Annotated in this window: 275 protein-coding genes, 2 tRNA genes, 1 other RNA gene and 1 pseudogene; 192 read left to right on the top strand and 87 right to left on the bottom strand. The window is 36.0% G+C overall.

The annotated features are described in order from the left end of the window. Nucleotides 1–40 precede the first annotated feature (40 nt). The 6 genes from L2586_RS14365 (at nucleotide 41) to L2586_RS14340 (ending at nucleotide 17,239) form a co-directional block, all read left to right on the top strand. Nucleotides 41–9,949: a T9SS type A sorting domain-containing protein gene (locus L2586_RS14365; protein WP_235293610.1), complete on the top strand. Its 9,909-nt coding sequence runs from the start codon at nucleotides 41–43 to the stop codon at nucleotides 9,947–9,949. Nucleotides 9,950–9,982: 33 nt separating this feature from the next. Next, nucleotides 9,983–11,374 carry an MATE family efflux transporter gene (locus tag L2586_RS14360; protein ID WP_235293609.1) on the top strand — a complete coding sequence of 464 codons (1,392 nt, stop codon included), beginning with the start codon at nucleotides 9,983–9,985 and terminating at the stop codon, nucleotides 11,372–11,374. A gap of 159 nt (nucleotides 11,375–11,533) precedes the next feature. After that, the gene (locus L2586_RS14355) at nucleotides 11,534–12,271 is read left to right on the top strand and encodes a 3-keto-disaccharide hydrolase (protein ID WP_235293608.1); all 738 of its coding nucleotides are present in this window, start codon (nucleotides 11,534–11,536) and stop codon (nucleotides 12,269–12,271) included. A gap of 366 nt (nucleotides 12,272–12,637) precedes the next feature. Beyond that, complete coding sequence (locus L2586_RS14350) at nucleotides 12,638–14,071, top strand: DUF389 domain-containing protein (protein WP_235293607.1); 1,434 nt, start codon at nucleotides 12,638–12,640, stop codon at nucleotides 14,069–14,071. A 255-nt stretch (nucleotides 14,072–14,326) separates the two neighbouring features. Then, nucleotides 14,327–15,172, top strand: coding sequence for a M16 family metallopeptidase (locus tag L2586_RS14345; RefSeq protein WP_235293606.1), 846 nt, complete (start codon nucleotides 14,327–14,329; stop codon nucleotides 15,170–15,172). A 108-nt stretch (nucleotides 15,173–15,280) separates the two neighbouring features. Further along, nucleotides 15,281–17,239 (top strand): insulinase family protein, encoded by a 1,959-nt coding sequence (locus L2586_RS14340; RefSeq protein WP_235293605.1) that lies wholly within the window; start codon nucleotides 15,281–15,283, stop codon nucleotides 17,237–17,239. Nucleotides 17,240–17,293: 54 nt separating this feature from the next. Here L2586_RS14340 and L2586_RS14335 read toward each other — a convergent pair whose 3' ends face one another. From L2586_RS14335 to mutS, 7 genes are all read right to left on the bottom strand, one after another. Further along, the gene (locus L2586_RS14335; protein WP_235293604.1) at nucleotides 17,294–18,250 is read right to left on the bottom strand and encodes a succinylglutamate desuccinylase/aspartoacylase family protein; all 957 of its coding nucleotides are present in this window, start codon (nucleotides 18,248–18,250) and stop codon (nucleotides 17,294–17,296) included. 1 nt (nucleotide 18,251) lies between these two features. Beyond that, nucleotides 18,252–19,244 (bottom strand): ATP-grasp domain-containing protein, encoded by a 993-nt coding sequence (locus L2586_RS14330; RefSeq protein ID WP_235293603.1) that lies wholly within the window; start codon nucleotides 19,242–19,244, stop codon nucleotides 18,252–18,254. Then, nucleotides 19,241–20,680, bottom strand: a complete 1,440-nt coding sequence (locus tag L2586_RS14325; RefSeq protein ID WP_235293602.1) for an ATP-grasp domain-containing protein — start codon at nucleotides 20,678–20,680, stop codon at nucleotides 19,241–19,243. Before L2586_RS14325 ends, L2586_RS14330 begins: the two co-directional genes overlap by 4 nt. Next, nucleotides 20,680–21,066 carry a hypothetical protein gene (locus L2586_RS14320; protein WP_235293601.1) on the bottom strand — a complete coding sequence of 129 codons (387 nt, stop codon included), beginning with the start codon at nucleotides 21,064–21,066 and terminating at the stop codon, nucleotides 20,680–20,682. Before L2586_RS14320 ends, L2586_RS14325 begins: the two co-directional genes overlap by 1 nt. A gap of 259 nt (nucleotides 21,067–21,325) precedes the next feature. Then, nucleotides 21,326–22,681, bottom strand: coding sequence for a cell envelope integrity protein CreD (creD, locus tag L2586_RS14315; protein ID WP_235293600.1), 1,356 nt, complete (start codon nucleotides 22,679–22,681; stop codon nucleotides 21,326–21,328). A 357-nt stretch (nucleotides 22,682–23,038) separates the two neighbouring features. After that, the gene (locus L2586_RS14310; protein ID WP_235293599.1) at nucleotides 23,039–23,842 is read right to left on the bottom strand and encodes a hypothetical protein; all 804 of its coding nucleotides are present in this window, start codon (nucleotides 23,840–23,842) and stop codon (nucleotides 23,039–23,041) included. Beyond that, complete coding sequence (mutS, locus tag L2586_RS14305) at nucleotides 23,839–26,478, bottom strand: DNA mismatch repair protein MutS (protein WP_235293598.1); 2,640 nt, start codon at nucleotides 26,476–26,478, stop codon at nucleotides 23,839–23,841. Before mutS ends, L2586_RS14310 begins: the two co-directional genes overlap by 4 nt. Nucleotides 26,479–26,602: 124 nt before the next feature. Between mutS and L2586_RS14300 the strand changes: the two genes are divergently transcribed. From L2586_RS14300 to L2586_RS14285, 4 genes are all read left to right on the top strand, one after another. After that, entirely contained in the window at nucleotides 26,603–27,082 is a 480-nt protein-coding gene (locus L2586_RS14300) for a hypothetical protein (protein ID WP_235293597.1), read from the top strand. Nucleotides 27,083–27,098: 16 nt separating this feature from the next. Beyond that, complete coding sequence (locus L2586_RS14295; protein ID WP_235293596.1) at nucleotides 27,099–29,348, top strand: TonB-dependent receptor; 2,250 nt, start codon at nucleotides 27,099–27,101, stop codon at nucleotides 29,346–29,348. A 111-nt stretch (nucleotides 29,349–29,459) separates the two neighbouring features. Beyond that, nucleotides 29,460–30,572 (top strand): DUF547 domain-containing protein, encoded by a 1,113-nt coding sequence (locus tag L2586_RS14290; protein WP_235293595.1) that lies wholly within the window; start codon nucleotides 29,460–29,462, stop codon nucleotides 30,570–30,572. A gap of 20 nt (nucleotides 30,573–30,592) precedes the next feature. Then, entirely contained in the window at nucleotides 30,593–31,549 is a 957-nt protein-coding gene (locus L2586_RS14285; protein WP_235293594.1) for a D-2-hydroxyacid dehydrogenase, read from the top strand. A gap of 20 nt (nucleotides 31,550–31,569) precedes the next feature. On the opposite strand, the gene L2586_RS14280 is transcribed toward L2586_RS14285, so the two are convergent. Together L2586_RS14280 and lysM are read right to left on the bottom strand one after the other, a co-directional pair. Beyond that, entirely contained in the window at nucleotides 31,570–32,112 is a 543-nt protein-coding gene (locus tag L2586_RS14280; protein ID WP_235293593.1) for a DUF4403 family protein, read from the bottom strand. A 63-nt stretch (nucleotides 32,113–32,175) separates the two neighbouring features. After that, the gene (gene lysM, locus L2586_RS14275; RefSeq protein ID WP_235293592.1) at nucleotides 32,176–32,640 is read right to left on the bottom strand and encodes a peptidoglycan-binding protein LysM; all 465 of its coding nucleotides are present in this window, start codon (nucleotides 32,638–32,640) and stop codon (nucleotides 32,176–32,178) included. Nucleotides 32,641–32,890: 250 nt separating this feature from the next. Here lysM and secDF point away from each other — a divergent pair, with 250 nt between their 5' ends. Both secDF and L2586_RS14265 read left to right on the top strand, forming a co-directional pair. Continuing rightward, nucleotides 32,891–35,983 (top strand): protein translocase subunit SecDF, encoded by a 3,093-nt coding sequence (gene secDF, locus L2586_RS14270; protein WP_262914159.1) that lies wholly within the window; start codon nucleotides 32,891–32,893, stop codon nucleotides 35,981–35,983. 199 nt (nucleotides 35,984–36,182) lie between these two features. Next, nucleotides 36,183–38,144, top strand: coding sequence for an OmpA family protein (locus tag L2586_RS14265; protein WP_235293590.1), 1,962 nt, complete (start codon nucleotides 36,183–36,185; stop codon nucleotides 38,142–38,144). Between the two features lie 99 nt (nucleotides 38,145–38,243). Here L2586_RS14265 and L2586_RS14260 read toward each other — a convergent pair whose 3' ends face one another. Further along, the gene (locus L2586_RS14260; protein WP_235293589.1) at nucleotides 38,244–41,081 is read right to left on the bottom strand and encodes a leucine--tRNA ligase; all 2,838 of its coding nucleotides are present in this window, start codon (nucleotides 41,079–41,081) and stop codon (nucleotides 38,244–38,246) included. A gap of 325 nt (nucleotides 41,082–41,406) precedes the next feature. Here L2586_RS14260 and L2586_RS14255 point away from each other — a divergent pair, with 325 nt between their 5' ends. Next, nucleotides 41,407–41,826 carry a hypothetical protein gene (locus L2586_RS14255; RefSeq protein ID WP_235293588.1) on the top strand — a complete coding sequence of 140 codons (420 nt, stop codon included), beginning with the start codon at nucleotides 41,407–41,409 and terminating at the stop codon, nucleotides 41,824–41,826. On the opposite strand, the gene L2586_RS14250 is transcribed toward L2586_RS14255, so the two are convergent. Together L2586_RS14250 and L2586_RS14245 are read right to left on the bottom strand one after the other, a co-directional pair. Further along, on the bottom strand, nucleotides 41,827–42,480 hold the full coding sequence (locus L2586_RS14250) for a hypothetical protein (RefSeq protein WP_235293587.1): 654 nt from the start codon (nucleotides 42,478–42,480) through the stop codon (nucleotides 41,827–41,829). A gap of 2 nt (nucleotides 42,481–42,482) precedes the next feature. Continuing rightward, nucleotides 42,483–43,064, bottom strand: a complete 582-nt coding sequence (locus tag L2586_RS14245; protein WP_235293586.1) for a hypothetical protein — start codon at nucleotides 43,062–43,064, stop codon at nucleotides 42,483–42,485. Between the two features lie 139 nt (nucleotides 43,065–43,203). On the opposite strand from L2586_RS14245, the gene L2586_RS14240 reads away from it, so the two are divergent. The 11 genes from L2586_RS14240 to L2586_RS14190 all read left to right on the top strand — a co-directional run bounded on the left by L2586_RS14240 (nucleotide 43,204) and on the right by L2586_RS14190 (nucleotide 54,191). Beyond that, nucleotides 43,204–43,950, top strand: a complete 747-nt coding sequence (locus tag L2586_RS14240; protein WP_235293585.1) for a cell division protein FtsX — start codon at nucleotides 43,204–43,206, stop codon at nucleotides 43,948–43,950. A 137-nt stretch (nucleotides 43,951–44,087) separates the two neighbouring features. Further along, nucleotides 44,088–44,387 carry a DUF3098 domain-containing protein gene (locus L2586_RS14235; RefSeq protein ID WP_235293584.1) on the top strand — a complete coding sequence of 100 codons (300 nt, stop codon included), beginning with the start codon at nucleotides 44,088–44,090 and terminating at the stop codon, nucleotides 44,385–44,387. Nucleotides 44,388–44,393: 6 nt separating this feature from the next. Continuing rightward, a complete protein-coding gene (locus L2586_RS14230) occupies nucleotides 44,394–45,188 on the top strand; it encodes an undecaprenyl-diphosphate phosphatase (protein WP_235293583.1) in 795 nt (264 codons plus the stop codon). Beyond that, the gene (truB, locus tag L2586_RS14225; RefSeq protein WP_235293582.1) at nucleotides 45,185–45,901 is read left to right on the top strand and encodes a tRNA pseudouridine(55) synthase TruB; all 717 of its coding nucleotides are present in this window, start codon (nucleotides 45,185–45,187) and stop codon (nucleotides 45,899–45,901) included. The genes L2586_RS14230 and truB overlap by 4 nt, the downstream gene beginning before the upstream one ends. Then, complete coding sequence (gene gldA, locus L2586_RS14220; RefSeq protein WP_235293581.1) at nucleotides 45,891–46,799, top strand: gliding motility-associated ABC transporter ATP-binding subunit GldA; 909 nt, start codon at nucleotides 45,891–45,893, stop codon at nucleotides 46,797–46,799. Before truB ends, gldA begins: the two co-directional genes overlap by 11 nt. Then, nucleotides 46,799–47,530 carry a gliding motility-associated ABC transporter permease subunit GldF gene (gene gldF / locus L2586_RS14215; protein ID WP_235293580.1) on the top strand — a complete coding sequence of 244 codons (732 nt, stop codon included), beginning with the start codon at nucleotides 46,799–46,801 and terminating at the stop codon, nucleotides 47,528–47,530. The genes gldA and gldF overlap by 1 nt, the downstream gene beginning before the upstream one ends. A gap of 1 nt (nucleotide 47,531) precedes the next feature. Beyond that, nucleotides 47,532–49,241, top strand: coding sequence for a gliding motility-associated ABC transporter substrate-binding protein GldG (gene gldG / locus L2586_RS14210; protein WP_235293579.1), 1,710 nt, complete (start codon nucleotides 47,532–47,534; stop codon nucleotides 49,239–49,241). Beyond that, nucleotides 49,231–50,247, top strand: a complete 1,017-nt coding sequence (locus tag L2586_RS14205; RefSeq protein WP_235293578.1) for a hypothetical protein — start codon at nucleotides 49,231–49,233, stop codon at nucleotides 50,245–50,247. The genes gldG and L2586_RS14205 overlap by 11 nt, the downstream gene beginning before the upstream one ends. After that, a complete protein-coding gene (locus L2586_RS14200) occupies nucleotides 50,231–51,379 on the top strand; it encodes a zinc dependent phospholipase C family protein (RefSeq protein WP_235293577.1) in 1,149 nt (382 codons plus the stop codon). Before L2586_RS14205 ends, L2586_RS14200 begins: the two co-directional genes overlap by 17 nt. A 1-nt stretch (nucleotide 51,380) precedes the next feature. Continuing rightward, the gene (locus L2586_RS14195) at nucleotides 51,381–52,352 is read left to right on the top strand and encodes a DUF368 domain-containing protein (RefSeq protein WP_235293576.1); all 972 of its coding nucleotides are present in this window, start codon (nucleotides 51,381–51,383) and stop codon (nucleotides 52,350–52,352) included. Between the two features lie 39 nt (nucleotides 52,353–52,391). Beyond that, the gene (locus L2586_RS14190; RefSeq protein ID WP_235293575.1) at nucleotides 52,392–54,191 is read left to right on the top strand and encodes an SLC13 family permease; all 1,800 of its coding nucleotides are present in this window, start codon (nucleotides 52,392–52,394) and stop codon (nucleotides 54,189–54,191) included. A 66-nt stretch (nucleotides 54,192–54,257) separates the two neighbouring features. On the opposite strand, the gene L2586_RS14185 is transcribed toward L2586_RS14190, so the two are convergent. Next, a complete protein-coding gene (locus L2586_RS14185; RefSeq protein WP_235293574.1) occupies nucleotides 54,258–57,230 on the bottom strand; it encodes a S8 family serine peptidase in 2,973 nt (990 codons plus the stop codon). Nucleotides 57,231–57,489: 259 nt separating this feature from the next. On the opposite strand from L2586_RS14185, the gene L2586_RS14180 reads away from it, so the two are divergent. Next, a complete protein-coding gene (locus L2586_RS14180) occupies nucleotides 57,490–59,505 on the top strand; it encodes an SPOR domain-containing protein (RefSeq protein WP_235293573.1) in 2,016 nt (671 codons plus the stop codon). A gap of 94 nt (nucleotides 59,506–59,599) precedes the next feature. Here L2586_RS14180 and miaE read toward each other — a convergent pair whose 3' ends face one another. Both miaE and L2586_RS14170 read right to left on the bottom strand, forming a co-directional pair. Further along, nucleotides 59,600–60,181, bottom strand: coding sequence for a tRNA-(ms[2]io[6]A)-hydroxylase (gene miaE, locus L2586_RS14175; RefSeq protein ID WP_235293572.1), 582 nt, complete (start codon nucleotides 60,179–60,181; stop codon nucleotides 59,600–59,602). Between the two features lie 3 nt (nucleotides 60,182–60,184). Beyond that, nucleotides 60,185–61,252: a hypothetical protein gene (locus L2586_RS14170; protein WP_235293571.1), complete on the bottom strand. Its 1,068-nt coding sequence runs from the start codon at nucleotides 61,250–61,252 to the stop codon at nucleotides 60,185–60,187. A gap of 163 nt (nucleotides 61,253–61,415) precedes the next feature. On the opposite strand from L2586_RS14170, the gene L2586_RS14165 reads away from it, so the two are divergent. The 3 genes from L2586_RS14165 to trmD are packed head-to-tail and all read left to right on the top strand — an operon-like array spanning nucleotide 61,416 to nucleotide 64,158. Further along, nucleotides 61,416–62,807, top strand: coding sequence for a dipeptidase (locus L2586_RS14165; RefSeq protein WP_235293570.1), 1,392 nt, complete (start codon nucleotides 61,416–61,418; stop codon nucleotides 62,805–62,807). Then, a complete protein-coding gene (locus L2586_RS14160) occupies nucleotides 62,807–63,472 on the top strand; it encodes an FKBP-type peptidyl-prolyl cis-trans isomerase (protein WP_317218958.1) in 666 nt (221 codons plus the stop codon). Before L2586_RS14165 ends, L2586_RS14160 begins: the two co-directional genes overlap by 1 nt. Next, nucleotides 63,472–64,158, top strand: a complete 687-nt coding sequence (gene trmD / locus L2586_RS14155) for a tRNA (guanosine(37)-N1)-methyltransferase TrmD (RefSeq protein ID WP_235293569.1) — start codon at nucleotides 63,472–63,474, stop codon at nucleotides 64,156–64,158. The genes L2586_RS14160 and trmD overlap by 1 nt, the downstream gene beginning before the upstream one ends. A 10-nt stretch (nucleotides 64,159–64,168) precedes the next feature. Here trmD and L2586_RS14150 read toward each other — a convergent pair whose 3' ends face one another. From L2586_RS14150 to pyrE, 3 genes are read right to left on the bottom strand one after another with little or no spacing between them, the layout of a single operon-like run. Beyond that, nucleotides 64,169–65,038 (bottom strand): UbiA prenyltransferase family protein, encoded by an 870-nt coding sequence (locus tag L2586_RS14150; protein WP_235293568.1) that lies wholly within the window; start codon nucleotides 65,036–65,038, stop codon nucleotides 64,169–64,171. Continuing rightward, nucleotides 65,035–66,111, bottom strand: coding sequence for a M42 family metallopeptidase (locus tag L2586_RS14145; RefSeq protein WP_235293567.1), 1,077 nt, complete (start codon nucleotides 66,109–66,111; stop codon nucleotides 65,035–65,037). Before L2586_RS14145 ends, L2586_RS14150 begins: the two co-directional genes overlap by 4 nt. A gap of 9 nt (nucleotides 66,112–66,120) precedes the next feature. Next, nucleotides 66,121–66,756 (bottom strand): orotate phosphoribosyltransferase, encoded by a 636-nt coding sequence (gene pyrE, locus L2586_RS14140; RefSeq protein ID WP_235293566.1) that lies wholly within the window; start codon nucleotides 66,754–66,756, stop codon nucleotides 66,121–66,123. Nucleotides 66,757–66,781: 25 nt separating this feature from the next. On the opposite strand from pyrE, the gene L2586_RS14135 reads away from it, so the two are divergent. Further along, entirely contained in the window at nucleotides 66,782–67,411 is a 630-nt protein-coding gene (locus tag L2586_RS14135; RefSeq protein ID WP_235293565.1) for an NUDIX hydrolase, read from the top strand. A gap of 72 nt (nucleotides 67,412–67,483) precedes the next feature. Next, the gene (locus L2586_RS14130; protein WP_235293564.1) at nucleotides 67,484–67,837 is read left to right on the top strand and encodes a hypothetical protein; all 354 of its coding nucleotides are present in this window, start codon (nucleotides 67,484–67,486) and stop codon (nucleotides 67,835–67,837) included. A gap of 77 nt (nucleotides 67,838–67,914) precedes the next feature. Here the strand turns inward: L2586_RS14130 and L2586_RS14125 are convergent, their stop codons facing one another. From L2586_RS14125 to L2586_RS14090, 8 genes are all read right to left on the bottom strand, one after another. Next, a complete protein-coding gene (locus L2586_RS14125; RefSeq protein ID WP_235293563.1) occupies nucleotides 67,915–69,069 on the bottom strand; it encodes an alpha-hydroxy acid oxidase in 1,155 nt (384 codons plus the stop codon). A gap of 290 nt (nucleotides 69,070–69,359) precedes the next feature. Continuing rightward, a complete protein-coding gene (locus tag L2586_RS14120) occupies nucleotides 69,360–70,340 on the bottom strand; it encodes a Gfo/Idh/MocA family protein (RefSeq protein WP_235293562.1) in 981 nt (326 codons plus the stop codon). 178 nt (nucleotides 70,341–70,518) lie between these two features. Beyond that, nucleotides 70,519–76,065: a T9SS type A sorting domain-containing protein gene (locus tag L2586_RS14115; protein ID WP_235293561.1), complete on the bottom strand. Its 5,547-nt coding sequence runs from the start codon at nucleotides 76,063–76,065 to the stop codon at nucleotides 70,519–70,521. A gap of 70 nt (nucleotides 76,066–76,135) precedes the next feature. Continuing rightward, nucleotides 76,136–76,597, bottom strand: a complete 462-nt coding sequence (locus tag L2586_RS14110) for a fibronectin type III domain-containing protein (RefSeq protein WP_235293560.1) — start codon at nucleotides 76,595–76,597, stop codon at nucleotides 76,136–76,138. A gap of 1 nt (nucleotide 76,598) precedes the next feature. Continuing rightward, on the bottom strand, nucleotides 76,599–76,997 hold the full coding sequence (locus L2586_RS14105) for a fibronectin type III domain-containing protein (RefSeq protein ID WP_394804409.1): 399 nt from the start codon (nucleotides 76,995–76,997) through the stop codon (nucleotides 76,599–76,601). A gap of 379 nt (nucleotides 76,998–77,376) precedes the next feature. Next, nucleotides 77,377–77,691, bottom strand: a complete 315-nt coding sequence (rhaM, locus tag L2586_RS14100; RefSeq protein WP_235293558.1) for an L-rhamnose mutarotase — start codon at nucleotides 77,689–77,691, stop codon at nucleotides 77,377–77,379. A 17-nt stretch (nucleotides 77,692–77,708) separates the two neighbouring features. Continuing rightward, entirely contained in the window at nucleotides 77,709–78,989 is a 1,281-nt protein-coding gene (locus tag L2586_RS14095) for a Gfo/Idh/MocA family protein (protein WP_235293557.1), read from the bottom strand. A gap of 51 nt (nucleotides 78,990–79,040) precedes the next feature. Continuing rightward, complete coding sequence (locus tag L2586_RS14090) at nucleotides 79,041–80,153, bottom strand: glycoside hydrolase family 88/105 protein (protein WP_235293556.1); 1,113 nt, start codon at nucleotides 80,151–80,153, stop codon at nucleotides 79,041–79,043. Between the two features lie 441 nt (nucleotides 80,154–80,594). On the opposite strand from L2586_RS14090, the gene L2586_RS14085 reads away from it, so the two are divergent. The 11 genes from L2586_RS14085 (at nucleotide 80,595) to L2586_RS14035 (ending at nucleotide 91,984) form a co-directional block, all read left to right on the top strand. Then, nucleotides 80,595–81,392, top strand: coding sequence for an SDR family oxidoreductase (locus L2586_RS14085; protein WP_235293555.1), 798 nt, complete (start codon nucleotides 80,595–80,597; stop codon nucleotides 81,390–81,392). 8 nt (nucleotides 81,393–81,400) lie between these two features. Continuing rightward, nucleotides 81,401–82,567 (top strand): mannonate dehydratase, encoded by a 1,167-nt coding sequence (gene uxuA / locus L2586_RS14080; RefSeq protein ID WP_235293554.1) that lies wholly within the window; start codon nucleotides 81,401–81,403, stop codon nucleotides 82,565–82,567. 3 nt (nucleotides 82,568–82,570) lie between these two features. Beyond that, the gene (uxaC, locus tag L2586_RS14075) at nucleotides 82,571–83,935 is read left to right on the top strand and encodes a glucuronate isomerase (RefSeq protein WP_235293553.1); all 1,365 of its coding nucleotides are present in this window, start codon (nucleotides 82,571–82,573) and stop codon (nucleotides 83,933–83,935) included. Beyond that, a complete protein-coding gene (locus tag L2586_RS14070) occupies nucleotides 83,936–84,904 on the top strand; it encodes a TRAP transporter substrate-binding protein (RefSeq protein WP_235293552.1) in 969 nt (322 codons plus the stop codon). It begins immediately after the preceding gene. Nucleotide 84,905: 1 nt separating this feature from the next. Further along, nucleotides 84,906–85,367, top strand: coding sequence for a TRAP transporter small permease (locus tag L2586_RS14065; protein WP_235293551.1), 462 nt, complete (start codon nucleotides 84,906–84,908; stop codon nucleotides 85,365–85,367). Further along, entirely contained in the window at nucleotides 85,364–86,668 is a 1,305-nt protein-coding gene (locus L2586_RS14060) for a TRAP transporter large permease (protein WP_235293550.1), read from the top strand. The genes L2586_RS14065 and L2586_RS14060 overlap by 4 nt, the downstream gene beginning before the upstream one ends. 49 nt (nucleotides 86,669–86,717) lie before the next feature. Then, nucleotides 86,718–87,473, top strand: a complete 756-nt coding sequence (locus L2586_RS14055; RefSeq protein ID WP_235293549.1) for an SDR family oxidoreductase — start codon at nucleotides 86,718–86,720, stop codon at nucleotides 87,471–87,473. Nucleotides 87,474–87,492: 19 nt separating this feature from the next. Further along, nucleotides 87,493–88,323, top strand: coding sequence for a 5-dehydro-4-deoxy-D-glucuronate isomerase (gene kduI / locus L2586_RS14050; RefSeq protein WP_235293548.1), 831 nt, complete (start codon nucleotides 87,493–87,495; stop codon nucleotides 88,321–88,323). Nucleotides 88,324–88,476: 153 nt separating this feature from the next. Continuing rightward, on the top strand, nucleotides 88,477–89,667 hold the full coding sequence (locus tag L2586_RS14045) for a CynX/NimT family MFS transporter (RefSeq protein WP_235293547.1): 1,191 nt from the start codon (nucleotides 88,477–88,479) through the stop codon (nucleotides 89,665–89,667). Nucleotides 89,668–90,165: 498 nt separating this feature from the next. Further along, nucleotides 90,166–91,236, top strand: a complete 1,071-nt coding sequence (locus L2586_RS14040; protein WP_235293546.1) for a sensor histidine kinase — start codon at nucleotides 90,166–90,168, stop codon at nucleotides 91,234–91,236. Then, on the top strand, nucleotides 91,229–91,984 hold the full coding sequence (locus L2586_RS14035) for a LytR/AlgR family response regulator transcription factor (RefSeq protein WP_235293545.1): 756 nt from the start codon (nucleotides 91,229–91,231) through the stop codon (nucleotides 91,982–91,984). The genes L2586_RS14040 and L2586_RS14035 overlap by 8 nt, the downstream gene beginning before the upstream one ends. A gap of 1 nt (nucleotide 91,985) precedes the next feature. Here L2586_RS14035 and L2586_RS14030 read toward each other — a convergent pair whose 3' ends face one another. Next, entirely contained in the window at nucleotides 91,986–92,348 is a 363-nt protein-coding gene (locus tag L2586_RS14030) for a hypothetical protein (RefSeq protein ID WP_235293544.1), read from the bottom strand. Nucleotides 92,349–92,525: 177 nt separating this feature from the next. Between L2586_RS14030 and L2586_RS14025 the strand changes: the two genes are divergently transcribed. From L2586_RS14025 to L2586_RS14015, 3 genes are all read left to right on the top strand, one after another. Then, entirely contained in the window at nucleotides 92,526–94,505 is a 1,980-nt protein-coding gene (locus L2586_RS14025; protein WP_235293543.1) for a DUF3857 domain-containing protein, read from the top strand. Between the two features lie 164 nt (nucleotides 94,506–94,669). Further along, nucleotides 94,670–95,272, top strand: a complete 603-nt coding sequence (locus L2586_RS14020) for an NAD(P)H-dependent oxidoreductase (protein WP_235293542.1) — start codon at nucleotides 94,670–94,672, stop codon at nucleotides 95,270–95,272. Continuing rightward, nucleotides 95,269–97,155, top strand: coding sequence for a monovalent cation:proton antiporter-2 (CPA2) family protein (locus tag L2586_RS14015; protein WP_235293541.1), 1,887 nt, complete (start codon nucleotides 95,269–95,271; stop codon nucleotides 97,153–97,155). The genes L2586_RS14020 and L2586_RS14015 overlap by 4 nt, the downstream gene beginning before the upstream one ends. 77 nt (nucleotides 97,156–97,232) lie before the next feature. Here the strand turns inward: L2586_RS14015 and L2586_RS14010 are convergent, their stop codons facing one another. The 8 genes from L2586_RS14010 to L2586_RS13975 all read right to left on the bottom strand — a co-directional run bounded on the left by L2586_RS14010 (nucleotide 97,233) and on the right by L2586_RS13975 (nucleotide 107,436). Next, the gene (locus L2586_RS14010; protein WP_235293540.1) at nucleotides 97,233–99,098 is read right to left on the bottom strand and encodes a glycoside hydrolase family 97 protein; all 1,866 of its coding nucleotides are present in this window, start codon (nucleotides 99,096–99,098) and stop codon (nucleotides 97,233–97,235) included. A gap of 152 nt (nucleotides 99,099–99,250) precedes the next feature. Then, nucleotides 99,251–100,720 carry a class I adenylate-forming enzyme family protein gene (locus tag L2586_RS14005; RefSeq protein ID WP_235293539.1) on the bottom strand — a complete coding sequence of 490 codons (1,470 nt, stop codon included), beginning with the start codon at nucleotides 100,718–100,720 and terminating at the stop codon, nucleotides 99,251–99,253. A 4-nt stretch (nucleotides 100,721–100,724) separates the two neighbouring features. Further along, entirely contained in the window at nucleotides 100,725–101,717 is a 993-nt protein-coding gene (locus tag L2586_RS14000) for a 3-oxoacyl-ACP synthase III family protein (RefSeq protein ID WP_235293538.1), read from the bottom strand. Nucleotides 101,718–101,721: 4 nt separating this feature from the next. Beyond that, a complete protein-coding gene (locus L2586_RS13995) occupies nucleotides 101,722–103,215 on the bottom strand; it encodes a sodium:solute symporter family protein (RefSeq protein ID WP_235293537.1) in 1,494 nt (497 codons plus the stop codon). Nucleotides 103,216–103,219: 4 nt separating this feature from the next. Continuing rightward, on the bottom strand, nucleotides 103,220–104,158 hold the full coding sequence (locus L2586_RS13990; RefSeq protein ID WP_235293536.1) for an alpha/beta fold hydrolase: 939 nt from the start codon (nucleotides 104,156–104,158) through the stop codon (nucleotides 103,220–103,222). Between the two features lies 1 nt (nucleotide 104,159). Next, complete coding sequence (locus L2586_RS13985; protein WP_235293535.1) at nucleotides 104,160–105,728, bottom strand: hypothetical protein; 1,569 nt, start codon at nucleotides 105,726–105,728, stop codon at nucleotides 104,160–104,162. Nucleotides 105,729–105,778: 50 nt separating this feature from the next. Continuing rightward, nucleotides 105,779–106,402 carry a hypothetical protein gene (locus L2586_RS13980; RefSeq protein WP_235293534.1) on the bottom strand — a complete coding sequence of 208 codons (624 nt, stop codon included), beginning with the start codon at nucleotides 106,400–106,402 and terminating at the stop codon, nucleotides 105,779–105,781. Nucleotides 106,403–106,563: 161 nt separating this feature from the next. Further along, on the bottom strand, nucleotides 106,564–107,436 hold the full coding sequence (locus L2586_RS13975) for an alpha/beta fold hydrolase (RefSeq protein ID WP_235293533.1): 873 nt from the start codon (nucleotides 107,434–107,436) through the stop codon (nucleotides 106,564–106,566). Between the two features lie 232 nt (nucleotides 107,437–107,668). Here L2586_RS13975 and fabG point away from each other — a divergent pair, with 232 nt between their 5' ends. Together fabG and L2586_RS13965 are read left to right on the top strand one after the other, a co-directional pair. Beyond that, nucleotides 107,669–108,409 (top strand): 3-oxoacyl-ACP reductase FabG, encoded by a 741-nt coding sequence (fabG, locus tag L2586_RS13970; protein ID WP_235293532.1) that lies wholly within the window; start codon nucleotides 107,669–107,671, stop codon nucleotides 108,407–108,409. A 13-nt stretch (nucleotides 108,410–108,422) separates the two neighbouring features. Then, the gene (locus tag L2586_RS13965) at nucleotides 108,423–109,817 is read left to right on the top strand and encodes a hypothetical protein (RefSeq protein ID WP_235293531.1); all 1,395 of its coding nucleotides are present in this window, start codon (nucleotides 108,423–108,425) and stop codon (nucleotides 109,815–109,817) included. Between the two features lie 811 nt (nucleotides 109,818–110,628). On the opposite strand, the gene L2586_RS13960 is transcribed toward L2586_RS13965, so the two are convergent. The 3 genes from L2586_RS13960 to L2586_RS13950 form a co-directional block, all read right to left on the bottom strand. Next, nucleotides 110,629–110,712, bottom strand: a tRNA-Leu gene (locus tag L2586_RS13960). 224 nt (nucleotides 110,713–110,936) lie between these two features. Beyond that, nucleotides 110,937–111,012 (bottom strand) — tRNA-Gly (locus tag L2586_RS13955). 117 nt (nucleotides 111,013–111,129) lie between these two features. Beyond that, nucleotides 111,130–112,020 carry a sugar phosphate isomerase/epimerase family protein gene (locus L2586_RS13950; RefSeq protein ID WP_235293530.1) on the bottom strand — a complete coding sequence of 297 codons (891 nt, stop codon included), beginning with the start codon at nucleotides 112,018–112,020 and terminating at the stop codon, nucleotides 111,130–111,132. Between the two features lie 297 nt (nucleotides 112,021–112,317). On the opposite strand from L2586_RS13950, the gene L2586_RS13945 reads away from it, so the two are divergent. Continuing rightward, nucleotides 112,318–112,833, top strand: a complete 516-nt coding sequence (locus tag L2586_RS13945; protein ID WP_235293529.1) for a DUF2911 domain-containing protein — start codon at nucleotides 112,318–112,320, stop codon at nucleotides 112,831–112,833. Between the two features lie 108 nt (nucleotides 112,834–112,941). On the opposite strand, the gene mgrA is transcribed toward L2586_RS13945, so the two are convergent. Then, nucleotides 112,942–113,940 carry an L-glyceraldehyde 3-phosphate reductase gene (gene mgrA / locus L2586_RS13940; RefSeq protein WP_235293528.1) on the bottom strand — a complete coding sequence of 333 codons (999 nt, stop codon included), beginning with the start codon at nucleotides 113,938–113,940 and terminating at the stop codon, nucleotides 112,942–112,944. Nucleotides 113,941–114,312: 372 nt separating this feature from the next. Here mgrA and L2586_RS13935 point away from each other — a divergent pair, with 372 nt between their 5' ends. The 4 genes from L2586_RS13935 to L2586_RS13920 all read left to right on the top strand — a co-directional run bounded on the left by L2586_RS13935 (nucleotide 114,313) and on the right by L2586_RS13920 (nucleotide 116,976). Then, nucleotides 114,313–114,528, top strand: a complete 216-nt coding sequence (locus tag L2586_RS13935) for an RNA-binding S4 domain-containing protein (protein WP_235293527.1) — start codon at nucleotides 114,313–114,315, stop codon at nucleotides 114,526–114,528. 62 nt (nucleotides 114,529–114,590) lie between these two features. After that, nucleotides 114,591–115,691 (top strand): tRNA 2-thiouridine(34) synthase MnmA, encoded by a 1,101-nt coding sequence (mnmA, locus tag L2586_RS13930; protein ID WP_235293526.1) that lies wholly within the window; start codon nucleotides 114,591–114,593, stop codon nucleotides 115,689–115,691. A 27-nt stretch (nucleotides 115,692–115,718) separates the two neighbouring features. Further along, nucleotides 115,719–116,462: a hypothetical protein gene (locus tag L2586_RS13925; RefSeq protein ID WP_235293525.1), complete on the top strand. Its 744-nt coding sequence runs from the start codon at nucleotides 115,719–115,721 to the stop codon at nucleotides 116,460–116,462. Continuing rightward, nucleotides 116,449–116,976, top strand: a complete 528-nt coding sequence (locus L2586_RS13920; RefSeq protein ID WP_235293524.1) for a ribosome maturation factor RimM — start codon at nucleotides 116,449–116,451, stop codon at nucleotides 116,974–116,976. Before L2586_RS13925 ends, L2586_RS13920 begins: the two co-directional genes overlap by 14 nt. Before the next feature lie 868 nt (nucleotides 116,977–117,844). Here the strand turns inward: L2586_RS13920 and pssA are convergent. Beyond that, complete coding sequence (gene pssA, locus L2586_RS13915) at nucleotides 117,845–118,516, bottom strand: CDP-diacylglycerol--serine O-phosphatidyltransferase (protein ID WP_235293523.1); 672 nt, start codon at nucleotides 118,514–118,516, stop codon at nucleotides 117,845–117,847. Between the two features lie 32 nt (nucleotides 118,517–118,548). Then, a complete protein-coding gene (locus L2586_RS13910; protein ID WP_235293522.1) occupies nucleotides 118,549–119,667 on the bottom strand; it encodes a S1C family serine protease in 1,119 nt (372 codons plus the stop codon). A 50-nt stretch (nucleotides 119,668–119,717) separates the two neighbouring features. On the opposite strand from L2586_RS13910, the gene L2586_RS13905 reads away from it, so the two are divergent. After that, a complete protein-coding gene (locus L2586_RS13905; RefSeq protein WP_235293521.1) occupies nucleotides 119,718–120,572 on the top strand; it encodes an aminotransferase class IV in 855 nt (284 codons plus the stop codon). Here the strand turns inward: L2586_RS13905 and fmt are convergent. Next, the gene (gene fmt, locus L2586_RS13900; RefSeq protein WP_235293520.1) at nucleotides 120,547–121,485 is read right to left on the bottom strand and encodes a methionyl-tRNA formyltransferase; all 939 of its coding nucleotides are present in this window, start codon (nucleotides 121,483–121,485) and stop codon (nucleotides 120,547–120,549) included. The genes L2586_RS13905 and fmt overlap by 26 nt on opposite strands. A 123-nt stretch (nucleotides 121,486–121,608) precedes the next feature. Between fmt and L2586_RS13895 the strand changes: the two genes are divergently transcribed. The 7 genes from L2586_RS13895 to fsa all read left to right on the top strand — a co-directional run bounded on the left by L2586_RS13895 (nucleotide 121,609) and on the right by fsa (nucleotide 128,085). Continuing rightward, nucleotides 121,609–123,321: an OmpA family protein gene (locus L2586_RS13895; RefSeq protein ID WP_235293519.1), complete on the top strand. Its 1,713-nt coding sequence runs from the start codon at nucleotides 121,609–121,611 to the stop codon at nucleotides 123,319–123,321. Further along, nucleotides 123,321–123,638, top strand: a complete 318-nt coding sequence (locus L2586_RS13890; RefSeq protein ID WP_235293518.1) for an SCP2 sterol-binding domain-containing protein — start codon at nucleotides 123,321–123,323, stop codon at nucleotides 123,636–123,638. Before L2586_RS13895 ends, L2586_RS13890 begins: the two co-directional genes overlap by 1 nt. Nucleotides 123,639–123,855: 217 nt before the next feature. Then, on the top strand, nucleotides 123,856–124,422 hold the full coding sequence (locus tag L2586_RS13885) for a pentapeptide repeat-containing protein (RefSeq protein WP_235293517.1): 567 nt from the start codon (nucleotides 123,856–123,858) through the stop codon (nucleotides 124,420–124,422). 232 nt (nucleotides 124,423–124,654) lie between these two features. Next, on the top strand, nucleotides 124,655–126,370 hold the full coding sequence (locus tag L2586_RS13880) for a GMC family oxidoreductase (protein ID WP_235293516.1): 1,716 nt from the start codon (nucleotides 124,655–124,657) through the stop codon (nucleotides 126,368–126,370). A gap of 10 nt (nucleotides 126,371–126,380) precedes the next feature. Next, nucleotides 126,381–127,097: a gluconate 2-dehydrogenase subunit 3 family protein gene (locus L2586_RS13875; RefSeq protein ID WP_235293515.1), complete on the top strand. Its 717-nt coding sequence runs from the start codon at nucleotides 126,381–126,383 to the stop codon at nucleotides 127,095–127,097. A 208-nt stretch (nucleotides 127,098–127,305) separates the two neighbouring features. After that, nucleotides 127,306–127,402, top strand: an RNA gene (gene ffs, locus L2586_RS13870) — signal recognition particle sRNA small type. A gap of 26 nt (nucleotides 127,403–127,428) precedes the next feature. Then, the gene (fsa, locus tag L2586_RS13865; RefSeq protein WP_235293514.1) at nucleotides 127,429–128,085 is read left to right on the top strand and encodes a fructose-6-phosphate aldolase; all 657 of its coding nucleotides are present in this window, start codon (nucleotides 127,429–127,431) and stop codon (nucleotides 128,083–128,085) included. Nucleotides 128,086–128,682: 597 nt separating this feature from the next. Here the strand turns inward: fsa and L2586_RS13860 are convergent. Together L2586_RS13860 and L2586_RS13855 are read right to left on the bottom strand one after the other, a co-directional pair. Further along, nucleotides 128,683–130,116 carry a sulfatase gene (locus L2586_RS13860; protein WP_235293513.1) on the bottom strand — a complete coding sequence of 478 codons (1,434 nt, stop codon included), beginning with the start codon at nucleotides 130,114–130,116 and terminating at the stop codon, nucleotides 128,683–128,685. Between the two features lie 152 nt (nucleotides 130,117–130,268). Continuing rightward, nucleotides 130,269–131,168, bottom strand: a complete 900-nt coding sequence (locus L2586_RS13855) for an endonuclease/exonuclease/phosphatase family protein (protein WP_235293512.1) — start codon at nucleotides 131,166–131,168, stop codon at nucleotides 130,269–130,271. Between the two features lie 330 nt (nucleotides 131,169–131,498). Between L2586_RS13855 and L2586_RS13850 the strand changes: the two genes are divergently transcribed. From L2586_RS13850 to L2586_RS13765, 18 genes are all read left to right on the top strand, one after another. Continuing rightward, entirely contained in the window at nucleotides 131,499–134,282 is a 2,784-nt protein-coding gene (locus L2586_RS13850) for an NPCBM/NEW2 domain-containing protein (protein WP_235293511.1), read from the top strand. Nucleotides 134,283–134,426: 144 nt separating this feature from the next. Further along, the gene (locus L2586_RS13845) at nucleotides 134,427–135,104 is read left to right on the top strand and encodes a sialate O-acetylesterase (RefSeq protein ID WP_235293510.1); all 678 of its coding nucleotides are present in this window, start codon (nucleotides 134,427–134,429) and stop codon (nucleotides 135,102–135,104) included. A 7-nt stretch (nucleotides 135,105–135,111) separates the two neighbouring features. Beyond that, nucleotides 135,112–136,530: an alkaline phosphatase D family protein gene (locus L2586_RS13840; protein WP_235293509.1), complete on the top strand. Its 1,419-nt coding sequence runs from the start codon at nucleotides 135,112–135,114 to the stop codon at nucleotides 136,528–136,530. A gap of 668 nt (nucleotides 136,531–137,198) precedes the next feature. Next, entirely contained in the window at nucleotides 137,199–138,287 is a 1,089-nt protein-coding gene (locus L2586_RS13835; protein ID WP_235293508.1) for a type III polyketide synthase, read from the top strand. Beyond that, a complete protein-coding gene (locus L2586_RS13830; RefSeq protein WP_235293507.1) occupies nucleotides 138,280–138,957 on the top strand; it encodes a methyltransferase domain-containing protein in 678 nt (225 codons plus the stop codon). Before L2586_RS13835 ends, L2586_RS13830 begins: the two co-directional genes overlap by 8 nt. Then, nucleotides 138,954–140,078: an NAD(P)/FAD-dependent oxidoreductase gene (locus L2586_RS13825; protein ID WP_235293506.1), complete on the top strand. Its 1,125-nt coding sequence runs from the start codon at nucleotides 138,954–138,956 to the stop codon at nucleotides 140,076–140,078. Before L2586_RS13830 ends, L2586_RS13825 begins: the two co-directional genes overlap by 4 nt. Nucleotides 140,079–140,257: 179 nt before the next feature. Next, the gene (locus L2586_RS13820; RefSeq protein ID WP_235293505.1) at nucleotides 140,258–141,727 is read left to right on the top strand and encodes a S41 family peptidase; all 1,470 of its coding nucleotides are present in this window, start codon (nucleotides 140,258–140,260) and stop codon (nucleotides 141,725–141,727) included. A gap of 108 nt (nucleotides 141,728–141,835) precedes the next feature. Continuing rightward, nucleotides 141,836–142,954 (top strand): Zn-dependent alcohol dehydrogenase, encoded by a 1,119-nt coding sequence (locus L2586_RS13815; protein WP_235293504.1) that lies wholly within the window; start codon nucleotides 141,836–141,838, stop codon nucleotides 142,952–142,954. A 20-nt stretch (nucleotides 142,955–142,974) separates the two neighbouring features. Continuing rightward, nucleotides 142,975–143,784: an alpha/beta hydrolase gene (locus tag L2586_RS13810; protein ID WP_235293503.1), complete on the top strand. Its 810-nt coding sequence runs from the start codon at nucleotides 142,975–142,977 to the stop codon at nucleotides 143,782–143,784. A 450-nt stretch (nucleotides 143,785–144,234) separates the two neighbouring features. Beyond that, a complete protein-coding gene (locus L2586_RS13805; protein WP_235293502.1) occupies nucleotides 144,235–145,347 on the top strand; it encodes a FecR family protein in 1,113 nt (370 codons plus the stop codon). 57 nt (nucleotides 145,348–145,404) lie between these two features. Next, a complete protein-coding gene (locus L2586_RS13800) occupies nucleotides 145,405–148,842 on the top strand; it encodes a SusC/RagA family TonB-linked outer membrane protein (protein ID WP_235293501.1) in 3,438 nt (1,145 codons plus the stop codon). A gap of 13 nt (nucleotides 148,843–148,855) precedes the next feature. Further along, a complete protein-coding gene (locus L2586_RS13795) occupies nucleotides 148,856–150,295 on the top strand; it encodes a SusD/RagB family nutrient-binding outer membrane lipoprotein (RefSeq protein WP_235293500.1) in 1,440 nt (479 codons plus the stop codon). Between the two features lie 75 nt (nucleotides 150,296–150,370). Next, the gene (locus L2586_RS13790) at nucleotides 150,371–151,498 is read left to right on the top strand and encodes a mandelate racemase/muconate lactonizing enzyme family protein (RefSeq protein ID WP_235293499.1); all 1,128 of its coding nucleotides are present in this window, start codon (nucleotides 150,371–150,373) and stop codon (nucleotides 151,496–151,498) included. Continuing rightward, on the top strand, nucleotides 151,492–152,589 hold the full coding sequence (locus L2586_RS13785) for an aminotransferase class I/II-fold pyridoxal phosphate-dependent enzyme (RefSeq protein ID WP_235293498.1): 1,098 nt from the start codon (nucleotides 151,492–151,494) through the stop codon (nucleotides 152,587–152,589). Before L2586_RS13790 ends, L2586_RS13785 begins: the two co-directional genes overlap by 7 nt. 135 nt (nucleotides 152,590–152,724) lie before the next feature. Then, nucleotides 152,725–153,912, top strand: a complete 1,188-nt coding sequence (locus L2586_RS13780; protein WP_235293497.1) for a DUF819 family protein — start codon at nucleotides 152,725–152,727, stop codon at nucleotides 153,910–153,912. Between the two features lie 17 nt (nucleotides 153,913–153,929). Further along, entirely contained in the window at nucleotides 153,930–155,468 is a 1,539-nt protein-coding gene (locus L2586_RS13775) for a serine hydrolase (protein ID WP_235293496.1), read from the top strand. A 379-nt stretch (nucleotides 155,469–155,847) separates the two neighbouring features. After that, nucleotides 155,848–157,602: a T9SS type A sorting domain-containing protein gene (locus tag L2586_RS13770; protein WP_235293495.1), complete on the top strand. Its 1,755-nt coding sequence runs from the start codon at nucleotides 155,848–155,850 to the stop codon at nucleotides 157,600–157,602. 183 nt (nucleotides 157,603–157,785) lie between these two features. Further along, nucleotides 157,786–159,861 carry a serine hydrolase gene (locus tag L2586_RS13765; protein ID WP_235293494.1) on the top strand — a complete coding sequence of 692 codons (2,076 nt, stop codon included), beginning with the start codon at nucleotides 157,786–157,788 and terminating at the stop codon, nucleotides 159,859–159,861. Nucleotides 159,862–159,863: 2 nt separating this feature from the next. Here the strand turns inward: L2586_RS13765 and L2586_RS13760 are convergent, their stop codons facing one another. Beyond that, nucleotides 159,864–160,433, bottom strand: a complete 570-nt coding sequence (locus L2586_RS13760) for an RNA polymerase sigma factor (protein ID WP_235293493.1) — start codon at nucleotides 160,431–160,433, stop codon at nucleotides 159,864–159,866. A gap of 595 nt (nucleotides 160,434–161,028) precedes the next feature. Here L2586_RS13760 and L2586_RS13755 point away from each other — a divergent pair. The 5 genes from L2586_RS13755 (at nucleotide 161,029) to L2586_RS13735 (ending at nucleotide 168,255) form a co-directional block, all read left to right on the top strand. Continuing rightward, entirely contained in the window at nucleotides 161,029–164,061 is a 3,033-nt protein-coding gene (locus L2586_RS13755; protein WP_235293492.1) for a DUF1593 domain-containing protein, read from the top strand. A gap of 598 nt (nucleotides 164,062–164,659) precedes the next feature. Further along, a complete protein-coding gene (locus L2586_RS13750; protein WP_235293491.1) occupies nucleotides 164,660–165,304 on the top strand; it encodes a hypothetical protein in 645 nt (214 codons plus the stop codon). A 628-nt stretch (nucleotides 165,305–165,932) separates the two neighbouring features. Beyond that, nucleotides 165,933–166,358: a hypothetical protein gene (locus tag L2586_RS13745; protein ID WP_235293490.1), complete on the top strand. Its 426-nt coding sequence runs from the start codon at nucleotides 165,933–165,935 to the stop codon at nucleotides 166,356–166,358. Nucleotides 166,359–166,668: 310 nt separating this feature from the next. Then, a complete protein-coding gene (locus L2586_RS13740) occupies nucleotides 166,669–167,238 on the top strand; it encodes a mycothiol transferase (protein WP_235293489.1) in 570 nt (189 codons plus the stop codon). Nucleotides 167,239–167,379: 141 nt separating this feature from the next. Beyond that, entirely contained in the window at nucleotides 167,380–168,255 is an 876-nt protein-coding gene (locus L2586_RS13735; RefSeq protein ID WP_235293488.1) for a sterol desaturase family protein, read from the top strand. A 697-nt stretch (nucleotides 168,256–168,952) separates the two neighbouring features. Here the strand turns inward: L2586_RS13735 and L2586_RS13730 are convergent. Then, a complete protein-coding gene (locus L2586_RS13730) occupies nucleotides 168,953–169,756 on the bottom strand; it encodes a helix-turn-helix domain-containing protein (RefSeq protein WP_235293487.1) in 804 nt (267 codons plus the stop codon). Between the two features lie 439 nt (nucleotides 169,757–170,195). Between L2586_RS13730 and L2586_RS13725 the strand changes: the two genes are divergently transcribed. The 23 genes from L2586_RS13725 to L2586_RS13615 all read left to right on the top strand — a co-directional run bounded on the left by L2586_RS13725 (nucleotide 170,196) and on the right by L2586_RS13615 (nucleotide 190,886). After that, complete coding sequence (locus L2586_RS13725) at nucleotides 170,196–170,789, top strand: GNAT family N-acetyltransferase (protein WP_235293486.1); 594 nt, start codon at nucleotides 170,196–170,198, stop codon at nucleotides 170,787–170,789. A 126-nt stretch (nucleotides 170,790–170,915) separates the two neighbouring features. Beyond that, entirely contained in the window at nucleotides 170,916–172,745 is a 1,830-nt protein-coding gene (locus tag L2586_RS13720) for an arylsulfatase (protein ID WP_235293485.1), read from the top strand. A 129-nt stretch (nucleotides 172,746–172,874) separates the two neighbouring features. Further along, nucleotides 172,875–173,771 carry an alpha/beta hydrolase fold domain-containing protein gene (locus tag L2586_RS13715; RefSeq protein ID WP_235293484.1) on the top strand — a complete coding sequence of 299 codons (897 nt, stop codon included), beginning with the start codon at nucleotides 172,875–172,877 and terminating at the stop codon, nucleotides 173,769–173,771. Nucleotides 173,772–173,918: 147 nt separating this feature from the next. Then, nucleotides 173,919–174,122, top strand: a complete 204-nt coding sequence (locus L2586_RS13710; protein ID WP_235293483.1) for a hypothetical protein — start codon at nucleotides 173,919–173,921, stop codon at nucleotides 174,120–174,122. 205 nt (nucleotides 174,123–174,327) lie between these two features. Then, nucleotides 174,328–174,642, top strand: coding sequence for a hypothetical protein (locus L2586_RS13705; RefSeq protein ID WP_235293482.1), 315 nt, complete (start codon nucleotides 174,328–174,330; stop codon nucleotides 174,640–174,642). A gap of 221 nt (nucleotides 174,643–174,863) precedes the next feature. After that, nucleotides 174,864–175,325, top strand: a complete 462-nt coding sequence (locus L2586_RS13700) for a hypothetical protein (protein WP_235293481.1) — start codon at nucleotides 174,864–174,866, stop codon at nucleotides 175,323–175,325. A gap of 101 nt (nucleotides 175,326–175,426) precedes the next feature. After that, nucleotides 175,427–176,065: a hypothetical protein gene (locus L2586_RS13695; RefSeq protein ID WP_235293480.1), complete on the top strand. Its 639-nt coding sequence runs from the start codon at nucleotides 175,427–175,429 to the stop codon at nucleotides 176,063–176,065. A 230-nt stretch (nucleotides 176,066–176,295) separates the two neighbouring features. Next, complete coding sequence (locus tag L2586_RS13690) at nucleotides 176,296–178,017, top strand: IlvD/Edd family dehydratase (RefSeq protein ID WP_235293479.1); 1,722 nt, start codon at nucleotides 176,296–176,298, stop codon at nucleotides 178,015–178,017. An 11-nt stretch (nucleotides 178,018–178,028) separates the two neighbouring features. Continuing rightward, nucleotides 178,029–179,360: a GntP family permease gene (locus tag L2586_RS13685; protein ID WP_235293478.1), complete on the top strand. Its 1,332-nt coding sequence runs from the start codon at nucleotides 178,029–178,031 to the stop codon at nucleotides 179,358–179,360. A 13-nt stretch (nucleotides 179,361–179,373) separates the two neighbouring features. After that, nucleotides 179,374–180,210: a fumarylacetoacetate hydrolase family protein gene (locus L2586_RS13680; protein ID WP_235293477.1), complete on the top strand. Its 837-nt coding sequence runs from the start codon at nucleotides 179,374–179,376 to the stop codon at nucleotides 180,208–180,210. 88 nt (nucleotides 180,211–180,298) lie between these two features. Beyond that, nucleotides 180,299–181,777 carry a pyridoxal phosphate-dependent decarboxylase family protein gene (locus tag L2586_RS13675; protein WP_235293476.1) on the top strand — a complete coding sequence of 493 codons (1,479 nt, stop codon included), beginning with the start codon at nucleotides 180,299–180,301 and terminating at the stop codon, nucleotides 181,775–181,777. A 71-nt stretch (nucleotides 181,778–181,848) separates the two neighbouring features. Next, complete coding sequence (locus L2586_RS13670; protein WP_235293475.1) at nucleotides 181,849–182,271, top strand: VOC family protein; 423 nt, start codon at nucleotides 181,849–181,851, stop codon at nucleotides 182,269–182,271. A 68-nt stretch (nucleotides 182,272–182,339) separates the two neighbouring features. Then, entirely contained in the window at nucleotides 182,340–182,999 is a 660-nt protein-coding gene (locus tag L2586_RS13665; RefSeq protein ID WP_235293474.1) for a peroxiredoxin-like family protein, read from the top strand. Nucleotides 183,000–183,198: 199 nt separating this feature from the next. Next, nucleotides 183,199–183,681, top strand: a complete 483-nt coding sequence (locus tag L2586_RS13660) for a CIA30 family protein (RefSeq protein WP_235293473.1) — start codon at nucleotides 183,199–183,201, stop codon at nucleotides 183,679–183,681. 24 nt (nucleotides 183,682–183,705) lie between these two features. Then, nucleotides 183,706–184,401: an SDR family NAD(P)-dependent oxidoreductase gene (locus L2586_RS13655; RefSeq protein WP_235293472.1), complete on the top strand. Its 696-nt coding sequence runs from the start codon at nucleotides 183,706–183,708 to the stop codon at nucleotides 184,399–184,401. Nucleotides 184,402–184,459: 58 nt separating this feature from the next. Continuing rightward, a complete protein-coding gene (locus L2586_RS13650) occupies nucleotides 184,460–184,645 on the top strand; it encodes a Lacal_2735 family protein (RefSeq protein ID WP_235293471.1) in 186 nt (61 codons plus the stop codon). Further along, on the top strand, nucleotides 184,635–184,916 hold the full coding sequence (locus tag L2586_RS13645; RefSeq protein WP_235293470.1) for a TIGR03643 family protein: 282 nt from the start codon (nucleotides 184,635–184,637) through the stop codon (nucleotides 184,914–184,916). The genes L2586_RS13650 and L2586_RS13645 overlap by 11 nt, the downstream gene beginning before the upstream one ends. Nucleotides 184,917–184,927: 11 nt before the next feature. Further along, nucleotides 184,928–185,566, top strand: coding sequence for a flavin reductase family protein (locus L2586_RS13640; protein ID WP_235293469.1), 639 nt, complete (start codon nucleotides 184,928–184,930; stop codon nucleotides 185,564–185,566). Nucleotides 185,567–185,879: 313 nt separating this feature from the next. After that, the gene (locus tag L2586_RS13635) at nucleotides 185,880–186,125 is read left to right on the top strand and encodes a hypothetical protein (protein ID WP_235293468.1); all 246 of its coding nucleotides are present in this window, start codon (nucleotides 185,880–185,882) and stop codon (nucleotides 186,123–186,125) included. Between the two features lie 276 nt (nucleotides 186,126–186,401). Further along, nucleotides 186,402–187,949, top strand: coding sequence for a gliding motility-associated C-terminal domain-containing protein (locus L2586_RS13630; protein WP_235293467.1), 1,548 nt, complete (start codon nucleotides 186,402–186,404; stop codon nucleotides 187,947–187,949). 279 nt (nucleotides 187,950–188,228) lie between these two features. Further along, nucleotides 188,229–189,101, top strand: coding sequence for a hypothetical protein (locus L2586_RS13625; protein WP_235293466.1), 873 nt, complete (start codon nucleotides 188,229–188,231; stop codon nucleotides 189,099–189,101). A gap of 161 nt (nucleotides 189,102–189,262) precedes the next feature. Next, nucleotides 189,263–190,213: a TRM11 family SAM-dependent methyltransferase gene (locus L2586_RS13620; RefSeq protein WP_235293465.1), complete on the top strand. Its 951-nt coding sequence runs from the start codon at nucleotides 189,263–189,265 to the stop codon at nucleotides 190,211–190,213. Between the two features lie 124 nt (nucleotides 190,214–190,337). Then, nucleotides 190,338–190,886, top strand: coding sequence for a hypothetical protein (locus L2586_RS13615; RefSeq protein WP_235293464.1), 549 nt, complete (start codon nucleotides 190,338–190,340; stop codon nucleotides 190,884–190,886). A 107-nt stretch (nucleotides 190,887–190,993) separates the two neighbouring features. Here L2586_RS13615 and L2586_RS13610 read toward each other — a convergent pair whose 3' ends face one another. The 9 genes from L2586_RS13610 to L2586_RS13570 are packed head-to-tail and all read right to left on the bottom strand — an operon-like array spanning nucleotide 190,994 to nucleotide 200,690. Further along, complete coding sequence (locus tag L2586_RS13610) at nucleotides 190,994–192,490, bottom strand: FGGY family carbohydrate kinase (protein WP_235293463.1); 1,497 nt, start codon at nucleotides 192,488–192,490, stop codon at nucleotides 190,994–190,996. Between the two features lie 23 nt (nucleotides 192,491–192,513). Further along, nucleotides 192,514–193,485 (bottom strand): ABC transporter permease, encoded by a 972-nt coding sequence (locus L2586_RS13605; protein ID WP_235293462.1) that lies wholly within the window; start codon nucleotides 193,483–193,485, stop codon nucleotides 192,514–192,516. Between the two features lie 27 nt (nucleotides 193,486–193,512). Then, nucleotides 193,513–195,036 carry a sugar ABC transporter ATP-binding protein gene (locus L2586_RS13600; RefSeq protein ID WP_235293461.1) on the bottom strand — a complete coding sequence of 508 codons (1,524 nt, stop codon included), beginning with the start codon at nucleotides 195,034–195,036 and terminating at the stop codon, nucleotides 193,513–193,515. A gap of 4 nt (nucleotides 195,037–195,040) precedes the next feature. Further along, nucleotides 195,041–195,661, bottom strand: a complete 621-nt coding sequence (locus tag L2586_RS13595; RefSeq protein ID WP_235293460.1) for a DUF2291 family protein — start codon at nucleotides 195,659–195,661, stop codon at nucleotides 195,041–195,043. A 6-nt stretch (nucleotides 195,662–195,667) separates the two neighbouring features. Continuing rightward, entirely contained in the window at nucleotides 195,668–196,627 is a 960-nt protein-coding gene (locus L2586_RS13590; RefSeq protein ID WP_235293459.1) for a D-ribose ABC transporter substrate-binding protein, read from the bottom strand. 13 nt (nucleotides 196,628–196,640) lie between these two features. Further along, entirely contained in the window at nucleotides 196,641–197,627 is a 987-nt protein-coding gene (locus L2586_RS13585; protein WP_235293458.1) for a transketolase family protein, read from the bottom strand. A 6-nt stretch (nucleotides 197,628–197,633) separates the two neighbouring features. Further along, entirely contained in the window at nucleotides 197,634–198,458 is an 825-nt protein-coding gene (locus L2586_RS13580) for a transketolase (RefSeq protein ID WP_235293457.1), read from the bottom strand. Nucleotides 198,459–198,476: 18 nt separating this feature from the next. Continuing rightward, entirely contained in the window at nucleotides 198,477–199,898 is a 1,422-nt protein-coding gene (locus tag L2586_RS13575) for an L-fucose/L-arabinose isomerase family protein (protein WP_235293456.1), read from the bottom strand. Between the two features lie 30 nt (nucleotides 199,899–199,928). After that, complete coding sequence (locus L2586_RS13570) at nucleotides 199,929–200,690, bottom strand: DeoR/GlpR family DNA-binding transcription regulator (RefSeq protein ID WP_348535596.1); 762 nt, start codon at nucleotides 200,688–200,690, stop codon at nucleotides 199,929–199,931. Nucleotides 200,691–200,841: 151 nt separating this feature from the next. On the opposite strand from L2586_RS13570, the gene L2586_RS13565 reads away from it, so the two are divergent. The 18 genes and pseudogenes from L2586_RS13565 to L2586_RS24835 form a co-directional block, all read left to right on the top strand. Beyond that, complete coding sequence (locus L2586_RS13565) at nucleotides 200,842–202,281, top strand: nucleoside hydrolase-like domain-containing protein (protein ID WP_235293454.1); 1,440 nt, start codon at nucleotides 200,842–200,844, stop codon at nucleotides 202,279–202,281. Between the two features lie 376 nt (nucleotides 202,282–202,657). Beyond that, nucleotides 202,658–203,500, top strand: coding sequence for an SDR family NAD(P)-dependent oxidoreductase (locus L2586_RS13560; protein WP_235293453.1), 843 nt, complete (start codon nucleotides 202,658–202,660; stop codon nucleotides 203,498–203,500). A 75-nt stretch (nucleotides 203,501–203,575) separates the two neighbouring features. Further along, on the top strand, nucleotides 203,576–204,607 hold the full coding sequence (locus L2586_RS13555) for a serine hydrolase domain-containing protein (RefSeq protein WP_235293452.1): 1,032 nt from the start codon (nucleotides 203,576–203,578) through the stop codon (nucleotides 204,605–204,607). A 67-nt stretch (nucleotides 204,608–204,674) separates the two neighbouring features. Further along, entirely contained in the window at nucleotides 204,675–205,586 is a 912-nt protein-coding gene (locus L2586_RS13550) for a TolB family protein (protein ID WP_235293451.1), read from the top strand. Between the two features lie 416 nt (nucleotides 205,587–206,002). Continuing rightward, nucleotides 206,003–207,004, top strand: coding sequence for a DUF5700 domain-containing putative Zn-dependent protease (locus tag L2586_RS13545; protein WP_235293450.1), 1,002 nt, complete (start codon nucleotides 206,003–206,005; stop codon nucleotides 207,002–207,004). A 24-nt stretch (nucleotides 207,005–207,028) separates the two neighbouring features. After that, entirely contained in the window at nucleotides 207,029–207,412 is a 384-nt protein-coding gene (locus L2586_RS13540) for a GNAT family N-acetyltransferase (protein WP_235293449.1), read from the top strand. A 189-nt stretch (nucleotides 207,413–207,601) separates the two neighbouring features. Next, nucleotides 207,602–208,468, top strand: a complete 867-nt coding sequence (locus L2586_RS13535; RefSeq protein ID WP_235293448.1) for an oxidoreductase — start codon at nucleotides 207,602–207,604, stop codon at nucleotides 208,466–208,468. A 63-nt stretch (nucleotides 208,469–208,531) separates the two neighbouring features. Then, entirely contained in the window at nucleotides 208,532–209,455 is a 924-nt protein-coding gene (locus L2586_RS13530; protein WP_235293447.1) for a helix-turn-helix domain-containing protein, read from the top strand. 253 nt (nucleotides 209,456–209,708) lie between these two features. Beyond that, the gene (locus L2586_RS13525; protein ID WP_235293446.1) at nucleotides 209,709–211,208 is read left to right on the top strand and encodes a right-handed parallel beta-helix repeat-containing protein; all 1,500 of its coding nucleotides are present in this window, start codon (nucleotides 209,709–209,711) and stop codon (nucleotides 211,206–211,208) included. 123 nt (nucleotides 211,209–211,331) lie between these two features. Next, on the top strand, nucleotides 211,332–213,941 hold the full coding sequence (locus L2586_RS13520) for a T9SS type A sorting domain-containing protein (RefSeq protein ID WP_235293445.1): 2,610 nt from the start codon (nucleotides 211,332–211,334) through the stop codon (nucleotides 213,939–213,941). 84 nt (nucleotides 213,942–214,025) lie between these two features. After that, entirely contained in the window at nucleotides 214,026–214,880 is an 855-nt protein-coding gene (locus tag L2586_RS13515) for a toxin-antitoxin system YwqK family antitoxin (protein ID WP_235293444.1), read from the top strand. Nucleotides 214,881–214,982: 102 nt separating this feature from the next. Further along, on the top strand, nucleotides 214,983–215,300 hold the full coding sequence (locus L2586_RS13510) for a hypothetical protein (RefSeq protein ID WP_235293443.1): 318 nt from the start codon (nucleotides 214,983–214,985) through the stop codon (nucleotides 215,298–215,300). 97 nt (nucleotides 215,301–215,397) lie between these two features. Further along, the gene (locus L2586_RS13505; protein WP_235293442.1) at nucleotides 215,398–216,672 is read left to right on the top strand and encodes a sugar phosphate isomerase/epimerase family protein; all 1,275 of its coding nucleotides are present in this window, start codon (nucleotides 215,398–215,400) and stop codon (nucleotides 216,670–216,672) included. A 294-nt stretch (nucleotides 216,673–216,966) separates the two neighbouring features. Beyond that, nucleotides 216,967–217,548 (top strand): Crp/Fnr family transcriptional regulator, encoded by a 582-nt coding sequence (locus L2586_RS13500; protein WP_235293441.1) that lies wholly within the window; start codon nucleotides 216,967–216,969, stop codon nucleotides 217,546–217,548. Nucleotides 217,549–217,735: 187 nt separating this feature from the next. Further along, complete coding sequence (locus tag L2586_RS13495; RefSeq protein WP_235293440.1) at nucleotides 217,736–218,446, top strand: SRPBCC family protein; 711 nt, start codon at nucleotides 217,736–217,738, stop codon at nucleotides 218,444–218,446. A gap of 26 nt (nucleotides 218,447–218,472) precedes the next feature. Continuing rightward, on the top strand, nucleotides 218,473–219,318 hold the full coding sequence (locus L2586_RS13490; protein WP_235293439.1) for a helix-turn-helix domain-containing protein: 846 nt from the start codon (nucleotides 218,473–218,475) through the stop codon (nucleotides 219,316–219,318). A gap of 60 nt (nucleotides 219,319–219,378) precedes the next feature. Then, nucleotides 219,379–220,413 (top strand): NAD(P)-dependent alcohol dehydrogenase, encoded by a 1,035-nt coding sequence (locus L2586_RS13485; protein WP_235293438.1) that lies wholly within the window; start codon nucleotides 219,379–219,381, stop codon nucleotides 220,411–220,413. Nucleotides 220,414–220,447: 34 nt separating this feature from the next. Next, nucleotides 220,448–220,642: pseudogene (locus L2586_RS24835) on the top strand (serine hydrolase); the annotation flags it as partial. A gap of 83 nt (nucleotides 220,643–220,725) precedes the next feature. Here the strand turns inward: L2586_RS24835 and L2586_RS13480 are convergent. From L2586_RS13480 to L2586_RS13465, 4 genes are all read right to left on the bottom strand, one after another. Beyond that, nucleotides 220,726–221,043: a hypothetical protein gene (locus tag L2586_RS13480; RefSeq protein ID WP_235293437.1), complete on the bottom strand. Its 318-nt coding sequence runs from the start codon at nucleotides 221,041–221,043 to the stop codon at nucleotides 220,726–220,728. 114 nt (nucleotides 221,044–221,157) lie between these two features. Continuing rightward, nucleotides 221,158–221,790: a response regulator gene (locus L2586_RS13475; protein ID WP_235293436.1), complete on the bottom strand. Its 633-nt coding sequence runs from the start codon at nucleotides 221,788–221,790 to the stop codon at nucleotides 221,158–221,160. Continuing rightward, nucleotides 221,787–223,442: an ATP-binding protein gene (locus tag L2586_RS13470; RefSeq protein ID WP_235293435.1), complete on the bottom strand. Its 1,656-nt coding sequence runs from the start codon at nucleotides 223,440–223,442 to the stop codon at nucleotides 221,787–221,789. The genes L2586_RS13475 and L2586_RS13470 overlap by 4 nt, the downstream gene beginning before the upstream one ends. 485 nt (nucleotides 223,443–223,927) lie before the next feature. Next, nucleotides 223,928–224,314 (bottom strand): hypothetical protein, encoded by a 387-nt coding sequence (locus L2586_RS13465; RefSeq protein WP_235293434.1) that lies wholly within the window; start codon nucleotides 224,312–224,314, stop codon nucleotides 223,928–223,930. 361 nt (nucleotides 224,315–224,675) lie between these two features. Here L2586_RS13465 and L2586_RS13460 point away from each other — a divergent pair, with 361 nt between their 5' ends. From L2586_RS13460 to L2586_RS13440, 5 genes are all read left to right on the top strand, one after another. Then, nucleotides 224,676–225,200: a DUF2199 domain-containing protein gene (locus L2586_RS13460; RefSeq protein ID WP_235293433.1), complete on the top strand. Its 525-nt coding sequence runs from the start codon at nucleotides 224,676–224,678 to the stop codon at nucleotides 225,198–225,200. A gap of 273 nt (nucleotides 225,201–225,473) precedes the next feature. Continuing rightward, nucleotides 225,474–226,313: a LytTR family DNA-binding domain-containing protein gene (locus L2586_RS13455; protein WP_235293432.1), complete on the top strand. Its 840-nt coding sequence runs from the start codon at nucleotides 225,474–225,476 to the stop codon at nucleotides 226,311–226,313. Nucleotides 226,314–226,417: 104 nt separating this feature from the next. Then, entirely contained in the window at nucleotides 226,418–227,632 is a 1,215-nt protein-coding gene (locus L2586_RS13450) for a hypothetical protein (RefSeq protein ID WP_235293431.1), read from the top strand. Nucleotides 227,633–227,725: 93 nt separating this feature from the next. Further along, nucleotides 227,726–230,206 carry a T9SS type A sorting domain-containing protein gene (locus L2586_RS13445; RefSeq protein ID WP_235293430.1) on the top strand — a complete coding sequence of 827 codons (2,481 nt, stop codon included), beginning with the start codon at nucleotides 227,726–227,728 and terminating at the stop codon, nucleotides 230,204–230,206. Nucleotides 230,207–230,435: 229 nt separating this feature from the next. After that, on the top strand, nucleotides 230,436–231,389 hold the full coding sequence (locus L2586_RS13440; RefSeq protein WP_235293429.1) for a proline iminopeptidase-family hydrolase: 954 nt from the start codon (nucleotides 230,436–230,438) through the stop codon (nucleotides 231,387–231,389). 220 nt (nucleotides 231,390–231,609) lie between these two features. Here the strand turns inward: L2586_RS13440 and L2586_RS13435 are convergent, their stop codons facing one another. Beyond that, nucleotides 231,610–232,161, bottom strand: coding sequence for a hypothetical protein (locus L2586_RS13435; protein ID WP_235293428.1), 552 nt, complete (start codon nucleotides 232,159–232,161; stop codon nucleotides 231,610–231,612). A gap of 113 nt (nucleotides 232,162–232,274) precedes the next feature. Next, a complete protein-coding gene (locus L2586_RS13430; protein ID WP_235293427.1) occupies nucleotides 232,275–233,015 on the bottom strand; it encodes a hypothetical protein in 741 nt (246 codons plus the stop codon). 541 nt (nucleotides 233,016–233,556) lie between these two features. On the opposite strand from L2586_RS13430, the gene L2586_RS13425 reads away from it, so the two are divergent. Both L2586_RS13425 and L2586_RS13420 read left to right on the top strand, forming a co-directional pair. Continuing rightward, the gene (locus L2586_RS13425; protein ID WP_235293426.1) at nucleotides 233,557–235,575 is read left to right on the top strand and encodes a tail fiber domain-containing protein; all 2,019 of its coding nucleotides are present in this window, start codon (nucleotides 233,557–233,559) and stop codon (nucleotides 235,573–235,575) included. A gap of 152 nt (nucleotides 235,576–235,727) precedes the next feature. Continuing rightward, nucleotides 235,728–236,219 carry an outer membrane lipoprotein LolB gene (locus L2586_RS13420; protein ID WP_235293425.1) on the top strand — a complete coding sequence of 164 codons (492 nt, stop codon included), beginning with the start codon at nucleotides 235,728–235,730 and terminating at the stop codon, nucleotides 236,217–236,219. 28 nt (nucleotides 236,220–236,247) lie between these two features. Here the strand turns inward: L2586_RS13420 and L2586_RS13415 are convergent, their stop codons facing one another. The 3 genes from L2586_RS13415 to L2586_RS13405 all read right to left on the bottom strand — a co-directional run bounded on the left by L2586_RS13415 (nucleotide 236,248) and on the right by L2586_RS13405 (nucleotide 239,950). Further along, complete coding sequence (locus L2586_RS13415; protein ID WP_235293424.1) at nucleotides 236,248–236,943, bottom strand: hypothetical protein; 696 nt, start codon at nucleotides 236,941–236,943, stop codon at nucleotides 236,248–236,250. A gap of 80 nt (nucleotides 236,944–237,023) precedes the next feature. Beyond that, nucleotides 237,024–238,568, bottom strand: a complete 1,545-nt coding sequence (locus L2586_RS13410) for an alpha/beta hydrolase-fold protein (RefSeq protein WP_235293423.1) — start codon at nucleotides 238,566–238,568, stop codon at nucleotides 237,024–237,026. A gap of 266 nt (nucleotides 238,569–238,834) precedes the next feature. Then, nucleotides 238,835–239,950, bottom strand: a complete 1,116-nt coding sequence (locus L2586_RS13405) for a sialate O-acetylesterase (protein ID WP_235293422.1) — start codon at nucleotides 239,948–239,950, stop codon at nucleotides 238,835–238,837. 181 nt (nucleotides 239,951–240,131) lie between these two features. Between L2586_RS13405 and L2586_RS13400 the strand changes: the two genes are divergently transcribed. The 5 genes from L2586_RS13400 (at nucleotide 240,132) to L2586_RS13380 (ending at nucleotide 246,897) form a co-directional block, all read left to right on the top strand. Next, the gene (locus L2586_RS13400; RefSeq protein WP_235293421.1) at nucleotides 240,132–241,157 is read left to right on the top strand and encodes a cytochrome P450; all 1,026 of its coding nucleotides are present in this window, start codon (nucleotides 240,132–240,134) and stop codon (nucleotides 241,155–241,157) included. A gap of 391 nt (nucleotides 241,158–241,548) precedes the next feature. Next, nucleotides 241,549–242,916: a TrpB-like pyridoxal phosphate-dependent enzyme gene (locus L2586_RS13395; protein ID WP_235293420.1), complete on the top strand. Its 1,368-nt coding sequence runs from the start codon at nucleotides 241,549–241,551 to the stop codon at nucleotides 242,914–242,916. Nucleotides 242,917–243,186: 270 nt separating this feature from the next. Continuing rightward, nucleotides 243,187–244,389: a PHP domain-containing protein gene (locus L2586_RS13390; RefSeq protein WP_235293419.1), complete on the top strand. Its 1,203-nt coding sequence runs from the start codon at nucleotides 243,187–243,189 to the stop codon at nucleotides 244,387–244,389. A 350-nt stretch (nucleotides 244,390–244,739) separates the two neighbouring features. Further along, nucleotides 244,740–245,318, top strand: a complete 579-nt coding sequence (locus L2586_RS13385) for a hypothetical protein (protein ID WP_235293418.1) — start codon at nucleotides 244,740–244,742, stop codon at nucleotides 245,316–245,318. Between the two features lie 436 nt (nucleotides 245,319–245,754). After that, complete coding sequence (locus L2586_RS13380) at nucleotides 245,755–246,897, top strand: FAD-dependent monooxygenase (protein WP_235293417.1); 1,143 nt, start codon at nucleotides 245,755–245,757, stop codon at nucleotides 246,895–246,897. A gap of 44 nt (nucleotides 246,898–246,941) precedes the next feature. Here L2586_RS13380 and L2586_RS13375 read toward each other — a convergent pair whose 3' ends face one another. Together L2586_RS13375 and L2586_RS13370 are read right to left on the bottom strand one after the other, a co-directional pair. Next, nucleotides 246,942–247,664 carry a tetratricopeptide repeat protein gene (locus L2586_RS13375; RefSeq protein WP_235293416.1) on the bottom strand — a complete coding sequence of 241 codons (723 nt, stop codon included), beginning with the start codon at nucleotides 247,662–247,664 and terminating at the stop codon, nucleotides 246,942–246,944. Beyond that, entirely contained in the window at nucleotides 247,665–248,198 is a 534-nt protein-coding gene (locus tag L2586_RS13370; RefSeq protein ID WP_235293415.1) for an RNA polymerase sigma factor, read from the bottom strand. Nucleotides 248,199–248,349: 151 nt separating this feature from the next. Here L2586_RS13370 and L2586_RS13365 point away from each other — a divergent pair, with 151 nt between their 5' ends. From L2586_RS13365 to L2586_RS13340, 6 genes are all read left to right on the top strand, one after another. After that, nucleotides 248,350–250,377: a PKD domain-containing protein gene (locus L2586_RS13365; RefSeq protein ID WP_235293414.1), complete on the top strand. Its 2,028-nt coding sequence runs from the start codon at nucleotides 248,350–248,352 to the stop codon at nucleotides 250,375–250,377. 95 nt (nucleotides 250,378–250,472) lie between these two features. Continuing rightward, nucleotides 250,473–253,496 (top strand): CHAT domain-containing protein, encoded by a 3,024-nt coding sequence (locus L2586_RS24685; protein WP_235293413.1) that lies wholly within the window; start codon nucleotides 250,473–250,475, stop codon nucleotides 253,494–253,496. 143 nt (nucleotides 253,497–253,639) lie between these two features. Continuing rightward, nucleotides 253,640–254,011, top strand: coding sequence for a DUF2200 domain-containing protein (locus L2586_RS13355; RefSeq protein WP_235293412.1), 372 nt, complete (start codon nucleotides 253,640–253,642; stop codon nucleotides 254,009–254,011). A gap of 219 nt (nucleotides 254,012–254,230) precedes the next feature. Continuing rightward, entirely contained in the window at nucleotides 254,231–255,814 is a 1,584-nt protein-coding gene (locus L2586_RS13350) for a hypothetical protein (RefSeq protein WP_235293411.1), read from the top strand. Nucleotides 255,815–255,823: 9 nt separating this feature from the next. Further along, nucleotides 255,824–256,933 (top strand): radical SAM protein, encoded by a 1,110-nt coding sequence (locus L2586_RS13345; RefSeq protein ID WP_235293410.1) that lies wholly within the window; start codon nucleotides 255,824–255,826, stop codon nucleotides 256,931–256,933. Further along, entirely contained in the window at nucleotides 256,934–257,521 is a 588-nt protein-coding gene (locus L2586_RS13340; protein WP_235293409.1) for a hypothetical protein, read from the top strand. Here L2586_RS13340 and L2586_RS13335 read toward each other — a convergent pair. Together L2586_RS13335 and L2586_RS13330 are read right to left on the bottom strand one after the other, a co-directional pair. Further along, nucleotides 257,518–258,243, bottom strand: a complete 726-nt coding sequence (locus L2586_RS13335; RefSeq protein WP_235293408.1) for a sterol desaturase family protein — start codon at nucleotides 258,241–258,243, stop codon at nucleotides 257,518–257,520. The genes L2586_RS13340 and L2586_RS13335 overlap by 4 nt on opposite strands. After that, a complete protein-coding gene (locus L2586_RS13330; protein WP_235293407.1) occupies nucleotides 258,240–259,358 on the bottom strand; it encodes a fatty acid desaturase family protein in 1,119 nt (372 codons plus the stop codon). Before L2586_RS13330 ends, L2586_RS13335 begins: the two co-directional genes overlap by 4 nt. Nucleotides 259,359–259,691: 333 nt before the next feature. On the opposite strand from L2586_RS13330, the gene L2586_RS13325 reads away from it, so the two are divergent. The 3 genes from L2586_RS13325 to L2586_RS13315 all read left to right on the top strand — a co-directional run bounded on the left by L2586_RS13325 (nucleotide 259,692) and on the right by L2586_RS13315 (nucleotide 264,154). After that, the gene (locus tag L2586_RS13325; protein ID WP_235293406.1) at nucleotides 259,692–260,180 is read left to right on the top strand and encodes a hypothetical protein; all 489 of its coding nucleotides are present in this window, start codon (nucleotides 259,692–259,694) and stop codon (nucleotides 260,178–260,180) included. 152 nt (nucleotides 260,181–260,332) lie between these two features. Continuing rightward, the gene (locus L2586_RS13320) at nucleotides 260,333–262,687 is read left to right on the top strand and encodes a type IA DNA topoisomerase (RefSeq protein WP_235293405.1); all 2,355 of its coding nucleotides are present in this window, start codon (nucleotides 260,333–260,335) and stop codon (nucleotides 262,685–262,687) included. Between the two features lie 66 nt (nucleotides 262,688–262,753). Beyond that, a complete protein-coding gene (locus L2586_RS13315) occupies nucleotides 262,754–264,154 on the top strand; it encodes a sulfatase (protein ID WP_235293404.1) in 1,401 nt (466 codons plus the stop codon). A 119-nt stretch (nucleotides 264,155–264,273) separates the two neighbouring features. Here L2586_RS13315 and L2586_RS13310 read toward each other — a convergent pair whose 3' ends face one another. Both L2586_RS13310 and L2586_RS13305 read right to left on the bottom strand, forming a co-directional pair. Further along, complete coding sequence (locus L2586_RS13310) at nucleotides 264,274–265,167, bottom strand: T9SS type A sorting domain-containing protein (protein ID WP_235293403.1); 894 nt, start codon at nucleotides 265,165–265,167, stop codon at nucleotides 264,274–264,276. Between the two features lie 270 nt (nucleotides 265,168–265,437). After that, on the bottom strand, nucleotides 265,438–266,454 hold the full coding sequence (locus L2586_RS13305; RefSeq protein ID WP_235293402.1) for an LLM class flavin-dependent oxidoreductase: 1,017 nt from the start codon (nucleotides 266,452–266,454) through the stop codon (nucleotides 265,438–265,440). 348 nt (nucleotides 266,455–266,802) lie between these two features. Between L2586_RS13305 and L2586_RS13300 the strand changes: the two genes are divergently transcribed. Both L2586_RS13300 and L2586_RS13295 read left to right on the top strand, forming a co-directional pair. Beyond that, a complete protein-coding gene (locus tag L2586_RS13300) occupies nucleotides 266,803–268,806 on the top strand; it encodes a cellulase family glycosylhydrolase (protein WP_235293401.1) in 2,004 nt (667 codons plus the stop codon). Nucleotides 268,807–268,988: 182 nt separating this feature from the next. After that, nucleotides 268,989–269,804: a DUF6503 family protein gene (locus L2586_RS13295; RefSeq protein WP_235293400.1), complete on the top strand. Its 816-nt coding sequence runs from the start codon at nucleotides 268,989–268,991 to the stop codon at nucleotides 269,802–269,804. Nucleotides 269,805–270,722: 918 nt separating this feature from the next. Here L2586_RS13295 and L2586_RS13290 read toward each other — a convergent pair. Next, nucleotides 270,723–273,908, bottom strand: a complete 3,186-nt coding sequence (locus L2586_RS13290; protein ID WP_235293399.1) for a metallophosphoesterase — start codon at nucleotides 273,906–273,908, stop codon at nucleotides 270,723–270,725. Continuing rightward, nucleotides 273,905–274,705, bottom strand: a complete 801-nt coding sequence (locus L2586_RS13285; RefSeq protein WP_235293398.1) for a tetratricopeptide repeat protein — start codon at nucleotides 274,703–274,705, stop codon at nucleotides 273,905–273,907. The genes L2586_RS13290 and L2586_RS13285 overlap by 4 nt, the downstream gene beginning before the upstream one ends. A 249-nt stretch (nucleotides 274,706–274,954) precedes the next feature. Here L2586_RS13285 and L2586_RS13280 point away from each other — a divergent pair, with 249 nt between their 5' ends. Continuing rightward, nucleotides 274,955–275,848, top strand: a complete 894-nt coding sequence (locus tag L2586_RS13280; RefSeq protein WP_235293397.1) for a hypothetical protein — start codon at nucleotides 274,955–274,957, stop codon at nucleotides 275,846–275,848. A 17-nt stretch (nucleotides 275,849–275,865) separates the two neighbouring features. Here L2586_RS13280 and L2586_RS13275 read toward each other — a convergent pair whose 3' ends face one another. Both L2586_RS13275 and L2586_RS13270 read right to left on the bottom strand, forming a co-directional pair. Next, on the bottom strand, nucleotides 275,866–276,633 hold the full coding sequence (locus L2586_RS13275; RefSeq protein ID WP_235293396.1) for a CDP-alcohol phosphatidyltransferase family protein: 768 nt from the start codon (nucleotides 276,631–276,633) through the stop codon (nucleotides 275,866–275,868). Nucleotides 276,634–276,833: 200 nt separating this feature from the next. After that, nucleotides 276,834–277,637 carry an alpha/beta fold hydrolase gene (locus L2586_RS13270; protein WP_235293395.1) on the bottom strand — a complete coding sequence of 268 codons (804 nt, stop codon included), beginning with the start codon at nucleotides 277,635–277,637 and terminating at the stop codon, nucleotides 276,834–276,836. A 146-nt stretch (nucleotides 277,638–277,783) separates the two neighbouring features. On the opposite strand from L2586_RS13270, the gene L2586_RS13265 reads away from it, so the two are divergent. The 8 genes from L2586_RS13265 (at nucleotide 277,784) to L2586_RS13230 (ending at nucleotide 294,133) form a co-directional block, all read left to right on the top strand. Next, nucleotides 277,784–278,494, top strand: a complete 711-nt coding sequence (locus L2586_RS13265) for an endonuclease/exonuclease/phosphatase family protein (protein ID WP_235293394.1) — start codon at nucleotides 277,784–277,786, stop codon at nucleotides 278,492–278,494. Nucleotides 278,495–278,746: 252 nt separating this feature from the next. Further along, nucleotides 278,747–279,637 (top strand): ABC transporter ATP-binding protein, encoded by an 891-nt coding sequence (locus tag L2586_RS13260; protein ID WP_235293393.1) that lies wholly within the window; start codon nucleotides 278,747–278,749, stop codon nucleotides 279,635–279,637. A 130-nt stretch (nucleotides 279,638–279,767) separates the two neighbouring features. Continuing rightward, nucleotides 279,768–282,950: a golvesin C-terminal-like domain-containing protein gene (locus L2586_RS13255; protein WP_235293392.1), complete on the top strand. Its 3,183-nt coding sequence runs from the start codon at nucleotides 279,768–279,770 to the stop codon at nucleotides 282,948–282,950. A gap of 24 nt (nucleotides 282,951–282,974) precedes the next feature. Next, nucleotides 282,975–284,474 carry a TolC family protein gene (locus tag L2586_RS13250; RefSeq protein WP_235293391.1) on the top strand — a complete coding sequence of 500 codons (1,500 nt, stop codon included), beginning with the start codon at nucleotides 282,975–282,977 and terminating at the stop codon, nucleotides 284,472–284,474. Between the two features lie 93 nt (nucleotides 284,475–284,567). After that, nucleotides 284,568–285,623, top strand: a complete 1,056-nt coding sequence (locus L2586_RS13245) for an efflux RND transporter periplasmic adaptor subunit (RefSeq protein WP_235293390.1) — start codon at nucleotides 284,568–284,570, stop codon at nucleotides 285,621–285,623. Next, on the top strand, nucleotides 285,620–288,733 hold the full coding sequence (locus L2586_RS13240; protein WP_235293389.1) for an efflux RND transporter permease subunit: 3,114 nt from the start codon (nucleotides 285,620–285,622) through the stop codon (nucleotides 288,731–288,733). The genes L2586_RS13245 and L2586_RS13240 overlap by 4 nt, the downstream gene beginning before the upstream one ends. Further along, nucleotides 288,730–293,439 carry an efflux RND transporter permease subunit gene (locus L2586_RS13235; RefSeq protein ID WP_235293388.1) on the top strand — a complete coding sequence of 1,570 codons (4,710 nt, stop codon included), beginning with the start codon at nucleotides 288,730–288,732 and terminating at the stop codon, nucleotides 293,437–293,439. The genes L2586_RS13240 and L2586_RS13235 overlap by 4 nt, the downstream gene beginning before the upstream one ends. Continuing rightward, nucleotides 293,432–294,133, top strand: coding sequence for a hypothetical protein (locus L2586_RS13230; protein WP_235293387.1), 702 nt, complete (start codon nucleotides 293,432–293,434; stop codon nucleotides 294,131–294,133). Before L2586_RS13235 ends, L2586_RS13230 begins: the two co-directional genes overlap by 8 nt. Nucleotides 294,134–294,759: 626 nt before the next feature. Here L2586_RS13230 and L2586_RS24680 read toward each other — a convergent pair. Both L2586_RS24680 and L2586_RS13220 read right to left on the bottom strand, forming a co-directional pair. Next, entirely contained in the window at nucleotides 294,760–295,419 is a 660-nt protein-coding gene (locus L2586_RS24680) for a response regulator (RefSeq protein WP_235293386.1), read from the bottom strand. Nucleotides 295,420–295,462: 43 nt separating this feature from the next. After that, entirely contained in the window at nucleotides 295,463–297,439 is a 1,977-nt protein-coding gene (locus L2586_RS13220) for a tail fiber domain-containing protein (protein WP_235293385.1), read from the bottom strand. A gap of 244 nt (nucleotides 297,440–297,683) precedes the next feature. On the opposite strand from L2586_RS13220, the gene L2586_RS13215 reads away from it, so the two are divergent. After that, complete coding sequence (locus L2586_RS13215; protein WP_235293384.1) at nucleotides 297,684–300,641, top strand: sensor histidine kinase; 2,958 nt, start codon at nucleotides 297,684–297,686, stop codon at nucleotides 300,639–300,641. A gap of 585 nt (nucleotides 300,642–301,226) precedes the next feature. Here L2586_RS13215 and L2586_RS13210 read toward each other — a convergent pair. Next, nucleotides 301,227–302,321, bottom strand: a complete 1,095-nt coding sequence (locus L2586_RS13210) for an aromatic ring-hydroxylating oxygenase subunit alpha (protein ID WP_235293383.1) — start codon at nucleotides 302,319–302,321, stop codon at nucleotides 301,227–301,229. A 323-nt stretch (nucleotides 302,322–302,644) separates the two neighbouring features. On the opposite strand from L2586_RS13210, the gene L2586_RS13205 reads away from it, so the two are divergent. Then, nucleotides 302,645–303,472, top strand: a complete 828-nt coding sequence (locus L2586_RS13205; RefSeq protein ID WP_235293382.1) for a M48 family metallopeptidase — start codon at nucleotides 302,645–302,647, stop codon at nucleotides 303,470–303,472. A 43-nt stretch (nucleotides 303,473–303,515) separates the two neighbouring features. Here the strand turns inward: L2586_RS13205 and L2586_RS13200 are convergent, their stop codons facing one another. Continuing rightward, complete coding sequence (locus L2586_RS13200; RefSeq protein ID WP_235293381.1) at nucleotides 303,516–304,658, bottom strand: DEAD/DEAH box helicase; 1,143 nt, start codon at nucleotides 304,656–304,658, stop codon at nucleotides 303,516–303,518. A gap of 269 nt (nucleotides 304,659–304,927) precedes the next feature. Here L2586_RS13200 and L2586_RS13195 point away from each other — a divergent pair, with 269 nt between their 5' ends. The 15 genes from L2586_RS13195 (at nucleotide 304,928) to L2586_RS13125 (ending at nucleotide 318,938) form a co-directional block, all read left to right on the top strand. After that, a complete protein-coding gene (locus L2586_RS13195) occupies nucleotides 304,928–306,061 on the top strand; it encodes a lactonase family protein (protein ID WP_235293380.1) in 1,134 nt (377 codons plus the stop codon). 1,769 nt (nucleotides 306,062–307,830) lie between these two features. Continuing rightward, nucleotides 307,831–309,279, top strand: a complete 1,449-nt coding sequence (locus L2586_RS13190; protein WP_235293379.1) for an FAD-dependent oxidoreductase — start codon at nucleotides 307,831–307,833, stop codon at nucleotides 309,277–309,279. A 159-nt stretch (nucleotides 309,280–309,438) separates the two neighbouring features. Then, complete coding sequence (locus L2586_RS13185; RefSeq protein ID WP_235293378.1) at nucleotides 309,439–311,124, top strand: AMP-binding protein; 1,686 nt, start codon at nucleotides 309,439–309,441, stop codon at nucleotides 311,122–311,124. Between the two features lie 71 nt (nucleotides 311,125–311,195). After that, entirely contained in the window at nucleotides 311,196–311,771 is a 576-nt protein-coding gene (locus L2586_RS13180; RefSeq protein WP_235293377.1) for a Crp/Fnr family transcriptional regulator, read from the top strand. A 140-nt stretch (nucleotides 311,772–311,911) separates the two neighbouring features. Beyond that, a complete protein-coding gene (locus tag L2586_RS13175) occupies nucleotides 311,912–312,325 on the top strand; it encodes a RidA family protein (RefSeq protein ID WP_235293376.1) in 414 nt (137 codons plus the stop codon). A gap of 7 nt (nucleotides 312,326–312,332) precedes the next feature. Further along, on the top strand, nucleotides 312,333–313,124 hold the full coding sequence (locus L2586_RS13170; protein WP_235293375.1) for a DJ-1/PfpI family protein: 792 nt from the start codon (nucleotides 312,333–312,335) through the stop codon (nucleotides 313,122–313,124). Nucleotides 313,125–313,267: 143 nt separating this feature from the next. Further along, entirely contained in the window at nucleotides 313,268–313,570 is a 303-nt protein-coding gene (locus L2586_RS13165) for a hypothetical protein (protein WP_235293374.1), read from the top strand. Further along, a complete protein-coding gene (locus L2586_RS13160; RefSeq protein WP_235293373.1) occupies nucleotides 313,551–314,249 on the top strand; it encodes a TauD/TfdA family dioxygenase in 699 nt (232 codons plus the stop codon). Before L2586_RS13165 ends, L2586_RS13160 begins: the two co-directional genes overlap by 20 nt. A gap of 145 nt (nucleotides 314,250–314,394) precedes the next feature. Then, a complete protein-coding gene (locus L2586_RS13155; protein ID WP_235293372.1) occupies nucleotides 314,395–315,480 on the top strand; it encodes a nucleoside hydrolase-like domain-containing protein in 1,086 nt (361 codons plus the stop codon). 103 nt (nucleotides 315,481–315,583) lie between these two features. Further along, nucleotides 315,584–316,102: a Crp/Fnr family transcriptional regulator gene (locus L2586_RS13150; RefSeq protein ID WP_235293371.1), complete on the top strand. Its 519-nt coding sequence runs from the start codon at nucleotides 315,584–315,586 to the stop codon at nucleotides 316,100–316,102. Nucleotides 316,103–316,191: 89 nt separating this feature from the next. Continuing rightward, nucleotides 316,192–316,722, top strand: a complete 531-nt coding sequence (locus tag L2586_RS13145; RefSeq protein WP_235293370.1) for a YceI family protein — start codon at nucleotides 316,192–316,194, stop codon at nucleotides 316,720–316,722. Nucleotides 316,723–316,744: 22 nt separating this feature from the next. Continuing rightward, nucleotides 316,745–317,140, top strand: coding sequence for a hypothetical protein (locus L2586_RS13140; RefSeq protein WP_235293369.1), 396 nt, complete (start codon nucleotides 316,745–316,747; stop codon nucleotides 317,138–317,140). Nucleotides 317,141–317,146: 6 nt separating this feature from the next. Next, on the top strand, nucleotides 317,147–317,554 hold the full coding sequence (locus L2586_RS13135; protein ID WP_235293368.1) for a DoxX family protein: 408 nt from the start codon (nucleotides 317,147–317,149) through the stop codon (nucleotides 317,552–317,554). 104 nt (nucleotides 317,555–317,658) lie between these two features. After that, nucleotides 317,659–317,961, top strand: coding sequence for a 4Fe-4S dicluster domain-containing protein (locus tag L2586_RS13130; protein ID WP_235293367.1), 303 nt, complete (start codon nucleotides 317,659–317,661; stop codon nucleotides 317,959–317,961). A gap of 11 nt (nucleotides 317,962–317,972) precedes the next feature. Continuing rightward, nucleotides 317,973–318,938, top strand: coding sequence for a VOC family protein (locus L2586_RS13125; protein ID WP_235293366.1), 966 nt, complete (start codon nucleotides 317,973–317,975; stop codon nucleotides 318,936–318,938). Nucleotides 318,939–319,131: 193 nt separating this feature from the next. On the opposite strand, the gene L2586_RS24675 is transcribed toward L2586_RS13125, so the two are convergent. Then, a complete protein-coding gene (locus tag L2586_RS24675) occupies nucleotides 319,132–321,138 on the bottom strand; it encodes a glycoside hydrolase family 32 protein (protein ID WP_284284764.1) in 2,007 nt (668 codons plus the stop codon). Nucleotides 321,139–321,201: 63 nt separating this feature from the next. Then, complete coding sequence (locus L2586_RS13110) at nucleotides 321,202–321,489, bottom strand: hypothetical protein (RefSeq protein WP_235293365.1); 288 nt, start codon at nucleotides 321,487–321,489, stop codon at nucleotides 321,202–321,204. Nucleotides 321,490–321,985: 496 nt separating this feature from the next. Here L2586_RS13110 and L2586_RS13105 point away from each other — a divergent pair, with 496 nt between their 5' ends. From L2586_RS13105 to L2586_RS13050, 12 genes are all read left to right on the top strand, one after another. Then, on the top strand, nucleotides 321,986–323,506 hold the full coding sequence (locus tag L2586_RS13105) for a DUF1593 domain-containing protein (protein ID WP_235293364.1): 1,521 nt from the start codon (nucleotides 321,986–321,988) through the stop codon (nucleotides 323,504–323,506). Between the two features lie 17 nt (nucleotides 323,507–323,523). Then, nucleotides 323,524–324,813: a nucleoside hydrolase-like domain-containing protein gene (locus L2586_RS13100; protein ID WP_235293363.1), complete on the top strand. Its 1,290-nt coding sequence runs from the start codon at nucleotides 323,524–323,526 to the stop codon at nucleotides 324,811–324,813. 41 nt (nucleotides 324,814–324,854) lie between these two features. Then, nucleotides 324,855–326,297 carry a DUF1593 domain-containing protein gene (locus L2586_RS13095; RefSeq protein ID WP_235293362.1) on the top strand — a complete coding sequence of 481 codons (1,443 nt, stop codon included), beginning with the start codon at nucleotides 324,855–324,857 and terminating at the stop codon, nucleotides 326,295–326,297. Nucleotides 326,298–326,464: 167 nt separating this feature from the next. Next, nucleotides 326,465–328,114 carry a SulP family inorganic anion transporter gene (locus L2586_RS13090; RefSeq protein WP_235293361.1) on the top strand — a complete coding sequence of 550 codons (1,650 nt, stop codon included), beginning with the start codon at nucleotides 326,465–326,467 and terminating at the stop codon, nucleotides 328,112–328,114. A gap of 173 nt (nucleotides 328,115–328,287) precedes the next feature. Further along, nucleotides 328,288–329,061, top strand: coding sequence for a CPBP family intramembrane glutamic endopeptidase (locus L2586_RS13085; RefSeq protein WP_235293360.1), 774 nt, complete (start codon nucleotides 328,288–328,290; stop codon nucleotides 329,059–329,061). A 238-nt stretch (nucleotides 329,062–329,299) separates the two neighbouring features. Continuing rightward, nucleotides 329,300–330,055: a GNAT family N-acetyltransferase gene (locus L2586_RS13080; RefSeq protein ID WP_235293359.1), complete on the top strand. Its 756-nt coding sequence runs from the start codon at nucleotides 329,300–329,302 to the stop codon at nucleotides 330,053–330,055. A 114-nt stretch (nucleotides 330,056–330,169) separates the two neighbouring features. Continuing rightward, the gene (locus tag L2586_RS13075) at nucleotides 330,170–330,628 is read left to right on the top strand and encodes a GNAT family N-acetyltransferase (protein ID WP_235293358.1); all 459 of its coding nucleotides are present in this window, start codon (nucleotides 330,170–330,172) and stop codon (nucleotides 330,626–330,628) included. A gap of 39 nt (nucleotides 330,629–330,667) precedes the next feature. Next, nucleotides 330,668–332,161, top strand: coding sequence for a YfcC family protein (locus L2586_RS13070; RefSeq protein WP_235293357.1), 1,494 nt, complete (start codon nucleotides 330,668–330,670; stop codon nucleotides 332,159–332,161). 117 nt (nucleotides 332,162–332,278) lie between these two features. Further along, a complete protein-coding gene (locus L2586_RS13065; protein WP_235293356.1) occupies nucleotides 332,279–333,166 on the top strand; it encodes a polysaccharide deacetylase family protein in 888 nt (295 codons plus the stop codon). Nucleotides 333,167–333,234: 68 nt separating this feature from the next. Then, nucleotides 333,235–333,642 carry a fibrobacter succinogenes major paralogous domain-containing protein gene (locus L2586_RS13060; RefSeq protein ID WP_235293355.1) on the top strand — a complete coding sequence of 136 codons (408 nt, stop codon included), beginning with the start codon at nucleotides 333,235–333,237 and terminating at the stop codon, nucleotides 333,640–333,642. Further along, on the top strand, nucleotides 333,603–333,989 hold the full coding sequence (locus L2586_RS13055) for a fibrobacter succinogenes major paralogous domain-containing protein (RefSeq protein WP_235293354.1): 387 nt from the start codon (nucleotides 333,603–333,605) through the stop codon (nucleotides 333,987–333,989). Before L2586_RS13060 ends, L2586_RS13055 begins: the two co-directional genes overlap by 40 nt. Nucleotides 333,990–334,123: 134 nt before the next feature. Continuing rightward, nucleotides 334,124–335,554, top strand: coding sequence for a glycoside hydrolase family 28 protein (locus L2586_RS13050; protein ID WP_235293353.1), 1,431 nt, complete (start codon nucleotides 334,124–334,126; stop codon nucleotides 335,552–335,554). Here the strand turns inward: L2586_RS13050 and L2586_RS13045 are convergent. The 7 genes from L2586_RS13045 to L2586_RS13015 form a co-directional block, all read right to left on the bottom strand. Continuing rightward, entirely contained in the window at nucleotides 335,535–336,314 is a 780-nt protein-coding gene (locus tag L2586_RS13045; protein WP_235293352.1) for a 6-phosphogluconolactonase, read from the bottom strand. The two genes, L2586_RS13050 and L2586_RS13045, sit on opposite strands and share 20 nt — an antisense overlap. Next, on the bottom strand, nucleotides 336,301–337,221 hold the full coding sequence (locus tag L2586_RS13040; RefSeq protein ID WP_235293351.1) for a sugar phosphate isomerase/epimerase family protein: 921 nt from the start codon (nucleotides 337,219–337,221) through the stop codon (nucleotides 336,301–336,303). Before L2586_RS13040 ends, L2586_RS13045 begins: the two co-directional genes overlap by 14 nt. 10 nt (nucleotides 337,222–337,231) lie before the next feature. Then, nucleotides 337,232–338,452 carry an Nramp family divalent metal transporter gene (locus L2586_RS13035; protein ID WP_235293350.1) on the bottom strand — a complete coding sequence of 407 codons (1,221 nt, stop codon included), beginning with the start codon at nucleotides 338,450–338,452 and terminating at the stop codon, nucleotides 337,232–337,234. Nucleotides 338,453–338,454: 2 nt separating this feature from the next. Beyond that, a complete protein-coding gene (locus L2586_RS13030) occupies nucleotides 338,455–339,744 on the bottom strand; it encodes a hypothetical protein (RefSeq protein ID WP_235293349.1) in 1,290 nt (429 codons plus the stop codon). Then, nucleotides 339,741–342,194 (bottom strand): beta-N-acetylhexosaminidase, encoded by a 2,454-nt coding sequence (locus L2586_RS13025; RefSeq protein WP_235293348.1) that lies wholly within the window; start codon nucleotides 342,192–342,194, stop codon nucleotides 339,741–339,743. Before L2586_RS13025 ends, L2586_RS13030 begins: the two co-directional genes overlap by 4 nt. Nucleotides 342,195–342,423: 229 nt before the next feature. After that, nucleotides 342,424–343,977, bottom strand: coding sequence for a T9SS type A sorting domain-containing protein (locus L2586_RS13020; RefSeq protein WP_235293347.1), 1,554 nt, complete (start codon nucleotides 343,975–343,977; stop codon nucleotides 342,424–342,426). 14 nt (nucleotides 343,978–343,991) lie between these two features. Continuing rightward, nucleotides 343,992–346,961: a TonB-dependent receptor gene (locus L2586_RS13015; RefSeq protein WP_235293346.1), complete on the bottom strand. Its 2,970-nt coding sequence runs from the start codon at nucleotides 346,959–346,961 to the stop codon at nucleotides 343,992–343,994. Nucleotides 346,962–347,930: 969 nt separating this feature from the next. Between L2586_RS13015 and L2586_RS13010 the strand changes: the two genes are divergently transcribed. The 8 genes from L2586_RS13010 (at nucleotide 347,931) to L2586_RS12975 (ending at nucleotide 356,237) form a co-directional block, all read left to right on the top strand. After that, nucleotides 347,931–348,161 (top strand): hypothetical protein, encoded by a 231-nt coding sequence (locus tag L2586_RS13010; protein ID WP_235293345.1) that lies wholly within the window; start codon nucleotides 347,931–347,933, stop codon nucleotides 348,159–348,161. Nucleotide 348,162: 1 nt separating this feature from the next. Beyond that, complete coding sequence (locus tag L2586_RS13005; protein WP_235293344.1) at nucleotides 348,163–350,418, top strand: hypothetical protein; 2,256 nt, start codon at nucleotides 348,163–348,165, stop codon at nucleotides 350,416–350,418. Next, entirely contained in the window at nucleotides 350,418–351,662 is a 1,245-nt protein-coding gene (locus L2586_RS13000) for a DNA methyltransferase (protein ID WP_235293343.1), read from the top strand. The genes L2586_RS13005 and L2586_RS13000 overlap by 1 nt, the downstream gene beginning before the upstream one ends. 2 nt (nucleotides 351,663–351,664) lie before the next feature. After that, nucleotides 351,665–352,453: a hypothetical protein gene (locus L2586_RS12995; RefSeq protein ID WP_235293342.1), complete on the top strand. Its 789-nt coding sequence runs from the start codon at nucleotides 351,665–351,667 to the stop codon at nucleotides 352,451–352,453. Next, entirely contained in the window at nucleotides 352,428–353,993 is a 1,566-nt protein-coding gene (locus L2586_RS12990) for an ATP-binding protein (RefSeq protein WP_235293341.1), read from the top strand. The genes L2586_RS12995 and L2586_RS12990 overlap by 26 nt, the downstream gene beginning before the upstream one ends. A gap of 594 nt (nucleotides 353,994–354,587) precedes the next feature. Then, a complete protein-coding gene (locus L2586_RS12985; protein WP_235293340.1) occupies nucleotides 354,588–355,442 on the top strand; it encodes a M23 family metallopeptidase in 855 nt (284 codons plus the stop codon). A gap of 71 nt (nucleotides 355,443–355,513) precedes the next feature. Continuing rightward, on the top strand, nucleotides 355,514–355,771 hold the full coding sequence (locus tag L2586_RS12980) for an FUSC family protein (RefSeq protein ID WP_235293339.1): 258 nt from the start codon (nucleotides 355,514–355,516) through the stop codon (nucleotides 355,769–355,771). Between the two features lie 142 nt (nucleotides 355,772–355,913). Next, a complete protein-coding gene (locus L2586_RS12975; protein WP_235293338.1) occupies nucleotides 355,914–356,237 on the top strand; it encodes a hypothetical protein in 324 nt (107 codons plus the stop codon). Nucleotides 356,238–356,749: the final 512 nt, after the last annotated feature.

Raw genomic sequence — 356,749 nt, 5'->3', positions numbered from 1 at the left:
GATTACCAGGACCTGGACCTTAGTTGATGCCTGTGGAAATATGAACGTTCAAGAACAAATCATAACAATTCAAGACACCACACCGCCAAGCTTCACTGTCCCATCAGCTATTACGATCAATTGTGAAATGATGCCAACAATAGGAAACGCAGGCGATGTAGAAGATGAAGCCGATAATTGTGGAGTAGGAGAAGCGACCTTTGCAGATGCAGCAGATTTAGCAGGATGCAATGGAACCGGGACGATTACTAGAACCTGGACCTTAGTTGATGCTTGTGGAAATATGAATGTGCAAGAACAAGTCATCACTGTTCAAGACACCTCACCGCCGAGCTTTACCGTACCATCAAATATTACGATCAATTGTGAAGTAATGCCAACAATTGCAAATACAGGCGATGTAGAAAACGAAGCCGATAATTGTGGAGTAGGAGAAGCGACCTTTGCTGATGTAGCAGATTTGGCAGGATGCAATGGAACCGGGACGATTACCAGGACCTGGACCTTAGTTGATGCCTGTGGAAATATGAATGTGCAAGAGCAGATCATTACTATTCAAGACACCACTAAACCCATCATCATAACTTGTGCCCCAATAATAACTATCAATTGTGATGATGATCCGAACCCAGCGTCCACAGGAATGCCGACAGCATCAGATAACTGCACACTTCCAGAAGACTTGGCAATAACATTTACGGATAGCTCTGAAGGAGGAACTTGCTCAGGAGATGATCCGATCATAAGAACGTGGACAATTTCCGATGCATGTGGGAATTCAATTGAGTGCACCCAAAGTATTGTTATTCAAGATGTAGAGAAGCCAAGTTTTACCGTTCCATCAAATATTACGATTAACTGCGAAGTGGAACCAATCATCTCTATCACAGGAGACGTAACAGACGCAGCAGATAATTGTGCATTGTTATCCATTGAATTTATGGATGTAAACCAAGAAGAACCAGGTTGTAACAATACAAGAATAATAGAGCGAACTTGGACTGCTTTAGATATCTGTGGCAATGATAGCATTGCGATTCAGTTGATCACTGTTCAAGACACCACACCACCGACCTTTACGGCTCCTGAGAATATTACAATCAATTGTGAAATAGAACCAAGCATTGACAATACAGGCGATGTAACAGATGAAGCTGACAATTGTGGTGTAGTCGAAGCGACCTTTGAAGACAGTGAAGATTTGGAAGGCTGTAATGGGACTGGAATAATTACTAGGACATGGATTTTGGTTGATGCATGTGGGAATATGAATGTGCAAGAACAAATCATCACTGTTCAAGACACCACACCACCGACCTTTACGGCTCCTGAGAATATTACAATCAATTGTGAAATACAACCAAGCATTGACAATACAGGAGATGTAACAGATGAAGCTGACAATTGTGGTGTAGTCGAAGCGACCTTTGAAGACAGTGAAGATTTAGAAGGATGCAACGGAACCGGAACAGTTAGAAGAACATGGACCTTAATTGATGCCTGTGGAAATATGGATGTTCAAGAACAAATCATAACTGTTCAAGATACGACTAGACCTGTCATCATAACTTGTAATCCTAGTATTACAATAAGTTGTGATGATGATCCTGATCCATCTTCTACAGGAATACCGGTGGCAACAGACAACTGTACACTTCCAGAGGACTTGGCAATAACATTTATGGATAGCTCTGAAGGAGGAACTTGCTCAGGAGATGATCCGATCATTAGAATTTGGACAATATCTGATGCATGTGGGAATTCAGTTAAGTGTACACAAAGCATTGTTATTCAAGATGTAGAGAAGCCAAGTTTTAACGTTCCATCAAATATTACGATTAACTGCGAAGTTGAACCCGATGTAACGATTACAGGAAATGTTATAGACGCAACAGACAATTGTGCTTTGCTTTCTATAGGTTTCGAAGATGAAAATCAGGCTGAACCAGGATGTAATAATACAAGAATAATAGAGCGAACTTGGACTGCTTTAGATATCTGTGGCAATGATTCTATTGCCATTCAACTCATCACCGTACAAGATACCACTCCGCCGACCTTTACCGTACCATCAAATATTACGATCAATTGTGATGTAGAACCAAGCATTGACAATACAGGAGATGTAACAGATGAAGCTGACTATTGTGGAGTCGGAGAAGCTACTTTTGCAGATACTGAAGATTTGGAAGGCTGTAATGGAACCGGAATAATTACTAGGACATGGACTTTGGTTGATGCATGTGGAAACATGGACGTGCAAGAACAACTCATCACTGTTCAAGACACCACACCACCGACCTTTACGGCTCCTGAGAATATTACAATCAATTGTGAAATAGCTCCAAGCATTGACAATACAGGAGATGTAACAGATGAAGCTGACAATTGTGGTGTAGTCGAAGCGACCTTTGCAGATGTAGCAGATTTAGCAGGATGCAACGGAACCGGAACAATTAGAAGAACATGGACCTTAATTGATGCCTGTGGAAATATGGATGTTCAAGAACAAATTATCACTGTTCAAGATACTACTAGACCTGTCATCATAACTTGTAATCCTAGTATTACAATAAGTTGTGATGATGATCCTAATCCATCTTTCACAGGAATGCCGACAGCATCTGATAACTGCACACTACCAGAAGACTTGGCAATAACATTTATGGATAGCTCCGAAGGAGGAACTTGCTCAGGAGATGATCCGATCATAAGAACGTGGACAATTTCCGATGCATGTGGCAATTCAGTTGAGTGTACACAAAGTATTGTTATTCAAGATGTAGAGAAGCCAAGTTTTACCGTTCCATCAAATATTACGATTAACTGCGAAGTGGAACCAATCATCTCTATAACAGGAGACGTAACAGACGCAGCAGATAATTGTGCATTGTTATCCATTGAATTTATGGATGTAAACCAAGAAGAACCAGGATGTAATAATACAAGAATAATAGAGCGAACGTGGATTGCTTTAGACATTTGTGGAAATGATAGCATTGCGATCCAGTTGATCACTGTTCAAGATACCACACCGCCAAGCTTTACCGTGCCATCAAATATTACGATCAATTGTGAAATAGAACCAAGCATTGACAATACAGGCGATGTAATAGACGAAGATGATAATTGTGGAGTAGGAGAAGCGAGCTTTGTAGATGCCGAAGATCTAGAAGGATGTAATGGAACCGGAACGATAACCAGAACATGGACCTTGGTAGATGCCTGTGGAAATATTAATGTGCAAGAGCAGATCATCACTGTTCAAGACACCACACCACCGACCTTTACGGCTCCTGAGAATATTACAATCAATTGTGAAATAGAACCAAGCATTGACAATACAGGAGATGTAACAGATGAAGCTGACTATTGTGGAGTCGGAGAAGCTACTTTTGCAGATACTGAAGATTTGGAAGGCTGTAATGGAACCGGAATAATTACTAGGACATGGACTTTGGTTGATGCATGTGGAAACATGGACGTGCAAGAACAACTCATCACTGTTCTAGACACCGCACCGCCAAGCTTTACCGTGCCATCAAATATTACAATCAATTGTGAAGTAATGCCAACAATTGGAAACACAGGAGATGTAGAAGACGAATCTGATAATTGTGGAGTAGGAGAAGCGACGTTTGCAGATGTAGCAAATTTAGCAGGATGCAATGGAACAGGGACGATTACCAGGACCTGGACCTTAGTTGATGCCTGTGGAAATATGAATGTGCAAGAGCAGATCATCACTATTCAAGACACCACTAAACCCGTCATCATAACTTGTAATCCTAGTATTACAATAAGTTGTGATGATGATCCGAACCCAGCGTCCACAGGAATGCCGACAGCATCAGATAACTGCACACTTCCAGAAGACTTGGCAATAACATTTATGGATAGCTCTGAAGGAGGAACTTGCTCAGGAGATGATCCGATCATTAGAATTTGGACAATATCTGATGCATGTGGGAATTCAATTGAGTGCACCCAAAGTATTGTTATTCAAGATGTAGAGAAGCCAAGTTTTACCGTTCCATCAAATATTACGATTAACTGTGAAGTGGAACCAATCATCTCAATCACAGGAGACGTAACGGATGCAGCAGATAATTGTGAATTGCTATCCATTGAATTTATGGATGTAAACCAAGAAGAACCAGGATGTAATAATACAAGAATAATAGAGCGAACGTGGATTGCTTTAGACATTTGTGGAAATGATAGCATTGCAATCCAGATCATCACTGTTCAAGACACCACACCGCCAAGCTTTACGGCTCCTGAGAATATTACGATCAATTGTGATGTAGAACCAAGCATTGACAATACAGGCGATGTAACAGACGAAGCTGATAATTGTGGAGTAGAAGAAGCGACTTTTGCAGATGTAGCAGATTTAGCAGGATGCAATGGAACCGGGACGATTACCAGGACCTGGACCTTAGTTGATGCATGCGGAAATATGAATGTTCAAGATCAAATCATCACAGTACAAGACACTACACCACCAACTTTTACGGTTCCTGTGAATATTACGATTAATTGTGACATAGAGCCAAGTGTAGAGAATATTGGTGATGTGGAAGATTTATTGGATAATTGTGGAATAGAAGCAGCGACATTTGTAGATGTGGAGAACTTTGAAGGGTGTAGTGGAACTGGAATAATAACACGAACCTGGACCTTAGTTGATGCCTGTGGTAATATGAATACACAAGATCAGATCATCACAGTACAAGACACAACACCACCGACCTTTATAGTTCCAGCGAATATTACGATTAATTGTGATATCGAAGCTACTGTCAGTGTTACAGGCGATTTAGAAAATGAAGCAGATAATTGCAGATTAGGTGAAAAGAGCTTTGTTGATATTGAAAATTTGGAAGATTGTAATGGAACAGGAACGATTACAAGGATTTGGACTTTAGCAGATTTATGTGGAAATATTAACATTCAAGAACAAATCATTACTGTTCGAGATACGACATCTCCTGAGATTGTTGCACCTACCGATGTCTCTATCATGTGCGAAGATGATCCTAATGATTTGACTTTGACTGGCGAACCAAGTACTTTGGATAATTGTACTAACGAAGAAGGTATAATGATCTCGTATTCAGATGTAAATAATATAGAAGGTTGTGCAAGTGAAGGCACAATTACGAGAACATGGACAGCGGTAGATTTATGTGGTAATACTAGTACAGACGTTCAAACTATATTCGTAGAAGATGTGTCTCCACCTGAATTTATGTTTCCGAGTAACATAACCATAAACTGCTTTGAGGACTACACAAACTTAGAATCTACTGGCGATGTATTTATAATGGAAGGAAGCTGTGCTATCGGTTTGATGGCAATTTATACAGATGAAGTCAGACTCAATGGCTGTAATAATACTGGGACTGTGGAAAGAACTTGGGTGGTTTCAGATAACTGTGGAAACTCAGATGTACAGTCTCAAATTATTACAGTAGAAGATGAAGAACCACCTGTTGCGATTTGTAATGATGTTACCATTTTTATTGAAATAGGAGGCAACATTGACTTAAGACTTGATGAAATTGACAATGGAAGTTATGACTGTGGTGTTATAGAAAGATCATTGAGCCAAAGTAATTTTGAATGTGATGATGCAGGTTTAAATATTATACAATTTATTGTTGAAGATGAATGTGGAAATACAAATAGTTGTAACGCATCAGTTTTTGTAATCGATACGATTTCTCCTTCAATCATTTGTCCTGCTGATTTAACCGTGCAGTTAAGTGCTGACCAGTGTTCAGCTGAAGCTGTCTTTGCCGATCCGATAGGTGAAGATAATTGTAGTTTTCTAATTTCAAGGATAGATGATTTAGGTCTTTTTTCTGGTGATGAATTTTATGTTGGGAATAATATATTATCCTATGAGATTACCGATGTCTCTAATAATACTGCCTCTTGCTCACATGAGATTTTTGTGAAAAACTTTTTGCCTCCAGCTTTTGCATGCCAAGGACAGATCAATGTTAGTATGGATGAACACTGTGAATTTTCTATTAGCATTGAAGATGTTTTAACAGGTGGAGAATTAGGTTGTTCGGATGGTTATACAATCGAAGTTGGCTCTGGTACGCCAGATAACTTCCAGAACATTATAGGTAGCCCCATTATTACATGTGAGTACTTAGGACAAGATCTGCTGTATTCCATTACGGATAATACCAATAATATTTCTTGCTGGGGACGTGTATTAGCGGAGGATAAACTAGCTCCTCAATTAAATGGTAGAAATTTAGAAGTAAAATGCGATGAAGAAACTGATCCTTTTCATGTAGGGTTCCCTTTTCATGATTCTATTCATATAGAAAATATAGACGGTGCCATGATTGCTGAAAAAGGAGCCGATAATTGTTCCCAAGCTAGATTAAGTTATTTCGATAACCAATCCTTCTTAGCATGTGACAATTTGTATTCACTTCAGATCATCAGAAATTGGACAGCGATAGATGATGGAGGAAGAACTGGTTATGGAATTGATACGATCAATATGTTAAGAGCGACCATTGATGACTTAGAACTGCCTAGAAATTTTGATGGTATTGATACAAGTTATTTAAAATGTGAAGATAGAGGTGTGGAGTGGGATACTTTAACTAATGGACATCCTAGTCCTACAGTAACTGGGGATATTATAGGAAATACGTGTAACGAATTTCAATTGACTTTTGAAGATCTTAGATTTGATAATTGTGCAGACTCACCAAATGCCTGTTTTAAAGTACTTAGGGATTGGAAAATATACAATTGGTGTTCAGGAGAGATCATCGAGCATCAACAAATCATCAAAATATTAGATGATATAGCTCCTACGGTAATCGCTCCTGATGACCATACACTAGGAGCAGATTCTTGGTGTAAAGGCTATCTTGTCGTTAATCCTCCATCTATTTCTGATAACTGTTCTGATAATGATAATTATCGGGTTATCTCTGATGCCGGAATTGTAGAATTTGATGAAAGTTTGAAACTATACACCATAAGTGAACTTCAAGAGGGAGAAGTTTATGTCATATATGAGGCAGAGGACTGTTGCGGAAATTTGGGTTATGATACGACTAAAGTACTTCTCGTTGACCAATCACCTCCTGTTGCTGTTTGTCATGAAAATACGATCATATCTCTTTCTGTTAATGAAGATTTTAATGGTTCCGAAACAAAGCTTTATGCGAGTTCAATAGATAATGGAAGCTCTGATAATTGCAAGCCTGTTTGGTTGAAAATTGGTAGAATGGATGATTCTATTTGTGGGCAGGCCAATGTTGGACTCCTCATTGATGATTATGCGTCATTTTGTTGCGGAGATATAGATCGTAACAATATGGTTGCTCTGCGAGTGTTCGAAGTTAATCCTGGAGAAGGGATAGTAAGTACTGCAGAAATGGAAGAAGGTGGTTCTTTGTATGGTAAATATACAGATTGTATGGCCAGAGTAACCGTCCAAGATAAGTTAAATCCTATAATCATACCACCATCTGATATGACGGTAAGTTGTGAATATTGGTCAGACGAAGATAATTTGGATCAGTTCTTTGGCAGTATTAAACTAAATACAAATATTGCAGATTCTTTATTCATTTTTGATAGAGGATGTCCTGATGAAGCTTCATTTGATCCAGCGGATCGATACGCAAGCTATTATAAATTTGTAGGATTTGATGGATATGCCTATGATGCCTGTGATATCGAAATCACAGAAAGTCATACCGTTTCTTATGGTTGTAATGCCAGTGAAATTATTAGGACCTTCATTGCGACAGATAGTCAAGGAAATTCATCTACTACCAATCAAAGAATAACTATAAAAGAGTGTATTCCGTTCTATATAGCGGATGAAGATTGTGGTAATTCAGATCCACTAGATGGCGTCGCATGGCCATGTGATTATATAACATCTGACTGTAATGCCTCACTTGATACTTCAATCACTGGAATACCTGAAATAATGATGCGAACCTGTCATACAATTGGTATTAAATTCAATGATTCTGAATATATCTCATCTGGAAATGGATGCAAAACGATCTTAAGGGAGTGGAGGATCATTGATGAATGTTATTTTGACATTGCGTTAGATGATTTCCACGTGAAGGAATGGAGATACTATCAAAGATTGAGAATTGAAAATAGTGAAGCTCCTGTTTTCTCGAATTGTGAAGATCTAAGCATTGACTTAAATGAAGAATGCGAAGGTATTTTGGATTATACTATCGTTGCATCTGATGATTGTACTTCAGACGATTTATTGGCTTATCATTATGAGATAGATATGAATAGCGATTATTCTTATTCAGACAAAGTAAAAAGTCGATCTATCAATACCGTCTTACCAGAAGGCAAACATCAGTTGAAATGGTATGCATTCGACGGGTGTAATAATATTTCAGTTTGTAATCAAACCATAACAGTCATTGATAGAAAACCACCAGTTGCTTATTGTTTTAATGGAATTACAACTTCGCTAAATGAAGGAGATAAAGAACTTGAATTTTGGGCTTCTGATTTTGATTTAGGAGGTTATGATGAGTGCAGTAATCCGGTTGTCGTATCATTTAGCCCAAACACTTCGGATATCATTCTGAATATTTCATGTAATGATTTAGACCTATTCCCTGTAGATTCCATTCCGATTACACTTTGGATTACAGATTCATATGGAAACCAAGACTTCTGTAATACTTATTTGAAAATAAGAAGTTCTGCAGAGATTTGTGGGGAGACGGTTGAGGAAGCCTCGATATTAGGAGAAATAACGAACCATGCAGATGGCATTGGGATCTCTAATGTAGAAATGTATTTTTCTACCAATGATGAATCTTTTGAAGAATATGAAATGGCAGTTGCTGGGAAGTATGAATTGACCAATCTAAAAATGTACTCAGATTATTATCTTAAGCCGAAGAAGAACGATGACGTATTAAATGGCGTGACGACCTTAGACTTAGTCCTTATTCAAAAGCATATTTTGGGGACAAAAGTTATCAATAATCCATATTATTTAATTGCATCAGATGTTAATCATTCAGGCGCTATTACCGCTTCAGATTTATTAGATCTAAGAAAGGTTATATTAGGAATTAAGAAGGAATTCAAAAATAATAACTCGTGGAATTTTATGCCCTCACACTTAGAATGGATTGATATTCAGAATCCTTGGGGTGTTTCAGATTATACTTCTGTATATGATCTTAGAAAAGATGTATTTGAAAATTTCACTGGCATTAAAGTGGGTGATGTGAACGGTAATGTTCAGATATCAGAGCAGAATAATTCTAGTATAAGGGTTGATCATTCCATTCTGCTTGAATCTATATTGGATGATGGTCAGTGGAATCTTAAAAACAACGTAAATAAAGAGATATTTGGCCTTGAGTTATCACTAATAGTAAGTAATGAGATGGATATAGATGCTATGGTTGTAACTTCAGATCTTCCAGAATTCACAAAAGATAACTATCATTTCTTTAACAAGGACGATCAATTGATTCTAAAAGTGAGCTGGAATACTGCAGAGCCCATTCAGATAAAAGACCGATCTTTGTTATCTGTTTCGGGAATTAGAGAAATCAGATTGCATGAAACAGGAATTAATGAGTTTTATGACATTGGACTTCAGGCTATTCCTGTTAAGGAAGAAGAATCAATTGGTAAACTTACATTACATCAAAACACGCCAAATCCATTTACAGAAAAAACAACTGTAAAAATGGAAATTTCAGAAGCAGGGAATTATGAACTATCCGTTTTGGATCTTAGTGGAAAAACTGTTTGGAAATCTGATGAATATTTAGAGAAAGGAATGAATAGTAGAACATTAGAGTTTTCTAATCTTAAATCTGGAATTTATGTTTTCAAAATTTCGTCGCAATCGATATCGAAATCAATAAAAATGATGGTTATAAATTAAAACATTTACTTTTAGGCTAATAAATTCTGTGAATTGAGTCTAAAGAAGATCATAAATACTATTAAAAGCAGTATCCAGGTAAAGGATCATGATTTTACTCAAGGTGATCTTAAGACTGCTATTATTATGCTTTCTATACCCATGATGCTGGAGCAGATCATGGAGTCAATTTTTGCTGTAGTAGATATCTATTTTGTTTCTAAAATCTCTATTAATGCTATTGCTACCGTAGGACTAACTGAAACGTTCATGTTTATTATTTATTCCCTAGCGATAGGGCTAAGTGCGGGAACCACAGCATTAATAGCAAGAAGAACAGGAGAGAAAGATAAAAAAGGAGCGAGTAATGTGGCGGTTCAAGCCATTTTGCTAAGTGCAATTGTTGCGATTTTCGTTGGGGTGCTCGGTTATATTTATGCCGAAGATGTCTTAAGACTGATGGGTGGAGATGAGGAGTTGATCCGAGAAGGTGTCAGCTATACCAGAATCTTACTTAGTTTCAATATTATCATATTTCTTCTTTATTTGTTAAATGCTATTTTCCGTGGAGCTGGTGATGCTGCTATTGCGATGTATTCTTTAATTTTTGCAAATACTATTAACATCATATTAGATCCGATATTGATTTTTGGGCTTGGGCCAATTCCTGAACTAGGAATAAAGGGAGCTGCCATAGCAACATGTATAGGGCGTGGATTTGGTGTACTTTTGCAGCTATATATTTTACTTAAAGGTAGTTCTGCTATTAAACTGATATACAATGATATAAAGCTAGATTTAAAAGTAATTTTCGAGTTGGTGAAGTTGTCTATAGGTGGAATAAGCCAATATATTATCGCGACATTTTCTTGGATCTTCTTGGTAAGAATCGTAAGTCAATTTGGCAATACAGCAGTCGCAGGTTATACGGTGGCTTTTAGAGTGATCGTATTTACGATTCTGCCATCTTGGGGTTTAGCTAATGCAGTTGCGACCTTAGTGGGACAGAATTTAGGAGCTGGGAAACCTGAAAGAGCTGAAAAATCAGCTTGGATAGCTTCTTTTTATAATGCTATTTTTTTAGTCTCTGTTAGTATTATATTCTGGATTTTTGCACCAAGCATCATCGGCTTTTTTACAGATGAAGCTGGAGTTGTATTGGAAGGTGTTAAAGCCTTGAGAATTATTACATTAGGCTATATTGTCTTTTCTTATGGAATGGTGCTGGGCAATGCTTTTAATGGCGCAGGTGACACGATGACACCTACTATTACAAATTTCATAGCTTTCTGGCTAATTGAAATTCCACTTGCTTATTTTTTAGCTGTAACCATGGGGTACGGATCGGAAGGAGTATATGCATCTATTGCTATATCTGAAGCATTTCTTGCATTAATGCTTATTTATCTATTTAGAAGAGGAAAATGGAAGCTTAAGAAGATCTAATTTATCTAAAGCGAAAAGCTTATTCTTGATATTTGGTAGGTCTAAGTTTTGAATCAATTAAGAAGATTTTACAATTTCCATAAGATCAACTGAGTCCCGCTAAGTCTCGTGCATAATTTTTTATTATATTAATGTTTTTAATTTAAATAATAATCAGACATGAAATTTAATGTATTGCTTTTGGCTTTAGTTTTAGTTGGACAGTTTGTTAATGCGCAAGGAATAAATAGAGGAAAAATGGATCCTCAAACGACAGAAGTATGGGAACCGATTCCGCCGAAAGTTAACATCGTAGATGGTGTGCCTTCTGATGCAATTGTGCTTTTTGATGGGCAAAACCTCGATAGTTGGGTTTCGACGAATAGTGGTGATGCTACATGGGATATTATAGGAGATGCCATGCAAGTAAAACCCCAAACAGGTGGTATTAAGACAAAAGAATCCTTCGGAGATTGTCAACTTCACATAGAATGGACATCACCTACCGTCATAAAGGGTGAAGGTCAAGGTAGAGGTAATAGTGGTATTTTTCTAATGAGTAAATATGAATTACAAGTTTTAGATAGCTATGAAAGCCGTACCTATTCTAATGGTCAAGCAAGTGGAATTTATAAGCAAACTGCACCCTTAGTTAATGCTTGTTTGCCGCCAGGAGAATGGCAAACGTATGATATCATTTTTAAAGCACCAATATTCAATGATAAAGGTGTGCGGACTCATGCTGCGACCATTACAGTACTCCATAATGGAGTTGTAACTCAGCATAATACTGAAATTTGGGGAACTACTGAATACATGGGTTTACCTCAAAATAATGCTCATGGGGATCTGCCAATTATGTTACAGGATCACGGAGATTTAGTAAAGTATAGGAACATTTGGGTAAGAAAACTATAGTAAGTATTACTTTATTAATTACAATTATTCCTTTACTGGTGAGTAAGTATCTTTAATGAGCTAGCAATAGCTAAGGAAAAGAAATCGTTGAATTCAAAACAGTTCTTAGGATATTCAGGCAAAGTTTTTTTCACGAAGGATCAGAAGTTTTACATGATGAACAATTTCGTGCTGAAAAGTTACAAATTACAAGGGCGGTTAGCTTAAGTAAAGAATGAAGAAATATGATGTTAATAAGGTATTTACACCTTATAATAATTTTTATCATAATGAAATCAGTTTTTTATGTAACAAAGAAAGGTGATTAAGCCTTTAGAAGGATTTATAAATATCATTTCAATTGAAAATGGCAATAAATGTTTGTAGATGGAGAATTCAGAAAAAGACAAGGATATAAAGATCACTCCACAGAATGCGGATGAAATAAACTTACAGCACCTTGTATTGAAAAGTTTTAAAAAATTCTTTATTGAACTTTTTGATATTCATTCTGATTCAGATAGTGAAGCTACAATAGAAGCGGTAAAGAAAGACATACCTTTTAAGGGGCATACTGTATGGATTCTTATCTTTTCAATTTTTGTTGCTTCCATCGGGCTTAATGTTAGTAGTAGTGCAGTTGTAATTGGAGCGATGCTTATTTCGCCTTTGATGGGACCTATTGTAGGAGTTGGGTTAGCAGTAGCGACCAATGATTTGATAACTTTACGTCGTTCGCTTTTGAATGTAATTGTAATGGTCATTTTGAGTGTGCTCACTGCATTTTTGTACTTTAAAATATCTCCACTTACAGAGGAGACACCAGAATTATTGGCTAGAACCTATCCGACGATATTAGATGTTCTCATTGCTATATTTGGAGGTTTAGGATTAATCGTTGCAAAAACTAAAAGTGGAACGATAGCCAGTGTTATTTTTGGAGTTGCAATTGCAACAGCGTTAATGCCACCTTTGTGCACGGTTGGGTATGGATTGGCTGTGGGTAATGCTTCTTATGCTGGTGGCGCATTATATCTTTTTTCCATAAACGCAGTTTTTATAGCACTTTCCACTTTTATAGTTTGTAAAATTCTTCGATTTCCACTTGTTCGGTATGCTGACAGCAAGTTACTTCGTAGAACATCTCAGATTGCATCCTTGATCGCTATTGCGGTTATGGTTCCTAGTGTATGGCTTTTTATAAAATTATTAGATCAGCAGGTTTTTGAAAACAAATCTAAAGAATTCGTTACACACCAGATTAAATATGATGGTGCGGAAGTTGTAAAGTTCACACAAGATTTTGAACTGAATAAGATTGATGTCTATCTTATAGGTCGCCATGTTCCGAAAGAAAAGATTAAGGAATGGGGGACTAGCCTTTCGAAGGTTGAAAAGTTAGAAGAAACAACATTGAGAATTCATCAAAGAGATGATCAAAGTGGTGAAATGGCGGAAAAGCTTTCAAGTGTGGTTAAAGCAGGAATACTTGAAGATCTTTACGTGAAGAATGATAAATTACTCAATGATAAAGATGAACGAATTCGTTTTCTAGAAAATGAAATAGCTTTGTTAAAGATTAGAGCTGTTCCTTTCGAGCAGATAAGTGAAGAGTTGAAAATTAACTATGAGAACGTAGAAATCTTTAGCTACTCTAATAAAATTACAACGAATTTTCAAAAAATAGATACACTACCTGTTATCAATATACGTTGGAAAAAAGATGTGTCTTCTAAAGAAAAAAACGAAAATTTGAAAAAAATTGAATCATGGGTCAAGTTTAGGTTGCACTTGGATACCCTGCAGGTTCTAGAATATTGATAGAATATGGAAGATTAATACTTTTGATGTTATTGTAATATATTTTAAGATATGTTAGAGGGCAAAGTTATCAGTGGCAGGAAAACTGCGGGAAAAGGTGAGAGTGCTATATTGTTAGTTTCGGATCACTCAAGGGTAACATTTATTAACTTTTGCTTATCTAAGATTATATAAAAATAATTATCTTTTAGATAAATACTGGCTTTCGATAGTTAGACTAATTTTTACTTTATTTACAATTGTAAAACCTTCGTTATGAAACAAATATCCTATTTATTATCGTTACTTACACTTCTGCTAGTTTACACTTCTTGTACACCTAAAACAGCAAAGACAATTGAGAAAGTGGTTGAATTAGAAGAAGTAACAACTACTTCTCCTGATGGAGTAAATATTCCATCAAGTGCAAAAAGTGAAAAATCAATCCCAGCTGATATTCCTAATGATGATAAGGTCACCATTGGTACTTTATCTAATGGAATGAAATACTATATCCAGCAAAATACAAAACCTGAACAAAGAGCTGAATTACGATTAATAGTCAATGCAGGTTCTATGCAGGAAGATGATGACCAATTAGGCGTAGCGCACTTTGTAGAACACATGGCTTTCAATGGATCTAAGAATTTCGAGAAAAATGAACTGGTAGACTACCTTGAAAGCATTGGAACTAAATTTGGTCCAGACCTGAATGCGTATACAAGTTTTGATGAAACTGTATATATGTTGCAAGTGAGGACAGATAGCATGGAATTATTTGATAAAGGGTTATTGGTCTTATTTGACTGGGCATCAGGAATATCTTTCGATCCCGAGGAAATCGATAAAGAGAGAGGAGTTGTTACTTCAGAATGGAGATCTAGATTAAGTGGTGAGCAAAGAATGCAAAAGAATTATTTCCCGGTAATGTATCATAATTCTAGGTATGCTAAGAGACTTCCTATTGGTACTCCTGAAATTATTAATAATGTTACTCCAGAAGTTGTAAAAAGGTTTTACAAGGATTGGTATCGTACAGATCTAATGGCCATTGCGGTTGTAGGTGATGTAGATGTCAAAGAAACGGAAGAGAAGATTAAGAAATTATTTGCACCGATTTAGCCTTCTGCTGAGAAGAGAAATAAAGCAGATAATGTTGTACCTAAGCATAAAGAAACGTTGGTTTCTATTAATTCAGATAAAGAATCGGCATTTACCATTCTGCGAATAATGTATAAACATGACCATATTTCAGTAAAAACGGATATAGATTATAGACAGTCTTTAGTACGTCAGTTATACAATAGAATGCTTAATACAAGATTAGATGAAATTACGAAGGAAGCTGATCCTCCATTTATTTTTGCCTATTCTGGATATGGATCGGATGTAGGTGATTTAGACACTTATACCGCTTTTGCTAATGTTCCTGAAGGAAAAATAGAACATGCACTTGACGTGTTATTAACTGAAAATGAGCGTGCGCTTCGTCATGGATTTAACGCTTCAGAATTAGAAAGGCAGAAAACAGCGATGAAAGAGAACATCATGCGACAAGCTAAAGAGCAAGATAAAATAGATTCTAGAAGATTAATTACGAGATATATTTATCACTACTTAGATGGAAACCCTATTCCATCTATTGATCAGCAGTTAGCCTATTATGAAAAGTTCTTGCCAACGATCACCGTAGAAGAAATTGATGCATTGGCTAAAGATTGGATTACCCCAGAGAATAGAGTCGTCGTTGTAACGGCACCTGAGAAAGATGATGTTGTTTTGCCGACGGAAGAAGATCTTTTAGGACTTATAGACGGTATTGCAAATAAAGAAATTGCACCTTATGAAGATAAGGTGATTACTGCGCCATTATTTGATAAGGAACTTTCAGCAGTAAGTATTAAGCAAACTGCATCCTATGATGAAGTAGGAGTAAAGGAATTTGAATTAGAGAATGGAGTGAAGATCGTATTGAAACCCACGACCTTTAAAAATGATGAAATCATGATGACTGCTAGCAGTGAAGGTGGAACAAGTTTATACGAAGATGAAGATTATATGAATGCAACAAATGCTTCCAGAATTGTTGCTCAGTCTGGTCTTGGTGATTTTTCAGATTCTGATTTAGAGAAGCTTTTGACTGGGAAAACCGTAGGTGTTTTCCCATACATCGGATCTTATTATGAAGGTGTTTCTGGTTCTTGTTCTCCTAAAGATTTAGAAACCATGTTACAATTAACGTACATGTATTTTACTGATGTCAGAAAAGATGAGGAAGCGTTTAATTCTTATATTTCGAAGCAGGCCAATACTTATAAGAATTTAATGTCTAATCCAGCTTACTATTTCATGGATCACTCAATGAAGCTTAGAACTAATAATCACCCACGAGTTGGTTTCCCTACGGCAGAATCATTGGAATCTATTGATTATGATAGAGCATTAGAGATCTATAAAGAGCGTTTTGCTGATGCAAGTGGTTTTACATTTATTTTTGTTGGCAACTTTGAAGAGGAAACCTTAAAAGAAATGTGTCAGAAATATTTGGGGAATCTGCCGTCGAGTGGGGTAGAAGAGACTTATATGAATCGACAAATTGACTACGTAGAAGGAGAAATTAATGATCTGATAAATATGGGGGCAGCACCGAAAACCCAAGTTGAACTTTTCTTTCACGGTCCTTTTGAATGGACACCAGAAAATGCTTATCATTTTAATTCTATGCTAGATGTTCTAAGAATTAAAATGCGAGAGTCGATGCGAGAAGATAAAGGCGGAGTTTATGGGGTTAGAGTCAGTGGAAATGCGAGTAGAATTCCAGAAGAAAGATATTCAATTACAGTTTCTTTTAACTGTGATCCAGGAAATACGGAAGATTTAATCGCCACTGCAATGAAGGATGTAGAGCATGCAACTAAGAATGGTGCATCAGAAAAAGACTTGACGAAAGTGAAGGAAACGCAGCGACAATCGATGATAAAGAGTTTAGAGGAAAATACATATTGGAGATCGAAATTAGAAAATGTGTATGAAAATGGAGTTTCTCCGTCAACGATAAGTCTTGAACACTTAGAAAAATCGATTCAGGGTCTAGATTCTGATGATATAAAAAATGCAGCTTCACAATATTTTGGATCTGGAAACTTTATTCGAATGGTAATGGAGCCAGCAGAAGTGGAGAACAATTAAAAAATGGACTATAAAAGAGTTTTGCTTTATGGAAAAGCAAAACTCTTTTAATTTCTATTCTTTTATCCCTAAATGAAGAATTCGACCGCCGGTCTGATTTACAGGGCTAACACTTTTCCCGATCAAAATCCCGTCTTCTGGTGCAAAGTATTCCTTCTTCAAGCTTCCAAAAATATCTAGTTGTTTCGCAATCATTTTATCTTTGTGGACATCGTCTGTGAGACCTGGGTAGACGGTTAATAGTCCACCATGGTTTGTATAAATCCAATACGACTTCTTGCATAAGATAGGACTAACTTCATCTTTTACGATCTCACCGGCCATCATTCCCAGATCAATTACAACATTTCTGATACCTGTTAAACTATCCTTAATCATTCCTCTTTGGAAGGTATTAGGATTCCCTGCTTCTACGGTAATGGCTGGAATATCCATTTCTGCTGCTGCTCCTCTTAAGGTACCATCAGAAGGAGGGTTATGAACAATAATCTGAGGATTCTGAAACATTGCCATTTTTCGGGTAATTTCCATACTCATATCAGCTCTTACATAAAAAGAGTTAATTCTACCGAAACTAGCGGTATGTAGATCAATGAGAAAGTCGAAATGAGGAAGTATTTTTTCAGCAAATCTATAAGCATAAACTTGGCTTACATTACCATCTGCTTTTCCAGGCATAATGTGATTAAGGTCTGTTCCATCTATAAACCGTCTCTTCTTATTCATAAATGAAGGAACATTGACCACAGGAATAGCGATAATATTCCCTTTAAATAATACTGGATCTATGCTGTCTATAAATTTATGGATAACAGGAATTCCATTTAATTCATTTCCGTGAACAGCTGCAGTAATTCCGACTGTTGGTCCAGGTTCGCTACCTTTTACAATTATAACAGGAAGCGAAATTGGATTGCCAAAAGGTCCTGAAACCAAGTCAAACCAAAATTTATATTTATTCCCAGCCTCAAGTTGATCGAGGTTGATTTCATTTATATGTTTATAATCCATTTTATTTTTCTAAATTTTCCACAAAATTAACAAACAAATCAGCATATTTTTTGCCTAAGTCCATTCCTGACATTTCCGCTGCAGGGGCAATTCCACCAACGCTTAACGTATTAATTTCAGAGATGATTCTTTCTCCAGTATCATCTTCTAGCGTATCCAGGCCGTACATAAAAACTCCTTCGGCTGCTAAGATCGGATCGATGTAGGCGATGATTTCTTTTTCTCTGTTAGTTGGATCGCTTAACGCGGCGGATCCTCCTTGGGCTACATTGCATAACCAAGAACCATCAGCAGGAAATCTCACGGATGACGTTAAGATATGGCCATTAGCAACCACAATTCTCTTGTCTCCATTTTTTACATTTTTAAGAAACTTCATAGCTAAGTAGGCCTGAGGTTCAGCATTGAAATCCTGAGAAAATTCTTCAAATGTTAGGACTCGATCTATTCCTATAGAAACTTTATCACCTTCTATCTTTATGATTCCTCTTCCACCGTAGTCTTCTAACGGTTTAAGAACAATTGGGAAATTAGACTTGAAAGACTTGATATCCTCGATATTTTCAACCAAAGTTACTGGTGGACAATAATCTTTCACATTTAACAAAAATTGCTTGTTTCCTGTTTTGCTAATGCCTGAGGGCCGATTGATTACTTTTCGTTCATCGATTTGTCGTCCTAGAAAGGTAAAGAAGTTTTCATGAATAGGCCTCGGGAGTCTCAATAGAATATAATCGAAATCATCTAAGTTGTAGACAGTCTTTGGATTTGTCTGAATCCATTCGTCGAAGGATTCGTAACTCATTGCTTCATCTAAATGTTTTACACTTAATTCCATCTTTTCGCCACTGAAGAAAGACTTATTCGTCTCTAGGCTTCTACTAGCGACGGTTACGGAATTGACTTGTGTATGTTCGTTTAAACTATTGGCAATGAGATAGAAAGAATTACTAGAACTATGTGTTCTGTGATCCGTTAATATCAAGATGTTCATTCCTTGTAAATTTCAGATATTAAGTGCGGATCATCATTTAATGAAGAAAACAATCGCTTTCTGAATTTGCCGTTTGCATTGATTAAGTTTTTACACATGGAATCAATTGCAAGCATCGAAAGCACCGTTTGTATATATCCTTCTATTAAATCGTCAACCCCGATTCCTAACTTATTAAAATCACGGCGATCCATGAGTACAAGTCGATTGGTTTCGCTTCCCCATTGGTTATCACCCAATTTAACCGATAGGTTCGTCCCTAGCATATCCCATGAATTACTGCCGCTAGTAAGTTCATTGGTCAATGGTTCTTTGGATCTTCTAGAATAAACGCAGAGTGGTTTTAAACCGTCAACGCTCGCACTGACCATCATTCTTACGTCGGTGACGAAGGTTTGTCCTTTTGTATTAGGAATGGTTCCGACGTGATATAGTTTTCCTTTAGAGCCCATGGAACTCCAGTTGTAGTTTCCGATTAAACTTTGCACGATAAAGCGGTCGTATTCAAATTCTTCAGCCATAAAGTCATCTAACTCTTTCTGGCTAACAATAGTATAAACACCTTGACCAGCATTAGAGTAGGGGACTTTTATAACTGCTTGACCTCCCATTTTCTTGACCCAAATAGGAATTTCATTCTTATTTACATCCCAGATTGTTTCTGGGGTAACGATTTTAAGTCCTGTTCCTTGAAGTTCTGCATTGAAAATATCGTAAGCTTTTGCAGCCATCATTTTATTTCGACCTCCAGCTAAGCAGGCGAGAACAGGATTAAGGATTTTGGTTTTGGTAATGATGGGAAGTCTATTCCAAGGTTTCTGTGTCACATATCTAAAAGCAGCTTTAATAGGAGTCCATTCTTCTTTTTCATTTAAGAAATAAAGGACGCCATTTTTGTACTTTAAGGTATTACCTAAGTCAGAATACTTGAAAGGAAGATAGAAAACTTCTTCATCTAAAATGTCAGCAATTGTAGCTGCATATCCAGAAGCTTCCATTGGATTTTTATCATATAAAACAGCTAGCTTACCTTCAGAAATCAGTCGCTGACCTTTCAATGAAGGCAGAAACGTTCTTTCTATCAATTCTTTATATCCACCATGTTCTTCATGATCATGTAAAAGTGGCATCGACTTCTGACCAGAAGGACAGCTGTTATTTTCAATAACAACCATATTTCGATTCCCATTTTCATTTGTAACATTAATCAGATCAGCACCAGCCCAACGAAAATATTTTGGCCTTGTGGCTAATATTTCTTCTAATGCGGATTTTTTGACTTTAGGATTTAGATGACAATACCGTTCTATGATCCGATCATTTCCTAAATTAAGAAAATAACCTACCATAGGGTGTAAGGTAGCATTCAAGGCTTTTTCATACCAGTGGTTTTCTGGTTCAAAAGCTCCCGGTTTATAACTTTTTACTTCTCTCATTAATCATCGTCAGTATCTGACATTTCATCTTCGTTAAATTCGACCACTTCGTCATCTAAAAGATCATCGTCGTCATCATCATCGTCGTCATCATCGTCGAAATCATGCTTGATCTGAAGTTCTTCCATGACTGCTTTTCTCAACTTTCCTTCTTTGTAATCATCGTCATCAGCAATGATTGCAATGGCTTCTTCTCTCGTCATACGAACCAAATAATATTTCTCTTCTGTTTCGTAAGGAAGTGCGCTTACAAATGCATTCTTAATATTCTTAAATGTAATCAGATGCTTATCAAATCCATGAGGATAATTAAGCTTAATTTGTTCTTGAAGACTTTGCTCAAGTTTGTCATAATCCTTTATAACTCTGGGCTTGTTACTTGTCATTTTAGTTTTATTATTTGTCTAATGAATATGTTTACTTATTCGTTCGATACAACAATATTAAATAATAATTGAATATACTATCTCATTTGAAATATTTATTTTTTGAACTGTCTTTTTTCTGTTAATTCTTTCCTTTTTGATTTAACCTTACACTACCGTGCAGATCTGCTTTAATAATATCATATTTACATAAAATAGTCTGGCCGATCTCAAAGCGACTAACTTCGAAACCGGCCAGTATCAAAAAAAAAGATTACAACTAACTTTGTTCTTCTGCCAAACTTTCTTGGTTTAAATTGTACCAATCTATATTTCTAGTGCCATACATTACTCCTGCAAGAATGATAGTCATACTTACTGCTCCGAGTAATAAGGCATAATCAGTCATCTGAAGGGTTATATAGATGAACCCATAGTTTAGGATACTCAGCCCAAGTAAGTAAAGTGAAAACTTAAGTGACTTAAAGACTGATAGACTGTAGAGGTAGATCATACCGATGACTGCTGTACCAGAAATGAGGTAGGATTTGTCAAAACTTAAATGCTCACTTACAGACACTAATAGGATGTAGAATAGAATGATGGATAATCCGACCATGATATACTGGAATGGGTGAATTCGAACTTTAGTAAAGACCTCAACTATAAAAAATATTAAGAAGGTCAATGCGATATTCATCAAGGCATACTTGATAGAGCGGATCGACTTTTGGTAGGCATCAGATGGAAGTATAAAGTCTACACCGAAAGCAGCTTCTTTTAATTGATAACCATATGCTTCTCCTTGCCAATGTTGTGGGAAATTTCTATTGAGTTGAAGTACTTTCCAGTTTGCTGTAAAACCATCTTTTTCAACTATCCGATCGTCTGGAAGGAAGGAGCCTGTGAAACTTGGGCTGTCCCAAGGAGATTGCATAGATAGATTAGTGTTCTTTCCAAGTGGTATAAAGGTCAATTTTTCACTCCCTTGTAAATCGATGAAAAGATCAAATTGCTTCGCATTAAAATTTTCATTTAAGTCAGAAAGCGGAAAACTCAGTCCAGAGGGAATGATTCCACTTATTTTCGATCCTGGAGTGGATTTGATATTTTCTTCATTCCATTTTAAATTGACATCATTTTTTATTCCACGTAAGTCACTTATACCCACGGTAATAAATGCATCTTCCCATAATACGTCTTGGAAATTTTGAGCATCGAATTCTTCTGGCATCGAAAATGATCCATCCATTTTCAAGACAGAATTGTATACGATTACTTCATAGATTCCGCGTCTTAGATTTTGAGGTGTTACTTGGCTGTTGATGTTTAAGTCTTCAGGTAGAAAGTGATAATATGACTTGACGAATGATGTTTTCTTTTCGTGAATGACTTCTTGTATAACAGGCACACTTAATATTGGCGCACAAATGTTTTGTGCTAATGCCCACTTAGACCTTACTTCTAGATTGGCATTATAATTTAGACCGGATCGTTCGTGTATAATATTCTTCACCATGGCACTCGGAATAAGCAAGCAAAGACCCAAAATTGAGATGGTGAATAATTTCAATGAAACGGACTGATGCATCCATTTTTTAACTTGGCTTAATCCTTTTTTTTCTTGTTGTTGCATGATTTAATCGTTTTATTTTCATGCAATTTAGGATAGATATGGAAGCGAATATGACTACTATATTAAGCGTAGAGATTGGTCTATTATTCGTAAATGTTAAGGCTTCAATTGATTTAAGATGATGTTAGATTGGAGACTAAAAGGAAGATATTCTTACGTTTTTAACTCATTAGCTTTTGCTTCTAATTAAAATTGCTCATTGGAAATATTCCTTCTTAATATTGATTTGAAAACTGTAGTATCAATAACCTGCTCGTATCGTAAAATTAATTCTGTCCTTCCCTTAACTTTTAAAAGATAGTCTAAGATAATAAAACTGATAGTTTTCCTCTAAACTCTAAACTCTACCTTCTTCGACTACTCCACTATAAAATCTGTCGCTGTAAAATGATGGGGTCTCATAATATGCAATGGTCTGCGTCCACTCTTTTTTAGATAAACTCGAAATAAGGCTGGAATCACAATGCCATTATAATTAGTATGTTCTTCGATAAAGGCCGTTCCTTTAAAAATTGCTCCTTGATCTCTAATGGTATACTGTAAGATGTCCACTAATCCGGTATCTTTATTTAACCATAATAGATATTGGTCGATTTTTCGTTGGGGCGCAGCCTGCTTCCATGACACGAGTACTTTGTCATATACATTCAGACCATATTTGTCTTCTCCTACGAAGTAAATAATATCAGCATTCGAAATTCGGAATGGAAATTCTATAAAGTATTGGTAAGTAGGAAGCCAGAACTTAATGCCTTTTTTATCCTTGTCAATGGGTTTTGCATTGATGGTTTCTTTGATATATGAGCTGCCTTCATTATATCCCCAAACTTGGCCTTCTTTCTTACCATTAAGAAACTCTAGTGTCCCAGCGTTTTCTTGTGTGTAGTAGTTAAGCTTAAACTTATTCCTTTTATTTTTAAAAGGTTGTGCCAGTCCACCCATCAGACCAAAGAAATCATCATTGAAGTAGATTTGGTAGCTATTAATGGTTTTCCACTTATCTTCTCCTGAAACTTTCGCATATCGTTTAAGAATTTCTACCCCTTGCTCATGCATTTCAGGAGTATACAATTCTGGTGAACGCAATGATTTTGTTCTTAGATCTGTAAGACAAGAAGAAAATAAAATTGACATAAAAAGAAACCCTATGAATTTCCTCATTCTTCCAGTAACTTTTTCAGTTCATTTAATTTCATCATACAATCGATCGGTGTCATTCTGTGGATATCAACTTCTTGTAAAGCTGCTTTTATTTTTCCTGCTGTTGGATCAACAGTTTCAAAGATGGAAAGTTGTAGTGGATTATTAACCTTATCTAATTTATCAGCAATTCCAGCTCCTTCCTCACCTTCTTCAAAAGACTTTTGTTCTAATTCCAAGAGAATTTCCTGAGCTCTTAGAACAATCTCTTGGGGCATACCTGCCATCTGAGCCACATGGATTCCGAAACTGTGATTACTCCCACCAGGAATTAGTTTTCTTAGAAAAATTACTTTCTGTCCGATCTCCTTAGTTGAGACACTGAAGTTCTTTATCCGATCATAGCGATCAGCTAATTTGTTCAGTTCGTGATAATGTGTTGCGAATAATGTTTTCGGTGAACATTTCGGATTTGTATACAAAAACTCTGCAAGGGACCATGCAATAGATATTCCATCGTAAGTACTTGTTCCTCTTCCGATTTCGTCTAAAAGTATTAGACTACGGTCTGAAATGTTATTCATGATGGATGCAGTTTCATTCATTTCAACCATGAATGTAGATTCTCCAGAACTAATATTATCAGATGCTCCGACACGAGTGAACAGTTTGTCAATATAGCCTAAGGATGCTGAAGATGCTGGAACAAATGATCCCAACTGAGCCATTAAGCATATTAATGCCGTCTGTCTAAGAATGGCAGACTTACCACTCATATTAGGACCGGTAATCATCATGATCTGTGTATCATCCATGTCTAGCATAATATCGTTAGGAACATAAGACTCACCGATAGCCATATGTTTTTCGATAACTGGATGGCGGGCATCTTTTAATTCAATCCTGTAGGATTCATCGACTGTTGGTTTGCAATAATTATTTTCCTCCGCAACGAGCGCTAAACTTTGCAAACAATCTAATTGTCCCACGATTCTTGCATTGTGCTGGATGATCGGAATGAAATCATAGATGGATTCTATCAAGTCAAGATAAAGCTGCTCTTCTATTATTAGTATCTTTTCCTCGGCACCGAGTATTTTCGTTTCTAGTTTCTTCAGTTCATCGGTTATGTATCTTTCAGAACCTGTGAGCGTTTGTTTCCTAACCCAATTATCAGGAATTAGACCTTGGTTTTTATATTTATTAGTCACTTCAAGATAGTAACCAAATACATTATTAAAGCCGATTTTCAGATTGGTTATGCCTGTTTTCTCTGCTTCTGTTTCTTGAATCTCAACTAGTAAGCTCTTACTGTTAGATACAATATATCTGAGTTCGTCTAACTCTTCATGAATGCCGTCCATAATAACTCCTCCTTTAGAAATCATAGAAGGCGGGTCAGATTTAATGGTAGCAGCGATCTTATCTTTTACGGTTTCACAAGGATTAAAACCAGCACTAAGATGAAGTAGTGTTTCCTTATCAGTTTCCTCACATAATGCCATAATTCCGGGAATCTGACTTAATGCATTCTCTAATTGCTTCAATTCTCTTGGTGCAATTCTGCCCGTACTAATTTTAGCTACTAATCGCTCTAGATCACCGATCTGACCTAAAAGCTTTCTGAGGGTTTCGCCTTGGTTTATATTGTCTTTAAAGTAGGAAACGATTTCTAGTCGTTCATTAATTTTCGAGACAGATAATAAAGGAAGTAAGACCCACTTTCTCATCATCCTAGAACCCATCGGTGAAATGGTTTTATCTAGAATATCTATTAAAGGAATCCCAGTTGGATGATTGCTGTGAACTAATTCTAAATTTCGAATGGTAAATCGATCTAACCAGACATAGTCATCAAGTTGGATTCGACTAATCGAATTAATATGCTGGACTTTTGTGTTTTCTGTACTTTCCAGATAATACAAAATAGCTCCAGCGGCAATCTGGCCTTCCATCACTTCTTCTATACCGTATCCTTTTAGGCTTTGAACTTTGAAATGATCCAGTAAGCGTTCTGTCGCGAAATCAGAAGTGAAGATCCACTCATCAAGGTGATATTTGTAATAATCTGATCCAGCGAACTGTTCAATTTTATTTTTTATAGCCTTAGAATAGATGATTTCAGAAGGTTGAAAACTTTGAATCAGCTTTTCGATGCGGAGTTGATTTCCTTGACTGATGAAGAATTCTCCTGTAGAGAGGTCTAAGAATGCAATTCCAAATTTATCATTAAAGTTGTGAATGGCGCAAAGGAAGTTATTGCTTTTATTGTCGAGTAATTTCTCATCTACCGTTAGGCCAGGAGTAATAACTTCTGTTACACCTCTTTTGACTATTTTCTTTTCCTTACTCGGTTTTTCTAGTTGTTCACAGATTGCCACTCTATAACCACCTCTGATCAGTCGAGGCAAGTAAACATCTAGAGAATGGTATGGGAATCCCGCTAACGGAATATCCACACCTCCATTGTTTCTTTTCGTGAGAATGATACTCAGGACTTCTGCCACTTTTACGGCATCATCTCCGAAAGTTTCATAAAAATCTCCCACTCTAAACAATAGTATAGCATCAGGATACTTGGCTTTCATTCCAAAGTACTGTTGCATTAGTGGAGTTTGCTTCGCTGGTTTATTTTTCTTTGCTGTCTTCGTCTTCATTGAACCAGCAAAATTAAATATATATAATTGATATATTAAATTATTTGATGTGTTTGAATAAATTAACCTGAAAATATTACTTGAATATTGAATAAAAAGTAAATTTGCACCAAAATTTGCAGAGATGAAATCATATTTTCAAAATATTAGTCTAGAAGAATACGCTCAACTTAAGGAAGCTGTATTTAATGTTTCGATATTAATTGCTGGAGCTGATGGCAAAATTGACGAAGAAGAAAAAGAGTGGGCTGAAAAAATAACGCACATTAGAGAATATTCAGGACCTGAGGTATTGCGAGCATTTTACGCTGACTTAGGAGAAAATTTTGAAGAGCACTTAGAAGCTAGAATCAAAGAACTTCCTGAGGATGTCGAAGAACGTAATGTTGAATTAGCTGAGGCTTTAAGAAATTTGAATCCTATACTTGCAAAATTACCACAAACTGTTGGTGCAAGTTACTACGAGAGCTTAACTTCTCTTGCTAAACATATTGCAAAAGCGTCCGGTGGTATCATGAGAATTTGGGCAATCAGCTCAGAAGAAGCTAACTGGATAGAGCTTCCTATGATTACTCCTATAAGTTTTCCAGAAATAGAAGAATAATTGCTTATTTTGGTTCATGCGAATCACGATTTGTCTTTTATTTATTTCAACTTTCCTATCGGCACAAACTGTGCGGTTATCAGGGAAGGTCATCTCCAGAGTGGATGAAACCTCACTAATTGGGGCAACGGTGTCTAGCGCGATTGATACTGTTGTTACTGACTTAAGTGGGGAATTTCAAATTTTAGTTTCTTCAGCAGATAGTTGGATTGCAGCAAGTTATATCGGCTATGAGCAGCAACGAGTTGTAGTTAGTGACCTTGATTCCTTCGTTACCATTTCGCTTAATCTTTCCAATAATTTATTAGAAACGGCGGTTATTTCTGCTAGTATGATCGAGCAGAATATTGCCGAAAGTACGGTTTCCATAGAAGTGCTTAAGCCTTCGATTATTGAGAGTATTAACAGTAAAAGCTTAGACGAAACCCTGAATCTTCTTCCTGGCGTTGAAATTATTGATGGACAGGCAAGTATTCGTGGAGGATCGGGATATTCATATGGTGCTGGAAGTCGTGTTCTTTTGTTAATTGACAATATTCCTGCTTTACAACCAGATGCTGGCTTTCCGAACTGGAATGATATTGCATTAGAAAATATTGCACAGGTAGAAGTCTTAAAAGGTGCAAGTTCTGCATTGTATGGTTCGTCTGCGCTGAATGGCGTTATTAATGTTCGGTATGCTCAGCCAGGATCTGTTCCTGAAACAAAAGCTTCCATTAATTATTCTTATTATGATGGTCCGAAAGATATCAGGACTAAATGGTGGGATGATGCTCCTTATTCTTTGGGAGCAAATGTGCTTCACAAACACAAATTTAAAAAGTATGATTTAGTTGCGGGACTACAATATTTTCAGCTAGAAAGTTTTAGACAAGATACAAAGCAAAAAAGAGGTCGAATTATTCTGAATAATAGGTTTAGAATATCAGATCGAACGACAGCAGGACTTAATATTATAGGTAACTTGTCAGATAATTCAAGCTTTATCTTTTGGGAGAATGCATTAAGAGGAGCTTACAAGCCATTCGTGGGCACAGAAGTAAATTCCTTTAATAATCGCTGGATTTTCGATCCTTATGTTACACATTTTGATCAATTCAACAATCGACATCGTTTTCAAGGAAGAACATACTATACAGATAATGGCGCGGCAAATGGACTAGACAATTTTAGCCTCTTATTTTATGGTGAATATCAGTTTCAAAAGAAATTCGATCAGAGCGGTCTCGTATTAACAAGTGGTATAACTGGAACAAGAACTAATATTAATGCTGGTCTGTATGGAGGCGCAACTTATAGATCGTCGAATGCTGGAATTTATACGCAATTGGATAAAAAATTCGGAGACCGTTTAAATGTATCCTTTGGTGCACGATATGAATACAATAGCCTTAGGAATAGTGATATTTTAGTAGAAGACGGAACATTTACGGAGGAAGTTGCAGAAGGTTTTGTTCAAGAAGCGAAGCCTGTTTTTCGATTAGGGTTAAATTATAAGGTAGGAAAGGCAACTTTTATTAGAACATCGATAGGGCAAGGTTATCGATTTCCAACCATTGCTGAAAAGTTCACAACTGTTGGCTTAGCAAGTTTTAGAATTTTTACCAATTCAGAATTGAAATCTGAATTTGGATGGTCTTCTGAAATTGGAATGAAGCAAGGTATAAAATTAGGAGATTTATATGCCTTTTTGGATGTTGCAGCATTCTGGTCAGAGTATGATGAAATGATGGAATTCCTATTGACAGGAAAGAATGGTGTTTTTGGTTTTCAATCCACCAACATAGGAGACACAAGAATAAGGGGATTAGATATTAATTTTACAGGAAAGTTAGGCACGAAGAAGTTGCCGATTACCTTTCTTACGGGTTATACATATTTAGATCCGAGGTATAAAGATTTTAATGATAATGTTGCTAATTCTTCTTCAGAAGATTTTAATGTGCTTAAGTATAGATCACTTCACAATGTAAAAATGGACATAGAAGCCACATTTAGAGGTATCGCAATAGGTATAAATGGTCGATATGTAAGTCATATGCTCGCCATAGATGAAGAGTTCAATTTATTTATTCCAGGATTAAATAATTTTAGATCTGTTAATAATAAGGGGTATTATATTACTAATGTTAGAGCCAGTTATAAGTTTAAGAAATTGAAATTTAGTTTTTTGGTCAATAATCTACTCAATGCAGCTTACACCGTTAGACCTGCCTTGTTAGAAGCACCGAGAAACTTTTCTTTCAGAACAGATGTAAGTTTTTAGATGCAAGTAAAATTGTCGGTTACCGAACTTTTAGTTTGAAATGTATCTAAACATAAGAACTAAAAGTTTTATTTAACCTTTATAAACTTGAACAAAAAAATGAAATTCCTAATGATATCAACATTCCTTTTAATATTAGCGATGACTTTTTCATGCGCAGAGAAAAATAAGGCGGTAGAAGTTAGCGCAGATGAATCTGCTGTGAATTTAGAACTTGGAGAAAGTTTTGAAGCTGAAACTCCACCTATTTTAAGTAAAGATGAAAATCTAGAAGAAAAGGAGGATTCTAAAAAACAAGTCAATCGCGTTTCAAAACGATTTCTGAAAAAGGGAGAAGTTATTGAAAATAAGGAGGAGGTTAGCGAAGCAGACAAAGAATGGCTCATGCAGAAGCAATTAGAAAGCATTGCCGAAGAGGTGAAAATGGCAAAGAGATTAGAAAAAAGGGATTTGGTGAAAAATGTGAGTGGTGAAGAAAATAATCAAGAATTAGCAGTAGAAGAACAAATGGTAAAGAAAATTGAAGCAGTAGATAATTTAAATAGATTAGAAAAGAGAGAATTGGTAAAAACTGTTGCAAAACCAGATCATTCCGCTTTTAATAGCCTTTTGTCTGCACATGTTACAACTAAAGGAATTGTTGACTACGCTGCATTGAAAAAATACATTAGCAAGTTAGATGATTACTTAAGTGATCTTGATAAGAATTCAGTGCAATCTGATTGGTCCAGAAATGAAAAACTAGCTTATTGGATTAATGCATATAATGCTTTTACTATCAAATTAATATTGGATAATTACCCTGTTAATTCGATCCAAGATATTAGTGGTGGCAAACCTTGGGATAAGACGTGGATTAAGCTTGGTGGGAAAACATACAGTCTTAATCAAATAGAGAATGACATTATACGACCAGAATTCAAAGAACCAAGAATACATTTCGCGGTGAATTGTGCGGCCCAATCTTGTCCTCCATTAGCGAATAAAGCTTTTACAGCAGATAACCTGAATGATTTATTGGAAAAACAAACCAAGTCATTTATAAATAACTCGAAGTACAATACGATTGCTAGCAAATCAGTAACTATTTCTAAAATTTTCGACTGGTATGGTGTGGATTTCGGAGACAAAATTGCATTTCTCAACAAGTACGCTGAAGTTGAAATAAACAGCAATGCAAAAATAGATTACACAGAGTATAATTGGAGCTTGAATAATAAATAAGGATTTACTACTTTCATTGGATGAAAATAGTAGTTCTAGATGGTTACCATTTGAATCCAGGGGATTTAGATTGGTCAGGGATTAAACAATTAGGTGAGGTGGTTTTATATGTGTCGACACCAGAGCATCTTATTGTTCAACGATCAGCGGAAGCAGATATCGTTATCACGAATAAGGTTCCTTTTGGCAAGGAGGTACTTGATCAATTGCCGAATTTGAAATGTATATGTGTATCTGCAACAGGATATAACATCATAGACACGAAAGTAGCTAAGCAGAATGGCATTGTTGTTTGTAACGCGCCAAGTTATAGTTCTGAATCCGTAGCTCAGCATGTTTTTGCTAGTATTTTTGCTATCTATAATAGAATAGAGACTTATAGTAAAGAAGTAAAGGCAGGAGTTTGGGCAGAGAAAAACGATTGGTCATATACCAACGAACCTGTCACAAATGTGTATCATAAAACTTTAGGAATAATTGGCTTTGGTCAGATTGGGCAAAAAGTAAATGAAATAGCTCAGTCGCTAGGCATGAAAGTGATCAGTCATCATAGACATCCAAGACGAGATGAGCGACCTGGTGTTGGTTTTGTGGATTTAGATACCCTTTTCGAAGCTTCCGATATTATTACACTGCATGTACCCTTAAATGAGAGTACGAAAAACCTCATTAATAAAGATAGCTTAGCTAAGATGAAGGCTAGTAGTATTCTTATAAATACTGGTCGAGGACCATTAATAGATGAAGAAGCGCTAGCTTCTTCACTTAAGAATAAGCAGATAAGAGCAGCGGTATTAGATGTGTTGGTTAATGAGCCACCTGAAAAGAATAATCCATTATACGACTGTGAAAATTGTTATATCACGCCTCATATTGCATGGGCTGGGGTAGAAGCAAGGAAGAAGTTAATGAGAATTTTAGAAGCCAATGTGGAGGCATTTAAGCAAGGATCACCTATTAATGTGGTAAATGCGTAGAGATTTCCGGCTAATACATGCTATGTTGATGTCGGATTTGCAAAGTTAATATTGATTTCTTGTTCCATTTTCAGTTGAATAAATAAATATTCCTGTAGAGCTTGCAATTCAAGCACTTCTATAGATTTAGTATTCGAGTAAAGTTTGAGATTATAGGGCAGGGGAGCTTTACTTAACTCTGCATCTAGTTGAGTTTTGGCGATTTCGATTTGTTCGTTTAATGGTTGTTCGATAATTTTCTCCAGTCTTTTGATAACATTTCCTTTAGCTAATTTCAGAATGCCTTTAAAGATCAGATTGGACGCATCAAGATCTAATTTGATGTCTTGGAGATCGAGTTTGTTTTCGTCAGAAATAAAACTTGGAATAGCAGAAAAGTCAAAGTAGGCATTCCATTTTGAAACCAATTCACCTGTGATTCTTAGTTTCCCATTTTCCTCACCAATCACAAATTTAGAAATTTTAATATCGTAACCTTTTACATTAATATCTTGCTTATTTGCTTCGATTTGAAGTAATTCGGAAAGTTGGGGGTAGGTCAATTTTAGATTAACTATTGCCATTGGTATATTTTTTATAAAAAAAAAGCGCATCTACAAGATGCGCTTTATAAAATATTTTTTTGCTTAATCCAATGGCGGAATTCTAAGAACTTGCCCAGGATAAATTTGATTAGGATCTTTCAGTAACGGTTTGTTTGCTTCGAAAATTTCCATGTATTTCATTGCATCACCGTAGTGAGCTTTTGCAATTTTGGAAAGTGAATCACCGCCTTTTACTTCATAAAAAACAGCTGCTGGTTCACTTACTTCAACTGTTAAACGATCATCAACAGCGGCAATGCCTTCTACATTACCGAGTGCTAGGATCACCTTTTCTTTATCCGCTTGCGAATCCGCAGAGCCACTGACAGTAACAACATCATCATCAAGAGAAACTTCTAAGTCTTCAATGTCAATGTCTAAACTTTTAACGATATCTCCTAATAATTTGCTTTTGTAAGCTGCTGCATCAGCTTCCGCCTTTGCTGCCTCCGCTTCTTCATTTAGTTTTTTAGAACCGGCTTTTTTAAAGAATGAAAATAAACCCATTTTCTTAATTTTAGTTTTGATTATGCAAATTGCTTGGCTCTAATATAAAAACTTTTTAATACGAATAGATATCTTTCTTGACCCTAAATTTGCACCACGTAATTCTTTAATATATAAGGATTTGGTAATGCATCTGTTACAGAAAAAATGATAAGATTTAAAGATAAATTAATTAATTCCTAATAAGTAAGGTAAAACTCTTATATTTGCGCAGTTTTTTCAAATGAATTACATAACAAAGATAAGATAGATGCAAGGGAAAGGCTTAATAAAGTTTTTTTTGGTTTTGATGATTATTGTAAGTGCTTTTCAATACTTATTTGTCATTCCAACGAACAAAATAGAAAATAATGCTGATGCATATGCTGAGAAGATAGCTTCCCAGTATGATGATAGTTCACAGCAATTAGCTGCCAGAAAAGCGGCGAGGATTCAATATTTAGATTCGGTCTCAAGTGAGGATGTTTTTAAAATTCCATTGATCAAATCATACACCTATGATGATCTTAAGAAACAGCAACTAGGTTTAGGGCTGGATCTTAAAGGTGGTATGAGTGCAGTTCTTCAAGTTGACTTGAATGAGCTACTTGTTACATTGTCCAACAATTCTAAAGATTCTGATTTTAGATCAGCAATGGATAGTGCTAATGAAGCATTGAAAAACTCTCAAAGTGATTTCATCACTTTATTTGCTAACGAATATCAGAAGATAGATGGTGCTAAACCTCTAGCTAGAATATTCCTTAGAAATGAGAGCATGCGAGATGAAATCAATACAGAGTCTTCTAACGGAGATGTTATTCAAGTATTGAGAAGATTGTCTAATGAGACTGTTCAATTAACTTTTGACAGACTTAAAGAACGTATCGATAAGTTAGGAGTTACACAGCCTAATGTATTCTTAGATGCTGCTAGAAATTTAATCATCGTAGAAATTCCAGGAATTGAGAACCCGCAAAGAGCTCGTAATTTCTTGTCTGCAAGTGCGAAACTTGAGTTTTGGGATACTTACTGGATAAGTGACCCAGGTGTTCAAGATGCATTTGTTCAAGCGAATGAGAAATTGAAATTACTTCAAGGTGATTCAACAGATAATGTTGCTGTTTATGATACTTCTTGGACTTATACCGAATACGATTCGATAGGATCTCCTACTGATTCTGTAATGAGTATAACTGAAGCTCCTTCAGCTAATCTTGCTGGAAATGGACCATTATTTAGTATTTTCAATCTGAATGGTGCTGCTGGACAGCAAGTTTCTTATAGTCTTACAACTATGGGAACAGCTGAAAAGAATAAACGAAATGAAGTTCTCAAATTATTAAGAACTCCTGAAGTTGCTTCTTTATTTCCAAAAGATATGCAATTCAGATGGTCACAAGATCCTGCTTTAGATGCAGACGGTAATCCAACTAGGGAATATGAACTGTATGCTATTAAAGTTAGGAATAATGGTACTGCTCCTTTAGAAGGTGATGTTATTACTAATGCATCTCAGAGTCCTGATCCTACAACAGGTGAACCTCAGGTTTCATTACAAATGAACTCTAAAGGAAGAAAAATATGGGCTGACCTTACAACTAAAGCTGCACAGAATGGAAATCGTCAGATTGCGATCGTTCTAGATTCAACTGTAGTTTCTGCGCCAAGAGTAAACGGACCGATTACTGGAGGTTCTTCATCTATATCTGGAGGATTCTCAGTTCAAGAAGCTGTTGATTTAGCTAATATCTTACAGATTGGTAAGTTACCTGCTAAGACAAGAATTATACAAGAATCTACTGTAGGGCCTTCTTTGGGTAAGGAAAATATTAGAAGATCTTTAAGATCATTAGTGATTGGGGTTTTATTAATACTAGCATTCATGGTATTCTACTATGGAGGTGGAGGTATCGTTTCCATCATTGCACTTTTATTAAATCTAGTATTCATTTTTGGAGTCTTAGCATCAATCAATACCGTTCTTACATTACCAGGTATGGCGGGGATTGTACTGACCATTGGTATGGCCGTGGATGCGAACGTGATCATCTTTGAACGGATTCGAGAGGAACTCAGGGCCGGAAAAACATCGCTCGCTGCGATTTCAGATGGTTTCAAGAACTCTTATTCTGCAATTATAGATGCAAACGTAACAACGATATTAGTTGCAATGGTCTTAAACTTTTATGGTCTTGGACCGATTAAAGGTTTCGCTATTGTTTTAATTATTGGTGTTATTTCATCTGTATTTACTGCAGTATTAGTTGGTAAATTGATGATTGACTGGTGGATGGGTCGAGGAGGCTCTATGAGTTTCTGGACTGCTCCTTCTAAGAATGCATTTGCTAATCTTAATATAGATTGGATCGGTAAAAGAAAGTATGCATATGTTATATCTGGTGGTTTAATCATTTTAGGTTTAGCTTCTTTATTTACAAGAGGTTTAGATTTAGGAGTAGATTTCCAAGGTGGATATTCATACAATGTTCAGTTTGAGCAAGGTGTTGATGTTGATGCAGCAACGTTGAAAACAGGTTTAGCTTCATTCTTAGAAACTGAACCTGCAGTGAAATCTGTGGATACAGAAAACACATTCAATATTGTTACAAAATATCAGATTGACAATACAGATGATAATGCTATAACATTGGTTACTGAGAAATTAGCAGAAGGTCTTAATGATATTACTGGAGGGAGAATAGATATGGACAACTTTGCAGAAGCAGATGCTGAAAATACAACTCACATCATTAGTTCTTCTAAAGTTGGTCCTACGATCGCGGATGATATTAAGAAGAGTTCATTCTACGCAGGTATTATTGCTTTGATACTAATCTTCGCATATATCTTTATTAGATTTAGTAAATGGCAATTCTCATTAGGTGCGGTTGCTGCATTATTCCATGATTCATTAATCTTATTAGGTTTGTTCTCACTTCTTTGGGGTAGAGTACCATTCTCACTTGAGATAGACCAAGCCTTTATTGCAGCCTTACTGACAGTAATTGGTTACTCGATAAATGATACGGTTGTAGTATTTGATAGAATTAGAGAATACTTAGGTATCTATACTGGTAAATCAACAGATGAAGTATTAAACATGGCGATTAACAGTACATTTTCAAGGACAATTATCACTTCGTTTACCACATTGTTGATTGTAACAATACTATTGGTTTTTGGTGGAAGTGCTATTAAAGGGTTCGCTTTTGCATTATTTATTGGTATCCTAGTCGGAACATACTCTTCTATCTTCGTTGCAACTCCAGTTATTAGAGATTTAACGAAAGACTTAAGTGTAAAATCAAAAGCAAAAACAGAAACTAAAGGTTTTTCTAAAGCAGCAGCTAATGCTAAATAAGAATCAACTTTAAATGATATAAAAAAGGGTTCGAATTTTCGAACCCTTTTTTTGTTTCTATAAGATTGTCTTATTTAATTAATCTTGCATGTATAGATCTAATAGAATTTATTCCTTATGGAATACATTTAATATTCGAAAAATACATAACTATTCTTATCTTAATACGTTAATAAAGTATTAGACCAGATAATATTTAATGAGAATTCTTTTAGCATTTTTAGTAGTCAGTATTTCAGCTTGTACATTTACTCAGAAGATTAAGGACGGGGAAATGGCATATGATCGGAAACAATATTCTGTGGCCATCAATATGCTTTCTGATGAGTTTGATAGAACTGATTATCCAGAAATGAAAGCGAGGAAGGCTTTCTTAATAGCAGAATCTTATGGAGAAATTAATGATATTCCCAATGCTATCGAATGGTATAAGCAAGCATTTGATCTGAAGTATGGAGACAAAGCTTTAGAGAAATTAGCCTATGCACTTAAGAAAAATGAGCAATATGTGGAGGCTGTTCGTGTTTTTCAAGCTGTGCAGAAACGAATCGGGCAGAATCCAACTATAGCTAGAGAAATTACTGAGTGTACTAATGCTTCGCAATGGTTAACTGAAGTTGAAAATACACCTTTTGAGATCAATAAAATTGCTCAAAATTCTGAGTATTCAGATTACGCGCCTCAGCTTTTCGAAGGTTCGCAATTGGTGTTTACTTCTGATCGCAAGAGCGAGAAAAATGACCAGATCTATAAATGGACAGGTCAATGGTTTTCTGACTTGTACATGGTGAATCAGTTTAGCAAAGATGTATTACCTTTCGATGATAACATCAACAGTGAACATAATGATGGTACGGCTACATTCAATAGCGATTTTTCAGAAATCATTTTTACGAGATGTGAAAATAAGTTTGATGATGACTACTGTAAGTTAATGGTTTCTAATCGAAACGGAAGCGAGTGGTCTGAACCTCAAACCTTGGGTTTTATCGAAGATAGGATTAACTATGCACACCCTTCTCTTCATGAAAATGACAGTATATTGTTTTTTACTGCAATAATGGAAGAAGGCTTCGGGGGATATGATATCTATTATTCGGAAAGGTTAGAAAATGGCTGGTCAAATCCACAAGTTTTAAGTGCTAGGATTAATAGCATCGGAGATGAGAAGTTCCCATTCATAGATAAGGATACTTTGTACTTTGCTTCTGATGGATGGCCAGGTATGGGAGGCTTAGATATATTTAAATCTTATGTTCAGGCAGATGGAACGTGGACTAGAGTAGAAAACATGAGACCACCATTTAATTCTGGAGCAGATGATTTTGGACTGATCGTAGATGCTGCAAAGCGAAAGAATACAGGAGAGTTGACTGGGTATTTTACATCTGCTCGAGTTGGTGAATCGAAAGACGATATTTATGCTTTTCGATCTAAGGTTATCAGTATTCCTCCACCAGAAGATGAAGAAGAAGTTGTAGAAACTAAGGAATTGAAGTTGTACCTAGCGATAAAGACTACGGAGAATAAATATTTAGTAGATAACGATCCTAAAAGTGGTGTTACAGGCAAAAAAGAGTTGCCTGGTGTAAATATTACGATCAAGTCTCAAAGTGGCAGTAAACAGCTTAATACTAAAGATAAGGGTTTTGTAATAGATGATATCTTCCCAGAGGATATTCTAGAAATTAAAGCTTCTAAGGAAGGGTATCTCACCGAGGTTCTTAACTTTAAACCAACTAAGGTTCCAGAATCAGGAGAGAAGACCTACACCGTTAATCTATTGTTAGAGAAAATATATACTGATCGAGAAATTGTGCTCGAAAACATCTATTACGACTTAGATAAGTATTTTATTCGTGATGATGCGAAGCCATCTTTAAATGAGCTGGGTAAGTTGCTAAATAACAATCCAAGCGTTAAAATTCAGTTATTCTCGCATACTGATTGTCAAGGTAAAGATGATTACAATATGGTGCTTTCACAGAATAGAGCTCAAGCTGCGGTAGATTACTTGGTTTCTCTTGGAATTGATGAATCCAGAATGATGGCAACAGGATTAGGTGAAACGAGACCTGCTATAAATTGCTATTGTGAGACTTGTTCTGAAGCTGAACACCAAGAAAATAGGAGAACGACTTTTAAAATTGTAGCGTTTTAAACTGTAATTTCAAACATCATTTCTTTCAGAAAAAGGTTCCTAATCTGGTTATTCAGAAGTAATAACCAAATTAGGAATATATAACGTCTATATTTTTGTTTACCCTACGACAACATTTATCATTCGGCCCGGAACAACAATGATTTTCTTTACCGATAAACCTTCCGTGTACTTAGCAAAAACAGGTAATGCCTTCACTTCTTCCATAATATCTTCTCTGGTAGCATCTGCAGAAAACGCTGCCTCGCCACGCTTCTTTCCATTAAAACTAACAGGATAATTAATCGTAGATTCCACAAGATATTTATCTTCATGCTTAGGATATGATTCAGTGTGAATCGAACCTTGAAAACCTAAAATCTCATGAATTTCTTCTGTAATAAAAGGAGCAAAAGGAGAAAGCAAAAGATTGAGTTTTGCTAAAACTTCTTTCTTATGACACTTTAATTTTCTTAAATCATTGACTGCAGTCATAAAAGCTGAAATTGCAGTGTTAAATGAAAAACGTTCTACATCTTCATTTACCTTCTTTATAACAGTATGCAATACTTTTAATTCTTTCTCATCTGCTTTGTTATCAGTAACTAAACTTTTGCCTTCTTCATTGAAAAATAAAGCCCAGTATTTTCTTAAAAACTTAGAAACACCGTCGATACCATTCGTATCCCATGGTTTAGATTGCTCGATAGGGCCTAAGAACATTTCATACATTCTAAAGCAGTCAGCACCGTACTCTGCAACTACATCATCAGGATTAACAACATTGAAATATCTTTTCGACATTTTTCCAATTTCAGACTTAGTCACTAAATGACTATCCACGTTTTCATTTACACCGAATTGGAATTCGCCTTGACCGCATTGGAAAATTGCATCCTTGTATTCTGGTCTCCATTCTACAAACTGCTTAATGGAATCTACATTCAAGAATGAGTCTGGTGAACCGTAGTTTTTGACATAGTCAACAAAAATAGGAATCTTAGCATAGTTGTCTTCGTCGCCTGATGCTTCCACTATTTTAGCACAGACAAATTTACTTTGACCATTTTCTTTATCCTTACTCAAGTAAACATATTCTATTACACCTTGAATCATTCCTTGATTAATCAATTTCTTGAATGGTTCTTCGGTAGGAACTAAGTTCAGGTCATATAAGAACTTATGCCAGAATCTAGAATACATTAAATGTCCTACGGCATGTTCAGTTCCACCAATATAGATATCTACATCCTGCCAGTAGTTTACTGCTTCTTTACTTGCAAAAGCATCAGGATTTTTGGGATCCATATATCTTAGAAAGTACCACGATGAACCAGCATAACCAGGCATAGTGTCCGTTTCGCGTGTCATGCCATCTTCTGTAACTGTCCAGTCGGACAAACGTGCTAATGGAGATTTTCCACTAGAAGTTGGCTTGAAATCTTCTAACTCTGGTAATTCTAATGGAAGCTCACTATGACTTAATGGATGCGCTACATTCTCCTTGTCAAACTTAATTGGGAATGGCTCTCCCCAGTATCGTTGACGACTGAAATTAGCATCACGTAATTTATAATTGATCTTTTTCGCACCGATTCCACGTTTTTCTATTTCATTAAACATGAATTGTATCGCTTCAGGAACCTCCATACCATTCAAGAAATCGGAATTGATAATCTTTCCTAGTTTATCGCTTAATGTTGCTCCAGGATAATCAGACTTATCAACTACATCTATAATTTTTAATCCAAACTTAGTTGCAAATGCTTTATCTCTGTCATCATCACTTGGCACGGCCATAATAGCTCCCGTTCCATAATCCTTTAAAACATATTCTCCTATCCAAATAGGAACCTCTTCATTGTTAAATGGGTTAATGGCGTAAGCACCTGTGAAAGCACCAGTTACCGTTTTGCTTTCAGACATTCTATCTAGATCAGATCTAGATTTGACATAGGAAAGGTAGTTTTCTATTTCTTCTTTTTGTTCTGGAGTAGTTAAAGTAGAAACGATATCTAATTCTGGTGCTAGGACCATGTATGTGGCTCCGAAAATTGTGTCAGGCCTCGTTGTGAATACTTCTAACTGACCTTCGTGTCCTTTAATATCAAAAAACACTTGTGCTCCTTCAGATCTTCCGATCCAATTATTCTGCATTGCCGTTAATGCTGACGACCATTCCACTTTATCTAGTCCATTAAGCAATCTTTCAGCATAGGCTGTGATCCTTAATGACCATTGCATCATTGCTCTTTGTTCTACAGGATGTCCTCCTCTTTCTGAAACACCATCTTTCACCTCATCATTAGCTAATACAGTTCCAAGCGCTTCACACCAATTAACATAACCAGTCTTACGGTATGCTAGTCGGTAATTCATCAAAATATCGTCCTGCTCTTTTGCTGACATCTGATTCCACTCTTCTGCTGAAAAAGTTATGTCGCCAGTCGATGAGCCTTCTACTCTAAATTGTTCTATTAATTCAAATATTGGGCGTGCTTTGTCAGCAGAATGATCATAAAAGTGATTAAACAGTTCTAGGAAGATCCACTGTGTCCATTTATAATAAGAAGGATCAGAGGTTTTCACTTGACGATCCCAATCATAACTAAATCCAATGTTATCTAACTGAGCCCTGTAACGCTCTATGTTCTCATCTGTAGACTTTGCTGGATGAACTCCAGTCTGTATAGCATATTGTTCCGCTGGAAGTCCGAAGGCGTCATATCCCATAGGGTGTAGAACATTGTAACCATTCATCCTTTTATACCGTGTGTAAATGTCAGAGGCAATATACCCCAGTGGATGCCCTACATGCAAGCCAGAACCAGAAGGGTATGGAAACATATCCAAGATATAGTATTTAGGCTTTGTAGTGTCAATATCAACTTTATAAATTTGCTGATCTTTCCAGTATTTCTTCCATTTAGCTTCTATTTCAGCTGAATTATATTGCATGTTTGAGTCTGTTTTATTTTTAGAGGTGCAAAATTACAAATTAATTTCAATTGATGTTGAATTTGCTGGACTTCCTTCAGCTTGGTTTACAGGGAATTGATATTCGTATTACAACAAAATGGGATAAAAGTAAAATGTATAATTCTTGATGGCCCTCACTAAAAATTTAGATTGACTCTCCTTATTATCTATGTTTTTTGCTACTTTTCATAGATATAATAATAATATATGTCGATTTTACGCTTTATTAAGGAATGTATTTATTCCTGATTTGGTTAATGAGATTGAAACATATTAATAGACTATTTTTAAATATTTAGATCCAATGAAAACATTAATAAAACTTGCTTTACTTGCACTGGTTGTCATTTTAGGTTACAATTATTTTTATGGAGATGAAAGAGAACAGGCTCAAGCTGAGCGAATTGTGGGCAAAGTGAAGGACCTTGGTTCAGATATCAAAGCATTAGTTGTTTCAGAGAAAGAGAAGTATGATGAAGGAAAATATGATAAGACGGTGGATAAATTCTCAGAACTTATCAATTCAGTTAAAGAAAAAATTTCAAACATTGACCTAGAAAAATTAGAAGAAAAGCAGCAAGATATTAAGAAAGCTGTAGAAGAACTGAAAGAAGATTCTAGTGATAATAATAGCCAAAAAGAAGCTAAAATTAAATCAGAAATTCAAGATCTTTACGACGATATCTCTAAAGTGATTGAAAAAATAGATATTAATAAGGAATAATTATTTTTCTTCGTAGACTAATTCTCTAACTCTAAAACTGTACGGTTTATCATCACGCCATCCCCAGTTTTCAACCCATCGTTTCTGATCGTCAAACTTGGTAATTTTATAAGTTTCTGTCAGAAGCGTTTCACCCTTAGGATCTTTAATGTTAAGTGAAGTTTTATTACCATACGCATCATAGGTAAATATAAAACTGGACTGAAGTTGATTATCAGCTGACAAGATATCTTTTTGAATCATGTTGCCTTTTTTATCATACTTGAAGTTTTCCATCCTCAGCAATTCATCGTTTGTTGCATCGAATCCCCATCGGCTTGTTTTTTGGCCGTTATCATCGTATTTAAGGCTATAGTAACTTAATAAAGAATCTTCTGGAGTGTAATATCTTGTTCCTATAGGTTGCTCATACTCATCATCGAAAACAGCTAATTCTTTACCGCTTAATTCACCAGTAGGACTATACAGTAAATGTCCAATTTCATTTCCAGCTTCGTCATATTCGTAGGTTTCTAGAAAAGTGACTTGGTCTTTTGTATGTTCACCATCTACCTCTTTCACAGACCAAACTTGATTTTTTTCTTGTTTTAAAAATGGCTTATCAGTTTCTTGACAAGCTATAAAAAGGACTAGTAAAAGTGGTAAATATTTCATAATTAGACTTTAGAACAAGGAATTAATGGAGTAATATTATCAAGCAGGATATTACCAGTTCGGGTTATTTTACCATCGGTGTAATACGCTTCGATAAGGATATATTTAGCTCGTTTTTCAGGAGTGAATTCTACTTTGTAAGTTTTCCATTCTGAATGCTCTATAAATTCGGATTCAAAAACCATCTGCTCTTTCTGGCATTTTTTATTGCTAATCCAAATTCGAATTTTTAAGGGCTCATTATATCCAGCATAAGAAAGTGACTGCGCGAGGTCAATATTGAAGCTGTAACAGGTTTCATCATCTAACCGTTCAATAAATCGCTGACCTATACTTTCGTAAGATCCATCAAATCGAGTAATTAATCCTACATATGTGTCTCCATCGCTTGCTTCTGAATAAACTCCCCAAAACCCAGGAAGAATATCTGGTGTAGTCTGAGGTGCGCATGGAAACCATCCCATAGGAACAGTAGCATCGGCTGGTTCATCTTCGAAAGAAGGATTATTCAGCGTGATCTGTCCTTGCAAAGATGTAGTGAGTGAGACTGTTATTGATAAAAATATCAGCTTTAATATATTCATATGGTTTATTCTATTATATCTTCGCAAGATAAACGAGTTATTATTAATGATCAAAGTTCTGAGATATTTATTTTCTACGAGTAGCATACCTATCATTGTATGCACGAGTTTGATGTTGTTTTTTCTAGGTGTTTATTTTATGATAGCAATTAAAAGTAATGCCGTATTAAAAACTCTAAAAAATGAAACAAGTGTACTCGTGGAGGTGGAGCCAGGGATAACAGATGATCTGATTCCTAGATTCGCAGCACTGCCTGGAGTTATTCCTAATTCAGTAAGTTTTACTTCTAGTCAGGATGCGAAAAGAATTATGGAAGAGGAATTAGGGTCTGCATTTCTAGATTTACAAGGTGAAAATCCATTTTTCGATACGTATCAATTCAATATGGAAAAGGGGAGTGTGAATATTCCTTTATTGAGAAGTATGAAAGAAGTACATGATGCTTATGCTCAGAGCTCTTATGTAGACCAGATTTCTACCAATGTCAGAAAGTTTTCGAGACTTGCGCTAATTGTTGGGATATTTTTCTCAGCATTAGCAATAACACTAATATTTAATGCGATTAATCTGAGTTTAGCGGAATCAAAAAGTTCTTTTTATACACTGAAATTACTAGGTTCTGACTGGAATTTCATCAAACGCCCCTTTCTGCAAAGAGCATTTTATTCTGGCCTTTTATCAGGTGGAATTGCCATACTTCTGTTTGTTATTGCTATGACTTATTTTATGCTAAGCAATGATACCATAGGGAAGATCATCAGCATTTGGAATGTTATATTGGTCGCTTTTATTATGTTGTTGGTAGGTTTTTTGGTCAATTTGCTTAGCACGAATGCAATATTAAATAGATTTTTAACGATGAAAGAAGAGGACTTATATACTTAATCTGTACTATATAAATATGGGATTTTGAGTTTTGTAGCAAGATTTGACAGTAATAAAGTCAATATAAAGCGTTGATTTCGGCATTCTATGGAGGTCAATTCTGAAAAAAATGATACATTTGTAAAAATTTAATATAAATGGCTAAGAAAAAGGTGGTAGTCACTACTACTAAAAATTTGAAACCGACAAAATCTACCTTGGGTAAGGCTGAGCAGACTTCTTCTGTTGATACACTTAGTTTCGGACGTCAGAACTATATACTAATGTTAGCGGGAATCGGCTTAATCATGCTTGGATTTTTGTTAATGGCTGGCGGTCACATGCCATCTCCTGATGTGTGGGACGAAAGTATCATTTATAGCACAAGAAGAACACTAATTGCTCCTATTGTAATCTTAGCAGGATTAGTAGTGGAAATTTTTGCCATTTTCAAATAGCATTTCATGGATCTTATAAAGGCTGCAATACTCGGTATTGTTCAGGGCTTAACTGAGTTTTTACCTGTCAGTAGCAGTGGGCATTTAGAGCTGTTCAAGTATTTCATGAACGATGATGCCGTAGGTGAGGAGTCTATGATGATGACCGTTGTTCTTCATTTTGCAACTGCACTTTCCACGATTTTTGTTTTTCGTAAAACCATATTGGAGTTAATTAAAGGCTTATTCAAATTCGAATGGAACAAAGAGACAAAGTTCATTGCTTTTGTGGTTGTCTCTATGATTCCTGCTGTCTTCGTAGGTCTTTTTTTAGAAGAAGAAATGGAAAGTTTGTTCAATAAGAATATTCCATTAGTTGCGATTATGCTCTTTATTACTGGATTGATTTTGTTCATAGCAGATAGAGCAGAAAAGACAGACAAAGAACTAAGCTTTATCCATTCGATCATTATTGGTATCGCTCAAGCCATTGCTATTTTGCCTGGAATAAGTAGATCTGGTGCAACTATCTCTACCTCTGTTCTGCTAGGGTTAGATAGAGAAGTAGCGGCAAGATTTTCGTTTATCATGGTACTTCCTTTAATCTTTGGTAAGATTGCTAAAGATCTACTGGATGGAAGTTTTACTGAAAATGCTTCTAATGTTGGAGAACTGAGTGTTGGTTTTATTGCTGCTTTTATTACAGGTTTATTTGCCTGTACGCTTATGATACGGATTGTTAAGAATAGTAAATTGTCTTATTTCTCTTACTATTGTTTTGCAATTGCTGCCATAAGTTTAATCTTTTATTACGTTTCATGATTCCATTTGTAAAAGACATAAACGAAACTGATTTTCAAGAAGGGGCACTTTTATTAGTGGATAAACCTCTAGAATGGACTTCTTTCGATGTAGTAAATAAAATTAGGTATACGCTAAAGCATCGACTAGGTGTTAAGAAGATAAAAGTAGGTCATGCTGGGACTTTGGATCCTCTAGCTACAGGTTTGTTGCTGATTTGTACAGGGAAGTTCACGAAAAAGATTAATGACTTAACTGATCTGAATAAGCAGTATGAAGGAAAGTTAAAATTAGGAGCAACAACGCTTTCGTATGATGCCGAGATGGAAGAAAACGAAACTTTTGATATCGAAGCCATTACAGAAGAGCAAATCTTGAATACTGTAGAGAATTTCAAGGGAGCAATTCAACAGTTTCCACCCATTTATTCTGCAGTAAAAATAGATGGAGTAGCAAGTTATAAAAGAGCTCGTCAGGGAGAAGATGTCAAGACAAGAGAGCGTACTGTAAATATTGAAGAATTTGTAATAAATAAAGTAGAAAAGCCATACGTTGAATTTTCTGTAACTTGTTCGAAAGGTACTTATATAAGAACATTGGCTGATGATTTTGGGAAATCATTGAATAATGGGGCTTATCTTGTTGGCCTAAAAAGAACTAAAACCGCGGGCTACGACGTTAAAGATGCTTGGGACTTAGATACATTAATAAATGAATTAAGAGATGTCCATTGAAATAAAGAATGTGACTAAAATATATGGAGAACAAAAAGCATTGGATGACATCAGCTTTTCTGTTCGAAAAGGTGAAATCGTTGGCTTTCTAGGTCCTAACGGTGCTGGGAAAACGACGACGATGAAGATTATTACTTCCTACTTGCCTGCAAGTTCTGGCGAAGCCGTAGTTTGTGATTATGATGTCAATGAACATGCTTCCTTAGTCAGAAAAAAGATTGGATACCTTCCAGAGCATAATCCGCTCTACAAGGAAATGTATATTAGAGAGTACCTATCTTTCGTAGCTGGTCTACATAAATTGAAAAATAAAAAAGAAAAAGTAGAAGAAATGATTACGCTTACGGGACTGACTCGTGAAGCGAATAAGAGGATAGGGGAGTTATCGAAAGGATATAGACAAAGAGTAGGTCTAGCACAGGCGCTAATTCATGATCCAGAAGTACTTATACTTGATGAACCTACTACCGGATTAGATCCGAATCAATTGCTTGAAATTAGAAGTTTGATTAAGAACTTAGGAAAGGAGAAAACAGTACTTTTTTCTTCGCATATCATGCAAGAAGTTCAGGCGCTTTGTGATCGCGTAATTATTATCAATAAAGGTAAAATAGTTGCTGATGATAGTATAGAAGTACTTACCCAGTTTCAGCAAGCTGAACAATTAGTAATAGTGGAATTCGATAAAGAAGTTAGCTCACTGAAAATTGAAAAGATAGAAGGCGTTAAGCGGATCAAGGCTCATAGTGGATTAAGTTTCCATTTGATATGTGATAAAGAGGTTAATACACGAAAGAATTTATTCAATTTTGCTGTAGAGGAAGGTCTAGTCTTATTGGGGATGAGAATGGAAGACTATAGCATGGAAGATATATTTACTAAACTAACTGCGAACTAATGATTCAGATCATATCAAGAGAATTAGGAGCATTTTTCAGTTCATTAATAGCATACATTATTATAGGTGTTTTTCTATTGTTCCTAGGTTTATTCATGTGGGTTTTTCAAGAGACAAGTGTCTTGAATTACAACTATGCAACTTTGGATCAATTATTCACCATTGCACCGATGGTATTTATATTTCTCATTCCGGCAATATCGATGCGAAGTTTTGCAGAAGAGCATCAGAATGGAACACTTGAATTATTATTGACAAAACCTATTTCCAGTATCGGACTGATTCTAGGAAAATATTTTTCTGTTTTGATTCTTATTCTATTCGCTTTACTTCCTACACTAATCTACTTTTATTCCGTACATCAATTAGGTTCTCCAGTGGGTAATATTGACTCTGGAGCGGTTGCGGGATCTTATATTGGTTTAGCACTACTTTCTGCAACTTTTGCAGCGATAGGTATATTTTCATCTTCTATAAGCAAGAACCAGATCGTGTCTTTTGTTATCGGAGCATTTCTATGTTTCCTTTTTCATTGGGGCTTTCAATATCTAAGCAGTTTGCCTATTTTTATTGGCACCTTCGATAATTTCGTAGAGCGATTAGGTATAGAATATCACTATAATTCGATTAGTAGAGGTGTGCTGGATACAAGAGATATATTGTATTTCTTATCTGTTATCACAACGTTTATATTGGCAACTAAACTTTCCATAGACAAAAAGAATTGGTAGAATGAAAGGACAAGCTGCACGTGATTTTTTAAATTTTGGATTGCTCATAGGAGTCATCATAGCGCTGAATGTAGTTGGTAATTATGTCTATAAGATATGGGATTTCACAGAAGAGAAAAGGTATACGCTTACTGATGCTACAGAGAATTTTTTAACAGAGTTAGATGAAGTTGTTTATGTCAGAGTTTTATTAGATGGAAATTTGCCATCTGGTTTTACGCGTTTAAGACAGTCTGCTTTGGAAACGCTGAAAGATTTTAGATCTATCAATCCACTTATTGAATTTGATTTCGAAGATCCGACCAAAGGTAGTACAGAAAAAACAAATGCAAGAAAGGAAGAACTTGCAGAGAATGGGATCTATCCTACGAATCTGAGAGTAGCTCAAGATAATGAGACCGTCGAGAAATTAATCTATCCTTATGCTATTTTAAATATTGGGGACAGAAGCATTGCTGTTAATTTGCTAGAGGCACAGGGAGTAGGGATCACAGATGAAGTTGCACTGAATAATTCAGTGAGTCTTTTAGAGTATAAATTTGCAGATGCGATTCAGAAATTAACAACTTCTAGAAAACCTAATATTTTATTGACAGAGGGGAATGGTGAGTTAAGGCCACAGCAGACAGCTGCTCTAGAAACGATATTGAAGAATAACTATAATATTGGCAGAATTAACCTGGACAGTATTTATACGATAGGAGATGAGCTTGATTTATTAATCATGGCGGGTCCTACAAGTGAAATTTCGCAGCGTAGTCAGTTTCTTATTGATCAATATGTGATGAAAGGTGGAAAAGTCTTATGGATGATTGACTACCTGACAGCATCTTTGGATAGTATTAGTAAGTATGGGAATTACCTACCAGATATTTACCCGCTGGGTTTAGAAGATATGTTTTTCAAATATGGCGTACGGATTCAACCGAATCTAATATTGGACTTAGAAAGCACTAGAATTCCGCAAGTAATAGGTAATCAAGGAGGAAAGGCACAGCAGGAACTGATTCCTTATGTCTATCATCCTTTAGTAGGTAGCACCTCTCAGCATCCGATTGTGAAAAGTATAGATCGAGTTAATTTCTTTTTCCCGAGTACAATTGATACCATACAAACGAAGGCTAATATTCATAAAGAAATTTTACTTTCCAGTTCTAACTATTCCAGATTTCAAGTTGCTCCGATGCGGATGAATTTTGAAATACTTAGATACAAACCGGATGAAACAAAATTTGACAAAGGACCGCAACCTATAGCAGTTTTGCTAGAAGGAGCGTTTGAGTCTTTTTTCAAGAATAGGGTATCTGAGCGGATGTCAAGTATGCTTCAAGATCTAGGAGAAGAATTTAAGGATAAATCTGAACCGACTAGGATGATTTTTATTTCAGATTCAGATTTTGCAAAGAACTTATACAGCCCAGCTAACAATCGGATATCACCATTAGGTTTTAATCAGTGGGAACAATTTACATTCAAAGGAAATCAGCAATTTATATTTAATGCGATAGAATATCTTCTAGATGATAAAGGTCTTATAGCAGCGAGAGGAAAAGATGTCAAATTGCGATTGCTAAATAAAGTGAAAATTCAAAACGAGAGAAAGTATTGGCAGTTCCTGAATATTGGTCTTCCATTGTTGTTTTTGATAGTCTTAGGGATAATTTATAATTTCATCAGGAGAAGAAAGTATAGTAGAACAGATGGGAAATAAGAGGACTTTATTATTGCTTGGTTTGTTGGTTGTGCTTTGTGGATTCGGTTACTATATGTATAAGAATACAAGTAACACTTCTTCAACAATTGACACAAGAGATCGAAAATTTGCAGTTGAAGAGGAAGAAGATATTGCTAAAATTCTAATTGCTCAAAGAAACGGAAAGCAAGTAATCCTTGAAAAAAAGGATGGTAAATGGTTCGATAAAGATGGAGAATTAATTCATCCGAATGTGATGGGGAATTTGCTAGATGTTTTAACTGGGATCGAATTAAAGTATATACCGCCAAGATCAGCTTATGATAACATGATGAAAGCTGTAGGACGAATCGGGATAAAAGTTGAAATATATGATAAAACAGGCAAATTACTAAAAGGCTACCAAGTAGGAGGGACAACAGCTGGAGAACTTGGAACTGTATTCTTAATGGATGGGTATACTCAACCCTATGTGCTGTCTTTACCGAATTTCGAAGGAAGTTTAAGAGGACGTTTTTTAATCAATGATATTGACCAGATTAAGGATAGGACGGTATTCTCATATACAGCGTCAGACATTAAAGAGATCAATATTTTATATCCTAAAGATAGAAAGCAATCCTTTAAGTTGTTAAGAAATCCATCTGGAGAATATGACTTGCAACCTTATGCTAAAGGAGGATATAAGATCTCTGGCGACATAAAACCAGGAGCGATAGAAAACTTTATCAGGTCTTTTCAAGATGTGGATGCAGAAGCTTTCGAAAATGACCACGTGTTAAAAGATTCTATTCAAGCACTGATGCCTTTAGTAGAAATTTCGGTTACCGATATTAAAGATGTTACTAAATCGGTTAAACTCTATCCATTTATCGATATATTTAATCCAGAAATTAATACAAGAATAGTCGATGAAGATAAAAGGATCGAAAGATATTTTGCTGATTGTTCTTGGGGAGAATTCATGATTGTTCAAGACTTGTTGTTCAGTAAAGTATTATGGCGCTATGAAGAATTTTACTAAGATTATAATTTTATTATTGCTTTGTTCTGGATTTACGGCGACGTGGGGATTTTATGGACATCGAACGATTAATAGATTAGCAGTATACTGCCTTCCTGGCGATATGATTAGTCTTTTCAAAAAAAATATAGATTACATTTCAGAGCATGCTGTAGATCCTGATAAAAGAAGGTATGCAACAAAGTTTGAAGCAGTCAGACATTATATAGATATCGATCATTGGGGAGAGAATCCATTTGATCACGTTCCAAGAAATTACGTGGATGCGGTTACTAAATTTGGTGATTTTTATATTGTTCAAGGCCTTGATACTATTGAATTAGCATTTGATAACAGCGAAGAAAGTAAGGAGTTTCAAGATCGGAAGCAGTTTATTCGTAACAATTGGATGAGGCAACGCTACGAAGAAATTCAAGTTTATGAATGTGATACCTTAATGAAATACTTCGATCTTAAGAAAGGCCAATGTGCTTCCTTTAGATTTACCGATGTTTTTTCTACTTACGGGATCATCCCTTATGAATTAGGAGTTCAACAATACAGATTAACGGAAGCTTTTCAAGCTCGTGATATCGATAGAATAATGCGAATTGCGACAGATATGGGACACTACATTGCTGATGCTCATGTTCCTTTACATACGACAGAAAATTATAATGGTCAGATGACTGGACAGGATGGAATTCATGCTTTCTGGGAAAGTAGACTTCCTGAACTATTTGCAGAAGAAGAGTATGACTTTATCGTAGGACAAGCAGATTATATAGAAGATAAAACGGCTTATTTCTGGAAGATTATAGAGGATTCGCATAGTCATCTTCAGAAAGTTTTAGATGTGGAGATGAAATTACGTGAGGACTATGAACAGGATAGACAATACTGTTATGAAGAAAGACTAGGAACTACGGTTCGCTTAGAGTGTGAAGGCTATGCAAGAGAATACCATGAATTACTGGGAGGCATGGTGGAAGAGCGTATGAGAGGAAGTATAAAATCAGTTGCGGATTGCTGGTATACCGCTTGGGTAGACGCAGGACAACCTATTTTCGAAAACGTAGGTGTTCTGGAGTTAATAGACGAAAAAATAGAGAAAGCATTCGGATTAGGAAGAATTTTAGGTAGACAACATTAACATGAGATTATCATTAATATTAAAAGGGTTAGCTATGGGAATAGCTGAGATTATTCCAGGTGTAAGTGGAGGTACTATCGCTTTTATTACTGGTATTTATGAAGAGTTGATCAATACGATAAAGTCTGTCAATTTTTCTTTGATCAAAACGCTGAAAGAAGAAGGTATAAAAGGTTTCTGGAAAGCGATCAATGGAAATTTTCTGTTTTTACTTGGGATCGGAATGCTTATCGGAATCGTCTCTGGGATTTTCGTGATTGGGTTTCTATTTGAGAATTACCAAGCACCTTTATGGGCATTTTTCTTTGGACTTATTATATCCTCAGCCATATATATCGGTAGAAAAATTGATCACTGGAATTTTTCCAATATCATTTTCATTATAGCTGGATTTATTGTGGCTTTTTGCATTACCTTATTAAGCCCTGCAGAAGGATCTACCAATTATATTTTGGTAATGCTTGCAGGAATGGTTGCTATCAGCGCGCTGATTCTTCCTGGAATCTCCGGGAGTTTTATTCTCTTATTATTAGGGATGTATACCATCGTTCGTTCGGAAGCAGAAAATGCTTTGAGCACTTTTTCTCTAGATAGTATTTTGGTTATCGGTTCTTTTGCTATTGGCTGTGTTCTAGGACTCGTATTATTCTCAAGAGTGCTTTCCTATACCTTTGACAATTATAAAAACCAAACCTTAGCGGTGCTTACAGGATTTATGCTTGGATCTTTGAATAAAATTTGGCCATGGAGAAATCCAGTAAGTTGGTTAGATAAAGATACAAGTACGATCCTTACGGATGTGACAGTAATGAATAAGGATCTTTTGCTTAGTGATAATATTCAGCTCATTAAAGAAGTTAAAGTCTTACCATCAGATTTTATGTTTTTTGAACCTCAATTAGGAATAAGTATTGTTACTTTTATCATAGGATTATCTGTAGTTTTCTTACTTGGAAAAGTAGAAAAGAAATAGAACGAACATTATTATATTATTTACGATTTTCATTGTTATATGTCAATTGAAATAATTATTTTATTCTGCATTCTTGGTGCTTCTATTATCATATTTGCACTCGAACTTTTACCGATAGATAAAACATCTTTTGGGATAATGGTTTTGCTGGCTGCATTCAGACTGGTGAAGCCAGAAGAAGCCATTTCGGGATTCGCGAATCCAGCTGTCATCACCATTTTGAATCTAATGATTATCGCTTGGGCATTAGAGAAAAATGGAGTAATCAAATTACTATCAACATTTCTAGCGCCTGTCGTTAAGTGGCCCTTTTTTATTGCCGCTCCTATTTTAATGCTTTGTGTAGGTTTTACGTCAGCATTTATTTCTACCACAGCTGTTGTTATCGTGTTTATCAAAATGATATCAGAACTTCATGCACAGGGAAAACTGGAACATATAAAGTACTTACTGCCCATTTCTTTTGCAGGTATAGTAGGAGGAAGTGCCACACTGATGGGAACATCGACTAATCTAATTGTGAATGAAATTGCAGAAAGAAGAGGAATAGACTCGTTGAGGTTTTTTGAATTCACTGATATGGGATTTGTATTTATGGCAATAACCATAGTAGTAGTTACGATCCTTGTCAGAGTGGTGATCAAGTCATCAGATAAGAAGGCAGTTAGTGAAGATTATAATTTAGAACAGTTTGTTACTTTAATTGGGCTTGTAGAAGATAGTCCATTTATCGATACAAAGATTAAGGATATTCCTGTTTTCGATAACGAGGATATTTCTATACTCTCCATAGGTCAGTTTAATTCTGGAAGTTTTAAACCATCGAAGTATTACAGGCTACAGAAAGACGATAAGATTGTAATTAGAGCAACTGTAGAAATGCTAGCCAAGCTTCAAGATCAAAGTGACTTTACAATCTTAGAATCAGATAAGAATACAGCGATCGCAAGTAACGAAAACAAAAACTTTGAGTTTTACGAAGTGATTGTGATGCCTGGTTCAGATGTTATCGGTAGATCCTTGAGAACAGTGACTCGATTATTAGGTGAGAAGGCTAAACCGATCGCCATTAAAAAGCACAAAAGTATTCTCCAGCGTAAGTTTAGAATTGTAAATGATCTAAAGAGTAAAGTGAGGATCGAAGTAGGGGACAGGATTTTGTTGTATGCCGATAAATTTAAACTTAAAGATTTACAAGAGGAACAGAGCCTATTGCTTTTTGAAGAATTTTCAGATTTAAGTAATACGAGTGTCTTTAAACGGAATTTTTCTATTGCAGTATTATTATTGGTTGTCATATTAGCAGCTACTGGAGTTTGTAACATTTTACTATCCACATTAATTGGAAGTTTTCTGATGCTATTCTCGGGTGCTACTGAATTGTCAAGTGCATATAAAGCAATTAATTGGCCGATCATTTTTCTGTTAGCAGGAATGATTCCTATCGGAGTTGCGATGAGTAATACAGGCGCCGATGATTGGTTGATTAATCAGTTAATGTTGATCTTCTCTACTTTTACGCCAACAGTTGTCTTGGCATGTTTATTCTTATTTACCATGTTAATGAGTGGTGTAGTTTCTAACAATGCGACCGCAATTATTATGACGCCAATCGCCATTGCACTTGCTGTTAAATTAGATGTAGATCCGAAAGCCTTTATACTTGCCATAATGTTCAGTGCAAATTTTAGCTTTTTCACACCTATTGGCTACCAAACGAATACAATAATATATGGAATGGGTCTTTATCGATTCAAGCATTTTTTAATCATAGGAGGTGTGCTATCACTATTGCTTTGGATAGCAAGTGTCATCATGCTCAAAATGCGATATTTATAGGAAATTTATCCAATCTGAGAAAATGAAGTTCACGTCTCAGATTGGATAAATATTATGGAGAGATGCCTAGTTACTAATTTTGATAACCTTTGCACTCTTCTGATCATTTTCTGATCTTAATTTTATGAGATAAATGCCTGGAGACCATTGGTAGGAATCTTGTATTCCAATTTTATTATCACCAACACTTAAGTATTTATTCATTTTCGAAACGACTTGACCGCTAATATTAATTACTTCGATATCTACAGGTCCATCTATTTCACTTTGTACATTTATATTTAACTCATTGACAAATGGATTCGGAAACGCGCTAAACGAGAATGCAGCCAAGTCCAAATCATCTGTTCCAACCATACATCCTTCTCCTTTGGTCGTGAAATTAGATTCTACCGCCATAAAACCTGAAGTATCAATGTCACATACCGCTCTCACTTGTACTATATACTCCGTACATTCATCGAGTGGAGATATCGTAGCCATTGTATCAATTACGCTTATTGTTTCCCAATCATCTTCAGTTTCATCAACTCTTCGATATCGAACATTATACGCAATAGATGTATCTACCATTGTAAATGTAACGGTTGCTTCAGTTGCTTGAACATTAAGATCTTCTATAGATAAACCATAGTCACAAGGTCCGATTAACTCTACACAGTAATCTTCATATTCCCCGAAGAAATTAAACGACTCAGGATCATCACAAGCTGTAGGTTCCCCATCAAAGACCATCCCTACACGCATTAACGTAAACCCAGGATTAAATTCACCGTTTACAACAATTACTGTATCTATATCTAGTGCAGTTGCCTCTCCTTCATCGAAAACTAGTTCTTCCTCTGAAAATACGCCATCAGCATCTAAATCTATCCAAACTTTAACCCACTCATCAAAATCAACTCCATCAAAACCTTTTAATAATTTGAAGGGGATTTCAGTGCCAATTTTAACTTCAATATTGAAGAAACCAGAATAATTCATATATCCACCGTCAGGTCCTGTTCCCATTACCTGATTGTCTAAGATTATGGTGTCTATCCATTCTCCAGCATTTACAAGATCGGGTGGGGTACAGTAATCTAAAGTTGTACAAGTACCACAACTGGTCGCTGCTTGTAAAGTATCTGACTTTGAAGTTTCGACACCAGTGATACAATCAGCACTAATAACGATATCATAAACTGAACAAAATCTCAAGCCTTCTAATGTTATTGTATTCACATCAACAAAAGAGGTATCCCATGTTTCGCTTTCTGTCAATTTATATTGAACCATATAAGAAAGATGATCTTGATCTTCATTCCAGTTGACTAGAATACTGTTATCGCTTACCTCTTCTGGGTCGTTGCTATATTGTAGATTTCCAGGTGCATTACAACAACCTAAGCTAACAAATCGCTCAGAGAAGCTATAATCACTTGAAGAATCCATATCGCAAAAAGATTGAATCTGAACTTCATACATACCACATTCAGCAAGATTATCTATGATGAATGGAGAAGAAGCATTTTCAACTACCACCCAGGTAGAGTCAGTTTCCAACTTGTATCTTAAGTTATAATTATTAGCATTTAAGCTTGATTCCCATGTTACTTGTGTAGAATCTAGGTTTAGGTTTTCAGTTTCCACAACTAAAGGAAATGGGCAATCGCTAAAAATATTAGAAACTAATGAAAGGGCATTTTTCATATTCAGAACACCACTTGATAAAAATTGGTCTTCGAATTGCGCATCTTTCTTCACACTATTTAAAATAATGTTCTTTATCAGTAATGCAGCTTCTGCTGGATTAGATTTAGTAAGTTCCATTAATTCTGGATGAGGCATACTGTATATTAATGCTGCTGCACCAGTTACGTGAGGTGTCGCACCAGATGTTCCGCCAAAGCCACTATACTGATTGTTAAAGGAAGTTGTATAAACGTCAGAACCGAATGCACCTAAGTCGATACTTTTAATTCCGTACCCTGCCGCAGTCTCCTTTTCGCCAGTTCTAGTCACATTACTCACAGAAATAAGGTAGTCACTACTACATGCTGTAGGTAAGTCTCCTTCTTCATCAATGTTTATATTAATATTAGAAGTTGCACCACAACTGATAATTCCTACAACTCCTAGTGAATCATAAAAATTACACCATAATGGAGCTTCGTCAGGCTGACCATAATTTACGCCCCAAGAAGCATTAGTGGTAACAACGAATGCACCTTCCGCTCCGTCAGAGTCATTGTACATTTTTCTCATGATATACGGATATGCGTAAGAAGCTAGTGCTTCCGCTTCATCACCTCCACCTCTAACAATCATTAGTTTTACATCCCAGTTAACTCCAGCTACACCGATTCCATTATTTCCTTTAGCCCCTACGATACCGGCAACTGAAGTTCCATGAGATCCACCTTGGAAGATTTCATCTGATTCATCATAAGTATCCCAACCTCGGTAGTCATCTACATAACCGTTTCCGTCATCATCTATATTGTTATCAGGAATTTCTCCATGATTGATCCATAGATTATTACCGAAATCAGCGTGATTAGGATCTATTCCGTCATCTATTATACATGCAACAATCGTATCACCCGAAATGGTTAGTCCACCCGTAGTAATATCCCATGCATCATCTATATCAAGGTCTGCATTTTCGATTCCACCATCTTGACCGATATTGATATATTGCCATTGATCCTCGAATAAGGGATCGTCAGGTGTTTTTCTTTGTTTAATGATGTGATTGAACTGAGCATTGTAGACTTCACGGATTCCCTTGGTGAATTCCAAAAGTCTTCTTTCGTTTATTCTAGCAAAATCAAAGGAAATGCTCCAAACATTCATCGGCGTGGCAATAATTTGAGAAATTTCAAATTCATAGCTGGAACCGAATTCGTTCTGCAGCAAATTTATAGTGCTTCTAGGTGTATCTCCCTTTTTCAACTCTACAAGAACTTGGCCTTGTCTAAAGTTAAGTTTCTGAGCATTAATACTTAATGCCATTGAGAAAACGAGCATTAAACAAAGTGATAACTTTAATTTCATAGTCAAACGTTAATTAAGCCTACAATATAATTAATTTTTAATTCTCAAAAGCTTCTAAGTAAGAAGCTTCCAATTCCATTTTACGATTTATCTCGTATAGAACAGTAAACCTAAGTAATCAAAGACAGAAAAACTGTCGTAATCATAGAAAAAATCAATAAATTCTTACATATTATAAAAAAATGCCATTTGTTATATACTGTCTATGAAGTAATTTTATATATTTGTTTTCATTAATATAATTATTAAGCTCAAAATTATGAACAAAAGACTACTATTATTCCTGATGGGAGTAGCTTTTGCAATTCAATCACCTCTTTTACATGGTCAAGAACTACAGGCCATTGCTAAAAAGCAATATGAATTCGAGGCGTATGAATTAGCAATAGAGAACTACAAAAAGGTCTTGACAAAAGAACCTAAAAACAGCGAGGCGATGTATCACTTAGCTGAATGTTACAGATTTAGTAACAATTATACCGAAGCATTAAATTGGTATGATCAATTAACAACACTAGAGGATTTTAATCCAAAAGCTTATTTACACTACGGCCATATACTTAAGGCAACAGGTGATTTAGATAATGCTAAATATTGGTATTTAAAATACATGGAAGTTGATCCTGTAGTAGGAGCAAACTTTGCAGAATCTTGTGAAACTGCAAAATCACTTCTCAATGAAGAAGACAAATATGAAATTTCTCTTTTCGCTCATAATTCGAATTCCTCAGATTTTGGAATGAGTTATAATGATGGAAATTTGATTTTTTCTTCATTTAGAAATGATATCCAAAGAGAAACAGTTTCTAAAAACAAATCATTGCTAAAATCTCAAGGCAATCAGTTGTTTGTAGTTACTGAAAATGGACCTGAATTATTAAGAGGGAATTTGAAATCTTCTTTCCATTTAGGCCCTGTTGCATATGCTGATGGACTCCCAACTGTTGCATATACAAAAAACAATTTTAAAGATGGAATCAAATTCGTAAGATCCGATGATACGAATATGTCTTTATTCTTCGCTGATAAGGAAGAAGGAAGTAATGATTTCACTAAAGAGAGGCCATTCCCATACAACGAAACAGGATTTTCAACTGGTTTTGCAAACTTTGCAAACAAAGGAAAACTATTATACTTTGCTTCTAATCGTCCAGGCGGTTATGGTGGATATGATTTATATATGTCACAATTCAAGGAAGGCGCTTGGTCTATTCCTGTGAACTTGGGACCTAATGTGAATACACCAGGTAATGAAATTACACCTTTTTATAATGAAGAGGAAAATTTCCTATTCTTTGCGTCTGATTATAGAGGTGGAATGGGTGGATTTGATAATTTCATCGCTGAAAAAGTAAGTGCGCTTGAATACGAACCAGCTATTAATATGGGTAAAGGAATAAATTCTCCAGAAGATGATTATTTCTTTTCTATCGATCCTAGTTCGGGAGTTTACTATTTCACATCTAATAGACTTGGTGGAAATGGTGGAGAAGATATTTATTTCGCTACACCAGCTGAAAAGATGTTAATGGCTGAAGAAGAAAATGTTCCTGCTGCTGTGAATCTTAATGATCTTGCAGTGAATGGTTCTGTGAAATCTAATGGTAATGTTGTTAGCGTTAGTGACAGTGATCCAATTTTCTACCTAGCAGATAACAATTTCTCAATGGAGAATGCAAGATTATTAGCGAAGAGAGATTTGATCCTTTCTGCACCTCCATCTAAAGTATATTACATACAAGTAGCTTCATTAGCTAAGACTTCAGGTAATGTAGGAAACTTCAAGAAGTTAACTAGTTTAGGAAACCTGTATAAAGTACATAAATCAGCAGCTACTAAAATTAGATTAGGCTACTATTATGAGAAAGGTGAAGCAGCTAAAATTCTAAGTTCTGTAAAAGGAATGGGTTATAATGATGCATTCATTGTACATGAGCCTTTATTGACGTCAGAATTGGAACTTGTAGGTGATTCTAAAAATGGGAATAGTAATGGAACATTTTCTAGTACTTTTACGCCAGCTCCTTCTACAAGTAACTATAAAGTTAGATTAGCTTCTTATACAGATCCATTATGGTTCGATATTTCAAGAGTAAATGATCTTGGTGAGATAGAACAATGGACTAAAGGACAGTACACGATATTTATCTTAAGTGGTTACGGTGGATTAGATAATGCTCAGAAAGCTTTAATAAAAGCTAAGAACAGAGGATTTACTGATGCACACATTGTTATGGATAACAACGGATACTTAGAAAAATTAAAAACTAATTAAGAATAATTATATTAATGAACTTAGAGGTGATGGAAGAAATTCTATCACCTTTTTGTGTTTATAGAAGTAATATATAGAATGTTTTATGGGTAAATCAATGCATTCTATCGCCTCGTAATTCCATCTCTTTCAATAAAGATTCTTCGTAGACTAGGAATTCATTCCATCGTTTCATAGCTTTTTCCTCTCCTGCAAATCCCTTAGCTAAGTCAATGAATAAACGATAATGTCCTGCTTCAGAGACCATGAATTTATGATAGAATTCTTTCAAATCGTCATCAGAAATATGAAGAGAAAGTAATCTGAATCTTTCGCAACTACGTGCTTCAATCAAAGCGCAAGTCAATAATTTCTCTAATAAGCGATCATCATATGAGCCTCCTTTTTTCTGGAATTTCATAAGCGCATTAACGTATTCATCCTTTCTCTGGTGACCCAATTTTAACTCGCGATCTTTAAGTTCTTTAAGTACCATTCGGAAATGTCCCCATTCCTCTGTTACAATCGGCGCAAGCGCTTCGACTAAATCAAACTTATCAGGATATTGACTGATTAAAGAAATACAAAAAGTAGCTGCTTTCTGTTCACAATAAGCGTGATCAGTTAGTATATCTTCTATTGACATTTCTGCCATGTTTACCCATCTTGGATCGGTCGGCAATTTTAGTCCTAGCATGCTTTATTCAGATTTTAGACACTCGATTTGATTCTTAACAACATCTACGTTGTAAATTTCATATTGTTCATAACCAGACGACCACATAATACCAAGTCTATCGATTTCTCCTTTACTTAAGAGCTTGTATTTGGACTTATCTAAAGGAAGAATTATTTCATAGTTCGTATTGCCGGTATAAGCCTCTAATTGCCCTATAGCACTCTGAAGATTCTGTGCATACAGAATTTCACCACTTAATAATTCGAACTTTAATGTACTGTTCTGATCTATTCGTCCATAAGTTTTGATAGCATCCTTAGAAGCAATACTGATGTATAACCATAGATAGTATTTCTTATCTAACTTGACCATCTTAGCATAACAGTTCAAAAAGAACTCATCTTTGAAGTAACTTCTTAATTTAGGATGAGTGTATCCAAACAAAAATTCTCGTTGAACTTCTATTTTTTGTCTCTTCGTTACTGCGTCAATTCCATTGAAAACGATATTGCAATCAGCTTTAGGAGGATTTTCGTAAACATTCCTTTCATCCGAATCAACTCCTTCTATGATTACATTTAATTTTTCATTCTCATACTTCTTCCTAATTTCTTCAATTTTCAATTCAATTTTAGAAACTTCTAAGAGTACATTATTTTTCTCAAGATCTGGTTGAGTCTTATGCTCTTGTAAGAGGCGAAGTGCTTTTTTGTATTGTTTGATTTCATCTTCTAAAACCCCAATCGTTAATTTCAGTGAAGCGATGTTGTCAGAAAAGAGTTTTTGTTGTTCCTTTTCCTCAACTTTTTTACTTCTCGCTTTGACTGCTTCTAATCTGTAAACCGTAGATTCTTGCTCTTCTTTTTTTATTTCCAAATCCTTAGACATGGTACTAAATTTCTGAAGATATTCTTGACTAATTCTTCCTCGATAGGTTCCTTTTCTATTCTTGCCAGAATCAGTTGCAGATTGGTCTAAATTTTGAGAAGTAGATACTTCAGATCCCTGAGCAATCAGGTCTGCATTTATAATTATTGAAAAACACAAAATCATCAAAATGTGACTGAAGTTGCTATTCTTTTTACTCAAAGGATTATAGTTAATGTTTCAATGGCAAATATGCAATAAATATCAATAGATTAAAAACATATGTAAATTTCTCTGATGTTAAATATGCAGATATGTCTTTAAATTGAAGTCATTTGAAGATCACTTGCTTATATTTGCGCGAATAACGAAAAAGATTTAAATAATGGATGCAATACAAAATTACATAGATCAGAATAAAGATCGATTTCTAGAGGAACTACTTGAGTTATTAAGAATTCCCTCGGTAAGTGCTCAACCTGCACATAATGGTGACATGATCGCTGCAGCAGAATGGTTGAAGAAGAATTTGACTATTGCTGGTGTAGATAAGGTGGAAATCCATCAAACTCCTGGTCATCCGATCGTATATGCGGAAAAGATGATAGATGAGTCACTTCCTACAATCTTAGTTTATGGGCACTACGATGTTCAGCCTGCAGAGCCTCTAGAATTATGGGAATCTCCACCATTTGAACCAGTTATTAAGAAAACGGAAATACACCCTGACGGTGCTATTTTTGCAAGAGGATCATGTGATGATAAAGGTCAAGTTTTTATGCATCTAAAAGCTTTCGAAGCTATGAATCTTAATGATCAGCTTCCTTGTAATGTTAAATTTATGATAGAAGGGGAAGAAGAAGTAGGATCTGATCACCTTGGAACATTCTGTAAGGAAAATAAGGAAATGCTAGCGTGTGATGTTATCCTAATATCTGATACATCTGTTATTGCTAATGATATACCTTCTATTACAACAGGTCTTCGTGGATTAAGTTATGTAGAAGTAGAGGTAACTGGGCCTAATAAAGATTTACACTCTGGTGTGTATGGAGGTGGAGTTGCTAATCCTGTGAATGTGCTTTGTGAAATGATTGCAAGTCTTCAGGATGAGGATCATAGAATTACGGTAGAAGGATTTTATGACAATGTCATCGACCTAAGTGAAGCGGAAAGAAAAGCAGTTAATGCTGCTCCTTTTGATATCGAAGAATATAAGAAAGGACTAAAAGTGAATGATGTTCAAGGTGAGACAGGGTATTCAACGATAGAAAGAACAAGCACAAGACCTACCTTAGATGTGAATGGAATCTGGGGTGGATATATTGGAGAAGGAGCCAAGACTGTTTTACCATCTAAAGCATTTGCAAAGATAAGTATGCGTTTAGTTCCTAATCAAGAACCTGATGAGATTACAGAAAAGTTTATTAAGCATTTTACTAAAATTGCTCCAGCTGGCGTGACGGTAAAAGTAGAACCACATCATGGAGGATTCCCGGTTGTTACACCGATAGATACACCAGAGTACTTAGCTGCACATAAAGCGATGAAAGATGCATACGGGAAAGATCCTATACCGGTAAGAGGTGGTGGAAGTATTCCTATCGTTGCTTTGTTCGAAAAAGTGCTTGGTGTTAAGTCCGTTTTAATGGGATTTGGATTGGATTCTGATGATATTCACTCACCGAATGAACATTATGGCCTATTTAATTTTTATAAGGGAATAGAAACTATTCCTAAATACTTTATTAATTACGCGGAATTAAAATCAAAATAATGCAAAAATATATTGGAATGGCGATCGCCATACTATTTTTTAATAGCCTAAGTTTAAAGGCACAAAATACATTAAACAAGATGGATTCACTTAGTTACAGTATAGGCATACTAATGGCTGAAAATTTAAAACAACAAGGTTTTGGAGATATCAACCCAGTGTCTATGGCTGATGCGATAAATGATGTAATGAAAGGAAATGAGCTTAAAGTTCCTTTAAATGAGGCACAAGCATTAGTAAATAATTTTGCAAAAGAAAAAGCGATGGCGAAATCTGCTGAGGCTAGAAGTGGTGGAGAAAAATTCTTAGCTGAAAATGCTAAACGAGAAGGTGTTTCTACAACTGCAACCGGTTTACAATACGAAGTAATGCAATCAGGTGATGGAGCAACTCCTGGCCCAACAGATAAAGTTAAAGTTCACTACCACGGTTCATTAATCGATGGAACGGTATTCGATTCTTCTGTAGATAGAGGAGAACCTATTTCTTTCCCAGTAAATGGTGTTATCGCAGGATGGACAGAAGCATTACAATTAATGAAAGTTGGAGATAAATGGAAAATATTTATCCCTTATAACTTAGCTTATGGAGAAAGAGGAGCAGGTGCTCAGATTCCACCATTCGCAGCATTGGTATTCGAAGTTGAACTTCTAGGTATAGAATAATGAAAATCGATATCATTTCGGCAGTTCCTGAATTATTGGATAGTCCTTTTCAACATTCTATAATGAAAAGAGCTGCCGAAAAATCGCTCTTCGAAGTCGTTGTCCACGATCTACGTAAATACGGCATTGGGAAGCATAACAAAATTGACGACTACCAATATGGTGGTGGAGCAGGCATGGTGATGTGTATCGAACCCATCCTCAAGTGTATCTCTGAAATTAGTGCTGGACAGGAAATAGATGAAATCATTTATATGACTCCAGATGGGGAAGAGTATAGCCAGAAAATGGCGAACCACCTTTCTATGAAAAAGCATATGATTATCATTTGTGGTCATTATAAGGGTATAGATGAGCGATTAAGAGAGCATGTTGTCACTAAAGAAATATCTATAGGTAGTTATGTTTTGTCTGGTGGCGAACTAGCTGCTGCAGTGGTAGTAGATTCAATCGGAAGATTGTTGCCTGGCGTACTGAATGATGAGACTTCAGCCTTGTTTGACAGTTATCAAGATGATATGTTAGCACCTCCTGTTTATACTCGTCCAGCAGATTATAATGGGTGGAAAGTTCCGGATATTCTACTTTCTGGTAATGATGGTAAGATAGAAGAATGGAGAGAAGATCGGGCATATGAACGAACTAAAGAAAGAAGACCCAACCTTCTGAAACCTAAAGACGAATAGACCCTCTCGATTAAAAAATAACATCAAGAATACCACTTACAGCTATCCCTAATATAGCAACAAACGCTATTGTACCATCTAATACTCCAGAATAGTAGTAGTCATCTTTTTTACCCTTAGAAAGCTTAATGGCTAAACTAGTAATCAGATAGCCAATGATCAATGCAATCGTTACACCTCCTGAATATAATCCTAAAGCATACAGACTAACAACAATAATCATAACCGCAGCCATTAAAAAGTAAGCCGCTTTATAGGCATTGTCAATTCCTATAGTAGCCGGAATGGTCTTAACTGCATTAGCATCATCCACAATTAAATCTCGAGCATCAAAGGGAAGGGTTATTGCAAAAATAAATATTGCTTTTTCTAATGCGAATAAAATACCTAAACCATCTAATGTACCCTTCGCTTCTACATAAGGAATAACTCCTATGATTAATGCCCAAATGATGGAGATTAAAAATATCTTAATCAGTCCGATATCTCTTAGTCGCTTGTGATTAGAAAATATAGGCAGTACATAGAATAAAGAAACAATAGCTGGTGCAATAAGCCACAATTTCATAATAAAAGGAAGGTAAAAGTAAAGAATTACACTACCGATTCCTCCTAGTATTGCATAAAGTATTATGTGTACCTTATATTTCTTAATGACTGCATATCGACCTTCATGCTCAAATTTCTCTACTGTTTTGATACCAATAATCCGATGGCTACAATACAAAAACAAGGTTGCGGCAAAGACAAAAATAGGGTAGTCACTTGTAGGAATATGCACTAAAACGGCATAACATAAAATGATACTTAAGGCAGCACCTACAGCAATATGGATACTACTATATAAATAAAAGTCTATTAGTTTTTTTACAAATTTCAAAAGTACTTAAATGATTGCCCATCTTCGATAGTGAGCAAAGTCTCATATATTAGTTTAGTAACATTTGCAATATCATCTTTATGCGCCATTTCAACGGTTGTATGCATGTATCTCAATGGTAGAGAGATTAGCACAGAAGGCACTCCTTTATTCGAATAGGCAAATGCGTCAGTATCTGTTCCAGTACTTCTTGATGAAGCTTGTCTTTGGAATGGAATTTCATTCGCTTCCGCCGTATCTATAACTTGTTGAAGAAGGATATTGTGAACAGCAGGTGCATAAGTAAGTGCAGGACCTTTTCCTGATTTCGTATCACCTTGTTCTTTAGTTTTTATCATCGGCGTGTTGGTATCATGACACACATCAGTGATGATTGCAACGTGAGGTTGAATGGTATTAGCAATCATTTGAGCACCTCTTAATCCTATTTCTTCTTGAACAGCATTAACGATATATAAACTAAATGGAAGAGATTTTTTATTCTCTTTCAACATTCTAGCAACTTCTGCGATACAGAAACCACCCATTTTATTATCTAATGCTCTACCAACATAGTAATCGTTCATCATGAACAACTCATCTGGATACGTTATAACGCAACCTACGTGAATGCCCATTTTAAGTACTTCTTCTTTATTTGCAGCTCCTACATCTATAAATATATTCGAAACAGTAGGATTATTACTTGCATCTTTCGCTTTTCTAGTGTGAATAGCTGGCCATCCGAAAACGCCTTCTACTATTCCTTCTTTCGTATGAATATTAACTCTTTTAGAAGGAGCGATTACTTGATCAGAGCCTCCATTTCTGATAACACTGATAAATCCATCATCAGAAATATAATTTACGAACCAAGAAATTTCGTCAGCGTGCGCTTCGATAACAACTTTGAAATCCTGCCCAGGATTAATGACACCATAGCAAGTTCCATAATTATCTAAATGAATTTCATCTACAAATGGCTTAAGATACTCAGCCCATAATTTCTGACCTGGTGCTTCAAAACCCGTAGGTGATGCGTTAGTTAAATATTCAAATAAAAATTTCTTTGCTTTTCCTGTGATCTTGCTCATCTTCTAATTTTATGTATTCTTTTCTGCCCATTTCGCTGGATCTTGATTCCAGATTTCTAGAGCCGCTAATTGTTCTTCGTTTATATAATGTTGTTCTACTGCTTGCTGCAATAGAGCTGGATAGCTACTTAATGTCTTAAATGGACATCCTTCTTTAGCAAAAGCTTCTTTTGCTTGAGGGAAGTCATAGCTAAATATGGCAATAACACCAACTACCTCCGCACCTGTTTCTTTAACCGCGTCTACCGCTTTTAAAGAACTCATGCCAGTCGAGATTAAGTCTTCAACTACTAATACTCGTGCCCCTTCTTCGATTTTCCCTTCGATTAAATTCTGCCTACCATGTGACTTGGCCTTAGACCTGATATAAGCAAATGGTAAATTCAATTGGTCTGCTAATAACGCTCCATGAGGTATACCAGCAGTCGCAACTCCAGCAACCGTATCGAATTTATCGAACTGCCGACTGAGCTCAGATAATTTTATTTTAATAAATGTTCTGATGTCTGGATAGGATAATGTAATCCTATTATCGCAATAAATAGGTGACTTAATTCCTGACGCCCAAGTGAAAGGTTGTGCAGGATTTAATTTTATTGCATTGACTTGTAACAATTTTTTCGCAATTTGCGCTCCCAAATCCATATTTAAACTTATAATTGGTGCGCAAATGTACAAAATCTATATAAACGAAACACCTTTAATTCTCATTTCTAATGAGGAATTGATAAATGAAGTCTATCCTCGTGAAAATGTTTTACAAATAGCATACGCTGGAAAGAAAAAGACCATACTTAATTATATCGATAATTTAGAAAAAGATTCCAAGTATGAAGCCATCATTCTTCATCATGCTAATCTGGAACTCCTATTTAATGATTTCATATCTCTATTTAGAGTGGTGAAAGCTGGCGGCGGTTTAGTAACCAATGAAAAGGATGAAATCTTGTTTATTTTCAGACGTGGTTTCTGGGACTTACCAAAGGGGAAATTAGATCCCGGAGAGGATTACAAAACTGCTGCAGTCAGAGAAGTCAAGGAAGAATGTGGATTAAATAACTTAGAAAGGAAAAAAAAGTTATTAACTACTTACCATGTTTTCAAAAATAAAAATAAAAACAGAGTTCTTAAAAAAACAAAATGGTTTCATATGCTAACTACTGATAGTCAGTTGGTTCCGCAAACAGAAGAAGATATTGAGGAAGCTAGATGGAGAGATTTGGGTGAATTTTTGGCTTCTGGAGATGTCTGCTACAATAATATAAATGACGTTTTGTTTACATATTTCAAGAAAGTATAATAAATCCATGTGGGTTACGTTAATAATAAGTGTCATAAGGAAGAACCTTATCATATAACAATAAATATCAGAATGAAGACCTCTATTATTGCTTTAGTATTCTTTTTGTTTTTTGGATTAAATTCCGCAGTAGCTAATAACTTCGATCCCCCAGTAATATTAAAAATTATAGAAAAGGATTTTCCATTGTTCAAGGATATGGATTCTAGAATTCTTTACATTGATTTCGAATTGCTGAACTTAAATGTGAAAGAACTTAAAATTGTTAAACAAAATGGCGAACTTAAATTCAACGATGACGTAAGCAAGAGAGAAGTAGATACGATCTATGAAGTTGATTATTCAGAATACTCAACTGGAACTTATACCTTAGAACTGCATACCTATCTTGGAAAGGTGCTGAATTCTACTTTTATCATAAAATAATATTTCTACTTTCTAGAAGAAAATGATTAGCCTTAAGTTTTTACTTAAGGCTTTACTCGTTTAGAAATATTGATAAGTTATTTCTTGATCAAGTGCTTATGTAAGTCTTCTACTCTTTCACAGCATAATTGTTCCATTACTTGCTGAAGTTCACGTTTCAAAATAGAAATAGCCTGATTTCCACCTTTTTTACCCATTGCTCCTACGCCATACATCGGTGCTCTTCCTAAGAATGCAAATTCTGCTCCAGTAGCCAAGGTAGAAGCGATATCAGGTCCACATCTCATTCCTGAATCCATCATGATTTTTGTTTTCCCTTTGAATTCCTCAATAATATCAGAAACTACTGCAATGGTTGATTGTCCAGCATCTAATTGTCTACCTCCGTGATTAGAAATGATTACACCATCTAGACCTATTTCAATAGATTTTTGGATATCCTCATGTGATGCTGCACCCTTCATTACTATTTTTCCTTTCCACATATCTCGAATTTCTTTTATTCGATCTTCACTCATGCGACCATTGAATGTTTTATTCATGAATAAACCTAAGTGTTTTAGGTTAAGCCCTTTTGGAACATACGGTTTAAGTGTTTTGAATTCAGGTTGTCCCGCTAGTAATGTACTTAATGCCCAGTTTGGATTAGCCATAATCTGAAGCATATTGGGTATGGTCAATTTTGGAGGTATAGAAAGCCCGTTCTTGATTTCCTTCGGACGATATCCGAAAGTAGGGACGTCAGATAAAATCACAAGTACAGGATATCCTGCTTCGTCGACTCGTTTAATAAGTTTATTTCTTAATTCTTTTTCAGCAGGATGGTACAATTGAAACCAAGCTTTGCCTTCTGTAATTTCAGCAACTGTTTCTACATCTGCTGTGGCAACCGTACTTAAAATAAATGGTAGATTATGATCATGAGCAGCCTTGGCAAGGATTTCTGTCGCTCGTGGCCATATCAATCCTTGTAAACCAATAGGGGAGATACCGAATGGCGCATCATAAGTATGGCCAAATAACTCAGTCTTCATATCAATTCCACCATAATCTCTTAGATAGTACGGCTTTAATTCAATATCGCGAATCTCAGCAGTATTCTTTCTTAGATTAACCTCATTATTACATCCACCGCTTAAATACTCATAAGCAAATCGAGGAATTCTCTTTTTTGTTTTTGCCTTAAGATGCTCTATGGAAGGAAGTTTTGGATCAATGATGATTTCTGCCATGCTATTGTTTATTCGAATTTAAAATTTATATTTCTGACACTGATTTCGCTTTATTTAAGAATCAGAATGAACAGAATGTTAACATTACCTAATACTATTGACAAATAATAACTATTAGACCTGTAAAATGCAATTATCGAAAGAAAATCGCATACTCTTTACGAAATTAGAATTATATGGGAAATCTCCATCATTAAATTAGGATAAATTGTATCAGAGTGAAAAGAATCTCAACTGTTTTAAAGAGAATTCATGTTCTATTCACCTTCAACATATCATCTTATCTCTCTTTAACTTGTAATAATTTCCATGCTTTCTATAACATTCTGCCCTTCTTGGATGGAACAAGGGTTAGGGCCAATATCTAAAAAGTAGTCAACGGTTTTAGAAATCATTGGGTATTGAATATGCTGTGGGTTTTCAAATCTAAATTTTTTCTTCTTTCCTTTATGAGTGAGGTAAACTTTATCTCCGTAGAAAGAAAATTTGATCATCCCATCACTTCCATAGATTTTGCAAACATCCTTACATTGATCATCGTTGACATTAAAAGCCCATGTTCCCGTAAAGTGTACGCCGTTCTCGAATCTACCTAGCGCATTGACCATATCATTTGCTTGATATACTTTAGATTGATTAGAAGCTATTCCATTTCTTTTTTCAAATTTTCCGAAGAAGTTTAGCATAAGATCTAACTGATGAGGTGCAAGGTCGAAAAAGTAGCCGCCACCAGAAATTTTAGGATCTACTCGCCAGTTCTCGTCAGTAGAAGCGATAAGATCGTTCTTGGCAGATTGTAGCATCTGAATTTCTACTAGTCGGATATCTCCTATTGCTTTTTTTTCAATGAGGCTTTTAACTTTTTGGAAAGCTGGTAATGCTCTTCTATAATGGGCAACAGTTATTTTTTGATCACTTTCTTTTGCAAGGTCTAGAAGTTGAGTGGCTTCTTTTAAATTGCGTACCATGGGTTTTTCTAGGTAAATGTTTTTTCCTGCTTTCAAAGCAAGACGAGCATACTCTAGATGAGTAGAAGGTGGAGTAGCAATATACACAGCATTGATGTGGTAATCATTTAGCAGAACTTTCGCATCATTTGTCCAGTGTGGTACGTGATGCCTTCTTGCAAAACTTTGAGCTTTTTCTGCGTCTCTTCGCATGACCATTCTCAGCTCAGAATGTTTTATTTTCTGAAATGCAGGCCCACTTTTCACCTCTGCTACATCACCGCAACCTATAATTCCCCAAATAACTTTTTTCTCTTTTTCCATGATTAATGTTAATACACTTTTCTATGAAAAGCTAAAATATAAAAATAAGAAATAGGATACTGATTCTATTGATTAGTATTAACCAAGTTGCTAATATTAATGTAAAAAAAAGACACTGCCACAATCAAGTAACAGTGTCGGAATTTATCTAAATATAAAAGGGTGTTCAGCTATTACATTATAATTTTGCAAATTTTAAAACTCCTATTTGTTCGGTGTTTGTATACTTAATAAAATAAATTCCAGATGACCATTGAGATATATTAATTTTCAAATTTTCAACAGCAAGTCCTTCAGTAAAATCTTTAATAAATACTATTTTTCCACCCTGATTAAGTACTTGAATATTTTGAATTCCTTTATTCATATTTTTCCAGCTCAAATTTAATACGTCGATCGCTGGATTAGGATAGGCTTTAATTTGTAAGGTTTCTTCTATTTCTTCGACTCCTGAGGATAAGATAGTAAAAGTGACTTCTTGTGAGCAGCCTAGCTCATCAGTAACAATTACTGAATGTTCACCATCGGTTAAATCACTTGCAGATAATTCTTGACTTCCATTGTCCCACATAATAGAAAAAGGTCCGTTACCACCTGTAATTGTGAGCGTAGCGTCACTCCCATCAACACTTACAGAAGTTTCGAAAGCTATATCTTCTAATAATTCAATTGATGTTGTTAAGCTGCAACCATTAGAACCAGTAACGGTTGTAGCATAGATTCCTGCAATTGATACAATAGGCTGAGCTTCTGATGAAGTAAATCCATCAGGTCCTGACCATGTATAATTTAGTCCATTGACTAATGACGAATTGATGGTAATACTTGAATCTTCACACGAGACTTCGCCTAAAGATAATTGAACTTCAGGAGCTTCTAAATCCTCAAGAACCTGAACTTTTTTGAATGCAGAACATCCTGTTGAACTAACAACAGTGAAAGTATATTCGCCAATGGATGTAACAACTGGATTATTCATATCACTGGAAAAGCCGTTAGGCCCTGACCATGAGAATGTTGCATCAGAAGTCGTTGTTGAACCCATTAAAGTTACCTCACTATGATTACAATCTATTGTTCCGCCAGCAGCAGTAACAACAGGCAAATCTGTATCAGCTACAACATCTGCACTTACTTCTGTGGTACATCCATTTTCTGCGGTAACGATTAGTGTGTAAGTTCCAGCTTGTGTAACTTCTGGATTCTGAACTGTAGAATTAAATCCGTCTGGGCCACTCCAAATAAAACTAAGATTAGAACCAGAGCTGACGACCTCAAGTGTGATTGCATTTAGGGAACAACTTAAAGTTCCTCCAGACGCTGTTGCTTCAGGTTCTGTAAAATCACTGGTTATCGTTATAGATGCTTCGGCAGTACAACCATTTTCGGAAGTAACCACAAGATCATATGTTCCAGCTACACTAATAGTTGGCTCTTCATCTGTAGAAGAAAATCCATCTTGACCTGTCCATGAGAACGATATGACATCCGTACTACTTTCAGAAAGAACCTTTGATTCGAGATTTGAACAATTAATATCTTCTGCACTGATGGAAATTGTAGGAGCTTGTGTATTATCTATCACTTCTACAATATCTTGAGCTGTGCAACCATTTGAATGAGTAGCAACAACAGTGTATGTCCCAGGCTCATTAACCGAAATATCAGCAGTATTTCCAATAAAACTGTTAGGTCCAGTCCATGAATAAGTTAAACCATCTGTATCAGAACTAGCGGTTATTTCTATACTCGTATTTATGCAATCTATTGTTCCTCCCATTGCAGTAATTATTGGTATCTCCACATCAGATGTTAATTCAACACTGGATGTAGCTGTACATCCATTTTCACCTGTAACGGTCAGGGTATAAGTTCCTGGTGTAATTACTACTGGATTAGCAATACTTGCGCTAAAATCATTTGGACCACTCCAAGAAAAGCTAGCACCAGCTGTTGTAGAACTACCGGTTAAAGTGACTTGAGAAGCTGAGCAATCTATTTCTCCTCCTTCTGCACTAATGTTAGGCGATTCTAAATCTTCTACGACAGTGATACTTGTATTTGCAGAGCATGTATTGGTTCCAGTAACCGTGATAGTGTAATTACCACCTTTGGTTATGGTCAATGTTTCGCTATCAGCTGTTAAGTTATCAGGTCCAGTCCATGAATAACTTGCTATATCACCTATCGTTTCTGGTGTTAAAGTTATTTCTGGGCTGGTACAATTTATAATTCCTTCATTTAATGTTACTTCTGGAACAGTGGTGTCATCGATAACTTCTGCATCGACGGTAACAGAGCAGTCATTTTCAGCTTTGACGGTTAAGGTGTAGATTCCTGCTACAGAAACCGTTGGGCTCTGATCAGAGGAAGTGAAATTATCGGGCCCTGTCCATGAATAGCTTACTCCTGAAGTTGTAGAGGCTCCCATAAGTTGGACAGAAGATGTAGAACAATTCAGATTCCCACCACTAGCACTAGCATTAGGAACATCAGTGTCTGCACTTACACTTGCAGTAGCGGTGGTACTACAACCTGCAGAAGTGGAAACGGTTAGAATATAGTCACCTAAACTGCTTACAGTTGGGTTTTGTTGATTTGAAACAAATCCTCCTGGGCCTGTCCAAGTATAGCTTACACCTGTACTTGTGGAAGACCCTGTCAGTTGAATCGAATTGGTAGAACATCCGATGACCCCGCCTGTAGCTGAGGCGTCAGGATCGTTTTGGAAAGAAACATTGACATCATCTATGCTACAACATCCACTAGCTCCTGTCACTGTTAATGAATAAGTTCCAGCTGTATTAACTGAAATTGAAGAAGTCGTTGCACCTGTTGACCAAAGGTATGAACCACTTAAACCTGTACTGGTTAGCTCAACACTTTCTCCAGTACATCCAACTTTGTCAGCTCCAAGTTCTACTGCTTCATTATTGATGATTGTAATGGTAAATGATTTCTCAGAGGTGTTGCCATTGTTATCTGTAGCAGTATAAGTATAGGTTGTAGATTCTTGTTCTTGACCAAAGGTGCAATCTCCACTACTTGTTGATGAGGTAGCAGTCATGTTTGCAGTTACATCGCCATCGCATGCATCATTTGCAAAGATGCTGCTGCCTATTTGCGGAATGGTAGGTGGCGATTGATTACAATTTACAGTGACATCTGCTTGGTTAAGTGTAATAACCGGAGCTGTACCATCTTCTACCGTGATATATGATCTAGTGTCATTTTCATTGTCAGATTCATCGATTAAATAATATTCTACCCAGTATTCTCCGGGCTCTAGCGAAACGGTATAGGTAGTACCTCCCACAGGTCCGCTGTTGTCATAGACAATTTCATTGCTTCCTTCTACCAATACAATCAAAGAGCTTAGTGCAATCGCACAATTATCTTCAAATTCAGGAAAGGTAATTTCATGGTCAATGGTACATCCTGCCCCTTGAGTTTGAACAGTTACATCATTAGGGATGGCTCCGAGGTAAACAGGACTGGTTTCATCAGAAACGGTTAACTGAGTAAAGGATTGATCTATTTTGTTTGATGCATCTTTTACTTTTGCCTCTACAGTATATACTCCAGGCTCTAATTCTATATCGTAGGTTTGTCCTTCCTGCACATTATTGTTTAGATAAAATGTGCTAGGAATACCTTCTATATAGACACTTATTTCCCGAAAGATAATTTCGCAGTTATCTGTAGCTGGAGGAAAGGTAAGACTATGTACGCCAATGCATGAAGTGGGTGAGGTTTCAATTTCAAAAGATGCTGGAAGTTCACTTGTAAAAACTGGAAATTGATTATCTTCTACCGTAATTTTAGTTACACAGACATCATTGTTACCACTTTCATCGATGACTTCCCAGGTGATTGTTGAAATTCCTACGGGTAAAAAATAATCAAAAGATATTCCCTCTGATGCGTCTTGGGGAAGATTTGATGTGCCATTTGAAACTAGGTTGTATTTATAACTTTCATATCCACAATTGTCTGTAATCGTTGGATCAGTCAAAGAAATAAATACAGTACATTCATTCTCATCTGCATTAGTGGTAATATCTGCAGGACAATTATTTAAAACAGGTGCTTGATCAATCTGAGCAAGACTAGCACAGCCAGCTGCGTTTCCTGAAATAGAAACAATTCCATTGTTGGATGATAGAGCTGCTGCTATTGCGGGAAGGGCCCAGCAACATACTGATAACATTGGATTATTTCTAATAACAACGAATTCTACATTTGTATCGAAATTTTCAAATCCATTAACAGTAGAAAGCTTAGGATTATTTAATATTTGGAATCCATAGCCTGATGTTAAATTTACCCAAGCATTGACCGTTGTTAGGTTAGCATTATCATAGATTCCAACGTCTCCATACGTGTGACTCGAGAATCCATTGATAGTAGTTAAAGCATCATTGTAATCAAAAACCAAATTTCCAGTTTCAACAGCATTAAAATTGCCCATTGTATTAAGCATTGGATTGCTGGAGATATGAAAATAATCATTAACCGTTTTTAAAGCTTGGAATCCAGTAATTGAAGTTAAACTTGGATTTGCTAAAATGGCTAAATTATTTAAAGTAGTAAAACTCGCAAATCCTGAAATTGATGTTAGTCCAAAATTATTCTCAATTTCTATATCGGTTGCTGACTGCAGATTAGAAAATCCACTGATATTAGAAAGTATGTTATTACCTGAAATGCTTAAGTTAGTAACACTTGTTAAATTATTGAAACCTAATAAATCAAGATTTGCCGAAGATCGAGCGGCTGTTATTAGATTATCTTTAAACTCAATGGTTTCAGCAGAGGAAAGTAATCCGAACCCATTCAAACTTATTATATCTCCATTTCCATTGATTTGTATTAAAGAGCATGATGCTAGCTTAGAAAATCCATTAATTTGGGTTAAAAATAGATTGTTAGTTAAAGAAACAATAGTATTAGTAAGCAGATTACCAAAACCATTCACTTGTGTAAGATAATCATTTGATATAATGTAAATTGTGTTTATTGTAGTTAATGCGTTAAATCCATTCACTTGTTTTAAACCATTATTTTGAGAAAGCAGAATTCCTTCGCTGATGGTTTGTAATTTTGGAAAACCATTTAATGAAAAATTTCCATTGTTGTTGAGAAAAGCCATACCCATTGATATCGTGGTTAATTCTGGAAATTCTAAAGTTTGAAGATTTCCATTAGCAAACATTTCAAAGTGTTGGTTGATCGTTGTCAAGGCAGTGAAATCATTTACACCTTGTAAAACACTATTGTTTCGAACACTTAATTTGCCACCAATGCTTACTAATTTATCCATACGATGAATCATGACTAGACTATTGTTATCTTCAATGTATATATCCCCACCTATACTTGTTAGTTCAAAGACAAATTCTCCAAAACCAGTGACACTTGTGTTTTGAATGATGAAATCGCCCCCAATTGTTGTTATTCCATCTAATCCTTGGATATTTAGTAAGATTGGACAATTTCGAACAATGACATCTCCAGTTACACTTTTTATCGAATAAAGTGGGTCCAGGTCTGTAATTCCTGCGCCTTCGATAATGAGATCTCCTGAAATCATTGAGCAGTTAGCAGATAAATCATCAATTTGAGCTTGGGTAGTTATAGTTCCAGGGCTACAGCTTTGTGCATCTAGCTTAGTAATTGCTCCTAAAACAAGTAGGATTAATAAAGTATAAGTAAAGGTTTTCATCTTAATGGTTTAAGGTTTAGATTAAAATTCATTGCTAAGTTAAGTCTAGGAATCAGGGCATACAATCACCCTAAAGGGTTAGTCGAGTCAATTTTGATTCTCTGCCATTTTTGCTTTTTGCTTTAATCCACAGAGATTGTCCTGAGTTTAAGGCTGTTCCTGGTACTTCAAAAGAATATTGATTTTGAAGTTTTTTATAGGTGGATAAGGACTCTTGAGATTCATCTTTGTAGAGAATAAATTCCACATATTCCACTTCTTCATATTGCCATGTTAGCCTTAGACCATTTTCGGTTTCTTCAGCTTTGGCAGCTTCCACCGGTGGAATAAAAAAGGGAGTTAATGCCTCAAGGACAAGCGGTTTTTCTGGATAAGTTTCATTGCCATCTTCATCGATGGTCCTTAAATTGTAGCTGTATAGTTCTCCATCAGTGACATCTGTATCTAGGTATTCTGTACTATTTTGATCAAAGCTTTTCACTGGCATCCATCTTTTATCACCGGTCTTCTTGTGCAATTCTACAGCTACCACATCATTGCTTGTGCTTTTTTAGCCATTTAAAAGATATTCCTTCTTCACTGACATTGTAATCTGTAAATATGGATGCTTCAGGAGGAATGATATCGGGTCGTTTAACTTCTAGAATTTCTGATGCTTCAGATTGATTATAGGAATAATCGATTGCAATAACACAGTAATAGATGTTTTTGATCAATGTTTTTAGTGATATAGAATCTACAAAGTGACTAAATGGTAGATAATCTATAGAACGGCCTCCGAATTCCGCATTTTTAGAATTTGAATACAAAACTTGATATCCGCGAATATCGTCATCGGTAGGAGCATCCCATTGAAGTAATAGTAGCCCATTCGAATCTATTTCAGCATGTAAGTTAGAAGGTGGGGCAGGAGGGACTTCATCTTTGGTGATACCGAATCCGATAACAGACGTGATTTCATTTCCTTCCTCATCTACCGCTGCGATATAGTATTACCTGTATATGTGCTTGCTGCGGCATTTACTTTAAAAGTTAATTTTTTAAATAATCTTATGGATACTTGAGTCCCAAGAACAAAGTTGTCTTCAGGAGTAATAGTTCTATTGTTAAATGAAACGTGGTCTATACTTGAAACATCATCTTATGCTTTTAACCCAATTAGTTGCGGATACAATCCTAGGATGTTTTGATCAATCAAGGGATATCATTAATAAATACAACTAAAAACTAGGATGAATATATTTTGCTAACTGGCGGATAAAATCAGTTAATCGAGAAAGTTACTATTAAATATTAGAGCAAACATTCTCTTTAATCCAGATAAAAAACTTCTTCTAACATCGTCGTTACAGGAGAATTGTCTTTATTCACAATCATGATATCTTTCATGTAAGCCCACCATTTTTGGACAAATGGGTTAGCACTAAGATCTTGAGAACCTTGTTTACCTGCTACTTTTTGAAATGCAAATAGGTAATTTGTTTCTTCATCAAAGAAGATTGAATATTCAGATATCCCAGCCTCTTTTAAGAGCTCTTGAATTTCAGGCCATATTTCATCATGCCTTTTTTTATACTCCTCTTTTCTTCCAGGTTTAAGTTGCATTCTAAATGCCAGTCTTTCCATCTTATTCTGTTTGCTTATTAGAACTTTCTAGGTTTTCTTTTCATCATTCCATTTGCATCATCATTATTGATGAATGATTCATGTTCTGGATCCCAATTGAGTTCTTGACCGAGTTCGTAAGCTATATTTGCAATGTTACACACTGTCGCTGATCGATGTCCGATTTCTACTGGACAGATCGGTTGATTTCTTGTTTTAATAGCTGATATCCAATCTTGGTAGTGATTCCATTGTTTACTATAAAGTTTATGAGTGTCTACTTCAGGGTTAGAAGAGAGAATCGTTGTTGGATTGGTTTCTAAGAAACCTCGACTAACATCTAATATCCCTTCTGTTCCAATAAATCTAACTGCCCATTTACGCCCAAAATCTTCATGAACCATTTCTATACCATTGGCATAAAACATTCGTAATCCACGTACCGCTTTAGAATCAGAAGGAGGAATATATTTTATAGGTCCAGTATGATCCATATCTAGGCACCATTGAGCGATATCAAACATATGCGCTCCCCAATCTGCAAGTATACCTCCGCCCGTTTCTTTATAATCACGCCATTTAGGATATGTCTTTACAATAGGAGGTGCTACCAATTCATTATAATCAATTAACGGTGCAGGGCCACACCACTTATTCCAGTCTAATCCAGAAGGAATCGTTTCAGCTGGCAGATTATAAGCCACAGCAGGATCACCTACGTTAACTAACACTTTCGTAATCTCTCCTAATTTTCCAGAACTGACTAAATCTTTTGCTTTTTTAAATCGATCCCAAGATCGTTGCATGCTGCCGATTTGAACGACGCTATTATTCTTTTTCGCTGCAGCAACCATTTTCTTTCCGCCATCTATAGTCAATGTCATCGGCTTTTCACAATACAAGTCTTTTCCAGCATCCATAACATCTACAGCCTGAATTGCATGCCAGTGATCAGGTGTCGCTACAATAATAGCATCTACTTCTTTTTGGTCAATTAATTCTTTGTAATCAAGGTAAGTTTTTAAGCCTTTGTAATCACTAATGCCTCTATTTTTACTATACCAATTATGAATATTAGACTGAAATGCTTCTCTTTTAGATTCCCATACATCAGAACCTGCTATGATCTGTGCTTGTGTATTTTGTATAAATCGATCTGACAGAATATTTCCCTGTTTTCCAAGTCCAATAACTCCAATATTAATTTTATCACTTGGTGCAATAAAGCCTCGACCTAAAACGAATCGCGGAACAATTGTAAATACACCTGCGGTAACCACACTTTTCTTTAAAAAACTTCTTCTTGATTTATTTTCCATGTTACTAAATCTATTTAATGAGGTTGTGTTAATGTATATTTCAAGTTTGTACTATTTAAGTTTTAATATCTCACTTCCAGCTAATAGAAAAGCTCCTGTTCCATAGTTTTGCCAGCTATCAGCTGATGCTGGATCTGGCTTCGCTCCTATATTCTGCACCCAACCTATTTTACCATCAGGCTTTTGGCATTCTGCTAATGCTTTCCAAGCTTTACGGACTGTAGGTTCGTATTCTTTTCGATCTAGCATTCCATTATTGATTCCCCATGCCAATGCGAATGTGAAAAAACCGCTTCCACTTACTTCCCCATGATCCCATGATTCAGGACTTAATAAACTTGTTCGCCATAATCCATCTTTATCTTGTATAGATTTTACTTTTGCTGCCATTTTTAGATATAACTCTTCATAAAATGTTCGATGAGTAGCATCTTCTGGTAAATCTTCTAAGATTAATGCAAGTCCTCCTAGTACCCAACCATTACCTCTAGACCAGAATATCTTTTTGCCATTTTCCTCTTTCAGATCGTCTTCATCGCCATCCCAAACGAATCTCGTGTCTCTTGCGAATAGTAATTCCTCTTGATCAAATAACAAATCGTAAGTTTCTTTATAATAGTTATACGTCTGTTCTAAAATTTCTTTATCACCGGTTAGGTTAGAGTATTTAATCAAAACAGGAGGCGCCATAAATAAGGCATCGCACCACCACCATAAAATATGATGATATCCGTCGGGATCATGTCCTTCTTTCCATTCATGAGGTTTGTTCAGATGTGCAGATATAAACTGGGCAGTAGGGACGATGTCGATAACATCCGGTTCTACTTCATTAAGGTATAAGTAAGAATAAGAGATTACAACATCATCTGCATGGTAAAATCGCTTCCATGTTTTCCATTCATTTCTTTCGCCCATATCTTTTATCGCCTTAAGATAAATAGGGTTATTAGTGGATTCATGTGCTTTAGCAACTCCTGTATAATATGCACCATTCGTCCAGTCTGTAAAAGATGATGATTTTATCGGATTAGCTTCTTGCCATTTTAAAGCGGCAAGCATAGCAGTTTCTACTTTCTCATTATCAATTAATGTGGATGTTGATTTACAAGAAATGGTAATCAAAAAAAGTAATGCATAGAATGGTAGTGCTAATTTCTTCATTAATGAAATATTGAATATTTTACGTGAAAATTATTGATCTCCTAAAGAAACATCTATTTTTTTAAAAAAATAAATTATTTCAAAGACTTTCATTAAGATACTTTTTCTTTAATTTCAATGGAATAAAACTCTATATATAATGCGATTCAACTATTTTGCAATATTATATAGTGGTATATATTGATACTGAGCCTATACATTTTAAAATAATTAATTTAATTTAGAAATAACCTTTAAACCTTTAGTTTGCCAAATTTAATATTGATAAAAAGAAGGTTGCTTCTATGTAATAATTGTATTTTTCAAGGATTTAAAATAAAGTAATTTTAATTTTAGGGGAAATATTTATTAGTAATTTATAACTTGGAGGCATGGATGAATTTAGAATTTGCAGACGGATTCTTACATCTCTTTTTTTATCGTAAAATAATATTTGACAAAATGAATGGAAAAGTTGTGTGCATTACTGGCGGTAATGGAACGATCGGTAGTGCATTAGCTGAAGGTATGGCGAAAGCAGGTGCTAAGGTTTTTATATTAGCAAGAAATGAAGAAAAATCTAAAGCGGTAGTTGCAGAATTACAAAGCAAGAATTTAGATGTTGATTATATTGTTTGTGATGTGTTAGACCAGGAAACTACAGAAGCGGCGGTAGATCAAGTACTGGAAAAGGCCGGTAGAGTAGATGTGCTTATTAATGGCGCAGGAGGAAATATGTCGGGTGCTACAATTATGCCTAATCAAACGATTTTTGACTTAGAAATAGATCAATTCAAGAAGGTAAATGATTTAAATCTGCTTGGTACGGTGATTCCGACCAAGGCTTTCGCTAGACCGATGGTCGATCAGAAACAAGGATGTATCATTAACATATCTTCAATGTCAGCGATTTCTCCGATGACGAGAGTTGTTGGTTATTCGGCTTCGAAAGCAGCAGTAGATAATTTTACAAAATCAATGGCTGTAGAACTCATAAGTAAGTATGGTGAAGGAATCAGAGTGAACGCAATAGCACCTGGATTTCTTGTTGCAGACCAGAATAGAGCCTTATTAATGAATGAAGACGGAAGTCTGACAGATCGAGGAAATACAATCATTAGTCAGACACCGATGAGACGATTCGGAAAACCAGAAGAATTAGTTAGTACGGTATTATGGCTATGTGATGATAAATCATCTTTTATAACTGGAATTATAGTACCTATCGACGGTGGATTTTCAGCATTTAGTGGTGTTTAATAATTAAAATGAAGAACTTAGAACAAACATGGAGATGGTATGGACCTGATGATCCAGTGAGTCTTTCAGATGTAAGACAGTCAGGAGCAACCGGCGTAGTAAATGCCCTCCATCAAATTCCCAGTGGAGTAGTTTGGGAAGTAAAAGACATAAAAGAGCGGAAGCAACTTATAGAAGATGCTGGACTTACATGGTCAGTAGTAGAAAGCATTCCCGTTCATGAAGATATAAAGAGAAGATCCGGGAATTATCAAGAATGGATCGATAATTACAAGCAAAGTATTCGAAATCTAGCTACTTGTGGAATTACCATTATTACCTATAATTTTATGCCTGTTTTGGATTGGTCTAGAACAGAATTGGATAAGGAAATGGAGGATGGGTCTACAGCGTTATTCTTCGAATGGGCAGCGTTCGCAGCATTTGATATTTATATATTAAATAGGCCGAATGCAGAAAAGGATTACAGTCCAGAATTAGTGGATAAGGCTAGATTGTATTTTAAAACGTTGTCTCATCCAGCGAAGGAAAAGCTAACAAAGAATATTATTGCAGGGCTTCCAGGAGGGACTACTGAAGGTGTCTTTTCTTTAACAAAGTTTCAAGCTATTCTTGACACTTACAAAGATGTTGATGCCGCAAAATTGAAGGAAAACCTTTTCCTGTTTCTTAAAGAAATCGTTCCAGTTGCTATGGAAGTTGGTGCTAAACTTGCCATACATCCTGATGATCCACCTTTTCCGCTTCTTGGATTACCTAGAATAGTAAGTACCTTAGAAGACGCGAAAGATATCATAAATGTTATCGATGATCCAGCGAATGGAGTTTGTTTTTGTACGGGGTCATTCGGTGTGAGGCCGGATAATGATCTTCCAGAAATGGTGAATGAATTAGGACATCGTATTAATTTTATACATCTACGTGCTACAAAACGAGATGAAGAAGGAAATTTTCATGAAGCCGATCACCTAAATGGTGACGTCGATATGTATGCTGTAATGAAGAACCTATTGCTTAATGCAACATGGGAAATTCCAGTAAGACCAGATCACGGACATAAGATGTTAGACGACTTACATAAACATACAAATCCTGGCTATTCTGCTATAGGAAGGCTGAGAGGCTTAGCTGAATTAAGAGGACTTGAATTAGGAATTAGACGATCAATGCAATAAAATATGAAGACTTTTTTAGATGCTGAATTTTTACTGGATACAGATACTTCTTCAGAACTTTTTCATGAGTTTTCAAGAGATCTTCCGATTATTGATTACCATAATCACCTTATTCCTGAGCAGATTGCTAGTAACAAGCAATTTAGATCTATCACGGAGGTTTGGCTAGACGGTGATCATTATAAGTGGAGAGCAATGCGTGCTCTTGGTATCCCGGAAGATTATATAACGGGTGATGCTTCAGATTATGAGAAATTTGAAAAGTGGGCAGAAACAGTACCGCATACTCTTCGGAATCCATTATATCACTGGACGCATCTCGAGTTACAGCGTTATTTCGGAATTAAAGAATTACTATCGCCGAAAACGGCAAAATCGATCTTTGAAAAATGTAATCATTTTCTTCAAAAAGATGAGTTTACAACTCAAGGTTTACTAGAAATGCAAAATGTCGAGGTGGTATGCACAACAGATCACCCAACGGATTCCTTAGAACACCATATTGCTTTCAAGGGAAAATCTGATTTGAAAATGTTTCCTACTTTTAGGCCAGATAAATTTATCCACATCGAAAAGGATGATTATCTAAACAGTATTGAAATAGCAGATTACGATATTTCTAACTTTGATGATCTTCTTAATTATCTGCAAGAGAGAATTAATTTCTTTGATGCAACAGGATGTAAATTAGCTGATCATGGAATAGCACATTTTCATAAGCCAAATAGCAATAAAATTGACCTAAATGCACTAGTTGCTAAAAGAATAGATGGCGGATTTATAACTCCAGATGAATTGAGTTTTTATAAGGCAAGATTAATGCACGAGCTTGGGGTAATGTATTATGAAAAAGGCTGGGTCGCCCAGTATCATGTAAATGCAATTCGCGATAATAATACCAGATTAAGTGATGAAATAGGAGCTGATGTAGGTTGTGATTCGATAGGGGATTATTCGCAAGCAGAATCGATGTCCTATTTTCTAAATGAATTGAACAAGGTCAATAAATTAGGTAAAACTATTCTCTACAATCTGAATCCAGGTGATAATGAAGTTTTTGCAACAATGGCAGGTAATTTCAGAAATATCCAATATGGTTCTGCTTGGTGGTTTCTAGACCAAAAGGATGGAATGGAGAAACAAATGAATGCCCTGTCTAATATGGGTCTATTGTCCACTTTCTTAGGAATGCTAACTGATAGTCGTAGCTTTCTTTCCTTTCCTAGACACGAATATTTCAGGAGAATACTTTGCAATATTATTGGACAAGATGTGGAAAAAGGAGAAATCCCTAAGGATATGGAATTGCTAGGCAGCATGGTTCAAAACATCAGTTATTTTAATGCTAAAAATTATTTTAAATTCTAAATGGTAAGATTACTAGTTTTTGTCTCATTTTTCTTTTCGATCATTAGCTGCAATAATGTAGTAGATCATAAACGGGTCTTGCTCGCGCATACACTTCCTATCACTCATCCAGTTCATAAAGGAATGGAAGTATTTGCAGAAGAAGCAGAACGGATTTCTGGTGGAAAAGTTATCGTAAAAATATTTCCTGATGGCCAATTAGGCACTGAAAGGGAGGTTCTTGAATTATTGCAAATAGGCAGTATTTCTATGACCAAGGTTAGTGCAGCTGCAATGGCCAATTTTGCTCCTGAATACAAAGTTCTTGGTATTCCTTACCTCTTTAGAGACAAGGAGCACTTGTTCAAAGTTTTAGAGGGGCCAACAGGACAAGCCATTCTGGATGCAGGAAGCGATTACTTATTAAAAGGTATGTGTTTCTACGATGCAGGTAGCAGAAGTTTCTATACAAAAGAAAAACCAATCAAAGAACCATCAGATCTAGATGGTATGAAAATTCGGGTCATGAGTGATCAGATGTCTGTTAATATGGTTAATGCGCTAGGTGGCTCAGCAACACCGATGGCATATGGTGAATTATATACGGCTTTGCAGCAAGGTGTTGTGGATGGTGCAGAGAATAATCCACCATCTTTTGTGACATCCAGACATTATGAAATATGTAAGTACTATTCTCTGGATGAACACAGTTCCTTGCCAGATGTACTGGTGATGGGTACTAAATTTTGGAGTACACTAGATGATCAAGAGAAAGAATGGGTAGAACAAGCAGCTAAAACATCTGCTATCGCTCAAAAAAGATTCTGGAAGGAAAATGTGGAAGAATGTATGGTTATTCTAAAAGAAGCAGGTGTAACTGTAATTAAACCTGATAAAACCTTATTTGCCGAAAAAGCAAAGAGTGTAGTTGAAAAATTTGCTTCAGATCCAGCCATGAAGAAAGTGGTTGAAGAAATTCAAAATCAATAAGATGGAAGTTGCGTACAAAACGATGAATAAAGCCATTGAGTATTTTCTGGTTTTTATATTTTCTTTATTAGTCCTAGATGTTATCTGGCAGGTTGTCAGTAGATACTTGATAGGACAGTCTAGTTCATTTACGGAAGAATTTGCAAGATTTGCGTTAATATGGCTAGCTATATTAGGTGCTGCTTACTTGAATGGTCAACGGGCTCATTTGTCCATGGATTACTTACTTCGAAAATTAAGCCCCGAAGCACTTAAGAAAAGATTAAAAATTATTGAAATTCTTATGCTCTTATTTGCCTTAATTGTTATGGTTATAGGAGGTGGAAATTTAGTTTACTTGACATTTATTCTTGGTCAACAATCACCAGCAATGGGAATCTCGCTTGGATTTATTTACAGCATTGTTCCTATCAGTGGTTTAATCATTATTTTTTATTCCATCTATAACATCACAAGACCATGAGTATAGAATTAATCAGCATCATTGTATTATTTATAAGCTTTTTTGGATTGCTTGCTTATGGTGTTCCAGTAGCATATGCTATCGGTATATCTACTGTTATAACGCTCTTAATAAACATCCCATTTTTTCCAGGAATCACAACTGTTTCTCAGCGAATGACGATTGGGATAGATAGTTTTGCCTTGTTGGCCATACCGTTTTTTATTCTCGCTGGTGAGCTGATGAATCGGGGTGGGATTGCGAATCGGCTCGTTAATTTTGCGAAATCTGCCGTCGGGAGTTTACCAGGTGGATTAGCTTATGTCAATGTTTTAGCTTCCATGCTTTTTGGTGCTATTTCGGGTTCTGCTGTAGCGGCTGCATCTGCGATAGGAAGTGTAATGACCGACCGAATGAAGGATGAAGGATATCCCGTACCATTTAGTGCTGCAGTTAACATAACCTCTTCTACGACAGGACTATTGATACCTCCAAGTAATGTATTAATCGTTTATGCATTAGCTTCTGGAGGAACAGCGTCAGTAGCCGCATTGTTTATAGCAGGTTACTTGCCTGGCTTCTTAGTGGGTCTGTCCCTGATATTAGTTGCGGCATATATCGCTTTCAAGAAAAAAATTAAAAGAGGAGACCGTGTTAAATTAAGTCAATTATGGAATGATTTCAGGAAGTCATTCTTTAGTTTGCTGATGCTAGTAATCATCGTAGGAGGAATTGTTCAAGGGATATTTACTGCAACAGAGGCTGCTGCGATAGCTATTGTTTACGCTGGCATACTTGGTTTCGCATATAAAAGTATAAAAGTCAAAGATTTGCCGTCCATATTATTAGATAGTGCGAAAACGACTGCGATAGTGATGTTTTTGATCTGTACATCTATGGCGATGTCATGGTTGTTCTCCTTTGAAAGTATACCGCAGTTAATGACAGGATTCTTATTGGATACCGTCAGTAATCCGATTGCAATATTCTTATTGATTAACTTAACTTTATTGGTAGTCGGAACCTTTATGGATATGACGCCTGCTGTTTTAATATTTACGCCAATATTCTTACCTGTTGTTACACAGTTAGGAATGGATCCAGTTCATTTTGGGATCATCATGGTATTGAATTTATGTATTGGATTATGTACACCACCAGTAGGAACGATATTGTTTGTTGGTGCTGGAGTCGCTAAGATTTCGGTTTCGGAAATTATTAAGCCATTAATCCCTTTTTTACTGGCAATGATTGCGACTTTAATCTTAGTTACCTTTATACCTTCTATTAGTTTATGGTTACCAAAATTATTTGGTTTATAAAAACTGGTAATTGATATTTATTTAATTTAACAAAAAAGAAATTTAAGTTTTGGGACAATTTGATTTAACAGGGAAGACAGCAATCGTAACGGGATGTAAAAGAGGAATTGGTATGGGCATGGCGATAGGATTAGCTGAAGCTGGTGCGGATATTATAGGTGTATCAGCTACATTGGAAAAAACAGGAAGTAAGATAGAACAAGAAGTACAAAAGTTGGGGAGGAAATTTGAAGCTTACCAAGCAGATTTTAGTGATCGATCTTCTGTCTACGCATTTTTGGAAGAAATAAAAGGAAAGAAAATAGATATCCTTGTGAATAATGCAGGAACGATAAAACGTGCACCTGCAGCCGAACATTCTGATGATTATTGGGATAACGTTATAGAAGTAAACCTGAATGCGCAGTTTGTGCTAGCTAGAGAAATCGGTAAAACGATGATAGAGCAGGGTGGAGGTAAGATCATTTTTACGGCTTCGTTACTTACGTTCCAAGGCGGAATAACCGTTCCAGGATACGCTGCAAGTAAAGGCGCGATAGGTAGTTTAGTCAAAGCTTTATCCAATGAATGGGCAGGCAAAAACGTTCAAGTGAATGCAATTGCTCCTGGATATATTGCTACAGATAATACACAAGCACTTCAGGATAATCCAGAAAGAAGTGATGCTATTTTAGGAAGAATTCCCGCAGGAAGATGGGGGAAACCAGAAGATTTTAAAGGTCCAATCGTATTTTTAGCTTCTAGAGCTTCTGACTATGTTTCAGGAGAGATACTAGTAGTAGATGGTGGTTGGATGGGTAGATAATAAAAAAAATTTAAATATCATGGAAGAAAGATATGAATCCAATCCTCGTGAAGTTGAAATGATGAACACGGAGGAGTTAAGAGAAAATTTTTTAATGGAAGAGCTGTTTGAAGACGGCGAAGCCAATTTTGTATATAGCCACTATGATCGAATGGTGGTAGGTGGTGTGGTACCGACTAAAGGCGATATTGTTTTAGATACTTTTGATGCATTAAAAAGTGATTACTTTTTGGAAAGAAGAGAAATAGGAATCATAAATGTAGGAGGAAAGGGAAGCATTACTGGAGATGGAGAGACCTTCGATGTCGAGAAATTATCTTGTGTTTATTTAGGTAAAGGCACTAAGGACGTAAGTTTTAGTTCTGCTGACGCTAAAAATCCTGCAAGATTCTATTGTTTTTCTGCTTTAGCACATATGACGCATCCTAGCAAATTATATACTAAAGAAGATGCACTACCTGTAACGCTAGGTTCTAGTGATACCGCTAACGAACGAACGATTTATAAGTATATCCATAATGACGGAATCGCAAGTTGTCAAGTTGTAATGGGACTTACAGTAATGCATAAAGGATCTGTTTGGAACACGATGCCTCCTCATACGCATGATCGAAGAAGTGAATTGTATTTATATTTTGATGTTCCTGAAAATCACGGTGTCATGCATTTCATGGGAGACCCACAGCAAACGAGACACCTTTGGGTGCAGAATGAACAAGCTATCATTTCTCCGCCTTGGTCTATCCATGCAGGAAGTGGTACGGCTAGTTATTCGTTCATCTGGGCAATGGCTGGGGAAAATAAGGACTTTACGGATATGGACTTTGTCGAGTTGAATGATATTATGTAGAGTAATTATCAATTTCTGAAAGAGTTAAAATAAACAGTTTCTATTTAGAAAAATAGTTAATGGGGCATGTTAAATCATATCTTAAAGTATAAAAAGCTTTAAGCTGCAATGATTTATCTACTTTCGTGTACTTATCGTCTAAAGTTGTAAATATTGCACAAGGAGTCTCAAGGTTTCCAGAAGGTTGGTAATGGGTTATTAGTCGTCGGAATTTTGATGATTGCCTTCAATCTACGTCCAGCTCTCGCGAGTGTAGGACCTCTCATTGAAGATATCAGAAGCGACACTGGACTGTCTAATTTTATGTTAGGTTTGCTGACTACACTTCCATTGATTGGATTTGGAATTGTTTCTATTCTTGCACCATTATTTACAAAACGATTCGGAACAGGTTTAACGCTATTCGGAGCACTAATTTTACTAGCTTTAGGAATAGTGATTCGTTCTATTTCATTTCTCCCATTTCTTTATTTGGGAACATTGTTCTTTGGAATTGCAATAGCTTTTGGGAATGTATTGCTTCCTAGTCTAACCAAACGAAATTTTTCAGCTAACTCTGGATTTATTACCAGTTTATATTCCAGTACTATGGCAATTGGTGCTTCATTAGCTGCGGGACTGAGTGTACCATTAGCCTATAATTATAACTTCGGTTGGAGCACTTCTTTAGCTTTATGGGTGATTCCGGTAATAGTTGCTATTATCATTTGGATTCCTCAGTTATGGCGACTTAAGAAAACATCATCTAATCGAAACTTTTTAGAAGGCATCAAGAATATGACTAGCTCCAGGCTAGCGTGGAAAGTTGCACTATTTATGGGATTCCAATCCTTTACATTCTATGTTATATTAGCTTGGTTACCTTCCATTCTTCAGGGCAGAGGATATAACGCGGAATTTTCAGGATGGATGTTATCACTGTGCCAAGCAACTGGGATTTTAGGTTCTCTAATTATTCCCAATATTGCTGGAAAAATGAATGACCAAAGAGTAGTCGTGGCGATGCTAATTTTTATGGAAATAATAGGTGTTTTAGGTTTAATATTTCCAATTTTAGGTCCTGTCTATATATGGATTTCTTTGATCGGATTTGTATTAGGAGGTTCTTTTGGATTAGCTTTACTATTCATAGTGGTACGTTCTTCAGATACTGAAAGCGCAACAGAACTATCTGGGATGGCGCAATCTATAGGTTATCTAATAGCAGCAACAGGACCTATACTATTTGGTAGTCTTTTCGACCTTTCAGGAAATTGGAATTTATCTCTATATCTGCTTCTAGCATTATCCATCATGAAACTTTATGTTGGTCTTGGAGCAGGTAAATCAGGAGTTGTATCTTAGTTTATATCTAATTAAAACTTAGTCCTAATGACTTTGAGGTAGTAGAATAAGCTTTAAGATTTTCAACTCAAATTAGCTATTATGCAATTCATCTCTAAGAAAGGATGATTCAAAATATTTTACTTGCTATTACTACTTTTACTTTAGATATTCACTTCTAATTGTCATTAGTTTTAGAAACCTAACGCATCATACTAGATTTTTATAGATACCCTTTTTATATGATCTCTTGTTTTACCTAAACTATGCAAATTGCAGAGGTCATAATCAACAAGAGCTCCGATAACACCCTAAGTCGGAGCGACTGTTGAAACTTTCATTCATTTTTCTACATGTCTAGGAAATTTATTTTATTGACTTCTTTAAAGTTGATAAATAGCATTTGTTAATTCTTATAAATCTAAAAGCAGGTGGTAGAAGAGATAGTGCATTTTATAAATTTAGATTTTCTCATATTTTATCTTTGGTATTGAATTCAATCATGTATTTTTAATTTTAATGAGTAAGAGAGCAAGTTTTAAAGATGTTTTTCTCTTTGATGACAAATGGGTATTTGTAATAGGTATTCCTATTATATCTATTTTAGCTGCAATAAACTATTTTCCACATTTTGATCCAGGTGTAAGTTTTTGGTTGGTTTGTTTTCCAGTTTCCTTTTCATATGTATTTATCTATTGGTTGGTGTTTAGGTATTTAGTTTATTGGCTGATTCAAAAATTTCCGAATCGTTCTCAGATAAGAAAGAGGATTTATATCGAATTAGGTGTTGTAATAGCAGGAATTATCATCATTGCTAATATCCTAAATGTGATCTATACAGCGATTGATGTTGGTTTACCACCAGATGGCGCGAAAGATATTACTATGCTTTTGTTTAGCTTTATTGTTTGCGCAATGATTATATCAGTCTATGAGGGCACCAGGTTTTATACTAAATTATTGAAGGCTGAAATTGAAAAAGAGAAGCTTGAAAAAGAAAATATTCATGCCATATTAATCGGACTGCAGAATCAAGTTAATCCTCATTTTCTCTTTAATAGTTTGAATACACTTGCTTACTTAATTCCATCTACAGCAGATGCTGCTCAGAATTTTATTAAAGATTTTTCCAAGGTTTATCGATATATCTTAGAGACAGAGCGTGAAGCTATAGTGCCATTGGATCAAGAGCTTGAGTTTCTAAAATCTTATAGTTATTTGTTGAATGAAAGGTTTGGTGCTAATTTTAAATTAAACTTAGACATTAAAGACGAGGATTTGAGTTGTTATGTACCACCGATATCATTGCAGATTCTTGTGGAGAATGCGGTTCAGCATAATGTAGTTTCCCAAGATCATCCATTAGAAGTAAATATATGGACAGAAAACGGTAATATGATTTATGTTCAAAATGTTATCAAGTTAAAAACTCATTATGAAATCGGGAAAAAAATTGGATTAGCAAATATTCGAGATCGCTATAAGTTGGTTTCGAATAAAAATATTCAAATCGATAAATCTAAAAGAAATTTTAAGGTTGGATTGCCACTTTTAATCGTTCATGAAGAAGAAAAGGTCGCATATGTATAAGGTTTTAATAATTGAAGATGAAGCACCAGCGGTTAACAGGCTGAAGGAAATGTTAGCCAAAACTTCACGAGAAATCGAAGTTGTAGAAGTGAAAGACGGCATTCAAAGTTCAGTGGAATATCTTAGAACAAGTCCTTCTGTAGATCTCATTTTTATGGATATTCAGTTATCTGACGGTCTGAGTTTTAATATTTTCTCGAAGGTAGAAATTGACATACCCATAATTTTCACTACTGCATACAGCCAATATGCATTTAAGGCATTTAAAGTATCTAGCATAGACTATCTCTTAAAGCCCATTGAACAAGAAGACCTTAATAATGCTATACTTAAACTAGAAAAGTTTACCTCACAAAACATTTCTCCTCAGGTTATAAAAACCATTGAAACTGCGCTAAATGGTCATAATTATAAACAACGATTTCTGATCAAAAATGGAGGACGACTCAGTTTTGTTAAAACCGATCAAATCAATTATTTCTTTTCTGATTCAGGGTTAACTTTTGTTCAGAGTGGGCCTAACAAAAAGCACATACTAGAAGAAACGCTAGATCAATTAGAATCTTCTCTAGATCCAGGATTATTCTTCAGAATCAATAGGAAATTTATTTTGAATATTAATGCAATTGAAGAAATTCAAACTTATTACAACAATCGATTAATTCTCCAACTGAATCCAGCCTTTTCTGAACAAGTTATTGTTAGTCGACAGCGTGTTGTAAACTTTAAACAATGGTTAGATTCCTAACTTAATCTGGACATTCATTATCTAATCTTTCTAATTCTTGTTCTGTCATTAATGTTTCCTCAATAATAATATCAGCAAAATTATCACCATTTGCACTTTTCTCTGTAATACAATAATCGACTGTAGTCAAAGCTGCGATTGCTAACAGATAAGCTTGTAATGATTCTTTGTATGCTTTACAATTCTCTTCAGTACTTTCATTTTGGTAATTTACTTTTGCCATTTTTACATCTATTGATGCATTATCGAAACTATTAGTGAAAGTATCACATGATATTTCTTCGTCTGATGTTAAAATATCACATGAAGATAATAGGAAAGATAATAGGAAAGCGATTGCTGTGAACTTGAAAATTGATTTCATAGTCTATGGTTTTTATTAAGTCCGTGAAATAGAATAAATGTTTTACAACTTAGTCATTAGTATAAATCAATTGTAAACAGTGGGATGCAATTTTTAATAAAAAAAGGTAGTTTATTGTCACATCATATAAATCGTATTTTTAAAATAATTTAGTACGTTCAAAATGCTACATTTTACATGAAAAATATTTTCTGCTTAATTCTTTTCCTTTTCAGTGGTTCTTTATCTCATGCTCAAATCAAATTCGTGGAGTTTGGAAAACTTAAGGCTGAGGAAATTGAACTAAAAGCTTATAAAACTGATCTTACAGCAGATGCTGTGGTACTCTATGATAAAGGTGAGGTTCATTTCTTAAGTACTGAAAATGGGTTTAAGGTTCAATTTACAAGGCATAAAAGAATTAAAATATTCAATAAAAGTGCGTTAAAATACGCTGAAATATCTCTTCCTTATTATGTAGAAAATCTTGACAAAAGTGAAAGAATTGATACTATAGAAGGGTTTACTTATACACTTAAAGGAGATCAATACATTTCGAAGAAGTTAGATTCTGCTAACATTTATGACCAACAAGTTTCTGACAACGTAAGATCAAAGAAGTTTGTGTTTCCTGATGTTCAAGAAGGTTCTATAATAGAGTATAAGTATGTTTTGGAATCACCATTTTATTTTAGCCTTCCAGAATGGAGATTTCAAGATAGAATTCCAACATTATATAGTGAGTTTCAAATTAGCATGATACCATTTTATGAATATGAATTATTTGCTCAAGGTATTTCTGGTTTTGATTTTCAAAATTCATACGTTAGCCCAAAAAAGAGAAAGTGGTTTTCTTTGAACCGATCTATTGGGACCGGATTTGAATTCCAAGAGAATGTTCATATTTATATATTAAAGGATATCCCAGCATTTGAGGACGATAGTTATATTACCTCTATTAATGATTATATTATTAGGATGAATTTTCAATTGTCTAAAATTAGAGAACCTAGCGGCATTAGTAAAGATATTATATCAACATGGCCTGACTTGAATGAAGCATTACTCAAAAATGAACATTTCGGAATTTATTTGAAAAACTGTGGTCGTATTGCTAAAAATATTCTTAAAACAGAATTGCAATTAGAAGATGCTGATGATATTGATAAGGCGAAAGCCATTATAGAATATGTTAAAAAGAATTATAAGTGGAATGGTTCAAATTCTAAATTTGCCTCTCAGCCGCCTAAAGATTTTCACAAATTGAAGTCAGGAAATGTTGCAGATATTAATTTATTTTTAATTGCATTATTGAATGAAGCAAAGATAGAAGCTGTTCCAGTAATACTGAGCACAAGAGACCATGGGAAAATTCCCTATGATTACCCTTTCGATCATTTTACTAACTATGTTGTGGCTTTAGTGACCACAGGGAATGCTTTCTTGGCCGATGCAAGTGAAGAACAACTCCGATTTAATGTTTTGCCAATGAGAAGTCTGAATGAAAATGGTCTAATCGTAAATAAGAAGGATGAGCCAAAGTGGATTAGTCTGAACAGTAATACCAGCTCACTGGAAAAGAAAACTTTAATTCTTAACATAGATTCATCATCAATGGATATTAAAGCAACGGTTTCCATCCAGTGTACTAATTATGAAGCATTTTATAAACGCGACGCTTTTAAAGATGAAATCTCAGATATAAATGAGTATTACAAAGATAGAATTGGAGAAGTGTTAAAGACTAAAACAAGTGGATATGAGAGTGACGCAACGACCTATTCTATGAATTTTTTGTCAAAGTTTGAAACAGAAAAATTCGATGGTCACATTATTATTAAGCCATTTCTAAATTTGGCACCATCCTCTAATTTGCTAAAACTGAATGAAAGAACATATCCAGTCGATTTTACGTATATTATGAATAAAGAATTTGATTCTAAATTTCAAATTCCTGATGGATATAAGTTGGCTGACTTGCCTGAAAATATTGTGATTAATGATGATCTAGCTGAAATTAATTTAAGATATGAATTGAAGAACCATATACTTTCAGCTACAGGAAATTACAACTTAAAGAAAGCAATTTATGAACCTGATGAATACGGTAAACTAAAGCAATATTTAGATCTGGTGGTTTCTTCATTTGGTCAGGTAGTTGTGCTAGAGGTTGAATAAGAATTGTAACATGGAAATCCCACAGGCAATGTATAAGTCTGGTTGTGAAAAAATATAATTAAATTGCAAATCTCTTAAACTTAATGGCTAAATCGCAGTTTTTATTCATTGATTTTTGAAAATCCTAAGGACAGCCTATATTATATTCAAGCTAAACCTAATCCATGAAAAAAATACTGATACTCTTTTCGCACCCGCATTTCGAAAAATCGCGCGCTAATAAACTTCTAGTAGATCGGGTTAAAAGGAAAGATGGCGTAACATTGGTAGATTTATATGAGCAGTATCCAAACTTCCACATCGACGTTCCTGCAGAAAAAGAATTATTATTAGAACAGGATGTTATCATATGGCATCATCCATTTTATTGGTACAGCTGTCCACCGCTTATGAAGCAATGGATTGATATGGTGTTAGAGTTTAATTGGGCATATGGGCCCAATGGAAATGCTTTACAATCTAAGATATGCATGAATGTAATTACTACAGGAGGATCTAAGGACATCTACTGTTCCGAAGGAGCAAATGGTTTTTCTGTGAATGAGTTTTTGCGGCCTTTTGAGCAAACTGCAACTTTATGCGGAATGACTTATTATCCTCCATTTGCAGTGATGGGTACCTATAAATTAAGTGAAACAGATTTAAACAAATATGCTGACAAATATGAAGAATTGATTGAATTACTCCAAGACAATATGCCCGCTCCAACAATGAAAAATTATTATTTCATGAACGATATTCCTCAACTAAAAACAGATGCCATATGACAGGAAGTTTACTTTTCGAAGCTATTGTATTTTTAGCTGGTGCGATCATTTGTGTTTCTATAGCTAAGCGCTTGGGCTTAAGTTCTGTTTTAGGATATTTGCTAGCAGGAGTAATTATCGGTCCATATGTACTAGGGTTTATTGGCGAAGAAGGTCAAGATATTCTCCACTTCGCAGAATTCGGAGTAGTGATGATGCTTTTTTTAATAGGTCTAGAAATTGAACCTAAGAATTTTTGGAAAATGCGGAAAACCATTTTAGGAATGGGAAGCATTCAAGTTGTTGGGACAATGTTGTTTTCCTATTTGCTTTTCACTATGCTAGGATTTGATTGGAAGGTTTCACTGGTTTTTTCCATGGCGGTTGCTTTGTCTTCTACTGCAATCGCTTTACAGACGATCAAGGAAAAGGGTCTTATGGATACTACCTTCGGGACTTCGGCATTTTCAATATTACTTTTCCAAGATATTATTGTGATTTTCATGCTTGGTTCCATTCCACTATTATCAAATGTTAATTTAGATTCTGGAGCAGAAGGTCATTCTGAAACAGCAAGTTTGTTGGATAATCTACCCATGGGTTTTCAGACGCTCTCCATTATTTTATCGGTTGTTGTAATCATTGTTGCAGGTCGGTATTTAATTGTGCCAATGCTTAGAAAGGTAGCGAAGGTAGGTGTCAGAGAATTATTAATTGCCGCAGCACTATTGATTGTCTTTGGGATTTCATATTTAATGGAATTCGTAGGCATAAGCCCAGCATTAGGTGCATTTCTTGGTGGAGTAGTACTTTCTAATAGTGAATTTAAACATGAGCTTGAAAGTACTCTTGAACCATTTAAGAATCTATTGCTTGGGTTGTTTTTTATGGCTGTCGGTGCTTCGATAAATTTTATTGTCATTGCAGAGAATCCATTAACGATTACAGGTGTTTTAATTACCATCATTTTAATTAAGGGATTCGTACTTTTTATTACAGCTAGACTTTTCAAATTGAAATTGAATCAAAACCTTTTATTAACCTTTAGTTTAGCTCAAATAGGTGAGTTTGCATTTGTACTACTATCTTTTGCATTCCAGTTAAAAATATTGGAACAATCTCAGTTGGATATGATGCTTGTAATAACAGCATTAACCATGTCTATAACTCCTATTATCGGAATGGTTAATGAGCGTTTTATACTTCCTAATCTAGGAACTAAAGAATCGATTAAGAGACCGATGGACCACATTGCTAAGTCGCATAAAATTATTTTAGTAGGATTCGGCCATTTTGGAAGTACCATCGGACGGTTTCTTAGGTCTCATGGAGTAGAGGCAACCATCCTAGACCATGATGCTAATAGAGTTGATTTTTTAAGAAAAATGGGTTTTGATGTATACTATGGAGATGCAACTAGATTAGATCTTTTAGAATCTGCTGGAATTGCAGAAGCTAAAATATTGATAAGTGCAATAGATAATCCAAGAATAACAAGGGAAGTCATAAAAGTTTTAAAGAAAAATTATCCACATGTTGAACTTATGATCCGAGCGAAAAATAGATATGATGCTTATGAATTATTGAATTTAGGAATTGAAAATATTTATCGAGAGTCTCTGGAAACCTCTTTAACACTAGCGAAGGATGTGTTAAGTAAAGTTGGGTTTAGAAAATATACTTTAAATATGCAAGTTCAAAATTTCATCAAATATGATGAAGAAAGTCTGCGTAGACTAGCTAACGAAAATAATAATGAGAAGAATTATATCTTTAAAGCCCGTCATGAATTAGAGCAGCAAGAAAAGCTTTTAGTTCAAGATTTTAAAAGAGGAATTGTAGAGGAAGAACATCATTGGGATGGTGAGCATATACGAGAAATTTTAAAAGACAGTACCGCGTAGTAGCGCTAAAGAATTCATGTCTTGCAGCTGTACGAAAAGTATTTTTAGAATATCTATCAATTCTTATAAAAAGAATACTATTTCTTCTTTAAGACCATGGCGAAACCAGTATTGGCTAGCAGATCAAGTTGGAATTTTGATTTTGAATTAATCTCTTTGTATGTTCGTTTAATTTCGTTCGATTCTAAAGCTTGATCATCCTGAAAATAGATCACTGTTTCGTAAGAACTTCCAGGTTCTAAAAAACTAAAATCTAGTGCTATTGTTCTTTGGACATTGGCATTAAGACTTCCGATGTACCAATTGTCTCCCTTCTTTCTTGCGATGGTACCATAGTTTCCCATAGAGGAATTTAATACTCTAATCTCATCCCATGTGGTAGGTAGATCCGCATAGAACTCATACCCGATATCCGGAGTTAATACAGATTCAGAAGATCCAGCTCCACCTTTCTTTCTTGGAGATTCCATCGGTCGATCATACCAATATAGAAATTGCCATGGACTATATATCATTATGGATTTAGCCATCTGCGCACCTTTTCCACCCATAATTTTTACTACTCTCGGTGCTAGATAACAATTCGTGTTATCCGCTGCACCAGCTATGCCTCTTATGAAAATTGTATACAGACTATGTTCGACACTAGGAGATTCTTCGTCGCCTCTTATCCCTTCTTGCGTTAGAAGATTCGGATAAGTTCTGGAGAATCCGGTAGGACGATAATCATCATGAATATCAACTAGTAATTTATGATTAGCTGCTTTAACAACTGCATCATGAAGCCAAGCATTGTATTCTTGTGTTCCAGTATTCACAAAACCGTATTTTACACCTGCTATTCCCCATGATTGGTATAAAGGAAGAATTTGATCTAACTGCTTAAGCATTGCTCTATTATTCACATACAAGATGATACCGATATTTCGTTCTTTAGCGTACTTGATAACGCGATGCAAATCAAGTGGCCCTTTTGACCTGTTCGGATCGATGGTAATGGTCGAAGCATCGGATGCATTATCATATTCATTACCGTACCAACCAGCATCAAATTCCACATATTGTAAGCCATTTTTTACTGCAAAATCTACACATGCGATTCCGCCCGTAGTGGTAAGCGTCACTTCTCGGATTACTTTACCTGGTCGGATCCACGATGGGTCGCTGATTTGGTTTTCGTCATTAAGATTTTCTAATAAGTAATTCTTTTCTAGAATTGCTCCAGGGCTATCACCGAATATTACAAATCTCCAGGGTGACTTATAAGACGCTACGCTCAATTTTATACTGCTCTCAGGGACTACAGAGAGAGAATTATCTGCAGATGCCGAGGACTGGAATTTTGATCTAGGGTAATTTATAACTGCTGCTTCTCCTACTGCATAAAAAATATCTTCACCTCCTTGAATTAAAATAGGCCGCTCTGCATTTTTCTTGAATTCATTGATGGATGATTCATGATATTCGCCTTGTGATCGCTCTGTTATCCATGTTTTATAATTACCATCAAAAGTCCACAGTAGAGGATCTCCTTCGATGGTTGTATTTTTAAATTGTTCTTCGTCATATTGATATTGGAAAGCAAGAGATTCATCATAAAGTCTGCAATTAATCAGAAGATTCCTTCCTTCTTTGTCTTTAGCTGGAACGGTAATTTCACGGAAGTGATTCTGAATTTCTGCTCGTTCACCAATAATTGAAGTCCAAGGTTGATTGACAATTTTAGTATCTATTTTACCAATTGTAGAACCATAATCGCTAAGAATGGCTTTTATAGTTTGACCTTTATAATCGATACTTAGCTGGAGATCATCGTTCTTCTGATGGATGGTCAAGCTCAGTATTTCATTCGGACTTGAGAATGTTTTTGCGGATTCTAGAATCTGTGCATTACTATTAACGATAGCAAATAGTGATAAAAAAAGGAGAATGATTTTATTCATGAAGTTTTGCAAACTGGTGATTGATAAGTGAATTTAAATTAATTAACTTACTACTCCCAATAATTTTGAAAAACATCTAATTTTTTCCTAATGTATGGTAATTGACATCAGATGTAAAAGAGATTATTGATATCATTCGAAAGTGACCATCTTTAGCTTAAAGTTGGATGTTTTCGATCTATTTTTCCGTTGTCTAATTTCGGGATTTCTTTGACAAATCTGTAATGTTTAGGAATCTTAAACTTGGATAAATATTGTAAGCAGAATTTCTTAATTTCCTCAATCCTAAGTTCAGAATCACATACAAGAAATGCTTTTCCCACTTCGCCCCATTCTTCATCTTTGATGCCTATGATTATTGCTTCTTTTATTTCTGGATGGCTTATTAAAACCTTTTCAATTTCTGCAGGATATACATTTTCTCCACCACTAATAAACATATTTTTTATCCGATCGACGATATAGTAAAAACCATCATTATCTACTGTAGCGATATCTCCAGAATGAAACCATCCATTTTTTATGGCGTCTTTCGTTGCATCTGGCCTATTCCAGTAACCTGGAGTGACACAATCTCCATAAAAGCATAATTCGCCCCGTTCTCCAGTTTTAACGATTTCACCCTTTTCATTGACTAGTTTTACGTTAATATACATGTTGGGCTTTCCGATAGACCCTTGTTTTTCAAGAACATACTTTTGATGCAAAGAGGTAAGATTCGGTCCAACTTCCGTCATGCCATAACCTTGTCTGATGTCAATGTTTTTTTCATTGTAAGTATTAATCAAATTCAATGGCATCGATTCACCACCTACAATAATGTATGGTAAATTAGGAAGCTTGATCCTATCGAAATTTTCCGCTTCAGACAGCATTCTCAGCATCGTTGGCACAGCCATAAACTGTGTACAATTATGCTCTGCTAATTCTACCAAAACCTTATTTGCAACAAATCTTTTCATTAAAATCACCTTCCCACCATGATGAAAAATTGGAGTAACTAAAACATTCCATCCTCCAGTATGAAACGGTGGCATTACATTTAAAGTGACCGTATCACTTGTGATATGTAGGCTTACTGCTGTATTGACACTATTCCAAAACAACATTTTATGTGTATATAAAGCACCTTTTGGTACACCTGTAGATCCAGAAGTATAAAGAATAAATAAGGTATCGTCCAGATTAAAAGAAACCTTGTGAAGAGTGTAACTTGTTTCTTTTACTAAATCACTTATGGTTTCTAAGCCCAAAAATTGACATGCTAAAGTACTTCCTTCGACTAGAGTTTCATACTTCTTATCGTATAAGATAACAGCAGGATTAGCATCTTGTATTAACCAATCGATTTCATTTTTGCTTAGTCTAAAATTTAAAGGAATAAGTACAACGCCTAATTTCTGCGCTACAGAAAAAAGAATAATATTCTCTATGCAGTTTTCAGCAAGCATGCATATTCTGCTTCCAGGCTTTAATTTTAATTCATGCTGAAGGTAGGCCGTCCATTTTATTGCTGTATCATTAATAAATTGATAAGAATATGATGCGTTATCTTCTACAGTTATACAAGCAATTTTATCCGGATTAATCGATGACCAATATTGAAACCAATCTAAATTCATAATTCTATAATCTAAATGCAGCACTAGCGAAAGCTAAGCCTCCACCTGAACCTATAAAATAAATAAGATCCCCTGGTTTTACAAGCTTCTTTTCCCATGCATCATGAAATGCCATCGGAATACATGCTGAACCTGTATAACCATAATGATGCATAATCGTGTGCGCTTTTTCTTTTGGAACATCTAAAATATCTAACATTTCCCAAATACTGTTGATATTCAGCTGGGTTATAAAGTACATGTCTACATCATCACTCTGGACACCTAATCTTTCATTCAATGTAAGTGCCATTTCAGACCAAGTAGTTGGATTAATCTCTTTGGGAAATCTATTTACGAATTTCAATTTGTGATCATGGTTCTCGATGGCATTAACATCTACAGGTTGGGCAGTTCCACCAGCATAGACGCCCATATATCCATTATATTGACCCATGGATTTTAATTCACTTGCTAGAAATCCTGCATCTTCACTATCTACGCTCTGTAATAATACGGCTCCAGCTCCATCAGCAAACAAAGTAACTGTTTTCTTATCCGACTTATTAAGGTGCCTACTCATAGCATACCCACCGATGACGAGCACATTGTTATATTGTTTATCTGCTCTTATATATTTTGCGCCAATGTCTAGTGCCGTTACAAATCCTGCACATGCTGAGTTAATATCAAAGGTTCCAGCATTAGTTGCTTTTAATTTATCTTGAACAATGGCAGCTGTAGACGGAGATATGAAATCAGGTGTATCTGTTGCAATAATGATTAAATCGACATCACTGGCTGATATATTTCCATTTTTAAGACAATTAATCGCTGCCTCGTAACAGAGGTCAGAAGTTGTCTGGTTTTCACTTACCCATCTTCGTTCTTTTATTTGAACAACTTCTTCTAACCAATCTGAAACATTAGTATTTAATGTTTTGTCAAAGTAGCTATTCGGTACAATGTTCTCTGGAGCATAAGATCCAGTTGATACTATTCTTGCATTTCGAAACATTAAGTCAGATGGTTTTATTCTTTAAAAAATAATTGATGATCAATGAGGGAAGGGTAGAGCAAAGGATTGCAATTCCTGCAGGTACTGCCGGATTACTAAATGCAATACCCTTATCTGGCCAGATTTCTTGACCGTAAAAGTATAAGACAAGATGAATGGCTAGGGCGAATACACTAAAAAACCAAACAACTGCTAAGGACGGTTTTTTAAAATAGATACCGTTAAGTAGCGGTGGCAATGAGCAAAGTACTAAAGCATACACTCCAAATTGTCCAAAAATTCCTAGCAGTTTAGGTGGGTTTAATGTGACCAAAAATGTTAGGAAAGCCAGCACAATTAACACGATATGACTTGCTCTAAATGCAATTCTATACTTGCTTTCTAAGTCTCTTTTCTTCGTTGAGAATTTATCTAGTAAATTAATCACTAAATCATTAGAAGTGATCGTAGATAATCCTACTAATAATCCATCCAAGGTAGACATCGCCGCTGCAAGAAGAACAATGCTAATGACGGTGAATAACCATTCTGGAAAACTTGTTTTAAGGTATTGGGTCATTACAAGATCTTGACGGAATTTTTCAGTGCTTGCATCTTGTAATAATTCTTGCGGCACTTCGACTAAAGCCCAGAATCCAGCTAAGAGCAACAAAGTGAACAGAAAATAAACAATGACAAAAACGATTAAATATTTCGTGACATCCTTATTGTCTTTTACATAAAGTGCTTTCGTCAGGATATGTGGTTGACAAACCAAAGCTGCCCCAATTAAAAAACCAGAAACGTAAACGGAATAAAAGCTGTTGTAGAGGTTGCTTTCTGGATTGGTTAAAGTTAGAAGATTAGGATCTAAATTACGTATGATTTCGAAAAAATCTGGGTTTGTTGCCATTAGATATAGACCGGAACCAACTACAATTATGGTCACAATAATCATCAACGAACCTTGGAGCATATTAGTAAAGACATGTGCATATGTACCACCCATGATAACATAGCCTGTAACGAAAACTAGCGTGATAATGAGCGCCGTAACATTACTGATATCCAATAATTGCTGCATAACGATGGATATTCCACCAACTAATAAAACTAGAAATGCAAAAGATAAAAGATTGATAATCGAAAAGTAAATCGCAAAGTTTCTTGAGTTGTATTTCTTCCCGAGCCAACCAGGAATCGTTACTGCCTTATTTTCCGCACCTATTTTCCTAAACTTATACGAAAGCAAGAAGAGCATAAAGATGATTCCGATGAATACTGCAAGCCCTAAGTGCATAAATGCAGCAAGACCGTGTACATATACGAAACCTGGATTGACAATAAATGTAGCCGCTGAAGCCGTGCTGGCAGCTAATGTAATTCCAACTACTATCGGAGACATTTTTCCGTCACCTATGGCGAAACTACTGAAATCTTTGGTTTGCTTAGAACCGAGATAGCCAAGATAACTCGTGCCTACTAAGTAGATTAAAAATAGTGTCCAAGCTAATCCCACTATCTTAATTTAAAAAGTTAGAGATAAGACCATTGACCTCATCAGATTTTTCGAAATGCACAAAGTGTCCCGCTTTCTTAACAAGGTGCAATGTTGCATTTTCTATTTTATCTGAACCGCTTTTTGCTATTTCGGAAGTCTTTCCAGCATTAAGGAATCGATTCGGTATCAGATTATCATCATCACCGAAGACAACCAGCGTTTTCTGCTTAATTCTATCTAGATAATCATACACAGGTTCATCCACCATTCCTTTCACACATTCAGGAATGATATAGCAGTATGCATCGAAACCTTTCGCCTTTCTCATTGCAATTCGATCGGTGATCATGAAATTCGCGTCTTTAGGCATTTTGTAGAAGTTCGCTCCCATGTTCGCTATGATATTATCTACTGTTGTCAATTTTACAGCACGTGGGGTTAAAATATCTCTGAGCCATTGTTTCTGACCTGGCGAAAAAGTTTCAAACCCAGCTGGTGAAATTAGAATCAATCGATCGATTTGATCTGGATAAGCTAAAGCTGTCATCATGGATATCTGACCACCCATCGAATGTCCAGCGAGTGTAACTATTTCAAGTCCTAATAGCGTAATGAATTCTGAAATGTTATCGGCGTAAGCAGACATGCTGGCCTCATACTTACCTTTACTTGACTTTCCATATCCAGGCAAGTCAATGGCAATGCATCTGTAATTCTTAGAAAGTTGGTCAATGTTTTTCTTCCATGCTGGAGCATAACTACCTAGACCATGAATGAAAATAATTGGATCACCTTGGCCTACTTCCATGTAAGCAATAGATTTCCCATCTGATAATTCTTGTTTTTTTACCTCGTATGGATATTCAATCTCATCAAAAGTATCAATCTGAGGGATTGATTTCTCCAAAGTACAGCCAGTCAGAAATGCTGTTAATATGAGTATACTTATGATTTTTTCCATATTAAAACATTAACCATTTAAAGGAAATGAAAGCAGTATAAGGATTAGCAGGACGTCCGTCTATTCCTCCGTTCACGATGGAACTGTCATAAAAATTTCCCAAATTAAGATAAGCGGCATGTAGTTCTACACTCATGAATACGCCAAGTTGATACGCCAATTTTGCATTGATTTCTGTTCCAATGAATTTTCCTCCTCCAGCTGGAATTGCATTACTCCATCCAGCAGCCATTCCTACTTTGGTACTGAACTTATGCGGGATAATATCTTTAGAAGCATTGACATGAATTGCAGAAATACCGAGACCCATATTTGAAATATCTGTAACGGCTGCAATGTATCTATTAACAACATTCGCGTGCGGAAATAGCAAATAACCACCATGATTAACATGTAATGCAGCAGGAGTTCCCCATGAGTTGCCAGTAACAACTCCTGAATACTTATCATCGACTATCCCATTTTGGTCTCCAGAAGTATAAGTTGCGTCTAACCATACAATATCATTAACCGTCTGATCGTATCGATATCCTAATCTAAGGTTCGAACCAAAGCCTCCTATGGTAGGACCTTTTTCCCAAACTTCATTAGGTTTCAAGTGCGTGCTTCCCAGATTGTAATTAAAATAACCTGATGCGAATAAGTTATCGGAAAGGATATCGTCATTATAGCTGAAGTACCCACCGAGCCATGCAATATCTGATTTGTAGTTGGTCGAACCGAATGGAAATCGATAAGCTCCGTTGAATACCGCAAGTGTACTGTTTAGTCCTTGGCCGATAATAGAAGGTCCTCCTTGACCATTACCTCTATCTCTAATATAATAGACAGATCCTCCTATATTTAACTTGGTATTGAGTCTTCTTCTATAGTTGAATTCGAACAATTGAACGTCATCGTCTAGTTGGATGGCATTCTCATATAATTGATAGAATCCAGCTTTAAAACTTGAAAAGTCATTATCTTTTCTTACTGAAACACCAACAGCATCAGTGCCCCAGTAATTTAAGCGATAAGAAGTATTCAACATTTTTTCGAAGAAAGTAGTGTATGGATTATAAGGAGTGTCATACATTCTCTGAAGTCCAAGATTGACTTTCCAGCCTTTTACTGGGATTAATTCAACCTCAAGGTTCTGAGTTTGCAGATTAACAAAATCACTACTGATTGCTCCTCCCGAATTTCCTCCCGTACTGTAAGAACCATCTCCCCAAGTAAAATCGATTTCGAAAGATGCTCTTAAAGTCACTCTGCCATCAAAAAGTTTCGGCGAGTAAAAAAAGAAAGGAAGAATTCGCTGTTCAAAATACATAGGTCTCAGGCTATCCGATGTAGTACTTGTATTTTGACCGAAGAGTCTTCCAACTACTTGACCTTTCAGGAAATCACTCGTAGGATATACATTTGTATTGATCACATGATTATAGAAATATGCGATAAATTGAAACTCCTTATTAGATTCTTCCGGCAGCGCTTCATTCAATTCATTATAAATAGCTGGAGTCTGGGCTTGGATACCTAACCCGAACATTAGAAAAAGAGATAGCAAATGTATTTTTACGGCAGTCATAAGTAAAATTTAAAACTAAGGGACTGTATAAGCCCCTTAATAAAGATTATTTATAGTCTTACAAATTTCTGAACGTTAGTTGTGCCAAATGCACCGCCACTTGTACTTCCTAAACCTGCAGAAGCTGTCGGAGCTGTTACTCCCGCAATAGCTGGATCCGTCTGAGCAACTTCGTATTCCATTAGATCATCTGTGATTTTGAAAATCCCAGTTGCCGTTAGTTGGTTAGGAGATGATTGATTTAAAACAATGTCCCATATTCCATCTACTGAAGATTCTGATTGGGTATATGTTCCTTTTAATTCAGTTTCGGCACCTCCGAGATCGGTTTGTGTTACGGTATAAGTTCCATCGGTATTGAATTCGGTGACCAATTTAGAAACAAAACCAGCTAAAAGAGGCGCAACATTATCTCCAGAAGACTCCCATGATCCATGAGCACCTACTAGACATACATCACAATTAGAACCTCCACAATCTACTCCTTCTTCATCACCATTTTGTATTCCATCTTCACAAGTTATGCAAGCAGTACATGCGCCGCCACAATCTATTCCCGTTTCATCTTGATTTTGAATTCCGTCAGAACAAGTTTCATCATCTGTGCAAGCAGTGAAAGTTGCTAGCGAAAACGATAAAGCCAAAAGGAAAGTAAATTTTAATATTTTTTTCATTGTTATTACAGATTATAATTAATAATTTTTTTCAAAGATAGATAATGCTTCATTTGGAATCATAGTCCAAATTAAAATTTACAATATTGACTTTTCGATCAAATATTGCATATTTAAATTATAATAGATTGAATATCAAGATTATATACGTAACAATATAGCTATTGACTATATTTACTAGTAAAATTAATAATGGCTGAATTTACTTCGTTATTCTTTTCCCATTGAGGGAAATGACCACATTTTTGAAGTAATTTAGTGTCAATTTCCTTATTTAATTCTGTAGCTTTTTTAATAACATCATTAATGGTCATGTCCTGGTGTAAAGAAGGATGTGGTATGTATTTGTCTTGATCACCAAATATAATTAGGCAAGGGATAGAGATTTTCGCAATGTCTATGAGAACTTTTTCTCTAACCATGCTTAGCAGACTTTCTACAATAGTTGTGCAATACTGTTTATTTAAATTTGGATCTTCTAAGTACTGTGTGCGGTAGGATATAATAGAATCTATATCTATATTTTGATCGTAAAAATTATAGCGTACCATTTTTTCTACCTCCGCTTCAGAAAGGTTGACCATAGATTCTACAGTGACTTTTTCCGACAGCCATTCCTCTTCTTTTTGATTGAATTGTTCTATTCCTGCTGGGGACAAGAGGATAAGACGTGATAATTTTTCTTGGATTATATTGGTCAATTTTATAGCTATTTGACCTCCCATAGAATGACCTATCAATACGATTTTTTTAATATCTAAAATTCCTAGTAATTCAGCGATCAGTTCAGCAGATTTTCCAATACTAAAGGTTTCATTTTCAATTTTGGGTGTTTTCCCGTATCCAGGAAGATCTATTAGTATGCACCTAAAATCCTTTTTAAGAACTGCAATGTTCTTTTGGAAGCTATCTAAATTGGAACCCATACCGTGCAGGAATACAAGCGTCGTGTCACCACTACCAATATCAACATAGCAAAATTGATGTTGTTGATTAACTAATATTTCTTTTGCATATGAGTACAAGCTCTCCATTTTATAAATTTTCTGATGACAATTTACCATTAAGTTATAAATGATAAGATATATCAATTAGAATACATAAAGTCAATAGCTAAATATTTTGATTTTAACTACTGTAATTCTGATATTTATATAATATATTTAATGATAAATATTAAATAGTCCATGATTCAAAAATTTCATAAATCTTATTTTCTTGATTTCAATATGATAAATTCATTGTGAAAATAAAAATACATAAGTTATGGAATTCAAGAATAAGGTAGTCATTATTACAGGAGGAGGAAATGGAATCGGCAAGGCCACTTCATTGAGATTTGCTGATGCTGGAGCAACAATTGTTATTTACGATTTAGATATCGAATCAGCAGATTTAGTTAAGCAGTCTATTGAATCTAAAGGTGGATCAGCAACAACTTATATAGTAAATACAAGTAAGATTGGTGAGGTAGAAACTGCGACCAAAGCCGTTTTTGAAAAGTATGGACGCATAGATGTTCTGATTAATAATGCTGGGATTACAAGAGATTCATCATTAAAGAAAATGACACCAGAACAGTGGCAGATGGTTATCGATGTTAATTTAACGGGAGTTTTTAATTGTACTAAAGTGATTTCCCCTTTTATGGCTGAAGCTGGTTATGGTAGAATAATAAATGCATCATCTGTCGTAGCACATAATGGAAATTTCGGTCAGACGAATTATGTTGCTGCTAAAAGTGGAGTAATAGGAATGACTAAAGTATGGGCAAGAGAATTTGGAAGAAAAGGAATAACTGTGAACGCAATAGCTCCAGGCTATATCAATACGGAGATGGTTCAGACGGTTCCAGAAGAATATATTAATTCAATAAAAGCAAAAACACCTCTACAGCGCCTAGGAGAAGTAGAAGATATAGCTAACGCATATTACTTTTTAGCATCAGATCAAGCTTCTTTTATTACAGGGACGACGCTTTGTGTAGATGGAGGGCTAGTGATCTAAAAAAATAGAATGGATGAAGCAAAAACTTAAGAAAATTCAGGTCTATGCGAATTCATTGTTACCCCATGAAACCACTTATTTATTGCAGGAGCAGAAAATGGAAGACGAGGAAAAGTTGTCTATTCTTAAAATTATAGCCTATAACTCGAACAACTTTACCCATCCTAAGGCTTTTGATTTTTCCATTGATAAAAGAAAATATTCTCATCTTCTCTCTTGGATGAGAAGGAAGCTTGATTCCATCGATGTCGATAAGCAACTAGAATGGATACTTGATGCAAAGAAACACGTATTGTTAGACAGCATAAGCCAAGAAGAAGAAAAACGGCTGCTTAATTCCTTAAAGAAATTTGATAGCACTTCTTTTTACTTTGTAGAATTCTACAATCTTCTGCTGCATTTCCGGCATTTTCTATTAATTCGAATGCGGTATGATGATTATCAAATCGTGAATACATACATCGAAAAGGAAAAATTCAATTATGAGAAGTCTAAATTGGTCTATGAGAAAATGCATCAAATATCCTTTGATATTATTGGTGCATCTAACCTTGAAGAAGGGGAGGGGTTAAGCTGGTTAAAATGGTTGCATGAATGCTATGAAGATGAAAAGTTAGATGGGCAGAATAGGTATATGGCACTCATAAGAATTTCATTTGTGAGTTTAAAATATGATAGGTTAAATGAGTTAAAGGATATTTTTCTGAGAGCGGAATTGTTCTTTGAAACTGGAAAGAATTATTCTAAGAGGTTATTACTTAATCACTATGGTAACATGCTCATCTTGTTTGATAAATTGGGAGATCGAGAGAAAGCTATTCATTATGGTTATTTATCCATTAAGGAATTAGAATTAAATCCTGATTCAGTTATTTATCTGAATAATTTGAACAATGTATTAATTAAGAACCAAAAATACGAGGAGGCACTTTCATTAATAGAGAAGTCTAGTTTCAAGGTTAAGTCTAATAAGAATTTTCATGCTACGATCGGGTTTGTTTCTAATCATATCCGATGTTTAAGTAAGACTGGCAAAGTAAAAGAGGCTATTATTAAAGGACGACTATTTTTTAATGTTTACCATAAGAAAATCTTGAGCTTTAGATGGCACCGTTTCTTTTCAGCCTTCCTAGGGGCATTACTTATTGAGGAAAGGCATGCGGAGATTATTCAGTATATTGAAAAGTACAAATTGCTAACTCTAAGGAATAAGGAGACTTACTTAGGCAAGTCGTCTAACATCATCGATATTTACTATATAATTTCTAGACATCAAGAAGGGATCATAAATCAAGACCAATTTAACGAAAACCTAAAGGATATGATTCTTGACTCTGCAGTTCAGAAAGAAAAATTGGATAAGGAGTTAATCGAGTACATCGATAAGATGAAGAAGCATATGAAGTGAGGTTTTCGAAAGGAAGAGTTCATAATCAACAACTACCATCTTCGTTATTTTTTTGTGGGATAATAATTGATGCGAGAACCTCACCACATTGATAGGCTTACTTAAGGTGATACAATCAAGTGGTTTATGTGTATCTGCGGAAATCTGCGTTTTTTGCGGGATAAATTTTAAGGTGTCGCTCCTCTGGAGCTAGTATTTGAATTAGAATCCTATCTCACCATATTGATAGACTCACTTGAGGTGATACTATCAAGTTGTTTTCAAAGGTCCATCGGACCGAATTTGTGAGTAGAATGGAATGAATAGAATATAAGAGGTGCATCGCACCGGCATGGTAAGTTTCTTTTCCGAGTATTATTGAATATAGAGCATATCGTGTTGAAGAAGAAGATCGTGAAAGATATATTATCGACTAATGAGATATTCTATGTTTATAATAGGGTAAAAAAGTGACGCTAGTTGTTGAAATAGAATTCTACCTAATCACAACGATAGGCTCACTTGAGGTGATACTATCAAGTGGTTTATGTGTATCTGCGGAAATCAGCGTTTTCTGCGGGAAAAATTTAAAGGTGTTGCTCCTCTGGAGCTTATATAATTTCAAATGATCGATGTTACAAAGGTTAAGCTCCTCTGGAGCTAGTATTTTAATTAGAATCCTATCTCACCATATTGATAGACTCATTTAAGGTGATACTATCAAGTGGTTTATGTTACCTGCTGGCAGCGGCTGCATTCAATTCCCGCCTTCATTCGATTTTACGCATAAAAAAAACCCTATAAAACTTTCGAATTATAGGGTTTGATTATGTACCTCGGGCGGGACTTGAACCCGCACGCTCTAATGAGCACAGGATTTTAAGTCCTGCGTGTCTACCAATTCCACCACCAAGGCAATTATTATAGGTAGTTATAAATGTAACAAAAATTAAGAACGAACTAAAAAAAATTGCAATTAATGCATTTTAATTAAAATCCGAAATTCTTGCTTATTTTTCAAATGGAGCGAAAGACGGGAACGAACATTATAAAATGCAACCAATTGCATTTTAGTGAGTGAACACCGAATCCTTTCGGTGCTGCGGCTGCTGAATCCCAGGCTTTTGCTTATTTTTCAAATGGAGCGAAAGACGGGATTCGAACCCGCGACCCCGACCTTGGCAAGGTCGTGCTCTACCAGCTGAGCTACTTTCGCATTATATTTCTTCGCGCCTTCTTTAAAGCGAGTGCAAATATAAAAGAACATTGGAATACAAGGAAGAAATTTTAATATTTTTATATAAAAATTTACATCCCTCTGATTATCACCTTCTTAAGCGTATTTAAATTTTTGTAAATATTTAGCTCCAGCCTCCGCTGCACCTAAAGAGGTCGTATTATCGTATCGTTCTTGCTCTAAAATGAAATGTTCCATTCCATTTTCTTTAGCGACTTTAAGTATTTTTGGAAAATCAATCATTCCTGTGCCAACTACACATGTTGCATCTGTTTCATCCGCAGTCGCAGTCTTTAATCTATCTTTCACATGACATAACGTAAATCGACCAGAATATTTCTTTAGATAATCTATTGGATCTGCTCCTCCTGTAACAACCCAGTATATATCCATTTCGTGCTTGACTAAATCGGCATCAGTATTATCCATTAAGTAGTCATGTGGAATCATTCCAGAAAATGCTTTAAATGAGTACGCATGATTATGATATGCGAATTTGATACCTTCTTTCTTACAAATCTCTCCAGCTTTATTAAATTTATCGCAAACACCTTTCCATGCATCCATCGATTTCTGTGGCCCGATATATGGACAAATCACATAATCCATCCCTATTTCTGCTGCTTCTGCTGCTTTTCTCTGTAGATCGTTATCAATATTCATATGTGAGGACACAATCTTCATCCCTAACTCATCCATGTAAGACTTAAATTCTTTATTCGTCATCCCCCAAAACATACCTTGCTTACCCTCATAGGATTCTATCGTATTGTATCCATAGGTTGATAATTTTCTTAAGACACCTTTAGGGTCTTTAGGCATTTGATCTCTTAATGTATATAGCTGAATACCGAAACGGTCTAAATCTCCAGTGATTGCATTACCACCTATAACCTTTGTTTGTTTACAAGCTAATGCTGGTAAAATCATGAGACCTGCTGCAAACTGTCCACCTTGTCTTAAAAACTTCCTTCTATTCGTATTCATTATGAGATTTTTTAATTTAACATTGAATTTAATAATAATTATGAAATATCCGCAAAATGAAATCGATCTCTGCAAAATTTAAAGTATTGAAAGTCGAATCTTAAAACTAATTCAAAGGAAGTCATCCTCACTTAGAAATATTTCCATTCAGATCGTCGGCTCTAACATTGACCTAAAAAATGTCCGAGTTAGTACTTAAATATCATTAAAGTAATGTTAAGATAGCACTCCGTAAAACAATTTCGTTGTAATATTGGTATTAAGAGTAGAGCGTTAACAATTAAAAAAAATATAAAAATGAAATCATTACTTAGAATTAGCTTTATAATGTTTGTTGCATTATTTATCAGCAATTATACTTTCGGACAAGATAAAGGTAAAAGAGCAAGTCCACCAATGGAAGCTACTGGAACTGTAGGTGAAGCAAATATTAAAGTTAACTACAGTGCACCATCCGCGAAAGGAAGAGCAATTTGGGGAGAATTAGTTCCTTATGGAAAAATCTGGAGAGCAGGTGCGAATGAAGCCACTACTTTTGAAACAGATAAGGACTTGTCTATAGATGGGAAGAAATTAGCAGCAGGAAAATACAGTGTCTTTTTATTACCTAATGATGGTGAATGGACCTTTGTATTCAATAGTATTTCCGATCAATGGGGAGCTTACCAATACGACGAGGCAAAAGATGTCCTTAGAGTGGTTGCGACTCCAGAGAAAATGAAGGAGAAATCTGAATTGCTTGCTTATAAAGTCGCTGATGATAAATTATGGATTATGTGGGATGACCACAAAGCTGGAATTAATCTGAAATAAATAAAATAATAAATCAAACCATCTAAAAACGGGGAGATAAGACATATATAAATGGCGGTAAGGAGTTTTCTTTACCGCCATTTTTGTTTTGTATTATTTAAATGATGATTAATCTTTAAGAATTGCATTGATTGCATTTATTTCCGAAGATGTAAAGCTCACATTTTCAATACTCTTTATATTATCTCTCAACTGAGAAACTCTACTTACGCCAACTAAAACCGTTGTAACTCGTTCATCCTTCAGAAGCCAAGCAACTGCCATCTGTGCCATAGATTGTCCTCGATCCTTCGCTATCTCATTCAAGGCTTGAACCTTTGCCACTTTCGCATCTGTAATATCGTCCTTAGATAGATATCGGCCATCTTTTGCTACTCTTGAATCCTTAGGAATTCCATCTAAGTATTTATCAGTAAGTAATCCTTGCTCTAAAGGAGAAAAGGGTATAGAACCGATTCCATTTTTCTCTAAAGTATCTAATAGACCATCTTCTTCCACCCAACGATCCATCATTGAATACCTAGGCTGGTGAATGAGCAACTTGACATTATGCGTATCTAATATCTGAATAGCTCTACGGAGTTCTTGTGATTTGTATTGAGAAACACCAACATATAGTGCTTTTCCTTGTTTTACTATATCAGCAAGTGCACCCATGGTTTCTTCTAATGGCGTATTAGGATCTGGTCTATGATGATAAAAAACATCAACGTAATCGAGGCCCATTCTCTTCAAGCTCTGATCTAAACTTGCCATCAAGTATTTTCTTGATCCAAAGTTACCATAGGGACCGTCCCACATGTCCCATCCTGCTTTTGTCGAAATGAATAATTCATCTCGATATGCCGATAAATCCATTTTCATTATTTCACCAAAAGTAGATTCTGCAGAACCATAGGGTGGGCCGTAATTATTAGCGAGATCAAAATGTGTTATCCCTGAATCAAAAGCATACCTGATGATTTCTCTAGCATTATTGAAATTATTCTCAGCACCAAAGTTATGCCATAAGCCCAATGAAATCATAGGCAGTAAGATCCCACTTTTCCCACATCTTCTGTATTTCATCTTTTCGTATCTGGACGAATCGGGAACGTATTTATTCATTGTTTATAATTTTTATGGTTTGATAATTATCTTACCTCAATATATAGATTCCATTCTCAAGGCTAGATAAACTTATCCAATTATTTAAGATTTCTACACTCATCATTTACATTCCAGTGGTATGACACAGCTCCTAAGTAGGGAATTTATAATCACTATAGGAAGTAGGATTATCATCGGGATGCCGAAAAGTCAAAGCTTTTTTTGGAAGCTTAGTAGCATTCATGATGAGTTTTTTGGGTCTTGTTTTGCCCAATTTTATAGATATTTAACTAAAAAAGACTGGCTTGTTACATCAATGCTATCGTTATAATAGTTTTCATACTTATATAGGAAGGAAGAAATACTTACCTTTGCAGAAAATTTACAATAATGTTAAAAGATTTCTCTATTAGTGGTCGGGAATACGTTGAGTTGAAGAACCTTTTGAAATTACTGAATTATGTCAATTCTGGTGGCGAAGCTAAAGTCATCATTCAGAATGGAGAAATTTTGGTTAATGATGAGGTAGAATTAAGGAGAGGTCGTAAACTAAAACCTGGTGATATCGTTAAGATTAACGAAGATCAGATTAAAATCGTTGAGTAGTTATATTATCAATTAAAATTGATAGTGCATAAACATATTTAAAATAATAAAAACTCAAATAAATGAGTAAACATGGGAGAGTTTTAGTAGCGATGAGCGGTGGAATAGATTCTACGGTTACTGCTATGATGCTCCATGAACAAGGATATGAAGTTGTAGGTATTACCATGAAAACATGGGATTACGCTTCTTCAGGTGGGTCAAGCAAAGAAACAGGTTGCTGTTCTTTAGATTCTATTAATGATGCTAGGGAAATATCTGTTAAGATGGGCTTTCATCATTTCATAGTAGATATTCGGGAGGAATTTGGTGATTATGTTATCGACAATTTTGTGGATGAATACATAGCCGGTAGAACACCGAATCCATGTGTACTTTGCAATACACATATCAAGTGGTCTGCGTTGTTAAAACGTGCGGACGCGATGGATTGTGAGTTTATTGCTACAGGGCATTATGCTACGATAGCGCAAGAGAATGATCGATATTTTATCCAGAAAGCAAGAGACGAACGAAAGGATCAGTCTTATGTTTTATGGGGATTGTCTCAAGAATGTATGGAAAGAAGTAAGTTTCCGCTAGGTCCGTATGTGAAAGATGAAGTAAGGCAAATGGCTTATGACTGGGGTTATGAAGAGTTGTCTAAAAAGGCGGAAAGTTATGAAATTTGTTTCGTTCCAGATAACGACTATCGTGGATTCCTGAAAAGAAGAGTTCCTGAATTACAAGCACAAGTTGCCGGCGGTACATTTGTAAATACGAAAGGAGAGAATATAGGAAGTCATGAAGGGTATCCATTTTATACGATCGGGCAAAGGAAAGGATTAGGAAAAGCTTTTGGTAAGCCAATGTATGTTACTGATATACAAGCAGATTCGAATACGGTTGTCTTAGGTGACGTAGAGGATTTAATGCGTAACGGAATGATGGTCGGGAAGCTGAATTTGCAAAAGTATGAGGCGCTGGATGGTAAGAAAGAGTTTGTTTCGCAAGTGAGGTACAATGATAAAGGTGTCTTATCTACTGTAGAACAAATCGGAAATAATATGGAAGTTGTATTTCATGCCAATGTTAGAGGTGTAGCACCGGGACAATCTGCCGTATTTTACGAAGGAGATGATATAGTAGGCGGAGGTATCATTTTATCTTCACTTAAACAATAATAAGAAATGGTCTTGGGTTTAAAAGCAATGAAAAACATATTACTCTTTAGTTCATTTTCAATTTTATTGCTGTTTTCTTGCGATAAAACTATCGAAGAATTTGATGAGTCTAAGTACGGTTATGACTACTTTCCTTTAAGTGTAGGGAATACATGGGTCTACGCTGTTGACTCTACTATATATGATGATGAGGGAGCAACAATTTATAATACGTCTTCTTTTGTCCAGGAAAAGATTGCAGGAATGTATGTCGATGATACAGGAGATACGATTTACAAATTAGAGCGGTATTGGAGAACATCGGATTCTATGGATTGGGAAATTACAGATGTCTGGACAACTTATAAAACCCAAGCGCAGGCTTTCCGTACGGAGGAAAATCTGAAATTTGTAAAGTTTGTATTTCCGATGCTCGAAGGTAAGCGATGGAATGGTAACCTCTATTTAGATGAAACAACAATAGTAAGTGTTTCAGGGGAAAGTCTAATTATGTTTGCTGGGTGGGATGACTATAAATGCACTTCCCTAGATGTTGCAGAAGAAATTGGCGGAATTAATTACTCAAACGTTGCGACAATATTGCAAACGGACGATGGAGGAAACAATACAGTGGAAAGAAGATATGCGTTAGAAAAGTATGCGCGAGGTGTAGGATTGATATATAAAGAGTATGAAATATTAGATACTCAAAACTCTCAAAGTGAAGCGCCTTGGTCAGAAAAGGCGGAATCCGGATTTATTTTAAAACAAACACTCATTGAACATAACTGATATATTTCCAGACTACTACGAAGTTGGTTTTACCAAGAAATCTTATGGTGTTAATGGGCATCTTCGAATTTCGATCAATGACGAATTTCAGACTTCATTTAGAAAAGCAGAGCACTGTTTTTTTCTTTTGAAAGGCTGTCTCGTCCCTTATTTTATCGAAAATCTAGACGAAGATTTGATCAAATTTGAAAGTTGTCACAATCCAGAAAATGCAAAAGAAATGGTTTCCAAGACCATTTATCTTCATGAAGATCAGATTACTGAAAGAGATCAAATATCGGAAAGTGAATATGCAATTTTTAACGGCTTCAAACTTGTAGATCACCAGTCTGAACAAGTTGTGGGAGTTATAGCAGAAATAGTATCCTATCCAGAACAAGAGATTGCTATGGTGATCCAAGATGATAATGAGTTTATGATTCCTTTAAATGTTCATAATATTAAAGGTATTAATCAAGATGAGCAATTGATATTTGTGGAAATTCCGGAAGGTCTATTGGATATAAATTCATAGTTACTAACCATGAAAAATTCAAATGATAGAGAAAGATACTTTTATAGAAATGCAAATGGTTGAAGAATTCTTTAAATCAAAATAAAAGGAAGCTTATGACAACTTACATCGGCTAAAAGCAAATCTAAAAATACTTGAGAGGAATTTTTTAGAACTGAGGAATAGAAATAAAGCGATTTTAAATAAAACTAAAAATCAAACTTACTGGTCATCAACTTATCCACATCAAAGAATCAATGACCATGTAGAGAGTACACGACTAATCATAAATTACTTGTCAAATGCAAAGACAGTAATTGATTCCTCAAGGACATACAACAAAATAATAGAAAACAGTATTTTTGAAAACCAATTTGAAGAGCTTAAGGATGCATTTGTGAGCGATCCAATGATCAAATTCATACTAGATTTAAGAAATTTCTTATGCCATCAAGGATATTTAGACTTCGGCATCGAAATTAGTGCCAATAGAGAAAGAACATGTTCTTACATATACTTAGACAAAGAACATCTCAAGAAATATAAGAAAGGATGGTCAAAAGGTGCAAAAGTGTTTATCTCAAATTCAGAAAAGAAAATTCTTATTTTCAAACATATTGAGGATTTTCACTGCCGTTTAAAAATGATCAATAATTGGCTGTACTTGAGACTAATTTTGCTAAAAAAAGAAGATATTCAAACACTATTAAATAAATCAAAGAAATTGATAAATGCATATGATACTAAATTTCACCATATACTAAGTCTAAACAGATATTTAAACAAGATCATAAACCAACACGGTTAGTAACATGCTGCGATCACATAAGCCTTCCTTCGTCAGGCCTCTGGATGCAGCTATGACGTTAAAACTCCTCTTGCAGTTTTGTTAAGCGGCCTTACTTCTAATTAAATGGTCTATCACCGCTAGAGCGATGTATGCCAGAAGTGTTACCACAATAACCAATAAAGGGTAAAAAACTGCGCACAAAATGCCAAGTACTATGATAAGCCCAAAGTAGAACTTCACTCTTTTCATTCCGAATTGCTTAAATGAAAACATACTAATTGTCGAAACATTAAGTAGGCTAAGGCAAATTGCGATTGCCAAGAAAATCAAAATATTACCGTTAATGAATGTGAGATCTTCTGCCCCAAAAACTAGCCCACATAAAACTAGACCAGATGCTGGTATCGCAAGTCCTTCGAAATAAGAAGTTTTACTCTCAGTTGTATTGAATCTCGCAAGTCTTAGTGCACCGCCTACTACAATAAATATAGGACCTAGCAAATAAATCCACTGGTCTTCATTAGCAAATGCTTTATAGAATAGGATCGCAGGAGCAACTCCAAAACTGATAATGTCTGCTAAAGAATCTAATTCACCACCTATTTTAGAAGAAACATTAAGCGCTCGAGCAACTAATCCATCGAACACATCAAAGATTCCTCCCAAGATGATAAGATATACACCTAGCCTTAGATCGTCTGACATGATGGCCAAGAGACCACAAGTTAGATTGAGACATGTTATGAAATTTGGAATTGACTTTTTTATCATAAAATTCAAGGTAACAAAAAAGTTTAATTAAACTAACTACTGGTCAATCCAACTTCAACTTCCACTACTTCATCTTTTCGTTTAATTTTCAATTTGACCGCGTCTCCTACATTGAATTTTTCTAAAGCTAAAATTAAATCATTATTTGATTTCACTTCCGCATCTCCTACACCGATGATCACATCACCTAAAGATATTTCACCATCTTTATCTCTACTCGTTCCACGAAGTCCCGCTTTTTCAGCGCCACTTCCCGCAGTTACATTGATGATTAATGCGCCTTTCAAGTTCATTCGATCTGCAACTTGTTGATTGGTAAGCAATTCAACACCTAAAACTGGTCGCTGTATTCTTCCAAATTCAATTAAATCAGGAACGACCCATTTCACAACATCTACAGGAATGGAAAAACCGATTCCGGCACTTGCCCCAGAAGGACTATAAATCGCAGTATTCACACCGATTAATCGACCACTTGAATTTAACAAAGGTCCTCCGGAATTTCCTGGATTAATAGCAGCATCCGTTTGTATCACGTCTCTTATCGGTCTTCTTGCTTGTGATTGAATTTCTCTTCCTAATGCACTAATGACACCTGTCGTCAAGGTGTAATCCAGTCCGAATGGATTTCCTATTGCATAAACGGACTGCCCAACCCTCAGTGTTTCTGAAACTCCCAAGGGTAGGGGGGATAATACTCTATTCTCATAATCGATTTTGAGAACAGCTAGATCTTTTTCTGGTGCAACACCAACAAGTTCTGCAACATAACTCGTCTGGTCAGAAAATGTTACCGTTGCCTTTGAAGCATTTTTAATCACGTGGTAATTAGTAATAATATGACCTTCCTCGTCCCACACGAATCCAGATCCTGATCCGCTCGGAACTTCCATTTCATTCCGAGACCAATAATCCCTTTGCAAACTACTGGTTGTAATATATACTACTGACGAAATTGATTTTTCGAAAAGATTAATGGTTTTACTTTCTGCATCTGTCAAGTTTTCAGGAAGTGGCGCTGGTTCCTCTTCTACCACAGCAACTTGCTCTTCTGGAACGGGCACTTCAGATGTCTGGTTCCATGCAGTACCAATTATGAATCCAACAACCAACAATAAAAGATATATTATTAACTTACCTATACTTTTCATTTCTAACTAATTATATTTGTCTAAATTAACATACAAAATCAATATAACGAATGGCACAATCTTTTCATTTTTTTAACGGAGAATATTTAGAAAAAGATAAATGTTTCATGCACGTCACAGACCTTAGCATTCAAAGGTCATTCGCTGTATTTGATTATTTTATATTTATCGACAAAACACCATTATACATAGATGATTATATCCAACGTTTCCGAAATTCTGTCGGCAAAATGGGATTAAAATTATCTCATACCAACAGAGAAATAAAAGAAATTGTTTCGAAATTGATCAATTTAAACGGATCTGATAAAGGCGGAATTAAATTTGTATTTACTGGCGGGTATGCGCCTAATGGTTACGATGCAACAAAGCCAAACTTTCTAGTAATGCATCTTGGATTTCCGATCATTCCAGGAATCCACTATAAAGAAGGGATTAAATTATTATTGGAAGAGTACATTAGAGATTTTCCTACAGCTAAAACAACAGATTACTTTTTCTCCTTGAGTATCAAAGAAAAGATTAAGCAGAAAGAAGCATTTGATATATTATATCATAAAAATGGAGCCATCAGTGAATCTTCAAGGTCGAATTTCTTTATCGTTGATGCTGATGGGAAAGTTTGCACAACTAATGAAGGTATACTAGAAGGTATCACTCGAGCTAAACTGATAGAAAGCTGTGCTGGCGAAATTGAAATAGTGAAAAGACCAATTCTAACTGAGGAAATACCATTTATTAAAGAAGCATTTTTAACATCTTCTGTAAAACGTGTCATCCCAATTAGACAGATTGGTGAAACAGTAATAGGGAATGGAAAACCAGGCGAAGTTACCTTAGCACTTAGAAAAAGATTAGCAGCTTTCGATGAAAGCTATCTTAATGTGGTAAAGAATCACTTATAAAAGTTCTGACATCTATTCCATTTAGAAAAGACTTAACATCCATTCGTTTCTTGCCCTGCAACTGTATATCTATTAGGGAAACCCAGCCATCTACAGCAGCTATATGTAAGAAGTTTTTATTGTCACTATTAATAGTTCCTACGGGTGCATTATGAACAGTCTTGATATTTTCCGTCTTATAAACTTTCATAACGGTGCCTGAAAAGCTAAACCAAGCTCCTGGAAATGGATTCATTCCGCGTACAAAATTTCTGATAACTTCCATTTCATCTTCCCAGTTAATTTCACAAACTTCCCGATGCAATTTTGGTGCTTTAGAAATCAAGGATGCATCTTGAGGTAGTAATTGAATATTATCTTCTATGATAGCTCGTACTGTTTTCAAAACAACTTCAGCACCTAATTCCTTAAGTCTATTATAAACTTCCCCCGTTGTCTCTTCTCTACCTATGCTGATTTTTTCTTGAAAAAGGACGTCACCTGTATCGATTTCATGTTTAAGTTTGAAGGACGTTACACCTGTCTCTGTTTCTCCATTGACCACAGCCCAGTGAATAGGTGCTGCACCGCGATACTTAGGAAGTAAACTACCATGCAAATTATATGTTCCATGCTTAGGCATATCCCAAACTACAACTGGGAGCATTCGAAATGCAACGACTATTTGTAAGTCGGCATCTAGAGCTTTTAATCCATCAATGAAAGATTTAGCTTTTAAATTAGAAGGTTGCAATATTTTTAATCCAGCCGAAAGAGCATACTTTTTTACATCAGATTCTATCAATTGCTTTCCACCTCTTCCACCATACTTATCAGTGGCGGTAACGACTCCCACTACATTGATACCATTCTCAACTAAAATCTTTAAACTTGGAACTGCAAATTCTGGAGTTCCCATGAAAATCACCTTCATATCAATATTTATTTATAAATTACCTTTTCAAGAAACCAACTACCTTAAATTAAGGTTAATAAACTGAATTACAACAGTAAATAAATAACTGTTTTTTGAAACATTCAAACTTTTAATGAGATAATGAGGAATTTGCTTTCTTTTATAATATTGGTTTTTACATCAATTCAACTTCTAACTGCACAAAATACAACTGTCGAAGGTTATATTTTCGAAGATGGAAACCGAGGATATTTGAATCAGGTTGTAGTTAATGTTTATACAGCAGATGATGACCAATTTGTCACAACTGCACGAAGCAATAAAGATGGTCTTTTCACCTTGACTCTTCCACAAAACAAGTCCTACAAATTAATTTCGAATAAGGATATATTCGAAGAGACTACAACGATGTTTAAAACATCTTCAGAACCTAAGACTTTTCTGAAGATTCCCATGAAGCGGGAAGAAGGTTATATTTTCGAAGTGACATTGGCACCTAGAAGAGAGAATGAAGATATTGTAGTTGATGCCATAACTGGAGCTTTAATAGAAGTATATAATAATACGAAGAAGGAAGAAGTACTCGTTCTGGAAAATCACGCTACCCCTGATTTTAAGATTCAGTTTAAGAAAGGGAACCATTATACGGTGATGGTAAGAAAAGAAGGATATCTAGTCAAGCGGATGGAGGCATTTGTCAATGTTGATGGATGTATATTATGTTTTGAAGGAGTAGGGGAGGTTAAACCAGGTGTTACTGATAATCTTACAGAATCTATGTCAATGGGAACTCTACTTGCTAATGTAGAAATGGACCCATTATATGAAGGTAAAATTATAGAGCTAAAGAATATCTATTATGATTTCGGCAAGGCAACATTGACAAAAGAAGCAAAAGAAGAGTTAAAGAAGCTAGCGAATATCATGAAGGATAATCCACAGATCAATGTTGAATTAGGATCTCATACCGATGTAAGAGGAAGTGGCCCAGACAACAGAATCCTATCTGAAAAAAGAGCTCAGTCGGCTGTAGGATATTTAACACAAGAATTACGTGTAGATGCTGATCGGATAATCGCAAAGGGTTATGGGGAATCAAATATTAAGAATAAATGTAAACCTGGAGTTACTTGCACAGATGAGGAACATGGTGAGAACAGAAGAACGGAAATCAAGATTTTAAAAATGGAAGATGATGGAACGCCAATGCAAAGTTTGGCTTCTATGATTTTCGAGGAAGAATTCGAGCGAATGGTTTTAGAAGGAGGTGTAGAACAAGTAAATTATAAGGAAACTAAAGATGTAGAATCAGAACCGATTCAGGAATCTGCTGTGGAGCAAGTAATAGAAGAAACGGAAATTAAGAAAGAGGAGGTCAATAAAGAAATCGAAAAAGTTGAGGAAGTAGAAGAAGTCATTGAAGAAATTCCGGTGGTCAAGGAAAAAGTTAATACTACATTCGAGGCTCCGAAAGTTGCCGCGAAGAAATCAAGTATGAAGCCTGCTAAGAAAAAGGAAATGTATCAGCCAGAAAAGGAAATGAAAAGTAGTAAACAACCTTATTCTCCTTATAGAACATCTCCAAGTAAAGAAAGCACTGAGGCGGATGCATTTTCTGGATATAGAATTGTAGTTTATTTCTCTAATTTGCCCATTTCAGGGGATAATGAAATATATGATGTATTCGATGATATTATAACCTATGAAACTGCAGAAAAGAACTTTTTATATATGACCGGCGAATTTAGAAAAAAAGAGGAAGCGGAAATGTATAATATTGAACATGTAAAAGATAATTATCCGAATGCCTATGTTGTGGCATTTTTAAAAGGTAAAAAAATAAATATAGAATAATGACAACTAAAGAAGTATTAATGAACCTTCCTAAAAAAGTATCTCCTGATGCTATAGAAGGTGTGAACACTTTATTTCATTTTAATTTAGATGGAGACGATGGTGAAAATGTAACGGTAGGAATTAAAGATGGAGTTGCCTACTCTCAAGAAGGATTAGAAGGCGAACCAACTTGTGTTGTAAGAGCAAAATCGGACAACTTAATGAAAATTCTGAAAGGAGATATGAATCCAATGATGGCAGTATTAACTGGAAAGTTAAAAATTAGTAATCAAGGAGAGATGTTGAAGTATGCTAAGCTTTTTGGATTGATGTAGAAAGTAGAAGAGATACTTCTAGCGCTTTTTGCATGTGTAGAAAGTTTAGTATTTTCTCAGAATAAATGATCTTAGCAAAGTTACGATGCTCAGATTAAGTTTAAATATTGGCAACTATTATCGAAGTTTAATTAATGATTTTTGATTAAGAATGATTAGTAGATTTCACTATTATGCCTGAATTCTGTTTAGAAAACAGAAAGCTATAATATACCATATGACTTATTTTGAAAACCAGGAATTTGAGGATGTGAACTTTACGGTTGAAGCATTTAAAACTGGTGAATACGAATTATGCACATTCTCAAGATGTGATTTTTCCAAATGTGATCTTTCTCATTGCAAATTTATCGAAACCCGATTTATCGATTGTAATCTAAGCAATTGCAAGTTACAAGAAACGTCCTTTCAAGAGGTCGAATTCAATAATTGTAAGATGTTAGGCCTGCTTTTCGATGCTTGTAATGCATTTAATTTTGATGTTCATTTCGACACTTGTATCCTTAGCCATTCTTCATTCTATCAAATGAGACTGCTTAGATCGTCTTTTGCAAATTCTAAATTAGAGGGTGTTGATTTTACGGAAGCTAATCTGAAAGGGAGAAAGCTAGTTCATTGTGATCTGCTGAATGCTTCTTTCGAAAGAACGAATATAGAAAATGCCGATTTGCGTGAATCTGTAAATTATGCCTTTGATCCTGAAAATAATTCGATTAAAGGTGCTAAGTTTTCACAAGGTGCTGTATTAGGATTACTAAAGAAGTACAGAATTATTATTGAATAAGGAGTAATTTATTCTTTTAATGATCTTCCATTTTTAGGTCAATGTTTATTTTTTCTGAAAACGATCAAATATTTGCTAATACTGTGTACGCAAACAGTTTAACGGACATTTTTTGTATTCTCATCTGCCTAATTCTAATTTTGTATCGGAAAAACCTTAACATTTCGACTAATTCGGCTTGTCAATTTTCTATAAATTATTATCTTGACAGAAGTTTAACAAAAAGATAGAAATGCAAATAAAAGAATCAGCAAAAGTTTACGATGCTATTATTGTAGGTTCAGGTGCCGGAGGAGGTATGGCTTGTAATATTTTAGCTAATCAAGGATTAAAAGTTGCCCTGGTAGAGGCGGGCCCATTTTTTGATCCTAAAGATCCTTTAACACAGACACAGTTGAAATGGCCGTGGGAATCTCCTAGAAGAGGTGCAGGTTCTACAAGAGCATTTGGTGATTACGATATGTCTTACGGAGACTGGGAAGTAGATGGTGAACCTTACACTCAGAAAGATGATACCAATTTTATGTGGTGGAGATCTAGAATGTTAGGTGGAAGAACGAATCACTGGGGAAGAATATCCCTTAGATTCGGACCTAAAGATTTTAAACATAAAGATGTAGATGGATTAGGAGAGAACTGGCCTATATCCTATGAAGAAATTAAACCTTTCTATGATAAATTAGATAAGAAGATCGGAGTATTCGGAACTAAAGAAGGAATAGAGAACGAACCTGATGGTTTTTTTCTACCACCTCCGAAACCAAGACTTCATGAGTTATACTATGCTAAAGGCGCTAAGAAATTAGGTATTCCTGTTATCCCATCCAGATTATCAATATTAACTAAGAAATTGAATAACGATAGGGGAGTTTGCTTTTACTGTAGTCAGTGTAACAGGTCTTGTAATGCTTATGCTGATTTTTCTTCTGGATCTTGCTTGATATTTCCAGCTCAGAAAAGTGGTCAAGTTGATCTTTACACCAATTGTATGGTGCGTTCAGTAACTACAAACGATGAAGGACTTGCAACTGGTGTATCTTATATAAATAAAGAAGATAAAAAAGAATACACACTGAGAGGGAAAACGGTCATTCTAGGTGCATCCGCATGTAGTTCTGCTCGAATCTTACTTAATTCGAAAAGTAAGCAACATCCTAATGGATTAGGAAATAGCAGTGATACAGTAGGAAGGTATCTACATGATTCTACAGGAGCAGGTAGATCAGCCTTCATTCCAGCTTTAATGGATAGAAAGATTTATAACGAAGATGGAACAGGAGGAATGCACTTATACACTCCATGGTGGGGTGATAATAAGAAATTAGATTTCCCTCGAGGATATCACATTGAAGTTTGGGGAGGAATGGGAATGCCGGCGTATGGTTTTGGTTGGAACACTACTGAAATGAATAAGTATGTTGGCGGTGCTGTAGGTGGATATGGTGATAAATTGAGAGATGATGTTAAGCGATTCTTTGGAGCATTTATCGGAATGGGAGGACGAGGTGAGTCAATAGCAAAATATGAGAACAGATGTGAATTAGATCCTAATGTTGTAGATCAATTCGGTATTCCAGTTTTAAGGTTTAATTATCAATGGTCTGATTATGAGCGATTACAAGCGAAGCACATGACAGAAACTTTTGATGAAATAACGCATGCTATGGGAGGAATCCCTATGGGAGACTTACCAGGTAAAGAGCAAGACTACGGTTTACTAGCTCCAGGTCAAATCATTCATGAAGTTGGAACAACAAGAATGGGAGATGATCCTAAAACATCTGTTACCAATAAATATTCTCAGTTACATGATGCTAAAAATGTATTTGTGGTAGATGCAGGTGTATTTACATCTCAAGCAGATAAGAACTGTACATGGACGATCTTAGCATTGAGTATGAGAACTTCAGAATATATTGCTGACCAACTTAAAAAACAAAACATCTAAAATTATGAAGATGGATAGAAGAGATACCTTAAAAACACTATTTGTTGGAACATTAGCAGGAGCTGCATTAGCTACAACTGCAGGATGTACACCAGATACTAAAATAGATACACCAGCAGTAGGAACAGGAGATGCAGTTTATGGTAGAACAGAAGCTGAAAAAGAGCGTGATCAAAGATTGATGGCTGAAAAGTACTTTACAGCACATGAATTAGAAACCATCGCAGTATTAAGTGATATCATATTGCCAAGTACGGCAACGGCTGTTTCTGCCTCAGAAGCTGGAGTTCCAGAATTTATAGAATTTATTGTGAAGGATATGGAGTCGAACAAACTTCCCATGAGAGGAGGAATTGGCTGGTTAGATATCGAATCCAATAAAAGATTTAACAAGCAGTTTCAGATGTGTAGCAATACTCAGCAAATTGAAATCATAGAAGATATTGCTTATCCTGATCCTGACAATAAGAAACCAGAAATGGGACCTGGAATCAAATTTTTCGATTTGATGAGAAATTTGACTTTGACAGGTTATTATACGAGTAAACTAGGAATTAGGGATTTAGGATACAAAGGAAACACACCTAATGTTTGGGATGGTGTACCAGCTGATGTGCTAGCAGAACATGATGTCGATTACGATCCAGAATGGATTGCTAAATGCGTAGACCAGTCGAAAAGAGATGTAATTGCAGCATGGGATGATGACGGTAACTTGATTAGTTAAAAAATAATTTAAATAGTTTTTGAAATGTAGTGTCTTGGATTAAGGCACTACATTTTTTTTTGTGATTATTTAAATGTAAAATTTACTAAGATATATTTTGCTCATTAAAGTCAATGAAAGCAGGGATTCTCAATTCTAATTGTTAAAGAATTACAAAACAAGTGTCGAAACTTTTGCCCATCAATTAATTTATTTTACTTTTGCCGTCGGTGAGGGTCATACGGTCAGCTCCTTCTGAACTCCCCCAGGGTAGAAATACAGCAAGGGTAGGAGGTTGAGCGACGTCGGTATGTTTCCTCACTTTTTTTTTCACTTCAAAAATATACAACTCATGAGATTTTTTATAGATACTGCTAATATTGACGATATAAAAGAAGCAAAAGATCTTGGAATTCTTGATGGCGTAACGACTAATCCTTCATTAATGGCTAAGGAAGGTATTTCAGGTGATAAAAATGTAAAAGACCATTATGCTAAAATATGTGATATCGTAGATGGTGATGTAAGTGCTGAGGTGATATCTACTGATTTTGATGGAATGATTAAAGAGGCAAATGAGTTAGTTACCATTGCACCGAATATCGTTGTTAAAGTTCCAATGATTAAAGATGGGATCAAAGCAATCAGACACTTGTCAGATAATGGTGTAAGAACAAATTGCACATTAGTATTTTCTCCAGGTCAGGCGATTTTAGCTGCTAAAGCTGGTGCAACATACCTTTCACCTTTTATTGGTAGAATCGATGATATCACTTGGGACGGAATGTCTTTAATTAGAGATATTGCTGAAATCTATGCGATACAAGGATATGAAACTGAAATTCTCGCGGCTTCAATTAGAAATTCTTTACACATTGTAGATGCAGCGCGATCTGGTGCAGATATCGTGACATGTGGTTTAGGAGCAATTTTGGGATTACTTAAGCATCCACTTACAGATATCGGATTAGCTAAGTTTTTAGCAGATCACAAGAAAAGCAATTCATAAAAATTAAGATTTAGCTATTCTAGCAGCGCTGCCAGATCAGTTGAAATTTTGTTATAAGTAAAAGGAAATTAATGTTCGCATTAATTTCCTTTTGTTGTTTCAGACCCTCTTGATGTTAGCGCTCTAAGCGATGACATCAATCTTGCAGTTTAAGATCTTACATCGCTGCAAGCGCTGTCAGATCGAGTAATATTTATTAGAAGAAGCTCTCCTGATGTTATCGCTCTAAGCGATGACATCAATTTTGCAAGAACAGATCTTACATCGCTAAAAGCGCTGTCAGATCAAGTAATATTTATTAGAAGAAGCTTTCTTGATGTTAGCGTTCTGGCAATGACATCAATCTTACAGCATCAGATCTTACATCGCTAAAAGCGCTGTCAGATCAAGTAATATTTATTAGAAAAAGCTCTCTTGATGTTATCGCTCTAAGCGATGACATCAATCATGCAAGAACAGATCTTACATCGCTATAAGCGCTGTCAGATCGAGTAATATTTATTAGAAGAAGCTTTCTTGATGTTAGCGTTCTAAGCGATGACATCAATTTTGCAAGAACAGATCTTACATCGCTAAAAGCGCTGTCAGATCAAATAACTACGGATACACCTTGCCTAAATCATTCGTCCTCACTTCCTTTAGTTTTTCTTTCAATTGCTCTTGGAATCCTTCAACGACTTTAGCGCATTTCGGATCATAAGCTAAATTTGTATACTGCTTCGGATCTTTCTTCATATTGAATAACTCCATTCCTTCAGATCCATCCTCATTATACTGAATATAGGCCCACTTCTTTGTCCTCAGCAAATATGTATTCCCGCCTTGCGTCACGCTGAATGCTGCATCTCTAACTTTGTGCTTAGGTTTATCCAAGGTCTTCACTAAACTTTTTCCTTGCAAGTGTGTAGATGACTCAAGACCCGCTAATTCAGAAATCGTAGGATACAAGTCCAATAACTCCACAAATGAATGACACACCTGAGGCTTCTTACCTGGGACTTTTATAATAAGTGGAACCCTTACAGATTCTTCATGCAAACTCACCTTCATCCAAAAATCATGCTCCCCCAGGTGGAATCCATGATCTGAAGTAAACACAACAATTGTATTATCATCTAATCCTTCTGCTTTTAATGCATCGAGAACTTTTCCAACTTGCGCGTCCATGTATGCAACAGAAGCATAATAGGCTGCAACTGCTTTTTTCTGCTGATCAATAGACATTTTACCATTGACACTTGTAACATAATTTATTCCCTTTTTAGGGATATCATCCCAGTCACCTTCTACTTTCTTAGGTAGTACCATTCCATCATAAGGATAAGGCTTGAAGTAAGGCTTAGGTGCTACAAAAGGAACGTGTGGTCTCACAAATCCAACAGCCAAGAAAAAAGGCTCATCTTTATGCTCTTTGATCAATTCTATCGCTTTCTTTGCTGTTTTACCGTCGGAATGCACCAGATCATCACCATCAGCTTTCACAATAGTCATCACATTTCCTCCTTTTCGCTCTATTGTGCCATCTGGATTACCTTGAACCAATTCAGCTTCACCTTCAGCAGTCCATTCTGGTCCTTGGCTATTAAATCTTTCTGTCCATGAAGCTTCATCATCTTTGCCATTCGATCCTTTTTCAATATCTATAGGAACACCCATATGATAAATCTTACTCACTCGAGCGGTATAATAACCATTGTCCTTGAATAACTGTGGCCAAGTCTTTCGATCAGGTCCGATATTCTCTCTTCCACTCACATATCCAAAAGTCTTCGTAGCATTAGGATAATAGCCAGATAAGAAGGAAGCTCTCGACGGGCCACATACTGGATATTGCGTATATGCTTTAGTGTAACGAACTCCTTCTGATGCTAACTTGTCAATATTGGGCGTCTGACAAACCTTATTTTCATAAGAAGAAACGGCAGTTGCAGTAAGATCATCAGAGATGATAAATAATACATTCGGCTTTTTCTGTTGGGCAAAGGCAGAAAAAGAATGCAGGAAAGTAAGTAGAAGGATATACTGTCTCATTTTGGTGTTAATTTTATAACATTAGATGTCATTATTATGAAAAGTCTAACATTGACCATTCAAATATAAAATTTCTTTCTGAGTAACAAATTCTTCAGCCAACTAATGATTAATCATATAATTATTCATTAGCTTTTAGTTAATTAATAAATCTATTCAGCTATTTTGAATTCCGCCATCATTGGATAGTGATCTGATAAAGTATTGGTTATGCCTGAATTGTAAACTTCTACTTTTGTACAATCTTTCGCCAATATAGGACTGGCCATGATATAGTCTATTCTAACTGCATTTTGCTTTATTGTTTCTAAGGTTTGCTTATAAAGACCATCTAAAGCTTCCGACGGAAAGGTGTATGAGTCTTGCAAGTCTACTTTATTCAATGCTAAATCGATAGCTGGAGTGCCTAGAATGGTAGAAATAGCTGAATAATCAAATTCTCCAAGACGTAAATTTGTATGCTTACTACCTGCTCTTGGTTTATTTTTTTCTTTCAATGGTGTATTGGGTTCAATCCACAACGCATCAAAAGGAGAATAGGAATTGAAATCACCGTTAATGATGTATTTTTCTGAACCTGAATTCTTAATCATTTCAGAAACCATTTTTGTTTCCTTTAATCTGAAATCGCTATCTGCTGGCGAGAAATGAACAACAAAAAAATCTATTCCATAAGTCTCACAATGAAGTAAGCCATGCCAGAAGGGTTTTATTACTTTAGCCTTCAATGTTATCGGCTTATTCGATGTGATTCCAGTTGGATAACCTGAAGTTTTGAGCAACACGGAATACTGATGTCCCCATTTTGCTGCATCTTCTTTCAACATTTCATCCGTATATCCGCAAAGCTCTTGCAAGGAAACTACATCTGCATTTTGCTCCTTAATCCAATTCACACAACTTTCTCTTCGGACGGAATCCTTCCCCCAGTCAAATCCATTCCATATATTATAAGTAAGAACTTTTAGTTTAGTCGAGTCTGCTGGTGATGCATTTAATGTAATTGCTGAAACAAGAATAAGGAGTATACATAAATAGAATATTCGAATCATGTCTGTTTTCATTTAAATTATGGATTGCTTCATTATTCTAGGTCAATTTCTTAACCTTTGTGAATTCCTGAGATTTATTTTTGGAATTACACATTTAAGAATTCTGAAAGCTAATCATCCGCCTCTAAATATAATAAATAGAAGGAAACCAAATACGTAAATACACACAAGTATTGAAATTAGTCAGGAAAAAAGGAAGTGATGTATCAGAAAATCGAATATTTTCAGATTTCAGTTTTGAGATATTTCCTTGTTTTACTATTATTTGTTAATTTTTAGTTTTCTTTATTCCTCTAGCTTTAAATAACTACATACTCTAATAGCAACAACATGAAGTCCTTCCTTTTTACTTTTCTCTTATTTTTTTCAATTACTAATTATTTACTGGCTCAGGATGTCTGTCACGTTGAAAACCTAGAAATTGCACTAGGTCAACAAACCTATTCTGCAGCTGTGAAAAATAAATCCGTAACTGGAGAAGTGCTAAGTGTAGCTAACGAACATTATGAAAAGGGTATAGGAGTTCATTCTATGTCTCATATTAAAATCCGAATGAATAATGGCTATCATTTTAAAGCAAAAGTCGGTGTGAATGATTCTAAAATTGATTATGACGGTCCGAATGTAAAGACCATTCCACTCACTGATGGAAAGAGAATTTTTTATGAAGTGACTTCGACCTTCAAGCAATTTATAGGTGTGGAGGGTGATAATGGCGGAGTAAACCAAGGAAGCGTAGTTTTCAAAGTTTTACATAATGGCAAGGAGGTTTTTAATAGCGGTATCATGCGACAAGGAGACCCCGCTATGGAAATCGATCTAGAAACAAATAGAGGTTTGCTTGAACTCATTACGGAAGATGCAGGTGATGGACCGAGTGGTGATCATGGTGTATGGCTTAATCCAATCATAGAATATGTAGAGATCGCGCCAGCAATCACTTCTCTAGCATATACTGGCGTGAAAGAAGAACAGAAAGAAGAAATTGTTTCAGCACTCCGTAATAAAGTCAATCTGCTTCCGACTATTGATCTTCCGTTAAAGCAACCTGCACAAGATTGGTTAATAGACAATTCCTCTTTTAAAGCAGATATTTATCAAACTGGGAATGACAAGGAAATCATTATGTCTAATGGACTGATCTCTAGAACATTTAGAATTACACCTAATCTAGCAACTGTTGATTTTTCGAATGTAATGACAGGCGAAAGTTTGCTCCGAGCAGTTTCTAACGAAGGTGTTTTAACAATAGATGGAATTAATTATTCCATAGGTGGTCTTGAAGGTCAGCCTGAATATGGATATACTTTGGATAAGTGGTTAGATGATTTATCTGTAATCGGGAATTCGTTTATACTAGAAGATTTTGAAGTTAAGGAGATAAGAGACAGAATGAAGTGGAAGCAAGTTCGCTGGTCTTCTGAAAAAAATATGCCGACAGGAAAAGAGCTAGTATTTACTTTAAGCAAAGAAAGGATAGAAGTGAAAGTTCACTTTGTATTATATGATGGATTGCCAACGATAAGCAAATGGATAGAAGTGATTAACAAGGGCGATTTGCTGGTTCAGCTGAATACTTTTAAAGTGGAACAACTAGCAATGGTCGAAGGAGAAAGCTTAGTCGATGTTCCAGAACATTGGGTTAAGCCTAATATTCACATTGAATCAGATTATGCTTTCGGTGGAATGCAGCAAAAGAATTCAGATCATACGACTTATTGGGAGAATGATCCACGATATACTTCTCAAGTTAATTATCGGATGAATACACCTTGTTTATTAGAGGTGAAACCGCCATTGGGCCCTGAAACAGCAATATTGAAAAATGACACCTTAACCACCTTCAGAGTTTGGGAGACACCTATGGATAGCTGGGATAAGGAAAGAAGAGGACTTTTTATAAGGAAGATGTATAGAACCATATCACCTTGGATTACAGAGAATCCTATTTTTATGCATTTGATTTCTTCTGATGAAACTAAGATTAAAGAAGCGGTAGACCAATGTGTAGAGGTGGGTTACGAGATGATTATTCTCAGTTTCGGGAGCGGTGTCAATATGGAAGATGATACAGAAGCCAATTATGAAAAATTCGAAAGAATGGTGAAGTATGCTAATGATAGAGGAATTGAGTTAGGAGCATATTCATTATTATCAAGTAGGTGGATCAGTGAAGAAGTTGACGTCATTAATCCAGAAACAGGCAAACGTGGTGGTATGATTTTCGGTTCATCACCTTGTCTTTCAAGTGAATGGGGATATGACTATTTTAGAAAAATAAAGAGTTTCTTTAACAATACAGGAATGTCCGTCTTTGAAAATGATGGTTCTTATCCAGGAAATGTCTGCGCATCCACAACGCATGCACATCACAATGGTCTTGGAGATTCGCAGTGGAAACAATATGCTCAGATTCAGGATCTATATAAATGGATGAGAGGAAATGGAATCTACATGAATATTCCTGATTTTTACATCAATTCTGGAAGCAATAAGACAGGAATTGGATATCGAGAAGTGAATTGGTCATTGCCGAGAGATCGCCAGTTAATTCATGGTCGGGCGAATATCTACGATGGATTATGGGATCGGACGCCGAGTATGTGCTGGACGTTCACTCCTCTAACTCAATATCATGGTGGAGGAGCTGAAGCAACTATGGAACCATTACATGAACATTTAACAGATTATAAGAATCAAATGATTCAGAATTACGGCTCAGGTGTTCAATCTTGTTATCGAGGTCCAAGGCTTTATGATACGGAAGAAACGAAGAAAACAGTGATCGAAGTAATCGACTGGTATAAGGAATATCGAGAGATCTTAAATAGTGATTTAATCCATTTGCGAAGACCTTCTGGAAAAGATTGGGATGGATTTCTTCATGTCAATCCAGAATTAGAGACGAAAGGATTTGCCTTGTTCTTTAACCCAACTGATGAGGACATTACAAGAGAAATTTCTCTTCCTTTGTATTATACTGGACTGACGGATACTGCAATAATTAGCGAAGCTGAGGGAGAAGATGTTGAATATAAACTAGCCAGAGATTACAATGTCAAGGTCAGGATCGAAATACCTGCAAATTCGTATAACTGGTTTGTTATTAAATAAATACTATTTTGCCTTTGAAGGCTATATAATTATTAGACAACTTATAAGACATATATGAAAAACTTCTTTTATCTATTCATTGTTTCGATTTTTTTATGTCAATGTAATAGTCCTCAAAAATTGGCGAGTAAGAATTCAAAAGGAATGGACATCTATTTATGTATAGGTCAATCCAATATGGCTGGTCGCGCCACCATAGAAAATCAAGATCTAGATAGTCTAGAAAATGTCTTTCTCTTCAATGGGAATGATGGTTTCCCTTGGGAAAAAGCTGCTAATCCTATGAATAAATACTCAACAATCAGAAAGAATTTATCCATGCAGAAATTGAGTCCAAGTTATTATTTTGCGAAGGAAATGTCTATGCTTAATTCAGCTAGAAAAATTGGATTAGTTGTCAATGCAAAAGGTGGTTCTTCGATTACCGAATGGGAACCCAATGATCCGTTTTACATCGATGCTATTAATCGAGCTCAATTCGCTATGAATTATGGTGAAATCAAAGGCATCATATGGCATCAAGGAGAATCAGATGCTAGTGATTATGATGAATATATCCCTAAAATTTCAGCACTAATTGCCTCATTTCGAAAAGATTTAAATAGACCTAATTTGCCATTTGTGGTTGGACAATTATCACCCGATAATCCAAGCAGAATTCCGTTTAATAAGATGATACTTGAACTTCCAAGTGAAGTGGAAAATACAGCTGTTGTAACTGTTGAAAATACATCCACAGTTGATGATACACACTTTGATTCAGAAAGTCAGCGTAAATTGGGGAAAAGGTATGCTGCAGAAATGGTAAAATTATTGAAATAAGAACAACATGAATGGATTTCTAAAAGCATTGATACTTGGGTTAATTTTTACTTCGTCAATGTCATTTACCAAGGAAAGTAGTAAGGTATATTTCACGAATGGATTAAAAATTCAAGAAGTTAGTGCTACAAGTGCTGTAATTTGGACTCGATTATGTAAGTTTCCAAAAGCAGTACCAATTAAGCACCAGCAAAAAGCGGCACCGTTTAGAGGACCGATTGACTTCGATAATGATATGCCTGTTACAGAAATGGATGGCGCCGTAGAAGGCACATTTGGGGAAGTGCAGGTGACGCTAACTAGCGCTACTGATAAAATTGTGAAAGGGTGGAAGCATGTATCACCTTACAGAGATTTTACGATAATGATACCGGTACAAGACCTTGAACCGAATACTTCCTATCAAGTTTTAATAGAAGGTAGAAAGAACAAAGAAGAAGAAATTAGTGAAATCACAGGTCAATTTAAGACTGCACCAGATAAGGAAAGTATTGTATCAGTTGGATTCACTTCTTCCACTTGTCAGTATTTCTGGGATTATGATGATCCTATTAGAGGTTTTAAGGCTTATGATAATATGCGAAAATTAGAACCTTCATTTCATTGCCAGACAGGTGATTATGTATATTATGATAAGAAAGGACCTTTATCTTTCAATGTTGAATTAGCAAGGCACAAATGGCATGCGATTAATTCTTGGCCTTCGCTGATAGATTTTTATAGGAATATTCCTTCCTATCTACAGAAGGATGACCATGATATTCTGAGAGATGATGCTACTCCTGAATCAGAGCCATATGGAGAGCTAACCTTTGAAGATGCATTGCAAATATGGTATGAGCAAGTGCCACTGATTGATAAACCGTTTCGTAGTATTCGTTGGGGAAAGGATCTGGAAGTATGGTTGGTTGAAGGTCGTGAATTTCGGAGTGATAATAAAATGGTCGATGGAGAAAGTAAGTCCATTTTTGGTGAGGAGCAGCGCGCTTGGTTAAAGAATTCTATTGAAGAGTCTGATGCAACTTTTAAAATTTTGATGTCTCCGACGCCAGTTGTTGGACCTGACAGAGATAAGGGTAAGAATGATAATCATTCTAATAAAGCTTTTCAAACGGAAGGAACATGGCTAAGAAATTTGTTATCAACTCAGAAGAACACTTATGTGGTTAATGGTGATCGCCACTGGCAATATGTTTCACAGGATTTAGAAACTGGATTAATGGAATTCAGTCAAGGTCCGACGAGTGATGTTCATGCTCAAGGTTGGAGTCAAGAAGATGTAAGACCAGAGCACAAATTTCTAAGGGTTAAAGGTGGATTTCTATATGTATCTGTATATCGAGAAAACGATCTTCCGTTTATCAATTTTAGCCATTATGATGTAGATGGGAATGTGGTGCATGAGGAGATACTAAAAGGAGAGTAGGTGAGTAACAAGGTGTCGCTCCTCTGAAGGGAGTATTCTGAAAATCTGCAGAAATCTTTTTTCACTGTTCACTCTCAATTCTCCACCATCATCTAAAACACGAATAAGTATAAATATTAAAAATCTGCGGAAATCTGCATAATCTGCGGGAAACCCTTTTTTATTTAAGTATAGAGCATAACGTAAGGTGTAGCTCCTCTGGAGCTAGTATTCTGAAAATCTGCGGAAATCTGCATTATCACCGGGAAACCTTTTTTCACTGTTCATTCTCAACTCTCATCTCTCCATTTTCAAATCTCCACTATTAAAAAAATCTGCGGAAATCTGCATAATCTGCGGGAACCCCTTTTTTATTTAAGTATAGAGCATAACGTAAGGTGTCGCTCCTCTGGAGCTTAAATTAGTCAGAATGGTTAAGGTTACAAAGGTGTAGCTCCTCTGGAGCTAGTATTCTAAAAATCTGCGGAAATCTGGGTAATCAGCGGGAATTTATTTTCACTTTCCATTATCCACTCTCATCTCTCCATTATCCACTAAAACACCTCCGATTATAATGCTATGAAAAACCCATTCACACTGCAATCCTCGTAATCTTTATAAAATATCTAAAGTTTCCTACTATGCATTCCAACATTACGTCTTATTTTACTCCATCGATAAAACAATAAATGAGCTATATCAATACCATTGGCATCGCCAATCCCCTTTATAAGTCCGATCAAATGGACATTTACGATTACATGGTGGATACCATTCCATACCCTGACAAGGAGAAAAAAGTACTTCGCTATCTTTATAAAAAAAGTGGAATCGAAACCAGATATTCAGTTTTGCCCGATTTTTCTGCTACTAATGGCGAAGAGAGATTTTATAATACTAATAACCAGTATAATCCTAATGTCGAAAATAGACTCTCCGTTTACGACAAATCAGCATTGCCTTTAGCTTTGGAAGCTATCCAAAATTGCTTAGAAGATTCTACTATTCCTAACTCAGAAATAACGCACTTAATTACCATTTCATGTACAGGAATGTCTGCCCCAGGAATGGACGCGGAAATTATAAAAACATTGAACTTATCAAAAAGTATTCAACGATTTAATATCAATTTCATGGGTTGCTTTGCAGCGATAAATGGACTGAAGTTAGCAGATACAATTTGTAGAGCAGATACTGATGCTCGTGTCCTAGTGGTTTCCGTTGAATTGTGCACATTACATTTTCAGAATACCATTTCAGCGGATTACAACCTATCAAATATGCTTTTTGCAGATGGAGCAGCAGCGACTATTGTCACAGGAAATAAAATAAGTGAGCAGTCTCTACAGATTAGCGGTTTTCACTCCGACATCAATAATAAAGGTGAAGAAGATATGAGTTGGAACATCACCTCTTCAGGTTTTTTAATGCAACTCAGTTCTTATGTGCCTAAATTACTAAAAGCAGGATTTAAGGATATTCTGGATAGTATTGTTTCTAAATATGGAATAGCGTTTGAAGAACTGCAGCATTGGGCCATTCATCCAGGAGGAAAGCGAATTCTAGATAATATAGAACATGAATTTGCCCTTGAGAATGGAGAATTGAATGCGAGTAGGAAGGTATTAAAAGATTATGGAAATATGTCATCACCAACTATTCTATTTGTTCTGAAATCCATGCAGGAAGCTGAAAATAAAACCAAAGGTGAATACATCTTTACAGCTGCTTTTGGTCCTGGATTAACAACTGAAACCGCACTTTTAAGATATGCCTGATTTTACTAAAAGATCATTCGAAAAGGAACTGCTAGACGCAGAAAATATTCCATTTAGAGATATTGAAATCACGCTTAATGAGTTGCATTTTGTCAATACTTGGCTCGGTGGTTACAACGCTACACGATATGGATTAAAAAAGCTACTTAGTGGCCATAAAGGGAAAATTAAAATAGCGGATGTCGGATGTGGAGGTGGACACCATTTAATTGAAATTGCTAAATGGTGTAGAGCAAGAAATTTGGAAGTAGAACTGGTTGGTATTGATATGAAAGCGGAGTGTATCCAGTATGCGATGGAGAAAACTAAAGCTTATGATAACATTCGGTACATCACCAGCGATTACCGACTGGTGGATGAACAATTCGATGTGATAAATTCATGTTTATTCACCCATCATCTTAATGATGATCAATTATCAGGATATATAGCTTGGTCTAGAAAAAATTCAACAATAGGTGTAGTTGTCAATGATCTGCACCGACATTTTCTAGCTTACTATTCAATCAAATACTTGACAAAGTGGTTTTCTCATTCACACTTAGTTAAAAACGATGCTTGTTTATCAGTTCTTCGTTCGTTTAAAGCCAAGGAATGGAAACGTTTTGATCCACAAAGCGAAGTTCATTGGAATTGGGCTTTTCGATACACAACTTTACTGAGAAAATGAATTACCAACTAGGCATAGTGGGAGGAGGATTAGCAGGATTGTCATTAGCAATTCAGGCAAGCAGAGCAGGCATTTCTACGGTATTATTTGAAAAAAAAGAATTCCCGTTCCATAAATTGTGTGGCGAATACCTTTCTCGAGAATCATTACCCTTTTTAGAAAGTCTAGGTTTTGATTACAAGCTAATGGTTCCTGCAGAAATCGACAAACTTCGAATGACCAATGTTTCAGGAAAGCAATTAACTGTAGATCTGCCATTAGGGGGAATCGGTCTTTCTAGATATACAATGGATAATGAATTGATGAAAATAGCCAAAACACATGGTGCTATGATTCTCGAAAATACTTCAGTTCAATCTTCTCAATATATTGATAACGTGCATTATATAAAAACTAAAGCAGGGGACTATCAGTGCGAAATTCTAGTCTCAGCTTTTGGTAAACAATCTAATCTATCAGGAAAAAATAAGCTTGAAGATGACCAAGGAAATAATTACTTAGGTATCAAATACCACGCTCGCCTGCCTAATTATCCAGAAGAATTGATAAGCATTCATAATTTCAAAGATGGTTATTGTGGGGTATGCCGGCTTGAAAAAGACTGGGTATCGATCTGCTACTTAAGTCATACCCAAAATCTTCGTGCATCCAATAATAGCATTGCTCAGATGGAAGATGAAATCCTCTTTCAGAATAGCGAGATTGCAGCCGTTTTCGAGCATGCAGATATGTTGTATCAAAAACCGATTGCAGTGTCTAATATTGCATTCAAGAAGAAAGCATTAGTTCATGAAAAAATTATATATGTCGGTGATGCAGCAGGATTAATCACACCATTGTGTGGGAACGGCATGTCTATGGCACTCCACGGATCATATATCCTAGGACAATTAATCCAACAATACTTTAATAATCAAATTTCGGATGCTGATTTATACTTGGAATATGATAAATCTTGGAACCATCACTTTAGCAAGAGAATGGCAGTTGGTAGAAGTATTCAAAGCGCTTTTAGAAAGGAAAAAACTGCAGATATTGGAATCAGTTTACTTAATATCTTTCCTTTTTTAAACAAGCGCATTATTTCATTGACACATGGAAAAAACTTTTATAAAGGTTAAGTATTTCATCTTTTACTCCTTCGTCTTTCTTGAAATTTTATGCTTATCCAACGGATACTTTTTATTTTCAACTTTACTATCTTGTCTTCTGTCAGAGGTAACATATTTTAATTTATGAGCTCTTATTTTTATTAAATGATGTAGAATCATTCATTACCAATATTGACTTACAAACTGCCATGAAAAACAGATTATTACTCACTATTACAATTTTTGTTTTTATTCAATCGATAACGGTTGGACAAGTAGAGTTCAATACACATAGTCCTAAAAAAATGGAAAAGGACTTGAAAGAACTTTTAGATATGGTAGATGCTCATCCTGATCCATTTGCGAAAATAACAGAAGAAGATTTTAATCAAATTGTTGATGTAGTAAAGCAAAACATTACCAAAGAATTGGATGAAGTCGATTTTTATAAAAATCTTTCTAGAATTGTAGCTGCTATCAGTGACGGACATAGTCGGCTTTCCATGCCACGACATTGGCTTAAAAATTTAATGAAAAAACATGGTGTCTTTCCTTATGAAATCTTTGTGACCAATAAGAATGAATTATTCATTATCAAATCATATGGTGATGAAAACTTGCCATTAGGAGTCCAGATTCTAGAAATAAATGGAATGTCTGTAGATTCCATGATAAATGCACTCAATCCTTATATTTCGTATGAAACGATTCCATTCAGAAATGATAAGATTACAGAGTCTTTCGAACTAATGCTATATCTCATCTTTAAACAATCTAGTAATCTGAAATTTAAGACCGCTAATTCTGAAGTTATCATTCCAAGCATACCCTTTAAAGATTGGAAAAAACAAAAAAAAGATAATAGAGAAGAACGAGAAAAAAAGATTGGTATAGGAGAACCGTATGAATTTACTATTCTAGAACCAGGAGTTGGAAAAATAGATATCTTTTCATTTTCGGTTTCTGATATTGACAAATACAATTTTTTTCTGAATAAAACTTTTAAGCAAATCAAGAAAAACAACATCCATTCTTTAATTATAGATGTAAGAGGAAATTACGGAGGTTGGCCTAAAATTGCATCTGAATTGTTTCATTATATACATAATGGTTATTTTAAAACGATGGCAAAATCTAGTATGAAGATTAGCTATCCATATCGTAATTATTTTACGCGACGTAACCCCAGCTTAAGGAGTGGCAACGTTATTTTAGAACAAAAAAGACATTATGTTGATTTGTCATCGGTACTATATGGCAAGCTTGATAGTTACGTGGACGAAGATTTATTTTTTAATGAAACCCCCATCATGGAAACTTATGAGTTCACTGGTGATTGTTACTTGCTAATAGACAGAAAGTCATATTCAGCTTCCTCAGCATTTGCTTCTACATTTCAGTGTTATACAATGGGATTCATTATTGGAGAACCGACCGGTGGAACTAAAATTTTTAGAGCGAATGCCATATTTAAAGAACTACCTAGAACAAGTATAGTTGCTGCGATGTCTACTACCAAATTATATACGGCTTGCTACAATTTGGAAGATGAACCTGTTAATCCCAATATCGTTGTAGTTCCTACAATAACAGATAGAGTTTTTGACCAAGATCCTCAATTAATTACAGCTCTATTATTGATAAAAAAAATGCAGAAAGCCAAAGCGGACATGGAGTAGCCAATGTTCATAAAAACCTCATGTAGATTTAAACTTGTATTTTTTCGTAACTTTCCTTGTATAATTACATTGAATGAACTTCATTTATCTAATGATTAAAATACAACAATGCCTTTAGAATCGAAAAGTGCGGTTGCACACGGAGATGGAAATTTTACCATTGAGAAAGTGATGCTTAGTGATCCACAGTCAGATGAGGTTATAGTGCAAATGAAGGCGGCTGGTTTATGTCATACGGACTATGATTCCCTTACTTGGGGAAAGCCTATAGTTATGGGTCATGAAGGAGCAGGAATTGTTTATCAAGTCGGAAAGGAGGTTTCGGATTTCAAAATTGGTGATCAAGTTATTCTAAATTGGGCAACACCATGTATGACATGTTTTCAGTGTCAAGAAGGCAATCAGCATATTTGTGAAAATAATTCTCCAGTTGTTGCAGGTGGAAATGGCTATACACAAGGTCATGCTCATATAGAAGGATCGAAATGGAAAGGTCAAAATATCGAGCGTTCTTTTAATCTTGGCACAATGAGTGAATTCACTATCGTCAAAGAGTCTGCTTTAGTCAAGGTAAATGATGATGACCTTAATTTCTCAGCAGCTGCGATAATTAGTTGTGGTGTGATGACGGGATACGGCTCTGTAGTTAATTCAGCTCAATTAAAAGCCGGAAGTTCTGCTGTGGTACTAGGTTGCGGTGGTGTTGGGTTAAACGTGATTCAAGCTTGTCGGATATCAGGTGCTGCGATGATAATTGCCATTGATATCAATCCAGAAAAGCTGCAGTTGGCTATGAATTTTGGAGCAACACATACGATCTTAGCTGAAAAAGAGGATAAAGGCTTAATCGCGGCATCACATAAGGTGGTAGATATGTTGGGAGGACGTGGCGCTGATTACGCTTTTGAGTGCACTGCCATTCCACAACTAGGAGCTGCTCCATTAGCCATGATTAGAAATGCTGGGACTGCTGTTCAAGTAAGTGGAATAGAAGAAGAAATTACGATGGACATGCGTCTCTTCGAATGGGATAAAATTTATATCAATCCATTATATGGTAAATGCAGGCCACAGATTGATTTCCCTAAGTTAATGCGGCTGTATAAAAACGGTTCATTGAAATTAGATGAAATGATTACTCGATCCTATCGATTAGAAGAATTGGCTATGGCTTTTGATGATTTATTGCTTGGCAAGAATGCTAAAAGTGTAATCACCTTTGAATAATTTCCATTACTAATAATATGATGAGCAGCTTTAAAACGGTGGAATTGTCAGAAAAGACTTATGAGTCTGGAAACTTGCGATTTCTAACGGTGAAATCACCTAATTTAAAAGGAAGAGGTGATATATGCCTTTTTGTTCCAAGTTCAAATCAAGAACTAAGGGATTTGCCAATATACATATTACTGCATGGAGTATACGGCAGTTCATGGGCTTGGGCAATGAAAGGTGGTGCTGCTCAATCTGCACAAACCATGATTGAAGCAAATCAAATTAAACCAGCCATAATAGCTATGCCTTCTGACGGCTTGTGGGGCGATGGTTCAGCTTATCTTCCGCATCACCAAAAGAATTTTGAAGAATGGATTGTAAGTGATGTACCAACGGCAGTTAGAGAAAATATTCCAGAGGCAAGTGATGCTTCTGTACTCTGTATCGGAGGTCTTTCGATGGGCGGATATGGAGCATTAATGTTAGGCGCGAAACATGGAGAAAAATTTAAAGCAGCATCAGGGCATAGCTCTATTACTAAATTGATGGAATTGAAAGACTTTGTGGAAGAACCTATTGATGATTATAAAACCGAGGGTGTACTTTATGATGTTATAGATGCAATGAAATTTCACCATGATAAATTACCTAAAATTAGATTTGATTGCGGTATTTCGGACTCATTATTGGATGCGAATCGAAAGCTTCATCAGGAAATGGATACTGCAGGTATCAAGCATATTTATGAGGAATTTGATGGTGGGCATGAATGGCCGTACTGGCAAGATCATGTAACAAAGACTTTTATGTTTTTCGATAAGGCAACAAATTTGGACTGCTAAGCCCTTAATAGGAATTTACATCTAATATCAAACATGCTTAAGAGACAAATTTTTCAAGAAAACTAATCTTTTGAATTTGTAGGGACTATTAAGCCGAATTTGTATTAAAGCCATTCATATTTTAACTTCCCGAGAAAACTATACAAGTCAGACAACTTTAGACTGCTAAGCCCGTAGTAAAAATCTACATCTAATACCGAAAATACTTAATAGACAAACTTTTAAGAAAACTATCCTCATGAATTTGTAGGGACTATTAAGCCGAATTTGTATTAAAACTATTCATATTTTAACTTCCTGAGAAACTAGATATCGTCCTAGTTCACACCAATTAAACCCTACATTTTCACACCTACTTCAAATTAATTTTAAAATTAATGCCCGTTCACACATCATTTTAATAGGGGTTTTTTAACTATGTTGTATCGTAACAATAGAAAATATAAAACATTGAAAGGACAACAAAATTTAATTCAGAAGTACCTAGAAGGTCAAGCCACTGAGGAGGAAATCCAATCATTAGACAATTGGGTTAAACAGAGCATGGAAAATGAAGCTGTTTTTAAAGATGCTATCGCAGAATGGAATGTTTCAAGCAAATTCAATTCCGAAGCATTTGACACTGAAAATGCTTTTAACAATTTCCTAAACGCTACCAAAAAACACTCCGCAGCTAAACCACCTCAGAAAACAATCATTCGCAGCCTATCTCCTGCTATTAAGGTTGTTGCAAGTATTGCTGCAATCCTTGTATTGTCCTTTTACTTTTTCTATCCAGATCAGAAAGATATAATTGAAATGGATTATGCGGATCAGATAATTCTGAAGTCAGACGATGGAAGCATAAAGATTATAGAAGAAGATATGCTTTTATCTTTTGCAGATGATCAATCAAGCGCTATTGCACATTACGATGAAATCATTGTTCCTTTTGGTAAAACCTTTACAGTAGTCCTTTCTGATGGATCTACCGTCAAGTTGAACTCTGGATCGACTTTAAAATTTCCAGAAAAATTTACCTCTGACTTAGATACAAGAAGTGTTGTGCTAGAAGGGGAAGCATTCTTCGATGTAGAAAAAAATGAAAAACAACCCTTCATTGTTCAGACTTCCGATATGAATATTAAGGTATTAGGAACCAGTTTCAACGTCTCTGCTTACGCTGATGACGCATCTGTTAAAACAATTCTTGTAGAAGGCAGAGTGAATATCTCCGATCCTCAGAATGTTTTCCGTGATTCAGACATCATTCCGAATCAGATGGCCGTTTTTGATAAGACAACATCCAATTTTGATATCGTCGATGTGAATGCATTAAAGCTAACCTCTTGGACACGAAACAAGCTTTTATTCAACGATAAGTCGTTCGAGGATATCACTAAAATTATCGAAAGAAGGTACAACGTACAGGTCATTAATAACTATGACACCTTGAATAATATCAAATTTTACGGAGAAGTAGTCAATGAGAGTATTGAAGATGTATTTGAAACTTTCAGTATGGCCGTGGATTTTAATTATATCATAAAAGATGGTTCCGTTACCCTTAATAAGCCAGAATAAATGAACAACATTTTTTAATAATAAAGCGACCAGCTATTGTTTAGACAACGATAAATTATGCGAACTAAAAACTTACTACTTAAAGCTTACGTATCTATTTTTCTTATCGCATTGACTAGTGCTACTTCACTTATAGCTCAGAATTCTGTTTCTGTTCATCTTGAAAATGTGCCCATGAGTGAAGTGCTTGATGGAATATCAGAAGAATCAGGATTTTCCTTCTTCTTTAAAGAAGGCGTGGTAGATATTAATGAAATCGTAAGCATTTCTGCAAAAGGTGAAGAATTGACAACTGTCTTGTCGACCTTTTTCAAAGACAAGAATATTAAGTATGATATTTTAAAATCGCAAATCGTACTAAGTAAACAATCAAGCATTAATAAACCTATAGCAAAACCTCCTGTTATTGAAGAACATCAACTTGAGATTACAGGAACCGTGATATCTTCTGACGGGAATTACGGTTTGCCCGGTGTAAGTATTGTCGTTTTAAGTTCAGGGCTTGGTACTATTTCAGATGGTGATGGCAATTTTAGCATTAACGTTGAAATAGGGGAGAAACTTAGATTCAGTTATATAGGTTATACAACTCAAGTAGTCACGGTTTCACAAAACAAACTAAATATCGTTCTTCATCCTGATGTTACGAAACTTGATGAAGTAATTGTAGTTGGTCTTGGAATCTCAAGGGACAAAAAAGCACTTGGATATTCTATTGCTGAAGTCGAAGGTCAAGAAGTGAATACCATTCCGACAACTGATATCGTCAACAATTTATCAGGACGAGTACCTGGGCTAGAAGTGTCTTCATCTTCTGGAAATATGGGCGGTTCTGCTCGTGTTTTGATTAGAGGTGCAGGATCAATGTTAGGGAATAACCAGCCTCTTTATGTAGTGGACGGAACCATCATTGACAATTCAAGTCTAAGTAACACTTTTCAGAATGCGGGATTAGGAGATGTAGCTGATTACGGAAATTTATCGCAAGATATTAACCCTGATGACATTGAAAACGTAACCGTATTAAAAGGTCCAGCAGCTTCTGCCATTTATGGGTCTAGAGCAGCTAATGGTGTCATTCTCATCACTACCAAAAACAGTGGGAAAAGTGATAACGTAGGAATCGATGTAAGTTTCACTGGGATGTTTGAAAATGTAGCCCGTCTTCCTCAGTACCAAAACTCATATGGAGGAGGATTAGGTACAACTTTCGAGCAAAGAGAGATTAATGGCAAAACATATAATATCCCATTTTATGCAATGGATCAATCTTGGGGACCGAAATTAGATGGAACTCCAGTCATTCCATATTGGTCACTTTATAATTGGGAAGCCAATGGGAAAAAGGGTGATCCAGAAACTGTTCCTTGGGAAGCACAACCATCTAACATTAGAGATTTTTTCGAGACTGGATTCCTAGCAAAAACCAATGTCGCTTTCTATAAAGGAACGGATATAGCAAGTTTCAGAATGTCATTTACTAATCTTAGTCAAACTGGAGTTTTTCCCAATTCTAACTTAGGACGAAACACCATTAATTTCTCAGGAAATCTGAATCTAACTAAGAAGCTTTTCGTGGGATTAAAAGGAAATTTTGTTAAAAATACGACGAGAGCTTTACCTGTTTCTGGATATTCTAATAATGGCATTATGACGAAACTTGCTCAATGGGGACAGCGCCAATGGGATATGTCTAAAATGAAAGACTACAAGCAACCTGATGGAACACAGCGTACTTGGAACCGAATTTCATTCGAGAATCCAGGACCTCAATATGCCGATAATCCCTATTGGACACAATATGAGAATTATGGAAAAAGTGAAAGAAACAGAGTTTTCGGTAATACTTTCATAGGTTATAAATTGACAGACTGGATGACAGCCCAGTTTACATTAAACATTGATCATTATGATGAATCTAGATCAGTTAGAACCGCTGAAGGATCTACATTAGAATCATATTATGCTACAGATGTGTACGGATTTTCAGAAATCAATAATGAATTTTCAGTGAACTTCCAGCGTCAACTCAATGATGATTTTCATGTAACAGGAATGATAGGAGCGAATAGGATGGATAGGGATTTCAGGAGAGTGACTGGTAGTGTAGATGGTGGTCTTGCAGCACCTGGAATTTATAGTCTCACCAATTCTAAAAATCAAGCATTCGTAGATGAGTATAAGTATATTAAGCGGATTAATTCTGCTTATGGAAGTGCTACCATAGGATGGAGAAGTTTATTATATTTAGATGGATCATTCAGGAATGATTGGTCTTCGACATTGCCAGCTGATAACAATTCTTATCCATATTATTCAACCAGCTTAAGTTTAATTCTTTCTGAGCTTCCTGGATTAGAAAATATTTCTTGGATCGATTTCTTGAAAATTAGAGGCGGATATGCGAAAGTTGGAAATGATACAGATGCTTACAATCTGGAATCAACTTACATCAGTAATAACAGTTACGGATCTTATCCATTATTCTCTAATCCTAATGCGATATTCAATGGTAACCTAAAACCTGAAACTTCGAATTCTTGGGAAACTGGATTGGAAATGAACTTGTTTAAAAACAGACTTTCAGCTGATGTTACTTACTATAATACATTGACAATAGATCAAATAATGCCGATTGCCATTTCAGCAACTTCTGGATTCAGGCAGAGATGGCTTAATGCTGGATCAATGAGTAATAAAGGTGTAGAACTTGGCTTAACAATTTCTCCAGTCCAAACGAAAAATTTCACATGGAATGCCACAGTCAATTTTGCTAAGAATGTCAATGAAGTTGTGGAATTACCACCAGATATTGACCAGATCAATTTAGCGGATATAAATGGGACGTATCTCGTCGTTGCTAAAGGTGAAAAATACGGAATGCTTAAAGGTGTAGATTTTGTTTACCAAGATGGCCAAAAGGTGATTGAAGATGGATTATACAAGCAATCAGAAGAATTGAAATCTCTAGGTTCTGTAATGCCAGATTATACCGTAGGATTAATAAATGATATGCAGTATAAGAGGATGAATTTTGGGTTTACAATTGCTCATCAAAAAGGAGGTCATTATCAGTCCTTGACGAATATGTACGGAATTGCATCCGGTTCTTTCGAATCTACAGCAGCTAATGGAATCAGAGAAAAAGGAATAATTATAGAGGGTGTCAAAGAAGATGGGACGCCGAATGATGTCAATGTTGATGCCTTCGATTGGGCTAATGCACACAGAAATTTTGGTGCACTTAATATATTCGAAGCTACATATTTCAAATTGAGAGAAATACACTTAACCTATTCAATGCCATCTAAGTACTCAGGTCCATTTCAAGGAGTCAGACTAAGTTTAGTCGGTAAGAATCTAGCCATGTGGGGAACAGATAATCCACATGTAGATCCTGAGCAAATTACCAATGGCGGAAATATTCAAGGTTTCGAAGGTGGTGCAAACCCTCCGACGTATTCATATGGATTCAATGTTTCAATCACACTTTAATAAGGCTATGATCATGAATAAATTATTTAAAAGATTGACCTTCCTAATCGTGGTTTTCACAATTAGTGCTTGCACAAAGGATTTCGATATTATTAATACCAATCCTAATGCTCCCGACACTGTACCGACGTCTTACTTAATGACTAATGCTCAGACCTATATAATGACCACGCTGAGGAATAATGGTCTAGGTGGAAGAATGGGAATGCTCTATGCTCAATATTGGTCACAATTAGCACTTACAGATGAAAGTAGATATTATGTTTTCAGTGGCTTAACTAATAATTCCTTTAGAGATTTATATCTTAACCTTTATGACCTTCAGGACATTATCAATAAATGCAAAGAAAATCCGGAAGAAAACGGAGCTTCTGGTTATGCTCCTAATCAAATTGCAGTAGCAATGATTATGCAAGCCTATACTTTTCATATCATGACGGATATTTGGGGTGATATTCCTTATTCAGAAGCGTTACAAGCTAAGGTAAATACGACTCCAGTATATGATCAATCAGAGGATATTTATAGAAGTCTAATAGAGAAACTGAAGGAAGCTATTAACTTGATAGATGTATCTCAACCTGGCATGCGAGGAGACATCATCTACACTGGGAATATGAACAAATGGAAAAGATTTGCTAACTCTTTAATCATGCGGATAGGATTGCGAAGTGGAGATCTCAATGCTGTTCGTGAAGCTGCGCCTAACGCGTTTCAGTCAAATGATGACAATGCTAATTTTCAATACGCAGCAACAGGAAGTGCGATTAATCCACTTTATGTAGACTGGGTAGAAAACAAAACGCTAGGAAAACAATTTGCAGTTTCTAAGACGCTAGTTGATTACATGTTAAATAATAATGATACAATGCGTCTAGCTGCTTTTGCGACAAATTTGGAAAAGAATCCTAATAAGCCAGCCATTTATAGAGGCCTAACCTACGGATTAACCAACAATAATTCGATCTTAGAATTCTTCAAAGGTGTTTCTCTACAAACAGAAAGGATCTACAAAGCAGATGCTTCCACACCACTAATGAATTATGATGAAGTCTTATTTATTCTTGCGGAAATAGATAATGACGAAGGTAAATTTCGAGAAGGAGTGAAGAACTCTGCTATGAATTGGGGAGTAGAAAAAGCATCCGCGCAACAACTAGCGGATGAAATAGAGTATAAAGGACTGGAATCCATTATCAATGAAAAATGGGTCGCTAACTATATGCAAGGGATTCAAGGCTGGGCAGAATATCGTCGAACTGGCTATCCTGAATTAAAAGCGCCTGTTGATGGTTATCATCCTTCAGCAATGGTAGGTGATTTAGTAGTTCCGAATAGACGCCAGTATCCGCCTGATGAAAGTCAGCTCAATGGTGTAAATTATAACAAAACTGTTGAAAAATTATTAGATCCAGGAGGACAACAACAAACTCCAATGTTCTGGCAAAAGTAGAAATAATTAGAATTAGATATGTAGCGTATTTTTTTACCTTGCGATCTTGTCAACCCAAACTGATAAAAGAATTGAATGAATAAAAATATAGATTTTCCTGGACTGAAAATTTCAGACATCAAATTTTATAGATTTGATATTCCATTAAGGGAAGAGTTTAAGTTGGCTGCTATGAGCCTAAATGTCGCACACAATGTCCTGGTGAAGATTGAAACAAATGTAGGAATTATCGGGTGGGGTGAAGGTGCTCCTTTCCATGCTCTTGTAGGCGAAACTCAGGATATTGCCTTAGCTGCTGGTAAAGAATTCAAACCATATTTACTGGGAAGAAATCCATTAGCAATAGATGCAATCGTCAGATTTATGGACAAGCATCTTCCTCATAATACAACGTTAAAAAGTGCGATTGACATGGCATTATACGATGTGGCATCGAAAGCTGCTGAAATGCCTTTGTATTTATTTCTGGGTGGAGAAAAGCGGGAAATAGAAACAGATATGACCATTGGATTATGTGAGCCTGAAGAAGCTGGCGAAAAAGCATTATCCATAAAAGAAATGGGATTTAATATCATCAAGGTTAAACTCGGATTAGATGATGCAGCCGATTATGCTAGGCTAAAATATATAAGTGATGCTGTAGGCAAAGATGTGATTCTAAGGATAGATGCGAACCAAGGCTGGGATCGAATGCGTGCGATAAGAAACCTCAAAGCATATGATGAATTTAATATTGAATTTTGTGAGCAACCTTGTCCTGTGAACGATATTAATGGGACAAAACTGGTAAGTAGTCAATCGACCATTCCAATTATGGCAGATGAATCTTTGTTCTCGCCGACGAATGCAATCAGCTTGATTACGAATAACGTAGCTCCATATTTTAATATCAAATTTTCAAAGTCCGGTGGAATTAAGAATGCAATAAAAATAGCAAGCATTGCCGATGCTGGTGCCATACCTTCTATGGTAGGTTGTATGTCAGAAACAAGATTAGGTCTGACTGCAGCAGCACACTTTGGATTATCTAATCCTATCATCCAATTTTTCGATCTCGATTCACACCTTGAACATTCTATAGACCCAATCGAAGGTGGAATCTCTATTGAGAATGGAATGATTACGCTCCCTGACTCACCAGGTATCGGAGCAGAACCGGATGAAAGCTTTATTCAATCTTGTGAAGTCAATGTTTTATGCTAGGACCTGAAATCAATTTTACTGGTAGAAACCAGATCAATTACGAAGGGAATGATTACCTGTATTTAGCGGGAATCGACTATCATCGAATGTCGACTAATCCGATCATTGCGAATACTATTTGTCAAGCCGTGACGAAGTATGGAATTAGCCCTACTGGTTCAAGAATTACAACCGGAAATCATATTCTGCTCAACAAGTTAGAGCAGAAAGTTGCAGATTTTTTCGATACAGATGCATCTGCGGTTTATACCACTGGCTATCTATCAAATCTAATCATGCTTCAAGCAATAGCTGATGATTTCGACATCTTTATTATGGATGAAGGATCTCATTCTAGTCTTGAATCTGCTGTGAAGATTACAGGAAAGAAAGTCATTAAATTCAAGTTTCTAGATGCTCAGCATTTACAAGAAATGATAGAACAGCATGTTCTGCCTCAAAGTAAAGTCCTCGTTATGACTGATGGTGTATTTCCTGCGAGAGGCGACATGGCACCTTTAGAAGATTACGTACAGATTCTTTCTAAATACGACGGAAAAATATTGGTAGATGATGCTCATGCGATGGCAGTTATAGGCCCCACGGGTAAAGGAACTTGGGAAGAAAAAGGTGTGGACAAGGAAATGATCTACCAAACAGGAACACTGAGCAAAGGATTTGGAACGCTAGGCGGTGTTATTACGGGAAGTGCAGAATTAATAGAGAAAATACAAAATAAAAGTAGCGCATATGTAGGAAGTACTGGACTTGCATTACCACTTGCAGCTGCAGGTATAAGATCTATTGACTACCTACTTGATAACCCAGATTTGATCACTGGCCTACAACAACGGACGCTAAAACTCAAACAAAGGTTTAAGGAGATTGGATTTGAAATGCCGAATTCTACGGTGCCTATTTTCTCTATAACTTATCACGATGAAGAAAGAAATTTGATCCTGAGAGATTTGTTACTTAAGAATGGAATATATCCTCCCTTTATTAATTATCCAGGCTCACCAGAAGGAGGTCATTTTAGATTTATTCTGACAAGTGATGCTACAGAAGAAGAGATTGATCTACTATTTAATACCGTAAAATCGTCCTTATGAACAACGATTTTATGAAAATAAAGAGATGTTCATGACTTGAAAACATATGCTGTAAGCCTATTGATGAATTTCCATCTTTATGAACTTACGCGAAATAAAAACTTTGATGCTTACTTATTTTAAAATAGACACACTATGAAAAGCATGATTTCCCCAGAAAACCATTGGGTGATATGGATGACCTTAATTTCTATAGCTACAATTAGTATTTACTTAGAGGAAAAATACAAATTGTTTAAGAAATTAACGGGTGCTTTGGTAGCCATGATGTTAGGAATGTTACTTTCTAACATTGGGTTTTTACCAACTGCATCCGCATCCTATGATCTCATCTGGGAATACATTGTACCATTGACGATTCCGTTGCTTTTAATGAAAATCAACGTTAAGACGATCGTGAAAGAAGCGGGCTCACTATTTTGGGCTTTTCACTTAAGTGCACTGGGTACGATCGTCGGTAGTATTATTGCTGTTGCACTGTTATACAATGCTGTGCCGCATCTTGCGCAAATCGTGCCTGCTATGACGGGAAGTTACATTGGTGGTTCTATCAATTTTGTGGCGCTTGTCGCCGCATTCGAACCGCCGGAGGATTTAGTAAATGCTACCATCGTAGCAGATAATGGAATCATGGCGATCTATTTTATCTTACTGATTGCACTACCTTCGATGCCACTTATTCGTAAATTATTTCCACGTATTAATGAGGCTAAATTCAAGAAAGCTGAAGACTCAGCAACAGCTAACTCAGATGAAAATTCGAAGCAAATTACTCTGTTAGATATTGGTTTTGTTCTTACTATTGCCTTCGTGATTACTGCAATGTCCGTATTGATTAGTGACTATTTTTCCGCGGATCGATTTAGTGGTATAGTCCGAGGTTTACTAGGTCAGAAATACATTTTATTGACCACTTTCTCCATGTTGTTTCCTATTCTTTTCCCGAAATTCGCGAAAACGCTCAACGGTAATAATGAAATCGGAGTGTTTTTCATCTTTTTGTTTTTCGTCCTCATTGGTGTACCTGCAAGTATTAAAACAGTAATCGTAGGTGCTCCCATCATGTTGATTTTTTGCGCAATTATTCTAGCTTTCAATTTTCTTGTCACGTTTTCGCTGGGTAAGTTGTTTAAGTTTGAACTTGAAGACCTCGTTATGGCGGCAATTGTTACTTCTGGCGGTCCTATGAATGGAGTTGCCATTGCTAAAGCAAAAGGATGGAATGCATATATTGTCCCATCTTTATTAATGGGAATATGGGGATATATCATAGGAAATTATACAGGATACTTTGCAGGTCTTATTTTAGAAAATATCTTTTAAATCTTAATAGTTAGCACATGAAATTAATAAGTTATTTAATACTGACCAGCACACTTGTAGTTTTAGCTTCAGTAAGTAGTAAAGCACAGCAAGGTCAATATAAAGAAATAGAAAACTACATCGAAGAAGCACGAAAGAGTTGGGAAATTCCAGGTCTTGCCGTTGCCTTAATTAAAGATGGTGAAGTAGTGTATAAAAATGGCTTTGGAGTTAAAGAATTAAACAAACCTGGTCGGGTAGATGAAAATACGGTATTTTCTGTTGCTTCTAATACCAAAGCATTTACAAGTATGGCCGTTGGTATACTCGTTCAACAAGGCAAGCTATCATGGGACGATCCAGTGATCAAACATTTACCTGATTTTCAAATGTATGACCCACAAGTAACTAGAAAAGTTACGATCCGAGACTTCCTTTCACATAAGAGTGGCCTAGGTTTATGGGCTGGTGATCTCACGTGGTGGGATTCGAATTATGACAAAGCTGAAGTCATTCGTAGAATAAGATTTCAGAAGCCAGTTGCTGATTTGCATGAAAAATATATATACTGTAACCTCGGATATCTTGTAGTAGGTGAAGTGATTGCTAAAGTTTCAGGAATGACTTATGAAAAATTTATTGAAACTCAGTTTTTCGATCCGTTGGGAATGACTCGAAGCTTGATGTCAGTTAGTGGTCTACCTAACATGGAAAATGTGGCGGTTCCACACTCAGGCGTGAATGGGGAACTAGTACCAATTGCTCAGCTGAACGTTGACAATTGCGCACCCGCAGCTTCAGTAGTGACAAGTGTGAATGATCTGACACACTGGGTACAAATGCAACTAGCGAATGGAACCTACAAAAGCCATAAAATTCTGGAGGAAAGTATCATAGAAGAAACACGGAAACCACATTCAATCATCAATGTCAGTAAATGGAGTAAGGAGAATTTAAATCCGTACACGAATTTCTCATCATATGCTTTGGGTTGGAGAGTATTTGATTTTCGGGGAGAATACTTGGTCGAGCACACAGGCGGATTAGATGGCATGCTTTCTTATGTGGGATTTATTCCTGAAGAGAATATTGGCGTTATTCTCGTAACCAATAGTGATCAGCATGACATTCAGAATTGCCTTCCTAAGTATCTATTCGATAGATTATTAGGCGTCGAGGAAAACATGGACTGGAGTGGCAAATATCTGAAAATCAATAAAGCAAATAAAGCTCGTAGAGCAGAAGAGGCAGCTAAGGCAAAAGCAAGTATTCCCGTTACAACACCGACACTCGCATTAAATGATTACTGCGGTGAATATACGAGTGATGTTTATGGGACTGCTAAAGTTTACATGGAAGATGGAAAATTGAAGGTGTCACTTTCAGCCCACCCAGGATTTATCGGAGATATTTCACATCTATACTATAATACATTTACTGCCAAGTGGAATCATCGTCTATGGAAAGAAAGCAACATGTATTTTGACTTTAATGGACATGGTCAGATCATTAATTTCAAGATGGCAGTCCGCCCAGATTGGATTGATACCCTAGAATATACCTTTAAGAAAAACTAAGAGGGACTTTAAAGTACAGTCGATTTTAATCAGCACTATCATCCGATAGTGCTGTTCTTATTTAGACCAAAACCTTCACTTATTGATCAATGAAATTTCATGGTTTTAGTGCTTAACTGAATACCCTGCATTAAAACATTGACCATGAAAAGAAAAGGTAAACCCATATAATTTCTAATTTTTTTCAATGAAATAATAAAGTGAACTCAAAAAAGATAGGGGTTTTTTGAGGTTCGTGTATCGTATTGGTAGAAGCAAGAAATGGCAATTTGCTAAACTTGAAACAGCGCTTTCCATCCGGAGAAATTAGGCGCCCAGAAAGATTGCTTTGATGACTGTACGGATCACGATACTTTTTTAAAACTAAATTGAAATTATTATGAAGATGGTTACATTGAAAAAAAATAGTCGAAACAAAACTGTTGCTTTGATTCTGTTATTTTGTGTTTTGTATTTATACGCTAATGCTCAGTCTGTTACTGGAGATATTATTAACAGAGTTGATCTTGGCCGAACTGGATGGGTTTCTCTTGCTTGGGATGGAACGAACTTACTAACTCAGAATGAATCAGATGGAAATTGGTTATACATTGACAAAAGCACTGGTGAAACAACACCAGCATTTAACAATCCAGAAGGCGGTAATGTAAATGTACAAGGATTAGCTTATAGTCCGACTAGAAATACCTATTACACTTTACAATATGGTGTCAACGATGGTGAAGTTTGGGAATTGAATCTAGACGGAACAGTTGCAAATGTCTGGGATGCAAATATCTTTAATCCGAATAGTCAACGTGGACTAACGATCGTAGATGATGAAGTATGGATCGGACAAGCTAATGCAGACAGCGATCCTCCTAATGAGTTTATCTTCCGTTTTGATTTAGATGGAACTTCGCTCGGTGTGATTACGATCGAAGGTGGAGCAGTGGATTATGCAAGAGATATGGAGTGGGCGAATGGTCAGTTATGGATTAATGATAATGCTGGTGCGGTTCTCCGAGTTTATGACTACGATGAAGAAAACTTTATACTGACTCAAGTGCGAAAGTATCCAAGAGCACATTATTCTCAATTCGGCTTAGCTTACACTGGGACAGAATTATTGTCATCTGGCTGGAATTATGATAAGTTGCTGTGGATGATGTTGGATGATCAAGTAACACCAAAAGATGAAGTTCTTGCTGGCGACACTATATTTTCTGTTGCAGGTTACCCTTCTACGAGCCTTGCCTGGGATGGTGAATACGCGTGGGGACTAAGTGAAGACGATAATTTATGGCACCAATTAGATAAAACTTCAGGTCCTACAGGTGTAACATTTCCTAATGCACCTGATGCATTAAGTTGGGCACAAGGAGCAGCCTGGAGCACTAAGAATAGTACCTTTTTTACGAATCAAAGTGGAATTGGTGAAGGAGAAATTTGGGAAATTAATAAGAATGGTGAAAAAGTAAATGGTTGGCCGTCTGAACTAGGAAACGATATCCGAGGATTGGCCATTAGAAAAGATGAAATATGGGTTTCCTACATCGGATCTGATTTTATATACAGATTTGATCTAGATGGAAATGCTTTAGATGATGTGAGTCTTGATGTTCCTATTCTATTCTCAGGTGGTTTAGATTGGGTAGATGATAAGCAATTATGGGTGAATGATAGAGATGGTCAACACATCGCTGTTTATAATTATGACGAGGAAAATCTGGCATTGACTAAAGTAAAATCTTTCCTTTTGCCATTTCACAGTTTTTGGGGCATGGCTTATACTGGTGAAGAAATGTTAACAGCAGGGTGGGGAACAGATATTCTATATGGACTGAAGACTGAATTGATTTCAAGCTCAACTGAAAACTTATCGGTTCCGAAAATTAATGCAAGCGCATTCCCTAATCCATTTAACGCTTCCACATCTATTCATTATACGATGGAAGAGTCAGGAAATGTGACAGCTAGCATTTACAATATTCAAGGGCAAAAAATGCTGGATCTTGTAAATGAGAAAGTTGCAGCTGGTAATCATAGTATAGCATGGGACGCTCAGGGAAGTGACTTGCTTCCTGGAGTTTATTATTTTAAAATTTCAACGAATAAAAGAAGTAATGTAATTCAGATGATTTACGTAGATTAGATTTTCAGGCGGCAGCATTCGTTATGTTGCCGCCACTTTATCCTTAGAATACTGAACAATTAGACTTATATAGTAGCCATCATGTTTAACAACAACAGCAACATCAAAATCAGTGTTTTTCTGATCCTTTTTCTTTTTTCTTTTCTGTCAATTTTTGGGCAAACTGGATTCAAAGACCCTAGAATGAAAGGAATAGACACGGCTGTTCAGAAGTTTTTAGATAAGTGGTTTGTACCAGGTGGTATTTCGGTAGCCATTAGTAAAGATGGCAGATTGGTTTATGAAAGAGGTTTTGGTAAAATCAATAATACTAGTGAAAGACGAGTTTACCCAGAGCATAAATTCAGAGTAGCAAGTGTATCGAAGCCTATCACAGCAGTAGCTATCTTACAATTAATAGAAAATGGCGAGTTGAGTTTTGATGATGTAGTTTTTGGTGAATCAGGAATATTGAATGAATATACTCCGACTAAAGATGCTCGAATAGAAGACATTACCATATACGATCTTCTACATCATCTAGGTGGATGGGGAGATTCACCAATGTTTCGAAGTCTCCAAGTAGCAGCAATAATGAATGTTCCTTCTCCACCTAGTAAGGAGGTGTTTATAGAATATATGATGGGTAGGTCACTAGATAAGGTGCCTGGGACTAGTTATAAATACTCGAACTTTGGCTACCTCGTTTTGGGTAGAGTAATTGAAAAGATTTCTGGAAAATCGTATGAAGAATTTATAAAGGAAGAAATTTTTGATAAAATCAATGCAAGTAGTTTTGTGCTTGCCACGAATGAACCTGCACGTCAAGATCTAGAAGAAGCTTACTACTTTTCTTTCAATGATGCTAAATCTGTCTACGGAGATGGTAGTACTGTCCCATTACCTTACGGTGGATTCGACATAGAAGCGATGGATGCACATGGTGGCTGGGTGAGTACTGCTGGTGACCTAATCAAATTTGGTACTGCAGTGGATGGAAAGTCTTCAAGGCCTGATATTATTTCCCCATTTTATCGTCAGTTAATGGTGACTCCTTCTAATTATTCTAACTATGCGAAAGGTTGGGCTGTTGGGAATGGAAGTATGTGGCATGTGGGTAGTCTGCCTGGCACTACAGCGGAAATCGTAAGTGTAGGAAATGATGATATTGTATTTTCTTTCGCACTCAATTTTAGATTCGAAAGCAACATTGATAAATTCAATGAAGAAATAGATGCTGCTATCTGGGAGGGTATCTATTCTGTCAATGAGTGGCCGGAATATGATTTATTTACAGAAAATCCAACACCGATTGAACTGGAAGAGGGAGATGTAATCGCAAGGATGGAATTAGATTCTGCCAGTCAATGGGGAGCTGTAATATGGAATGGCGACAAGGCTTGGGTATTGAATGAAACAGACAATAACTGGTATGAAGTGGATAAAATAACAGGACTTACAGGAGAACAATTTCCTAATCGTTCAAGTTCCACATCTACTCCCAAAGGAGCTGCCTGGAGTAAAGAAAGAAAAACCATTTTGATGAATCAAAATCTAAGTAATAGTGGTGAGGTTTGGGAAGTGGATCTTTCAGGGAATCTAATCAATACTTGGTCTACAGATCTAGGAGAACAGCAGCGAGGGCTTGCTATTTTCGATGATGAAATTTGGATAGCACTTCCTGGTAACAACATTTATAGGTTTGGATTAAATGGTGAGCAGAAGGAGGAGGTCAATGTTGATGTTCCTCTATCATCTCCGACTTCTTTAGCTTGGGTAGATGGAAGACTTTGGGTGAATGACAGCATCGATAATTTGATTAGAATATTCGATTATTCAGAGGAGAATCGAACATTGGAACAGATAAATGAAATCCCTGCGCCATATGCTGGATTAAGTGACATTGCTTACACTGGAGATCATGTCATTGCTACAAGTATTAATAGCACAGATTTATATGAATTAGAAACAGGTAGAACTTCTTCTACTTTCAATGTAAATCCTAATGTCAAATCAGTCTATAATTATCCAAATCCATTCACGGATCAGACGACGATCGATTATTTTATAGCACAACCATCAGATGTTAACTTATCTATTTACAATATGCAAGGACAAGAGGTAGCTAACTTAGTGAATGGATATAAAGATGCTGGAAAGCATACCGTGAGATGGAGATGCACAAGTGATAATGGAAGCAGGGTAGAACCAGGAATTTATATCTATAAGTTAAGGTCTGGAAAAGATATGGTGTTGAAAAAAATGATCCTGATTCACTAAGCTTAAAACAATATCCAGAGAAAACCGAAGAGTTGGACTTTTCTTAAGATCGAAAGTGCTTTAGAGATAAGATGTTCTACGGTCTTTTTAGAAATATTCATCGATTCAGCGATATCCTTATATTTGAAACCATCGTAACGGCTGAGCTTAAAGGCGGTTTTACATCTCGGTGGAAGAGATTCTATTGCATCGCTAATTTTATCTAGTTTCACACCGATCAGTTCGTTATCTTCTACCGAAAGATTCTCATCTATTAAAGCCGAAACTCTTAAGTAATCCAAGTCAATAAATCGAATTTTCTTATTTCTAACGTGAAGTAAAAATTGATTGTGAACAGATCTATATAGGTAGTTTCTAAGTGATCGCGTAATCTTTAGTTTGTCTCTTTTAATCCAGATATTAAGGAAGACATCTTGGACGAGATCTTCAGCGATAGGAATATCTCCAGCTAACTTTTTCACATAGATACATAACTGGTTGTAATAGCAATCAAACATATGCTTGTAGCTGTCTTCGTCACCGTTCTTTATGCCACAAATGAGGTCCTCTTCTGTCATAGATTTCCTTTGCATTAGCAAGTTTTACGTATAAGATTCATAGATATCCAAATATAACGAAAATTATGAATAATGCCATGAATGAAAACCAATTTACGAAACGGATTATCGAGCCTTATAAAATGTAAGATTTCATTTAGCAAAATCATGGTGTCTCATGGAGTGAAACTAAGTGTCCGCTTTCCCATCGGATGATTTATGTTGCGATTCAAAGTGATCCTTGCACTGAATCGGAGAGCTATTATTTTCATCCTACGCTCTTTTCCTCGCTTTATAAATACAGTTCGAAGCCGAGATTATAACAAAATCACTAATTCCAAAAACTCCAATATATAAAAAAATAATATTTTCGTTTTTATTTCGTTATAATTGCATATAATTACGAATAAGCACTAAACGAAGATTATCGTAAATAAACCAAAATTAATCTATGACTAAACACAAAATTGTTCCTCAGTGCAAACTATCCATTAACTCTATTAAATTGACCAATAAGAAAAACATATAATATAATGATAGAAAGCTTACTCACCTTTCTATCATCTTCATAATCACTTTTAGTAAATAAAACTCAAATGCTTTATTTCTACTACACGTTCAAAACTCACTTATGAAAATTAAATTTCCTTTCTTGCTTTTTAGTATTTACTTTCTCTTCCTACCAATTTCAGCGCTCCACGCAGCAAAACAAAACGAAGAACCCAATTTAGCGGAATGGTTGAAAGTTTACATTCCTGCTAAATATCCAACATCTAATGTCATCGATCACAGCGATTGGTATCAAGCTGTGATTGATGACTTGGATCTTACCATTAGTTGGGCATACTTACCTCAAGAAAAATTGACTTTAAAAGAAGTTCATGGTCATTATGAAGGTAAAGCACTTTTTATTTCAGAGCCTCTAGATGAAGATTGGTCGAGCATTCCAAACATGAATTATGCAGAAGGGGCAGGTTACTATATTCCTAGTTATAATCCATCAAGTATGGGGAATTTAGAAGTGGCCAAACTTTCAGTCCTACAGTTTAGAGGTGGCGACGCCAACAAATTCATCGAAGAAATGAATAAGGTCTGGAAATCAAGAGCTCGAAGAGCTAGTCATGCAGAAGATGACACTGAGTTTTCACTTTGGCTTAAAGATCATATACCAAATAAATATCCTGGAAGCAGTGTCATTCATCACAACGACTGGTTACAAGTTAAGATTCCAGAAGAGGATTTGACCGTAAGCTGGGGTCTCGTTCCGCAGACACAATTTAACTTAAAAGACCTCGAAGGACTTCATGAAAACAAGTCCATCTTCATAGCGAAAACAAGTCAAGAGAACTGGGATAATCTTTCTGAAGTCACTTATTACCCTGGCGTTGGATATTATATTTCCGCTTATTCCCCTGGAACAATGGGATCATTTGATGTTGGGCAAGTGACTGTTATTCAGTACGATGGCAAACCTGATAATTTCACAAATAAGATGGTGGAAAACCATAAAATGAACCCCAGTAAATCAGAGATCACTTTTGTAAACTGGTTAAAAAAGTATGTTCATACAACACATCCCGCGCTTGTTATAGATTATTACGGCGGATGGTATCAATCAGTTATTCCTGCATATGATCTGACTGTGACATGGGGAACGATGGACAAATCACAAATGGCCATGAACAAACTGCATGGTGTTCGTGAGGACAAATCATTTTTCATTGAACAAAATATAGATACTGGTTGGGAAAGTTATGCTGGAATCAAGCATTCGAAGAATGTGGGTTATTATATAACCAAATACAACACTTCAACAATGGGCCAATTGGAAATTGGCGATCTATGTGTTGTTCAGTTTAATGGGAATGCTGATCCATTTGTATCTTCAATGACCAAGGAGTGGAATATCTTTTCTCAGACAGACACACCTTCTAATGCAAATAGCAGTGATAAACCACGAAAAAATCTTTCTTCCAATGCTACAAAAAAGCCTTTTATGCAATGGCTTTATGAATATATCCCTAGAACCTATCCAGGTTCCAAAATGACGGATCATAAGTACTGGTACCAAGCTCATGTAGGGAATGACCTAGTCGTTAATTGGGCGAAGATCGTAGACCAGGGAGCCGATTTAAAGTATTTGCAAGGGCACAACTTAACACAAGGAAAGCCAATATTTATAGAGAAAGGTGCGAAACTAAGTTGGTCATCACATCCAGCAGTAACTTATTTTGATCAAGTGGGGTACTACATTACAGGATATGATTCACTGACGATGCAGGATTGGAAAATAGAAAACTGCAACGTGATTCAGTTCGATGGAGATGGCAAAAAGTTCAGTGAAAAAATGTCGAATGCAAGAAAATCTATTGTATCAAATGGTTATGGTATGAACTATAAACCTCGAGTCATTAACACTACCGACCTTGGCGCAGATCCCGATGATAAACAGTCTCTAGTCCGCCAGTTAGTCTGTGCGAACGAATTTGACATCGAAGGATTAATTGTTTCCACCGGATGCTGGAAGAAAACACAAAGCAATACAGCGATGCTTGATCAAATCGTCGATGCATATGATAAAGTATATGAGAATCTGAAAATTCATGCTGACGGGTTTCCAAGTCCAGAATACTTGAGATCTATTTCGATCATGGGACAGACAGGATACGGCATGAGTGATGTGGGAACAGGAAAAGATAGCCCAAGCTCTGACCTCATCATCAGCGCTGTAGATAAAGATGATCCAAGACCAGTTTGGGTATTAGGGTGGGGAGGAATGAATATTGCTGCACAAGCGATTTGGAAGGTGCGAGAAACTCGTTCGCCAGAAGCATTCGAAGCATTTCTAAGCAAATTAAGACTGTTTGACATACTAGGCCAAGATGACGCGGGCGCGTGGATTGCGAAAAACTTCCCCCAGACTTTTTACATCAGAGCAACAGGTGTATACGGTTGGGCACCATCAGACGAATACCTCGATGAACACATCCAAAACCATGGACCTTTGGGAGCGGAATACCCAGACAGAAAGTGGGCAACGGAAGGTGATTCACCAGCATTTATGCATGTCTATCCGAATGGTCTGAATGATCCAGAGCAAATAGATCAAGGCGGCTGGGGAGGTCGCTTTAGTTTTACGAAAAAAGCTGGGATACGAAGCATGCCAGGAGTACCTAAAATAGAGAAAGATGGTGAAAGCAAATTTGATCCATATTACATGTATGGCAATACCCCTGAAAAGGCAAAAGCCATCAAGAGATGGAGCACAGGCTACGATAATGACTTTGCAGCACGGATGGACTGGAGTATAACGAGCAAATACGAAGATGCGAATCACCATCCCTCGGCAGTATTGAATGGTGACCACACCAAAGCTGTATTGACCATGAATGCTAAGGCAGGTTCCGTCATCGATGTTAATGCAATCGATTCATCGGATCCAGATGGTGACGCGCTGAATTACAATTGGGCATTTTATGAAGAAGCAAGTACCTATAAAGGAAACATCAACATTCAGAATAGCTCAGCGAATACTGCCCAAGTGGAAATTCCTACAGATTCAGCGGGTAAAAACATCCATATTATTTTATCACTTCATGATAGTGGAAGTCCTTCGTTATATGCCTACCGAAGAGTGATTGTAGAGGTGCAACCTGCTGATTAATACAGCTTAGGGCATGTTTCTGGTAATGATTCTTACTGCGAATCAACGTTTATCCAGATGCAATTGCAGTCGGTTTTTCTTCTAGGTCAATTTTATAGCGAGGAAGGTTGAACAAGCCAATTATTTACTAACTAAACCTACTCCTCCACTTAATAATAACAAGGCGAAGAAGTTAATCATGGACTGATAAGCCCGAAACTTAAGCAACATATTAAACAGAAACTATACAACAATGAAGATTCTTTTCGACATTAGAACGGAACAATTTGAAGGGACTATTAAGCCATGATGGGTAAGTTTCACTTTGCAATATCAAAGCCTCACCCCCAGTGATTCTACTTGCACGCTCACCAGCTGATGAGATTTTTGTGGATTCGAAGTCTAGATTCATATGTAAATTTTAGGAATGTAGATGGTTTTGAATCTTACGATTCTAAAAGGTATTATCTCGCAGAGGCGCAAAGTTCGCAGAGGCATAACCATTAGGAAAGTTATAGGGGAGGATATCTTTATCACTGTCAATATTAATGAAAGCAACTTAAGAGGCTGAATAGATAAATCAGTTAATATAAGAATTCTTTAACCCAAATAAACACACATGGCAGAATGTATAAATTGTAAAGCTTACACAAAATTTAATGGAGGATTATGCTATTCCTGCTATAAACAGGATGGAAATTCTGGTTCTGGCGATGTTGCAGTTGCGATAAAGGAGCCAGAGATAAAAGTTGAAAAGAAAAAGAAAGTAATAACAAAGAGTAAGGATAACCCATGGATTTCAGGAGTTATTAAAGGTAGGATTGCTGAAACAATAGTTGAAGAACTTTTTCGCTCTCTTGGATTTCAAGTTTTTAGTTATGGGATGGAGAATTCAATTCCTGGGATTAAAGACCTTTTGAAAGGTGTGAGGGGTGATGTTTCTAAAAATATTCGACAAATGCCTGATTTTGTAGTATTTAAAGATAATCAAGCACATTTCATCGAGGTTAAATATCGAGCAAGTGGTGAGTTGAGAAAAACAGATATTTCAATATATGGTGATTATCCCTTTGAGAATGCACTCTTTGTATTAGTAACCAAAAAACATATTAAGTGCATTTCTTACAAGGAACTTGCTGAAGGTAAAGAAATAACTTCCACATGCCATAATTATTTAGGAAAGCGAAAAGAATTTGATACTGATAAAGATATGATCATTGATTATTGCAAGTACGCTGTTAAGTTTTTTGAAAATGTCGACTAGGTAGAGAAATGATGCTTTAGATAAATTACCCAGTTAGAACAAAAACTCATAGTTTATTAACCATTTTATTTCGCGTATATGTCTCATTAAATACTCACACCTCTTTTTCCTGAATATAGCCGAAAAATACCTATAATTCACACTCAATACCTGTTTTTCCAAAATGAACATAGGATAGAGAAATGTTGGAATTCCTTTAATAAATTAAATAATCAGGCAGCCATTAAACAGCTAATTGTTAAATTTTAAACGTATTAAAATTTCCACTGGAAATCCTCGTTAGAATTCATATTAAGCGAAACCAGTATAAAAAAAACGCTTTCGATTTCCGAGAAAGACCAGAACATTGAATTTAATTTCTGATATTGATTAAGAGGAGGACGTCGATTAAGAATTGAATAGCAACCTACCACTATGAAAACTAAAACTTTAGGAATAGCGATGATTTTAATGCTCGCAATACTTGAAAATATTCACACTCAAAACCTTTCCATCAATCTTACAGGATCTCCAGATTTTACTTATCGCCTTTTAGGAGACCAAGAATTAAGAGATGACTATGAAAAAGGACAACTTAGGTATAGAGGTGGGATAGACATTGACAAACCAAGTAAAACCCTTATAACACATGATCGAATTAGGAACTGCTGCAAAATACATATTGACCCCGAATGGGGAGACGCCTCTAGGTGTGCGATATCTTTATCGCGAGAATCCGGCATTATGGTATGTGGTGACATTAGTGAGTAGGAAGGAATCTCAAGATCGCGTTGATTTCGAAGCGCGCCTGGATGATATACTCTGGCGTAAAAGTAAGTATGATATTGGTGATACGATTACTTTTGGTTGTCAGAAGAAGTTTTACTATCCATTATGGTGGTTGAAAACGTTAGCTGATGGTTTACAGGATTTTTTAGATGGTATTCCGAGCCTTGAGAAGATCAATGAATTGTATCCGGACATTGACTTGGATAAAGAAGAAGATGTGATTCGCTTGATTAAGATTGCGCATGAGGTGGAAGATTATGTTGATGGGAAGTCTGATCATGAGTAAGGTGAACTTATAGCAAAGTCATCGTCTCACATTCAGTGAGCCTACTTCTCCAGTTACCAACGGAACAAATATGCGATTCGAATCGATCATTGCATCGGATCGTCGAGCCCGAAAATGAATTTTACTTGATTAAATAATTTAGAATTTTATCCAAAATATTAGCGAAGAAGACACGTTGACTGATTGCAGGGATCGGCGAGCCACTTCCGAAGATCGAAGCTATAGTTATAGCTGTTAGATGAATTTTCGGTACTTTTATAGAGTTCCATTTACCCTAACCAATAATTATCTTAATCAACACTAAAACAATATGAACAATCACTTGAAATATATTCTATCAACATTCTTCCTTACCGTCATTTTTACCTCCGCAGTGCAATCCCAACAAATCAAACCTCCAAAAGGCTACTCAGCACAAATCGGCTCTACTGTTTCTATGCTCGAAGATCTAAAAAGTCGAGTCACTAATAGCGTAAAGAATCTTAATCAAGATGAAACGGATTTCTTACTAGACGATGATGCGAATAGGATAGGGGCCATGATTCTTCATTTGGCAGCCACTGAGAAATACTACCAAGTTTACACCTTCGAAAATAGAAGCTTAAACAAAGCTGAAAGAGACGAATGGGACATTGCCCAAAATCTTGGTGATAATGCTCGAAATGTAATAAAAGATAAACCGATTACATACTACTTAGACATTTGGGACGAAGTACGAAAAGAAACACTGAGATTGTTAAAAGAAAAGAATGATAAATGGTTCGCTTCGAAAATCAAAGGAAGTAATATGAATAACCATTGGGCATGGTATCATGTCATGGAGCACCAAGCGAACCACATGGGCCAAATTCGACTCATTATCAAAAGAATGGAGAAATAAAATTTAGCATGCGATATTAAATTTTTTAATTCATACCTTATCTTAAGGTAACATATGAGGCAAAATTTATATCTAATTATAGAGGAATAGTATCAGTGCATTATATTTTCTTCATCACATTTTCGGCACTGACAAGTAAATATGGATGAACAATCATTAAGTAAACTAATACCTTTAGTGGTATTATTGGTGCTGGGAATAGTAGAATCCATCGGAGGTCTATATTTTGATGACCGAAGAAGTAAAAATGATTTTACAATCGAAATATTGAGTCTGGTTACACTTCCGACATTAATTCAACCTGCCATATTCCTTGTAGTTCTTTGGATAATGGATTCCAATTTCTCAGCATTTGAAGATTTTTTTATCAATACATCCATTTGGTGGCACTTTCTGGCTTTTCTTATTTTTGATGACCTTAGCCAATATTGGTGGCATAGATTATCACACCAGCATAAAAAATTATGGAAACTACACAGACCACATCATATGGTGGAGGACATGGGAGTCCTCGTTACCTACAGAAATGCAATTCTATATTACGCTTTAATGCCTGGAATATGGTTTCTAGCTGTACTCGTTTACCTAGGAATGGGATATGCTTTTCTATTTTATATCCCTATTAAGTTAATAGTCATTCTTCTAGCACATAGTGAGACGAAATGGGATCGTTTTCTTTATAGATATAAATTGCTCCATCCATTTGCTTGGATTATAGAAAGAACTATTTCCACGCCTAGTACTCATTTTGCACATCATGGATTGACAGCGGAAGATGGTATCTCTAATCCTAATGGCAATTATGGAAATCTACTTTTCCTTTGGGACATCATTTTTGGAACAGCAAAAATAACTAGAAAATATCCTAATAAGTTTGGTACGTGGAATCAATTGAAAGAGCCTTGGTATGTTCAATTGTTCTTTCCATTGATCAAATCTAATGATCCGAAAAGTGAACTCCACTCCATGAAGACAGATCATAGCAGCTCATTAGATCATAAAAAACATACTCAATAAAAGATAATCAGATAGTCAGAATGAAATTAAAGAATCAGTCTCTTGATTGATGTTAAATTCATATTATTGAAAGTGAAAATTTTCGAAAAAAAACAGAGTTAGTGAAGATGAAATCGCAATAGGCTACTTCATCATATTAAAATGATGAAGTGTGCCTGTCGCAATACTGTGTATTAGGGTACATACACGGTGGTTATCATTTAAAGCTTAATTAACGTTGTTAGCTATATCAAGCTATAGATTTAGGAAATTTAATTCTAAGAAATAAATCTCAAATTTGGGGACACCTAATCTACTTCAAATGGTATTTCCACTAATTAGTGGTTAAAGTGCTTTAATGATTATTTATCTTTATTTACTTTAATTTTCATTCATGCGTATCATTCCTCAATCTACAAACAATAAAATTTGAATATCTATTCATCCAAATAAAAATCAATTTCATCATGTGCAAATGTCTCATGAATACAAATTCACTACTTTTAGTATAATGTTTACATAAACTTCTAAACCCTCCTTTTTAGAAGCGGCTTATAATTTAACGATGCTAAAATTATATAATAAAATGGAGTTTAAAGTGCGTATTGCTAAATGCGGACATGCTTTTAAGCCCCTAAAACAAGTATTTTTAGAATAATTTAAACGTAAGCATATGAAAAGCGAATCAAAAGTTTTAGAAAACCTTGGTTTAGGAATTTCAAGCAGTAGATAGCTGATTTTCTTTTCTGTAGGCACCAGGAGTCATGTCAACATGCTTTTTGAATGCATAATAAAAAGCAGTTTTAGAATTGAAACCAGAATCATAGGCTAGATTAAGAATCTTAAAATGATTAAGTTTTGGATCTTCTAGTTTTACCTTAATTTCATCTATCCGATATCTATTAACAAAATCAATAAAATTGCACTCTAGCTGCTCATTAATAATCTGAGATACATAATAAGTCGGAATATCTACGGTATTCGAAAATTGCAAAATAGTGAGTTCTGGATCTAAGTATGGCTTTTCAGAATCCATATACTTGATAATCTTTTCTAAGTACTCCGACTTTTGATTATTCTGAAGATTAGAGTTTTGATATTTTTCGATACTATTTACTTCTTCGATCTCTTGATCATCAATCTGATATTGGAACTTATCAAAAAACTTAGGTTGTAGTAAGAAAGTACCATAAATAATGAAAATAAGTAAAGATAATGCAAATACAACTACAGGAAAAGGTAGCGTCGTGGCACCTACCAATCTTGTAATTACTGTTATTACTATAGGAATTAATAAAGTACTGCTTAAAAATAATAACCACCTATGAAATGATGGATCTATGGAAGATCTAGTTTTCTTGAGATGATTCAAGTATCTAATTATCATTCTAATAGAAAGCACAGTATATGTCACCGCAATCAATCCTATTCCAAGTGAAATCCAAATTGGAGAAGGCGTAAATCCTGTGACCATTATGGAATGGTAGACTTCCATTTTTTCAGCTCCAGATTTAGCTAACATTGGGAGATAGTAAAAGAAGCCAATTACAGCAGGTACTAAATGTAATCTTATCTTTTTAAAAGTCAAAGGTTCTGCTTCTATCGAAGATTTACAATATAAGTATGTAAATGGTCCAATAAGTATTCCTGAAAAGAAATTAAGTCTTATGACATGCGGTAAATCATCTAATATATTAAGCGCATCAAAAAATCCCGGTAAGAAGTATAGAGAATATAATAAAATTAGAATACCTAAAAATACATTTGATCTGTTATGCTTTGACTTGATAAAAACAAAAAAGAATCCAAGCGAAATGGATAGAAAGCTAGTTATAAGACTTAAATGCTTATACAGCTCTAAACTGGGTGCCATGGTTGTATTTGTTTTATTAAAATAATAACATCATGAAGTTATAAAATATTCTAAGGAAAATTAATTCCTAGCACTTTTTTAACTTAATATGTATTACATATTAAATGGAAAAATTAGAAAAAAGTCGGTCATTCTAGGTGTAATACAGGTCAATTTCATCTTGATATTAACGATTTTTATTTATCCTTGTTATCAAGATACTATTCATTTAATAACTACACAATTACCTTATCAGGTGGTATATAAAATTGAAGAAATAGAAAAAAAAGAATACCCAAAGCTGGTTAAGGTATGGGAAGATTCAATAAGAGCCACACACCACTTTTTACAGGAAGAGGATATCGCCTATTTTAAACCCCTTATTCTCAACACTTATTTAGATGCAGTTGAACTGAGAGGTATAAGAAACGAAAATCTAGAGATCATTGGATTTATGGGTGTTGCTGATCAGCATCTAGAAATGTTGTTTATTAATCCTAACTACTTCGGAAAAGGAATTGGTAAAACCTTGTTAGCTTATGCCATAGATCAACTAAAAGTCACGAAGGTTGATGTTAATGAACAGAATAAACTAGCAGTTGGTTTCTATGAACATTGTGGTTTCGAGATATTCAGTCGCTCAGCATTAGATTCTTCTGGAAAACCTTATCCTATCCTTCATATGAAAAAAAAATCTATTTAGGTCGAAGCATTTCATTGGCTAGCATGAAGCAATGTTCAGATTTCATTTTCCATTCTTTAATATTGCTATTGGTTTTTTATTAAATTCGGCACAGAAAGCCAATGGCTAAATTTCTAACCAACCTATATGAAAAACTTGAACATTTTAACGCCATATAATATCCTCATTGTAATTGTCTTTTTGTTTCATTCGTCTACATCGCAGGATGATGAAAAATTTAAAAAGCCAAATGTTATTCTTATCATGACCGACGATCAAGGATACGGAGATTTAGCAGCTCACGGTAATCCATACATTAAAACACCTCATCTGGACAAATTATATGCTGAAAGCACGAGATTTACTGTCTTTCATGTGAATTCTTTTTGTGCACCGACGAGAGCAGCCTTAATGACTGGAAGAATGTCTGATAGGACTCAAGTGCATTCTACCGTATATGTTCGGAACCACCTCGCCAAAGAGGAAATAACTATGGCTGATTACTTTAAAGCTTCGGGATACCATACGGGACATTTTGGAAAATGGCATCTTGGTGATAACTATCCATACCGACCGATGGATAGAGGATTCGATGAATGGGTAGGAATCGGAGATGGTGGAGTAGGGACCGCTAATGATTACTGGGGGAATGATCGAATGGATGATGCTTATCTCAGAAATGGGAAGTGGGAAAAGATCAAAGGCTTTAATACTGATGTTTTCTTTGATGAAACCATTGATTTTATTGAAAAAAGCAAAGACGAACCATTTTTTATTTACTTAGCAACCAATGTTCCTCACGGGCCGATGAATGTGCTTCCTGAATGGCGGGAAGAATATGAGGGTATGGATTTTAAAATGCGGACAGTTCCATGGGGCGATACAAAGGATTTATTTGCATCGATTACTAGAGTAGATCAAAACATAGGAAGACTACGTCAATATTTAGCAGACAATGAGCTAGATGAAAATACCATCATCATTTTTCTGACGGATAATGGAAGTTCTGATGGCACTCATGTTTTCAACGATGGAATGAGAGGCTCGAAAGGTTCATTGTATGATGGTGGTCATCGAGTGCCTTGTTTTGTTCATTGGCCTGCAGGCGGATTCAATAAGGCAGTTGATATCGATAAGTTTACAGCACATATAGATCTCTTACCCACCTTAATTAATATTTGCCACTTGGACAATTTAGAAAAAAGTAATCTCGCTATAGACGGACGTAGTCTGGAGCCCTTGTTAAAAAATCCAGAGACGGAATGGGAAGATCGAGTAATCATAAATCATGTTCAGAACATTGTAGACAAACAGATTAAGGATAAGAATATTATTGTCTATACCGACCAGTGGAGGCTTATTAATAAGAATGCGCTCTACGATATTAATGCTGATCCTGGGCAGAAAAACAATGTTGCTGAAGCGTATCCAGATATCGTTGCAGAATTATCTAAAAAATATGATGACTACTGGGATGAATTGCAGATGGACGACTACCCATACCCAAGACCTATCATTGGAACTGAATATCAAGAGGAAGTTTGGTTGAATTCGATCAGTTGGATCAGGGAAGATCTTAAGGTTCATAGCTGGAATCAAAGCCATGTTTTAGCTGGTGAAAAAGCGATAGGTTTCTGGCCCGTTGAAATCTCCCAAGAAGGACCATACCACTTCGATGTTCGTCGATGGCCTAAAGAAGTGAATTTACCACTTGCATCAGCATTACCGGAAGCTGCTTATAGTGATATTTCTACGAATGGGAAACCAATTAAAAAAGGAGCCGGAAAAGGAATTCCAGTTACTAAAGTTCGCTTAAAAGTTGGTACGCAAATTATTGAAAAGGCAGTAGAAGGAAGTGAAGTAGGTGCTGAATTTATTATAGATTTACCTGCTGGTCAGACAGAAGTTCAAGCCTGGCTGATCGATGGTGAAGGAAATGAGCAATCTGCTTATTATGCATATGTTAAAAAAGTATAACGGTAAATGTTTAAAAGATCAGGAACAATATAATGGATGGATTATGAGGTTGTTTCAATTATGCCGAAATTATTATTAGCAATTTGCAGAGTAGAAAAATTTAGAGGTGTTTATTTTAAAAATTAGAGAATGAAACCAAGCTTTACGTTTTACATTATTTTATTTGTGCTTAAACTCAAAGGGCTGAAAAAAGATTTTAGTAGTGATCCGATTGATTTTGAGAAAATAAGGAAGGAAGATGTGCATGATCCGAAAGGTCAATTTTTCAAGGGCGAGAATGTACGAAAGTTTAGTTTATCTGAAACGACTATTACAGAAGTTAAGCAGTCGGGTAAATCTAAAAAACTGTTGATCTTTTTCCATGGAGGCGCATTCATTTCTGGTCCAGCAAAACACCATTGGGATATTATAAAAACCATTCATAAACGCAGTCAATATGATATCTGGATGTGTGATTACCCGAAAGCGCCTGAACACAACGTACTAAAGGTTAATGCTAATATTGATGAAGTCTACAGGAAAGCTTTAGAAACATTTGAAGGAAAAGATATTGTATTGATAGGTGATTCAGCAGGAGGCACTTTGATTGCTACTTTAACCCAGAGATTGATTCAGAACTCAATAGATCTTCCTAGAAGTATAATCATGGTTTCGCCCGTAATGGATGCTTCATTTACAAATCCAGAAATAGATGCCATTGATCAGATAGATCCTATTCTTTCTAAGAAAGGTATAATTAGTGCGAAGCGAATGTATGCTGGGGAGAAGGTTCTTAAGGATCCAGTTATTTCACCACTTTATGGTGACTTTACCGGATTTCCTGAAACCATCTTGTACATGGCTGGACGCGATATCACTTACCCAGATCAAAAATTGGCAGTTGAAAAATTCCTAAATTCAGATGTGCAATTAGAAGTATTCGACAGTGAAAACATGATTCATGTTTGGCCGTTTTTACCTGTGATGAAGGAAGCAAAGATGGCCTTAGACACTATTATTAACAAGTTGAATAGTTATTTCGATTAGTAGGCTAGAACTATAAGGATTATCGTCGATTTAGGTTTTTATACTCGGCTTTTCCTTTCTCTGTTAAGTAAGGATAGATGGCTTGAACAATGATTTCTAAATTATGTAAAATAGACTTTTTGTCAATTTTCTTTTGTTCAATTTCTAATGAAGTCATCCAAAAATCACCAAAAACCTGCACACGCCTATATAAAGGCACATCGAGTAGTTAAGACGAGCTGGAAAATTGGTAAAGTAGCACATCTGTCTAATCCAATTCTAAGAAGGTTAAGAAATCAAGCACTGAGAATGACGCCTGATTCCGTAAGTAGAAAGCAGAATGAAATGCTATATGAATTGGTGAAAGTGTGATATCGTAAAACATTAAATTCTTCCTTGAGATAGAATTTAAAAATAAACGATTTAGGATACTTGCATTCTTAAATTACTATCGTGATAAAGGAGATGCGGTAAATTATGATCAATCATAGTGGCGTTATACAAACTTTAGTGTCTATAATTATAATCCCAATAAAGAAATTAGAAATAAATTTTTAACCAATTAAAAAAATTAAAGATGTCTAAATACACCAAATCAGCTTTAATACTACTACTGTTTTCATTTTTTATTTTTAGTTCTTGTACGAAAGAACCTGAATGTTTAGAGGGTACAGTTCGATTCACAAACATATCATCAAACCCATATCTACTATACATCAATGGTGAATTTGAAATGGATATGAATAGCAATAGCTTTGTAGAAATTGAATTACCAGAAGGTAAACATACAGCTGAAGTTATACAGAAAAGCGGATATTTAATATTCCCAACTGTAGTAGAAGGTGACTTGAATGTTTTTGGATGTAAAGAAAGCCAAATGATTTTCCCGTAAACTCTTAAAAATGTCTTTTTAGTCAATTCATAAGTCTTTATTTGCTTTTAAGTACAGTTCTTGATAAAGGGGGTGCTAAAGTTTGAATGATGTAAACATTTGATAATCTGATTAAACTCATATCAATTTCACACTATTGCATATTTCTTCAAATACCAAAAATTACTGTTATCATTACATGATTGTTCTATCAATATAAGTGTAGATAAAAGCAGTATCCAATGAAGTCTAAACTCCAAATAAAAGATTCACTTTTTCAGGCTTGTAAACTGAACATTGATGATAGACTCCTTACCATTGATAAAACACTTAAATCAATCGCAGAATCTAAGAACAACGAAACGAAGAGCAGTGCGGGTGATAAATTCGAGACAGGAAGAGCAATGATGCAACTCGAAGAAGACAAAAATAATAGACAACGTTACGAAGCCAATCAAGTGCAACAAGTTTTGCTAAAAATTGACCTTCATAAAAAATCAGAAAAGGTGGTTCTTGGAAGTTTAGTCTCTACAAACAAAGGAGCGTACTTTATTTCCGTAGGCATCGGGAAAGTCCGACTGGAAGATGGTCTTTTTTATTGTGTATCTATCAATTCACCAATAGGAGCCCAACTACTTGGAAAAACCAAAGGGGATCATTTTCACTTTAATGGAAGCGAAATGATAATTTTAGAGATTAATTGAGTACGGTATTATTTAGTGTTGCAAATCTTGATAAGAATAAATTGACATATAAAATAGGCTAATATAGCATCTAAATATATCTAGATCCAAGCATATAAAGCATGAAGTTAATTATAAGTTTTACCATTATTTTCACCTTGTTATATGGGCACACAAATGCCCAAAGTTTTCCAGAAACTTTTGACTTCGGTACCACAGAAAGTGATTCATACCAGAATGACTTCTTTAAAATGGAGATTACTTTCGATTCTACTTGGGTAATACAAGACAGAAGACAGATGAATAGCTTAGTTAAAACTGGAGGCGAAATAGTTGCGGGCGATGACGAAATGTTGAAATCTGTGGTGAAAGCTTCTATGGTCAATACAGCATATCTATTAACAATATTCAAATATGAAGTTGGCGCCCCAGTTGAATTTAATCCATCATTCCTTGTTGTTGCAGAAAATACAATCAATTTTCCAGGAATTAAGAAAGGCAGCGACTACTTATTCCATTCAAAAAAATTACTTCAACAGTCTCAAGTGCCCTATACATTTGATAAAGATATTTTCCAGCAGCAAGTAGGAAGTATCGAATTTTATGTAATGGAAGCTAAAGTAGACTACCTAGGCAACACTATAGTTCAGGACTACATGACAGCAGTTATAAATGGCTTCAGTCTTACCTTTATCTTGTCATATACAAATGAGGACGAAAAGTCTGAATTGTATGATATTCTTGAACATATCATGTTTTAGGACGACGGCAGTTAATAATACCTACCAAACTAATTGCAAGACCCCAGATTTAGCCCTATCCAGGGATAATAATGTATAGTATATATCTATCTATTGTTTCAAGCTTCCATTGTTTCAAGCGATAAATAAATCACAGTATCAAAATTTCACAAAATATAATCACGCTCATTTACTAACATCGCCAAATTTTCCATAAATTGAAGCTCTTATAAACAATCTCCAAAAAGCAAATGAGCGATAAAAAGAAGCTGCGAAGTAGTGAGTGGTTTGGTAACAATGACAAAATGGGCTTTGTACACAGATCATGGTTAAGAAATCAAGGATATCCAGACGATTATTTTAGAGGAAAACCGGTCATCGGAATTTGCAATACATGGTCTGAACTTACACCTTGCAATGGTCATTTACGAGATTTCGCAGAGGTCGTTAAACGAGGCGTCGTAGAATCGGGAGGATTTCCGTTAGAATTTCCGGTAATGTCTCTGGGAGAAACCATCATGAAACCTTCTACCATGCTCTTTCGGAACCTCGCCAGTATGGATACCGAGGAATCTATTCGAGCAAATCCTCTAGATGGGATTGTGCTACTTACAGGCTGTGATAAAACTACACCTTCTACCATTATGGGCGCATGTAGCGTAGACTTACCAACTATTGTTGTTCCTGGTGGGCCAATGTTAAATGGTCGCTTTAGAGGTGGAAAAATAGGCTCCGGTTCTTTTAACTGGATGATTAAGGAAAAGCAGAAAACAGGGGAATATACGGAAGCAGATTTTGCAGAAGCAGAAGCATGTGCCGCACGGAGTATTGGACATTGTAATACAATGGGTACCGCATCCACTATGGGAACGATGTCCGAAGCGCTTGGATTAACCCTTCCTGGATTCTCATCGATTCCAGCTGCTGATTCTAGAAAGAAAATGTTCGCACAACTTTCAGGTCGAAGGATTGTAGACATGGTTCGAGAAGACTTAACGCTTTCTAAAATATTGACCAGAAAAGCTTTTGAAAATGCAATCATAACAAATGCAGCAGTCGGAGGATCGACAAACTTGATCATCCATTTGACTGCAATCGCAGGCAGAATTGGAGTAGATTTAAATCTCGAAGATTTTGATAAAATTGGAAGCAACATACCTCTTCTTCTGAATCTGATGCCATCTGGCAAACACCTCATGGAGGATTTTTTCTATGCTGGAGGACTACCTGTTATCATGAAAGAATTAAATAATATACTACATAGTGACATCATCACAGTGAATGGAAAAACATTTAATGAGAATTATGCAGACGCGATATGTTATGATCAAGATGTCATCTTCACTAAGGACAAACCGCTTCAAGAAAATGCTGGAATCGCAGTCCTGAAAGGTAATATCTGTGAAAATGGTGCTGTGATCAAACCATCCGCAGCAAGTCCTAGGCTCATGAAACACAGAGGAAAAGCAGTTGTCTTCGAAAGTATGGAAGATTATCATGAGCGAATAGACTTGCCAGATCTTGACATTGATGAAAATAGTGTGATTGTTCTGAAAGGTGTAGGACCTAAAGGATATCCAGGAATGCCTGAAGTTGGAAATGTAGATCTACCAGAAAAGCTCTTACTTAAAGGAGTAAAGGATATGGTTCGTATATCAGATGGTAGAATGAGCGGTACAGCTTATGGAACCGTCATTCTTCATGTTTCACCTGAATCTACAGTTGGTGGAAATTTTGCACTTATCAAAAATGGTGATTATATAGAACTCGATGTGGAAAATAGAAAGTTACATCTTGACATTTCAGATGAGGAGCTCAAAAAACGGCAATCAGAATGGAAACCGAGTGAACCAATAGCTACAAGAGGTTACGCTAGAATGTATATCGATCATGTAGAACAAGCTGATAAAGGAGCAGATCTAGACTTTTTAGTTGGGGGCTCAGGATCAAAAGTTGAGAGAGACCTACACTAAAAAACTAAACTATGGCAATTCTTTATTTACTACTAGCAGTATTATTAATCATTTTACTGACTACAAAATTGAAAGTGCATCCATTTCTTGCGCTATTTATCACCTCTATTTTATACGGGCTCTTTGCAGGAATGCCTTACGCTGATATCATAACTTCTATCAACGATGGATTTGGCGGGACACTTGGAAAAATAGGGCTCATCATCGTTCTGGGTGTAATTATCGGTGCCTTTCTAGAAAATACGGGCGGCGCATATGCTATTGCTGAGAAGGTTCTAAAAGTTATCGGTAGTAAAAGAGTGCCTACGGCAATGGGAGTTATTGGCTACATTGTTTCTATTCCAGTATTTGCGGATAGTGGTTTTCTTTTGTTAAATCCACTCAATAAAAGTCTATCTAAAAAAGCTAAAATATCTTTATCAGGCACTGGAATTGCGCTTGGTCTTGGATTAATGGCTTCGCATACGATGGTTCCACCTACACCTGGTCCCATTGCTGCAGCAGGAATTTTGGGTGCGGATTTGGGATTAGTAATAGCCCTAGGTCTGCCTATTAGTATTATTGCTTTAACCGCTTCTATATTGTTTGCTACTAAATATGCTGCTAGAACTTACATTGACCCAGATTTCGATGGTTCTTTATCGGAAAATGTGGTTGCTAAGAAAGATGCTCCAACAGCTTTAAAAGCTTCTATTCCCATCGTTATTCCGATTTTATTAATAGTTCTTAGGTCCCTTTTTAATCCAGATCGGCTAGGATACACTAATCAATTTATAGATATCATTGGTTTTGTTGGTGAGCCTATCATTGCGTTACTTATTGGTGTTTTTCTATGTCTTTTGCTTCCTAAAAAATTGAATTACGATATGCTGGCGACTTCTGGTTGGGTAGGAAAGGCCATTAAAGATTGTGCTTCCATTGTGCTTATTACTGGTGCTGGAGGTATTTTTGGTAAAATCCTACAGAATTCAGGAATAGCTGAGAGCTTAGGAAATTCTCTGTCAGCCCTAAATATTGGCATCTTTCTACCTTTTATTCTTGCTGCTGCCATAAAATCTGCGCAAGGTTCATCTACCGTGGCTTTGATAACAACTGCATCTATTATGATGCCGATGATGGAATCACTTGGATTTGATTCAGCCATGCAGAAAGCATTGGTTGTTATCGCAATTGGCTCTGGTTCAGCAGTAGTTTCTCATGCTAATGATAGCTTCTTTTGGGTGGTAACTCAGATGAGTGGAATGAATGTAAAAACTGGTTACCGGTTATTCAGTTTGGGGAGTTTCGTGTTAGGTGCAACGGGCGCAATTGCAGTATTTTTTGCACACTTAATATTAACCTAAAAATAGGAAAACTATGAAAATTTATAAAATCAAAAGTGGCATAGTTGTAGTGGAAAATAATAATTCTTATCTCTTAGAAAATGAAGATTGGGATATCTTCATCAATGATGATAATTTATTAGTGAACACACAAAGCAAGATTGATCGCTTAGAACCCATCACCAATGCAGCCGACCTTATCAAGAACGAAGTCCTTGCTCCAGTTGGAAATCAAGAAATCTGGGCAAGTGGAGTTACCTATTATAACAGCAAATTAGGTCGGGAAGAAGAATCTAAAGAAGCCGGAGGAAGTAGTTTTTATTCCAAAGTTTATGTTGCCGACCGTCCTGAGCTTTTCTTTAAGGCGACACCTTACCGTACCGTTGGATCAGGTGGGCAAGTTAGAAAAAGAAGTGATTCTACTTGGGATGTCCCAGAGCCAGAACTTACTTTAGTCATTACTTCCACAGGTAAAATTATAGGCTACACCATCGGTAATGATATGAGTTCCAGAAGTATCGAAGGAGAAAATCCACTCTATCTTCCACAAGCCAAAACCTATGATGGTTGCGCCGCTGTAGGTCCATGTATTTTAGTGACGAATGATGCATTACCTGCAGTTACAAAAATCCACTTGAAAATAAACAGAAATGGAGGAAGTGTTTTTGAAGACAGCATCGGAATTGACCAAATCAAAAGAAAATTTGAAGACCTCGTTCACTATCTCTATCTAGAATGCTCCTTCCCTCAAGGTAGTTTACTGATGACTGGAACAGGAATTGTTCCTTCTACAGATTTCAATCTGGCCAGTGGAGACGAGATTATTATTACGATAGATGGCATCGGTACACTGCACAATACAGTGGCTTAGACAAAAAATAATACTTTATATTACAACTTATAAGCAACAAAACTTGCGAAGTTCAACCCAAAACATTGACAAATAAAACAAACATTTCATGCCCAAAGAGCGGAAATCATCTTTAGAAATCAACAAGGAATCATTTCGAAAAATCGGCTACCAACTCATCGATGATATTTCAGAGTTTATTGGGTCTATAGACCAACAAGCAGTAACTCCTAATGAAAGTCCTAATCAACTCCAATCGATATTAGGAAATGGATCACTCCCTGAATCTGGAATGTCCGAATCTGAATTGATGGCGAAGGCGACAGACCTATTGTTTAATCACTCTTTATTCAATGGGCATCCGAAGTTCCTCGGCTACATTACTTCCTCAGCTGCACCGATTGGTGCACTAGGCGATTTGCTAGCTTCTTCAGTAAATCCTAATGTCGGTGCACAGATATTAAGTCCCATTGCAACGGAAATAGAAAAGCAAACAGTAAGATGGCTGTGTGAATTTATAGGTGTGCCTACTAATTATGCTGGAATCTTAGTCAGTGGCGGAAATATGGCCAATTTCACAGCATTCCTTGCTGCAAGAACAGCTAAAGCACCTGCGAACATTAAAGAAGATGGTATGCAAGGTACTTCTGGAAAATTAACCGTCTACTGCTCTAAGTCTACACATACCTGGATCGATAAAGCAGTTGTCTTATTTGGTTTAGGTAGCAAGTCGGTTCGTTGGATAGAAACAGATGATGCTAACCAAATGAATACCAAAGCGTTAGAAGATTCGATTAAAACCGATCTAGCAAATGGATGTCAACCGATTATGGTCATCGGAACAGCAGGAGATGTGAGCACTGGAGTCGTAGATAATTTGGTCGATATAGCTGCAGTCTGTAAGCAATATAATTTATGGTTTCATATAGATGGTGCATACGGTGTTCCTGCAGCCGTTATCCCTGAATTCAAGGATTTATTCAAAGGTATGGAAGATGCGGACTCGATTGCAATGGATCCACATAAATGGTTGTATAGTCCACTAGAAGCTGGATGCACATTGGTGAAAAATCCTAAGCATTTAATGGATACGTACAGCTCGCATCCTGAATACTATAATTTCAGCAACAATGAAGAAGATAAATCATTGAATTTCTATGAATATGGTTTCCAGAATTCTCGTGGTTTTAGAGCATTGAAAGTTTGGCTGGCATTACAACAAATAGGGAGAAGCGGCTATGAAAAGTTGATTAGCGAAGACATCGCACTGTCGAAATTTTTATTTGAATTATCAAACAAGCATTTAGAACTAGAAGCAGTTTCTCAGAACCTAAGTATTACTACTTTCAGATATATTCCTGAAGGTCAGGACTTAAGCGAAACGTATTTGAATCGGCTGAATGAAACCTTATTGAATGAACTGCAAGCAGGCGGAGAAGTATTCTTATCAAATGCTGTAGTGAAAGAGAAATATTGTTTGAGAGCTTGTATTGTTAATTTTAGAACATCGGAAAAAGATATTGAAGAGATCATTGAAATCGTTGTGAGAGAAGGAGGAAGAGTGCATTCAGAATTACACATGGATTAGGATTTAACTCATTTTTTTCTTTTAATGGTCAATGTTAGATCAAGCGTAAACAGATATAAACCAGACAGAAATTGAGACAGAAATTAAATATAATTACACTCGGTGTTTCGAACCTAGAAAGAACGCTAGATTTCTATGAAAAAGGATTAGGCTGGAAAAAATCAAAGTCGAGCCAAGGAAATATTGCCTTCTTCCAAATGGGAGGAATAGTATTAGCTTTCTATCCTAGAGAAATGCTTGCTGAAGATGCAAAACTAAGTCCTGAAGGGAGTGGTTTCGCTGGAATAACTATTGCCTACAATACCAAAACAGAAGCAGAAGTTGATGAGGTGATGAAGGAAGTCAAAGGATTAGGCGCTGAAATCGTGAAAGCTCCTGAAAAAGTATTTTGGGGAGGCTATAGTGGTTATTTCAAGGATCTAGATGGCCATCTTTTTGAAGTAGCATATAGTCCGTTTGCTGAATTTGACGATTTAGATCAATTAGTCATGTAGTTAAGCTTGATACTTCTCAACTAAATTTAACCACCGTTGTTAATTGTTCTTTCTAAAACATACAAGAAATGACAACAAGCAACAAGACATCGTTAAAATCACAGTTAGACGAGAAAAGAGCAAATTTCGAGCAAAATGCAGATGAGTATAAAAAGAATACTTATATGGCTGGAATAGAAGCTGTCGAGAAAAGTGGTGTAGCAGCAAAGGCTAAACAAGTAGGAGACAAAGCACCAGATTTTCAACTGAATAATGCCTTAGGCAATCCGGTTACTCTATCTGAATTCTTAGAAAAAGGAAGTGTTATTCTGACTTGGTACCGCGGTGGCTGGTGTCCGTACTGCAATATGACCTTACATGAATTACAAAGTGAACTTCCACATTTTAACTCAAATGGCGCGACCTTAATTGCGCTTACTCCTGAATTACCAGATGAATCCATAAGTACAGCAGAAAAACATAACTTAGAATTTGAAGTGCTCAGTGATGTAGGAAACAAAATTGCGCGTGAATATGGGATAGTATTCCAATTAACAGACGAAGTTGCTGAAATTTACAACAATTCTTTTGACATGAAATCTACTAATGGTGATGATTCGAATGAACTACCGCTTGCAGCAACTTACATCATTAACAACGAGGGCATCATTGTCTACGCATTCTTAGATTCTGACTACCGAAATCGAGCGGAACCTTCTGAATTAACTGCATTCCTAGAACAACATTAAGTGCAAAGAATCTTCTCTCTTTAAATCACTGCAAATATTAAAAGCCTTGCTGAAATAACTTATGTTCTCTTTTTCATAATTCAGTTTTCTTAGAAGATTATACCTAAAATTCTAAACCAAGCCATATTAAATGATGTTTAATAATTCATGACAATCTATACCAATATTTTTTTTGGGCATTTTTTTAATTCTTAGCAATATGGTTCTATTTGACTTTAATAAAGACAGCAGCCTTGATCAGTGGGTTGTAGTCGATGATAATGTGATGGGCGGGAGATCAGATGGCCGATTCCTGTTGAATGATAATGGTCATGCTGTATTTAAAGGAGAAGTGTCTCTTGAAAATAACGGTGGATTTTCATCTGTCCGCTATAGTTTCGACCAGATCGAGGTGAAGGATTATACAAAAATGGTGCTTCGCATTAAAGGTGATGGAAAACGATATCAGTTCAGAGTAAAACCAGATAGAAATGATCGGCATTCCTATATTTATTACTTCGAAACCTCAGGTGAATGGCAAAATATTTCAATTCCACTTACCCAAATGAAGCCCTTTTTTCGGGGTAGAAAATTGGATATACCAAATTACTCAGCTCAAGAATTGGAAGAAGTAGCCATCCTTATTTCTAATAAAAAAGCAGAAAGTTTCAAATTAGAAATTGACAAGATTACCTTAAAATAATCACATAACCAGAGCTTTAAATTTATGAAAAATTACCTTATTATAGGCGGTTCATCAGGAATTGGTAAATCATTAACCCAGAGCCTTAGCGATTCAGGACATCAAGTTTACGCAACTTATAATCAGAATGAGCAAGCAGAAATAGCATCGAATATTCACTACGCTTTCTTAGATGTATTAGCGGATGAAATAGATCTAGATTTTGTACCTGATCAACTCGATGGTGTGGTATATTGTCCGGGAAGTATAGATTTGAAACCATTTCATCGAATTAAGCTTAGTGCTTTCGAAGCAGACTACAAACTTCAAGTACTCGGAGCCGTGAAAGTTCTACAAACAGTCTATCCTAAATTAAAGTCAACACCTGGATCATCGGTTGTTTTATTCTCTACGGTAGCTGTTCAATTAGGTTTTAATTTTCATGCACAAGTTGCCGCTTCGAAAGGAGCGATAGAAGGACTGACTAAATCACTAGCAGCGGAATGGGCACCTTCGATACGAATTAATGCAATTGCGCCATCAATTACCAACACACCTTTGGCAGCAAAACTCCTTAGTTCAGATGACAAAATAGACGCAAATGCACAACGACATCCACTTAAGAAAATCGGAGATCCGAGAGATATCGCTGAAATGGCAGCTTTTCTACTCTCTGAGAAATCTTCTTGGATGACTGGTCAGATTATTCACCTCGACGGTGGAATGTCCAGTATAAAATAATGATAAATAGGAACTTACTAGGTTTCATATTTACTAATAGTTATTAATATACAAGAACATGTTTAAGTTTTTCAAGAAGAAATCTAACATTGACCTACTCAATGAAAAATACAGTAAGCTCCAGAAAGAAGGCTATGAACTTTCCACTTCTAATCGAATGGAAAGCGACCAGAAATATGCCGAAGCCCAAGAAGTCTTAAAAGAAATAGAGGCCTTGGAAAAAGCGGAAGGAAATGGAAAATAGTTTTGTAGACAGAGACTTGAATCGAATCATCGAAATGGCTTGGGAAGATAGAACACCTTTCGAAGCCATTACTTTCCAATTCGGTATTTCCGAAAAGGAAGTCATTCAAATCATGCGCCGTAACCTGAAAACAAATAGTTTCAAACTTTGGCGGAAAAGAGTGAATAGCGGAGTAAGTCAAAAACATCTGAAAAAGAGAAGCTCTGAAATCAATCGATTCAAATGTTCTCGCCAGAACGCAATTAGTAATAATAAGATTTCGAAAAGATAGAAAACGATCGTATGCATCTTAGGAAAGAAGATCTGAAGGCTTTAGGAAAAGTCAAAAGACTGAATATCATTAATGCCATTTCCGGTATTAAACCAGCGAACCTAATCGGTAGTATTTCAGCGAAAAAGGTACCTAATCTCGCCATTTTCAGTTCTGTAATCCACTTGGGAAGTAATCCCGGTTTGCTGGGATTTATTTCTAGGCCGGCAGGGAATGTGCATCGACATACTTTGGAAAATATAAAGGAAACAGGCTCATACACGATAAATCATGTTCACGAATCTTTTATAGAACAAGCTCACTATACTTCTGCAAAATTTGATCGTCATGAATCTGAATTTGAAAAGTGTGGATTCACAGAGGAGTATATTGAAAACTTCCAAGCTCCTTATGTCCAAGAAAGCCAACTTAAAATCGGTATGAAATTCCTAGAAATTGTGCCCATAAAAGTGAATAATACAGTCCTTGTTATAGGAGAAATCAATCACATCATTCTTCCAGATGCGGTCATCAACGAGGAAGGTTACATTGATATGGAAGCACTATCTACAGTTGGAATTTCAGGATTAAACAACTACTATCAATTGCAGAAAATCGGTTCATTTCCATATGCTAGAACATCAGAAGTCCCTGACTTTTTGGAAAAATAATTCGTAAACAAGATTGACAAATAGATAAAATACTTTCTAACTTGTAGGAGAAAAGCTTCCTACTTGATAACTTCTTAGCGAATGAAGTAGGCAATATGCTTTTTTGCATCCAATTTCTTCATCTATAAATTAGGCCCCTATTAAAAACCTGAAATATCTTCCGAAAGTAGCTACATCACTTATATTCTTAGCTTTGTTTTTCATTGTATTTGGCTTGTTTCTCGGGAGGTCTATTGATTTCTTAAAAGTGAATCGGCTGATCGCAATCATGCCTGAGTTTTACTCACATGTGTCTAATTTTTCACTGAGTTTTATGATCTACGTTGGCATAGGTTATCTCTATTTGATGATGGACGTAAATTTTAGATATATAGTTTTATTTGGTGTTTTAATTTTGCTAAGTAATGTGGTCTTCGAATACTGGATAACCGTTCTGAATACACCGGATATAATAGATTCCTATTTCGGATATGCTGGCACCTTGTTGGCATTTCTATTTCTGTTCGTTTCATGGAAAATAGGAATGATGGATAATCCCTTAGCGGAAAAGGAAAACTAGGATTTAGGTCAATGTTTTAAGGTTATTGGGAGCAGACAATACCCATAAATATCAGATTGTTTTTGGTCTTAAATAGTGATTTAGACATAAGTTATTTGGCGTAACACACATATTCTCCTACTTTGCAGTCCGTTAATAATTTAATTGCACCGTATTTCCATATAAAATCATGCATTTTTTAAACGATAGACTTGTTGAAAAAATAGGGAATCACCTGTTTTCGTTGGCACCTTTAAACGCTTGTGTATGACTCAGGATTTGTTTCGAATTTCCTTGATGATATTCATACTCCTAGTTTGTCAAAGCTATCATCCAGCTTCTGTGCACATGGTGGAAATTTGTGATAATGGACTAGACGATGACAACGATGGATTAATCGACATTAATGATCCTGATTGCATCTGTGAAACGGTCACACTTGAATCACTCATTCCGAATCCATCATTCGAAGATCATAACTGTTGTCCGAGTAAGGATAGCCAATTAAATTGTGTAGATAGTTGGCAGCAAGCTTCTGGTGGGACAACTGATTATCTAAACACTTGTGATTATCTCGGAGGAACTGAAGACATTTTACCCTTTCCTGATGGCGAGGGTGCGCTTCTATTTCTAACAGGCTCAATTATTGTTGGAAATTCGACGCAAATTTATAAAGAGTATGCAGGTGTTTGTCTGAACAGTACCATGCAAAAAGATTCAGTCTATAAGCTCAAATTTCATCTAGGTTTTCTGAACGAAGAAACTTCACCAGAGATCAGATTCTCCTTTTTCGGGTCAGAAAGTTGCACTAATCTTCCTTTTTCCATCTACGCAGATTGCCCGTCCTCGTATCCTGATTGGTATTTTGTCAAAGCCGACAGATTAGAGAATAATGGAAATTATCCAGGATGGGTGGAAGTCGAGACAACGATTCAACCTAAGTTTGATATAAATGCCTTAATTCTCGGTGCAGACTGCAGTCAAGACAGTGAAACCAAAATCAGAGGCTACCTTATCGATAATCTTAGACTAAGTGAAGAAAGTAATTTTGATTTTGAACAGATTACTCAAGAATCACAGTGTAGCCCAGATTTCACCTTTGCAGTGGCCGGTAATTTCAGTTTTACCTATCAGTGGTATAAGGAGGGAATTGCCTTAATAGGTGAAACTGATCCTAAGTTATCTAAAATGTATGGAGAGGGACGCTACCAGATTAGAATTATAAATAAAGCCAGCCAACAATGCCGAATTTCAGATGAGTTTGAATTTATCATTACAAAGAATACTACTGATGTTTATGAAACGATTTGTGAAGGTAACAGCTTAATATATGAAGGAGGAGTTATCGATGAAGCTGGAATATATGAGTATAATCTGATTTCGTCAGAAGGATGTGATTCGATTATCATGGTTAATGTAGAACTGTTACCTAATGAGATCGACACTATTCAAGCTAAAATATTTCCTGGAACGACTTATGAAATAGGGGAGTATCAATTCAATGAACCTGGAGAATATCAATTAACATTTTTATCGGCTAGTGGATGTGATAATACGACGGTATTACAGCTTGAAAACATCAACGTCTTTATTCCGAATATCTTTTCTCCGAATGGGGACAACAACAATGATTATTTCGAAGTATATATGGTGAATGATGAATATATCATGACGGAAATGACCATATTTGATCGCTTTGGTAATTTATGTTACCAAGGTAATCAATGGGACGGAACGATTAATAATAAATTGGCCAATTCAGGAGTATACATTTACAATATTAAATTGGTAGATTCGGAAAATCATGAATGGAGTTTCAGTAATACGATTACCTTAATTCGGTGAGATAATTAGAGTAATTGAGTCTGAAGTGAACAGAGTAATATTTGTATTGTATCAAGCTTTAGAAAATCTAAGCAAATGCTACTCCTGAAAAGGAAGTAAGATTGACAAAAATTAAGATGGATATTCTTTTTCTCATTAACAACTCATCTCCCTTTCGATCTTATGAATAATATTATTTCTAAAATCTTTGTTCTAATATTAGTAAGCATTACTTTAGAATAATCCATTAGATTACGCAGCTACTGCTATAAGATAAACCTGCAACAAAGAATTAACCTAATGAAATTTAGAATTTCGATTGTAGCAATATTATTGATTTGCCAATATGGGATGACCTTTTCCCAAGATAAAATCATATCAAATATTCAAACTGAAGTACTCTTGCACCCAGCTAATGGGTTCACCGCTTATACCTTGAAAAAAGGCGAATTCATTTACAACCAATCTCCATTTACTTTACCGTTTCCTAGTTGGGCTTGGTGGGGAATAACAGATAACATCACCGCGGAAATTGACCTACTTCCTCTTATAGGAGGTTTTTTTCAGGAACCCCATCTTCCAGTTCCTAGTTTCAATTTCAGATTTAAGATTAAAGACCAAAAAGGAGTTTCACCCGCTATCGCATTTGAGACTATGTACCAGCATCTCTGGAGAACACAGAACCAGTCAGATCAAAGTAACTTAAGAATTGAACGCCAAAGAGGAAATACCTGGTTTAATAGATTCAATTTCAGTTTGAAAAATGCAAACAATCTGCATCTTCATTTTTCGGCTGGACTTACCTACACGGAAAATTTGCTAATTGAAAATAAAGATACTGCTAATTATATAGGAGAATTCTTTCCGAAAACAATCAATCCTGATGTTTCATTTAGTTTAGATTGGAGAATCAAACCTTGGTTATCGTCCCATTTCACTTCTTCTTACGGAACCACTTTTGTTTATCTAGATAATATTCCGAGAAAGTATCAACTGTCTTATGGATTTAGATTAGCACCATTTTACAAGAACAAATATGGGATACTAAAGCATTTTAGAAAAGAATTTATTGGATTTTATATGTGGTTACCAGATGCCCAGGAAAGTATTGAATCAGTTGTTCCTATTTTCCCGTACTTTTATTGGCAGTGGACCTTAAAAGGTAAAAAGTAGACATAGAAAATGCAAGATAATCTTATAGCATGGAAGCACCTAATCTATTCTTTCGTACGACTTTAGTGAAATTTTCGACCATTCTTACTTGCGTTAATTGACAAAGAAAGCTTTATTCCCACCATTATCGTACATTGGAAAAATTTCAAGTCCAATAATGCATGCAGGATAACAACTACTTATATTCCTTTACCTATAATGATACGGAAAGTGAACTCTGCAAACTTGAATCGAGGTATATCTTCGATCAAGAAGAAAAGAACAGGCTGCTTATTTCTCCACTAAAAATAGCGCCTTCTTCCAGTGCATTTATTAAAAACAGACTTGATATCATTGCATTCTCTGATGACTACACAACCTTAATAAGAGCGATCAATCAAGAGTGCATTACCATAGAAGGTTTCAAGGTTGAATACCACGTTTTCTATGGGGACACAACGAATTATGCGGATCGACTAGACATGCTCAGAGATATCGGATACAACATTAACGGTTATCCAGATTATCACCACCCAACAAGGACTTACGCCTTATGTTTTTACGAGGACATCTGGTATTTTGGAACTGTGATCAAAGACAAATTTGACTGGTACAAACACAATCAGAAACCATATTCCTACAGTAATTCCATAAGTATAAATATTGCAAAATCGCTCGTTAATATTGCCGCGAAAGCTAACAGAGATATGGAAATACTGGATGCTTGCTGTGGAGTAGGGACGATCATGCTAGAAGCTTGTTTCGCAGGGTACACTATCGAGGGAAACGATATTAATCCGAAAATTTGCCAGTCTGCTCGGGATAATCTTTCCTTTTTCGATTATAGGGCAAATGTATTTTGCTCTGATATTAAAACGATCCAAAAAACCTACGATGTGGCCATTATAGACCTTCCGTACAATCTGATGAGTGTTGCAACAGAACTAGATTTGTTTCACATTATTAAGTCGACAACCGAAATTACAGACCGAATGGTCATCGTATCGGCATCGGATATTTCTTCTTTAATTGCCAATGTTGGATTCCGTGTTTCAGATTCTTGCAGCGTCAGTAAGAAAGGAAAAACTACTTTTGCTCGTAAAATATGGGTTTGTGAAAAGGATGAAAAGTAATGTTCCAATTCAAAGAGCTTGATAAAGCTAATTGTACGTGGATCTATAAAGAATAAAAACTAAGTGAGATATATTTTCTATTATTGAATATGCAAATTGCCTAACTTCTAAATAAACCTAATTAATGGATGTAACGAAATTAACAATATTGGTTTTAATTCTTGGATTATGGTCTTGTAACGATCGTGTGTCAAACGGTGAGAATGCTGTTTCAGAAACCAATGAAACGAAAGCAACAACTACAGCGAATCAAGAGTTATTTGACCTAATTAAAGAAAAAGACAGTTTACTTTTTCAAATTGGATTTAATCAAATTGATACTTCACAAGTTGCAGCGTTATCCTCTTCAGATATTGAATTTTATCATGATAAAAATGGCATTACAAATTCAAAGAATGATTTCCTGACCAGCATTTATGGACTAAAAACCTTACCATTTAAAACATGGAGAAAACTAGTGCCAGGATCTATGGAGGTTTTTCCATTATACAAGGACAACAATAAAGTTCTTTACGGTGCAATTCAAAACGGAAGTCACGACTTCTTTCAACAACATGATGGAGAAACAGCTCGAAAAACAAATACGGCAAAATTTACCCACTTATGGATTATTGAAAATGATATATGGCAGTTAAAACGTGTTCTTAGCTTTGATCATCAAGATCCTAAGTAAAAAGTGGATAACTTCTAATTAAATACTTAAAGAAGCGATCACTGTATAATAGGTAAAATCTGAAACAGACAATCAGTTACGTGTGCTAATAACAGTTAAAAGGCTTACTATAATTTCTCATGAATAAGCTTTAACCATTGTGCATGATATTCTTGTACTTCTGGTCTTTCATCACTAGGAATATACGTTTTAACAGCACCAGGTTTTGTTATTGGGAATTCTTCAATACTGTCCCATAATTCATGACCTAAACCAGCAATCATAGCAGCACCCCATGCAGAAACATCTGTTATTCCTTTATTGACTGCAGGAATATTTAATAAGTCTGCTAGAAACTGCATTAGAAATTGATTCGCTGTTATTCCACCGTTTACTTTTAATTCTTCCAGAGTGATTCCAGTTTCACCTTCCATAGATTTTATGACATCGAATATCTGATAGGCAATAGATTCAAGAGCAGCTCTTACTAAATGAGCCTTTGTCGTCTTGAAAGTTAATCCGTGTATAGATGCTTTCCAGTCTTGCTTCCAATATGGTGCCCCCATGCCGCTAAAAGCTGGAATGAGATATACGCCTTCATTGGATGGTAGTGACACTGCCATTTTCTCAATATCCTCATTTGACTCAAAAATATTGAGTTGATTTTTTAACCATTCTATTGTAGATCCACAACTCACTATTACTCCTTCTAACGCATACCTAACTCTTCCTTCATGACTCCAACCAATCGTTGTCATCATCCTATTATTTCTATTTGGGTCTAATTTTTCTGCATTCCATAAAATCGAACATCCCGTCCCTAATGTTGCTTTTGCTTGTCCGATACTAAAACATTCTTCACCGAAAAATGCCGCTTGAGAATCGCCGATCATTCCGGTAATCGGAATCTCATAATTAAAAACCCCTCCAAATGTTGAGGATCCAAAATTTGATGACGATGAAACGACCTCTGGCAAATTCAATTGCTCTAGCTCGAAAATCTGGAGTAATTCTTTATCCCATGATAAATTATAGATGTTATAAAATAAGGTTCTGGAGGCATTCGTATGGTCGGTCTTGAAAGTCTGCTTGCTTGTTAAATTATAGAGCAACCAAGTATCCACAGTACCAAAAAATACTTGACCTTCCGAAATAGATTTTCTAAGATGAGGAATGTTTTGATTGAGCCACATCACCTTAGTCGCAGAGAAATAAGCATCTATTGTTAATCCAGTTTTCTCATTGATCTTAGTTTCATATTTCGATTCTTTTAAAGATTCACAAATTGCTATGGATCTTTTACATTGCCACACAACAGCATTATGAAAAGGTTTTCCATCTTGATCCCATAAAACAAACGTTTCCCTTTGATTAGATATACCACAAGAAACAATTTGATGGACATCGGCGGTATATTTTTTCCTAAACTCTAAAACACATGCTTTTACTGCATTTAAAACAGAATTATAAATTTCAAATGGGTCTTGCTCAACATATCCTGCACTTAAATAAATAGATCTTAATGGTGCTGTTGCCTTGGAAACTATCTCTCCATTTTGATTAAATATAATTGCCTTTGTTCCGCTAGTACCTTGGTCAATAGAGAGGATATATGATTTCAACATGCTTCGATATTGGTTTGTATTCTTTAATCTTCGTTTGCATAATTTAAACGATCTAAGATAACCGCTAATAAAATAACCAATCCTTTAATAATTTGCTGCCAAAAAGGAGAGACATTAAGTAGCACTAGACCACTATTTAATACGCCAATAATTAAGGCTCCCTGAACTGTTCCCATGATAGAACCCCGACCTCCTGATAGAGATGTTCCACCTATCACTACAGCGGCTATGGCATCTAATTCATAGCTCATTCCTGCATTAGGTTGAGCAGAATCTAATCTTGATGTAAGAATAATACCACCGACAGCTGCTAATATACCTGCAATGGTATATACCCAAATCTTAACTTTATTAATATTTATTCCCGACAATCTTGCAGCACTTTCATTACCACCAATAGCATATATATGACGACCGAATTTTGTTTTTGTAGTTAAAATAACGGCTAGGATGACCACTATTACGGTTATCCAAACTGGCATAGGTATTCCTAAAAACCAGCCTGTACCTATAAATGCAAAATGATCTCCCAACCCTGTTATAGGGAAACCACCAGTCCATAACATTGTTGCTCCTCGTGCAATTGTTAACATCGCAAGCGTAGCAACAAAAGAGGGCACTTTAAAATTAGTGATCATCCAACCGTTAAATACACCTAAACCGCCGCCAACAGCCAATCCCGCAAGGATAGCACCAAATACTGTAAAACCGACATAGGTGTTCATCGAAGGTATTTCTAAGCCATATTTTAAAAGACCTGCTGCAACAGCTCCACTTAATGCAAGCATAGAACCTACCGATAAATCGATTCCTTTTGTTAATATTACTAATGTCATCCCAACAGAAATACAGACGTTAATAGAAATTTGTCTAGCAATATTCCATCCGTTTTCTACTGTAAAAAATTTATCTGATAAAATGATCAAGACCACACACATCACGAATAACGCAATGATGGATTGAAATTTTATTAATGTTGATTTAACCGTGGTCATTATAGTTTTTAGTTCTTGTTATTTGTCTTATGTAGAAGTTGCAGCTTGCATTATAGCTTCTTCATTAGCACTTGTTCGATTAAATTCCCCTGTTATTTTGCCCTGACTTAGTATAAGAATCCGATCTGAAATAGCCATAATTTCTGGCAACTCGGATGATACTACAATAAGTCCCAATCCCTTGCTGGCTAATTGGCTAATCAGGTGGTATATTTCATTTTTTGCATTCACATCTATTCCTCTAGTCGGTTCATCTAGAAATAATACCTTAGGTTGATTAGCTAACCATTTAGCTAATACAACCTTTTGCTGATTTCCACCGCTTAAGTTTCTTGCGAGCTGTTTTTCTGATGATAATTTTATATGTAAGGAATCGATATATTTCCTAGCTAAATTGGTTTCAAGGTGCTTATTCAGAAATCCATTTCTAATAACTCTATCAGTGGAAACCATGCTAATGTTCTTAGAGACATCCATCTGTAGTACTAAGCCATCCTCTTTTCGATTTTCTGGAACTAGTGCCAAACCATTCAGTATAGCATCTTGCACTGAACTAATATTTACTTCCTTTTTTTCTATGGTCAATTTACAAGTAGAAAGCTTTGGATACAGTCCGAAAAGTGTTTCAAGTAACTCAGTTCTTCCTGCACCCATTAGCCCAAATATGCCTAACACTTCACCTTTCTTAAGACTAAAATTGATATCTTTTAATAAATAACGAGCTTTATTATCCGCCTGAATTAGATTTAAATTTTCCACACCTAATAAATCATCACCTATTGGCAGAATTTCTTTCTGAAATCTATTTTCAATGTTTCGGCCCACCATCAATTTGATAAGGTCTTCCTTTCCAGTATTTCGCACATCTTCTATTATACCGACCATTTTTCCATCACGCAACCCGATAAATCGGTCTGCTATTGTGAAAAGTTCATCTAGCTTATGGGAAATGTATAAAATGCCAACGTCCTGTGTTTTTAAATTTTTAATAATTTTAAAAAGTACTTCAACTTCACTATCTGAAATTGCTGAAGTAGGCTCGTCCATGATTATTACTTTTGCATCTTCTAATAGGGCTTTCGCGATTTCAACTAATTGCTGCTCTCCAACACGAAGCTCAGAAACGAGTGTCCTTGGACTTAGATTACAGTCCAAACGCTTCAGTAGTTCATCCACTTTATCATGCATTTGATTTGTACTAAGTATACCAAACTGGTTTGTAATTTCTCTGCCTAAAAAAATATTCGCCGTAATACTTAAGTATGGTATTAAGTTTAACTCTTGATGCATAATTGCGATCCCATTTTCCATGGCCTCTTTAGGATTACTAAAATTTACAACCTTATTATTCAGTAATATTTCACCATCATAATCCGAGTAAACACCAGATAGAATCTTCATCAAGGTTGATTTACCAGCACCATTTTCTCCAATAATTACATTGACCTTGCCCTGATGGACATCAATATTTACATCATCTAAGACAGTAACTTTACCAAATTTCTTAGTGATGCTTTTTGCTTGTAATATGGTTTCTCGCTGTTCTTTCAAAACACTAGTTATTGATTTTTAGAAGCATTGGAATTACTTTCATATTTTCATTTGTATGTCTTTTAGTATTTACTTTTGCCGCACCTTTGAAATAGATTCGATCTGAAACTTTCACTTCTTGAAGAAATGGCGGTAAGATTTGCTCCCTGACAATATTATTGAGCTCGACCGAAATATTATTGAAATCCATTGTGTTTTGGTAGTCACCAATATTGGCCCTTCTGGCACCTTCCCGGATTGCATTGCCGAAAATAAAATCTGTTGCTATTTTTAATCTTTGCTGGTCTGATTCTAGTTCTACAACAATGTATTCTTCTTCTATCTCTAAAACAATAGCATTACCCTCAACAATGAAATTATAGTCTGAACTTATTCCAAGTTTATGACCATTATTTTCTGCATATGCTTGTGCATCAGCATTGATATGGTTTAAAAAATCTGAAGCATTGATAGCTTTAAATGATTCTACATCATTCTTAAAAAACTGGTTAGCGTAGTTTTTCGCATTAAAAGTAGTATTGGAGGCTTCCTTTTTAACCTCATCAAGCTTCTTGAAATAAATAGCGTTATACAAAGAAACACCAGCGATGATTGTAATAAGTAAATATTTGATAGTATTATTCATAGCTGTTTAATTATCCTGACCATAGGCCACAAAGTCATGTATGTTTTCCTGAGTTACAACTTCCACAGCAATAGGTGTTTTAGGAATGAAATCACGCTTACCTTTAATATATAAATCCGCTAATTCAGCAGCGACCTTAGCCATATGCTTTGGGGATTGCATTACAGTTGCCTTTATTTTTTTATTCGAAATCGCATTCATAACATCATCTGCGCCATCAAAACCGAATACCATTACATTTTCTGTTTTACCAGCTGCCACTAAAGCTTGATAAGCTCCCATGGCCATTGCGTCATTACCACAAAAAACAGCATCAATATCTGGGTGTGATTGCATAACTGATTCTAGGACCTCCATTGCTTTACTTCTATCAAAATCTGCACTTTGTTGTGCCACCATTTTAAGATCTGGAAAATGATCGACTACACTATGAAAGCCTTTAGAGCGATTCCACGTATTATTGTCTCCGACTAATCCTAACAACTCCACATACTTCCCTTTTTTATTTAATTGGCGAACGAAATATTCACCTAATGCTACACAACCAGAAAAACTGTCGGATATAATCTGAGAAGTTGCTGCATCTAAAGAATTAACCTCTCTGTCCATGCAGAACACAGGAACACCTGCTGCTTTTGCTCTTTTGACATTAGAAACAGAACCTTCTGAATCAGTTGGATTAAATAGAACCGCACTATAACCTGCAGCAATAAGATTTTCGAAATGCTCTGCTTCTTTCGAAGTATTATTCTGTGAATCAAAAATCGTAGTCTCATATCCTAATTCCTGAGCTCTTTCAGCAGCTGATTCTCCAAGTACTACAAACCATGGATTATTCAACGTTGATATAACCACAGCAATTCTTTTATTCTCACTTCCATTTGTATTGGAACAAGAACATATCGCAATGAAGAGAAAGAAACTCAATAAAACTTTTAAACCATCAGTATAATAAGATTGGAGCATATAAAATATAGGTTTAGTTGGTGTTATTTTGACGGTCATTTAAAGCAATGCAAGCATTATAAATTCCTTCTTCTGAAAGTCCATAATGATTAAAAATTTCAATCTGAGAACCCGTAACCGTATATTCATCTGGGATGCCCATAATTTTAAATGGATTGGTAAAACCATTCTGCATTAAATAGGAAGCACAGGCTTCGCCTAAACCACCATTCACCATATGTTCTTCTACAGTTAGGATAGGTTTCCCGTTAGAAGCAAGTTTTTTAATTAATGCAGTATCTAATGGCTTAATGGTATGCATACTTACCACCGTTACTTTTAATCCTTTTTCTATTTCCAGTTTTTTTGTTGCTAAATAAGCAGGATAGACGGTTTCTCCATTGGCAATAATTGTTAAATCTTGTCCCTCACTTATCACTCTACCTTTACCAAGCTCAAATGATGTATTATTCTCATTTAATAAAGGCATCTGTTTCTTGCCATATCGCATGTAAATAGGCTTTTTACTTGTTGCCGCTAACCGAACAACCTGCTCAGTTTCGAAATTATCAGCTGGAGCGACAATAATGATGTTATTAAATGCCCGAAGAGCAGCAAAATCGTGCAAACTGTGATGCGTTGTTCCTAAGGCCCCATAACTTACACCAGCACTGATGCCAACTAGTATAACCGGGTTATCAGAATAGCAAACATCATTTTTTATTTGCTCCAATGCCCTTGCTGTTAAGAAGCAAGCTGGGGATATAGCAAATGTCTTTTTCCCTGCTGATGCTAAACCAGCTGCAACGCCTACTAAGTTTTGCTCTGCAATTCCAACTTCCACTATTTGTTGAGGATAGTTTTCGCCGAATGAGACAAGCTTTCCTGACCCACGAGAATCACTTGTTACAACTATAATATCCCTGTCTTTCGAAGCTAACTTCTCTAGGGTTTCTGAAAAAACAATTTGATTTGCTTTTCCATTTTTTATTTTTTTTAGGTCAATTTTATCAACTCCCATAATGACTTAGATTAATGCTTCCGCTTCATTTAATTCATTAAGAGCCAATGCATATTGATCAGGACTAGGCACACCATGATGCCATTTTAAGTTACCTTCCATATAGCTTACGCCTTTACCTTTTATGGTATGGGCAATAACAAAATTGGGCTTTCCTTTTCGAAATGAACCGCTATTCAAATTGGTTTCAAGCTGAATTAAGTTATGCCCGTCTATTTCTCTAACTGCCCAGCCAAAAGATTCAAGCTTATCTTTTATGGAATTCATGTTCATCACTTCACTATTGTTTCCTGTAATTTGTTGTTTATTATAATCTAGGATAGCATAAAGGTTATCCAATTTGTAATGTGAAGCGGATAAAAATGCTTCCCAATTAGACCCTTCGGCTAATTCACCGTCACCTAACAAGGTAAAAATACGATGACTTTTCTGATCTAATTTAGCGGCGATAGCTTCTCCTACACTGATGGACAAACCATGTCCTAATGCACCTGTGTTTTGCTCTACGCCATTTATTTTTCTAGTTGGATGACCAATGTAATGAGATTGATATCTACACAAAGTTTCTAATGCTGATTCAGGAAAAAAGCCTCTATCTGCTAACGTGACAAAGAGTGCTTCTACACAGTGTCCCTTGCTTTGAATATATCGATCACGAGTTGAATTTTTAAAATCATTAGGATCCACATTTAACACCGAATTATAAAGAACATTTAAAATATCTATGCATGATAAGCTACCTCCAGTGTGTCCTGCTTTAGCACTATATATGTATTTAAGAATTTGCTTTCTTAAGAATACAGATTTTAATTTTAATGCTTTTTCTGTCATAATTTTTTCGTAACCAATTTATGATTGAACTTGATGCTTAAATATATCCCATCCCATATAGTTTCCAAGAGCTTCTTCAAGAATATCAGCTGACTTAGAAGCATTCATAACAACGTGGTGTTCAAAGCCATTTCTGCAGACATAATTCATCAATCCTTGTAAATCTTCTATTTTGGCCACAGCTCTATTTCCAAAAGTATTCAAAGGATCGTCTGTTAATTCTCCTTCTCCTATATATGCTTTAATGATTCCTTTAGGATCATCAGTGCTAATTCTTCCATATGTAAGTGGCATTGCTGGAGTACGACCATCTAATGCACCGAAAGTATTCTCAACGCCAACAGTGGTTCCGAGTATCGGGGCATTGCTTATTTCAATGTCAGGAATGAAGGACTTAGCCCAATTGCCGCAATGGAACAAGACACACTTATCTGAATCATCTGCATAATTATTATTCCAATCAACAAGCGCACTTGGAGATCCTGAAGCCAACTGCATGGCATACATACTTAATGTTCCAGTCACATCCACTTCACACGCAGATGGTAACATATTCTCAGACATGATACTCATACTTGTGCACACATTACAGCCAAAATTCTGCTGTAAGGATGTCCAACATTGAATAGCTGTTGCATCTAATGAATGCTCCGCTACAAAATCGTTTAATACCACATCTAACTTTGCAATTTGTATCATTGCCTCATCGGGAGTTCTTCCTTTTGGAGCATATGCATTGATTTTATCTAAATGTTCTTTTACAGAGGTATCATCTTTGGTCAATTTATTGGCCTTCCCTAAGATTTCAGACAGATCAGCAGTGACTACAGTGATACCATTTCGCTGCAATATCTTTTCTGAATAACGAACCGTATTAAATGCGCCTGGTCTAGCACCAATTGCTCCAATTCTTATATTTTTCAATCCCCGTACAACACGACAAACCGCAACAAAATCATTTAGATCCTTATGAAATATTGGATCAGATGGATGTGAAACATGCTGACTAGTTAAGGAGTATTTTATACCATATTGATATAAATTATTACAGATTGAAATTTTACCACACCAAGAATCACGGCGATTGGCCACATTCATTTTAGACAACTCATCAGGATAAGCTTGAATTAAAACTGGAACATCTAAATCGGCCAATTTTAATGTATCCGCGACACCTCTTTCATCTCCGAAATTTGGTAAAAGGACAAGGATTCCCACTAATTCGCCACTATGTTTTTTAAATAGCTCTGCGCATTTAAGCGAATCTTGATAAGTTTCTACTCCTCCTAATTTGGTTTCGTTAGTATCTAGAAGGATTGGTTTTAAGTTAAGCTTTGTAAAAATATCAATGATTTCAATTCTCGCTTTTTCAACCAAGCTATCTGGAAAAAAGTCCCGATTCCCAATTATAACTCCTATACTTAATGCAGTTTCTGACATGCTTTTTTTCTTTATTTACCCTTCTAATGATTAAGAAATAATCACTTCTATTTCATGATTCTTAAATATTTTTTTATCCTTTTCTTCCATTCCAGCATCTGTTATTATATAATCGATTAAGGATAATGCTCCTAAGCTTGCCAATGCATTTTTTCCTATTTTAGTACTATCTGCAACTATGTAGGTAAGATCTGCTGCATCTATCATTGCTTTCTTAACCACTAGATCACTTATACTAGGATAAGTTAGACCAGACTTTAAAGAAATTCCAGCCGTCGCAAGAAACAGTTTTTGAACATTCATCCCATTGAAAAAATCAGCAGCTTTTTGTCCAGTTAAAGATAGGGTCGGTGGCTTGAATTCTCCTCCAGTCATAATAACATCGATTCCTGGTTCCGTTCCTAACATTAATGCAATATTTAAAGCATTGGTAATTACGGTTAAGTTTTTATACCCCACTAATTTCTTTGCAATTTCAGTAGTCGTACTTCCTGAATCTAAAATAATGGTGTCGCCACTTTCTATAAACTCCAGACACTTAAACGCAATCATTGCCTTTTTATCCAGATTCTCTTGATTCTTGATGGAGAAATTACGAACGTTATCTTCTATGTTCTTCAGGAAGGCACCTCCATGTTCTCTTATAATAAGTCCCTGCTGTTCTAATTTCTCAAGATCTTGCCGTATTGTTACTTCAGTTACCTTAAACAATTTAGCCAGGTCTACCACTTTAGCAGATCCGTCTTCTTGCAGAAACTCCATTATTTTTTCCCTCCTATGATTAGGTAAGATTGCCATAAATTATATTTATTTAAAACGAAGATAATCAAAAATAAACGTAAATAATAGAAAATATACGTAAATTCATTTTATATTAAACCTAGAATAGACTTGTTCATTCAAAATCCGCAACTGTTAATAATTCAGATATAATTTAATTCAAATGAAAATGATTTTTTTAAAAAAATTACTATGCTTTGCTAGTTTCATGTTCATATCTAGCATGGTTTGTATTTATGCTAGCGAAAAACCAAGAGTTTTTGTTCTAACTGATATAGAGAATGAACCAGACGACGCCATGTCATTAGTTCGATTTCTTGTATATGCTAATCAATATGATATCGAAGGTATTGCAGCAACAACTTCTATTCATCAGAAGAATGAGGTTGCAACGTGGAGAGTAAATGAAATCATCAACGCCTATGGAAAGGTTCGTGATAATCTAGAACTTCATGAAACTGGTTTTCCGACAGAAGCCTATTTGAAATCGATAGTAACAGAAGGTCTTCCTGAATATGGTATCAATGCCGTAGGAGAAGGGAAAGATTCACCTGCTTCTGAATTACTAATCAAAGCGGTAGACAAAGAAGATTCGAGACCAATATGGATAAGCGTTTGGGGAGGTCCTAATGTATTAGCACAGGCACTATGGAAAGTTGAAAAATCACGCTCAAAAAGTGAGTTAGAGCTATTTATCAGTAAAATGAGGGTTTACACGATTTCAGATCAAGACGATAGTGGTCCTTGGATTCGCAAACAATATCCAAGTTTATTCTATATTGTAAGCCCTGGATTCTATAGTGGCGGAGCCTATCATAAAGCAACTTGGAGCGGGATTAGTGGTGATCTGTTTCACGCCAGAGCAGATGGAGCTAACACTCAAATGGTAAGCAATGAATGGCTGGAAACAAATATTAGAAAGAAAGGACCGTTAGGAGCAGAATATCCTTTATGGGAATACCTTATGGAAGGAGATACACCTTCTTTTTTATCACTAATTGACAATGGTCTTAATCAACCGGAACAACCTGACTGGGGAGGATGGGGAGGTAGGTATGAACTTTATACCCCACGTTTTAGAAGATGGCACCTTTATCCTGAAACCAGACCGATATGGTCCGATGCGGAAGATGAAGTGATAGGCGTTGATGGCAAATGGCATGAAGGAAATCATGAAACGATATGGCGATGGAGGGAAGCTTTCCAAAACGACTTTGCAGCGAGAATGGATTGGACGATTAAGCCGAGAAATCAAGCAAATCATCCTCCTATTCCAGTTATTAACCAAGATACAGTCATAAAGGCGAAGAAAGGAGATCGTATAAACTTAAGTGCGAAGGGGTCTAGTGATCCTGATGGTGATGCACTTTCTTACAATTGGTTTTTCTATAAAGAAGCTGGAACTTTTCCTGTATCTAATGCACGAGATGGACAACCTATTAAAATACATAACTTTGATCAAGCTGATGCATCGATAACCATACCTACTAAACGATTCATGCCTCCAGGTACAGGCACTATCCATGTTATTTTAGAAGTTACAGATCACGGTTCACCACGATTAACGAGATATAAAAGGATAATTATACAAGTCGAAAAATAAAAAATTAGAAATGAAAAACGTATACCAAATCATCGAAAGTGAAAGCATGTTTAGAACATTGGGAACTTCTATTACTTTTAAAAAATTAATACGCATGCGATAAATCAATTATTCATCCATGATATTACTAGATCTATGACCATTAATTTAAATGTTATTGCTCTATAAACTATAAAAGAGGTTTTATGAACAAGTACTTTAAATGACAGAATCATTTACTATTTTGTAGGATGCATTCGTATTTTAATACTAAAAGCATACATAAAAGAAAAATTGAAGGCAAATTAATTGAATGGTTAAGCTTGTCTTTCATATTATCCAATAAAACCAATGTATATCAAAGATGAACGACAATCTGCTCAACAAAACCATTTTCATGACCGGTGCAACATCCGGCCTAGGTAAAGTCAGTGCTCTGAAGGCTGCGAATGAAGGCGCTACATTAATTGTTCTAGCTCGTGACAAAGAGAAAAGCCAACTCTTAATTGAAGACTATAAAAAGCAATATCCTGATGGCCGAGGCAAAATAGAATTAGTAGAGGGAAATCTAACTTCCTTCGAATCAACTTCCAATGCCTGCAACGAGGTAAGTTCAAGATTTCCAGTCATCGACATGATTGTAAATAACGCTGGAATAATGAATTTTGAATACAAAGAATCTGATGATCATATCGAAGAGACTTTTCAGGTCAATTTACTTTCTCCCTTGTTAGTCTGTCACTTACTTTTAGAAAATTTAAAAAGATCGAATAGCGCGAAAATCATATTCACTAGTTCTCAAATGCATCAAGGTGAAATATATTTTGATAATCTAGAATTCAAAGACAATTTCTCGAGTTTTAAGGTTTATCGCCACTCTAAGCTAGCCGTTATTCTTGTATGTAGAACACTTGCAGAAGAATTAGATAAACATCAAATCGGTATCTATTCTCAGCATCCAGGAATGGTTAGAACCGAACTGGGTAGAAGTGCTGGCTGGTTTGCTAAATTCATTTTCTATTTAATGGGAAGTTCTGCAGAAAAAGGATCTCAGACATTAAGTTACCTCATCGAAACCAAGAAGGATTTGCTTAAGACTGGTGAATATTACTCCCAGAAAAAAGTAACAAAAACAACTGAGCAGAGTTATAATTTAGCTACTGGTGAGAAAATTATTGAAGTTGCAAGGGATTATTTAAGTCCTTACATTACTTCAAATTCTCTTATATTTAAGAAGTAAAATTCAGACGAAAACGTTGATAATATGGTTTGCCATCTGAATATACCATGAAACACTATATTACCCTGAAGAAGCATGGCCAAAAAACAAGTTAAACGCATACTTAGAATACTCTTTATACTCGCGAGTATTGCCTCCCTAGCTTTCGTACCTTGGATATTGGTCAAAGCTTGGATTCTGCCTTTACCAGATACCATCCAAGAACAAATGGATCAGGCGATCGGTCATGGTTTTGATGGAATGATTGTTTATGTGGATCAAGCAGGACAACCTCCCCAGTTTTATGCATCAGGCTGGCATGATCGAGAAAAGAAAATACCTGCAGATCCTAATGCACTATTCAAAATCGCAAGTATCAGTAAATTATATGTAGCGGTTTCCATCACCAAATTAGCTTATGCGAATCGCTTATCTCTAGATCAAACAATGACAGATTACTTCCCCGAACTTGAAGGGCGAATTGAAAATGCTGATAAAATCACTTTAAGATTAATGGTTCAGCATAGAAGTGGAATCCCTAACTATACGGACAACCCAGACTTCTGGCAGGATTCCATCAAGAAAGATGCTCTCGAATACGCACTAGACTTACCAGCTAATTTTTCACCTGATGATAATTATGGTTATTCGAATACGAATTACCTCCTACTTTCCAGAATTATTGAAAAAATAGTAGGGTATAACCGGCAACAGTTTATCAAAGAAGAGATTCTAGATCCGCTCGGTCTTAAAAATACATTTGGCTCCGTTAATGAAGTTAATTTAGATGATGTTATGAGTGGTTACTATGTCGGTGTCGATACGGATTTCAAAAGCGAGGAACAAGGTATGATTGCAACTGCTCAGGATGTGGGTATATTTTTGCGGGCATTAAACGATGGTAGTTTGCTCAATGAGGAAGAACAGGAAATATATACTTCTATATATGTTTACGATCATACTGGATTACTCCCTGGATATCAAAGCATTGCGAAATACCATAAAGACATAAATTCCGTAGTAATTCAATTTAACAACACCTCTCATTTCACAGGATACCACTGGAATCTGGCGACCATCAGTTATGGTAGAATTATGAAAATTCTGAGAAAAACAATTAGGAAATAATATTCGTTAGTCTATATACATCAGTACCTTATTGTAAAATACAAGAACTATTAAAATAAAAGGAAATATGCAATTAATATGGAATTCACTCTTCTTCACATTCGCAATATCTATAATGGCATGTGCTCAAAAGACAGATGAACGGCTGAAATATCTAGCACAAAAACCTCCCTCTTTAGAAGCAGAAGTTTTCGCACCTGGCCATATTTCTAGAAATCAGATATCAGAATTTGGGTCTGTTTTCAATAAAGATGGTACTGCATTTTACTATGGAATAGATATCGATGGTAGAACTGAAATTAAATATACGGAACTGATTAAAAACAAATGGAGTGAACCGATTACCATTTTATCTCATATAAATTATGGGTTTAATGATCCTTTTCTTTCGAATGACGAGCAACGATTATATTTTATATCTCAGAAAGCATTAGAAGACAACACCTCGAAGCAAGATCATGATATTTGGTATGTAAAGAAAATAGGGGAGAAATGGTCAGAACCTATCAATGCCGGAACTAATATTAATACAAAATACAATGAATATTACATGTCTTTCACTGAAAAGGGTAGCATGTATTTTTCCTCTAATAAAAAATCTGAAAATGAAAATGGACAGAGTTTTGACATTTATTATGCTGATATCCTAAACGGTGAATTTCAGGAAGCCATTAGACTTGGTGAATCTATTAATACAAATTCTTACGAAGCTGATGTATTCGTGGATCCTGATGAGCAATATCTCATTTTCTGTTCTATTCGGCCAGGAGGAAAGGGTAGAGGCGATCTTTACATAAGCTTCAAAGACACTGATGGTTCTTGGACTGAAGCTATTACAATGGGTGATAAAATCAATACTAAGAATCATGAGCTCTGTCCATTCGTTTCGAAGGATGGTAAATATTTCTTCTACACTAGCAACCAAGATATATACTGGATAAGTGCTGAAATTATTGATGAATTAAAACAAGGCCGATAATTGATCGCAGAGTTTTAAGACAGGAATAAGATGTATTATACTCAAGTTTTAGCAGGATATGTAGGTCAATTTTAGAGCACCCTTAGGCTGGTAGCAACCAAGAATCCAATAATAACTCTACAGGAATAAAGATAAAAGGTTAAAAAAATAATTAAACAAATCGAGAAGTAAGATCAACGTACTCACATCATTTAGAAGCATTCATACTTCTTATAACAATCACAGAATTTTATTATTTTTATAAGTAGCTGATGTAGATGTGACTATTGTTACACCTCTAAATCATCTTGACCAACAACCTAAAAAAGTACATGATTAAAGGGGCCATATATTTGCTATTCTTGAATTCTATATTCATAACATTTTCCTACGGACAGCAATTCAGTAATGTGAGCTTTGATCTATTCTGGGAGTCAATGAGCAAATTTGAAACCCAAGATGAAGTTTCTATTGAAGAATTGAATGAACTTTGGAACGCTCCTGGCTACAGCTCATGGACAGGCTCTGAAAAAAGCCAAGGCATCTATTTTAACTACTTTTCATTGGTTAATGCTCCACATTTACAAGATTCCTTAAATCTAGAATTGGAAGAGAGTGAAGGATATCGATTAGTTTTATTTAATCATTTTATAGAAGCTAAACAGAAACAGTCTGAGCTCACGGAATTTGCAAAGAAACTGATGGCCTCAGATATTATAGAACAAGCGAAACTTCACGCGCTTAAATATTTACCTGATACTATACCGATTGATCTTGACAGTACACTGATCTCACTAATGATTTTTCAGCCAGACGCATTTGCAATTCCTGAGGATGATATAATTATACTGGACGTCTTGTTCGCTTACAATTATGGTGATGGCTTCGAAAAATTTCTCGGACATGAACTCCACCATATTTATTCAAGTAAATACCTTTCTAAGCTAAAGCCTATTGATTATGAGAAAGATGCGCTCATTTGGAGCATTGACAAATTACGAAATGAAGGAATTGCGGATCTAATAGACAAACAAAATATTGTTGAAAAGGAAGATCTGACAGCTTATGACCGCAAATACATTGACCATTATAACAACTCTAAACAATACCTAAGAACGATAGATTCTTTACTCCAGATTATCTCACAAGATGAAGCAAAATTACATGAAGTCGGAAAGGAAATAAGAAGACAATTACCGTATGGTGCTCACCCAACAGGCTTATTTATCGCGAAACTGATAAAGAAAGAAATGGGTGATAATGCTTTAATATCCTGCCTAGAAAGTCCGTTCCCGTTTTTATACCTGTATAACGAGATAGCAATGAATTCTAATGGAGATTTTCATGTTTTCTCTAAATCTTCCATCGACTACCTTAAAAAACTTGAAAAGGAATTCATCGAGAAGAAAATAGAATCCGAAACAGAACCCAATCATTGAAATTTTTCATAAATAGATCGTCAAATGAATATTGAAATTAGAAAATATGATGACTTAAGAGATTATCAGGAAATCTTAAAAATCATGAAAACTGAAGGTGAGGAATGGAAGGATTATTTCAAGGAAAATTATCGAGAAGTCTTAAAGCAGTCCATTACCTATATCGCTACTTCGAACCAAGTGATATGCGGATTCTCACGTACAATCAATGACCATGGTTTATACCTGTGGGTGATAGATTTGTTAGTAGATAAAAGCTATCGAGGTAACGGAATAGGCAGAAAATTAATGGAATCCTTAACACTGGATTATCCTGATCTTGATGCTTATGTAATGTCTGATGTAGATGAATATTATGAAAAACTGGGATACAAGAAAGAAGGCTCCATCTATAAAGTTGGTAAATGATTCTAATGTTAGAAGTAAGAGTTAGGTAATGAGAGTCAAAATAGGACACAATCATATCATACGGATGATTAAAACCTAATTTTATATTATACAAAAGCCATTTTCAGCTACAACATTCACGGATTTGGCTACTTTACCTATGTCGAAAGTCTTCATTTTTGTACTATTGTTTAATATAAATTAGAAATAATGAATTTATCAGGAAAAATAGCGATTGTAACTGGATCAAACACAGGAATTGGCTTCGAAACGGCGTTGGATTTATATCAAAAAGGAGCAAAAGTCTATGTTGCTTGTCGAAATGAAGAGAAAGCCATAGATGCGATTAAGAGAATGAAATCTCAAGGAGGAACAGGTGAACTTGTGTTTAGTCATTTAGATTTGGCTAGTCTTCGGTCTGTGAAAGATTTTTCATCGAGAATATTAGAATCAGAATCAAGTCTTGATTTACTTATCAATAATGCGGGTATTATGATTCCGCCACCATCTAAAACTGAAGATGGGTTTGAATTTCAGTTCGGTGTAAATTTCATTGGACACTTTGCACTTACAGGTCAATTGTTTAAATTGTTGGAATCTACTAGTGGATCTAGAGTAGTCACGCTAAGTAGTATAGCGCATAGAGGTGCTGCGATCGACTTTGACAATTTTCGTTTGGAAAAAGAATACCACAATTGGAGAGAATATGGACAAAGTAAGTTAGCAGATTTAATTTTTGCTCTTGAGTTCGACAAAAGAATTAAAAGTAATGGTTATCAAATCAAATCATTAGCGGCGCACCCTGGTTTCAGTAAAACAGATTTACAAGTGCATATGGACAAGAATACGCTTGCCTCTCTTGATTTAATGACTGCGAATCAAGGTGCACAACCTACCTTAGCAGCCTGTCTAAATGAAAATGCGGAAGGCGGACAATACTGGGGCCCTGATGGACCTAATGAGCAAAAAGGTAAACCAGCTTTAGCTAAAATTGATGCCGCTGCTTTAGACCAAGATCTTAATGCTAAATTGTGGGATTGGGCAAATGAGGCAACTGGAAGCTATCTCCCTTTCTAAGAGCGGTGTCCTGAGAAACAGTCATGAAGAATTTGTTTATTTTTATCATTTAAATTTTATAGCATGTCTTCCACTATCCCAACAAGACTTAAGACCATAAGCGACCTGCATCGCTTTAACAACATGTCTCCTCCTGAGCATCCCTTGATTAGTTTAATAGATTACAGTAAAATAAATCCAACACCCGAAGACAATGAATTAAAATGGGTGCAAGAGTTTTATACGATTTCCATTAAACGAAATGTAATCGGTAAATATCGTTATGGTCAACAGACTTATGATTTCGATGAAGGGTTAATGACTTTCTTTTCACCTGAACAGGTTATTTCGGTAAAGTTGATACCAGAAGAGGCAGGGAATAGTCCATCAGGATTTATTTTAGCCATACATCCTGATTTTTTGTTTGGAACATCATTAGCAACAAATATTAAGAAATATTCATTTCTAAATTACTCCGTCCGTGAGGCGCTTTTCCTATCTGAGAAAGAAGAGCATACAGTAAATGAAATTCTACATCATATTATGACTGAATATCAGACCAACTTAGACCAGTTCAGTCAACAAATTATTATTAGTCAGCTAGAATTATTACTTAACTATGCGGAGCGGTTTTATCAGCGACAATTTTTGACCAGAAAAATTTCAAGTCATCAAATATTGGATCAATTGGAAAAGATTCTTGATGATTATTTTAATAATGATGATGGTGTTAATGGTGGCTTGCCGTCTGTCCAAGATATCGCCCAAATAATGAACTTTACACCAGACTACTTGAGTAGTGTACTAAAGAGTTTAACAGGACAAACGACTCAACAACATATTCACCATAAATTAATAGAAAGAGCGAAAATGAAATTATCAACTACTACATTATCCGTGAGTGAGATTGCATATGGATTAGGGTTTGAACATTCGCAATCATTTAGCAAACTATTTAAATCAAAAACCCAACAAACACCCAAGGAATTTCGCACCTCATTTAATTAAAAAATCGAAAATATCGACCGATATTGAATCATATCTAACCTGCTGATAGCTAGAATTTAAATCAGCAGTCTTGATGTTAGCGCTTTCCGCGATGACATCAATGTTACTAGAAGAGATCTAACATCGCTTGGAGCGCTATCAGATCAGAAAGCGCTATCAAATTTGCATGTAACCCATCAAGACGAATAATGACATTTTTCAAAATGGTTAGGAAAATAGTCAGTATTTTTTGACTTCATTCAATCTCCATAAAATGAAAAGAATTCAAATATTTCAGCTAATTACTAGTTTTCTGCTTTTATGCAATTTCACTAATGCCCAAATCATAACGATAGGCTCTACAGGTGACTACAATAACTTAGAGGCAGCTGAAAGCTTTGTATCACCTGGAGATACGCTGCTATTACAAGCACAAGTCTTTTCAGATGGATCCCAATTTCTAACCTTGAACGGAACAGCAGATGAACCGATTGTCATTTTAGCAGATGAACAACACCAAAGTATCTTTCGTGGCGGAACAGAGGCGATTCACCTTATTGACTGTTCCTATGTAGTGCTCGATGGACTTGTGATAGAGCAGCAAACTGGCAACGGGATCAATATCGATGACGGTGGTGATTATTCTTCTCCCGCGAAACACATTACGATTCGTAATTGTATTTTTCGAGATATGGCGGCTAGCGGTAATAATGATTTGCTAAAAATGTCTGGCGTGGATAGCTTTTTGATAGAAGGATGCCTATTTATCAATGGAGGTAGCGGCGGAAGTGGTGTAGATTTTGTCGGTTGTCATTGGGGAACCGTTCAAGATTGCTTATTCGACAATGCTGGAACAAGTGGGATACAAAATAAAGGAGGTACTCAATTCATTAGGATTCAAAGAAACACCTTCAAAAACATATCTCAACGAGCTTTGAACCTTGGAGGAAGTACAGGCTTACAGTTTTTTCGTCCACCACTTCCTGATCCTATAGTCGATGCTTTCGAAGCAGCAGATCTAGAAGTATTTTCTAATGTTTTTATTGGTTGTAGAGCACCTTTAGCGTATGTTGGGGCTATACGGGTGAAAGTGTATAATAATACTTTTTACCATCCCGAGAATTGGGTGCTAAGAATACTGCAAGAAACTACAGAGCCTGGGTTTTTACCTTGTTCAGATAATGAATTTAGAAACAATATTGTCCAATTAGAAAGCGACCTGACAGAGGTAAACATTGGTAATAATACCGCTCCCGAAACATTTACATTTAGCCATAATTTATGGTTTAATGAAAGTAGTAATAATTGGTCACCTAATTTACCCGTAACGGACACCGATCAAATCTTAGCCGATCCACTTTTCGAAGATGTCAGTTCAGAAGATTATAGCATCCCAGCTAATAGTCCAGCAGTAGGAAATGGTTTGATTCTCGATGCCCCGATAAGCGATTTCGACCAATTCCTGTTTGCCCAACCTCCGTCAAGAGGCGCTTTCGAAGGTCGCGAAACCACATCGCAAGCCCACATCGCAATTGATGATGGCTTCATAGAAGTATTTCCTAATCCATCGACTAATACCGTTAAAATTATAGGCAACTTCACCAATGCTAATATCCAGCTGCTCAATCTTACTGGTCAAATACTGCAAGATTATTCTAAAGCTAATTCCCCGATAGTAATCAATATTGAAGATCTGCCAAATGGCCCGATTTTCATTCTGATAGAATGTGATCTGTATGACCAACTTTTTCTGAAGAAATTGATAAAGTTTTAAGTGCTACATAGATCAACAACTTTATTAAACCGCATTACTTTGTAATCACAACTGCATATTAATAATATATTACTATTATTGTAATAGATCTACTACCTGTTGTAAATTTGCTTAATCATAGATATGCACGATTTAATTTTGAAAAAACTTGCCTTATATCTCTCTTTATTTTTGGGATTAACATTAATACTATCTTCAGATCTTGATGCTCAGCAAATAGACATGGTGATTTTTGGAGATAAAGTCTCTGAGACAGCGCATCACTTAGACCAACTTAATTCGACTATTGGAACTGGTGGATTAAATGAGTCCTTCCGAAAACTAGACAAAAGCGATCCTGATTCCAGCTATTTTGGTGTCACCCTTGCTGTAGATCCAGAAGTTCAAAATTATATCACTTTCAAATTTTGGGGATCCGACACCCTGAAAAGTACGAAATATTTACATCTACATTATTATGAAAATGTTTTTGGTAACATTGGAAGGTGGACTTCATTCGGAAGTTCAGGGTCTGATTCACCAGAACTTATCAACTGGAGTACTTCTTCTATTTATCCGAATCGCTACATTTATGTTACCTACCTATTGCCTAATGAAATATTGAACGGTAAGGACACGATACATATGCGATTGGGTGGAGCAGAATTGCCAATTTACAAAGCTTACACGCATACTAATTCTTACTTTAAACCTGATGAGGAAGATGCACAAGGCAGTGCACCGGCATTTAATGAACCGTATTCCTCTCCCAATGGACAAAGTCAAATAGAACATCTTCATACTCAGTTAGATCTTGCTGTAGACAGATTTTTAACTTGGCAGTATTATGGTGAAGAATGGGATAATTGGGTGGCGAATGATTGGGCACCAGAAATTATGACCGGAGCCTTAAATATTCATGGTGCAAAAGATACTTCCTGGACTATTGACCAGTATAAATCAACTTGGAGTGCTCGTCAAAATGGACATGTCAGAGCACAAATGCCTATCGAAACAATTGCACTAGCTTTTCATAAAGAATGGTCGAAATACTATCAAGATTCTACACTTATAGACCGAGTGGTGGAGGCGCTTGATTTTCTAAGAGTTGCCCAAGGTAGTGATGGTGGATATATTGAACTAGAAAATGTACCTGGAGGCAGATGGGTTGGAGCTCCTAATCGGATACAGGGAGTTGGTTCATTGATGGGATTTGGGATGAAAGGTGCTCCTGGAGCATTCCTCGCCATGCAGAATGAAATTATGACCGATTCCTACATGGATGAAATAATAAATGAAGGAGATTCTCTGATTACCCGTCGTCAGGCTTATATCAATTTGTTTACTGGATTCCGAGAATATCTGACCTTGCCCAGGAATAGAGGTCATGCGTCTAATCAAGATATTGTTAATCTTACGGCGGCTTACTTAGCAGATCAATGTTTACATGCACTTGATCCTAATCTCTGCTGGACAGAAGAAACAAAGCAATATTATTTTGATGTTTGTATCGGGTTAGAAGATGGTATTTACGGAGGCCCTTGGGTTTCTCCAAAAGGTACTTCTTTAGAAGGTAACGGATTAGCACGTGGTGGATATGAAACCATCTATGGGGAACATAATACAGAACACTATGCTCGGTTGGCGGTGTTATCTGGAGAAGAAAGATTAAAAGAATACCTAGAAATACATCTAGAAGCACTTGGGAAAATGCGCTCATTAAAATATGATAATGACTTAAGACCTTTAGTGAGAAACGAAGAGTGGCTTGGATGGAGAAAGAATTATTACCCTGGAAGTGAAGGTTATGGTGATGTTTCCATGGCTGCGGTATTGCTGGATAATGAAATGGCTTTATATGGAACTCAAAAGGCTGCAGCATATGGTCACTACTTTAAAGTAGATTATTCTAGATATTGGGTGCACTTGATGTCTGAATCCTCAGAAATGATGCGTAAGGTTGATTACATTGAACAGGCATTGGAAATGCCAACACCTGATGTTAAGTACCCATTTGAAGAAGGACAGCCAGATTTTGCTTGGGCAGATGAACAAGCTGGACTATTAGTTATTAAAGACCAAGGAAGCCAATTATGGGCAACCATGCAGTGGCGTCATCCGCTGGAAAATGATATTCGTCATGTTGATAAAGCGCTACCTAACGATAAGGTTAGAGTACATTACTCAACTCCAGAATACGAGCTTTTGGCCACAACTGCAATGAAAAGTGTGGACGAAATGTATAGTCTATATATTTGGCATTTTGGTAAATATTTGGTCTTAATGAATGCTTCGCCAGATACAGAATATGAATTTAATTTACCAGATGGAAGTCCCAGTGTAGCTTTTGACTTGATTAGTAAATCAGAAATTGATTTGTCTTCGAATCCAGTTATTCAACCTCAGACTAGCTTGATACTTGAATGGCCAGAAGGAGTAACGGTGTCCACAAAAGATGAATTGATCACACGTCCAACATCTTTCACTTTGTTTCCAAGTTATCCGAATCCATTTGAAATAAATACAACTATTGAATATGAAGTAACTTCTCCATCAATGGGTGAGTATGCATCTATTCAGCTTGTAGTTTACGACATACATGGTAACAAAGTAAGTACACTGGTGGATGAAAAACAAACCACCGGAAATTATAAAGTAAATTTTGACGCATCAGACATGCCAAGTGGCATCTATTATTGTCAATTAAAAAGTGGTCATTCCTATCAAACGAGGAAATTGATCCTTCAAAAGTAAATTGATTTCGAAGACTATAGTTGAACATATAGAAACCTATACCAGATATAATTTAGTGAAAAATGGAGTAAGTAATATTTGCCTATGGATTTACATCATTTAGAAGAAATAGATATAGTAGAGTGGGAGTTGTTAAGTGAAACACCTACTCACAAAGAATATCACAAAAGTAACCTGACCAAAAGAATAACGTTATACGAAAATTATTCTTTAGAAGAAAATTATAAAAACGATCAACTTCATGGTGCTACTATTGGTCGAATGAATACTCCATTCCTACACTTACCTGAAAAAAAAAGTAAAATCTATTTGGTTGAAAACTATTCAGAGGACAATCTAGAAGGAACTAGCCTAAGCTTTTTCGAAGATGGCTCTAAAGTTCAACAAGAATGGAAACACAACAAACTCAACGGCAAGTCTGTAGCCTGGTTTGGAAATGGCCAAAAAGAGAAAGAAGAAACTTTCATTGACGGTGTATTAAACGGTAAAAAATATGAGTGGTATGAGAATGGACTATTAAAACTAGATCAAAATTTTATTCAAGGAATTCAAACTGGAGATTGTTTGCTATATCTTAACAATGGGCTATTAAAAAGAAGAAAAACTTATGTTAATGGTAAAGTGGAGGGACTTGTTTATGAATTATGGGAATTTAAGGGGAAAGTTACAGACGGAGGAGTATATAGCGAAACCGAATATCGAAATAATACAAAGAATGGCAGAGAAATAGTATATTTTCCTAATATGATAAAAATGCGCGAGGGAATTTATTTTAATGGGGTAGAAGAAGGTGAAAGAATATGGTGGTCGAAGAATGGAACAATCTCTATAAGAGAACATTACAAAAATGGTGAACTGAATGGTAAAAGAATTCTTTATAACGAATTAGGAGAATTAGAATCTGTTCAACATTATGAACTCGGTGAACGAGTTTCATGAACAAGTGAGTTAATTTTGACTTAGAATTTGCTATTTTTAGAGGGCATGATATAATGCTATTAATATCTGCAATCAGCTGATAGTCAATATTAATCTTAAGAAATGAAGAAGAATAAATACTCTGGCATTCTAGGAGTTCTAACCGAGCGAGGTAAAAATGGAACCGCAGAGGATGTGGATATTATAATGAGTCAATTAACAAGCGAAACAAATCTGGTTATGACTAGGTTTATTGATTTTGCCTTAAGTTTAGTAGAAAAACAAGAAGGTATAGAAAGGCTCAAGTATTATTTATTTAAGGGTACGCTCATCCAAAGAAATTATAGCTCTTTATTCTTTAATAGAAGATTAGATTATGAAATTGTAATGGAAGTTTATAAACAAGGAGCCATCGATGAAATACAAGCATTTGCTAGGTAGACCTATTTTATTTTTCGAAATCCATGTACCAATCTAGATTTTTTCTATCACCAATTTGCTTCTATATTAGCAAGATGCCTTTACTAAATAATACAACATGAAAATTAGTCTGCTGATTATAATCGCTATCTTTTTCAGCCCTTTTCTGATCGCACAAAATGAAATCAATTCCCAAGTTGATCGACTGCATCAGTATGCTGGTCATTGGGTGAGCAGTTTACATTCAGAGACGGATAGCATTAGCCAATTTCCACTTATAAAAATGAACAACAATTCTAAATTGGGGAATCAATCCTTACAAGTTGAAGTGCTACAATACCAAGATGGAACGTATAAATCGATACTCACCGAACTAATTAGTTATGATACAAAAAGTGATCAAATTATTGCACTAGGGCAGAATACGGAAGGAGTTGTTTTCAGAGGCAGTGGACGTTTTCTTGATGAAAGAAAATGGAAGATGCAAGACGTGGACATGTTAGGTGATTTTTACATGAAAGTTGAATTTGATTTCGAAAGCTTGACCAATGTTATGGTGGAAGGATTTGATGAGTCGGGTAAAAGTCTTTGGAAAACCCGATACATTAAAGCTAACCCGAAGGATAAGAACATTGGCATCCAGCTGGTTTCCGTCCAACAGGAAATGTTGACGTCACCGAAAGAAACCTTGAGCGCATTAGGTCGAATGGGCTATAGTTTCGTAGAGACCTTCGTTTATGATAAAGGTTTATTTTACGGTATGACACCTAAGGAATTTCGTAAAGTGGTAGAAGATCACGGAATGCAATTTTTAGGTTCCATGACTTTTCATCATCTACCTAATTCAGGAGCTTGGGAAAACGCTATGGAATGGTGGTCGAAATGTATTGCTGACCATTTAGATGCAGGTGTAGCATATTTGACCACTTCTAATAATCAACTCCATTCTGTAAAAACAATAGCCGAACTGAAACGCTACTGCGAGTATTACAATGCGATAGGAAAATTATGCAAAGAAAAAGGTCTGACTTTCGCTTTTCACAATCATGCAGATGAGTTTGGAATGGTTGAAGGCGTTCGGATCTATGATTTTCTTTTAGAAAACACCGACCCTGAATATGTATACTTCCAAGCCGATATTTATTGGATGCATGTAGGAGGAGTAAGACCTGTAGATTATTTTCAGAAACACCCTGATCGATTTATAAGTTGGCACATTAAGGACTATAAAGAATTAGGCGCAAGTGGAAAGATAAATTGGATGGAATTATTTCACCATCCTAATTTCAATGTCCCAAAATATCAAGTAGCAGAAGTAGAAAAATTTTCTTATCCGCCCTTGTATAGCGTTCAGTTAGCGTGGGAATATTTATATCATAACATCCTAAATTAAGGTTTATGTTATAATTCAACTTCTGCGAGAAAGAAGCCCTATAAGCGAAGTAATGATTTTTTTAATGGTCAATGTTTTAAAGATCGGATAAAACTAGAATTTACATTAGTGAACTGAGAAGTTGATAATAAAAGGAAAATTTGTGTTTCTTATTAATGGTCAATGTTTTAGTCCTCTACTAATACCTAGTTTTATGGACACCATTAAAAATATACAGGAATAGAGAAAGTTGAAATGATTTATACTAAATTGAGTGTTTATGGGAGCGTTCTGCTTCATTAAAAGAATAACACATTGAATTCAAAAGAAAAAATAAGATCCAGCATTAGCAAATTCCCAATTCTCACAAAAGAAGAGATTACATTAATTGTTGACAAAACGGTAGTTAAGGAATTTAAAAAAGGTGAAATATTATTGAGGGAAGGGCAAATCCCTAAAAATTGTTACATGGTGGTTGAAGGATGTATAAGGGAGTATTTATTAAAAGATGGAGACGAAAAATCAATAGGCTTCTACACAGAAACTGAAACCATAAACCCACCTTCTAAAGAAGATATTCCTTCGAAACATTATTTGGAATGCGCTGAGGATTGCTTGTTAACAATAAGTGGAAAAACATTTGAAGAAGAGTTGCGACTGTTAATGCCCCGCCTTGATGATGTTTTTCAAAACTTTGCAATTCGTAAATTAATCCAAGCTAAAGAAGAGTGGAGTCAATTTATATCTTCCTCACCAGAAGAAAGATATTTGAATTTACTTAACACTAAGCCTGATCTGTTTAATAGAGTGCCCAATCATCAAATTGCCAGTTATCTGGGTATGAAACCACAATCTCTAAGTAGAATACGAAAAAGAATAATAGATAAGGAAAAATAGTGTCGAAATACTACTTAGTTGACTTTCGAAAGTCTCGTTGGTATGATCAAAGATATTCATTTCAATAATTCGAATATTTCATCGTGTGAAATTGATAATAAACAATGCCCATTAACTTAAGTGAATGCATAAATAGTTCTTACAACTTAACTTTGATGTATATACATCAGAATTAAGACAAAGAAGTATGAGAAAGGTTATTATCTACCAACACAGAATATCGATATTGTTGGTTTACACTATTGTTTTAGGAATTGCTTCCATAACATTTTCAAGTTGTTCAACTCACCGTGCGATTCGATTAAGAAATAAAAGTATTAAAGAATGGAGTTCTTATCAAATGGAAGAAGTAAAAAAAAGCCCGGAGGGAAAAGGAGAAAAATGGACTATCTATTCCCGAAAAATCAAAGGAACCAATTTCTCAGAATATAAAATCGAAGGAGATATACAGGCAGCACCAAAAGCATGCGTTGCAGCTTTTAAGCAAGACATTCTGAATCAATCTGCTGATTTGAAAAATAAGAAGCATCCAACTTATGAAATCAAAATTAATTCGAAAGACAGTCTCTTAACTTACGTCATTCACAACGAACCTTTCCCATTTAAAGATACAGAAATGAGTGTCATGTATATTTTTTTCAATGATAAAGACGGAAACACAGGAATCACATGGCATGAAGCATGGGAAGAAAGTCAAATCCATCCATCCAAAAAGCTGAATCGAGTGCAAATTTTCAGAGGCTCTTGGAGTTTTTCTTCGACTTCTAATAACTCTTGCCAAGCGACAAATAGCGTGCAATTTGACCCAAAAGGAATGCCATTATGGCTGGTTAAGCCAATGGTAATGAAGTTTCTGAAAAATGGGATAGAAAATATTAGAAAAGAAACAACTAAATAAAAATTTATAATATAATTATAACAGGAATGCCTAGTAAATTTAAACAAATCCTGCTCTTTGAAAAACCATTATTTACATGGTATGAATTGTTATCGCCTATAGAAAGAGGCTTTGACATACCGGCTGAATCTTGTTTTGCCTATATCATAGAAGGTGATGAGCAAGACTTAACAAAATCAGGATTTTTAGCTACAAAGGGCACGGTCATCCTTTCCTTATGCGGTAAAACAGTCGGTCGTAGCCTCTCAACAATAGAATCTGGAAAATTGAGTGCAATTATCGTTCATTTTAATCGAGAAGTGCTACAAAAAGTTTTTGATGGTCAAAAGCCGATATTTTGGAAAGAATTAGATCATCCATTAAGAAAGGATACCTTTCAAGAAGATGCTACAGCCCTTGTAAAGGGATATTTCTCTTATATCGCAAAATTTTTCAGCTACAAAAATGTACTGAGCGAAGAGATTTTGGTACTTAAGTTAAAAGAAATTATTCTACTTCTCCTTCAAACTGACGAATCATCCAACTTGAATATCATCATAAGAGGTTTGTTTTCAGATAAACAATTTTCATTTAGGGAAGTCATAGATTCCAATCTGTATGAGCCATTGGACCTTCAACGTTTGGCGGCTATGACAAACAACAGTATGGCCTCGTTCAAAAGAAATTTCAACAAAATGTATGACAGCACACCGGCCAAATACATTACTCAAAAAAAGTTAAAGCGGGCACAAATAATTTTAGCTACATCACAAAGCTCAATAAAAGAGATTTGCTATGAATGTGGATTCACGAACCCATCTAGTTTTTCGAGAATGTTCAAAGAGCAGAATGCATGTTCGCCTACAGCGTTTAGAAAGAACCTCAGTGAATAATAATTGAGCCTACAGGAAAAGGCTGAATCATCGCTTCCTCATACATTTATAATAAAAAATATGAAACCTTTAAAGAATGCTCCCAAATTGATGCGCGCCATTATCTTCCGAAACTATGGTAACCCTCAGGAAGTAGTGGAACTTGTCGATGATATGGAAATTCCTAAACCCAACAAGAATCAAGTTTTAGTAAAAATTGAATGTTCCTCCATTAATGCTGCCGATAGGTATATTGTCCGAGCGAATTATTTTATCATTCGGATGGTTTTTGGATTGTTTAGACCTTCTAAGAAAAAAAGCATCTTAGGAATGGACATCGCTGGAACGATTCAACTCATAGGGAAAAATGTTAAGGGTTTTAAAATAGGGGATCCAGTCGTGGCTGATATTCGTAAATCCTATGGAGGAGGTTTTGCAGAGTATGCAATAGTAGATGCTAAACACTTGGTCAGAAAGCCGGATACCGTTTCTTTTGAGCAAGCCGCAACAGTGCCTATATCTGGCCAAGCTGCACTGATGGGAATGACACTCTGCACCATTAATCCAGGAGATAAAGTGTTGATTAATGGAGCCTCTGGTGGTGTTGGATCTTTTGGTGTTCAGATAGCAAAAGCTCAGGGAGCCCATGTAACTGCAATATGTTCCACCAAAAAGATTAATGCAGTCAGGAGTTGGGGAGCAGATGAGATCGTTGATTATAAAAAAAAGGGCTCCATCAAAGCGCTAAATGGAAATGAATTTGATGTTGTTTTTGATACGGCATCGTTCGAATGTCCAGGCAGATATAAACAAATTTTAAAGAAAGACGGTAAATATGTATTAGTTGGAGGTGATTTTTACAATATGCTTAAGCTAAAACTTTTTGGCCGCTTCGACCGTGGTAGTCAGAAATTTATGGCTTTAACACAAGAGGTTGAGGTTACAAAAAATATTAAAACAGTACTTGAAATGATTGCTGACAAAAAGATAAATCCTGCTATACAAAAAGTAATTTCCTTGAAAGAAATACCAGATGCTATTCATAGCCTAGAACAACGTACGGTGATTGGTAAAATAGTTGTCAATCTAAACAAAAAAGACGTAGCCAATTCATAAGAAGATAGAGTAGGGTAAGGGGGTAAATGATCCGGTATCTAAGTATGTAAACCTTAAGCAGCACCATGAAGTTAGTATAACAATTAAGCAATTGCTTAACCATACTTCTGGCTTGTATAACTACACCTTGGCAAAACGTCTAAAATGGAACGACGATATGAACCAATGCCTGAAATACAGTTTAAAACATATACTAGATTTTGTACCTGGTAGTGAATATAGATATTGCAACACCGGTTTTTTTGATACTAGTACTAATAAAAGAAATTTATATTTTGCAGAGGACATGTTTCATTTCATCCCATGCCAATCCTACCTTTTTATCCAGGGCTTGTGGTTTTTATATGCTGGTCCTGTTAATTTTTCACTTTTGCTATCACGGTTTTTAACGACCACAGCTTCCACTTTTGAAGCGTCTTTCCACGGTTTATAATTTTTATATGCTGGTCCTGTAAGTGATTTTTTCTTACTAACGATATTGGTTTTCGGCGATTCTGTTTTGTGTTTCCAAGGCTTATAATTTTTATAAGCTGGACCCTGCAAATCACTTCTTTTTACGTGATTTTCACCTTGTGCAAACATCCCAAAAGAAACAACTAAAAGACCTAAGATAAATACTACTTTTTTCATGACTACTATTTAAAATGTTCATGACAAAAGTACGCACCAAAATAGGTGTTTAGGATTATGTGAATCTACCCATTTTGTATCCGTATTTATACGGATATAGTATCCTGGTGAGCTTTATATCAAATTTATTTTTGCTGCTTTCTTAATCAGTTCAGCGGTGTTTCTTACTTCTAATTTTTTTAATATGTTTGCGCGATGGGTTTCTGTGGTGCGAGAACTAACAAAGAGTTTAGCCGCAATTTCTTTTGTTGTAAAGCCTTCCGAAATTAATCCTAAAACTTCTGTTTCCTTGGCTGACAAAATATTCTCACTGACACTTTGAGTTGACATAAAATTGATCATTTTTTCAGAAATTTCAGCGCTGAAATATTTTTTACCCTTGTTTACTGTTCTTATTGCTAAAGTCAATTCGTGTTCATCAGTATTTTTTAACAAATAGCCATAAGCTCCGCTTTTAGCGCATTTAGCAATATAGTTGCCATCACTGTGCATAGAAATAATAATAGGCTTTATGTTAGAGTTTGCAGTTTTCATTTCTTTTAGAACCTGAAAACCGTCCATTTTTGGCATCGTAATATCTAAAAGCACAATATCTGCTTCTAATTCACTATTTATAAATACCATAAACTCTTCACCATTCGCAACACTTTTAACTATTTTTATATCATCATGCTTTCTCAATAATTCAGCTAATCCCTTTCGGAAAAGTTCATGATCGTCAGCTATAACTATTTTAATTTCATTCATAATTCGACAGGTAGTTCAATTTCGAAAGTCGTGTTTTTTTGCATGGAGTCGATTACGATCTTACCATTGCAAATTTCTACACGTTCCTTAATGTTAATAATCCCTGAACCTAATTTAATATTATTTACATCAAAACCAATACCGTCATCAAAATAAAAAAGTGAGATGAATTCATCAAATTCTGAAAGTGTAATTCTTATCGTTTTTGCATTAGAATGTCTCAATGAATTATTAATCAGCTCTTGGGTAATTCTAAAAAGATTAATGCCTTGGCGATTGGTTATGTTGGTGTTATCATGTATCGTGAAATCTTCATATTCGATGTTTACAGCGGTTGATTTTTTTAAGCTTTCAACAAAGTTTGTTAAGGTAACACCGATCCCAAAATCATCTATAGAAGAAGGCATTAAGGCATTGGACATCAACCTGATTTCAGAAATGGTATCATCAACTATTTTTTTCATTTCTGTTTTCTTATTTTCGTCTACAACATTGTTTTCTACGTAGTGCTTTAAGCATGTTAAATAAGGACCAATGCCATCATGAAGTTCTCTAGAAAGTCGTCTCCTTTCGTTTTCTAAACCATCCACTAACATTCGTTTTGTAATTATTCTGCTATTTTCTTCCTTGTTTCTAAACTCTATGAGTTTATCTCTCATGGCTACTAAGCTTTTTCCTAGCAGATCATTAGAACCCTTTGGTTGGTAGTCAGTATTTAAATTCATCCTACCAATATAATCGGAGAATTTTACAGCACCCTGTAACGATGCTTTTAGATTAGCTAGTGCATCGAACATTTCCGCTATCTCATTGGAGTTTGTTATGAATTTATTAGTTTGATTATAATCTCCTGCTGCCATAACCCTTAGACTTTTTTGCATATTTTTGATAGGGTTGGTAATAATTCTAGTAAGGAACAATGATAATATAACAGCTACAAGAAATATGGCGAGCGTTAAACCTATAAGCTTTGATTTTAAGTTTCTTAATGGGATCGTCACTTCACTTACATCTATTTCAGACAGGATGACTAATTTTAGATTCGAAATCTCTATTAGACTATACACACTATATACATCTATAGCCCTATAATCTTCAAATACGCCTCTATGATTTATTCCATTTAGCGCGTTCATTACTCCCTCAGTTTTTACTAAGGTATTGTATGGGATTTTATCTGGGAAAAAACGAGATTGAGAACGCATTCGATAATCTTCACCAACAAGATAAGATTCTCCACTTTCACCCATTCCTGTTCGCTCAAGAAGTATCAACTTTATTTTATCGTAATCTAAGATTTTAATCTTTGATCCTTTTTTAGAATTAGAAATAAAACCTATTGAAGTTTTTTTATCAACGTGATAAGACGTAAAATCATAGATTCCATCAGTCTTTTTAATGCTATCTGAAAGCAAAATTGCTGTACTGTCAAAACTCTGATCATTCGATTCAGAAGTGAGAAAGGTCTTCCATTCAGATTCTATTAAATTTTCAACTTGTATTTGTTTAAGTGTTTTAATGGAATTCAATTGCAATAAAATACGATCGTTTAAAACTTTTGAAAATTGCGTATAAAAAGAAAATGACAATAAAGCAATGACTAATGCTATCAAACTATTAATAATAATCAGTATCAAAGTTTTGATGTTCATTAAACTCTATTTAAATAAATTTGGATAAGATTTAATTTTAATGATGCGCGGGTTTTGATCAATGTCATGTAGCCTCTTTTTCAGTGCAAATATCGTTATCACTTCTGTTCGTTTGCGATGTCATTTCTCTTCCCTGATTTTGCTTAATTGAAACAGAATAATCATTTAAAATTACATGTTATCAGGGTTTCAAGAGTATATTTTTGCTGTTTCAAATGTATGAAGATTTTATAAATTATCCAGCTTTTATCGGGATGACATACAAGACCACATCTTGTTAAGCTTCTCGAAACTGGACTAATACCTTTCACAAAAGCTGGAACTCATAGAAGAATTTTAGTAAAAAATATTATCGAACATAGATCCAAATTAAAAAAGGAAAGAAGCAAAAACTCGTCCTTTTAGCAAAGCAAGCTCAAGAATTAAATCGAGGTTCCTAATCATCATTAATTCCAATTAATTGCTATTCTCGCCACAAAAACATATCAAATAACTTCATAATTCTCCTTGATATATTTACTTAAAATATCACCGAATTCTTTGTTTGTTAAAACGTATTTTTCTTTTACTGCATTTGTAGCTGTAAATACTTTGCAAGAGACTTCTAACCATTGTACCGTTTCTTTACCTATATCACAATCAGGTAATGGATCGCATATACTTCCGCCATTATTGTTCAAATCACATGCGTCTAGATTATTCCCAATTTCTATAATATCAAATTTTAGAGCATGATTCGAAGATTCGATAAATGCATTATAATATGCTGTATAAAGTGGGTCCTTTGTAATAGTCTCATATGATTTGTCCAACCTATTATCGCACCGCCATAATGAAATAATAATCCAACAGAAAAAGAATAATTTGTGCATAATTATTTTTTTAGCTCAATAGTAATATAAGGATTAGAAATTTCTCATCTATCATTCCAAACGGATTTTAACTAATTTGCTTTAGGTAATTGAGAATGTTTATCATCTCTCAAAATTTAAATGATCTAAGTAATCACCCTTCAATTTGCACCAAAAAATACTACTAAGCAATAATATAATAGCCATGTAATGAATGATAAAAACACACAGCAATCCCAATGATAGGATTCTGAAAGTAGATTTAGTAAACCTAAAATGCTTCGTTTATCCACATATTCATATCTCTCAAAAATATCTAACCATCTTAAACGTCTCTCTCTTAAATAATTTTACCTTAGTTGTATTTCTTAGAAGAAAATGGATGTACAAGCAATTATTAAATCAAGGCACCGAAATTAAGGCCTATAAATGTAAGTTATGTGATACCGTACATCCACGTATCGCAACGATCATTTATGATTCACCTTGTTCTGAGATGACGGATAATGATAATACGGAGATCTTAAAATCAACTTCAGAAGTTTGTGTCATCAAGCTCGGGGAACAAATTGATTGTTATATCAGATGTGTTCTTCCTATTTATATTCGAAACAACTGCATAGCTATGACCTATGGTGTCTGGGTTTTAGTAAAAACACATGATTTTGATGACTATCTTGATAATTTTGATAATCAACATTATCGAGAGCATTATGATGGATTAATATATAATAAGATCATCGATTATCCATATAAAGGGCACATTCCTTGTACCATTTTTACCCAAGGAAATCGCTTACGGCCTAAAGTGACGCCAAGGAATAAGACGAATCTCGATCTACAAAATGATTATTGGAATGGAATAGAACTTTCTGAAATGAAAAGGCGGATAAAGCTTCATTCGTAGAAGTAGCGGCAAATGGCAGAATATAGAATCTGTAGAAATATATAAAATGGTTTATGGTTTATTAAAGTGGTCTGAAACAGCATCCAGTTTGAATAGAATTTTCCTTTTCATCTCACTGGTTTAAAGCATATATAGAAAGAGAATTATTAACACTTAATCGTAGCTAGTACTTCCCTAGAACTTGCTAATAAGTTGAATTTTATATAGCTATTAATTAAGTTATTGCTATGTTTTCCTATTTTGCTCGAAAATAGTAAAGCACAACAAAAGCAGATGATTACACTAAACAAAACCATTGCGTATGCTAAGAGTTGGAAACAGACATTGTGGATTGCTTTTTTATTAGGTTTAGTGCTCCCATTATTGTTGATCACCTTGGAACCCTTTGATAACAGCAATAGCTTTTCTTATAAATACTTAATTCTATCAGGGTATGCCTTGTGCATTATGATTCCAATCTTAAGCATTCATCCGCTTGAAAATTATACGTATAAGCTTCAGAAAAACCGTTGGTTCATTGTCAATGAAGTGTTATACATCGTAGCAACCATCTTCATCATATTTGTTTTTGCCTTTCTTTATCATTTCTATGTGATTAGTGGATTATCAACTTTTACCTCGGCAGATATCTGGGATTTCATCAAGACCTTCGGGCTTCCTTTTACACCGATTTTAATTCCATTATGGCTTTACCTTCGATCCAAATATGGAGTGATAGAAGTGCCACTTTCCGATCATAAGAATGTGAAAAAGGATGAAAAAGTGACCATCAATGGTGAAAATAAATCAGAGACCCTTACCATTTTTGAATCCCAATTTATCTATGCGCAGTCCCAACAAAATTATGTAGAAGTGTATTTTGATACGGAAAATGGAATGGAACAAAAAATGTTTCGAAGTACCCTTTCTAACATCATGAAACAACTGCCAAATGCATGGCAAGTGCATCGTTCTTACTTAGTAAATTTAGACTTTTTAACAGCTGTAGAAGGCAATTCTCGGAAGCGATTTATGAAAATTTCGAAAATGGATGAAACCATTCCAATTTCCCAAAAGTACTATGAAGCCTTAGAAAAAAGGCTTGCAAATTCATCCCAGAACGTTCAAAACTAGCCCACAAGCTTCAATTTCAACACAAAAACTTCAACTTCATCACTCTCGTTTTATTCGGTGGTTTTAATACGCTTCATTTGTTGAGAACATTAAAAACAAAACAGATGAAAACGTATTCAATCTTTAGCATTATCGCAGGCTTATTTTTACTTTGTAGTTGTTCTTCAAGTAAATATGTTAACTACTTAAAAGAACAAACCGAAGTCATAAAAATGACCGACTCCCTTCAATTTAATTCACTAGATGAAGATTTCTACAAGAACCAGCTTTTTTTAGTAGGTGAAGTTCACGAGGTGGAAACATCTCCAAGAATTGATTATGCATTATTCACACAGCTCAATGAGAAAATTAACATTGACATTTATATAGCGGAGATGGATATCGCTCAAGGCTACTATTTGCAGAAATATATAGAAGGCTCTGATGAACTCGAACTGAAAGAAATTCTTAAAGAGTGGGCTGTTTATATCGGGCGAATTTCTGAACAACACAGAAATAAATGGAAGAATTTTAGAGCTTATTATTCGGGGCTTTCCGAAGATTCAAAATTCAAACTCATTGGGGTTGATAAAATTGCTGACTTTGACCTATTGCGTAGATTATTAATCGAAAAACTTCCTAGTCAATATCATGCAGAAATTCCATCAGGTGTAGAGGAATTGATGTCGTGGTCAGCTAATAAATTGAGCGAAATAATGAAATCAGAACAATCAGACTTAGCGGCGGATGATGTCATATTGCTCGAGAACATTCAGTTTAATCTAAGTAATTTTAAAGAGATAAGATCCCGCGACAAGTTTATGTATGAAAATTTTAAGCGCAACTACACCCAAAACCAATGGAATAATGAGAAAATATATGCAGGAATGGGATTTTCACACACCCTACAGGCTTATCACTACACACTAGCAGGAAGAATAAAGAAGGATACGATTATGCCTTATTCCGATAAAATGGTCAGTATGAATACCTTGTATGTTGATTCAAGACTAACCGTCGATAGTAAAGCTCTTCCTAAATTTATGCAAGATAAAGGCCAAGAATTCACGCGATTTAAATATTCTCAAGACAATAGGCTATTTATGTATATCCAAGGCATTGCAGATTATAAAAAAGTTACTGAACGCAATTCGATTAGTCTACTGAAATTGGACGCTGTAAATTCACCTTATTTGACTTCTGCAAGAGGAACTAAGGTGAAAAAACTTATCACAATCTGGGATGCATACGATATCATCGAAGGAACTTCCACCACCGACTATGCTCAATACATATTTTTCGTTCGTAATGCTGATTGGATAATACCCGATAAAAAATAATACAATATTGGAGAGCCGAAAAACTGAAATATCACCCTGAGAGGTGAAGAGAATACGTGATTATCCCGATAATATTGTAATAAAATCAAAATTATGAAGTCCTTCCTCTTGCTTTGTTTACTGTTGAGCTGTCTAGCGCTTTCTGCTCAATGGGACCGTCAGTACCCGTTTAATCATCTAGGAATCATAAACGATATTGAGATAAATGGTTCTTTCGGAGCTGCAGTAGGGGATGATGCGGCCATATTCATCACGAATGATGCTGGAAGTACTTGGACGATTAAAGATAACGATCTGAACGGGTGGAATTTTGCAACCGTAGAGAGAGATGAAGATCTTATCTATGCATGTGGCAGAGGTATTTATAAAAGTGAGGATGGCGGTGAAACCTTCACTGAAATTCCAGATGCTCCTAAAGAAATCTTTGATTCCTATCTTTCGCCCTCTGGTACCTTAATCGTGTCGAACAATGGGGGAGTGTATAAGTCTACAGACCAAGGTACAACGTTTACTAGCTTGAATACTCCGGCGGATTCCTTAGGAAATTCAAGTTTTATATTAGATGAAGATCACATTTGGTGGGCAACTGTTGGATCATCGCCTGTTCTATACATTACGACGGACGGTGGTGCAAATTGGGAAGCGAATACAGAATTGACGAGACCTTCATCTTTAAGTTTTTACGACACAAACACGGGTGTAGCGGCATCCTTGCCATATCTATATTTCACAGAAGACGGTGGACAGACCTGGGAAGAGAGAGGCCGCTTGTCGAGGTATTTTGGAAAGATAAAATTTGGTTCAAGCCCTGACACAGCCTATATCACCTCTTCAAGTTACCTATATTCAACTTTCGATGGATTTCAGACCTTTAATGAACATAAAAATATCATCTCCCTTGCCGATCTTAATGGGCTTTATATAAGTGAAAATGGCAAATTACTTGTAGGAGCATCATTCTCGACGATCGCTGAATCAGATGATGAAGGCATTTCATGGCACGATGTTACTGCGCACGTGAAACCACACATCACTACAATGGGGACTGTCGATGGGCAGAAAGTGTTTGCAGCTGGAAGAGGATTTATCCTTAACTCAGAAAATGGCGGAGATACATGGGAGGTTTTCGATACGTTGAATACTAATATTTATGACATGGGGATCATTGAAGATGAAGCAATAATCTTTGCAGGCACCCAAAAGATCATCAGAAAAGACCTAAATACAAAAGAAGAAACGATTGTTTATGGGCCTACTCCTGGGGCATTTGTTGATTTTCACATCGCCCCATCTGGTAGATGGCTTGCTTACAGTACCTCAGATTTTTATGTGTTATCTGATGATCAGGGGATCACATGGGACAGTTTTTACATTGAAAAATTTTCAAATGGCTTGGATTTGGCCGACAATGGAGATTTATTCTTGAGGGTTCGGGGTAAACTTTTATTTAGCAAGGATGAAGGGACATCATGGACGGAAATATACACTGGCGATGTTGCACTTGATTTAGGGCCAATGTCTATCATTGATAGCACCATCTACATGATGGAGTCCCTTAATATCATCAGAAAATCAACGGATTATGGACTTACTTGGGATTCACTAACAACACCCACTGGCTATTCTATGATAGTTAAAGACATTCATTTTATCAATCAAGATACAGGCTACATTTACGATTCTACGGCTGATAAATTATGGTACACCTACGACGGTGGTGAAACTTGGCCATTTGCTTATTTTCCAAAACAGGAATTACTGGGCATCTACGAATTTAGTAACAAAGACATACAATCAACATGGCTTCACGGATATGGAGGATTTATCGAAAAACAATCAGATTGTAGAAATCCACCTTTATTAGCAGACATTGAAGGCTTAAGATTTCCATGCCTTTTCGATACCATAACTTATTCGGTCAATGGGTCAAATATTGACCAATACGTTTGGACGATTCCTGATGAATGGGTCGTTGTGGGAGATCAAAATGGTCCGGAGATTAAGGTCTATGCTATTGAGCCGGGCGCTGGTTATTTGACCGTTTATGGAGAAAATGCCTGTGGCAATACTGATGCACTTGAATTACAGATTGCAGGAACTGCTACACCTGAAGTGGTATTAATAGACCAAGGAGCTTCCTTGAAGACGGATGCAGATGGTGTAAGCTTTCGATGGTATAAAGATGGCGTGCTCATTCCTAGGGCAGAAGCTAAAGTTTATGCTCCTACCGAAAGCGGTGAATATACCGTATCGGTTACCTTTTCGTCCGGATGCAGCAGATTAAGTAATAGCGTAACGGTAGTGAGTTCTTCTACATTAGAATTAATGCAGACCACGATAAGTTTGTTTCCTAATCCTACTTTCGAAGACTTTTTTAAAATAAAAATTAGTGGTTATGTCAATGTTGGGGATATAGTAGTTATGGATATGCTAGGTAGGACTGTTCATAATGTTAATGTAACAAACACCTCTAGTAATATCGTAGTTAACTTGCCTAATAGCTTATTATCAGGTCTTTACTTCGTGCAAATTCAAGCATTAAATTACATGGAACCGATTTTTATTAGAAGATAGGCAAAGGATATGAATTCTGTTTTTCGATGAGGTCAGCTTATTCGGGATTTTTGAAATGCTTTCAAATTAAAGAAAGTCAGCGAGTTAGAATTGTTCTATATTTATTTAATATAAATATTTGATAGATAATGAATAAAGTTGCAAATGTGTAAATTAGCTTATACCAAATAGCAGTGATTAACTTGGAAGGTTTCGGCGAACTCCAGTCCTTTACTTTAAACTATAAACCATGCGAATAATAATTATTACACTCTGTGTTTGTTCATTTTTAGCAAGTGTGTCCTGCGAGAAAAAAATTGCAAAGGAAGGTTATGTCAATGTAGAAGGAGGGAAGATTTGGTATAAAATTGTAGGCGAAGGCAAGGGCATTCCACTGTTAGTGCTGCATGGTGGGCCAGGTTCCCTAAGTTGCCCGATGATTCCTGCATTCTCGCGCTTGGCTAACGAAAGACCCGTTATTTTTTATGACCAATTAGGATCAGGGAACTCAGATAGACCTACGGATACTTCACTCTGGAAGATCGATCGATTCGTGAATGAAATTACCCTTTTAAGGAATGAATTAGAGTTAGAGGAAGTTCACATTCTGGGTCATTCTTGTGGCAGTACATTCTTAATAGAATATATGATTTCTCAAAGGCCTAAAGGTGTGAAGTCTGTCATTTTTTCAAGCCCAATGCTCAGTACTAAAGATTGGATAGCAGATGCTAATTTATTGCTGTCAGAACTTCCGACCAGCATTCGAGATACCATATCGAAGTATGAAGCGCTAAAAGATTATACCTCACCGATCTACCTTGCTGCAACAGACTCATTTTACATCAGACACTTGTCACTTAAAGGCTGGCCTCCTAAGACAAATAGTGAATGTGAGCAAGTTCCTAAGCCTTATTTTAATACCCAAGTTTACAACTATATGTGGGGACCCACCGAATTTACGGCAACAGGGACATTAATTGACTTTGATAGGACTTCATCATTAGACCAAATCTCTGAACCGATACTTTTTCTCGCTGGTGAGCACGATGAAGCCAGACCAGAAACGATATATAGATATCAAAAGCTCGCCCAGAATGCAGCCGTGGAAATTATAGAAAATGCAGCCCATTCAACTTACAATGACCAACCGCAGAAAGTAACTGAAGTCATTCGTGGTTTTTTGAAAAATATAGAAGGTGATTAGAAATAAACGCATGGTGAAAAATTGTTATATAGACAGTTACAATGATTGACATGTTGATGTTGGGGTAATTTAAAATAAGATCATATGAATCTTCTATGATCTTTTGGAGTGAAACTATGCTCGCTGATACTATCATATGATACTATCATGATTTATTAAGATTACGAAGGCAATAGTTTATAAATCTATTTTTCTACGGAAATTAGCAAGGTTTTAACAATTACTTACTTCTTCTATGAAAAGGTCCGCTAATTCTAATTCCGAGATTTAAACTATTCGTTTTGTTTGGCCCAATAATACCTGAAGTAAAAATAGATAAGGTTTTTAGTTCTCTAAACTTTATTCCGTAAGCTAAATCAATAACCACACCACCAGAATAAAAGTTTTGACTGGAAATAGATTCTAAGATAATTATTTCATCTTGAACTCCCAAAGGAGTATTAATGGTATAACTATTAAATATATCAGATATTATAAAATGAGTTACACGTGACAGAAAAAATCCCCCAGATAGAATCAAGCTAGTTTTTGCCCTCGTAAATAGTGGGTAGGAACAGGTGAAATCAAGTGCGATTTGATGTGCAAAGTCCGTTACCTTTGAAGTTCCGAATAAACCACCGTCATCAAGAACATAAATGGTATGAAATAAAAGTGTATCTATTTTGCTATTCTTGAGTCCATTCTTTTCGCCATAACCATAATTGAAGGTTAAATTCAGACTCATCTTACCTATATCCTTATAAACTCCATATCCTATATTATAACCAATCATGTCTGAATGTTGCCAATAAGAACCAAAGCTCTGATAATTTACACCTGACTGGGATAAACAATAAGATGTAGATAGTAAGAATATGATAATAACTTTATATTTTAATATGACAATCAAAGCTTGTATGTAAATATCACATCAAGAAAAAAGAAACCTTCTTCAAAGTCATATGGAATTCCATTAATTATGCCTATATCAAAAAAATCAGTTATTGCATAAGTAATTTTGTGGCTACCAATTAGAGAAATACTACTTCGACTGAAGACTTGAAAAAACTCCGCATCAATTTCTATTGTATTTCCATCGGGAGAAATCAGTTCAGAACTCTCAGCAACTTGTAATAGTCCTATCTGCATTCGTTTTTTGTAGGAAACATTTAACCCTATGTAATATTCAAAATTGTGAAACTCTAAAACCCGTTTTGTAATACCCAACCCAATAAAATATGCGTTAATTTTATATCTGCTGCCATTTCTATTTATTGAACCAAAACCTCTCTTATAATCGATACCTGTGAATACGTATTTGCTATCATCAGAATAAAAATGTAGCTGTGGTTTACCACTGCCTAATGCAGGTCTATTTCCCGGGGTTGCAATATGCCTATATGAAATTTCGAGCAAGATTGTTTCAGAGATATTATGACTGTATCCTAGAGAAGTTGAAGGTCCAGGAGGAATATAATCATCTCCGAATTCTGGAAGATTTAATAAATCAACCCCAAGAGAAAAGCTTAATTGCTGTGCTGTTATATTATGTAAGCTAAAAAGAACTAGTCCAAATAGTCTAATAGGTACGACCCATTGTTTATAAAAATTATAATTTTTGTTCACAAACGGCATAGCCTTCCACATTTTATTTATTATCTATCTAAACATCAGTGATTAAAAAATCTTTATTGCCTCCAGCAGTTGAGCAATAACCGTTATTACAATTCGAATAGCAATGTCTCTCAATAGTATTATCATAAAAATAGGTGAAATCCCTACCGAAGTCAATTTCTTTTGCTGTTTTCTTAACTGTAAAATATAGGTTCGATTAAATTCTTAGAGAACTAGCACTCGTTAGATGTTACTGAAAGTTTAAAGTTAACATTTTCTTTTAGCTGCTGCTTCATAAAAAAGTCGTTTCTGATATTTCATTTCAATGATTTATTGTCCATTAAAAAAAAACTCGATCGGTGCTGTAAAGTCCTGATTCTTAATTCAATTTCAAAAAATTAAAAAGGAGAATACATAAGGATAATTCACAGGAATCTGTCAGTTAAAAGTAGGAACCACTTGATATGAACATTTTGCGATAACAAATGTCTTAACCAACAAAGCAAATTCACCCAATTAGGTGATGTCGAAAGCAGATAGCTTGCTTAGATTGCAGGAAAATTCTAACATAAGAATGATTACTACTAAAATTTGGCTTCCGCTCTTTATCATACTTATTTCGTTTCCATTGATCGCTCAAAAAGCAGCCCTGAACGAAGATGGATCTCCACCTGATCCTAAAGTGCTATTTCATCTTAAATCGGAAACGCAGCTAGATGGAATAAAAATCGTAAATCTTTCAAATTCCACCAATATTTCAGACAATTCTACTGGTGTGAATACTTTTCTTAATTCTACTGGATCTCACCAGCTTGTCGCTTACAATTCAATAATTATTGGAGCTAATGCGAATGCCTCTTATGGACAAAAGAATCAATTTATTGGCGGTAGCAATGGAACAATATATGGAAACTACAATTTCTTCCAAGGGGCAGGAAATGGAAATTCCTATGGGAACTATAATTTTTTCAGTAATGGAAGCAATGGAACCGTTTATGGACTATATAATTATATATCAAATTTTGGAACTGGCAGTAAGTATGGGACCTATTCCAGCATTCAGGGTTTAGGAGCGGGAAAGCAATATGGAAGCTACGTGGATTTGAGTAGCATAAGCACTGACGAATCGTATGGCTTTAATGCCAAGATATCTTCCTCTGCAAATGCGAAAGCGTTATATGGAAGTAATATCGAAATCACTGGAATTGGGACATCAATGGTTTATGGAGATTTCGTTGAAATAAATCATGATGGAAGTGGTAATCAATATGCGAGGTATGATTCCATAAGTGGTTCGGGCGCTGGAAATCATTATGGTGCTTATCATATTTTAAAAGGAGAAGGATCAGGAAAACATTTCGGCAATTATCAATCGTTAAGCGGAAGTGGAACTGGAGACCAGTTTGGGAATTATACTTCGGTAACCAATGCAAGTGATGGCATACACGTTGCTAATTATAATGATATTGTAAATGATGGTGATGGTAACCATTATGGGATCATAACGAATATGGAAGGTGATGGAAATGGAATTCATGCGGGCATTCTGAATACCATCACATCGAATGGAACAGGTGTGAAATACGGAATCAGAAATGACCTGTCTACCTCCGAATCTAATGCGGCAGATTTTTATGGTAGTTTTCAAAAAATCACTAATGATGGTTTTGGTCAACTAGTGGGATCAAACAATGAAATTATAACTACCTATAATGCAGAAAGTATTGGAACAAGAAATCAACTTAATGGGGAAGGGGATGGCGATCAATTTGGTACAAGAACAGAAATTATAAATACTGGTGATGGCGACCATTATGGCTCATATAACACCATTAATTCTGCGGGAAGTGGTTTGCATGTTGCGGGTTATTTTAAATCTGGGCTAGGGGCCAATGATTTCGCCGCGATTTTCGATGTGGGAAATGTGGTGGTTAATCAGTCAGAAGGAGATTCAGATTTTCGGGTAGCATCTTCAAAGTCTTCTAATTTGCTACGAACAAATGGAGGTTTGCATAGAGTAGGTATTGGCACAGGTAATCCATTAAATCTTCTTCATGTAAGAGATGGGAATACAGATGGTAGTATTTCCATTATTGAAAATACAACCACCTCAGTAGATGGTGATGCTTTAATAATAAAAATTGGTGCTAGCCCTTTAGCATCAACTAATCGGTTTATTGAATTTAAAGATGGTTCAAATAACACTTTGGGTGGAATTTCAGGAAATTCAACAGGTGGAGTAACTTATGGTACGGCTTCAGACATTAGATTAAAACAGAATATTAGACCTTTTGAAAATGGAATGAAAATGGTGAACAAAATTGAAGTCCATGAATATGAAATGAAATTGAACAATGGGGAAAAGCAAATTGGCTTCATTGCTCAGGAATTAATCAAAATCCTTCCTCAAGTGGTATCTGGAACACCCGAAAACCCAATCGATAATCCTATGACCGTTGATTATGGAAGACTTACACCTATTCTTGTCAAAGCTATACAAGAACTAGAAGCGGAAAATAAAGAGTTAAAAGATAAAAACATTGACCTCGAAAAAAGACTAGAAAAAATAGAAGCGCTTCTAAATATTGAATAAAGTGGAAACAATGCTGTGCAGATTTACAATGTTTAATTCGTATCTTAATTCAAAATAGTATCTAAGCTGAAAATATTCTACTAGAATTCGTTCAAGAATTCGAAGAAATGCTCGATGCCGTAAGATACTTCACCACATTTAATTATTGTATAATGAAGATTGTTCTACTTAACATATTTCTTGTGCTTTCTTTGAGTATTTATGGTCAAGCGAAAATCACTTTTGATGAGTTGAAAGACATTATTGGAAATTGGGAAGGTAGTATCACATACCTTGACTATCAAACTAACAAGCCGTACTCAATGCCTGCCAATTTAAAGGTTACACAGGGAAAGAGAGAAAATATACTTCTGCTTAACAACATCTATCCAAATGAACCTAAGGCGAACAACTTCGATAAAATTAAGCTTACCAAAAATGGGATGCAGCTCAATAAAAAGACGGTAACTACAAGAAAAATTCTTGATAATGGGCACCTTCAAATCCAAACCGAACATCAAGCTAAAGATGATAACAAGAAGGCTTTAATACGATACACTTATAATATAGGCAAAGACGTCTTCCTAGTCCGAAAAGAAGTTCAGTTTAAAGAAGCAGACAATTGGATAAAAAGAAGTGAGTATAAATATCAGAGAAAAATGTAAAACTTCTGCTATCTATAAACCGTCAATTTTATTCTTCAATAGTTAATACATATCCTGCTTTAATCGTAAGATTTCTTTGTTGATCAAGCGTTAATTTATCGACAGTACAATGAGCTTCTATGACGATATCATCATCAAAACAATCATTCGGGATAACCATTTTGTTCCAATTTCTAGGATTATACCAGTCTTGACTAAAGTTGCCCGTAAATTTATATTTAGTATTTGAAACATTAAATGGAATAGTTAATGTAGATTCAAATGTTCCTGGCCCTACAATTATAACTTCATTATAGATCGATTTGATTTGATATGAACCTCCTGGGAATCCGTCATCAAAACTATCAAATAACGTTAAAGTGTAATCACCATCAGGAAGATCCCATGTGTATGTTAAGCTCTGATTTGCAAGCGGTGAGGGTTCATTTGTTGTTTCATTTCCAGGCTCAAAATTACCATCTGAAGCGATAATTGAATTGGAATTATTTCTCAATTCCCAAGAAACATCTTCTGGAAATTCATCGAATGTTAGTGCAAAATAAACCTCATTTTGTGCAGGGGCTTGGCAACCTTTAGATGATAATATACTTACACGTGAACCTTTGACATCAAAAGCTTTTCGCATTAAATTTACTTGTCCTTGGGTAAATAAATTCATACATGCGTCATTAGAATAATCCATATAATTCTGCACCATATTAAGACTATCAGAAAATGAATTCATAACTTAAGATTGGAAATATTGCCATTTAAGGCACAGCATTTTTTAAGAATATGAACAAAACTCCTTTTCATAAGAAAATATCAATACCATTGGAATGCAAAGTACATGGCTTGTTCTTTACCGGTATTTCTAATGGCATGTGGAATATTACCAGGTAGAAAATATGCATCACCAGCTTTACCTCTATAAAGTTGATTGCCTATTTCCATTTCTGTTGTTCCTTTTATCATTAATAAAATTTCAGATGCCCGATGAGTATGAGGTTCATGGCTTTTAATTCCAGGATTAAGATTAGTCATGTGCATTTCATAGTAAGGGCACATTGTAGTAGAAGTATGAAAGTAATTTCGCACTCCTCCTTTATTGTGTTCTTTAAATTCAATTTCTTCAAAGTCTTTAATGAATGAACCTGTTTCTTTTCCTCTGCTTACATCAGGCGTTTCTCTCGATTGATAGACCATGGTGTAATATTGGGCTTGATCTGATACGGATTCAATAATGCTATTGGTTCCAGGTAACAAAAACAATACACTATTAGGTCCTATGATCTTCTTTTCCCCATATAGTTTAGCACTTATTTCACCCTCCTTTATAATCAATATTTGTTCATTAACCTTATCGTAAATATCAATTGCACCTTGAGTAGAAGCAATACTTTTGGTGCCAAAATTCATATCAGAAAAATGCATTGACGCTCCACTCATCATCTTACCATTTGGGGTAGAATGGTATATTCCCGAAGCTACTTTGGGTTCAACCATATCACTCCATAGCCAAATCAATGATTCGGGTAAGATCGCTCCACCATGTTTGCCGTTGTGCCCTTCTGAACCAGTTACAAATGTGTATTCATATCCTTTATAGTCTAGAGCCGAATCCATCTGTTGATTAGCTAGCCACCAGTTACCGTGTTCATTATTTAAATCTCCAGATCCATCTTGCAAGAAAACTTTAATATCCTTTTTGTCCGTTTTTCGGATCATAGAAGGGTAGTTATGGCCACCCCGGATATTTGTAAAACTTCCGATATGACTTAATACTTTATGAAAAGATTCTGGATGATACCATGCGGCAGAAAATGCACAAATTCCACCACTTGATATTCCTCCTATTGCTCTCATCTTAGGATCAGCAGATATTTTATATTTTTTTTCCAATTCAGGAATCATTTCTTCGATCAGAAACCGAGCATACTTATCCGACATTTCATCATACTCAACACTACGGTTAGAAGCTCGCCAAGGACTCTCTATTTCCGCTGCATCCATGTCATGGCCAGGATTAATAAATAATCCTATGGTAACGGGCATTTTCTCCTGGCTGATTAAGTTGTCGAAAACAGTAGCGACATCAAAATCTCCATCCTTTTTAACATATGTATGTCCATCTTGGAATACCATTAAAGCAGCTGGTTGCGAGCCATCATACTGAGCTGGAACATAGACATAATAATCTCTTATTGTATTAGAGAATAGGCTACTTTTCCATTCATGTTGAGTCACAACACCTTTAGGTATTCCTTCGAAAGACCAAGAATTAGGACCTTTTTTGTATTTTTCTTGTGCTTGAATTGCAAGTAGATTAAGCATAAGGAGTGAAGTAGTGAGTATTTTTAATAAATTCATTTTTTATGGGTTAGATGGTGTTTTGTATTCTGTTAAACCCAATATAATACACATTTGCGTTAGATTAGTCAGGTTTGTTACCATTTTTAAGGCTACTAGCAATTTAGGCAAATTTTGTAAACTACATCAAATTATAATATAATCCTCTCTGTGTCTATTTTTCTAACCTGACTATTTTTATATAGAATTTTCAGTTTAAGAGGTACGAAAGTTTAAGCCATTAGTTTTATTTAATTTGAGATTTCCAATTCCTTACTCTTCCAATACTATCGAATAACAATTGACTTGCTTGAAACGAAATCATCCGCTTTAAATTTATAGAAATAAATTCCTGGTGGCAAATCACTTACATTATGACTAATGGTATGCTCACCTGAAGTAAATAACCTTCCTGCTAGTTCTGAAATTTCAGCACCCGATGGCCCGAGCAATCTTAGAGTGACATGAGTGTTAGAAGGGATACTAAAAGTTACATTTATTGAATCCCCAGCAAGTGGATTAGGGTAGATATTAAGTAAGGAATATCCTTCAAAAATGGATTTATTTATGCTACTTATGATACTTTGGTCAAGTAGTGTGAGCATTTTTTCTGCATATCTTTTACCTATTATTCGATAACCTTCTGAATTAAAATGAGCATTATCAGCTGCTCCACATCCATCTGATGAAATAATATGAGCAGTAGGAATAAGGTCTGGGAGTTTATTAATAATTTCATTCATGCTTCCACAGCAATTTCCATCAGCAGATACTAACTCGCCCGCCAGGATAGGAACTTCCATTGCATCCAAAGATAAATCAGTAAGCAAATCGTTATATATCTTTTGAACATATGAGGGCCAAGCTGTCTGTCCTGTATTTGTTTCTCCTTGATGAAGTAGAATACCTTTGATTACTCCATCTTGCTGTGAAAGTTGAGCAAGATTAACTAAATACTGATATGGATTGCCTTCATATGCAGCAACTTTATCGAGAAACCAACTTTCCTTATAAGTAGAATCATATTCTGCATATATATCTTTATCAAACAATCTGATGTCACAACCACCAACAGCAACATTGATAATCCCAATGGTGATACTATCATTCAATTTCTCCACCATGGTTTTCCCAAAATAATCAGCAGGTGACAATTTAGAATAACATTGACAAGATGGAGGTACCGCTGTATACCATTTTTCTTTCTCCCGTCCTAGATTTGGGCAATCCAAACTTTGAAATACTTTAAAGCGTTCGTCGGCTTCTAAATCTTGACTTTCTATATGACCTTGCCCTTCCATATTGGACTGTCCGAAACAAAGATAAATGTGAAACTTAGGATCTTGAGCAAACAAAGATGATGTAAGAAATAAAAATATGAGTAGACTAGTTATTGTTTTCATAATGTTAAGTTAGCCAAATAAATAAAATATAAAATTGACCTATCATTCAAATCCTCAAAATCTTTCGCTACAGTTTCAATTTTGTTCATACCTTACTTTCATTTAAATTGATTTAAATTCTAAAATTCCCACAACATTGAAATGCCCATATTTTCATAATAATGACCCAACTGTCAGGTGGATGGAAAAGCTACAGGCGTGGGCCATTTGGAAATACAATGATGTTGATTCAATATTGACTCATCCTAACTTTTCAGCGCATTACATTGACCATCGAAACCTAGATAGCAAGCTTATTCTGGATCAACAACTTGCTGAATTTCGGGCTTCATTTATTAAATTATTACAAGAAAATCATCCATTTATAAAGGGAGTCATTTCGAAAGTCATCTCTCAAGAGATCGGAATTTTCACTAAAAGCAAAAAAACTGATATTTATACTGCATTTCTTCGCCCTTGCTGTCAAAACATTAGCTTGCAACTTACTGGCATTCCAGAATATAAGGCTGAGCAACAAAATTTGTTTGGAAAAACAAGAGCAGTTTTTAACATGACCAATGAAAGTGAAACCGAAACCAACCTTGGTAATAATGCTGTTATGTCTTTATCAAAATATTTCCAACAACTTTGTAAAGAGCGTCGCAAGCAGCCCGGAAATGACTTGATTACTACTTTTACAAAAGTTGAAAAAAACGTTGGTTTACTTGTTTCTCCGCTTATCCAATTGTTCGTTGGCATTTGCGAATCTGTTCCATTACTGGTTGGGAATATGCTGTACAGCCTTCATGAAAATCCACATGTTATAGATCGCTTAATATCAGATGTCAGTTCGCATTCTAATGAATTAATCCGATATGCGGGACCTGCTCAATATGTAATTCGTTATTGTGTAGCTGATTGCAAATTCAATGGACATAATTTTAGAAAAGGTGATCGAATTGCGGTATTTCTTTGGTCGGCGAATCGAGATGAAGATATATTTCGCAGCCCTGATACATTAGATTTGAATAGAACAGCACAAGCTAATATGAGTTTTGGCAAAGGTAACCATGCTTGCTTAGGCGCTTCTATCGTTCGAGAAATTAGTATTCACATGATGGAAGCTATATTATCCCATTTACCCATGGATCAGATTTCTTGGGCAGAAGCAGAATTTACTGGAAGTAAGACCATTAGAGGAATGAATAAGATCAATTTTAACGCTTAATTCATTGGAGGAGCAATTCGAATAAAACTATTAAGCTTCCATTTGCCACAATAAACCACATCTCCTGTTCCTATTCTCACAGAATTTCATTCTACTTACGATACCTTTTCAGCCAATCTAAGAGCTCCTATAATCAATAGCACGCGACTTAATACAAATTTGAAGAAAAAAATAAATTTTAAAAACTAGGTAAACTTGTATATTAGGGTTCACATAAAACTTATGAAATTAAATATCATAATGAGTCAATGCAAATGCTTTATTGCAAATCAAACCTACAAATTGACCCTGGACGCAGTAAACCAAACAGATTTTTGTAAAATTTCGATACTGTCCGAGATATTATTTCACCAAAATACTCATCGTATGTAAATTATTAAAATCAAAATAAATGAAGCAAAGAAAAATCATCCTAAGTGAAAAAGAGATACCTGAGAAATGGTACAACATCGTTGCAGACATGCCTAACAAACCATTACCGCCTTTGCATCCAGCAACAAAAGAACCTATCGGTCCTGATGCACTTGCGCCTTTATTTCCGATGGAATTAATCAAGCAAGAAGTGACTCCAGATAAGTGGGTAGAAATACCTGATGAAGTAAGAAATATCTATTCTATATGGAGACCAACTCCACTGTATAGAGCTTATGGTCTAGAAAAAGCATTAGACACGCCAGCTAAAATATATTACAAGTATGAGGGTACCAGTCCGTCTGGTTCGCACAAGCCTAACACCTCTGTTCCGCAAGCTTACTATAATAAGCAAGAAGGTATTAAAAGAATTACAACTGAAACTGGTGCAGGACAATGGGGTAGTGCGCTAGCATTCGCATGTAATCATTTCGATATTCAATGTGAGGTCTATATGGTGAAGTTATCTTATGAGCATAAACCATATCGAAAAATCATGATGAACACTTGGGGTGCCAAGGTTTTTCCTTCTCCATCCAACGCAACCGAAATCGGTAGAAAAATACTCGCTAAAAATCCTGACACAACAGGATCGTTAGGTATTGCAATTTCAGAAGCTGTCGGTGAAGCCGCGGCTAATGCAGATACAAAGTATGCGCTAGGAAGTGTGCTTAACCACGTCAAATTACATCAAACAATCATCGGTCAAGAAGCGGTGGCTCAAATGGCAAAGGCTGGCGACATGCCTGATATCGTTATCGCGCCATTTGGTGGTGGTTCTAACTTTGCTGGATTAGCATTTCCATTCCTAAGATTAAATTTTGAAGAAGGTAGAAACATTCGTTGTATTGCAAGTGAACCGACTTCATGTCCTAAACTGACAAGAGGTGTTTTCAGATACGATTACGGAGATTCTGTAGGGATGACGCCATTACTACCGATGTACACTTTAGGTCATAATTTTGTTCCAGCTCCGATTCATGCAGGTGGATTGAGATATCATGGTGCTGGTGTTATCGTGAGTCAATTACTGAAAGATAAGTTAATAGAAGCGGTAGCGCATGACAATATTGAAGTTTTCGAAGCTGGTGTTACCTTTGCTAGAGCTGAAGGTATAATCCCTGCTCCTGAAGCAAATCATGGCATTGCAACCGCTATTGCAGAAGCGAAGAAATGTAAAGAGGAAGGAGTTTCGAAGACGATTCTTTTCAATCTATGTGGACATGGTAATTTTGATATGAAAGCTTACGAGGATTATTTTGCAGGTAACATTGTTAAGCATGAATTAACCAAAGAAGAAATCAATGCTTCCCTTGCACAATTAGATACGCCTGAAATTGCGATATAAATATTATTTATAGAAGAGCTTACGGAATTGCTTTTAAGTCTCGAAAGGGAAGTTGAAGCAATTCCATTTTTATACTTTAATTTACGTCTATGAATCAAGCAAGTATCATGTCAACCTCTAATGTTTAATATTCTTATAATGAATTTTACATGGTAATGTAACCTATAAGAAATAAGCATGATTAACTTAGCAGAAAAACAGATTAGCATAACTACGAAATCTATAGTAAACACCAATTGAACATTCTAACTTCCAAAATTAAATACTCAAATGAAAAACTTAAGTTACTTCTTACCATTCATCGCTTTACTAATTATTTCTTGCTCTGAGCAGGAAGAAACTTCCCAGAAAAAATGGTATAAAGGCAATCTTCATACGCATTCTTACTGGAGTGATGGAGATGAATTTCCAGAAGTGATCATGGACTGGTATAAATCTAATGATTATCAGTTTGTTGCTTTAACAGATCATAATATCTTGGCTGAAGGAGAAAAGTGGAAGGTTATCTCACAGGATTCCATCTATATGGATGCCTTTGATAATTACTTAAAGGAATATGGTGAGGACTGGGTTAATTATAAAATTGATTCACTTGGAAGAACTCAGGTAAAGCTGAAAACATTTGATGAGTACCATGGTAGATTTGAGGAAGAGGAAAACTTCTTAATCATGAATTCAGAAGAAATATCAGATTACTTCGAAGGCAAACCTCTCCACATGAATGCAACCAATATTCGAGAGAAGATAGAACCTCAAGGTGGGAATAGTGTGGTAGAAGTACTTCAGAACAATATCGATGCAGTGATGAAGCAACGTGAAGAGTCTGGTGTACCAATGATTCCACATGTTAACCACCCTAATTTTTTCTATGCCATTACTCTGGCAGATATGATTGCACTTAAAAATGAAAGATTTTTCGAAGTCTATAATGGTCATCACATGGTGAATAATTCTGGAGACTCTATTAACATGTCCACTGAAGAAATGTGGGATAAAATTAACATCGCCTACATCAAGAAAGAAATGCCGTTAATGTATGGACTCGCTACGGATGATTCTCATCATTATCATGTGAATGGCAAAGAATGGAGTAATTCCGGTAGGGGATGGATTGTTGTACGTGCAGATTCGTTAAATCCAAGTTCTCTAATTAATGCGATGGAAGCTGGCGACTTTTACGCAAGTACTGGAGTTGAAATCAAAGATTTAAAAACTGACGACAAAAGTATTTCAGTTGAGATAAAGCAAGAGGCTGGCGAGACCTATGAAATCACATTTATCGGGTGCAAAAAAGGAAGCGAAGAACCAGAAGAGTTCATGACTATCAGCGGGAATCAGGCCAAATTTGAATTTACAAATGACATATCATTTGTTAGATGTAAAATTACTTCTTCGAAATTACATGAAAACCCAATTGAAGAATTGATATATGAAATGGCATGGACTCAGCCTGTGCAAGTTACAATGAATTAGCAACTTAAAAGTTATTAAATCTAGGAGTGACTAATCATTTCTTATAAATTATTCTTGGGTTAAATGTAAAGGTCGGACTTGAGCTAAGGCAGCTTATGCTCCATCGGCATTATACTATTATTTGCTTAATTTATTTATTTAAAAGTCTTTTCCCTCTTCAGAGCTTTTAAATGGCTAACTATCCATAGGTATTAAAAATAACCTTGTATTTACCAGTTAAGGACACCATAAGTGACCTCCTCCAAATTAATTCGTCTAAGTAGTATATCATTCAAATAAAAACTTAGGTTTTATGTTGTTTTAAGTTTTCAAAATGATATTTATTATTCATAACAAATCAAATTTTTAAAATGAAAAAAATCAGTATTCTACTTATTGCATTAAGTTTCTTTTTCGTTGGTGAAGTAAAATCACAAGCTTTCGACGTAAGTATGTTAGACAAAGCAATGGGCTTATTAGACAAAGGAAATAGTAAAGAATCATCTAAGGTTCTAGGTAATGCCATGAGTTTACTTACTAAAAATACTCAAGCTTCAAGCGGAGATTTTGCTTCCAAGATTATAGGTCAAGCGGGAAATCTTATGAAAATGATGCCAGCTTTAGAAGCAGGAACAGCTAATATCCCTGGAATCCAAAAGATCATTCAGACAATCAAAACGCTTTACGGTGCAATGCAATTGAATCAGATGGTAAAAGGAGGAAATCTACTTGGAAATACTTCTAGTTTATTATCTAATGTCAATTTATTGAAATCTGGGATGAGTATGTTCGAAGGCGGAAAATCTGTCGACAAGATCACGAAATCATTAGATAAAGTAATTAAGAAAGCACCAAAATTAGACAAAACAGGTTGGGGAGCAAAAATGGCACAAAAAGCTATTTCTAAGAAATTAGGTACTTCTCTAACTTTATTGAACGGATTAATTTAAACTAATGAAGTAATTCTATTACTTCCATATATTAACAAGAGTTTGGCTGCCCTTGACATCTACTAATGTCAAGGGCTTTTTTATGAATCCATTAACTTTAATAATATTTACAACCCTTAGTTTATGTTTCTTTATTAAAGTATTTTAGGTCAATGTTTTATCAGTAGAACATCCAATATTTAATAATACTTCGAAAAAAAATCTGAATTCTTTGTTGAGGCGAAACACTATTTAACATTTATACAAAACCTCCAGCCACAAGAAATTTCATTTTCTGCTGAATAGAACTTAAAGTTAGTGTTATTCTAATTTTGAAAAAACTCGAATAGAACCCACCATTTCACTTCAAAGCATCTTATCTTAGATCGATATTTTATAGCAGTTTTGATTTTGAGGGAAGTATTTAACTTCAATTCAGATCACAAGTATTAAAATTATGAAAATTGGAATTATAGGAGGCGGAATTACTGGTTTGTCAACGGCATTAGCGTTACAGAAAATTGGAATTTCATCCGTTGTCTATGAGCAAGCTAAAGCTCTAAATGAAATTGGTGCAGGTGTTTGGTTACAACCGAATGCACTGAAAGTCTTAGACTGGCTTGGAGTCAAAGATGATATCGTAAAACAAGGAATCGATCTGAATCGAATAGAAATAACTAATGCGCAGCTTAAGCCATATAAGCATATGGAAAGCAAAGTTGTTCAGAACGAAATAGGAAATAAAACCGTTGCTATTCATAGAGCCCGCCTACAGAACACTTTGTATCAAGAGGTAAGTAAAACGACCCAAGTACATTTAGATAAGACCTATACATCTCATACCATCAAGGATAATAAAATCAATATTCAATTTTTAAATGGTGAAGATCAAGTAGATATTTTACTAGGTGCAGATGGAATCAATTCTGCTGTACGACAAAATTTATTTCCTCATGCTGGACTGCGCAATTCTGGCTTAGTCTGCTGGAGAGGTGTCTCTAATTACCAATTGCCATCTACATATAAAAATCATGGTCTAGAAGCTTGGGGCAAGAACATACGATTTGGATTTTCAAGCATTTCGAGAGATGAAGTTTATTGGTTTTCTGTGGCAAAAAAAGATCATGTTCAGAAAGCATCCACAGTCGATAAGAGAGAATACTTAAGCCAATTGTTCAGTAATTTTGATCCAATTGCTTCAGAACTCATAAGCAATACGAATTCTAATGCTATTCATCAAGCAATGCTTTGTGATTTAAAGCGTCTTCCGAGTTGGCATAATGAAAAGGTATGTTTAATAGGTGATGCTGCTCATGCGACCACTCCCAATATGGGACAAGGTGCTTGCCAAGGAATAGAAGATGCTTATTATATAAGTAATCTGCTTGCCCAATCGAATTTAAGTCCAAGTGAAACCTTCCATCAATTTCAAAAAGAGAGAAGAAAAAAAGTTGATTATATTGTCAACACTTCATGGCAATTTGGAAAAATGGCGCATAGTTCCATCGGCCAACCACTCATGAAATTGATGATGAAGTGGACTCCAGAAAGTGTTCTGAACTCGCAGATGAATAAGTTATATGCAATTGAGAAGTTTTAATAAAAAATTGACAATTAGTTTAAATTAGAATTATTATCTCTTTCTTATTTTTCAATTTTATCAAGAATTGCTTTTGCATTCTGTATGAGTTCTTCATCCTTTCCTGACTGAATAAAATCTTGAAGGTTCCGAATTGACTCCGTCTTATTATTTTGTTTTAAATAATAGAGGCCTAAGTAATATTGACTTTCAGTCGCATAAGGAAATTCCTTTCCTTTAATCTTTTCCAAATTCTGAATCGCAGCATCTAAATCACCATTTTCACCATAACAAATACCTTGATAAAAAACGATAGACAAATCATATTGGTCTTTAAGACGCTCTTCGAATTTTTCAGCTGCTAAGACATAATTCTCACTTTCGTAAGCAGTGAAACCCTGAGTTTCCGCATTGTTAATCGAATTTCTAGAAACAGGACGATAGCTATTAGGTAAGGGCTCATAGAAAGATGCATATATCGCTTCATTAGGATTTCCACTATTTACATATCTCACTAAAATAATCGTCGCTAGCAATAATAGTATTCCTAACCCTATCAAGATCCATTTATTAGGATTCTTACTATTTGTTATATTGGATTTTCTGTTTAACAGCAAGGTTTTCAGCCTCCTTCGCTCATCTTCTAAAACTACTTCAGCAAGATCATCTTGAAAATTGACTTGTTCATCGAAGTCAGGATCTGATTTTCTAAGCGAATTGAATACATTAGTTTCAGCTTCACTTAAACTTCCCTCTAGATATTTGTCTAATAGATCTTGCTTATCCATTTAAGCATTTTTTATTAAGTTTCTTAATTGCTTTATGCATCTTGATTTCGAACTTTTTACAGAATTCTCATCTTTATATTCACTGATCTCAACTATTTCCTGCAATGTAAGCCCTTCATAGTAGAAGTATTTCAATATTTTCTGACAGCTTTTCCCCAATAATTTAAAATGTTTATAGAGTAATTGCTGTTTCTCGTTTAACTCGGCGTCCTTAATTTCATATGGTTCGATATAATCATTTGAAATCTTAATATCTTTCTTCTTTATTCGTAATGAATCGATCACTTTATATTTTCCAATTGCCCAGATGTAAGTTTTAATACTACCATCTAGAATTTTCAATTTTCCTTGCATGATATTTTGATATAAGGCAATGATACTGTCTTGGAATGCATCTTCTAAATCATTTTTACTTAATCCATAACCTCTATAAAAAGCCATAAATGAATCTGAGTAAGAATCATAGATTTCCTTTAGCGCGTTCTCATCATTTCGCTGAATCCGTCTAATATAATCCTCCTCTTTTCCACTCATATAATCGGGTAACTTTTAATAAGTTAACAAAATGCTAAATAAATTATCGAAAGACTCTAAAATACAACTCCTCACAACTTATCATATATTTTTTATCAAATTTTGTTAACCATTAATTTTTGCTCCGATAATGAAGTAAAAACAATAGAAAATGACAAATACAAAATCTTTTTTACACATTAACACCAGGAAACTATTTCATCTGATGATCTTAGGAGTTTTCATTTCTTTGCTTCAGTCATGCGGAACTACTGATATTCTACCTGATCCAACATTAGAAGTGACAGTAAGTAATGACCAGATGGTGGACTTTGGTACTGAAGTTACCCTTAATGGATTTGCTAATCATTCAGCTGGAGAAAGCACGGAAGTATTATGGGAAATTGTATCTAAGCCTAACAATTCTAATCTTGCAATTACTGGATCAGATCAAAATAGCATTCGTATTCTACCAGATGAATTAGGAGAATATGTACTTCGTTTCACCGCTACAAGTAGTGACGGCTTATCAAAATTTGATGAGGTGGTCATAACCGTTATTAAATCACCAGTTAGACTTACAGGCTTTATAACGAGTGATTTGGTTCTTGAAAACATTTATGATGATCCGAATGATCCAGATTACATCGTTTCAGAAATTTTATTTCTAGGAGCACAAGTGACCATAGAAGAAGGTGTATTGATCATCTTCGAAGAAAATGCAGGAATTGAAATTCAAACTGATGGTTCTATGATTGCCGTCGGAAGTGAATCAAATCCCATAGTCATGACTGGCGTTCAGCAAACAGTAGGATTTTGGAAAGGATTAAATTTTGAATCCAGAAATCCAAAAAACAATTTGAAATTTGTAACAGTCGAATATGGTGGAAGTGGCGGATTTGATGGGGCAGATAGAAAAGCAAATATTACAATTAATGATGCAATTGTTGAAATTTCAAATTGCTCAATTACCCATAGTGAGGGCCTAGGATTGTTGACGAGAAATGAAGAAGATGAACTTCCTGGGTTCAAAAACAATGTGCTTTCTAATAATGCTATCCCGATGCAAATAAACAAATCTCAGTTTCATTTCTTAGATGCAAGCAATGATTATAGTGGAAACGTGGATGATTATATTAATTCTTGGGGACAGAATTCACTTTCTGAAAATGTTACTTGGAATAACCTCAATGTTCCTTATCGCTTTAGTCCAGGGTTCGAAAGAATTGAAAGTGATCTTACCATTGAAAAAGGGACTGAGTTTATTGGTCAGCCAAATGGAGGACTCTTAATTCTTACTGATGGTTCTATTGTTGCAATCGGCAGTGAATCAGAGCCTATCACTTTCAGAGGTGAACAAGACGTTCGAGGTTATTGGATGGGTATAAGTATTGCTTCTAATACCAATAGAAATGAATTGGCTTATGTAATCGTGACCAACGGAGGTCAAAAAGGTTTTGATGGAGCAGGTAGAAAAGCAAACATAATTATAGAGGATAACTCACGATTGAAAATGAGTAACTGCACATTGAGCAAAAGTGGAGAATATGGACTCATTGTACGTGAGTTAAAAAGTATTTTGACAAATTTTGAAAACAATACAATTACCGATAACATAATTCCAATTGAATGCAAAATGAATCACTTTCAGTATTTCGATAACGCTTCAGATTTAACTGGAAATGATAAAGATGAGATTCTAACATCATGGGCTAACTTTCCAACAGATATTGACGTAACCTGGAAGAAAACTACCGTTCCATATAAGCTTTCTAGACCTGATTACATAGGAAGTAAAATTACAATTGAACCAGGTGTGGAGATTATAGGAATGGATGATGCTGGCATCGAAGTCAGAAGCGAAGGAACAATAATCGCTATGGGGACACCTTCAGAACCGATAATTTTCAGAGGCGAAGAGAATGTGCAAGGATATTGGAGAGGAATAAGAATTTTCTCTAACAAGCCACAGAATAGGATGGAACATATTCAATTGTTTAATGGAGGCTCAAGAAGTTTTTATGGTGAGGATAAAAAGGCTAGCCTCGAAGTTGCTGATAACGCAATGCTCCAGCTCCATAATTCTGAGATTTCAGAAAGTGATGGATATGGTGTTTATGTTAAAAAAGATGGACAGTTGTCTGAAAGTGAGAATACCTTTGTGAACAACAAATATGGTTCAATTTTATACGACGATTAAATTTGAATATACATTTATATTTTAAAGAACTACTGAATAATTATAAAAATAGAGGTAACTTAATTGCCTCTATTTTTTTTGAAATGAGATATTTAGTGAAATTCATATTGTTTAATTTAATATTAGGCTTCTGGCTTCCGAATTCCTATGGGCAGAAATCTGAATTTGCTGCTATTTCTGATTCTTTACTTTACCAAAAAGACTTAAATGGTGCTTTGAAAATACTTAGTTTAAGTATTGAAAAGAGCAATAAAATTGACCTAAGAAAAAAATACCTTACATCTATATCTGAATATCAGCGAAACTTTAATGCAGAGCAATTTCCAATTACGAAGTCTATTATTGACACTATTTTAAATGAAGAAAATTTAGCGCCTATTGCTAAGCAAGTTTATTTATATCATTTCATGTCTTCCTTCTCAAGAAGAGTATTAACGAATGAAGAACGAATTTTATATTGTGATCAAGGTTTGATGCTTACTAAGGAATCGATCCCAATAGACACAATGTTTCTAATACACTTTATGTACGAGAAAGCGATTTCTAGATCCGTAGATTTAGAATATCAGGAAGCCATAGAAGAAATGAAAACATTGGAGTCTCTTTGTAATAGCTTTTCTGATACAGACCCTAATATGCTTCCTAAGATTTATTATAGATTAGCTATTCTTCACAGAAAAATAGAGGCTAGTTTCGTAGGTAAAGGCTATGAGTATTTAGAGAAGGCAGAGCAAAGCTTTCTCGCCCTAGATAGACCTGATACTTTTGCTCTAGCAATGGTGTACGGTTTACTGAGTGATGTAGCTTGGGATTTCAGAGATTATGAGAAAGGACTAAGTTACGTAAGAAAGTACAAGACTTTAAATGCTAAAATAGATCTTGATCGCTACATGGATCCTACAGAACAAATTGAGAATAAATACCATCTTTTATATAAAGAGATGCAATTTTATCTAGAAGATCAAAAAGAGATGGCATTAAAAACGCTGATGGAAGCAGAAAAAGACTGTTCCGCATATCTAGATAACGATAACATAAGACTGAGCATGGCTGCGATGTACAATATGATGGGAGAACTATACATTCGATCTGCTCCTGAAATATCTGCCCCTTATTATAAAAAAGCGATAGAAACACTAAATCAAAAACTATCTATTTATCATCTGCAATTTCTTTTCAATTTAGGTAAAGCAACATTATACAGTGGGAAAGCTCAAGAAAGTTTAACGTATTCAAATGAGTTAGTAGATCTTGCTGAAGAACATAACCAAACTAATTTGCCCCATTATTATTTCCTTAAAGCACTTGCTTATATTAAGCTTAAAAACTTTGATCAGGCTTTGGAAATTTCATATAAGGCGCTGAAAAACTTAGACCCATCTTGTAATCTTAATTTGATAACGCACGAAGGACTACACACATTTAAACCAATAGTTCACCATGTAGTTAACATTAACCTTCTTTCTAAAATGGGCTTAGAGTTTCTAAATGGTTTCCCCAATGATACAAAGGCACTAAGCACAGCGAACGCGCTGTTCCAACTTGGAATCATGGAATACGGCAAATCTATTAAGGCAAGCAAGGTAACGAACTACACTAAAAGAATGTACGAAGATCTGGTCTGGGGTATTATCAATACGAAAGTCTATTTAAAACCAGGTGGTTTATCTTTTGCTGAATTGATTGAGTTTTCAGAAAACACTAATGAAAAATACTTATGGACAATTCATAAATCAAATAATGATCCCGAAGTTTTCTTTGAACCTGAATTACTTGAAAAAGAGGCCAGTATTAGAACAGAATTAGTTCAATTAAAACAAGCAGCTATTTCTGACACATCGATAGATTTGAATCAGAAGATTTTTGATATCAACTTGGAACTTGAAAAAATTGATCAACAGAAGAGGAAGACTAATTCCTCCTATTATGATTTCGAAGAAGCAGTATTTTCATATGAAACATTTAGGTCTAAAATCGAGCCAGGGGATTTGATTTTGAAATACGAATTTATATTAGACTCCCTATATCTTTATAGCATTACAAGAGATGAAATTTTCGTTAGTAAAATTCAGCAGGATTATTCTTTGTTAGATAATATAGAGCTGACTTACAACATGATATCAAATCCACTTTCCGATGTTGATTCTCTAAAAGAAAAGCTAGAATTACTGGCTACCATCTTGCTTCCAGAGATCGATTCTGAAATAAGTAATGTATTCATAAAAGCAGATGGGAAATTGAATCTCTTGCCATATGACCTTTTGATAAAGAATGGAGAATATCTAATCGAGAACTATAATATTGGATATATAAGTGCGCTGGGGCTGTATGAAAATATGACAGGACATGAATTCCTTTCTAATGCATTGGTTATTTCACCAAGTTATAATAACGCTGTTAACGTAGAAGGCCTTCTTGCTGAACGCGGAGATGAATTTAATCTATCTGGAGCCTTAGAAGAAGCTAGTGTCATTAATAAAATTTTAAAAGGAAATATGCTGCTGGAAGAGGACGCGCTTAAATCCAAGTTTCTTAAAATAGCTGCGGATTATGACCTCCTCCATTTTTCTATGCATTCAATGCTTAATGATACGGACCCAGAATTAAGCAATCTTGTATTTCATGACGGTGAGTCAAATAATAAATTATTTATTAGTGAGTTATATGGCATGAAATTGAATGCTCACATGGCAGTATTGTCTGCTTGTAATACTGGAATAGGAGAGGAAGTAAGAGGAGATGGGATTGTTTCTTTGAATCGGGCTTTCACATTTGCTGGAGTGCCTAGTGTAATATCTAGCCTTTGGAGTGCCCCAGATCATGCAACCAAAGAGATAATGGTAGATTTCTATGAAAATTTAGACGCTGGTTCTGCTAAACCTATTGCACTAAGAAATGCAAAAATGGAATATTTGAATAGTCAAAAAAATGAGCGATTTGAACATCCTTACTATTGGGCAGGTTTCGTAACTTACAATGATCCTTCGCCGACGAAAATGGAAAACAAAATTATGAATTTCAACTTTTTAATCATTGCTGCATGTCTATTTTTAATCGGCTTCGGATTGTTTTGGATCAGGAATAAAGGGAGCCGGATAATTGCTTCGAAAACCTATTAGAATAAAAATCTAAACCTACCTTTTGGTTTTGTGATTTATTACAGATAAATTGAATGATGAACAGATCGCCATTTTCATATTTCTGATTCAATATTCGTAAATTGGAAAAGGTTGATTATTAAAAACAAGACAAATATCAAAACATGAAAGCTACTCCCAAACACAATGAAAGAATAGCGACAATGACTTTTTCATCTGTCTATCCGCATTATGTCACAAAAGTAGAACGGAAAGGTCGCACAATAGATGAGCTCCATCAAGTCATTGAATGGCTTACTGGTTTCGATGATCAAAAGATTCAAGAGCTAATTGAAGAAAAAATAACTTTTGAAGAATTTTTCAAGAGAGCCGAATTAAATCCGAATGCGGACCTCATTAAAGGTGTCATCTGTGGATACAGAATAGAAGAACTGGAAAATCCACTAACAAAGCAAGTTCGATACTTAGATAAATTAGTCGACGAATTAGCTAAAGGTCGAAAGATGGAAAAGATATTGAGACAACCTAAAATATAAATACAAAGCGAGATTTATCTATCCCGCTTGAATCCAAGGCAATTCCCTTACTGTCTACAGAGCATACTCGATTTTGCTTCTATTTGGTAATTACTCAAACTTTATATAATTTACAGAAGGAATATGTAGCACTAACCCCGCGACCTTATTTCAAATGTAAATACCCAGTTAGCTATAATCTAACTTCCACTTTACCAAATCATTCAAACCAATTCGCAAATGAAAAAGAATAGATGGATTTATGCGACAGCACTTATTTCGACCATTTTCTTTATGTCCAGTTGCTTCTTCTACAAGACCGTATCCATAGAGAATATTTCTGAAACATCGATCGAAGCGCTTTCCAAACAAAAGCAATTTCTTACGCTCCAAGAGGAAGGTAGTGATGTGATCTATCTATTGGAAAATTATACGATTGAGAATGGAATGATAATAGGCAATTTAGCTTTATCTACTGAAAGTGACCATCCTGGAAATCAAAATTCATTTATAAGAGCAAGAGGCAAACATGCTAAGAACTATCTTCATTTATTTACACTTACATCTCTAGAAGCAGGTCCTCTAGAAATACCAATAAGCAGCATCAGTGATGTGAGAAGTCACGAAGGAAACTTTATTGCTTCTACATTAGCCACACTCGGCGTGATAACCGTAGCAGGTGTCGTGGGGATTGTGACATTCTTAGCAATAGCTTGTAGCTGTCCACATGTAGCTACTATTAATCCTGATGGAAGCACTGAATTTCAAGGCTCTCTTTTTCCTGGTTCAATTTTTAAGTCGTTAAAGAGAAAGGATTATCTAGTTTTGAATAATGTTGAAAATAGTGATGAAGACTTGATTACTGTTCAAGTTTATAATGAATTAGATGAAATTCAATATATCGACCAGATAGAATTGTTAGCCGTAAAGCATGAACAAAATCATATTGGTCTACTGGATAATAAAAATTTAATTGCTTACAATATTGGTGAACTTCCTACAAATGCGATCACTCAGATAGACAGAAATATCACAGAAGTTCTACAATTCAGAGATGAACAAGGTTATGATTTTGACGATCCTGCAATCGAAGAAAACTTGAATAGCATTACACTTTCTTTTAATACTGCCAATGTTAATGAGCAAGCATTATTGGTTATTCGAGGTCAGCAAACTGAATTACTTGAACAGACTGCAGAACTATTCTTCCAGCAATTTGGAAGTGAATTTTCTACTTGGGTGGAAAAAATGAACGATAAAGATCCTTCGAATTATAATGAAAATGCCATTAAACAAGGTATTTCTCTCAATGCATTTATCAAACAACAAGGAGAATGGAAGTATTTCGGAAACTATGAAAACGTGGGCGCAATGGCACAACGAGATCTAGCAATTCCGATAGATCTAAGTGGAATAAAAGGTGAAGTAGAAATCAAACTCGAAGCGGCTTATGGGTTTTGGTCACTAGATATGGTTACACTAACCTCTGATTACACATTAGACTTGAATGCTTCCCCGCTTGAGTTAATTTCAGCGTTCAATCAAGATCACGAAGATGTGAAGAAAAGCTTAGATCATCTGGATGAAAACCATATCGTTCAAGCATTAAAAGGAACTTCTACCACTTTAAAATTCCGAGTAACCGATGATGAAAATTCAACTTATATCTTATCAGGAAGTGGTTATTATAATCATGAAAGAACTTACGCTAACGCTCCAAATTATAAATTTCTGAGAAAAATGAAGATGACAAAACATTCGACTCATCAATTGGCACAGATGGTTCGATTATATGAAGATATGCATCTTGCTTCTAATCAATAAACATTGAAAATGAGAATAGTCACAGGCTTAGAATTTCGGACAGTTCAGGTGTTCATGTTTATCAATATTTGGATCAGCGGCATTAGATTATATCGCAATCCCATAAAAGCATTCAAGGCGAGTAAGCAAATGATCCAAAAGTTTATGGATCATGCTGAAGGTCAAAATTTGCATAGAGGTTTTTATCTAAAAGGAAAGTACACTTGGGACATGTTTAATCCACATTGGCCATCGAAAGCATTTAATAGATTCTACACAACACAACTTCGAGAACATGGCCTGCTAAATCAAGATCAGACGAATATCAGAAGGCTTCTAATTGCGATTACTAAAAAGTGCCCTTTACAATGTGAACATTGCAGTGAATGGGATACGCTGAACGAAAAAGACCAATTCACATTAGATGATTTTTTCAAGAAAATAGACGGATTCGTTGATGATGGAGTATCACAACTTGTTTTCTCTGGCGGAGAACCTTTGATCAGGTTTAATGACTTAGTGGAAATGATCCAGAGATATCGAAATAAATGTAACCAGTGGGTCTATACTTCTGGCTACCAACTTACACCTGAAAAGGCAGAGAGGCTAGCGGCAGCAGGATTGAATGGTGTTGCTATCAGTTTAGACCACCATATAGAGGAATTTCACAATCTATTTAGGGGAAATCAAAAGTCCTTTCAATGGGTTAAAGATGCTGTGAAAAATTGTAAAGACGCTGGACTAATGGTTACCATTAATTCTTGCCTGACGAAAACTTACCTTAACGACAACAATACCGATCATTTAATTAATCTGGTTAAAGAGTGGAACGTTCCTATCCTTAATATTCTGGAACCAAGAGCTGTAGGACACTATGCCAATAAAGATGTAGAACTCTCTATACGTGAACAACAAATGATCGAATCTAAAGTCCGTCAATATAATAACAAAAAGCATCTTGAATACCCACTGATTTCCTATCCTGCGATGTTCCGAAAAAACCTTCCTTGCGGCGGAGGTAGAAGCTATCTTTTTCTTGACTATGATGGTACACTTAGCCCTTGTCCGTTTTGCAAAACACCGATTAAAAACCACCTCGAACTAACTAATAAATGTGAGATTGAAGCAGTGTTAAACTAAATGGATCAAATTAACAAAACCACGAAGGACAGAGCTATTCAGGTTCTAGTTCATTCCTTTAGAAGCAATCCTGGAGCGCTCCGAATCATGAAAAAAGATAGTAGATTTGATAAAAGACTCTACGAACTATGCTATTTCTGCATCACCATGGCAATGAAAAAAGAAGGGGCCTATATCACTTCAGATCAGAAAGGTGTTGCTTTACTTTTCAATAGTAAGCAGAAAGTACCACTGCTATCTATGCTTTCATCCTACATCCGGCTTGGCACAAGATGTATCGGGTGGGATAGGGCACTCCCTATTTTGTGGAAAGAAAACATCATACAAACAAAACGGCCAAAGACAGAATACTTGCATTTTTGGATGCTTGGAGTAGAAGACAATACTTTCGGTCTTAGAACAATCATAGAAATCAGAGATTATGCCTACGGACTTGCAGATTCGCTTAGACTTCCTATCATTGCCGAAACAAGATTAGAAAAGAATCGAAAGGTTTATATGCGCTATGGTTTTAGAATTTACAATACTTGGAAACCAAAATCAGAAGCTAATGAAGTAAGTTTCTTAATACGAGATCCTAATTCTTAACTGATCCGATTCTTATAAAAAGTAGTCTCTTCCTCATATTCTGGATGATTGGTCTTGAAAATTTGATCCCAGAGATTCAAGTAAAGCCCAAAATTATAATGGACATACCTATGATGCTGGTTGTGGTGAATAGAATTATTGAAAATTTCGAACACCTTGGCCTTCTTCGGTCTTAACTCATATCCCGAATGTCCATAAACACTCATCAACATGAGAAAAACAATAAAACCAAAAAGTACATAATTATTCAATGGTAAAATGAGAATTATAATTGGCAGAAAGCCTATCTGTATAAATCCTTCTAATGGATGAAAGGAAAATGCAGAAAAGGGATTCGGAGTATGTGACTGATGGTGCATGAAATGAACCTTCTTGAATATGGGTTTCCAATGCAAAAATCGGTGACTTAAGTAAAAATAAATATCATTAATTCCAAACAGTAGAAAAATACTCAATACTAAATATCCATAACCAAAAGATAAAACACCTTGATATGTTTTTGCCCATCCCTGATATTCAAAGTAGTCGATCAGTCCACCAACAAAAGCAAATATCAGCAAGGAATAAATTGTCCTTATAACTTCACTTCGTTTTAGAGCTTGCTCGTAACCTAGTTTATTGATGGCTAAATTTTCGAATTTACTCGGCGAATTCTTGAATACCATCCAAAATAAGACGATCGAAATAATCGCCATTAACGGTATGATAATCGCCCAAATCATAATGTAGCATTTTCAAGCTCATCCCAATGCTCCCAACCATTATTTCGCAATAAGTTAAAATGAGAAAGATAGGCATTATATAAACTCTCTTCGTAGTTGTACGTTAATCCAAATTCTTCAGCAGTCTCCTTTACTAATGTTGTGATAGCTTTATAATGTACGTGATTAATTCTAGGAAATAAATGATGAGCAATATGGTGATTAAATCCGCCCATTAACCAATTGATAATGAATTTATTCGTTGCATAATCCGTCGTCGTCAACAATTGGTGGTGAGACCATGAATGCGGCATTACTCCATTTTCATCAGGAAGTGGGAATTCAGAAGTAGAAGCAACATGTGCTGGAACCAAGGCTAGTGTTATGGTTATACCAGCCATCCAGTTCATTAAGATATATGCAATGACCACCTGCCACCATTGAAATTCGGCAAATATTAACGGTATGACTAAGATGTAGGTAAAATAAAGCACCTTGAAAAGTAAAATAAGAAAGACCTCCACCTTGCTAAAGATTATTCGAATAGAAGAACCTTTTCCTTTATTTCTTAAATCTTGGAAATCTCTAAAAATAAGCCAAAATAGGGTATAGTTCAGAAAGATAAAAGGCATGTAAAAATGCTGATATTTATTCACTTTTCTAATCTCATCTGAGGGAAATATTCGCACGAGCGGCGTCTGTTTTAAATCAGCATCCTCATTTAGGATATTAGCGTACTGGTGATGTGATTCAACATGCCTTTTCTTCCATATCGCTGAACTTGCACCTAAGAAATCAAACGTATACAAAAACAACTTATTAACCCACTTCCGTCTGGAGATGATACTATGAGCAGCATCATGGGCTACATTAAGACCGATAATGATGGCTAGCGGTCCCATTAAAATATATCCACATAAAGTATAAATAGATGGCTCATGGAAAAGAAACACAAAGTAAAAACCCACATATGCAGTAAACAAGAAAAGCGCTTTACCGTAAAAACTAGCATTGGCAAACTTTGACTTTTGTCCTGATTTAAAATAATTTTCAACCTTCCCTTGCAAGACCACTAAGAAGTCATCCTTTTCAGGCTGATACTTAATTCGATCATATGTTTTATAGTCTTTGGTCATTGCATTATGAAATATTCATACTTTATCATCCCAAGATACGAAAGAAATGGTTCTATATGATATAACTATTAAGCTGGATATTGTTATCCAAATACTCAATTAAGTATAAAATCCTGGTCGTATTAAAATACAATGTAATCGCGAATTAATATTTTAAACATTATAGCCTACATAATTAAAACATGCTAGATTAACTGATAGATCAATCATGTTAAGTATTTAAATATGAATGACTTGCAAGGATTTCTTATTATTTCTAAGACTTCATGTTAATATATAACCTTGCCATATTATTAATTATAAATTGTTTTTATCAATTAATTTAATGAAATAATGAAAAAGCAAATTCAGGTTTTAATTTTATACTTGGTTCTATGTGGGTGTGAAACCACAATTCAAAGTAAAGTTGTAGATCAAGAAACAGATAGGGCTAGTTTACTGAAAACAATAGATCATTGGACTCAGGGTTGGGAAAATAAAGATGTAAACCTAGCCATTCAAGATTATGCTAATGACATTGATTGGACTAACGCATTCGGAGATAGAGTTACTAATAAGGAAGAATTAAAACAACTCCTTGAAGTCATTTTCGGATTTGATTTTGTTATGTTAGGTCAAACCGAGTATGTTGAAAATGATATTGAGTTCTTAGATCAAAACTATGTAACAGTTCGATCTAAAAGCATAAGAAAAGGACAGAAAAATGGCGATGGGAGTCTAATGGCAGACCGAATTGTCAACCATTTAAGAGTTTATCGCCGAGATAAGGAAACTTGGAAAATAGTAAATCACATGATTAGTCAGGTCCATGAAAAAAGATAACTTTCATAGATCACATAGATTACTTCAGCTCAGTTCATGTAAAAACATTGACAATCAACTACTAACATGCACCTTTTGTTTTTCTAATTATTTCAATGTAGAGATTCTCATTCGTTTGCGTATTTTTGCATTTTTAAAATCATACGAGAGAAGTGAAAGTCTGTATTGCAGAGAAACCAAGTGTAGCGAAGGAGATTGCATCCGTTATTGGAGCTAAGACTAGAAAAGACGGCTATTACGAAGGAAATGGCTACCAAGTTACTTGGACATTTGGGCATTTCTGTACCTTACTGCCTCCTCAGGATTACAACCCTCACTGGAAAAGATGGGATCTAGATACACTACCGATGCTGCCTGATCACTTCGACACCAAACTCATGGGAGATAGTGGTGTAAGAAAACAATTCAAAGTCATTAAAAGCCTCTTCAAAAATGCATCCGTTGTCATTAATTGTGGTGATGCCGGGACAGAAGGAGAATTGATTCAACGATGGGTAATAAAAGAAGCAAATTACAAAGGTGAAGTCCAGCGGTTATGGATTTCTTCGTTGACCTCAGAAGCGATTAGAAAAGGCTTTGAAGATCTAAAGCCTGCTAGCAAATTTGATAATCTATTCTATGCTGCTAGCTCCAGAGCCATCGGTGATTGGTTGTTGGGGATGAACGCCACTCGGTTATACACCTTGAAATACGGAGGGCACAAGCAAGTACTTTCTATTGGCAGAGTGCAAACACCTACGCTTGCTATGTTAGTGAAAAGATACCAAGAAATTGAGAATTTTGTACCGCAGCCATACTGGGAATTACATACCGACTATCGAAATGTAACTTTTAAAAATACGACAGGAAGGTTTGAAAAAGTAGAAGAGGGCCAAGCCTTACTAGAACAGATCAAAGGAAAGGATTTAGTTATTACCCAAGTTGAGAAAAAGGAAGGCAAAGAATATGCACCTAAATTATATGACTTAACTAGTCTACAAGTGCATTGCAATAACAAATATGGATTTTCCGCAGATAGAACGTTGAAGATTGTTCAGAAACTGTATGAAATGAAGGTGGTTTCTTACCCCAGAGTCGATACGACCTACTTACCAGAAGATGTCTATCCTAAGATTCCGAGCATCCTTAAGGGTTTGACCAATTACAGTCAGTATACGGATGAAATCTTGAAAGGAAAGATCAGAAAGTCTAAGAAAGTTTTCGATGATAAAAAGGTAACTGATCACCACGCTATCATTCCGACAGGTGAGCAACAACATTTGACTGGGGAACAACAGCAAGTTTATGACATGATTGCAAGAAGGTTTTTTGCAGTCTTTTACCCAGATTGTAAAGTATCCAAAACAACCGTGAAGGGGAAGGTGGAAGACGTCGAGTTTGGTGCTTCAGGAAAGGAGATCCTTGATGAAGGTTGGAGAGTACTATTTCCGAAGAAAGATAAGTCAAATAATGAATCTTCGGATGATAAAGATGGAGATGATGACAATGTTTTGCCCGCATTTACAGAAGGAGAGCAAGGTCCTCACGAACCTAGTTTACTTGAGAAAATGACCAAGGCGCCATCATATTATACGGAAGCTTCATTACTTAGAGCGATGGAAACCGCAGGGAAGCAAGTGGATGATGACGAACTTCGTGAACTCATGAAGGCGAATGGAATCGGTCGACCATCTACGCGTGCGAATATCATTGAAACTTTGTTTAAGAGAAAATACACCTACCGTAGGAAAAAACAAGTTTTGCCGACGGAGATGGGAATTCAGTTGATCGAAACCATAAAGAATGAGTTGCTTATTTCTGCAGAGCTTACTGGTCAATGGGAAAAACACCTGAAGGAAATTGAACTCGGAACATATAGCCCGAAGCCATTTATTCAAGACATGAAGAAAATGGTAGACGACTTAGTAACTGAAGTGAGAATGGAAAAGAATGTGCAACGCTTCAAGACGGTTGCCCCTTCCTCATATGCTAAGTCTTCTGGAAAGTCAAAAGCGAAAAGGAAGCCAAGTAAGAAAGCTGCACCAAAGGCAGCCATGCAGTGTCCGAAATGCACTAAAGGAAGAGTTGTCAAAGGGAAGACCCGATATGGCTGTACCCAATACACTTTCGGTTGCGACTTCGCAATCCCATTTGAGATAATGGGAAAGACCATTAGTGATAACCAGATCAAGCGACTTGTTGAGAAAGGATCTACCGTAAAACTCAAAGGATTTAAATCCAATGAAGGAAAAGTGGACGGAATGATCATCATTGATGAAAACAAGAAGCCACGTTTCAAAGGTGTAGGAGAAAAAGCGAAAAGTTCAGCAGCATCCACTGGACAAGCTAACAATATGCCGGCATGTCCTAAGTGTAAGAAAGGAACTTTGATCAAAGGGAATACAGCTTATGGTTGCTCTCTATGGAAATCAGGCTGTGATTTCAAGTTCTCATTTGCAGATATCAAAGCCAAGGCAGCTGGGCAAAAATTGACCAAAGACTTAGTTTTAAAAATTATAGCGAGTTGAATACCTTCCTCTAACAAACTTACCCATTCATTCTAAAAATTTAACAACTTAGTATAACTTGGTCAAATGAAATCGAATTTGCTCCACAACTTACTCTGCGTATGCTTCATTTGCCTACTTCCTTTCATTGCAAATTCCCAAATCAAGAGGAAGGAAGTCAAGAACATTGTCTTCATTCTCGTAGATGACTTAGGTTATTCTGATGTTGGCTACATGAATCAAAAACATGGAGTGACTACCCCGAACATTGACAAACTAGCTAAAAGTGGAATGGTCTTCACGAATGCATATGCCTCTTGCCCTGTTTGTTCACCGACACGTGCGAGTATTCTTACTGGTAAGTCACCTGCCAGCCTAAAGATGACGTGCCATATACCAGGCATGGGCATGGAGAAATATCTAAAGCAAAGAAATAAAGGTAAGAAGTTGATGGAAGCTGAATTTATCGATCATCTGCCGTTAAGTGAAGTAACCTTTGCAGAAGTTCTGAAAGACAATGGATATCGAACAGCTTTCCTCGGAAAGTGGCACTTAGCTGGAGAAGGTTCAGCATACACAACCGATGGTGTCGTTAATCCGGAACTTCATCCAGACGGTCAAGGATTCGATTTGAACATTGGAGGTTGTGCTTATGGACAGCCTGCCGATTACTTCTCGCCATATCGGAATGCAACTATTACAGATGGACCTGACGAGGAATATCTTACAGATCGGCTAGGGGAGGAAGCATGTCAATTTTTGGAGGCGAATCAGGAGGATGCTTTCTTATTATATCTTTCCTTTTATACTGTACATACACCACTTCAAGCACCTAAAGAAACCATTGACAAATATGATGGAAATAAATATCTGGCAATGCTGGACAAAATGGATCAGAACGTTGGTAAAGTGATGAATAAAATCGAAGAGCTTGGACTTAGCGAAAACACACTTATTGTTTTCTATTCTGATAATGGTGGTCTCCAAAACAATCCACCGCTTAGAAATAAAAAGGGTTCCTTATATGAGGGAGGCATTCGAGTGCCATTGATTTATAGTCTTCCAGGCGTTGTACCTAGTGGCACTACTTGTGATGTTCCTTTCACTAGTATAGATATATTTCCAACTTTCATGAAGGCGCTTCGTATTCCTAAGTCTAATTACAAAGACATAACTTTAGAAGGGGAAAATATGTGGTCAATAATTTCGAAGCAGAAATCAATGAAAGATCGAGCGATTTACTGGCACTTTCCACATCATCGGAATAATGAAAAATGCATGGCTTCGGCAATTCGAGAGGGCGACTGGAAACTAATTTGGGAATTTGAAACGGATGAATTAAGTCTATTTAATCTGAAAAATGACATCGGTGAAGAAACGAATCTAGCAAACCAAGAAACAGACAAAGCACAAGCTCTATTAGGCAAATTAAAGAAATGGTTAATTCAAACAAATGCGGAAATGCCTTTGCTTAATCCAGACTATTAAATGGATGATAACTGTCATTTGCTAACCCGCAATTGAATCATAAAACTCTTGCACTGATTATGCATTAACCGTTTGGATCATTATGAGCGCATCTCCAAGAAAGAAAACATTCCAGAATCTTAGATTTTCATAAAATTCTTCACAATGACTGTTTCTTCCTTTTCTACCTTTAGAATATAATTTCCCTTGTTCAGCAATGAAATGTCCATAACTAAGTCCTCTTCATTAACGATTATTTCCTTCACTAAAACCCCAATTTGATTAAAGATAGAAACCTTAGCATCTTCTAAAGTACCCGTATGAATGCTTAGTTTATCCCTTGCTGGATTAGGAAATAAAAGAATAGTTTTATTGTCAATGTTTGTACGAATATCGATGATCTCACTGAATTTGAAATTGCCATCTACATCAATTTGACGAAGTCTGTAATAATTGATGCCTGCCATAGGTTCTTGATCTACAAATTGGTAATCAAGTTGAGTTGATGAATTTCCGGAGCCTTCTATAAACCCTAGATTAGTCCAAGAAACAGCATCACTGCTTCTTTCCACCTCAAATCCTAAGTTATTTCGCTCATTAACAGTCTGCCAAGTCAAATGACTTTTATCATTTCTATTTTCTCCATCGAAAAAGGCTAACTCTACTGGCAAAACACTAGCGCCTCCGATTGTAATGCTTTGTACTGGACAAGGCTCACCTCCTAGACCAACCCAGTTGCCCACCGTTGTACTCTTCGGTGCATCCGTATTAGACGATTCTAAATAAAAAGGCTGACCACTAAAAGCCAAAACCCAACCAGGCCCAGCAGGTTCATAGTAGACAGAGATCTGAATCCCAGGCATACCTGTAACCGTTCCTGATCCATCATATGCTGGCTTCCCGTTAATCATTCCTATATAAGTTAGACTATAAGTTGACCCTCCAAAACAATCACCTGAGACTTCTATTTGAGACAAACAGGTAGCTGAAAATAAGATCGAAAAGATAAATCCGAAGTAAAGTTTTTGTATCATGTGTATGTATTTAAGCCACGAATCTACATTTTTTAGTAGGATTTTATTTGATGCTAAGCGCTTAAAAACATCTTTTTAATTCATCTTTTCCTTATTCGACAATTAGATGACAAATCCTTTATCACCCTTTTTTACACAAATGTTCTTGTTAAAAAAATATATATTTTTCCTCAATTACATAGTTCGATATCACATATGCGATGCTAGGGTATTAATTTAAATAATGAATCCTACTACCTGAAATCCACCTATAAAATCACATAAATTCCATTACGCAACCTCTGCATTCAACTCCTTCATAATTTCTGCAAACAATTTATACGATTTCATCCGATCTTCTGCAGCATAAATATTAGTCACTGCAATCAGTTCATCTACCTGAGTCGTCTCCATAAAGGATTTGATTCCAACTTTTACAGTTTCCTTACTACCGATGAATGTATACTTCAGCATTTGTTGGACTGCAGATTGTTGTATTATTCCTCTTAGCTGCGCGTTCATTTCAACTGGTGGCTGCATTCGGTCTCTTTTTCCTGTCAATAAATTAATGATCATGGTATAAAGTGAAGTTGAAATGCGTTCTGCATCTTCATCCGTATCCGCTACGATAATATTGACCCCAGCAAGTGTATATGGTTTATCTAATACCTTCGAAGGTTGAAACTCTCTGTGGTAAATTTCAAACGCCTTGATTAAATGTGCCGTTGCAAAGTGACTCGCAAAGGCATAAGGCAATCCTTTCTTAGCAGCCAAGTGAGCACTATCTTGACTTGATCCTAGTATATAAATTGGAACAGAAACACCTTCTGCTACATTGGCACGAACTTTTTCGCTTGCATTCTCCGTGGAAAAATAGTTTTGTATCTTTTGTACTTCGTCTGGAAAGGACATCGCTGCTTGGTAAAAATCAGAACGAATTGCTTTGGCAGTAGCTTGATCAGTTCCTGGCGCTCTACCTAATCCTAGATCTATCCTTTTCGGGTAGAGCGTCCCCAATGTGCCAAATTGTTCAGCAATAATTAATGGAGAATGGTTCGGTAACATAATTCCACCAGACCCAACTCTTATTCGTTCCGTTCCTTCTGCAATCTTCCCAATCAATATAGACGTCGCACTACTTCCTATTGCATCCGAATTATGATGCTCTGCTAACCAATATCGAGCATATCCTTCTGTATCTGCTAACTGAGCAAGAGCCAATGAGTCATCGAAGGTTTCAATCAAAGTTTTCCCATTCGATATAATGGCAAGATCTAAAATAGAATATGCAGTTTCTTTATTTAGCATTATTTTTTTTATTGAATAAGACAGATGGAAGCATCAATGTGTTTTAGAAATTAGGCCTTTTTTACAAGTGATTAAGTCTTCATTCAGAAAACGATGAACTAAGTCATTGGGCAACATAAGTTTATCTGATTTTATGTCAATTTTTGAGAGACTAGTCATTTAGGATTCCTTACTTCTGCGACTTTTCGATGCCATAAGAATGATAACATTCTTTCCTTCCATTAAAAAATTGACCTAAAAAAATATGACCTAAATTGTCATAAATACGCTTAGATGAGTAGTAAAAACACCTTACCATGTGCTCTTAATCTATAAAGGGAGGTGATTCCTTCTGTAAAAAAATATAACATGACTAAGTTCAGCTTCTTATTTACTATCCTTTCCATACTTTTCATTCCTATATTATCGGCACAATTAACTCCTGAAGAAGCTGTTGCTGGAATGGGCCGAGGAATCAACTTGGGAAATACGCTAGAACCGCCTACGGAAAGTGCTTGGAACAATGGACCTGCTCAAGAATCTTACTTTGATGCCTACCTGGAAGCTGGATTTACCAATATCAGAATTCCAGTTAGATGGGATAAGCATACAGCTAATAATGCCCCATTTGAGGTTGATGAATCTTGGATGGATCGAGTGGAACAAGTCATTGACTGGGGGTTAGATCGTGGATTTTATATCACTATGAATGGACACCATGAAGACTGGCTGAAAACCAACTACGATAATACAACACTAAGAGACCGTTACGAAGCTATATGGGTACAAATAGCTGAACGATTTAAGGATAAATCAGACCATCTTCTATTTGAAATCATCAATGAGCCAAATGGAATGACCGTTGCTCAAGTAGATGATCTAAATGAAAGGATATTAGCAATTATTCGAGCGACTAATCCAACTCGAATTGTGATTTATGGAGGCAATATGTATGCTAATGCGGAGCAGCTTTTCACAGCTAAAATTCCAGATGATGACTACATCGTCGGTTACTACCATGCCTACGATCCATGGCAATTCTCGGGCGAAGGAATGGGAACTTGGGGAAGTACATTTGACTACCAACAAGTCACAAATAAATACCAATCGGTGAAGGAGTGGTCGGACGCTAATGGGATTCCTATTCATCACAGTGAATTCGGTGCCGTTCATACCTGTGATTTCAATTCTAGGATGAGGATATATGCCCACAATGTAGAACAATGCATCATTAATGGCATTGCGTTTTCCGTCTGGGATGATGGAGGTGATTTTGGAGTTTTAAATAGGAGGGATAATTCTTGGCCTGAGGTAAAAGATATCTTAGTACACTACCACGAGGATTCTCCGAATCAAATTTTTTCCACTCTTCAACAAGATGAAACGACTAATGAGCCAGCAATAAAAATTGAATGGAATAATCGAGCAAGCAATAATGGGGCTTTTATAGTTGAAAGATTCAATGCAGATTCGAATTCATTTGATCAGATTGCTGAGCTTCCAGCTGATGCTACTTCTTATTTAGATGAAGAAGTGGATAGAGCAACAACCTACACCTACCGGATGTACACCACGAGAGCTGATGGAACAATTCTACATGGATATCCGACGAGAATATGGATTAGTGATATGGTGCAATCTTCATTTAATGAGACGCCCATTGCCATTCCTGGTGTACTAGAAGTTGAAGAATACGATAATGGTGGGGAAGGATTAGCTTATCACGATACAGATGCAGCTAATATTTCTGCTGGTTTTCGATTAGATGAAGGTGTGGATATAGGATCTTATGGGAGTGGATATATTTTAGGATATGTGGCGCAAGGAGAATGGATCGAATATACTGTTGATGTTGCTGAAGCAGGAACCTATACGGTGAATGCTGAGACAGCATCCGAAATTGCAGATGGTAATTTCAGTATCACTTTTGATAAGAATAATGCAACGGTGGACTTTACAACACCTAAAACCGGAGGTTGGGTAAATTTCCAAGAAATTACAGCAAACGATGTTATAGACTTAGAGGCTGGAAAACAAACTATGCGTCTAATGATCAATAACTTTAATGCTTTTAATTTAGATCATCTGACTTTTAATCTCCAATCGGTAAATGTCATTGATCTGGAAGCTACACAAGCTGGATTTCATATTTATCCGAATCCTGCGAAGAATAGTTTAAATGTGAAGTTAGCTGCGGAATTTGAAAAAAATAGTCAATTGTTGCTTTTCAATGTCACAGGTGAAAAAATTGGAGTATTTGAAATAAATGGAAATTTTGAAGCCATTGATATCAGTCAGATTCCAAGTGGTATTTACTTCCTCCATCTGATAAATGACGATGTAAATTTGGTTCACCGGTTACTTATTCGTTGATTTGCAGTGGGAAAATACTAGAAATTGTCTTTGGAATACCAATTCTCTCATTCAAAGCAACCTTTTCAGAAAATTATAGTTTAACAACATTCTTTAGGGAATTAAGAAAGTAGATATCGTAAAGGTATGACTATCTCTATTGATGTCCTCTAAATGCATTTTCAATTAATTAAAATATAAAAATGAAATTAAATTTTTTAGTCATAATTGCACTAAGTTTTTTCGTGATCTCCTGTAATCAAGAGACACCAGCTACTAGTGATGTAGATACTGCTCCTGAAATACAAAACCAAGGTCACCAATTGATCTATGACATGGTTCAGAAAGTAGGAGATTTTAGTCAATTTCAGGATAAGAAAAATGTAGTGTACACCTACACTTATCAGACACCTGATGGCAAGAAGGATGTCTCTACTGAGAAGTACATCTTTGAGAACGAATTATCTTATGGAAAATATGACCAGCATGAAAGAACTTTAGCAGACTTGGAGGGAAGTATCGAACAAGGCTATGATGGCTCAGGATACTGGCTAAGACATAATGGCGAAAATGTAGACGATGAGGCTGCATTAAAAAGAGTTTCTTTCAATAGACCTACGAATTATTACTGGTTCACGATGATGGCGAAATTATTAGATCCAGGTTTAATTTATGAATATCTAGGTGAGCGTAAAATGGAAGGAAATGATTATGATGTTGTTAAGGTCACATTTGATACAAAGGATGATAAACCTAAGGATATATACCAGCTTTATATTAATAAAGAGAGTGGGATAGTGGATCAATTTCTATTTACGGTTGCTGAATTTGGCAAAGTTGAAATTCCGTTGTTAATGAAGCTTAAGTATGAAGAAGTGGATGGTATTTTGCTTCCTACCATCCGTAAGTACAAAGCATCTACATGGGATGCTGAAGTTAGTGAAGAGCCATGGATATTGGTAAACTGGACCGATATCAAATTCAATACAGACATCACACCTGAGGATTTTAAGAATTAAGTAATGAAATAGGTCACGGTCGAGTGCATGCACGATGATGACCTAAATTATTGTTTTGGTTAGGGTACAAAAGTTTCCCGCAGATAACGCGGAATCCGCAGATTAGGATTGTTATAAATTTACTTTTTATTAAAGAGTATAGATAGTTAGCTTTTCAGCAACTTTACCTTTGTAAGCTATGACTTGGAAGCTAATTGTTGGATGTGGATATGAAATTACAGATCTACATGCTTAACTATTCTTATAACTATACATCCGAACTATGGCTCAGCAGTCTTTCCGTTGCACTCCAAGCTTACTGGTCCACCAAAGGTTTCCCGCAGATAACGCGGATACCGCAGATTAAGGTTGTTAGAAATCTACTTTTTATTAAAGAGTATAGATAGTTAGCTCCAAAGGAGCGACACCCTCAATTATACTCTTATTGACTATTGCAATGTTTCCCGCAGATAACGCGGATACCGCAGATTAGGATTGTTATAAATTTACTTTTTATTAAAGAGTATAGATAGTTAGCTCTTCAGGAACTTTACATGTGTAACATCAAATGCAAAAATGTTATAAGCTTTAGAGCCAACTATGGCTCAGCAGTCTTTCCGTTGCACTCCAAGCTTACTGGTCCATCAAATGTTTCCCGCAGATAACGCGGATACCGCAGATTAAGGTTGTTAGAAATTTACTTTTTATTAAAGAGTCTAGATAGTTAGCTCTTCAGGAACTTTACCTTTGTAAGCTATGACTCCTCATTCATTTCAAAATGGTTTGTAAAGAAATACATGAGTGACAAAATAGAATTAAAGGAATATTAAGCAAGAACAGGATATGAAAGGAAAGTGTCCGTAAGCTATCTGAAGATTTTTTATGTAGATCAATGTTTGAACAGTGGAATGAAACGAATGGCTAAGTAAACTACATAAATCACTCCTTCATCATTCGAAATACTACATTCCTTCCATCTAAATGAATAACACCAAAGTATATTCCAGGAAAATAAGCTGAAACATCTACTTTTATCAATCCTTCCATCTGTATGAGATGTTTATCTAGTTTCCGACCAAATAAATCATACAATTCAAGTGTACCACCTTCAGAACCGATTTTCTTGACATCAATATAAAGTTGATTATTTACAGGATTAGGGTAGATAGAAAATTGATCCTGATCCATTAAATCTATATTCGAGGAAGCAATCTCCACCGTAACTGTCCATTCCTGAATACTAATTTTATCTTCACCTACTACCTTATAGATAAGTGGATCAGCGAAATCATTTGCCGTAACACCGCTTTCTTGTAGCACTTCATCCACTGTAGCTATAGCACCTCTAGCCAACGAAAACGAAGGAATAAGGTTGGTGACGTCTGTCCCATTGACCACGGAAAGTGTTATTGTTGCATTCACTGAATCGATGATGGTTTCACCATATTGCTCATCAAAACTAAAGTCCAAGAAATCTGCAGATGTATTATCACATTCACCATCGTTATTAATATCACCACAAGGAATATAGCTGATGCAAAGCTCCGCTGCTAAAGCAGGGGAACTATTATATGCCTCTGCTGATCGATTTCCTGTTCCAGTTATGATGGTAGAAATAGCATTATCCGCAGCAAAACCAGGTCGGTCTACAATCTCTTGAATCACGGAAGCTATATTGGGACTTCTTTGGTCTATGCCTCTTTCTCCTACGACATTCCATGGTTCTGGATTCCAAGTAACAGATGCTGAAGTCTTCACTCGCTCAGAAATATTATAATAAGACGTGGTAAAAATAGGTGAATCATCCACCGCTTCACCTGCTATGTCTAATTCAGTAGGTCCATCCTTTTTCTCATCAGTAGTGAATTGAATATAAGCACTTTCGATCTCCGCTCCTTGAGGCACTGATATATTGGTAAATCTTAAACCGATAAACTGATTTCCAGTGGTTTGATTCGAAACATTAACCATATCGATATCCGAGCTATTCAGATTTACATTTCCATTCGTAGCATGTTCTTCCGCATCGTCAGCTTCTGAAGAAATTTTAACACAAATAGTCTGAGGCTCAGTACCTGGAATTCGTCCTTTACAAGAACAGTCTTCTAAGTAGACATCATTCTGAGTATATTCATTACCATCATCACATGATTTGCCGAATAAATTATTGTTTAAATCTGGACAAGAATCTAAAGCTTCACACAGACCATCTCCATCCGGGTCTGGCAAATAAGTACCTGAACATCCGCAGTCTTCACCGATAACATCATTCTCTGTACATTCATTATTGTCATCACAAGGAGCGCCTATTACACAATCTTCTTTTTCTTTGTCAATGGTAAAATAATCCTCAATCTCTCCAGTTTCTCGAATAAACTTGACATCCATTTTATTAGCATTGACCTCTATAACACAAGATCCCAATTTAGCAACACTATAGAACATCGCAGCATGATCCAACGGCGCAGCTGTAATTTTCCCCGCACTTCCAGTAGTAATATAAACTGCACCATCTCCAGCTTCTTCTCCAGTAACGGTTTTAGCGTAAGCGCCATTTCCATCAGCTTTCCCATCACCATCCCCCGTTTCACCAACCGTATGAACTTCTGGATCGAAAGTATTCGAATTACCATAATGTCCATTCAGAAGATAGGATCTTTCATAGGAATGCGAGTGGCCTGAAAGCACTAAATCGACACCATTACTCTCTAACATCGGAAGGAAATTCTGTCTCATGTCCCTCAGATTAGATTCAGTATCTGAATTATGAGAACCTTTCGAATATGGTGGATGGTGCCAAAAAGCAACAATCCATTCTTGCGTCGTATTTTGAATATCATTAAGTGCCCAGTTATACATCGGGCCTCCTACAGCTCTGTTCGTTTCATAGGATTCTAACGCTATAAAGTGAATATTACCATAATCAAAAGAATAATAAGATTCTGTACCAGAAGCTATTCCTCCAGATTCTCCTTCCGTCGGGAAAGTAAAAATATCATAGTAAGGACCAGTTTGAGAATTGGCGTCAGCCGAATGACCATCATGATTTCCTAGACAAGACCAAGCAACCGAATTCTGCAACTTATCCTCATACATATTAGAAAACAAGGCGTTCTGGTATTCTTTATCTGTTCCATCATTATAGGCGTTATCACCCAAAAATAAGATTCCATCTGTATGCTCGTCACCTACATAGTCATAATAAGCATCTCTTACTGCGCGCTGGTTATTATTCGCCGTTCCTGGATCACCAAGTATCCACATTCTTATCGGTTGATTAGTTCCAATATTAGGATGAGTTTGAAAATAAAGGTTTTCAGATGATGGGACTAAATCCGCTGCGCTGTTTTTAATTTTGTAGTAGTACTTTGTATTTGGTGCAAGACCCAATAATTCTACTTCATGTTCCCTTTTCGGAAGCGTATTCTTATAGACTCTATCTAGGTCTGAAAGCGAAGTTCCATATTCTACGATTGTTTCTGTAGGATCATCTGTTCGCCATCGGATCGTCATGCTTTTATTACTTCCTTTCTGAAGATATGGCCCTCTGTTCACTCTAACCACTCCAGGAAATTTACCAACCACTTGCAGATCAAAACTAAGATCACTACTTGAAGTACTTGCTTGATGAACTTCGACCGCGATCACATTACTTCCTTCCGTTAAAACATTTCCAATTTTTGTTGTTACAAAGGTATTATCATTACTTACGCTAGCCGAAGTAGTGTTGTAATTCACATCACCGGATGGCATATTCACTCGCCAGACTTCACTTCCATTCAGATACACAATCGCTCCATCATCATACCGGAGGGAAAGATCAATTCCTTCAAATAAGCTCGGGTCATCAACATTGAAAGATTTTCTAAAGTATGCGGTTTCAGTTTGATTATTAATGACGGTTGCTTCATCGCCATCTCCATAACCTAGTTCTGCATTTCCTGTGGACCATGAGTCACTGTTATATAGGATGTCATTCCAATCTAGCGTGTCCTGATTAGGAGGTTCCGCTAGACTATCGAAGTAGGACCACGAACTTTCGTTGTCTACAAATATGGTCTGAGCACTTGACATTTGCCATAGACCCGCAAATAGTAACATTAGAATTCTAGTAAGTTTTTTCATTTGTTTTCGGTAAAAGTTAGTTGGTGTAAATTTGTTTCGATATCACTATGGAGCTGAATCATAGCTGAATTAGATTTTATTCTCTTAGGCAGTTTCTGCCAAGCGGACTCCGCATTATTCAGAGCATCAAGCGCAAGACACTGATCTCCTTTAGCAATAGCAATTTCATATAGCGTGTAGAAAGCGGTTTCTTTACGATTCTGAGATTCAATGATTGATTCTTGAATGAGAATAGCTTGGTCATATCGTTTCACATCTAGTAAAACTTTGATCAAGTGTTGTTGCAAACTTATTAAATGCCCTTGCTCTGAAATTCCCTTTTGTAGAATTGAAATTCCTTTATCCAGTCCTTCTTCTGTATTTAAGCCAATCCAGCTCGTTGCGGCATTGATATAATTTTCGGGTAATTGCTCTGTAGCGTGATTAATAACATATTCAAACTCCGTGGCGCTTAACGAGAATCGTTTTTGACCATAGAGGATTTTTCCATATAAATTATGCGCAACGACATGATCGGGACTTATAACAAAATATTGCTTGATTTCCTCCTCTGCTTTCGAATAATCTTCTATTGCAAAGTAACATTTGGATAAGAAAAGATGGACTTGCTCTCCCTCATAACCTTTCTCTATTGCGGTCTGAAGATCTGCAATACCTTTATTAAACTCTTCATGCTGGTAGTATAGTTTTCCTCTATGCAAATAAAGTTCTTCGTTCTCAGGATCAGCGTTGATGGATTTTGTAGCTTTTACAATTCTTTTATGTAGATCACCATGAGCATATAACGGCTTTGCCATCCAGCTAAGTAATAAGACTAGCAAGCATATGTTTTTCATATAGTTATAGTTTCAATTTTAAATATACAATTAAAAAGAAAACCGCGAACTTACTTAATCATCAAATATAAATTAGACATCATATTTAATAAGTTAATAGTTATTATATAATAAGATTCCACTATCAAAAGACTTAATTCAGATAATAATTATCAGCGACAACTAATAAGGCTATTATTTGCTACCTTAGATATTAAAAAATATATTAATATGTCTAAATTGATTCTAATAAGTATCTGTATTTTACTTAGTCAGACAACCTATAGCCAAGCTAAAAAAGTGATTATAGATGGAGCCATTGTTATCTCTGATAGCGAAGAAACAACTCCGCAAGCTGGAACGATCAGATGGAATGGACAGGACTTCCAAGGATATGATGGGAATCAGTGGCGGACTTTCACTTATGTAGTTGACACAAATGTGACTGATGATTTCTCAGGAAGTGGACCTCTATTAAATTATTCCACCAACAATGAGACAGCATTACCGGGAGTGACCAGAGATAATGGTAGATACAGGGCTGAAGTGCTTTCCAATGCTAATAATGTGACGCTACATTTCAATGGAAGTCAAGGAAGACTAGATGCAAAAGTGGTTACTTTTCCATTTGAATATATCGTACGTAACATTGGAATAGGTACGCTGAATGATAGCCAAACAGCTCCACCAGATAATATAAGCTCTTATGTATTTGCAGGAATTCAAGCTCACGTTTATCCAAATTTTGAAAGTAGAAACTCGTCGCATTTCGTGGTAGGTCATCGTGGCAATACAGAAAATACCATTGAAGGAAAAAATACCGTGAATGGTTCTTCTAGCGTGAATGATGCTGGTGCCAATGTTGTCCCAGATGGTCGAGCAGACTTACGCTTAGTAGGGCAAAGTGATAACACGATCCTTTGGTATTACCAAGTACCAAATTTTGATGTAGGCAATACTCCTGATAATTGGATACCTTATCGGGGAACTGGACTTATGCCAGGAACTGCACCTGTATTCGGGGATACGATTTACCTTGGTCCGATCACTTATGCGTTTAATTCTAGTAATGTTCCATTTGTAGGAACGATAGATAGTATTGAACTTATCGGTGAAAATCCATAACGAAATAGGATTGTTTTCTAATTTAATACTAAGCGCCGAATACCTACAAATAGAAAAATTAATATGGAGTAGAAAATGTAAAATGGAATGACAAATCTCTCCAAATCAAGAAGCAGCATGACACTCATTAATAGCAATTGAAAGCCTAATCCAAAAATGGAAACACTTGTCATAAACCACTTAGGAAATGGCTTGCTTTCTGTAGCTTTCTTATCTATAAAATGGATCGTTCTATCAAATCCAACATAGAGAAAGTTGAAAACTTTAAAAAAGTAATCTACTGTGCTTTGCTCTTCGCCTTCCATTGCTTTCGGAGGTGAATCTTCGATTACACGACTAGTCGTATCACCATTCACACTGTTTCGCAGAATAACATAGTAATAATTATAAAGCGTGCCTTGGAGTTGCATACCAATGAAGGCTAATATCATGTAGACAAACCATTCATCTGAAACATACCAAAATGCAAGTAGGAATAAGAAATTCAGCAGAATATCTGCAATTGAATCAAAATACCTTCCTGTATAAGAAGGCATGTTTTTAATCCTGGACAATTCTCCATCAGCTGCATCCAGGATGGACTTTAGAATCAAGAAAAAGGCCGCAGCTATATGAAGCTTGTAAATAATACAGACGGTTGCAATCAGACCAGAGATAATAAACCAAGAGGTTACTTGAATGGGAGTAACGGACGTATTCTTTAATGAAGTAGCAATTCGACGAGCTATGAATCTACCATAATCTGATAAATCAACAAATTGATATTGCTTAGGTAACTTAGACATTCATTTTTATGAATTATGTTTCTTTAAACCTGCAAATCCTATTGTTGTTCAATTCGAAGTAACTTTAAATTACTATTTAACTGTATATCCAATACTTATCTTGGGTTGATGATTCCTATTTTTCAAAATGCGAAAGTAATAAAAATGTCTTACCATTCTGCCAGAGGTTTTTTTCAGGTGTGTCGCATGCTATATAATCACTACTGTCTTGCTAAGAAATTTTGAATAGCTTCAATGGTTTCATCAGGTCCACTCATATGTGGACAATGTCCTTTCACCTTTAATTGCTTCAAAGTACTATTAGCCATTTGCTTGTGCATATACTTACCTACATATTTTGGTGCAATGATATCTTCTTCACATTGTAAAATTAGACTTGGCGTCTTCACTTGCTTCACATCTTCTCGATTGTCCGAGAGAAAAGTAACTTTAGCAAAATGCTTCGCGATACTAAAATTCGTATAACAAAAACTTGCTTGTAGTTCTGCACTTAGTAATGGCGAATCTGGGTTCCCCATAATAATCGGCGCTAACGAATTCGACCAAGCTTCATAGTCATCCTCCATTTGCTGAAGTAAGTCATCCATATACTCCTGATCGAATCCTCCTTTATAACCTTCTTTATTGACATAACATGGAGATGGAACGACGAGTATCAACTTACTGAATAAATTAGGTCTGAGGTTATTCGTTAAAACACCTATTATAGAACTTACAGAATGTCCGATATAAATCACATGCTCTCTAAGGTTTAACTCATCACACACTTCTAGAATATCCTGAGCGTGGGCATTCAATGTTTCATACTTTTCAGCACTCCACGCCTTACTATCCGAATCTCCACAACCGACTAAATCTAAAAGAATAACCTTGTAATCATCTTGGAATGAAGGCGCGACGAACCTCCACATGTTTTGATTGCATCCGAAACCATGTACAAAGACTATCGCTTGGCTTCCTCTTCCTACTATTCTTACATTATTCCTCTTTAGTACTGATTTCATGTTGTCCGTCTGGTTATACCTGTAAAAATAAGAATTAAGCTAAGGTTTTGTAGGTTTATTGATCAACTAAGCAGACAACTTCACTCGTTCACTTCATTTTTTCATCTTATCTTTCATTTCTGATCTTAAAAACATTGAAATAGCCGATGAAAATTATATCATGGAATTGCAATATGGCATTTAGAAAAAAATGGAATGCTGTCGTTGAGTTAAATCCTGATATTCTGGTTATTCAAGAATGTGAGCACGAATCTAAATACAAACTTGATCAATTGATTCCAGATTATAATGAATTCATCTGGATCGGTGAAAACCTCAACAAAGGAATAGGTATTATATCATTTAACAACTACCACATTGACCTGCTACCTAATTATTCTGATGATTTCAAATACATCATCCCGCTTGAAGTTACTGGAGTATCTACCTTTAACCTTTTCGCTATTTGGGCAATGCCACACAAAACAAAACTTAAGAGTTATGTCGGTCAAATTTGGAACGCTTTAAATTATTATCATTCCGAAATCAATGCTTCTTCCTTGCTTGTTGGTGATTGGAACAGCAATGCCATCTGGAATCACGAACGTAAAATAGGCAATCATGGCCAGGTAGTTGATTTCCTAGAAGAATTTGGAATTAGAAGTATCTACCACGAACTGAGAAAAGAAGAACATGGAGACGAATTGGAACCAACCTTATTTCTTCTCAAAAACAAGGAAAAGCCATATCATATGGATTATTGCTTCGCTTCGAAAGACAAGATTACAGAAAAAACAACCGTTAGAGTAGGGAAGTACGAAGATTGGATCCATCTAAGCGACCACATGCCAGTGATCGTAGATCATTTAGAAAACTGAGCATTTGCAAACATTTTCTGAAACAATTTACTATAAAACTAATTTTTCAGAAATCGTTTAATGTAACTTTTTAAGCTACTTAAAATTGAACTAACAACAGGCCATCCACCTATGCTCTCGGCTAATAAATATCTCACTTAGAAACTCTTAGTTAGTCGATTATACATATCGAAAAGTCGAAAATAACATCATTTTATGCTATAACTCATTCTAAGTTGCTAAATTGAGATTGTACCCAACTATTTGAAATCAATGCAAATCTCTATTCAAGGCTTACACAAAAAGTACCCTAACGGGAATCATGCCTTAAATGATGTTAATATTGAAATTAAAGAAGGCATGTTCGGATTACTCGGCCCTAATGGAGCTGGGAAATCAAGTTTAATCAGAATCTTAGTGAGCTTAATGAAACCATCTAGTGGTCGCATAATGGTTAATGGAATAGACGCTGCTAAAGATAGAGCTTATGTAAGAAGCATGCTTGGCTATCTTCCCCAAGATTTTAGTTTTTTCTCTAATCTCAAAACTTATGAATTTCTAGATTATGCAGCACAGCTAGCAGGGATGAGCAGCCGAAAAAAACGTAATCAAGCAGTCGATCAGTTATTAGAAGATGTTGGACTTTTCGATGTCAGAAGTCGTAAAGCTTCCAAACTTTCGGGCGGAATGAAGCGTCGACTAGGCATAGCACAAGCATTGATAAATGATCCGAAAATCATCATTGTAGATGAACCGACCACTGGCCTCGATCCTGAAGAGCGAATACGTTTCCGAAACCTTCTTGCTCGGCTAGGTTCGCAAGATGTGAGCATCATTTTGTCTACACATATTGTTGCTGATATTTCTAGTATGTGTGAGCATATGGCTCTTTTAAACAAAGGTCAGATTGCATTTTCAGGTCCGCCTGAGGAATTAATTCGGCAAGCGAAGGGTCATGTCTGGTCAATCTACGCAACTGAAAAAGAATACATAGAAGTAAATCAAAAATACGAAGTGGTAGCGACGGTAATGATGAAAGACGGATGGAAGATTACTGTAGTCGCTGATGAAGTGATAGGATATGCGGCAGAGGCTGTTCAGCCAAATTTGGAACACGCTTACGTCTATTTTGTAGAACACACACTAAAACAAATAAAAGTTTAAGTCCAGTTTACACCTGAAGACTTGAAACAAAACGATAATGGCCTCTAAATTTCTAACCATAGCAAAATACGAACGTAAAATCCTCCTGCGAAGTTGGTTTTTTCGAATATTCTCGTTGCTAAGCCTATTCATGATTTTTGTATTTAACATGGGCGAAATTTCTGAAGTGGGTAATCGCAACTGGGTATATCGTGCCGTACCATCTAATATTCCATATGCCACCATTTACTTATTAAATATGGCGCAGGCAATTATCGCAGTATTTCTGTCTTGCGAATTTATAAAGCGAGATACTAAGCAAGATACGACGGAAGTCTTTTACGTTAGATCCATGAGCAACGCTAGCTACGTATTAGGAAAATCATGGAGCATCTTATCCATCTTTTTAATTGTCAATGTTATAGCGCTTCTTTTAAGTCTGATTTTTAATTCGCTCGCGAAAAACACTTTCATCGATTGGAATGCTTATCTACTTTATCCATTATTGGTCTCTGTTCCTACACTAGTTTTCATCATTGGATTGTCTTCTTTGGTAATGAGTATCATACGGAACCAAGCTCTAACTTTTGTCCTACTGATTGGTTTTATTCTATCAAGTATGATCTACTTGAAAAGTTCTTATTATTATTTATTTGATTATATGGCTTTTCACATGCCCTTATTTCATTCGCAGATTACCGGATTCGGTGATTGGGAATCGATTCTAGCGCTTCGAGGTATGTATACTTGTTTTGGCATAGGGTTTATTTTCATTTCCGTTCTGTTGTTAAAGAGACTTCGCCAATCTTTCTTGCATAATTTAATGTCTGCAATCTTGGCTGTGGTTTTGATTGGTGGTGGAATATATTTGGGGTTTCAACATTATCAACGATATCAACAAAGTGTAAAGCTTCCCGCACAACTGATTGCATTAAACAATGAGTATCTTTCTCATCCACATATCGATATTAACGACCATGAAATCATTCTGACACAAGCAGTCGATGGCATTCATGTTCAATCTAAGATTCACGGCATAAGTAATTCAGAAAGCAAAAACTTTGTTTTCCATTTAAATCCTGGATTAAAAGTAAGCGAGGTCCAGTCCGCTGGGCAGCCTATAAACTTTGAACAGAAATCGCAATTGCTCTTGATCACATTTGATACGATTGTATCTGAAGACGCCCCAATAAATTTAGAGGTAACCTATGGTGGAAAGATTGACGAAAATGCAATGTTCATAGACATTGATCAGTCGGTCAAGATTAATAGACCGGATGACTACTTATTTGATATTGGAAAAAGATATGCATATATAGATCCTGAATTCTTATTACTGACTCCTGAAGCACAATGGTACTTACAATCAGGTGTAGGATATAGTACGGAAAGTGCAACTTGGTATCGGAAAGATTTTATCAATTATAATCTAGAGGTACATACCTTGCCAGATTTGATTCCTATTTCAGAAGGAACATTTCAGGAAATTGCTGAAGATAAGTATGCTCTTGATATAGGAAACGCACTTTCTCAACTCTCTCTCTCCATTGGCCATTATGAAAAGAAAAGCATTAAAGTGGATAGCCTAGAATTTTCCATTTATCACATGAAAGGCCACGATTATTTCCAAAATGCATTCCCTGACATTCGAGATACCATGCCCTCTATAATCTTAGAACGACTTCGGGATTATGAAAGAAAAATTGACCTAAAATATCCTTTCGAAACATTCTCTATCGTAGAAGTTCCTGGTCATTTCAAATCTTACGATCGAACATGGACTTCGATTCATCAGAATAATCAAGCTGGCTTGGTGTACTTTCCTGAAAAGGGAATGTTCAGCAGAGCAAATGACTTCGAAGGCTCAGTTAAGCGACAGAAAAACTGGGGAAATAATAAAAATAAGACCCCAGAAGAAATGCAAATAACAATCTTAAACCAATTTATAGATCAATTTTTTCGCTTTAAAAATGTAAGAACTAATTCTAACAGACAAGGAACAGAAGTCGATGAATCAATTAATCCTTACTATCAATTTGTTCAATTTTATGAAATGAGCAATAACCTAGATTCAGAAGAATGGCCCGTACTGAATCGAGTATTTGAGTCCTATCTCAGAGGTTCTACAAATGAAGTCCCAGAATGGGTTCGACGATCTAGTGGTAGCACACAAAATGAACTAGCGAATATGGTGCTGCAAGAGAAAACATTTGCTGAAATTCTAAATCTGAAAGAGAATCAAGAATTAATAGATAATGTCATTGAGTTAAAAGGAGAGACTTTATTTTCATTAATCCAAGCGAAATCCAATACTGGGGATTTCCGAAAATTCATCAACGAACTTCTAGAAGAAACCCGTTTCCAGAACCTGCCATTCGATAGCTTTAACGAGAGACTTCAAGAAAAATTTGGTGTTGATTTATCAGACCATATGGAAAAATGGTTTAATGAAATTCAGTTGTCACGATATCGGATTAGTACACCGATAGCAGAAAAAGTCTTGGCAGTGAACAAGGAGATGATCCGAGTTAGCTTCAAAGTAACTAATGATGGTTCAACAGAAGGCGTGATCAAAGTTGCCTTAACTCCCGGAGAAGACACTGAAAAACTTCTTTATCTGGATGCAGGTCAGACAAAGCAGGCTTATTACCTAACCGTAAAAGAACCTACAGGTATTCATTTTAATACGCTCAGTTCTGGAAACTTGCCAAATCAAATAGAATACAATTTCGAGCAAATCAGCAACAGTTCTGAGAAGAATGCGAAAGAAGGAGAATCTATCATCATTGAAACGCTAACTGAAGGGAACACCGGTGAAATCATCGTAGATAATGAAAATCCAGATTTTGAATATACAGAATACGAAGAATTTAGCAGACTTAGAAAATGGGTCAACCCAAAGCAAGATAAAGGATTCAAGTATGAAGGTACTCGAGTATGGAGACCGCCATTAAACTGGACCGCTACGACCAATGATAATTTCTTTGGGGAATTTATTCGTTCTGCTTTTTATATCAAGGCTGGTGATGGATCCAAAATTGTGAAGTGGAAGATCCCAATTGATGAGCCTGGACGATATGATGTGTATTACCATCTCTATAAGGATGAATCCTTTAATTGGGACAGAGAGTTAAGAGGGAGTTATCAATTTTCAATTCCTCACCAGAATGGCATAGATAAAGCAACAATAGAGGTGAGTAAGCAAACTCCAGCTGGATGGACACCTTTAGGGGACTACACTTTTTCATCTGATACGGTAACGATTTCCCTAACCAATAAAACTAAGCTTAAAGCCATTTTTGCAGACGCCATTAAATTGGTAAAAATGGACTAATGTTTTTTATAAATAAATGTAATAATGAAAAGACAACTAATATCCAACTTCTTCAGACTGCTTCCCGCCGGAATGCTAGTCCTAAGTTTCTTTTTCAGTTTTTCTATTTTCGGGCAAACACCTATTTCTCTGCAAGGTGCTTTAGAAATTGCAGAATCAGGTAGTCCCTCCATTCAGCGATCTCTACTGAATATTGAACAATATCAACATAATCTAAGAGCAGAAAGAGCATCGTTAAAATCTAGATTCTCGCTAACCTTAGAGCCGTTTAGTTACAGCAATAGCAGAATATTTGATAATCAATTCTCGCAATGGTTTACTAATACTGAAACCTTTTCTAGAGGAACTTTTCAAGTAGAACAGCCAATATTGAAAACGGGTGGTTCTATCGGATTATACAATACATTAAGCTGGAGAAACAACAAGACTGCAATTGCTAATCTGAGCGAAAACTCTAATAAAGCATTCTCGAATAACTTATACCTTACCTTTAATCAGCCGTTATTCACCTATAACCGAAGACAAATGGCATTAGATGAATTAGAGCTCAACTATGAAAATGCCAATCTTGAATATGCCATTCAGCGATTAACATTGGAAAAAACAATCACCAGCCAATTCTTTGATGTTTACCTAGCTCAACTAAACTTAGATATCGCTAAAGAAGAATTGAAGAACACATCGAAAAACTTTGAAATCATCAAAATGAAAGTTGAGGCTAATCTACTGGCTAAAGAAGAATTATACCAAGCTGAATTAAACTTTGCAAATGCTCAACTTTCAATTCAAGACAACGAATTAGCATTGGCAAATGCCGAAGAAATGTTCAAACGTGAAATAGGAATAGACTTAGATGAAGATATTCGGTTAGTGACAGAATTAGATGCACAACAAGTACTCGTGGATCTTGATAGAGCTGTAGAATATGCTTTAAATTCTAGACTAGAATTAAGACAGCGCAGAATTACTATTGAAAAATCTTTCTTTGAAATGGAAAGAACGAAGTCTATGAATGAATTTAGGGCGGACGTGCAATTGACCTTAGGAATCTTTGGTGACAATAGAAATTTTGGAAATGTATACGAATCTCCTACAAGTAATCCAAGTGTAGGGCTTTCGCTTAATATTCCGATATGGGACTGGGGCGAAAGAAAAGAACGGATTCAAGCTGTCGAAGTCTCGATAAAGAGCCAAAAATTAGAACTACAAGAAGATGAGAAGCAAATCAGAATGGATATTCGTCGTGCTTACAGAAGTGTGCAAACTCAAATGCCACGAATTGAAATCGCCAGAAAGAATGTAGAAAATGCAGAGCGGACATATGATATTAACCTAGAAAGGTACATCAATGGTGATTTATCCGGAATTGACCTGAACCAATTTCAGACACAATTGTCCAGCAAAAAAATAGATTTAGCACGTTCATTGATCAATTATAAAACCCAACTACTTGATCTGAAAATATTGACTTTGTATGACTGGGAAAAACAAGAACCAGTTTCATTGGCTTTAATCAGAAATTAGAACACTTGATGAAGTGTTCGTGAGTTGAAATAAGTTCTTATTAGGCGAAGATCTCTAAGAACTTGACCATTAAAAAAATAAAAACAAACGATAGTGAAAACCAGTATTTACCTTATCGCATTTACCTTGTTGACCATCATTTCTTGTAATCAACCGGAAGAAGAAAGTCCAAGTATTGATATTGCATCGCCAGTATCCGTAATCCAAGTAAAAGCAGATCAACTTTCTCGGTTCACCATTGCAACTGGGAACGCAATGCCTGACCAAGAAATGGAGATCAAAGCAAAACTAGGCGGTGAATTTCATCTGAAAAATCATCCAGATTACAACCGACCATATAAATTGGGAGATCGAGTAAAAGCAGGTCAACCTTTCATGGAAATCAAGGATCGTGAATACGTGAATTCGATCAGCCTGGAAGCAAAGAAAATGAATTTGGAATTAGCAGAGAAAACCTACCTCAAGCAAAAATCTGTATTTGAAAAAGGTGGTGTGACAGAACGAGAACTCAAGAATGCTGAACTGGAAGTCACTTCTGCAAAAAATGAACTGGAAAATGCAGAAATTAGGTTAGAAAAAATGAAAATGGAAATCCCTATTTCTGGCGTCTTCGTTGAATTTCCGCATTATACACCTAACAGTATAATCGAGCAAGGAGCTCCATTGGGTAAGATTATGAATTATTCCAAGATGTATATCGATGTCAATCTTCCAGAGAATACAATGAAGGAAATTAAAATAGGACAAGCAGTACAGTTAACTAATTACAGCATACCAGATGATACCCTTTCTGGCAGGATAACAGAAATTTCTCCTGCGATAGATATCGAAACAAGGACTTATCTAGCTAAGGTTAGATTCAGTAATCCAAAACTTATGATTCGTCCTGGTATGTTCGTGAAGACCCTCATCAAGGTCAATCAGAAAGACAATATTATTGTCATTCCGAAAGAAATCATCATTTCAGACCAAACTGGAAAACGAGTCTATGTAGTAGAAGATAATACTGCATTTGAACGTGTTATTGAAACTGGAATCGAGAATGGTGATATGATAGAAGTGCTTAGTGGTCTGGAAGAAAATGAACGACTGGTGGTGAAAGGATTTGAAACGCTTCGTGATAAAGCCAAAGTGAAAATACTGAAATGAAGAAATTAACAAAATTTGCAGTAGATTATCCAGTAACCATCTTGATGGCGATCTTAGGCATTTGTATTCTAGGTTACATTTCCTATGCTCGCTTGGGCGTTGACTTACTACCGGATCTCAACTCCCCAAGGCTTTTTGTTGAAATAGAGGCTGGAGAAAAAGCTCCAGAGGAAATCGAAAAGCAGTATGTGGAACAAATCGAAGCCTTAAGTATGCGCCAGCAAGGTGTAACTCAAGTTTCATCACTTGTTCGAATTGGCTCCGCACAACTCACGGTTGAATACAATTGGGAAAAAGATATGGATGAGGCCTTTCTCGATTTGCAAAAATCCCTCAATGATTTCAACCAGGGAAATGAACTAGAACGAATTAGTGTCACCCAATACGATCCCAATAGTGCACCTATTATGTTGATCGGAATTAGCCATTCAGAAATCACCGATCTTAATGAACTAAGAAAGGTAGCAGAAAACTACCTTAGTAATGAATTAGTGCGACTGGAAGGAGTTGCTCAAGTTTCGCTTTCTGGTGAGCTAGAACAGGAAGTAGTGATCAGCCCTATTCCATATAAAATGGAAGCCTTTGAGATTACGATGGACGCCATTGCACAAAAAATCCAAAGTTACAACCAAAACATTTCTGGTGGCACGGTTCAAGAACTCGGTCTCAATTATACCGTGAAAGGGATAGGGATGTTAGAAACAGAAGATGATTTTAATCAACTTATTGTTGGGTATAAGGAAGGACAAAGTCAGAATAGTGGCGTTATTCCGAACGCCGCAGAAGCCGCCAACACCGGAAATTCAAAGAAATCCCCGATCTACTTAAAAGATGTTGCTGAAACCATTTTTACGAATAAAAAACCTAAAAATATTGTCCGTGTAAATGGACATCGTTGCATCGGCTTATCCATCTTTAAAGAAAATCGCTTCAACACGGTTAAGGCCGTAGAAGAAATATCCGCTGAACTCGATGCGATCCGTGATGCCTTACCTGGTTACCAATTCGAAGTCATTTCAAACCAAGGAACCTTTATCAAAAATGCCATCGATGAAGTGCAAGAAACTGCCTTAATTGGAATCGGACTTGCAGTTGTAGTATTATTCTTCTTTCTTCGAAGATTTGGTACAACTTTAATCATCAGTATCGCGATTCCTATTTCTATCGTAGCGACTTTTACACTCATGTACTTTAATGGATTGACCATAAATATCATGACCTTAGGTGGACTAGCGCTTGGTGCCGGAATGCTTGTTGATAATGCCATCGTCGTCCTTGAAAATATATTTAGGAATCACGAAGCTGGAGCTGATGCGAAAACAGCAGCCATCCAAGGGACAGCAGAAGTTGGTGGAGCAATTACAGCTTCTACACTGACTACTATCATTGTTTTTCTGCCTGTTATCTACCTTCAAGACGCAGCTGGGGAACTATTCAAAGATCAAGCTTGGACTGTTGCTTTTTCCTTGGTTTCCTCCTTGTTCGTTGCCATTTTTGTAATTCCGATGCTGTATCATCGATTTTATAAAAACCGAACCTTACCTAAGCAATCAGCTTCATTCGAAGTAAATGGATATGGCAAAGTGCTTAAAGGACTTTTAAAATTTAGATGGATTGTTATTCTGCTTGCTGCTTTGTTAGTCGCTGCTGCTGTTTATATTTTCCCATCGATTGGGACAGAATTTATGCCTAGCGCTACGAGTAAGAAATTCAAAATGGATGTGGCGATGCAGGAAGGTACTGTACTAGAACGAACAGCCGCTACCGTAAGTAACGTCGAGGAAATCATTCAAGAAGGCTTAGCAGATGATCTTAAGTTTGTGTATAGCCATATCGGTCCCAAAACGGATCCAGGTGGTGGACAATCTGCTGTTTTTCAAGGAGAACATACCGCAACGGTGGAAGTGGCATTAATTGACAGTACTAAACTCGGAACTCATAAAGTGATTGCCGCATTAGATGCAGCGATGAGTGGAATTCCAGGTGTCCAGTTTTCATTTTCGCCAGAAGTCTCTTCATTGAGTAGCATTCTGCGTGTAGAAGAATCGCCGCTTATGGTTGAAGTCAAAGGAGAAGAATTAGATGTCATCGAAACCTTGACACAATCGGCCATGGAAAAATTGTCGAATATCCCAGAATTATTAAACCTTCGAACATCTATCGAACAAGGTGCTCCTGAAGTTGAGATTCTGTTCGACCGATTTAAATTAGGCTTGTATAACTTAGATATGAATAGCGTGGTTACCCAAATACAGGACCAACTCAAAGGAAAAAATATAGGTCGACTCGAAAGATCTGGTGAAATGATTGATATCCAACTTCAGTTACCGGAACAAGGGATTAAGGAATTCGAAAACATGACGATTAAAGGAGGGGAGAAGTTGTATCGACTGAATGAAATTGCCACTTTAAAAACTTCATCTGCAGCTCGTGAAATTCATCGTCGTAACCAAACCCGGATAGGCAAAGTATATGCACAAGCAAATGATGATGAAACGCTGGAATTCTTAGCTCAGAAGATGCGTGTCCAATTAGACGAAATTGATTTACCACCCAACTATAGCATTTCAGTTGTGGGAGATGAGCTACGACGGCAGGAATCCATGAAGAGTTTGACTTTTTCTTTGATTCTTTCCATTATCTTGGTGTATATGGTGATGGCTTCACAATTTGAATCCTTGCTTCATCCATTTACGATTCTCCTTACCATACCACTAGCCGTTGTCGGAACAATTGCCACTTTTTATTGGCTGGAAATGCCCCTAAGCATTATGGCCATTATAGGAATAATAATGCTGGTCGGAATAGCGGTCAATGATGCCATTATTCTCGTGGACCGAATCAATCAATTAAAACGAGGAGGGCTCGCAAGATATGATGCCATCGTTCAAGCAGGACAGCAAAGAATTCGACCAATATTAATGACCAGTTTAACAACAGTTCTTGCTTTGCTACCGTTAACTTTTGGGTTTGGAGAAAGTGCTTCTCTACGTGCACCAATGGCTTGGGCAGTGGTCGGAGGATTGGTTACATCTACGTTTTTGACCTTAGTGGTTATACCGTGTGTTTATGCAGTTATCGATTTCGGAGGAAATAAAGTAGAAGAATGACATCACTAATCCAAAGGAAAGTAACAATCTGCATGATCTTCATCGGTCTAAGCATGTTAGGATATATCTCCTATCATCGACTACAAGTCGAATTGTTACCCAATGCGGAATTACCAATGTTATTTGTACAAATAGCATCTTCTACTTCTTCAAGTCCGCAATATTTAGAACAGCAAGGTGTCATTCCTGTGGAGGGAGCTATAGGAACTTTGGAGGGGATAGAAAGCATCGACAGTAGGATAGGGGGAAACCAAGCTTTTATCCAAGTTAGTTTTAAGCAAGGTGTCCGATTTAAATATGTTTTTCTAAAACTGCAACAAAAAATTGACGCCGTCAAAGCTCAATTACCTGCCGATCTATTTGTCAATGTTTCTAAAATCGACTTACAACAATTAAGTAATCAATTCTTAGAACTACAGGTCAGGGGAAGCGGAGGAACCGATCGGTTGCGGACGATAGCTGAGCAAGAAATCCTTCCTGCTTTTGAAAACCTCAATGGAATTGCATCCATTAATGCTTTCGGTGGTCGACAAAAAAACCTAGAAATTCTCTTAGATAAACCAGCTTGTGAGCCTCACAATATAACCCCAGAGACCGTCCGTTCACGACTAAGTCAAAATTCAGGAAGCCGAACATTAGCAGGTTATCTGTATGAAGGCAAACGAAGATATTTTATTCGGACAGCGACAGAATATACGGAACTGAGTGAAATTGAAAATATCGTCATGGCACCTGGACCAATACTATTACGAGATGTTGCCAATGTATCATTTGGGGTAGACGAAGGAAAGACGATCAGTCGGGTAAATGGAAAAGATGCCATTTCATTGACCGCAACGAAAGCTTCCCAAGCAAATATCATCGACCTTTCGCATAGTTGTCAAGACTTGATTAAAGAACTCAATATTCAATTAGAATCCAAAGATGTAGAGATTGTTATTCAGAGCAACGCAGCAGATGATATGGAAAAGAACATTGACCAGATCATTAACCTATCCCTCATTGGTGGGTTCTTGGCTATCCTCATATTATGGGTTTTTCTGAAAGATCTGCGCTTAATTTCCATTATTGCAGTCTCCATTCCAGTGTCCGTATTATCCGCTTTTAACTGGTTTTACGCAGCGGACATCAGCATTAACAGTTTGACTTTAATTGGCATGGCGTTAGCCGTCGGAATGTTACTTGATAATAGCATCGTTGTGTTAGAAAACATATATCGACTAGTGTCAGAAGGTCGTCCAACTAAGGAAGCGGTAACTAAAGGGATGACGGGAGTAGCTAAAGCGATACTTGCAGCAACACTAACTACAGTTACTGTCTTTTTGCCGTTTATCTTCTTTGGAAATTATCTCCTGAACATCATAGGTAAAAACATTGGAGTATCCATTATCTCTACTTTAATGATGTCTTTGTTGGTCGCCTTATTATTGATTCCAGTGCTCGCTGCGTTAGTTTTAGGAAAAAATCCTAAGCATAAAAAATCAGTTTTCAACCTTTCAAAAGTTAAAACGCGAACAGAAAGAGTCTACATGGTTTTGCTGAAAAGCAGCTTAAGAAATCCAGCAAGAATAATTATCGGTGGACTGCTTTTGTTCTTTGTGACCACATTCGCAGTCCTAGCATTAAATATTAATGTCCTAGAAGAAGTAGAGACCGACCAGATAGATGTTTATGTCACAATGACCAAAGGTAGTACGCTGGAAAAGACAGACAAGGTTGTACTAGAGATTGAATCAAAGCTTTTAGGCATAGAAGAACATGAAGATATCAGTAGTCGAATAAAAGAGGAAGATGCGGTTGTGAGTCTAAAATTGAAGAAGGACTTTAAAGACATTGGTGACCGAACATTTAATGAAATAAAAGAAGAAATTGAACAGTTGATTCGACGAATTGGCGGAGGGACCATCAGCCTTACCCCAAGTAGTAGTGGCAGTGAAGGTGGAGGTGGCCAAGACTTGGGAGGTATGGGTGCGATGGGAGCTTTAATGGGTTTCGGAAACAGTCAAGAACGGATCGTTATTAAAGGTGAGGATTATTCATTGTTGCAAAGGGTAGGGCAAGACCTTCTTTATCATGTTCAAAATCTCAGCGAAACGCGAAGTGCAAGCTTGAGCACTCGTGGAAATCGTCCAGAAGCATTATTAGATTTTGATGCTTTAATGTTAGCTAGAAATGGCATTACTCCTGAGAATATTGCAATGGCCTTAAGAGATTTAGGTCAGGAATCACCTGCGGAGGCCAATTTCAAATACGGTAATGAAGATTACAATATCATCATAAGAGAAAGTGATACCAAGGAAGCTGGTTTCCAAACCAAGTCTATGGATGATTTAAGAGAATTGGATGTAAGCGATCAGCAAGGAAGTCTTCATAAAATGAAAAATATTGCATCGATCAGAACGGCTCAAGGTTCAGACGATATCAGACGAATAAACCAGCAAAAACAGATAGAACTAAATTATGCTCCTACGAGGCAAGCAGAGCAATCGAAAGAATTACTAGATGCCTACAAAGACAATATTAGCAGCTTAATTGCTAGTTATCCGCTACCACCAGGAGTAGCAATAGAATTAGTAGACGCACAGGATCAATTAAAGGATTTCAAGCCTTTAGTCGGTGCAGCTATTTTATTGATTTTCATCATTTTGGCTTCAGTATTCGAATCTCTTTCTGCACCCTTCGTTCTAGGCTTTTCTGTTCCATTAGCAGCCACCGGAGCATTGCTAGGATTAGCGATAACGGGAAATAGTCTTATGAATGCTAATGCGTTGACAGGATTTTTGATTTTACTTGGTGTTATTGTCAATAACGGCATCATTATGATCGACTACGTTAATGCTTTGCGTCGAAAAGGATATCGAAAAACACGAGCCTTGATGACTGCTGGATTGCATCGTTTAAGGCCGATTCTCATCACTGCCATTACAACTATCGTTGCGATGTTTCCGCTGGCTTTAGGAACGGCAGAGTATGTAGGCCTTATCGGCGCTCCGTTTGCAATTACTGTGATCGGTGGTTTGGCATTGGGAACGGCTTTAACCTTAATTATGATCCCAACAGTCTATCTTGGATTAGAAAATACGATCGCTTGGTTTAGGTCCTTACCTTGGTGGGTTAAGTTTCTTAATATAGGATTGTTCACATTAGGAGCGCTGTTGGTATACTTCAGAATAGATGCGATACTCTGGCAATTGGCTAATATCCTGTTGATGGTTTTCTTACTACCTGCTATAACTTATTTCATCCAAGAAAGCTTAAAGCGAGCTAGTGAAGAAATTGTACCCATGGATGTTGCTCCTGAAATACGGATACAAAATCTAGTCAAGATTTACAATCGTCCAGGTCGATTTTCAAGAGAATGGAGTGGGAGTGAATCATTAGCTGGTCACAGGACATCACTCAATGCAAAACAATCTTGGTCCTCTATATTGAAAGATTTAATATGGCAGATTCCGTTACTTGTATTTTTAATCTGGTTTTGTTTTTCATTTTTAGAATCTGGTTTTTGGATGACCATTATGGCCATAGCAGTTTACTTACAAATACTGGAAATATGGAAACCGATCGGGAAGGCTTTAAAAGCTGGGGAACGTCGCTGGTGGAGACGTATTTTAATAGGAATTGGTAACTTTATATTTTGGTTGAGTCCATTGATTATCTTGACTCAATTGAATGCTAAATGGGATGGTTGGGGATTTGCATTTACGATTGGTGTGATTTGGTATTTGTTTTTATTTATCCAACAGTCTTCCTCTTATTTCTACAAAAATCAATTAAAAGTAGAACGGATTAAATGGCGACTTCGAAGATTTTATTATCGCACGATTCTGCTCATACCATTTGTAGGGAAACGACAGACTCCGTTCAAAGCACTTAGTGGTATTTCACTTGATATTGGTGTCGGAATGTATGGTTTGCTGGGACCTAACGGAGCAGGTAAGTCAACCTTAATGAGGATTATCAGTGGTATTTTTGACCAAAGTTATGGTAAGATTTGGATTAATGGAATTGATACCCAAGAAAAGAGAGAGGAATTACAAGGTTTGATCGGTTATCTTCCTCAGGCATTTGGTACTTATGAGAATATGTCTGCATGGAATTATCTTGATTACCAAGCTATTCTAAAAGGTATTACTAATAATGAAGTACGAAAGGAAAGACTAGAATATGTAATGGATGCGGTCAATATGTTAGACCGAAAGAATGAAAAGATTGGTTCTTTTTCAGGCGGAATGAAACAACGTATTGGTATAGCGCAGATACTGCTGCATCTTCCGCGAATTCTCATCGTTGATGAACCGACAGCTGGATTAGATCCTAGAGAACGTATACGCTTTAGAAATCTGCTAGTCCAATTAAGTAGAGAAAGAATTGTTTTGTTTTCTACGCACATCATCGAAGATATTGCCAGTTCCTGTAATCAATTAGCGGTGATCGACAAAGGGGAATTAAAATACCAAGGCTCTCCCTTAGAAATGGTACATCTAGCAGATGGATTAATCTGGGAATATCTCATTCCAACAGAAGAATTTAGTCATGTAAGTGATCAACATATTATTGTCAATCACATCAAAGAAGGGGAGCAAATAAGAGTTCGGTGTATCTCTCAAAAGAAGCCATCAGAAACAGCCTACTTAGTGGAACCTGTCTTAGAAGATGCTTATTTGTGCTTATTGAAAAATATTAAAACGGAAGCCAATGATTAGCTCTCTTGTCCTTATCAGCAGAATTATCCGCTACAACTTAAAAGTTGTATTTGCAGGGCGTTTTTTACTGTTCCTGTTGGCTGCACTTGCATTCTACATTTTCTTTATGACGATTAGTGTATTTGACAATGTGGAGATAAATATTGCTTTTCTATATGATATTACTTTTTTTCCAGCATTGCTTTTGATTTTCTATCCGATGGTTTTCGGAATTCAGCGAGACGATGATGCACGAATGTTAGAGATTTTATTTGGGATTCCGGATTACAGATACAAAGTATGGCTTGTAAGATTGGTACTGACTTTTTTCTTGGTGTTCCTGATGCTTATTCTTTTCTCAGCTTTGGGATCCTATTTGTTGTATCCTATAAATCCAGTAAAACTAGCAGCTCAGTTAGCTTATCCTGTATGTTTTCTCGGAAGTCTGGCATTCTTACTATCCACGAAAATAAAGAATGGAAATGCAACAGCGGTGGTGATGGTTATTCTTGGGTTCTTTATCAGTATATTTAGTGAAATTGTGGAGAATACCATTTGGGATATTTTCTTGAATCCTTTCGAAAGCCCTAGACAGTATACACAGTTAGCATTTCAGCAAATCATTTGGAAGAATAGAGTTTTCCTAAGTGTGGGATCGATTGTATTTATTTTGGGAGCGTTGTTGAATTTACAGAATCGAGAGAAGTATATTTAGCCTTTGCTTGATGTTAGCACTTTTAGTGATGACATCAATTTTAGTTCTTGTTCTGAAGTGTCCAATGGACCTTGGGTTTTAACCCGAGAAAGGTATACTATTTTATTCAGAAAATCTCGCACTGAAGTACGAGGTCCTGTGATACTCATATTTTAATGTTAATCCAACTTTAGGTAGTCAGAATTTAGGTTTTGATGTTATCATTTTTAGTGATGACATCAATTTTAGTTCTTGTTCTGAAGTGTCCAATGGACCTTGGGTTTCAACCCGAGAAAGGTATACTATTTTATTCAGAAAATCTCGCACTGAACTACGAGGTCCTGTGTAACTCATTTTTTAATATTAATCCAACTTTAGGTAGTCAGAATTTAGGTCTTGATGTTAGCACTTTTAGTGATGACATCAATTTTAGTTCTTGTTCTGAAGTGTCCAATGGACCTTGGGTTTTAAATCGAGAAAGGTATACTATTTTATTCAGAAAATCTCGCACTGAACAACGAGGTCCTGTGTAACTCATTTTTTAATATTAATCCAACTTTAGGTAGTCAGAATTTAGGTCTTGATGTTAGCACTTTTAGTGATATTATGATGAGTCTGTTTAAGAAACATTAAATAGATAATATCTATTATTTAATCTCTCCACGTATATACATCGCAATAGCCTCTGTCTTGTTATTCACTTCCAGCGTGCGATACATATTTTTAATGTGAGATCGAACGGTCTCCACCGAGATATTAAGCTTTTCAGCAACTTTCTTGTATGAATTAGCTTTGACTAAAAGCTGAAGGATCTCACGCTGTCGACTAGTAAGGATAGTGGCCTTGCTCTTTCCTCCACCCATGAAATATTTCACAATTTCGCGAGCTACATTTGGAGACATATAGGAGCCGCCATCGACTACAATTCGAATGGCTTCCACGATGGTTTTTAGGCTTTCTTTTTTTGATATGTAGGAGCAGGCCCCAGAGCACATGGCTTTTAGGATCTTTTCTTCTTCCTCATAGGTGGTCAACATGATGATGTCAATCTCCGGAAGTTTTTCTCGGAATTTAGGAAGTGCTTCAAGTCCTGAGAGACCCGGCAAGCCAATATCGAGCAAGAGAATATCGGGTTGGTATTTGGGATGATGTTCTAATTTGTAGAGGAAAGCTTCGGCAGAACCGAAGCTTTCACCTACTTCGAAGTCGTCGTGAAAGCTGATGAATTTCATCACATTCTGACTGATCTTCATATTGTCTTCTATAATATCGATCCTGGGTTTCTTGGGTTTTGCTTCCACTTTCACATGTCTAAGTTATTTAAAATTATGCTTTTATTTAGTAGATTAATTAATCTTGATTCTTCTTTTCAATAGCCGCTTTCAATTCTGCCATTCCTGCTTTTAACAATTCGAGCTCTGAGGATTGATTAGCGAGTTCACTTTTAAGATTTTCAATAATATTCTGTTGTTCCTGCATCGCTTTGACGATAACAGAAGTTAGCTGTCCATATCCCATTCCCAACGTTTCTCCTTCTTCGATATCTCCTTCTTTTCCAGAGATTAATTCAGGAAGAATTTCTCGTACTTCTTGAGCAATAAAGCCTATTTGGTCTTCGTCATTAGATTTCATTTTATAAGCGACAGGGCGGAGTTTCATAATTTCATTCAATCCGTAGCTTATTTCTTGTATTTGTTTTTTCAAACGGCGGTCAGATCCATTGGTCCAGACACCTGCAGCGGTGCAATGTGCTCCATTAGCTAGAGTCGTTCCGAGGTGCAATGGATGCGCTGGATCAGAAATACCAATCCCAATATTCCCTCCCTTTTCTAGCACAAAAACATTGTCTGCAACACCTGTTTCAGTATATCCGATGTTGCCGCCGTTTTGTAATCTCAAGTGCCATGTTTCACCGCCTGATGAATCATATATTTTTAAAACATTATCTGCTCCACCGCCACCATTTGTTTTTACAGTAAGTGGGAATAAAGTGCTTGGAGCTCCTCCTATTGTGACTAGCCCATTTACTAATATATCATCTTCAAAAGTACTTAAACCAGCTACTTCCAATTCGTTTTTAAAATGTCCTATCCCATTTACTTTTAATGAATCATCTATATATGCCTTACCGAAAAAGTAACCAGCCCAGTTTTCACCTGAAGTGAATAGAGTTTTTCCATAGACACCAATATTGGTTGCTCCGTTTGCTGCAAAACCGTAAATGCCACTATTTATACCTTGATTTACTCCATTTGAATGTCCAATCGTTCCAGAATATACACTTCCCCCATTTCCAGAAACCTCTCCTCTAACACCAACCTTTCCACCTCTTCCTTGCACTCCAGTTCCCTTTTCATCTATAGATATATTTTCTCCTAATATTGCTGGTATATCATGTGCGTTACTTTCACTTGTGAATTCTACAATTCCTTTTATTGCAGAATTTTCATCTCCATCAATTAACTTGACTTCCTGCCTTCCATTGATCTGTAAATATTTATTATCAAATTCTCCATAGATTAAAGCATTATCCTTGTCCCCATCGCTATTCTCTATGTACAATTTATTCGAGCCAGCTTCATTTTTGCCAGATTCACTTCCGATAAATATATTATTGCTACCAAAATTATTGAATCCAGAACACCAGCCAATTGCAGTATTATGACTTCCGAGATCATTAAAAATTAGCGATTGTAAGCCAATGACAACATTATTACTTCCTTCTGTATTGGTATTTAATGACTCAAATCCTATTGCAACATTTTGCTCGCCTGACGTATTGTTGCCTAAAGCTCTTGCACCAATAGAAGTATTTAAGCTGCCGGATGTATTTTTAGCTAATGCATTATTACCGAAAACTGTATTGTTGGTACCAAAATTTGTTCGTCCAGCTCGCCATCCATAAAAAGTATTTCCAGGAGAATTAAATAAAGGCTCAACATTGAGATCGCCATTGAAATTGCGACTTATATTCAGCTCTTCATCACCATCTACAAAAATCCTTATCGTATCCCGAAAGCCATTTTCCACCGCTTCTATTCTTGTATCCCCATCTGCATCAACAACTTTTCCCCCAACTGCTTCCCAAGCACTTCCATTAAAGTACATGAAATTGCTAGTTGAAGGTTGGAAAATCATAAGTCCTTCAGCTGGGTTGTTAACAGCACTTGTTTCTAGCCGCGGAATCAACAGCCCTTTGTCTGTACTTTTAATTTCTAAGATAGCACTGGGTTCTGGAGTAGATGTTCCAATTCCAACATTCTGAGAATAGACTTGCCCTGCTAGTGACAGAAGTAGAATTATTATAAATAGGCGAAATGATCTCATAATAATTATTTTTTTTATACAGACTAAAGGTAGTCTATGATTATCACCCATTCTATCACCCTAGAGGGTGAGTTAATTACTCAAATAATCCGCCCATCTTTACATTAAACAATCAAGCAATCGTATATTTCATCTATATATTAATCACCTTAGTGGTTTTCATTCTGCTTCAAATAAAAATTGACGCTAGAATACGAGATATCTTTATCAAGAATAAAAGATTCAAACCTTGAGCTGCAATTATTTGAAATATCTACTTTCTGCACTTGTATTTTTTGGATGCATAGGGGAGCTACAAGCACAAGAACTGCCACTTCAAGTTCTAAGACAGAACGAAGGGCTTACCAGTAATGAAACATGGTCACGTTCGAATTTGTGCGTCGACAAATATGGCTTTGTGTGGATAGGAACGCAGGGAGGCTTGAATCGTTTCGACGGATATGAAATTAAAACTTTCAAAGGAAGTAATACCGGAACCTTAGACATTCCTAATAATAAGATTACCGCAATTATAGAAGATGATTTTGGGCATCTTTGGCTAGGTTCTGAAGAGGAAGGTCTCTTTAAATATGATTTCATCAAAGAATCTTTTCAGCCTTGGCCCAATACACCTGGAGTATCTGACAGTATTAAACTTACCCAAATTAATTCAATCATAGCCGATAGGGATGGCAATTTGTTGATATCTGCTCCTTTTGAGGGGATGTATAAATATGTAATTGATAAGGATTCGTTGATCAGAGTTACTTATTCAAAAGATAAAGACGAAAATAGACTTGTTAATACCGTATACCTGTTAGATAATGGGAATTTGTTAATTCTTGCATTTAAGGGAGCACATTATGGTAATGTAGAAGAAGGTTTCAAAATGTTCGAATTACCACAATGGTATTATTTTCACTCTGCGCTAGAATTACCAGATGAAACCATTCGATTATATTGTCAGCGTTACGGAAAATATTTAAACCTCGATCCACTAAAGGGTACTATTGATACTCTGACAACCTACAACGATTTATTGGTCAGTAGTGCATTCTTGGATAATGACAATAATATATGGACAAGTTTTACTGAAGGCACATTGACGCTCGAACCCTTCGATTCAGATACCATCATCTCCTTTTTTTTGGAAACGGAAATTAACGGGAAGGAAGAAGGCATTAGTATGCTATCCATGAATGAAGAAATAGAAGGAGAAATGTTTTATTCTAGCTATTCTTCAGGAGCCGGGAGTTTTCAAATCACGAATTCTGGTTTTTCTTATCTAGAAAAAGGGAGCATTGGCAATATTCAACTGTACAACGATACTTTGTTTTATTCTGCAGGAAATCATATCAACTTTTTAGATAGGAATGATGTAAAGACGTTACCTTTAAAAAGTCCATCAAAAAATGACATTTGGGGATTTATCATAGATCAGAAAGGGCATTTTTGGGTACAATATACAGATGATGTAAAATTTCAATTTAATGAGTTCAATCGCAAGGGAGATTTGCAAAGTCAAGGTATTACAGGGCATTTTTTTCCACAAATAGAACAACTTTCAGACGGAAATCTTGTGATAGGATGTAAAACATTCGATGATTTTGATCGGAATTATCAAGTGAAATTCATTGGAGAATATTATGAGGAAATCAGTGGAAAGAAATATCCTAATTACAGGACTAAGTATTTTAAAGAATTACAAAATGGAGAAATTTGGCTCTTAACTTTTGCTTCCGGGATTCTGCGTATTTTTGATAACGCTTCGAAGTATGAATTCTTACCTATTGACCCTTTAGGCAATGGAAAGTTAAATAGCAATAATCCTTATTATGCATTTGAAACAAATAATAGCGAAATTCTAGTCTGCACGGATAAAGGCATAAACATACTCTATCCAAATAATCCTAACTTTTTCTACTTGCAGAGTGTAGATCTGAATCTCCAAGACATAAAGGGAATGGTCCAGGATGAAAATGAAATGGTTTGGATTTTGACCAAAGAAAAAATTGGCCGACTTGATCTGGAAACACGAGAACTTTTTTATTATAATATACCGGAGGGTTATGGAATTAACTATGTTGAACCTACAGATGCTGTGATTGATTCCAATGGGATGATATATTATGCTGGGGTAAATGGATTGGTCAAACTTGATCCAAAAGCATTAGAAGCTCAGACCGCTCCTGCTAATATTTTATTCACGGATTTATATTTATCAAGAAATAGAGTTTATCCGAAGGATAGTACAGGAATATTGGATTCGTCAATTCTGCTACAAAATAGTTTTGAAGTAAAATATAAAAATCGAGACATTGGCTTTTCATTTGTTTCTCCTCATGGAAAAAAACTCAATACAAAGTATTTCTATCGGCTACAAGGCTATAACTCAGAATGGCAACAATCCGGTGAAGAAAGAACCATTCATTTTACAAATCTAGACCCAGGTAAATATCGCTTTGAAGTAAAAGCGCAAAGTGGTGGTGGGAAATGGGCAAAGGAAAATGCAGTGATTAATTTTGAGATTGAAACACCATACTACATGCGATGGTGGGCTTATGTGCTATATGCACTATTCATTTCTAGTATTGCCTATGCATTTTATAGATTTAGAATAAACCAACTGATCAAATATCAGCATCTACGAACCAAAATATCTAGTGATATCCATGATGATGTAGGAAGTCTTCTTTCTGGTCTTGCTATGCAAGCTGAAGTGATGTCTTACAGCCCTAAAGATGAAGAGCAAAAAGAGCAGCTTGATGAGATTAGTGAAACAAGTAGGTTGGTCATTGAAAACTTGCGAGATACCGTTTGGGCAATAGACTCTAGAAAAGATCGTTATGAAAATCTGATTTCTCGTATGCAAAATCATGCCGAACAATCTTTGGGCTTAGCAGGACTTAATTTTGAATTTGTACTTAGTGGTTTTTCAGATTCTCAGAAAATTGACCCTAAAAACAGACAAAACGTTTACCTTATCTTCAAGGAGGCAATCAACAATATACATAAACACTCCGATGCCACAGAAGTAATCATCAAATTCTCAAAAACAATTTCAGGCTTAGAATTAAGCATCAAAGATAATGGGACTAAAGCAACTCAAGCATCGAAATCAGATGGACAGGGCTTGTCTAATATGGAAATGAGAGCGGAACAGATCGGAGGGAAACTGACTATAAGTGATGAGGACGGTTGGGAGGTTTGTTTAATTGTTTAATTATGTTAGCACGCTTTAAGGCATGACATCAATTTATTTTTAGATTTCAATTCTAAAGATAAAAAGTTCGCCGTGTTTGTAGAGAAATCTCGCACTAAAGTACGAGGTCCTGTGAGACTCAATCTTTAATGTTAATCTAACTTTAGAAATTCAAATTTCAGGTCTTGATGTTAGCACTTCTAGTGATGAAACCAATTTTAATTCTTGTTCTGAAGTGCCCAAAGGACCTTGGGTTTCAACCCGAGAAATGCATATCATTTTATTCAGAAAATCTCGCACTGAAGTACGAGGTCCTGTGAGACTCAATCTTTAATGTTAATCTAACTTTAGAAATTCAAATTTCAGGTCTTGATGTTAGCACTTCTAGTGATGACATCAATTTTAATTCTTGTTCTGAAGTACCCAATGGACCTTGGGTTTCAACCCGAGAAATGCATATCATTTTATTCAGAAAATCTCGCACTGAAGTACGAGGTCCTGTGAGACTCAATCTTTAATGTTAATCCAACTTCAGGAATTCAGATTTCAGGTCTTGATGTTAGCACTTCTAGTGATGACATCAATTTTAATTCTTGTTCTGAAGTACTAACCTCGTGAATCTACTTCTTTACTTAAATACTCTGCTAACAACCAATGGAAATGGTGAACTCCTTTTTCCCTCTTCGGAGAAAATCTGCCCGACTCATAAAATTTTGATTTCAATCCTTTGTGAACGCCCTCCACAACAAACTCATCCTCTCGTTCTACTTTGTCCAAAAGCGCGCCTGAACCTTGAGCAAGTTTTGATTCATCATAAATGTAGGAGATAAAACTCACCTTGGTTTTGTTCAATGAAATCGGTTTCACAACATTGACAGATAAACCCCAAGGATAAAAATTAAGCATCACATTCGGAAAAATCCAATAGTAATATGCAGAAACATTTCTTCCAAAATCTGGATGTCCTTCTGGTAACGTAAATACATCTTCTGCTTGATCAGTATAACCAATTTGCAAAGTCATATGATCATAAAGTTTAGTCTCATATTGACCATAATCAAGCGCTTCATTCAGATCTTCGTGAACAAAGGGAATGTGAAAACCTTCCAAATAATTATCACAATATAATGCCCAGTGACAGTTAACGATGTATTCCTTTCCATGACTCAGGTCTAGTTTATATTGGTCAATGGGTAAAAAACCGACGCGCTCATTAAGCGTATCCAAAGTCTCTTTTAAGTCAAATGATGGATCTAACGAAACAAAAAGATGCGAAAACCAATGACTAAGTTGAAACTGATGTAAATGATCACACGGTCTAGGAAAATTCAGAGCTTCCTTAAATTCCGGCATAAATCTAAACTTCCCATCCATGTCGAACCGCCTTCCATGGTACTTGCATATTAAGTGCTTTTCCTTGCCAGGATGATGAACAATGATGTTTCCTCGATGGGTGCAAACATTAGAAAGACATTTAATTTCACCTTCACTATTCTTTACCAATACCACTTGTTCTCCATATAAGTCTAAGGGATAAGTATAGCCTGAAAGCGGTAGTAGATCTAGTGAACTTCCCAGCCAATGCCAGCATTTATCAAATACATTATTCACCAATATATCTAAGACTTCTTGGCTTTGATAGAAGGATGCAGGTAAGGTTTCTGCTTTGGTGATATCTGGGTTTATCTTATATCTTTTCATTACTAAATTTAAAATACAATGGAATTGTGATTTCGAGTAATTCCATACCCTAAAGTACGGTTTCCATGCAACACCAATAGATTATCCAGCAACAAAAAACAATTATTCATTAAATCTAGGAGTAAACTAGATAATTTGAATTTTTACTCTTGTGATCAAATAGGTACAAAAAGGTCTCGAGTATTTTACTTTTGTCTATCTTCGGGAATCACAATAGGTATTCATTGCTCAATTCCTTGCCGATCCTTTAACCTATTTAGTAGAATATACTAGTTCACCGCTTTCGATTTTTATACCTTACCTTACTAATCATCAATTGAATAATGAACTACCAGAAATTATATCATATAATACCAGCAGATTTTCAGCATCCTAAAGAGGCAAGTTCTATGATGACACTTAAAAATACAAGTGGTATCGAGAAGGTCGTGAAGAAGTTTTATGATATGGGAATTGAGAATATTATCAAGCTACAATATACTGGTAGTAGTCTGAAATTATCTTATAAATCGTTTCCAGATTTGTATAAACTGACAGAAAGAGCTTGCGAAATTCTGGATGTTAATGATGTTCCAGATTTATATGTTCATCGATCTGACCAATTCACTGCCACAACACTTGGAGTGGACAAACCGATGATCGCAATTTCAACGGAATGCCTTGATAAATTGACCAATGAAGAACTCCTCTTTATGATCGGACGTGAAATTGCACATATCAAATGTCAGCACATTCTCTACCAAGAGATTGGGTTTATCTTTCCTGAATTAATGGATGCATTTTCTGGAATTACCCTTGGCTTAAGTGGAGTACTTTCTTCTGGACTTAAATACACACTCTTTCACTGGGCGCAAATGGCTGAATATACTGCGGATCGTGGTGGACTTTTGGTTTGCCAAAATGTTTATGGAACAAAGAAAATGTTTACCAAGTTAGCAGGACTTCCTGAAAAGTATTGGGCAACATTTGAAGTAGAAGAGTTAGAAACTCAAGCACGTGCTTTCGAGGGTTTTAAAGAAAAAACGTTTGATAAATTTATGCGTTTTCTATATGGAAATAATTTGTGGGCAATAGCAAGAGCTCAAGAATTAATCACTTGGGTAGAATCCGGAGAATATAATAGTGTTCTTGTGAGTAAGAGTAAGGCGTAAGATTTACTCGGATAAAATTTAATCAGCTATAAGGACTGCTAGCTTATGGATTAAATTCTAAAGTCTCACTGTCTACCATATCAACATACCGCTTCATTTTCTTTAGAATAACTTTGAAGTGGTGTGTTTCTTCTTTGGATACAAATGTAATCGCTAATCCAGCTGATTTCGCTCTTCCTGTTCTACCTACACGGTGAACAAAATCTTTCGGCGATCTTGGTAATTCATAATTAATGACATATGGAAGTTCATTAATATCAATCCCTCTTGAGATTAAATCCGTCGCAACTAAGACTTGCACTTTCCCAGACTTAAAGTTTTCTAATGCGCTCATTCTAGCGGACTGGCTTTTCTTTCCGTGTATCGAAACAGCTGGAATTCCGTTTTTACTCAATTTCCCAGCAACTTTATCAGCCTTAATTCCTGATGAAGTAAATACTAAGACTTGCTTCATCTCCTGCTCTCGTATGATATGCCTAAGTAATGGACCTTTTCTTTCGTTTTCTACAAAATAGCCGCCTAGATTGATTAATTCAACATCCTCCTCTTTGTCTTCGATTTCAATGACTATTGGATCTTGGAGTACCACATTCTTTAGTCCTTCTAACTGATCGTTTAATGTGGCTGAAAACAGCAAATTTTGTCTTTTTTTAGGAAGTAGTTTGAATATCTCTTTCATTTCTTCCTGGAAACCAAGATTTAACATCTTATCCGCCTCATCTAACACAAGTATGTTTACTCTTGAAAGATCGACCGCATTCGAACGTTTTAGATCTAGTAATCGTCCTGGAGTAGCAACCAAAATATCTACACCAAATATTGCTTTCATTTGTGGATTAATAGAGACACCGCCATAAACCGCTAGAGTCTTAACTGGCTGAGGAAAATTAAATGATAGTTCTTTAAATACATCGGCCACTTGGACAGCTAACTCTCGTGTGGGTAATAAGACTAAGATTCTAGGTTGTCTGTTTCGCTCACCACTTTTCCTATTGACCAATATATTCAATATCGGTAATACAAAACTAGCTGTCTTTCCTGATCCTGTTCTTGCGATTCCTAATAGATCTCTTCCCTCCATAACTTCTGGGATAGTTTGAACTTGGATGGGAGTAGGGGATTTGTAACCTTTTGATTCAATGTTATCAAGTAAGGAAGGATGTAGATTTAGATTTGCGAAAGACATAAATAAGCTTGTTTTGAAAATGATGCTTAATGGACTATTGTCCAAAAAATTGAAGTGTAATATTACAACTAAAAAATATAGGAGCGTAACTCTGCTCTTCAAAGATGAATAATATATAAAATGTGTTAAAATTGACATTCAAAAAAACTTCCAATTCTCAAGAAAAGACATGAAGACATTTGGAAGCTAAAGGTTTGCAATGTACATTTAGGAAGTCCACATTACTTTTTAGACATATAATCACTAAGCCCTGTTTAAAACATTGACCTATGAAAATCAAACTTTACTTAAGCATTTTCTTAATTTGTACAACTAATCTACTCATAAGTCAAGATAACAATAAGACTTATTTATTTGCTGGTTCTTACACTTCAGGTGAAAAAGCGGAAGGCATTATTGTCTATAACTTTAATCCTGAAACAGGAGCTTTAAATGAAGTAGAAAGAGAAGATGATTTAGTTAATCCATCTTTTTTAACCATCTCACCAAATGGCAAATTCCTATATGCATGCACTGAAACGAAAATGAAGCAGAGCGGATCAGTATCTGCATTCTCAATAGATTCGTTATCTGGTAAAATCGCCTTTATCAACAAACAGAAAACAGCTGGTAAAAATCCAGTTTATGTTACTGTGGACCACACGGGCTCCTTCGTTGTTTCAGCAAACTATACCGATGCTGTAGTTGATTTTTTCATTTGTAATCCAGATGGAAGCCTTCAACAGTCTTCTCAATCTTTCGAATTCGAAGGAAATAGTATCATAAAAGGAAATCAAGATGTAGCTCACATGCATTCCGTAGTTTTTAGTCCTGATAACAATTTCCTATTTGCGCCAGATTTAGGAAGTGATAAAATTCATGCTTTTGACTTTAGCATAAACCGATTTTTAACGCTAGATGAAAAATTGACAGTCCAAACTAATAAAGGTGTTGGCCCTCGACATTTCGTCTTCCATCCCAATAGACGTTATGGATACTGCGTAGAAGAGTTAAGTGGAACGGTAGCTTTTTACACTTATAACGATGGACGATTAAAGCTTTCTAATACCTATCCACTTTATAAAACTGAACAAGACAAGTATGCTTCTGCGGACATTCATATTTCTCCAGATGGGAGATTCCTCTATGCTTCTAATCGGCAAGAAGAACATTCCATCGCTATTTTCGAAATCGATACTGAGAATGGAGAATTAACTATGGTCGGTCATCAATCGACACATGGGGAGACTCCACGTAGTTTTGTAATCGATCCAAGTGGAAAATTTTTATTGGTAGCCAATCAATCTTCTGATCAAATAGTAGTTTTCAGGAGGAATATGGAAACTGGTATGCTTACTAAAATAGGGACTAAATCTGGGCTAAAAGCACCTTCTAGCTTGAAAATGTACCGGTATGGAGGCTGATAACTTTAAATCAGGAAACTAACAAGGTCGCTTGAAAAAAACTCATGGTATCACATAAAGTTTCTTGTCCGATAACCAGCGGATGCTATGAATATTTTTTGATGAAAGTGATTTGCTAATCTACTTGCTGAACTTATCTTAAGACTTAAGCTACGGACTATGGTTCAGCAGTCTTTCCGTTGCACTCCAAGCTTACTGGTCCATTAACATATAAGCTACAAAGCCAGAGAAAAACTCATAGTATCACATAAAGTGATGCTATGAATATTTTTTGATGAAAGTGATTTGCTAATCTACTTGCTGAACTTATCTTAAGACTTAAGCTACGGACTATGGTTCAGCAGTCTTTCCGTTGCACTCCAAGCTTACTGGTCCATTAACATATAAGCTACAAAGCCAGAGAAAAACTCATAGTATCACATAAAGTGATGCTATGAATATTTTTTGATGAAAGTGATTTGCTAATCTACTTGCTGAACTTATCTTAAGACTTAAGCTACGGACTATGGTTCAGCAGTCTTTCCGTTGCACTCCAAGCTTACTGGTCCATTAACATTTAAACTACAAAGCCAGAGAAAAACTCATGGTATCACATAAAGTTACTTGTCCGATAACCAGCGGAACTTGTCCGATAACCAGCGGATGCTATGAATATTTTTTGATGAAAGTGATTTGCTAATCTACTTGCTGAACTTATCTTAAGACTTAAGCTACGGACTATGGTTCAGCAGTCTTTCCGTTGCACTCCAAGCTTACTGGTCCATTAACATATAAGCTACAAAGACAGAGAAAAACTCATGGTTTCACATAAGGTTACTTGTCCGATAACCAGCGGAACTTGTCCGATTACCAGCGGATGCTATGAAAGTTTTTGATGAAAGTGATATGTTGATCTACTTGCTGAACTTATCTTAAGACTTAAGCTACGGACTATGGCTCAGCAGTCTTTCCGTTGCACTCCAAGCTTACTGGTCCATTAACATATAAGCTACAAAGCCAGAGAAAAACTCATGGTTTCACATAAGGTTACTTGTCCGATAACCAGCGGAACTTGTCCGATTACCAGCGGATGCTATGAAAGTTTTTGATGAAAGTGATATGTTGATCTACTTGTTGAACTTATCTTAAGACTTAAGCTACAGACTATGGCTCAGCAGTCTTTCCGTTGCACTCCAAGCTTACTGGTCCATTAACATAGAAGCTACAAAGCCAGAGAAAAACTCATGGTTTCACATAAGGTGATCTGATGGTGCAAGGTCCAGAGGACCGAATTTGTCTGTAACTACAGATAGAGATAACGCTGAGGTGCAGCGCACCGGCTTTGTGTTGTACATGATAATCTTACACATTTCTCCCTTTTTAATTTTCGAAAAAATTATGTCAATACAATATCATATCTTAGTCCGATAATAATTAATCATTAAAAGCAAATATTATGGGCAAAGGTCAAGATGCAAAGAAGAACGTAAAAAAGGAGCCACTTAAAACTGCTAAAGAGAAAAAAGCAGAAAAGAAACTTAAAAAAGCCAGATAAATTTTACGGAATATTAAAAAAGCTATGCACAACAAAGCCTGTTCTGCATAGCTTTTTCATTTAGATCAATGAATTGCTCTACCTAACAGCAAAGTTCATTTTCAACAACGAGTATATCAAAAAGTCCAAATTCCTAATAGAATTCAGTTCAAAACAATATTTTATCATTCCATCTTGGAGAGAGTTAATTTACTTCTGTAAATTGTTCTAATGAAATAAGGAAGAAGTAAGCAAATTGGAAAAGGAAGAAACATATTGGACTACTTGTACGGAATGCAAAGGGCGCGGTAAAATAAGTAGAAAGCTCAAAAAGAAAGTGCGTCTTCGCTATCAAAAAGCATTAGAAGAATTTGAAAAATCCAATAAAGAAGGACCAGCTCCCATTCGGCCTAAAAGAAACTTGGTATTATGTTTAGCATGCAAAGGAAGTGGTTTATCTGCCTCACATCAATTTCCTATACCAGATAAAAAACAATATCCACATGTAGCGATTATCGGCGGAGGAATAGGCGGAGTTGCCCTTGCCGTGGCTTGCCTTCATCGTGGAATTCCATTCACATTATATGAACGAGATAACAGCTTTGATGAACGATCTCAAGGATATGGTCTTACCTTGCAACAAGCTAGTAAAGCGATTCAAGGATTAGGTATCGTTTCATTAGCAGAAGGAGTCGTTTCTACAAGGCATGTGGTGCATACAACCGACGGAAAAATAATCGGGGAATGGGGCATGAGGAAATGGATCGAAGCAGGCTCGCAAAAATCACCCAAACGCACCAATATTCATATTGCACGACAGTCATTACGCTTAGCTTTGTTAGATCAACTCGGTAGTCATGAAAAAGTCCAGTGGGGACATCAATTACTAAATTATAAGGAAGTAAAAGGGCAAGGTGTCCATCTCACTTTTAAAGTTGGCGAAGAAGTAAAAGAAGTCAAAGCTGATCTCGTAGTTGGTGCCGATGGTATCCGAAGCACGGTGAGAAGATTATTAATTGGTGAAGAAATCACACCATTACGTTATTTGGGATGTATTGTAATCTTAGGTATTTGCCCATTGATAAACCTTGAAAACACTGATCATTCCTTATTAGATTCAGCAACGGTATTTCAAACTGCGAATGGGAATGAACGAATCTACATGATGCCATTTACGAAAGATACGGTCATGTGGCAACTCAGCTTTCCGATGAATGAAGCTGATGCAAAACATTTAAGTGCGAAAGGTCCTGAAGCACTTATGGCAGAGGCATGTATAAGAACTCAATGGCACGACCCTATACCACAGATTCTAGAAGCTACCAAACCTACAGATATTTCAGGTTATCCAGTATATGATAGAGCCTTACTCACTTCAGATTTGTTAGATCAAGGTGAGCATCTAACATTGATCGGAGATGCAGCACATCCGATGAGCCCTTTCAAGGGACAAGGCGCCAACCAAGCACTACTTGATGCTTTATCACTAGCACGGGCAATTGCTAAAGGTTGCCACCCATTTTCTCAGTGGAGGGAAGTTGGAATTAGAGAAAGTGTGTTAAAAGCATTTGAAACGAAGATGCTAGCTCGAAGTGCTACCAAAGTGAAAGATTCGGCAGAAGCAGCACGTTTTCTTCATTCAGAAATTGTACTCCATGAAGGTGATGAACCAAGAGGTAAATGCTTGAAAAATAAGGATGTTTAAGCATTATGTTTGATAATAGCTTTCAATTATAAGTTTTTAAATTGCCAATGTAACTACTAAAAAAGTAATCTACCTTTCCAAGAAAATATTAGATCAGCAATCGAAAATGATAACCTTTCAGAATTTTCCTTTAATTTAACTGACCTAAATTAAGTAGGAATGAAAAGTTATAGTTCTGGTCCTAGCACCATCCCTTTGTTAGGAGTAACCATTGGTGATAAATTTGATGAAATTGCAGCTCGATATCCTGAAAATGAGGCGCTAATCGTTACCCACCAAAACATTAGATGGACTTACCAGGACTTACTGCATCAAGTTAATGAATGTGCGAAAGCTCTGATGGCTTGTGGAATAGAAAAAGGAGATCGTGTAGGAATATGGGCGCCTAACCGTTCTGAGTGGACTGTTCTTCAGTTTGCAACAGCAAAAGTTGGGGTTATCATGGTCAATATCAACCCATCTTACCGAATGCATGAAGTAAAATATGCGCTCAATCAATCTGAATGCAAATTACTTGTGCTTGCAGAAAAATTTAAATCATCATTCTATACTCAAATCATTCAAGGTCTAGCACCTGAAATAACTAAAAGCCCGATTGGGCATTTACAATCTAAGGAATTACCAGCATTGAAATTGGCGGTTGCATTAACAGATCATCCGCCACATGGTTTTTTATCTTGGAATAATTTCATGTCTAAGTCTTCAGAAATTGAAGTAGAAAAAATGAAGGAAAGGCAGAATAGTCTATCCTTCGACGACCCGATCAATATTCAATATACCAGTGGTACAACTGGATATCCGAAAGGTGCGACTTTGAGTCATCACAACATCTTGAATAACGGGTATTTCGTGGCCAGAACAATGAATTTCTCTTCTAAAGATCGATTGATAATCCCTGTTCCTTTATACCATTGTTTTGGAATGGTTATGGGCAATTTAGGTTGTATGACGCATGGAGCGACTATGATATATCCGAGCGAAGGCTTCGAACCATTAGCCGTGTTGCGAACTGTTGAGCAAGAAAAAGCTACGGCACTTTTCGGAGTACCGACAATGTTTATATCAGAATTAGAACATCCAGAATTTGCAAACTTCAATTTGAAAAGTCTACGAACTGGCATCATGGCTGGTTCTCCATGTCCTATAGAAGTTATGAAAAAAGTACAATCTGTTATGCATATGAGTGAGGTACAGATTGCTTACGGCATGACTGAAACCAGTCCTGTAAGCACTCAGACTAAAATGGGCACTTCCCTCGAGAAACAGGTAAGCACAGTCGGTCAAGTTTCTCCACACATAGAAGTAAAAATCATAGATGAAACGACGGGTTTACTCGTTCCAGTAGGCGTACCTGGAGAATTGTGTACACGAGGTTATAGTGTAATGTTAGGCTATTGGAATGATCCTGATAAAACCAAAGATGCAATTGATGCCGCGAGATGGATGCATACTGGTGATATCGCTGTCATGGATGACGAAGGCTTCATCAGCATCGTAGGTCGAATAAAGGACATGATTATTAGAGGCGGGGAAAACATTTACCCAAGAGAAATAGAGGAATTTCTATATGCTTATCCTAAAGTCAGTGACGTTCAAGTAATCGGTGTTCCGAGTATCAAATATGGAGAAGAAGTAATGGCTTGGATCAAAGCAAAAGATGGTGTCGAAATCACCTCCGAAGAATTAACCCTTTTTTGTAAAGGTCAAATCGCACATTTCAAAGTTCCAAAATATTTTAAATTTACCGATGATTTCCCGATGACTGTGACTGGTAAAATTAGAAAAGTGGAAATGCGTGAAATTAGTACAATTGAATTAGGCTTGCAGGATATAGAAAAGTTTTAAATTGACATGCATCCAAACTTAGTCTTCTAGACATGACCATCCAACCTAATTAGAATTTTAAATAAAATAACGTGAAAGATCTTTATCATTTTTTCAATGCCATCTCCCCAATTCAACAACGAACTTGGGAAATTCTGGAACCCATATTTTCCATAACTACCTTAAAAAAAGGTGAATATTTTATAGAAGAGGGTAGAGTGGCTAAAAAATTTGGATTTCTTACATCTGGAGTAATCAGGGCATTTTATAGAAGTGAAGACGGTCAAGAATACAACAAGCATTTCTTTACAGAAAACAATATGATTGGCGGATTCTCCTCTTTGATTTCTCAACTGCCGAGTCAGATAAACCAGCAAGCATTAACGGATTGTAACATGCTTGTCGGGAATTATAAATCGCTCATTGATAAACTAGATGATCATCAAGATCTGGAAAGACTGCTCCGCAAAATATCAGAACAATACTTCGTTGATAAAGAAAAGCGCGAAGTAGAAATTGTACTCTTGGACGCAAGTAAACGATATGCCATTTTCCAAGATGAATATCCTAATCTTGAACAAATTATTCCGCAATACCATATTGCTTCCTACTTAGGTATCACTGCAACCCAACTCAGCAGAATTAGAAGCAAAAATAGAAAGGCCTAGTATTTCTTTACATATGTAAATGTTTTCTACACTTACAAGCAACATCTTTGTTCTATCATCAAAAACAAAGAAGATAATCATACTGAAGGAAGATGCTTTCTTCACATTGATTAATTGTAAAACACTAAAAACATAATGTAATGAATAATGAAAAAACCACTTTCATCAATCCTAGTAATTTATTTAATCCACAGAATTACGGTTTCTCTCATGTTGCTAAAATCTCAGCACATAAAGAACTATTCTATTTTTCAGGTCAATGGGCTTCAGACGAAAATGCCCAACTCGTTTCCGAAGATTTCGAAGAACAAGTGAGACGCACGGCATCTAATATTAAAGAAACGCTAAGTGCTGTTGGCCTGAGCATAGATGATGTGGTTAAGCAAACAGTCTATATTGCGGATTTCACTCCAGAGAAAAAGCAAATTCTTGTTGCTGTTGCAGCTGAAGAGTGGAAAGCCAAAAACTTCCCTGCCAGTTCTATTATTCCTGTTCCGGTTATGGCTACAACACCAAACTGTTTAATTGAAATAGAAATCATAGCTGCTAAATAATCTCTATATGAAACAAATGATCATGCTAACTATTTTAAATATCTCAGCAACTGCTCTCTCCGCACAACAAAAAAGTATTCTTTTCGTGATGAGTGCTGCTGACACTTTAGAACTTAATCAGGGAAAAAAACTAAGACAAACTGGAGTCTTTCTTAATGAATTTTATCTAGCCTACCATGCTGTTACAAATGCGGGATACTCGGTTGATTTCGCAACACCTGACGGCGTGGTAGCAACCATAGACAATGAGAGTTTAAACGATAATTATTGGAAAAATAACTTAACGCTAAAAAAGGAAGCCATTGAGTTTGTAGAAGAAAATTCTTCCTATCATCATCCACTTTCACTGCAGGAAGCTTTTCAGCAAAAAGAGAAATATTCAGGCCTAGTTATTCCTGGTGGACAAGGATTGATGATTGATTTAATTCATGATCTCTATATTCCTGTGCTCTTGAAGTATTTTGCTTCAGAAAAGAAACCAACAGGACTTATCTGCCATGCGCCTAGTTTAATTTCTACTATTCCGAAGGATAAGAATCCATATATTGGTTTTAAGGTAAATTCTGTTTCGCCTTTTGAAGAGTTTGTAATCGAACGATTTATTATGAAGGGAATACCTGAGAATAGAAAAATAGCTAGGCAATTGAGAAAAATGGGAATAAAGTACAAGCAAAAATTACCTAAAGCCGACTTCGCTGTTAAGGACAGGAATCTAGTGACCAGCCAAAATCCTTATTCAAGTCAATCATTTAACGAACTATATCTAGAAGCACTAACAGAATACGAAGGTGAGCAATAGGTTAGAAGGTTATCATTTAAAAACATACTACTGATTATGGCTGAAGATGGAGAACAAGTATTCGTATCCCTCCGAGCATTTAATTAAAATCTTATAACTTGTCATTTGTAATAGAAGATCATTAAATATTTTCAAGAAAAAAGATGACACTTACCATAAACTATACAGGAGACATTGGGGCTGGAGAAATAATAATAACATTAGAAAATGACGCACTTTTAAGTGATTTAATTAGATCATTTCATGAAGCTATTAATGTTCGAGACACCTACACGATCCACGGAGGAGCTCCGCCGAATAGAAGGGCAATGACGGTTACTTATAACTATCAGATTAATAGACGTGGCGGATATGATAGGCATTCTTCTGACTACATTTCTAGCCTAGGAATTACCGATGGAGATTCCGTAAAATTAGTCGTTGGAGGTGGAGGAAAAGTTGATTAGGCTTAACTATAAAAGCACAGATCCTTTACAATTTGCATTGCTATTAAAGGATTCAGCTGATGAGATTTATATCATTGAAAGTTTTCCAAGTGACGATAGAATTCTTGAAAATTTCATTTGGGAAATAGGTCGTCCAATTGAAGAAAACAGAAATCCGCATAGTGATATTACTTTCGAAGTCAGCGTTACCAAGAAAGATAAGCTATTTACCTCTTACGCCACCTCGAATTATCACTTCCCGCTGCATACTGACTGCTCGGATCTGATAGCAGTTCCTAATGCTTTAGCCATGCTATGTGTCACACCAGCGACGAATGGAGGTGATAGTATTTTGGTCTACATTGATGATGTTATTTCTCAATTTTCAGCAGAGGAAGTTGCATTTTTATTGGAGAAGAAATGGTTGTTTCGAAAAATTTGGAGACCCATTTTAAGCAAAACAAATACTGGATATAGCGTATGTTATAATCGAATCACGATGGAATCTTATGCGAAATTGACCTCTTCAGAGCTAGCATTTCTGAATAAATTCGATGAAGTCCTCAACTTAAAAGCCATCAATTTTAAGCTAAAATCAAATGAACTACTTATCATCAGGAATGACAAATTCCTACATGGCAGAACCGAATTTTCCGAAAACTCCGATAGACTCCTCAGAAGAATAAGATTCAATGTCTAACTCTCCTGATGCCAGCATTATTCTGATTGCAGCACATTAAGTAATGACAAAACTTTTACTCGATAACCAACCAGCCACTTTTTATTAATTTTCATTACTTTACTAGCGCAAGTTAATCGAAAACAGCTAATAGAAATTTTACAAAATGAAGAGAAACAGAGAAAATTGGCAGAATTTCAAAATTTACGGAGTCATCATTCTTCTTCCTTTGCTATTTTTCTTAGATCAAAAAATAGATAAAAACCAAACCTACGACGTGATCATCGACACAGATCTTGGCGGAGATCCAGATGATATCCAATCCTTATTTAGAGCTGTGCACTATTCAGATATTTTAAAAATTAAAGGAATTATATCTACTCCCAACTCAGATAAAGATCATCATACTTGGGATACAATAAAAAACACGGAACTCATCAATCATTGGATTAAACGAATTGACGTCAACCATTTACGTGACAAGGGATTCCCAGAATTAATGCAAGAAGAAGATTTGCTTTCCATCATTAAACCTGGTGCTAACCTTCCTCATCCACCTGTGGCTAATGGAGCTACAGAAGGTTCTAACTGGATCATTAAAACTGCAAGGAAATACACAAAAGAAAAGCCAATCTGGATCCTTGTTTGGGGAAGTTTAACCACAACAGCACAAGCACTCTATGATGCACCAGATATAGCAGATAAAATCAGAATTTATGTGATCGGATCTTCTAATACTTTACACGATATTCCTAGCAGAGATTTTGTTTTTAATTTTATGAAAAACGATTATCCCGAATTATGGTGGATAGAAAATGGAACTTTACCGAAGGGGAGCCATGAAACTTTTCGTGGCGTTTATCAATCAGGAGTTCAAAAAGGTGAATGGTCATATACCGAATTCACATCTGCCAATATTCGAAATCATGGCTCATATCACAATGGTCTATTTAAAGAAAAGTGTGGTGATGTGTTTCCGCTAGCTAATTATCCAAAGAACAGTCTGAAAGAAGGGGACAGTCCTTCCTTATTATATTTGATCTCACCCGTGATCGGTGGAGTGGGGAATGTCGATGATCCAACGATGGAAAATTGGGGAGGACAATTTATGCCGTTGGACAGTATAAAATACCCTAATTATTATATCGATCTGGACAAATCTCCAGAAGCTTGTCAGATGACCATTGGGAAATGGCGACTAGATATAATGACAGACTGGAAAATGCGCTGGGACAGGTATGGGAATGAATGACGCGGTCAGAAATAGAAAATTTATGGTATACCTATATCTTGTAAATGAAAAACTGATTTTTTCGCAATCAATTAGATTTTAGCAATAACTGAATTAAAGAAGAATGGATAATATTAAAATACGAAAGAGAAAGCAAGTAGCGAAAGGAGAGACGCTTTTAAGCCATGGAGATATTGCAACTTATGCCTATAGAGTGGAAAGTGGATGTTTGAAAAGTTATGTAATCGATAATTCGGGAAAAGAACATATTCTTCAGTTTGCCCCTGAAGGATGGTTGATTTCAGATGTGGACAGTTTTACCAATAACAAACCCACTGTTATATTTATAGAAGCCATAGAAAATAGTGAGGTTTCTTTCATTGGCCAAGAGGATTACAGAGATTTTTCTAGATTGGATAAAGATGTCCTTATTGAAATGAGTAAAAAATATCGCAATAATATGATTGCGACACATAAACGAATAATTGCTTTACTAAGTGCTACTGCAGAGGAACGCTATGTCGAATTTACAGAGACTTACCCAACGCTTGTACAGCGACTTCCACTTAAACTGATCGCCTCCTACATTGGAATTACACCTGAATACCTAAGCGACCTAAGACGAAAAATCGCAAAAAAATAGACTACCCATGCATTTCTTAAGGTATCTTAATTTTTAAGCGCTTTCCTGACTGTAGCTTTGTGTCATTATAAACAATTAAATATTTACAAATGACGAAAGTTAAATTTTTAGGAATGATATCAGCTGTTATCTTTCTATCTGCATTTACAATCAGCAGCACGGTCTCTTGGAAAATAGCGGACGACTTTTCTATAAAATTCAGTAGCAAAGATCCGACGGGTGCTTTCACAAAACTTACTGGTGATATTCAATTTGATGAAAATGATTTATCAGCTGCAAAATTTGATGTTAAAATAGATGTCGCTTCTATAAACACTGGAAACGGTATGAAGAACAAGCACGCTGTTAGCAAAAAATGGTTTGATGCAGATCAATATCCTACGATCAATTTCACATCAGAGAAATTTACAAAGACAGACTCTGGATATGAAGTGACAGGAACACTAGAAATGCATGGCGTTCAAAAGGAATTTACCATGCCATTCACCTTTAATAATAATGTTTTCGAAAGTAGTTTCTTAGTCAATAGAATGGATTTTAACATTGGCACAATGAAAGGAATGTCTAAGAAAGTTCCAGCTGAAATCCAATTAGATATAGCTGTACCCGTTACCAAGTAATCACTTAGAAAAATTTAGTATTATGAAACAATTACTTATTCACGGATTAGTAGCTGGACTGCTATCAGGTATTGCGGGTATTATATATCTAAATATTTACCAAGGTGCTTTCGGAGTTAATTATAGTCAAGTAATCAACATCGGATCTATCATAGGCGCTAGCATTATCGGCTGTATGCTGATGACACTAGGATATGCGGCCTTAATTAAATTCAATAAACTTAAATGGCGAGGATGGCTAAATATCCTGATCGCTGTTGCTTCATTTGCCAGCATCATTAGTCCTATCGGAATGAGTTTGCCACTGAGTATTGAATTTCCGGAACTTTTCCCAGGTTTAGTTGTACCCATGCACTTTTTTCCAGCATTGGCATTTCTGAGCATTTACCCATTTTTTTCAACTAACATTAAAAATTAATATATAATGACAAATCAAAACAGCAATAAAATAATTCATATTTCACTGTGGGTTGCACAAGTTTTACTCGCAATCATGTTCATCATGGCGGGAGTTATGAAATCCTCTCAACCTATAGAAGTTCTAGCAGAGTCTTTGCCATGGGTATTATCTACTCCAGCAGCTTTAGTCCGATTTATCGGTGTAAGTGAATTGCTAGGCGGCTTAGGGTTAATACTCCCTGCATTACTTAGGATAAAGCCTTTCTTAACAGTATGGGCTGCCCTAGGATTAGCACTAATTATGGTTTTAGCAGCTATTTTTCACATTATGGAAGGTGAATATTCAGTCATCGGAATGAATTTCCTATTTATGGCGATTGCTATATTCGTAGCTTGGGGTAGAAGTAAAAAAGTTGTTATTCAAGCTAAATAATGAGATGCTTAAGCAAATACAAATGAAATAGTTCACTAACTGTTTCATTTGTATTATGCTTAAAAGAAACTACCACTTGTAATCTAATATCTAAATAAAGGTCAATGGCAAGCAAAAAAGAGTTTAAAAGTAATTGTGACGATGAAGGTGGAAAATTAATGCCTTTGGTCAATTTTAATAGTTGCGGAGCAAAAGAAGATTGTGTCGCAATATGTCCATACGATGTATTCGAAATGCGTCCGATAACTGATGATGATAAATCCAAATTGAACTTAAAAGGAAAAATCAAGACCTTCTTTTTTAAAAATAAAGCATATCTCACAGATCCCGCATTATGTCATGCTTGCGGTCTATGCGTTCAGGCATGTCCTGAAAATGCGATCAAACTTGGCAAATTCATACCTTAAATCACCAGATTATGAAACGAAAATCATTTATAAAAAACATTATAGCAGCCTCAACAATTATAACAATGGATGGATTTTCTACCTTAGCTAATGCGATGAACACAAATAATAATATGAAAAACAAGTCAAGCGAATTTGCCTCTTTCGGTGCAATTCACCTGAATAATACAAGTATTCAAAAATCTACCTTATTCTGGACGGAAGTCGTCGGCATGAAGTTGCGCTACTCCTCGGAGCATCTCGCTGAATTCGGAACAGAAAGCAAAACACTTGTCGTCGTTCACCAATCCGCTAATAGGCCATATATAAAAGGATATAGCGGGCTCTACCACTTTGCTATTCACGCGCCCAACATCGAAGCATTCGCAAGTATGATTCAGAGATTACATAAACACAAATATCCCTACTCACCGGTGGATCACACCATGTCTAAGTCCGTGTATTTAGATGATCCCGATGGAATCAACATTGAGTTTACTTTAGAAACTCCAGAACGCTTTAAAAGGGTAGTGAGTGACAGAGGACTTAGAATAGAAGGCAGTGATGGAATTATTCGCTCTGCATCTGAAAGACTTGATGTTTCCGAAATATTAAGTGGGTTGGAAAATGACGTTTTACCAGAATCCATATCTGATGGATCCTACATAGGCCATATTCATCTCTATGCGAATAATGTGCAGCAATCCAATGCTTTCTACCTTCGATTAGGATTTATTCAATTCAACCATTATCCGCAATTCATGTACGCAGACCTGGGCGCTGGAGGAGATTACCAACATCGTATCGTCATGAATTCATGGCATGGTCAGAATAGACCAATCGCTCCTGCTGATAGTGCAGGCCTAAGATTTTACCAAATTGAATTTAAAGATCGTGATAGACTTGATAAATCTATAGCGCATCTTACGGAATTTGACAAGCAAGACGATGGATATTGGTTAAAAGATCCTACCGGTAATAAAATATTCCTAACCTGAAATTTCTAGGCTCATTAAATCATTCCTGTTTTAAGTTATAATCTTCATCTTTTGATTAAAATCAACTTTACAAAACTATATTATATCCGTTTAAAAAAATCGATTTGTCCCTTTAAGTAAAGAACAGATCGTTAAAAACAAAAAATGTAGTTGAAATGAAAAGGAGAACACCCTAGAACTGCTTATTATTTTTTTATTGTCTCCATATATTGTTTAGCTCTCTAATTTTTAATTCACTTAAACCTTTTATTTCTATCTCTGTATATAAAGAAGAAGGAAAGAATAGCTCTGTAAATACATTTTGTCCATTATCCAAGAAAATCTCTATAGATGAATGATCAATATATGCATGCATAGATACCACGTCATTCTTCGATATCCTTTCGGTTGTTGGTATACCAGCAAAATCTGGCGAAAAACTTGTGTCCCCTGATTTGCTTCTATCAAATGAAAAGTTACCGTCTTTATAAGAAAATACTACTTGCTCATCCACACTATTGCTTAACGAAATTGAAAATCCATCCAACTGGGCTGAAGTGCCCTTAATTTCATATATACCACTTTCAGGAACCTTAGCAATATCTTCTACAATTTTCCATTCATCCGCAGCAAGTCGCTCTAATTCTTTAATTGGTTCACCTACAAGTCGAGGAATTCCATCAACATGATTGATAGACAAACTCCAAGGTATGGTCATGGCACTTCTCCATTTCTCAGTAGGCACAACTTGCGCATATGACCAATTGCTTAACCATCCTAAAAATATTCTACGTCCATCTGATTCTGGAACATCTGACCATGTAACTCCTGCGTAATTGTCTCTCCCTGCATCTAGCCAAACTGAACCTGATCTCGCGGCTGAGGCGACTTGATCTGCAAATGTGATTTCATCAATTAGGATATGTCCCCAGCTGCCTTCATACTGATCAACTATTTCAATCTGGGCTTCCTGGCCTATATAAGCTGTTACATCCCATCCAGTCCATAACAATTGTTCACTATTCTTGCCCTCTGTTTGTCTAACAACGTTTCCATCGATTAACAAACTGATATAAGTTCTTCCTCGATGATTACCACCACCTATTAAAAAATTAATGGCTTTATTCGAAACGGTGAATGGCTTTGATTTAATTTTACCTGTGGCTTGATCACCTCCAACAAACGAATTAGCCAATCTTTTTCCAGTAAATCCACTAACTTCCATCTGACTTCCCAAACTTCCATTTGCTGTGCTTTCGCCAAATGCATCTCCTTCGATAGTCCAATTTTCGTAACCATTTTCAAATGATTCAAACACAACTCCTTCTGGTACAATAGCATCTTCGTGTGCCAACAACTTCATAAACTGTTCATCTACCGTAAATTGAACACCATCAAATTGTCCAATAAAATATTGAGTTCCAGACCCACCATTCGGATTTCCTGGGTTCATATTCTCAATTAATACCCAGTATTCCTTTCCATTATCTGATTTCATTGGAAATAAATCTGGACATTCCCAAACACCATCGTGGCTGCCCAGCTCTTTTCCAAACTCACTTAAATATGTCCAGTCCTTTAAATTTGGTGAGCCATAAAATTTTAGATGATCTAAAGCCGCAACAGCCATTATCCATTGTTTGCTATCCTTATGCCAGATCACTTTTGGGTCTCTGAAATCTCTAACTCCAGGATTTCCTATTACTGGATTACCTTCGTATTTTGTCCAAGACCTTCCTTTATCATTGCTATAAGCAATACCTTGTGTTTGATAGTCATCTCTTCCTGAACGCTCACCTTCCATATCGTGATAACTAAAAATAGCAACTAGTGGAGGATTACCTTCCACTCCAAATCCAGTGGTATTATCCCAATCCACCACTGCACTTCCGCTAAATATTAGTCCATGCTCATCTGGAAAAAGAGCAATTGGCAGATGTTCCCAATGCACTAAATCCTCACTAATAGCGTGCCCCCAATGCATTGGGCCCCATACAGTAGAATCAGGATAATATTGATAGAAAAGGTGGTATTCGCCTTCATAATATACCATTCCATTCGGATCATTCATCCAATTTTCTTCTGGAGAAAAATGAAATTGAGGACGATGTTGTTCGGTGTAATATTTTTCGCTTGTAGTTAAGTCTTTAGTATTATCTTTACAGCTCCACAACGAAATAACAAGTGAACAAACTACTATTTTTAAAATGTTGTATTTCATTATTTATTTTTTTTATATTTCTCATTATAATTTTAGATCATTCTCAATTTCACTAGCTAGCAGTCAAGTTGTTGAGCGTCCATATTTTTTTTGTGCCAAAAAGCCTACATCAATTATTGCTTTTTTGAATATTGTTGTCTTACAATCTAGAAAGAGAGCATTCAAATTTTCCGTTCTATTAAAAGCGAAGCGTTTTATTATATCAGTTGCCCAAGAAATAGCAGGGATTAAATATTTATGTTGACGAAACATCATATTTTCACGACCCTTCGAACAAGAAAATAAGCAAAGTCCAACTATAACTATTATAAAGAGATTATTAATCTTCCTCATTTCTATAAATATATCCATTAGTTTAGTTAAGATATAAAATATAAGCTTGATTCCACATTCTACTTCTGAAATTCATTGATTTCTAATAAGATGAAGTTTAAATAGTCCTTGGTTTATCTGGTCAAAAACCTCTGTTTACGTTTTCTTAAAAATCACATAAAGCATATTATTAAACCTACGATCACGGTTGTTTCTTAATGTACTCATCAAATTACACATACAAGACTTTAACCATGCGGATAAATCTTTAAACTTTGAATGACAGCAATTTCCTTGACGAAGATTCTTTCATTTTTCTAGGTCAATGTTTTAATGGTCAGCCACATAGAACATTCATTTTTATCGATCCAGATTTAGAATTTCCATTGCTTACTCTATTCTAATGCAACTTAGCTTTCGAACTCACCTAAAAAAAGACTTGCAACCTCTAAAACAATTAACTATCTTTCCGATAACTGAATGTCACTTACTTCACTTTTATTAAAGTCTATATTTTATATGGATAAATTATTACGTGAAATATTACAAAACAAACATGATCACAGAAAGACTAAACACAATTCTCGTTATTAAGAATTGGAAACATTCAGTATTCACAGTCAACACTAGAAATTTTTTATTAGGTCTAACGTTGGTACTTACTTTTTATACTCAAGCAATTATTGCTCAACCCTTTTCTAAAGACAGGGTAATCATTCTTACAGATATAGAAGCAGATCCTGACGATACCCAATCATTAGTTAGATTATTATTGTATTCGAACCAGATCGATATTAAGGGAATAATTGCAACAACTTCTTGTTGGCTTACTTCTGATGTCCATCCTGAATCCATAGAAAAAGTTATCGATGCCTATGCTGAGATCCAACCCAATCTACTTAAACATGAATCCGGTTTTCCTGATGCGAAAACTTTATCAAGTCTAATCAAAGTTGGGCTTCCTAAATACGGTATGTCTGGAGTGGGAGAGGGTATGGATTCTGAAGGATCAGATTGGATTATAAAAGTACTAGAAGAGGAAGATGAACGCCCATTATGGATTTCTACCTGGGGAGGAGTTAACACGCTTGCACAAGCCTTACATAAAATCAAGGCAAGTAAATCAGCAAGCGAAGCAAGCAGGCTGATTTCTAAAATTAGAGTATACACGATATCTGACCAAGATGATAGTGGAATTTGGATTAGAGATAATTTTCCAAACCTTTTTTACATCGTAAGTCCTGGAGATCACTACGGAAGTGCCACCTGGACGGGTATTAATACTTATGTGAAAAACATAGACAATACCACGATTAGCAACACATGGATCGCAGAAAATATTCAGCAGAATCACGGTCCACTTGGAGCCATTTACCCAGATGTGGCTTGGGGAGTCGAAGGTGATACTCCTGCATTTCTATCGTTAATTCCGAATGGACTGAACGCATCAGAACACCCAGAATGGGGAGGATGGGGCGGTCGATATGAATTATACAAACCCGACTTCTCGAAAACTAAAAGCGGTAATTCTAGAGTAAATATTGCACCAGAAACAAGAGCAATTTGGACGAATGCTACAGATAAATATACACCTTATGTGCATAGTGATTATGGTAGAAACTTCAAACGCGATTCTATAACATTTGAAAATGATAAAGTAACATTGTGGCGATGGAGAGACGATTTCCAAAACGATTTCGCCGCACGAATCGATTGGTGTTTTAAATCTTTTGAAGAAGCGAATCATCCTCCCGTTCCAGCATTAATGCACGATGATCATCTCACCGTTAAATCGGGAAAAGGCTTCACGTTAGACGCGTTTAACACCACTGATCCTGATGGTGATAGTTTTAGTTTTCTTTGGTTTAACTATCCTGAAGCAGGTACCTATAAAAACGAAATCAAAGTTAATGGTGCTGAAAATGTTCATATGGCATATTTCACTGCTCCTAAAGTAGATCAGAAAGAAACGGCTCACTTTATAGTAAAAATAACAGATCGAGGTCAACCGCGATTAACAAGATATAAAAGAGTTATTGTAACCATATTGCCTTAATAAATACGCTTCCTAATATGACTAGATTAATACTAGTTGGGTTCATATTTATTATCATGTCTTGTATTCAGAACGATAAGAACTCACTCAACTTAAAGCCAAGAATCCTAATCAGCACTGACATTGGTGGAACAGATCCAGATGACAATCAGTCTTTGATTCATTTTTTAATGTACAGTAACATTTTCGAAACAGAAGGGCTTATTTCTTCACCGTCCTACGGCAAGGGCGCAAAGGAAGATATAATAGAAATGATAGATTTATATGAAAAGGATTTACCAAGTTTACGAAAACATGCATCCGATTTTCCAACACCTGAATACCTAAGATCAATTAGTAAACAGGGTAGAAGAGGGACTGCATCATATCGAGGCTACCAGTCTAAAACCGAAGGTTCTGAGTGGATTATACAATGTGCTAAAAAAGAAAGTTCACAACCACTTTGGGTTCTGGTTTGGGGCGGGCTAGATGATCTTGCTCAAGCACTTCATGATGCACCAGAAATAAAAGATGCTATTAAAGTTTATTGGATAGGAGGTCCCAATAAAAAATGGAGCACCAACAGTTATGCCTATTTAGTCGAAAACTTTCCCGACCTCTGGATGATTGAAGCCAATGCAACTTATCGCGGATTCTTTTCTAATTCCATAGCACCAGATAGCCTAAAAAATGAGAACTACTACGACCATTTTGTGAATGAGGCCGGAAACATGGGAAAGGCATTTAAAAACTATTACAAAGGTCATATTAAAATGGGAGATACGCCATCTCTATTGTATGTAATGAATGGAGAATTGGATAATCCATTAAGTGAGAGCTGGGGCGGAAGCTTTGAACAAATTCATCAAAGCCCTCGCTATATTTTTAACGAAAAAACCACGCTATCCGATACCGTCTCCGTTTATTCAATCGTAGAATACCATCTATCTGGACCGGAGATTAATATTTCACCTGATTCTGCTTGCTTTAGGATGACAGTGCACGCTGGTGTAGGTAAACAAATATGGCCAGGATTTTATCTAGGAAATGGAAAATATGGCATTAGGTATGCTCCCAAGAAAGCAGAAACACTCACTTATGAGATAACCTCAGAAATAGAAGGCTTTCCAGAAACAAGTGGTCAATTAATAGTAGAAAATACTTGGCCAGGAGAATCAAAAGATTCAGACTATCACCTAGGACCTAATTGGTATTCTGATCTAACTGACCCATCATTATTTGACAATGGATGGCAAGGTGCAAAGACCGTCTTAAAATGGAGAAATGCAATATTATTGGATTGGGCAATTCGTTGGACATGGCTCTAACATTGACCTAAAAAAAATTAAATAACAGACAACCTATTAAAATGCAAAAACAATTTATCCTTTTCATCGTATTCCTCGTTTTTGCAGGAAGATCCTTTACACAGACCGAGGTATCGAAAACACGCGTAATTGTTACTTCTGATGGAGAAATAGACGATGAATGTTCTATGGTTCGCTTTTTATTATATGCCAATGAATGGGATATAGAAGGCATCGTAACCTCCAGTTCACAATACCATTGGCACGGACACCGATGGGCAGGTGATGATTGGTTAGATGCTTATGCTGAAGTTTATCCGAATCTAATCAAACATAGTAAAGAATATCCATCGCCAGAATACCTAGCATCGGTTTCCTTTCTGGGGAATGTTGCCACTGAAGGAGAAATGGATTCGATCACTCCTGGCTCACAGCACATTGCTAAAGTCCTGATGGATGAATCCGACAGCAGACCGATCTGGCTACAAGCTTGGGGAGGTACGAATACCATTGCACGAGCATTAAAAACGATACAAGAAACACATCCAGAAAAGATGGAAAACGTAGCTAGCAAACTTCGTTTTTTCTTTATCTGGGAGCAAGATTCTACATATCAGTCCTATATTCGACCACATTGGGGAAAGTATAATATTCCAACCATCGTCTGCGACCAATTCTGGGCCATCGCCTACCAATGGGACAAAGTGATGCCTGAAGACAAAGTAAATTACTTTAGAAGTGACTGGATGAAATCGAATATCTTAGAAAATCATGGCGCATTAGGTGCACTTTACAAAGCTCATGAAAAAGATGACAATAGAGGATTTAATAAAGGTGAATATAAAAACAAAGGTGATTTCAGATCAGAAGGAGATTCTCCCGCATTTATCCACTTAATCAATACGGGACTTCGAAGCAATGAATCACCTGATTATGGCGGGTGGGGTGGTCGTTATGTCCATGTTCGAGAGAACACTTACCTTGATCCCGTTCCAAAAGCAAATTATAAATATCCACCCGGTCGTTGGTACACAGGAACAGCCTGGGGGAGAAACTATATGCGTAATACCTATCCAGACCAAACTCCATTAATGAATGAATATTTCAGACAAATTACAAGATGGGCAGATGTCCTGCAAAATGATTTCGCATCTAGAGCCGACTGGTGTATCCTATCCTACGAAGAAGCCAATCATCCGCCTGTGGTTAGACTTAACAATGCCTCAAATATAACCGCTAAGCCAGGAAGCAAAATAGAATTAAGCGCTGAAGGTAGTTTTGATCCAGATGGAGATGCTCTGACTTACACTTGGTGGAGATATCATGAAGCAGATCATTATGATGGCGACATTAAGCTTTCTCAAGCTGATTCGATTAACGCATCTCTTTTACTTCCCACAGAAATTAATAAAGAAACAACGATTCATATTATTTGTGAAGTAAAAGATAATGGCTTACCACAATTAACCAGGTATCAAAGAGTAATCATCACGGTTGTTCCTTAATGTTTTTAGAATGTATAATCTCACATTTCAGTTGAATAAATAATTTCAATTATTAATAAGAGATATAAGCTATCTACTCAATTAAAATACTAATTTTGCAATTATCGATCAATAGAAAACTAGTGATCACTAACACCATGAATGCCATTGCATCTTAAAAACTGATAATGAATAAAGAGTTCATCCCAAAACTTTTTACGTTACTAAAAGCAGGGATAAGCAAAAAGCAAATTTCAAAAGACATATCTTCAGGAGTAATCGTAGGAATCGTCGCACTTCCTTTAGCGATAGCATTCGCAATTGCCTCTGGTGTTTCTCCAGAAAAAGGATTAATTACAGCAATTATAGCGGGTGTCGTTATTTCTGTTTTTGGAGGTAGTAGAGTACAGATCGGCGGACCTACAGGAGCGTTTATTGTGATCGTTTATGGTATTGTGCAAGAATACGGAGTTAATGGATTAACCCTTGCTACTTTTATGGCAGGTTTTATCATCATCGGTTTTGGTCTTGCGCGATTAGGAAACTTGTTAAAATTTATTCCCTATTCTTTGATTGTGGGTTTCACGAGTGGAATCGCACTCATTATCTTTTCCTCTCAGGTCAATGATTTCTTAGGACTTCAGATTAAAAATGTACCAGCCGAGTTTGTAGAAAAGTGGAAGTTATACTTTGAGTCAGCGGCCAATGTGAATTGGTATGCCATAATTATCAGTGTCTTGACAGTCATAACGACCATATACTTTCAGAAAATCACCAAAAAATTACCTGGATCCATCGTTGCCATTTTGCTGGCTACACTCGCAGTTTACTTCTTTGATATACCTGTGGATACTATAGAAACCAACTTTGGAGAAATCCCAAATAAGCTAAGTCTTCCATCACTTCCTACCTTTGATTTCGAAACCATAAAGTCATTAATGGGTCCAGCGCTAGCCATCGCCTTACTTGGCTCGATAGAATCATTGCTTTCAGCTGTTGTTTCTGATGGAATGATCGGTGGAAAACACCGTTCTAATATAGAACTCATTGCTCAAGGTGGAGCTAATATTGCATCTGCACTTTTCGGCGGAATTCCAGCAACTGGTGCTATTGCTAGAACAGCAACTAATGTGAAAAATGGAGGTAGAACACCGATTGCTGGTATTGTGCATGCCATCGTTTTAGTTTCTATTATGCTTTTATTTGCTCCGTATGCTAAGCTGATTCCGATGTCTTGCCTTGCTGGAATCTTAGTGGTTGTGGCCTATAATATGAGCGAATGGCGCCAGTTCAAGTCCTTGCTCAAGGGAAATAGAATGGATATCATTATCCTTTTAACTACTTTTTTTCTTACGGTATTCTTTGATCTAGTGATTGCGATAGAAGTGGGCATCGTTCTTTCTAGTTTTATGTTTATGAAGCGAATGAGCGAATCTCTGAATGTGGAGACTCATACCATCGAAGACTTAAATGAGGATAACCTATTTGATGAAGAAATAAGCGACCTACCTAAAGGAGTTACACTATATGAAATTAATGGACCGCTATTTTTTGGCGCTGCTAGACAATTTCAAGAAACTTTGATGAATACCAATATTAAACCGAAAGCAATCATCATTAGAATGCGTTATGTTCCCTTGATCGATGCAACAGGATATCAAAGTTTAAAAGAAATAATTGCCGCATATAAAGCAAGAAAAGTTCACATTATCCTATCAGGAGTGAACAGTAACTTATTAGTAGATTTTGAGAAAAATGGCGTCTTCGATTTAATAAATAAAGACTCCATCTTTTTCGACATTAAAGATGCCATTCAACTTAGTAAGGAGATCATTTAATTTACCAATCTCAATGTCGTCCGATCTTTTAAACTTATAGATTCCTATTGCTATTTCACAATGCTTATAGCTTTTGCATTTCGATTTATCTTTTTTTGCATACCCTTAGTCGATTAATTAGATAAAGGAGGTGTTTTTCCGCACCATAGCATTTTCTTTGCGTTATTAATAATATGCAAGAAACAAAAGTCCCAAATAAAGTTAAATGTATTAGAGTCCTAATCTTCTTCACCATCGCAACCATTATTTCGAATATTTTTCGATTTGATATTTTTAATATAGAAACTTCACTGGATAACTTACCAACTTGGATTTCTATCATGATCAAGGTTCTACTCGAAGGCAGCGGTGTCTTCATTGGTGCTGTTATTGCATTGTCGCTTTATCGTAAAAGCAATAGATCAGAAATAACGCTTTTCGGAACGTCTATATCTAAGAGTTTGGTCATGTTAATCATTCCTATAATCATTTTGACAATTATAGGCGTGCGAAACGAATATGGTCTAAATTCACATATCTATGGATTCATAGCAATAATCAGCACCTTGCTTTACTGCATAATGGAGGAATATGGTTGGCGAGGATATCTACAGCAAGAACTAAATTCATTAAGCTCTTGGCAAAAATATCTAATCATCGGTACTGTCTGGTATCTGTGGCATTTAACTTTCTTAACAAAAGCTAGCTTAGGCGACAATCTATTCTTTCTAGCGATGATGATCTTAGGCAGCTGGGGAATCGGACAAGTGGTGGAATCGACCAAGTCAATTATTGCCGGAGCTTGTTTTCATTTAATTATTCAGATCATGATGTTTAATGCCTTGATAAAGAATGGAATAACGAGCACTGAAAAATTAATCATTCTAGGTGTATCTGTAGTATTATGGTATATCATTGTCAAGAAGTGGGAGAAGGAAAATGTAGCGATAACTACATCCGAATTGTAGATAATAACAACTCCAAAATCACAGAATCTCTTACATCTTCTGTCGATATAAGAGCTTGCATTTGACTTAAAGATCATCACAAATGAAAAAGCCGAAATCATAAGAAAAGGAATGGATTATTTTCCTAGCGAATTTGAGATTATTCAATTCAATGCACCAAGCAAAAATTGATTCTAAACATTGCTCTCAGTGATCTAGATCAGGTAGTTAAATTCAGCCATGACGTAACTTACAGACCATGATGGATATTGTAAAATTGACCGAAACGAATATAGAAGATGAACACATTTGTTGTGCAATAAGTGATAAGAAATGCAACGCAGGTTATGAACAGAAAAAAAGCTGGTTAAAAACTGAATTCAAAAATGGCTATACCTTTAAAAAGCTGGATGTCAGGGGAAAAGTTTTTATTGAATATGTTCCCATCGAGCACTCTTGGTTACCGATTGATGGTCAGAACTTTATGGTGATCAATTGTTTTTGGGTTTCAGGTCAATTTAAGGGTCAAGGAAATGGAAAAAGGTTACTCCAGCAATGCATTACTGATGCAAAAAATATGGATGGTATCATTGCTATTTCTAGTGATAAGAAAAGACCCTTTATGTCAGATCCAAAGTTCCTAAAATATCAAGGTTTCGAGATCATAGATGAAGCTCCACCTTATTTTAAACTTTGGGGGCTCAAGCTTAACCCCGATTCAACCTATCCGAGAATAAAGCCCACCGCTAAATCTGGAACTTGTCCAGACAAAGAAGGTATTACAGCTTATTATTCGAATACTTGTCCTTTTACTGATTTTTATACCAACCAACGATTAAGAGCGTATGCTGAAGAGAAGAATGTTCCATTGACAATCAATTTATTAAAAAACAAAATGGATGGTCAAAACATGCCTATTCCATGGATTATCAATAGCGTTTTCTACAAAGGTGAATTGGTAACATTGGAAATGAAATCAGAAAGACATCTCGAAAAAGTGATCGCTTCTTCCTAGCCACGCGATAACATTGACAATAAATAAAAACTCTCCAAGGATATATCTAAGGTTCCTTTCACTTCATAAGCATAACCTTTATTATATTTAAGTTTTCCATTTAATTATCAGGAATTGGAATTTATAGAAAAACGGAGGGACGGATACATCATCTCTACAGATCACAGGAAATTGGAAATTCAACTTATCCATCAATTTTTATCCAATGAGTCTGGATGGGCTAATGGAATTCCTATTGAAACACTTCAAAAATCTATCGAAAACGGCCTTAATTTTGGACTTTATGATAACGGGAAGCAAATAGGCTTTGCAAGAGTGATTTCAGATTATGCAACGATTGCTTACCTAGGTGATGTTTTCGTTCTCCAAGAATATAGAGGAAAAGGATTAAGTAAATGGTTGATGAAAGAAGTCATGGAACATCCTAATCTTCAGGGATTAAGACGATGGATATTGCTTACGGATACTGCAGCTTGGCTTTATAAGAAATATGGATTCACGGAGGTCGAACGGCCAGATATTTATATGGAAAAACACAATCCTAAAGTATATTCTAAAACAGAGCCACAATAACTCAGCATTTCTCCAAAAAAACTTATACTTACGATTGATATGAAAAACCTAAAATTCCCCTCCGCACAAACCATCCTGATCCTTATTGCAGCCCTTGTCACCTTGTTAACTTGGTTAGTACCCGCTGGACAATATGATCACTTAGCCTATCAATCAGAAAATAATACATTTGTAAAATCAGGCTCCGAAGAAACAGTAGAAATGCCTGGAACACAAGAGACCTTATCAGAATTAGGTATCAATATTCCAGTGGAGAAATTTACCAATGGAGACATCTACAAACCTATTAGCATACCTAATACTTATAGGGAACTCGAGTCTAATCCACAAGGTATCGCTGCACTGATTAAGTCGCCAATAAAGGGCATCATTGCCGCGGCTGATATTATCTTTCTGATTCTTATTATTGGTGGATTAATCGGAATTATGAATCTAACTGGGGCATTTGATGTGGGAATATCCTGGTTAGGAAAAGCCCTCCAAGGCCGTGAGTACATATTAATTATCTTAGTCACCACACTGATTGCCGCTGGAGGAACTACCTTCGGATTAGCAGAAGAAACCATGGCCTTTTATCCGATTTTAATTCCTGTATTTCTCGCAGCGAGATATGATGCAATGGTGGGTCTTGCGTGTATTTTTCTAGGTTCGTCGATCGGAAGCATGTGTTCTACCATTAATCCATTTTCAACAATCATTGCTTCAGATGCAGCAGGAATAAGCTGGACAACAGGACTCGAGAATCGATTATTTATGTTGGTCATTTGCCTGATCATCACCATCGTTTATATACTCAGATATGCAAAGCGTGTAAAAGCAGATCCTAGAAATTCCATTGTTTATAATCAAAAAGAAGAATTAGAAGAATTATTTGGAATCACTAACATGGATACATCTGTTAAATTCACCACCAGATTAAGACTGATTTTAATTGTTTTTACGCTATGCTTTGTAGTCATGATCATTGGCGTTTCCGCTCTGGATTGGTGGTTTGTAGAAATGACCGCTACCTTTTTAGTGGGAGCAATCATCATTGGAGTTATAGGTCGCATCAAAGAAGGTCTTTTTCTTGAAACATTTGTGAAAGGAGCTGGAGACTTATTAGGTGTGGCATTCATCGTTGGAATTGCAAGAGGAGTAACTATTCTTATGGAAGATGGACTGATAAGTGATACGATATTGTATCATTCAAGTATGATCACAGAAGGAATGAACGCTGGACTATTTACTAATTTCATGTTATTCATCTATGGCGGTCTTTCATTTTTTATTCCATCTTCTTCGGGTATGGCGGTTTTAACAATGCCAATTATGTCTCCTTTAGCGGATACGGTCAATATTGGACGAGAAGTAATCGTAGACACTTACCAATATGGGATGGGACTCTTCTACCTAATCAATCCAACTAGTTTAATCTTAGCTGCATTAGCCGTTGTCAAAATAGGATTTAACAAATGGTTAAAATTTATCTGGCCACTACTGCTCATACTGATCGTAACAACCATGATCTTTCTGACCATTTCTGTCTATTAATAAATGAACTTTTTAGAATACGACATAGCTGTTGATTAACTTAGAATACAATATGACAGCGATATTTTTTGACTACGTTCTGAAAATTTTAACTTCAACAAAAATTTAACACCACACATGAATATATCACAAAAATCAGGCTTTTCAGAAGAGACAAAACTGCTTATCATCCACGCTGATGATGCCGGACTGTCCCATTCTGAAAATATGGCAACTATTAAAGCATTAGAGACCGGAATGGTTAATTCATATAGTATCATGGTTCCATGTCCATGGTTTTATGAAATAGCGATCTTTGCTAGAGACAATCCACACATTGACAATGGAATACATCTGACACTGACTAGTGAATGGGAGAATTATAAATTCGGACCGGTCTTACCGGTTTCTGAAGTACCAAGCATAGTAGACGAAAACGGACATTTTTATCGAAATCGAAAGGATCTGGGTAAAAATGGCCAACCTGAAGATGTTAGAAAGGAGCTAGAAGCTCAGATAGAGAAAGCACTGAAGTTCGGCATAAAGCCAACGCATATAGATTGCCATATGTACGGTGTCGGAGCAAATCCAGAGTTTTTCAAAATTTATAAAGAATTAGGTAAGAAATACAACCTTCCCACTTTAGTAAGTGAAGACTTAATGACGATGATAGGCATCGATCCTGAATTGCACTTAGAAGAAGGTGACTTCATTGTCGATAGCGCTTACTGTGCAGATTATAAGGATTTCGAGCAAGGAAAACTGGCTGATTATTACAGTAATATTATTGAGCATTTATCAGAAGGGTTAAATATTATTCTTATTCATCCAGCTTACGATAACCACGAAATGCAAGGTGTAACGATTAACCATCCTAATTTTGGTTCGGAATGGAGACAGATCGATTTTGATTTTTTCACCAATGCAGAAAACATCGCAAAACTTTCAGAGCACAATATCAAATTGGTTACTTGGAATGATATAAAGATTGGGAAAGTATCAATGAAAATATATTCTAAAAGTTAGGAAATGGATTAATGAAATGTTTTATTTTGGTAGATCTGATTAAATAACCAACCAAAAAATCAAAATCTATGAAAATTTCACACTTTATTTACTTACTCTTTATTTCACCAATGTTGGTTTTCGGTCAAAATGTAGAAGTCCAAGGGTCGCTTAAGATTATAGATGGCACACAAGGTGCAGACAAAGTGCTTACTTCTAATGCGGATGGTTTAGCCAGCTGGCAGCCTGTCACCGCATCTAATGAATCAATCTATTATCAAAGTGTAAATATATGTTGCAATAGTTGGATGACTGAGAACCTGAGTGTTGACCATTATCGAAATGGAGATCCGATCCCTCATGTAACAGATAATGAGGATTGGGAGAATTTGACTACAGGTGCGTATTGTTATTATATGAATGACTCGAGCACGCACGCTGCCGTGTGTATGGGAAAATGTACAATTGGTATGCTGTTAATGACCCTAGAGGTTTAGCACCAGAAGGATGGCATATTCCAACTGACTTCGAATGGCAAACAACTGTAACTTGTCTCGGAGGTGCAGGGTCTGCGGGAGGTGCTATGAAAGAACGAGGAACGGCGAATTGGTCTTCTCCTAATACAGGGGCTGATAATCTGAGTGGATTCGCTGCAATGCCCGGTGGTTTTCGTTCAAGTAATGGGTCGTTCGCATTCATAAGAGATATTGGGTCTTATTGGACAGCTTCGGAAGACGATTCTAGTAATTCATGGAATCATAGTTTTTCCAAAACCAATGATGATGTTTTAAGGATTCCTAGCACTAAAGTATTTGGTTTATCGGTGCGATGTATAAGGGATTAAGCCATTGCAAAATCATCAATGATAATCTGTAGACAAAATATTTCTCAATTGAATGCTTCGAATATTCTATTAACAAAGTTACTTCCCTATTTTAGCTACATTATTAACACCCATTGATTTTTTAGAACGATACTATGATCAGATATTTTCTTTCCATTTTTGCTTTCAGTTTATTTTTAATTTCATGTTCAACAAATGTAGGTTCGTCTTTCACCGTTAAGGATGCTCAGGATAAAGAAGCATTGGGTTGGAAAGAAAAGGATAAGATTTTAAGTAGAATTATTGCTCCTATAATTGAAGGCAAACAATATAACATTGTCGATTTCGGTGCAAAAAATGATACGACGTTCGATAGTAGAGCAGCCATCTTGCGTGCGATAGAACAATGCACAAATGATGGTGGCGGAATGATTCTTTTCCCTAAAGGAAATTACTTCTCGGACGGACCGCTGCATTTGACTTCGAATATCCAACTCCATATCGAAGAAGGCGCTACTTTGTTTTTTGGTGATAATCCGGAGAAGTACTTGCCGATGGTAAAAGTTCGATGGGAAGGTACGGTTTGCTGGAATTACTCGCCTTTGATCTATGCTATCGATGCGAAGAATATCGTGCTTTCTGGGAAAGGAACCATCGATGGCCGTGGAATTTCGTGGTCTAAAGAGTGGAGAGCTTTGCAGAAACCAGACAAGAATAGACTGAGACAAATGGGTAATGACCTCGTTCCAGAAGACCAGCGTATATTTGGAAATGGAATTAGCGAGCAATTTCCAGATTACAATGATTCAACAGAACATTTTCTAAGACCAACTTTAATTGAATTCTACCAGTGTGAGAATATTCTAATGGAAGATTTAACATTGAAAAATAGTCCTTTCTGGACAGTCCATCCAGTTTTCAGTAAGAACATTACCATTAGGCGTTTAAATATAAAAGGTGGATATCTGAATGATGATGGAATCGACCCAGATAGTTGCGAAGATGTCCTCATTGACGATTGTAAAATAGAAACGGTAGATGATGCCATATCTATAAAAGCAGGTAGAGACCAAGATGCCTGGGAAAGACCAGGTTCTAAAAATATAATCGTACAGAATTGTTTGCTTAAATCTGGCGTGAATTCCTTCTGTATCGGTTCAGAAATGTCAGGCGGCGTTGAAAATGTATTCATTGAAAATTGTACCATTGCAGGTGGAACCCATGCTCTGAATTTCAAGTGTAATCTAGATAGGGGAGGACAAGTACAAAACATCTACTTCCGAAACATTGAAGTCGGTGAAATCGAAGAGTCCTTGTTTATTTTCCGTATGGATTATCATGGCTATCGCGGAAATAATTACCCTACAAAATTCAATAACTTTTATGTAAGTGACATAACATGCAAAGGTGTTGCGAACTCACCATTCAAAATCATAGGAATAGAAGGACAAGATATCGAACGAATTTACTTGAATAACATCACCATTGAGCAAGCTGGTGATCAGAGTCAATTCGAACATACTTCAGACATCCTAATGTCTAATGTGAAAGTCAATGGTGAAAAGATTAAAGCTCCAGCAAACTAGCATCACACTGACTAAAAGCATCTGAATCTACATAGAGCGTCGCATAAGAACAAGTCCGCAAGATACTCGCAGGACATGTCTCTTTGATAGGACCAGTTAATGTGTTATGCACAGCTTCCGCTTTTCTCACTCCAGGAACGATACAGAATATCTTCTTGGTATCGATTAGCGCTGGAACGGTCATCGTAACCGCATGTGTAGGTACGTCGTTGATCGTTTCGAATGCTCCATCATTTACTTGTTGAATTTTACAAGCCTCATCCAGTTCCACCACTTTTACTTTTAGTGGATCATTAAAGTCTGCAACTGGCGGATCATTAAAAGCGATGTGCCCATTTTCTCCAATGCCCATAACCACGATATCAATCTCTTTCTCTGACAACATTTTCGAATACTGATCGCTAAGATCTGAAGTACTCATCGTAGAAGTATCCATCACATGAAATGCACTTATCGGAACTTTAGAAAAGAGTTTCTCATGAAGGAAATACGAAAAAGAAGACTCCGAATTAGGAGCCAATCCGATATATTCATCCATATGAAATGCGACAACCTTCGTCCAGTCCACATCACAATTTTCGATGAGATATGCGATGAATGGATTTTGCGATGGAGCCGCTGCGAACACACAACGAACTTCATCTTGTTGCTCAAGCAACGATTTAACTTCATTAGCAAAATCTATCGCCACTTGTTTTCCCATTTCAAATGAGGTGTCAAATACTGCTACGTTTAACTGTTCTACTTTATCCAATCTCATCTTGGTAGTGTTTTATTTTATGGTAAGTGTCAATGTATGCTTCTTCTAGGTTGCCAACTTCTGATTCGGAACCACCGACATCTATACCAATCAAACCATCAAAATTGGCCTGCTTCAATGTCTTGAAAAAAGTATCCCACTCGATACTTCCTTTCCCTATCGGTAAATGTTCAGTTCTGTGACCTCGATTATCAGAGATATGAATATAATCGATGTATTTGCTGAGTCTTAGTAAGGCCAATTGCAAATTCTCCTTCCGAACGAATAAATTAGCGGTATCAAAATTGAAACGAAGATTGCTTCTATTCACATGTTCTGCTAAATATAAAAACCCATCCGTGTTCGAAGCCAGAACACCATCAGCTGGATGAATCTGGTAGGTAAGTCCATGATCAGCAGCGATGTCACATAGCTCTTGCATCGTAGCAACCAATCCCTTCCAATAAACATCCCAATCGATATGTTCCGAGATTCTAGCCTTGCCGAGTACTTCTGCATCATAATGCCTAGCAACAGGAATATCATCTGGGAAAATCCAAGGCGGAAGTGGACCATTATCCAAAACACCTTTAGAACCTAGCGCTTGCGCCATTTCACATCCCTTCCTAAAAAGTTCTATGTTTTCTTGTTTTACAGATGCATCAGGCGAACTGAGCCCTGGTAATACCGTACAAAAATAGGGCACCTCCAATTCCAATTCCTCCAATACACTTTTAATCTCATCCTTCCGACTTACAACCTCTAAGAGGTGATCTTTGCGAATTCCCTCCAGCTCAATAGATCGAAATCCCATTTCGCTCATTTCTCTAATATGTTTCACCATATCCTTTGCAGGCGGCGGATAGCCATACTTACTAATCGGATACAGAAAACAGCAAACTATATTTTTATCAAACGTTTCCGTCATTTTTATTTTTTTAAAAGATTCCAAGTATACCTGATATGGCAATTGCAATGGTGAAAAGAATAATAAAAGCCAGTAAAATGTTCCTCGGTAGTTTGGCAGTATAATCTCCCATCACTGCTTTCTTATTAACCAAAATCATCATCAAAATCAGTATCAACGGTGTTACAATCGAAGCTGCTGCTTGTGACACAATCATCACAAATACAGGTCTTCCGCCGAATATCGGCACAACAAAACCCAGTAATACACCGAATAAAACCAACAATTTAGAACTCGTTGTCGTCAAATCCCTTTTTGTATTTCTGAAATCTGAAATAAGCCACGGAGCCAGTAAAACAATTGGAAACAACGAAGACAATCCAGCACACACAATTCCGACAACGAAAATGGTCACTGAAAATCTTCCCATTAGCGGCTCTAACAAATTGACCATATCTATCGCATTGTCTATTCTTAGATTATTCACATGCAAAGTACCTGCAGCTGCTGCCATAATCGCAAAGCTGAGAATAAACATCAGTCCAGCTGAAATAGCAGCATCTCTATTTTCAAGCTTCATATCTTTTATAGACCATTTCTTTTCTTGCACAAGTATCGATCGCACAACATAGAGTACACCACCCATTGTCGTTCCTACCATTCCTGCGAGCAACAGCATCTCACTTTTATCACGAGGAATTCTAGGAACTAGTCCATCTAGTATAGTTTCAGCAGATGGAGCGACCATGAACATCGTGGCAATAAAACAGAAACCCATTATCGCTACAAAGACCACAAGAACTCGCTCGAAAAATCGATGCTTCCCTTGCCAAAATATCCAATAAATAATCCCACCGAAAATTGCAGTTACCAGTATGGGTGAGAATCCTTCACCCGAAGAGGTCAGCGGTTTCGACCATTCTTGGACTACCTGAACGATAACGCCCATCACTCCCATACACGCCACCCATTCTGAAATCAAGAGCGAAACCAGCACAATAGCTGAAAATCCAGTCCCGAAGTACTTCCGGTAACTATGTAGAATCGTGTCGCCAGTAACGATGGTGTATTGCCCGAAAATAATAATCAAGAAATAAGTAAAAATACACGAAAGCAATACAGGCAGAATCAATTCCATCCCATAGCTCGCTCCAGCAGAAGCCATTGTTGTAATACTTCCTGTTCCGATATTATATCCGATCAGGAAAAGTCCTGGACTGATCGAAGCTAAAAATAAACCTAATTTTTTCATCTTTATTTTACTTGAAGGTAATCATGGTAAGCTGCAAAAAATCTAAGCCCAAAAGAAGATCCCACGTCTCGATTCACTATCCAGTGCTTGTTCTTACGATATCTCGTCCGTATATTCATGATTGCTCCTCTCAAGTTCTCATCTGGGTGATCCGTCGCAAACTGATTCTTTATCAACCAATCCGAGCTTAGTTTTATCCTTTCTTTATAAAGATCACTTCCGTAACCATAACCTTCTAGTCGGATCATCAGCAAAGCATTAAAGGCAACTGCAGATCCACAAATTGAATTTTTAGTGTACGTTCCATCCAAGAAATTCTCATAATAAATCACGCCACTTTCTAGTTGCGCTTCCACATATCGATCGACTGTCTTCTTAGCGCCTACGAGGTATTTCTCATCTCCAGTTAAATCATATCCATTCAATAAACTTTCAGCGTACCAAAGATTAAATCTCGGGTGGAAAGTATTTACATCGATATGATTAGGCATGAAATCCATCCATAATCCGTGTTCATCCTGAGTTTCTAAGACACTATTACAAAGCTTGATGAAAGCATCCTTGTATTTTTCGTTCGATGTATATCGATACATGTCCAGAAAAATCGAACCTTCATTATTAGGTCTTGCTACATCTTTAATGGTTTGGTTTTTCTTGTCTCTATGAAATGGACTGTATTCCTTATATACTTCTCCCGTTTCTGGATCCGCACTGTCATAACAAAGTCCTAGATCCATCTCACACATATTTTCTAGCATCCAAGCTCCAGCTTGGGTCGGAACTCTCGCATACTTATCCACTTTCGTCACTTTGTGTAATTCGAATAATCCAGCACTTCCATCAGAAACCGTAGCGAAAACAATAACGTCTCCAGCATGGTCTGCATGCTGAGCATTCACCATCCCTTTTAATTTCGGGTGATCTTTGATTTCTAGTGATGTCCACCAGTCTCCAGCTTTTGTCGCTGCAGTAAGAAAGCGCTCTTCATTTGTCACTCTGTACGCTTCTAGAAGTCCATAAATGATCTGCCCCGTGTGCCACGGTTCTTCATATGGATACCATTTTCCTTCTATCATATTATAATCACATCTAGATTTTCCTTCTTCATCTAGTAGCACATCTGTAGCATAAGTCCCTAATTCAGATAGTATTTTCTCGACTTTCGCTATTTCCGCTTTGTTCGCACTTTGCCCTATGGCAAACTGGCAACTTGAAAACGAAAAGAAAAGTACAACGACTAACCTTAAGGCATTAAAATTTAGAGTATTGGTAACTTTCATGGATTTCCTCATTCTGATTTTAATTTGTATTTGTATTTTTTATTAGTGGTATTTATATCTTTTAAGCTAAACTGAATTTGATCTATTCCAGGCGCTAACGCTATCTTCATGATGATGTGGTTATTACCTTCTTCTAGTACAATTCGGTTATCTTTCTCCTTGCTATTAGTTGTTTCTTCTCCATTTAATATCATCTTCCATTGACCTGAAAAACCTACTTCTGGAACAACTTTAATCTGTTCTGGCGCTTCTATTCTGCTATATAAATAAACGATCGACTTTTCCGAAACTTCGTCGAAGTTTATTTTGTATGAATATGGCGATTGATACTTAGTCCAATCGTATGGGGTAGGGATGGCCTCTTTCTCACCACCTAAGCTTCCTATATAATCTTTGTCAATGTCAGATTCATTCTGAGTTGGAAATCTTTCGGATATCAACCAATAGGTAAAGTATTCCTTATCCAATGGTCTAATATCGATTCCTACAGAACCGGCAGTTGGTAATTTGGTTTTCTTTTGGTCTAATGCGTCAATTTTATCTTTCAATTTCAAAAGGCGCTCTATTTTTCGATTGTAAATCTTTAATTCTTCATCAAGCCAATAATCACGGTTTTCGATCTTCCACAAAGCTGAAAATCTTTCTTTTAGTCCTTTCCATTCAGTGGCTAACGTTTCCAATTCACTAGAAACAGCATCCAAATCTCCTTTAGAATAAAGGGATGATAAGGCTATTAGCTTCTCATAACTCTTTACTTGCAGTAAAATCTGATCCAAGGCAAAATGCCAAGCTTCAAGATCATCCGTCCATTCATTGGCTGCACCGTCATCTACATCCGCAACTTCATCTAGACAAGATTTTCCCTCTTTTATAATTTTAGAAATGGTTTCTGACTCATTCGTGTTCAGGTAATGCACTTGTCCTGCATCAGGTAATAAGTACTCATCTAGGAAGGTAGTTCCTAAATTTTCAACCGTCTTCGTATGCTGGAGTTCGCTAATTCCTGAAATGCAATCTCGCAACGATTTATTTTCATCACCAAACATCAAGAAAGAAAAGTCTCGATTGAAATTGGCTTGATCATTCCTCACTGGTTTCCAACTTTGGTGAGCAGCAAATGCTACCGCAGGCCAGTCTCTAGCAAAAAAGTGAGCCGATCCATCATCCCACACAGAAGTCATTACGCCTAAGGCATCTTTTTCATGTCCTGCATTGACAAACTTCTCAATATTGTTAAATGCTACATCATAATCTGGAAAAACAGAATAGGAATTAAGAATTCCCGGACAAACCCAATATTCGAGTCCTACTTCTCTAAATGGTTCTATCCATGCGTCATAGTTGTCTAAATCATCATAGACCCAACTTAGAATTGTCGCTTTCTTAGATAACAAGTCGATGGTCTCTGGAAAAGATAAAAGCATATCACTAGCTATGATAGGCTTCTTTCCTCGATCAGTTAAAAATTTCAAAAGTGGATTCACATGATTAATATAACGCAATGCCGCAGCTGAACTATCTACCTCTAACCCTTCGTCCATTCTCACCAAGTCCCATGCTTCATCTGCGTAAATATTAAAGTATTCTGAAGAAAAAGCAGGAAGCATTTCCCCGTATACCTTTGTCAAAAAATCTAGTGACGCTGGATCACCAGGCTTTAGCATTCGGTCGGTCTGTCCTAGATGACGGTAAGTCTCGCTGCTTAATATATTTCTAAAATGGCCCAAGGATTGGAAACCACCCATTACTTCTACATTGAAAGGTTTCGCGAATTCAGTCAATTCCTCGAATTCTGCAATGGTGATTGCATCATCTGGGGCAAAATCTGGATGACTTTTTGTCTTCACAACATGTTCTATATAGAAAGTAAGATTATTGATCTTTAGCTTAGACATTCTCTTCACTTGAGACTTCAGAAAGTCCATATTCGAAAGTGGCCCTCTACTAATATCATCCATAATTGACCTGTTGTCATAATTAGGATAATCGATGATGGAAACACTCGGCAATTTATTGTTATTCGTATTGTTCACTAGTTGCTCCAGTGTATAAAGTCCATAAAGTACGCCCTCCTTTTTACCAGCTGCTACGATAATAGTATCATTCGAAACATGAAGCGCATAACCTTCGCGATGCGCTGGAATGGTTATTTTATTTTTTTGACAGTACTTACTTAAAAGTACATCATCACCTACGGTACCATACCACAGAAAATTTCCACCTTGGTTACTACCTTTGGCTTTAAATTCTTTTAGAAGCAGGTCAATTTGTTCTTTAACTGGATGCTCATTTTCTACTTTTAATAAACTATAGGTTGTTAGACGCTTGGATACGTCAAATATTTCTTCGTTGATCTCTACCGATTGTGGGCTAGGAATCAAATGCAAATCTTGTAAATGAGCGGCAATGGGCATTAAGCACAGCGCAACACATAAAAACAAATTGTAATATGATATCTTCAAATTATCGACTTATAATGATTTAAAAAAGAGTTTCAGGTATGTCTCAAGAATAGCAATGCTATTCGAATAGAATTATGCTTACGTTATGATACTGCTGAACCGTCCAAGCACTACGATTAAGTATTCCTCAAGATCGAGTCCAAGAATGACTTTAATAAAAACCCAATCCTAATGGTCGAAATTAGGATTGGATTTTAATATTTTTTCCGCAGCTATACAAACGATGCTACTATTGTTTCATGAATTTTTGTGAGCTTACGTTTCCTCTCGTATCGATCAAGCTCAAAATATAAGTACCATTCGCAAAATTAGACGTATTAATTTCTAGAATGTTATGGTCTATATTTCTAATTTGCTTCACTAATTGTCCATTCAGATTGTAAATATTCACCTGGTGAAGATTACTATTTCTCAGGTTCTGAACATACAGTCTTTGTGAAACTGGGTTTGGATAAAACAACACATTATTTTCAACAAAGTAGTCTGAAGTACTAGATGAAACTTCTGTCAGTGAACCGATCGGCTGGCCTTCCGTTCCTGCAGTATAAGATACAGCAGTTGTAGGATAACCGAAATCATGTACTTCTCTATATCTGATATCAGATCCAGTACCTAATGAAGTAAGGTCAGCATCAGACTCTAAGTCTGACAAATCCCAATTTTCAGCAGTAGGAACTCCTGAACTAGAAGTATCCGTTGCAACAGCATTAATAAACTGAAGTGGAAGTGATGGTGCTTTAGTGAATTCTAATTCCTCTGAAATATTCGTGTCTCCATTACCTGCTGCATCAATTGCTGCTTGTACTTCAGGATTAAACAAGTAAGTTTCAGCAGAAACTACGTTTTCACCATTTACATTGGTTAATGGAAAAAGATCAGAAATTCCTTGATCTGTATAAAAGTTGTTATTGCTAACAGTGATCGTATTTACGCTAGCATCAAAAGTGTCTATGCTAATCTGAAATTCTGCTGTTTCAGCTGTATCTTGATCTGTTTCTAATACTCCTAGGAACATTCCATTAGCATAAATGTTATTCGTAAATTCTAAGCTAGAAATTTCTCCGAACGTCATTCCAAGTCTTCCAGTTCCCCAGATTGTATTTTGGTTGATTTTCGCGTATCCTAGAGAAGAAGAACCTCCATCTCTGTAAACTCTACTCGTTACATTATAGAAAACATTGTTCTCCATTAATAAGGTATCGACTGGATTCCCTCTATTATCAAAAACTCTTCCATTAGCTGGATCAAACGGTCTTCCGATGTTTCTGAAAACATTGTTCGTTAATTGAATATTTCCATTATCTCCTTGAATTCTAACAGCAGCTTGTCCTACATCATCAATGATACAATTCTTGACAATGATGTTAGAATTATCAGAATTAATTCTGATTACTCTCAGGGTATAACCACCTAAAATATCCTTGGCAGATATGTGTAAGCCATCTAAAGTTAAGCTGGCTTCTCCTCTTGTTCGTATCATTTGGTCTGCCGCATCTCCGTCAGAGTCCATGATGACAAACGGTTTTTCACCATCTGTATCTTCAGATTTAATAATTAAGTTGTAATCACTATATTCTATCGTTCCGGATAAAATATAAGGAAAACCTCTTCGTAAAATATAGACTCTATTACTGTCTACTCTTTCTCCAGTGGCCATCGTGTCGCCCTCGATGGCAGAATTGATAACTCCAGGTGCACCTGGCTCAATGATTAATTCACTTTGTGCATTAGCTGAAATGGACAAAATGAATATGGCTAAAACGGTGTAAATAACTTTATTCATATCGATTAATTTAATTATTGATTTACAAATGTATATAATATACCAAAATCGACTGTAAACCCAAAGTATTCCTCATCTGTCAGCAAGCTTCTAGTGCCTAATAAGGTTCTTTCTGGTGTGTTACTGAGATTATTGATATTAGCTATTAAAGTAAGTGGTATTTTTTTCGAAAGTTTCTGCTTCAGTGCAACATCAAATCGCCAAAACCCATCATCATAAAAATCTAATTCTGGAATCCGACCTACACCTGAACTTGTGCCTCCCACATCTGAACTACCAGGAGACAATGCTCTGGACTGATAAACTGCAGAAATCCTTCCGGAGAATCCGCTTTTTTCATATCCTAGTGTTAGATTCGTTATGAGGTCCGCCTGACCTACGATCGGCCCAGTTCTGAACGTATCGATCAGTGTTGTTACAAAAAATGGTGGTTGTGGAATAAACGAAGTATTGACCTCGAACAAAGGATAGTAGGTATTAGATTTCGCTAACGTCAGATTCGCGCCCAATAAGAACCCATTCATAAATCCTTTAAGAGATCTAAAATTGACCTGAAGATCTAATTCTGTTCCAAATACTGTAGAAGTACCCTCTACATTAGAAGGTTCTGTTAGCAAATATCCGTTATATATGTTCCCAGGCTCCACAATCGCAATGGTTTTCAAGTAATCGATGTTATCTAATTCCTTGTAAAAACCACCTATTGTAAACAGTCCAAATTTATCATAGAAAGATAGGAATAAGTCATAATTAATCGCCGTCGTATGCTTCAGATCTGGTTTCCCTCTCTGAATCGTTTGCTCAGCATTATTAATACTTTCCCACGGCACCAAATTGAAGAAATTAGGCCGAGCAAGTGTTTTCGTCACTGCCGCTCGAACATCGAACCATTTCTTTAATTTAATACGCATATGTCCCATCGGGAGTAATTCTCCATATCCTTGTGCAGCAGTCACATCAGTAATTTCGATTAGTCCAGTCCCGCCATCACCTTCTTCACGCGGACTACCTGTTCTACTGGTGTAACTCTGGTCTGTTCTTTCATATCGCACACCACCCATTAGCATGAACCAATCATTGTAATTGAATTCTGACATCAAGTACCCAGCATAGATTGCTTCCTTACCATCGTAGTCTGTCAGATCGACTACTCCATTAACCATCGAGTGCTTCGCTCTGAAAGCTTCATAAAAACTTACCACTTTATCGATGTCTATATGTCCCGTATACGGCAATCCATCTCCAGCTCCATAATTAGTACCGAATAAAGCATTGAATTCATCTACATTCACATTATCTAATGGAGTCGTCAAAGAATTTCTGAGATCTGGTGTACCTGGCAATAAATCATACTGACCGTTATAAAAGTTACCATTTTGATAATCTCCTAAGAAATTAGCTAATAGAATCTGATTTCCAGCTCTAGTCAGAAATAATCCTGGATTAGCTTTTGCAGGATTTTCATCACCATTCAGATATGTCCTCATAAAATGCGCATTCGCATCTCGACCTCTGCTTACATCACGATACTTCCCACCGAATTTCAGATAAGCATTATACTTGCTATTTCGGACCAAGTTTTGCTTGAAATCAATCTGAAACGACTTTCTTTTTTCATCAACAAAATCAGACTCTAGCGACATATCTCTTAGCGTCGTTTGTTCCAGTCTGTTCTTGAAAATAGAAGGCACTGTAGTCAGATCATTCCTATCGACAAAATCACCCGTCGTTGCTGCTAATTCCCAAAACTGAGCTTGAAGTGAATACGGCTCTCTCTGGATAGACCGAGAATAAGAACCTCTCCAGGTCATTTCTAAACTTCCAAACAAGTGTGTTCCAGAAAGATTGCTGGTCGTTACATTCGTATTTCGCTGACGCGTCCGAGCAGTGAAACGTTGCTCATTATCGGCCACTCGAAACCTTCTTCTATACTGTTCATCATTTCGGATTAACTTACTCAGACTTCCAGAAAACACTATCTTGTGATCTTCAGAAAATTTATAATCTATCGTTGTCACACCACCGTATCGTTCCCGCTTTTCTATTCGATCGCCCAGATTTAAGCTAGATACTTGAATAATCGGCTCGCCAGTGTTCGGATCTTCACCTAAGTTTTCATAAGTAGAACTTAGAAATTCATTACTTCTATTCACCTTTTGATAATTTCCAGCGAGGATAATACCGAGTTTGTCCTTGAAAAATCGATTCCCCACAGAACCAGAACCTCTAAATTGACCAAAATCACTTTTCAGATCATTGTATCCACCGAGGATCCTCAGAGAAGATTTCCAGTAAGGATCAGCCTTCCGAATGGTAAAATTGACCGTTCCACCGATGGCATCACCATCCATATCAGGTCGAGTCGCTTTGAACACTTCTATACCTTCTAGTGCATCAGTAGAAATCATACTGAGGTCTACTGCACGAGTCTCTTGATCCGTAGATGGAAGTCTTTCCCCATTCACAGTGATATTATTAAATCTAGGAGAAATACCTCGAATAGAAACTTGCTGACCTTCCCCTGCATCACGATAGACAGAAACTCCCGCAAGTCTTCCTACAGATTCCGCTGCATTCTGATCAGGTAGTTCTTGTAGCTTTTGCTTAGACACCACATTCACGATGGTATTCGAATTAATCTGACGATTGATCGCGGCTCTTTGCCCTAGCGCTTGAGCGGTCACCACCACTTGTTCCATTTCTATCCCACTTTCGAATAAGCCCACGTTATAGACATTATCCGCCGAATCGATCGTAATCGTGACTGATTTTGTCTCATAAGCAACATATTCTATAATTACTTCATGATCTCCATATGGAATATTCAAAAGTCGATAAAACCCATCGATATCAGAAGTGGTTCCAATTCCCAGTTTAGGGATTCCAATGGTAGAAAAGGCAAGAGCTTCTTGGCTATTTTGATCAATAATCTTACCTGAAAGAGCACCCTTTTCTTGACCATAGACATTGGCAGTCAAGGTCATAAAGAGGAATACAAGGCAGCTAATACAACATGAGTATGTATATCTGAATTTCATAGGCAATGTCCCCGAATGGGGTTAAAAATTTGGTGTTAAAGTATAATCAAAAATTAATATAGTAAAATTTTAACAAACAGCAATATTTAGCATTATTTGGTCAAAAAAAATCACCCATTGACTATTGAATCTAAGAGCATATGGAATGTTCGGCTAATCATATAGATTATAGCGGTTTAGGTCAATTTTTGGGTTATGGTGGATCAAGGAAAAGTTCTAATGGTAAATAATAAGCTTGCTATAGTGGATGCGATTAATTGTAAAACTTATGAATAATGCTGGTGTGATGGCGAGCAAGTATCACGTTTTTATATCTGGATAGCTTAGCTCTAGATGGCTGATCCCATGTGAATTTGAGAATGATTCGCTCATGTTGATTATTAGTTTTTTTTGGCTTCATCGATGGAAGACTAGAGGGTATTGATTCCTTTAATGTTATTAAGTTGTTAATGCGATTTTAATTATTCGAGGTAGGTCAAAGTTGAAGTGGTTAAAAGGAATAATGCTGGCAAGATACTTTGGAAATTTATAAGTTGGATGGATGACTATATATTATCCTCGGGAATTCATATAAACTTATATTTCATTATAAGAGTCATAAAAAGAGTCCTTGCTTCGTACTTCTTCATAGGATAGCAGATCCATTCCCTTGAAAGTTAAATCACAACACATAGCTGTGCATCCTTTTGATACGATAAAGAGAGCCTGGGATGTTAGAAAACGTGCAAACCATAGAATATTGTGCTAAAACGCCAACAAACAAACAGCACATTTATTTTTTGCCAATGCAAAAAGCCAACTCTCTAAAATAAAAGTGCTGCTTCTTAGCCTTCGCGATGAAATATTCAACTATATTTAATAATATGTAGTATGTATTTTTATATTTGCTACTACAAATTAATGAATATCTAAAATATGGATAATTCTGAAAAGAAAGAAGACCGATTTAAACGAGTAGCTTCAAGGCGCGTTGAAAACATCCTTAATGGAATTCGTAGTCTTTCAAAATGCTCAAATATTAATAATTACGAGTATAACGAAGAAGATTTGAATAAAATGGTCAAAGCAATAAAGGAAGAACTAAAAATAATGGAGATTCAATACAAAAAGAACCTCAAGAACAATACTGAATCTTTTAACTTTTAATATGAAAGATATTTACCAAGACTTAATTACAGCATTCACGCCAAAAGACGTAAGAGAACTAATCCAAAAAATCGGACTTTCTAAAATTCGATGGGAAGATGTTGGAGGAAGAAGAAACAACTTAGCAACAATAAACATAGGAACTGACCCAGCAGCTGGAGTAACAGAACGAATTACTAACGCAATAGACGCTGTTTTAGAAAAAGAATGGAAAAACCAAGGCGAACCAGATGGATTTAGGACGCCGCGCAGAGCATCTGAAAAATGGTATGACATTGAAGACGGTAAAATATCGAATATTAAATCAGCTAGAGACAAAAGAATTGAAACTCTTTCTGACTTAATTAGCGTAACCCTCTATGATTCAGGAATAGACGAAAAACCAACTGTTGAAATACGGGACAAAGGAATCGGATTAGAACCTGAGCAATTTTCAGACACAATTTTGGCGCTTAATGGTAGTAATAAAATTGGTAAACTTTATCTAATGGGTGCATATGGTCAAGGTGGCTCAACAGCACTTTCTTATAATAACAACACTATAATTATTTCAAAACCTTTTTTTAGCGAAGACGGCAGAAAGAAAAAGAAGGTAGCATTTACTATAGTTCGAATAAACCAAGGAGACTTGGATAAAGATAAACACGAATGGTACGAGTATATGGTTGAAAAATCAACTGGTCAACCATTTACAATAGAGATTGACGATGAAATTTTTGAACCTGGTACTTTAGTTCGTCATATTTTAATGGATTTGGGGAAATTCAAAGGTAAAATTACGACACCTTCAAATTCACTTTGGTATTTGGCTCATAACTATATGTTTGACCCTATTCTTCCCTTTACTATTTCAGACAGAAGAAAAAACCGTAAGGAAAACAGAACGGTTACTGGAAATAATAGATTATTAACATACACAGATAATTTAGAATATAAAAATAAAGTAAGTCAAACATTCAAAAGTGGAAATGTAACCATTTATTGGTGGGTTCTAAATTCTTTAGGAGAAGATCCAAAAAACAGAATCAAAAATTACACTACAGTTTCACATCCAATAGTTATAACATTTAACGGTCAAAAACAAGGCACAATGTTAAATGGTCTTATTAAAAATGATCTAAAACTACCATTTTTAGACAGATATCTTATCGTTCAAATTGAGGCTGATCATATGGATAATGATTCCAAAAGACAACTTTTTAGTAGTACAAGAGAATCATTACGAGACACTTCAATTCTTGAAGAATTAAGAAAGTTAACGATTGCAACATTAGATGCAGATGATAAGTTAAAAGAGCTTGATAGAAACAGAAAACAAAGGTATTTCACAAAAGACGATTCACAAGTTCTAGATAGCTTGAAGAAAAGATTAGCAAGAAGAATTAACACATATCTTCAAAGCTCAGGAAATGGAACAAGTGTTACAACTTCAACCACAGCTAATGATGGAGATTCTTCAAATAAACTTCCTGAAATTCCATTTACTGACCCGCCAACATTCTTTGAAATTACTACTAAAGCACCTAAAGAAGTTTATCCAAACAAACCATTTTCGATAAAATTTAAAACTGACGCTCATCCTAATTACTTTGCAAAAACTGAAACTTTTGTAGCATTCATTGAATCGCAATCATTTGGATCTTATACTGGAACAGCAAACGTTCGTGATGGATATGGTATTGTATATTTTAAGACAAACGAAGATGCTGAAATTGGAGAGAAAGGAATAATAACTCTAGAATTAAGACCAAGTGGACAAAAATCGTTGAGTTCTTCAATAGATGTAGTAGCAGTGGAAAGTGTAGAAAATTCAAAATCTGATAAAGATGGTAAAAATAAGAGTCCAAATATTCGAGTTGAGTTTATAGATAAAGAGCATTTATACTATCAAGAAAATGATTGGGATGAAAATAATGTTGCGGTTGTAAATAGCAGTCAAGATGAAGTGATAATATCGGTTTCTGTAGAAAATAAAAACTTGACTAAACTTGTTGCTAGAGCACAAAGAAAAAATGATACGGCTGTTCAAGATATTAAAAACAAATATTTGGAACACATTTCTTTCTATGCGTTTATACTTGATAAAAATAGACCTGATGTAATTCTTTCAAAAGACGATGAACAAATTCCCGAAGAATCTTATCAAAAATTAAAAGAATACGAACTAATGAATGCAAGTGAAACTGTTTGTGGTATGATTTCAGATTTCTTCGAAATGATAATTACGGAAAATGTTAATGAAGAAACGGATAATTAATGATGATAGAAGAATATGTTACACCCTGGGCTAAAAAGAATAATTCAGACCCATTACATTCTCTCTGTTCCTATTTAGGTGCTTTCCCGCCTTCATTAGCGAATTATTTTATAAAATATTTTACAGACAAAAACGATTTAGTATTTGACCCTTTTTCTGGTCGAGGTACTACAATTTTGGAAAGTAGAATGCTTGGTAGAAAATCTTTTGGTTCTGATTTAAATCCAATTGCTCTAGCTCTTAGTAAAGCAAAAAGTAATTACATAAGAAAGGAAGATATAATCAATAGAATTAATGATTTACAATCCTACTATGATTATGCGCTCTTTCATCCAGAGGCAGAAGGAGAATCCGAAGATATACATTTGATTTTTCATTCAAGAACCATTGCTGAACTATGCTTTTTAAAATCTGAACTTTTAAATTCAGAGGATAAAACTGATCAATTTATTATCGGTGCAATTTTGGGAATAATGCACGGTGGTATTAGAAAGGATGGTTCTTCAGGTTATCTTTCTATAAGTATGCCTAACACATTTAGTATGTCGCCAGATTACGTTAGACGATTTGTTCAAACTAAAGAACTAAGTCGTGAATACAGAAACGTTTTCAATATTTTGAGAGAGAAGGTGGAACGTGTTTTTAAAAAACATAAATCACCTCAAATTGAATCCAATATTTTTGAGTGTGACGCTAAAAATTTACTAAACTCACAGAATGTAATTAAATATAAAGGAAAAGTAGATTTACTTCTCACATCGCCTCCTTATCTAGGAATTGTAAATTATGCGAAACAAAATTGGATTCGTTCTTGGTTTTTAGAATCTGACCCAACTGAAATATCTGAAAAATTAGATGATAATTTAAACATCAATCAATGGGTAAAGTTTGCAAAAGAAACAGCATTCCAATTTAAAGAAATGATAAGACCTGATGGTGTTGCTGTTTTCGTCATTGGAGACGTTGCACGTTCTTCAACAAGTGTTATCCCTTTGGCTCGTGAATTTGTAATGATGATAAAAGAAAATAATTTATTTAAAAATACTTGGGTTTTTTCTGATTATATTCAAGGAGTTGATAAAACAACACGAATTTGGGGAGAAACAAAGGGAAAAGCAACAGCAACTGATAGAATTGTAATAGTTTCAGATATAAATCCTTTTATTAATAATGAAAGATTAAACGGAGAAAAAACCGTGACTTATGAATTAATTCAAGAAAGCACAAAACATTTTTTAGGGTAATTATGAAGGGTAAATCAAAATTATTAATTCTAGATGATTGGTACGAAGAGTTCGAGCCAGGTACATATGTCGAGGATACTCTTGAAAGAACAATAATAGCTCGTTCTAAGGACGTTTTCCCAGATTATTACACCTTACCACTAAAAAAAACGATTTTATACAATGGCGAATCAAGTCAGCCGGACCTTTGTTTAATTAAAAAAGATTACAGCAGGTGGTATGTTATAGAAGTTGAATTAGCAAAAAAACCCTTTAAAGGTCATACTGAAACTCAAATAAGAGTGTTTTCAAATGGGAAATATAATTCAACTGATATTTCAAAGTATTTAGCTGCAAAAGAACCTGAAATAAATCAAGAAGAATTAAGAAAGCTAATACTTAGAGATGAACCAGGAATAATTATAATGGTAGATGAATATCCCAAATGGGCAGAAGAAGCTAAAAGTTATCCCAGAACTGGAATATTAGTTTTTGGAATGTTTGACCATCCAGATGGAATAGAAGCCTACAGAATAGATGGCGAATATCCTATTATCGAAATTGACCGTTCTAGATGCAAATTCCCAAAATACCCAGCTAATACACTTATAGTTTCCTCGCCAAAAATATTAAACATTGAAGATGGTTGTGAAATTATACTAATTGATAATGGGCGTAAAACTAAATGGGAAAGGCTTGATGAAGGAAATAAAACATTTTTAATACCTAAAGGGCAAAATCCACTCAATATCAATAAGAAGTACTTTCTTATTAAGTCTGAGAATAATGAATTTTATATTAAAGAAAATTAAAATGGACAATCTAGATTTAACGTTTACAGCCAATATTGCGGAATCCTACAAAAGATTATCATATAAATTATGGTATGCGCTTGCTGAATACATTGATAATTCAACCCAAGCTTATTACGAAAATATAGAGCTTTTAAATAAGCAATTGACAGAAGATGGTGAAAACTTGTATGTTCATATAAATTATTTTAGAGGTGATAGCTTATCAGAAGATTTCATTGAAATTCTAGATAATTCTATTGGTATGGATGAAGATGTTTTAAGGAGAGCATTTAATACTGGTCAAAAACCTGAAATTAATACTGGAAGAAGTAAATATGGTCTTGGCTTAAAGACATCTTCATTTTGGCTTGGTGATAAGTGGTCAGTAACTACTACTCGTCTAGGAAACAATAAAGAATACAAAATCCTTGTAGATATTGAAAAAATACAAAATGGAAATATAACATTAGAAATTGAGGAAAGAGATGTAGAAGAAAATTCTCATTACACTAAAATAAAAATTTGGGATTTACATAGAAGGTTTGTAGGTAGAACTCTTTCAAAAGTTAGGACGTATTTATCTTCTATCTACAGATATGATTTATTATCCGAAAGTGTTGAAATTAAATGGATGGATAAATTTCTAATTTGGAAAAATCTAGATAAATTATTAGTTGAAAATTTTGAAGGTGAAAGGACAAAAAAAGAATTTGAGTTTGTTGTTGATGATAAAACAGTTAAAGGTTGGGCTGGAGTTTTAAATCGAGGTGATAGAGGTCAAGCTGGTTTTGCTTTAGTTCAATCAAATAGAGTTATAAACACGAATTATAGACCAAGTGAAATTTTCGGAGAACAGGATGGCGGTCGGAATGATTTAGTTAATCAAAGATTAATCGGTGAAATTTTTATAGATGGTTTTGATGTTAGCCATACTAAAGACCAGATTCTATGGTCAGGAGAGCAAGAAGAAGAACTAGAAAACAAATTAAAGGCAGAAGTTATAGATTTAATTAGAATAGCATTAACAAGAAGAGTAAGAGAGTCTGTTGATGTTTCGGATGTTAAAACAATAGAAATTGCTCTTGGTAATTTACATCACGAAATGGAAAGTGAAATTGCCTCAGATTTAATTGAAAATATCGAAATACCACCCGAGAAGGCATTAGAAAAAGCTAATAGCTATTTATTAGAAGCGGTAATAAATAGAATAAGCGAACCTGTAATAATCAAACTAGGTAGTCTAACAGTAAAGCTTTATACTGATGAAGATATGTCGTCCTATGACCCATATGTGTTAACAGATTATACAGTTAGAAAGGAAAATGATAATACACTCATTGTAATTTTCAATCCTAATCACCCACATTGGCAAGAAATAAAGGATGATAATGGAGTTCTAGTATTTTTAAGACACGTCGTTTATGATGGCGTTTCAGAATGGAAAGCGTGGAACAAAACTGGTGGAATTAATCACGACACAGTAAAGTTTATAAAAGATAATTTATTACGAATTCCTTTTGAAATTGAAAAAGAAAATTCTGAAAAACAAACTCGTTAAAAGAAAAACTAATATAGTGAACATATGAATGGAATAGCCACCGCTCAAAGCCACCAAAACTGTGAAAGAGTATGTTTTCTGCCAACGCTTGCAGGTTTGAAGAAAAGATCGAGTAGGTAAAGGTGACTTAAAACCTCTTACTACCTGTAACGCCTTAGCTTTAGAACCGTATCACGCTAAAGCGTGACAGGCTGTGAACCTCTCAGCTCATATGCTTACATCGAAGCTTCAGTTTAGGAGCTACGGCTCTTCATGTTTATCCTCTGAATCAATGACTAACGGATCAATATGCCACTAAACTCATCCCATCCAAAAGTAAGCTGGTGGTTGATTAGATGAAAGTATTCAGAACATGTCAACCCCTTCGCTCCACCTCCATTACAGAAGTCTCATCACTACTACGAGTTGATCTGCCACTCTCCCAATTGCATACTCTGATGGTTTGTCCCCTTTGTACATTCATCTAATAAGTGCGTAATCACCGTTTACTATAAATTAAATATATTTGGGTAGCATTTAACATTGACCATTAAAAATTATAAGTAACCTTAAAGACCAAATCAAAGCAGATTTTTACTTTATCTTAATGCATATATGAGTCATTTCACTTTAAAACAAAATTTATTATCATTATTCATCTTCTTTGGATGTCTGGTGTTATCGAGCTGTTCATTTCATAGTCTTCCTAAGGAAAGATTGCCAGCATTCGAAATCGATGTTGACCAAAAGTATGAAAACGATGAATATCAATTAAGCATTAAGAATCCGGTACATTGTCCTTTGCGATTTCTACTCACTAGTCCAGACGAAGAAGTGAATGAAATACTGAGCGATTATTCGCCGCTTTACCTAGATGCAAAGGCCGATTCCACTATTATAATTAAGGGTAAAGGTGATCTCGAAGGCAAAGTAAAGATCGGCATGAAATGGGGAAATTCTAATCTTCCTATCACTAATAATAGCTTAGCGAGTCTCCCTTATCCGAAGGGGAAGCGTTATAAACTTTTACAAGGTAATAATTCGAATCCTACACACCATACTTTTGGTTCTAGATATGCGTTTGATTTCACCTTAAAAATTGGAGATACCATCGCTTCTACTCAAAATGGCTATGTGGTAGGACTAATCGATGGATATAGCGGGTGGGGGATGAGTGATAGATGGAAGCCGTTTGGAAATCAGGTTTTGGTTTATGATACCACATCGCACTTGTTTGCCATGTATGGACACATCAAGCAGGACGGTGGCTTAGTCAAAATCGGCGATTATGTAACGGTCGGTCAACCAATTGCTCTCAGTGGTAAAACAGGACAAACGACAGAAGCACATTTACACTTCAATATTTTCCAGGCGCACGAGGAAAGAGGTGGTCTGAAATCCTATCCATTGGACTCGATCGGGAAATACGAAGTAAAAACTTTGAAGCGAAATCAATGGATGGAAAATTAAGTCAATTGATTGTGTTCGACCTATTCTATTTCAGGAAATGATTAATTTCAGCTCAGCATTAACTTACAAATATGACAATGACGAAAGAAGAACTAGTTGAATTATCAGATCAAGAACTGTTAGACATGGCCAAGAAAATGAAATCTACTGCCATTCTTAATGCAGGACTAATCGGCTTAATCGCAGGGGTGATCATCTACAGTATTGCTAAAAATAGTTACGGATTTTTCACGCTCATTCCTATATTCCTTATCTATAAAATCGTAAATGGTTCTAAGAGTGATGAAGCATTGAAGGAAGTACTGAAAGAAAGGAACTTGGAGAGGTAATCTTCTATCTGACGGTCATTATAAAAGAGGTGTAACCGAGCTGAGTAGATTTTATAATCTCTAGTGAAATTCCAGTGGAAAGCGCACTGATTCGAAATATTGAATTACATTGAGGATCTTATCTAACATTGACCAATATAGTATGACTAATAAATCAGAAAAGCCAAGTCCGGAAGCTAAAGCCCTTTCCCTTTATTTAATGGCTTTTAAATCTACTAGCCCGAAACACAAGGAAAAATCTAAGCGAGTTAACAGACTTTGGGGACTTGTCCAAAAGGATGAACTAGAACTAAGTGACTACTTAATAGAAGTACAAAATATCATTAAATCTTTCGGTGGATACGAAACTGTTGTGGAGCAAACTGTTAAGTACTATATTGACAAAAGTGGTGAATGGAAATTGCAAGGGGAGGATAAATATTCCGTGGATGCGAAGGCCGTGGCTGACAAACTCCTAAATAAGTAATATAAATTTTTTAAGTTAATTCAGTATGTAGCGTTCAATTGTTCCCCTAATCTAGATCTGTAAGCCGAGAAAGGACAAGAGCGTATGCTAGGATTGCAGAGCTTATGGTCTGAGCTAAGGAGCTGCAATAAATATTTATTCTTCTCGCACCGAAGTACGAGGTACATTGGTGCTATGATATCAATGATGCTTTATTAAAATGGACAGGTAAGCCCGACATCTAAACAAACAATTCTCTATAGCCTAATCTCAACACTTTAATCTTCTGATTTACACTTTCCTGAAATTTGGAGGGACTACTTAGCCATTTTAATTCGAAAAAAGCGGAATAAATACCGAGGTCCTATGTCATTACCTTTTGTATTGTATTAGATCTGTAAGCCGAGAAAGGACGAGAGCGTATGCTAGGATTGCAGAGCTATTGGACTGGTAAAATGCTCGTTTTTTTCTCGGACTAAAGTCCAAGGTCCTATGGTAGCTTAACTTTAATGATGCTTTATTAAAATGGACAG

The organism is Portibacter lacus, from assembly GCF_021533215.1.
GTDB lineage: Bacteria > Bacteroidota > Bacteroidia > Chitinophagales > Saprospiraceae > Portibacter > Portibacter lacus.
Note: the sequence above shows the minus strand (reverse complement) of the source record. Positions and strands in the feature narration are given on the sequence as shown.

Excerpts from the sequence above, each read along its gene's own strand:
- L2586_RS14365 (WP_235293610.1), top strand. The coding sequence starts at position 41 with ATGAACGTTCAAGAACAAATCATAACAATTCAAGACACCACACCGCCA.
- L2586_RS14355 (WP_235293608.1), top strand. The coding sequence starts at position 11,534 with ATGAAATTTAATGTATTGCTTTTGGCTTTAGTTTTAGTTGGACAGTTT.
- L2586_RS14350 (WP_235293607.1), top strand. The coding sequence starts at position 12,638 with ATGGAGAATTCAGAAAAAGACAAGGATATAAAGATCACTCCACAGAAT.
- L2586_RS14345 (WP_235293606.1), top strand. The coding sequence starts at position 14,327 with ATGAAACAAATATCCTATTTATTATCGTTACTTACACTTCTGCTAGTT.
- L2586_RS14340 (WP_235293605.1), top strand. The coding sequence starts at position 15,281 with ATGTATAAACATGACCATATTTCAGTAAAAACGGATATAGATTATAGA.
- L2586_RS14335 (WP_235293604.1), bottom strand. The coding sequence starts at position 18,250 with ATGGATTATAAACATATAAATGAAATCAACCTCGATCAACTTGAGGCT.
- L2586_RS14330 (WP_235293603.1), bottom strand. The coding sequence starts at position 19,244 with ATGAACATCTTGATATTAACGGATCACAGAACACATAGTTCTAGTAAT.
- L2586_RS14325 (WP_235293602.1), bottom strand. The coding sequence starts at position 20,680 with ATGAGAGAAGTAAAAAGTTATAAACCGGGAGCTTTTGAACCAGAAAAC.
- L2586_RS14320 (WP_235293601.1), bottom strand. The coding sequence starts at position 21,066 with ATGACAAGTAACAAGCCCAGAGTTATAAAGGATTATGACAAACTTGAG.
- creD (WP_235293600.1), bottom strand. The coding sequence starts at position 22,681 with ATGCAACAACAAGAAAAAAAAGGATTAAGCCAAGTTAAAAAATGGATG.
- L2586_RS14310 (WP_235293599.1), bottom strand. The coding sequence starts at position 23,842 with ATGAGGAAATTCATAGGGTTTCTTTTTATGTCAATTTTATTTTCTTCT.
- mutS (WP_235293598.1), bottom strand. The coding sequence starts at position 26,478 with ATGAAGACGAAGACAGCAAAGAAAAATAAACCAGCGAAGCAAACTCCA.
- L2586_RS14300 (WP_235293597.1), top strand. The coding sequence starts at position 26,603 with ATGAAATCATATTTTCAAAATATTAGTCTAGAAGAATACGCTCAACTT.
- L2586_RS14295 (WP_235293596.1), top strand. The coding sequence starts at position 27,099 with ATGCGAATCACGATTTGTCTTTTATTTATTTCAACTTTCCTATCGGCA.
- L2586_RS14290 (WP_235293595.1), top strand. The coding sequence starts at position 29,460 with ATGATATCAACATTCCTTTTAATATTAGCGATGACTTTTTCATGCGCA.
- L2586_RS14285 (WP_235293594.1), top strand. The coding sequence starts at position 30,593 with ATGAAAATAGTAGTTCTAGATGGTTACCATTTGAATCCAGGGGATTTA.
- L2586_RS14280 (WP_235293593.1), bottom strand. The coding sequence starts at position 32,112 with ATGGCAATAGTTAATCTAAAATTGACCTACCCCCAACTTTCCGAATTA.
- lysM (WP_235293592.1), bottom strand. The coding sequence starts at position 32,640 with ATGGGTTTATTTTCATTCTTTAAAAAAGCCGGTTCTAAAAAACTAAAT.
- secDF (WP_262914159.1), top strand. The coding sequence starts at position 32,891 with ATGCAAGGGAAAGGCTTAATAAAGTTTTTTTTGGTTTTGATGATTATT.
- L2586_RS14265 (WP_235293590.1), top strand. The coding sequence starts at position 36,183 with ATGAGAATTCTTTTAGCATTTTTAGTAGTCAGTATTTCAGCTTGTACA.
- L2586_RS14260 (WP_235293589.1), bottom strand. The coding sequence starts at position 41,081 with ATGCAATATAATTCAGCTGAAATAGAAGCTAAATGGAAGAAATACTGG.
- L2586_RS14255 (WP_235293588.1), top strand. The coding sequence starts at position 41,407 with ATGAAAACATTAATAAAACTTGCTTTACTTGCACTGGTTGTCATTTTA.
- L2586_RS14250 (WP_235293587.1), bottom strand. The coding sequence starts at position 42,480 with ATGAAATATTTACCACTTTTACTAGTCCTTTTTATAGCTTGTCAAGAA.
- L2586_RS14245 (WP_235293586.1), bottom strand. The coding sequence starts at position 43,064 with ATGAATATATTAAAGCTGATATTTTTATCAATAACAGTCTCACTCACT.
- L2586_RS14240 (WP_235293585.1), top strand. The coding sequence starts at position 43,204 with ATGATAGCAATTAAAAGTAATGCCGTATTAAAAACTCTAAAAAATGAA.
- L2586_RS14235 (WP_235293584.1), top strand. The coding sequence starts at position 44,088 with ATGGCTAAGAAAAAGGTGGTAGTCACTACTACTAAAAATTTGAAACCG.
- L2586_RS14230 (WP_235293583.1), top strand. The coding sequence starts at position 44,394 with ATGGATCTTATAAAGGCTGCAATACTCGGTATTGTTCAGGGCTTAACT.
- truB (WP_235293582.1), top strand. The coding sequence starts at position 45,185 with ATGATTCCATTTGTAAAAGACATAAACGAAACTGATTTTCAAGAAGGG.
- gldA (WP_235293581.1), top strand. The coding sequence starts at position 45,891 with ATGTCCATTGAAATAAAGAATGTGACTAAAATATATGGAGAACAAAAA.
- gldF (WP_235293580.1), top strand. The coding sequence starts at position 46,799 with ATGATTCAGATCATATCAAGAGAATTAGGAGCATTTTTCAGTTCATTA.
- gldG (WP_235293579.1), top strand. The coding sequence starts at position 47,532 with ATGAAAGGACAAGCTGCACGTGATTTTTTAAATTTTGGATTGCTCATA.
- L2586_RS14205 (WP_235293578.1), top strand. The coding sequence starts at position 49,231 with ATGGGAAATAAGAGGACTTTATTATTGCTTGGTTTGTTGGTTGTGCTT.
- L2586_RS14200 (WP_235293577.1), top strand. The coding sequence starts at position 50,231 with ATGAAGAATTTTACTAAGATTATAATTTTATTATTGCTTTGTTCTGGA.
- L2586_RS14195 (WP_235293576.1), top strand. The coding sequence starts at position 51,381 with ATGAGATTATCATTAATATTAAAAGGGTTAGCTATGGGAATAGCTGAG.
- L2586_RS14190 (WP_235293575.1), top strand. The coding sequence starts at position 52,392 with ATGTCAATTGAAATAATTATTTTATTCTGCATTCTTGGTGCTTCTATT.
- L2586_RS14185 (WP_235293574.1), bottom strand. The coding sequence starts at position 57,230 with ATGAAATTAAAGTTATCACTTTGTTTAATGCTCGTTTTCTCAATGGCA.
- L2586_RS14180 (WP_235293573.1), top strand. The coding sequence starts at position 57,490 with ATGAACAAAAGACTACTATTATTCCTGATGGGAGTAGCTTTTGCAATT.
- miaE (WP_235293572.1), bottom strand. The coding sequence starts at position 60,181 with ATGCTAGGACTAAAATTGCCGACCGATCCAAGATGGGTAAACATGGCA.
- L2586_RS14165 (WP_235293570.1), top strand. The coding sequence starts at position 61,416 with ATGGATGCAATACAAAATTACATAGATCAGAATAAAGATCGATTTCTA.
- L2586_RS14160 (WP_317218958.1), top strand. The coding sequence starts at position 62,807 with ATGCAAAAATATATTGGAATGGCGATCGCCATACTATTTTTTAATAGC.
- trmD (WP_235293569.1), top strand. The coding sequence starts at position 63,472 with ATGAAAATCGATATCATTTCGGCAGTTCCTGAATTATTGGATAGTCCT.
- L2586_RS14145 (WP_235293567.1), bottom strand. The coding sequence starts at position 66,111 with ATGAGCAAGATCACAGGAAAAGCAAAGAAATTTTTATTTGAATATTTA.
- pyrE (WP_235293566.1), bottom strand. The coding sequence starts at position 66,756 with ATGGATTTGGGAGCGCAAATTGCGAAAAAATTGTTACAAGTCAATGCA.
- L2586_RS14135 (WP_235293565.1), top strand. The coding sequence starts at position 66,782 with ATGTACAAAATCTATATAAACGAAACACCTTTAATTCTCATTTCTAAT.
- L2586_RS14130 (WP_235293564.1), top strand. The coding sequence starts at position 67,484 with ATGAAGACCTCTATTATTGCTTTAGTATTCTTTTTGTTTTTTGGATTA.
- L2586_RS14125 (WP_235293563.1), bottom strand. The coding sequence starts at position 69,069 with ATGGCAGAAATCATCATTGATCCAAAACTTCCTTCCATAGAGCATCTT.
- L2586_RS14120 (WP_235293562.1), bottom strand. The coding sequence starts at position 70,340 with ATGGAAAAAGAGAAAAAAGTTATTTGGGGAATTATAGGTTGCGGTGAT.
- L2586_RS14115 (WP_235293561.1), bottom strand. The coding sequence starts at position 76,065 with ATGAAAACCTTTACTTATACTTTATTAATCCTACTTGTTTTAGGAGCA.
- rhaM (WP_235293558.1), bottom strand. The coding sequence starts at position 77,691 with ATGGAAAGACTGGCATTTAGAATGCAACTTAAACCTGGAAGAAAAGAG.
- L2586_RS14095 (WP_235293557.1), bottom strand. The coding sequence starts at position 78,989 with ATGGAAAATAAATCAAGAAGAAGTTTTTTAAAGAAAAGTGTGGTTACC.
- L2586_RS14090 (WP_235293556.1), bottom strand. The coding sequence starts at position 80,153 with ATGAAGAAATTAGCACTACCATTCTATGCATTACTTTTTTTGATTACC.
- L2586_RS14085 (WP_235293555.1), top strand. The coding sequence starts at position 80,595 with ATGAATGGAAAAGTTGTGTGCATTACTGGCGGTAATGGAACGATCGGT.
- uxuA (WP_235293554.1), top strand. The coding sequence starts at position 81,401 with ATGAAGAACTTAGAACAAACATGGAGATGGTATGGACCTGATGATCCA.
- uxaC (WP_235293553.1), top strand. The coding sequence starts at position 82,571 with ATGAAGACTTTTTTAGATGCTGAATTTTTACTGGATACAGATACTTCT.
- L2586_RS14070 (WP_235293552.1), top strand. The coding sequence starts at position 83,936 with ATGGTAAGATTACTAGTTTTTGTCTCATTTTTCTTTTCGATCATTAGC.
- L2586_RS14065 (WP_235293551.1), top strand. The coding sequence starts at position 84,906 with ATGGAAGTTGCGTACAAAACGATGAATAAAGCCATTGAGTATTTTCTG.
- L2586_RS14060 (WP_235293550.1), top strand. The coding sequence starts at position 85,364 with ATGAGTATAGAATTAATCAGCATCATTGTATTATTTATAAGCTTTTTT.
- kduI (WP_235293548.1), top strand. The coding sequence starts at position 87,493 with ATGGAAGAAAGATATGAATCCAATCCTCGTGAAGTTGAAATGATGAAC.
- L2586_RS14040 (WP_235293546.1), top strand. The coding sequence starts at position 90,166 with ATGAGTAAGAGAGCAAGTTTTAAAGATGTTTTTCTCTTTGATGACAAA.
- L2586_RS14035 (WP_235293545.1), top strand. The coding sequence starts at position 91,229 with ATGTATAAGGTTTTAATAATTGAAGATGAAGCACCAGCGGTTAACAGG.
- L2586_RS14030 (WP_235293544.1), bottom strand. The coding sequence starts at position 92,348 with ATGAAATCAATTTTCAAGTTCACAGCAATCGCTTTCCTATTATCTTTC.
- L2586_RS14025 (WP_235293543.1), top strand. The coding sequence starts at position 92,526 with ATGAAAAATATTTTCTGCTTAATTCTTTTCCTTTTCAGTGGTTCTTTA.
- L2586_RS14020 (WP_235293542.1), top strand. The coding sequence starts at position 94,670 with ATGAAAAAAATACTGATACTCTTTTCGCACCCGCATTTCGAAAAATCG.
- L2586_RS14015 (WP_235293541.1), top strand. The coding sequence starts at position 95,269 with ATGACAGGAAGTTTACTTTTCGAAGCTATTGTATTTTTAGCTGGTGCG.
- L2586_RS14010 (WP_235293540.1), bottom strand. The coding sequence starts at position 99,098 with ATGAATAAAATCATTCTCCTTTTTTTATCACTATTTGCTATCGTTAAT.
- L2586_RS14005 (WP_235293539.1), bottom strand. The coding sequence starts at position 100,720 with ATGAATTTAGATTGGTTTCAATATTGGTCATCGATTAATCCGGATAAA.
- L2586_RS14000 (WP_235293538.1), bottom strand. The coding sequence starts at position 101,717 with ATGTTTCGAAATGCAAGAATAGTATCAACTGGATCTTATGCTCCAGAG.
- L2586_RS13990 (WP_235293536.1), bottom strand. The coding sequence starts at position 104,158 with ATGGAAAAAATCATAAGTATACTCATATTAACAGCATTTCTGACTGGC.
- L2586_RS13985 (WP_235293535.1), bottom strand. The coding sequence starts at position 105,728 with ATGACTGCCGTAAAAATACATTTGCTATCTCTTTTTCTAATGTTCGGG.
- L2586_RS13980 (WP_235293534.1), bottom strand. The coding sequence starts at position 106,402 with ATGAAAAAAATATTAAAATTTACTTTCCTTTTGGCTTTATCGTTTTCG.
- L2586_RS13975 (WP_235293533.1), bottom strand. The coding sequence starts at position 107,436 with ATGGAGAGCTTGTACTCATATGCAAAAGAAATATTAGTTAATCAACAA.
- fabG (WP_235293532.1), top strand. The coding sequence starts at position 107,669 with ATGGAATTCAAGAATAAGGTAGTCATTATTACAGGAGGAGGAAATGGA.
- L2586_RS13965 (WP_235293531.1), top strand. The coding sequence starts at position 108,423 with ATGAAGCAAAAACTTAAGAAAATTCAGGTCTATGCGAATTCATTGTTA.
- L2586_RS13950 (WP_235293530.1), bottom strand. The coding sequence starts at position 112,020 with ATGAATACGAATAGAAGGAAGTTTTTAAGACAAGGTGGACAGTTTGCA.
- L2586_RS13945 (WP_235293529.1), top strand. The coding sequence starts at position 112,318 with ATGAAATCATTACTTAGAATTAGCTTTATAATGTTTGTTGCATTATTT.
- mgrA (WP_235293528.1), bottom strand. The coding sequence starts at position 113,940 with ATGAATAAATACGTTCCCGATTCGTCCAGATACGAAAAGATGAAATAC.
- L2586_RS13935 (WP_235293527.1), top strand. The coding sequence starts at position 114,313 with ATGTTAAAAGATTTCTCTATTAGTGGTCGGGAATACGTTGAGTTGAAG.
- mnmA (WP_235293526.1), top strand. The coding sequence starts at position 114,591 with ATGAGTAAACATGGGAGAGTTTTAGTAGCGATGAGCGGTGGAATAGAT.
- L2586_RS13925 (WP_235293525.1), top strand. The coding sequence starts at position 115,719 with ATGAAAAACATATTACTCTTTAGTTCATTTTCAATTTTATTGCTGTTT.
- pssA (WP_235293523.1), bottom strand. The coding sequence starts at position 118,516 with ATGATAAAAAAGTCAATTCCAAATTTCATAACATGTCTCAATCTAACT.
- L2586_RS13910 (WP_235293522.1), bottom strand. The coding sequence starts at position 119,667 with ATGAAAAGTATAGGTAAGTTAATAATATATCTTTTATTGTTGGTTGTT.
- L2586_RS13905 (WP_235293521.1), top strand. The coding sequence starts at position 119,718 with ATGGCACAATCTTTTCATTTTTTTAACGGAGAATATTTAGAAAAAGAT.
- fmt (WP_235293520.1), bottom strand. The coding sequence starts at position 121,485 with ATGAAGGTGATTTTCATGGGAACTCCAGAATTTGCAGTTCCAAGTTTA.
- L2586_RS13895 (WP_235293519.1), top strand. The coding sequence starts at position 121,609 with ATGAGGAATTTGCTTTCTTTTATAATATTGGTTTTTACATCAATTCAA.
- L2586_RS13890 (WP_235293518.1), top strand. The coding sequence starts at position 123,321 with ATGACAACTAAAGAAGTATTAATGAACCTTCCTAAAAAAGTATCTCCT.
- L2586_RS13885 (WP_235293517.1), top strand. The coding sequence starts at position 123,856 with ATGACTTATTTTGAAAACCAGGAATTTGAGGATGTGAACTTTACGGTT.
- L2586_RS13880 (WP_235293516.1), top strand. The coding sequence starts at position 124,655 with ATGCAAATAAAAGAATCAGCAAAAGTTTACGATGCTATTATTGTAGGT.
- L2586_RS13875 (WP_235293515.1), top strand. The coding sequence starts at position 126,381 with ATGGATAGAAGAGATACCTTAAAAACACTATTTGTTGGAACATTAGCA.
- fsa (WP_235293514.1), top strand. The coding sequence starts at position 127,429 with ATGAGATTTTTTATAGATACTGCTAATATTGACGATATAAAAGAAGCA.
- L2586_RS13860 (WP_235293513.1), bottom strand. The coding sequence starts at position 130,116 with ATGAGACAGTATATCCTTCTACTTACTTTCCTGCATTCTTTTTCTGCC.
- L2586_RS13855 (WP_235293512.1), bottom strand. The coding sequence starts at position 131,168 with ATGATTCGAATATTCTATTTATGTATACTCCTTATTCTTGTTTCAGCA.
- L2586_RS13850 (WP_235293511.1), top strand. The coding sequence starts at position 131,499 with ATGAAGTCCTTCCTTTTTACTTTTCTCTTATTTTTTTCAATTACTAAT.
- L2586_RS13845 (WP_235293510.1), top strand. The coding sequence starts at position 134,427 with ATGGACATCTATTTATGTATAGGTCAATCCAATATGGCTGGTCGCGCC.
- L2586_RS13840 (WP_235293509.1), top strand. The coding sequence starts at position 135,112 with ATGAATGGATTTCTAAAAGCATTGATACTTGGGTTAATTTTTACTTCG.
- L2586_RS13835 (WP_235293508.1), top strand. The coding sequence starts at position 137,199 with ATGAGCTATATCAATACCATTGGCATCGCCAATCCCCTTTATAAGTCC.
- L2586_RS13830 (WP_235293507.1), top strand. The coding sequence starts at position 138,280 with ATGCCTGATTTTACTAAAAGATCATTCGAAAAGGAACTGCTAGACGCA.
- L2586_RS13825 (WP_235293506.1), top strand. The coding sequence starts at position 138,954 with ATGAATTACCAACTAGGCATAGTGGGAGGAGGATTAGCAGGATTGTCA.
- L2586_RS13820 (WP_235293505.1), top strand. The coding sequence starts at position 140,258 with ATGAAAAACAGATTATTACTCACTATTACAATTTTTGTTTTTATTCAA.
- L2586_RS13815 (WP_235293504.1), top strand. The coding sequence starts at position 141,836 with ATGCCTTTAGAATCGAAAAGTGCGGTTGCACACGGAGATGGAAATTTT.
- L2586_RS13810 (WP_235293503.1), top strand. The coding sequence starts at position 142,975 with ATGAGCAGCTTTAAAACGGTGGAATTGTCAGAAAAGACTTATGAGTCT.
- L2586_RS13800 (WP_235293501.1), top strand. The coding sequence starts at position 145,405 with ATGCGAACTAAAAACTTACTACTTAAAGCTTACGTATCTATTTTTCTT.
- L2586_RS13795 (WP_235293500.1), top strand. The coding sequence starts at position 148,856 with ATGAATAAATTATTTAAAAGATTGACCTTCCTAATCGTGGTTTTCACA.
- L2586_RS13790 (WP_235293499.1), top strand. The coding sequence starts at position 150,371 with ATGAATAAAAATATAGATTTTCCTGGACTGAAAATTTCAGACATCAAA.
- L2586_RS13785 (WP_235293498.1), top strand. The coding sequence starts at position 151,492 with ATGCTAGGACCTGAAATCAATTTTACTGGTAGAAACCAGATCAATTAC.
- L2586_RS13780 (WP_235293497.1), top strand. The coding sequence starts at position 152,725 with ATGAAAAGCATGATTTCCCCAGAAAACCATTGGGTGATATGGATGACC.
- L2586_RS13775 (WP_235293496.1), top strand. The coding sequence starts at position 153,930 with ATGAAATTAATAAGTTATTTAATACTGACCAGCACACTTGTAGTTTTA.
- L2586_RS13770 (WP_235293495.1), top strand. The coding sequence starts at position 155,848 with ATGAAGATGGTTACATTGAAAAAAAATAGTCGAAACAAAACTGTTGCT.
- L2586_RS13765 (WP_235293494.1), top strand. The coding sequence starts at position 157,786 with ATGAAAGGAATAGACACGGCTGTTCAGAAGTTTTTAGATAAGTGGTTT.
- L2586_RS13760 (WP_235293493.1), bottom strand. The coding sequence starts at position 160,433 with ATGCAAAGGAAATCTATGACAGAAGAGGACCTCATTTGTGGCATAAAG.
- L2586_RS13755 (WP_235293492.1), top strand. The coding sequence starts at position 161,029 with ATGAAAATTAAATTTCCTTTCTTGCTTTTTAGTATTTACTTTCTCTTC.
- L2586_RS13750 (WP_235293491.1), top strand. The coding sequence starts at position 164,660 with ATGGCAGAATGTATAAATTGTAAAGCTTACACAAAATTTAATGGAGGA.
- L2586_RS13745 (WP_235293490.1), top strand. The coding sequence starts at position 165,933 with ATGATCGAATTAGGAACTGCTGCAAAATACATATTGACCCCGAATGGG.
- L2586_RS13740 (WP_235293489.1), top strand. The coding sequence starts at position 166,669 with ATGAACAATCACTTGAAATATATTCTATCAACATTCTTCCTTACCGTC.
- L2586_RS13735 (WP_235293488.1), top strand. The coding sequence starts at position 167,380 with ATGGATGAACAATCATTAAGTAAACTAATACCTTTAGTGGTATTATTG.
- L2586_RS13730 (WP_235293487.1), bottom strand. The coding sequence starts at position 169,756 with ATGTTAGCTAAATCTGGAGCTGAAAAAATGGAAGTCTACCATTCCATA.
- L2586_RS13725 (WP_235293486.1), top strand. The coding sequence starts at position 170,196 with ATGTATTACATATTAAATGGAAAAATTAGAAAAAAGTCGGTCATTCTA.
- L2586_RS13720 (WP_235293485.1), top strand. The coding sequence starts at position 170,916 with ATGAAAAACTTGAACATTTTAACGCCATATAATATCCTCATTGTAATT.
- L2586_RS13715 (WP_235293484.1), top strand. The coding sequence starts at position 172,875 with ATGAAACCAAGCTTTACGTTTTACATTATTTTATTTGTGCTTAAACTC.
- L2586_RS13710 (WP_235293483.1), top strand. The coding sequence starts at position 173,919 with ATGAAGTCATCCAAAAATCACCAAAAACCTGCACACGCCTATATAAAG.
- L2586_RS13705 (WP_235293482.1), top strand. The coding sequence starts at position 174,328 with ATGTCTAAATACACCAAATCAGCTTTAATACTACTACTGTTTTCATTT.
- L2586_RS13700 (WP_235293481.1), top strand. The coding sequence starts at position 174,864 with ATGAAGTCTAAACTCCAAATAAAAGATTCACTTTTTCAGGCTTGTAAA.
- L2586_RS13695 (WP_235293480.1), top strand. The coding sequence starts at position 175,427 with ATGAAGTTAATTATAAGTTTTACCATTATTTTCACCTTGTTATATGGG.
- L2586_RS13690 (WP_235293479.1), top strand. The coding sequence starts at position 176,296 with ATGAGCGATAAAAAGAAGCTGCGAAGTAGTGAGTGGTTTGGTAACAAT.
- L2586_RS13685 (WP_235293478.1), top strand. The coding sequence starts at position 178,029 with ATGGCAATTCTTTATTTACTACTAGCAGTATTATTAATCATTTTACTG.
- L2586_RS13680 (WP_235293477.1), top strand. The coding sequence starts at position 179,374 with ATGAAAATTTATAAAATCAAAAGTGGCATAGTTGTAGTGGAAAATAAT.
- L2586_RS13675 (WP_235293476.1), top strand. The coding sequence starts at position 180,299 with ATGCCCAAAGAGCGGAAATCATCTTTAGAAATCAACAAGGAATCATTT.
- L2586_RS13665 (WP_235293474.1), top strand. The coding sequence starts at position 182,340 with ATGACAACAAGCAACAAGACATCGTTAAAATCACAGTTAGACGAGAAA.
- L2586_RS13660 (WP_235293473.1), top strand. The coding sequence starts at position 183,199 with ATGGTTCTATTTGACTTTAATAAAGACAGCAGCCTTGATCAGTGGGTT.
- L2586_RS13655 (WP_235293472.1), top strand. The coding sequence starts at position 183,706 with ATGAAAAATTACCTTATTATAGGCGGTTCATCAGGAATTGGTAAATCA.
- L2586_RS13650 (WP_235293471.1), top strand. The coding sequence starts at position 184,460 with ATGTTTAAGTTTTTCAAGAAGAAATCTAACATTGACCTACTCAATGAA.
- L2586_RS13645 (WP_235293470.1), top strand. The coding sequence starts at position 184,635 with ATGGAAAATAGTTTTGTAGACAGAGACTTGAATCGAATCATCGAAATG.
- L2586_RS13640 (WP_235293469.1), top strand. The coding sequence starts at position 184,928 with ATGCATCTTAGGAAAGAAGATCTGAAGGCTTTAGGAAAAGTCAAAAGA.
- L2586_RS13635 (WP_235293468.1), top strand. The coding sequence starts at position 185,880 with ATGATCTACGTTGGCATAGGTTATCTCTATTTGATGATGGACGTAAAT.
- L2586_RS13630 (WP_235293467.1), top strand. The coding sequence starts at position 186,402 with ATGATATTCATACTCCTAGTTTGTCAAAGCTATCATCCAGCTTCTGTG.
- L2586_RS13625 (WP_235293466.1), top strand. The coding sequence starts at position 188,229 with ATGAAATTTAGAATTTCGATTGTAGCAATATTATTGATTTGCCAATAT.
- L2586_RS13620 (WP_235293465.1), top strand. The coding sequence starts at position 189,263 with ATGCAGGATAACAACTACTTATATTCCTTTACCTATAATGATACGGAA.
- L2586_RS13615 (WP_235293464.1), top strand. The coding sequence starts at position 190,338 with ATGGATGTAACGAAATTAACAATATTGGTTTTAATTCTTGGATTATGG.
- L2586_RS13610 (WP_235293463.1), bottom strand. The coding sequence starts at position 192,490 with ATGTTGAAATCATATATCCTCTCTATTGACCAAGGTACTAGCGGAACA.
- L2586_RS13605 (WP_235293462.1), bottom strand. The coding sequence starts at position 193,485 with ATGACCACGGTTAAATCAACATTAATAAAATTTCAATCCATCATTGCG.
- L2586_RS13595 (WP_235293460.1), bottom strand. The coding sequence starts at position 195,661 with ATGAATAATACTATCAAATATTTACTTATTACAATCATCGCTGGTGTT.
- L2586_RS13590 (WP_235293459.1), bottom strand. The coding sequence starts at position 196,627 with ATGCTCCAATCTTATTATACTGATGGTTTAAAAGTTTTATTGAGTTTC.
- L2586_RS13585 (WP_235293458.1), bottom strand. The coding sequence starts at position 197,627 with ATGGGAGTTGATAAAATTGACCTAAAAAAAATAAAAAATGGAAAAGCA.
- L2586_RS13580 (WP_235293457.1), bottom strand. The coding sequence starts at position 198,458 with ATGACAGAAAAAGCATTAAAATTAAAATCTGTATTCTTAAGAAAGCAA.
- L2586_RS13575 (WP_235293456.1), bottom strand. The coding sequence starts at position 199,898 with ATGTCAGAAACTGCATTAAGTATAGGAGTTATAATTGGGAATCGGGAC.
- L2586_RS13565 (WP_235293454.1), top strand. The coding sequence starts at position 200,842 with ATGAAAATGATTTTTTTAAAAAAATTACTATGCTTTGCTAGTTTCATG.
- L2586_RS13560 (WP_235293453.1), top strand. The coding sequence starts at position 202,658 with ATGACCGGTGCAACATCCGGCCTAGGTAAAGTCAGTGCTCTGAAGGCT.
- L2586_RS13555 (WP_235293452.1), top strand. The coding sequence starts at position 203,576 with ATGGCCAAAAAACAAGTTAAACGCATACTTAGAATACTCTTTATACTC.
- L2586_RS13550 (WP_235293451.1), top strand. The coding sequence starts at position 204,675 with ATGCAATTAATATGGAATTCACTCTTCTTCACATTCGCAATATCTATA.
- L2586_RS13545 (WP_235293450.1), top strand. The coding sequence starts at position 206,003 with ATGAGCAAATTTGAAACCCAAGATGAAGTTTCTATTGAAGAATTGAAT.
- L2586_RS13540 (WP_235293449.1), top strand. The coding sequence starts at position 207,029 with ATGAATATTGAAATTAGAAAATATGATGACTTAAGAGATTATCAGGAA.
- L2586_RS13535 (WP_235293448.1), top strand. The coding sequence starts at position 207,602 with ATGAATTTATCAGGAAAAATAGCGATTGTAACTGGATCAAACACAGGA.
- L2586_RS13530 (WP_235293447.1), top strand. The coding sequence starts at position 208,532 with ATGTCTTCCACTATCCCAACAAGACTTAAGACCATAAGCGACCTGCAT.
- L2586_RS13525 (WP_235293446.1), top strand. The coding sequence starts at position 209,709 with ATGAAAAGAATTCAAATATTTCAGCTAATTACTAGTTTTCTGCTTTTA.
- L2586_RS13520 (WP_235293445.1), top strand. The coding sequence starts at position 211,332 with ATGCACGATTTAATTTTGAAAAAACTTGCCTTATATCTCTCTTTATTT.
- L2586_RS13515 (WP_235293444.1), top strand. The coding sequence starts at position 214,026 with ATGGATTTACATCATTTAGAAGAAATAGATATAGTAGAGTGGGAGTTG.
- L2586_RS13510 (WP_235293443.1), top strand. The coding sequence starts at position 214,983 with ATGAAGAAGAATAAATACTCTGGCATTCTAGGAGTTCTAACCGAGCGA.
- L2586_RS13505 (WP_235293442.1), top strand. The coding sequence starts at position 215,398 with ATGAAAATTAGTCTGCTGATTATAATCGCTATCTTTTTCAGCCCTTTT.
- L2586_RS13495 (WP_235293440.1), top strand. The coding sequence starts at position 217,736 with ATGAGAAAGGTTATTATCTACCAACACAGAATATCGATATTGTTGGTT.
- L2586_RS13490 (WP_235293439.1), top strand. The coding sequence starts at position 218,473 with ATGCCTAGTAAATTTAAACAAATCCTGCTCTTTGAAAAACCATTATTT.
- L2586_RS13485 (WP_235293438.1), top strand. The coding sequence starts at position 219,379 with ATGAAACCTTTAAAGAATGCTCCCAAATTGATGCGCGCCATTATCTTC.
- L2586_RS13480 (WP_235293437.1), bottom strand. The coding sequence starts at position 221,043 with ATGAAAAAAGTAGTATTTATCTTAGGTCTTTTAGTTGTTTCTTTTGGG.
- L2586_RS13475 (WP_235293436.1), bottom strand. The coding sequence starts at position 221,790 with ATGAATGAAATTAAAATAGTTATAGCTGACGATCATGAACTTTTCCGA.
- L2586_RS13470 (WP_235293435.1), bottom strand. The coding sequence starts at position 223,442 with ATGAACATCAAAACTTTGATACTGATTATTATTAATAGTTTGATAGCA.
- L2586_RS13465 (WP_235293434.1), bottom strand. The coding sequence starts at position 224,314 with ATGCACAAATTATTCTTTTTCTGTTGGATTATTATTTCATTATGGCGG.
- L2586_RS13460 (WP_235293433.1), top strand. The coding sequence starts at position 224,676 with ATGTACAAGCAATTATTAAATCAAGGCACCGAAATTAAGGCCTATAAA.
- L2586_RS13455 (WP_235293432.1), top strand. The coding sequence starts at position 225,474 with ATGATTACACTAAACAAAACCATTGCGTATGCTAAGAGTTGGAAACAG.
- L2586_RS13450 (WP_235293431.1), top strand. The coding sequence starts at position 226,418 with ATGAAAACGTATTCAATCTTTAGCATTATCGCAGGCTTATTTTTACTT.
- L2586_RS13445 (WP_235293430.1), top strand. The coding sequence starts at position 227,726 with ATGAAGTCCTTCCTCTTGCTTTGTTTACTGTTGAGCTGTCTAGCGCTT.
- L2586_RS13440 (WP_235293429.1), top strand. The coding sequence starts at position 230,436 with ATGCGAATAATAATTATTACACTCTGTGTTTGTTCATTTTTAGCAAGT.
- L2586_RS13435 (WP_235293428.1), bottom strand. The coding sequence starts at position 232,161 with ATGATTGGTTATAATATAGGATATGGAGTTTATAAGGATATAGGTAAG.
- L2586_RS13430 (WP_235293427.1), bottom strand. The coding sequence starts at position 233,015 with ATGTGGAAGGCTATGCCGTTTGTGAACAAAAATTATAATTTTTATAAA.
- L2586_RS13425 (WP_235293426.1), top strand. The coding sequence starts at position 233,557 with ATGATTACTACTAAAATTTGGCTTCCGCTCTTTATCATACTTATTTCG.
- L2586_RS13420 (WP_235293425.1), top strand. The coding sequence starts at position 235,728 with ATGAAGATTGTTCTACTTAACATATTTCTTGTGCTTTCTTTGAGTATT.
- L2586_RS13415 (WP_235293424.1), bottom strand. The coding sequence starts at position 236,943 with ATGAATTCATTTTCTGATAGTCTTAATATGGTGCAGAATTATATGGAT.
- L2586_RS13410 (WP_235293423.1), bottom strand. The coding sequence starts at position 238,568 with ATGAATTTATTAAAAATACTCACTACTTCACTCCTTATGCTTAATCTA.
- L2586_RS13405 (WP_235293422.1), bottom strand. The coding sequence starts at position 239,950 with ATGAAAACAATAACTAGTCTACTCATATTTTTATTTCTTACATCATCT.
- L2586_RS13400 (WP_235293421.1), top strand. The coding sequence starts at position 240,132 with ATGGAAAAGCTACAGGCGTGGGCCATTTGGAAATACAATGATGTTGAT.
- L2586_RS13395 (WP_235293420.1), top strand. The coding sequence starts at position 241,549 with ATGAAGCAAAGAAAAATCATCCTAAGTGAAAAAGAGATACCTGAGAAA.
- L2586_RS13390 (WP_235293419.1), top strand. The coding sequence starts at position 243,187 with ATGAAAAACTTAAGTTACTTCTTACCATTCATCGCTTTACTAATTATT.
- L2586_RS13385 (WP_235293418.1), top strand. The coding sequence starts at position 244,740 with ATGAAAAAAATCAGTATTCTACTTATTGCATTAAGTTTCTTTTTCGTT.
- L2586_RS13380 (WP_235293417.1), top strand. The coding sequence starts at position 245,755 with ATGAAAATTGGAATTATAGGAGGCGGAATTACTGGTTTGTCAACGGCA.
- L2586_RS13375 (WP_235293416.1), bottom strand. The coding sequence starts at position 247,664 with ATGGATAAGCAAGATCTATTAGACAAATATCTAGAGGGAAGTTTAAGT.
- L2586_RS13370 (WP_235293415.1), bottom strand. The coding sequence starts at position 248,198 with ATGAGTGGAAAAGAGGAGGATTATATTAGACGGATTCAGCGAAATGAT.
- L2586_RS13365 (WP_235293414.1), top strand. The coding sequence starts at position 248,350 with ATGACAAATACAAAATCTTTTTTACACATTAACACCAGGAAACTATTT.
- L2586_RS13355 (WP_235293412.1), top strand. The coding sequence starts at position 253,640 with ATGAAAGCTACTCCCAAACACAATGAAAGAATAGCGACAATGACTTTT.
- L2586_RS13350 (WP_235293411.1), top strand. The coding sequence starts at position 254,231 with ATGAAAAAGAATAGATGGATTTATGCGACAGCACTTATTTCGACCATT.
- L2586_RS13345 (WP_235293410.1), top strand. The coding sequence starts at position 255,824 with ATGAGAATAGTCACAGGCTTAGAATTTCGGACAGTTCAGGTGTTCATG.
- L2586_RS13340 (WP_235293409.1), top strand. The coding sequence starts at position 256,934 with ATGGATCAAATTAACAAAACCACGAAGGACAGAGCTATTCAGGTTCTA.
- L2586_RS13335 (WP_235293408.1), bottom strand. The coding sequence starts at position 258,243 with ATGATTTGGGCGATTATCATACCGTTAATGGCGATTATTTCGATCGTC.
- L2586_RS13330 (WP_235293407.1), bottom strand. The coding sequence starts at position 259,358 with ATGACCAAAGACTATAAAACATATGATCGAATTAAGTATCAGCCTGAA.
- L2586_RS13325 (WP_235293406.1), top strand. The coding sequence starts at position 259,692 with ATGAAAAAGCAAATTCAGGTTTTAATTTTATACTTGGTTCTATGTGGG.
- L2586_RS13315 (WP_235293404.1), top strand. The coding sequence starts at position 262,754 with ATGAAATCGAATTTGCTCCACAACTTACTCTGCGTATGCTTCATTTGC.
- L2586_RS13310 (WP_235293403.1), bottom strand. The coding sequence starts at position 265,167 with ATGATACAAAAACTTTACTTCGGATTTATCTTTTCGATCTTATTTTCA.
- L2586_RS13305 (WP_235293402.1), bottom strand. The coding sequence starts at position 266,454 with ATGCTAAATAAAGAAACTGCATATTCTATTTTAGATCTTGCCATTATA.
- L2586_RS13300 (WP_235293401.1), top strand. The coding sequence starts at position 266,803 with ATGACTAAGTTCAGCTTCTTATTTACTATCCTTTCCATACTTTTCATT.
- L2586_RS13295 (WP_235293400.1), top strand. The coding sequence starts at position 268,989 with ATGAAATTAAATTTTTTAGTCATAATTGCACTAAGTTTTTTCGTGATC.
- L2586_RS13290 (WP_235293399.1), bottom strand. The coding sequence starts at position 273,908 with ATGAAAAAACTTACTAGAATTCTAATGTTACTATTTGCGGGTCTATGG.
- L2586_RS13285 (WP_235293398.1), bottom strand. The coding sequence starts at position 274,705 with ATGGCAAAGCCGTTATATGCTCATGGTGATCTACATAAAAGAATTGTA.
- L2586_RS13280 (WP_235293397.1), top strand. The coding sequence starts at position 274,955 with ATGTCTAAATTGATTCTAATAAGTATCTGTATTTTACTTAGTCAGACA.
- L2586_RS13275 (WP_235293396.1), bottom strand. The coding sequence starts at position 276,633 with ATGTCTAAGTTACCTAAGCAATATCAATTTGTTGATTTATCAGATTAT.
- L2586_RS13270 (WP_235293395.1), bottom strand. The coding sequence starts at position 277,637 with ATGAAATCAGTACTAAAGAGGAATAATGTAAGAATAGTAGGAAGAGGA.
- L2586_RS13265 (WP_235293394.1), top strand. The coding sequence starts at position 277,784 with ATGAAAATTATATCATGGAATTGCAATATGGCATTTAGAAAAAAATGG.
- L2586_RS13260 (WP_235293393.1), top strand. The coding sequence starts at position 278,747 with ATGCAAATCTCTATTCAAGGCTTACACAAAAAGTACCCTAACGGGAAT.
- L2586_RS13255 (WP_235293392.1), top strand. The coding sequence starts at position 279,768 with ATGATTTTTGTATTTAACATGGGCGAAATTTCTGAAGTGGGTAATCGC.
- L2586_RS13250 (WP_235293391.1), top strand. The coding sequence starts at position 282,975 with ATGAAAAGACAACTAATATCCAACTTCTTCAGACTGCTTCCCGCCGGA.
- L2586_RS13240 (WP_235293389.1), top strand. The coding sequence starts at position 285,620 with ATGAAGAAATTAACAAAATTTGCAGTAGATTATCCAGTAACCATCTTG.
- L2586_RS13235 (WP_235293388.1), top strand. The coding sequence starts at position 288,730 with ATGACATCACTAATCCAAAGGAAAGTAACAATCTGCATGATCTTCATC.
- L2586_RS13230 (WP_235293387.1), top strand. The coding sequence starts at position 293,432 with ATGATTAGCTCTCTTGTCCTTATCAGCAGAATTATCCGCTACAACTTA.
- L2586_RS13220 (WP_235293385.1), bottom strand. The coding sequence starts at position 297,439 with ATGAGATCATTTCGCCTATTTATAATAATTCTACTTCTGTCACTAGCA.
- L2586_RS13210 (WP_235293383.1), bottom strand. The coding sequence starts at position 302,321 with ATGAAAAGATATAAGATAAACCCAGATATCACCAAAGCAGAAACCTTA.
- L2586_RS13205 (WP_235293382.1), top strand. The coding sequence starts at position 302,645 with ATGAACTACCAGAAATTATATCATATAATACCAGCAGATTTTCAGCAT.
- L2586_RS13200 (WP_235293381.1), bottom strand. The coding sequence starts at position 304,658 with ATGTCTTTCGCAAATCTAAATCTACATCCTTCCTTACTTGATAACATT.
- L2586_RS13195 (WP_235293380.1), top strand. The coding sequence starts at position 304,928 with ATGAAAATCAAACTTTACTTAAGCATTTTCTTAATTTGTACAACTAAT.
- L2586_RS13185 (WP_235293378.1), top strand. The coding sequence starts at position 309,439 with ATGAAAAGTTATAGTTCTGGTCCTAGCACCATCCCTTTGTTAGGAGTA.
- L2586_RS13175 (WP_235293376.1), top strand. The coding sequence starts at position 311,912 with ATGAATAATGAAAAAACCACTTTCATCAATCCTAGTAATTTATTTAAT.
- L2586_RS13170 (WP_235293375.1), top strand. The coding sequence starts at position 312,333 with ATGAAACAAATGATCATGCTAACTATTTTAAATATCTCAGCAACTGCT.
- L2586_RS13165 (WP_235293374.1), top strand. The coding sequence starts at position 313,268 with ATGACACTTACCATAAACTATACAGGAGACATTGGGGCTGGAGAAATA.
- L2586_RS13155 (WP_235293372.1), top strand. The coding sequence starts at position 314,395 with ATGAAGAGAAACAGAGAAAATTGGCAGAATTTCAAAATTTACGGAGTC.
- L2586_RS13150 (WP_235293371.1), top strand. The coding sequence starts at position 315,584 with ATGGATAATATTAAAATACGAAAGAGAAAGCAAGTAGCGAAAGGAGAG.
- L2586_RS13145 (WP_235293370.1), top strand. The coding sequence starts at position 316,192 with ATGACGAAAGTTAAATTTTTAGGAATGATATCAGCTGTTATCTTTCTA.
- L2586_RS13140 (WP_235293369.1), top strand. The coding sequence starts at position 316,745 with ATGAAACAATTACTTATTCACGGATTAGTAGCTGGACTGCTATCAGGT.
- L2586_RS13135 (WP_235293368.1), top strand. The coding sequence starts at position 317,147 with ATGACAAATCAAAACAGCAATAAAATAATTCATATTTCACTGTGGGTT.
- L2586_RS13130 (WP_235293367.1), top strand. The coding sequence starts at position 317,659 with ATGGCAAGCAAAAAAGAGTTTAAAAGTAATTGTGACGATGAAGGTGGA.
- L2586_RS13125 (WP_235293366.1), top strand. The coding sequence starts at position 317,973 with ATGAAACGAAAATCATTTATAAAAAACATTATAGCAGCCTCAACAATT.
- L2586_RS24675 (WP_284284764.1), bottom strand. The coding sequence starts at position 321,138 with ATGAAATACAACATTTTAAAAATAGTAGTTTGTTCACTTGTTATTTCG.
- L2586_RS13110 (WP_235293365.1), bottom strand. The coding sequence starts at position 321,489 with ATGGATATATTTATAGAAATGAGGAAGATTAATAATCTCTTTATAATA.
- L2586_RS13100 (WP_235293363.1), top strand. The coding sequence starts at position 323,524 with ATGACTAGATTAATACTAGTTGGGTTCATATTTATTATCATGTCTTGT.
- L2586_RS13095 (WP_235293362.1), top strand. The coding sequence starts at position 324,855 with ATGCAAAAACAATTTATCCTTTTCATCGTATTCCTCGTTTTTGCAGGA.
- L2586_RS13090 (WP_235293361.1), top strand. The coding sequence starts at position 326,465 with ATGAATAAAGAGTTCATCCCAAAACTTTTTACGTTACTAAAAGCAGGG.
- L2586_RS13085 (WP_235293360.1), top strand. The coding sequence starts at position 328,288 with ATGCAAGAAACAAAAGTCCCAAATAAAGTTAAATGTATTAGAGTCCTA.
- L2586_RS13080 (WP_235293359.1), top strand. The coding sequence starts at position 329,300 with ATGATGGATATTGTAAAATTGACCGAAACGAATATAGAAGATGAACAC.
- L2586_RS13070 (WP_235293357.1), top strand. The coding sequence starts at position 330,668 with ATGAAAAACCTAAAATTCCCCTCCGCACAAACCATCCTGATCCTTATT.
- L2586_RS13065 (WP_235293356.1), top strand. The coding sequence starts at position 332,279 with ATGAATATATCACAAAAATCAGGCTTTTCAGAAGAGACAAAACTGCTT.
- L2586_RS13060 (WP_235293355.1), top strand. The coding sequence starts at position 333,235 with ATGAAAATTTCACACTTTATTTACTTACTCTTTATTTCACCAATGTTG.
- L2586_RS13055 (WP_235293354.1), top strand. The coding sequence starts at position 333,603 with ATGTACAATTGGTATGCTGTTAATGACCCTAGAGGTTTAGCACCAGAA.
- L2586_RS13050 (WP_235293353.1), top strand. The coding sequence starts at position 334,124 with ATGATCAGATATTTTCTTTCCATTTTTGCTTTCAGTTTATTTTTAATT.
- L2586_RS13045 (WP_235293352.1), bottom strand. The coding sequence starts at position 336,314 with ATGAGATTGGATAAAGTAGAACAGTTAAACGTAGCAGTATTTGACACC.
- L2586_RS13040 (WP_235293351.1), bottom strand. The coding sequence starts at position 337,221 with ATGACGGAAACGTTTGATAAAAATATAGTTTGCTGTTTTCTGTATCCG.
- L2586_RS13035 (WP_235293350.1), bottom strand. The coding sequence starts at position 338,452 with ATGAAAAAATTAGGTTTATTTTTAGCTTCGATCAGTCCAGGACTTTTC.
- L2586_RS13030 (WP_235293349.1), bottom strand. The coding sequence starts at position 339,744 with ATGAGGAAATCCATGAAAGTTACCAATACTCTAAATTTTAATGCCTTA.
- L2586_RS13020 (WP_235293347.1), bottom strand. The coding sequence starts at position 343,977 with ATGAATAAAGTTATTTACACCGTTTTAGCCATATTCATTTTGTCCATT.
- L2586_RS13015 (WP_235293346.1), bottom strand. The coding sequence starts at position 346,961 with ATGACCTTGACTGCCAATGTCTATGGTCAAGAAAAGGGTGCTCTTTCA.
- L2586_RS13010 (WP_235293345.1), top strand. The coding sequence starts at position 347,931 with ATGGATAATTCTGAAAAGAAAGAAGACCGATTTAAACGAGTAGCTTCA.
- L2586_RS13005 (WP_235293344.1), top strand. The coding sequence starts at position 348,163 with ATGAAAGATATTTACCAAGACTTAATTACAGCATTCACGCCAAAAGAC.
- L2586_RS13000 (WP_235293343.1), top strand. The coding sequence starts at position 350,418 with ATGATGATAGAAGAATATGTTACACCCTGGGCTAAAAAGAATAATTCA.
- L2586_RS12995 (WP_235293342.1), top strand. The coding sequence starts at position 351,665 with ATGAAGGGTAAATCAAAATTATTAATTCTAGATGATTGGTACGAAGAG.
- L2586_RS12990 (WP_235293341.1), top strand. The coding sequence starts at position 352,428 with ATGAATTTTATATTAAAGAAAATTAAAATGGACAATCTAGATTTAACG.
- L2586_RS12985 (WP_235293340.1), top strand. The coding sequence starts at position 354,588 with ATGAGTCATTTCACTTTAAAACAAAATTTATTATCATTATTCATCTTC.
- L2586_RS12980 (WP_235293339.1), top strand. The coding sequence starts at position 355,514 with ATGACAATGACGAAAGAAGAACTAGTTGAATTATCAGATCAAGAACTG.
- L2586_RS12975 (WP_235293338.1), top strand. The coding sequence starts at position 355,914 with ATGACTAATAAATCAGAAAAGCCAAGTCCGGAAGCTAAAGCCCTTTCC.